The sequence below is a fragment of the Pseudomonas hormoni genome, assembly GCF_018502625.1.
Taxonomy (GTDB): Bacteria; Pseudomonadota; Gammaproteobacteria; order Pseudomonadales; family Pseudomonadaceae; genus Aquipseudomonas; species Aquipseudomonas hormoni.
The window spans coordinates 3857225-4311729 of record NZ_CP075566.1 but is presented as its reverse complement, the minus strand read 5'-3'; the positions used below and the strand labels follow the sequence as shown (position 1 = coordinate 4311729).

The window sequence follows — 454505 nt, the reverse complement described above, 5'->3', positions numbered from 1 at the left end:
ACAGGATTTCGGCTGAACACAAAAACTGTGGGAGCCAGCCTGCTGGCGATGAGGCTATGTCAGTCGACCTCTTTTTTGCCTGCCACACCGCAATCGACAGCAGGCTGGCTCCCACAGGGGGGCTACGGCTTGTTTGGAATCCCGTACTTGCGCAACCGATGAGCAATCGCGGTGTGGGAGGTTTGCAGGCGGCTGGCCAGTTGCCGGGTCGAGGGGTAGCTGACGTAGAGTTTTTCCAGCAGGGTCTTCTCGAACTCTTCCATCGCCTGCTCCAGGCTGTCGACTTCGTTGTCGCTCTGGCGGGCCACGGAGGTGCCGGCAATGTCGAGGTCGCCGATGTCCACCAGGCTGCTTTCACAAATCGCGGCAGCGCGGAAGATCACGTTCTGCAATTGCCGCACGTTGCCTGGCCAACGGTTGCCCAACAGCGCCGGGTAGGTCCCGGGCGCCAGGCGACACACCGGTCGCTGAATCTGCGCACAGGCCTGCTGCATGAAATAACGGGCCAGCAGCAAAATGTCCTGGCCACGTTCGCGCAGCGGCGGGACTTCGACATTCAGGACGTTGAGGCGATAGAACAGGTCTTCACGGAACGTGCCTTCGCTGACCATTTTTTCCAGGTCGCGGTGCGTGGCGCTAAGGATCCGCACGTTGACCTTTACCTCACGATCACCGCCCACGCGGCGGAAGCTGCCATCGTTCAAAAACCGCAGCAGTTTCGCCTGCAAGTACGGTGACATTTCGCCGATTTCATCGAGAAATACCGTGCCCTGGTTCGCCAGTTCCATCAGCCCCGGTTTACCGCCCCGTTGCGCACCGGTGAAAGCGCCGGGGGCGTAGCCGAACAGTTCACTTTCGGCGAGGTTCTCCGGCAATGCTGCGCAGTTCAGCGCCAGAAACGGTGAATTGTGCCGAGCGCTGATGGCGTGACAGGCGCGGGCGACGAGCTCTTTGCCGGTGCCGGTTTCGCCCTGGATCAATAGCGGCGCATCAAGGGCCGCCACGCGTTGAGCACGGGTCTTGAGCGTGCGAATCGCCGGGGATTCGCCGAGCAACGCATCGAACCCTTCGGCATGGTCGTGGTGCAGCGCCGAGAGGCGTTCGCCGATGCGGTTCGGTTGATACAGCGTCAGCAACGCGCCGGCATCGGTGATCGGCGTGGCGTCCAGCAGCAAGGTCTGGCCGTTGACGGTGATCTCGCGCAGCGGCAAGCGAAAGCCTTGTTCCAGCAGGGTGTCGAGCAGGGCGGGATCGGCAAACAGATCCGCCACACTTTCACCGGCCGGTTCGCGTCCGTACAAGGCAATCAGTGCCGGGTTGGCCAACAGCACGTTGCCGCTGCTGTCCAGGGCCAGTACCGGATCGGTCATGGCGGCGAGCAAGGCATCGAGCTGCAAGTGCCGACGTTGGCCGGGAAGGATGTCGACCACCGTCATCGCTTGCACACCGCGCACGCTGAGCAACGCATCGTGCAGCTCTTCGAGCACTTGCGGGCTGAGGGTCGGGGCGTCGATGTAGACGTTGGGCGGGACCATTTCCACCGCATCCAGATTGAGATTGCGCCCACCGAGCAGGGCCAGGACTTCCTGGGTGATGCCGACGCGGTCGATGAAGCTGACGTGGATACGCATGGGGCGGTTTTTGGTTCTGGAGTGCGGAGGGTGGCAAGTATGCCTTGGGGCGGGCCAATGGTGAAATCCTGCGCGGGATTTCAAGGTATTGGTGATCCCTGTGGGAGCGAGCCTGCTCGCGATAGCGGTGTGTCAGTTGACGTTAATGTTCACTGTCACACTGCTATCGCGAGCAGGCTCGCTCCCACAAGGGGGCGTAGGTTATTCGAAGTTCTCGAGGTTTACCGGGTCGCCGGATTTCATATCCAACTGCTTCCGGATGTCTTCAAACATTAAATCGTAATGCTTGTGAATCGAGCCGATCTGGCTGTGTGTCTTCGGGATTCCATACTTCTCGGCGATTTTCGTCACGTTGTTGGCGAAGTTGTAAGCCTCCTCCTTGGCCAGAAAGAAGGTCTCCGTCATGTCCTTTCCCTGCATGCTGCCGTGCAGGGTGAACAGCATCCCTTTGCCTTTCTTGGGATCCTGCGTGACCTCATAGTCGAGGTGCACGTTGTAGTTGACATCATCCGGGGTCAGCGCGTGGCGCTCGATGTGCAGATGACCGGGCTCGAACGTTGCCATTGGCGTTTCTCCTTATAAATAAGTTATGCCAGGTTTCGCCGTGCTGATGCGCGTGCCGGCCTTGCCCTGGACGATCGCTTCGATGTCCGAGAGTGAACCGATCACCGCGACTTTTCCAGTATGGCGGGCAAACTCGCAAGCGGCCTGGACTTTGGGTCCTATGGAGCCGGCAGCGAAACCGAGTTTTTCCATTTCGTCCGGGTGCGCCTGGGCAATGGCTTTCTGGGTCGTTTTGCCGAAATCGATGAAGGCGGCGTTGACGTCGGTGGCGATTACCAGCAAATCACTGTCGAGCTGTTCGGCCAGCAGCGCCGAGCACAGGTCCTTGTCGATCACCGCTTCCACGCCTTGCAGTTTGCCGTGGGCGCCGTACATCGTCGGGATTCCGCCACCGCCGGCGCAGATCACGATGCTGCCTTTTTCCAGCAGCCACTTGATCGGGCGAATTTCGAAGATGCGTTTCGGTCTCGGGCTGGCCACCACGCGACGGAATTTGTCGCCGTCCGGGGCAATCGCCCAGCCTTTCTCGGCGGCGAGTTTTTCCGCTTCGGCCTTGGCGTACACCGGGCCGATGGGTTTGGTCGGGTTCTGGAACGCGGGGTCGTTGGCGTCGACTTCGACCTGGGTCAGGAGCGTGGCGAAGGGCACTTCGAAGTCCAGCAGGTTGCCCAGTTCCTGTTCGATGATGTAGCCGATCATGCCTTCGGTTTCGGCGCCGAGCACGTCCAGCGGGTACGGCGACACCGAAGTGTAGGCCGCCGCTTGCAGCGACAGCAGGCCAACCTGCGGACCATTGCCGTGGGCGATGACCAGTTCATTGCCGGCGTAAATCTTGGCGATTTGCTCGGTGGCAATCCGGATGTTGGCGCGTTGATTGTCCGCGGTCATGGGTTCACCACGGCGGAGCAGGGCGTTACCGCCCAGAGCAACGACGATACGCATAATGCAGTCCTTCTAAAGCAGAGAAGTTGCGAGCGGCTCGGTCTCCCGGTAGGACTCGGTCAATGTGGGAGCTGGCTTGCCAGCGATGGCGTCGCCTCGGTCTGTCAGATACACCGAGGTGATGCCATCGCTGGCGAGCCAGCTCCCACAGGTTCCGTGTTCCTGCAGGAGCGGCCAGGTCAGCCGTTAGATATCCGCCAACGCCGCGACCAGGATCGCCTTGATGGTGTGCATGCGGTTTTCCGCTTGCTCGAAGGCGATGTTGGCCGGGGATTCGAAGACTTCTTCAGTCACCTCGACACCATTGGCCAGGTGCGGATACCGCGCGGCGATGTCCTTGCCGACCTTGGTTTCGCTGTTATGGAACGCAGGCAAACAGTGCATGAACTTCACGCGCGGGTTGCCCGAAGCCTTCATCATTTTCGCGTTGACCTGGTACGGCAGCAGTTGCTCGATGCGTTCGTCCCACGCTTCCACCGGCTCACCCATCGACACCCAGATGTCGGTGTGGATGAAGTCCACACCCTTGACCGCTTCTTTCGGGTCTTCGGTGATGGTGATGCGTGCGCCGCTTTCCTCGGCGAAGGCTTTGCACTGGGCGATGAAATCAGCGTGGGGCCACAGCGCTTTCGGCGCGGCGATGCGCACGTCCATGCCCAGTTTGGCGCCGATCATCAACAGCGAGTTGCCCATGTTGTAGCGGGCGTCGCCGAGGTAGGCATAGCTGATGTCATGCAGCGGTTTGTCGCTGTGTTCGCGCATGGTCAGGGTGTCGGCGATCATCTGTGTCGGGTGGAATTCAGCGGTCAGACCGTTGAACACCGGCACGCCGGCGAACTTGGCCAGCTCTTCGACGATGTCCTGTTCGAAGCCACGGTACTCGATGGCATCGAACATCCGCCCGAGCACGCGGGCGGTGTCTTTCATGCTTTCCTTATGACCGATCTGCGACGACACCGGGTCGATGTAGGTGACGTGGGCGCCTTGGTCATGGGCCGCCACTTCGAAGGCGCAACGGGTGCGGGTCGAGGTTTTTTCGAAGATCAGCGCGATGTTCCTGCCTTTGAGGTGCTGTTGCTCGGTGCCGGTGTACTTGGCGCGCTTGAGGTCGCGGGACAGGTCCAGCAGGTAATGCAGCTCGCGAGTCGTATGGTGCATCAGCGAGAGCAGGCTGCGGTTGCGCATGTTGAAAGCCATGATTGGATCTCCTTGGGTTTCGGTTATCCGCCTGCTTCACGCGTTATAAGCGCGAAGCAGGGCACAAGAATTAATAGTCGATAGGGTCGCGAATGATCGGGCAGGTCATGCAGTGGCCGCCGCCACGGCCGCGTCCCAGTTCGCCGGCGCTGATGGTGATGACTTCCACACCGGCCTTGCGCAGCAGAGTGTTGGTGTAGGTGTTGCGGTCATAGCCGATCACCACGCCAGGCTCCACCGCCACCACGTTGTTGCCGTCGTCCCACTGTTCGCGTTCGGCGGCGAAGCTGTTGCCGCCGGTTTCCACCACGCGCAACGCTTTGAGGTTGAGGGCCTTGGCCACGGTGTCGAGGAAACTGGTTTCTTCGCGGCGGATGTCGACGCCGCCCGGTTTGCTTTCGTCGGGGCGCAGCGTGAAGGCGACGATCTGGTTCACCACCTCCGGGAAGATCGTGACGAGGTCGCGGTCGCAGAAGCTGAACACGGTGTCCAGGTGCATCGCGGCACGGGACTTCGGCAGGCCCGCGACGATGACTTTCTCGACGGCTTTGTTCTTGAACAGGTTCACCGCCAGTTGGCCGATGGCCTGACGGGACGAGCGTTCGCCCATGCCGATCAACACCACACCGTTACCGATCGGCATCACGTCGCCGCCCTCGAGGGTGGAGCTGCCGTGTTCCTTGTCCGGGTCGCCGTACCAGATTTCGAAATCGGCGTTGGTGAACTGTGGGTGGAATTTGTAGATGGCGGTGGCCAGCAAGGTTTCCTGACGGCGCGCCGGCCAGTACATCGGGTTCAGCGTTACGCCACCGTAGATCCAGCAAGTGGTGTCGCGGGTGAACTGGGTGTTGGGCAGCGGCGGCAGAATGAAGCTGGAGTGGCCGAGGAAGTCGCGGAACATTTGAATGGTCTTGCCGCCGAAGCTGTCCGGCAGGTCATCGGCGGACACGCCGCCAATCAGGAACTCGGCGATCTTGCGCGGCTCCAGGCTGCGCAACCACGAACCGACTTCATTGATCAGACCGAGGCCGACCGAATTGGCGGTGACCTTGCGTTCCAGAATCCAGTCCAGTGCTTCGGGGATCGCGACGATGTCGGTCAGCAGGTTGTGCATTTCCAGCACGTCGATGTTGCGTTCGCGCATTTTGGTGACGAAGTCGAAATGGTCACGCTTGGCCTGGGCCACCCACAGCACGTCATCGAAAAGCAGTTCGTCGCAGTTGTTCGGGGTCAGCCGCTGGTGGGCCAGGCCGGGGGAGCAAACCATGACTTTGCGCAGTTTGCCGGCTTCGGAATGTACGCCGTACTTAACTTTTTCCGTGGTCATTACAGTGATCCTCCAGATGACAAATCAATCAGGTGTTACAGGGTCAGGAAGCCGTCATACAGCCCGTAGGCCGCCACCAGGGCGCCCACGACGACCGCGGCGAAAATCAGCTTCTCGACGTTGGTGAAAACCGGTTTGTTGAGTTCAAGCTTGGCCTTGGCGAACAGGATCGCGCCGGGCGCATAGAGCAGGGCGGAGAGCAGCAGGTATTTGACGCCGCCGGCATAGATCAGCCAGATCGCGTAGATCAACGCGACGGCGCCGATGAACAAGTCTTTCCTGCGCTCGGCCAAAGCGTTTTCATAACTCTCGCCGCGTACCGCCAGCAGCAGCGCGTAAGCCGCCGACCACAGGTACGGCACCAGGATCATCGAGGTGGCGAGGTAGATCAGCGACAGGTAAGTGCTGGCCGAAAAGAGCGTGATGATCAGGAACAGCTGCACCATCGCGTTGGTCAGCCACAGGGCATTGACCGGCACATGGTTGGCGTTTTCCTTGCGCAGGAACGCCGGCATGGTGTGGTCCTTGGCGGCGGCGAACATGATCTCCGCACACAGCAACACCCACGACAGCAACGCACCGAGCAGGGAAATGATCAGGCCGACGCTGATCAACGCCGCGCCCCATGGACCGACGACGTGTTCCAGTACCGCGGCCATCGACGGGTTCTGCAGTTTGGCCAGTTCCGGTTGGGTCATGATGCCCAGCGACAGCACGTTCACCAGCACCAGAAACAGCAGCACGGTGATGAAACCGATCACGGTGGCTTTACCCACGTCGCTGCGTTTTTCCGCGCGGGCCGAGAAGATGCTCGCGCCTTCAATGCCGATGAACACCCACACGGTGACCAGCATCATGTTGCGCACCTGGTTCATCACGCTGCCCAGATCCGGGTTTTTCACACCCCAGATATCGGCCGTAAAGATGTCCAGTTTGAACGCGAAAACAGCGATCAACACAAACAGCAGCAGCGGCACGACCTTGGCGACAGTGGTCACCAGGTTGATGAACGCCGCTTCCTTGATCCCCCGCAGCACGAGGAAGTGCACAGCCCACAAAAGCACCGACGCGCCTATCACGGCAGCCACTGTGTTGCCTTCGCCGAAGATCGGAAAGAAATAGCCGAGGGTGCTGAACAGCAAAACGAAGTAACCGACGTTGCCCAGCCAGGCACTGATCCAGTACCCCCAGGCGGATGAGAAACCCATGTAGTCGCCGAAACCGGCCTTGGCGTAGGCGTAGACACCGCCGTCCAGATCAGGCTTTCGATTGGCAAGGGTTTGAAAGACGAAGGCCAGCGTCAACATGCCGACGGCGGTGATAGCCCAACCGATCAACACGGCGCCGACGTCGGCACTGGCGGCCATGTTCTGGGGCAAAGAGAAGATCCCGCCACCAATCATTGAGCCGACAACCAACGCAACAAGAGCACCGAGTTTCAATTTTCCGGGGGATTCAGACATTGCATGACTCCAATGCAGGAGAAGAGAGACAACAGATTAATTCTGTTAGCCATTCAATCAGCTGACTTAGATCAGTGCATGGGCACATTCCATTGTTGATGAAAGACTTATGAATCTTTCCCGGGCATAACGGTATCGCCGGAAAAGCCCTGTCCAGAGGCCTTCGACCAGATCAAGCGGAAATAACTCGTATCGCTTGGAGTTTTTAAGCTAGTTCGTTTTGCCGTTTCCGCAAATTTTTTGACGGCTGTTTCAGTATCGAATTGATTTATTAGGATCCACAGACAAGACTGCTATTGCCGGCTGTGGCTATAGAAGTATCGGCTATAAATAAAAGACGTGAATTGCCATGAATGAATTAACGTTATTACCGTTTACCTATTTATTTAAATTATCCATTTGTGGCAAAGGGAGCTTGCTCCCGCTGGGTTGCGAAGCGACCTCAAAAAAAGGGACTGCTGCGCAGTCCAGCGGGAGCAAGCTCCCTCGCCACAGGTTCAGTGCAAGGAAAAAAGGAGACGCTGGGATGTCGCAACCGACGCAAAAACTTCGACTCAGTGCACTGATCGCGCTGGTGGTGGGATCGATGATTGGCGGCGGGATTTTTTCCTTGCCGCAGAACATGGCCGCCCGAGCCGATGCTGGCGCGATATTGATCGGTTGGGCGATCACTGCCGTGGGCATGCTGACGCTGGCCTTTGTGTTCCAGACGCTGGCCAACCGCAAACCCGAGCTGGACTCCGGGGTGTATGCCTACGCCAAGGCGGGGTTCGGCGACTACATGGGTTTTTCGTCCGCCTGGGGTTACTGGATCAGCGCCTGGCTGGGCAACGTCGGCTACTTCGTTTTGCTGTTCAGCACCCTCGGTTATTTTTTTCCGGTGTTTGGCCAAGGCAACACGCCCATCGCCATTGGCTGCGCGTCGGTGTTGCTGTGGGCCGTACACTTTCTGGTGATGCGCGGGATCAAGGAAGCGACGTTCATCAATCAGCTGACCACCGTGGCCAAGATCGTGCCGCTGATCATGTTCATCGTGATCGCCGCCGTGGCGTTCAAGGCTGACATCTTCACCCGTGACATCTGGGGCCGCAGCAACCCGAATTTCGGCGGCGTCATGGATCAGGTGCGCAACATGATGCTGGTCACCGTATTCGTGTTCATCGGCATCGAAGGCGCCAGCGTCTATTCGGCGCGGGCGGAGAAACGTTCGGATGTCGGGCGCGCGACGGTCATCGGTTTTGTCGGCGTGCTGGCGCTGTTGGTGCTGGTGAATGTGTTGTCGCTGGGGATCATGAGTCAGCCGGAATTGGCCAATCTGCAGAACCCGTCACTGGCGGCGGTGCTGGAGCATATCGTCGGGCCCTGGGGTGCTTTGTTGATCAGCATTGGCCTGGCGATTTCGCTGCTCGGTGCGCTGTTGTCCTGGGCGCTGCTCTGCGCCGAGATCCTGTTCGCCACGGCCAAAGACAAAACCATGCCGGCCTTCCTGAAAAAGGAAAACGCCAACCATGTGCCGGTCAATGCGCTGTGGCTGACCAACGTGATGATCCAGATTTTCCTGTTGATCACGCTGTTTTCAGAGGGCACTTACACCAGCCTGATCTACCTCGCGTCGTCGATGATTCTGGTGCCGTATCTGTGGTCGGCGGCCTATGCGGTGCTGTTGAGCGGGCGGGGTGAAACCTACGAGCATGCGTCGGCGGAGCGCACCAAAGACTTGCTGATTGGCGGCATCGCGCTGAGTTATGCGGTGTGGCTGTTGTATGCCGGCGGGGTCAAATATTTGCTGCTCTCGGCGCTGCTGTATGCGCCGGGGGTGATTCTGTTCGCCAAGGCCAAACATGAGCAGGGCGAACCGTTGTTCACCCATGTCGAGAAAGGGATTTTTACCTGCGTGATCGCTGGTGCGGGGCTGGCGGCCTACGGTTTGTACAGCGGCTTGCTGTCGCTGTGAGGTTGTTGCTGGAGTACCAGCCGCCCTATGACTGGCCGGCGATGCTGGGTTTTTTGTCGGCGCGGGCCGTGGTCGGGATGGAGACGGTGCTCGATGGCGTGTATTCGCGCAGCATCGGCTTGAACGGTGTTCACGGTACGTTTTCGATCAAGCCAGTGGTGGGCGATGCGTTGCAAGTGGTGCTGGATTTTCCCGATCCTTCGGCGGTGCCGGAGATCGTTGTGCGGCTGCGGCGGATGTTTGATCTGGATGCGCACCTGCCGACGATCCATCGGCAGTTGAAGACTGATCCGTTGATGGCGCGGTTGATTGCCGAGCGGCCGGGGTTGCGGGTTCCGGGGGCGTGGGACGGTCTGGAACTGGCGATCCGTGCGGTGTTGGGTCAGCAGATTACGGTGAGCGCGGCGATCCGGTTGGCGGGGAAACTGGTGGCGCAGTATGGGCAGCCTTTGGCGTCTGTTTTGCCCGGTGTCACGTCTGTGTTTCCTGAAGCGTCCGTTTTGGCGGAGGCGGATCTGGCGACGCTGGGCATGCCGAAAAGTCGTGGCCGGACGTTGTCGGGTGTGGCTCAGGCGTTGCTTGACGATCCGTTACTGTTTGAACCGGGGCGTGAGGGCGGTGTGGCGCGGTTGCTGGCGTTGCACGGGATTGGCGACTGGACGGCGCAGTACATTGCGTTGCGGCAGTTGCGGGAGATGGATGCGTTTCCATCGGGGGATGTGGGGCTTATCAATGCGCTGGCGGCGCTTGAAGGTGGACCGCTGACGGCTCGGGATTTGTTGCGGCGGGCAGAGGCTTGGCGGCCTTTTCGAGGGTATGCGGCGCAGTTGCTATGGACATCGCTGAGCCGGATGGATTGAGTTGTTTGTTCCGGCCTCATCGCCAGCAGGCTGGCTCCCACAGGTTTTGTGATCGACATAAATCAACTGTCTTGATTTTGATGATTTGGTTTGGCTGGCTTCCACAGGTTTTGTGATCGATACAGATTCACTGTGGGAGCCAGCCTGCTGGCGATGGGGCCAGAACGGTCACCACCACTGCGCGCGATGAGAACCCAATTCAGCTGCCGGCAGTGCCCACTGCAATGGCGTTCCGGTGATTTTCAGCGGCACTTGCAACCGATGCGCCGGACCCCATGGCGTCTGCTCAACCAACAGGCCCTGATCGCTGGCGTCTTCAGCCCGCAGCGCTTCATCCGTTCCAGCACCGTTTTCAATTAACAACTTCGCCGTCCGCGCCAACGACAATCTGGCTGACCCACCACGTCCCAATAAGGTAATCGCCGCAGCCGCCATCAAATACCCCGTCGCATGATCCAGCGCCTGCACCGGCAAGGGCGTCGGCTTGTCCGCTTTCTTCCACTGCATCCCCGCCTCGGCAATCCCGCTGCTCATCTGCACCAGGCTGTCGAAGCCGCGACGGTTCTGCCATGGACCACTCCAGCCATAGGCGTTGAGGCACACATCAATCAGGCCGGGCGCCAGTATTTGGCGCTCGGCGACACCGTAACCCAACCTGTCCAATGCGTCGGCGCGGTAGCCGTGGAGCAAAATGTCGGCGTCCTTGAGCAGGCTGTCGAACACGGCTCGATCGTCCTGGTTGTGCAGGTCCAGCCTTGCGCAACGTTTGCCCAACGTGACTTCCGGCACAACGCCGGGTTCGTTCCAGGTCGGTGGGTCGATACGCAAGACATCGGCGCCGAGGCCCGCGAGAAAACGACTGGCGATGGGCCCCGCGAGCACGCGTGTGAGGTCCAGCACCTTGATCCCGGCCAGCGGTTGCGCCACCGAACCTTTCCACAGTTTCGGCTGTTGCGGGTTACCGGCGCTGAACTGAATCAACGGCTCGGCGTTCACGGCCAAACCTTGTGGGTGCGCTTGCCATTGCGCCCAGGTACGCATTTCGGCGGCGCAGCCACCGGCGTCGATCACGGCCTGTTCCAGATCGGTTTTCGCCCATTGCGCAACCTTGCTCGCCACGTCTGCGCGGTCGGCACACGCGCCGAGCACGCTTTCAGCGGCCGCGCGGTGATGAGGCGCGTTGGTGTGCAGGCGGATCCAGCCATCGTTGGTCGCGTAGTCGCCGGCAACCGGGTCCCACAGCGGTGGAACGCTCCAACCGACGGGGCGGATCGAGGTCGCGAACCAGAAAGATGCGAGGCGCCGGTCGACTTCAAGGTTGGGCAAGCGCCCGGTCTGCTGCTGCAGCCATTCGCTGGCAGCCTGGCCGGCGGCGGCGATGCTGGCGCAGGCCAGGTCGGTGACGGCAAACGCCGAGGGCAGGGCGCCACTCGAGGTGAACGGAATCGGGGTGCGGGACAAGCCGAGTGCGGCTTGAATGGACGTGAGTAAATCAGTCATCGAAGGCCCTCCGGAGCGAGAGCTCGATCATAGATCAAAACACGGGCTGCCCGGATGAAATCACCCCCTGTAGGAGCGAGGCTTGCCCGCGAAGAACGATAACGCGGTCTGTCTGAAAGACCGCGGCGTATTCTTCGCGGGCAAGCCTCGCTCCTACAAAAGCGAAGAGCTACACCCGGAACTGATCCATCAATTTCATCTGGTGGTTGGTCAAGGCGTTGAGCTGGCTGCTGATTTGCGCCGATTCGGTGGCCTGGCCAGTCAGGGTTTCGGTGACGGTGCGGATCGCCGAGACGTTGCGGTTGACCTCTTCGGCCACGGCGCTTTGCTGTTCGGCGGCGCTGGCGATTTGCAGGTTCATGTCGCTGATCACGGTGACTGCGTCGCTGATTTTGCTCAAGGCTTGCACGGCTTGCTGGATCTGCCCGGCGTTGCTGTGGGCCTGGGTCTGGCTCGAATGCATGGTGGCGACTACGCCGCGGGTGCCCGACTGGATGCGTTCGATGACGAGGCGGATTTCTTCCACCGAGTCCTGGGTGCGTTTGGCGAGGTTGCGCACTTCGTCGGCCACCACCGCAAAGCCACGACCGCTTTCCCCGGCACGGGCCGCTTCGATGGCGGCGTTGAGCGCCAGCAAGTTGGTCTGTTCGGCGATGCTGCGGATGACTTCCAGCACCGATCCGATCTGCTCGCTGTTCACCGCCAATGCTTCGACTTCGGTGACAGCCTTGCTGACTTCGTCGGCCAGTTGATTGATGTCGCGAGTGCTGCGTTCGATGATCGACATGCCATCGCGGGCCGATTGATCCGCACCTTTGGCCGCGTTGGCCGCGCTCGAGGCGCTGTTGGCGACGTCATGAGCGGTGGCGCTCATTTCGTTGGACGCGGTGGCCACCTGGTCGATTTCGCGGAACTGCACCTGCATGCCTTCGCTGGTCTGGCGGGCGATTTCAGAAGACTGGTCGGCGGTGCCACGGGCGTCGGTGATGCTCTGTTTGATCTGGGCGATGGTCGGTTGCAGCTTGTCGAGGAAGCGGTTGAACCAGCTGACCAGTTCCCCCAGTTCATCTTTCTTGCTGTAGTGCAGACGCTGCGTCAGGTCGCCGTCGCCACTGGCAATCGCCTTGAGCATCTCGGCCACGCTGTTGATCGGCCGGGTCACGCCCGATGCCGTCAGCCAGATCAACAACAGACCGACAAGGCCGGCAGCGACCGCCACCAGCACTGCTTTGATCGTGCCGCTTTGCTGGGCGTCATCGAGGACCGCTTGCAGCTTCACCGAATCGGCCAGCAGCACTTGTTTCGGCAGGTCGATCACCACGCCCCAGGCTTTGGAATCACTGATTGGGCTGACCGGGTACACCGCACGGATCAAGTCGCCTTGTTCGAGAATTTTCGGTACGCCACCGCTGAGCAACTGCAGGACATCCTTGCCCTCGGCGCCCAAGGTGTCGCCGATACTTTTGCCGACCTTGCTCGCGTCGACGCTGTACCCGGCGAGCACGCCGCTGCCCGAGACAATCAGCATGTGCCCGGCGCCGTTGAACAGATCACGCTGGGAATCGACAGCCGCTGCCTGCAGGGCATCGAGGGCGATGTCCACACCGACCACGCCGATGGATTTGCCGTCCACCAACAGGGGTACGGAAATGGTGGTCATCAGCATTTCCTTGCCGCCGACGGTGTCGGCATACGGGTCCAGCAGGCAGGTGCGCTTGCTGTCGCGAGGGCAGGTGTACCAGCTGTTGTAAGGGGTACCGCTGAGGCTCAAGGTGGTTTTGGTCATGTCGTCTTCGACCATGATCGTGTTGAGCGCGGCACCGCCGGCACGGCTCCAGTAACTGGCGAAACGACCGGCTTCGTTGGACTGGCGAGCGGCGTCATTGGCGAACTCGCTGTCCTTGCCGTCCAGGCCGTTGGGCTCGAACGCCAGCCAGATCCCCAGCACCTTGCTGTTGCGCTCGAACGCGGTTTTCAGGCTCTGGTTCAACTCTTCCCGCAGGGCACCGGCCTCAAGCGAACGCTTGGCCGCCATGTTGCGCATGTCCTTGATCTGGTCCGCCAGGGCGGTCACCACCAGCTGGCTTTCGCCGAACGTCTTCTGCACCCGCACCGCCTGCTCGGCGGCCTTGGCCTCAAGCAGGTCCTGCACACTGTCGGTGAGCATTTTGCGGCTGGAGGCGCTGACCAGTTCATCGTTCTGATTGGTCTGGTAGAAGTTCATGCTGACGATCAGGACAACCACGCCCAGCAGGCAGAGACCGGAGAGCAGAACGATTTTCAGGCGGATGGACAGAGAGTCGAACATAGGACGAACTCGCGAATGAATGAGGTGTTGGCTGTGAGTCGAGGTCGACCCGGTTCGCCAAGTCCATTCAGCGCCATTCACTGCAATCGGCGAGGGGCGAAGTTGCATGATGGTGGCTCCGACGAACGGTCATGGTTGAACGTTTGCGCGGAAAAATGTGCCGAAAAGCGGCGTAAAACGGGAAAAATCGCGGTGTGCTTCAGAAGGGTTGCGGTGCTGATTCCGGTCGCGACCAGATCCAAAGATTGCCCAGGCTCATGCCGGCGATGGCGAGGTAAACCGGCCAGCCATGATCGAGCATGACCCACATCAGTCCGGCGCACAGCAGCATGCTGACGGTGGCGCTGACCTTGGCGCGACGCGCGACGATCTTGCCGTTGCGCCAGTTGCTGAGGATCGGACCGAACAAGCGGTGGTTTTCCAGCCAGGCGCTCAGGCGCGGCGAGCTCTTGGTCGCGGCCCAGGCGGCCAGCAGGATGAATTCGGTGGTGGGCAGGCCTGGGACGACAATGGCGATCAGGCCGATGGCCAGGCTGATGTAGGCCAGTGCGCCGAACAGGATGCGGGTCAGTTTGGAGGCGGAGCTAGTCATAAGGTCGACGCTTACCCTGTAGGAGCAAGGCTTGCCCGCGAAGAACGATAACGCGGTCTGTCTGAAAAACCGCAGCGCATTCTTCGCGGGCAAGCCTTGCTCCTACAGGTATGTGTTTTCAGGCGAGTTCGGCGGTGGTGGCGTAAGCCTGTTCAAGCAACACGGTGAAGCGGTTGAACGCAGCAATTGCACCTTTATCCATTTCCGCTTCTTCCTGGGCAGTGAGCTCCAGACCATCCAGGGTCTTGACGAAGCTTTTCCAGCCTTCAGCGCGGCCACCGGCCGGTTCGCCGAGGTGACGGGCGCCGAAGGTTTCGCTCAGGCCCAGACCGATTGCACGCTTGATCAGGAACGCCGCACCGAGCTTCGAGCCTTCGGAAACAAACAACCAACCCAGCGCTTCGGCCTTGCTCGGGTTCTTCACTGCACCCGCGACGGGCGCCGGCACTTCGGTTTCCAGATCGGCCAGGTCAGCCTTGGCCGCTTCGGCACGGCAGCGTGCCGCCAGATCAGGAACGATGGCGATCAGTTCTGCATCGTTGTACAGCCCCACCAGTTCCGACTGGAACAAATACTGTGCAACCACGAAACGGGCGAAGTTGGCCTGGGTTTCGAACGGCGCGTGGGTTTTGACCAAGGCGTCGAGTTTGGTGTGTGGCTCGTTCGTGATCTGGTTCAAACGTTGCGAACGCAAAGCCGGGCGTTGAGCAGTGTCCTGGGTAGTCATGAGAAATCCTTTAAGAAAAGAGGCGCTTGGTAACGAGACGAACAAGAAGACGCCTGAGCGTAAAAAAACCTCACTGTGCGGTTCTATAAAAACCGCGCAGCGAAGTGGGCAGGATCAGATGTCCCAGACCAGATTGACCGCAAAGTTGCGGCCCGGCTGAGTCAGGCGATCCAGGTTGGCCGGGCTGATGACCGAAGCCTCGCCGACGCCGTCGTAACCGCGCACGTCATCCCACAGCCAGTACTTCTTGTCGGTCAGGTTGTAGACCCCGGCGCTGACAGTCACGTCGTCGGTCACTTTGTAGAAACCGGTCAGGTCCAGCACGCCGAAGCCCGGCGTCTTGAACTGGCTGCTGACGCCGTCCGGCGACTTGAAGTTGCTGTCGTCGACGCGATTTTTCTTCTTCACCAGCGTCCAGCTGAGCAAGCCACCGTAGCTGTCCTGGTCGTATCCGAGGCCTAGCACGCCGGTCAGCGGATTGACGCTGTTGATCGGTTCGCCGTTGTCGTTGTTGCGACCGTAGAGGTAGCTCAGCGAGCCTTGGGTATACAGACCTTGCGGCGCGCCGAACACGTCGAGGTTCAGACGACCCTTGACCTCTGCGCCCTTGATGGTGGCGTGCTTGATGTTGGCACTCTGGAAGGTCAGCTCGTCGTAACCGGGGCTGACCGCGTCTTCGTTAATGAAGTCGCGGTACTTGTTGTAGAACACCGCCACATCGAAGTACCCGGATTCGAAATTGCCGCGCAACCCGGTTTCAAAGCCTTTGCTGGTTTCCGGTTCGAGGTTCGGATTCGGCTCCACGTGATAACCGGTGGTGGTGTTCTCGAAGCGCCCGTACAACGCCTTGGCGGTCGGTGTGCGGAAACCTTCGGCGTACTGGCCGTACCAGGTGTAGTGGTCGGTCAGGGCGTAGGTCAGGCCGAATTTCGGCGACACGCGGTGCCAGGTCTTGGTGTCGTTGCTGACAGTGCCGCGGCCATCGGCCGCCACGGTGTTCATGAATTCCTGGGTGATGTGCGGCTTGAGCTCGGTGTAGTCGTAGCGCAGGCCTGGCAGGAAGGTCCATTTGTCCCAGCTGATCTGATCCTGGGCAAACAGGCTATAGGTGTTGACGGTCGGGTCCGGGAAGTCGCTGGATTTTTTCAGGACATCCAGTGGGCTGACGGCACCGACGACGCGGCAGGTACCAAAAGACTGGTAGCAGGTGCCGTTGCCGCTGCGCGAGCCGGTGACTTTCTGCTGCTTGATCGTGGTGCCATAGGTCAGCAGGTGCTCGGTGTCGGCAATGTTGAAAGCCTTGTCCAGTTGTGCGTCGAATACCCACTGCTTTTCTTCGTAGAGGGTTTCCCGGGTGCGCAACACTTTGCGCGAGATCGGGTAGTAAAACTCTTCGGTGCTTTGGTCGGTCTTGGCCACCTGATGGTTCAGGCTCCACTTGACGTTGTCGACCAGCAGGCTATCGAGGGTAAAGCTGTGTTCCAGGCCGAAACGCTCGCGGGTGACGGTGTCGTTACCCGTGCGCCACTGGTACATGCCGCCGGGCAGGATGCTGGTCGGAATGGCCGGCTTGCCCTTGTCGAACGGACCGCCGTAGGCACTTTTCTGATCGGTGTCGCGGTCGTCCTTGTACTTTTCATACGTCAGGCCCAAACGCGAGTCGTCGTTGTAGTTCCAGCCGATCTTGGCCAGCACGTTGTAGGTGCGCACGTCCTCCGGGTTGGCCGCGGTGCGCGCCAGGCCGGTGCCGTTGTTGCTGCCATAGGATTCGGTTTCATGTCCGTCGCGCTGGCTGTAATGCAGCAAGCCATCGAACTGATCGGCGCGGCCGGCCACGGTGGCGGACTTCAGCCAGCTGTCGTCGGCGGAGCTGTAGCCGGTTTTCAGGCGAGCGCCGACGTCTTTGCCGGGCTTGATGATGTCGTCCGGGTCGAGGGTGAAATAGCTGACCGCGCCGCCGATGGCGTTGCTGCCGTAGAGCACCGAGGCCGGGCCGCGCAGGATTTCGACGCGTTTGATGATTTCCGGGTCGACGTAGTTGCGCTGGGTCTTGGCGTAGGGGCCGTTGAAGAAATCGTTCGGCACTTCGACGCCGTCGACCTGGGTCAGAATCCGGTCACCGTCGATGCCACGAATGTTGTAGCCGCTGATCCCGCCGCGCTGACCGGCGCCGCCCACCGAAACACCGGGTTCGTAACGCACCAGATTCTTGATGGTGTTGATGTTGTTGCGGTCCAGCTCTTCGCGGGTATGAACAGTGACGGTGCCCGGTACGCTTTCCACGCTTTGTTCCTGGCGGGTGGCGCTGATGGTCACCTGTTGCAGGTTGAGGGCGCCGCTGCTCAGGCGCTTCTCAAGGACGATGTTGTTGTTGTTGTTGTTGTTGTTGTTGTTGTTGTTGCCCAGTTTGCGATAGCTCAGGTTGGTCCCCACCAACAGGCGATCCAGGGCTTTCTCCGGCGACAGGGACCCGCGCACACCCGGCGAGGCCACGCCTTGCCCCAGTTCGGCCGGCAAACCGACCTGCCAGCCCGTCACGGCGGTAAAGGCATTGAGTGCCGAGACCAGCGACTGTTGCGGGATGGCGAATGCGTAATCGCCCATGTTGCGCGCCGGTTGCTCGGCGGCGGTGGCGGCCATGAGCGGCGCGCTGCCGGCCATGAGGATGGCGGCGGTCAGCAGCGAGAGCACGCGGGACGGTGAAGAGGAGTGGCGGGTAAGGCGAGAGGACATCGATAGCGCTCCGTGTCGCACGAATCTTTATAGGTGCTGATTGGCATCTGAAGATGCGAATCAATTGCATTGGCTATAACGAGACGTACGAGCTTCAGCTATCGAGTAAAAATAATTCTCATTTAGTTCAGGATGACCAGCGCGGGGAATTCCTGGAGCCGCGCCGAGGTGATGTGCGCCAGCGAACGGACCACGTCCAGCGGCTGGTCGAGACGGTAATTGCCGGTCACAGCGACGTCCGCCAACTGTTCGTTGGTGTTGATGATCCAGCCCGGGTAGTAGCGCCGCAGCTCGGCCAGCACCTGGCTCAGCGGGCAGTTCTCGAACACCAGTCGGCCCTGGACCCAGGCCAGGTCGGTCGCGGCGTCGAGCTTGGCGGGCCGGTCGAAACCGTTAGGGCCGATGCGGATGCTCTCGCCAGCGGACAAGCGGATTCGCGCGTCGTCGCGAGTAGCGCGCAAATCGACATCGCCGCGCTGCACGCGAACCTGGGTCACGCCATCGAGGTAACGCACGGCGAACGCCGTGTCGTGCACGCTGGCCTGCACCGGGCCGGCATCGATTTCCAATGGCTGGCCGAGATGGGCTGGCACTTCGAAAAACGCTTCGCCCTGATACAAGCGGGCGACACGCCGTTGATCATTGATGGTGCTGGAGAACGCCGAATTGGTATTGAGCAGGACCTTCGAGCCATCTTCCAGTTGCAGGCGCTGGCGTTCACCGACCACGGTCAAGTGATCGGCCTGAAGGCGCATCGGCACATTGCTGAAGCTGAACAAACCGAGGATCAGCACGGCAGCGGTGGCCAGCGGTTTCCAGTGTGGGCGCAGGCGCGACAGCACAGTCACTTTGGGCGGCAGGGCGGCCAGGTTTTGCGCGCATTGAACGACTTGCGGGCCATCCCAGATTGCCTGGGCCTTGGCAAATGCCTCGGCATGCAGGAGATCGGCGTCCAGCCATTGGTGGAACTGTCGAGTCTGTTCCTCGCTCGGACTGCCCATGACGATCAACCAGTCCAAAGCCTGGTCCATCGCGCTTGCGGCGTCCCGCGCCGGGGAGGGCGGAGGGGAGCGGTGGGTGTCCGTCACGGTGTTTCCTCGGCAGTGTCTTTGCACGGCTGTTTTATTAGTGAAGCCTGAAAGTGGGCAAGGGTAGCAAAGCCTGGCGTGCTCAGTCGCCGTTTAACCGCTCGGCGACACCGATGCAGATGGCCATGATCAGCTTCAACTCCTTTTGCACGGTGCTCAACGACACACCGAGCTTCTCGGAGATCTCCAGATAACTGTGCCCGTGCAGGCGACTGAGGATGAAGATCTGTTGCTGGCGGGCACTGAGTTCACCGAGGCTCACGTTCAAACGCTCCAGCAATTGTTCGGCATGGGCGCCGTCCTCGGCACTGCTGGCGGGGGCGGCGATGCTTTCCACCACGTCCGGCGGGACGTCTTCGAGCATCGTGCGGGACTGAATGCGCCGTGCACGCAAATGGTCCAGCGCCAGGTTGCGAGCGGTCTGGAAAACGAAGGGTTCAAGGTGATCGATGGCCCGCTCGCTGAGCGCTCGGGTCACGCGCAGGTAGGTTTCCTGCAGGAGGTCTTCGGCGGTGCTGTGATTGTTGACCATCCGCTCCAACGTGCGCAGCAGCGAAACCCGCTGGGCGATGAAGACATGATTGAAGCGCGATTGACTCACGGGAAGACCTGATCCATTTCGAGCGAATGATAATGCTTATCATCCGCTCGAGTGGTCAAGTATTGATTTGTGAAGGTTTATGCCCGGCCCAGCAGATACGCCGCGTAATCGGGGATGCGATGTAAGTGCGCCTGATCCATCAGCGGGCTGCTGAGCAGGTAGTCGGCGCTGCATTCGTTGCAGGCCACCGGAATGTTCCAGACCGCCGCGACCCGCAGCAACGCCTTGATGTCCGGGTCGTGGGGCTGCGGTTCGAACGGGTCCCAGAAGAACACCAGCATGTCGACCCGCTGCTCGGCGATTCGCGCGCCGAGTTGCTGGTCGCCGCCCAATGGGCCACTGATCATGCTCTCCACCGGCAGGTCGAGGCGTTGTTGCAACAACAACCCTGTGGTGCCGGTGGCGACCAGTTCATGTTGCGCGAGCTTGTCTTTATGCCGCGCGGCCCAGTCCAGCAAAAACACCTTGCAGTGGTCATGGGCGACCAGGGCGATACGCTTGCGCGCCGCCACGGTCTTTTGCGTGAAGCTGATTCCGATCATGGGTAGCGGCCCCACCTTATTCTGCGTTGCACAGCGCCAGGCAGTTATCGAGCATGCGGTTGGAGAAGCCCCATTCGTTGTCGTACCAGGCCAGTACCTTGAGCAGCTTGCCGCTGGACTTGGTGTGGTTGGCGTCGAAGATCGACGACAGCGGGTTGTGGTTGAAGTCGCTGGAGACCAGCGGCAGGGTGTTGTAGCCCAGAATCTTCGAGTGCTGGGCGGCTTCTTTGAGCAGCGCATTCACTTCATCGGCCGACGCTTCGCGCTTGAGTTGCACGGTCAGGTCTACCAGCGAGACGTTGATCACCGGCACACGCACCGCCATGCCAGTCAGCTTGCCCGCCAGTTCCGGCAGCACCAGGCCGACCGCTTCAGCGGCGCCGGTCTTGCTCGGGATCATGTTCTGAGTGGCGGAGCGGGCGCGGTAAGGATCGACGTGGTAGACGTCAGTCAGGTGCTGATCGTTGGTGTAGGCGTGAATCGTGGTCATCAGACCGCTTTCGATGCCCAACTCGCGGTGCAGCACCTGAGCCACCGGTGCCAGGCAGTTGGTGGTGCACGACGCGTTGGAAATAATCTGATGGGATTGGCGCAGAATGTCGTGGTTAACCCCATAAACCACGGTGGCGTCGGCGCCTTTGGCCGGGGCCGAGATGATCACTTTGCGTGCGCCGGCCGTAATATGCGCGGCGGCTTTGGCCCGGTCGGTGAACAAACCGGTGCATTCGAACACGACATCGATCTTTTCCGCGGCCCACGGCAGGTCGGCCGGGTTACGAATGGCGCTGACGGAAATACGGTCGCCGTTGACGGTCAGGCTTTCCTGATCGTGCTGGACATCGGCATCGAACGTGCCGTGAACGGTATCGTACTTGAGCAGATGAGCGTTCATCGCGCTGTCGCCCAGATCGTTGATGGCAACGATCTGCAGATCCTGACGATAACCTTGGGTATACAGTGCGCGCAGGACGTTGCGGCCAATTCGGCCAAAACCATTGATTGCGATTCGAAGAGTCATTTAACAGGGCCGCCGTCGTTTTGTTGTTGGAATTACAAGATTATTCGCATAAAAATAGAAAACAAGCCTTTTTAATGGCAATATTTTGTTCAATCTACAACGAGTGACCTGAATCAACTGGTCCGACCGATCAAGAAAACCGTCTGTCATCCCAACAACAACGGCTCTTGTTCAGCATAGACAATCAGGTCGCCACATCCGTTAGCCTGGAGTTCTACACATGCATCCCCGCATCCTTGAGGTCACCGAACGGCTTATCGCCCGCAGCCGCGCAACCCGCGAGGCTTACCTTGCGCTCATTCGCGGTGCGGCCAGCGACGGTCCGATGCGCGGCAAGCTGCAATGCGCCAACTTCGCCCACGGCGTGGCCGGTTGCGGCACCGAAGACAAGAACAGCCTGCGGATGATGAACTCCGCCAACATCGCGATTGTTTCGTCATATAACGACATGCTCTCGGCGCACCAGCCGTACGAAGTCTTCCCTGAACAGATCAAAAAAGCCTTGCGCGAGATTGGCTCCGTCGGCCAGTTCGCCGGTGGCACCCCGGCCATGTGCGATGGCGTGACCCAGGGCGAACCGGGCATGGAGCTGAGCCTGCCGAGCCGCGAAGTGATCGCGCTGTCCACCGCTGTTGCCCTTTCCCACAACATGTTCGACGGCGCGCTGATGCTTGGCATCTGCGACAAGATCGTGCCGGGCCTGATGATGGGCGCGCTGCGGTTCGGTCATCTGCCGACGATCTTCGTGCCGGGCGGGCCGATGGTCTCGGGCATTTCCAACAAGCAGAAAGCCGATGTGCGCCAGCGATACGCCGAAGGCAAGGCCACGCGCGAAGAGCTGCTGGAATCGGAAATGAAGTCCTACCACAGCCCTGGCACCTGCACCTTTTACGGCACCGCCAACACCAACCAGTTGCTGATGGAAGTCATGGGCCTGCACCTGCCGGGTGCGTCTTTCGTCAACCCGAACACCCCGTTGCGCGAAGCCCTGACTCGCGAAGCGGCGCACCAGGTCACGCGCCTGACCAAGCAAAACGGCGACTTCATGCCGATCGGCGAAATCGTCGACGAGCGCTCGCTGGTCAACTCCATCGTGGCGCTGCATGCCACCGGCGGCTCGACCAACCACACGCTGCACATGCCGGCCATTGCCATGGCCGCGGGCATTCAACTGACCTGGCAGGACATGGCCGACCTCTCCGAAGTCGTGCCGACCCTGAGCCACGTCTACCCGAACGGCAAAGCCGACATCAACCACTTCCAGGCCGCGGGCGGCATGTCGTTCCTGATCCGCGAACTGCTGGAAGCCGGGCTGCTCCACGAAAACGTCAACACGGTTCTGGGCCATGGCCTGAGCCGCTACACCAAGGAACCTTTCCTCGATAACGGTGAGCTGGTCTGGCGCGAAGGCCCGATCGAAAGCCTCGACGAAAACATCCTGCGTCCGGTTGCTCGTGCGTTTTCTCCAGAGGGCGGTTTGCGCGTGATGGAAGGCAACCTCGGTCGCGGTGTCATGAAAGTTTCCGCCGTCGCGCTGGAAAACCAGATCGTCGAAGCACCGGCGATGGTGTTCCAGGATCAGCAGGATCTGGCCGATGCGTTCAAGGCCGGTTTGCTGGAGAAGGATTTCGTCGCGGTGATGCGCTTCCAGGGCCCGCGCTCCAACGGCATGCCGGAACTGCACAAGATGACACCGTTCCTTGGCGTGCTGCAGGATCGCGGCTTCAAAGTCGCGCTGGTCACCGACGGGCGCATGTCCGGTGCGTCGGGGAAAATCCCGGCGGCGATTCACGTCAGTCCCGAAGCGTACGTGGGCGGCGCTTTGGCGCGAGTCCAAGAGGGCGATATCATCCGCGTCGATGGCGTCAAAGGCACTCTGGAGCTTAAGGTGGACGCCGACGAATTCGCCGCGCGCGAACCTGCCAAGGGCCTGTTGGCCAACAACATTGGCAGCGGTCGCGAGCTGTTTGGTTTCATGCGCATGGCCTTCAGCTCCGCAGAGCAGGGCGCCAGCGCCTTTACTTCTGCCCTGGAGACGCTTAATTGAAACTGGCTTTGGTCGGTGACATCGGTGGGACCAACGCACGTTTCGCGTTGTGGAAAAACCAGCAGCTGGAATCGGTCCAGGTGCTGGCGACGGCGGATCATGCCAGCCCGGAAGAAGCCATCGGCGTCTACCTGAGCGGGCTCGGTCTGGCGTTGGGTTCGATCGGTGCGGTGTGCCTGTCGGTGGCCGGCCCGGTGAGCGGCGACGAATTCAAGTTCACCAACAATCACTGGCGCCTCAGCCGCAAGGCGTTCTGCCAGACCTTGCAGGTCGATCAACTGCTGCTGGTCAACGACTTTTCGGCGATGGCGCTGGGCATGACCCGTTTGCAGCCGGGTGAATTCCGCGTGGTTTGCGAAGGCACACCGGAACCGTTGCGGCCGGCGGTGGTGATTGGTCCGGGCACGGGCCTGGGCGTCGGCACCTTGCTCGACCTGGGCGAGGGCCGTTTTGCTGCGTTACCGGGCGAGGGTGGTCACGTCGATTTGCCGTTGAGCAGCCCGCGTGAAACTCAGCTGTGGCAGCACATCTTCAATGAAATCGGGCATGTCAGCGCTGAAACAGCGTTGAGTGGCAGCGGCTTGCCACGTGTCTATCGGGCGATTTGTGCGGTGGATGGGTATGAGCCGGTACTCGAAACGCCGGAAGCGATTACCGCGGCCGGTTTGGCGGGCGATCCGATTGCGCTGGAAGTGCTGGAGCAGTTCTGCTGCTGGCTGGGTCGCGTGGCGGGCAACAACGTGCTCACCACGGGCGCGCGCGGTGGCGTTTTTATCGTCGGTGGCGTGATTCCGCGGTTTGCCGACTTCTTCCTTGAAAGCGGTTTCGCCCGGTGTTTTGCCGACAAGGGCTGCATGAGCGATTACTTCAAGGGGATTCCGGTGTGGCTGGTGACGGCGCCGTATTCCGGGCTTGTTGGCGCGGGTGTGGCGCTGGACCAGGCTTGAGACCGCGTGGCCTTCATCGCGAGCAAGCTTTGCTCCTACAGGTTTTCGGTGTTCATGTGACCGCTGCCATCCTGTAGGAGCCGAGCTTGCTCGCGATGGGGCCCTCACAGACACATAGATTTATGATCGATCAGGCATAATCCGCCCAATTCAAACAACAAGGACGCCGCCCCGTGAGCTCAGTCAACAAGTCGATTTTGTTGGTCGATGACGATCAAGAGATACGCGAGTTGCTGGACACCTACCTGACCCGCGCGGGTTTTCAGGTGCGTACCACGCCCGACGGCGCCGGTTTCCGCCAGGCCATGAACGACGCGCCGAGCGATCTGGTGATCCTCGACGTGATGCTGCCCGACGAAGACGGCTTCAGCCTCTGCCGCTGGATTCGCCAGCACCCACGTCAGGCGCAGGTGCCGATCATCATGCTCACCGCCAGCTCCGACGAAGCCGACCGGGTCATCGGTCTGGAGCTGGGCGCCGACGACTACCTCGGCAAACCCTTCAGTCCCCGTGAATTGCAGGCGCGGATCAAAGCCTTGTTGCGCCGCGCGCAGTTCGGTCAGGAACGTTCCGGCAGTGAAGTACTGGCCTTCGATGACTGGCGGCTGGACATGGTCAGCCATAGGCTGTTCCACATCGACGGCGAAGAAGTGCTTCTCTCCGGCGCCGATTTTGCCCTGCTGAAACTGTTCCTCGATCACCCGCAGGAAATCCTCGACCGTGACACCATCGGCAACGCCACCCGTGGCCGCGATCTGATGCCGCTGGATCGCATCGTCGACATGGCGGTCAGCCGTTTGCGCCAACGTCTGCGCGATACCGAAAAACCGCCACGGCTGATCCGCACCGTGCGCGGCAGTGGCTACCAACTGGCAGCCAATGTGGTTGCCAGCAATGGTCACTGAGTTTTTCCGCAAGCTCGCGGCAAAGGTGCCCGTGCCACGTTCGTTGCTCGGGCGGATGTTGTTGCTGACCCTGCTGGCGGTGCTGTTCGCCCAGGCGCTGTCGAGCGTGATCTGGGTCTCGCAACTGCGCGCCACACAGCTTGAAGGCCTGGTCACCAGCGCCCGCAGCCTCGCGCATTCGATGACCGCCAGTGTCAGTTACTTTCGCTCGTTACCGGTCGCGTTCAGGCCGCTGGTGCTCGACCAGTTGCGCAGCATGGGCGGCACCCGTTTTGTCGTGACCCTCAACGACAAACCCCTGGGCATGGAAGTGCTGCCGATCACCCCTCGCAAGGAAGCGGTGCTCAAAGCGGTGGACGAAGTGCTGCGCCAGTCGCTGGGGCAGGACACGGATATTTCGGTGACGTTCGTGAGTCCCGAAGACCTGCGGATTTTCAACGGTGGCCTGAAACTCGATGAGCTGCCGCGCTCCTGGGCGCATTACGCGTTGACCCTGGAACCGGTGAATCCGCCGGTGCTGGTCACGCAAATCCAGATGGCGCCGGGCGAGTGGTTGTACATCGCCTCGCTGTTGCCCGAGCCCTATACCAGCCTTGAAGAGCAAGGCCTGCCGGCGCAGCAAGTCTGGTTCATCGTCCTCACCAGCGGCTTTTTGTTGTTGTTCATCGGCCTGCTGGTGCACTGGCAGAGCCGGCCGCTCAAGCGCCTGGCGCGGGCGGCGCGGGACATGTCCCTCGGTGCCGAAGTGGAGCCGGTGGCGGAGGGCGGTGGCAGTGAAGTGGTTGAAGTGGGCCGCGCCTTCAATGCCATGCGCGAACGCATCAGCCGATATCTGACCGAGCGGAGTCAGTTGTTCAGCGCGATTTCCCACGATTTACGCACACCGATTACCCGCTTGCGACTACGGGTCGAATTGCTCGAAGACGAAAAACTGCAAGCCAAGTTCGGCCGCGATCTGGATGAGTTGGAGCTGCTGGTCAAAGGTGCGTTGCAATGCGTGAAAGACACCGACATCCACGAAAATATCGAGCCGGTGGATCTTAACCATGTGCTCGATTGCCTGGTGGAGCCGTATCTGGCGCCCAACGGCAATGGTCGCGTGACCCAGCAGGGTCGGGCGCTGGCGGCGTATCCCGGCAAACCGCTGGCGCTCAAGCGCTGTATCGGCAACCTGATCGACAATGCCCTGAAGTACGGGCAGAACGCGCACCTGCATATCGATGATGACGAGAACGCGTTTGTCCTGCATGTCGATGATGAAGGGCCGGGTGTGCCGGAGCAGCGGCTGGAGCAGGTGTTCGAGCCGCACTTTCGCCTGGCCGGGCAGCAGCAGGGTTATGGGTTGGGGTTGGGCATTGCCCGCAACATTGCCCATAGCCATGGCGGGGAAGTCAGCCTGCAGAATTTGCGTGAAGGTGGGTTACGGGTGACCTTGCAGTTGCCTCGTTCGGCTGATTGACACCGACCTTGTGGCGAGGGAGCTTGCTCCCGCTGGACTGCGCAGCAGTCCCTCTGGGGGGGCGCTTCGCACCCCAGCGGGAGCAAGCTCCCTCGCCACAAATAATCACTCAGCACAAAATCTGTGAATGTCACAACTCGGTGACATAACTCGCCCCCTTCGTTACAAGCCCGCCCGCGCCCGTTGTTTAGACTGCCTGCAGTCATAACAACAAAAAAGGCACCCCATGGACACCTTCCAACCCGCCTTCAGCAGTTGGCTGAACGCACCTGCCCATCAGCAATGGCTCGCCGCCGAAGGCCTGCGTCTGCTGGCGTTTGCCAAGGCTTCGAAGCTCCCCGAAGGCTTCGGCAATCTTGATGAAAAGGGCCGGCTCCCGGCCAACGCCCACGCCGAAACCATGAACACCGCACGCATGACCCACAGCTTCGCCATGGCGCACATCCAGGGCCTGCCAGGTTTCGCCGAGTTGGTGGATCACGGCGTCCAGGCCCTCAGCGGCCCATTGAAGGATGCCGAACACGGCGGCTGGTTCGCCGCCCCCGAACACCGCGACGGCAACACCGGCAAAGCGGCCTACCTGCACGCGTTCGTCGCCCTCGCCGCCAGCTCTGCGGTGGTCGCGCAACGTCCCGGCGCGCAAGCCTTGCTCGATGACGCGATCAACATCATCGACACGCATTTCTGGAGCGAGGAGGAGGGCGCGATGCGCGAATCCTTCAACCGCGACTGGAGTGAAGAAGAAGGCTATCGCGGCGCCAACAGCAACATGCACGCCACCGAAGCCTTCCTCGCGCTGGCCGATGTCACTGAAGACAACCGCTGGTTGTGCCGCGCGCAACGGATCGTCGAGCGCGTGATCCACGGTCACGCCGCTGCCAACGAGTACCTGGTGGTCGAGCATTTCGACCGCGACTGGCAGCCGCTGCGCGAGTACAACCACGACAACCCGGCCGACGGTTTTCGGCCTTACGGCACCACGCCGGGCCACGGTTTCGAGTGGGCGCGGCTATTGCTGCACCTCGAAGCGGCGCGGGTGCAGGCCGGAATGCTGACGCCGGGCTGGCTTGCCACCGACGCGCAAAAACTCTTCGAGCACAACTGCCGCCACGGTTGGGATGTCGACGGGCTGCCCGGGATTGTCTACACCCTCGACTGGGACAACCGCGCAGTGGTTCGCCATCGCCTGCACTGGACCCATTGCGAAGCCAGCGCCGCCGCCAGCGCGTTGCTCAAACGCACGGGCGAGGCGCACTACGAAACCTGGTACCGACGGTTCTGGGAGTTTTGTGACAGTCATTTCATCGACCGCTGCGATGGCGGTTGGTATCACGAGCTCGATCCGCTGAACCGCCCGAGTGCCGATATCTGGGCCGGCAAACCCGATCTTTACCACGCCTGGCAAGCCGTACTGATTCCGCGCCTGCCGCTGGCGCCGAGCATGGCCAGTGCCTTGGCAAGGTTGTCCCAGAGCGGTTCTATGTAACCATGCGGTGACATTCACGCGTCCCTTCGTTACCTGCGAGGGGATGACTCCTGTTTAAAATCCTATGCAGCGCAAGCACCAGACTTGCATGCATAACAACAAGAAAGGTACTTCTAGATGAACGCGATTTCTCGCCTCGCTACTGTCATTTCTCTCGCGTCGCTGCTTCCCCTCAGTGCATTCCCCCTCAGTACCCTTGCCGCCGATTCCAAAGGTTCAGTGGAAGTCGTTCACTGGTGGACGTCGGGTGGTGAAAAAGCAGCGGTCGATGTCCTCAAGGCCCAAGTCGAAAAAGACGGCTTCACCTGGAAGGACGGCGCAGTCGCCGGGGGTGGCGGTTCCACGGCCATGACCGTACTGAAAAGCCGCGCAGTCGCCGGTAACCCGCCGGGCGTTGCCCAGATCAAGGGGCCGGACATCCAGGAGTGGGGCAGCACTGGCCTGCTCAGCACCGACACCCTGAAAGACGTCGCCAAGTCGGAAAAGTGGGATGACCTGCTGTCGAAGAAAGTCTCCGACACCGTCAAATACGAAGGTGACTACGTTGCTGTTCCGGTGAACATTCACCGCGTGAACTGGCTGTGGATCAACCCGGAAGTGTTCAAGAAAGCGGGCATCGACAAAGCCCCGACCACCCTCGAAGAATTCTACGCCGCCGGCGACAAGCTCAAGGCCGCCGGCTTCATCGCGCTCGCCCACGGTGGTCAGCCTTGGCAGGACAGCACCGTGTTTGAAGACGTGGTGCTCTCGGTCATGGGGGCCGACGGTTACAAGAAAGCACTGGTAGACCTGGATCAGAAAACCCTCTCCGGGCCTGAGATGACCAAGTCGTTCACCGAGCTGAAAAAACTCACCGGCTACATGGACCCGAACCGCGCCGGTCGTGACTGGAACATCGCTGCCGCCGACGTCATCAACGGCAAGGCCGGCATGCAGATGATGGGTGACTGGGCGAAGAGCGAATGGACCGCGGCCAAGAAAGTCGCCGGCAAGGATTACCAGTGCGTGCCGTTCCCAGGCACCGAAAAAGCCTTCACCTACAACATCGACTCGATGGCCGTGTTCAAGTTGAAAGCTGATCGCAAGGGCGACATCGCCGCTCAGCAGGACCTGGCCAAGGTCGCTCTGGGTAAAGACTTCCAGAAGGTCTTCAGCATAAACAAAGGCTCGATCCCGGTGCGCACCGACATGCTCAACGACATGAGCGCTTTGGGCTTCGACTCCTGCGCTCAAGCAGCGGCCAAGGACTTCCTGGCGGACGAGAAGACCGGCGGCCTGCAACCGAGCATGGCGCACAACATGGCCACTTCCCTGGCCGTGCAGGGCGCGATCTTCGACGTGGTCACCAACTTCATGAACGACAAGGACGCTGACCCGGCCAAGGCCAGCGCCCAACTGGCATCGGCTGTGAAAGCTGCCCAGTAATCCCAGGCGCCGCGGGCTCGCCTGCGGCAATTTTCTGGGACTGTTCCCCTTGTAGGAGCGAGGCTTGCCCGCGAAAGCAGTCTGACATTCAACATATTTGTCGACAGTTACGCCGCCTTCGCGGGCAAGCCTCGCTCCTACAGATACTCACTTCTCCAATGGATTATCCCGATGAGCTCTGTGGCGGTTTTCAGCAAAGCCTCACCGTTCGATGCGCTGCAACGCTGGTTACCCAAGTTGGTACTCGCGCCAAGCATGCTCATCGTGTTGGTTGGTTTCTACGGTTACATCATCTGGACATTCGTACTGTCCTTTACCAATTCCAGCTTCATGCCGAGCTACAAATGGGTCGGCCTGCAGCAATACATCCGCCTGATGGACAACGATCGTTGGTGGGTCGCGAGCAAGAACCTCGCGGTGTTCGGCGGTATGTTCATCGGCATCAGCCTTGTCCTGGGCGTGTTCCTCGCGGTGCTGCTGGACCAGCGCATTCGCAAGGAAGGTTTTATCCGCACCGTTTACCTGTACCCGATGGCGCTCTCGATGATCGTCACCGGTACCGCATGGAAATGGCTGCTCAACCCAGGCCTGGGCCTGGACAAAATGCTGCGTGACTGGGGCTGGGAAGGCTTCCGTCTCGACTGGCTGGTGGATCAGGATCGCGTGGTTTACTGCCTGGTGATCGCCGCCGTGTGGCAGGCCTCAGGGTTTGTGATGGCGATGTTCCTGGCCGGCCTGCGCGGTGTCGATCAATCGATCATCCGTGCGGCGCAAGTCGACGGTGCAAGCCTGCCGACCATCTACCTGAAGATCGTTCTGCCGAGCCTGCGCCCGGTGTTTTTCAGCGCCTTCATGATCCTCGCGCACATTGCGATCAAGAGTTTCGACCTGGTGGCGGCGATGACGGCTGGCGGTCCCGGCTACTCGTCCGACCTGCCGGCGATGTTCATGTATTCCTTCACCTTCAGCCGTGGCCAGATGGGCATTGGTTCGGCCAGCGCCATGATGATGCTCGGCGCGATCCTGGCGATTCTGGTGCCGTACCTGTACTCCGAATTGCGAGGCAAGCGCCATGAGTAATCAACTTGGCAAACCGGGCATCAGCTTCAGCCGCATCGCGATTTACGCAACGCTGTTGCTGGCCGCCGCGATCTACCTGATCCCGTTGGTGGTGATGCTGCTGACCAGTTTCAAATCCCCGGAAGACATCCGCACCGGCAACCTGCTGAGCTGGCCGCAAGTGATTGACGGCATCGGCTGGATCAAAGCCTGGGACGTCGTTGGCGGCTACTTCTGGAACTCGGTGAAAATCACTGTGCCGGCGGTTTTGATCTCGACCTTCATCGGTGCCATGAACGGCTACGTGCTGTCGATGTGGCGCTTCCGCGGTTCGCAACTGTTCTTCGGCCTGCTGCTGTTCGGCTGCTTCCTGCCGTTCCAGACCGTGCTGCTGCCGGCCTCGTTCACCCTCGGCAAGTTCGGCCTGGCCAACACCACCACCGGTCTGGTGCTGGTGCACGTGGTCTACGGCCTGGCCTTCACCACGCTGTTCTTCCGCAACTACTACGTGAGCATTCCAGATGCGCTGGTCAAGGCTGCACGCCTGGATGGTGCGGGCTTCTTCACGATTTTCTGGAAGATCCTGCTGCCGATGTCGATCCCGATCGTGATGGTCTGCCTGATCTGGCAGTTCACCCAGATCTGGAATGACTTCCTGTTCGGCGTGGTCTTCGCCAGTGGCGATGCCCAGCCAATTACCGTGGCCCTGAACAACCTGGTCAACACCAGCACCGGGGCCAAGGAATACAACGTTGATATGGCCGCCGCGATGATCGCCGGGCTGCCGACACTGCTGGTCTACATATTCGCTGGCAAGTATTTCCTGCGTGGGCTGACGTCCGGCGCGGTCAAGGGGTAGAAACATGGCAACTCTCGAATTACGCAATGTCAACAAGACCTACGGCGCCGGTTTGCCGGACACCCTGAAAAACATCGAACTGAAGATCGATGACGGTGAGTTCCTGATCCTGGTCGGTCCGTCGGGCTGCGGTAAATCCACGCTGATGAACTGCATCGCGGGTCTGGAAAACATCAGCGGCGGCGCGATCCTGGTGGATGACGCCGACATCAGCGGCATGAGCCCGAAAGATCGCGACATCGCCATGGTGTTCCAGTCCTACGCGCTGTACCCGACCATGAGCGTGCGCGACAACATCGCGTTCGGCCTGAAGATTCGCAAAATGCCGGCCGCCGAAATCGACGAAGAAGTCGCCCGCGTCGCCAAGCTGTTGCAGATCGAACACTTGCTCAGCCGCAAACCCGGTCAGCTCTCCGGTGGTCAGCAACAGCGTGTGGCGATGGGCCGCGCCCTGGCGCGGCGGCCGAAGATTTATCTGTTCGACGAACCGCTGTCCAACCTCGACGCCAAGCTGCGCGTCGAGATGCGTACCGAAATGAAGCTGATGCACCAGCGCCTGAAAACCACCACGGTCTACGTGACCCACGACCAGATCGAAGCGATGACGCTGGGCGACAAGGTGGCGGTGATGAAGGACGGAATCATTCAGCAGTTCGGCACGCCGAAAGACATCTACAACAATCCGGCCAACCTGTTCGTGGCGAGCTTCATCGGTTCGCCGCCGATGAACTTCATTCCCCTGCGTTTGCAGCGTAAGGACGGTCGTCTGGTGGCGCTGCTCGACAGCGGTCAGGCGCGCTGCGAATTGCCGTTGGGCATGCAGGATGCGGGTTTGGAAGACCGCGAAGTGATCCTGGGCATGCGGCCGGAACAGATCGTGCTGGCGGGCAGCGAGCCGAACGGTTTGCCGACCATTCGCGCCGAAGTCCAGGTCACCGAGCCGACCGGTCCCGACACGCTGGTATTCGTCAATCTCAATGACACCAAAGTCTGCTGCCGCCTGGCGCCGGACGTTGCGCCGGCCGTGGGCGAGACCCTGACGCTGCAATTCGATCCATCGAAAGTGTTGTTGTTCGATGCCAAGACCGGGGAGCGCCTGGGGGTGGCCGGTCTGCCAAAAACCGAAGTGCACAGCGCCAACGTGACCCAATTCAAAGGCCGCTGAAGATTAAATGTGGGAATGGGGTTGTGTGGGAGCTGGCCTGCCAGCGAAAGCATCAAATCGGTTCGACGTTAAACCGAGTCGTTTGCATCGCCGGCAGGCCAGCTCCCACAAAAGCCCGCTCCCACAGGGGGATATGCGGTGAGCGGCCTGTCGCTCTTCGCAACTGATGTAACCGCGTTAAATAAAAACAGTTAATAACAATAAAACGAGGATGTAGGGATGAAGAAGAACAACAGCGCTCAGCTTATCTGCCAGTTGTCGGCGATTGCGGCAATGATGCTGGCCGGCAGTGTGCACGCGGCTGACGCGTTCAGCGCCGACTCCGAATGGATGACCGGTGATTGGGGTGGCGAGCGGACCCGGCTGATCGAGCAGGGTATTGACATCAAGATGGACTACGTCGGTGAAGTGGGCGGCAACCTCCACGGCGGCTTCAACAACGACAAGACAGCGCGTTACTCCGACCAGTTTGGCCTGGGTGTGGCGCTGGACCTGCAAAAGCTGTGGGGCTGGGATAACACCCAGGCGAAGATCCAGCTGACCAACCGTAACGGTGAGAACATCTCCAATGACCGTGTTGGCGACCCGCGTGCCGGTACCTTGAGTTCTTCCCAGGAAGTCTACGGCCGTGGCCACATGGTCCGTTTGACCCAATTGTGGATCAAGCACCAGTTCCTCGACGGCAAACTGGACGTCAAGGCCGGTTACTTCGGCGAAGGCGAAGATTTCAACACCTTCCCTTGCGAGTTCCAGAACCTGGCGTTCTGCGGTTCCCAGGTGGGTAACTGGGCGACCAATATCTGGTACAACTGGCCGGTCAGTCAGGCCGCGATCCGCGTGAAGTACAACATCTCGCCTGAGTTCTACGCGCAGATCGGTGCCTACAACCAGAACCCGTCGCAACTGGAGCACGGCAACGGCTTCAAGCTCAGCGGCAGTGGTACCAAGGGCACCGTGTTGCCGGTCGAACTGGTCTGGTTGCCGAACCCTAACAACCTGCCGGGCGAATACCGTGTTGGTTACTACAAAAGTACGGCCAGCGCCGATGACGTTCGTGAAGACGACAACGGCAATGATGCGGCAACCAGCGGCAACGCTTACCGCAGTCACAGCAGCAAGTCCGGCTACTGGTTCGTGGCGCAGCAACAACTGACCGACCACAACGGTGACAAGAGCCGCGGTCTGACCGTTTCGGCCAACGCCACGTTCCACGACAAGGACACCAACATCGTCGACAACTATCAGTCGCTGATGTTTGTGTACAAGGGCCCGTTCGATGCGCGTCCGAAAGATGACGTCGGTATCGGTTTCGCCCGTATCCATGTCAACGATGACGTGAAGAAAAACGCCGAGCTGGTCAACGCCGACAATGGTGTCACCCAGTACGAAGATCCGCGGTTTGCGCCACTGCGTGACACTGAATACAACTACGAGATCAACTACGGCTTCCACGTTACCAACTGGCTGACCGTGCGTCCCAACCTGCAATACATCACTCACCCGGGCGGTGTGGATGAAGTCGACAACGCACTGGTCGCCGGCCTGAAAATTCAGTCGGTGTTCTAACGCTGTTGCGATAAGCTCCTCTCTATGTGCGCATTTTTGCGGACAGCCCAGGCTGTCCGCTTTTTTTTGGGGGGCTTACAAGGAATGTCATGTCTGGCGCAATTGTGGCGAGGGAGCTTGCTCCCGCTGGGCTGCGTAGCGGCCCCAAACCCAACCACTACAGTATTTCAGGTAAACCGCGTTCACCGGGTTTACGACTGCTTCGCAGTCGAGCGGGAGCAAGCTCCCTCGCCACAGTAAGTTTGCTAGTAAGGCGTATGAGTACACCCATGATTTTCAGGACCGTGGCACATGCATGAGCATCCGCTACAACGCTTCTTCAAATCCTTGCGCGAACGTCCAGTGTTCGCGTGGGAGCGCTATCAGATGCGCGACGTGCTGGTGATCGATCATCCTCTGTGTCAGGCGGTGTTCAGTCGGCAGGGCGCGCAATTGCTGCACTTCCAGCCCAAAGGGCAGAAACCCTGGCTTTGGTGCGCGGCGAAGTGGCCGCATGTTGGCGCGATTCGCGGCGGCGTGCCGGTGTGTTGGCCGTGGTATGGCCGGCATCCGAGCGAAAACGCGTGGCCATCCCATGGCTGGGCGCGGTTGCTGGACTGGAAACTGCTCGACAGCAGCCATGACGAAGAGGGCGTGCACCTGCACTGGCAACTGCAGTTGTGTGACTGGCAAGTGGACCTGCATGCCCACCTTGGCGAACGCATGGAATTGCGCTTGAGCACCGAGCATCAAGACAGCCTGCCGTGCCAATTGAGTCAGGCCTTGCATGCCTATTGGCGTATCGGTGACGTCGGCGAGGTAGCGCTGTCTGGGCTCGACGGTGCGCAAGGTTATGACCAGTTGAACCGCCAGGCTTGCCAGCAGCAAGGCGAGTTGCGTGTCGAGGGTGGCTGTCAGCGGGTGTTCCAGCATGACGGCGAATTGCAGCTCAAGGATCACGCCTGGCAGCGGGAATTGTGTATCGATACCGGGGATGATGCGGACACGGTGGTCTGGCATCCGGGGACGCGGCCGCTATTGGGCGTCAGTTGGAACGAGATATCCGAATTTGTCTGTGTGGAAGCGGCGAGCGGCGGGACCGATAGCCTGAGCCTGGCGCCGGGGCAGAAGGCGCATTTGAGTTTGCAGGCGCGGGTGGGGGTTTAGGCCAAGATCTTCAGTGTTGCGCCCGACCTCATCGCGAGCAGGCTCGCTCCCACATTTGGAATGCATTCTCCTGTGGGAGCGAGCCTGCTCGCGATGAGGTCATGACAGTCGATGGAGGTACTGGCCTCAGTTGAACTCATCCCCAACCGGATACCGGCTCGCATTCAGACTCTCTTTGATCTTGCGCAAATGCGGCTGGAAATCCACACCACGACGCAACGTCATGCCAGTCGCCAGCACATCCAGCACGGTCAACTGAATGATCCGCGAAGTCATCGGCATGTAGATGTCGGTGTCTTCCGGCAGCGGAATGTTCAGGCTCAAGGTACTGGCCTTGGCCAGCGGCGAGCCTTCGGCTGTCAGCCCAAGCACCGACGCACCGTTTTCCCGGGCGATACGCGCCACTTCCACCAGCTCGCGGGTGCGGCCGGTGTAGGAAATGATCACGAACAACTCGCCGGTGTGGGCCACCGAAGCAATCATCCGTTGCATCAGCACATCGGCATGGGCGGTGACGGCGAGGTTGAAGCGGAAGAATTTGTGCTGCGCATCCAGTGCCACCGGGGCTGATGCGCCGAGGCCGAAGAAGTGGATCTGCCGGGCCTGAATCAACAGGTCGACAGCGCGGCTGATCAGGCTCGGGTCCAGGGCCTGCAAGGCACTGTCCAATGACGCGATGGCGCTGCCGAAAATCTTCTTGGTATAGGCTTCCGGATTGTCGTCAGCCTCGACCGCACGGCTGACATACGCCGCGCCACTGGCCAGGCTCTGGGCCAGCTGAAGTTTGAGTTCCGGGTAGCCGCTGACGCCGAACGAACGGCAGAAACGGTTCACTGTCGGTTCGCTGACCTTGGAGGCCTGGGCGAGGGCGGCGATGCTGAACCGGGTGGCCTGCTGTGGGTTGAGCAGGATCACTTCGGCGACTTTGCGTTCCGCCTTGTTCAGGTCTTCAAGGCGATTCTGGATCTGTTCCAGTAAATTTCGCACGCGGTCCATATGGTTTCCTAGGTTCGCCTACAAGAGTGCTCTGCAATGCAAATAAGGGTGTTGCTATGCAAATTGGGCCTTTGATGCGGCCCCAAGCGGTGGCCTATCCTACTGATGGCTCCGACCGACCACCACTCGGAATCTGTATTTTGCGAAAATGTTGTGGTTATTACTACATTTTCTCTTGAGCGATGCCTTGAAAAAAGGTATTTGTAGCTTAACTTGATAAAAGAACAAACATCATGCCTTCGATTACGGTTGAACCGTGCACCTTTGCCTTGTTCGGCGCCCTGGGCGATCTGGCCCTGCGCAAGCTGTTTCCTGCCCTCTATCAACTCGATGGCGCAGGCCTGCTGCACGAGGAGACGCGCATCATCGCGCTGGCCCGTGAGCCCGGCAACGAGCAGGAGCACCTGGCGTTCATCGCTTCCGAGCTGCGCCGCTACGTCGGCGCCAAAGAGCTGGACGAAGCGGTGGTCGAACGCTTTCTGGCCCGACTGAGCTATCTGCACGTCGATTTCCTCAAATCCGAGGACTATGTGGCCCTGGCCGAATTGGCCGGCAGCGCCCAGCGAGTGATCGCCTACTTCGCCACGCCAGCCGCCGTTTATGGTGCGATCTGCGAGAACCTGGCGAAAGTCGGCCTGGCTGAAAACACCCGCGTGGTACTGGAAAAGCCGATCGGTTCGGACCTCGAATCCTCGCGCAAGGTCAACGACGCCGTGGCGCAGTTCTTCCCGGAGAACCGCACCTACCGCATCGACCACTACCTGGGCAAAGAGACCGTTCAAAACCTCATCGCCCTGCGTTTTGCCAACAGCCTGTTCGAAACCCAGTGGAACCAGAATTACATTTCCCACGTGGAAATCACCGTGGCCGAGAAGGTCGGGATCGAAGGTCGCTGGGGCTACTTCGACAAGGCCGGTCAGCTGCGGGACATGATCCAGAATCACCTGCTGCAGCTGCTCTGCCTGATCGCCATGGACCCGCCGGCCGACCTGTCCGCCGACAGCATTCGCGACGAGAAAGTCAAAGTGCTCAAGGCGCTGGCGCCAATCAGTCCGGAAGGCCTGACCACCCAAGTGGTGCGCGGCCAATACATCGCCGGTTACAGCGAAGGCAAACCGGTGCCGGGCTACCTGGAAGAACCGAATTCCAACACCCAGAGCGACACCGAAACCTTCGTCGCCCTGCGTGCCGACATCCGCAACTGGCGTTGGGCCGGCGTGCCGTTTTACCTGCGCACCGGCAAGCGCATGCCGCAGAAACTGTCGCAGATCGTCATCCACTTCAAGGAACCGTCGCACTACATCTTCGCCCCCGAGCAGCGCCTGCAAATCAGCAACAAGCTGATTATCCGCCTGCAACCGGACGAAGGCATTTCCTTGCGTGTGATGACCAAAGAACAAGGCCTGGACAAGGGCATGCAGCTGCGCAGCGGTCCGTTGCAGCTGAATTTTTCCGACACCTGGCGCAGCGCTCGGATTCCCGATGCCTACGAGCGGTTGTTGCTGGAAGTGATGCGCGGCAATCAGAACCTGTTTGTCCGTAAAGATGAAATCGAAGCCGCGTGGAAGTGGTGTGACCAGTTGATCGCCGGGTGGAAAAAATCCGGCGATGCGCCCAAGCCGTACGCGGCCGGGTCCTGGGGACCGATGAGCTCCATTGCTCTGATCACGCGGGACGGGAGGTCGTGGTATGGCGATATCTAATTTGAAACTGCCTCAGGGCGTCAGCGCCCATGAGTTCAAGAGCCCGGTGTTGCTGGCCGATGGTCTGGCGCTGCAAGTCGCCAAGCAACTGAGTGACGCCATCGACGCTCGCGGGACCGCGACGCTGGTGGTGTCAGGCGGGCGCAGCCCGGTGGTGTTTTTTCAGAACCTGGCCAAGCAGAAACTCGACTGGTCCAAGGTCGTCGTGACCCTGGCTGATGAGCGTTGGGTGCCGGTGGAACACGCCGACAGCAACGCCGGTCTGCTCAAGCGTTACCTGTTGCAAGGTCTGGCGGCCAAGGCTCAATTTCTGAGCCTCTATAGCGCCAGCGCCAACCTTGAACAAGCGGCCGAGCAAGCCGACCGTTTGCTCGCCGAATTGCCGGCTATCGACGTGCTGGTACTGGGCATGGGCGACGACGGCCACACCGCGTCGTTGTTCCCGAACAGCCCGAACCTGGCCGACGCCTTGAAATCCGACGGCAAACGTCGTTGCTACCCAATGTTGGCGCCGACCGTGCCGCATCAGCGCCTGACCATGAGTCGCGCGCTGCTGGCCTCGGCCAAACACACCGTTCTATCGATTTCCGGTCAGTCCAAGCTGACCACCCTGAGTGCCGCATTGGCCGGTGACGATGTCGCCGCCATGCCGATTCGCGCGTTTCTGCAACCTACGTTAGAGATTTACTGGTGCCCATGAGCCAAGGAACAGCCGCTATGACAACCCCATCCCCGATCGTTTCCATGGCGGACAAAGTTGCCCTGATCGATAGCCTCTGCGCCAAGGCGCGGATTCTGCCGGTGATCACCATCGCTCGCGAACAGGACGTGCTGCCGCTGGCCGACGCCCTCGCGGCCGGTGGCCTGACAGCCCTGGAAGTGACCCTGCGTTCACAGTTCGGCCTCAAGGCCATCCAGATCCTGCGCGAGCAGCGTCCGGAGCTTGTGACCGGTGCCGGCACCGTGCTCGATCGCCACATGCTGGCCGCTGCTGAGGCGGCGGGTTCGCAGTTCATTGTCACGCCGGGCATTACCCGTGATCTGCTCGAAGCCAGCGTCGACAGTCCGATTCCGCTGTTGCCGGGCATCAGCAACGCCTCGGGCATCATGGAAGGCTACGGTCTGGGCTATCGCCGCTTCAAGCTGTTCCCGGCGGAAGTCAGTGGCGGCGTCGCGGCAATCAAAGCCTTGGGCGGTCCGTTCGGCGAAGTGAAATTCTGCCCGACCGGCGGCGTCAGCCCGGCCAACATCAAAAGCTACATGGCGTTGAAAAACGTGATGTGCGTGGGCGGTAGCTGGATGCTTGATCCGGAGTGGATCAAGAACGGCGACTGGGCCCGCATTCAGGAATGCACTGCCGAGGCCTTGGCGCTGCTGGACTGATCTGCTTTTACCTGACACTTCGTTGTGTGTTCTACGGCTTTAACGGTGCGCTTGGTCGGTGCACCGTTTTTTTTTGCCTGCAAAAAACTGTAACAGTCAGTCAAGACTGACACTGAACCTGTGGCGAGGGAGCTTGCTCCCGCTGGACTGCGCAGCAGTCCCATTTTTTAGGGCCACTTCGTGGCCCAGCGGGAGCAAGCTCCCTTGCCACAGATCACCCATCGATTGCTGCGTCTCTGGCCGTCATTAGAGACAGGACATCGCGCGATACATAGTTACCGCATCTCGCCGCTCGTCCGGCGTTAACCTGCGTTCATCTTATGGAAGAGAGAACGTCATGGACGACAACACCTCGGTTACATCTGCACAACCGGCTTGCCTGCTGTCACCCGAACAGATCGCCGGCCCGTATTTTCGAAACCCGAAACTGATCAGACGAAACATCAGCGAAGGCCTCGACGGTATTCCCCTGGTGCTGAAACTGACGATCGTCGATGCGATGACCGGTCAGCCGGTCACCGGCGCCATCGTCGATATCTGGCATTGCAATGCGCGCGGTTCGTATTCGGGCTGGAGCAGGATCGACCCGGACAAGGAAGTTGACGACGGCGATATCGGCGCGATCCCGCGTACCGACGACGATACCTACCTGCGCGGCGGGCAGTTCGCGGATCAGAAAGGCATCGTGCGCTTTACCACGATCTATCCGGGTTTCTATGCAGGACGCGCGCTGCACATCCACGTCGCAGTCCGAGTCACCGCTGGCAACAACTATCTCGAAGAGCGGCATGTCGCCTGGGTTGGCCAGCTGTACTTCCCCGAAGTGGCCTCGCGCTCGGTGCTCAACACCCGGCAATACGGCGGCCGAACGGTCGCGCCACTGACCAACGATCAGGACGTTCTCTATGAAACCATGGGCGGCGAAGCCTCGACCCTGACCGTTCACACCCTCAGTCGAGACTCGAAAGAAGACGGATTTTTCGGTCAAATGACCATCGGCATCGACACGTTCGCGGCGTCATCGCAGATCAAACCGGAGGACTTCGACAAGTACACCGTGTGACGTCAGCGCAACTCGTTCAATGCGTTGCTCAGCCTATCCATCTGCGCCGCAGTGCTGGTCAGCCCCGGTGTGATGCGGATGCACGGGCCAGACGCTGCACCGCTGCGCGTCACGGTAAACAGGTTGTAGTCCTTGAGCAGCCGTTCGGCCATTGCCTGTTGATCGGCGTGCCGGGTAAAGCGCATCGCCGTGATGCCGCAATACAGTCGAGGGTCGTCCGGGGTCATGACTTCGATGCCCGGCAAATCACGCACTGCGCTGACCCAACGGTTACGCAGGTAATTGAGCCGTGCACCCTTGGCGGCCGAACCGCCCATGGCCCGATATTCCTCGAACACCAGCGGCAGGGTCAGCAACGCCGGGATGTTAGGCGTGCTGTACGGCGTGCGTGCGCGAATGTCGGTGATCGGGAAATGCATCTCGCCCATGTCCGGGTCGATGTCGGCCAGGCGGTCCGGAGCGATATACAGGAAGCCCAGGGTCAGCGGCGCACCGATCCACTTGTGCAGGTTGTAACCGGCAAACGCGACGCCGAGGTCATCGAGGTTGAATTCGATCTGGCCCAGTGCATGAGCGCCATCGAGGATCACGTCGATACCGTGTTCTTTGGCGGCAGCGACAATGGCCTTCACCGGCATCACCAGCCCGGTGCGGTGAGTGACGTGGGTCAGCGCCATCAGCTTGAGCTTTGGATAGCGCGCGAAGGTATCGCGATAAGTGGCCAGCAAACTGTCGAAACTGGCGGGGTACGCGTGATCGATCTCGATGACTTCAGCACCGCGATGACGCGCGAGCCAGCGCATGGCGCCTTTGACCGTGTCGTACTCCAGATCGCAGATCAGCACCTGATCGCCCGGTTGCAGGCGATTGTAATTGCGGATCAGCGATTGCAGAGCGTCCGACGCGTTGCGTGTGAAGGCAACGGAATCGGCCGTCACGCCTATCAGTTCCGCGAGCTGTGCAGCGATCGCAAGGCTTTCGCCCTGTTCGAAGCGCTGGCGCACATGCACCGAGTTGCTGCGGTTGATGAGTTCGATGTTGCGTTGGTATTCCTCGACCACTGTGCGCGACATGCGTCCGAAGTAACCGTTCTCGAGGTTGATCGGGCCGGGTTCGACGGCATAGCGGTCGGCAAAGGTCTGCCAAAACATTTCATCACGGGCGCGGCGGATGTTATCGGGCATGGGGACTGCTCAGTGGCGAGGGGCGGGTTTGCCATGTTTGGCGCGCAGCGGCTCAAGCAACTCCGACAGGCCGTTGTGATCGATCTCCTGCATCAGGGCCAGCAAGCCGCCCAGTTCGCCATGGGGAAAACCTTCTCGGGCGAACCAGTTCAGGTATTGGCCGGGCAGGTCGGCAATGATGCGGCCTTTGTATTTGCCGAAGGGCATTTCACGGGTAATCAGCAGTTCGAGCTTTTCAGGGTTCATCAATCAGTCGTCTTGATTCAGTCAGTCTGGAAAATACAGGCATTCTGCATGCAGGCCAATTGACAGATCATGCAAATAACGCGGATACAGATTTTCTAGATAAAACCAAGTCATTGAAATATAACAAATAAGTTATCAATTCAAAGCTGGCATGCGGGGTGCAACAGCTATTGCATCTTTCATCAACCCGTGAGGAATTGAAAATGACCGACATGAATAAAGAAGCGATCTCTGTACTCAACGACCTGATTGAAACCAGCAAAGACGGTCAGGAAGGGTTCAAGACTTGCGCTGAAGACATCAAGCATCCAGAACTGAAAACGCTGTTCATCGCCCGTTCCGCCGACTGCGCTACTGCGGCCTCGGAACTGCAAACGGCGGTGCGCTCGATGGGTGGCGATCCGGAAACTTCCACCAGCGTCAGCGGTGATCTGCACCGTCGCTGGGTCGACGTGAAAGCCATGTTCACCGGCAAGGATGAAGAAGCCGTGCTGAATGAAGCCGAACGCGGTGAAGACCATGCGTTGAAGGCTTACAAAGAAGCCATGGAAAAAATCAACAAGCACAACCTGGTGGGCATTCGTGACCTGGTTGAGCGTCAGTACCACGGCGTGCAACGCAATCACGATCAGGTAAAAGCCCTGCGTAACCAAGCTCGCGCACGCTCGTAAGCGCGCAAAGCCTGTCAAAAACGCCAGCCAGTCTGGCGTTTTTTTGTGCCCGGGTTTTAGCGCTGGACGGGGGATAGATAGCCAGCTAATAATTTGATTTCAATTCACTTCGACGAACCCGGCTATCGTTAAATCGTCCTTTGAAGAGAGCTTTACGTGCCTATCACTTTGCAGGCTTTGTTTGCGCCCGACCGCCGTGCCCTGCAGTTCGCGATCAAGACCCTGCTCGGCGGCGGCCTCGCGCTGTGGTTGGCATTGCGCTGGGGACTGGAGCAGCCGGCCTGGGCGTTGATGACGGCGTTCATCGTCGCTCAGCCGTTGTCCGGGATGGTGGTGCAAAAGGGTTTGGCGCGGCTGTTGGGGACGCTGATCGGAACGATCATGTCGGTGGTGTTCATGAGTCTGTTCGCACAGACGCCGTGGTTGTTTCTTCTGGCATTGGCGCTGTGGCTCGGGCTGTGCACGGCGAGTTCGACCTTGCTGCGCAGTGCCTGGTCCTATTCGTTTGTGCTGGCCGGTTACACGGTCGCAATCATCGCGTTGCCGGCCATTTCCCACCCGCTGACGGTGTTCGATCAAGCCGTGGCGCGCTGCACGGAAATCTGTCTGGGCATTCTCTGCGCCACCGCCGCCAGTGCGTTGCTGTGGCCAATGCGGGTTGAACGGCAACTGGCGGATCAGGCGCGAGCCGCGTGGCAGAGCGGTATGAATGCCGCACGCGCAACATTGTCCGGCGACAGTCAGGCGCGCAAGGGCCTGCTGGAAATCCTCGGCCGAATCGTCGCGGTGGATGCCCAGCGCGAGCACGCCTGGTTCGAAGGCGGACTCGGCCGGCAACGTGCGCGGGCCATCAGCGGACTGAGCCAGAAACTGTTGATGCTGCTGCGCATCGCCCGTTCGGTGCGCCGTCAATGGAAGCAGTTGGAACCGCAGGAAGCCGAACGGTTGAGGCCGTGGATGACCGAGGTTCAGGAAGCGCTCGCCAGCCCGGATACCGCGACGCTGCAAGCCTTGCGACCGCGCTTGCTCGACGCGTCCCATGATCCACAGATCAGTTCCGCGCAGAGTTACTGCCTGGTCCGTTTCACGTTGCTGATGGATACCGCGATGGCGGCGAACGCGGCATTGAATGCGGTGGAGGAGGGCAAGGAAACGGTTGATCCTCCGCGCACCCTGACGCCGCACCGCGACCTCTCATTGGCGCTGGTGTTCGGGGCGCGCAGTGCCCTGGCGTTTCTGGTGGTGTCGTGTTTCTGGCTGGCAACGGCCTGGCCCGCCGCCTCAGGCGCATTGGTGCTGACCTGCGTGGTGTGCAGCCTGTTCGCCAGTCGTGAGAATGGCGCTCAGATCGGCATGAGTTTCATGCGCGGGATTTTTCTGGCGATCCCGGCGGCGTTTATCGTCGGGCAGATTCTGCTGCCGCAATGGAGCGGTTTCGAGTTGCTCTGCATGGGCATGGGCGTGCCGCTGTTTCTGGGCGCGCTGGGCATGGCCAAGCCGCAGATCGGCGCCACGGCCACTTCGTTCTGCCTGCACTTCATTGTGCTGGTCTCGCCGCTCAATGCGATGAAGTTCGACGTCGCGACGTTCTTCAACAGCGCTCAGGCCATGGTGGTCGGCGTCGGTGCTGCGGTGTTGGCGTTTCACTTGCTAATCCTGCGCAACCCGGCCTGGCACGGGCGACGTCTGCTGGCAGCGACCCTCGACGATCTCGTGCGTTTGACCCGGCGCAATTTACCTGGCGCTGAAAGCTGGTTCGGCGGGCGCATGGCCGACCGTTTGTTGCAACTGGCGCGGTACTATCCGGAGCTGCCGGAGCCGGCGCGCAGTCGCTGGGATGACGGTTTGCTCGGTCTGGACATCGGCGATGAACTGCTGCATTTGCGCTTGAGCCTGGCGGTGGCGCAGGTGCTGGTCAGTGCGCCGCAGCGTCGCTATCTTGAGGCGCTGGAAAAAGTCCTCGAACAAGGCCCGAGCGGTGGTTGTGCCGACGCCCTGGAACAGCCCAGCGAAGAATTCTTGAACACCTTGTACGCGTTGCCGCCCAGCGATGCCGTGAAACTGGCCCAGGGCGCCGTGCTGCAATTGCAGAACAGCTGGCGCGCGTGGTGCCGTCAACAGGAGCAAAGCCATGGGCTTGCGTGAATGGTCGGTGGGCGGCGTGCTGCTCAGTCCGTTTCTGATTTATGTGCTGTTGGCGCTGCTCGTCACCGGGGCCTTGCGCCTGCTGTTGCGCCTGACCCCGGCCGGTCGCTGGATCTGGCACGAAGCGTTATTCGATTGCGCCTTGTACGTCTGTGTATTGACCCTGATCACCGTCGTCCTCGGACCTTTATAAGGAGTTGAACATGCGTACATCCGTACGTGTCGCGGTCACCCTGTGCCTGGTGGCGATGGCGATTTTTGCCGGTTTCCATTTGTGGCAGTACTACATGCTCACGCCGTGGACGCGGGATGCGCGGATTCGCGCCGATGTGGTGGTGATCGCCCCGGATGTGTCGGGCTGGGTGCGTGAACTCAAGGCGTTCGATAACCAGCCGGTGAAGGCCGGCGACCTGTTGCTGAGCATTGACCGCGACCGGTTCGAAGCCGCGCTGGAGAAGGCGCAAGCGGTGGTGCAAACCCGTCAGCAGCAACTCAATCTGCGTGAGCGCGAAGCCAGTCGCCGCGCGGCCCTCGGCCCGCAGGCGATCAGTGCCGAGCTGCGTGAGAACGCGCAAATCAACGCCGGCATCGCCCGTGGTGAACTGCGCGAAGCCCAGGCCGAAGCCAAGGTAGCTGAACTCAACCTCGCCCGAAGCCAGGTTCATGCGCCACGCAGCGGCCACATCACTAACTTGCGTCTGGCCCAAGGCAATTACGTGAATGCCGGGCAAGCGGTGATGGCGCTGATCGATGATTCGACGTTTTATGTGCAGGCGTATTTCGAAGAAACCAAACTGCCGCGGATTCGCGTCGGCGATCCGGTGAAGGTTTGGTTGATGAGTGCGGGCGAGGCGCTGCAAGGGCATGTGGAAAGTGTCAGCCGCGGGATTACCGATCGCAACACCACGCCGGATGGGCAGTTGCTGGCGGAGGTGGAGCCGACATTCAACTGGGTGAGACTGGCGCAGCGGATTCCGGTGCGGATCAAACTGGACGAGGTGCCCGAGGGGATCAATTTGAGTTCGGGGATGACGGCGAGTGTGCAGGTGCAGGAGCGGTAGAAGTCCCTGTGGCGAGGGGGCTTGCTCCCGCTCGGCTGCGAAGCAGTCGTAAACCCTGCCACCGCGGTTATTCAGATTAACCGCGGTGTCGGATTTTGGGGGCTCTGCGCACCCCAGCGGGAGCAAGCTCCCTCGCCACAGGGGAGCGGCGCTTCAGCCGATACTGATCGCCGGCAGCTTAGGCAACGTCACGGTCTGCTGCTTGCGCGGCGCCAGAATCTCCGCCTCGCCATCCACCACCAACTCATCACGCTGGTTGAACACGCGCGTGGCGATGCGCACACGAAACTTCGGCAGCTTCTCCAGTATCTCCAGACGCACGGTCAGCGTGTCGCCAATTTTCACCGGCTTTTGAAAGCTCATCTGCTGACCGATATAAATGGTGCCCGGCCCAGGCAACTCGCAGGCAACGGCTGCGCTGATCAGTGCACCGCTGAACATGCCGTGAGCGATACGTTCCTTGAACATGGTGCCAGCGGCGAATTCAGCGTCCAGGTGCACCGGGTTGTGGTCACCGGACATCGCGGCGAACAGTTGAATGTCGCGCTCTTCGACCGTCTTGCTGTAGCTGGCGGTCTGCCCGACTTCAAGGGCTTCGTAAGGGGTGTTGGTAACCTGGGTCATCGGTTTCAATTCCTGTGACAAATAAAAAAACCACAAAAAACTATTCGGATCGGGGTGGGCGGCGGTGGCTCAGGGCTTGCGCGATCCAGCTCAGCACATCGGCCGTCACTTCATCGCGATTGCTCTCGTTGAACAGTTCGTGCCGCGCCTGCGGGTAAATCGTCAGTTGCAGGCTCTGGCTGCCAGCGGCACGTAGTGCATCGGCCAGATCTTTCAGACGCTTGCCTTCACTCACCGGATCACATTCGCCGCCAATCACCAGCAGCGGCAGGCCCGGATCGATCTGGGCGAGATTGGACGCTTTGCTGATTTGCTGCAAGCCGCCAAGCAAATCGATCCAGAACTGATTGGTGCAGCGAAAGCCGCAGAGCGGGTCGTTGGCGTACTTGTCGACTTCGGCCGGGTCGCGGCTGAGCCAGTCGAACGAGGTGCGCACCGGTTTGAACTTCTTGTTGAACGAGCCGAACGACAGCCATTCGATCAGCGCGCTGCGCCCCTTCGGCCCCTGGCGCAAGCGTTCGAGCCGGGCGATTTGCCGGGCTGCGCGATAAAGCGCCACGGGTTGAAAATTCGAACCACTGAGCACTGCGCCATACAGGCTGGCGCTGTGATGCAGCAGATAGGCCTGAGCGATGTAACTGCCCATGCTGTGGCCGAGCAGCACGATCGGCACGCCGGGATGTTGCTGACCGATGTGCTGATTGAGGCTGGCCAGATCACCAACCACCTTGCACCAGCCATCGTCATCGGCGAAATGACCGAGTGTCCCGTTTTCGGCAGTTTTGCCATGTCCACGCAAGTCAGGTGCGTAGACGCCGTAGCCCTGTTCACAGCATTTTTCGGCCAGACGGGCATAGCGATCACTGTGCTCGGCCATGCCGTGGGCCACCAGAATCACCGCTTTCAACGGCGCGGCGGGCAGCCACTGGTTGACGAAGAGGCGGCTGCGGTCACTCGCGGTCAGCCAGAAGGTGTCGTGGATCATGGCGATTCCTTTGCATGGGCTCGGTGCATTGTATAGCGCATCCATCGCCGGGCGTCTGATCAGGCCACGCCACGGCACCAAGATTCACACGATCAATGACGGACGTTGGCATATTTGCCTGTTTCGTCATAGCTGCTAGTGTCCGTGAAGCTCCGCTTTTTGCTTTCTGTTTTTCAGACAGCGCAGAGAGTGGCCCCGGATAGGTTCAGGTAAAGAGGACAAGAACAATGCAACCTGATTTCTGGAATGACAAACGCCCGGCCGGCGTACCCCTGGACATCGATCGAGGGGCTTACAAGTCGGTGATCGAGGTGTTCGAGCGCTCCTGCAAAAAATTTGCGGACCGCCCGGCCTTCAGCAACATGGGCGTGACCCTGACCTACGCCGAACTGGAACGCTACAGCGCCGCGTTCGCCGGTTACCTGCAAGCCCACACCGACCTGGTGCCGGGGGATCGCATCGCGGTGCAGATGCCCAACGTCCTGCAATACCCGATTGCCGTGTTTGGTGCGTTGCGCGCCGGGCTGATCGTGGTCAACACCAACCCGCTGTACACCGCGCGGGAGATGCGTCATCAGTTCAAGGATTCTGGTGCCCGGGCGCTGGTCTACCTGAACATGTTCGGGCAGAAGGTCCAGGAAGTGCTGCCCGACACCGACCTGCAGTACTTGATCGAAGCAAAGATGGGCGACATGATGCCCACCGCCAAGGGCTGGCTGGTCAACACCCTGGTGCGCAAGGTCAAGAAAATGGTCCCGGACTATTCCTTGCCGCAAGCCGTTTCCTTCAAGAGCGCGTTGCGCCTGGGCCGGGGTCTGGGCATCAAGCCGCTGAACGCCGGTCTCAACGATATCGCCGTGCTGCAATACACCGGCGGCACCACCGGCCTGGCCAAGGGCGCGATGCTGACCCACGGCAACCTGGTGGCGAACATGCAGCAGGCGCGAGCGTGCCTGGGGCAGTTCGGCAACGATGGCCAGCCCCTGCTGCGCGAAGGCCAGGAGGTGATGATCGCGCCGCTGCCGCTGTATCACATCTATGCCTTCACCGCGAATTGCATGTGCATGATGGTGACCGGCAATCACAACGTGCTGATCACCAATCCACGGGACATTGGCGGTTTCATCAAGGAACTGAAGAACTGGCGGTTCTCGGCACTGCTCGGGCTTAACACGCTGTTCGTTGCGTTGATGGACCATCCGGATTTCAAGACCCTGGATTTCTCCAGCCTCAAACTGACCAACTCCGGCGGCACTGCGCTGGTCAAGGCCACCGCCGAGCGCTGGGAGCAACTGACCGGTTGCCGCATCACCGAAGGCTACGGCCTGACCGAAACCTCGCCGGTGGCGTGCACCAACCCCTACGGCAACAAATCGCGAATCGGCACGGTCGGCCTGCCGGTGCCGGGCACCGCGCTGAAAGTCATCAACGATGAAGGCATCGAGCAGCCGATGGGCGAGCGCGGCGAGTTGTGCATCAAGGGCCCGCAGATCATGAAGGGCTATTGGCAGAAACCCGAAGCCACCGCCGAAGTGCTGGATGCCGAAGGCTGGTTCAAGTCCGGCGACATCGCGGTGATCGACCCGGACGGTTTTGTGCGCATCGTCGATCGCAAGAAAGACATGATCATCGTCTCGGGTTTCAACGTGTACCCGAACGAGATCGAAGACGTGGTGATGGCTCACCCGAAAGTCGCCAACTGCGCAGTCATCGGCGTGCCGGACGAACGTTCGGGCGAGGCGGTGAAGCTGTTTGTTGTGGCGCGTGAGTCGGGGGTCAGCCTTGAAGAGCTGAAGGCCTACTGCAAGGAAAACTTCACGGCGTACAAAGTGCCCAAGCACATTGTGCTGCGTGAGTCGTTGCCGATGACGCCGGTGGGCAAGATTCTGCGGCGGGAGTTGCGGGACATTGCCTGATCGGTGAATGGCCGCACTTTGCGCGGTTCGCGGGCAAGCCTCGCTCCTACAGGTTTTAGGTGCTCACACATGTGTGATCGACACTAACCTTGTAGGAGCGAGGCTTGCCCGCGAAGCTTTTAAGGGCCAGAAGGCCCGATTTTAGAGGCCTGCAGGACCTGTATAGAATCTTTGCTCTAAAATGACTGCTTGTAATTCTTGAGTCATAAATGTGACTTTGTAGGACACTTTTGGCTCTAGTAGGCCCTTTGCAAAGCTGCTACTCTCGGCGCGTTTTGTGACATCTAGGCCTTCTGTAAAGCCAGACTCACCAACAATCAAACACCAATAATAATCGCATCAAATGCGATATTTGAATTCGCGTTGCTGAGGAGTGGGCTTCCATGATCGAAGACTTCTGGAAGGATAAGTACCCTGCCGGGATTGCTGCCGACATCAATCCGGACGAGTATCCGAATATTCAGGCAGTGCTGAAACAGTCCTGCCAACGCTTCGCCGACAAACCGGCATTCAGCAACCTGGGCAAGACAATTACCTACGGTGAACTGTACGAATTGTCCGGTGCCTTTGCCGCTTACCTGCAACAGCATACCGACTTGCAGCCGGGCGATCGAATCGCCGTGCAGCTGCCCAACGTCTTGCAGTACCCGGTCGCTGTGTTCGGCGCCATTCGCGCCGGGCTGATCGTGGTCAATACCAACCCGCTGTACACCGCGCGGGAAATGGAACATCAGTTCAACGATTCCGGTGCCAAAGCCCTGGTGTGCCTCGCCAACATGGCGCACCTGGCCGAGACCGTCGTGCCGAAAACCGGCGTCAAGCATGTCATCGTCACCGAAGTGGCTGACCTGTTGCCGCCGCTCAAGCGCCTGCTGATCAACAGCGTCATCAAGTACGTGAAGAAGATGGTCCCGGCGTATCACTTGCCCAAGTCCATCAAGTTCAACGACGTGTTGAGCAAGGGCCATGGCCAGCCAGTAGCTGAAGCCAACCCGGCCAGCAGCGACGTGGCTGTCCTGCAATACACCGGCGGCACCACCGGCGTGGCGAAGGGCGCAATGCTGACCCATCGCAACCTCGTCGCCAACATGCTGCAGTGCAAGGCGCTGATGGGTTCCAACCTCAACGAAGGCTGCGAGATCCTGATCACGCCGCTGCCGCTGTACCACATCTATGCGTTCACCTTTCATTGCATGGCGATGATGCTGATCGGCAACCACAACATCCTGATCAGCAACCCGCGCGACCTGCCGGCGATGGTCAAGGAACTGTCGAAGTGGAAGTTCAGCGGCTTCGTCGGCCTGAACACGCTGTTCGTTGCCCTGTGCAACAACGAAGGTTTCCGCAAGCTGGATTTCTCGGCGCTGAAAGTCACCCTGTCCGGCGGCATGGCCCTGCAACTGGCCGCGGCCGAGCGCTGGAAAGCGGTCACCGGTTGCGCCATCTGCGAAGGTTATGGCATGACCGAAACCAGCCCGGTGGCGACGGTGAATCCGATCCAGCACATCCAGATCGGCACCATCGGCATTCCGGTGCCTTCGACCCTGTGCAAAGTCATCGACGATGCCGGCGTGGAACAGCCGTTGGGCGAAATCGGCGAACTGTGCGTGAAAGGTCCGCAGGTGATGAAGGGCTACTGGCAACGTCAGGAAGCCACCGATGAAATCCTCGACAGCGAAGGCTGGTTGAAGACCGGTGACATCGCGTTGATCCAGCCGGACGGCTACATGCGCATTGTCGATCGCAAGAAAGACATGATCCTGGTCTCCGGTTTCAACGTGTACCCGAACGAGCTGGAAGACGTATTGGCGACCCTGCCGGGCGTGCTGCAATGCGCGGCCATCGGCGTGCCGGACGAGAAGTCGGGCGAGGCGATCAAGATTTTCATCGTCGCCAAACCGGGCGTGACCCTGACCAAGGAACAGGTGATGGAGCACATGCGCGCCAACGTCACCGGCTACAAGGTGCCGCGCTCGGTGGAGTTCCGTGATGCACTGCCGACCACCAACGTCGGCAAGATCCTGCGTCGGGAATTGCGTGATGAAGAGCTGAAGAAGATCAAGGCGAAGAACGCCGCATAAACAAAAAGCCCCGCAGATGCGGGGCTTTTTGTTTATAGCGATAGGGTCGGGCTTCTGTGGCGAGGGGATTTATCCCCGTTCGGCTGCGCAGCAGTCGTAAAACCGGCGAGCGCGGTGTTCCTGCTGAAATGCGGTTGCAGGTTATTGGGGCCGCTTCGCAGCCCAACGGGGATAAATCCCCTCGCCACAGATCTCTCGCCACAGATAAATCCCTTCACTACAGCCTCATCACAGTGATTCGGTGTTACTGGCGGAACGGCGCGAAATTGACGTTGGTCCCCGCCGGGCGCATGTCCTGCAAGTACGAATCCTTGTCCGCACTCAGTTCCAGGCTCAATGCAGCCTTGCGCTTGCCCTGGTTACGCACCACCAGCCCTTCAAGCTTCTCGCGCAGGAACACCGTCGGCACCTTCAGGTGCAGCAGTTCATCGGTGTCCGGCGTGTGCATCAGCAGGTGAATCCATTCGTACTGACCAACGGCCAGACGTGCCACCGGGATATCGAACCACCAGATGTTGCGGTTGCGGTTCAATTCAGTGAAGTGGCAGTTGTTGACGCCAAGCACAGCACCGCCGAGTTCCTGGTTTCTGCGGGCAATGGCCTGCTTTTTATCGAGTTTCATAACATTCCTACGGGATTGGATCTTCAGCGCCACGGCCTGAATACGTTGCGCATTCTCGGGGGTTGCTCCGCAAACATAAAGCCCAACCTGCACGGAACGATGAAATGTCGCGGTGAAAATAAATGAAACTCCGTGCAAACGCCTCCGGTCAATCCTTGTGTAACAACTTTTCTCATTGATTTGTTCACAGGAGAAACACCATGAGCAGCACTGGCGATAAAGTAAAAGGCATGGCCAACGAAGCAGTCGGTAACGTCAAGCAAGGCGTCGGCAAGGCCACCGGCAACGATAAAGTGCGCGCCGAAGGCGTGGTGCAGGAAAGGAAAGGCGAAGCTCAGCAAGCAGTGGGTAAAGCCAAGGACGCGATCAAAAAAGGTGTCGACAAGGCTTGATTCGGCCTTGGAGGAATATCAGAAGCGGCCATCCACGGATGGCCGTTTTTGTGTCAGCCTGAACTTGCACACTGAAATTGTTTCAAAGTCGCCAAGTAGGCTACTTTGATGTAGAAAACGGCCCCTGAGTCGCCACGACCTCAACCCAATTTGCGGCGAAAGGAGACGCTAATGTTTTTCCCTCACATGAAAGGCCTGCGCCTGCACCGTGTCATGGTGCGCACGGTCACCGAGTTCGTCGACGACGAGATGTCGACCTATGCCTCGGCGCTGGCCTACCAAATGCTGTTTTCGCTGTTTCCCTTCATCCTGTTCCTGATCGCCCTGATCGGTTTCCTGCACTTGCCGGACTTCTTTTCCTGGCTGCGCCTGCAATCGGAACTGGTCCTGCCGCCCCAGGCGCTGGAGCAGGTGAACCCGGTGATTGACCAGCTCCAGCAATCCAAGGGTGGCCTGCTTTCGGTCGGTATCGTCATCGCGCTGTATACGGCTTCGGCCGGCGTGCGCCTGATGATGAGCGCGATGAACGCCGCTTACGATGTGGTGGAGGGCCGTCCTGCGTGGAAACGTTTTCCGCTGTCGATTATCTACACCATCGGCATTGCCGGCATGTTGCTGGTCGCCGCCGCGTTGATGGTGCTCGGGCCGCAGGTGATGGGCTGGATTGCTGCGCAGGTCGGGCTGGAAGACTTCATTGTCACGGTCTGGACGATCGCCCGCTGGCCGGTCATCGTTGTCCTGATGATGATTGCGGTGGCGTTGATCTATTACGTCATGCCTGACGTCAAGCAAGAGTTTCGTTTCATCACCCCCGGCTCGGTGCTGGCGGTGGCGGTGTGGATCGTCGCTTCCCTGGGGTTCGCGTTCTACGTCAAGACTTTCGCCGACTACAACGCCATGTATGGCAGTATCGGCGCGATCATCGTGCTGTTGCTGTACTTCTATATTTCCGCGGCGGTGCTGTTGCTCGGTGCGGAGATGAATGCGGTGATCGAACACATGTCGAGCGAAGGCAAGGACCCTGGCGAAAAGGTCCCCGGCGAGCTCGACCATGCACACAAACACCACGTTTCGGGACTGGGTCGGGATCACTCGATCAAGCCGAACACTGACGAAGTCATCAAATGATCCGTGAAATCCTGAAAATGGGCGACGAGCGCCTGCTGCGTGTCGCTCCGCCAGTCCCGGCCGAAATGTTCGACAGCCCGGAGTTGTGGCAACTGATCGACGACATGTTCCAGACCATGGAAAGCGTCGGTGGCGTTGGCCTGGCGGCGCCGCAGATCGGGGTCGACCTGCAACTGGTGATCTTCGGTTTCGAGCACAGCGAGCGCTACCCGGATGCCGAAGCGGTGCCGCAGACGATTCTGATCAATCCGCTGATCACGCCGTTGAGCCCGGTGATGGAAGAGGGCTTCGAAGGTTGCCTGTCGGTGCCCGGCCTGCGTGGCGCAGTGGACCGTTACCAGCAGATTCGTTACGAAGGTTTCGACCCGAAGGGCGAGCCGGTCGTGCGCATTGCCGAGGGCTTTCATGCCCGTGTGGTGCAGCACGAATGCGATCACCTGATCGGCCGGTTATATCCTTCGCGGATTACCGACTTCAGCAAGTTCGGGTTCACCGAAGTCATGTTTCCGGACCTCGATCCCAACGCTGACGATTAACCCGAATTCACCACAAAACAAATGTGGGAGCGAGCCTGCTCGCGATAGCGGTTTTACATTCAACACATCGGTTGACTGACTCACCGCTATCGCCGGCAAGCCGGTCTCGCTCCCACAGTTGATCTTCATGTCTACCCGACCAGTTCCAACCCCATCGCAATCATCGGCTTGCTGCGCGCATAGCGACTCAAACGTTCGACCATGGCGTAAGGCATGGCCGGATCGAAGGTAAAACCGCGTCGTTCATAAAATCCGCGCAAATCCGGATGGCAGAACAGCCACACCGGTTGTTCGAGACCTTTCACCGCTTCGGCGATCAACGCCGCCGCAATCCCTTGTTCGCGGCACGCCGGATCGACGAACAAACCGGTCAGCCAATGCCCGCCCGAGACCGGGCGCAAACACAGGGCGCCAATGATCTCGTCGCGCCTGGCGACCCACAATTGAGCGTCACGCACCGCTTTCATCGACGATTGATGGGCACGATAAAACTTGTTCATCAAGGGCCATAACGGCTCGGCGAGCAAGGTGTACTGGGTGTCGGGCATGGATGCGATCTGTCGCTGAGCAAAGCGGGCGATTATAAAAGAACGCGCGCCCGGCGATAGGTGTATACCTGATCTCACATCCCGTATGAGTGGAGTACGTATCATGGCCAAAGGCATGGATTCAAAAAAAGCGGCAAAGAAGAAACCGGCGAAAACCGCCGATGAAAAACGCGCGGACAAGAAGGCCAAGAAGGTGGATGTGTTCGGCCATTGATCCCCGCGAGCCTGACAGTGAACCTGTGGCGAGGGAGCTTGCTCCCGCTGGACTGCGCAGCAGTCCCTTTTTGGGGCCACTTCGTGGCCCAGCGGGAGCAAGCTCCCTCGCCACACGCGTTTAGAAGAAATAACCAAATAATCTGCAAGATTTCCCTGCGCCATTGCACAGAAGGGGACTGGTCCCCGATCTGAGCAACGCCATGCCCCATTACTTCGATAGCGCCCACCGAGCAGAAATCGAAACCCTGCGCCAACGCCTGACCGCTCGCACCGAGTGGCCGACCTGGTTACTGCTGATCGGCGTGTACACCGGTTGGTTCAGCATCGTGCTGGGCAGTGCGCAGTTGGGGGTGTGGTGGAGCACGCTGTTGCTGATTCCATTGGTGGTGCTCTGGTTGTCGGTGCAGCACGAATTGCTGCACGGTCATCCCACGCGCTGGACCACGCTGAACAAAATCCTCGGCTACGCACCGTTCGCCGTCTGGTATCCCTACACCTTGTATCGCGACAGCCACTTGCTGCATCACCGCGACGAAGACCTGACCCTGCCGGGTCTCGATCCGGAAAGCCGCTACCTGAGCGCCGAGCGGTGGCAAGGAAGCTCAGTGTTCGAAAAGAGCCTGCACTGGCTGAACAAAACCGTGCTCGGTCGCTTCATCCTCGGTGCTCCGCTGGCCTTGCTGGCGCTGGCGCGGGAAGAACTGCAACGTTTGAAAACGGGTGAGCGGCAGGCCTGGTTGATGTGGCTGACCCACGGCACACTGACCCTGTTGATGTTGCTGTTCATCGCCCGCTACAGCGTGCTGCCGGTGTGGCATTACCTGTTGCTGATCAGTGTGCCGGCGCTGTCGATTGCGATGATCCGCTCTTATTACGAACACCGACCCCATGCGCAACCCGAGCAACGCACTGTGCTCAACGAAGCCGGCTGGCCATGGCGCTGGCTGTTCCTGAACCTGAATTTTCATCTGGTGCATCACGACCTGCCAGGCCTGTCCTGGTACGACTTGCCCCGCGCCTATCACGCGCGCCGCGAGCAATGGGTGGCGCGCAGCGGCGGGTTTCTGGTGCAGGGTTATGGCCAGTTGTGGCGTGAGAATGGGATAAAGGCGATCGACAGCCCGAAACACCCCTTCCACTGATTGCGAATGCATTCCCCTGTGGGAGCGAGCCTGCTCGCGATGGCGGTGTGTCAGATGCATTGATGTCCACTGATGCGCCGCCATCGCAGGCAAGCCGGTCTCGCTCCCACAGTGGAATTTTGTTGTATGGGAAGAATTTGATGACTCAAGACATCGCCGAATTACTGATGTACGTCGCCCCCGAGCCGATCCGCCAGGCCAACGAGCGCTGGCTGACGCGAATCCTCGAACGTCTGGGCACCACGCGCCGCAACGCCGAAGCGCTGTCGCTGATGGAGCTGTGGTTGTCCCCGCACTTGCTGCTGACCCAAACCTGCGGCTATCCGCTGATGACCGCATTGCGTGGCCAGGTCCGGGTGGTCGGTCGGCCTCGCTACGAACTACCGGACAGCACCGGCGGCAACCATTGCAGCCTGCTGCTGAGTCGCGCCGATGATTCACGCCGAACCTTGCCCGCGTTTTTTGGCAGCCGTGGCGTGATCAACGGCGAAGACTCCAACAGTGGCATGAACCTGCTGCGTCAACGACTGGCACCGCTGCATCAAGATGGACAGTTCTTCACCCGTGTCGGTATCAGCGGCAGCCATCGCGAGAGCCTGCGCTGGTTGCGCGAAAACAAAGCTGATCTGGCGGCCATCGACAGCGTGACCTTTGCCTATCTCGCACGCCACGCCCAAGAGGAAGTGGCGGGGTTGCGAGTGGTGGTGCGTAGCGCGTTCAGCCCGACCTTGCCGTATATCACGGCGGCGACGGTTAGTGATGAACAGGTTGAGGCGTTGCGGCAGGTGATGAACGAGACGTTGCGGGAGTTGCCTGAAGTGGCTGAAGTACTTGGTTTGCAGGAAGTGTTGCCGGCACGCGAGAGCGACTATCAAATCATTCTCGACTATCAACAAGAAGCCGAGGCGTTGGGGTTCGGGCGCCTGCGTTGACTGAAGATTTTTCGCGGGCAAGCCACGCTCCTACAGGTTCTTTCCAGAGATCGACACTGAACCTGTAGGAGCGAGGCTTGCCCGCGAAGGCGATTGTATGATCACCTTCAATCTTAAATTCCAAAAATGCATATAAAAATGCTTTTTAAATATTATTAATGAATAAGGCTCCTTGCTAGGATTCGCGTCACCGGACCACCGGACATTCAGCGACCCCTAGCCTTTGGAGCCTCTATGTCCGGCACCGACTTATCCCATCGCACCGACGTGGGCGGATTGTTCCGCGCCCATTACCCCTGGCTGTGCGCTCGGTTGCGACGGCATCTGGGGGCCAGTTCCAGCGTCGAAGACATCGCCGCCGAAACCTTCGCGCAACTGCTCGAATCCCCGGGGCTGACCCCGATTCGCGAGCCGCGCGCGCTGCTCACCACCATCGCCCACCGGCTGATTTACCAGCTCTGGCGTCGCCGTGATCTGGAACGTCAGCACCTCGATCAACTACAACACCTCGATCAGCCGCAGGCGAGTTCGCCCGAGGAGCTGCTGCAACTGACCCAGGCGTTGCATGGCCTCGACCGAACGCTTCAGCGCTTGCCGGGCAAGGTCCGGGCGACGTTCCTGTTGTCGCGAATCGATGGCCTGACCTACCCGCAAATTGCTGCCGAGCTGGGCATATCCCAGCGCTCGGTCAGTGTCTACATGACCCGCTCCCAAGCGTTGTGCGCCCAGCACAGCGCCAATGAACCCTTGCACCAGAGGTCCGCATGAAATCGATCAAAACCCTGCTCGGCAGTTCGCTGCTGGCCCTGAGCCTTGTGGCCAGCCACGTTCCCGCCGCAGAAAAAACCGCGCCGATTCACTTCGGCGACATCACCTGGGAAAGCGGCAGCCTGATCACCGAGATCCTGCGGTTGATCGTCGAAAAAGGTTACGGCTACCCGACCGATACGTTGCCCGGCAGCACCGTCAGCCTCGAAGCGGCATTGGCCAAGAACGACATCCAGGTGATTGGCGAAGAGTGGGCGGGGCGCAGTCCGGCGTGGGTCAAGGCTGCATCGGAAGGCAAAGTGTTTGGTCTGGGCGATACCGTCAAAGGCGCCACCGAAGGCTGGTGGGTGCCGGAGTACGTGATCAAGGGCGACCCGGAGCGCGGGATCAAACCGCTGGCGCCGGAGCTGAAATCCGTCGCCGACCTGGCGCGCTACAAGGACGTGTTCCGCGACCCCGAGGACCCGAGCCGCGGACGCTTCCTCAACAGCCCGACCGGCTGGACCTCGGAAATCGTCAACAGTCAGAAACTCAAGGCCTATGACCTGACTACCAGCTTCGTGAACTTCCGTACCGGCTCCGGCGCGGCGCTGGATGCCGAGGTCGCATCGTCGATCCGTCGCGGCAAACCGGTGTTGTTCTACTACTGGTCGCCAACGCCGCTGTTGGGCCGCTTCAAACTGGTGAAACTCGAAGAACCGCCGTTCGACGCCGAAGCCTGGAAGACCCTGGCCGATGCCAACAACCCGAACCCCAAAGGCACGCGCTCGATGCCGGCGAGCCTGGCCATTGGCGTGTCCGCACCGTTCAAGACGCAGTATCCGGATTTGGTGGCGTTCTTCGAGAAAGTCGATTTCCCGATCGATCTGCTGAACCAGACGCTGGCGCAGATGAGCGAAAAGCGCCAGCAACCGCGTCAGGTCGCGGAAGCGTTTTTGCGCGATCAGCCGCAGATCTGGAAGGGGTGGGTGCCGGGGGAGGTCGCTACAAAAGTGAGTGCGAGTTTGTAATTTCTTCAGCGCCCGTTCCACCGCTTTCGCGGGCAAGCCTCGCTCCTACAGGTCTAGCGCTGTACCTGTAGGAGCGAGGCTTGCCCGCGAAGCGAACTAAACCCTTACAAAGATTCAGCGGCCAACGCCGCTTTCACCGCCGGGCGCTCATCAAGCCTGGCCTGAAACCGCACCAATGCCGGCCACTCATCCAAATCAATCGCAAACAACGGCGCCCACCGCAACACCGTAAACAAGTACGCATCGGCAATGCTGAACCCACCCGCCAGCAAATAATCCTGCCGCTCCAGCGTCTGGCACACCACCGCAAACCGCTTGTACAACTTCTCCTTGATCAGCACCTTCACCTCCTCCGGGAACTGCGCGTTGAACAACCAACCCAGCCCGCCGTGAATCTCCGTCGAAACAAAATTCAGCCACTCCTGCAACCGCACGCGCTCGAACGTCCCATGGGCTGGCGCCAGGTTCGCCTCGGGTCGCAGGCCCGCCAGGTACTGCAGGATTGCCGGGCCTTCGGTCAGCACTTCACCGTTATCCACTTGCAGCGCCGCGACGTAACCCTTCGGATTGATGGCAAGGAAATCGGCACCGCTCGCGGTCTGTTTGGTGCGGTTGTCCACGCGGATCAACGCGAAGGGCAGGTCCAACTCGCGCAGCACAATGTGCGGTGCGAGTGAGCAAGCGTGGGGGGCGTAATACAACTTCATCGGCAGGCCTCTGGTTCGGGGTTTTCGCCAGTGTCATAGTGTGCGGCGCCCTCGGTAAAATTAATCTTTCAGAAAACTGCCATAAGGAAAGCTACTGCCATGATGAATCTGATGCACTGGCGAATGGTGGTGGCGGTGGCGGACACAGGCAACATCACCCGCGCGGCCGAGCGGGTCGGCATGACCCAGTCCGGCGCCAGCCAGGCGCTGGCGTTGATCGAAGAAACCCTCGGCGTTCAACTGTTCAGCCGGGAAAACCGCCAGACCTTGCCGACCGCCATTGGTCTGCCGGTTATCGAGCAGGCGCGCACCATGCTCGGCGCCCTGGAAAACATCCGCAGTACCGTCGATGCCGCCAAAGGCATCCAGCGCGGGACGATTCGCCTGGCGAGTTTCCCGATGGTACTGGCGACGTTTCTGCCGCCGCTGCTGCGCCAGTTCAATCGGCTTTATCCCGGCATTCAGGTGGTCGCCCTGGAAGTCAGCGACGATGAAGTGGAAACGCTGCTTGGGGCCGGTCTGGTGGATGTCGGTGTGGTGTTGAACCCGGCGCCGGAGCGCAATGCCGGCCGTTTGGGGCACGATGCCTGGGTGGCGGTTCTGCCGGGCGGCCATCCTTTGGCGCGGCGCTCGGTTGAAGAGGGCGTCACCCTCGCCGAGCTGGCGGAGCAACCTTTTGTGCTGGCCACGGGCGGCTGTTCGACCAATGCCCGCAGCCTGGCCATCGATGCCGGTTTGCAGTTGCAGGACGTCCGTGTCGAGGTCCGTGAATGGAGCAGTGCGTTCACCCTGGTGCGGGAAAACATCGGTGTGACCCTGGTGCCGGAAATGACCCTGCCGAGCCAGCTCCAGGGCCTGCGTGTGGTGCCGCTGAAACCGCGAATCGATCGCGAGTTCGCCTTGGTGGTCGCGGCGAACAAGCCACCCTCGGCGGCGGTGCAGGCGCTGTTGAGCATGCTGGCTGAAAACTGAACCGGTTTTCAGCTGAACCGATTTTGTCCTCGATGATGGCCGACTAGTGGCCTTGCAAGCGGATTGCGGCTGGCTATGCTCACTCCTGACTAACCATGTCGGTCGCAATATGAAGGCCGTCATGCACGCTTCAAGAGTGCGCAACCCAAGGCACCGACGCGAGCAACAGGGAGCTGTTAAGTAAAGGGAGTTACTTATGAAAACATCAGGGCTGGCCCGGTCCCGGGCTATCAAGAGACGGATGTCTTGATAAGAGCGTTGCCACATGGACTCTCCGATTCAACATCATTGATCACCTGACCATTCCTCCCTTGGAGGAATGCGTGTGCCTGTTCCATGGAACGTTGTGGTGGATACGTTGAAAGACCGAAAAACTTTCATCAATCAAACGACCGCACTTAGGGTGATACGACCATGTTTAACCTACATCACAAGGCTGACCTGCTGGAAATCGAGCGCTACAGCTGTGCGCTGGCCGAGGCCAATGCCAGGTTGGCCGCCGTCAGCCGTTCGATGGCGATGATTGAGTTCACCCCTGAAGGCATTGTTCTTGATGCCAACGAAAACTTTTGCGCCGCCATGGGTTACAGCGTCGAGGAAGTGCGGGGCAAACATCACCGGATCTTTTGCGAGGAAGCGTTTTACCGAAGCGAAGACTACGCCAGATTGTGGCGTGACCTGGCCCGTGGCGAACCGGTCAGCGGCACTTTCCTGCGCTTGAACAAGAGGAGCAAGGAGATCTGGCTCGAAGCCAGCTACATGCCGGTTTTCGGCCCCGACCGCCAGGTAAAAAGTGTGATCAAAGTGGCCACGGACATTTCTGCCAGGGTTTACGAAGAGCACGAAAACAAAAGCATGCTCGCGGCCATCGGTCGCTCCATGGCGGTGATCGAATTTACCCCCGAAGGTCATGTGATCACGGCCAATGAAAACTTCCTGAAGACTACCCATTACTCGCTGAACGAAGTTGTCGGTCAGCACCACAGTCTGTTTTGCCATCGCGCCGAAGCCGAATCCCAGGTCTATAAAGCGTTCTGGGGTTCACTGAATCGCGGCGAGTATCACTCGCACCGTTTTGAACGAAAGGATAAACACGGCCATACGATTTTCCTTGAAGCGTCCTACAACCCGTTGTTCGACACCAAGGGCCGGCTGTACAAAGTGGTCAAGTTCGCCAGCGACATCACGAATCAGGTGACCACCCTGCAAACCGCTGCCGAATCGGCCCACAGCACCTCGGTCCAGAACGACGCCTGCGCGCAGAAGGGGTCGCAGGTGGTGCAGCAAACGGTGCAGATCATCCAGGACATTTCCAAAGACTTGAACGAGGCGGCGTTGAGCATCGATGCGGTCAGCAAGCAGTCCGAGATCATCGGCACCATCGTCCAGACCATTCGCGGCATTGCCGATCAGACCAACCTGCTGGCGCTTAACGCGGCGATCGAAGCGGCCCGGGCCGGGGAGCACGGGCGTGGATTCGCAGTCGTCGCCGATGAGGTTCGCAGCCTCGCCGCACGCACCAGCCAGGCGACGCTGGAGATCGTCGACGTGGTGCGCAGGAACCATGATTTGTCATTGAGCGCGGTGTCGAGCATGCAGTCGAGTTTGAGCCGGACCGGTCTTGGAGTGGAGTTGGCGAACGAGGCGGGAGAGGTGATTCTGGAGATTCAGCAGGGGTCGCGGCATGTCGTGGATGCGCTCAGCCAGTTCAACTCGACCTTGCAGATAAGTTGATGAATACCTGTGGCGAGGGAGCTTGCTCCCGCTGGGCTGCGTAGCGGCCCCAAAAATCTGACAGCCATTGCCGATTTTGTGAGCGCTACGCGCTCAAGCGGGAGCAAGCTCCCTCGCCACAAATGTGCGTGCCCGCGCTCAAATGAACAGCATTACCCGGTGGTGTTAAAGCGACGCGAGGAACTTGTCGACCACTTGAGGGCTGCCTTTCTCGCTACCACCGTTTTCTTTCTCGGCCTGCGCCAGTTTTATCTTGTCCTGCATGCGTTCGGCCATTTCTTTAGCGACCGCCTGTTGTTGTTCCGGCGGCATTTGTTCCACTTCTTCTTTCGTCAGGCCCATCTCTTCCAGAATGGCTTCTTGCATGCGCTCTTCCGGGGTTTTGCTCATGTATTCCTTGAAGGCGTCTGTAGCCGAGCCAGTGGACTTGCCTTTAGCATCGGTTGGAAGCGGGGCGTTAGTGAATTGCAGTCCCACGCGTGTTTTGGCGAACGCTTCATCAACGTTGTCGCTGATTTTGGTCGCCTCACTGACTTGCTGCGTGGCGTTTTGGGTGGCGGACTTCTGCACCTGCGCGGATAGCGGCTGAACGTTGTTTTGCAACGTTTGCAGCATTCCACTCTGAAGTCCGGCAGCGGCGTCGACGGTCGGATCTTCGCCGGGCTTCTTGGTGATGGGTGTCATTAACGATTGTTTATTAGCACTGACCAACATGATGAGTAAACCTTGTAGGTGTTTGTGGTGCAGTGCCTTCAGCAAGTACTGTGCCTTTTTAAAAAATACCAAATATATCAATTAGTTAGGTTTGATTTGGTAGGCGGGTATCGCCGGTCTTGCGGTCAACCTTTGCCGTCGGACGGCAGCCGTCGACCGCCACGAAGCTGGCATGGCTTCAAGGCAGTCCGTTGCAGCCATGCTTCAGGAATCCCGGGCGTTGGGCCAACCTTTGGAAATACTCATCGATGGCAGGGAAGTCGGGACGGTCCATCGGGGTCATCAGCCAGCGGTTGATCGACAGCCCGATGACAATGTCGGCCAGGGTGAACCGTGGTCCGGCGACATAGGCTTTGGTGGTCGCGAGTTGATGCTCGAGAATGCTCATCTTCTGATTCCAGTCGCGCAGGCCGTTGGCAATTCGATGCGCGTCCTGGAACTCTGGATCCTTGCGCACCAGCGCGGTAAACGCGTAGCTCCAGGAGGCGTTGAGGTCGGTGGCTTGCCAATCCATCCATTGCTCAACCCGCGCTCGCGCCGCCGGTTCGTGTGGCAGCAGATCGTGATGCGGGTGTTTGCCGGCCAGATAGCGGCAGATGGTGTTGGATTCCCACAGCACGCCGGCCTCATCGATGATCACCGGCACCTGCGCGTTGGGGTTGAGCCGGGTAAATTCCGGGCTGTGGGTCGATGCGAACCCGCTGCCCCAGTCCTCGCGTTCGTAAGGAATGTTCAGCTCTTCGCAAGTCCACAGGACTTTTCTGACGTTGATGGACGACGCTTTACCCAGGATTTTCAGTGTGTGTTCCATTGAGCTACGCCTTTAGCGATTCGACGCTTCAGGAATCTAACAGCGTCTCGGCCACTGTGCGACTCAAGCGGGGTCGGGTAGTGCCGAGGTGGGTAAACAAAATGTACGGTCCGGCAGCAAGGCTTGCACCCGACTGATGTTCATCCGCCAGGCGATCAACCGGATGAACGCCACAATCAAGGTTAGTAGAAAACCCGGACCTAATCGAGCGGTACCAGATCGGTCCAGACTGGAGTCGAGCATGCACTGGGAATGTGCTGGTTGAGGATGGGTTGCCTGAGGATCCAGCCTTGAAGCTGTTGATCGATGAATACCGGGGTGGGCTCGATGCACTCACCCCTGGGGGCGACCTTGACTTGATCCACTGAAACAAACAGCGGACCTGGCGGGTCGAAAACGGTCTGGGATCGCACTTCCAGGCCCGTATCCTTACTGGAAAAACAGACATTTCTGCGCCCAGTGAGGTCGGTGGTCATGACGTAGGCCTCTTCAAGGCTGGCATGCCCAACGCTCATTACGACGGCAGGCCCCTGACCTTTCGGGTGGGCGGCGAGACAGCTTTTGATCGCCGGCATGAAGCGAGGGTCGTTCAGGAAATGAGTCCAATCGTCTGGCTCGGAGGCCTGCACCTGAGGCGTCTGTCCAAGCGAGACGGCTAGCAGGAAGGCCATGATGATTGTCTTGCGCATGTACGATTCCGCCGGGAATGGAGAGGGCGGATTTTGCACGCGGCGCGCATGGGGGGAGGATAAAAGGTGTAACTGATCGTTCCCGTTCAGTCCTCCGAGCGTGGCAACGATCAGTCCTGAACTACGTACTCTCGCGCACCTTCAACTCAAACCCCATGTCCTGCACCGGTTTCGCCACCGTGTTGCCCGCCATCAAGGTCAGCATCTGCTCTGCGGCACGTCGGCCGATGGCCTCGCGTGGGGTGCTGATGCTGCTCAGGCGCGGGACCATGTGGGCCGAGGCGGGCAGGTCGTTGAAGCCGAGGATCGCCACTTGTTCGGGGATTTTGACCCCGCAGCGCATCGCCTCCAGCAAAGCGCCCTGCGCCAGGTCGTCGTTGCCGAAGAAGATCGCATCGACATCGGGGTGACTGGCAATCAGTTGCAGGAACAGCTCGCCACCCAGACCGACGGAGGAGGCGCGCGGGGTCAGCACTTCCAGGTCCGGGTCATACCGACCGGCCTTTTGCAGGGCTTTGCGGAACCCTTCGCCGCGCAGCAACGTGCGCTGATCCAGTTGCGCGCCGATGTAGGCCAGGCGTTGGCGACCGCGTGACAGCAAATGCTCCGCCGCCGTTTCGCCGGCGGCGAGCTGCGAGAAACCTACGCAATTGAGGCCCGCCGCACTGTCCAGTTCCATCATGTACACGCAGGGAATGTTGCTCGCCTCGATCATCCGCCGCGAGCTTTCGGTGCGATCGAACCCGGTCAACAGCAGGCCGCGGGGTTGGTAGGCCATGTAATTACGCAGCAGGTTTTCTTCTTCATCACGCGAATAATGGAAGTTGCCGATCAGCACTTCGAAGCCCTTGGGACGCAAAACCTGATGAATGGCTTCCAGCGTGTCGATGAACAGTAAGTTGGACAGCGACGGCACCAAAACAACGACGGAATGGCTCTGGGCCGAGGCTAACGCGCGGGCGGCGGGGTTGACCACGTAGTTGAGCTCAAGCGCCGCTTTCTGGACTTTTTCCACCAGTTCGGTGGCCACCGTGCTCACGCCACGCAAGGCGCGGGAGGCGGTAATCGGGCTGACGCCGGCCAGTCGGGCGACTTCATTCAGAGTTGGACGGCCAGTGGTTCGAGTATTTTTATCGTTTTTAGGGGAGGTCATCGGGCGGCTTGCCAAACAAAATTCAAGGCACTAAGGTAGCGCTGTCCCGAAGCAGCTGCAAATGCGTAAGCGAGTTTTGCCTGAACCTCGCTTTTCGGCGTTGGGAACGAACACGCTGCAACCCACAAAAATGACAAGAAGGCGTCGGCAACTTCTGCTTTTGAACGAGTGTCATAGCTTTCAAAGGTAGCGCTGTCTGCGCGCTGAGGTGTTACATGAATCATCCCATCACCGCCCTGGTCATCATGGGCGTTGCCGGTTGCGGCAAGACGTGCGTCAGTGAAGCCCTGTGCGAGCTCAGCGGCGCGACTGCCATTGAAGGCGATACTTTTCACCCTGCCGCCAATATCGAAAAGATGAGCGCAGGCATTCCCCTGAACGACGACGACCGTGCCGGCTGGCTCGACAGCCTGTGCGATGAACTGCGCCGCGTCGACGCCACGGGCGAACGCCCGGTGCTGACCTGCTCGGCCCTCAAACATATTTACCGCGAACGTCTGCGCAGCGCCTTGCCGGGCCTGGGCTTCGTGTTCCTTGAACTCACGCCTGAAGTGGCTGCCGATCGTGTCTCCCATCGGCCGGGCCACTTCATGCCGTCGACGTTGATCGACAGCCAGTTCGCCACCCTTGAATCCCCCGTTGGCGAACCGCTGACGCTGGCCCTCGACGCGTCGAATCACAGCGTCGACCAATTGGCGAAACAGGCGCATGCCTGGTGGCTGGAACACGGCTTGAAACGCGCCGGTTAATTTTGCTCGAAGAGATAGCGCTGTCCTTATGGCTTTCGAATTACCCGCTTTAATAACAACAACAACCAGGAGACACCCCTAATGTTTGGCATGTCCCACGAGACGTTCCTGCTGCTCGATGCAGTGGTCACGGTGATCGGGCTTATCGTCCTGATCACCAAGTTCAAGTTCCACCCGTTCATTGCCCTGATCATCGCCGCAGCCTTTCTCGGGCTGACCTCCGGCATGCCGATCGGCACCATTATCAAGGCGTTCCAGGACGGCTTCGGTGGGGTGCTCGGTTTCGTCGGGATCATCCTCGCGCTGGGCACGATGCTCGGCAAAATGATGGCCGAGTCGGGCGGGGCGGATCAGATTGCCCAGACCCTGATTCGCGCGTTCGGCAAGGACAAGGTGCAGTGGGCGATGATGTTCGCCGCGTTCCTGGTCGGCATTCCGCTGTTCTTCGAAATCGGCTTCGTGCTGCTGATCCCGCTGGTGTTCATCGTCGCCCGGCGTACCGGCGTGTCGATCATCAAGATCGGTATCCCGCTGCTGGCCGGCCTGTCCGCCGTGCACGGGCTCGTTCCGCCGCACCCGGGTCCGTTGCTGGCCATCGGCGTGTTCGGTGCCGACATCGGTAAAACCATTCTCTACGGCCTGATCGTTGCGCTGCCGACGGCCATCATCGCCGGCCCGATCTACGGCACCTTCATTGCCAAGTACATTCCCGGCCATCCTAACCAGGAACTGGTGGATCAACTGGCGCGCGAGAACGATTCTGCCGATCTCCCGAGCTTCGCCATCACCCTGATCACCGTGCTGTCGCCGGTGTTCCTGATGTTGCTCAAGACCTTCGCCGATGTGGTGCTGCCGGACGGTAATTTCTTCCGTACCTTCATGGACCTGATCGGTCACCCGATCTCGGCACTGCTGCTGGCGTTGTTGCTGTCGCTGTATACCTTCGGCTACAAGCAAGGCATTGGCTCCAACCAGATGCTCAAATGGCTGGACGCGAGCCTCGCGCCGACCGCCGCGATCATCCTGATCATTGGCGCCGGCGGTGGCTTCAAGCAAATGCTGGTAACCAGCGGCGTTGGTAATGTCATCGGCAACATGGCGGTGGCCGCGCAGATCTCGCCAATCCTTCTGGCGTGGCTGGTGGCGGCAGTGATCCGTATCGCGACCGGTTCGGCGACCGTGGCGACCATTACCGGCGCAGGCATTGTGGTGCCGGTGGTGGGGATGATGCCGGGTGTGAACCGTGAGCTGCTGGTGCTGGCCACCGGTGCCGGTTCGTTGATTCTGTCTCACGTCAACGACGCCGGTTTCTGGCTGGTGAAGCAGTACTTCAACATGACTGTGGCGGAAACCTTCAAGACCTGGACGGCGATGGAAACCATCCTGTCCGTGGTGGGCCTGGGCTTTATCCTGCTGCTGTCGTTGTTCGTTTAAGCCGATTGGCAGATACAAAAAAACCGCAGCGATGCGGTTTTTTTGTGGATGAATCCTGACTCAAACCTGAGCGGGCTCTATGTGGCGAGGGAGCTTGCTCCCGCTCGGCTGCGAATTAGTCGTAAACCAGCCAACCGTAATCTATCTGGAGCAATGCGGTGAATGCTTTTGGGGCCGCTTCGCGACCCAGCGGGAGCAAGCTCCCTCGCCACCGTAATGTTGTTTCCACAAAATGTGGTCAGGCGTTGGTTTTTGCGACCAGCCCATCCGCCCTGAACATCCCGCGAATCCCGCGCACGGCCTGACGAATCCGGTCCTGGTTTTCGATCAGCGCGAAGCGCACATGATCATCCCCATATTCACCAAACCCCACGCCCGGTGACACGCACACCTTGGCTTCGGCCAGCAGTTTCTTGGCGAACTCCAGCGAACCCAGGTGCGCATAGGCCTCGGGAATCTTCGCCCAGACGTACATCGACGCTTTCGGGTTTTCCACCATCCAGCCCAGTTCATGCAGGCCTTTGACCAGCACATTGCGTCGCTGCCGGTACTGCTCGGCGATGTCCTTGACGCACTGCTGATCGCCTTCCAGCGCCGCAATCGCCGCCACCTGCAGCGGGGTAAAAGTGCCGTAGTCGTGATAACTCTTGATCCGCGCCAGGGCGTTGACCAGTTCCGGGTTGCCGACCATGAAGCCAATGCGCCAACCCGCCATGTTGTAGCTTTTGGACAGGGTGAAAAACTCCACCGCGATGTCCTTGGCGCCCGGCACTTGCATGATCGACGGAGCTTTCCAGCCGTCGTAGACGATGTCGGCGTAGGCCAGGTCGTGCACCACCAGCACGTCGTACTGTTTGGCGAGGGCGATCACCCGCTCAAAGAAATCCAGTTCTACGCACTGCGCGGTCGGGTTGGACGGGAAGCCGAGGATCATCATTTTCGGTTTCGGGATGGAACCGCGAATCGCCCGTTCCAGCTCGGCGAAGAAGTCCACACCCGGAATCAGCGGCACCGAACGCACCTGGGCGCCGGCAATCACGGCACCGTAAATGTGAATCGGGTAGCTCGGGTTCGGCACCAGCACAGTGTCGCCCTGGTCCAGGGTGGCCAGCATCAAATGCGCCAGGCCTTCCTTGGAACCGATGGTCACGATGGCTTCGCTTTCCGGGTCGATATCGACCTCGTAGCGTTCCTTGTACCAGTTCGAAATCGCCCGGCGCAGGCGTGGAATACCCTTGGACGTGGAGTAACCGTGGGTGTCTTCGCGCTGGGCGACAGTAACGAGTTTTTCGACAATGTGCGGCGGCGTCGGGCCGTCGGGGTTGCCCATGCTGAAGTCGATGATGTCTTCGCCACGACGACGGGCGGCCATCTTCAGCTCGGCAGTGATGTTGAAAACGTAAGGGGGGAGTCGATCTATGCGCGCAAAGCGGCGCGGCGAACCTGGGTTAGCCATTGTTGCCTCGGATAACGTGAGCGCCCGGAACCGTCCGAGCGACGCTGGTCACTGCGGTGACCTGTTGCGGAAGATAAGGGGCGGCATGGCAAACTGTCCAGCGAGTGTGTAAACAAATTTTTCCGAAGGAAAACGGTTGATGGAATTTAGCAGCGGCTTCTTGCTGAGCCTTTCTCTGTGCCTGGACATCGGCGTGGCCAATATCGCGATGATCACCCTGGCCATGCAGCGCGGCTATTTTCAAGGCTTTGCGCTGGGGTTGGGGACCTGCGTCGGCGACCTGATTTACGCGGTGCTGGCGCTGGCCGGCATGACCGTTTTGCTGCAATACGAAACCGTGCGCTGGGTGCTGTGGATCGGCGGTTCGGCGTTGCTGGTGTACTTCGCGGCGAAGATGATCTATTCGGCGATTCACCATGAGGCGCTGCTGGCTGAGACCGCTGAGGTCGGGCACAACTCGCACCGCAAAGAATTTTTCCGCGGTATTTTCCTCGCGATGTCGTCTCCCAGCGCCATTCTCTGGTTTGCCGCGGTGGGCGGCACATTGATCGCGCGTTCCGGTGGCGGTGGTGCCCTCAGTTCGGCGCTGTTTCTTGGCGGTTTTCTCTGCGCCGGTGTGCTCTGGTGCGTAGGTCTGTGCTTCGCGGCGAGCCATGGCGGCAAGTTGCTCGGCGACAAACTGCTGCGTTACTCCTACATGGCATCGGCGGCGATCTTCTGCTATTTCGCGGTCTACGTGATCCTATCGGGCTATAATGAGTTTGTAGGCGCGGGCGCCGTCGAGGCGTTGCATGCACTGTAATTGGGTGAATCGGGTTTGGCTTCTATACTCCCAGCCGAACCCACTTTTTTGATCCAGGAGTCGAGTCATGGATGAGCAATCAGGCGTAAAACCGGCCGAGCCACGTTTTGAACACGGGCACTTTCTGCTCATTGCGGGGCTTGGTGGTCGATTTACCGCAGACACAACCCAGTTGATTCCCGACCTTTGGGAGAAATTCATTCCCGAGATTGGCAATATTCCCGGTCAAAAAAGCGAAGTGACCTACGGTATCTGCTGCAATCCGGATGGCAAGGGCGGCTTCGAATACATCGCTGGCGTCGAGATCGACAAACTCGATGACCTGCCCGAGAAGTACCGCTGGATCGAGGTTCAACCCCAACATTACGCGGTGTTCGAGCACAAAGGCACTCTGGAACAGTTGCCCGCGACCTTCCAGTACATCTGGAAAACCTGGTTGCCACAGTCCGGTAAAGAGGCGGCGGACGCCCCGGAATTCGAACGCTACAGCGAAGACTTCAACCCGAAGCTCAACACCGGCGTGCTGGAGATCTGGCTGCCGCTCAAACCGGATTGACCCAAGCTCCGGACGGGCACTTCACCGTGCCCGTTCGTGACTGTCGTTGACTCCTCGCATCACCCCCCGCACACCGTCCGTTTCGCTCGATCTATATGCCGTCTTAATACCGCTGCCCCCAATCAGTGTCTGTCCTTGATACCCCCTCACTTAACCTGCACAGCGCAGATCAGAGCGCGAGTTCAGTGCGTTTTTTGCGCTGACGCGCTCTGCCGGGACCCGATTGCGGGTGCCCTTTCGTTTGGTCAGGGGGAGCAGTCTTGTTAACACTCGAGTTCATTTACATCGCCAGCGGCCTGTGCGCCGCCCTGTTGTTTGCCTACCTGGGTTACGCCCTTATCCGTGCAGAGAAGTTCTGATGGCCGCAGTCATTGCGGCACAGGCGTTTTTATTCGTCCGCCACGGCGGTCTTGAGAAAGGAAACCGGCAATGTACGACCTGATTTTCATGGGGGTTAGCGTGGTGTTTTTTGCTGCGACAGCCATGGTCATCGTCGCCATGGGCAAGATTTGAACGGAGCATCGACATGTTGAGCACTATGCTGGAATTTGCGGTGATTCTCGGCTTGATGACCGGACTTGCCGTTCTGATGGGGAAGTGGCTGACGCTGGTATTTACAGGGCGAAACCATGCCTTGGCGGAGCGTGCCACATATCGTTTGCTGGGGATCGATTCGACCGAAACCATGGGCTGGGCGCGCTACGGCTCGGCCCTGTTGCTGTCGAACGCGGCAATGATGTTGCTGGGCTACATCGTGTTGCGCCTGCAAGGTTTCATGCCGCTCAACCCCTTGGGGCTGAGCGCGCAAACACCGGATCTGGCGTTCAATACCGCTGCGTCTTTTATCACCAACACCAACTGGCAGGCTTATTCAGGTGAAACCAGCCTGTCCAATTTCAGCCAGATGGCGGTCATCACCTTCCTGATGTTCGTCGGCGCAACAGCGGGCGTTGTGGCCGCCGCGGGATTCATTCGCGGTCTCAGTCGGTCGAACTCCGCTGACATCGGAAACTACTGGGTGGACTTCACTCGCACCCTGTACCGAGTGATGCTGCCACTGTGTTTTGGCATGGCGCTGGTTTATGTCTGGCAAGGCATGCCACAAACCCTCAACTCCCAGGCCCTTGCCTCCACGCTGGAAGGCGCGCAGCAGCAATTGATCGTCGGCGCGGTGGCGAGTTTCGAGTCAATCAAGCACATCGGCACCAACGGCGGCGGTTTCTTCAGCATGAACGCCGCGCACCCGTTCGAGAACCCGACCCCGCTGACGAACATGCTGCATATCCTCAGCATGCTGCTGATCCCGTCGGCGCTGACGTACACCTTCGGCAGCATGCTGATGCGCCGGCGTCAGGGCTGGGTGTTCTTTGGTACGTTCCTGGTGATGTTCGTCGGCTTTCTGAGCATCGTTTACACCGCCGAACAAAGTGGCAACCCGCTGTTGACCCGAGTGGGCGCGGATCAGGTGCTGTCGGCCACCCAGAGTGGCGGCAACATGGAAGGCAAGGAGTTGCGCTTCGGGATTGCCGACACCAGCCTGTTCGTGACCACCACCACCGGCGCAACCACCGGCTCGGTGAACGCCATGCATGACTCGCTGACGCCCATGGGCGGCTTCGTACCGCTGGCGCAGATGATGCTCAATTGCGTGTTCGGTGGCGACGGCGTGGGCTTTATCAACCTGATCCAGTACGCGCTGCTGACGGTGTTTCTGGTGGGCATGATGATCGGTCGCAGTCCGGAATTCCTCGGCAAGAAGATCGAGGCACGGGAGATCAAGCTGGTCATGCTCTCGGTGCTGGCGCACCCCATCTGCATTCTTGGCTTCACCGCCCTGGCGGCACTCTGGCCCGACACCCTCAATAGCCTTAACAACCAGGGGCCTCATGGCTTCAGCGAGGTGCTGTATGCCTACACCTCGGGCACTGCCAACAACGGTTCGGCGTTCGCCGGATTGAACGCCAATACGCCGTTCTTCAACACCACCATCGGTCTTGCCATGTTGCTCGGACGCTTCTTCACCATGCTGCCGATGCTCGCGGTCGCGGGTTCCCTGGCGATGAAAAAGAACATCCCGGCCGGTGCCGGCACCATCCCGACCGCCACGCCGCTGTTCATGTTTCTGGTGGTGTTCGTGGTGTTGGTGGTGGGCGGCCTGACTTTCCTGCCGGCGCTCGCGCTCGGCCCACTGGTCGAGCAACTGCAGTTGCTGGCCGGCCAGACGTACAAGTGAGGGGGCTGTGATGACTCAAGTACACACTCAAACCAAGGTGCAATTTCTGTTTGTCGGCCTGTTGCGCCCGGTGCTGATTTCGGCGGCGTTCTTCATGTTGCTGACCGGGCTGGCGTATCCGTTGTTCACCACGCTGGTGGCTAACGTGCTGTTCCCGTTTCAGGCCCGGGGCAGTCTGGTTGAACGGGACGGGTTGGTGATCGGTTCGGCGGTCATCGGCCAGCATTTCACTCGCCCCGAGTATTTTCAGGGGCGTCCGAGCATGACCCTCGGCGCCGACCCACTGGACCCAAGCAAGAGCGTGGCACAACCGTACAACGCAGGTTCCAGTGGCGCCAGCAACCTTGGCCCAACCAGCCAGAAGTTGATCGACGCCGTAGCCCTGCGCGTCGAAAGCTACCGCCAGCAGAACGGCCTGGCCGCCGATGCGCAGGTGCCGGTGGATGCGGTCACCTCGTCGGCGTCCGGCCTGGACCCGCACATCTCGGTGGCCAACGCACAGATTCAGGCGTCGCGCGTCGCACGCCTGCGTCACCTGCCGGAAGTCGATCTGTTGAAACTGGTGAACGCCCACACGGAGCAACGCACCTTTGGCTTGCTCGGCGAGCCGCGGGTCAATGTGCTGCAACTCAACCTCGCGCTGGATGCTTTGACACCTGCGCATCAGCCATCCCTTGCGGCCAGTGAACAAGAGAAACAACCATGAGTAAGCAAGCTCGTTTGCCTTTGTTCGACCGTGGGTTGTTGCTCACGGCGTGCCTGGATGCTTTCAAGAAACTGCTACCCCAGGCGCAGTGGAAGAACCCGGTCATGTTTGTGGTGTACCTGGGCAGTATTCTCACCACACTGTTGTGGTTTCAATCACTGGGGGGCGAGGGCGAAGCTCCCAGTGGTTTCATTCTCAGTATCACGTTGTGGCTGTGGTTCACCGTGCTGTTTGCCAACTTCGCCGAAGCCCTGGCAGAGGGGCGTAGTCGGGCTCAGGCGGCCAGCCTGCGCGGGATGAAGCGCCAGACCCTGGCCAAGCTGTTGCAGCAACCCCGGCACGGTTCCGCCTGGCGGCCAGTGCCTTCCAGCGAACTGCTCAAGGACGCTGTGGTGTTGATCGAGGCGGGCGATCTGGTGCCCCTCGATGGTGTGGTGATCGAAGGTGTGGCGTCAGTGGATGAAAGCGCGATTACCGGGGAGTCGGCACCGGTGATTCGCGAGGCGGGCGGCGACTTTTCATCGGTCACCGGGGGCACAAAAGTGCTGTCGGACTGGCTGGTGGTGCGCATCAGCGTCAATCCCGGCGAGTCGTTTCTGGATCGCATGATTTCCATGGTCGAATCCGCGAAGCGCCAGAAGACGCCCAACGAAGTGGCGCTGACCATTCTGCTGGTGGGCCTGACGTTTCTGTTTCTGCTGGTGATCGTGACGCTGGGCCCGTACTCGATGTTGGCGGTGACCATGAGCGGCGGCGATGTGGTCAGCGCAACGGTGCTGGTAGCGCTGCTGGTCTGTCTGATCCCTACGACCATTGGTGGTCTGCTGTCGGCGATTGGTGTAGCGGGCATGAGCCGGATGATGTCGGCCAACGTCATTGCCACCTCCGGGCGAGCCGTGGAAGCGGCGGGTGACGTTGATGTCCTGCTGCTGGACAAAACCGGCACCATTACCTTGGGCAATCGCCAGGCCAGCGCTTTTCTGCCTGCGCCCGGCGTCAAGGAGTCGGAACTGGCGGACGCCGCGCAGTTGGCCTCGCTGGCCGACGAAACGCCGGAAGGCCGCAGTATCGTGGTGCTCGCCAAGCAGAAGTTCGACCTGCGGGCGCGGGACCTCAATGCCCTGGAGGCGAGCTTCGTGCATTTCACCGCGCAAACCCGCATGAGCGGCGTCGATCTGGCCGGTGGCCGGCGCATCCGCAAGGGCGCGGCAGATGCCATTCGCCAGCACATCGAGGCGCTGGGCGGCAGCTTTCCGCCGGGATTGCAGATTAAGGTCGATGAAGTCTCGCGCCGGGGCAGTACGCCGCTGGTCGTGTGCGATGGTGAAAGGGCATTGGGCGTGGTCGAGCTCAAGGACATAGTCAAGGGTGGCATCAAGGAGCGTTTTGCCGAGCTGCGGCGCATGGGCATCAAGACGGTCATGATCACCGGCGACAACCGCCTTACGGCGGCGGCGATTGCCGTCGAGGCCGGGGTTGACGACTTTCTTGCCGAGGCCCGGCCGGAAGACAAGCTGCAACTGATCCGCGACTACCAGGCGCAAGGCAAGCTGGTGGCGATGACCGGCGACGGCACCAACGATGCGCCAGCACTGGCCCAGGCGGACGTGGCAGTGGCCATGAACAGTGGCACTCAGGCCGCCAAGGAAGCGGGCAACATGGTCGATCTGGACAGCAACCCGACCAAGCTGATCGAGGTAGTTGAAGTCGGCAAACAGATGCTCATGACGCGCGGTGCGTTAACCACTTTCAGCGTGGCCAACGATGTGGCCAAGTATTTTGCTATCGTACCGGCCGCATTCGTCGCGACCTATCCGCAACTGGGCGCCCTGAACGTGATGCACCTGAGCAGCCCGAACTCGGCGATTCTCAGCGCGGTGATCTTCAATGCCCTGATCATCGTGTTTCTGATCCCGCTGGCGCTGAAGGGTGTGACCTACCGAGCCATTGGCGCAGCGGCATTGCTCAATCGCAACCTGCTGATCTATGGGCTGGGTGGCGTGCTGGTGCCGTTCGCGGGCATCAAGGTGATCGACATGCTGTTGGCCGGGCTTGGCCTGGTTTGAAAGGACTGACTGCGCGGCGCCCTCTGTGGCGCCGTGCCGTTCAAAAGGATTGCCATGCTCGTAACTGATACGTTCACCGCTTCACGCGACGGCCGCCCTGATCCCGACGCGCTGCTGGAGAAGCTGCAACAAGACGAACAGGCCGCGTTGCGCGGCAAATTGCGCATCTATTTCGGCTCCAATGCCGGGGTGGGGAAAACCTGTGCCATGCTCACCGCGGCCCAACGCGAAGTGACCCAGGGCCGTGACCTGGTGGCGGGCGTGGTCGAAACCCATGGCCGACGGGAAACCGCTGAACTGCTCACCGGTCTGGAACTGCTGCCGCGCTACAACGTGATGCATCGCGAGTGTGCCCTCAGCGAGTTCGATCTGGATGCCGCGCTGGCGCGACGTCCGGCGGTGCTGCTGGTGGATGAACTGGCTCACAGCAACGTTCCCGGTTCGCGTCACCCCAAACGCTGGCAGGATGTCGAAGAACTGCTGCGCGCCGGCATCGACGTCTGGACCACCCTCAATGTCCAGCACCTGGAAAGTCTCAACGATATCGTCAGCGGGATCATCGGCATCCGGGTGCGCGAGACCGTTCCCGATCATCTGTTCGACGATGCCCATGAAGTGGTGGTGATCGACCTGCCCCCCGATGACTTGCTACGCCGTCTCAAGGAAGGCAAGGTCTACCTGCCGCCTCAGGCCGAGCGCGCGTCCCGGCATTTCTTTCGCAAAGGCAACTTGCTGGCCTTGCGCGAACTGGCGCTGCGGCGCACGGCCGATCGCGTCGATGCACAGATGCGCGACTATCGCCGCGAGCGCTCCATCAACACGGTTTGGCCCGCGCGCGAGCGTTTACTGGTGGGCGTAGCGGGATACCCTTCGGATGAACGTCTGGTGCGGGAGGCGGCGCGTCTGGCGCAAAAGCTTGAGGCGGACTGGATTGTCGTCCATGTGCCTTCGGTTCAGCGCCGTGAAGCCGGGGCGAACCGTTACGCCGCCGCGATGAAAACCCTCGCGCTGGCCGCTGAGTTCGGTGCCGACACGGCCACGCCGTCCGGCATGGACGTGGCCGAGACCCTGGTGGCGTTTGCCCGTGAACATAACGCCAACCGCCTGGTGCTCGGGCATTACCCGCGCAAGGTTTGGCAATTCTGGCATCAGTCGATCAGTGATCGTATCAGCCGTCGTCACCCCGAGATCGATCAGATTGTCATCGCTCATGGCCCGTTGCCCGTCGTGGTAGCGGTTGCGGTGAACACGGATGCAGCGTTGCCGCCGAGCAGGGTTCCAGCGTACCTGTGGGCCAGCCTTGCCTGTTTTGCCGCCACGGCGGTGGCCGCCTTGTTGTTGCAGGTCTTTGATCTGGCCAACGTGGTCATGCTGTTTCTGCTCACGGTGGTGTTGGTCGCCCTGCGTTACGGGCGCGGCCCGGGTGTCTGGGCGGCGATGCTGGCGGTGCTGTGTTTTGATTTTTTCTTCGTCCAGCCACGCTGGTCGTTCACGGTCAATGACACCCAATATTTCTTTACCTTCGCCCTGATGCTGGGTATTGCCCTGATCACCGGTCAACTGACGGCCCGCTTGCGGCATGAGGCTCGCACCGCTGCCGGCCGTGAGCGGCGCGCGACGTCATTGGCGAGGCTGGCTCGCGACCTGTCGGCGGCGCTGACGGTGGAGCAGATCACCGAGGTTGCGCTGCGCACCTTCAGTGGCGTGTTTGAAGCGCGGGGCGGGCTGGCACTTCCGGATGCGATAGACAGTGTCCACGCCAGTGGCGCCGGTGCATTCCCGATCGATGAAAGCATTGCCCAATGGGTTTACGACCACGGCCAACCCGCAGGTCAGGGCACCGATACGCTGGCGGCTGCTCAAGGCCGCTATTTGCCGTTGAAAGCGCCTATGCGCGTACGCGGCGTGTTGGTGCTCGAACTGGCTGAACCCGAGCGATTGAACGAGCCTGAAGAACAACGTTTGCTCGAAGCGTGCATGAGCCAACTGGCGATCGCACTGGAGCGGGTGCATTTTGTCGAAGTGGCGCAGAGCACCCTGGTGCAGATGGAGGGCGAGCGCATGCGCAATACGCTGCTGGCCGCGATCTCTCATGACCTGCGCACACCACTGACCACCATTATCGGCGCGGCAGATGCGGCGGCCCCCATGCGCCGCCCGGACCGCTGACGCCGTTGCTGAGCGGTATCCGCGATCAGGCCAGCTCCATGCAGCGGTTGATCGAAAACCTGTTGGACATGGCCCGGATGCAGGAACGCGGTGTGCGCCTGAACCGGCAATGGCACTCGCTGGAGGAAATCGTCGGCAGCGCGTTGCGGCAACTGCGCGAGCCGTTGGCACGGCATGTCGTGCGCACCGCACTGTCGCCGCAGTTGCCGTTGGTGGAAGTCGATGCGCTGTTGATCGAACGCGTGCTGGTCAACCTGCTGGACAACGCCGCCAAGTACACCCCGGCCGGAACGCTGGTGCAGGTGGCGGCCCGGCAAGAGGAGCAGAGCATTGTGCTGGAGGTGATTGACGCCGGTCCCGGTTGCCCTCAGGGCAGCACGCCGCAGAGTTTGTTCGAACCGTTCACTCGCGGTCAGCAGGAATCGGCCGTGGCCGGCATCGGCCTTGGGCTGGCGTTGGCAAAACGCATTGTCCAGGCCCATGGCGCAACGATCGAGGCCCAACCCCAGGCCACCTCGGGTATTCGTTTTGTCATCACTCTACCGGCGGGGCACCCGCCTTCCATGGAATCGCTATGACCAGTGCACGCATCCTCATTGTCGAGGACGAGGCCAACATCCGCCGTTTCATCGGTATCGCGCTGCAGGATGAAGGTTTTCAGGTGTTCGAAGCCGACAACGTCAAACGCGCCCTGATCCACGCCGCCAGCCGTCAACCGGATCTGGTGATTGTCGATCTGGGCTTGCCCGACGGTGACGGAAAACAATTGATCAGTGAGCTTCGGGGCTGGATGACGGTGCCGATTCTGGTGCTGTCGGCGCGTGATCGTGAAGAGGAAAAAGTGGCGGCACTGGATACGGGCGCCGACGATTACCTGGTCAAACCCTTCGGCGTGCCCGAGTTGCTGGCGCGAATCCGCGCCCAGTTGCGTCGACACGTGCAGAACGGCACCGCCGCCGTCACCAGCAAGGTAACCTTCGGCATGATCGAAGTGGACCTGGCCACGCACGAGGTCCGGCGCGAGGACCAATCGGTCCATCTGACGCCCATCGAGTATCGCCTGCTTTGCGCGCTGATTCGCGGACAAGGCCGGGTCATGACCCATCGCCAGTTACTGCTGGAAGTGTGGGGGCTGGATTACGTCGATCGTGCTCACTACCTGCGGGTGCACATGGCGCACCTGCGGCAAAAACTGGAGGCCGATGCAGCCCAGCCACAGCATTTCATCACGGAATTACAGGTGGGTTATCGCTTGGTGGGGCTGTAGAGAAGGGCGGGGGCTGGTTGCAGCGCCAGGCCTTGTCATACGAGTGCCGGGTATCGGGCGTTCGAGGGCCGGCAAGTGTTGTTAGAATCGGCGGGCGGTACTCTGTCATCTCACTTGCCCCAAGGTTGCTGTTCTGCCATGAACTCGTCGAACCCTGTCATCCGAAACGTCCTGCCTGCCGATCTGGACCGCTGCTTCGCCATCGAAACCGTTGCCTACGAAGGCGACGAAGCCGCCACCCGGGAAAAAATCGCCACCCGTATTGCCACCTGGCCTGAAGGTTTTATCGTCGCCGAAGTGGACGGTGTGGTAGCCGGTTTCATCAACTCCGGGGCGGCGTTTCAGGTCGAGATGTCGGACGAAGCGTTCAAGGAACTGATCGGCCACGACCCGGCCGGCCCGCATGTGGTGATCATGTCGGTGGTGGTGCATCCGGATTATCAGGGGCAGGGCCTGGCGAAACGTTTGATGGGCGAGTTCATCGAGCGGATGCGTGCGTTGGGCAAGACCAGCATCAACCTGATGTGCAAGGAGCGGCATATTCCGCTGTATGCCTGGTTTGGGTTTGTCTACGTCAAGCCTTCCGCGTCGGATCATGGCGGGATGGCCTGGCATGAGATGGTGTTAGATCTGTGACACGGGCAAATGAGTACTTGAGATAAGTTTTTTTTATGACCTAAATTCAGACCTTGTTGCCTTGGTCATCCTGTTCGGGTGGCGAGCAGAGGAATGAATGATGCGAGTTGAAACTATCAGTTTTGTTAAAAAGAATGCGGCGGGGCTGGACCTTTCCGAGCCGATGCTCGTCACTCAAAATGGCGTCCCGGCCTACGTGATCGAGTCCTGCGAGGAGCGCAAGCGGCGAGATGAAGCGATTGCGCTGATCAAGCTTCTTTCGTTCTCCTCCCGCGACAAGGAGCAGGGAAAGCTGATTTCTGGCGACACTTTGCTGACCAGGCTGGCGCAACGGCGCCAATCGCAGCAAGACGATAACGATGCCTGAGGTCTTCAGGGTAGAGTTTGCGACCGCTGCGGAGCATGGGGTTTTTTCACTGGAGCACTATCTGACGCAGCAATGCGGTCGCAAAAAAGCGGCAGAGATAGTTGATCAACTGGCGATGCAGATTGTTACGGCACTGAGCAATCAGGCCCTTGTATACGGTGTTTGTCAGGAAGCGGCGTCCCTTGGCGTCACTCATTTTCGTGAGCACCTGCCCATGGGGCAGCGAGTTTTCTATGAAGTGTTCCCGAGCGAGAACCTTGTGGTGGTCGCTTTGGTTATCGGCCAGCGACAAAGTATCGAGAAGCAATTGCTCGACTACTGCCTACTCCTCTGACAGTTATCCAAATCCCAAAAGGGTTGCCCCACGGCAACCCTTTTCAGTGTTTGATCAGTAGAGACTGTCCCGCACCCGGGCCGGTGCTTCCCGGTCATACGTCTGCGCATCAAAATCCCCGTCATTCAAGCGCTTGTGAAACGCCCCCGCGGTCGGCAGCGCCGAGCGATCCAGGTGCTTCTCGGGGTTCCACAAATCCGAACGCACAATCGCTTTCGAGCAGTGAAAGAACGCCGCCTCCACCGTCACCAGCATCACCGTGCGCGCCGGTTTGCCGTTGACCGCGAAACTTTCCAGCAACCCCGATTCATTGCTGATCTGCGCCGTGCCGTTGACCCGCAACGTCTCGCCGATCCCCGGGATGATGAACAGCAGCGACACCCGCGGATCGAGCACCACATTGCGCAGTGTGTCGATGCGGTTGTTGCCCGGGCGGTCCGGTATCGCCAGGGTGCGCTCATCGATGATCCGCACGAAACCCGGCGTGTCACCGCGCGGCGAGCCGTCCAGGCCGTCGGGGCCGACCGAGCTGATGATCACCAGCGGCGAGGCGCGGACCATCGCTTGATAGTCCTCGTTCAGAAAGGGGATTTGTTTGCGCACGGCGCGGTCGTGGGGCTGGCCGTAGATCGCTTCCAGTGCTTCGATACTGTTGAGCATAACCACCTCAGAAAATCAGTCCCATGCGCCGTTCGTAACCGATCCGGCCCTTGTAGGCTTCGCCGCTGTCGACCCAGCCAAATTTGGCATACAGCGCGATGGCGGCCTCGTTGTCCGCATCCACCGACAACTCCAGCGCCCTGATTTCGGGAAAAGCCTGACGCGCTACGTCGGGCAGGGCTTGCAGGCAGGCCTTGCCATACCCTTTGCCTTGATGACGCTGGTCGACTTGCAGCGCGTGCAACGTGGCGCTGTGTTCATCGGCCCAGGCAGGCAGCACCGGAGGGCGTTTGAGCAGCAAGAAGGCAACGGGGATGTCATCGGCCAACAGGGCAAATCCTTTGACGCCGGGGCCGGGTTTGGACAACAAGGTGTGCAACGCACCGTGGATGTCGCCGGAGAATTTTATTTGTTCATGGTGAACTTCGATGGCTTCGACCTGCTGGCGCTGGCACGCGTCCAGGGTTTCGTAAGGCACGAGTCGGATTGTCACTGGAGTGTCCTTTTTCCATCAGAAATGAGCCTCGGATTCTAGCGAGTTTGCGTCCATGGATTATTTTTATTTCGACTGTCGATTCGGCATTTCGCCGAACGACTAAGGGTGTCTTCAGAACAAAAAACACGGAGAACCTCCATGAACGCTACTCACGAAATCGAGGCCCTGATCGACACCTATCGCCAGGCGGTCATCGCCAAGGATGTCGAAAAAATCATGGCCCTGTATGGCGATGACATCGTCTCCTACGACGCGGTCAAGGCCCTGCAATTCCGCGGAAAGGCCGCCTACCGTGCGCATTGGCTGGAATGCATGGAAATGTGCCAGGGCGCGCATAAGTTCGACTTCGACCACATGAACGTCGTGGCGGACGAGCACATCGCCTTCGCCCACTGGCTGGCCCACTGCGGCGGCACCAACGACAAGGGCGAAACCCAGGCCTGCTGGATGCGTGTGACCGCCTGCTATCGGCGCGAGGCCGGGCAATGGCGCATCGTCCACGAACACTGGTCGGCCCCGTTCGACATGACGAGCGGCACCGCGCTGTTCAACCTGGAGCCCTGATCGTCGGGAAGCAGCGCCAAAACGCCAAACTGCAGCCATAGTTGATCAGTTCGATCGGAGAGCCCCCATGAAGTACTTATGCCTGGTCTACAGCAACGAACAGGAGTTGCACTCACTGCCCGAAAGCCCCAACGACGCCGAGTGCATGGCCTACGCCGAATCGATCCAGGGCAGCGGCCGCATGATCGCCGCCGAGGCGCTGGAGTCGGTGCAGACCGCCACCACCGTGCGCATGCGCAACGGCAAAATGTCGATCACCGACGGCCCGTTCGCCGAAACCAAGGAGCAGTTGGCCGGCTTCTACCTGATCGACGCCAAAGACCTCAATGAAGCCCTCCAGGTCGCCGGCAACATTCCGGCGGCCAGGGTGGGCTGTGTCGAGGTGCGACCTGTTCGAGAGTTGAATCCCTGACGATCACAGGCAAGGAGAATCCATGGTAACGCTGGTGACGCAAGGCATGCAGGACTGATGCCCGGGGTGTCGGTCAAGGCTCGGGTCGAGCAGGTTTACCGCGAAGAGTCGCGGCGGATCCTGGCGACCCTGATCCGTTTGCTCGGCGATTTCGACCTCGCCGAAGAGGCCTTGCACGAGGCGTTCTTTATCGCGGTCGAGCGCTGGCAGCGTGACGGTGTGCCGGACAACCCGCGGGCGTGGCTGGTCTCCACCGGGCGTTTCAAGGCCATCGATGTGTTGCGTCGCCGTGCGCGGTTTGCCGCGTCCCGGCCGATGCTGATCGCTCAACTGGAGGCGCTGGAGCAGGCCGACTGGAGTGACGAAGACGTGGAAGACGATCGCTTGCGCCTGATCTTCACCTGCTGTCACCCGGCATTGGCGGCGGATGCTCAAGTGCCGCTGACATTGCGCGAAGTCTGCGACCTGACCACCGAAGAAATCGCCCGGGCGTTTCTCTGCGCACCGGCCACCATTGCCCAGCGCATCGTGCGGGCCAAAGCGAAAATCCGCGACGCGAAAATTCCCTATCAAGTACCAACCCTGGCGGAATTGCCCGAGCGACTCGACAGCGTGCTGCGGGTGATTTACCTGGTGTTCAACGAAGGTTACTCGGCGTCCGTCGGCACGGAGTTGACCCGGGAAGACCTGACCCGCGAGGCGATCCGCCTCGGGCGTTTGCTGATGGAATTACTGCCAGAGCCCGAGGTGATGGGCCTGCTGGCGCTGATGCTGTTGCATGAGTCACGGCGCCCGGCGCGGACATCGTCGAGTGGTGAGCTGATCCTGCTGGATGAGCAGGACCGGTCGCTGTGGGACGCCGGGTTGATTGCCGAAGGTTGCGCACTGATCGAGCGGGCGCTGAGTACGCGGCGATTCGGTCCTTACTGTTTGCAGGCGGCCATCGCAGCGGTGCATGCCGAAGCGCCGACGGCGGGGGAGACCGACTGGCTGCAGATTGTGGGGCTGTATGACGTGCTGTTGGCGGCCGTGCCTTCACCGGTGATCGAGTTGAACCGTGCGGCGGCGATCTCCAAACGGGATGGGCCATTGGCGGGGTTGACGCTGGTTGAGGGAATTCTGGATCGCGGGGATTTGCTGGATTACCACCTGGCGCATTCGGCGCGGGCGGAGTTTTGTCGGAAGTTGGGGCGGGTGGACGAAGCGCGGGCGGCGTATGAGCGGGCGCTGGAATTAACGCAGCAGGTGCCGGAGCGGCGGTTTATCGAGGCTCGGATCAAGGCTTTAAAATAAGGTGAATTTGCCGGCCCCATCGCGGGCAAGCCCGCTCCCACAGGGTTTGGTGGCGTCCACAAATTTTGTGACTGACACGATCCACTGTGGGAGCGGGCTTGCTCGCGATAAGGTCGCAGGACCTTCATTCCAGCATCTTGCCCAACAACCAACTCCCCGCCGGCCCCGGCGGATGCAGCCGCGACCACAGTGCATCGACGAACAGCGGTTTCGGCCAGCCGCGCACGTTCAATTCCTGCAACGTTCCAGCGCCAAACCGCCCCACCAGCCACCGCGGCAACGGCGCCCAACCGAATCCGCCCTGAGCCATTTCCAGCAGCATCAAATAACTCGGTGCCGACCAGACGCGTCCCTTGGCGCGGCTTTCATACGGATTGACGATCGTCGCCAGACGCAACTCCCGGTGCTGTTGCAAGATGTCCTGATCGATGCGCGCCAGTGCCGCCAACGGATGCTCGCGGGACACGAACAAGGCAATTTCGGTACGCTCCTGCACCGTCGAGCTGACCAGATCCGGCGGGTAACTTTCCTGTTGCTCGGCGAACGCCACATGCGCCCGACCGCTTTGCACCAGCGCCACCAGGTCATCGCATTCGGCAATCAGGCATTCGAGTTCCAGGTCCGGGTATCGCTGCTCGAACGCACTGAGCGTCGCTTCGAAACGGTCGGATTGATAGGTGTCGGAAATCGCCACGGTCAGCTTCGGTTCAACCCCTTGAGCCAACTGGCTGGCGGTCATTTCCAGACGGCTGGTCGCCGCCAGAATCTCCTCGGCCCGTTGCAACATCACGTGCCCGGCTGGAGTCAGGGTCGGCTTGCGGCTACTGCGGTCGAACAGGATCAGATCCAGATCAATCTCCAGGCTGGCCACCGCAGCGCTGATGGTCGACTGACTGCGCCCGAGTTTGCGCGCCGCGGCGGAAAACGAGCCTTGGGTCGCCGCTTGCACAAACGCCTGCAACACTTCCTGGGACGCCATGAACTATCGCCTTGATCGATGGTTATTGGTTATGAAGTATCGGTGTGAGAGCGGATCATGGCAACCACAGTCACTCAGGAGCTCTGCTCATGAACATGCAAAAATCCATCACCGAACGTATTTTCCAGGCCATCGGCTTTGAGCTGCTGGCCATCGTGATCTGCACCCCGTTGCTGGCTTGGATCATGGACAAACCGATGCTCGACATGGGCGTCGTCACCGTCGTGATCGCGGCACTGGCACTGGCGTGGAACGTGGTGTTCAACGGCATTTTTGATCGTGTGCTGCAGCGTTTCGAAATTGCGCACAACGCTTGGACGCGCGTTGTCCATGCGCTGCTGTTTGAAGGCGGTCTGGTCGCGGTCGGCGTACCGCTGATTGCCTGGTGGCTTAATGTCAGCCTGTGGCAGGCGTTCCTGCTGGATATCGGTGTGTTGCTGTTTTTCCTGCCGTACACCTACGTTTACCACTGGGCGTATGACGTGGTGCGCGCGCGCATGTTACTGGTTAATAGCGCTCGCTGATCGAAAGTGCACGGGCTTTTGTGGCGAGGGAGCTTGCTCCCGCTGGGTTGCGAAGCGACCCCAAAAAGAGCGTCTGCTTCGCCCGAGCGCGGACCGGCCGGCGGGAGCAAGCTCCCTCGCCACAGGTTCAGGTTTACAAAAACATCCCGCCCGACGCCTCGACGCGCTGCCCATTGATCCACTGGCTGCCCGGTGCCAGCAGCAGCGCAATCGCGGCGCCGATATCGTCCGGCAGACCGACGCGACCCAGGGCGGTATTGTCGGCGACCATTTGGTTCACCTGCGCATTGTCGCGCACGGTCCCGCCGCCGAAATCGGTTTCGATCGCGCCGGGCGCCAACGTATTCACCGAAATACCCCGCGCACCGAGTTCCTTGGCTTGATAACGCGTCAGTACTTCCATCGCGCCTTTCATCGCCGCGTAAGTGCCGTAACCCGGCAGGCTGAAGCGGGTCAGACCGCTGGACACGTTGAGAATCCGGCCGCCATCAGCCATCAACGGCAGCAGGTTCTGGGTCAGGAAAAACGGCCCTTTCAGATGAATATTCATCAGCAGATCGAACTGCTCGACGGTGGTATCGACAAAGTTCGCATACACACCAATGCCGGCGTTGTTCAGCAAAAAATCGAAGTGCTGGCGATCAAAACGGCTGCGCAATACCTCGGTGACCTGCGTGGTGAAATCTGCGAAGCGCTCGCTCTGGCCCACGTCCAGTTGCAGCATGACGGCACGACCGCCGAGGCTTTCGATTTCCGCGACCAGTGCCTGCGCCTCATCGGCTTTGCTGTTGTAGGTGCCGATGATGTCGACGCCCTGGGCGGCCAGATGCAGCGCTGCGTTTTTGCCGAGGCCGCGGCTGGCGCCGGTGATCAGTGCGATTTTGCGATTCATGGGGCTTCCTCAAGGGGGGTGAGTGACGGTGTGGAGGAAGTTTATTTATCCGGCCTATGGTGATAAACAGACTGAAACTGGAATCACTGATCGGATAATCCGGACAATCGAAGGTCGGCCCATGAACAAACTGGAACTGCTGCGCACCTTCGTCCGCGTCAGCGAGATGTCGAGTTTTACCCTTGCCGGCGAAAGCCTGGGCTTGCCCCGGTCCACCGTGTCGGAACACGTTCAGGCGCTGGAAGCGCTGCTGGGTACGCGTCTGCTGCAACGCACCACGCGCAGGGTTCAGGCGACTCAGGACGGCCTGGTGTTGTACGAACGCAGCAAGGACTTGCTGTCGCACATGGACGAAATCGAAGGGCTGTTTCGCCAGGATGCGGCGTCGCTCACCGGGCGGATTCGCTTCGACATGCCGAACTTTCTGGCGCGCCAGGTGGTGTTGCCGCGGTTACCGGAATTCATCGCGCTGCACCCCAATCTGGAACTGGAAATCAGCACCACCGATCGCCGGGTTGATTTGCAAAGGGAGGGGTTTGATTGCGTTGTGCGGGTCGGCGCACAGCCGGATCAATCGGTGGTCGCGCGCCACGTGTGCGATTTTGCGATGGTCAATTGCGCCAGTCCCGCTTACTTGCAGCGCTATGGCATTCCCGAAAAACTCGACGATCTGGCGCAGCATCGGCTGGTCCATTACGTCGGCGTGCTGGGTTCGCGGTCGGAAGGTTTTTTGTATGAGGTCGATGGCAAGCTGCATCGATTGCCGATGGCGGGTAGCGTCACGGTGAACAGCACCGACGCTTATGAAGCGGCGTGCCTGGGGGGATTCGGCTTGATTCAGGCGCCGCTCAAAGGCATGCAGTCGCACTTGCTCAGCGGTGAACTGGTGGCGGTGTTGCCGCAGTTCAATGCACCGTCGATGGACGTGGCGCTGCTCTATGCCCGGCAACGGCATTTGCCGTTGCGGGTCAGAGCGTTTATGGATTGGCTGGCGCAAATCATCCAGTCCACGATCTAAACAACACCGCAAAACCTGTAGGAGCGAGGCTTGCCCGCGAAGGCGGTCTCAGGATTTGCATCGACCTTGAGACCGCCTTCGCGGGCAAGCCTCGCTCCTACAGGGTTCTGTGGTGGTCAGAAGATTTGGGTGAACAGCCAGTACAAACTCCCCGACAACAGAATCGCCGCCGGCAAGGTCAGCACCCAGGCCATCAGCAGATTGCGGATGGTCTTCATTTGCAAGCCACCGCCGTTGGCGACCATGGTCCCGGCTACCCCCGAAGACAACACGTGGGTAGTCGAGACCGGCAGCCCGAACATGTCCGCCGCGCCGATGGTCAGCATGGCCACGGTTTCAGCCGAGGCCCCTTGTGCGTAAGTCAGGTGGGTCTTGCCGATCTTCTCGCCGACGGTCACCACGATGCGCTTCCAGCCGACCATGGTGCCCAGGCCCAGCGCAATCGCCACCGCGATCTTCACCCACAGCGGAATGAACCGCGTGGCGTTGTCGATCTGTTGCTTGAACAGTTGCAGCTTGCCGGTGGTGTCGGCGTCAAAGTTGCCGACTTTGTTCTTGTCTATCAAGCGAATGGTTTCGCTGGTCAGGTACATGTCGTTGCGCACGTTGCCCATGGCCTCGGCCGGGACTTTCGACAGCGAACCGTAACCCTTCACTTCGTTGCCGATGTTGCCGGCCAGCGTCGCGAGGGCGGGGATCAGTTGCGGCGTGGCTTCCTTGGTGCGCACGTAATCGGACAGCACCGGACGCGGATCGGTGGGCGCCGGCAGCGAGGTGGTTTTCATCAGCGCTTGCTGGGTGACTTCGGCCACGGCGGCGAATTGCAACGACTGATCCGCCGGCATGGTGCGGTTCAACGCGTACGCCATCGGCAGGGTGCCCACCAGGATCAGCATGATCAGGCCCATGCCTTTCTGGCCGTCGTTGGAGCCGTGGGCGAAGGACACACCGGTGCAGGTCAGGATCAACATGCCGCGAATCCACCACGGTGGCGGGGTGTTGCCTTGGGGTTCCTTGTACAGCGCGCGATTCTTGACGAAGGCGCGCAGGGCCAGCAGCAACAACGCGGCGCAGCCGAAGCCAACCAGTGGAGAAAGAAGGAGCGCGTAACCGACCTTGGTTGCTTGCGCCCAGTCCACGCCGCTGGTGCCGTCGCGCCCGTGCATCAAGGCGTTGGCGACGCCGACACCGATGATCGAACCGATCAGGGTGTGCGACGAAGACGCCGGCAGACCCAGCCACCAGGTGCCGAGGTTCCACAGAATCGCCGCGATCAGCAGGGCGAAAATCATCGCGAAACCGGCGGACGACCCGACCTGCAGAATCAGCTCCACCGGCAGCAGCGCGATGATGCCGAACGCCACCGCGCCGCTCGACAGCAGCACGCCAAGGAAGTTGAAGAACCCGGACCAGACCACCGCAAAGTTCGGCGGCAAGGAGTTGGTGTAAATCACCGTGGCCACTGCGTTGGCGGTGTCGTGGAAACCGTTGACGAACTCAAAGCCCAACGCGATCAGCAGCGCCACGCCCAGCAGCAGAAACGGCGTCCAGGTGGTGACCACCGTGCCGAGTTCGTTCATGTCGTGCATCAGGCTGTACGCGGTGAACAACAGGCCGATGGCCAGCACCGCGAAGAAAATCACAATGGTCAGCAGGCCGGGTTTTTTATCGAACTGCGGCTTCGCGCTGCTGGCAGACGCCTGGGCGGCGGTGTAGGAAGGAGTAGCCATAACGGACAATCCTGAGGAGGGATGGAGTGTCAGTCATGATCGTTGCCAAATGTTACAGAGAGGCTGCGTTGGGTCAGTGTTTGGGGTTTTTGCTTATTCCGTTGATCTGTTCCTGGGGCGCGCAATACCTTGTGGCGAGGGAGCTTGCTCCCGCTCGGCTGCGAAGCAGCCGCAAAACCTGTTGGCATGGTTTGGTTGGAGGAATGCCGGGGGCCGCTTCGCGACCCAGCGGGAGCAAGCTCCCTCGCCACAGTGACGGGGGGGCTTGAAGATTGTGCTCAATAATCCTGGCGCTTACGAAACGCCCACCGCCCCGCAATCACGGTAAACGTCGCCACCAATGCCACCAGAATCCAGAATCCTTCCGGATCCTGGGATAGCGGCACGCCACCCACGTTCATGCCAAAGAAACCGGCAATGATGTTGATCGGCAACGCCAGCACCGTCACCACCGTCAGGGTAAACAGCGTGCGGTTGCTTTGTTCATTCAGGTTGGCGGCAATCTCTTCCTGCAACAGTTTGATCCGCTCACCCAGCGCCGTGAGGTCGTTGATGATCAGCGCAAACTCCTCGGTGGATTTGCGCAGCTCCTTCACGTCTTCCTTCTGCAACCATTGCGGCGGACGATTGAGCAGGCGCAGCAACGAGCCCGGCTCCAGCGCCAGCAGCCGTTGCAGACGCACCAGCACCCGGCGATTGGCGCCCAGTTCCGCGCGGTTGGTCGACAGCCGCGAGGACAGCAACTCATCCTCGATCTGATCGACACTGAGGCTGGTCTTGCGCACGATCTGCGTCAGCACCTCGCCTTGGTCGCGCAGCAAATGCACCAGCAACTCCAGCGGCGAGCGAAAGCATTCACCGGCCTTCACCGACGAACGTAACTTGTCCACCGAGTGCAGCGGTTGCAGGCGCGCGCTGATGATCAGCCGGCTGCGGGCGCATACCCACAGCGTCGACACATCCGAGGAGACCATGCTGCTGAGGTTGAACACCACGTCGTTGACCACCGCCAGCAAGGCTGAATCGACATGCTCGATGCGCGTCGAACGCGAACCTTCATGCAACGCTTCGAAAAACTCGTCGGGTAATTCCAGGTGACTTTTCATCCAGCGCTCGCACGCGGCGTGAGCGAGGTTCAGGTGCAGCCAGAGAAATTCGTCGCTGTCGCCCGGTTGTTGCAGACACCGCAACGCCATGGCCGAATCGATCTCCCGGCCGCGTTCGCCGGGACGAAAACTGAAACCGTACAGCAGACCGAACAGGTCCGGGTCGCGATGGCTTTGGTCGATGCTGTGGTTCATGAGGTCTCGCTGTGAGGAGGCGCCTGTCGCGGGTTTCACAGGTTCACTTGAGCCGCATCATCGCAAGGTGCGATGACATTTTTGTGACGGTTAAATAACGCAAACGATTGCGTTACCGATGGTCGGATTCTCTTCAAGAAGCGCTCTGGCACGCCGATCACGCTTAGGTTAAGTTGCGCGCCTTCGGCCACCGGCCAACGCCGCAGACAGGGATGTTCGGACTAATTTCACGCCTCACCCAGGGCGTGCCTCATTCCTGTCACGAGTACCTTCCGATGTTTTTGCAAAAGTCCTTGAGAGCGCAAATTCTCGCCCTGCTGAGCGGCAGCCTGTTTGCGATGCTGTTGATCGCTTTGGCTTGCTTTCACTTTCTGTCCAGCGGCGTTCAGAGCTACGCGAATCTGATCGACGGCCCGCTGCACACCTCGCAATTGATCGATGAAGCCAACCTGCAATTCAAGGTGCAGGTCCAGGAATGGAAAAACGTCCTGCTGCGCGGCAAGCAACCGGCGGACCTGGACAAATACTGGAAGCAATTCGAAGACCGCCAGCGCGACGTGCAGGGCATTCTCGGCGAACTGGCCGGGCAAAAGGGCATCGAGCCGCAACTCAAGACCCGCATCGAACGCCTGCGTGACGAACACCGCGTGTTAGGCGCGGCGTATCAGAAGGGCCGCGATGCCTACGTGGCGGCCGGTGCCGATCCAACGGTGGGTGACACCGCGGTGAAGGGCGTGGACCGGGCGACCAGCGATCAGATGAGCGAACTGGTCAGCGAATTGCGCAAGCAGGGCACCGAGCAGTCCAGGCTGATCAGCGCCAGCGCCGATCGCACCGTGTTGCTGGGCATCATCGTGATGCTCGCTTCGGGTCTGTTGATCGGTCTGTTGAGCCTGTGGCTGGTCAACCGCAACCTGGTCGAACCGATTCGCAAGCTGATCGACTACGTGGCGCAACTCAGTCAGGGCAAAATTGCCGAACGCGTGGCCAGCACCCGTCAGGATGAGCTGGGCAAATTGGCGATCGCGGCCAACACGCTGCGCGATTTCCTCGCCGACACCTTCAGCCGCTTGCAGGTCAGTGCCAAGGATCTGGACGGCGCCAGCGGTGAGCTGAAAGCGATCGCCGGTCTCATGGCCAGCGGCACCAACGAGCAGTTCAACCGCACCGATCAGGTCGCCACGGCGATGAACGAAATGTCCGCCACCGCGCAGGAAGTCGCGCGCCACGCCGCCGATGCGGCGCGTGCGGCGGATGACGCCGACCAGTCCGCCCAGCAAGGCGAAAAAGTCATGCAGGGCACCATCCACACCATCACCCGCATGCGCGGTGAAATTGCCAACACCGCGACGGTCATTCGACAGCTGGAAACCGACAGCGGCCGCATCGGCAAGGTGCTGGAAGTGATTCGCGGCATCGCCGAACAGACCAACTTGCTGGCGCTCAACGCGGCCATCGAAGCCGCCCGTGCCGGTGAAGCCGGGCGCGGTTTCGCGGTGGTGGCCGATGAAGTGCGCAGCCTGGCCCAGCGCACGGCGGCGTCGATCATCGAGATCAACCAGATCATCCAGACTGTGCAAACCGGTGCGGTGGACGCGGCTCAGGCGATAGAGAGCGGTCAGTCGCGCAGTGAGGAAAGTGTCGAGCAAGTGACGCAGGCCGGTGCGATGCTGGAGCGCATTACCCACGCCGTGGAAGCCATTCGCGACATGAACCGCCAGATCGCTACCGCTGCCGAAGAGCAGACCTCGGTCGCCGAAGACATCTCGCGCAACCTCACCGAGATCACCAGCATCGCCAGCACCAACCTGGACAACGTGCAACGCACCGAAGCGGCCAGCCACAACCTGCACGGGTTGTCAGGACAACTGAATGAAGTGACGGCGCGTTTGAGCGCGTAAGGTTTCACGGGAACACGGGAACGCAAAAAAGCCGCACGATCCGAAAATCGTGCGGCTTTTTTTGTGTGAGTATCAGTCGTCTTGTTTGTTCTTCAGGACTTCGCCGGTGGCGGCGTTCAAGTCCACGTCCCATTCAATGCCTTTGGCATCTTTCAGTTCGACTTCGTACTCGTAGCCGTTGAAGTGGTTATCCAGGTCGCTGTCGGTGATCGTGGCACCCGGGTGCAACTTCAGAACGATCTGGTTCAGCTCTTCCAGCGGCTTGATCTTTTTATCCTTGACCAACTGCGGGATCTGATCGACGGGAACATCATCCGCCTGGGCCAGGCCAGCGGTGAGGGTCAGGGCGGCAGCGGTGAACAGGGCAGTCAAAGTCTTCATGAGGTTCTTTCCTTGGGTGTGCTGATTAAGTGAGTCCAGATTAACTGTGGCAACTTAATTCAGGCTTAATTCCCATTAACGCGTCGTTTGTAAAAGCTTCGCGGTCCTCGATCAATACCCATTGTTCGTCAGCAACTGCGCAACCGTACCCGCCGCCGGGCGTTTATAGAACTTCAACAGTTCGCTGGCACGGTTGGTGAAAATACCATCGACCCCGGCGTCCATAACCTTCTGGTAATCCACCGCATCATCGACGGTGTAGACGTGCACCAACAAACCCTGATCGTGGGTGTACTGGTTCATCCACGGCTTCACCAGGTCCGAATAGCTCTGATCGCCGCCCTTGGTCAGCGCGGCGGAAGGACCGGTGCCGATCGCGCCCTGGGCCTTGGCGTACTCGACCCATTGCTGGAACTCGGCTTTGTCCTTCGGCTCCTGCTTGGCGTAGTACGTGGCTTTGTCCTTGTCGCCAGACTCGGCGAACGTCACCTTGGACTTGGGCTCGATGCTGCCTTCGCCGACCCACAGCAACAAAATCTTCGGCACCTGCGGCATTTCTTTTTCCAGCAGTTCGAGGCTGCTCTTCTCGAACGTTTGCAACACCACTTTGCCTTTGCCCTGGCCGACCGCCAGATTGCTTTTCGCCAGTTTGGAACCCGCCGGGCTCAGCCAGCCGCGATCCTGCAATTTATCCTTGAGGTCGCTTTCGATGCCGGGGAATTGCTTGGGTTCTTTGGTTTCGATGTACAAGCCGGGCTTGTGCAGCGGATTGCCTTGGGCAATGTCGATGATCTCGTCGAGGGTCAGGATTTTCAGACCCGCATAGGAGGGACGTGCGCGATCCGGGTAAGCGCTGTTGAACCAGCTGCCGGCATCGAGGGTTTTCAGTTCGGCGATCGTGAACGCGTTGGCCGGGCTGTCCTTGCGCTCAGGGAATTTGCTGGCGACGTCGGTGGTGCGTTGCAGGTTGTTGTCGTGCAGGGCAAACAGCACGCCGTCCTTGCTGCGTTGCAGGTCCAGTTCGAGGTAGTCGGCGCCCAGATCGCGCGCCAGTTTGTAAGCGGCGGCGGTGGATTCCGGTGCATCGAAAGACGCACCGCGGTGAGCGATCACCGCCGGATGCGGGATGCCCGAACGGCTCGCCAGTGAGGTTGGGCCTGGCTCGCTGGCGGCCTGCGCCTGACCGAGGCCGAGCAGCACGCTCAGCAGCAGAGCGCTCTTGGTGAAAGTAACAGGCATGGTCGAGATCCTTTCGCAGAGTGTTTTCAAAGACGTCCCTTTTAACAACTGAGCGCCGCTTGCGCTATCGCGAGACCGACATAAACGTGTTTAAAGCAGATTTTTCAGCGCTTTTGTGCAGTTCTTTGCAGTACTCTTGGCCCCGGCAGTTTCCCCGGCAGAGGGAGCGCCCTTCATTTTGCCCGGCGTGTAAACCATCGATCACTTGTGTGAGGTTTATCATGCGCATCACTTCCCAGCTCATCTGCCAGGCCGCCGAACAGCTCAAAGGCTTCGTCGGCCTCAATCGCAAGACCGGTCAGTACATCGTGCGTTTCAGCGAAGATTCCTTCGGCATGGACGTGGCGGATGACGGCATTATTCCTGCCAGTGAATTCGTCTGGGCGCCGGGGCCGGAGCAGGCCATGACGCTTAAGCGCGAGCTAATTCAGTTGTTGCTGGATCAGAACATTGATGACCGGATCAACATTACCGAGCCGTTGCGGGTGTATATGAATCGGCGGGAAGTGCCGGAGATTTCGGCGGTGCGCAGTCTTGTTCAGAGCTGAATTTTGCAGTGTTTGTGCTGGCCTCATCGCGGGCAAGTCGAATCGTCGCACCGCCGCTCCCACAGGTTTTGTGTACAACGCAGAACCTTGTGGGAGCGGGCTTGCCCGCGATGACGGCCTAAAGAACACCGCATCCTTTACTGTTTAAACTCATAAGCCCGCTCAACCCTGCACACCCGCGTATGACACGCCGAGTACCAGGTCGAGCGCCCACGCTCACGAATCGCGCTGTGCTCGGGATGATGTTTCCACGCCAGAATCGCCGCCTCACTGGCCCAATAGGACACCGTAATCCCAAGCCCATCTTCGCCCCGCGCCGATTCCACGCCCAGAAAACCCGGCTGCTCGCGCGCCAGTTCAACCATGCGCTCGGCGGCTTCGGCGTAACCCTGATCCCCCTCGGTGCGCAGCGAAGTAAAAATCACCGCGTAGTAAGGCGGTTCCGGCGTCTGGGCCATCATGATTTCTTCCTCACACACGCTTCGATCAACGCACTCACCAGCGGCGGCAACACACCTTTGAGCGCGGCACGTTCAGGTTGAAACAACGTGGCAACGAAGAACGGATGCCCACGCAACTCCACTGCCCGCAACTCCCCCGTCGAATCGTGCCCGACAGCGGATAATTCCTGGCTCAGCAAATCCCGTTCAAAGTCGGGATTCACACCGAAACGGCAGCGATAGCCTTCGCGAATCTCGGCGCTTTCGTACGCCTTGGCGATCAACGAACCTTCAACCAGATGAATGCTGTCGACGGCTTCCACCAACGAACAGGTCAGTGGCGTGAGCAGCGCTCGCGTTGCATCGGGTGAGGTCTCGCCGTGAACGGCATCTCCCCAGCCGAGCACGTTACGAGCGTATTCGAGTACGGCGTGCTGAAAACCGCCACACGTGCCGAGGAAAGGTCGCTGTTGTTCGCGGGCAAAGTGGATCGCTCGCAACGCACCGCCCTCATCGCGGTAGGGACTGGCTGGTACACACCAGAAGCCGTCGAAGTCTTCCAGCGGTGTGTCGTTGTCGATGCAATCGGTGGCCAACCACTGGAACTGAATGTTCAAGCCTGAGTGTTCGGCCACCATTCTGAGGGCGATGGGAATCGCCTGGTGGGCGGTGACTTGCGGGTCGTAGTCGCCGATCAGGGCGATGCGGATGGCGGTGTTTTCCATGAGTGCTCTCGACGCTTGTTGATTCCTGGAGCCCACTATAGAGGCGCATCCTCCACGGAAAAAGCCTTCAGTGTCGAGCGCTTTTAGCCTAGGGCAGGTGTCGACTTTTCTGATTGTTAATATCCCCGCCGACCTCTAGTTTGACTTCAGTCATTCGACTGAATCTTTAAGCGATGGAGAGGGATAACCATGAAGAAAACAGCAGGAAAGCTACTGGTGTTGTGCTTTTGCGCAGGGGCTTGGCCGGTACTGGCGCAGCCTTTCACCTGTGGAGAGAAATTTCTGGGCAGCGATACGCAAGCGGAACTGGCGCAGGCCATCATCGAGGACGGTGGAAGGGCGGTCGGCGTTCAACGGGTGTTCACGATTTGCCAAAAGGGTGTCATCCATATCGTGCTCGACGGCAATAACGAGACGTCGACTCCCAGCTATAAAAAACGCTGGCAGCAGCGTGCGGTGGCACTGCTTCAGGTCTCCGCCGATAAATTAATGGTCCGTTGATCAGTGGTTCGATGGGTCTTTGCGCACGAAATGCTGGTGCATTTCCGACGTCAGGCTTTCGATGCGTTCAGTGAGGGCTTTGGTCATCTCGGTCAGGCGGGTGTTTTGCTCGAGCAATTCGAGCAATTGCGCGGAGTTCTGTGCCGCTTGGGCCTGACGTTCACTGTTGGCCACGGCCAGCGCTTCGCGGTGCTGCGCGTCGGCGTCGGATTGAGCTTTGTCCCGCGCCGCCTGCCGGGTCTGGGCCAGCAAAATCAGCGGCGCGGCGTAGGCCGATTGCAGGCTGAACGCCAGGTTAAGGAGGATGAACGGGTACAGGTCAAAGTGCGCCACACCGAACACGTTGAGACACACCCACAGCACCACGATCAGCGTCTGCGCACCGAGAAAGGTCGGCGTGCCGAAGAACCGCGCAAAGGCCTCGGCACGCAGGGCAAACTTGTCAGTGCCGAAGGTCGGCGCCAGGTGAGCGTGAGGACGGTGGAAACGCAAGTGATCGACGGGCGCGGTGGTTTTGGTTTCGGTGGTCATGATGCTCTCTGCAGGGCGCGGGGACTGAGCCCCACTATAGCGCCACCACTTGGCAAGCCGCGCAGCTTTGGCTAAATCGCCAGCGTGACAGCCGTGTTGCGCTCGGTATCGCGGGTGGCGACACAGATTTTGTTGCGGCCGGTGTTTTTGGCGGTGTAGAGGGCTTTGTCCGCGTCATCGAGCCAGGCGATGGCATCGGTGAAGGACGGGTGATAAGCGGCCAGGCCGATGCTCAGGCTGACCCGCAGTTCGGGAATTTCCTGATGCCGGTAGTCATGCAGCACTTCACGTATGCGTTCCATGACATCCCGCGCCTGATGCAACGGCATGTCGGGCAGGATCACGCAGAATTCATCACCGCCATAGCGCCCGGCCAGATCGCATTCGCGCAGGTTGCGCTTGAGCTCGGCGCTCAACTGGCGCAGCACCGAGTCACCGACGATGTGCCCGTAAGTGTCGTTGATGGGTTTGAAATGATCGATGTCGATCAAGGCAATCGCGGCGGGTAGTTGGTGTTCGCGACAGTGGTGGAATTGCAGTTGCAGCAGGTCTTTCCAGGCGCCGTGGTTGAGCAGGCCGGTAAGACTGTCAGTGCGGCTCAGGGCACTCAAGGCGCGTTTGTGTTCGGACAGTTTGATCGCCAGCCGATAACAGACCATGCCCACCGCCCAGGGGTAGAGTGTGAGGATCGGCAGGCACGCCCAAATTTGTATTGGGGTGGTCGTTGGGTTGAACGTTGCGCCGAACAACAGCCAGGCAATCATCACACCCGCCGCTTGGGCCAGAGTGCCCAACATGAACAGCCGCAGACCGCCCGTGGCGACATTGTTCATCGCCATCATCGCCAGGATGGTCACTGCAGTGAGCGGGTTGAACTGAACCGTCGCCGCCCAGAAACCGCCACACAGCGAATCGCAAAGCAGGTTTCGGCGTTCGGTCTTGTAGGGAAAGTTCGCGCGGGTCGACAGTTGATAGGCAATGTGGGGCCAGACAAAGGCGTTGACCAGCATCAACGCCCAAACCCAAAACGGCATGTGCAATGGAGACAGCGCAGCGGCCACGCTGATGCAACCGACGCCAAGGCCAATTGTTCTGGGCAAGTAAATGCGTCTGGCAAATGACAAGCCTTTGCCGCGTTGGTTTTCCATAATGTCCTGCGCCAGATTCATTCTGAAACACATTGCCGTGTTTTATTCAGAGCTACCGTTCATCGGTCAAACGGCGGACATTGTCATTTATTCCAGCAGGAATAATCAGTGTCCTTCGAAGCCATTTAACGGTTGCAGGGCGCAGCGAAAGCTTGATTTAGAGCTGATAGCAGGCCAGGAACATGTCCAGTGCCGACTCCACGACGGTGGTCTGCATCTCGGGCGAAAGGCCGGGCATCCCCATGGAAATCTGCGGCCAGAAGGCAAAGGATTTGAGCATTCCCTGAATCTGCTGAGCGGCAAACTCCGGGTCAACCGGCTTCAATCGTCCATCGGCCTGAGCGGCGCGAATCCACACGGTCAGGCCTTCTTCGCGCTCGCCCATTCGCGCGACCATGTTCTGAGCACGCTCCGGGGAATGGATGGTGGCGGCAATCGCAACACGTGCCAGGTCGAGAAAATTGTCGTCGGCCAGCATCTGCAATTTCGCCATCAACATCAGGCGCATCTGGTCGCGCAGCGGCAGGTCAGGGCGGTAGGCCGTTTCCTGTTCTGCCGTGACCCGCGCCCATAACTGATTGAGGATTTCGGCGAACAACTCTTCCTTGCTGGGGAAGTGGTTGTACACCGTGCGCTTCGACACGCCAGCGGTGGCGGCAATCTTGTCCATGCTGGTGATGTCGAAACCGTTGGCACGGAATTCGGCAATCGCCGCTTGAATGATCGCTTCGCGTTTTCGGTCGGTCAGGCGCTGTGGAGCTGTCATAAGTACGCTTCGGCAGAAGAAATTAAGAATTACACTCAGCAGTTTACTTGTGATCAGCTTTGATGCAACCTAGAAACTACACTGTGCAGTGTAATGTTTTGTTAATCCTGCACAGCCAAAAATAGAGTGTTCGGCTGATGCGTGCGTCCCTTGGCCATTTATCGTCCCACCGCTGAAACCGCGAACCGTGCGGTTTCCTGGAGTCATTCAGTCATGGCCAATTCCACCAACGCCTCAGCGCCTGAAGCTTCCCGTCAGGCAGAAGGGCACTTCCAAAACCATGCGCCCGTGCAACGCGAAGGGTTTCGAAAAATGGTGCGCATCATGTGGAACATGATCTTCCACAAACCGCGCAACACCCGACCGACTACGGCCGTTCCGGTGCAACGCCTGACTCACGACGCTCTGATCGCCGCACCCAACCACAGCGTCTATCGCCTCGGCCATTCCACGGTACTGCTGAAACTGCGGGACAAATTCTGGATCACCGATCCGGTGTTCGCTGAACGCGCTTCGCCCGTGCAATGGGCCGGCCCGAAGCGCTTCCACCAGCCGCCGATCAGCCTCGAAGAATTGCCACCGATCGAAGCGGTGATCCTGTCCCACGATCACTACGACCACCTCGATTATCAGGCCGTGCTCAAACTGGCGGACAAGGCCAAATACTTCCTCACCCCGCTGGGCGTCGGCGACACCCTGATCAAGTGGGGCATCGACGCCAGCAAAGTGCGCCAGCTCGACTGGTGGCAAGACACCGAAGTCGACGGCATCCAATTCATCGCCACCCCGTCGCAACACTTTTCCGGCCGAGGCCTGTTCGATGGCAACAGCACCCTGTGGGCCTCATGGGTGATGATCGACGCCGACACCCGGATCTTCTTCAGCGGCGACAGCGGCTACTTCGACGGCTTCAAACGCATCGGCGAACAGTACGGCCCGTTCGACCTGACCCTGATGGAAACCGGCGCCTACAACGTCGAGTGGCCACATGTGCACATGCAGCCCGAGCAAACCCTGCAAGCGCACATCGACCTGAAAGGCCGCTGGCTACTGCCGATTCACAACGGCACCTTCGATCTGTCGATGCACGCCTGGTTCGAGCCGTTTGACCGGATTCTGGCATTGGCTTGGGAGCGCAGTGTTTCGATTACCACGCCGCAGATGGGTGAGGCGTTTAACGTGATGTATCCGCAGCGGGGGAGTGCGTGGTGGTTGGAGGTCGAGCAGCAGGTGTATGAACAGAGTGTCGGCTGAACTACGGAAGTAGGCGAATATTCATACGTGATCTAGAGACAAGTGATGACGGAAATTTCCAGCAGCGTCTGTAGGCTGGAAAGCGAGTGGACTTTTTTCACTCGCTATCATTCATCACAAGGATCTCTATCACATGGATGCGCAAACTCAGGCCCGCGACTCGAGGTTGGAATATTTAACTGCTGATGAAATCAGCCAACGGATGGAATGCGATCAACTGAGTGCCGTAGCGCTGGTGCAGCACCTGCTGCACCGGATCGAGGCGCTGGATAAGCAGGGGCCGGCGATCAACGCGATTATCGAACTCAACCCTGACGCCTTGGCCATCGCCGAGATGCTCGATCAGGAGCGACAACGAGGTCATGTTCGGGGACCGCTGCACGGCATTCCCGTGTTGCTCAAAGACAATATCGATACGTCCGATCAGATGCAGACCAGCGCGGGGTCGCTGGCCATGGTCGGGCAACCGGCCGCTCAAGATGCGTTCATCGTGCAACGGCTCAGAGCGGCAGGGGTGGTGATTCTTGGAAAAACCAACCTCAGTGAATGGGCGAATTTTCGCGACCCTGAGATTCCAGACGGTTGGAGCAGTCGAGGCGGGCAAACCAAAAACCCGCACGTGTTGAGTGAATCGCCATACGGCTCAAGCTCAGGCTCCGGCGCGGCGGTTGCCGCAGGTTTTGCGCCGCTGGCAGTCGGAACGGAAACCGTCGGCTCGATTATCGCCCCCGCGTCCGTCAACGGCGTGGTCGGCCTCAAGCCTACCGTGGGCTTGCTCAGTCGTAGCGGCATCGTCCCGGTGAGTCAAAAAGTCGATACTCCCGGGCCCATGACGCGCACCGTTCGTGAGGCGGCACTGCTCTTGAATGCCATGACCGGTAGCGACGACGCCGAACCGGTCAAAAAGCCTCACGCCATCAGCGGCGTGGACTATACGGCTATGCTGATCCCGAATTCACTGGTCGGACGGCGCATCGGTTATCCCGTCAAGTTCGATACAAGCGCCGAAGCCGCACAGAGCGACCCTCAGTTTTCCCGTGCGCTGGAGGTCATGCAGGTAGCCGGGGCGACTGTGATTCCGGTGGATTTCGATGATCCTCAATCCTTAACGCCGGAAGAGGTGGAAAACGGATTCGGGATGGGCATCAAGCGTGATCTTCCCCGATACCTGGCTACACGAACCGGTCTTGCAATCCATAGCCTGGAGGATCTCCTGCAATACAACGAGCACTCCACCAGCGCCGAGGGTTATGGGCAAGCCACGTTGAGCGCGGCCAACAATGTTGATTTTGACGAGCAAACGTACAACGAGTTGTGGCAAAAAATTCAAAGCGAAAATGCGGCTGCCATCGATAACGTAATGCTTGAGCATCAGCTGGATGCCGTTGTGTGGGACGTGGGTTCCCCCGGGTTGAACGTCACTGCATTGGCAGGTTATCCCGGCATCATGATGCCTTCCGGGGCGGACGATAACGGAGTGCCTACCTCGGTGTTTTTCTTTGGGACTCGCTGGAGCGAGGCCCATCTGCTGGCTATTGCTTATGGTTATGAACAAGCCTCCAACGCAAGGCCGACCCCTGCGTTCAAGCCATAGTCACTAACCCATGCAAACCAGGTCGCAGCTCCATCGCTGACCCGCGTTGAGCTGCGGTCTGTTATGTCACTCAACCATCGCAAAATTTGCCCGCCCGACCGGATCCGATACAGACCCTTTCACACTCATCCCCCGTCCCGGCGCAAACCCCGGGAAGAACACCAACCCCTCCGACTCAAACCGATAAGCCAACGCCAGTCGATCAGCATCTGCCACATCGCGCCTAGCCTCGAATCGCTCAATCGTGTCGACCGAAACGCCAGACTCCCGCGACAACTCATCAACACTCCAACCCAGCATCGCCCTAGCCTGGGCGCAATGTGCAGGGGTGAATTGGAAGAGGGCGATACGTTCCAGGGTGATTTTCATCGCATAAGAGGCCATGGTGTTCTCCGGGCTCAAGAGTGCTTATTCAAAAACTACTGTGATTTTGTACAGTTGTTTTGCCTCCGGATCAAACTCATTTTTATTTCGCCCCTTCCAACCAGACGGACGGCGCCTGACCCAGCACACGGCGAAACATCGTCGAAAACGCCGCCGGACTGTCGTAGCCGAAATCCAAAGCAATCCGCGTCACCGGCTCACCCACCGCCAATCGCGCCAACGCCAGCACCACGCAGGCGCGCTGCCGCCACTGGCTGAAACTCAGGTCGGTCTGCTGGCGAAACAGCCGGTTGAACGTGCGCAAACTGATGTGCAACTGACCCGCCCATTGCTGCGGCGACTGATGAGCATCGGGGCGCTGCAAAAAGCCCTGGCACAACGCGAGCAACCGCGCATCGACAGGCAGCGGAATGTGCAACGGCAAGTGAGCACTGCGCGCCAGTTCATGCAGCAGCAAATCAATCAACACCCCGTCGCGCCCGGCCTCGTCATACGCCAGCGGAACCTCCACCGCCTCCATCAGCAAATGCCGCATCAACGGCGAAACGCTGATCACCTGACACTGACTCCCCAGATCCACCGCCAGTGGTTCGATGTACAAACTCCGCGTGCTCACCCCCAGCATCAACACCTCATGCGCCACCCCCGCCGGAATCCACACCGCCCGTTGCGGCGGCACCACCCAATTGCCGTCATGCGTGCTGACCTGCATCACCCCGGTCGCGCCGTACAACAATTGCGCCCGTCGGTGCGTATGACGGGGCAACACATGACCGTAGGAATAATCCGTACCGATCGCCACCACTGGCCGTGGCGTGTCATCCAACAAATTAATCGAAACATTGCGCATCAAGCGGCTTCCAGCAGTTGGCGTAAACGCAAACATTATTGGCTGACTTGCTGAAGCAGGCCAAGCTACATCGCTCTATCGTCGACCACTCTCAACCAACGGACGACGCGCAATGTTCTACCTCCTGCTGACACTTTTCGGCTGCATGACCGGCGTCACCGCCGTGCTGTTCGGCTTCGGCGGCGGCTTCGTCGTCGTGCCATTGCTGTACCGCATGCTCATGGCCAGCCACGGTGCTGACGACCCGATTGGCCAATCGGCGATGCACATTGCCGTCGCCACTTCGACCTGCGTGATGATCGTCAACGCACTGGTCGCCAGCGGAAAACATCACCGCGCGGGTAATCTGATTCGCCATTACCTGTGGCCGTTGGGTGGGTTTATTGGATTAGGCGCGGTGGTCGGCGCAGTGGCGGCGATGTGGGTGAGTGGCGAGGTGATTCGGTATGCCTTCATTGCGTATCTGGGCGTGACCATTGTGGACTGCCTGTTCAGACGCGGATTTCTTACTCACGCTGATAACGGAATCCCACGGCGATTGGGGAGGGCTGAAGTGTCCGGTGGCGGCGTAGGAATCGGCGCCATTGCGACGTTTCTCGGCGTAGGCGGCAGCGTGATGACCGTTCCGTTGTTGCGTCGATGCGGGTTGAGCATGAGTCAGGCAACGTCCATGGCTAATCCGCTGAGCTTGCCCGTGGCGTTGGCCGGGACGCTGACTTACATGGCGATGGCGGGGTTCACCGAGTTTGATCTGGGCTCGTGGTTTGTGGGTTATGTGGACGTGCTGGCATTTGCCGTCCTGACGATGGGATCGTTGGTGGGGATTCGATTGGCCACGCCGTGGATCGGGCGGATTCCGGATCGAATCCATGCGCGGGTTTACATCGGTTTGCTGGTAGTGGTGATGATCAGCATGTGCCTGAGTTGAACGCTATCAAGTCAGCTTTTTATCGATTCTAGAAAGCGGGTTCGCCATAATCCGCCCACTTCTTGCGAGCCGACGCTCGCCGTATTCAAGGATGATTTTATGTTCAAAGGATTGTTTCGTCTCACTGGCATTGTCGTGTTGGTGTGCTCAACGTTTCCTACAGTGTTGTGGGCCGACAGCGGCAAGCAGACCTACACCGGAATGCTGGGCAAAATGCCGATTGTGCTGGAGGTGAGCGCCGACGGCAGTGAGGGTCGTTACTTTTATCAAAAGTACCGCAAGGACTTAGTGCTCAGTGGCACCAAGGAAGGGGAAACGCTGGTGCTCGAAGAGGGTGACCATCGTTATGGAGAGTACAAACCTCTTCCGACAATTCGTTTACAACCCGAATCCAACGGTTGGTCAGGTGAATGGGTCAGCCCTAAAGGGAAGGTCTTGAAGGTCCAGTTGCAGCCAGCAAACCTTCCTCCGGTTCCCGCCGATACCTTGCCCTATCTCGTCAGACTTCACGACAAGGCGCCTTACGAATACCTGCGCTTACAAGGTATGAAACTCATCCAAGGCAAGACCGAAACCTTCATGGGATACACGCTGCAATGGTGGAGCGAGCCACAATCAAACGCCGAGCTGTTTGAAGTGATTTCGGGTTACAGCGCCGAAGAGCGTCAGCGAATCAACCAGCAATTGATGGGCCGTTTGTGGCGAGAAGTCGTGGGGTATTACGGATGTTTCGCCAATTACGCTGACGCCTATTACTCACAGATCAGTCAGCCTCTGTGGATGACGCCGTCCGTGATGAGCGTTCGTGTGTCTACCGAGTACTTCTGTGGCGGTGCTTATCCGGATCAGGTCAATGACTCAATCAACTTCGATACCAAAACGGGCAAATCCCTGACGCTTGAAGATGTGCTGTGGGTGGGGCAGGGCAAACCACTGCATTACGAGGAAAACTACGACGTCTATAACTCTTCGTCCGAGTCATCCACTGCTTATTCTGATTACCGCAATAAAGAGCTGGCGCCGTGGCTGGTGGCACAACTGCTTAAGCTCTATCCCACTGAAATGACGACAACGCCAGAGGGGGAGAACGATTGCGGCTACAACGATGATTACCCTTGGCACTATCCGGGCTGGTACTTCACCGAAAAAGGCATCAAGTTAGAGCCATCCTTCCCTCACGTGGCTGCCGTGTGTCAAAACATTGGTTGGGGCGTCCTGCCTTACAACCTCGTCAAACAACACCCCGGCGGCGTCGCGCTGCAACTGCCCTGAGACGAATTTACTTATCAGCCAACCCCGGCGCTTCCCGAATAATAAAGTGATCCAGGTTCTCGATATTCGCACTGAACACCCCGAACGTCTGCTCGGGGTTTTTCGTGCTCGGCACCTGCTTCAACTCCGGCGTCACGCCATAAAAGAAACAATACAACTGCGCTTCACTGTCGATGGCGTGCTTGATCTCTTCCAGAAACGCTTTGCGCTTGCGGTAGTTCTCGATCAACTTCTTGCTCAGGTAAACGTTGACCGAATACGGCTTCTTCTTCGCCTCATCCGCTTGCTTGAACCAGACCTTCTGCTCGAAATCGATGCGAAAGCTCTGGGTGTAATCCTTGATCTCCTTGATCTTGCCCCAGTAAATCAGCCCCTTGTTGTCCGTCAGGTATTCGATCTTCTTGAAGAAGGACCCATAAGGCGCCGTGTGCTCGCCGATTTTCAGCGGCATGCGCTTGAGCAGGTCCTTGTCCTCGAAGTTCGAGACAAAACACTCCACCGGGTGGGCGAAGATGCTGGTCTTGTCTGGCGCCGATTCACGGCTCGGGTGCTCAACATCACTGGCGGCTGAAAAGGGTTTCGGATCGTCCCGCACCACATCCGCCACCACCGCTGGGTTCGACTGCTTACGCACATACTCACGCCGAGTCAGCAACAACTCCGACGGAAAATGCTCCTCGCGACTGTCATCCGTTTCCGCACCGTCCACGTCCAAACCTGACGCCGGCGCCTTGAGGCTGACATAAGGACAATCCGCCACATGCCGGGTGCTGGGCGTGTTCTTGAAGTGCGGGGTGCGAACGTAATTCACGTTCTTGGCGTTGAACGTCGTCAGCACATTCAACCCATCGAACGCCAAGCGACAGGCATCGTTGGGGCACTGGAAGTGTTCCTTGGCGGAATCGAACTCCATGGACTCGTCGAAATTCAAATCGCGCACGTCATAGATCGACAGCTTGTCGTCGAGGCTGAGGCAGTAGGCGAGGTCGAATTTCATGGAGGATTCAGTTATCGGGGAAGTAGCGAGTATTAATAGCGGGAGGTGGTGAGGAATGCACTCAATGCTTTCATCCGTTGCGCCAAACCTGCGGGAGCACGCCAACTCGTGAGTCTCAACTCCATCATCGCAAGCAACACTTCAAAGTGCGTCTTCGCCCGCCATCTCTACACGATTTCTGCCTGAGCGCTTTGCCTGGTACAAGGCTGTATCCGCCAAGCTGTAGGCGGTATCGAAACTTGTTCCCACTGAATTGGCGCTAACGCCAAAACTCGCCGTGATCTGTCGGTTCACGGGACTGCCAAACACGTGAGATGCAATCGCCTCCCGCATGGCTTCCGCAAGGCTCAAGCCTTCCGCGATTTCGCCGGCGGGGATCAGTACCGTAAATTCTTCACCGCCCACTCGCCCGATTATTCCGCTGTCACCGACGATCCTGCGCAGGCAGCCGACTATTCCCTGAATGACCGCATCCCCGGCAGGGTGACCGAACTCGTCATTCACCAGTTTGAAGTGATCTATGTCCAGGACGATCATCACAGCACCGACTTTTTGCAGGGTCTGTACGGATAGATCAATCACGGCGCTACGATTGAGCACTCCCGTCAGGCCATCGTGAGTCGCGCGATATTCGAGCTGGCGGGCCAGTATCTGTAGTTGTGCATTAAGGGTATTCATTTCACGCTCGGCCCGGTCGCTTCGACCAATCAACCGGCGAGTTTCGCGCATCAAACGCTCAAAGTGCGAAGTCATATCGGCAAGCGAGCGCTGGTACGTTTCGGCATCCGCCCCGCTCAGCGCCAACGTCGAGCGAGCGCGCTCAAGCGCATCATTTTCGCTTTTGAACAGATCGGGAGCCGAGTCACCAGAATCCCCAACGGTAGTGACTGGAGCGGTCATTTTTGTCATTACCTCAGGTGGTGATCGAGTGATCATTGAAAATAATGGATTCGAAGTCAGCCTTCAGCTCCTCACCAAATTCAAAAATCGTTTCGTCTTCCTCGTCGTGGTACCAGTTAACTTCAATCCGGTTGCCAGCTTGAGCCGAACGATCAAGCGCATCGAAAATGCTGAACAGCATTTTTGTACTGGAGCTATTGAAATACGCCAACGCGATATTGGTCGTGATCGTCGCGTCTGTACGCCCCTCCAGAAAACTGCGTAGCTGCTGGATGATTGGGGCATAAAAAGCAGCCGCGTTTTCGGGGTAAGACTCGCCTTTTATGGACAGCAGGTTTTGATCGAAACGAAAGTCCACTTCCGGCGATGTTGCGGTTGCGTCAATGTAGAAATTATCCATAACTCTCTCGACTCAAATGATGGCTTTAAGACAAAACAGGGTAGTGTCCGGGTCATCCGCTCTTGGATGAAAGTCAAACTCCAAGGGCGCGCAAGCGTCGCGCGCCATCGTCAAAAAGCCCAGGCCGGCCCCCTTGCTTTCCACTGGAGTTTCCGCCCGTAACGTCACCTTGTAGGCGTGCTTGATCTCTTCAAGTGACATGTTGCGCAAGGGTTCGAGCTTTTCTCGGAGGCGATCAACGTCCGTGGATGCAATGGGATTGGCGCAGAGCATCAGGTGGTGTTCACCTTCTTTGCTTATGCACACCGCGCCCTGACGCAGTACCGATTCATCGGCAACCGTGGTTTGCAGCAAATCCGAGGAGTAATGCAGGATGTTCTGCGAGAGCTCAACAAACGATGAGAACAACTTACGCCGTGTCGGACCACTCACCCCAGAGATTTCAAGTTGCAGTTTCACAACTTCCGCCATCGCTGAAATGATGTGATGCGAGAAATAACCCATGTGGTAAAAAATGACATTCCGTTGCTGGGCCAAATCGAAAAACGTGCAGTCGTGATGCACAGACGCAGGATTAAGCATCATCAGTTCCTAATGCGGGCACAAAAAAGGGTCAAGTCGTCACGACGGGTTTGTTCTCCCTGCCAGGCTGCAAACGTGCGTTGCAACTCTTCGCAGATGAGCGTTGACGATTTATCACGGTGTTCCAGTATGGTTTTGAACGCCTTGCGCTTACCGAAGGCGATTTTTTTCGGGCCACCGATTTGGTCCGTGAGGCCATCAGTGGCAATGAAAATCAGGCTGCCGGGTGGCATGTGAACAGTGCTCACCGTCCACGAGTAGTCCAAACCGCTATCCACATAACCGACGCCGATGCGCTGACCGGCAATGGTTTCAAGTTCGTCGGCATCAGGCTTCAACACATTCAGCGACATCCTGGCCCCGGCAAAACTCAATACGTGAGTAGCCGAATCGAACCAAAAGAAAGCAGCGTCCAGGCCGTCATCCGACTCCGGGGTACCATCCAGTCCATTGACTTGCCCCAGTAGACCTTTGACACCTCGGTTAACGGCAGACAGGAGATGCCCAGGATCGCTCGGGCCTATCTGGGTCAGCGCCTGGGTTAATGAAGAGGAGGCGATCAACGTCATGAAGGCGCCTGGCACGCCGTGACCGGTGCAGTCTGCAATCGCCCCAAACCATCCGGTCGGGTAGGCACAGAAATGATAAAAGTCGCCGCCGACAACATCGCGTGGCTCCCACAGCAATGTCGCGTCATCCAGCGTCAACGCCAAGGCATCACGAGAAGCCCGAAGCATCGCGCGTTGAATGACACTCGCGTATTCAATGCTCTGCATCATCTGGCGGTTCTTTTCAGCTTGCATGGCCGCCACCACCGCCATCAGCTGCAAGCCATTTCCCAAACCGGCGAAGCTGCCGTTTCTCGTCACAATGAAGCCGTCGGCGAGGGCCTTCTCACCATACTCCACCGTCTTGAACGTCAATTCTTCGATGCTCATCTCGGCATCGACGATCAACGGTTCCTTATCCATAAAAGCGATGCAGCTTTTCTTGTCATACAGCTCACGGTGAAACGGTTTGCTCATTTGCGACAAGAAAATGTTGCGGTTTATCAAGCCTACCGGGCGCGAGTCCTCCACCACCGCCAGGCACACGACATCGCGCTGCGCAGTGAAAATTTCCATCACCAGGGTGTTGGTGCTATCCAGGCTGATCGCAGGCGCTTCATTGCATAAATCACCGGCGCACTTGTGGTCTTTTGGCAGCTTGGGATGCATGAAAGTGAAGTGTTCTGCGTTCATAACTGAATCATCGCACCGGGTAAATGCGGGATGATGTCAGGGTGATGTTAAGGTGATATGACAGCGAGGGAGTTGTAGTTCCTCGTTAACAAATGAGAATCCAGAGCTTTTTCCGCTGATTCTGTAGGAGGTTTCTCTTTCTTTGGTAGGATTCATCCTCTTCCAAGAGGATGAATGGATGCCAGCTGTCATTGTCGAAAATGATGAATCTAAGTGGGCGGATCAGACAGGAGAGCATTACCACTTTCCCAAGCAGTACAGAGCGATTCTTACCGAAGGAACCGAGGTGCTGTACTACAAAGGAAAAATGACAAACAAGATTTTTTCGGATCAGCGGCTGAGCACTAAACCTCATTATTTTGGTGTTGCCCGAATTGGGAAAGTCGAAGCAGATAGAAACAGCACAAAAGGTGATTTGTTTGCTGTCATTGAAGGCTTTAGGCCCTTTGAGTCTGCCGTTCCGAACAAGCTTGATGGGGAGTACCTTGAGTCGATTCCTCCAAGACTTAAGGATAATTACTGGCGCAATGGTGTCCGGGCAATTGATCAAGCGGTGTTTGATAGGATCTACGCCTATGCAGTGCTGGAGCCGAACGAGGCCGACGATTTTCGCCTAACCGACGTTGTGCAGGACTTTGAGACTAGAACCACCGGTACCGAGGGGAAACATATCTCATATTTCGGTGTGCGGTATGAGCGCAGTCCAAAGCTTCGGCGTCAGGCAATAGCTATTCATGGGATCAAATGCAAAGCCTGTGATTTTGATTTCGAGAAGGCGTATGGCAAACATGCAAAAGGCTTTATTCATGTACACCACGTGAAGCCCATCTCGGAATACGAGGAAGATCAGGTAGTCGATCCAGCGACCGACCTAATTACGCTATGCGCAAATTGCCACGCGGTTGTTCATAAAAAGCCCGGCGAACTGCTGAGCGTTGAGCAGCTGAAAAGCATCCTCCATGGTCGGTGGGTTTTCGACGACATGGCTTAAGGTAATTCGGTGATGTTAAGCCTATCTTGAAGGTATCTAGAAAATCAGTGGCGATTCGCTAAAGAAAATGGGGAGTAGATCAATCGCTCTATCTCTAAACAAAAGCCCGTCATTCCAGGCTATGTATAAACGAACCGAGGATGGTTCTAAGCAAACGCCCGGACTTGTGCGGGGCATTTTTTCATACGACCGACAAAAAAAATCCTACAGACAACAGCGGCTCTTCTTTTGGTCGATCCTACGAAAGCTAATTCACCGAATGCCTCGAAGACTGAACTGACTCCCAAACCTTCCGCCACCAAGGCTTAACCACGGGTACCCGCCGCCGCGTGCGATTGAGCAACAGATAAGGCATATCCCGCAGCCGAATCCAGCCTTCATCCTGCCAATGCAACAGGCTCAGCGACATCTCCGGCCAATCCAACAAGCTCAACATCGGTCGATCTGGATTCTTTGATCGTCCCGCATCGCGCAACGCAGGGACCACTTGATGAGTCAGCCACTCGCGCAGCAACCGATTGCCCGGCGCGTAGTGATAGACCAGCAACGCATACACGCCTGATTCACTGAGCAGCAGTCGCTTTTCCGGTTGGCCGTGGTAGTCGATCAGTAATGTGTGCCGCTGATCTTCATCCAGTTTACTAACTACGCGATCACTCAGATGGAATCCCATTAATCGGCCCAAGTCGCGGGCGCAGAACCATGGCTGATTTTCTAGGAGGAGGGCGTGAAGAGTAAGGTTTTGGCGGACAAAGACTGTGGTGGCGAACGGATCAGGCATGACCGATCTCCGTAGGCGCTGGAAAGCAGGGTGCTTTTTGAGTGGGCATATCATTTCCTCTACGAATGAAGTGGGCAGAGCCAAGCCCGACGTAGAGGAGGTAAGAAATCCCAACAGCAGACTTTTTCATGCAAGGTCGCGCATTTGTCTCTGGGACAACACGCGGTTTGTGTGAATAAGTCAGCTTCTACGTTGGGCGTTTCTTAGGCACCTGCGATGGAGCTTAGAGGCGCTTTGATTGGGCCGCAACGCGGAAGCAGCTGTAAGTGTTGTAGGAGTTTTAGCGTCGTGGCGTAGGGATGAATAAAGGTTTTTTCACGGAGCCCCGGGAACCACAGCGAACACCGTATCTGTAGGAACCGGCTTGCTGGCGATAGCGGTGTGTCAGTCAACAAAAACGTCGAATGACGCACCGCTATCGCCAGCAAGCCGGTTCCTACAAAGGGTTGTGTCTACGCTGAAAATGGAGCAGTAAAAGCCGTGCAATAAAAAGCCCCGATTAGATCGGGGCTTGCTGGTTTTCGTTTAGCCTCAGGAGTTAATCCCAGCTAAGCGCACCACCGGTTTGGTATTCAATAACGCGCGTCTCAAAGAAATTCTTCTCTTTCTTCAAGTCCATAATCTCGCTCATCCAAGGGAACGGGTTAGTCGTCCCTGGATACTCTTCCTTCAACCCAATCTGCGACAAACGACGGTTAGCGATGAACTTCAGGTAGTCCTCCATCATCGCCGCGTTCATGCCCAACACGCCGCGAGGCATGGTGTCACGCGCATATTCGATCTCCAGCTGAGTCCCCTGCAGAATCATCTGCGAAGCCTCTTCCTTCATCTCGGCATCCCACAAGTGCGGGTTTTCGATTTTGATCTGGTTGATCACGTCGATGCCGAAGTTCAGGTGCATGGATTCGTCGCGCAGGATGTATTGGAACTGCTCGGCGACGCCGGTCATTTTGTTGCGGCGGCCCATGGAGAGGATCTGGGTGAAGCCGCAGTAGAAGAAGATGCCTTCCAGAACGCAGTAGTAGGCGATCAGGTTGCGCAGCAACTCTTTGTCGGTTTCGACGGTGCCGGTTTCGAACTTTGGATCGGAGATCGAGCGGGTGTATTTGAGGCCCCAGGTGGCTTTTTTCGCGACCGATGGGATCTCGTGGTACATGTTGAAGATCTCGCCTTCATCCATGGCCAACGATTCGATGCAGTACTGGTAGGCGTGGGTGTGGATCGCCTCTTCGAAGGCCTGGCGCAGGATGTACTGGCGGCATTCCGGGTTGGTGATCAGGCGGTACACGGCCAGGACCAGGTTGTTGGCAACCAGGGAGTCGGCGGTGGAGAAGAAGCCGAGGTTGCGCATGACGATGCGGCGCTCGTCGTCGGTCAGGCCTTCCGGGTCTTTCCAGAGGGCGATGTCGGCGGTCATGTTGACTTCTTGCGGCATCCAGTGGTTTGCGCAGCCGTCCAGGTATTTCTGCCAGGCCCAGTCGTACTTGAAAGGTACGAGTTGGTTGAGGTCGGCGCGGCAGTTGATCATGCGCTTTTCGTCGACGGCGACACGGGCGGAGGCGCCTTCGAGTTCGGCGAGGCCTTCGGCGATGTCGAGGTTGTCCAGGGCAGCCTTGGCGCGAGCGATGGCGGCGGAGTCGGACGCGGTCACAGCGCGAGCTTCTTGAGCGGCAACACCACCAGCGGTGTCGAGGCGGTCCATGTTGGCTTCAGTCGCGTGGCCGGCGTTGGCGCCTTTTACCACGGTCTCGCCGCTGTCTTCTTTGTCGAATTCGTCCCAGCTCAGCATGACGTGTCGTCTCCTGCGTGAGGGCCAGATGCCCGTGTGATGGTTTTTCACACGGTCGGTCTGACCGCGTTGGATCTATAGAAATATCGTTTTTTGCAACAGCTATACGCAGGCATCAAACAGAATTTTGTACGGGTATTCCGAAGCCGCTGATGGGCGCAGATAGCGTGAACAGTTCTGCGTGGGCTTCAGACTGGCTTTTGACCCCTGTAAGGGAATATTGCAGGCCCGTTTAAGCCGGCATTATAGGGAAATTTTTGCGGCCGTGGTGGGGCGAATCCGCGCATGGAACGGTCGAGAAGGAGGGTTTTTCGGTCGGAGCGAGGGTTTACAGGGCTTTGGCTGGATATCGCGGGTGAAGATTTTTTTTCTTAAATTTTGACGTGCTACTTATTTGTTCAAAAAATAGCCAGAAAATCGGCTTTTTCACTACATCTTGTGTTTTGAGTCGGTTTTCGACGCTGCCAGACACAACTAAGCCCGACCGAAGCCGGGCTGTCAGTCACGCTCGATGATCAGCTCAGGCGAGCTGCACCCACGTGGTCTGCACCATCGGCAGCAACTTTGGCTGCACCGGTGTGATCGCTACCGTCAGCGGCGACTTTGGCGGCGCCAGTGTGATCAAAACCATCGGAAGCGAGTTTGGCTGCACCGACGTGATCGGCACCATCGGCGGCGACTTTGGCCGAGCCGGTGTGGTCGTAACCGTCAGAAGCGACAGCCGCTTCGGTGGTGAAAGCTGCCGAACCCGTTTGGTCGTAACCGTCGGCGGCGAAGGTGTTGGCGGCCAGGACAGACAAGGTCAGGGCGAGGATCAGTTTGGTTTTCATGGTAGTGGCTCCAGTTTCGTTGGCGTTGTGTGCCTTGGTATGGAATTCATACTACGCCTACTAATTTGATAAAAAAGCGCAAATAAACGCTTAAATCTATCTTATAAATCGATCTATACGGTTCGGCGCTTCATCTGCCTTGAACAGCGGGGCGGGTGGGTCGAACCGTTAAGAGGGAGTGCGGGTGATTAGCCGTTAGAGCAGCCGTTACCCATGATGCTGTAGCGCAGAATGTGGCGTTGGCCTTTGGAGTCGTCGTATTCCATTTTCACGGGGACCACTTCGCACACATTGGGGACTTCGCTCATGGAGATAACTTTGGCGATGTCCAGGTGAGTGGAGTACGTGTATTCCTCGATGGCCGGTTGTTGCTGTGCGACATCAGTCGGGACCTCGTCGGCCATGGCGGTTGCGCACAGGCTGGAGAGGGCCAGAACTAATAAAGCTTTCATTTCGGTTTTACCTTTTAGAGGTCGAGTGGGGTCACGCAACCTTTTTGGGGTTGCGTGTGGAACTTGATTACCGGTGTTTTTTGATTAACTGCCTTCGTGGGGGCTGCAACTTGGTTAATCAGGGTTTGCCTTGTTGGCGAGGCTGATTTTAGGCGTGGGGGTTGCGTTCATATAGGTGGGGTTTTGATAAACACCTTTGACAGATTTCGTAACAATCGCGGAATAGCATTCGTAATGGCCGGCTCGCCGGCGATCGTTCGTCGTGGTTTTTCAGGTAGACCGCGTTATCGTTCTTCGCGGGCAAGCCATGCTCCTACAGGGTTTTGCGCATGTTCCGGCGGCGCATTCCGGGCTTATCAGGATAATTAGTAGGGGCTTGTTACTACCATCGTCGAATGGTTCTATAGCCCCGGCCCGGCTACAACTGGGGTCATACAAAAACAACTATTCCACCGAGGTAAGAAAGATGAGTGCGGCTTCTCTGTATCCCGTTCGTCCCGAGGTAGCGGCCAACACGCTCACTGACGAGGCAACCTACAAAGCCATGTACCAGCAGTCCGTCGTCAACCCGGACGGATTCTGGCGCGAGCAAGCCAAGCGCCTCGACTGGATCAAGCCTTTCACCACGGTGAAGCAGACGTCCTTCGACGATCACCATGTCGACATCAAATGGTTCGCCGACGGCACCCTGAACGTTTCCTACAACTGCCTCGACCGTCATCTGGCCGAGCGCGGCGATCAAGTCGCGATCATTTGGGAAGGGGATGACCCTGCCGAAAGCCGCAACATCACCTACCGCGAGCTGCACGAACAAGTCTGCAAGTTCGCCAACGCCTTGCGCGGCCAGGATGTGCACCGCGGCGACGTGGTGACTATCTATATGCCGATGATCCCCGAAGCTGTGGTCGCCATGCTGGCCTGCACCCGGATCGGCGCGATTCACTCGGTGGTGTTCGGTGGTTTCTCGCCGGAAGCCCTGGCCGGTCGCATCATCGACTGCAAATCCAAAGTGGTGATCACCGCTGACGAAGGCGTTCGTGCCGGCAAGAAGATTCCGCTCAAGACCAACGTCGACGACGCGCTGACCAACCCGGAAACCAGCAGCATCCAGAAAGTCATCGTGTGCAAGCGCACCGGTGGCGACATCAAGTGGAACCAGCATCGCGACATCTGGTACGAAGACCTGATGAAAGTGGCGGGCAGTGTCTGCGCGCCGAAAGAGATGGGCGCCGAAGAAGCGCTGTTCATCCTTTACACCTCGGGTTCCACCGGCAAGCCTAAAGGCGTGCAGCACACCACCGGCGGTTACCTGCTTTACGCGGCCATGACCCATGAGCGCGTGTTCGACTACCGTCCGGGCGAAATCTATTGGTGCACCGCCGACGTCGGCTGGGTCACTGGCCACACTTATATTGTCTACGGCCCGCTGGCGAACGGCGCGACCACCGTGCTGTTCGAAGGCGTGCCGAACTATCCGGACATCACCCGGGTGGCGAAGATCGTCGACAAGCACAAGGTCAATATCCTCTACACCGCGCCGACCGCGATCCGCGCGATGATGGCGTCGGGCAAGGCCGCTGTTGAAGGCGCTGATGGCAGCAGCTTGCGTCTGCTGGGTTCGGTCGGTGAGCCGATTAACCCGGAAGCGTGGGATTGGTACTACAAGAACGTCGGTCAGTCCCGTTGCCCGATCGTCGACACCTGGTGGCAGACCGAAACCGGCGGCAACATGATGAGCCCTTTGCCGGGCGCTCACGGCCTCAAGCCGGGTTCGGCGGCACGTCCGTTCTTCGGCGTGGTGCCGGCGCTGGTGGACAACCTGGGCAACATCCTCGAAGGCGTTGCCGAGGGCAACCTGGTGATCCTCGATTCGTGGCCAGGCCAGGCGCGCACGCTGTATGGCGACCATGACCGCTTCGTCGACACCTACTTCAAGACCTTCCGCGGCATGTACTTCACCGGTGACGGTGCGCGTCGTGACGAGGACGGTTACTACTGGATTACCGGTCGCGTGGATGACGTGCTCAACGTGTCCGGCCACCGTATGGGTACCGCTGAGATCGAAAGTGCGATGGTTGCACACCCGAAAGTCGCCGAGGCTGCCGTCGTCGGTGTGCCGCACGACATCAAGGGGCAGGGCATTTATGTCTATGTCACGTTGATTGCTGGCGAAGAGACAAGCGAGCAATTGCGTCTGGAGCTGAAGAACTGGGTGCGCAAAGAAATCGGCCCGATTGCTTCGCCGGATGTGATTCAGTGGGCGCCGGGGCTGCCGAAAACGCGGTCGGGCAAGATCATGCGCCGGATTCTGCGCAAGATTGCGACCGCTGAGTACGATGGGTTGGGGGATATTTCGACTCTGGCGGATCCGGGTGTGGTGCAGCATTTGATTGATACGCATAAGACGATGAATGTTGCGTAAGTAGCGTTCCGAGTCATCGAAGCCCTGCCAGATGTTGAGTCTGGTGGGGCTTTTTTTGTCTGCGAGTTTTGTGTTGGCTGACCGGGACCCATCGCGGGCAAGCCCGCTCCCACAGGGATTTGTGGTGTGCATGCGATCTGAACCCGTCCCCGAAACCTGTGGGAGCAACTGTCTTCACCCTGCCATTCGTCATCGCCATTCGGTGCCGTCTCTCAGCATGGCATTCAGTCTGATCAGTAATATTCGCATGCAGGCGATGAGCGCGACTTTCGCGCTCTTGCCTCGCGCCCGAAGAGCGTCATAGCGTGCTTTAAAGTCAGCTTGATAGCGGATCACCACCCAGCAGGACATGTAAAGCGCACGCCTCACACGGGCTCTTCCTCCATAGATTTGGCGTTTCCCGCTGTGATTGCCGCTGTCATCGTTGCAGGGTGCAATTCCTGCCAGTGCGGCGATCTCACGACGGTCAAGCTTGCCCAATTCGGGCAGGTAAACCAGCAAACTGGCAGTGGCGACCGTGCCGATACCTTTAACAGAGATGAGCCGCTCGGTTTTTTCTGCGTCCAGGTCGTGCATGCTCTGGTGGATGGTTTTATCGAGCTGCTTGATCTGAACTTGCAGATAATGAATATGGCCTTTGATTGCCGCCACAACAGCGGGTAGCTGAGCCTGCTGAAGCCGGCGCTTATTGTCGTCCCGTTGCTGTACGAAGTGCTCGCGTTGCTGAACCAGCTCGCGCAACGCTTCACGCTCAGGCGAAATGACCTTGTCGCCGTCCATCTTCAAGACCTCGGCGAAATCGGCCAACACAGCTGCATCGATCAGATCGGTCTTGGCATTTTTGCCCATCGCCACGGCGAAAGCCCTGGCCCGGCGAGGATTGATCCTGAGGACATTGAAGTTGGCACCTAGCAATGCGGCCATGACCTTGCGTTCGTAGCCTCCCGTGGCCTCCAGCAGAACTCGGCCAACCTCGTACTGGCTCAAGCGCTGAAGAAGCTCAACACAGCCTTCTGAGGTGTTTGAAAGCTCAAAACCTTCACCGTCTGGTTGAACCCAAACAACGAGGTTTGATTTGGAGATATCGATGCCGACCCAGGAAATCATGGCAAAACCCTCTTACACTCAGGAGTGAGAGTGCTCTGGCTTTGCCCACGCTTGTGATTTCGAGTGGCTGCTCGTCCAACTGTTCGGGCTTATGGGCCAGAGTGGAAAGGTGAATGGCAGCTTGGCTCCCACACGTGCTTTAAGCACCGCGGACTCACAGCTTGCCATTCACCCCTCTCACCCCAGAGCTTATTCCTAGATCTAGACACAAGCGGGCTTGCCCGCGATGGCGATCTGTCAGGCGCTAAATAAACAACGCCCAATAATTATCGGCTTCATCTGTAGTCCATTTCCCACTGTTACCCGCCACCCTTCAAGTAACTGAATGTGTAACCGCTAGCGCCGATACGGGGTATTGAGAAACGCCATAAGCCCGCAACGGTGCATTTCAGCTCGGCAAAAAAATAAGAACCCACGCTACGCTTGCCGGATTAGAAGGCTTTGCCAATAATAGGCCCGCAACTTGCAATAAAGATCGGTTCACTGTCTTTTGCTCTTGCATGAAATTGCAAGGCTGTCAACGTGCCCAATCGGCTTTCTCGGTGCTTCTGTAATTTGTTGTCGCATTGAAGAAATATCGGCTTCGGGCCTGTCGTTAGAATGCCGATCACTCGCTCGTCGTTGCTCGCGTTGAAAACAACGCCGGTTTCCCAGGACGCAGCAACCGCTTTCCGGTTTTATTCATTCGCATATTGGGCTGTTGCTCACTCTGCCGTTTTAGCCCTTTACCGATGGAGTCCCGACATGAAGAAACTCGTGCTGCTTGGCGCCCTGGCACTGTCCGTGCTGTCCCTGCCAACCTTCGCCGATGAAAAGCCTCTGAAAATTGGTATCGAAGCGGCATACCCTCCGTTCGCTTCCAAAGCACCGGACGGCAGCATCGTTGGTTTCGACTACGACATCGGCAACGCCCTGTGCGAAGAGATGAAGGTCAAGTGCACCTGGGTCGAGCAAGAGTTCGACGGTCTGATCCCAGCACTGAAAGTGCGCAAGATCGACGCGATCCTGTCGTCCATGTCGATCACTGAAGACCGCAAGAAGTCCGTGGACTTCACCAACAAGTACTACAACACCCCGGCCCGCCTGGTCATGAAGGCCGGCACTCAAGTCAGCGAAGGCCTGACCGAGCTGAAGGGCAAGAACATCGGCGTGCAACGTGGTTCGATCCATGAGCGTTTCGCCCGCGAAGTCCTGGCCCCGCTGGGTGCCGAGATCAAGCCTTACGGTTCGCAGAACGAAATCTACCTCGACGTGGCTGCCGGTCGCCTCGACGGCACCGTGGCAGACGCTACGCTGCTGGATGACGGTTTCCTGAAAACCGACGCCGGCAAAGGTTTTGCCTTCGTTGGCCCGGCCTTCACCGACGTCAAATACTTCGGCGACGGCGTAGGTATCGCGGTTCGCAAGGGTGACGCGCTGAAAGACAAGATCAACACCGCGATCACCGCCATTCGCGAGAACGGCAAATACAAACAAATCCAGGACAAGTACTTCGCCTTCGATATCTACGGCAAGTAACACGTCCAGGCGACAAGTCCGAAATGGCGCAAGCAACAGGATCACTGAGGTTTGCGCCATTTTTTCATCCCAACTTTCGAGGACCTGAATCATGTTGAAAGGCTACGGGGCTGTCATCCTCGATGGCGCATGGCTCACGCTTCAGCTCGCCTTGTCGTCCATGGCCCTGGCCATCCTTCTGGGTCTGATCGGCGTTGCGCTGCGTCTTTCCCCGGTGCGCTGGCTGGCCTGGCTGGGCGATCTGTATTCCACGGTCATCCGCGGGATTCCCGACCTGGTGCTGATCCTGCTGATTTTCTACGGTGGTCAGGACCTGCTAAACCGCGTGGCTCCGATGCTGGGCTATGACGATTACATCGACCTGAACCCGTTGGCCGCCGGTATCGGCACCCTGGGTTTCATCTTCGGTGCGTACCTGTCGGAAACCTTCCGTGGCGCGTTCATGGCGATCCCGAAGGGGCAGGCAGAAGCCGGCATGGCGTACGGCATGAGCAGTTTTCAGGTGTTCTTCCGGGTGTTGGTGCCGCAGATGATTCGCCTGGCGATTCCGGGCTTCACCAACAACTGGCTGGTATTGACCAAGGCGACCGCGCTGATTTCGGTGGTGGGTCTGCAAGACATGATGTTCAAGGCCAAGCAGGCGGCAGACGCTACCCGCGAGCCTTTCACCTTCTTCCTCGCAGTGGCGGCGATGTACCTGGTGATCACCAGTGTCTCGTTGCTGGCATTGCGTCACCTTGAGAAGCGCTACTCGGTAGGCGTAAGGGCGGCTGATCTATGATCTTCGACTACAACGTCATTTGGGAGGCCTTGCCGCTGTACTTCGGCGGCCTGGTGACCACCCTCAAATTGCTCGCGCTGTCGCTGTTTTTCGGTCTGCTGGCGGCCTTGCCGCTGGGGCTGATGCGCGTCTCGAAGAACGCAGCCGTCAACATGACTGCCTGGCTCTTCACCTACGTGATCCGCGGCACGCCGATGCTGGTGCAGCTGTTTTTGATCTACTACGGGCTGGCGCAATTCGAAGCGGTACGTGAAAGCTTCTTGTGGCCGTGGCTGTCCAGCGCAACATTCTGTGCGTGCCTGGCCTTCGCGATCAACACCAGCGCCTACACCGCTGAAATCATCGCCGGCAGCCTGCGCGCTACGCCGAACGGTGAGATCGAAGCGGCCAAGGCCATGGGCATGTCGCGCTTCAAGATGTACAAACGCATCCTGCTGCCGTCGGCCCTGCGCCGGGCGCTGCCGCAGTACAGCAACGAAGTGATCATGATGCTGCAGACCACCAGTCTGGCGTCCATCGTGACTCTGATCGACATCACCGGTGCCGCGCGCACGGTCAACGCTCAGTTTTACTTGCCTTTCGAAGCGTACATCACGGCGGGTGTGTTCTATCTCTGCCTGACCTTCATTCTGGTGAAGCTGTTCAAACTGGCCGAGCGCCGCTGGCTGGGCTACCTGGCCCCGCGGAAGCACTGATATGGAACGCATCGATCACGCATTGCCGTGGAGCCACCTGGGCAGTGAACGCCAGATTTCGGTGTTCCGCTTCGGCAGCGGTGAACGCAAGGCCTACATCCAGGCCAGCCTGCACGCCGATGAGTTGCCGGGCATGCGCACGGCCTGGGAGCTGAAAAAGCGCCTGGCCGAACTCGAAGCCCAAGGCTTGCTCAACGGTGTGATCGAGCTGGTGCCGGTGGCCAATCCACTGGGCCTCGGTCAATTGCTGCAAGGCAATCATCAAGGGCGTTTTGAAGCGGGCAGCGGCAAGAACTTCAACCGGGACTTCGTCGAGCTGAGCGCGCCAGTGGCCGCGGAGCTGGAAGGGCACCTGGGTGATGATCCGCACGCCAATATCCGCTTGATCCGTCAGGCCATGAGCGATCACCTGGCGGCATTGCCAGAGGCAAGCAGCCAGCTGCAAGGCATGCAGCGCGTTTTGCTCAGCCATGCCTGCACTGCCGATGTCGTGCTGGATCTGCATTGCGACGCCGAAGCAGCGCTGCACATGTACGCTTTGCCGCAACACTGGCCGCAATGGCGTTCGCTCGCCGCTCACCTGAATGTGAAAGTGGGGCTGCTGGCGGAAGATTCCGGCGGCAGCTCCTTTGACGAAGCCTGTTCGCTGCCGTGGCTGCGTCTGTCGCGTCAGTTCCCGGACGCGCAGATTCCACTGGCCTGCCTGGCGACTACCATTGAATTAGGTGGTCAGGCCGATACCGGTCGCGCTGAAGCCTGCGCTTACGCTGAAGGCATTCTCGCTTTCCTCGCCGAGCAAGGCTTGATCAGCGGCGAATGGCCGAAACCTGCGCAGGACGCGTGCGAAGGCATGCCGTTCGAAGGCACCGAATTGCTGTTCGCGCCGCATCCGGGCGTGATCAGTTTCTTGCGTAAACCCGGTGAGTGGATCGAAGCCGGCGACGAGATTTTCGAAGTGATCGATCCGTTATCGGATCGGGTCAGCACGGTGTGTGCTGGTACGTCCGGGGTGCTGTTTGCCATTGAACGGCTGCGTTATGCCCAACCCGGTTTCTGGCTGGCCAAGGTGGCGGGGCGCGAAGCGCTGCGTCACGGGCGCTTGCTCAACGACTGACTGACTGTTTTTGTGAGAACCGACCGCATGTACAAACTTGAAGTCCAAGACCTGCATAAACGCTATGGCAGTCACGAAGTGCTCAAGGGCGTGTCCCTGAAAGCGGCGGCTGGCGATGTGATCAGCATCATCGGCTCCAGTGGCTCCGGCAAAAGTACCTTCCTGCGCTGCATCAACCTGCTGGAGCAGCCGCACGCGGGCAGGATTCTGCTCAACAACGAAGAGCTGAAACTGGTGGCGAACAAGGACGGCGCGATGAAAGCGGCCGATCCGAAACAGCTGCAACGCATGCGTTCGCGCCTGTCGATGGTGTTCCAGCATTTCAACCTGTGGTCGCACATGACCGCGTTGGAAAACATCATGGAAGCGCCGGTCCACGTGCTCGGCATGTCCAAGGCTGAAGCTCGCGAAAAAGCCGAGCACTACCTGAACAAGGTCGGCGTGGCGCATCGCAAAGATGCTTACCCAGGCCATATGTCCGGCGGCGAGCAGCAGCGCGTGGCGATTGCCCGTGCACTGGCGATGGAACCTGAGGTGATGCTGTTTGACGAACCGACTTCGGCGCTCGACCCGGAACTGGTCGGCGACGTGCTGAAAGTCATGCAGGCCCTGGCCCTCGAAGGCCGGACCATGGTGGTGGTCACGCACGAAATGGGCTTTGCCCGTGAAGTGTCGAACCAGCTGGTGTTCCTGCACAAAGGTGTCGTTGAAGAAAGTGGGAACCCGCGTGAGGTGCTGGTCAATCCACAGTCCGAGCGTCTGCAACAATTCCTCTCGGGCAGCCTGAAGTAAACCGAACTCCCGTTGCGCACCGGGATAGTGCATGCTTCGCAACCTGAAGGCCGGCTCCGATCCCTGTGGGAGCTGGCTTGCCAGCGATAGCGGTATGTCTGCACCAGAGATGTTATCTGACCCACCGCTATCGCTGGCAAGCCAGCTCCCACATTTAGATCTCTGTTGGTTTTGAGATTTGCGTTCATTTACGGGCTAGCATTGGCCCATGCCTTCATCACTGTTTTCGTTTCGGATTGCCCGCCATGACTGCCCATCGAATTGGTTTCCTGATTTGGCCCAGCACTAAAGCACTGACGCTTGCGCTGGCTGAGGAGGCCTTGCGTGTTGCCCAGCGTGTGCATCCGGACGTTGTCTACGAACTGTCGTTTTTGCAGGCCGAACCGCCGACTGAAGGCGCCTGGCAATTGCCGGGTGAACCGTGGGCCGGCAAGCTCGAAAACTTCCAGAAACTGTTCCTGCTCGCCGATGAGCCGCCGACCACACTCGCGCCGGCGCTCAGCAGTTCGCTGAAACAACTGGTACGCGCCGGTTGCGTGATCGGTGGTCTGTCGGCCGGTGTCTACCCGTTGGCGCAACTCGGTTTGCTCGATGGTTATCGCGCTGCCGTGCACTGGCGCTGGCAGGACGATTTCGCCGAGCGTTTCCCGAAAGTCATCGCCACCAGTCATCTGTTCGACTGGGATCGCGATCGCCTGACCGCGTGCGGCGGCCTGTCGGTGCTCGATCTGTTGTTGGCAGTGCTGGCCCGTGATCACGGTGCCGAACTGGCCGGTGCCGTGTCCGAAGAGCTGGTGGTCGAGCGCATCCGCGAAGGCGGCGAGCGCCAACGCATTCCGCTGCAGAATCGCCTCGGTTCCAGCCATCCGAAGCTCACCCAGGCGGTGTTGCTGATGGAAGCCAATATCGAAGAACCGCTGACCACCGACGAAATCGCCCAGCATGTGTGCGTGTCCCGTCGGCAGTTGGAGCGCATCTTCAAGCAATACCTCAACCGCGTGCCGAGCCAGTACTACCTGGAACTGCGGCTGAACAAGGCCCGGCAAATGCTGATGCAAACCAGCAAGTCGATCATCCAGATCGGCCTGTCGTGTGGCTTCTCCTCGGGGCCGCATTTCTCCAGCGCCTACCGCAACTTCTTCGGCGCCACGCCGCGGGAAGATCGCAACCAGCGGCGCAGCAGCAGTCCGTTCGAGTTGTCGTCGGTGCCTTCCGAGCGCGGTTGAGCTACTCGTCGATCTCGGAACCTTCAGAGGTGGACACCTGCATTTCACCTCGATCGATTACTTCTTCGACACCAAAATCCACGCCGGTTTGTTCGAAGTAACTGATCAGGCGTGACAGGCTCTCTTCCGAAAACGGATTGCCTCTGAGCGTGATGTTTTCTGCAATTTCTACCGGCAGTTCCATCAGGTCGCTGGAAAGCTCCGTGATTGCGTTGTTGCTCAAGTCTGACCAATCCAGTTCGGACAGATGAAACAGGCCCTTGGGTATTTCCGTGATGCCTGTTTCGTGGAGCAGGATGGTTGAGAGCCCCGGCATCTGACTCAGATCAGGTGTTTGCCCCAACGGGTTGAAGCCCAGATCCAGATAGTCGAGCTGTTCCATTCCTGCCAGCGCTTTTACCGACTCCGCAGACAAACCGATGCGGCAACTGTTAAACGATAGCGACCGCAGTTGACCCATCTTGAACACTGCATCGGGAATATTGCCCAGGTCGCAATCACGCAGCCGAAGGCGTTTCAGTTTGGGGAAGGACTCCAGGAAACGCCCGATGCGCGTCACACCATCGGCGCTCTCTAGTACGAGTGACGAGACATGACTGAAGTCGGCGCTCAGGGTGGGCAGCTCCCCGTTTACAACGGGGCGTATGTTGAGTTCAAAGGTGGGTTCAAGCACTTCATTGAAGTCGTCCATATCGCTGTCGTGCCGCCAGCATCGCTCCAGCACTTGCATGATTTCGTCGCGGTTGGCGTGCTCGGTAAATAGCTGGTAGGCATTGAACGGTTCGCCCGTCAGCGGGTGCAGAGGTGGCACGTCGGCTGTCCAGGCCGCCAGATCGTTGCTCAGTTGAGTGAGTTCCGCTTCCAGATTTGTCAGCTCGATGCGGCCATCTTCCAGTGTGCCGGGCAATTCGTAGACGAAATCGCTGGCCTGCTCGACTTCCAGATTCGGGTAGAGCGCCCTGACTCTCTCTATATCCGTGTCGGGGGCATGCACGCCCAAATCGTAAGAGGTTTCGAAGTATTGTTGCTTGATGAGTTCGCGTGTCTGGAGGGTGAGCGGATTGTTTGAAAGATGCACCCCGCGCTTGTCGTAGAGCACGCTGGTGAACAACCCGTCAGGTAACTCGGTGATCCGGTTGTTCATCAGTAAGAGGGTGTTGAGCCGGGGGTGTTTCAGGGCGCCGGCGGGCATTTCAGTCAGGCCTGTTTCACTCAGGTCCAGATGCATCAGTTCAGGCATGGCTTCGATGTCGGGTAGCGCATCAAACGGATTGCGGAACAGGTCCAGCATCGCCAGTTTTTTCAAGGAGGACAGTTTTGACCAGGCCATGGCGTCAAACCTGATACCGCAATCGCTGAGCAACAGCGTATCGAGGTTTGCCATTTGGGGGATGGCGTCGGGCAGGGTGGTCAGGGAGATGCGGCGCAAATCGAGACGACGAAGGTTTTTGAAGTGTTGCAGGAAACCGTGAAGTCCGTGCTCTGCCTGCCTACCTTCAAGGGCAAGTAACGACACGTGACTGAAGTCGGCCGTCAGTGCCGGCAGGTCGCCCAGTATCGGCTCCTCGAAGCGCAGCACATACCGGACACTGTTTTCCGGCGCATCCAGGTCTCGGTCTGATTGCCGGCGCCAGCTGCGCTGGATTTCCTGAGCCAGTAGCCGGCGATTGTGCTGTTCGGCCTGGCGCCCCAGATCGCTGAGTGCCAGACCGGTTTCTGGATGAACGACAGGTGCATCGTTGATCCAGGTGTTCAGCTCTTGATGCAGTCGACCCAGTTCGTTATGCAAGCGAGCAAGCTCAATGCGAGCGCCATCGGGGTGACGCTGTAAATCGGCGACCACGGTCCGCAGTTCCTCTTGGGTCAGGCCGGGATAAACCTCGCGAACCCGTTCATCGAGCGTAGGTGAATTGGGGTGATTGCGGCTGTAACCCTCTGATCCTCCAGGCAGGCGCATGGTGGTGGGATCGTAGAAGGGCTTTCGGTGAGGATATTTTGCAAACAGCTTGCGTAATTGCGGTTGGTTCAGGGCATGTTCCGCGATGCGCCGTTTGAGGCGTTGGCCATCGTCAATGGAGAGGCCCAACCGGTCACGTTCTGTTTTCGGTAATGCTTGCAGTATGGCGGTGTAAAAGTCGCCGGGCAGGTCGCTATCCTCATAAGCCCGGTAGGTGCCGTCGTCACCGCGCACCAACGTTTTGACGAGGGGCGCATTGGCTTGGCCAATGCTGTCGTGCAGCACTCCGTCATGGGAATAATCCCTCACTTCGATGCGCAGGGTATCGGGCCAATGGGGCAGCGATTCCAGGCTGTGCAGCGCCAGACGATAGGTGTCTGCGGTTTCCAGCGAATCAGAATAAAGTCCCTCGTGGGCACGGCTCGCCCGTACAGCTTCCATGGCTTTGTGCGCGACATCCTTGAGGCGCTGGGGCACACGACCGTTGTGCAGTTGCAGCAGTTCTGAGCCAGTTGCATTGCTCACCAGTTCTTGCGCGATGTCTGTAGGTAGCCCCGACACCTCGCCGAGCAGTAGCTGGGTCTGGCGATCATGGGTTCTTTCAAGTTCTCCATAGCGAGATTCGAACAGCGATAGGCGATGGGTCAGGGCCTCATAGTGATCGGGGTCCGGGCTGCCGATCTGCTCGCTAAGCGTCTGGATATCCCGATCGATTTTGAAGCGCTTGATCACGTCGGTCAGCAGTGACGGCGGTGGCAGGTTGTCGACATGCATCTCGCGCAACATGTTCTCGTGATAACCGCTGATACGCAGGATCTGCTCGCGCTCTTCGCTGGAGAGCGATTCGACGCTATGGCCGATTCGGCGCATGACGGTTTCCCGGTCCCAGCTCAGCGGTTGTTCGAGTCGGGTCTGCCATGCACCGTGGCCGTTGTGCCGCAGAAGCGGTTGATAAGCCTCGGCGCGCTGCGGGTGCTGAATCTGAAATTGACCGGTCTCGCCGTTGCGTTTTACCGCATAGAGCTTGTCTTCAATGGGGAGGAGGGTTTTGCCTTCATGCCGGTAGAGGCCGAGGTGGTCGGGTTTGGCTGTTGTCGGCAGGTTGGTGGAGTGCTCGTAGGGCGACAAGTCCGGCTTCCAGTAGCGGGTTTTTCCATCGGTGCTCATGACCGGTGCGAGCTTGTCAAAAAACCTCAGCGTTTCCCGGGACAGCAGCGGTTTGACTTCCCCCATGACGATGGCACCGCCCACGGCGAATGTCCCCAATTGAACGGCCGACTCGAGGACCCCCATCAGGTGTCCGAACGCTTCCTTTTTCAACCCTTCGGCCCAATCCACGATGCCCTCGAAGGTTTCGTCGAGCGCCTGGTAGGCCATATAGGCCAGCGTTAGTTCACCGAGGAACGGTACAAAGGGCAGGGCAACGAAGGCGGCTACTTCAAGAATCGTCGAGGCGATTTTGCTGAAGGCGTCCCACTGTGCCCATCGCGCGTTCCTGTCTGCGTTGGCGGTGGAGATGGCGATAGTGCGCGCATCATTGAGGATTTTGTCCAGTTGCCGTTGATAGAGGGACCACAGACCGATTTTGAGGGTGCCCACCGAAAACTGCAGGTTGGGTTTGTCGATGGGCGTATCCCGCCAACTGGGCGTTGGGTCACCGTGTTGGCGCTGATGCCAGGTCACGGTGCTGAGGCGGTGGTTGAGGTCGGCGAAAAAATGGCCTCGTTCCTGGTGATCGACGAAACGACTGAAAAACTGTTGATAGGCAGGCGAACGCAACTTGTGGGTCAGTTCTTTCATGAACGCCAGCGTATCGGGGTACTGCTTGACGGGATGCTCGGGGTCATCCGGGATGTAGACCACGATCGGCGATACCTCGCGCGTGCGCTCAAGGTCGGGAGCAAAAATGACAATGCCGGTCAGCGCCGAAGACATCATCGTCAAGTCATGACAATGCAGTCGCTCCCCGTTCAGCGTCATGCTCGGGCGTCCTTCCAGCAGATCAAGAATCCGCTCGCAGGCATCCTGATCCAGGTCTTGCCGGAGCTGCCCAAGATGCAGTGCTGATTTGAGCGCGGCCTGGTGTGCGTTTCTGACGTTTGACTTTAAAACAGTGTCGATCAGCGGATTGGTGACCCCCAGATTGTCGTCGAGGTAAGCGCTGTACTGGCCGCCGATGTCCAGCTCCCGACACAGCCGGGTGAATCCGGCGATGGTGATTTTCTGCCTGATCGTCGGCAGGGTGTCGAACTGTCCCGTGGGTGAGGGCTCGGTGATAAAGGTGGACGCGGCGTCGTAGGCATCTGCTTGTGTCTCCGATTCTTCGAAGTTGTGCAGTGCAGCGTCGAGCAATGACACCGTCCAGGTGCGGGCGGCTCCGGTTTTGACCGAAAACCACGGAATGGTCTGAGGAATGTACAGGCGCAGGAAGGTTGTCTTGACGTCCAGTTCCAGGCCGAAGCGGGTTGTCAGGGCCTGAGTCAGAAGCGGTTCGGCAAAGTCCCGGGCGTTTTTCAGTTTGCCGAGCAGTTGCTCCAGCCGGTTTCGATGCTCCCAGTGTTCGATGCTGAGTGCTTTGATTGTTTTGAGTGCTTTGAGTGCCTGCTCATGCAGGTCGTTTGCCTGGCCGTCCCGGAAGGAAGCGTCGGGCGTGACATTCTTCAGTGCGCGGCGCGTGTCGGGCGACGTTTGTAGTAACCAGGTCGGAAGGATTTTGGACAGTGTGTCCGGATGAGCGGTAAGCCCGTGTTCGTGTTGATTCATGGCGCCAGTCCTTTAGCGTTTGGAGTGGACGCAAGCAAAACAGAGGGTGACGCGCCGGGTGCGGTACATATTTACCGCACCACGCTACATGCCTGCCTATAACGTGTGCCGGCAGTTTAAACTGCGCCTTTGCGACCCTATATGTCGCATTGCCGTAAACCCGGGAAAAACCGGGGTTTGCGCTATAAGAAGTTGTCGCTTGGCGGCAAGGCCGGGCTGAAAACTGTCCTTACAATCCCCCCATCGCTCGCCAGTTTCAGGCGGGTGTTCCTCTTCAGGAGACTCCGATGTCCGTTGAGCACGCTGCGGTAGAACGCGCCGATTTCGATCAGGTAATGGTTCCCAACTATTCGCCTGCCGCCTTCATTCCTGTGCGTGGCGCCGGCTCCCGCGTTTGGGATCAGTCTGGCCGCGAGCTGATCGACTTCGCCGGCGGGATTGCCGTCAACGTATTGGGCCATGCGCACCCGGCGCTGGTCGGTGCCTTGACCGAACAGGCGAACAAGCTGTGGCACGTGTCCAACGTGTTCACCAATGAGCCGGCCCTGCGCCTGGCGCATAAGCTGATCAACGCGACCTTTGCCGAGCGTGCGTTCTTCTGCAACTCCGGCGCCGAAGCCAACGAGGCCGCGTTCAAGCTGGCCCGTCGCGTCGGTTTCGACCGGTTCGGCAGCGAGAAGTACGAAATCATCGCCGCGCTCAACAGCTTCCACGGCCGCACCCTGTTCACCGTGAACGTCGGTGGTCAGTCGAAGTATTCCGATGGGTTCGGTCCGAAGATCACTGGCATCACTCACGTGCCGTACAACGATCTGGCCGCGCTCAAAGCCGCCATTTCCGACAAGACCTGCGCTGTGGTGCTGGAGCCAATCCAGGGCGAAAGCGGTGTCATCCCGGCCGAACTCGAATACCTGCAAGGCGCCCGTGACCTCTGCACCGCGCACAACGCGCTGCTGATCTTCGACGAAGTGCAAACCGGCATGGGCCGTACCGGCAAGCTGTTCGCCTACCAGCAATACGGCGTGATCCCGGACATCCTGACCAGCGCCAAGAGCCTGGGCGGCGGTTTCCCGATCGCGGCGATGCTGACCACCGAAGACCTGGCCAAACACTTGGTCGTCGGCACCCACGGCACCACGTACGGCGGCAACCCGTTGGCGTGTGCAGTGGCCGAAGCGGTGATTGACGTGATCAACACCCCTGAAGTGCTGGCTGGCGTCAACGCCAAGCACGACAAGTTCAAGGCTCGCCTGGAACAGATCGGCGAGAAATACGGCCTGTTCACCCAGGTTCGTGGCATGGGCCTGTTGATTGGTTGCGTGCTGAGCGATGCCTGGAAAGGCAAGGCCAAGGACATCTTCAACGCCGCCGAGCGTGAAGGCCTGATGGTGTTGCAAGCCGGCCCGGACGTGGTGCGTTTTGCCCCGAGTCTGGTGGTTGAAGATGCGGATATCGACGAAGGTCTGAACCGCTTCGAACGCGCTGCGGCGAAACTGACGCAAGCCTGATAGACCCTCGACGCCTGACATTTTCAGGTGTCGATCCAAATTTTTGTTTCGGGCTGGATCAAAAGTGTGGGAGCTAGCCTGCTAGCGATGAGGGCCTGATAGCCAACATCATTGTTGCCTGACAGGACGATATCGCTAGCAGGCTAGCTCCCACAGTTGACTCTGAGTTGTATCAGGGATGGCCCGGGATTTTTTCTTCTGTAAGTTCTGAGATTAAGGAGTGACACCATGCTGGTGATGCGCCCCGCGCAAATGGCTGATCTGGGCGAGGTACAGCGTCTGGCTGCGGACAGCCCGATTGGTGTCACTTCCTTGCCGGATGACGTTGAACGCCTGAGCGACAAGATCGCCGCGAGCGAAGCTTCGTTCTCCGCCGAAGTCAGCTTCAATGGTGAAGAGAGCTATTTCTTCGTCCTCGAAGACACCGCCACCGGCAAACTGGTGGGCTGTTCTGCCATCGTGGCGTCAGCCGGTTATTCGGAGCCGTTCTACAGCTTCCGCAATGAAACCTTCGTGCACGCTTCCCGCGAGTTGAAGATTCATAACAAGATTCACGTGCTCTCCCAGTGCCACGACCTGACCGGCAACAGTTTGCTGACCAGTTTCTACGTACAGCGCGAGTTGGTGGGGTCGCCTTGGGCCGAGCTCAACTCCCGTGGTCGCTTGCTGTTCGTGGCCAGCCATCCGGAGCGCTTTGCCGATTCCGTGGTGACCGAGATCGTCGGTTACAGCGACGAAAACGGCGACTCGCCGTTCTGGGACGCCATCGGTCGCAACTTCTTCGACCTTAATTACGCCGAGGCCGAGCGCCTGTGCGGTCTGAAGAGCCGAACCTTCCTCGCCGAATTGATGCCGCATTACCCGATCTACGTGCCGCTGCTGCCGGACTCCGCGCAAGAAGCGATGGGCCAGGTGCACCCACGGGCGCAGATCACCTTCGACATCCTGATGCGCGAAGGCTTCGAGACCGATCACTACATCGACATTTTCGACGGCGGCCCGACCCTGCATGCGCGTGTTTCGGGGATCCGTTCGATCGCCCAGAGCCGTGTGGTTCCGGTGAAAATCGGCGAGCCGGTCAAAGGCGCCGGTCGTCAATACCTAGTGTCCAACGCCCAGTTGCAGGATTACCGCGCCGTGTTGCTCGAGCTCGATTACGCGCCGGGCAAACCCGTGACCCTGGACCTGGAAGCAGCCGAGGCCCTGGGCGTCGGTGAAGGTGCGAGCGTGCGCCTGGTGGCGGTTTAACGACTGCTTTTAATGCCTGAAAAGCAGAGAGTTTCGCGGGTGGCGCAAGCGGCCCGTTTGAGGAGATAGCATGATCGTTCGTCCCGTACGCAGCAGCGATTTACCCGCTCTGATCGACCTGGCCCGCAGCACCGGCACCGGCCTGACCACCTTGCCGGCCAACGAAGAGCGTCTGGCCCATCGGGTCGGCTGGGCCGAGAAGACCTTTCGCGGCGAAGCCGGGCGGGGCGACGCGGACTACCTGTTCGTGCTCGAAGACGACGATGGTCGAGTGGTGGGTATTTCCGCCATTGCCGGCGCCGTCGGTCTGCGTGAACCCTGGTACAACTTCCGGGTTGGCCTGACGGTCAGCGCCTCGCAAGAGCTGAACATCTACCGCGAAATCCCGACGCTGTTCCTGGCCAACGACCTGACCGGCAACTCCGAACTGTGCTCGCTGTTCCTGCACGCCGATTACCGCACGGGCCTCAACGGTCGCATGCTGGCCAAGGCGCGGATGCTGTTCATCGCGGAGTTCCCGCAGCTGTTCGGCAACAAGATCATCGCCGAGATGCGCGGTGTGTCTGACGAAGCCGGGCGTTCGCCGTTCTGGGAAAGCCTGGGTCGGCACTTCTTCAAGATGGAATTCAGCCAGGCCGATTACCTGACTGGCGTGGGCAACAAGGCGTTCATCGCCGAGCTGATGCCGAAATTCCCGCTGTACACCTGCTTCCTGTCGCCGGATGCGCGCAACGTGATCGGTCAGGTTCACCCCGACACCGAGCCGGCGCTGTCGATGCTCAAGAGCGAAGGTTTCAGCTACCAAGGCTACGTCGACATCTTCGACGCCGGCCCGGCGGTCGAGTGCGAAACCGGCAAGATCCGCGCGGTGCGCGACAGCCAGGCGCTGGTGTTGGCCATTGGCACGCCGGGTGACGATGCCACGCCTTTCCTGATTCACAACCGCAAGCGCGAAGACTGCCGGATCACTGCCGCACCAGCACGCTTCGCCGCCGGCACGTTGGTCGTCGATCCACAGACCGCCAAACGTCTTCAACTCAACGCCGGCGATCAGGTTCGCGCCGTTCCGTTGTCTGCTGCTCGGGAGTCGAAATAATGAATTCGCTATACATCGCAGGTGAATGGCTTGCCGGTCAGGGCGAAGCCTTCCAGTCGCTGAACCCGGTGACCCAGCAAGTGCTGTGGGCCGGCGAGGGCGCTACCGCCGCTCAGGTTGAATCGGCCGTGCAAGCGGCGCGTCAGGCGTTTCCGGGCTGGGCCCGTCGTACCCTGGATGAACGCATCACCGTGCTGGAGGCTTTTGCCGCAGCGCTGAAAAACAACGCTGACGAGCTGGCGCGTTGCATCGGTGAAGAAACCGGTAAACCGCTGTGGGAGTCGGCGACTGAAGTGACCAGCATGGTCAACAAGATTGCGATCTCGGTGCAGAGCTATCGTGAACGCACCGGCGAGAAGAGCGGCCCGCTGGGCGACGCCACCGCCGTGTTGCGCCACAAGCCGCATGGCGTGGTCGCAGTGTTCGGTCCTTACAATTTCCCCGGTCACTTGCCCAACGGTCACATCGTGCCGGCGCTGCTGGCCGGTAACAGCGTGCTGTTCAAGCCGAGCGAGCTGACCCCGAAAGTTGCCGAATTGACGGTCAAGTGCTGGATCGAAGCCGGTCTGCCGGCAGGCGTGTTGAACCTGCTGCAAGGCGCTCGTGAAACCGGTATCGCCCTGGCGGCGAACCCAGGCATCGACGGTCTGTTCTTCACGGGTTCGAGCCGCACCGGCAATCACTTGCACCAGCAGTTTGCTGGTCGACCGGACAAGATCCTGGCGCTGGAGATGGGCGGTAACAACCCGCTGGTGGTCGATGAAGTGGCCGATCTTGATGCCGCGGTTTACACCATCATTCAGTCGGCGTTCATTTCCGCCGGTCAGCGTTGCACCTGTGCTCGCCGCTTGCTGGTGCCGCAGGGCGCCTGGGGCGACACGCTGTTGGCGCGTCTGGTGGCGGTCAGCTCGACGATTGAAGTCGGTGCCTTCGATCAGCAACCGGCGCCGTTCATGGGCTCGGTGATTTCCCTCGGCGCTGCGAAAGCCTTGATGGACGCGCAGGAACATCTGCTGGCCAATGGCGCCGTGGCGCTGCTGGAAATGACTCAGCCTCAGGCGCAAGCCGCGCTGCTGACGCCGGGCATTCTGGATGTAACGGCAGTGGCCGATCGTCCTGACGAAGAGCTGTTCGGCCCGCTGCTGCAAGTGATCCGCTACGCTGATTTTGAAGCGGCGATCGCTGAAGCCAACGACACCGACTATGGCCTGGCGGCCGGTCTGCTGTCGGATTCCGAAGCGCGTTATCAGCAGTTCTGGCTGGAAAGCCGTGCCGGTATCGTCAACTGGAACAAGCAGCTGACCGGTGCTGCGAGCAGCGCACCTTTCGGCGGTGTCGGTGCCTCGGGCAACCATCGCGCGAGCGCCTACTACGCGGCAGATTACTGCGCGTACCCGGTGGCCTCGCTGGAAACGCCGAGCCTGGTGTTGCCTGCGGCCCTTACGCCAGGCGTGAAGATGGCGTGATGCCCTTTCGCGGGCAAGCCTCGCTCCTACAGGTTTTGTGTCGTTCGCATGATCGGCGCACACCACAAACCTGTAGGAGCGAGGCTTGCCCGCGAAGGCCGCGCCTCGGTCTGACTGAATGTTTACCAGATGCCTATAACAACAGATTCTCGTGGAGCCTCGCTGATGAAATCCTATGAAGTCAATTTTGACGGTCTAGTGGGGCCGACCCATAACTACGGCGGCCTGTCCTACGGCAACGTCGCGTCCCAGAGCAACAGCCAGCAGTCTTCGAACCCGAAGGAAGCCGCGCTGCAAGGCCTGGCGAAAATGAAAGCGCTGATGGAAATGGGCTTTCAACAAGGCGTGCTGGCGCCACAAGAGCGCCCTGACGTGGCGGCTTTGCGCCGACTGGGCTTCAGCGGCACCGACGCGCAAGTGATCGAGCAAGCCGCCAAAGACGCAATGCCGTTGCTGGTCGCCAGCTGCTCGGCGTCGAGCATGTGGGTGGCCAACGCCGCCACGGTCAGCCCGAGTGCCGACACCGCCGACGGTCGCGTGCATTTCACTGCCGCCAACCTCAACTGCAAATACCACCGCAGCATCGAACACCCGACCACCAGCCGCGTGCTGGGCGCGATGTTCGCTGACCAGAAGCACTTCGCTCACCACGCCGCGTTGCCGGCGGTGGCGCAGTTCGGCGACGAAGGCGCGGCCAACCACACCCGTTTCTGCCGTGAATACGGTGAAGCCGGCGTCGAGTTCTTCGTGTTCGGTCGCAGCGCATTTGACACCCGCTACCCGGCGCCGCAGAAGTACCCGGCGCGCCAGACTCTCGAAGCGTCGCAAGCGGTTGCCCGTCTGCACGGCTTGAGCGATGACGGCGTCGTTTACGCGCAGCAGAACCCTTCGGTGATCGATCAGGGCGTGTTCCACAACGACGTGATCGCGGTGGGTAACGGCGAAGTGCTGTTCTATCACGAGGACGCGTTCCTCGACACCGACCAGATGCTGGCCGAGCTGCAAGGCAAACTCGCCAAGGTCGGCGGGAAATTCCAGTCGATCTGCGTTCCGCGTTCTGCGGTCACCGTGGAAGACGCGGTACGTTCCTACCTGTTCAACAGCCAACTGCTGTCGCGTCCTGATGGCTCGATGCTGTTGATCGTGCCGGAAGAATGCCGTGGCAACGAGCGCGTCTGGCAGTACCTGCAAAGCCTGACCAGCTCTGGCGGCCTGATCCGCGAAGTCAAAGTTTTTGATTTGAAGCAAAGCATGCAGAACGGCGGTGGCCCGGCGTGCCTGCGTTTGCGCGTCGCACTGAACGAAACCGAACTGGCAGCCGTCAACCCAGGGGTTATCATGACGGCACCGTTGTACGGCACGCTGACCGAATGGGTCGACAAGCACTACCGCGACCGCATGACCGAAAACGATCTCGCGGACCCGCAATTGCTGCTTGAGTGCCGGACGGCACTGGATGAACTGACGCAAATCCTTAAACTGGGCGCGGTTTATCCATTCCAGATCAATTGAACGTCGAGAGCGTAAAACACATGAGCGATACCCTGCAGCTGATCCTTGAAGACACCGACGGCACGCAACTGGAAACGTCCTGCACCCGCGTCGCGGTCCTGTGGCAAGGCAAAGAGCTGTGGATTCAGCACGACGGCCGTGGCCAACTGCTGATCGGCGTGGACGTCGAAGAAGGTGACGCTGAATACGCAAACCTGCTGCTGCGCCCATTGGCGACTAATCTGGTAAGTCTGCAACTGGAAATGGAACCGGCTGAAGTCGGTGACGAAGACCACGTGCACGGCCCGGATTGCGCACACGACCACTAAGGAAACCGCTCTATGCTCGCCCTCGGCAAACTGCTTGAACTGACCCTCGCCGGCCGCGAACCGGCGGAGAAGACTCAACTGACTGTCGAAGGCGTGCGGATGCGCTGGTTGAGCGAAGGTGCGCTGGAAGTCCGGCCACCTGAAGCTCGGGACAACGGCCTGGACCTGCTGCTGTCAGCCGGGATCCATGGCAACGAAACAGCGCCGATCGAGTTGCTTGATCGCCTGTTGCATGACATCGCCCGCGGCGACTTGAAGCCGCGCGCACGCATTCTGTTCCTGTTCGGCAACCCGGAAGCGATTCGCAAGGGCGAGCGTTTCATCGAGCAGGACGTCAATCGGCTGTTCAACGGCCGCCACGAACAAACCAGCGGTTCCGAAGCCCTGCGCGCCTGTGAACTGGAGCGACTGGCGGCCAGTTTCTTCAGCCTGCCGGATCGTGAGCGTCTGCACTACGACCTGCACACGGCGATTCGTGGCTCGAAAATCGAGCAGTTCGCTTTGTATCCGTGGAAAGAAGGTCACCAGCATTCCCGTCAGGAACTGGCTCGCTTGCGTGCCGCCGGTATGGAAGCGGTGCTGCTGCAAAACAAACCGTCCATCGTTTTCAGCTCCTACACCTACGACAAGCTCGGCGCCGAGTCTTTCACCCTGGAGCTGGGCAAGGCGCGGCCGTTCGGGCAGAACGATGGCGTCAACGTCTCCCTGCTGGAAACCCGCCTCAAACAGATCATCGAAGGCACCGAGCCGGAGCTGACCGAAGCGGCGCTGGATGGGTTGCAGTTGTTCAGCGTGGCGCGGGAAATCATCAAGCACAGCGACAGCTTCCGCTTGAACCTGCCAGCGGACATCGAGAACTTCTCGGAGTTGGAAGTGGGTTATCTGCTGGCCGAAGACATCGCCCAGACACGGTGGATCATCGAGGAAGAGGGTGCCCGGATCATCTTCCCGAACCCTAAGGTCAAGAATGGCCTGCGCGCCGGCATCCTGATCGTGCCGACCACCGACGACAACCTCGCCTGAGCACAACACAAACCAATGTGGGAGCTAGCCTGCTAGCGATTGCAATGTGTCAGTCACCCTGGATGTCGACTGATACTCCGCTATCGCCAGCAGACTAGCTCCCACAGTTATGTCCGGTGTTTAGACGGCTACGGCAAGCGGCTCGGTGCGGCGCAGTGCACGAACCTTCTGCAGGGTGTCGGCGCAAGTCTTCGCCGCTTCCTGACCCTTGTGCACAAAGTGATCGAAGAAGAACTTCTGATGCTCTTCGCCAGCGTGGAAGTGGTGCGGGGTCAGGGAAACCGAGAACACCGGCACTTCGGTTTCCAGTTGAACCTGCATCAGGCCGCTGACGACTGACTGGGCCACAAACTCATGACGGTAGATCCCGCCATCCACCACCAGGGCGGCCGCGACGATACCGGCATAACGTCCGGTCTTGGCCAGCAACTTGGCGTGCAGGGGCATTTCAAAGGCGCCGCCGACTTCGAAGAAATCGATCTCCGACTCCTGATAACCCTGGGCAATCATTTCAGCGACGAAGCCCTTACGGCTCTGGTCGACGATTTCCTTGTGCCAGCAGGCCTGAATGAACGCAACGCGCTCGCCCTGATGGTTTTTGCTTTTGCTGTCGATTGCGGTGGGTTGCATGTTCTGACTCCTGTTTATGTAAAAAACAGGGCATATGAATCGAATGGGATTTAAGGGTACGCACGCTCGCACGAATGCCCGCGGACGGCCCTTTGGCGCCAATCCCGTTCTCTCTTCATCCGGACTATGACCGTCGGCCCCGGGATCACACCGGGTCTGCTGACCTTGTCGCCAGTCACCGCCGAAGCCGTGCTGTCGCCAAGCGCTCGCGGGCTATGCGCATTGCGCGCAATTACCGCCGGTGGGGAGTTGCACCCCGCCCTGAGAACGTTTTGCCGCCAGATTGTCTGGCGGCGCAGCGTTTTTAACACATATTTCGCCCCTGTGCATTGCGGCTATCTGATGATTGCTATCGACTTTTTCGTCGGATCAAGCAGCCTTTTCCTGACCAAGGGTTGATTATTCGTCGGCATGACCGCAGTAATTCCTTCCTGAAAGGGATTTTCCCCCTGCTTACCGAGGCCAGATTCATGAGTGTTATCGATCTTCGCAGCGACACCGTCACCCAACCGACCTCAGGGATGCTCCACGCGATGGCCAACGCGGCTACCGGTGACGACGTCTACGGCGAAGATCCGACCGTCAATCGACTGGAAGCCGAGCTTGCCAATCGGTTGGGTTTTGCCGCGGCGCTGTTCGTGCCGACGGGCACCATGAGCAACCTGCTGGGCCTGATGGCCCACTGCGAACGCGGTGACGAGTACATCGTCGGCCAGCAGGCCCACACCTATAAGTATGAAGGTGGCGGTGCGGCGGTGCTCGGATCGATCCAGCCACAGCCGCTGGAAGTGCAGGCCGATGGCTCGCTGGACCTTTCGCAGGTCGCCGCAGCGATCAAGCCGGACGACTTCCATTTCGCTCGTACCCGCTTGCTGGCGCTGGAAAACACCATGCAGGGCAAGGTTCTGCCACTGGAATACCTGGCCCGGGCCCGCAGCTTCACCCGTGAACACGGTCTGGCCCTGCACCTGGACGGCGCTCGCCTGTATAACGCCGCCGTCAAACTGGGTGTCGATGCCCGTGAAATCACGCAGTATTTCGATTCGGTCTCGGTCTGCCTGTCCAAAGGCCTGGGCGCGCCGATCGGTTCGGTGCTGTGCGGCTCGGTGGAGTTGATCGGTAAGGCGCGACGCCTGCGCAAGATGGTCGGCGGCGGCATGCGTCAGGCCGGTATTCTGGCGGCGGCAGGTTTGTATGCCCTGGATAAAAACGTTCACCGCCTGGCCGACGACCACGCCAATGCACAGTTTTTGGCCGACGGGCTACGTAAGGCCGGTTACAGCGTCGAGCCGGTGCAGACCAACATGGTTTACGTGCAAATGGGCGATCAGGCCGAGGCGATCAAAGCCTTTGCCGCCGAGCGCGGGATCAAGTTGAGCGCTGCCAGTCGCCTTAGGATGGTCACGCACATGGACGTCAGCCGAACTCAAATCGAGCAAGTCGTCGCGACATTCGTCGAGTTTTCGCGCAACTGACAGCGTTAGCCGTCCAATTGACCGTTTCTATCGTATAAACACGCTGTACCCCGCGCGCAGGGCCGATATAATGCGGCCCTTTGCCGTCGCTTCGTCTGTTGACGTTTCGCACAGGCCTTTGGCCGCAGCCTCCGTGGAAGAACCTAATGAAAAGCGCAGAAATCCGTGAAGCCTTCCTTCGCTTCTTCGAAGAGCAAGGCCACACCCGTGTAGCCTCCAGCTCTTTGATTCCGGGCAACGACCCAACCCTGCTGTTCACTAACGCGGGGATGAACCAGTTCAAGGACTGCTTCCTGGGCCAGGAAAAGCGCGCGTACACCCGCGCCGTTTCCAGCCAGAAATGCGTGCGCGCCGGCGGCAAGCACAACGACCTGGAAAACGTCGGTTATACCGCCCGTCACCACACCTTCTTCGAAATGCTGGGTAACTTCAGCTTCGGTGATTACTTCAAGCGCGATGCGATCACCTACGCCTGGAACTTCCTGACCTCCGACAAGTGGCTGAACCTGCCGAAAGAAAAGCTCTGGGTCACCGTCTACGCCAGCGATGACGAGGCCTACGACATCTGGACCAAGGAAATCGGCGTTCCAGCCGAGCGCATGGTTCGCATCGGCGACAACAAAGGCGCGCCGTACGCGTCCGACAACTTCTGGACCATGGGCGATACCGGCCCGTGCGGCCCTTGCACCGAGATTTTCTACGATCACGGCGCCGACATCTGGGGCGGCCCACCGGGCTCGCCGGAAGAAGACGGCGACCGTTACATCGAAATCTGGAACAACGTGTTCATGCAGTTCAACCGCACCGCCGATGGCGTGTTGCACCCGCTGCCAGCACCGTCGGTCGACACCGGCATGGGCCTGGAGCGGATCAGTGCCGTGCTGCAGCATGTTCACTCGAACTATGAAATCGACCTGTTCCAGAGCCTGCTGAGTGCATCGGCCAAGGCCATCGGCTGCACCAACGACGCACAGGCTTCCCTGAAAGTCGTGGCCGACCACATTCGTTCCTGCGGTTTCCTGATTGCCGACGGCGTGCTGCCGTCCAACGAAGGCCGCGGCTACGTGCTGCGCCGGATCATCCGTCGCGCCTGCCGTCACGGCAACAAACTGGGGGCCAAGGGCAGCTTCTTCTACCAGATCGTTGCGGCCCTGGTCGCCGAAATGGGCGAAGCGTTCCCTGAGCTGAAATCCCAGCAGGCGCACATCGAACGCGTGCTGAAAGCCGAAGAAGAGCAGTTCTCCAAGACCCTGGAGCACGGCCTGAAGATCCTCGAGCAGGATCTGGCCGAACTCAAGGGCGACGTGGTGCCGGGCGACGTGGTGTTCAAACTCTACGACACCTACGGTTTCCCGATGGACCTGACCGGCGACATCGCTCGCGAGCGCAGCCTGACCATCGACGAAGAAGGCTTCGAACGCGAAATGGAAGCCCAGCGCGTCCGTGCCCGTTCCGCCAGTTCCTTCGGCCTGGACTACAACAGCCTGGTCAAGGTTGACGTGGCCACCGAGTTCACCGGTTACAAAGCCACCAGCGGTTCGGCGAAAGTCGTTGCTCTCTATAAAGACGGGCAGTCGGTCGACGTTCTGAGTGAGGGCGAAGAGGGCGTGGTCGTTCTCGATCAGACCCCGTTCTACGCTGAATCCGGTGGTCAGATCGGCGATTGCGGTTATCTGCGATCGAGCAGCGGCCGTTTCGACGTGCGTGACACCACCAAAACCGGCGGCGCGTTCCTGCACCACGGCGTACTGGCTTCGGGCAGCCTGTTGATCGGCGCTCCGGTTGAAACCCATGTTGAAGCCGACGTACGTCACGCCACTTCGTTGAACCACTCGGCCACTCACTTGCTGCACGCCGCGCTGCGTAAAGTGCTGGGCGACCACGTTCAGCAGAAAGGCTCGTTGGTCGACAGCCAGCGCCTGCGCTTTGACTTCAGCCACTTCGAAGCCATCAAGCCTGAGCAGTTGAAGGCGCTGGAAGACATCGTCAACGCCGAGATTCGCAAGAACTCCGCCGTTGAAACCGAAGAAACCGACATCGAAACCGCCAAGAAGAAAGGCGCGATGGCGCTGTTTGGCGAGAAGTACGGCGACAACGTGCGCGTGCTGAGCATGGGCGGCGATTTCTCCGTCGAACTGTGCGGCGGTATCCACGCCAACCGTACCGGCGACATCGGCCTGCTGAAAATCATCAGCGAAGGCGGTGTGGCTTCGGGCGTGCGTCGTATCGAAGCGGTCACCGGCGCCGCAGCGCTGGCATACTTGAACGCAGCGGAAGAACAACTCAAGGAAGCGGCCAACCTGGTCAAGGGCAGCCGCGACAACCTGATCGACAAGCTGTCGGCTGTGCTGGAGCGCAACCGTCTGCTGGAGAAGCAACTCGAGCAGTTGCAAGCCAAGGCTGCCAGCGCGGCGGGCGACGATCTGTCGGCCTCTGCCCTGGACGTCAAGGGTGTGAAAGTGCTGGCCGTGCGTCTGGACGGTCAGGACGGCAAGGCGCTGCTGGCGCTGGTCGATCAACTGAAAAACAAACTCGGCCGCGCAGTGATCCTGCTCGGCAGTGTCCATGAGGAAAAGGTCGTTCTGGTTGCAGGCGTAACCAAAGACCTGACTGGCCAACTCAAAGCCGGTGATTTGATGAAGCAAGCCGCTGCAGCAGTGGGCGGGAAGGGCGGTGGTCGTCCGGACATGGCGCAGGGCGGTGGTACTGACGCTGGCGCACTGGATGCCGCATTGGCCCTGACCGTTCCATTTGTAGAGCAGGGTTTATAAGGCAGTGTGTCCGGCCCGCGGTCTAGTGGCGGGCCGGAACGCTGTTTGAGTGATTATTTGGGCGCCCTTCATGGGCAGAGGCGGCTTTGAAATGGCTTTGATCGTACAGAAATTTGGAGGCACCTCGGTCGGCACTGTCGAGAGAATCGAGCAGGTCGCCGACAAGGTTAAGAAATTCCGCGATGCCGGCGATGACCTGGTGGTTGTGCTGTCTGCAATGAGCGGCGAAACCAACCGTCTGATCGATCTGGCCAAGCAAATCAGTGGCGACGGCCAACCGGTTCCGCGTGAGCTGGACGTGATCGTCTCCACCGGTGAGCAGGTGACGATTGCCCTGCTGGCCATGGCGCTGATCAAGCGCGGTGTGCCAGCGGTGTCCTACACCGGCAACCAGGTGCGGATTCTGACGGACAGCGCGCACAATAAAGCGCGTATCTTGCAGATTGATGACCAGAAGATTCGCGGTGATCTGAAAGCAGGTCGCGTGGTGGTTGTCGCCGGTTTCCAGGGCGTCGACGAGCACGGCAACATCACCACCCTCGGTCGTGGCGGTTCCGACACCACCGGCGTAGCGCTGGCGGCAGCCTTGAAGGCTGACGAATGCCAGATCTACACCGATGTCGACGGCGTCTACACCACCGACCCGCGTGTGGTGTCCGTGGCCCAGCGCCTGGACAAGATTACCTTCGAAGAGATGCTGGAAATGGCCAGCCTCGGTTCCAAGGTGTTGCAGATCCGTGCGGTCGAGTTCGCCGGCAAGTACAACGTTCCGCTGCGCGTACTGCACAGCTTCAAGGAGGGTCCGGGCACCCTCATTACTATTGATGAAGAGGAAACCATGGAACAGCCGATCATTTCCGGCATCGCTTTCAATCGCGATGAAGCCAAGCTGACCATCCGTGGCGTGCCAGACACCCCGGGCGTTGCATTCAAGATTCTCGGCCCGATCAGCGCCGCGAACATCGAAGTCGATATGATCGTGCAGAACGTTGCGCACGATAACACCACCGACTTCACCTTCACCGTGCACCGCAATGACTTCCAGGCCGCGCAAACCGTGCTGGAAAACACCGCTCGCGAGATCGGTGCCCGCGAAGTCGTTGGCGACATCAAGATCGCGAAGGTCTCGATCGTCGGCGTCGGCATGCGCTCCCACGCAGGCGTGGCCAGCCGCATGTTCGAATCCCTGGCGAAAGAAAGCATCAACATCCAGATGATCTCGACCTCGGAAATCAAAGTCTCCGTGGTGATCGAAGAGAAGTACCTGGAACTGGCTGTGCGCGCTCTGCACACGGCTTTCGAACTGGACGCACCGGCCCGACAGGGCGAGTGATGCGTTTGCCGAAGGGCGCGGTCTGACCGCGCCCTTTTGTTTTTTGAATGGCACGGCCCGAAGCTGTTCTTTTGTCCGCGCTAGTCAATACTCAGGCATGTAGGGCTGCGATCGTTCAGGTTGTAGGTCGAGTGCCTTTTTTTTGCAGACTGTTGTCCCTGAAATGAAATGCGTGAGGAGAAAGGTATGCTGATTCTGACTCGTCGGTGCGCAGAAAGCCTGATTATTGGTGATGGCGAAATCACCGTGACCGTGCTCGGCGTTAAAGGAAATCAAGTGCGTATCGGTGTCAACGCCCCGAAAGAGGTTGCGGTCCACCGTGAGGAAATTTACCTGCGTATAAAGAAAGAGAAGGACGAAGAACCAAGCCATTAATTTTTATCGTTTTTTATGTTTGCAAACGGGGAAGAAGCTGGTTAATATACGCCCCGTGTTGCGGAGAGCTGGCCGAGTGGCCGAAGGCGCTCCCCTGCTAAGGGAGTACACCTCAAAAGGGTGTCGGGGGTTCGAATCCCCCGTTCTCCGCCATTATTTGCGTAGTACGTTGTAATCTGGCTTTTTCGGTAAGTTGTTGAAATTACTAGAAAAAAGCGCTTTACATAGAGATTAAACGGCCTATAATGCGCGGCAACAAATGCACTCGTAGCTCAGCTGGATAGAGTACTCGGCTACGAACCGAGCGGTCACAGGTTCGAATCCTGTCGAGTGCACCATTTAAGAGTTGTTTGCAGCAATGTGAATAGCTTGGCTTCAACCAGTTGTGATCTGGTATAAAACCACAAATGCACTCGTAGCTCAGCTGGATAGAGTACTCGGCTACGAACCGAGCGGTCACAGGTTCGAATCCTGTCGAGTGCACCAAACACCAAAAAGCCCGCGTTTAACGCGGGCTTTTTGCCGTCTGGGTTTTGGCTTTTCCCTTGGTACATCCTTTCTCATCGAACTCGACGTGAGCACTGCGACCCAGCCTGGTGTCGTAACGGTAGCTCGTGGCCGAATTGCGCACCGTGATCTTGTCGGGCTTGCCTAGCGCGCTTTCGACATCCTGCTGACTCATGCCGGCAACCACCCGTTGATTGATGATTGCTTCCCGTCGCTCCCGCGCATTAATCACGTTCCCGCATTTGTCCTCGGTCTGGCCGACGACTGTCGGCTCCCGCCTCTTGTTTTTCATACCTGATGTTTCACGCGTGTCCGCTTCCGGCATAAGGGCCATCGTGCTGCCGGGAGTAAAGGTGCGCACCTCCTGGAGCGAAAAGCTGTCGCCGGTCCCACAACTCAATGTGGTGAATGTGATGCGGCCGTTGGCTGCTTCGCATCGGTGAACGGTTGCAGCAAATGTCTCGAGCGGCAGGCAGAACAGGGCGATCAGCAAAAAATACTGTGCATTCAATAGCATCAAACGTCCTCCATGACGGTCTGACTCAAGGGTAGTCGTTACATTTTTCAGCGGTGGTGTGTTTTCTTTTCAGAATGAGTCGTCGCATTTTCATGGATCAGGATGACGCTCAGGTTTGTCTCGCAAGCGCTTGTTTCAGCCAAGATTTTTTAACGTTTAAAACCGTCGGGCGGTGTATCATTGCGCCCGTCAGCCCCGCCGGGGCTTGTGGAATACCTCCATGGACTTACCCAGTAGTAACTCAGTAAACCGTTTTTCCAATCATGAATTGACTGATTGATCCTTCCGGCGAGCCCCGCTGCTGGGAGTGGAGTTCGCCTATGTCCGAAGTTGAAGTAAAGAAAACGCAAGAGAGCCTGCAGGACCGCCTCGCTCAAGTCGTTGAGCTGTTGCAGCGTCAGCGGGTGGTCGAAGATTTGACTCACCGCCAGGAAGGCCCGCATCACGACCGGGTCGAGAATCTGGTTCACCGGCAAAACCTCGTCGAGCTGCAACGCAAGCTCGATGACCTGCACTCCGCCGACGTCGCCTACATCCTTGAAGCCCTGCCGCTGGACGACCGTCTGACGCTCTGGCAATTGGTCAAGGCTGATCGCGACGGCGACATCCTGCTTGAAGTCTCCGACTCGGTGCGTGAAACCCTGATCGCCGACATGGACGATCACGAGCTCCTGGCCGCGGCCAAGGACATGGATGCCGACGAGCTGGCTGACCTGGCCTCCGAGCTGCCGCGAGACGTCGTCCACGAGCTGATGGAAACCCTCGACGGTCAACAGCGTGAGCGCGTTCGCTCCGCGTTGTCCTATGACGAGGAGCAGGTCGGTGCGCTGATGGACTTCGAGATGGTGACGATCCGTGAGGACGTCAGTCTCGAAGTGGTTTTGCGTTACCTGCGCCGGCTCAAGGAGCTGCCAGGTCACACTGACAAACTGTTTGTGGTCGATTACGACGGCGTGCTCAAGGGCGTGTTGCCAATCAAGCGTCTGTTGGTCAACGACCCGGAAAAGCAAGTTTCGGAAGTCATGGCCAGCGATCCGGTGAGTTTTCACCCGGACGAAGATGCCTACGATGCCGCACAAGCGTTCGAACGTTATGACTTGATCTCGGCGCCTGTGGTCGACAAGAACGGCAAGCTGATCGGCCGTCTGACCATCGATGAAATGGTCGACCTGATTCGTGAAGAGAGCGAAAACGAAGTTCTCAACATGGCGGGTCTACGGGAAGAAGAAGATATTTTCGCGTCGGTCTGGAAATCCCTGCGTAACCGCTGGGCCTGGCTGGCGGTCAACCTGATCACCGCGTTCATTGCCTCCCGCGTGATCGGTTTGTTCGAAGGCTCGATTGAGAAACTGGTGGCGCTGGCGGCATTGATGCCGATCGTAGCGGGTATCGGCGGCAACTCGGGTAACCAGACCATCACCATGATCGTTCGCGCCATGGCGCTGGACCAGGTGAGTACCGGCAACACGTCACGCCTGATGCGCAAGGAGTTGGCCGTAGGCCTGATCAATGGCCTGGTGTGGGGCGGCGTGATCGGTGTTGTCGCCTACATGCTGTACGGCAGTTGGTCGCTTGGCGTGGTGATGACCGCCGCCATGACGCTTAACCTGTTGCTGGCGGCGTTGATGGGGGTGTTGATCCCCATGACCCTGGCGAAGATGGGGCGCGATCCGGCGATGGGCGCCAGCGTGATGATCACGGCTATGACAGACAGTGGTGGCTTCTTTATCTTCCTTGGGCTGGCGACCATCTTCCTGCTCTGATTTCCAGATATGAAAAACCCGCCTATCGGCGGGTTTTTTTGTGCCCGAATTTCAGGCAAAAAAAAGCCAGCAATTATGCTGGCTCGAGCTTTCGGATGAATCAGGATGCGTCTGCGGCCATTTCGGCGTCATGGGCAATCAGCGAAACAAGTGCGTTTTGCTGGCGATGAGAAAGTTGGCGGAAGCGTTGCAGCAGTTCGCGTTCGTGCAGTGACAGCTCCGGGCTGTCCAGGCGCATGCTCAACTCTTCACCCAATGCGCCTTCCTGAATAAGACTCTGCTCAAGGCGCGCAATGATTTCGGAGTTCATGCTGCGATGATGATTGCGAGCCACCTCGGCAATGCGTTCACGCATTCCGTCTGGCAGACGTACGACGAACTTGTCAGCCGTACGGCTGGAATAAATTGCCTGTTTCAATGGGCGCATATATTTAACCGGTTAGTTCAGGGGAGCGGTTCTCGGGATTGGCCGCACGATGTCTGATAGGACAAGGACTCTGGCCAAATGTTCAACCTGAATTGATAGAGGCTCGCATCATGCCTCAAAGTAGCCAGTTCATTGGCGTCAATTCTGTGACAAATATTGAACTGGATGCCGGCGTTATGCCAGCACCAATTATCAGAAATGCAGACTGGTTTTGAAATGTTTGCCCAGTCTGTATCTCTGGCGGCGTCCTGTTGCCCGTGATGTCCGAAGACACCTGAAGCACATGCCATGCGGAGTCGATCACGATTCCTTACCTTGTACAGGATAGTGGCAAATGGCCGATTTACTAGTGGCAACCACGTCATGGAGGCTAATTCAGGATGGATGGCAGACTGATTTACTTGAAGAGTCCTCCGGGTTTTGCAGGACAGTCTCTTTGAGGTAGCTCGAAAGCGTCTGCAGGCCAAATGCTGCGAAGAGGTGCGAAGAGGTGCGGAGGATAATTACGAGGGCGGCTTCGCGCTGGACTGCCCATCTGTTGAATCTGCTGCGAGTCAGCGCAAGACCGGGTCGAACTTGATCTTGCGGCCAGCGATCAGCGCCAGAACGAACAGTGCGCTGAAAACGCCGCAGGCAATGAGGGGCAGGGTGACAACCGAGTCCTGGACCAGTGACAAATGAAGAATGCCGCTCAGTAGGGCAAGGATGAAAAATCCTGCGGCTGATTTGGACATGCTGTGCTCCTGAGGGGGTTGTTCAAAATACCAGGCGTTCTGAAGACGGCGCCGGCAGCAGGATATTTTCCTGGCTCACTTCCTGACTGACAAAGCCGTGCTGATCGCTCAGCACCGCCAATTGCGGCGCCCTCTGTACTTGAAGGTAATGGGGCATGCGTTGGGCGACCGGCTCGGCGCCGCTCTCGGGGGCAAAGTGAAAGCCCAGCAAGACCGCCAGAGCGATTGCGTTCGAGAGTAAAAGGGCGCTGTTCATGAGGCTGGCCTCCGTTGTTCTTGAGAACAGCTAAAGCAGCCGACGTGCCAAGAGTCTAACGCCTATTAAATCCTTTAAAAACAATAAATTAGGAAGTTCACGAGAAGAGCCTGCATTGCAATTTGCAATGATGGCTTTTTGCGGTGATGCAATTTGCACGGTAAACAAATCCCTCGCTGTCGAGGGGCGCCTGCCTACACTTAAAAAGCGCTAAGGACGACATGACAAACGCAGACCCGCCCGTTAACATGCACGCCGTCCATCGCGCCGCGTTTTCTCGCGGGCGACTTGTGTCTCAGTAGCTCAATTGGATAGAGCATCCCCCTCCTAAGGGGAAGGTTGGCAGTTCGAACCTGCCCTGGGACACCATCAAATTCCAGCCCTTCGGCTGTCAAGAAAGCCCCGCCAGGATCCAGCATCCGGCGGGGCTTTTTCGTGCGCGCTCACCCGCCGATGTGCCGATGCCTCACCACCAGGAAATTCAGGGTGCTGGGGCGCATCAAACTCGGGCCCAATTGCGCGATCGCACTCCCATTTCTTCAAGTGAATGGCCCTGCTGGCCGATAACCCGGACAGTCATGATCTTCTTCTTAAAATTGCCTGGAAATCTTCGATGCTGTCGTATCACCAAAAGCGTTTTCTGATCGTCGATGATTTCTCCGATTTCCGCAGTTCGGTCCGTTCCATGCTGCGTGAGCTGGGCGTCAAGGACGTGGACACCGCCGACACTGGCGAGCAGGCGCTGCGCATGTGTTCACAGAAGTCCTACGATTTCATCCTGCAGGATTTCCACCTCGGTGACGGCAAGAAGAATGGTCAGCAGGTGCTCGAAGACCTGATGGTCGAGAAGCTGATCAGCCATGAAGCCGTGTTTGTCATGGTCACCGCCGAGACTAGCCAGGCGATGGTGCTCAGTGCGCTGGAGCACGAGCCCGATGCGTACCTGACCAAACCGTTCAACCGCTCGGGCCTGGCCCAGCGTCTGGAGCGTCTGGAGCAGCGCAAGACCTTGCTCAAGCCGATCCTGCAGGCCCTCGATCGCGGCAAACCGGTCGAAGTGCTCAATGCCTGCATCGCGCTGTGCAAACAGGACATCCGCTACTCGCCGCTGTGCCTGCGCTACCGCGCCGATGCCCTGCGTGACTTGAATCAGAATGAGGCGCTGGAGCGACTCTACGACGGCATCATTGCCGATCGGCCTTTGCCGTGGGCGTTCGCCGGGTTGGGCCAGTTGCTGTTCAAGCGCGGTCAGGTCAGTCAGGCCAAAGGCGTCTACGAAAAAGCCCTGAAAGTGTTCCCGATGATGCCGGCGCTGTACGACGGCATGGCGGATGTGCTGGTCGCCGAAGGCGATACCAAGGCCGCGCAGCAAGTGCTGGAGGAGGCGATTCGCTTGTCGCCGCTGGCCGTGCGCCGACAAGCGTTGCTGGGCAAGTTGGCGATGGCCAACGAAGATTTCGACACGGCGTCCAAGGCTTATCGACAGGCGGTCAACCAAGGCGCCCAGTCACGCTTCAAGGACGCGGAAAGCAACCTCGGTCTGGCCCATGCGTTGATCAGCAAGGGCAGCGAAAAAGGCCTGGATACCCGCACGCGGCTGGAGATCAACACCACGCTGAGTGCCGTGGCCAAGGAAAACCCGTCCGACCCGGGCCTGCAGATTCGTGCGCGGCTGATGAAAGCCACCAGCCTGTTGCTCAATGACGCCGAAACCGCGGAAAAGCTCACCGAGCAAGCCATGTTGCGCCTCGATGGCATGGAGCAGTTCATGAGTGCCGAAGCGGCACTGTTGGTGGCCAAGCAGTTGCAAATGCTCGGTCAGGCCGATGCCGGCGCCTCGATGCTGAAAAACTGCGTGGAAATCTATGGCGACGATCCGACCGTGATGAAAAGCATCGCCAAACTGACCGACGACCCGACCATCCTCAACTCCGGCAATGATGCGGCGGAGCTCAACCGTCAAGGCGTGCGGGTGTACAAGACCGGCAACCTGGTAGAGGCGCGGGCGGCATTCCGCAAAGCTCTGGCGATGCAACCGAAGAACATCAGTATCGCGCTGAACATGGCGCAGTCACTGCTGCACGGCACCGACACCAGCGTGCCGTCGGCGGAGCTTGAAGAATGTCGGGCCTGCCTGAAAACGGTCGGCCTGATGCCCGACACCGACGCGCGGTATGCGCGTTATCAGAAACTGAAAATCAAGGCGTTCAGCGGATGAACCAAGACAACCCGGCACTGGATTTCTCCACGGTGATCGCTTCCACCGTGCACGACATGAAGAACTCGCTGGCGATGTTGATGCAGGCCCACAGCCAATGGCTGGCGCGCTTGCCCGACCCGGCGCGACACACCCCGGAGCAGGGCTTGATCGATTTCGAGTTTGCCCACCTCAACGGCATGCTCGTGCAGTTGCTGGGGCTGTACAAACTCGGCGTCAATCAGATGCCGTTGCAACCGGCCTACCACGAACTGGATGACTTCATCGAAGCGCAGCTGGCTTGTCACCAGGACGTGTTCGCCAGCCGCGGCATCATGGCGACGTACGAAGTGGACCCGCTGAGCCCGCTTGGATTCTTCGACCGGGAACTGATTGCGTCGGTGCTGGGCAATTGCATTAACAACGCCATCCGGTATGCCCGTCATTCGGTGTTGATCAGCGTCAGCGATGAGGCCGGGCAACTGGTGCTGACGATCAACGACGATGGAGAAGGCTATCCGACGGAAATGATCGAGCGTCAGGCCGATTACGTGCAGGGCATCAACCACAGCAGCGGCAGTACCGGCCTGGGTCTGTATTTCGCCGGGCGGATTGCCGCGTTGCATCAGCGCAACGGCATCGGCGGACGCACCGAAATCAGCAATGGCGGCCCGTTGGGCGGCGGCGTGTTCAGCCTTTATCTGCCGTAACGTTCTTTTTGTTTGCAGTGCTTGATATTCCGAACAGGCGGAGCCTATTTTGTACGGTCGCCGTTCGCGGCTTGCACAACAACAAAGGATTGCGTCATGACAACCGATGGCCAGCGTTCACTCGCACAGCGACTGACGGGCATTGATGAGATTGAATGTGTTACGCCTGACCTGAACGGCGTGCCCCGTGGCAAGGTCATGACAGCCGAGGGGTTTCTCGAAGGACGGCGGTTGCAGATGGCGCGGGGTGTGCTGCTGCAATGCATCATGGGCGGATATCCGCCAGCGCGTTTTTACGGCAGCGATGACGGCGACCTGGCACTGGTGCCCGATCCGGCACACATCCACCGCTTGCCCTGGAGCAAGCAGCCACGAGCCTTCGCCATTTGCGATGCCGACGAGCTGACCGGCGAGAGCTCGAGCCTGTCGACCCGCGGCCAACTCAAGGCCATCATCGCGCGTTACGCGGCACTTGGCCTGGCGCCGGTGGTTGCGACCGAACTGGAATTCTTTGTCTTCGCGCCCAATACCGACCCGACGCAACCCTTCCAGCCGCCGCTGGGCCTGGATGGTCGGCGCGAGGACGGTTGTTCGGCGTTCAGTGTCAGTTCCAACAACGGCTTGCGTCCGTTCTTCAGTGAAGTCTACGAATGCATGGCGGCACTCGGTTTACCGCGCGATACGTTCATGCACGAGATGGGCGTCAGCCAGTTCGAGATCAATCTGTTGCACGGCGATCCGCTGCTGCTGGCCGACCAGACGTTTCTGTTCAAGCATCTGCTCAAGGAAGTTGCGCTCAAGCACGGCCTGACCGTGGTCTGCATGGCCAAGCCGCTGGCGCATACGCCGGGCAGTTCGATGCACATTCACCAGAGCATCGTCGAGATCGGCAGCGGGCGTAACGTGTTCAGCGACAAGGCCGGTGAACCGACCGCGACCTTCCGTCACTTCATCGGTGGCCAGCAGGCGGGCATGGCGGATTTCACCGCGTTGTTTGCGCCGAACGTCAACTCCTATCAGCGCTTGTGCCATCCGTTCGCATCACCGAACAATGCCTGCTGGTCCCACGACAATCGCGCGGCCGGCTTGCGTATTCCGGCCAGTTCGCCGGCCGCTCGTCGGGTCGAGAACCGCTTGCCAGGGGCGGATGCCAATCCGTATCTGGCGATCGCCGCGAGCCTGGCGGCGGGGCTGTACGGTATTGAAAACGAACTGGAGCCGAGCGCAGCGATCCAGGGTGAGTTCGAGGTGCCGGATAATCTTTCGTTACCGTGTACCCTGCATGCCGCTCTCGAACGTCTGAAACGTAGCCAATTGGCGAAGGAACTGTTTGGCAAGGAGTTCATCGAAGGCTACGTCGCTTCGAAGACCCTGGAGTTGACCAGCTTCTTTGATGAAATTACACCCTGGGAGCGCCGTGTCCTGGCCGCCCAGGCCTGACGAACCTTCGTCTTCGGGCTATCTTTTCGGATAGCCCGTTTCTCACTGCAAGGAGCCGCTCGGAACGCCGATGCGCCAAATCTGGAAACCCTTTCGAGCGCTGTATTTTGCCTCGCTGATGATGTTGATCGGCTCGGGCCTGCTGAGTACTTACCTGGGCTTGCGCCTGGCGGCCGACCATGTCGACAGCCTGTGGGTCGGTGCGTTGATGGCGGCCAACTATTTTGGTCTGGTGCTGGGGGGCAAGATCGGTCACCGGCTGATTGCCCGGGTAGGGCATATCCGCGCCTATTCGGCCTGCGCCGGGATTGTCGGGGCGGCGGTGCTGGGCCATGGCCTGGTGGACTGGCTGCCTGCCTGGATCTTTTTGCGGGTCATCGTCGGCCTCGGCATGATGTGCCAGTACATGGTCATCGAAAGCTGGCTCAATGAGCAGGCCGAAGCTTCGCAACGCGGGACGGTGTTCAGCGGTTACATGATCGCGTCCTATCTGGGCCTGGTGCTGGGGCAACTGATTCTGGTCATGCACCCGGCGCTCGGTCTGGAGCTGTTGATGCTGGTCGCCCTGTGCTTTGCCCTGTGCCTGGTGCCGGTGGCCCTGACCCGGCGGATTCACCCGGCGCCTCTGCACCCGGCGCCGATGGAGCCGCGCTTCTTCATCAAGCGCGTGCCACAGTCGTTGAGTACGGTGCTGGGGGCGGGACTGATCATCGGTTCGTTCTACGGTCTGGCGCCGCTGTATGCGTCGCAGCAAGGGTTGTCCACGGAGCAGGTCGGTCTGTTCATGGGTAGCTGCATTTTTGCCGGCCTGCTGGTGCAGTGGCCGTTGGGCTGGTTGTCTGACCGTTATGACCGGGCGCTGTTGATCCGCTGTTTTGCGCTGTTCCTGGCCGTTGCCGCCTTGCCGCTGGCGATCATGAAGCAGGTGCCGCTGGAGGTGCTGTTTATCGCCGGCTTCCTCTGTGCATTGGTGAAGTTTTGCCTGTATCCATTGGCGGTGGCGTTCTCCAATGACCACGTCGAGGGCGATCGCCGGGTGTCGCTGACGGCGATGTTGCTGGTGACCTACGGTGTCGGCGCCAGTATCGGGCCGCTGGTCGCCGGGGTGCTGATGAAGATGTTCGGCAGTCAGATGCTCTACGCCTTCTTCAGTTTCTTCGCGTTGGTGCTGGTGTGGCGGATCCGCCCGAAAGCGGTGACCAACCTGCATCAGGTGGACGATGCGCCGCTGCATCACGTCGCCATGCCGGACAGCATGTCGAGTTCGCCGCTGGTGGCTTGTCTTGACCCGCGTGTCGATGAACAAGTGGTGCAGGACCAGATGCACAGCCCGGTCAATCCTGAGCCGAGCCCTGAACCGGAGGCGGAGACAGAAACCACTCCACCCCCGGAGGACCCTGACACAGGTCGCGAGCAAAGCTTCACCGAGGCCAGGCCTTAAAACCCGGGCATAAAAAAACGGGCAGTCACCGCAAGGGACTGCCCGTTTTTTATTGAAGCGCTATTACAGGTCGTCTTTGTCGAAGCGTCGCGCTTCGCGCTGAAGCTGATAGACGAAGCGCTCGACCTGACGCTGCACCAAGCCGCTCATGTTGTGAAAGCGGATGCCGGCGAAGGTGGTGGAGATTTTTTCTTCGAAGTGCAGGTAGCGCAGTTCGACCGGTGCCGTCATTTTGCCGAAGGGCAGGGCGGCGGCGAAACGGTCGTAGACCTGGCCCAGTTGCAGGCTGCCGGTAATGTCGCCTTCGAAGCGCAACTTGCAGCCGGTGGCGGAAATGTCCAGCAGCTTGCCGTTGATCGGCGCCTTGAGCTTTTCACCGTCCAGCTCGACGTTGACCAATTGCGCCAATTTCAATGCGGCGCGAAAGGCATTGCGGCGCTGGTGATACACCACTTCATCCGGCAGCGGGCCGCGATAGCAGCGACTGTCACCGGATTCGTCGATGGTCAGTTGACCGTTGCTTTCCCAGGCGATGCGCACGCCTTCGTGAAAGCCTTCGACCTTGAACGGTTCGCCGGCCAGCAGGAAGCGTTCGCCGTCACGCGGGATCATTTCGTCGAGCGCGATGGTGCGGCCTTCGCGGTCCACGTCCACCAGATAGCTCTGGAAGCGCTGAGTGCGCTCATGGAACGTGATGATCAGCGGATCATGGCTTTCTTGCAGTTGGCGCAGGTTGCCGGAGATTTCCAAAGGCGTGGTAAGCACCTTGGGTGGCTGCGGGGCATCTTCCGCGGTTAAGGCATTGGACACGGTTCATCAATCTCCAGACAAATATGACTACGGCTGGCTAGCATATTGCCAGCATGTTGCGAGTCTTGATAGGGCGTGGTCATTTGAAGGCTCAAGCCTGACTGAGCGGGCGTGGCTTCGCAAGCTTGGCGGTTGATCCGCGGGCATCATAAAGGGCAGGCGGTTCGCCGCCGGTAAGGATTTTCAGCTGGTTGGCCGTGGCGGCCTGCTGGACCAGGATCGACTGGCCATTATTGACGTTCGCCGCCTGGCATTGAGCCAGAAGGTCGGTCAGCACATCGCTCTGCGCCAGCAACTCTTCGCCGATGCTCGAATGGCTGGCCAGTTGCTCCAGACCGTTGCGATTGACCGGCAGATTGAGGCTGGCGAGGATTTCACTGCGCTTGCGGCCATGCTGTTCGAGCAGAATGATCAATGCCTGTTTCTGCGCCAGAATATCTTCGAGCAGTGGCATGTCACGACCGTGCAAGGCGATAGACTCGGTTTGCAGTAACTCCAGCAAGTGTTGCGCTGGAGCAAAGTCGTCGGTGATCAGTTGCAGTAAGTTAGTGTCGTGCATGGCTGGCCTTGGGTTTTAAGCGTCCAAAAGCCTGGCGCGGGCCGTGGCCTAGCGCTGGGCTTCGAAGTTGAGCAGTTTGCTGGCTACACGGTTGCTGTCGACTTTGTAGCTGCCATCGGCAATCGCTGCTTTCAACTCGGCCACGCGGGCTTTGTCGACGGCAGGCTGATCGCGCAGCTTGTCAGTGACCTGTTGCAACTGTTGAGCCTCATTGCTGAGGTGTACCGATTCCCCGCTTTTGACGGTACTGGCCTGTTCGGCCGGGGTATTCAGCGGCGCGGATTTGCCGGCTTCGGCAGTTTCCTTGGCAACGCTGGTACGTGTACTGCCCGTAAGTGACGAGGAGCTGTTCAAACGGCTGAAATCGATGACCATGGTAAAAAACCTCTGAGTATTTGGACGCTTGCCATGTTTTCGGCTCTCCCTGTGAAAACTTTAGACCCATTTATCAATGAGCCTGCATGCGCCAGCACTTCTTCTGCATGCGGCACAGTTTAGGGAACAGCCTCGGGCAACGCCACTTCTTCAGGAAAGGGTGCCTACATAGACACTTCCACCTGGCCCGGCGCAGTGACTTGCGCCTTGATGACCCGCTTGGAGTTGAGGTTTTTCACGCGAATCTGCTCGCTCATACCGCCGTTGGACAGCGCTTCGCCGGGCATTCGCACGCTGAGCGTACCACTGTGGGCGGTAATGACCACCTGATCACCCTTGCGAATGACTTCCGCCTGTTCGAGGTGAACGAGGGTAATCACCTGATCGGCGACCATTGGTCGGGTAAGTCGCTGGCCGATCGCCTGTTCGAGGGTCGTCAGGTAACCCTGGTTGATCAGGCTGATATCACGTTCGCGCAGGAGCACGTCAGCGGGCTCGACAATGTCGGCGCGGCGCAGGGGGCGGGTGGTGGTCACGACGTCGCGAAACAGGCGGACTTGAGCGGGTACGAACACCGTCCAGGGGGAGGTTCCCTCGCAGCGAACCTTGACCGTGACCCGGCCCAATGGCTTGGCCGGGCTCTCGAGGCTGGCTGTCAATTCCTTGTCGCACATGGGCATGCGCAGTCGCGGATCGAGCTGGTTGACCTGGATTTCGTAGCGACCTTCCGTTTGACTGGTCGCCAGATAGTCTTCTACGGTGAATTCAAGAAAGCCCTGGGTGACGCCGATAAGCATGTCAGGCAAGGTAACCGCGTCAGCAAGGGCAGGGCTGCCAGCGTTGAACAGGCAAACGGCCGACATCGCCCAGAGCAGTCTGCGGAAGGGTGATGTCAGGCGTCGGAAAAATGTCGGTTCTGTGTTCATAAGAGTTAAAAAGCAAGCGCCGTGCCGTTTAGTGATGAATGTGCGTCGCAACACACTTAGCGTTGGTGTAGGAGTCTGGGCATGGCTGGTGTAATGGATTCGGTAAACCAGCGCACGCAACTGGTAGGGCAGAATCGCCTGGAGCTGTTGTTGTTCCGTCTCGACGGCCAGCAGCTGTACGGGATCAACGTGTTCAAGGTTCGCGAGGTGCTGCAATGCCCCAAGCTGACCTTGATGCCCAAGTCCAGTCCTGTCGTGTGCGGTGTGGCAAATATCCGGGGGGCGACCATTCCGATCCTTGATCTGGCAATGGCGACCGGTTCCGGGGCGCTGAAAGATCAAAGCAATCCCTTCGTGATCATCACGGAATACAACACCAAGACCCAGGGTTTCCTGGTGCGCTCGGTGGAACGCATCGTCAACATGAACTGGGAGGAGATTCATCCGCCTCCCAAGGGCACCGGACGCGATCATTACCTGACGGCTGTGACTCGGGTCGACAATCAGTTAGTCGAAATCATCGACGTCGAGAAGGTCCTGGCAGAAGTGGCGCCGACACCGGAAGCGATTTCCGTCGGTGTGGTCGATGTCGAGACCCAGCACAAGGCGCTGTCGCTGCGGGTGCTGACGGTCGATGACTCGTCGGTGGCGCGCAAGCAGGTCACGCGTTGCCTGCAGACGGTCGGTGTCGAAGTGGTGGCGTTGAACGACGGACGGCAAGCGCTGGATTACCTGCGCAAGCTGGTCGACGAGGGCAAGAAGCCGGAAGAAGAGTTCCTGATGATGATTTCCGACATCGAGATGCCGGAGATGGACGGGTACACCCTGACGGCCGAGATCCGCAACGACCCTCGCATGCAAAAGCTTCATATCATCCTGCATACTTCGTTGTCGGGTGTGTTCAATCAGGCGATGGTCAAGAAAGTCGGTGCCGATGACTTCCTGGCCAAGTTCCGTCCTGATGACCTGGCATCCCGGGTAGTTGACCGGATCAAAGCAGCAGACATCAGCTAGGGGCCTTCTGCCCTTGGTGGTTAATACGATTTAAGAGGCGGCATCTTTGTCTACGGGTAATTTGGATTTCGAACAGTTCCGGGTCTTCCTGGAAAAAGCCTGTGGCATTTTGCTCGGTGAAAACAAGCAGTACCTGGTCTCGAGCCGTCTCAACAAACTGATGGAACAGCAAGGCATCAAGTCCCTGGGTGAGCTGGTCCAGCGCATTCAGACCCAGCCTCGCAGCGGTTTGCGCGAGATGGTGGTCGATGCCATGACGACCAACGAAACCCTGTGGTTTCGTGACACCTATCCGTTTGAAGTCTTGAAGAACAAGGTACTGCCCGAAGCAATCAAGGCAGCTCCCGGCCAGCGTCTGCGGATCTGGTCGGCGGCGTGCTCGTCGGGGCAGGAACCGTATTCGCTGTCGATGTCCATCGACGAGTTCGAGCGGGTCAACATGGGCCAGTTGAAGATGGGCGTGCAGATCGTCGCCACTGATTTGTCCGGCACCATGCTGACCAACTGCAAGACCGGCGAGTACGACAGCCTGGCCATCGGTCGCGGTCTGTCGCCCGAGCGCCTGCAGCGTTACTTCGACCCGAAAGGGCCGGGACGCTGGGCGATCAAGGCGCCGATCAAGAGCCGGGTGGAGTTTCGCTCGTTCAACCTGCTGGACAGCTACGCGAGTCTCGGCAAGTTCGACATCGTGTTCTGCCGCAACGTACTGATCTACTTCTCCGCCGAGGTGAAGAAGGACATTCTGTTGCGCATCCACAGCACGCTGAAGCCGGGCGGTTATCTGTTCCTCGGCGCGTCCGAAGCGCTGAACGGTTTGCCGGACCATTACCAGATGGTCCAGTGCAGCCCGGGGATTATTTACCAGGCGAAGTGATTGATCGGCGGCATCAGAAAACGGGAGTCCTCAGAGGCTCCCGTTTTTTTATGCTTGATGATTTCCCACGAGCGCCGCAACTCCTGTAGGAGCGAGGCTTGCCCGCGAAGGCGGTGGGTCAGGCAATGATGATGCCGTCAGACACACCGCCTTCGCGGGCAAGCCTCGCTCCTACAGTTGATCGGTGTTGCCCGTGAGAAAGCGGCAGAAAAGCGGCAGACGGCGGAAACCCGTTGCCGCTTTTCTGGCATTGCCGCCTTGCCCCTGCCCGCAAAGCCCCGGTTTATGGGGTTTTTTGAATTGGCACGCCGCTTGCTATGTTCATCGTACGAAAAATCAGGTCACCCGAAGGTTTCCCGACATGAGCATCAGCTTCGATAAAGCGCTCGGTATCCACGAACAAGCCCTGGGCTTCCGCGCTCAGCGTGCCGAAGTCCTGGCCAACAACATCGCCAACGCCGACACCCCGAACTACAAGGCTCGGGATCTGGACTTCTCGAAAGTGCTCGCCGAGCAGAGCGAGAAAACCAAGAACGGCACCTTTGCCTTGAACATGACCAACAACCGTCATATCGAAGCCGAAGGCCTGGGCAATGGCGACGAGTCGCTGCTGTATCGCACGCCGATGCAACCGTCGATCGACCAGAACACCGTGGACGCTCAGCTGGAACAGTCGAACTACGCGGAAAACGCGGTCAACTTCCAGGCCAGCTTCACCCTGCTCAACAGCAAATTCAAAGGGTTGATTTCAGCCCTGCGTGGAGAGTAAGTCATGTCTCTAGCCAGTGTTTTCAACATTGCCGGTAGCGGCATGAGTGCGCAAACCACGCGCTTGAACACCGTTGCCTCGAACATCGCCAACGCCGAAACCGTCTCGTCGAGCATCGACCAGACCTACCGCGCCCGTCACCCGGTGTTCGCCACCATGTTCCAGGGTGGCCAGAGCGGCGGCAGCGATTCGCTGTTCCAGAACCAGGACGCTGCAGGCCAGGGCGTGCAAGTGCTGGGCGTTGTGGAAGACCAGAGCAATCTGGAAGCCCGCTACGAACCGAACCATCCGGCGGCCGATGCCAAGGGCTACGTCTACTACCCGAACGTCAACGTGGTGGAAGAAATGGCCGACATGATTTCCGCGAGTCGTTCGTTCCAGACCAACGCCGAAATGATGAACACCGCCAAAACCATGATGCAGAAGGTCCTGACCCTCGGTCAGTGATAAGGGGCGACTCAGATGAGTGTTACCGATACCACCAGCGGCCTTAGCCTCAAAGACATCCTGGCCAACTCTTCGATCAAGACCAGCACCAGTGCCGATGGCCTGGCGTCCGCGACGAACAGCGCCACCGGCAAAAAGGCCCTGGGCAAAGACGCGTTCATGCAACTGCTGGTGACACAGCTGAAGAACCAGAACCCGCTGGAGCCACAGGACAACGGCGAGTTCGTTGCCCAGTTGGCGCAGTTCAGCAGCCTGGAAGGCATCACCACGCTCAACACCACCGTGAGTGGCCTGGCCAGCAACTACAACTCGTCCCAGGCCTTGCAGGCTTCGTCGCTGGTCGGGCGTTCGGTCATTGCCCCGGGCGACAAGGCCGTGGTCGATACCTCCAAGAGTTTCAACGGCACCATTGCCGTACCGGCGTCGGTGGACCCGGTCAAGGTCAAGATCACTGATGCCGATGGCAAGGTTGTCCGCACCATCGACCTGGGCAGCCAGAAAGCCGGTACTTCCAGTTTCATCTGGGATGGCAAGAACGATGCAGGCGAGGTGGCCAAGGCGGGTACCTATACCTTTGGTGCTACTGCGACCTACGACGGCAAGGCGACCTCGCTGGTGACGTACCTGCCGGCAACCGTCAACAGCGTGACCATCAGCCAGACCGGCGGTGAGTTGATGCTCAACCTCGCCGGGCTGGGCAGCATTGCCCTGTCCAAAGTACAAACCATTGGTATGTAGAGCCGACTAACACGGCACAAAGGAGTGGAATATGTCTTTCAATATCGGCCTTAGCGGTCTCTATGCAGCCAACAAACAACTGGACGTGACCGGCAACAACATCGCCAACGTCGCGACCACCGGTTTCAAATCGTCCCGTGCGGAATTCGAAGACGTTTACTCGGCCACCAAGCTGGGTTCCGGCAGCAAAGTCGTCGGTAACGGCGTGCGCCTGGCCAACGTTTCCCAGCAGTTCACCCAGGGTGACGTCAACAACACCGGCAACGTGCTGGACATGGGCATCAACGGATCCGGCTTCTTCGTGCTGAACGACAATGGCTCGCTGTCCTACACCCGTGCCGGTACCTTCAAGGTCGACAAGGACGGTTACGTCACCAATAGCGATGGCTCTGCGCGTCTGCAGGGTTATGGCGTGGATGCCAATGGCAAGATCCTCAATGGCGTTTTGACTGACCTGCGCATTGACACGTCGAACCTGGCGCCGAAAACCACCACCACGGTTTCGTCGACGATCAACCTGAAATCCACGGAATTGGATATCAACCAGGTTGCCAACCCGTTCGACCCGAGCAAGCAAGGGTCCTTCACCAAGCAGTTCAGCACCCCGATTTACGATACTCAGGGTAACCAGCACATCATGGATCAATTCATGGTCAAGACTGGTGCGAACACCTGGAAAACCTACACCCTGATCGATGGTCGCAACCCGAATGGCACCGACCCTAGTCCTACCGCGATTCCGGCGAACCCGCCGGTCGCCTCGACGATGGTGTTCGACACCTCGGGCAATCTGGTTTCGGTGACCACTCCGGCCGTTCCATTGCCTATCGTCAGCCCTGACCTGAAGGTCACTGGCTGGATTCCCGGCACCGTGACCAACGGTGTGTGGGCAGCCAACGGCGCCGCCGCCGACCCGGGCGGTGTGACCATCTCCATGGCCAAAACCACACAGTACAACGCCGACACCGCGCGTTCGATTCCTGCGCAGAACGGTTACGCCACGGGCCAGATCACCAACCTGACCATCGACACCAGCGGTATCATGCTGGCCAACTTCAGCAACAGCCAGACCAAGGCCATCGGCCAGATTTCGCTCGCCAGCTTCACTAACGAGCAAGGTCTGCAGCCTGTAGGCGGCACCAGCTGGAAAGAAACCTACGCGTCGGGTATCCCGGGCTACGATGCGCCGAACACCGGTACCTTGGGCGAGATCCACTCCAACTCTCTGGAAGAGTCCAACGTCAACCTGACCAGCGAACTGGTCGACCTGATCAAGGCGCAGAGCAACTACCAGGCGAACGCCAAGACCATCTCGACTCAAAGCACCATCATGCAGACCATCATTCAGATGACCTGATGTTGGTTGGCTGATTGCTGCACAAAGAACCCCTCGCAAGAGGGGTTTTTTTATGGTCGGGATTTTTCTCTGGGGCTTGGGTTGTTTGTGCCGGCCCTTTCGCGGGCAAGCCTCGCTCCTACAGGATATGCGTCGTCCAGATGATCAGCGCAATCCTGTAGGAGCGAGGCTTGCCCGCGAAGGCGTCAGACCAGTCACCACATTCCTCGAGGCAAAAGAAAACCCCCGACCAATCCAGAGGACCGATCGGGGGTTGTCGAGTAAGCGCCTCGCGGCGCTTACCGGCTCAGCTTATTGGCAAGCTTCGCAATCCGGCTCGTCGATGGCGCAAGCCTTCGGCACTGGAGCAGGGCCGGCAGGAGCAGCCAGGACCGAATCTTCACCGTGGTTGCCGCCGCTGGAAACAGCGTTCAGCTTGCCGGTGTTGATGGTCGACTTCTCGGTGCTGGTCGCGGCCAGGGCACGGAGGTAGTAAGTGGTTTTCAGGCCACGGTACCAGGCCATGCGGTAGGTCACGTCCAGCTTCTTGCCCGAAGCGCCAGCGATGTACAGGTTCAGCGACTGAGCCTGGTCGATCCACTTCTGACGACGGCTGGCCGCGTCGACGATCCACTTGGTGTCCACTTCGAACGCAGTCGCGTAGAGCTCTTTGAGTTCTTGCGGGATACGCTCGATCTGCTGCACCGAACCGTCGTAGTACTTCAGGTCGTTGATCATGACCGCGTCCCACAGACCGCGAGCCTTCAGGTCGCGAACCAGGTACGGGTTGATCACGGTGAATTCGCCCGACAGGTTCGATTTCACGTAGAGGTTCTGGTAGGTCGGTTCGATCGACTGCGATACGCCAGTGATGTTGGCGATGGTCGCGGTCGGTGCGATGGCCATGATGTTGGAGTTACGAATGCCTTTCTGTACACGGGCGCGAACCGGTGCCCAGTCCAGGGATTCGTTCAGGTCAACGTCGATGTACTTCTGGCCACGCTGCTCGATCAGGATCTGTTGCGAATCCAGCGGCAGGATGCCTTTGGACCACAGCGAACCCTGGAACGTCTCGTAGGCGCCGCGCTCGTCGGCCAGGTCGCAGGAGGCCTGGATCGCGTAGTAGCTGACCGCTTCCATCGACTTGTCGGCGAACTCGACGGCAGCGTCGGAACCGTAAGGAATGTGCTGCAGGTACAAAGCGTCCTGGAAGCCCATGATGCCCAGGCCGACCGGACGGTGCTTGAAGTTGGAGTTCTTCGCTTGTGGCACCGAGTAGTAGTTGATGTCGATCACGTTATCGAGCATGCGAACAGCGGTGTTCACGGTGCGTTCCAGCTTGGCGGTGTCCAGCTTGCCGTTGACGATGTGGTTCGGCAGGTTGATCGAGCCCAGGTTGCAAACGGCGATCTCGTCCTTGTTGGTGTTCAAGGTGATCTCGGTGCACAGGTTCGAGCTGTGGACCACGCCGACGTGCTGCTGCGGGCTCCGCAGGTTGCACGGGTCTTTGAAGGTCAGCCATGGGTGGCCGGTTTCAAACAGCATGGACAGCATTTTGCGCCACAGGTCTTTGGCCTGGATGGTCTTGAACAGCTTGACCTTGCCCGGGTACTCGGTCAGGGCTTCGTAGTACTCGTAGCGCTCTTCGAAGGCCTTGCCGGTCAGGTCGTGCAGGTCCGGTACTTCGGACGGCGAGAACAGGGTCCACTTGCCGTCATCGAAGACGCGCTTCATGAACAGGTCAGGGATCCAGTTGGCGGTGTTCATGTCGTGGGTACGACGACGATCATCACCGGTGTTCTTGCGCAGCTCGATGAACTCTTCGATGTCCATGTGCCAGGTTTCCAGGTAGGCACAGACAGCGCCTTTGCGCTTGCCACCCTGGTTGACGGCGACGGCGGTGTCGTTCACCACTTTCAGGAACGGCACGACGCCCTGGGATTTGCCGTTGGTGCCCTTGATGTACGAACCCAGCGCACGAACCGGCGTCCAGTCGTTGCCCAGGCCACCGGCGAATTTCGACAACATGGCGTTGTCGTGGATCGCGTGGTAAATGCCCGACAGGTCATCCGGCACGGTGGTCAGGTAGCAGCTCGACAGCTGTGGACGCAGGGTGCCGGCGTTAAACAGGGTCGGGGTCGAGGACATGTAGTCGAAGGACGACAACAGGTTGTAGAACTCGATCGCACGGTCTTCTTTCTGCTTCTCTTCGATCGCCAGGCCCATGGCCACGCGCATGAAGAAGATTTGCGGCAGTTCGAAGCGGATACCGTCCTTGTGGATGAAGTAACGGTCGTACAGGGTTTGCAGACCGAGGTAGGTGAACTGCTGATCGCGCTCGTGGTTGATCGCCTTGCCGAGTTTTTCCAGGTCAAAGGTGGCCAGGACCGGGTTCAGCAATTCGAATTCGATACCCTTGGCGATGTACGCAGGCAGCGCCTTGGCGTACAGGTCGACCATTTCGTGGTGGGTCGCGCTGTCGGCGACGCCAAGGAAGCCCAGGCCTTCGGCGCGCAGGGTGTCCATCAGCAGGCGGGCGGTCACGAACGAGTAGTTCGGCTCACGTTCAACCAGTGTACGGGCGGTCATCACCAATGCGGTGTTGACGTCGGTCAGGGCCACGCCGTCGTACAGGTTTTTCAGGGTTTCGCGCTGGATCAGGTCGCCGTCGACTTCTTCCAGGCCTTCGCACGCTTCAGTGACGATGGTGTTCAGGCGACCCATGTCCAGAGGCGCAAAGGTGCCATCGGCGCGGGTGATGCGGATCGACGGGTGAGCGTTGACCGCTTCTTCTGCCGGGGCGTGGGCGGCGCGTTGTTTCGAACGACCGTCACGGTAGATCACGTAGTCGCGAGCCACTTTCTGCTCGCCGGCACGCATCAGGGCCAGTTCGACCTGGTCCTGGATTTCTTCGATGTGGATGGTGCCGCCCGACGGCATGCGACGCTTGAAGGTCGCGGTGACCTGTTCGGTCAGACGGGCAACGGTGTCATGGATTCGCGACGAAGCGGCAGCGGTGCCGCCCTCAACTGCGAGAAACGCTTTGGTGATCGCGACGGTGATTTTGTCATCGGTGTAAGGAACGACAGTGCCGTTACGCTTGATCACGCGCAGCTGGCCAGGCGCGGTGGCGGACAGATCCGAATTCGAATCAGCGGCCTGCGGCAAGGTGCCCTGCGGGTTCTCGCGAGTTGTGTCGGTTTGCATGGGGGGTTGTCTCCACATTCTCTATGTTTGTTTGGGCACCATCATGGTGCCCACCGTTCTGTCCTGAAGCACTACAACCGGCGGGGCCGGGCATACCAACTTCGGGACAGATCAGGAAGGGGGCTATTGGGGCGCCGCTTCCATGCCGAAGTCTTTGGTCCCAGGCCTTGAGCCTGACACCGGAATCCTTTTTGGGTGACAGTAATTGACTGCAACACCCGTACCGTTAACGCCGTTCCCGGCTCAAAAACAGTAGCCATCCGCACGCGCGGTTTGGTCTTTCGAAAATACGTTTGGTTCAACCGGACAGAGGCAATAAAAGCGCTTGAAATCGGTGACCGATTTGTGTTTGGTTTTTGGCGTAAAACCCTACATGTAGGGTTTTTTTGGCGCCGGGGTACAAGATAATGCGTTTTGGAGGGTGTTGCAACGTACTGCCTGTGGATAAACCTGTGCGTAAATTGTGTGTGAAAGATGGAACCGGCGTGTAGGCCGCGACCTAGCTGGAGCGGACCGTTTTTCACTGATTTTCAGCGACTGAAAACAGTCATCCGGATTTTTAAGGGCGCGAACCCTATCACAAAAAACCGGCGTGTCCGAACGCATTTGCCGGCTTGTGTTCTGGACGAGTGGCGTTTATACAATCGGCCGGTGCATACACATTTCTTATCCTCCCCAATCATTACAAAAAGACGGGCGGATCCTTCCTTAATAAGTGTTGTTGGCAAGCAGAGGTCACCGTGGAGCAAGAAGCCTGGCAGGTATTGATTGTGGAAGACGACCAGCGTCTGGCCGAACTGACCCGCGATTACCTGGAAGCCAACGGCCTGCGCGTGTCGATCGAGGGCAATGGCGCCTTGGCCGCAGCCCGCATCATCAAGGAGAAACCGGACCTGGTGATTCTCGACCTGATGCTGCCGGGCGAAGATGGCCTGAGCATTTGCCGCAAGGTCCGCGACAAGTTCGACGGCCCGATCCTGATGCTCACCGCCCGCACCGACGACACCGATCAGATTCTCGGTCTCGACCTGGGCGCCGACGACTACGTGTGCAAGCCGCTGCGCCCGCGCTTGCTGCTGGCGCGCATTCAGGCGCTGTTGCGACGCAGTGAAACACCTGAGCCGGTCCCGGAAAAACAACGGCGTCTGCAATTCGGCCCGCTGGTGGTCGACAACGCGCTGCGTGAAGCCTGGCTGCATGACAACGGCATCGAATTGACCAGCGCCGAGTTTGATCTGCTGTGGCTGCTGGTGGCCAACGCCGGGCGCATTTTGTCTCGCGAAGAGATCTTCACCGCGTTGCGCGGCATTGGCTATGACGGCCAGGACCGTTCCATCGACGTGCGCATTTCGCGCATCCGGCCGAAGATCGGCGACGACCCGGACCATCCGCGTCTGATCAAGACCATTCGCAGCAAAGGTTATCTGTTCGTGCCTGAAGCCTGCGTAGATCCCTCACTGTGAATTCGATTTTCCTACGCATCTATGGCGGCATGTGCGCGGCGTTGATTCTGGTGGCGGTGCTCGGCGTGCTGGCCTTGCACATGCTTAACCAGGTGCGCAGCGAGCAGTACCGCGAGCGCCTGGCCCACGGCACGTTCTCGCTGATGGCCGACAACCTGCAACCGATGAACGAAACCCAGCGTCACCGCGCTTTGCTGGTGTGGGAACGTTTGCTCGGGATTCCGCTGGCGCTGAAAACTTTCGCCCAGACCGACCTCGACCTGACCCAGCGCACCCGTGTGCTGCGCGGCCAGGCACTGGTGGAGCAAACCGGTCCGCATGCGGCGAAGGTGTATCGACTGGTCAGCGACAAGGAACAGTTGGTGCTCACCGGCGAGGTGCAGCAGATCAGCGAGCAACTGGCCCGGGCGACCATTTACTTGCTCGCCGATGAACTGGTGCGCGTGCCAGTGGCCGACCAGCCCAAGCGCCTGGCGCAGATAAAGGAAGAGAAGGGCTTCGGTTTCGATCTGCGGCTGGTCACGGTCGATGAGGCTGACATGGATGAAGACCAGAGCCGCCGCGTGGCCGAAGGCGATACGGTAATGGCGCTGGGCAAGGAGGGCGACTCGATCCGGGTATTTGCCGGCATGGTCGGTACGCCGTGGGTGCTGGAAATCGGTCCGCTGTACCAGATGAATCCTTACCCGCCGGAATGGCTGGTGCTGATCGCGGCCCTCGGTTTGAGCCTGATCGGTTTGATCGTCTATTTACTGGTGCGGCAACTGGAGCGCCGTTTGCGTGGCCTCGAAGCGGCCGCCACGCGCATCGCCAAAGGCAGCCTGGAAACCCGCGTGCCGGCACGCGGCGCGGATTCGGTCGGGCGCCTGGCGGCGGCGTTCAACGGCATGGCCGAGCACCTGCAACAGTTGCTGGCGATCCAGCGTGAACTGGTGCGCGCCGTGTCTCACGAATTGCGTACGCCGGTAGCGCGCCTGCGTTTTGGCCTGGAGATGATCGGCTCGGCCACTACGCCCCAGGCCTTGGAGAAATATTGCGAAGGCATGGACCACGACATCGAGGATCTCGACCGGCTGGTGGACGAGATGCTCACCTACGCGAGGCTGGAGCAGGGTTCGCCGGCGCTGAATTTCCAGCGCATCGATCTGGATGCGCTGGTCAATCAGGTGATCGAAGAGTTGGCGCCACTGCGCGCCGACGTCACGGTGCAGCGCGGTTTGTGCCTGTCGGCGGCCGATTGCGATGACGCCTGGGTCGAAGCCGAGCCTCGCTATTTACACCGGGCGATTCAGAACCTGGTGAGCAACGCCATGCGCCATGCTCAATCGCGGGTGACCGTGAGTTATCAGGTGGGGCAGCAGCGGTGTCGGGTCGATATAGAAGACGACGGGCCAGGCGTTCCCGAATCGGCGTGGGAGAAAATCTTTACGCCGTTCCTGCGACTGGATGACAGCAGAACCCGCGCGTCGGGCGGGCATGGGTTGGGCTTGTCGATCGTGCGGCGGATTATCCATTGGCATGACGGGCGGGCGTTGATCAGCAAGAGCAAGAGTTTGGGCGGGGCGTGCTTTAGCCTGAGTTGGCCGAGGAATCAGGAGAAGCGCTGAGATCTTTGTTGTCTGTTCTGGCCTCATCGCGAGCAGGCTCGCTCCCAATGGATCTATGTAGCACCACAAATCCCTGTGGGGGCGAGCCTGCTCGCGATGAGGCCCTCCAGAACACTGCAAATCTTCAGGCCTTGATACTGACCAGACTCAACAACTGCCCATCCTTCATCCCAAACTGCGCATCCAGCTCCGTGCCATTTCGCCACTCACTGGACAGGTCGGTGAGCAACCGCAACCGCACCTCACCGCCCTCGCTCCACTCCAGCACTTCGGCATGTTCAAAATAAAACCGCTGCTGAACGATCGGGTAGAGCGCCTTGAACAAACTCTCTTTCACCGAAAACGTCAGCGTCACCAGCATCGCCAGTTGATCGCGAGGTCCGGCGGCCATGCGCTGCAATTCCGCCGGCGTAAGAATTTCCCCGGCCAGGCGTTCCGCCCGTTCAGGGTTGAGCAGGTTTTCCAGGTCCATGCCCAAGCCGCGCCAGTGGGTTTTCTGCGCGACAATCGCTGCCGCCCGGCCGGTGGTGTGGGTGATCGAGCCGCTGATGTGCGCAGGCCAGACCGGCGCCCGGTCGTCGCCAATGGCCGGGACGACATTCAGCCCTTGCAGCTGTTGCAGTGCGGCCCGCGCGCAAATCCGCCCGGCGAGGAATTCCGTCTGACGCTTGGCGACTGAGCGCTGGATGGTCGCGGGTGGTTCGATGGCACTGCGCTGGAAATCATCGATGGCCAGTTGCGAGGTGTCGAATTGCGTGCTTAGCAGCACCGTATCGGGCAGCACAAACGGCAGCGGCCAATGTGCATCGAGCGGGGTGCAGCAAGCGGGCAGGGCGGGGAGGGCATTCATGTCGGGCATTTTGCCGGGTTGCCTTCGGGCTGGGTAGTAGCAACAGTTTTTGTGGCGAGGGAGCTTGCTCCCGCTGGGCTGCGCAGCAGCCCCAAAACCTGCAATCGCATAACGTCAGACACACCGCGTATGCCGGGTTTACGACTGCTTCGCAGCCGAGCGGGAGCAAGCTCCCTCGCCACAGAGGTCACTGCTCAGCCAAATATTTTCTTGAAGAAGGCCTGCATGTCCGCCCACGACTTTTCATCCGCCGCCTTGTTGTAACCAATATCCGGACCGCCATGATCGCCATGGCCCAGGCGATCCGCATCCGGGTTACTGAACCCGTGCTTGGCACCCTCAAGGCTGACGAACTGATAATCGGCCCCGGCCTTGTCCATCTCGGCCTTGAACGCCGACACGTTTTCCGCCGTGACCATGCTGTCCAGCGCACCGTGCTCGACCAGGATTTTCGCCTTCACGCTGCCCGGCGTCGCAGGCGCTTTCGTCGCCAGCGCCCCGTGGAAACTCACGACGCCCGCCAGCGGCAAGCCCTGGCGTGCCGCATTCAGTACCACCGCGCCGCCAAAGCAATAACCGATGGCAGCCACTTTGTTTGGGTCGGTTTGCGCCTGTTTCTTCAACAGATCGAGCCCGGCCTGGAAGCGGGCGCTGGACGCAGCGCTGTCTTTCAACGCGGCCTGCATGAAGGCCATGGCGTCCTTGGGATGCTCGGTGTTCTTGCCGTCGCCATACATATCGATGGCCAGCGCGCTGTAACCCAGGCCGGCCAGGTCACGGGCGCGACGCTTGGTGTAATCGTTGAGCCCCCACCACTCGTGCACCACCACCACGCCCGGGCGTGGGCCTTTGATCGCGTCGTCGTAGGCGTAGTAACCGATCAGCTTCGTGCCGTCGGCGCTCTGATAAGGGATTTCCTGAGTTTTGATGGCGGCCTGACTAAGTCCGCTCAAGGCCAGCAAAAGCAAAGCGAGGAATACGCGCATGGTCGGATCTCCTGCAAAAAGTCGTTAAAACAGCCGGTGCGATTCGGTTCAGCTCAGGTTCAGAGTGCGTTCAGGGGGAGTTCAGGGCCAGGTGAGTAACCTTGCGCCATACCCGAAAAGCACATGGCACATGAGGAAACTCCCCAATGACTACCTTCAAGAAACTGCTTCTGGCTTTCACCGTCATGGGTGCAAGCGTAGCCGCCCACGCGGCTGACGATAACTTTGCCAGCCTTACTTTTGGACAGACCAGCGACAAGGTCAAAAAGTCCAACGCCCTGAACGCCAACCTCAACAACCCGAACGCCGACGGCGTGATCGGCAAGGACAACACCTGGGGTGTGCGCCTGGGCCAGCAAAACAGCCAGGGCCGCTACTACGCCACTTACGACAACGTGTCGGGCTCGCACAATGGCATTAAACTGCGTCAGGAAAACCTGCTGGGCAGCTACGATCTGTTCTACCCGGTGGGCGGCAGCACCAAACTGTTTGGCGGCGCCACGGCCGGTCTGACCAAACTGACCCAGGATTCCCCAGGCTTCAGCCGCGACAGCGACATCGGTTACGCCGTGGGCGGCCAGCTGGGTGTGTTGCAGCAGGTTTCGCAAAACACCTCGGTTGAACTGGGTTACCGTTACCTGCGCAGCAATGCCAGCACCGAGATGAGCGAGCGCGGTGGCAGCAAACAGGGTTCGCTGGACCTGACCAGCAGCGCCCAGACGTACCTGTCCGCCAACTACGCTTTCTAGAAAGCGTTGCGCGAAAGGCCGGCACCGGATCAACCCCAGCGGTTGATCCGGCGTCGCCATGTTAGCCATCGAGGTGCGCTTGCACGTTGTACCTCTGGATATGTTGATTTGCCCTGGAGAGCGTCATGAAACTGCTGGTCGTCGAAGATGAAGCGCTGTTGCGCCATCACCTGCAAACCCGCCTGACGGACAGCGGCCACGTGGTCGAGTCCGTGGCCAACGCCGAAGAGGCGCTGTACCAGACCGAGCAGTTCAACCATGACCTGGCGGTGATCGACCTCGGGTTGCCGGGCATGGGCGGGCTCGACCTGATCCGCCAGTTGCGCTCCCGGGGCAAGACCTTCCCGATCCTGATCCTCACCGCACGCGGCAACTGGCAGGACAAGGTCGAAGGCCTCGCCGCCGGTGCCGACGATTACGTGGTCAAGCCGTTCCAGTTCGAAGAGCTGGACGCGCGCCTGAACGCCTTGCTGCGCCGCTCCAGCGGTTTCACCCAGTCGACCATCGTCGCCGGGCCGTTGCTGCTCGACCTCAATCGCAAACAGGCGACCCTCGACGAACAGCCGCTGGCGCTGACCGCGTATGAGTATCGGATTCTCGAGTACCTGATGCGCCATCACCAGCAAGTGGTGGCCAAGGACCGCTTGATGGAACAGCTCTACCCGGATGACGACGAGCGCGATCCGAACGTGATCGAAGTGCTGGTCGGCCGTTTGCGCCGCAAACTCGAAGGGCCTGCCGGGTTCAAGCCGATCGACACCGTGCGTGGCCTCGGCTATCTGTTCAATGAGCGCTGCACTTGATTCGTTCTCTTCGTGTCCGATTGATGCTCGCCGCCACCCTGTTGGCGGTGTTGTTCATGCTGGCGTTGTTGCCGGCGATGCAGGGCGCGTTCAGCCTCGCGTTGCAGGATTCCATCGAGCAACGCCTGGCGTCGGACGTCACCACGCTGATTTCCGCCGCCCGGGTCGAGGGCAACCACCTGCAGATGCCGGCGCAGTTGCCCGATGAGCGCTTCAACCTCACCGACAGCCGTTTGCTCGGCTACATCTATGACCGCGAAGGCCATCTGGTGTGGCGCTCGAAAGGCACCCGCGAAGAGAACATCAATTACAAACCGCGTTACGACGGGCGCGGTAATGAGTTCGCGAGGATCAGCGAAGCCAACGGCCAGGAATTCTTCGTCTACGACGTTGAAGTCAAACTGCTCGGCGGTAAAAGCGCAGCGTTCAGCATTGTCGCACTGCAACCGGTGCGCGAATACGAAGTGACCCTCGAAGGTCTGCGGGAAAACCTTTACCTCGGCTTCGGCGCCGCGCTGCTGGTGCTGCTCGCTTTGCTGTGGATCGGCCTGACCTGGGGTTTGCAGGCGTTGCGTCGGCTCAGTCAGGAACTCGACGAAATCGAAAGCGGCACCCGCGAAAGCCTCAGCGAACAGCACCCGCGCGAACTGCTGCGCCTGACCGGCTCCCTCAACCGCTTGCTGCACAGCGAGCGCGAACAACGCAGTCGCTATCGCGATTCCCTCGATGACCTGGCCCACAGCCTGAAAACCCCGTTGACCGTGTTGCAAGGGGTCAGCGAGGACATGGCGCAGCGCCCGGAGGATCGTGATCAGGCCTGGGTGCTGCAAACCCAGATCGAGCGCATGAGCCAGCAGATCAGTTATCAGTTGCAGCGCGCCAGCCTGCGAAAAAGCGGTCTGGTGCGTCATCAGGTGCGGCTGCGGCCGGTGCTGCAAAGCCTCTGCGATACCCTGGACAAGGTCTACCGCGACAAGCGCGTGCGGGTGGCTTTCGATCTGCCGGAACACTGTTATGTGCCGATCGAGCAGGGCGCCTTGCTGGAAATGCTGGGCAACTTGCTGGAAAACGCCTACCGACTGTGCCTCGGCGAAGTGCGCATCAGCGTGCGCGAAACCTTGAGCGGGATCGAGTTGTGCGTCGAGGACGACGGACCGGGTGTGCCGCCGGATCAGCGTGCGCGGATTCTGCAGCGTGGCGAACGGCTGGACCGTCAGCATCCGGGGCAGGGGATCGGGTTGGCGGTGGTCAAGGACATCATCGAGAGCTACAACGCCAAGTTGACCCTGGGGGATTCACCCATGGGCGGCGCGGCGTTCCGGATTCATTTCCCGGTGGTTTGACCTTGGGTTTATAGCGTTCTTTCCGGCCTCTTCGCGGGCAAGCCTCGCTCCTAAAGGGTTTGTGTCGTGCCGCTATTTTGTGATCGGCACAAACCCTGTAGGAGCGAGGCTTGCCCGCGAAGAGGCCAGTGAATCCACCAAAAAGCCTGCTTGAAACTCAATTCTCTTGGGCGCGATAGGCCCCAGGCGTCAACCCGGTCCACTTCTTGAACGCCCGATGAAACGCCGAAGGCTCGGAAAACCCCAGTTGCTCGGCAATCTGTTGCAACGACAGGTCCGCACGCCCCAAGTGATAAATCGCGATGTCCCGGCGCAACTGATCCTTCAACTCCTGAAAACTGGAACCCTCTTCACGCAAATGCCGACGCAGCGTCTGTGGGCTGATGTGCAGGTGCGCGGCCACCGTTTCCAGGTCCGGCCAGCGAGCGCTGTCGCGGCTGAGCAAGCGGCGCAACTGACTGCTCAGGCTGTCGCCGTCGTCCGGGCGCGACAACAGGTCGGCGGGTGAGCGTTCGAGGAAATGCTTGAGGGTGCGTTCGTCCTGCAACAACGGCATGTTCAGGTAGCGACTGTGAAACAGCAGGCTGCTCTGCGCCGCCGAAAACTCCATCGGGCAGGGGAACAGCAAGTCGTATTCGGCGCCGTGCGCGGGCCGTGGATAACTGAACGTCGCCTGCTCCAGCCGGATGCGCTGGCCGATCAGCCAACTGCCGAGTCGGTGCCAGACCATCAGCTGGCTCTCTGTGAGGAAATGGTCCGGGTCGCGGAACTGCGAATCATCGAGGCTCAGGCGGATCATTTCGTCTTCGCGGGTCAGGGTCAGCCGCGGACCCTCGGGGAATAGGCTATAAAACAATAAGCCGCGATGCAGCGCCTTATCGAGATTGCGACAGTGAATCACGGCGTGGCACATCATCGCGAAGCTGCCGGTTTTGCTCGGGACCGGCCCGAAGCCGAGGTACTCGTCGTCGAGTGCCAGCCACAAGCCCTGGATCAATCGGGTGAACTGTTCAGGTGCGATTCGCGCACGCGGCTCATCCAGCAGCTCAGGGCTGATGCCGAGTTGTTGCAACAGCTTTGAACAGTCATGACCGAGGCGGCGCGCGCCACCAAGGGCGGCACGGGCGAAATGACTGGCAATGGTGCGTTCGCGCATAGAAGGCAGATCCGTCATTGAACGACGGATGGTAGTCATGCTGCCTGAGGATGAACAAGGCGGATATCCGCCAAATTGCAGGACGAGGTTTGGTGGATGGGCGGAAAACCGCCACTGTTATATAACGCATCAGTGGCACGTTGAACCTGTAATCCTTGATGTCAAAAGGCTTGCAGGTTTTTTGGCAAAGGTGGCACGCCACTTGCGATACAACGAGCAGATGCCTGCCGTCGCGCAGCTCGAAAAAACAAATCCCTCCAGTGCAGGAGGGTTCGCAATTCAGGTGTCGTGGACAACAGGTGGATGTTGTCACCGCGCACTCTTGAGGAACTTTGCAATGACGACTCGTCAGCCACTGTACAAATCCCTGTATTTCCAGGTGATCGTCGCCATCATCATTGGCGTTCTGATCGGTCACTTCTACCCGCAGACCGGTGTGGCCCTCAAGCCGCTGGGTGACGGGTTCATCAAACTGATTAAAATGATTATCGCGCCCATCATTTTCTGCACCGTCGTCAGCGGTATTGCGGGCATGCAGAACATGAAGTCGGTCGGCAAGACCGGCGGTTACGCGCTGCTCTACTTCGAAATCGTTTCGACCATCGCCTTGCTGGTCGGCCTGTTGGTGGTCAACATCGTCCAGCCGGGCAACGGCATGCACATCGACGTGACCACGCTGGATGCCTCCAAAGTGGCTCAGTACGTAGCGGCCGGTGCTGATCAAAGCGTCGTTGGCTTCCTGCTGAACGTGATCCCGAACACCATCTTCGGTGCGTTCGCCACCGGCGATATCCTGCAAGTGCTGATGTTCTCGGTGATCTTCGGTTTCGCCCTGCATCGCCTGGGTGCCTACGGCCGGCCGATCCTGGACTTCATCGATCGCTTCGCCCACGTGATGTTCAACATCATCAACATGATCATGAAGCTCGCGCCAATCGGTGCCTTCGGCGCCATGGCGTTCACCATCGGTGCCTACGGTGTCGGTTCGCTGGTGCAACTGGGTCAGTTGATGGCGTGCTTCTACATCACTTGCCTGCTGTTCATCCTGATCGTGCTGGGCGGTATCGCTCGCGCTCACGGCTTCAGCGTGCTGAAAGTGATTCGCTACATTCGTGAAGAGCTGCTGATCGTGCTGGGTACTTCTTCTTCGGAATCGGTACTGCCACGCATGCTGATCAAAATGGAGCGTCTGGGCGCGAAGAAATCCGTGGTGGGTCTGGTGATCCCGACCGGTTATTCGTTCAACCTCGACGGCACCGCAATCTACCTGACCATGGCGGCCGTGTTCATCGCTCAAGCGACTGACACCCACATGGACATCACTCACCAGATCACCCTGCTGGTGGTGTTGCTGCTGTCCTCCAAAGGCGCCGCAGGTGTGACGGGTTCGGGCTTCATCGTACTGGCCGCCACTCTGTCCGCTGTGGGCCACCTGCCGGTTGCCGGCCTGGCGCTGATCCTCGGTATCGACCGCTTCATGTCCGAAGCCCGTGCACTGACCAACCTGATCGGCAACGCCGTTGCTACCATCGTTGTGGCCAAGTGGGTCAAGGAGCTGGACACCGACGTACTGCAATCAGAGCTGGCTTCCGGCGGTCGCGGTATCTCCGACGAACGTGTTGAAGACGACCTGGGCGTGGCCGAAGGCCCAACCCCGAACAGCGTCAAGTAACACGCGCAGCAAAAGGAAAAACCCGCTTCGGCGGGTTTTTTCATTCCCGCGATTTGAGCGTAACGGTCACAGTTGCTGACACATCAGGTGATTGCTGCAATCGCGTTGCCTGCCTAGGCTGGAAGCATCGTTTATGGAGATTGCTCATGCTCGGCCCATTGGCATCACTCAAGGTTCTGGATTTCTCGACACTGCTGCCGGGGCCGTTCGCCTCGCTGTTACTGGCCGACATGGGCGCCGAGGTGTTGCGCATCGAGTCGCCGACCCGCATGGACCTGTTGCGCGTGCTACCGCCCCATGACCAGGGTGTGTCGGCCAGCCACGCCTACCTCAATCGCAACAAACGCAGCCTCGCGCTGGACCTCAAGCAGCCCGAGGCGCTGGAAGTCATCAAGCAGTTGCTGCAGGACTACGACATTGTCCTTGAACAGTTCCGCCCCGGTGTAATGGAACGCCTTGGCCTGGGGTATGAAGCGTTGAAGGCGATCAACCCGAAGCTGATCTATGTGTCGATCACCGGTTACGGCCAGACCGGCCCCTACAAGGACCGCGCCGGCCACGACATCAATTACCTGGCGTTGGCGGGACTGGCGAGCTACACCGGCCGCGCCGAGAGTGGGCCGTTGCCCTTGGGCATGCAAGTGGCGGATGTCGCCGGTGGCTCGTTGCACGGAGTGATAGGGCTGCTGGCAGCGGTGATCGCCCGGCAGCAAACCGGGTTGGGGCAGCATCTGGATGTGAGCATGACCGACTGCGCGTTCAGCCTGAACGCCATGGCCGGTGCGGGTTATCTGGCCTGCGGCGAGGAACCGGGCAGGGAAGACCAGATGCTCAATGGCGGCAGCTTTTACGATTATTATCGTTCGCGGGATGGCCGCTGGTTATCGGTGGGCAGTCTGGAGCCGGCCTTCATGAAGCAACTGTGCACGGCGCTGGGGCTGGAGGAGCTGGCGGCGCTGGGCTTGTCGCCTCAACCTGCCCAGCAAAAGAAGCTCAAGGACGCGCTGAAGACCGAATTCGAGAAGCATGACTTTGCCGAGTTGTGTGCGCTGTTTGCCGAATTGGATGCGTGTGTTGAGCCGGTGTTGAGTTTGGGGGAGGCGATTCGGCATCCGCAGTTGAAGGCTCGGGAAGTGGTGACCGATGTGCCGCGGGGGGACGGGACGAGTCAGGCACAGATGGCGTGTCCGTTGAAGTTTTCGGACGGGTTGCCCGAGCCTCGGCATATTGGTGCGGAGCTGGGGCAGCATACGGATCAAGTGTTGAGGGAGTTGGGGTTTGATGCTGAGCGGATTGCCGGGTTGCGGCGTGCCAAGGTGATTCTCTAGCGCCTGTCAGGCCGCCATCGCCAGCAGGCTGGCTCCCACAATGGATCTATGGCGTATCGATGATCCCCTGTGGGAGCCAGCCTGCTGGCGAAGAGGTCGACCCAGACACCACAAATCTCACTATTCGACCCGCATCTCCCCACTGAACACCAACGTGCTCCGGCATCTGCGACACAAATACCGCCGCCCCTGCCGCACCAGGCTGTGTCGCTGCGCCGAAAACGGGAAATCGCTGCCGGCGCACGGGCACCTGTAGATATAGCGGGTCACGCTGCGACGCTTGACGTCATAGGTATGGCAACGATTGGGCGGCAATTCATACACGCCGCGCATGATCAATTGCCACTCTTCACCGTGGGGCTGAATACGATCGCCAAACAGCTGATGAGCAATCAGGTGCGCCACTTCATGGGCCACGGTCTGTTTGAGGAAGTCTTCGGTGTTTTCCCGGTACAACTGCGGATTGAAGCGCAACAGGTTCTCGTGAAGATGCGCGACACCGGCTTTTTGCCCGCGCAGCTTGAGGCTCACCACGGGGCGTTTGAAGGTTCGTTTGAAAAAGGATTCGGCTTGTTGGTAACAGTCTTCGACGCGGGTATTGAGTTGCTCGGGCATGCTTGATGGATCTCCAGAGACGTCGAGTATGCCGCAACCTTCGTGGCTTGCGAATCGCTCAGGTGCCGAGTGGTCGTTACCCCCTACATTAGAAGGCCGCCTTGCGGCGGCCTGTGTTGGCAGATCTTGTTTTTGGGTGGTGTGTTGCTAGTTCGTATAGACCGGCCCCACGCCGAGTCCCCAGACAATAACCGTGAACGCCATAATGGCCACCAGCACTACCAGCCCTACGGCGAGCACCGAACTTGAAAACAGAAATCCCTCGTCTGATGGAATGTTCATGAAAGTGGGTAACCCCACATACAGTAGATACACCGTGTAGCAGATGGCCGCCGTCCCGACGATCATCCCCAGCCACATGTGTGGGTACAGCGCCGCGAGGCCGCCAATGAACAGCGGGGTCGCGGTATAGGTCGCAAACGCAACGCAACGGGCCAGGCTCGGATTGGCGTCATAGGTGCGAGCCATCCAGTGGATGAACGCGCCCATCACTGCAACGCCGCCGAGCATCGCCAGGTACGACATGATCGTCATCCATAGCGCACTCTCTGTCGTCAACATCACCGGCGCTCGATTGCCGATGACCCAGCCGACCTGTGTGGTGCCGATAAACGCCGACACGGCGGGGATCGCCGCCAGAATCAACGTGTGGGTCAGGTACATGTGGCTGATGCTTTCCTCTTGGTCGCCACGGATTTCTTTCCATTCCTGGTCGGGGTGGGTGAAGAGCCCCACTACGTGATGGATCATGCCAGTCACTCCTCTTGTTTTTACCGTCGCCCCCCAGTGGAGCGCCTACAGGCCAAAGTGGCCAAGTAAGTAAAGGTCTGGATATGTGTGCGACCTTATGTCGCAGTATAGAAAGGTCTTACCGGCGCAGGTTGCAGGGCGTTAGAGCAAATCGCGCTGTAAACCCATCTGTTAATCGCCTCTGAGTCTTGGCAAACCCCTGTGGCGAGGGAGCTTGCTCCCGCTGGGTCGCGCAGCGGCCCCAAAACCATCCACCCCGTTTTGTCAGGCAAATTGAGTCGGCAGGTTTTGCGACTGCTGCGCAGCCGAGCGGGAGCAAGCTCCCTCGCCACAGAGGGGTATGCTTGGCTCAGGCTATTCGCCGAAAGCGGGTTTTTGCGTAAAATGCCGGCCTTTCGTCACACCTCACGGATTTCGCGTCATGGGCACTCTCACGGTCAACCAGAACAAACTGCAAAAGCGCCTTCGCCGTCAGGCCGGTGAGGCGGTTGCCGATTTCAACATGATTGAAGACGGCGACAAGGTCATGGTCTGCCTGTCCGGTGGCAAGGACAGCTACACCCTGCTCGATGTGCTGATGCATTTGCAGAAGGTCGCGCCGATCAGGTTCGAGATCGTCGCTGTGAACATGGACCAGAAGCAGCCGGGTTTCCCCGAAGAGGTACTGCCGGCTTACCTCAAGACCCTGGGTATCGAATACCACATCGTCGAGAAAGACACTTACTCGGTGGTCAAGGAGCTGATCCCGGAAGGCAAGACCACCTGCTCGCTGTGCTCGCGCCTGCGTCGTGGCACGCTCTACACTTTCGCTGATGAAATCGGCGCGACCAAAATGGCTCTCGGTCATCACCGCGACGACATCGTCGAGACGTTCTTCCTCAATATGTTCTTCAACGGCTCGCTCAAGGCCATGCCGCCGAAGCTGCGTGCCGACGACGGTCGCAACGTGGTAATCCGCCCGCTGGCCTACTGCAACGAAAAAGACATTCAGGCCTACTCGGACTTCAAGCAGTTCCCGATCATCCCGTGCAACCTCTGCGGTTCTCAGGAAAACCTGCAGCGTCAGGTGGTCAAGGAGATGCTTCAGGACTGGGAGCGCAAGACGCCGGGCCGTACCGAAAGCATTTTCCGCAGCTTGCAGAACGTGATCCCGTCGCAACTGGCGGACCGCAACCTGTTCGACTTCACCAGTTTGAAGATCGACGAAACCGCAGCTTCGCGCTTCGTCAACGTTGTAAACCTCTAAACACAATCACTGTGGGAGCCCGCCTGCTGGCGATAGCGGTGGGTCAGACACTTCATTGTTGACTGACCCGCCGCCATCGCCAGCAGGCTGGCTCCCACATTGGTCTATTCACTTACTCCTCAGGAGAGGGCATGCGCGATTACAAGTGGCTGCACGAATACTGTCTGAACCGCTTCGGTTCAGCAGCTGAACTGGAAGCCCATCTGCCCGTTCCCAAGACCGCGGCGCAATTGCGCAAGATCAGCGACGACCGCTACCTCTCGACCATGGCGCTGCGCGTGTTCCGTGCCGGGCTCAAGCACAGCCTGGTGGACGCCAAGTGGCCCGCCTTCGAAGAAGTGTTCTTCAAGTTCGACCCGGAAAAAGTCGTGCTGATGAGCGCCGAACACCTTGAACGCCTGATGCAGGACGCGCGGATCATCCGCCACCTGGGCAAGCTCAAGAGCGTGCCACGCAATGCGCAGTTCGTGCTGGACGTGGCCCATGAAAAGGGCAGCTTTGGCGCGTTGATCGCCGATTGGCCGGTGACCGATATCGTTGGGTTGTGGACGTACCTGAAAAAGCGCGGGCATCAACTGGGCGGGTTGTCGGCGCCGCGGTTTTTGCGGATGGTCGGCAAGGACACGTTTGTGCCGAGCTACGACGTGGTGGCGGCGTTGAACGCGCAGAAGATCGTCGACAAGGTGCCGACCAGTTTGCGGGACCTGGCATTGGTGCAGGATGTGTTCAATCAGTGGCATGAGCAGAGCGGTGGGCGGGCGATGAGCCAGCTTTCGATGATGCTGGCGTACACCGCCAATCATTGACACCGAGTTGCGCCCATCGCCAGCAGGCTGGCTCCCACATTGGATCTGTGGCGTACACAAGTCCCCTGTGGGAGCTAGCCTGCTAGCGATTGCAATCTGTCAGGCGACGGAGATCTCGCCTTCACCCGCCAGTTTGCGATTCAACTGAAACCGCCACCGCACATACAGCAGCGCCGAGCAGAACACTGCCAGGCTCGCGCCCATCTCCAGTAAACCAAACAGCTGCCGGTTCGGGTCATACGCCGCCAGTGCGCCCTTGATGAAATACAGGTTCACCACAAAGCACATCCACGAATGCCCGCGCGCGCTGCCGATGATCATCCCCGGCGCCAGCAACAGCAGCGGCACCAGCTCGATCAGCAAAATCACCCACGGCCGCGCACCATGCAGGTCAGCGACCACCAGGTAATAGACGCAGAGCAATCCCACCAGACTGAAGTAGCACAGCAGACTGATGACGCGCATCGCTCGAACCCGCGGTTCGAGCCATTCAATGGAAGGCAGCACCTTCGGCTTTTTGGCCATGTCAGCTCACCAACTTTTGCGCAGTCTTCGCCAGCCGCAGACCCAAGGCCCGGCACAGCGCCACTTCATGTTCATTCAAACCGCTTTTGCCATCGGCGCCGGCGTGATGACTGGCGCCGTACGGCGTACCGCCACCACGGGTTTCCAGCAGCGCGGATTCGCTGTACGGCAGGCCGGTGATCAGCATGCCGTGGTGCAGCAACGGCAGCATCATCGACAACAGCGTGGTTTCCTGGCCACCATGCAGGCTTGCGGTGGAAGTGAACACGCCGGCCGGTTTGCCTACCAGAGCGCCGGTCAGCCACAGGTTGCTGGTGCCGTCGAGGAAATACTTGAGCGGCGCTGCCATGTTGCCGAAGCGCGTCGGGCTGCCGAGGGCCAGGCCCGCGCAGTTCTTCAGGTCGTCGAGGCTGGCGTACAGCGCGCCTTCGTCCGGAATGTCCGGCGACACCGCTTCACACTCGGTGGAGATCGCCGGCACGGTGCGCAGGCGCGCTTCCATCCCGGACTGCTCGACACCACGGGCAATCTGCCGGGCCATTTCATTGGTCGAGCCGCTGCGGCTGTAATACAGAACCAGAATGTACGGCGCGCTCACGGCAGCAACTCCAGCACGTTCTCCGGCGGACGGCCGATGATGGCTTTGTCGCCGACTTCGAGAATCGGCCGCTCCATGAGTTTCGGGTGCGCGGCGATGGCGGCGATCAATTGCGCCTCGCTCAGGCTGGCATCGGCGAGGTTGAGAGTTTTGTACTCGTCCTCACCGGTGCGCAGCAGTTGCCGGGCGCTGAGGCCGAGCTTTTTCAGCAGGCCCTGCAGTTGCGCGGCGTCCAGCGGGGTCTCGAGGTAGCGGACCACGGTCGGGGTCAGGCCACGGGCTTCGAGCAGTTCGAGCGCACCGCGGGATTTCGAGCAGCGCGGGTTGTGATAAAGCGTCAGATCGGTCATGTGCGGGTCGCATCTTGCGTAAGGTGACGGCTATTCTAACTGTGCAGCGCGTAATCCAGAACCTTGGGAGGCGATGGGTCGCAGGCGCATTTAATTTTGAACAAGGATCACGACATGACAAGGCGACTGGCAGCGGCACTGGCGATCTTCGGGACGCTGATGCTGGGGGGCTGCGGCAACGACTATGGCATCGATCAGAACGGCCATAAAGTCGCCGCCGAACGACTGGACAAACAATGGCTGGTGCTCAATTACTGGGCCGAATGGTGTGGCCCGTGCCGGACCGAAATCCCGGAATTGAACGGGCTGGCCGATCAGTTGAAGGACAGGAAGATTGGTGTGTTCGGGGTCAACTTCGACAATGTGCAGGGTGAAGAGCTGAAAAATGCCAGTGAGAAACTGGGGATCAGGTTCACCGTATTGGCGTCGGATCCGGCGGAGCTGTTTGAATTGCCGCGCAGCGAGGCGTTGCCGGTGACGTACATCATCGATAACAAGGGCAAGGTGCGCGAACAGCTGATGGGCGAACAGACGGCGGCGGGGGTGATGGCGAAGCTTGAGGCGTTGCAGGCGACTAACTGATTACGCAGAGGTCTTTTGTGGTGAGGTGCTTTTGTGGCGAGGGAGCTTGCTCCCGCTGGGCTGCGAAGCAGCCCTAATCCCGGTCGCCGCGTTTCGTCAGGTCCAACGCGCGTTCCGGTTTTGCGGCTGCTGCGCAGCCGAGCGGGAGCAAGCTCCCTCGCCACAGTTATCCACTCGACCACTCTTGAGGGGGATTTATCCCTCTTCAAGCCACCAACGCAGCGGCTTGCCTTCCGCCGGCCAGAAGCGCATCTGGTCGATCGGCGAAACATCCCAGCGCTGCACGTTTTCCAGGGCCTGGAGGAAGCGCTTTTCCTGTTCCATGAGCGCCGGCGCGCACAGCTTGCGCGTGCTGCCGACCTTGCCGAAGCTCAGCTTGTCGCCGTCGAGCGTGTACGGCGCGAACCAGTGGTTGCAGCCGCCATTACCATAGGCGCGACCGTCTTCACCGAGGGTGACGGTCAGGTGGCTGTAATCCATCAGCGGGCGTTCGCCGATCCATTCCAGAATGTAGCTGCGGTTCTGTTGCAATTGCACCGGCTCGGCGGCGCAGCCCAGCAGGCTGGCGCCGACCATCGCGGTCAGAGCAAGGCGTTTCATCACGCAGGCTCCTGGCATTTCGGGCACAGGTGTTTCTCGCCGACGGACTTCCAGCCCAACTCGGCAATCCGCGCAGTAGCGGCAGGCTTTTCGGCCTTGTTGCCCAACTTGGCATCGACCGCGAACTCGAAGCTGAGCTCTTTGGCGCAGCTGTCGCAATTGACTTGCCAGGTGTGGATCGCCAGTTCGCCGAACACCGGGCCGCTGGCCACCGCGACCCATTGGCCGGGCGGGTTGATCAGGTGGCGAACCGTTTCGACGGTCAGGCGCATGGACAAGTCCTTGGCACCTTTGAGGGTCACGACCAGCACGTCATTGTTACGAATCGAGCCGCCATTGCCGGTGACTTGATAACGCCCCGGCACCAGGGCGCGGCATTCGGTGAGGGTGTGTTGCGGGTTCATCAGGCTATAGCGGAAATCGTGTTCGACCATGGGTCCTCCAAATATGCGCGGCATGCTAGCACGGACATCGACGCCGCACCGCGCAGGGAAGTGACCTTCGATCCGGTTCAGCCGGCATCGACCTGATTTTGCAGATTACCCGCCGCCCAGGCTGCAATGTTCTGCAACGTTGTCGCGGCAATGGCGCCCAGGGCTTCATGGGTCAGGAAGGCCTGGTGCGCGGTGACGATCACGTTCGGGAAGGTCAGCAGGCGTGCCAGCACATCGTCCTGCAGCGGCAGATCGGACCGGTCCTCGAAGAACAGCTGCGCTTCCTCCTCATACACGTCCAGCCCCAGATAACCCAGTTGGCCATCCTTCAATGCGTCGATCAGTGCTGGCGTGTCCACCAGCCCGCCACGCCCGGTGTTGATCAACATGGCGCCGGGTTGCATATGCGCCAGTGACTCGCGGTTGATCAGGTGTTTGCTCTGTTCGTTGAGCGGGCAATGCAGGCTGATGATCTGCGATTCGGCCAGAAGCTGCGGCAAACTCAAATAACGCGCGCTGAGGGCTTCGACCTGCGGATTGGGGTAAGGGTCGTAAGCCAGTAGCTGACAGCCGAAACCGTTCATGATTTTCGCGAAGGTCGCGCCGATCTGCCCGGTGCCGACTACGCCGACCGTCTTGCCCACCAGGTCAAACCCGGTCAGCCCATGCAGGCTGAAATCCCCTTCGCGGGTGCGGTTGTAGGCGCGATGCAGGCGCCGGTTGAGCGCCAGGATCAACGCCACCGCATGCTCGGCCACGGCATGGGGCGAGTAGGCCGGAACCCGCACCACCGACAACCCCAGACGCTTCGCCACCGCGAGATCGACATGGTTGTAACCGGCCGATCGCAGGGCGATCAGGCGTGTGCCCCCGGCGGCCAGGCGTTCGAGCACCGGGGCGCTAAGGTCATCATTGATGAAGGCGCAGACGACTTCGTGATGTTCCGCCAGCGCCGCCGTGTCCAGGCTCAGTCGCGCCGATTGAAAGTGCAGCTCGATGCCGGCGGGGAGGTCGGCGCCGAGAAAACTGTCGCGGTCGTAGGTCTGGCTGCTGAAAAGAATCGTGCGCATGGCGTCCTCCTGGATAAATTCACGCTGTGTGCCTGTTGCCGAAAACTCAGGCCCGCCCGGATCTCTGTAGGAGTCTGGCTTGCCAGCGAAGGCGTCCTTGAGAACGACGCAAAGTTTGAGGGCCCCTTCGCTGGCAAGCCAGGCTCCTACAAGGGGTTGCAGTGAGCCTAGCGCTGAAGGTGATCAACGCCATTGCGCTGTATCAAGCATTTATACGGGCATGAGCCGCCAGGCGATTGATGGCGCGGTCGAGGTCTTCCAGTGCGCCGGGCGCTTTCGGGTCTTGTTGCTTGAGCAGGGTTTCGCTGCGCTGGCAGGCCGCGCGCAGTTGCGGCACGCCGCAATATCGGGTCGCGCCATGCAGGCGATGCACCCGTTCGATCAAGGCATTGTGGTCGTTGGTCTCCCGGGCCACGCGGATGGCTTCGCGGTCGGCTTCCAGGGATGCCAGCAACATCGCCAGCATGTCCGCTGCCAGATCCGCCTTGCCGGCAGCCAGGCGCAACCCTTCCTCGTGATCCAGCACCTGCAACTCGTGGCTGCCGCCATGGCTGTCACTGGAACGCTCCGGCCCCTGATTGCGCAGCGCCAGGCCGGTCCACTTCAATACCACCTGCGCCAGTTGCCGTTCGCTGATCGGCTTGGTCAGGTAATCGTCCATGCCGCTTTGCAGCAGCGCGCGCTTTTCGTTGGCCATGGCATGGGCGGTGAGGGCCACGATCGGCAATGGCGTGCAATGCCGTTCGCTTTCCCACTGGCGAATGGTTTCGGTGCTCTGGCGACCGTCCATGCCAGGCATCTGCACGTCCATCAACACCAGGTCGAAAGTCTCGGTTTGTACCGCCTTGACCGCAGCGTAACCGCTTTCCACCGCGAGCACCTTGGCGCCCAGGTCTTCAAGCAGGGTTTGCACCAGCAGCAGATTGGCCGGGTTGTCGTCGACACACAGCACCTTCGGCGCACGGCTGGACACCGGTTCGCCGGGGTCGCTGCGTTGCTGGCGCGGATTGACCAGATCAGACAAGGCCCGGCGCAGCTTGCGGGTGCAGGCCGGTTTGGCTTGAAGCTGACTGTGCGGGTTGGGCACCGAGAGGTGGAACAGCGTCTGCTCGGTGGTCGGGCACAGCACCAGCACTTTGCAGCCGAGGTGTTCGAGGTCCCAGATGTGCTGGTTCAGGCGCTCCGGCGGCATGTCATTGCTGGTGATGCCGAGCACTGCGAGGTCGATCGCCTGATCGGTCTGGTGCGCGCCGGTCACGCCGTTGGTCAGGCTTTCCAGGGTATTGAACGGTGTCACTTCCAGGCCACAGTCTTCCAGTTGATGCTGCAACGCCTGCCGGGCCAGTTCGTGGTTTTCCAGCACGGCGACGCGACGCCCGAGCAGCGGCGGACCGGGCAGGTCTTCGGCGTCGTCGCGGGTTTTGGGCAGGCTCAGGCTGACCCAGAATTCCGAGCCTTCGCCCGGCGTGCTGTCGACGCCGATCTCGCCGCCCATCTGTTCGATCAAACGCTTGGAAATCACCAATCCCAAACCGGTGCCGCCGGGTTGCCGGGACAACGAGTTGTCGGCCTGGCTGAAGGCCTGGAACAGCGCCCGCACGTCCTCGTTCGACAGGCCGATGCCGGTGTCCTGAATGCTGATGCGCAGCTGTACGCTGTCTTCGTGTTCTTCTTCGAGCATGGCGCGGGCGACGATCGTGCCTTCGCGGGTGAACTTGATCGCGTTGCTCACCAGGTTGGTAAGGATCTGCTTGAGTCGCAGCGGATCGCCGACCAGCGACAGCGGCGTGTCGCGATACACCAGGCTCACCAGTTCCAGCTGTTTGGCATGGGCGGCCGGGGCGAGGATGGTCAGAGTGTCCTGGAGCAAATCGCGCAGGTTGAACGGAATATGGTCGAGTACCAGCTTGCCGGCCTCGATTTTCGAGAAGTCGAGAATCTCGTTGATGATCCCCAGCAGGCTGTCGGCGGATTTCTCGATGGTGCCCAGGTAATCGAGCTGGCGCGGGGTCAGCTCGCTTTTTTGCAGCAGGTGGGTGAAACCGAGAATGCCGTTGAGCGGCGTGCGGATTTCATGGCTCATGTTGGCCAGGAACTCGGATTTGATCCGGCTCGCTTCCAGGGCTTCCTTGCGCGCCAGGTCCAGCTCGATGTTCTGGATTTCGATGGTTTCCAGGTTCTGGCGCACGTCTTCGGTGGCCTGGTCGATGCTGTGCTGCAATTCTTCCTGGGCATTTTGCAGGGTGCCGGCCATGCGATTGATGCCGGACGCCAGCTCATCCAGCTCCTGACTGCCGAGGGGCGGCAGGCGGGTTTCCAGATGGCCGTCCTTGAGTTGCGCCACCGCTTGCTTGATCTGGCTCAGCGGCCGGTTGATGGTCCGGCCCATGCGCAACGCCAGCAGTGCTGCACCGGCGAGGCCCGCGCCGATCAACAAAAGGCTGGCGAACAGGCTGCGATAACCGCGCAGCAACATGCCGTTGTGGGACAGTTCGAGTTCGACCCAGCCCAGCAGGCGGTCGGCTTCATCGGGAATCAGGTCGCCGGCCAGATTGCGGTGTTTGCCGAACACCGGCAGCAGGTAACGCGTCGCATCGTTGCCACTGCGGCGCAGCATCTGCGAGCCATTGCCCAATGGCGCCTGATTGAGCATGGTCGGGCCGGCGTGGGCGAGCAGCGTGCGGTCCGGGGCGAGGAGCGTCACTGCGCGCACGTCGGCGGTTTCCAGGGACTGGGTGGCGATGCGTTCCAGCAGTTCGATGTCCTTGTGACCCATGGCCGGGGCCACGAGGGGCGCGAGCTGTTCGGCGATCATTTCACCGCGCTGCATGAGTTGGGTCTGCAGGTCGGATTGCTGCATCCAGGTAAAATAGCCGCCCAGCACCAGAGCCATCAGGCTGGTCGGAAGCAAGGTCAGCAACAGCACGCGGCCTTTAATTCCCAGTTTCTTGAGCACGCCTCTCTCCTGCATCCAGCCATTTAGGAACCTGCGCGTACATCCGGCACGCGCCACTTGCGCAGTGTAGCGATTTGCTTGCGGGCAATCTTCGTAAAATTGATGTCGTCATTCGTCGGGTCATTGAAGGCTTTCGGGTCGTGGACACACCCTTGGGTTGCCCCCGGCGAGGCAATCTTGAATAATCGGCAACTGAGAATTATTTGCAGATACTCATGACTCCCATCTCTGTCAGCCATCCCCGCATTCTTTCCATCGAAGACGACCTCGTGCTCGGTGCCTATGTTCACGAGCAACTGGGCCGCAGCGGTTTCCAGGTGACCTGGTGCCAGAACGGTCAGGAAGGCCTGGCAATGGCCCGCGAACAAGCCTTCGATGTCGTGCTGATGGACATTCTGCTCCCGGGCATGAACGGTCTGAACGTGCTGACCCAATTGCGCCAGAGCCATTCCACCCCGGTGGTGCTGATGTCGGCGCTGGGGGCCGAGGCAGATCGCATCAGCGGTTTCCGCCTCGGCGCCGATGACTATTTGCCCAAGCCCTTCAGCATGGCCGAACTGCGCGTGCGCATCGAAGCGATCCTGCGGCGCGTTGCGCTGGATCGTCGGCCCGCCGTCGAACCCGTTGCCCTGGCGGTGGACAGTCTGCATTTCGACGATGAACGTTTCGAGGTGTTCTTTGGCGAGCACGCCGCCGGCCTGACCCGCAGCGAGTACCGCTTGCTGGACACGCTCAACCGCAATGGCGATGAAGTATTGAGCAAGGCCTTCCTTTATCAACACGTATTGCAACGGGGTTACGCGGCCCACGACCGCAGCCTCGACATGCACATCAGCCAGATCCGCCGAAAGCTCAAGGCCATCGGCTACACCGAGCGGGAAGTGCGCACAGTCTGGGGCAAGGGCTATGTCTTGAGTGCTGCCGATGAAATGGTCTGACCTGCCGGGCCGGCATTCGCTGTTCTGGAAACTCGCCTGTCTGCTGGTGGCGTTCTGTCTGCTGATGATCTGGCTGAGCTGGTCCTGGGGCCGCTACATGGAAGAGCGCAACCAGTTTCTGTCGGATGAGGCCCGTGGCACTCTGGCAGGTTACGCCGCCGAAGCCGAGCAGGCGTGGCAGCAGGGGCAGAGTGCCGGTGTCGATGCCTGGCTACAGGAAATGCGCGAGCGTGAAGCGGGTTGGACGGGCGTCATCGGTGGTGATTTACAGTCATTGAGCAGCCAGCCGCTGACGGAGCCGGAAATCCAGCACCTGACATTCCTGCGCGGCCTCGATTGGCCCATTCACAAAAAACGTTTGCCATGGTTGCGCGTACCGTTTCCCGGCGACTCGTCTGTCGGCAGTCTGGTGATCGAACTGCCCCAGCGTTTCATGCCCGGGCGTTACCGAGTGTTCTGGCGCGTGATCACCAACGGTGTGATTCCAGGGCTGTTCACGTTGCTGCTGTGCGTCGGGTTGTATCGACTGCTGGTGGTTCCTCTCAATCAACTGCGCGAGCAGGCCAATGCCTGGCGTGCCGATCAGTTGGGCGTACGGCTGTCACATCGCACCACCAATCGTTCAGATGAACTGGGTGAGCTGGGCCGTGCGTTCGACCACATGTCCGAACGCCTGCAAAGCACGGTGGCCCTGCAACAACAGTTGCTGCGTGACCTGTCCCATGAGTTGCGCACGCCGTTGAGCCGTTTGCGAGTGGCCAGCGAGGGCGAGCAAAGCCTGACGCAACTGCGCGAACGCATTGGCCGCGAAGTCGATGGCATGCAGCGCCTGGTCGAGGACACGCTGCAACTGGCCTGGCTCGACACCGAGCGCTCACCCTTGCCCGACGAAGCGATCCAGATTCAGGCGCTGTGGGAAATGCTCACTGAGAACGCCTGCTATGAAAGCTGCTGCCCGGTGGGCCAGTTGCAGTGTGCGGTGGATTCATCCTGCTGGGTGCGCGGCAATCTCAATACCCTGGCGCAGGCCCTGGAAAACATTCTGCGCAATGCCATTCGTCATTCGCCGAAGGGCGGCGTTGTGCGCCTGGATGGGCGACGCGATGGTGATTACTGGCACTTGTGGCTCGAGGACGAGGGTGGCGGGGTGGCTGAAGAAGATCTGGAGCGGATCTTCTCGCCCTTTACTCGACTTGATGGTTCGCGGCCCGGAAATGGTGGGTTCGGGTTGGGGTTGAGCATTGCGAGGAATGCGGTGCAGCGGCAGGGCGGACGGCTTTGGGCTGAGAACAGCGGGGCAGGCTTGCGGCTGAATATGCGGTTGGTGGCGGATGATGGTGTCGCCAGTGATGACGCCATCGCGAGCAGGCTCGCTCCCACAGTGGATGTGTGTCGGCCACAAATTGTTTGAACAATCCCAGCACCCTGTGGGAGCGGTCTTGCCCGCGATGAGGTCGTGACAAAACACCAAAATCCACCCTTATTCCCATAAGCCATAAGCACCGCACTTTGCGTGATATGGCCTGCGAACGTTTGCCGGTATGATAGGCGCCCCCGCAGTCTGGATTGCGAATTACGCCATGACCTTGCAGTACCCAACCATCGCCGATTGCGTCGGCAACACTCCGCTGGTCCGTTTGCAGCGCCTGCCCGGCGCCACCAGCAATACCCTTTTGCTCAAGCTCGAAGGGAATAACCCGGCGGGTTCGGTCAAGGACCGCCCGGCGCTGTCGATGATTACCCGCGCTGAATTGCGCGGGCAGATCCACGCCGGCGATACGCTGATCGAAGCGACCTCGGGCAACACCGGGATCGCTCTGGCCATGGCTGCCGCGATCAAGGGTTACAAGATGATCCTGATCATGCCGGACAACTCCAGCGCCGAGCGCAAGGCCGCGATGACGGCCTATGGCGCCGAGCTGATTCTGGTGACCCAGGAAGAAGGCATGGAAGGCGCCCGCGACCTCGCCCAACGAATGGAAGCCGAAGGCCGTGGCAAGGTGCTGGACCAGTTCGCCAACGGTGACAACCCGGAAGCGCACTACACCACCACCGGCCCGGAAATCTGGCGCCAGACCGAGGGCACCATCACTCATTTCGTCAGTTCGATGGGTACCACCGGCACCATCATGGGCGTGTCGCGCTACTTGAAAGAGCAGAGCGAGAACGTGCAGATCATCGGCCTGCAACCGATGGAAGGCTCGGCGATTCCGGGCATCCGTCGCTGGCCGCAGGAATACCTGCCGAAGATTTACCAGGCCGATCGCGTGGACCGCATCGTCGACATGGCGCAAAGCGAAGCCGAGGACGTGACCCGTCGTCTGGCCCGCGAAGAAGGCATCTTCTGCGGCGTGTCCTCGGGCGGTGCCGTGGCAGCGATGCTGCGTTTGTCCAAAGAAGTTGAAAACGCGGTGATCGTCGCGATCATCTGCGACCGTGGCGACCGTTACTTGTCGACCGGCATTTTCGACGCGCCCAACTGATGGCCAAGCACGAGAGAGGCCTGCGCTTCCAGCCCACCGGCGGCAGCAAGGCCCCGCAAATTCCGACCGGCAAAAAACAGCGCCTGACCATCGAGCGCCTGGCCAATGACGGTCGCGGCATCGCGTTTTTCGAAGGTCGCACCTGGTTCGTCCTCGGCGCATTGGCCGGTGAAGAAGTCGAGGCGCGCGTGCTCGGTGCCCACGGCAAAATCGTCGAGGCACGCACCGAGCGCGTTTTCCTGGCCAGCGAATTGCGTCGCCCGGCGCCGTGTCCGCATGCCGGTCGCTGTGGTGGCTGCAGTGTTCAGCACCTGCCTCATTCCGAACAACTCGCCCTGAAACAGCGCATGCTCGCCGAGCAATTGTCCAAGGTCGCCGGTGTCGAACCCGAAGAGTGGGCAGCGCCGTTGAGCGGTCCGGAGTTCGCTTACCGCCGTCGCGCCCGTGTAGCGGTGCGCTGGGACATGAAAGCTAAAAAGCTCGAAGTCGGTTTCCGCGCGGCGGGCAGTCAGGACATCGTTGCAATCAACGAATGCCCGGTGCTGGTACAGCCCTTGCAACCGATCATGACCCGCTTGCCGGAGATGTTGCGGCGCTTGAGCAAACCTCAGGCGCTGGGGCATGTGGAGTTGTTCAGTGGTTCGTCGTTGGCGGTGTTGCTGCGCCACATGGCGCCGTTGTCCGATGCCGATATGACGATCCTCAAGGATTTTTGCGCGTTCCATGAAGCTCAATTGTGGCTGCATGGCGAGGGCGAACCGCAACCGGTCGAAGCTGATCAGTCGTTGGGCTATCGCCTTGAACAGTGGGATTTGAACCTGGCATACCGGCCGGGAGATTTCATTCAGGTCAACGCGGCGGTCAACGAAGCGATGGTCGCCCAGGCGCTGGACTGGCTGAAACCGACAGCGGATGAACGCGTTCTCGATCTATTCTGTGGTTTGGGTAACTTTGCCTTGCCGCTGGCCAAAGCCGTTCGCGAAGTGGTGGCGGTCGAAGGTGTGCAGGCGATGGTCGAGCGGGCAGCCGCGAACGCCGCTAGCAACAATCTGAATAATGCGACGTTTTTTCAGGCCGATTTGTCCCAGCCTTTGACCGATGCCGAATGGGCGCGCGAAGGCTTTTGTGCGGTACTCTTGGACCCACCGCGTGACGGTGCTTTCGAGGTGGTGCGCAAGCTCAAGGCTCTGGGCGCCGAACGGTTGGTGTATGTGTCGTGCAACCCTGCAACTCTGGCGCGCGACACGGTCGAATTGATCAAGCAAGGCTACCGGTTAAAACGTGCCGGGATTCTCGATATGTTTCCTCAGACGGCACATGTCGAGGCCATGGCGTTATTTGAAGCGAGCTAGGAAGGCTCGTCTGGTCCGACTGACCCGCCCGTGCAGCACTCGTCCTGGCCCCGCGAGTGCATCCCCGGCAACGAAGGTCAGCGATTGGACGCATTGAATCTGCGTCGTAGGGAAGGTAAAGCAAGATGGTACAGGTGAGAGCACACCAGCCGATCAACACGGACGGCAGCATCAACCTCGAGGCTTGGCTCGATCATGCGGTCAGTGTCGATCTGGCACTGGATCGCGAAGCCTTGAAGGACGCGTGCGAGTTCGCTCGCACCTCCGAACAACAGGCCAATGCGGCGAAGAATCTATGGTCCGAAGGGACCTCGAGTTTCCGCACGGGCCTTGAGATCGCCGAGATTCTCGCCGACCTCAAACTCGATCAGGATTCGTTGGTCGCCGCGGTCTTGTACCGTGGCGTGCGCGAAGGCCAGATTGAACTGCCGGCGGTCAGCCAGCGTTTCGGTCCGGTGGTCGCCAAACTCATCGACGGCGTATTGCGCATGGCGGCGATCAGCGCCAGCCTGAGCCCCCGTCAATCCCTGGTGCTGGGCACCCAGGGCCAGGTCGAAAACCTGCGCAAAATGCTCGTGGCCATGGTCGACGACGTGCGCGTCGCGCTGATCAAACTGGCCGAGCGCACCTGCGCGATCCGTGCGGTCAAAACGGCAGACGACGAGAAGCGCAACCGCGTCGCGCGTGAAGTCTTCGACATCTACGCGCCGCTCGCCCACCGTCTCGGCATCGGTCACATCAAGTGGGAACTGGAGGACTTGTCCTTCCGCTACCTCGAGCCCGATCAGTACAAACAGATCGCCAAGTTGCTGCACGAGCGGCGCCTTGATCGCGAACGCTTCATCGCCGATGTGATGAACCAGCTGAAAGTCGAATTGCAGGCCACCGGTGTCGAGGCCGACATCAGCGGCCGGGCCAAACACATCTATTCGATCTGGCGCAAAATGCAGCGCAAGGGTCTGGAGTTCAGCCAGATCTACGACGTGCGCGCCGTGCGCGTGCTGGTGCCGGAAATGCGCGACTGCTACACCGCGCTCGGCATCGTCCACACCTTGTGGCGACACATCCCGAAAGAATTCGACGACTACATCGCCAACCCGAAAGAGAACGGCTACCGCTCGCTGCACACCGCAGTGATCGGGCCTGAGGGCAAGGTGCTGGAAGTGCAGATCCGCACCCACGCCATGCACGAAGAAGCCGAACTGGGCGTTTGCGCGCACTGGAAGTACAAGGGCACCGACGTCAAATCCGGTTCCAACCACTACGAAGAGAAAATCTCCTGGCTGCGTCAGGTGCTCGAGTGGCACGAAGAGCTGGGCGACATTGGTGGCCTGGCGGAACAGCTGCGGGTCGATATCGAACCGGACCGGGTCTACATCTTCACGCCGGACGGCCACGCCATCGACTTGCCGAAGGGCGCGACCCCGCTGGACTTCGCCTACCGCGTGCACACCGAAATCGGTCACAACTGCCGTGGCGCGAAGATCAACGGGCGCATCGTACCGCTCAACTACAGCCTGCAAACCGGTGAACAGGTCGAGATCATCACCAGCAAGCACGGCACCCCGAGCCGCGACTGGCTGAACCCGAACCTGGGTTACATCACCACGTCCCGGGCGCGGGCGAAGATCGTTCACTGGTTCAAATTGCAGGCCCGCGACCAGAACGTCGCGGCCGGCAAGACCTTGCTCGAACGCGAACTCAGTCGCCTTGGCTTGCCCGCGGTGGATTTCGACAAGTTGGCCGACAAGGCCAACATGAAAACCGCCGAGGACATGTACGCCGCGTTGGGCGCAGGCGATTTGCGCCTGGCGCAACTGGTGAACCTGGCGCAGCAACTGGTCGAGCCGGAGCGCGGCAACGAGCAGCTGGAACTGATTCCACGCAAGGCCACCGGCTACAAACCGGGCAAGCGCGGCGATATTCAGATCCAGGGTGTCGGCAACCTCATGACCCAGATGGCCGGCTGCTGCCAGCCGTTGCCGGGCGACGCGATCGTCGGTTACATCACCCAGGGCCGTGGCGTGAGCATTCACCGTCAGGACTGCGCCTCGGTGCTGCAACTGGCCGGGCGCGAGCCGGAGCGGATCATCCAGGTCAGCTGGGGCCCGGTGCCGGTGCTCACCTACCCGGTGGACATCATCATTCGCGCCTACGACCGGTCCGGTTTGTTGCGTGACGTCTCGCAGGTGCTGCTCAACGAACGGATCAACGTGCTGGCGGTCAACACCCGCTCGAACAAGGAGGACAACACCGCGTTGATGTCCCTGACCATCGAGATTCCGGGGCTGGATGCGCTTGGGCGGTTGCTGGGGCGGATATCCCAGTTGCCGAACATCATCGAAACGCGCCGTAACCGTACGCCGTGATGCCGATGGAACCGATACCTGTAGGAGCCGAGCTTGCTCGCGATGGCGATTTACCTGACACACCGCTATCGCGAGCAAGCTCGGCTCCTACAGGTTTGCGGTTTGCCCGAGCTATCGAGTTGCCGATGCAGAGAGTGATTGATGTACAGCCTTGAAGACTTGCTACACCTGATGAGCCGTCTGCGCGACCCGCAGTTCGGTTGCCCATGGGACATCAAGCAAACCTACGCCACCATCGTCCCGCATACCCTCGAGGAAGCCTACGAAGTCGCTGACGCCATCGAGCGTGGTGACTTCGATCACTTGCAGGGTGAACTGGGCGATTTGCTGTTCCAGGTGGTTTATTACAGCCAACTGGCCCGGGAAGAAGGGCGGTTCGAATTCGCCGGCGTTATCGATGGCATCACCCGCAAGCTGATCCGTCGTCATCCGCACGTGTTCCCCACCGGCGATCTGTACGCGCCGCTGGATGTTCCGCGTCTGAGTGAAGAGCAGGTCAAGCAACGTTGGGAAGAGATCAAGGCTGAAGAACGCGCCGAGAAGTCTGCGGCGCCGGAACAACTGTCCTTGCTTGATGATGTGCCCGCTGCGCTGCCGGCGTTATCCCGTTCAGCCAAGTTGCAGAAGCGCGCAGGGCAGGTCGGCTTCGACTGGCCGGACGCCTTGCCGGTGCTGGACAAGGTCCGCGAAGAACTCGATGAAGTGCTCGAAGCCATGGCCGACAATGACTCGGTAGCGATTGCCGATGAGGTCGGCGACTTGCTGTTTTCCGTGGTCAACCTGGCGCGTCATCTCAAGGTCGATCCGGAAACCGCCTTGCGCGGCGCCAACAGCAAATTCGAAAGACGCTTCCGTTTTATCGAACAGGCATTGCGCGACACCCACCGTCCCATAGAAGATTGCACCCTCGAAGAGTTGGACGCCTTGTGGGGCGAAGCCAAACGTCAGGAAAAGAATTTGCCCAGCTGCGGTTGAGCAGTGGCCTAAGTGAGAAATAAGCACCATGAGCATTTCCCTTCGCGACCAGTTGCTAAAGGCAGGGCTGGTCAACCAAAAGCAGGCCAAACAGGTCGGCAAAGAGAAGCAGAAACAGCAGCGCCTGGCCCATAAAGGCCAGATCGAACTCGATGATTCCCAGCAGCGTGCGGCCCAGGAAGCCATGGCCGAAAAGGTCAAGCGCGACCAGGAGCTGAACCGCCAGCAGCAGGAGAAGGCCGAGGCCAAGGCCCGCGCCGCGCAGGTCAAGCAATTGATCGAAGTCTCGCGGCTGCCGAAGCTGACCACCGAGGACTACTACAACTTCGTCGACGACAAGAAGGTCAAGCGCCTTTCCGTCAACACGTTGATGCGCAACAAGCTCAGTAACGGTTCGCTGGCGATCGTGCACCATGCCGGTGGTTACGAAGTGATCCCCCGTGAAGCGGCCCTGAAGATCCAGGAGCGCGATCCACAGCGCATCGTGCAGCTGAACGTGCAGACTGAAGAAGCGGCGGCCGAGGATGATCCGTACGCGGCCTATCAGATCCCTGATGATCTGATGTGGTAAGTCTTTGTGGCGAGCGAGCTTGCTCGCGCTGGGCTGCGTAGCGGCCCTGAAAATCTGGCAGCAATTGCCGATTTTTTTGAGTGCTACGCACGACAAACCCCGCTCATGGCGGGGTTTGTCGTTTTCAATGCTGTCATTGCTTATGCGGATTGCAGCGCTCGTTGCTGCTCCAGTTTTTCCAGTTCGGCCTTGTAGCTGTGGGCGTCGGTTTCGGAGTGGAACATCCCCACCAGCATGTCTTGTTGGTGCACGTCCCAGATCCGGATACCGGCGGCTACGCCTTCGTGGGACTTATGTGAATCGTCGCGTTCAGTTACTTTTACAGTCATCTGCTAGCTCCAATCTCTGTGATATCTGCAGCAAGGCGTGTGCAGGACTCTGTTATATATTTTGTTAGCTTGCTAAGTAAACGACAGAGTTTGGTAACGGTTTTTTGCAAAAATGGAGAAAGTCCTGCAGCCCGCGAAATACGCGGCATTCGGTCGCAGGGCGCTGAGTTTCATGACAAAAGCTTCATGTTCGCCGTGAATATTTCGCTGGTAGAACACGGCACCTGTAGGCGCACGGCTTGCCGGCGAAGGCGTCCTTGAGTACGCCTTCGCCGGCAAGCCTGGCTCCTACAAAAAGCATTGCAGTGCACATTTTCCAGGCACAAAAAAAAACGCCCCGAACCAGTCGGGGCGTTTTTATGTGCTGCGTAGGCGGGGTGTTACTTACCCTGCCAGCGCTGCAGTACCAAGGTCGCGTTGGTGCCACCGAAACCGAAGCTGTTGCTCATCACGGTGTTGAAAGCGACGTCTTCACGAGTCTTGGTCAGGATCGGCATGTCTGCCACTTCCGGGTCCAGTTCGTCGATGTTGGCGGAACCCGCCATGAAGTTGCCTTCCATCATCAGCATGCAGTAGATCGCTTCGTGAACGCCGGCGGCGCCCAGGGAGTGACCGGACAGGCTCTTGGTGGAGCTGATGGCCGGGGCCTTGTCGCCGAACACTTCACGCACACCTTTCATTTCCGCGACGTCGCCGACCGGAGTCGAAGTGCCGTGGGTGTTCAGGTAGTCGATCGGTGCGTCAACGGTGGACATGGCCATCTGCATGCAGCGGATGGCGCCTTCGCCGCTTGGAGCGACCATGTCGTAGCCGTCGGAGGTCGCGCCGTAGCCAACGATTTCCGCGTAGATCTTCGCGCCGCGGGCCAGAGCGTGTTCCAGCTCTTCGACCACGACCATGCCGCCACCGCCGGCGATGACGAAACCGTCACGCTTGGCGTCGTAGGCACGGGAAGCTTTTTCCGGGGTTTCGTTGTACTGGCTGGACAGTGCGCCCATGGCGTCGAACAGGAACGACTGGCTCCAATGCTCTTCTTCACCGCCGCCGGCGAACACGATGTCCTGCTTGCCCATCTGGATCTGTTCCATGGCCGTACCGATGCAGTGAGCACTGGTGGCGCAGGCAGAAGCGATGGAGTAGTTCAGACCCTTGATCTTGAACGGGGTGGCCAGGCAAGCGGAAACGGTGCTGCTCATGGTCCGCGTGACGTAGTACGGCAGAACCTTCTTGATGCCTTTTTCGCGCAGGGTGTCCAGCGCTTCCATCTGGTTCAGCGTGGAAGCGCCGCCGGAACCGGCGATCAGGCCAGTACGCGGGTTGGATACCTGCTCTTCGGTCAGGCCCGAGTCTTCGATGGCGTTTTTCATCGCTACATAAGCGTAAGCCGCTGCGTCACCGACGAAGCGAAAGGTCTTGCGATCAATCAGCTCTTTAAGCGGAAGGTCAATGGAGCCGGAAACCTGGCTACGCAGACCCATTTCGGCATATTCCGGGTTGAACCGGATGCCAGGGCGGCTTGCACGCAGGTTAGCGGAGACGGTCTCTTTGTCATTGCCCAGGCACGAAACGATGCCCAGACCAGTGATAACGACGCGGCGCATGCGGATAACCCTTAGAAGTTGTCAGTGGAGGTGAAAACGCCGACCCGAAGGCCTTCGGCGGTGTAGATTTCGCGACCGTCGACAGTCACCGAACCATCGGCGATGGCCAGGTTCAGCTTGCCTTTGAGGACGCGCTTGATATGAATGTTATAGGTCACTTTCTTCGCGGTCGGCAGAACCTGACCAAAGAACTTCACTTCGCCCGAACCCAAGGCGCGGCCGCGGCCCGGCAGGCCTTGCCAGCCGAGGAAGAAACCGACCAGTTGCCACATGGCATCGAGGCCCAGGCAGCCTGGCATCACCGGGTCACCTTCGAAGTGACAGGCGAAAAACCACAGATCCGGAGTGATATCCAGCTCGGCGACCAATTCACCCTTGCCGTACTTGCCGCCTTCTTCGCTGATCAGGGTGATGCGGTCCACCATCAGCATGTTCGGGGCGGGCAGTTGCGCGTTACCTGGACCGAACAGCTCACCGCGACTGCAGCGCAGCAGGTCTTCCCGAGTAAAGGCGTTTTGTTTGGTCATGCGAGCTCCTCAATAGTCCCATGCGGCAGGTGGGGCAAATCTTCCCGGCCGATCGAAGCGTTCATGCCTCGAGTCAGCAGCCTACTCATAGACTATTGCGTTGTGGTGAAAGTCACAGCACCAAGGACATGAATGTACACTTGTGCACTGAAATTTTTATTCAAGCCCCTTTTCGGGCCTGTTCGGGTGCCTAAGACTGCCGCACTTTCGGCTTTCACGCCAGTCGCAGATGGTCGAAAGGCCTGCACTACTGCACCCATCGCTGCAGAATTTGCTGCAAATCAGTGCGTTTGAACGGCTTGGCCAGGTAATCGTTCATTCCCGCCGATAAACAGGCTTCACGGTCGCCCTGCAAGGCGTTGGCGGTCAGCGCAATGATCGGCAGGTCGGTGCAACCGGGCAGTTGGCGAATCTGTCGGGTGGCCTCATAGCCATCGATGATCGGCAGTCGGCAGTCCATCAGAATGGCTTCGAAGATCAGACTTTCGGCACTGCGTACCGCCTGAGCGCCGTCGGTGGCGACGCTGACAGTAAAGCCCAGGCTGCGCAACATGGCTTCGACGACGGTCTGGTTGACCGGGTTGTCCTCGACCAGCAGCACATTGCGGCCTTCGCCATCACCACTGCCGGTCTGCGCGCGTGGCGTGCGCACCGGCAGCGTCTGTTTATAGAGCGCCAGCGGGATTTCCAGGGTGAACACCGAGCCGCGACCTTCCTCACTCTGGGCGCGCAAGGTGCCGCCCATGCGTTCCGCCAGGGTGCGGGCAATCGGCAGTCCCAGCCCGGTGCCGCCGTAACGCCTTGAAATTGAACTGTCGGCCTGCTGGAACGCATTGAACATTAACTCCAGGCTTTCGGCCGGGATACCAATCCCGCTGTCGCGCACGGTGCAGGTGAACCACAACAATTCGTGATCCAGCGACTGCCATTGCGGTTCGATGGTGACGCGGCCCTGCTCGGTGAACTTCAGCGCATTGCCCACCAGGTTCACCAGGATCTGCCGGATCCGTGTCGGGTCGCCCTGAACCTGCAACGCACGCATGTCTTCGGGGATCAGCAGCGCCAGATCGAGCCCGCGTTGCAAAGCGCTGTGCTGGAACGACTGGGCGCAACTGCTGATCAGGTCCGCCAGATTGAACGGAATGTGTTCCAGTTCCAGTTCCGAACGCTCGATGCGCGAGAAGTCGAGAATGTCGTTGATGACTTTGAGCAGGTGTTCGGTGGACTCCGAGGCCAGCGCCGCGTACTCGACCTGCTCCTCGGTCATCTCGGTGGTTTCCAGCAGTTGCAACATGCCGAGCACGCCATTCATCGGTGTGCGCAGTTCGTGGCTCATCATCGCTAGGAAATCGGATTTGGCGTTGTTGGCCTTTTCCGCTTCTTCGCGGGTCTGGATCAACTGCGCCATGGCCTGATGCTGTTCACGGCTGGCCTGTTCGAGACCGCTGGCGAGGTTATTGATGTGCTGCGACAGCGCGCCGAGTTCGGTGTCGTCGACAATCGGCAGCGGCGTCTTGTAGTCGCCGCTCTGGATCGCCTTGACCGCGTTGCCGATGTCGCGGATCGGCTGCGACAGGCTGCCGGCCAGGCGCCGGGCGATCAGGAAGGTAAATAACAGGGCGAACAGCGCGAGGACACCGGCCTTGAACAGGATTTCCTGTTGCCGCTTGCTGAAGGCGTCATTCGACAGACCGACGATCACACGCCCCAGATAATCCTCGGCGGGGGCGGTGGTGGCGGCGTTGGCGCCCTGGAAGAAATCATTGTGCAGCGCGATCCGTTGCAAGCGCACCGGCGCCTGGAACACTTCGACCTGTTGCGAGCGGGTGTGGGTTTCCGACGGGTGCTCGACGTACACCAGAATCCGGTTGGCGCTGTCCTGCACTTCCAGAAAGCGCACATTGGGCGTGGCCAGGGTGGCCTTGAGCAGACTTTCGAGCACTTCGTTGTTGCCCGAAATCACCCCGTATTCGGCGGCCGGCGCCAGTTGGTTCGCAATCAGTTGACCGGTGTGATTGAGCTCCTGACGCAGGTCCTGGATCCGCACGAAGGTGAAGAAGCTGATCAGCAGCAAGGTCAGCAGCAGAGCAGGGCCGAGGCTGATGATCTGGGTGCGGGTATTGATGTCCCAACGACGACGGAAAGTCATGGGCGGCTTTCTCCTTCGGCCAACTGTGTTGCAACCAAAGCTTCATTGATCTGTTCAATGCCTAATGAACGAGCCACTTGTGGGTTACTCAAGACTTTGAAGCGATTGGCGTAATGCGTGCGTGGCCAGGTGGCCGGTGGCTGGTCGAGCAGTTCGTCGAGAATCGCCAGCCAGTCGCTCTGGTCGCTGTAGCTGCTGGTCAGGCTTCCGGCCTTGACGAAGCCGGCGTTCGGGCCGATCAGCGCGGTTTGTCGTGCGTAGCTGCTGAGCAGCAGGTTTTTTGCGGTTTTGGGGTTATACAGGTCGGGATCATCGAGGCCCAGCAGCACGTCGCTGTTTTTCAGCAGGGTTTGCAAGGGGCGGCTGTCATTGGTGTTGTCCCAGCGTTCGGTGACGATTTCGAGGCCCAACGGCCGGGCGGCCTGACGCAGTTCATTCAAGAGGAATTCGCTATGGTTGTCGTACAGCACGCCGATCCGTTTGGCCTGGGGCAGCAGGATTTGGGCCAGGCGCAATTGCCGATCGGGCGGCGGATCACTCCAGAGCAGGCTCAAATGGGCGGGTAGGGCGGTGCCCAGGCGTTGACGGGCTTGCAGGCGACTGATGCGCAGTACCAGCGTCGCCGGGCCCTGGGTTTCTTGCAGGCGCCAATCGAGGCTGGGCAGGTCCAGCAGGATCAAACGAATGCCGGTCGGCAATTTGCTCGGTGCCGGTAGACGGGTCAATGGCTGGAAACGCACCGTGTCGCCAGGGCGCAATTCGCCAAGGGCCGTCGCGAAAGCCTGCATGCCGGGGCTGTCGTCGGCACCGGTCAGCAGAATGTCCTCGGCGCTGACCGACAGGCTCACCAGCCAAACGGCAAACACCAGGCACAACCCGGCCAGCAGGCGGCCAGGGATTGGCGTCTTGCGCGACGGACACCGCAGCATCTAGAACGCCAGCTCCGCGCTGAAGTACATCACGCGTCGCTCGTCGTAATTGTTATCAACGAATGTGGTGGGTTGATTATCGAGACGTTGCTGGAGCACGCCGGCCAGCTCCAGGCTGGCCTTGCCCAGGCTGATGCGTTTGGCGATGCGTGTGTCGACCCGTTCGAAGCGATAGCCGTTGAGCGCGTCGTCACCATAATAGAAGAGTGCGCTGTTCCAGCCTTGGCCCCAGTTGCGCAGCCAGCCGGCGGAGCCACTGTTGCGTGCAGTCTGTTGCGCATCCAGCGGATTGCTCGCCTGGGCATCGACGTAGGCGTAGGTCAGGCGCAGCCGGTCGGCACTGCCGAGGTGCCAGTCGAGCTGGGTTTCCGCTCCGGTGAAGCGCGAGCTGTTGGCGTTACTGGCGATGTACTGATTGTTGCGCAACGGCTCGCTGATCATGCCAGTGATCTCGTCGTGGAACACCTTCACGTCCACCGCCAGCCCCCACTCGGCGAAGAAGCCGTTGTAGCCCAGTTCTCTCGAGCGCATGTGTTCCTGCTCAAGGTTACCGGGACCGCGGGTCTTGACGAAGTAACGGGCGCTACTCTGGCCATAGGCAGTGGGTTGCAGGTTGGTCACCCGGTAACTCCAGTTGACGTTGTTCTCGAACATGTCCGGCGAACGGATGGCTTCCGAATAGACTGCGCGCAAACCGTGGCGCGGAGTGATCAGATAGTTGACTGCCACCCGCGGGGTCAGCGAACTGCCGGTCAATTGCGTGTCTTCGAACATCGCACCGCCCTGTAACAACCAGTGTTCGGTCGCTCGCCACTCGAGTTGGCCGAATGCGCGCCACGTCGTGTCATCGAGCGTGCCGTTGAAATAGGTCTCGGAATCGGCCCGGTCGTAACGATAGTTCAAGCCGCTGACCAGTCGCAGGCTGTCGGACAGGCTAAGGGTGTCCTGCAATTCGAGGTCGTAGCGCGATTCCCGGGTGCTCTGGTCAATGTCACCGCACAGGGTTCGCCGGGCGCCGTTTCGCCACTGGTCCAGCACTTGATTGGCCAGGGCTTGCTCCGCCGCCGTACCGGCCGGCGCGCCGGGACCGAGGTAGCGCTCGATGTTGCGCGCCAGGCGTTCGGTGTAATTCGGGTTGAGCTGCCAGAGCTGGGTCAGTTCGGGGCTGAACGAGACTTCGGCGTCGCAGGCGCGCCAGGTTTGCTGCCGATCCCAGTGCTGGGCCGAGCCTTGGATATAAAGGCTGTGATCGGGATTGAGGTCGAGGTTCCAGCGCAAGGAACCGGCGTAGTCTTTGGCGACGACGTCAGAATTGTTCCCGGCGGCAGTAATTCCCGAGAACACTGGGCGGTAGGTGTAAGGCCGCTGATTGCTCCCGTCCTTGGCATTTAACTGCCAATCGATGCTTTGTTGTTCGTTTAGCGTCTGGCTGACGGCGAGGTTGAGGCGGTTCAGGCGGCGGCTGTCGCGATAGTCGGCGCCCTTGCGGTCCGAGTCGAAGCCGTCGTCCTGCTGACCGGACAGCGACAGGCGCAAGTCGCCACCGTCCCAGCCCACGCCCTGACTGGCGTAGAAATCGTCGATGCCGCGCTGGCCGCGAGTGACCTTCATTCGCGTGCCGTGGCTGTCGGCCGTATTGCGGGTGATGATGTTGACCACCGCCATCAGCGCATTGGCGCCATAGCTGACCGTGTTCGGGCCGCGGAAGACTTCGATGCGCTCGATGTCTTCCATGGCCACCGGAATGTCACTCCAGTCCACGGTGGCCAGGCCGGCGCGATACACCGAACGGCCGTCGATCAGCACCTGCATGCGCCGCGCTTCGCTGGCGTTGGTGCCGTGGTAATTCACGGCGGCCTGATTGCCGGTGATGTTGCCGACCATCATTCCCGGCACCAGGCGCAGCAACTCGCTGATGTCCCGGGCACCGCTGGCGTTGATCAGTTCGCTGTCGATCACCGTCATGCTCCCCGGCACCGCGGCCGGCGACTGTTTCAGGCGCGTAGCCGTCAGTACGTGCGGCAGTGGCTCACTGTCGAGAAACAGGTCGTCGGCCAGCAACGGCGGGCTGAAGATCAGCGCCAGAACCAGCGGCGAGTGGGGTGAAGCAGAGCCAAACGACACAACACATCCTTGATAGCGATTTTACTGGCGCGCATGTTAACCGAGCCGGTCGACTTTTCCAGTCACGATGACGGCATTTTCCTCGGATTTATTGGTCTTCTTCAGACAAGTGCCGGTAATTCACGCGGGGGCTGGCCGCCACTGGGCCGCTCCGTATAATGCCGGCATCGCCACTGGTATGGATTAACGGATTGCATATGACTGAACAGCGCCCGATTGCGGTCCTGGGAGGCGGAAGTTTTGGTACCGCCGTGGCTAACCTGCTGGCCGAGAACGGGCTTCAGGTCCGGCAGTGGATGCGTGACCCTGAACAGGCAGAAGCCATTCGGGTCAATCGCGAGAACCCGCGTTACCTCAAAGGCATCAAGATTCTCCCGGGCGTGGAAGCGGTCACTGACCTGCAAGCCACACTGGAGGCTTGCGACCTGTGCTTCGTTGCGCTGCCGTCCAGCGCACTGCGCTCGGTGCTGGTCCCGCACGCCGAACGATTGAGCGGCAAACTGCTGGTCAGCCTGACCAAAGGCATCGAAGCCCACACCTTTAAACTGATGAGCGAGATCCTCGAAGAGATCGCCCCGCAAGCGCGCATTGGCGTGCTGTCCGGGCCGAACCTGGCCCGTGAAATCGCCGAACACGCATTGACCGCCACCGTGGTCGCCAGCGAAGACGAAGAGCTCTGCCAACGGGTTCAGGAAGCGCTGCACGGCCGCACCTTTCGCGTGTACGCCAGCGCTGACCGCTTCGGCGTGGAGTTGGGCGGGGCGCTGAAAAACGTCTACGCGATCATCGCCGGCATGGCGGTGGCGCTGGGCATGGGCGAAAACACCAAGAGCATGTTGATCACCCGGGCGCTGGCGGAGATGACCCGCTTTGCGGTGAATCAGGGCGCCAACCCGATGACGTTCCTGGGGCTCGCGGGCGTAGGTGATTTGATCGTGACCTGTTCGTCGCCGAAAAGCCGCAATTATCAGGTCGGCTTCGCCCTCGGCCAAGGCTTGAGCCTGGAAGACGCAGTGACACGGCTGGGCGAAGTCGCGGAAGGCGTGAATACCCTGAAAGTGCTCAAGGCCAAGGCCCAGGAAGTGGGCGTGTACATGCCGCTGGTCGCCGGGCTGCACGCGATTCTGTTCGAAGGGCGCACGCTGAATCAGGTGATTGAATTGTTGATGCGCGGCGAACCGAAAACCGACGTCGACTTTATTTCCACCAGTGGTTTCAACTGATCACGCTTTTAAAACAGGCAGGGAATTGCATATGAACGATCCGAAAGTAGAAGCCAGGTACGAATCCATCCTGCTTCGGGTGTTGTGGATGATCGTCTTCCTGCTGGTCTGGCAGGTGGCGCAATTCATCCTCGGCGCCGTGGTGCTGGTGCAACTGGTCTATCGTTTGATCTATGGCGCCCCGAGCGCCAGCCTGATGAATTTCGGCGACAGCCTGAGCCAGTTCCTGGCGCAAATCGGGCGTTTCGGCACGTTCCACAGCGACCAGAAACCCTGGCCGTTCGCCGACTGGCCGACGCCGCGTACGCCGGAAGGTGAAGCGCCACACGTCGTGGCGCCTGCGCCGCATCCGGCCCGAGATGAGGAACCCAAGCTATGAAACTCTGGGTATTGCGACATGGTGAAGCCGAGCCACACGGCAAACGTCCTGATTCCGAGCGGGCATTGACGGCACACGGTCGTGAGGAGGTGTTGCGCACCGCTGCCAAGTTGATCGGCATACCGATTACAGCCATTTATGCCAGTCCTTACCTGCGAGCGCAGGAGACGGCAGAAATTGTGCGTACGGCGCTGAATTTCGCGCCGGAGATTCGCACTGTCGAATGGCTGACCCCCGACAACCGCCCGCAAGCAGTGGCTGAACAGTTGGTATCTGTGGATCACGCTCTGCTGATCAGTCACAACCCGCTGGTGGGAAACCTGCTCGGTTACCTTCAGCACGGTCATGTGCAGGAACCGGAAGCGGTGCAAACCGCGGGCCTGGCGGAACTGGAGGGTGATTTGCCGCTGGCGGGCGCAATGAAGCTCAAAGGCATCAAGCACCCGTAACTGCTTTTGCTGTTTTTGCTTCGCTTTGGATTTGGATTTGGATTTTGTAGGAGCGAGGCTTGCCCGCGAAGCTTTGCCGGGTTTAAGGGCCCCTTCGCGGGCAAGCCTCGCTCCTACGGGTTCGGTGTCGCTCATGATTTTTGTAATGAAATAGTCAACCAAGCAACCGCTTGGTTGACTACGCTTGCTCCAGACCAAAAACAAAGGAGCGAGTCGCATGTCTGCTGCTTTTCGTTTGCCGCTGGACGTCTTTTACGAGCGTGAGGCCCGTCATCCCCGTCAGCGCTTCCTGGTTCAACCGGTGGGCGGCGGTCAGGTCGAAACCCTGACCTGGGAAGACGTCGGTCATCAGGCCCGTTGCGCCGCGCACTGGTTGCGGGCGCGGGAATTGCCGCAAGGCAGCCACATCGCCCTGATCTCGAAAAACTGTGCGCACTGGATCATCGCCGACCTGGCAATCTGGATGGCCGGGCACGTTTCGGTGCCGTTGTACCCGAACCTCACCGCCGAATCCGTCGCGCAAGTCCTCGAACACTCCGAAGCGGCGCTGGCGTTCATCGGCAAGCTCGATGACTGGCCCGGCATGTCCCGCGGGGTCCGCCCCGACCTGCCAACCATCAGCCTGCCACTGCACCCGCCGGGCAGCTTCGATTTCAGCTGGGCCGACCTGCAAGCGTGTTCACCGATCCAGGACGATCCCAAACCTGCCGCCGACCAACTGGCGACTATCATTTACACTTCCGGCACCACCGGCATGCCCAAAGGCGTGATGCACAGCTTCGGCACTCTGGGCTTCGCCACCACCCACGGCACGCAATTGTTCGGCCTCAATGAGTCGGATCGGCTGCTGTCCTATCTGCCGCTGTGCCATGTCGCCGAACGAATGTTCGTTGAACTGGCGTCGATCTACACCGGGCAAACCGTGTTCTTTGCCGAGAGCCTCGATACTTTTCTGACCGACTTGCAGCGTGCGCGACCGACCGCGCTGTTCGGCGTGCCACGCATCTGGACCAAGTTCCAGATGGGCGTGTACAGCAAGATCCCGGCGAAACGCCTCGACTTCCTGCTGGGGTTGCCCTTCATTGGCAAGCGGGTAGGGCACAAAGTGCTCGCCGGGCTTGGGCTGGACGCCTTGCGCGTCGCGCTTTCCGGCGCGGCACCGGTGCCGCAGACTTTGTTGCTGTGGTATCAAAAGCTCGGGCTGGACGTGCTGGAGGTGTACGGCATGACCGAAAGCTGCGGTTATTCCCACATCGGTCGGCCCGGCGAGAACACGCCCGGCTGGATCGGCAAGCCTTGCCCTGAGGTTGAAGTGCGGATAGCCGAATCGGGCGAGGTCATGGTGCGCAGCGGCGCGACCATGCTGGGGTATTTCAAGGAACCGGAAAAAACTGCCGACACGATGACCGAGGACGGCTTCCTGCGCACCGGTGACAAGGGTGAGCAAGACGCCGAAGGCAACCTGCGGCTGACCGGACGGCTGAAGGAAATCTTCAAGACCAGCAAAGGCAAATACGTGGCCCCGGCACCGATTGAAAATCGTCTGGCAGTCCATTCGCGAATCGAACAGGTGTGCGTGGTCGGCGACGGTTTGAGCGCGCCGCTGGGGCTGTGCGTGCTTTCGGCGGTCGGGCAGCAGGACGCGGGCGGAACCGCGCGCGCCGGTCTGCATTCAAGCCTGGAAAAACTGCTGGAGGAGGTCAACGACGCCCTCGACAAGCATGAGCGCCTGCGCCGGCTCGTGGTAGTCAAAGACAGCTGGGCGGTTGAAAACGGTTTTCTGACACCGACCCTGAAGATCAAGCGCAACGTGATCGAAGCGGCTTACGGTGCCCGGTTCGAAGAATGGAGCGAGCGCAGCGAAGCAGTGCTGTGGCAGGATTGAGTCACGAACAAAACCAACAAAGGATGTCTGCAATGAGTTTGTGGCGCACCATTCCCAACATCGAGCAGTTGAACGCAATTCAGAAAAACACCATTGGTGAAGTGCTGGATATCCGCTTCGAGGCCTTTGACGAAGACTCGCTGACTGCGAGCATGGTTATCGACCACCGTACGCACCAGCCTTATGGTCTGCTGCATGGCGGCGCGTCCGTGGTGCTGGCGGAAAGCGTCGGCTCCATGGCCAGCTATTTGTGCATCGATGCCAGCAAGTTCTACTGCGTGGGCCTGGAAATCAACGCCAACCATTTGCGTGGACTGCGTAGCGGTCGCGTGACAGCCGTGGCCAAGCCGATTCACATCGGGCGTACGACCCATGTCTGGGATATACGGCTGACCAGCGATGAGGGCAAGGCCAGTTGTGTGTCGCGGTTGACCATGGCGGTGGTGCCGTTGGGAGAAAATCCACCGACGCGTTAATCGTCGAATGACCGACATTTTTTGGGCCAATGATTTCCTGTGGCGAGGGAGCTTGCTCGCGTTGGGTTGCGAAGCAGCCCCCTGCCGGACACCCCGTTCTCCCGTTACACGGCGTTCACCGGTTTTGCGGTTGCTGCGCCGCCGAGCGCGAGCAAGCTCGTTCGCCACAAGGTTCCGATTTCTGAATGGCCCATGCCCCTGACCGGACTGTCATCCTCCCTGGCAGTTACGGTCATTGCGGATTGCGGTGGGCTTGCGGACAATCGGGTTCTGTTTTTGGTTGATGGAACGACTGGTATGTCGCAGCAGATATTTTTCGCCCACGCCAACGGTTTTCCTTCGGGGACCTACGGCAAGCTGTTCGCGGCGCTGGCGCCCGAGTATCAGGTGACGCATCTGGAGCAGCACGCCCACGACCCGCGTTTCCCGGCGGACGACAACTGGCACAACCTGGTGGACGAGCTGATTCATCACCTCGAACAGCAGGCGGAGCCGGTGTGGGGTGTCGGCCATTCCTTCGGCGGCGTGCTGCACCTGCACGCCGCGTTGCGCTGCCCCGAGCTGTACCGCGGCGTGGTGATGCTCGATTCGCCGGTGCTGACCCGCGCCGATCAATGGGTGATCCGTGCCGCCAAACGCTTCGGTTTTATCGACCGCCTGACTCCGGCCGGTCGTACGCTGGGGCGTCGGGAAGAGTTCGCCGACCTCGAAAGTGCCCGCCGCTATTTCGCCGGCAAAACCCTGTTTCGCAGCTTTGATCCGGAATGTTTCGACGCCTACCTGCAACACGGTTTGTACAAGGTCGGCGACAAACTGCGCCTGCGTTTCGACCCGGCCACGGAAATCAGCATCTACCGTGGCGTGCCCCACACCAGCCCCGGCCGCGCTCGGCAGTTGAAGGTGCCGCTGGCAGTGGTGCGCGGGCACAAGAGCCGCGTGGTGATGCGTCATCACGCCAGTTCTGTCGGTCGCATGGCGTTGGGCGAATCCCTGACCATGCCGGGCGGGCACATGTTTCCCCTCGAACGTCCCCAGGACACGGCCTTGCTGCTGAAAAACCTGTTCAGCCGCTGGGACGGTCGCCATCAGCAGGATTGTGCATGAGCCATGTCGTCGAAGAAGTCCGCCTGAGCCTGCCGCACATTGAGCTGGCAGCGCACCTGTTCGGTCCCGAAGACGGTTTGCCGGTGATCGCCTTGCACGGCTGGCTGGACAACGCCAACAGCTTTGCCCGGTTGGCGCCGAAACTCAAAGGGCTGCGCATCATTGCGCTGGACATGGCCGGTCACGGTCATTCCGGGCATCGTCCTGCGGGTGCCGGTTACGCGATGTGGGACTACGCCCATGACGTGCTGCAAGTCGCCGAACAGCTTGGCTTGAAGCGTTTTGCGCTGATGGGGCACTCCATGGGTGCGATCGCTTCGTTGATCATTGCCGGTTCGCTGCCGGAGCGTGTCACCCATCTGGCCTTGATCGACGGCATCATTCCTCCTACAGACAAAGGCGAAAATGCCGCCGAGCGCATGGGCATGGCCCTGCAAGCGCAGCTGGATCTGCGGGAGAAAAGCAAACCGGTCTACAACACCCTCGACCGCGCCATCGAAGCGCGCATGAAAGGTCTGGTGGCCGTCAGCCGCGAAGCCGCCGAACTGCTGGCCCAGCGTGGCTTGATGCCGGTGCCGGGCGGCTACACCTGGCGTACCGACAACCGCCTGACGCTGCCGTCGCCGCTGCGTCTGACCACCGAACAGGCCATGGCCTTCGTCCAGCGGGTCAGCTGTCCTGCGCTGCTGGTCGTCGCGGCCGACGGCATGCTCGCCAAACATCCCGAGTTGCTGGAGCGTCTACCCTTTAGCCGTGAACAGCTGCCTGGCGGTCATCATTTGCACCTGAATGACGAATCCGGTGCCGACCTTGTCGCAGACTGTTTCAATCGGTTCTTCGCCGTTCCTTGACTTGCGCCGGGCAACTGTCGAGGCTGGGCGGGTTGAAATGGGAGACAACCATGATAGATCTCTACACCGCTGCGACCCCGAATGGCCACAAGGTCTCTATCGTGCTCGAGGAACTCGGCCTGCCCTACACGGTGCACGCCTTGAGTTTCGACAAGAAGGAACAGAAGTCCGCGGACTTCCTCAAGATCAACCCCAATGGCCGGATCCCGGCGATTGTTGACCGCGCCAACGGCGATTTTGCTGTGTTTGAATCCGGCGCCATCCTGATTTACCTCGCTGAAATGACCGGCAAACTGCTGCCTCAGGACCCCAAGGGGCGTTCGGTGGTGTTGCAGTGGCTGATGTTCCAGATGGGTGGAATCGGCCCGATGCAGGGCCAGGCCAACGTGTTTTTCCGTTACTTTCCGGAGAAACTCCAGGGCGCCATCGATCGCTATCAGCATGAAACCCGTCGCCTGTATGAAGTGCTCGACACGCGTCTGCAAGACGTGGAATTTCTGGCCGGCGATTACAGCATTGCCGATATCGCCACTTTTCCGTGGGTGCGTGGGCACGAGTGGTCAGGTGTCGACGTGGACGGCTTGACGGCCTTGCAACGCTGGATGGCGAGTATGGAAGCGCGTCCGGCGGTGCAGCGTGGTTTGCTCGTTCCCGAACGCATCGACGACGCCAACGTCATCAAGGGTGCCCAGGCCATGCTGATCCGATGAGCTCATCCATGCGTTCAATCAGTCTGCTGGCGCTGTGTTGTTTCAGTCCTCTGGGGTTTGCCGCCGATGTGCCGGGCAGTCAGGACCTGCCGATCGTGCCCCGCGTGGCCGATTCGCAGATCGTTGACTATCGCCCGGCGGTTGAACTGGAGCGGATCTACCCGCTGGGTTCAATACGCAAGATCAGCGGCCAGTTGCGTTTCGACGGTCAGGTCAGCGCCCGTGGGCAAACCACTTCGGTGACCTACGAGCTGCCACCGGAGCATTCGTCTACCGAAGCGTTTACCGTCGCTCGCGAAGCCTTGCAGAAGCAGGACGCCGAATTGCTGTTCTGGTGCCAGGCCCGTGATTGCGGTGAAAGCAGCCTGTGGGCCAATGAAGTCTTCGGCAATGCCAAGCTCTATGGCGCTGACGATCAGCAGGCCTATCTGCTGTTGCGGTTGGCTGCGCCAAAGGACAACACGCTGGTGGCGCTATACAGCATCACTCGCGGCAATCGCAAAGCCTATTTGCACGTTGAACAGTTCGATTCTGCCGCACCGCTGGGTGATCTGCTGCCAACATCCGCAACCTTGTTGCGAGAGCTCAAAAGTACCGGTGAGCTCGACTTCCCCAAACTGACCAGTGCGCCCGACGAGACCTGGCTGCGCTTGCTCTCGCGCGGCCTGAACCTGGACACGACCCTGCGGGTGAGCGTTTCCGGGCCGAACGCCGAAGCCTGGCGTCAGGCATTGATGAGCCAGGGCGTGCGGTCGGCGCGGATGGAGACGGGCAGCGTCGAAGGCTCTGGCCTGCACATCGAACTGTTGCGATAAGCTGAATCAGGCGGACGCGCTGGCCGCGTTCGCCTACTCTTTTGCGAACTGACTTTTTTCGAGATTCGGATGATCAATAACGATCGGCTGTTGGTGCAAATCCTGCTCCTGGTGCTGTTTGGCGCGAGCTTCTGGGTGATGGCGCCGTTCTGGTCCGCGTTGTTCTGGGGCGCGGTGCTGGCGTTTGCCAGTTGGCCCCTGATGCGTTTGTTGACCCGTTGGCTCAACGGTCGCGAATCCCTGGCGGCTGCATTGCTGACCCTGGGCTGGATGTTGCTGGTGGCGTTGCCGCTGGTGTGGCTGGGTTTCAACCTGGCGGACCATGTGCGCGACGCCACGGCGTTCATCAAGGATGTGCAGATGGATGGCTTGCCCGAGGCACCGACCTGGCTGGGCAGTATTCCTCTTGTGGGCGAACGGCTGGTGGTGATCTGGAACAGCATCGATCAGCAAGGCGCGGCAATGATGGTGTCGCTCAAACCTTATCTGGGGCAGGTCGGTAACTGGTTGCTGGCGCGCAGTGCACAGATTGGCGGCGGCATTCTCGAGCTGACGCTGAGCATCGTGTTCGTGTTCTTTTTCTACCGGGACGGGCCGCGCCTGGCGGCGTTTGTCCACGGCCTGCTGCAACGGTTGATCGGGGATCGCGCCGGTTACTACATCGAATTGGTGGCGGGTACGGTTCAACGGGTGGTGAACGGCGTGATCGGGACGGCGGCAGCCCAGGCGGTGCTGGCGTTGATCGGGTTCCTGATTGCCGGAGTGCCTGGAGCGTTGGTGCTTGGCATCGTCACCTTCCTGCTCAGCCTGATTCCCATGGGGCCGCCGCTGGTGTGGATACCGGCGACCGCGTGGCTGGCCTGGAAGGGCGAGTACGGGATGGCAGTGTTTCTCGGGATCTGGGGCACGTTCATCATCAGCGGGGTCGACAACGTGCTCAAGCCTTACCTGATCAGTCGCGGTGGGAATTTGCCGTTGGTGATCGTGTTGTTGGGGGTGTTTGGCGGGTTGATTGCGTTCGGCTTCATCGGCCTTTTTATCGGGCCGACGTTGTTGGCTGTCGCGTACAGTCTTTTGACTGACTGGAGCAAGAGTCAGGCGCGGGTGGAAGATCGCCGGCCGTGAGGTTTGTGTTGAGGCGAATGGCCCCTTCGCGGGCAAGTCGGACCGCCGTACCGCTCGCTCCTACAGGTCAAGTGTCGAACCCATAATTGGGGCAAAACGCATGACCTGTAGGAGCGAGCGGTGCGGCGGTCCGACTTGCCCGCGAAGCTTTTGACTTAAGTCGCTACGTTAAGGTATTTACCCACCGTCGCCACCTTGTCGAGCGAGTATTGCTTGCTCAGGATGGCGATCATTTTGTCCAGCGCTTCTGCCACGTTCGCCTGATCGGTGGAACTGTCGCTGTTTTTCTCGCGACCGGCCTGCAGCGCGGCTTTCAATTCGTCGCTGCTGACTCCGCCACTGCTGTCGCTATCCAATACCTTTAGCAGCGCGGCACTGGTGTCGGTGCCGGTCGATGAGGTGCTGTCGCTCGCCTGCAACGCGCTGCTCAGTTCGGTGGCACTGACACTGCCATCGCTGTCCGCATCGAGCTGGCTGAACAGCTCTTCGCTGGACACCTGTTGAGGTGGCGGCGGTGGCGGGGCGAGACTGGCGGCGAGTTCGTCCTTGCTGACGACGCCATCTTCGTTCTTGTCCAGGGCCGAGAAGATTTCCGTGCTGTCAGCGCTGCTGCCGGCGCTGGTCAGACCGTTACTCAGTTCGTCGCCGCTGATGGCACCGTCGCCATCGGCGTCCAGAGCGCTGATCAGCGCGTCGGCCAGTTTGGTGTCCGATGCCTGATCACGCGGAGGTGGAGGAGGCGTCATCGCTGCCATTTCTTCGCTGCTCAGGCTGCCGCTGTCGTCACTGTCCAGGTCGGCGAAATCTTTGCTCAGACTGACCAGCAAACCGTCATCGGATTTCTGCGACAGGGCGCTTTTGAGCTCGTCCTGATCCACCGAACCATCGCTGTTGGTGTCGAGTCTGGAGAGCAGTTCTTTCTGGAATTGCTGGCTACGGGCATTGCTGGTGGTGGTGCTGGCGGTGCTGTTATAGCTCGTGTAGTTGCTGACGCTACCGATCATTGGGCTCACTCCCTGGAATGGAAAGCCGGCGGGTGCACCGGCTTATGCAGCCTCAAGGAGCAAGTTGTCGTGGGTATGTGGGGTTTGTACCGAGTGGTACACATGCCGCTAATGTAGGAGCGGGCGGCGCGCCGGTCCGACTTGCCCGCGAAGAGGTCGTCACATTCAATATCAACTCTGGCTGACTTACCGCTTTCGCGAGCAAGCTTTGCTCCTACAGGGGACTTGTGTGGGGCTCAGGTGCGGGGCAACCAGATGACGGCGGTCAAACCACCACCGGGCGTCTCTTCCAGATTCAATTGTCCCCCCAACCGTTCAGCCGCTTCACGGGCAATGGTCATACCCAACCCGACACCGCCGGAGTTGCGATTGCGCGAACCTTCCAGACGAAAGAAAGGTTCAAACACGACTTCGCGTTTATCCGCCGCAATCCCCGGTCCGTGGTCGATCACCCGAATCACCAGGTGTTCGCGATTGTCTTCAAGCGCGATCTGCGCCTGTCCGGCATAGCGCAGGGCGTTATCCAGCAAGTTGTTGATGCATGAACGCAGCGCCATCGGCTGAACCTGCAACGGTGCGCAGTGGCCGGTGGCCTGGACATCAGAACCCTGGTCCTGGGCATTTTCACTCAAGGATTCGACCAGCGCTTGCACGTCCATCCATTGCGGGGCCTCGCTGGTGCGCTGCTCGTGCAGGTAGGTGAGGGTGGCGTCGAGCATGCTGATCATGTCGTCCAGATCCTGGCGCATCTGACCTTGCAGCTTGTTGTCGTCGATCTGCTCCAGCCGCAGCTTGAGCCGGGACAACGGCGTGCGCAGGTCGTGGGAGACCGCGCCGAGCATCCGCGAACGCTGCTGCATTTGTTCGATGATGCGCTTTTGCATCAAGTTGAAGGTGTAGGCCGCTTGCCGGGCTTCCCGTGGGCCGGACTCGTCCAGCGGTGGGCTGTCGAGGTTTTCGCTCAGGCGCTCGGCGGCGTCACTCAAGCGCTGGATCGGCCGGCTCAGCAGTTTTGCGCCGTACCAGGCTGCGATGATCAGTGAGATCAACTGGAACGTCAGCGGCACCAACGGCCCACCGAACCAGGGCCGTGGTGGCCGGTTTTCGAACCGCGGGTCCATCGGCGGACGTTGCCCTTCCAGACCCTGGAAGAACTCGGGCGGCGGAGGCGGGGGAGGTGGACCGTAATGATGAAACCAGGCAAACGCGAGCAGATGCGCCAGGATGATCGCCACCAGCAGCACGCCAAACAGGCGGCCGAACAGCGTATCGAAGCGCGCACGCATCAGCCGATGTCTCGGGCGTCGAACAGGTAACCCTCACCGCGAACCGTCTTGATCAACTGCGGGGCTTTCGGGTCGTCACCGAGTTTCTGGCGCAGACGCGAGACCAGCAAATCGATGCTGCGATCAAAGGCTTCGATCGAGCGACCGCGCGCCGCATCCAGCAATTGTTCGCGGCTGAGCACTCGGCGCGGACGTTCGATGAACACCCACAGCAAGCGGAATTCGGCGTTGGACAGCGGAACCACCAAGCCATCTGACGCGATCAATTGGCGCAGCACGCTGTTCAGACGCCAGCTGTCGAAGCGAATGTTCGCACGCTGTTCGGTGCGGTCGTCGCGCACCCGCCGCAGAATGGTCTGAATCCGCGCGACCAGTTCTCGCGGTTCGAACGGCTTGGCCATGTAGTCGTCGGCGCCCAGTTCCAGGCCGATGATCCGGTCGGTGGGTTCGCAGCGCGCGGTGAGCATCAGGATCGGAATGTCCGATTCGGCGCGCAGCCAGCGGCATAGCGACAGACCGTCTTCACCGGGTAGCATCAGGTCAAGCACCACCACGTCGAAATGCTCGGCTTGCAGCGCCAGACGCATGGCGGCGCCATCGGTGACGCCGCTGGCGTGGATGTTGAACCGGGCCAGGTAATCGATCATCAGCTCGCGGATCGGGACATCATCGTCGACGATGAGCGCGCGAATGCTCCAGCGCTTGTCGTCGCCGGGCACTTTTTGATCGTCGTTCAAGGGGGCTTGGGTGCTGTGCATGCGTGCGTTCATCTGCCAGGTAGGCTGCCAACCACAAAGATAGGCTGCGAGGTTGTGGCTTCAGCATAGGCGTCCGGCCCGGAGGCGGGAAGTGCTGTAAGGACGTGTTGCGGCTGCCGAGAGTAGCGGGCAAGGGTGTTGCAGGCGTGTCGTGTGTGTATCGGTCTCGACACAATCGGCGAAAGGGCTAGTCTTGGCTGAGCGCCGACGACGAATTACCGATCATCGGGTCCCGCAGCCGCGCAGGTTCCGCTACAATGCGCGCCGATTTCGTCCTGCCTGAGAGCCCGCACATGTCCGTCTGCCAGACTCCTATCATCGTCGCCCTGGATTTCCCCACCCGTGACGCCGCACTGAAGCTGGCCGACCAGTTGGACCCGAAACTGTGCCGGGTCAAAGTCGGCAAGGAACTGTTCACCAGCTGCGCCGCGGAAATCGTCGGCACCTTGCGCGACAAGGGTTTCGAAGTGTTCCTGGACCTCAAGTTCCACGACATCCCGAACACCACCGCCATGGCGGTAAAGGCTGCAGCGGAAATGGGCGTGTGGATGGTTAACGTGCACTGCTCCGGCGGTCTGCGCATGATGGCGGCTTGCCGTGAAGTGCTCGACCAGCGCACCGGCCCGAAACCGCTGCTGATCGGCGTGACCGTGCTGACCAGCATGGAGCGTGAAGACCTGGCCGGCATCGGTCTGGACATCGAACCGCAGGAGCAGGTGCTGCGCCTGGCGGCACTCGCGGAAAAAGCCGGGATGGACGGTCTGGTGTGCTCGGCACTGGAAGCCCAGGCCTTGAAATCGGCTCACCCGTCGCTGCAACTGGTGACCCCGGGGATTCGCCCGGCGGGCAGCGCCCAGGACGATCAGCGTCGCATCCTGACCCCGCGTCAGGCGCTGGATGCCGGTTCCGATTATCTGGTGATTGGCCGTCCGATCAGCCAGGCGGCGGATCCGGCCAAGGCGTTGGCTTCGGTAGTGGCTGAGCTGGCCTGATCACACACCGAAGAACCCATTGTGGGAGCGAGCCTGCTCGCGATGAGGGAATGTCAGGCGGCAACTACGTCGCCTGATATACCGCAATCGCGAGCAGGCTCGCTCCCACATTGGTTTTTGTGGGCATTTCAAATAGTGCGTTAAACCTTCAGAACCAACTTCCCGAAATTCTCCCCGCTGAACAACTTCATCAGCGTCTCCGGGAATGTCTCCAGTCCTTCAACAATGTCTTCCTTGCTCTTGAGCTGCCCCTTGGCCATCCAGCCGGCCATTTCCTGCCCGGCAGCGGCGAACTGCGCGGCGTAGTCCATCACCACGAAGCCTTCCATCCGCGCGCGGTTCACCAACAGCGACAGGTAGTTGGCTGGCCCTTTGACCGCTTCCTTGTTGTTGTACTGGCTGATGGCGCCGCAAATCACCACCCGTGCCTTCATGTTCAGGCGGCTCAGCACCGCATCGAGGATGTCGCCGCCGACGTTATCGAAGTAAACGTCGACGCCTTTCGGGCATTCACGCTTGAGGCCGGCGACGACATCTTCGCTCTTGTAATCGATGGCGCCGTCAAAACCCAGTTCGTCGATCAGGAACTTGCACTTGTCCGCGCCGCCCGCGATGCCGACCACACGGCAGCCTTTGATCCTGGCAATCTGCCCGGCAATGCTGCCCACCGCCCCGGCCGCACCGGACAGCACCACAGTGTCACCTTCTTTCGGTGCACCGACATCGAGCAGGGCGAAGTAGGCGGTCATCCCGGTCATGCCCAGCGCGGACAGATAACGTGGCAACGGAGCCAGTTTCGGATCGACCTTGTAGAAACCGCGCGGCTCGCCAAGGAAGTAATCCTGCACGCCCAAGGCGCCGTTGACGTAGTCACCGACCACAAAGCCTGGATTGTTCGACGCCACGACTTTGCCTACGCCCAATGCGCGCATCACCTCGCCGATACCAACGGGCGGGATGTAGGACTTGCCTTCGTTCATCCAGCCACGCATGGCCGGGTCGAGGGACAAATATTCGTTTTTGACCAGGATCTGACCCGCGGCCGGTTCCCCGACCGGTACTTCCTGATAGGTGAACGTCTCGCGGGTAGCCGCGCCCACCGGACGTTTGGCGAGCAGGAACTGGCGATTGGTCTGGGTAGTCATGACAGGCACTCAAGATGAATGAAGCCTTGTTGATAGACCTTCATTGGCGCCGCCGCAAGTTTGGCTGATGCGGCGAATGCAGCCTGATCCAGTGCAGTGATAGTCGGCCCGGCCGTTCTATCACCGCAACTCATGGGCGCTCAACCGGGCTTTTGATAGTGCTGCCGTGGCGGTAGCGCCTGTGGCTAGACTGGGCGCAAGCGAACCCCCGCATTCTTCTCTTCGAGGACAAAACAATGAGCATGACGTTTTCCGGCCAGGTCGCCGTCGTAACGGGCGCCGCCAACGGTATCGGTCGCGCGACCGCCCAGGCGTTCGCCGCCGAAGGGTTGAAAGTGGTGGTGGCCGACATGGATACGGCTGGTGGCGAGGGCACCGTGGCGCTGATTCGCACGGCAGGCGGCGAAGCGACCTTCGTGCGCTGCAACGTCACCGTGGAAAGCGATGTAAAAAATCTGATGGACGAGGTGGTGAAGTCCTACGGCCGTCTTGATTACGCCTTCAACAACGCGGGCATCGAGATTGAAAAAGGCAAACTGGCCGAGGGCACGGTCGACGAGTTCGACGCGATCATGGGCGTTAACGTCAAAGGCGTGTGGCTGTGCATGAAGTACCAGCTGCCGCTGTTGCTGGCCCAGGGCGGTGGCGCGATCGTCAACACCGCTTCGGTCGCCGGCCTCGGTGCTGCGCCGAAGATGAGCATTTATGCGGCGTCGAAACACGCGGTGATCGGCCTGACAAAATCGGCGGCGATCGAATACGCCAAGAAAAAAATCCGCGTGAATGCGGTGTGCCCGGCTGTCATCGACACCGACATGTTCCGACGCGCCTATGAAGCGGACCCGAAGAAGGGCGAGTTCGCCAACGCCATGCACCCGGTGGGTCGTATCGGCAAGGTTGAAGAAATTGCCAGTGCCGTTTTGTATCTGTGCAGCGATGGTGCTGCGTTTACTACGGGTCATTCGCTGGCGGTGGATGGGGGGGTTACGGCGTTTTGATTCGCCGCAGTTGTTTGTGTGCATATCCGTTGCTGCGGTAACGGCTGCTGACGGTTTCGCTTTTACAGCGAGTCACTTTCGAAAATCCGGAATGCCGGCCCAGACCAAAGTAACCAAAGCGCTTTTGCCCCTTTCGTTCGGTGGCTCGCCTAGGCTCGCCATGCCCTCGCTCCGGTCCTGCTCCGTGGGCCCGCCGCCATCGGCCATCCATGGCCGGGGGCGGCTACCGCGGCATCCTTGCCGCGGTGCCCACTGCGCAGAACCGGAACTAAGCCTCTCGATATAGGTTGTCCGTTCCTTTCCTCTTCCATCCTTCGGTGCCCGGACGTCCATCGCTAGCAGGCTAGCTCCCACAGGGGATTTTTGGCGGGCATGACATGGGTGTTCAACACCGATGGCCTTGGCGGACAACAGGTCGGCTCTCGGGCCGCCTCGCTTTGGCTGTTGATCTTGATCTGCCCCGTCGGAAGGCCGAGCGCAGGTTCTGCGCAGTGGGCAACCCGGCAAGGATGCCGGGTTAGCCGCCCCCGGCCATGGATGGCCGATGGCGGCGGGCCCACGGAGCAGGACCGGAGCGAGGGAATGCCGAGCCATAGCGAGGCACCGTACGTCAGGGGCGCAGGCGCTTGGTTACTTGGCGCTCTTCCAAGTAACCCGCCGTAAGGGCGGAACCATTAGCGGCCGTTACCGCAGCAACGGATATGTACCCCCAGCCCCAATCGCCGTTACCGCAGAACCGAGTCTGAAAAGCTACGGTCGACCCCCAGGCCGCCAGGTTTTTTTGCTTCGTGAAGACTCAGCAATGTGTTTCAAATGGTTAGAACCGCAAGTTTTGGCGGCGTTGTCGCACAGCCCATCGAGCGCGCCTGTGATTAACTGATTCCGTCAAACGAACAGGAGTTTGCTTGCTCATGGAATTGAGAATCGATCGACAGGCCTTGGTGCCGGTCGTACAGCAAGTCGTCGACGCGCTAGCGAGCTGGCTGCATCAGAGCGACATAGTACCGGGGACGCGTTTGCCTTCTGCACGGCAAATCGCGCGGACCAATTTACTCAGCCAGTCCAGCGTCGTTGAAGCCTGCGATCGGCTGGTAGCGCAAGGGGTGCTGGCGTCGCGTCACGGCGCCGGATTCATAGTCGCAGCCCCAACGTTGACCGCTGCGGATTCACCTTGGTTCGAGGGCGCGGAGTTACGGCCAGTCAACGCCGCGGGCGAGCTGAAACTGGGGTGTGGCGGGCTCCCCGAAAGCTGGCGCGAGACGGATGACCTGACTTACGCGATCCGGGAGGTCAGCCGTACCGACATGGCTGGCCTGTTCAACTACAGCACGCCGCTGGGTCTGCTTGCGTTGCGTCAACACATCATCAAGCGCTTGAGCCTGCTTGATATCGATGCAGAAGAAAACCGGATCATGACGACAGCAGGGGCCAGTCAGGGGCTCGACCTGATCGTGCGTACCTTGCTCAAACCGGGTGATTGCGTGGTGGTCGAAAGCCCCGGTTATTCCTTGCTGTTCGAGCTGCTCAGGCTGCACGGTGTTTCGATGATTGAAGTGCCGCGCACCCCGCGCGGGCCCGACATCGAGGTGCTCGAGGCACTGCTGCTTGAGAAAAAGCCCCGAGCGCTGTTCATCAACAGCTTCTATCACAACCCGACGGGCAGCAACCTGACGCCGGTGGTGGCGCAGCGGATTCTGCATCTGGCCAAAAACCATGGCGTGCTGGTGATTGAGGATGACGTCTACGCGGATTTTCACAGTGGTCCCGGTACGCGCCTCGCCGCGCTGGATGCCGATGACAACGTCATCTACGTCGGCAGCTTCTCCAAAACCCTCAGCAGTTCATTGCGGGTCGGCTTTGTAGTGGCCGGTGCCGACGTTATTTCGCGACTGGCCGAGGTCAAACGGATCAGCAGTTTGAGCGCTTCAGGGTTTTGCGAGTCGGTGCTGGCCTGCCTGCTGGCCAGCGGCGCTTATCGCAAGTTGGTGCTGCGGCTGCGCCAGCGTCTGAGACATGACCGAGAGGCCGCACTGCAGGTACTGGAAGATGCCGAGTGGGAGGTGTTCGGTAAACCCGTCGGCGGTTTGTTCATCTGGGCGCGATCGCGCAAGTCCGACTACGCTCACGTGCGGACTCAGGCACGGCGCTTTGGCGTCTTGCTGTCTTCCGCGACGGCTTTCAGTCCCGCCGGTGAGGCCAGTGACTGGCAGCGTATCAATGTGGCCTGCGCCTGTGATCCGCGAGCCCGGGCGTTTTTTCAGGCCACCGCTCCGGATCGACCTCAAGCGTTCTGAAAACGACGTTGGCGTAGCTTTTTGCCATTATTCCGACGCCAGAGACTTGTGTTGACACAGGCCCGTTGCGAATCTGCGTCAACAGACTATGTCAGGGGACTAAGTGCAATGATTTCGGCCGTGCAAGGACGTTTTGCCAACCTCGGTATGGCAAAAAAACTGGGTGTCGGGTTTGTGCTGGTGCTGTTGTTGACAGCCCTGGTGGCGGCCATCGGCGTGTGGTCCCTGCAAACCATCAGCCATCGCTTCGACGGGCTCAAACAGATGTCGTCGCTCAACAGTGGCTTGCTCAAGGTGCGCCTGCTCGAGCAGGAGTACGCCTTGCACGGCAACCCGAAAATTGTCACGGCCTTGCACGAGGGGGTCGATGGCCTGGTCGTCCTGGCGAATCAACTGAAGGCGCAATCGCCGGCCAACGTTCCCGTGATGAGCGACGTCGAACAGTCGTTGGGGGCTTACCGCAAAGCGTTTGACGAATTCGTCTCGCTGAGTCAGGCCAAGGATCTGGCGCTGGAAATGGCCAGTTGGTCGGTCTCCAGCGTGGCCAATAATCTCGACGTGCTGCAGGCCGGGCTCGCCGATGATGGCGCCTATACCTTGAAGGAATCCGAAGGCAAGGACGGTTCCCAGTTCATCGAACAGGCCAATCAGGTCAGCCAGGTATCGCGGCTGATGCTGCAAGCCATGAACGAAGCACGTGTGCGCCTCGACCAGAGTCGCAAGGGGGATGACAGCGCCGGGCAAGGCAAGATCGAGCAGGCAGACCAGGCGCTGACTCAGGCCGAGCAACTGAAAACCACGGTGAAGGATGAGGGCTACCTGACTGTCCTCAATGAAGTGGTCGGGCATATCGGCGGTTTCAGCGAGAAACTGACGGAATACACTGGCCTGCTGGCTCAGGAAAAAACCGTCTACGAGCAGTTGCATCAGCGCGCCGCGCAGGTGGTGGAGCGGGTGGACCAGGCCTACGTCGCCGAAGACCAGTCGATGCAGACCGAGCTGAAAAAGAACTCGTTGCTGATTATCGGTTCGTCGGCCCTGGCCTTGCTGGTCGGGCTGATCGCCGCGTGGGTGATTACCCGATTGATCGTCGGACCGCTGCGCAGTGTGATTCGCGTTGCCCAGCAGATTGCCGCGGGCGATTTGAGTGCGAAGGTTGAAGTGACCCGTCGTGATGAGATCGGCCAATTGATGCAGGCCATGCAGCAGATGGGCGCGGGGCTCAGCAGTATTGTCAGCGGTTTGCAGGCGGGCATCGAACAGTTGGCCAGTTCGGCTCAGTCGCTGTCGGCAGTGACTGAGCAGACCAACCTTGAAGTCAGCAGTCAGAAGGAAGAAACCGAGCAGGTCGCTACGGCCATGAATCAGATGACCGCTACTGTGCACGACGTTGCGCGTAACGCGGAAGAGGCTGCCCAAGCCGCACAGACGGCGGACGGCAAGGTCGAAAGCGGCCAGGCGGTGGTGCGCCAGAGCATGGCGCGGATCGAGCAACTGGCGGACTCGGCGTCATCGGCCAGTTCGAGCATCGAAAGTCTGAGTGCGGAAATCCAGAATATCGGCACGGTGCTCAGCGTCATCAAGAGCGTGGCCGAACAGACCAATCTGTTGGCGCTGAACGCGGCTATCGAGGCGGCGCGCGCTGGCGAGCAGGGCAGGGGGTTTGCGGTGGTTGCCGATGAAGTGCGGGCCCTGGCGAAACGGACACAGCAATCGACCGAGGAAATCGAACGACTGGTCAGTGCCTTGCGTTCGGCAGCGCAGGCGTCGGTGCATCAGATTCAGAGCAGTGGTGAGTTGGTGAAGTTGGCGGTCAGTGATGCGCTACAGACCGAGAGTGCCTTGGGCAGTATTGCGGCGGCGGTGTCGTTGATTCAGCAGATGAACCAGCAGATCGCGGCGGCTGCGGAGGAGCAAAGTTCGGTGGCTGAGGAGATCAACCGCAGTGTGACGAGTATTCGGGCCAGTGCGGATCAGTCTTCGTTGGCGATGCAGGGGAATGCGGCTTCGAGTATTGAGCTGGCGCAGTTGGGGGTTGAGTTGAAGGGGATGGTCGGGCATTTCAGGCTCTGACGTTTGAGAACTTGGCGGCCTGGTAGCCGACCAGGTTCTTGTTGTCGGTGTATATATCCATTTCTGCGGTAACGGCTGCTGGCGGTTTCGCCCTTACGGCGACTCACTTTTCCAAACGCCGAAAAGTAAGCAAAAGGCTTCGCCCCAGCGTCCGGCTCCTCGCCTGGGCTCGGAGTTCCCTCGCTCCGGTCCTGCTCCGTGGGCCCGCCGCCATCGGCCATCCATGGCCGGGGGCGGCTAACCCGGCATCCATGCCGGGTTGCCCACTGCGCAGAACCTCCACTCAGCCTCCCGAAGGGGCGGGCAGACCAAAATCAAAAGCGCAAGGCGAGCTAACGCTCGGCCTCGTGGTTTGGTTGGTGTACGCCGATCTGCTTTTGTAGGAGCCGAGCTTGCTCGCGAAGGCGGCCTGACAGCCGACCTGTTCTCGTGGATGTACCGAAATCCCTGTGGGAGCTGGCCTGCCAGCGATGGCGGCCCAACAGCCGACCCGTTCTTTTGGATGTACCCGGAACCCCTGTGGGAGCTGGCCTGCCAGCGATGGCGGCCCGACAGCCGACCTGTTCTTTTGGATGTACCCGGAATCCCTGTGGGAGCTGGCCTGCCAGCGATGGCGGCCCGACAGCCGACCTGTTCTTTTGGATGTCCCCGGAACCCCTGTGGGAGCTGGCTTGCCAGCGATGGCGGCCCGACAGCCGACCTGTTCTTTAGGATGTCCCCGGAACCCCTGTGGGAGCTGGCCTGCCAGCGATGGCGGCCCGACAGCCGACCTGTTCTTTTGGATGTACCCGGAATCCCTGTGGGAGCTGGCCTGCCAGCGATGGCGGCCCAACAGCCGACCCGTTCTTTTGGATGTACCCGGAACCCCTGTGGGAGCTGGCCTGCCAGCGATGGCGGCCTGACAGCCGACCTGTTCTCGTGGATGTATCCGGAACCCCTGTGGGAGCTGGCCTGCCAGCGATGGCGGCCCGACAGCCGACCTGTTCTTTTGGATGTACCCGGAACCCCTGTGGGAGCTGGCTTGCCTGCGATGACGACCTGGCAGCAGACCAATCTTCCCAGGATGTACTAGCAGATAAATCTCAGCGCAAAAAAAAACCACCTCTTCAGGTGGTTTCTTCTCAACGGTGCTGATCAGTCGTAAATCACTTTCTTCTTCCAGTCCGCATCCGCCTCGACGTCTTTGAGGCCTTCGGTCAACTGGTTCACTTCGCCTTCAACCGGCGCAATGTTGTCCATGACTTGTGCGTTGGCACGGGCCAGGAGTTTTTCCAGGTATTCGAGCTGTTCGGCGTAGACCTGAGGTTCCTGCTGTTTACGCAGGTATTGCACGCCGCGTTCGAATGCCAGGCGAGCCTGGCCAGGCTGGTTCTGTTGCAGGGAGTGCTGGCCGAGGTTGTTGAAGAACTCGATGTGCAGCAGGACCAGAATGTGGCGAACTTCGCGGATCCAGCGTTTGGCTTCGTTGGTCGGCAGGAAGCCATCCTGTGCGGCGCGGGTGATCTGGCCGTGCAGGGCTTCGAGCAGGAAGCGTACGTCCTTGGCTTTGGCTTCGGTCTGGATCGGTGCTGGCGGGTTGTTGATCGGGATCGACTCGCCCTGGGCAACCAGGGTGTTCAGTTCACTGATTCGCACCTTGAGGTTGGCACTGGACTTTTCGAGGTTCAACAGGCGCTGGCAGACGTTCAGTTCCAGGCGGGTCAGCAACAGCTTGAGAGCCGGTGTCATCAGCTGGCCGGGAAAGGTCTCGGTGATTTCGCCGCAGCGGCGCAGGCGGTCGTTGAGTTCAACCTTGGTGCGGGCCCTTTCCAGTTTATTGTTTTCCACCACATGGTTCATGTACCCAATGGCGATCAATAGTGCGATCCCGGCTACGACTAGCAGGGTGATCATGAGTGGTGTCACCGGTAAGACCTCTTTATGGGATTCGCGTGCGAGTGTAGTGGCTTGGCATGGGAGCGCATAGGGCCGCTCGACGGGTTGGATCGAACATCCTTCAGTCTGTATCGACCGCAACGCTGCTTATATAAGTAATAGCGTGTGAGGTGCACATTGCCATCATCTGCTGCGTGGGGTGGACTATAACGTCTTGGCGGGTGTCAGAATATAGGCGTCAAACCCCGGACGACCAAAAAGCCGTATTCACCGCCCAAAGCAGGGCGAAGTCATTGATTTAAATAAATTTATATCTGGGGGTTGACGACCCCTCAATCCATCCATAGAATGCGCGCCACTTACAGCGTAAAGCACACAGCGAAACGCGGTAGGGAGTGAATGTTGTACGTGTGTCCCCTTCGTCTAGTGGCCTAGGACACCGCCCTTTCACGGCGGTAACAGGGGTTCGAGTCCCCTAGGGGACGCCAATATGCGGGAATAGCTCAGTTGGTAGAGCACGACCTTGCCAAGGTCGGGGTCGCGAGTTCGAGTCTCGTTTCCCGCTCCAATTTTAAACAGCGTTGCTTTCGGGCAGGGCTGAGTGAAACCAGAACCAAGTCTTCGGATGCGGCTCTGGGCACCGAAACACACACCATGTGTTCCGGGCAGCGTGTCCCCTTCGTCTAGTGGCCTAGGACACCGCCCTTTCACGGCGGTAACAGGGGTTCGAGTCCCCTAGGGGACGCCATTTGCGGGAATAGCTCAGTTGGTAGAGCACGACCTTGCCAAGGTCGGGGTCGCGAGTTCGAGTCTCGTTTCCCGCTCCAAATTCACAAAAACGCCGCTCATTGAGCGGCGTTTTTGTTTGCGCGAGATTTGTATCCGAGCCAGCAAAAAAAGGCCCGCCAGGACTGAGCAGGCCTTTTTTTGCGTTTTGTTAATGCCTCGTTACGACGTCCTGCGGTGAGGCTTACCCAAACCAGGTCCGCTCGTTATCAAGTTCGTACTTAGGCAGTGTGCGGGAAAGTTCAGAAACAGAAATTTGATGAATGTACTTGATGATCTTCAATCAATATTTGATCGAAAACCCAAAATCCGAAATGGAATTTGATGCGGAAAATTTCCGACATTTAAGGAATTGTTTGCATCCTGTAGTTGGCTTGACATGATTTTGTTGTCGCTGTTAAACATAGCTGAAATTAACTGCTACACAAGAGATGAGAGTGATGGGTGTTTCGATTGGGTTGTTAAGCACGGCCGCTGCCGCAAAGTCGATTACTACAGAATCTGGGCCAGAGAACGGCTTGCCAAGCAGGGTTGCGTGTGTAATGAACAGGAGTAATAGCTTTCACGCTCTTAGGCAAATACCAGTTACTTCGGATCCAAGGAAGCTAGAGCCGCTCACTGATGCAGAAAATAAAAATTTATTGGTTTCGGTAATAAAGGAGCTTGCAGGGAATGCAAAACCTCAGCAAGAACCGGTGGTACATATAATTACAGGTCAAATGGGGGCGGGAAAATCAACGGTAACGAACAATATTTCGGCCAAGCTCGACGGCGACTGTCTGGTTATTGACTATGATGAACTCAAACAATTTATCCCGGGATACACTGAAGAGGCTTCCAAAGGCTACCCGGGAACCGTCCCTGGATGTAAGGAAACAGCGCGTTATCTGGTCGATGGGCTAAGAAATCATGGGTTTGAAAATCGACTGAATATGGTAATACAGGAGTCTATAAATGGCAGGGATGAGGAAATGTATAAATTGGCCGAAGCTTGTAAAGAAAATAATTTCCGTGTTTCTCTGACAGTTCTCGCTGTTGATAAGGCTACCAGTACGCTGGGTATACTCTCAAGATACGAGTCCGCATTGAAAAGTATTAATGTTGGAGCGGAAACTCTAGGTGGGGCAAGAAGAACCCCCGCCGCCTATCATGACGATGCATATAAGAGTTTGGTCGATGCGAGGAAGTTTGAAAGGCTGATGCCTAATTTAGATGAGATTATCGTTAGCGGAAGAAATGGTGAGGCGTTTTATCAGTCTTCTACCGATTTTTCACCTGAGGAAATAGTCGGAGCTATTGAGCTAGGGAGAAATAACACCCAGAGCAATCGTGCTGAGCTGTTTGATCGCCTGCAACGGGATGTTGAGTTTAATGCGAGTTACAAAAACCCAGAACTGAAGTAGCAGAGACTCTACAGCACGTCATCAGTTTTACGCCATTAAAAGGTCCGCAATTAAACAGCGCGGACCTTTTTTGCATTTAAGGCGAATTCACATCGACAGAATTAACCTGCCCGCGAACAGAATTAAAATCACCCCCATGGTGCGTTCAAACCAGTGCCCCATGCGCATGAACAGCACGCGCACACGACTGCTGGAGAAGAACAGCGCGACGATCACAAACCACAACGCGTTCACGAAACACATCCAGACGCCATAGAGCGCCTGAATGTTGAGCGGTGTCGTAGCGCTGATGAGGGTGGTGAAGATCGCCAGGAAAAACAGCGTGGCCTTGGGATTGGTAGCATTCGTCAGGAACCCGGTGGTGAACGCCTTCAGCAGCGTTTGCTCGACCATCGGTTCGTCTGCGTCCTTTTCGCCCTCCAGCACCGATTTGGGTTGGCTGCGCAACAGGCTGACGCCGAGGTACAGGATGTAGGCGCCGCCCACGACCTTGGCCACCGTCAACAGCCAGGGCGTGGTGTGCATCAATGCGCCAACGCCGAGCAAGGTGTAAAGCACATGCACGGAAATGCCCGCGCCGATGCCGAGCGCCGTACAGATCCCCACCCCTCGACCGAAACGCACGCTCTGGCGGATGGTGACTGCGAAGTCCGGCCCCGGTGCGACCACGGCCAGAAAGTGAATCGTCGCCAGCGCCAGGAACTCGCCCAGGTAATTCGAATACTGCATCTCAACTCCAGAACGTAAGGGGTGAAGCATTGCCGCGATAGCCGACAAAGAATGAAAGGCTCAAGCGCGGATCGGCCACACCCGGTGTCACCGAGTGCATGCAGCGCGAATTGAACATGATGAAATCACCCGGCTCGGGACAGACCTCCAGGGACGGGGTACCGAGCAGCGCTGGATCGATGCCGTAACTGTCGCCGCGCATTTCGTCGAACTGGTCCGGGGAAATGTCGTGGTCCCACATCTGCAGTGCGCCGCCCTCGGTGGGCATGTTCAGGTAAACATTGCAGGCGAACTGCGCGTCGAGGCTTTTGGCCTGAAAACTGTCCGGGGCGTCCTTGGCGAAAATGTCGTGGTGGGCCAGAAAACACACGCCCGGTTTCACCACACGGGACAGTCCGACATACATCTTGCGACCGTAGAGGTTTTCCAGATGGGCACCCGCGGGCCAGGACTCATCGAGCATGCAACGCAAGGTGTCGACCGGGGACGAATAGGGCGCGCAACGATTGCGTAATTCCGCGATGTTGCGCGTGGCGCGCTCGAAATAATCCTCGATCAGCAGTGGCTGGTTTTCCGCTTCATAAAATGCCATGCCGATTCGACCGATGCTCGGCGCGTTGATATAGCCTTCAAAGCCGGGCGCGAGAATTTTGTCGCCGATCTGAATCGCCAGCGGCGGGGGCAGGAAGCCTTTGACCCGGATGGCGAGGACTTCTTCGTTGGCCAGTTTTTTTATGCACGTCTCATCGAGACGCTCGACGTCAAGCATCATGGTTCAGGTCCATCTATCGGATAGTCAACGGAACCCGCGAATGCAGGTTCCCCGGCGCCAGGCGAGGCCGGAATCGGCATCGCCCACTTGCTCAATCCACGCTGTAGTGGACTGACAGCGTTCCTTTCTTCTGCGAAACAGAAGCGATCGTGACCGTACCCAAATCCTTCAGGCTACGTACATGGGTGCCGCCACAGCCGTAGGCGGGCAGTTCACCGAAACCGATTTCCCGGGCGCCTTCGCGCAGCGAGGTCAGACGCGGCAGGTCATGGGCGATCCATTGTTCAATGCCGAACTCGACGGTCCGGGCATCAACTTCCTGTGCTGAATCCGTCGGTTTGAACTGCACACGTCCTTCGCCCGGCCAGTGATGAGCCTTGATCGGCATCCAGCCCATGGCCTGTACGAAATGGCCGATCAAATGGCCGGCGGAATGCATCCGTGTATTGAACTGACGACGTGGTTCATCGACGCGAATCTGGGTCATGCCGGGGTTTACCGGGCGGTCGACGAAATGGATGATCCGGTCCGGATCCTGGACCACGCGCAAGACCTCGCTTTCGCCTATCCAGCCGGTGTCAAACGGCTGTCCACCGCCCTGAGGGTGAAACAGTGTTGCGCGCAACTCCACGGCGAACTCGTTCTCGTGAGGCGTGCATTCCAGTACTTCCACGTTGGCCTTGAGGTCATCACTATGGAAAAAGAGGCGTAGCGTCATATTCCATGCCCTCATTAAAGTTTCTGTTTTTTATTATATGAAGCGTGGAATTGCGTGATAATCCGTTCAAACATCAAAGGACTGTTGCACCGTGAGCACAAATCTTCCACTGCCGTTGCTGGGTGAAATGGCGATTTTCGTCAAGGTTGTCGAGACCGGAAGCTTCTCCGAAGCGGCGCGTCAGTTGGGCTCTTCACCGTCGGCGATCAGTCGCAGCATTTCGCGTCTGGAGAAGGCGCTCGCCACGCGCCTGCTGCAACGCACAACGCGCAAGCTGCGGCTGAGCGACGGTGGCGAGGAAGTATTCAAGCGCTGCCAGGAGATGGTGAGCGCGGCCAAATCAGTGATGGAAATCAGTGGCCAGTTCACCCATGAAGCGGAAGGGCTGGTGCGAGTCAGTGTGCCCAAAGCCGTAGGGCGATTCGTGATTCATCCGCATATGCCGGAATTTCTGCGGCGCTATCCCAAAGTGGATGTGGAACTGTTGCTCGAAGACCGCCAGGTGGATTTGATCGATGACAACGTTGATCTGGCGATTCGTATTACCGACCGTCCACCGGCTGGGCTGGTGGGACGGCAATTGCTGACCATCGACCATTTGCTCTGCGCAACACCGCAGTACCTGGCCGAGCACGGCACACCGACTCATCCCCACGACTTGCTCAACCACAGCTGCATTTACCTGGGTGAAACGCCGAGTGATGCGCGATGGAAATTCAAGAAAGGCACCAAGGCTGTCACCGTCGGAGTGCGCGGGCGTTATGCCGCCAATCACACCGGCGTGCGATTGGGCGCGGTGTTGCAGCACATCGGGATTGGCAGTTTGCCGTACTTCACGGCGCGTTATGCGCTGGAGCAGGGTTTGATTGTGCAGGTGCTGCCGGACTGGACGTTTCTGGCGTCGTACCACGGCGGTGCGTGGCTGCTGCACTCGCCGACCCGTTACATGCCGCCGAAGCTGCGGGTGTTGATCGATTATCTGGTGGAGTGTCTGGAGAAGGAGCCGACGTTGAGCAAACCGGGCAAGCCTGGTGCGTTGGGTAAGGTTGCGGCGGAGTATGAGCTACCTGAAAGTGATGGGTTGCTCTGACGGACGCCTTCGCGGGCAAGCCTCGCTCTTACACTTGTAGGAGCGAGGCTTGCCCGCGATGGCGCCTGACCAGACACCACATCACTTGGCAATGCCATAAAAAAGGCCCGCATGAATAACCATGCGGGCCTTTTTGCATTTCTGATCAGCTATCAGTGCTTGCTGTCATCGTTCGACATCGCCAGCAGCTGTTTTTCCTGATTCCAGTCGAACGGCTCATCGTTCTGTTCCGCTTCGAAACGACGTTCTTCCAGCGCCTGGTACAAGTCGATTTCATCATCGGGCATGTAATGCAGGCAATCACCGGCGAAGTACCACAGCAGGTCGCGCGGGACCAGGTGGGCGATTTGCGGGTAACGGGTGATCACCTGGCACAGAATGTCCTGGCCCAGGTATTGGCTTTCGATCGGGTCGACCGGCAGCAAAGCACGCAGCTCATCGAAGCGCTCCAGGAACAAGGCATGGCTTTCTTCGGGAACCTGTTCGGCCTCACCCACGGCGACCAGGATGCTGCGCAAGTGGTCAAGCAAGACGAGATGATCGGCAACGACGTTGGACACGAGATAAGTCCTCAAGAGCAAAACGGGCGCGGGAGTATAAAGCTCCCGCGCTCCTTTTTACATGACTGGCTGGATCAGCGGACTTTTCCTGCCGCCAGCGTCAGCTCCTCTTTGTCGAAATCATCGACATCGATCACCTTGCGCCGCGCCACTTCCGCCTCCCGCAGTTTTTGCGCTTCTACCGGCTGCAATACGCCAGCCTCCAGCGCGGCATCGATGGCATTTTCCCCGGCAACCGGTTTGACCTGACCGCTTTTGAGCGCCACATGCAGTTTTTTCTGCACGGCCTGTGCCGCGTCCAGCAAGTCGCAGGCGTGTTGCAGGGCACCGACGGCGTCATCCGCCGATTGCGGACGGAAGCACCCACCGAGCAATTCCTCGAGGGTCGGATCGCCTTTGGCCCGGCCAATCACTGCGGCCACTTCGGCACCGAGCTTGTCCGATGGCCCTTTGTGCCGACGACCGAACGGGAACACGATCACCCGCAGCAGGCAACCCAGCACCTTGTTCGGGAAGTTGGTCAGCAACTCATCCAGCGCACGTTCCGACTGACCCAGGCTTTCTTCCATGGCCCAGGTAAACAGCGGCGCCATGTGCCCGGGTGAATCAAGGTCGTGGTAACGCTTGAGCGCGGCGGAAGCGAGGTACAAGTTGCTGAGCACATCCCCCAGACGCGCCGACAGGCGTTCGCGACGTTTGAGCTCACCGCCGAGCAGCATCATGCTCAAGTCAGCGAGCATGGCGAACGCAGCAGCCTGCCGGTTGAGCGCACGGAAGTAGCCTTGGCTGAGCTTGTCTCCCGGAGCATGTTCGAAGTGACCGAAACCAAGGTTCAGCACCAACGTGCTGGCAGCATTGCCCACGGCAAAACCGATGTGTTTGAGCAGCAGGCCATCGAACTCGGTGAGGGCCTGATCCTTGTCTTCACGACCGGCGAGGGCCATTTCCTTCAGGACGAAGGGATGGCAGCGAATCGCGCCCTGGCCGAAGATCATCAGGTTGCGCGAGAGGATGTTCGCACCTTCCACGGTGATGAAGATCGGCGCGCCATTCCAGCTGCGACCGAGGTAATTGTTCGGCCCCATGATGATTGCCTTGCCGCCATGAACATCCATGGCGTGGCTGATGCACTCGCGGCCGCGCTCGGTGAGGTGATACTTGAGAATCGCCGACAGCACCGACGGTTTCTCGCCAAGGTCCACCGCGTTGGCGGTGAGCATCCGCGCCGCGTCCATCATCCAGGCGTTGCCGCCGATGCGCGCCATGGCTTCCTGAATACCTTCAAACGCCGACAGCCGCACGTTGAACTGCTCACGAATCTGCGCGTACTGACCGGTCACCAGGCTGGTGAACTTGGCCGCGCCGGTACCGACCGCAGGCAATGAAATCGAGCGCCCGACCGACAGGCAGTTCATCAGCATCATCCAGCCTTTGCCGAGCATGTCCTGGCCGCCGATGAGGAAGTCCAGTGGAATGAACACGTCCTTGCCGGAGTTCGGGCCGTTCATGAAGGCAGCGCCCAATGGCAGGTGACGACGGCCGATTTCAACACCGGCGGTGTCGGTCGGGATCAGCGCCAGGCTGATGCCCAGGTCTTCTTCATCGCCCAACAGGTGATCCGGGTCATACGCCTTGAACGCCAGGCCGAGGAGGGTGGCCACCGGCCCGAGCGTGATGTAACGCTTTTCCCAGTTCAGGCGCAGACCGAGGGTTTCCTTGCCTTCCCATTCGCCTTTGCAGATCACCCCGGTGTCGGGCATCGAACCGGCATCGGAGCCGGCCAGTGGCCCGGTCAATGCGAAGCACGGAATGTCATCGCCGCGTGCCAGACGTGGCAGGTAATGGTTGCGTTGTTCGTCGGTGCCGTAATGCAGCAACAGCTCGGCCGGGCCGAGGGAGTTGGGGACCATCACGGTGGACGCGAGGTCACCGCTGCGGGTCGCCAGTTTCATGGCCACTTGGGAGTGGGCGTAGGCAGAAAAACCCTTGCCGCCATATTCCTTGGGAATGATCAGGGCAAAGAAGCCGTTTTCCTTGATGTGGGCCCAGGCTTCGGCAGGCAGGTCCATGTCTTGCCCGATCTGCCAGTCAGTGACCATCGCGCACAGCTCATCGGTCGGGCCATCAATGAAGGCCTGTTCCTCTTCGGTCAATTGAGCTTTTGGGTAGGACAGCAGTTTGTCCCAGTCCGGCCGGCCGCTGAACAGTTCACCGTCCCACCACACCGTGCCGGCGTCGATGGCATCGCGCTCGGTTTCCGACATCGGCGGCAGGGTTTTCTGGAACCAGTTGAACAGCGGCGCGCTGAAGTATTTACGGCGCAGGTCGGGCAGCAACAAAGGCGCCGCAACCGCCGCGATCAACACCCACAGCACCAGCAGCAACCAGCCTGGCGCGCGGCTGAAGGCGCCCATTGCCACCACGTAAACGGCAACGATGCACAGGGCGGGCAGCGGGGCGATACGGCGGTGGGCTAAATACGCAATCCCGACAACCAGAACCAGTATCCACAACAGCAGCATATTTAATCCTCCGTGAAACAAGGGCAAAAACAACCTTCAGAGCTTAGACGGCATCCGCAAAACAGGGTGGTCAGAGCGATGTGATTGAAATCGTGGGAAACTTCGATGAGCTTTGCAGGACCGGTTGGTACCGGGCCAGATCGTTCGTTGGGCGGGCGGCTAAGCGTCCATGTTTGGCCGAAACGTCGTTATCTCTGTGCTGAACCTGTCGTTAGACTCGTGGCTTCCTCAGGAGATTGTTCTCATGCACGAGTATCTGCGTCCCGGCCGCTTCATCGATAGTGACCACCCGTCGGTGGTGGAGTTCGCCGAAAAACATCGTGGCAGCCGTCGCGACCCGCTCGAGCAGGCCATCAATCTCTATTACGCGGTGCGCGAGGCCGTGCGTTACAACCCTTATACGTTCAGCCGCGATCCAGACACCTTGCGTGGCAGTTATGCGCTGGCGGCCGGAGAAAGTTATTGCGTGCCCAAAGCCACGCTGCTGGCCGGCGCGGCCCGGCATTGCGGGATTCCCGCGCGGATCGGTCTGGCGGATGTACGCAATCATTTGTCGACCCCGCGTCTGCTGGAATTGCTCAAGAGTGACGTGTTCGCCATGCATGGTTATACAGAGCTGTACCTGAACGATCGCTGGGTCAAAGCCACGCCAGCGTTCAACCAGAAACTCTGCGAACTGTTCAACGTTGCGCCGCTGGAGTTCGACGGGATCAACGACAGTGTTTTCCATCCGTTCAATCGCGACGGCGAGCAATTGATGGAATACCTGATCGATCATGGCCAGTTCACCGACGTGCCGGAAACGTTCTTTTTCGAGCACCTGGAAAAGTGCTACCCGCATCTGTTCAGCGAACAGCTGCCGCCGCTGCTGGGTGACATGCAGAGCGATTTGAGTCGCGCCTGATCCGGCGTATGCTGCCTGCGCATTCATCCATAAAGAGGCGGTCATGCTGAAGATCTGGGGTCGGAAAAATTCGTCGAATGTCAGAAAACCTTTGTGGGCCGCCGAGGAACTGGGCCTGGCCTATGAAGCCATCGATGCGGGCGGCGCCTTTGGTGTCGTCGACACGCCGGAGTACCGCGCGATGAACCCCAACGGCCGCGTACCGGTCATTGAAGACGACGGCTTCGTGCTGTGGGAATCCAACGCCATCGTGCGTTACCTGATGGCCCTTCACGCCAGCGATACCCATTGGTATTCGGCGGATCTGAAGTTGCGCGCCGCTGCTGACAAATGGATGGACTGGACGACTTCAAGTTTTGCCGGCCCATTCCGCACTGTGTTCTGGGGTGTCTTGCGCACACCGGAAGACAAGCAGGACTGGCCGGCCATTCACGCCGCGATCAAGGAATGCAACGATCTGCTGTCGATGGCCGATCAGGCACTGGCGGCCAAACAGTACCTGTCCGGCGATGAAATCGGCATGGGCGACATTCCCCTCGGCAGTTTCATTTATGCCTGGTTCGAGATGCCGATCGAGCGTGCGCCGCAGCCTCATCTGGAAGCCTGGTATGCGCGACTGAAGCAGCGTCCGGCGTATAAAAAAGCCGTCATGACTGCGTTGACTTAATACTCACTATCGACACACTTGACTGTACTTGTGTGGCGGCGACAAGCACCATTGCGCTCATGCGCCGCGGTTGCAGTGTTCGCCGCCCGCCCTTATTGATCCCTTTCTTCCCTTCTTGGTGCATAAATCCGATATGAGTTCCGCTCTGTCCATCCGGCAGCTAACCAAAACCTACGGCAACGGTTTCCAGGCCCTGAGTGGTATCGATCTGGACGTCGCCGAAGGTGACTTTTTCGCTTTGCTCGGCCCGAACGGTGCCGGCAAATCAACGACCATCGGCATTCTCTCGACCCTGGTGAACAAGACCAGTGGCACGGTGAACATCTTCGGCAACGACCTGGACAAGAATCCTGCGCAGCTCAAGCGCTCCATCGGCGTGGTGCCCCAGGAATTCAACTTCAACCAGTTCGAAAAAACCTTCGACATCGTCGTGACCCAGGCGGGTTACTACGGCATCCCGCCGAAAATCGCCAAGGAACGCGCCGAGCAGTACCTGACCCAGCTCGGTCTGTGGGACAAGCGCGATGTGCCTTCGCGTTCGTTGTCCGGCGGCATGAAGCGTCGACTGATGATCGCCCGCGCGCTGGTTCACGAACCGCGCCTGCTGATCCTCGACGAACCGACGGCGGGGGTGGATATCGAACTGCGTCGTTCGATGTGGACGTTCCTGACAGAGCTGAACCAGAAAGGCATCACCATCATCCTCACCACGCACTATCTGGAAGAGGCCGAGCAGTTGTGCCGCAATATCGGCATCATCGATCACGGCACCATCGTCGAGAACACCAGCATGAAACAGCTGCTCGGCCAGCTGCATGTGGAAACCTTCCTGCTCGACACGAAAAACACGCTGAGCGTTGCGCCGCAGTTGCTGGGTTACCCGACCCGGTTGCTCGACGGTCATACCCTGGAGGTCCAGGTCGACAAGTCCATGGGCATCACCGCGCTGTTCACTCAACTGGCGCAGCAGAACATCGAAGTGCTGAGCCTGCGTAACAAAACCAATCGCCTTGAGGAGTTGTTCGTGTCCCTGGTGGAGAAAAATCTGTCAAAGGTGGCGGTATGAGTTCGGAGCTGCAACCCAACCTCGTCGCCCTCAATACCATCGTTTACCGTGAGGTCAAACGCTTCACCCGGATCTGGCCGCAGACGCTGCTGCCGCCGGCGATCACGATGGTTCTGTACTTTGTGATTTTCGGTAATCTGATCGGCCGGCAAATCGGTGACATGGGTGGTTTCACCTACATGGAATACATCGTGCCGGGGCTGATCATGATGTCGGTGATCACCAACTCTTATGGCAACGTGGTGTCGAGTTTCTTCGGCAGCAAGTTCCAGCGTTCCATCGAAGAGTTGATGGTGTCGCCGGTGTCACCGCACACGATTCTGATCGGCTACACCCTGGGCGGCGTGCTGCGCGGGTTGATGGTCGGGCTCATCGTGACGCTGTTGTCGCTGTTCTTCACTCAGTTGCAGGTGCATCACCTGGGCGTGACCATTCTCGTGGTGGTGCTGACGGCGACGATCTTCTCGCTGCTGGGCTTCATCAATGCGGTGTTTGCGCGCAACTTTGATGACATCTCGATCATTCCGACGTTTGTGCTGACGCCGCTGACTTACCTGGGCGGGGTGTTTTACTCGATCTCGTTGTTGCCGCCGTTTTGGCAGACTGTGTCGTTGGCGAACCCGGTGTTGCATATGGTCAATGCGTTCCGGTACGGGATTCTTGGGGTTTCGGATATCCGGATAAGTGTGGCGATTACGTTCATGCTGGTGGCGACGGTTGTGTTGTATGTCGGGTGTGCGCGGTTGTTGGTGAGTGGGCGGGGGATGCGTACTTAAGCCTTTGTGCGGTTTTGGATTTGTGTACATATCCGTTGCTGCGGTAACGACGGCTTATGGTTCCGCTCTTACAGCGGGTCACTTGGAGAAGCGCCAAGTAACCAAGCGCTTTTGCCCCTTTCGTTCGGTGCCTCGCTAAGGCTCGGCATGCCCTCCTTCCGGTCCTGCTCCGTGGGCCCGCCGCCATCGGCCATCCATGGCCGGGGGCGGCTACCGCGGCATCCTTGCCGCGGTGCCCACTGCGCAGAACCGGAACGAAGCCTCTCGATATAGGTTGTCCGTTCCTTTCCTCTTCCATCCTTCGGTGTCTGGAAGTCAGTTTTAATCAAGGAAGGAACATGCACCTGTGGGCTACGAATATGCCTCTCAAGCACGCGATGATTACCTCCTCACCTTCGAGCCCACAGGTGTGCTTGCGCCCTCTAACGAATCCTCAGGGAAAGCCCGACACGGCTCTCTATATCGCTTTCGCTGGACGTAAGCATGCATGTCCCTGCATGTACTTTAGCGCCTGTGGAGGTTGTTGATGGAAACGCTCCTGTCTCAGAAATTTACTGCTTATATCGGAATAGATTGGGCAGATACCAAGCACGACGTGTGTTTGCAGGTCGGTGGGGAAACCCAGCGGCACTTCTCTGTCATCGATCACACGCCCCAATCGATTGATCGTTGGGCAAAATCGATGTTTGAGCGCTACGGCGCTCCGATTGCGATTGCTCTTGAACTCAACAAGGGTCCGTTGGTGGCAGCCCTGCAAAAATACGAGTTCTTCTGCCTGTTTCCGATTAATCCGAGCACCTTGGCCAGACACCGTAAAACCTTTGTCGGCAGCGGTGCCAAGGATGATCCGAGCGATGCTCAATGGGCGCTTGAGCTGTTGCTCACTCATCCCCTACGATTTCCCCAGTTGATGCCGCAAAGTCCAGCCATGCGTATTTTGGCCAGCCTGACAGAACATCGACGTGCACTGGTTGATGAGCGAGTGAAGGTCAGCAACCGCTTGATCTGCACGCTCAAACAGTATTATCCATTGGCCCTGGAGCTGTTTGGCAATCATGACACCGTGGTGTTCTGTGACTTTCTAATGCGCTGGCCCACGCTTGAGCACATCAAGCGTTCTCGCCAGAGTACTTTTCTCAAGTTCTTTAATGAGCACAACGCTCGTCATGCTCAACTCAATCAAACGCGCTGGGAAATCATCACCAAAGCGATGCCTTTGACGCAGGATCCGGGGTGATACGTCCTTCGCAGCTGTACGCGACAGCCTTGGCGTCGCAACTCAAAGGGCTCATTTCCACCATCAAGGATTTTGATCGCGAGATCGAAGAAACGGCCAACACCTTGGCCGATTACCCGATCTTTAAGGCGCTCCCTGGCGCCGGCCAGCATCTTGCGCCGCGCCTGATGGTGGCTTTTGGTGAACAACGTGATCGATTTAGCGACGCCAATGCGATGCAGCGATATGCCGGGATCGCACCGGTTACACAGCGCAGTGGGAAGAAAAAAGTGGTGCATTGGCGCTACCAATGCTCAACGTTCTTGCGCCAGACTTTTGTCGAATGGGCCGCTCACAGCATCACTCAATCAACGTGGGCCGAGGCTTACTATCGGCAGCAGCGGGCAAAAGGATGCTCATACCAAGCGGCGCTGAGAGCACTTGCTTTTAAGTGGATCAGAATCGTCTATCAGTGCTGGAAAACCAGCACTGTCTATGACGAGATGGCTTACTTGCAGGCTTTAACGCGGCGCAGATCAACGTTGGTAGAGGCGCCGATGGAGGTAGTCACAGGTTGACGGACAGGCTCAGGGCGTGAGGGGGCGACTACCGCCACAGCACCGCGAGGCGGCCTTCGGGCCGGTCTGTCGTTTGAAGCGTTTCGCATTCCCCTGTGGGAGCTGGCTTGCCAGCGATGGTCGTTAACGATGACGCGTGCTGCCTGAATGAACGCGGTGCCTGGATGTCCATCGCTGGCAAGCCAGCTCCCACAGGGGATTTTGGGGGGCATTACATTGGTGTTTACCGCCGATGATCCTGACGAACTTCAGGTCGGCTATCAGGCCGCCTCGCTTTGGCTTTGGCTGTTGATCTGGCTTTTGATCTTGATCTGCCCCGTCGGAAGGCCGAGCGCAGGTTCTGCGCAGTGGGCAACCCGGCATGGATGCCGGGTTAGCCGCCCCCGGCCATGGATGGCCGATGGCGGCGGGCCCACGGAGCAGGACCGGAGCGAGGGAATGGCGAGCCATAGCGAGGCACCGTACGTCAGGGGCGCTGGCGCTTGGTTACTTGGCGCTTTTCCAAGTAACCCGCCGTAAGGGTGGAACCAATAGCCGCCGTTACCGAAGAAACGGATATGTCCCCCAATCCAATCCAGTCCACCAAAAAAAAGGCCTCCCAACGCGGAGGCCTTTTAACATTCACAACATCCGCTTTTTCTTCCGCCGAGCCCACTGCCGACTCACCCACCACCGCCAATACATCATCACCAAACAATAGGCGAGGGCGCCCAACACCAGCCCCACCACAACCGAACCCAGCAAAAACGGCTGCCACAGCGTAGAGAGCTCGCCGCTGATCCACTCCCAGGTCAGCTCATCCGGCAGATGACGAGCCGGCACATCCATCAGCCACGCCCCAGTCTGATAGGTACAAAAAAACACCGCAGGCATGGTAATCGGGTTGGTCAGCCACACCAGACTGACAGCAATCGGCATGTTGCCGCGAACGACGATGGCGAGGATAGCCGCCACCAGCATCTGCAACGGAATCGGCAGGAACGCCGCAAACAAACCAACAGCCATGGCCCGCGCAACCGAGTGACGGTTGAGGTGCCAGAGGTTCGGGTCATGCAGCAGAGTGCCGAGAAAGCGTAAGGATTTGTGTTCCCTGATGCTGGTCGGGTCTGGCATGTAACGTTTGAATAAGCGCCGGGGCATAGGGCTTCTCGGTCGGTTAAGGCGGCAAGTATGTCTGGATTCTATGAGCTGCCCATTCAGACTTTGTGACAATTAATAACGATGCACGTGCCGTGAGCCGGCTATGCCTAGGAGGGGACTCTCAAGGACGGGCGTATGCGCACAGGGATGATGGCGCTGGCGTTGGGCCTGCTGGCCCTGCGTTTTTTGCCGGTATTACCGCCGGTCTGGTTATGGCTGGTGTTGCCCGTAATGGGATTGATGGCACTGCCGTTCCGCACGTATCCATTGGCGTTCTTTCTGTTCGGCTTCAGTTGGGCGGGCGCGAATGCACAGTGGGCGCTGGACGATCGTTTGTCGGCGAATCTCGATGGTGAAACGCGCTGGGTCGAAGGCCGGGTGACGGGATTGCCGCAGAATAATGACGGGGTTGTGCGTTTCGAACTGACGGACGCCCGGTCGCGACAGGCAAAGGTGCCGTCACTGATGCGTCTGGCCTGGTATGACGGACCACCGGTCAACAGTGGCGAACGCTGGCGGCTGGCAGTGAAACTGAAGCGTCCTGCCGGGCTGCTCAATCCCCATGCCTTCGATTACGACGCCTGGCTGCTGGCGCAACGCATCGGTGCAACCGGAACCGTCAAGGATGGCCAGCGTCTTGCTGAAGCCCGGTGGGCCTGGCGCGACGGCATCCGGCAACGCTTGCAAGCCGTGGACGCTCAGGGGCGAACCGGTGCACTGACGGCGCTGGTGCTGGGGGATGGCGCCGGACTCAGTCGCGAGGACTGGCAGGTGTTGCAAGACACCGGCACCGTGCACCTGTTGGTGATTTCCGGGCAGCACGTCGGTCTGCTGGCAGGCGTGGTGTATCTGCTGATCGCCGGGCTGGCGCGCTACGGTATGTGGCCGAATCGCTTGCCCTGGCTGCCATGGGCGTGCGGATTGGCATTCGCCGCAGCCCTTGGTTACGGACTGCTGGCAGGATTCGAAGTGCCGGTGCGGCGAGCCTGCGTGATGATCGGGCTGGTGCTGTTGTGGCGCCTGCGATTTCGCCACCTCGGTGCCTGGTGGCCGTTGTTGCTGGCGCTCAACGCGGTGCTGTTGCTGGATCCGCTGGCGAGTCTGCAACCGGGTTTCTGGTTGTCCTTCGCGGCGGTGGCGGTGTTGATCTTCACCTTCGGCGGGCGCCTCGGCCCTTGGCGATGGTGGCAAACCTGGACCCGCGCTCAATGGCTGATAGCAATCGGCCTGGGCCCGTTGCTGCTGGTGCTCGGATTGCCGATCAGTCTCAGCGGGCCGGTCGCCAATCTGCTGGCGGTGCCCTGGATCAGTTTGCTGGTATTGCCGCCGGCCTTGCTGGGAACCCTGTTGTTGCCGCTGCCATATGTGGGCGAGGGGTTGCTTTGGTTGGCGGGTGGGCTGATCGACTGGCTGTTCAAGGGCCTTGGGTTAATGGCCGGTCAATTGCCCGCGTGGGTGCCTGTGGCGATTCCATTGTGTACATGGGCGCTGGGCACCCTCGGCGCGTTTCTGCTGTTGATGCCGCGCGGCGTACCGCTGCGCCCATTGGGTTGGCCGCTGTTGCTGTTGCTGGTTTTTCCTCCTCGGCCACTGTTGCCAGAGGGGATCGCCGAAGTCTGGCAACTGGATGTTGGCCAGGGGTTGGCGATCCTGGTGCGAACCCGCCATCACACGCTGTTGTATGACGCCGGCCCGCGCTTCGGCGACTTCGACCTCGGCGAACGAGTGGTGCTGCCCACCTTGCGCAAACTGGGCGTGGGCGGACTCGACCTGATGTTGCTCAGCCACGCCGACGCCGATCACGCCGGCGGTGCGCGAGCGGTTGCCCATGGTTTGCCGGTGACGCGAGTGCTCAGCGGCGATCCCGAGGCGCTACCCGTCGAACTGCACGCCGAGGCCTGCGAGAGTGGCCGGCAATGGACTTGGGACGATGTGAGGTTTCAGCTCTGGCAATGGCCTTCCGCCTCGGACAGCAATCAAAAATCCTGCGTCCTGCAGATCGAAGCCAATGGCGAGCGCTTGCTGCTGACGGGTGATATTGACAGCGCTGCCGAACGAGCCCTGCTCGACAGTCCGCTGGCCGTGCCCACTGACTGGTTGCAGGCGCCGCACCACGGCAGCCGCAGTTCGTCGTCAATGGCGCTGCTCGCCGCGTTGCAGCCCAAAGCGGTGCTGATCTCGCGCGGCAACGGCAATTCCTTCGGCCACCCGCATCCCACCGTCATGGCTCGCTATATAAAGCGCGGCATGGCGATCCATGACAGCGTCGAGCAGGGCGCCATTCGTCTGCAGCTCGGACGCTTCAAGCCAGCGTCGACGATGCGTCAGGAACGGCGTTTCTGGCGTTCCATGCCATAACCGAGCGTTATTAAAGCCCGACCGGATGCGACATCACGGTCTTCGGTGCGCCGACCCCCTATGTTAGAGTGGCGCACTTTTTCGAGGGGACTGTCACTGTGTGGGAATTGGTCAAATCCGGCGGCTGGATGATGCTGCCGATCATTCTGAGTTCCATCGCGGCCATGGCGATCACCGCCGAGCGTCTCTGGACCCTGCGTGCCAGCCGTGTGACCCCGGAGCATCTGCTCGGGCAGGTCTGGGTGTGGATCAAGGACAAGCAACTCAATAAAGACAAACTCAAGGAACTGCGCGCCAACTCGCCGTTGGGCGAGATCCTGGCGGCGGGCCTGGCCAACTCCAGGCATGGTCGCGAGATCATGAAGGAGTGCATCGAAGAGGCCGCTGCGCGAGTGATTCACGAGCTCGAACGCTACATCAACGCCCTCGGCACCATCGCCGCGATGGCGCCGTTGCTGGGGCTGTTGGGCACGGTGTTGGGCATGATCGATATTTTCAGCGCGTTCATGGGCTCGGGCATGACCACCAACGCCGCGGTGCTGGCCGGTGGTATTTCCAAGGCGCTGATTACCACGGCTGCGGGCCTGATGGTCGGTATCCCGTCAGTGTTCTTCCACCGTTTCCTGCAACGCCGGATCGATGAGCTGGTGGTGGGCATGGAGCAGGAAGCGATCAAACTGGTCGAGGTGGTGCAGGGTGACCGTGACGTGGACCTGTCCGAGGGCAAAAGAGCGTGAAATTTCGCCGCAAGCAACGGGAGAATGTGGACATCAACCTCGCGTCGCTGATCGACGTGGTGTTTATCCTGCTGCTGTTTTTCGTCGTGACCACCACCTTCACCCGTGAAACCCAGTTACGCGTCGATCTGCCGGAAGCGGTCAGTGGTTCGCCTGCCGAAGACCAGCAGGTCAAACATCTGGATGTCGCCATCAGTGCCGAAGGCGTGTTCTCGGTGAACAATCAGGTCTTGCAGAAGAACGACCTGACCACGCTCATGGAAGCGTTGCAGAAAGAGTCCAGCGGCGACACCAATCTACCGTTGTCCATCAGTGCGGACGGCAAGACTCAACATCAGTCGGTCATCACCGCGATGGATGCCGCCGGCAAACTCGGTTTCAGTCACTTGCGCATGACCACAGTCGAGGCGGCGCCGCCCGCGCCCTGATGGCCATGTCCGATCGCTTGCTCGCCGCGTGGTACGACGGTCATCCGGCCCTGAAGTTATTGCAGCCACTGGAGTGGCTGTATCGGCGCGTGGTCATGAACAAGCGCAAACGCTTTCTGGCGGGTGAGGGCGAGATTTATCAGTCGCCGGTGCCGTTGATCGTCGTCGGCAACATCACCGTGGGCGGTACGGGCAAGACACCGCTGATTCTGTGGATGATCCAGCATTGCCAGCGCAGCGGTTTGCGGGTCGGCGTGGTCAGCCGCGGCTATGGCGCCAAACCGCCGCAACTGCCATGGCGCGTCGAGGCCGAGCAAAGCGCCGATGTGGCGGGCGATGAACCGCTGTTGATCGTCCAGCGCACCGGCGTGCCGTTGATGATCGACCCGGACCGCAGCAGCGCCGTCAAAGCGCTGTTGGCGAGCGAACCACTGGACCTGATCCTGTCCGATGACGGCATGCAGCATTACCGGTTGGCGCGGGACCTTGAATTGGTGTTGATCGACGCCGCCCGTGGCCTGGGCAACAAACGTTGCCTGCCTGCCGGGCCGTTGCGCGAGCCGGCAGAACGCCTGCAAAGCGTTGACGCGGTGCTGTACAACGGCGCCACCAATGATCGCGACAACGGTTTTGCCTTTCAACTGCAACCCACCGAACTGGTCAATCTGCACAGCGGTGAACGCCGTCCCCTCGATCACTTCCCCGCAGGCCAGGCGCTGCACGCCGTGGCCGGTATCGGCAATCCGCAGCGTTTCTTCACGACCCTCGAAACGCTACACTGGCAGCCAGTCCCGCATGCGTTTGCCGACCACGCCGAATACAGCGTGCAGGCCTTGAATTTCACACCGTCATTGCCGTTGGTGATGACCGAAAAGGACGCGGTGAAGTGCCGTGCCTTCGCCGCCGCCGATTGGTGGTACCTGGCGGTCGATGCTGCGCCATCGCCGGCCTTCGTGGCCTGGTTCGATACGCAGCTGATGCGCCTGTTGCCGGCTCGTCTTTTGCCTTAAACCGTTTTATCCAGGGAATGCTCATGGACACCAAATTGCTCGACATCCTCGCTTGCCCGGTCTGCAAAGGCCCGCTCAAGCTCAGCGCCGACAAAACCGAGCTGATCAGCAAGGGCGCCGGCCTGGCGTACCCGATTCGCGACGGCATCCCGGTGATGCTCGAAACCGAAGCCCGCACCCTGACCACTGACGAGCGTCTGGATAAATGACCACAGCCTTTACCGTTGTCATACCATCGCGTTACGCCTCCACCCGCCTGCCGGGTAAACCGCTGCTGCTGATCGCCGGCAAGCCGATGATCCAGCACGTCTGGGAACAGGCGAGCAAAAGCAGCGCCGAGCGCGTGGTGGTTGCCACCGACGATGCGCGCATTGTCGAGGCGTGCAACGCGTTTGGCGCTGAAGTGGTGATGACCCGCGAAGATCACAACTCCGGAACGGACCGCCTGGCCGAAGTCGCCGCAAAACTCGGTTTGGCGCCTGACGCCATCGTGGTCAACGTTCAGGGTGACGAACCGCTGATCCCGCCGAGCGTGATCGATCAGGTTGCTGCCAACCTGGCCGCCCACACCGAAGCGCGCATGGCCACATTGGCCGAGCCGATCGAAGACGTTGAAACCCTGTTCAATCCCAACGTGGTCAAGGTCGTCAGCGACCTCAACGGCCTGGCGCTGACGTTCAGTCGCGCGACGTTGCCGTGGGCCCGGGATGCGTTCGCGAAAAATCGCGAAGTGCTGCCGCAAGGCGTGCCGTATCGCCGCCATATCGGCATTTATGCCTACCGCGCCGGTTTCCTGCATGACTTCGTCAGTTGGGGCCCATGCTGGCTGGAAAACACCGAATCCCTGGAGCAACTGCGTGCGCTGTGGCACGGCGTGCGAATTCACGTCGCCGACGCATTGATCGCGCCGCCCACTGGCGTCGACACGGTCGAAGACCTCGAGCGCGTTCGTCGCCTGCTGGAGGTCTGATGCGGGTTCTGTTCGTCTGTCTGGGCAACATCTGCCGTTCACCGACGGCCGAAGGCGTGCTGCGGCATAAACTGCGGGAAGCGGGGCTGGCCGATCAGGTCGAAGTGGCCTCCGCCGGCACCGGTGACTGGCACGTCGGCAGGGCGCCGGACAAACGCAGCCAGGCCGCGGCCAGGCTGCGCGGTTACGACCTGTCCGCCCAGCGCGCCCAGCAAGTGACCCGCGCCGATTTCGCCACCTACGACCTGATCCTGGCGATGGACCACAGCAACCTGCGCAACCTCGAGGCCCTGCAACCCGCCAGGGGCAAGGCGGAGCTGGACCTGTTCCTGCGTCGCTACCAGTCAGACGTCGATGAAGTGCCGGACCCGTACCACGATGGTGACCAAGGCTTCGAGCACGTGCTGGATCTGATCGAGCGCGCGACCGACCTGCTGGTGATCGAATTGAAGGGCCGGGTATGAGTTTGCAGGTTCAACCCCGGGTTTCGCTCAAACCGTTCAATACCTTTGGCGTGGACGTTCAGGCGCGTTTGTTTGCCGAAGCCCGCAGCGATGCCGACGTGCGTGAGGCGCTGGCCTATGCGGCGGAGCATGACGTGCCGCTGCTGGTGATTGGCGGTGGCAGCAATCTGCTGCTGACCGCCGATATCCAGTCGCTGGTGCTGCGCATGGCGACACGCGGAATTCGTATTCTGAGCGACGACGGCAGCAAGGTCGTGATCGAAGCCGAGGCCGGCGAGCCTTGGCATCCGTTCGTGCAACACACGCTGGCGCAGGGTTTGTCGGGGCTGGAAAACCTCAGCCTGATCCCCGGCACCGTTGGCGCGGCACCGATGCAGAACATCGGTGCCTACGGTGTGGAGATCAAGGACGTGTTCGCCGGCCTGACCGCTCTGGATCGCCAGACCGGCGAGTTGCGGGACTTCACGCTGGCCGAGTGCAACTTCGCTTATCGCGACAGCTTGTTCAAACAGGAGCCGGGACGCTGGTTGATTCTTCGCGTTCGTTTCGCCCTGGACCGCGCCGCGCACCTGCATCTGGAATACGGCCCGGTGCGCCAGCGCCTGACCGAGCAGGGTATCGATCACCCGACCGCCACCGACGTCAGCCAGGCGATTTGCAGCATCCGCAATGAAAAGCTCCCGGATCCGGCAGTGCTCGGTAATGCCGGCAGTTTCTTCAAGAATCCCTTGGTCTCGGCTGCGCTGGTCGCTCAGCTCAAAGGCGAGTACCCGGAACTGGTGGCTTACGCGCAACCCGATGGGCAGATGAAACTGGCTGCGGGCTGGCTGATAGAGCGGGCAGGTTGGAAAGGTTTCCGCGAGGCCGACGCAGGCGTGCATAAATTGCAGGCGCTGGTGCTGGTCAACTACGGGGCCGCGACTGGCCTGCAGTTGTTGAACCTGGCGCAGCGCATTCAAAAAGACATTTCCGAACGTTTCCATGTCGACCTGGAAATGGAGCCCAATCGGTATTGAAGCAACGCTTTCAAGACTGATCTCAAAGCCCTGCACATCTTCGATTGTGCAGGGCTTTGTTGTTAATGCTGGATTACTTAGCCACCGCTGATCTGCGACCCACGTACCGAATTCGTTCACGGCTGGGAAGAACGGCATGGTCGCTTTGTCCCTGGCATGCCGGACGAAGCGGTGCAGAACATTCAAACCGACGAACGCACGGCCATCGTCGCGCTGACCCACGATCCGCGCCTGGATGACATGGCGTTGCTCACGGCCCTCGACTCCTGGGCCTTTTATGTCGGCGCGCTGGGCTCGCGGGTCAACGAAGCGCCGGGATAACCTGGCTCAGCTAGGCTTGTCACAAGAGGCCATCGAGCGCTTGCACGGGCCGATCGGTCTGCACATCGGCAGCCATTCCCCGGCGGAAATCGCCTTATCGCTGCTGGCCGAAATCGTGGCGATCAAGAACGGCGTCGAGCTGAAACAGAAGAAGCCGTTGCGGGAGGAGGTATGAGTGAGCCAATCGGCGCCATCGTGTTGGCGGCAGGGCAGGGCAACCGGTTTCGGCAGGTGGCGGGGACCGATAAGGATAAGTTGTTGGCGGACTGTACGGGACGCGATGGCGCTGTTCGTTCGGTGATCGAGCAGGTGCTGGTGAGTTTGCCGCCCACACTGGCGAAACGTGTGCTGGTGACGACCGAAGATCGCCCGCAAGTGGCTCGTATGGCTCAGGCGTATGGTTTCGAGATTGTGCTGATCGACTCGACCGGCATGGGCGACAGCATTGCGGCTGGGGTGGCGGCGTGTCCGCAGCTCGGTGGGTGGTTGATTGTGTTGGGTGATATGCCGTTTATTTTGCCGTCGAGTATTGATCGGGTGGTGGCGGGGATTGCTGATGATGGGATCAGTGTTCCGGTGGTCAATGGCGAGTATGGACATCCGGTGGGTTTCGGACGTTCGTTCGGACCGGGATTGATGGCGTTGTCCGGAGATCGTGGGGCCAAGCCGTTGTTTGCGCAGGGACGAGTATTGGAAGTGACAGTGAATGATCCCGGTGTGTTGTGGGACGTGGACGTGCCTGAGGCGTTGGTCTTCGCCTGATAGATCGCCATCGCGGGCAAGCCACGCTCCCACAGGTTTTGTGTCGATCATGATTTCTGTGAGCGACACAAAACCTGTGGGAGCGTGGCTTGCCCGCGAAGAACGATAACGCGGTCTACCTGTTTAAATACCGACATAAAAAAAGCCCCGCCTGGATCACCAGGCGGGGCTTTCTAGTGGCCGATGGAATCAGGCGAGGGGTTTAGGCTCGTGCTCTTTTTCCAGGGCTTGCTCGTGTTGCTCTACCGCTTCCTGAACGGAGCGCGGTGCTTCGTCGATCACGGACTCAACCGGCTCGGCAGTGACTTCAGCAGCCGGGGCAGGAGCAGCCTCGACGACTTCAGCCACAACCGGTGCCACTTCGACAGCGACCGGAGCAGCAGCGGCAGCCAGTTCGGCTTCCTTCTGCAGGCGCTCTTCTTCACGCTTGCGACGACGCACTTCACGCGGGTCGTTCGGCGCGCGGCCACTTGGCGTCAGGGCGCTGACAGGAGCGGCTTCAACGGCGGGTGCAGCCACTTCAGCGACAACCGGCGCTTCAACCACTGGAGCGGGTTCGGCAGCAGCCACAACTGGCTCGGAAACCATGGCTTCAGTCGTCTCGCTCTCAGCGACTGGCGCTGGAGCTGGCGTTTCGGCAACAGCTGGCTCGGCAACCCAGTTGAACGCGGTTTGCTCTTCGCGAACTTCACGAACCGTTTCGGTCACGGTTTCAGCAACCGGTTCTGCAACCACGGCAGGCGCTTCAGCAACGAAGGTCGGTTCAGCGGCAGCTTCGACTTCAGGCTGTGCTTCACGAACCGGAGCCACTTCGATTTCCGGAGCGGCAGTGACTTCTACAGGCGTGGTCGCTTCAACGACTGGCGCTTCTACTGGAGCGGTTTCCAGTGTGGCAGCAGTGGCGCGTTCGGCTTGCTCGTTGGCTTGTGCTTCAGCCGGAGCGCTGATCACGCTGCTGGCAACGGCTGCGGTTACAGCCAGGCCGGCGGCCAGATCGGCAGCGCTTGGCGCTTCGCGGCTTTCGCCAGCTTCGCTACCTTCGGCAGATTCCGATTCTTCCGAACCTTCGATCACGTTGCCGTTGGCATCGCGTTGACGCTCGCGACGGTTGCTGCGACGACGCTGGCCACGGGAGCGGCGGCGTGGACGATCGCCTTCGGCGCCTTCCTGACCGTCTTCCTGCAGTTGCTCTTCGTTGCCGGTCAGCTCTTCTTCGGCAACAGCGGCAGCGGCTTGCTCTGCACGTGGTTGACGCTCTTCACGCGGTGGACGTGGAGCACGCTCTTCGCGTGGTTGACGAGCTGGACGCTCTTCAGCGGTAGCTGCAGCGGCCGGAGCGGTGGCATCCAGAGGTTCACGCAGTTCACGAACGCGTTCTTCACGCTCGCCACGTGGCTTGCGATCTTCGCGAGGCGCGCGCGGTGCACGTTCTTCACCGCGCGGAGCACGTTCTTCACGAGGGGCACGTGGAGCGCGTTCTTCGCGAGCGACTGCCGGGGTTTCTTCGCGGGCTTCGCGTGGTGCGCGTTCTTCACGCGGTGCGCGTTCTTCACGCGGTGCACGTTCCTCGCGAGGCTTGCGTTCTTCATCGCGGCGACCGTTACGGTTGCGGCTCTGCTGACGACCGTTGCGACGCTCTTCGTTACGCGCCGGACGCTCGGTGGTCGCCGGTTTTTCAACCACAACCGGAGCGGCAGGCTCTTCTTTGGTAGCGAACAGGCTGACCAGCGACTTCACCAGGCCTTTGAACAGGCTTGGCTCTGGCGCGACGGCCGGTGCGGCAACAGGTGCGGCAGCGACGACTTCGGTCGGAACCGGAGCGTTGGCGCGGGCCGGAGCGGTCTTGACTGCGGCTTCCTGGCGAACCAGGGTGCGGGTCGCAGCGGCTGGCTGGACTTCTTCGACTTCGGCAGCGGCCGCAGCGATTTCGTAGCTGGACTGGTTGATGCTGGCTTCCGGGCTGTCATCACGCAGACGCTGAACTTCGAAGTGCGGCGTTTCGAGGTGATCGTTCGGCAGAATGACGATGCGGGCACGGGTGCGCAGTTCGATCTTGGTGATCGAGTTGCGTTTTTCGTTGAGCAGGAAGGCTGCAACCGGAATCGGCACTTGTGCGCGAACTTCGGCGGTGCGGTCTTTCAGGGCTTCTTCTTCGATCAGGCGCAGGATCGCCAGCGACAGCGATTCAACGTCACGGATGATGCCGGTGCCGTTGCAACGCGGGCAAACGATGCCGCTGCTTTCGCCGAGCGATGGACGCAGGCGCTGACGGGACATTTCCAGCAGGCCGAAGCGCGAGATGCGACCGACTTGCACGCGAGCGCGGTCGGCTTCCAGGCATTCGCGGACTTTCTCTTCCACGGCGCGCTGGTTCTTGGCAGGGGTCATGTCGATGAAGTCGATGACGATCAGGCCGCCGATGTCGCGCAAGCGCAACTGACGGGCGATTTCTTCGGCGGCTTCAAGGTTGGTCTGCAGGGCGGTTTCTTCGATGTCGCTGCCTTTGGTGGCGCGCGCCGAGTTGATGTCGATGGACACCAGGGCTTCGGTCGGATCGATGACGATGGAGCCGCCGGAAGGCAGTTCAACGACGCGCTGGAAAGCGGTCTCGATCTGGCTTTCGATCTGGAAACGGTTGAACAGCGGAACGCTGTCTTCATACAGCTTGATCTTGCTGGCGTACTGCGGCATCACCTGGCGAATGAAGGTCAGGGCTTCGTCCTGGGCTTCAACGCTGTCGATCAGCACTTCGCCGATGTCCTGGCGCAGGTAATCGCGGATGGCGCGGATGATCACGTTGCTTTCCTGGTAGATCAGGAATGGCGCGGAGCGATCCAGCGAGGCTTCTTTGATGGCGGTCCAGAGTTGCAGCAGGTAATCGAGGTCCCACTGCATTTCTTCGCTGCTGCGGCCAAGGCCGGCAGTGCGAACGATCAGACCCATGTCGGCCGGGGCAACCAGACCGTTCAGGGCTTCACGCAGTTCGTTGCGCTCTTCACCTTCGATGCGACGGGAGATACCGCCGGCACGCGGGTTGTTCGGCATCAGTACCAGATAACGACCGGCCAGGCTGATGAAGGTGGTCAGGGCGGCGCCCTTGTTGCCACGTTCTTCTTTTTCGACCTGAACGATGACTTCCTGGCCTTCGCTCAGGACGTCCTTGATGTTGACGCGGCCTTCAGGGGCTTTCTTGAAGTATTCGCGGGAGATTTCTTTGAGGGGCAGGAAGCCGTGGCGCTCGGAGCCGAAATCGACAAAGGCAGCCTCAAGGCTTGGTTCGATGCGAGTAATCCGGCCTTTATAGATGTTGGCCTTCTTCTGCTCGCGTGCACCGGATTCGATGTCCAGGTCGTAGAGGCGTTGGCCATCTACCAGTGCAACACGCAACTCTTCGGGTTGAGTTGCGTTAATCAGCATTCTTTTCATGTAGTACCGTCGGTTTCCGGGCTGCCGGAAACGGCGTTCGGCACACACGACTTCTCACGGTCGGTGTCAGGTGCGTCGGGAGTGGTTGGCCATTCCCGTGTCCAGCGAAGTCCGGCCAATGTGGGCCTTCGTCGCGACGTACGCGTCCTGCTTGCTGTGGCTACTTAAGCACTCAGTCAGGAGGAGGAATCAACCGGCGGCTGTGGACGAGATGAAGCGTCTTGATAAAGCCTATTGCTACACAGTCCAGCGGTTGTGCATCTCCACCCTACACGTATCCCTGATAATTCGGGTGCTGCCGCGCGCAGAATCCGCAGCGGGTTGGCATTTACCGTGAGCTCCGAAAGGGGAGGTCACGCATCATGGCTAATTTAGGCGGTGTTTCCGAAGCGTTCGCTCGGGGTCATTCGCAGCTGACTGCACTTTGTGAACTGGCCGTGAATATTGGCTCGCGAAGCGAGTGAAAACTCTGCTTTGCGGCGTGATTCAGGCCTTATGTCACCTGCGCTCGTTACACCTGCAAACTCCACCGTTACGTAGCGAAAGCCCCGTAGGACGGCCTCGCGTCCTGGTGAATTGCATTGGTCAGGGCCGGTTTTTGACCGTTTGTCCGCTGTCCAGGCCGCTTTTGGCGGCGTTCGCGACTATAGCAGTAATGATTAAGTGCTTCAATTCCATAAAAAATTGATATCATCCGCGCCATGACGACTACTGCCCCCTCGACCCCAGCCGTACAACTGCTTGAGGTCTCGCCGGAATATGCCGGCCAACGTATTGATAACTTCCTTCTCGCTCGGCTCAAAGGCGTGCCCAAGACCTTGATTTACCGCATTTTGCGCAAGGGCGAAGTGCGGGTGAACAAAGGTCGGATCAAGCCCGAATACAAGCTGCAGGCGGGCGATATCGTGCGCGTGCCGCCGGTTCGCGTGCCGGAGCGCGACGAGCCGGTGCCGCTGGCCCAGGGTCTGCTGCAACGCCTTGAAGCCTCGATTGTCTTTGAAGACAAGGCGCTGATCGTGATCAACAAGCCTTGCGGCATTGCGGTTCACGGAGGCAGCGGCCTGACTTACGGAGTGATCGAAGCCTTTCGTCAGTTGCGTCCGGATTGCAAGGAGCTCGAGCTGGTTCACCGTCTCGACCGTGACACCTCCGGCCTGCTGATGATCGCCAAGAAGCGCAGCATGCTGCGTCACTTGCACACGGCATTGCGCGGAGATGGCGTCGATAAGCGCTATATGGCGCTGGTCCGCGGTAACTGGGCGGCCTCGATCAAGCAAGTTCGTGCGTCGCTCGGCAAGAGCAATCTGCGCTCCGGCGAGCGCATGGTCGAGGTCGATGAGGAGGAGGGCAAGGAGTCTGTGACCGTGTTCAAGGTCCTGCGTCGATTCGGCGACTTTGCCACCCTGATCGAAGCCAAGCCGATCACTGGCCGCACTCACCAGATCCGCGTTCACACCCTGCACGCCGGGCACTGCATTGCTGGCGACACCAAGTACGGCGACGACGATTTCAGCAAGGAAATCCGCGATCTGGGCGGCAAGCGCCTGTTTCTGCACGCCTACATGCTGACCGTGCCGTTGCCCGATGGCAGCGAGCTCAAGTTACAGGCGCCTGTCGACGAGATGTGGGCCAAAACCGTGGAGCGCCTGAGTGCACCCCTCTGATTACAAGCTGCTGATTTTCGATTGGGACGGCACTCTCGCCGACTCCATTGGTCGGATTGTCGAGGCGATGCACGTCGCGTCCGAACGCTCCGGCTTCCAGTTGCGCGATGATTTTGCCGTCAAAGGCATCATCGGGCTGGGTCTTCCGGAGGCCATTCGTACGTTGTATCCGGAAATCGGCGACAACGAGCTGATAGCTTTCCGTCAGCACTATGCCGATCACTACATCGCCTCGGAAGCCGTACCTTCTCCGTTGTTTGAAGGGGTAGTCGAGTCGATGGAGGCGTTTCGCGCCGAGGGTTATCACTTGGCGGTAGCGACCGGCAAGGCGCGTCGCGGGCTGGATCGCGTGCTGAAGGCGCACGGTTGGGACGATTATTTCGACATCACCCGCGCGGCCGACGAAACAGCCAGCAAGCCCCATCCGCTGATGCTTGAGCAGATCCTCGCTCATTGCGAAGTTCGCCCGGAGCAAGCGTTGATGGTCGGTGATTCGTCCTTCGACCTGCAGATGGCGCGCAATGCCGGCATGGGTTCGGTGGCGGTCAGCTACGGCGCGCAATCGATCGAGGCGCTGAAGCTGTTCGAACCGGCGCTGGCCATCGATCGTTTTTCAGAATTGCATGCCTGGCTGAATCAGCGGGCCTAATAGATTTTTGCTGGGGTAGATGTCATGACCGACGAATGGAAGGCGCCCGCCAAGGCGAGTGCGGAGAGCGGTGACGAGAAGAGCTGGAAGCTGTTGGAGAAGACCCTGCTGGCCAGTGTCCAGGAGCAACGCCGGTCGCGGCGTTGGGGGATTTTCTTCAAGCTGCTGACCTTTGTGTATCTGTTTGGCGCGCTGATTCTGTTCACGCCGCTGATGGATATGGAAAAGGCCGCGACCCGCAGCGCCAATTACACCGCGCTGATCGACGTGACGGGCATGATCGCCGACAAGGAGCCCGCCAGCGCTGACAATATCGTCGGCAGCCTGCGTGCGGCCTTCGAGGATGAAAAGGTCAAGGGCGTCATTCTGCGCATCAACAGTCCGGGCGGCAGTCCGGTGCAGTCGGGTTACGTTTATGACGAGATCCGCCGGTTGCGTGGCTTGCACCCGGATACCAAGGTTTACGCGGTGATCTCCGACCTGGGTGCTTCCGGCGCTTATTACATCGCCAGTGCGGCGGATCAGATCTACGCCGACAAGGCGAGTCTGGTGGGCTCCATTGGTGTGACGGCGGCGGGTTACGGGTTTGTCGGTACCATGGAGAAGCTGGGTGTCGAGCGTCGGACCTACACGTCTGGCGAGCACAAGTCGTTCCTTGATCCGTTCCAGCCGCAAAAGCCTGAGGAGACTCAGTTCTGGCAGGGCGTCCTCGATACGACGCACCAGCAGTTCATCAGCAGCGTCAAGAAGGGTCGTGGCGATCGCCTCAAGGACAAGGAGCATCCGGAGCTGTTCTCCGGGTTGGTCTGGTCCGGTGAGCAGGCGCTGCCTCTGGGGCTGATCGATGGTCTGGGTAATGCCAGTTCGGTGGCGCGTGATGTGATCGGTGAAAAAGAGCTGGTGGACTTCACCGTTCAGGAGTCGCCGTTCGATCGCTTCTCGAAGAAACTTGGCGCCAGTGTGGCTGAGCAGTTGGCGATGTGGATGGGTTTTCACGGTCCGTCACTGCGCTGATCTTCTGCCTGCATAAAAAACCGGCCCTCGTGGCCGGTTTTTTGTGTTCAGGGGATTTGCACGCCTTCATTCAGTAGCATGTCGATCAGGCGAATCAGCGGCAGGCCGATCAGGCTGGTAGCGTCAGGGCCTTCCGTGCTTTGAAACAAGCTCACCCCCAAACCTTCGGCCTTGAAGCTGCCAGCGCAATCGTAGGGTTGTTCGGCGCGCAGGTAGCGTTCGATGCGTGCGGTGTCGAGTACGCGCATGTGTACGGTGAATGGCACGCAGTCGACCTGGCAGTGTCCGGTCTGGCTATTGAGCAGGGCGAGGCCGGTCAGGAAGGTCACGCTGGCGCCGCTGGAAGCCTGTAGCTGTTCGCGGGCCTTTTCGAAGGTGTGGGGCTTGCCGATTATCCTGTCGCCGAGTACTGCGACCTGGTCGGAGCCGATGATCAGATGAACGGGGTGGCTGCCGGCAAGGGCTTGGGCCTTTTCCTTCGCGAGGCGCTTTACCAGCTCGATGGCGGGTTCTCCTGGTCGATGACTTTCATCGATATCAGGCGAGCTGCAGGTGAATGGCAGCTGCAAGCGGGCCAGCAATTCCCGGCGATATACCGAGCTTGAAGCGAGTAATAAAGGCAGCATGCGCATCTCCAGAAGACAGGCGCGAATTCTAGCGAGGCTTCCAGGTGACGGACAGGGCTGAATTTCCTTTGACATGGCCGGGTGCATCCCTATAATGCTGCGCCTATGTTGAATGACCCGATTCCACCTCACGTTGACCCGCGCAAATTGGCTGACCGTGGCACCACCCTTCAAGGTGAACTGCTGCTGGCCGATTTGGAGAGACTCTGCGACCCGCTTTCCGACACTGTCGGTACGGTGCAGGCTAAATTCGTTTTTGAACGAGATGAACGTAAGTCTGTGGTAATCCACAGTTTTATCGACACCGAAGTCAAAATGGTTTGCCAGCGTTGTCTTGAGCTGGTCACCCTGCCGATCCACAGCGAATGCAGTTATGCTGTGGTGAAGGAGGGTGCGAATACCCAGTCGTTGCCGAAAGGTTATGACGTGCTGGAACTGGGCGAAGATCCATTGGATCTGCAGTCACTGATCGAGGAGGAGCTTCTGCTCGCCTTGCCCATTGTGCCTGCTCATCATCCGGAAGAATGCCAGCAGCCGGGGGGTCTCGAAGAGGCCGAACCGAGCGAGGACGAGGTAACGCGGTCCAACCCGTTCAGTGTATTGGCGCAGTTAAAGCGTGACCCAAACGTTTAGGAGTTAATCAATTATGGCTGTTCAGCAGAACAAAAAATCCCGCTCTGCCCGTGACATGCGTCGTTCGCACGACGCTCTCGAGGCTAGCACCCTGTCTGTAGAAAAAACCACTGGTGAAGTTCACCTGCGTCACCACGTATCGCCAGAAGGCGTATACCGTGGCCGTAAAGTGATCGACAAGGGCGCTGACGAGTAATCACTTGTCCGCTCAAGTCATCGCGATTGACGCAATGGGCGGGGACTTCGGTCCCCGCAGCATTGTTCAGGCCAGCCTTGCTTGTCTGAATGCTACGCCCTCGCTGCACCTGACCCTTGTCGGTCAACCCTCCCTTCTTGAAGAATTGATCGCTGGCCAATCGGCTGTGGATCGCTCGCGCCTGTCGATTGCACCGGCATCCGAAGTCATCACAATGGACGAAAAGCCTGCCCAGGCGTTGCGCGGCAAGCCCGATTCGTCAATGCGTGTGGCGCTCGAGTTGCTGCGTGACGGCAAGGTTCAGGCCTGCGTCAGCGCCGGCAATACCGGCGCGCTGATGGCTTTGTCGCGGTTTGTGCTCAAGACTTTGCCGGGCATTGATCGGCCGGCCATGGTCGCGGCGATTCCGACGCAGAAGGGCTATTGCCAGTTGCTCGATCTGGGCGCCAACGTCGATTGCAGTGCCGAGCATCTGCTGCAGTTTGCGGTGATGGGGTCGGTGGCGGCAGAAACCCTCGGTATCGTTCGCCCGCGTGTTGCGTTGCTGAACATTGGCACCGAAGACATCAAGGGCAATCAGCAGGTCAAGCTGGCGGCGACTTTGTTGCAAAGTGCTCGCGGCATCAATTACATCGGTTTTGTCGAAGGTGACGGCTTGTACCGGGGCGAGGCGGATGTGGTGGTGTGCGACGGCTTTGTCGGCAATATCCTGCTCAAGTCCAGCGAAGGGTTGGCGACCATGATCTCCGGTCGCATCGAAGCCCTGTTCAAAAAAAACGTTGCATCAAAAATAATTGGCGCAATGGCGTTGCCACTGATGAAACGCCTGCAAGCGGACCTGGCGCCCGCGCGGCATAACGGTGCAAGCTTCCTGGGTTTGCAGGGCATTGTGGTGAAAAGTCACGGTTCTGCAGGGGTTCAGGGTTTTCAGAGTGCCATCTCGCGAGCCTTGATCGAGATTCAGGAAAACCTGCCGGAACGGATTCACGGTCGTCTGGAGGATTTGTTGCTTTAGGCATTTTCGTCGGACAATGCTTAAATGTGACCGCTCAGTTCAATTGGCCATCCAAACTGTCAGTTTCTTGCGTCCCCCAAGCGGGACGTCAATTCTCCGACGACAAGATCATTAGGGGCTTGTTACATGTCTGCTTCCCTCGCATTCGTCTTTCCAGGACAGGGTTCGCAGTCCCTCGGCATGCTGGCCGAGTTGGGCGCGCAACATCCTGTAGTCCTTGAAACATTCAAAGAAGCATCCGACGCTCTCGGTTACGATCTGTGGGCACTGACCCAACAGGGGCCGGAAGAGCAACTCAATCAAACCGATAAAACCCAGCCGGCCATTCTGACCGCCTCGATCGCCTTGTGGCGTCTGTGGCTGGCGGAAGGTGGTGCGCGTCCGGCTTATGTTGCCGGTCATAGCCTGGGCGAATACAGCGCGCTGGTGGCTGCGGGCAGCCTGAGTCTGGGCGACGCCGTCAAACTGGTTGAGCGTCGTGGTCAGCTGATGCAGGAAGCCGTTCCGGCCGGGCAGGGCGGCATGGCTGCCATTCTCGGTCTGGACGATGCCGACGTACTGGCAGCCTGTGCCGAAGCGGCGCAGGGCGAAGTGGTCAGCGCGGTGAATTTCAACTCGCCAGGCCAGGTGGTAATCGCCGGTGCCAAGGCTGCGGTCGAGCGTGCCATCGAAGGCTGCAAGGCGCGTGGTGCCAAGCGCGCCATGCCGTTGCCGGTCAGCGTGCCGTCCCACTGCGAGCTGATGCGTCCAGCGGCCGAACGTTTTGCCGAGTCGATCGCTGCGATCAACTGGCAGGAACCACAGATCCCTGTGGTACAAAACGTCAGCGCGAACGTGCCGGCCGATCTCGAAACCCTCAAGCGCGATCTGCTTGAACAGCTCTACAAGCCTGTGCGCTGGGTCGAATCGGTCCAGGCACTGGCTGCCAAGGGCGCGACCCAACTGGTCGAATGCGGTCCTGGCAAAGTGCTGGCCGGCTTGAACAAGCGCTGCGCCGAAGGCGTGTCGACATCCAACCTCAATACCCCAGACGCCTTTGCTGCCGCCCGCGCAGCGCTGGCCTGAATCAGGAGAAGCTTGCATGAGTCTGCAAGGTAAAGTTGCACTGGTCACCGGTGCGAGCCGCGGTATCGGCCAGGCCATCGCCCTGGAACTGGGTCGTCAGGGTGCCATCGTTGTGGGCACCGCGACATCCGCTTCGGGTGCCGAACGCATAGCCGCTACCCTGAAGGAAAACGGTATTCAAGGCACTGGCCTTGAACTCGATGTCACCAGCGACGAATCCGTTGCGGCGGTGCTGGCGAGCATCCAGGAGCAGTTCGGTGCGCCGGCGATCCTGGTCAACAATGCCGGTATCACCCGCGATAACCTGATGATGCGCATGAAAGATGACGAATGGCATGACGTCGTCGATACCAACCTGAACAGTCTGTTCCGGCTGTCCAAGGGCGTTTTACGCGGCATGACCAAAGCCCGTTGGGGACGAATTATCAGTATTGGCTCGGTAGTGGGTGCCATGGGCAACGCAGGCCAAGTAAACTACGCTGCCGCCAAGGCAGGCCTGGAAGGTTTCAGTCGTGCCCTGGCGCGTGAAGTCGGTTCGCGTTCGATTACGGTAAACTCGGTGGCCCCTGGGTTCATCGACACCGATATGACCCGCGAACTGCCCGAGGCACAGCGTGAAGCCTTGCAGACGCAAATTCCGCTGGGCCGTCTGGGGCAAGCTCAAGAGATCGCGTCTGTGGTCGCTTTTCTTGCGTCCGACGGTGCGGCTTACGTTACTGGGGCTACAATCCCGGTGAACGGCGGGATGTACATGAGTTAAATGTGACGGATTGCTTCAAAAAAATGTCATACGAGCTGTCTAAAATCCGTTATAAAGCTGCAATCTATTTATAGGCAGAGGGCTACAGGGTTTGAGGAGTGAAGCTTTCAGTTGAAAAACTGAAAAGTCTTTCTATACACTTACCCACTGGCCAGCTGCCTGAATTTGTCCATTAGGAGTGAAAACAAGGTATGAGCACCATCGAAGAGCGCGTCAAGAAAATCGTTGCCGAGCAACTGGGCGTTAAAGAAGAAGAAGTGGTCAACACTGCTTCCTTCGTTGAAGACCTGGGTGCCGACTCCCTTGACACCGTTGAGCTGGTGATGGCTCTGGAAGAGGAATTCGAGACCGAAATCCCTGACGAAGAAGCTGAGAAGATCACTACTGTACAAGCTGCAATCGACTACGTTACTAGCCACCAGGCGTAATAGTTTGTAATCGTTGCTTGCTGTCATGGAAAAACCGCACTGCCATCATGGCGTGCGGTTTTTTCTTTAGGCCTGATGCAAAGTCGTCATTTGAAAAAAGGAGAGTGCTGTGTCGCGTAGACGCGTCGTAGTCACCGGTATGGGTATGTTGTCGCCACTGGGCACGGATGTGCCAAGCAGTTGGCAGGGCATTCTGGCTGGCCGCAGTGGCATTGGTCTGATCGAACACACCGACCTTTCTGCCTATTCCACCCGTTTTGGCGGCTCGGTAAAGGGCTTCAATGTCGAGGAATACCTGTCGGTCAAGGAAGCTCGCAAGCTCGACCTGTTCATTCAGTACGGTCTGGCCGCCGGTTTCCAGGCTGTGCGTAACGCAGGTCTTGAAGTCACCGACGCCAACCGTGAACGCATCGGCGTGGCCATGGGTTCGGGTATTGGCGGTCTGACCAATATCGAAGAAACCAGCCGCACGCTGCATGATTCCGGCCCACGACGGATCTCTCCGTTTTTCGTGCCTGGCTCGATCATCAATATGATTTCCGGTTTCCTGTCGATCCATTTGGGTGCACAGGGACCTAACTACGCCATCGCCACCGCGTGTACCACCGGTACGCACTGCATTGGCATGGCGGCACGCAACATCATGTACGACGAAGCCGACGTGATGATTGCCGGCGGCGCCGAGATGGCCGCTTGCGGTCTGGGCATGGGTGGCTTCGGAGCCTCTCGCGCACTGTCGACCCGCAACGACGAGCCGACCCGCGCCAGCCGTCCGTGGGACAAGGGTCGTGACGGCTTCGTCCTGTCCGACGGTGCCGGTGCGCTGGTTCTGGAAGAGCTGGAACACGCCAAGGCTCGCGGCGCGACCATCTATGCCGAGCTGATCGGCTTCGGTACCAGCGGCGACGCGTACCACATGACTTCGCCGCCGGCGGACGGTGCCGGTGCTGCACGTTGCATTACCAACGCCCTGCGCGACGCAAAGATCAATAGCGATCAAGTCCAGTACATCAACGCCCACGGCACCTCGACTTCGGCCGGCGACCTCGCCGAAGCCTGTGCGATCAAGTCGGTGTTCGGCGATCACGCCTACAAACTGGCGGTCAGTTCGACCAAGTCCATGACTGGTCACCTGTTGGGTGCGGCAGGTGCGGTCGAAGCGATCTTCAGTGTGCTGGCGATCAACAGCCAGGTGGCACCGCCGACCATCAACCTCGATGAGCCGGACGAAGGCTGTGATCTCGATTTCGTGCCGCACACCGCGCGCAACATGGATATCGATGTGGTGCTGTCCAACTCCTTCGGTTTTGGCGGTACCAACGGCTCGCTGGTGTTCCGCCGGTTCGCTGACTGATGGACAGCTGGGTCGACGGTCAGCCGGCTGACGCGTTGTCGCTGAAGGATCGCGGCCTGGCCTACGGCGATGGTCTGTTCGAGACCATCGCCGTGCGCGGCGGCCAGCCGCTGTTGCTGGACCGGCATTTGTCGCGTCTGGCGGATGGCTGTTCGCGCCTGGCGATCACGGCAGTTCACGCGCTGATCCGCAGCGAGCTGCAGGCCTACGCCGCAGCTCTGGGTGAAGGTGTGCTTAAACTCATCCTCACTCGCGGCGACAGCTTGCGCGGTTATGCCCCCGATCCTTCGGCTCAGGCCCGACGTATTCTGCAAGGCAATCCTCCTGCTGCTTATCCTGCGGTTCATGGAGAGCAGGGCGTTCGCCTCTTTCCCTGCACCACACGATTGGCCAGACAACCCTTGCTCGCCGGGCTCAAACACCTGAACCGTCTTGAGCAAGTCATTGCACGTTCCGAATGGCAAGACACCGAGCATGCCGAAGGCTTGATGCTCGATCAGGCCGGGCGCGTGATCGAAGGCGTGTTCAGTAATCTGTTCCTGGTCCGCGATGGCGTGTTGATCACCGCCGATCTCAAACGCTGCGGCGTTGCCGGCGTGATGCGTGCTGAATTATTGTTTCAAGCCGAGTCGCTGGGGATCCCCACGCAAATCACCGACATCACCCTCGAGCAGCTGCAATGGGCTGACGAAGTCTTTGTCTGCAATAGCGTGTATGGCGTTTGGCCGGTGCGCGCCTATGCAGCACTGAGCTGGTCGGTTGGGCCGCTCACCCGTAAACTCCAAACCATTGCCCGCGCGCTACTGGATGCTTGATACGTGAGACGTAAATTCTTGCTGTTGCTGGAAACCGGCCTGGTTCTGGCAGGGCTATGTCTGGGCGCTTCGGCCTGGAAAATCCATTCGGCGCTGGAACAGCCGCTGAACATTACCCAGGAAGAACTGCTGGACGTGCCCAAAGGCACGACACCCACCCGCACTTTCTATCGACTCGAAGCCGATGGCGTCATCAAGGACGCTTTCTGGTTGCGTGTGTATTGGCGCTTCAATCTGGCCGGGCAACCGCTGCACAAAGGTGAGTACCGCATGCAGCCCGGCATGACCGTTGAAAGCCTGATCGACCTGTGGAAGCGCGGGGAAATGGTTCAGTACAGCCTGACGCTGGTCGAAGGCTGGAATTTTCATCAGGTCCGTTTGGCCCTGGCCAAGGATGAAAAGCTCGAGCAGACGTTGAACGGCTTGAGCGATAGCGAAGTGATGGACAGGCTCGGTCACCCCGGGATCTTTCCGGAAGGGCGATTCTTCCCGGACACCTACCGGTTTGTGCGGGGCATGACGGACGCCGAGCTGCTGAAAAAAGCTTACGATCGCCTGGATGAAGTCCTCGCCAAGGAGTGGGGGCAGCGCGCGGCGGACGTGCCGTATACCGAACCTTATCAAGCGCTGATCATGGCTTCGCTGGTGGAAAAGGAAACCGGCGTACCGCAGGAGCGTGGGCAGATCGCTGGGGTGTTCGTGCGGCGCATGGAAATGGGCATGCTGTTGCAGACTGATCCGACCGTGATCTACGGCCTGGGTGATCGTTACAACGGCAAGTTGACCCGCGCGCATCTCAAGGAACCGACCCCTTACAATACCTACGTGATCGCCGGCCTGCCGCCGACGCCGATTGCGATGGTCGGCCGCGAAGCGATCCACGCAGCGTTGAATCCGGTGGCTGGCAACAGCCTGTATTTTGTCGCACGCGGCGATGGCAGCCATGTGTTCTCCGATGATCTGGACGCTCATAACAACGCAGTGCGCGAATTCCAGCTCAAACGCCGCGCCGATTATCGCTCCAGTCCGGCACCGGTCACCGCGCCAGAGGCGACGAATGAGCCGGCGCCGGTCCCGGCGGCTTCGCCCGACACAGCCCCCGAGGCTTTGCCACCAGTGACGCCGCAAGAGCCGGTTCAACCACCGGCTCAAGAGCCGACGCAGGAGCCAACCCAAGAACCGGCTGAAGAACCTGCCAAAGAGCCCGCTGCTGCGCCTGCGCCCGAACCAGACGCAACCGCGCCGCAAAGCCCGCAATGATTCTGACTAAGGACTGCCTGTGACTGGCTTGTTTATTACCCTGGAAGGCCCTGAAGGCGCCGGCAAGAGCACCAATCGTGAATACCTGGCCGAGCGCCTGCGCGCCGCCGGTATCGAGGTGGTGCTGACCCGCGAGCCGGGCGGCACGCCTTTGGCCGAGAAGATTCGCGAAGTGTTGTTGGCGCCGGTCGATGAAACCATGGACCCGGACACCGAGTTGTTGCTGGTGTTTGCCGCGCGTGCCCAGCATCTGGCCGGCGTGATCCGCCCGGCGCTGGCCCGTGGCGCGGTGGTGTTGTGTGATCGCTTTACCTGCGACTTACCCCTTAAGATCTATATATGTAACACTATAGATCTCTATAGGAAAAACTTGATTTTAGACCAGAAAAACCAGTATTTACAAGAATTTATCGCTGCCTGAACATAAGTGCTTTCCTTCAAAAATCCTCGAAAACCAAAAAAATGTAACGCTCCCGCATTTATCCCCTCGATTCACCCCAAATGTAACGCTTTCTTCGTTTTGCCTCCAAAAATCGGTTCACGGGTTTTCAGAGAAATGTAACGTTAGTCCCTTCCATTCCACGACCCCATCAAGCCACCTCACATGCGCTACAGCGTGTTCACTGCCAAAACACGATACATGATGCTGGTTAAGTCTTCAGCGTCTCCTGTGGCCTCAGAGAGCCTCAGTCGCCACCTTGACCTATCAAGCCAAGGCGATTTTTATTCTCTGCGGTGTGATTGGGTGCGGTAGGTGGTTCGATTGCCAGGCGATGTTTCGAGCGACACAACTCGATAGGCGTTCAGAATGGCTGATTGATCAGAGATTCACGAATGAGCCGATGGATCGGAAGCTTGGGGCTACGGTTTGCATCTGTTGAGAAAAGGATCTGAGTGGGGCCTGTGTCCGTTCCAGGTTAAATAAGTCAAAGTGATAGGTGAGCTAGTTTGGGCTCACCTCCAAAGCAGCTGCCAATTGGAAATTACGATGCGGTGGACAGTCCCACTGGTGTTGGCAGTTCTGACTCTCGGATGCAGTTAAGCCTGCCCAGCGATGGGCAAACCTAATTCCCGTAGGTCAACTCGAAAACCCGCCCCCCCAATGACACTGGTCTACGCTCTAGGCGCTGCCGGTGGTAGAGCGACTACCCCTTAGCACTGAATTATGACGGGGGGATCTATGCGTTGGATGGTTGGGCCTAATGCCATGTTTTATGAGCCGGCGGAGTTGCTTATCGACATGGGTGGCGATGATCGACCTGCGATGCTGGTCGCACTGCTGGCGCTGGCTTATGGCCTGCCGTTGAAGACGATCTTGGCGGCGCGCCGGAGTGAATTTGACCTGGCTGCCGAAGTGTGGCGGCTGCTTGGCGGTGGACTGCTGCCACTGTCGCCACCGATCATGCGTTTGATGCGCCTTCACCTGCTGCGCCAGCACCTGTTTACCAGTAGGAGACAGCCCGACTCGCTACTGTTCACTAGCCAAGATGGGGGGCCGTTGAGCGAGGACGAAATCGAACGGCGGGTGCGGCGGCTGACGCGAGGCAGGTTCGCAATGAGCGACCTTCGAACCCGAGTACTGAGTAAGTACCCATGGTTTGAGAATGCCCCTGAACGGATTGAAGCGAAGGTGATTGAATTGACGCCCAGGCGTGAAAGGCCCGAACGTATCGCCTCCTTTCGGCATAACACTTCGACACACCTTCGACGGCGACTGAATGAATGGCACAAAGCAATTCGCCTAAGTGAGCTACTGGGTATTCACGACGGGGCCAAACGATAGATTGCAGGTCGATAAGTGTTCACTCGCGCGACGTTGTATTAGTCCAGTATCAACGTACGCTGGACCTTAGCTTTTCCGCAGGCTTTCGGACCCTCGCATGAGAATTTACATTTCGCCGAATGGAATCGGCTGAGCTAAAGATTGGGGGAGTCGGCTGATGGATGATTTAATACAGCTCGCGCACAATTTTCGAGCGTCGCTTGAATTACAGAGAAATTTGGGATTACTGCCAAGGCACATGGCGGATTTTCCCCGTGGCTGTTGCGGCGTCACTTCGGAACTCTTAGGCGACTACCTGAATAGTTATCCGAGCGGACCAGAAGCTGAGTCCGTGAGTGCCTATCGAGACGGCAAGTCTCACATCTGGTTGTTAATTTCTTCGCTGGTTGTTGATCTTACTGGAGACCAGTTTCCAGACCGGCCGGCTGTTTATGTGGGGCCTGTGGATAACTGGTACCAAAGTTGGGAGGTCGATCTGCGTGGGAAAGCCCAGCATTGTCATACCCCAACCTCCCATGAAGAGCACGCTGTTCTCGCTAGATTTCTCGATGAGTTTGGGCTTCCGTCTTTCGACTAGACTCCGTTTGAGTGGCTGGAGCCATGGTGCGGAATTTTGTAGATACTTAGTTCATTTGGCCACTACTGGACTTACTGTGGTGTGAGGAAAAGCCCTATACACTTATTTTCATCAATCATTAGCATATCTCTTAGGTACTGGAGCATCGTCATCCTCCACGGGCTGATATAGCTTTTTACCAATTCTGACCACATACCCTTTTTGTTTGAAAGTGGCAAAGGCGCTCGCAACAATTGAACGCCACTCTGCTGGAGAAATCTGCTCTAATACCCTATACCGATAGTAAATTTCATCGGCAAGCACATCTACCGACATTGTTGTATTAGTCTCGCAGACTGCAATTCTGGATTGTGCAAATACGAACGCGGTTGTATACAGGTTTCGTCCTGACGGCAGTTGGACCAAGAGGACATTATTTCGAACTTTATTTTTGTTAGCGCGCATCAAAGCTGCTACTGCTGCCACCTCTAAAGGCAGATGGGGTCGTAATTGTAGAGCCTTATCTGCCGGCAGCTGCGAGGTGATAACTGCATCATACAAAGATATTTGGTCGATGAGGTCCTCGTCGGGAGGCAACAGCCTGCTCTCCAAAGTATAGCAAAGTGCGCACTTTATGTTTGCAGTGTCAGTATGCGGAGTAAGTGAGCCGCATGCCTTGCAATCTTCCATCGTCAGAGAGTAGTGACCACACGATTCAATTTCACCATTCAACTCGGGAGCTACCATGTAAAATTTCGTGAGAGTGGTTCCGTACCAAATGAAAATAGGGTGAGAGATGGTTCGAGATAGGTAATTAATCCATAGAGTGAGTTGAGTTTCATGCGCTTTGAACTCAACCAACATTGCGCCCCAATCCTCAGCCCACATTACATCTAAGCTCTTCATGCCTAACGATCTAATAGAAGTGCAACGCGCCACGATATTTCTAATGCGAAGAGGTACTTGAGCTGTTTTCAGGATTTCTGCACTTTCGGGTTTTCCCTGCAACCGCGATTGAAAGTCTAGGCGGCCTCTCCATTGACGATTATGAGCGTTGTAAATAGCTACAAATTTCGTAGTTGCGCGGGAATACGCGCTAAATAGCTCGGCTGTATCTAATGCTTCTGCCCCCAAAACAATAACAACAGGAGCTTCTAAACCACGAAATTTTGCGATATTTTCGGTGGCTAGTTTCTGCGTCTTCAAAAAATCAGAATATTGTCTATCAATTATCGGTCCTGTCAGAACGACGATGTCCTCGGAACCGACGCCAGCCGCGACCAACTCAGACTTAATTCGTAAAAGTTCATCGCACGGGTTTAATGTGATTATTTCAAGCGCGGTTTCCGGTTCAGCTACTCGTGGCGAGGACAGCTGTATTTTGGGAGGAACCACCTCTGAAAGAATTTCAGTAACTGCTTTCGGCATACGTAAGATAATCGTTAGCGGAAAAGCGTCAACTCCTAAAATAGCACTCAAACCATTTAAGGTAACGCCATTGCGCTCGAATTTAAATACTTGAGTTTCGTCGCAGAAGAACGCTTTTGGTTTCCCAGTAAACCAGCTTACAAGCGTCTTGCACCAAGATTCTGCTAGCGCCTGCGATTCGTCTACAACCAGGGCGTCATACTCTCCTAGCAATCCTTTCTGAATTGCAATATCGAGATCTTCTAAGCATTTAACCTTGTACCATTCCTCTCCTACCGACAGATGGTTCAGCGCATTCGCTGCTTGACGGCAGAGCCCGTGCCAAGTCATCACTTTGCAGGCTCGATACCCTTCAAGCTGCACCCGAATATGCTCCGTGAGCCTCGCGTTGAATGAGAGGACCAATACCTGCTTGCCTCCCTCGGAGAGTTTCCTAGCAGCGTCGATAGCTATCAAGGTTTTCCCAGTACCTGGCCAGCCTGTGATTAAAGAGTCTTTGTTCCTTAGTACTGATCGGACGACCAAACTTTGCTCGCTCGTCAGCTGAAGCCATACTTTATTGTCATAACGAATTCGACTCGCCCACTGAGGCTGACCATCTATTTTTGGCGCAAGGTAGTCAATTAGTTTTTTTGTTTTGGTAGGACCTAAATCAGTATTTAAAAGTGCCTTCTTCCAATACTTCATGAGTTCTATGATTTTCTGAGCGACGTCAGGATACGCTTCAAAATCTATGTAGAGGGACTGAGAGGGGGTGGATCGCGTATCATACATCCCTGGGATGTTAGACCGATTAAAATCCGAATCAGGAAAAATAAACCCGTATCCGATTCTCAGGCATAGTGCCGGGTCAGCACCAAGCCACGTTGCAAATCCATGGATATTTTTTTTGGTCTGAGTGAGCGGATCTATCTTGTAGCCATCGCGGACATGTACAAAGAAAGAATTCTCGATTCGATAAACACCACTCTTAACCTCAAGGGCAAGGACTCCATCTTCTGGATGTACTATTAGAAAATCGATCTCTCCTGTCGGCCTTGCTCGGTTGTCAAGCTTGCTCATTGCGGAGCATAACCATGGCAGGCTGTGGATTACGGTGTAATCGTCAGGAAGCTGGGATTTGAGTGCTGAGTACAGATGACGCTCACCGTAGCTTTCAGTGTGGTGTGGTCCATGCTCCGGAATCATCCTTGCCATATACAACGCTCGCTTTTTCCTGATTTATGACACTTGGCCACGGCGATGATAGCACTTTGATACTTGAACATGCGCCAGTAGCGCAGCCACTGGAATCGACCACGTTGCCCAAGTACCGACTGCCCTTCGCTGAGACGGCCAATCCGAACTGCTCTGCTGCGGACGTGGTCCCAAGGGGCTCCGTTATATGACGCTGGACCTGCGCCCCTTATGCAGATACGCCACCCGACGACCAATCCAGAACAATCAATCGCCCCTTCGCGACTGGATACATATTTCGGATCACATCTATTGACTGAGCATTCAGCTTCTTAGCCAGATCGTTTCCTCTCTGAAGCATTCAGGCAAGGCAATCGTGATGAACGCAAAATGCTAACGCTAACTAGACCAGTCATTTGTACTGAGTCTGACCATCACGAGACGGGGGCTGGGCGGAAAAAATGGCCGAACGCGGTTTGAAATAACGGATTTTTTTGGACCAAAAGCAATCGGTCATAAATCGATTCCGATAATCGTTGGCCAATCGCGCTCATCACTCCACACATGCCTTGGTGGAATAGCCCGGTATTCGATTGTGCTTTGGCGCAGCAGATTACTCGCCTAGCGTTTCCATCATTACTACGCTTTCCCCTCCATTGCTTCTGGCATTTCACGTCTCTGCCCTAGGCGAACACCCCCATGTATGAAAATTTGGCCATTCGCTCGAATTGACCGCGGCGGATGGGGAATGAAGGCAAGAAGCTCAATCGGGAGGCGTCTCCGCTCCTGGGCATTAAATTGTTGAAGGATGTGCAGGCTTTAGGTTTGGCAGACTGCCATTATTAGTGGCAATCTGTACCGTGTTGCCGGTAGCCACCACCAAGGCGACCGTGCCTAAAGGAGTTAGGTATGCCAGATTTGTCACAACAAAAAATTGATGAATTACAGGTCACGCTTAAGCGGTACCTTTCAAGAGACGACCGAAGATGGGAGGTTGATTTTCTCGCCGCCGGTGGATCCGCGGCAGTATTTCGTGGAATCAATGGTAAGGAAAAGCGAGCTTTCAAAGTTTTCGATCCACGATTCATTAGCGATGAAGAGGGTTCGAAAGAGCAAGAACGACTAGGGCTCCAACGCAGGCTCATAAGTCACGACTGCGACTATCTCGTTCAAACTTTTTCAATAGAAAACTTCAGTGATACCGCCATCATTGAAATGGAGTATGTTGAATGGCCGAGGTTAAAAGAGGTATTGAAAGATGTACCTGATGCCTCTGTCGAAGCACTTATACGCCAACTGGTCAGTGCCGTTCTGTATTTAGAAGGACACGGCATAGTGCACCGAGATATTAAGCCGGAAAATATCCACGTATCAGAGTGTTGGGGAAAGCTAAAACTTTTAGATTTGGGCGTGGTTCGTGAATTTGATCCAGGCCCCGGGGCGGCTGATACTGATCAAGGTGCTCAAAGGCCATTTCTAGCTACTGCACAATATAGTTCACCTGAATATCTATTTCGTTTGGACGAGCCTTCGCGTGAGTTATGGCAGGGGCTTAATATTTATCAAGTAGGTGCAGTTTTGCATGACTTGATAATGAAGGAGTCATTGTTTAGGGCTGAAATAGAAGCAGGTAATCGCTGGCTCGTCGCAAAAGCAGTTCTTCTAAACTCACCAAATTTTAAAGATGGAAATCCCAGTCGCTTGGCTTATTTGAAGTCTCTGGCGGCAAAGTGCTTAAATAAGGACCTGCAAGCTAGGCTGGCACTTGTAGACTGGTTAGATTTCGAGGTGCAGGAGCATAATGTAGGTCTTAATAAACTTCGAGCGCGATTGAAATCCAGGCCAAATAAGCAGGCTGATTCCGAGAGAACTTTGAGTTTTGATCGTGATCGGTTTCAAGAGGCATTGACGGACAAGGTTAAATTGTTGTTGATTTCCGTCTGTGGAACAGATTTGCCCTTATCCTTCTCCAAATTAAAAGTTAGTAACAAAGAGGTTGTGAGCTTTCAGTTTGCTCATAGCGAACTTATTGCTGTGGTGACTCAAATGAGTTTTGACTGGAAGATTGGTCTTTATGCCAGATCCGTCAATATTTTCGTATCAGGCTTTATATGTCAACCAGAATCAGATCTGGCAGTTAATCTAGAGTCACTTAATCTCATAGGTACCGCCTCAATGGATGATGCCATAGACGATGCCGGCAGTTTCATTGCTGAATCAATAGCAGATATTGTAGGGACTGCTATCAGTGAAGTTGAATCCCACAACTCAGCAGTTGACTCCATTGAATCAATTTATGGAAAGCAGATTGAATTTAAAAGGGTGAGCAATGAACAGTAATTGGTGGCGAAGCAAGAAGGAAATGGATCAAGCGCAAAAAGACTTCATAGGCTTGCCAATGGAGGGGCGCTATCTCTTATCTGGGCCGCCGGGATCTGGAAAGACCAATTTGCTCCTTTTGCGTGCTGAGGTCATGGTAGGAAGTGGTGAAAAAGATATTCTATTCATAACCTATACTCGTTCACTTGCTGACTTCATTCGGAGCGGAGCTGTTGCAAAGGGCTTTGTAAGAGCCAGTCAAATTAAAACGTTTCATTCTTGGCTTGCTGAATATGTAAACCTTAATCTCGGAAGTAAAGTTAAGTGGGGTGAGGGGGACTTCGATGACGATGCTCGGACTGAAGCGTTGCAGAAATTGATAGCGGCGAACGAAGTTAGACCGTCAGATAAAATGTACAGTGCTATCTTTGTTGATGAAGCTCAAGACCTTTCCGTTGGTGAGCTGGCCGCTTTGTTGGAACTTTCAGACAAAGTATGTATATGTGGCGATGATCGGCAAGGCATTTATAATCAGGACGGCATGATTACCGCTGATTCACTCGGACTGGAAACACATCGTTTAACACGTCACTTTCGAATTGGACAAGAAATTGCTAAGGTGGCGGATAAATTAATGCCTCCAGTAAAGGGAGGTACAACGCTGGAGTCTACTTGTAACTATGATCCGGCAATTCAGGGGACGTCTTCAGCGATCCTGCACCCGTCTCAGTCTCGGACTGAACAACTGGATAAAATTCTTGAGTTAATCGAGGTTCAGTTGGATGCGTTTCCTGATGAGGCCGTTGGTATATTCTGCCCTCGTCAAGAAGACCGACTTGAAGTAAAGAATTACCTTGAGTCTACTCATTTAAAAGACCGAATTTGCACCCACGGAGTAGATTCTAATGCGACCTTTTCGAGTCAAGCGCTGATTCATATTATGACGCTGCATGCTTCAAAAGGAACTGAGTTTAGGTGTGTACATATATTTGGTGCTGAGGGGCTAACGAGGTTTCCGTTGAAACGGACGAAACTTATCTATACAGGTGTCACGCGAGCTAAGACAGCGCTGAACGTATATAGGTGCGGGGATACTACAGTTAAAGTAGAGGCCGCGTTTGCCAAGCCTGTTTTATTTGGTCTTGATAATCTTTTCCCGGATGATTAACTATGACAGATTTAAAGTTCGCATTTTCTTCGCGGGATGATTTGCCGGATGCATTGTTTTCAATGCTAAATAGCCCACACATCACTACGAATTCTATTGAAGCGGTGGAGTCTGTCGGGCTGGGAGCGATTCTTGGTTATCCTACGCAGAGTTCTCAGCACGGTTACTCATCCCCCTATCTGATTGTGTTGCCGTCAGTAAAGCCTTTTGAATTATTTGCGTGGCTTAAAACATATGCTCCCGAAACTTTTCCGTTAAGCCAATTTTGTCGAGTGATAAGTAGAGCTGATTTTGACTCTGTAAAAAAGTCCGCGGGCCAAGGTAACGTTTTTTGGCAACGCCCTGACCGATGGCCATCCGTGATACTTGGAGAGATGCTAGCGCAAAGTGATGGGGATAGTTCGGTTCCGTCGATTCCACTATCGCGTGCTACTGCTACATATAGCTTTTCGGTGGCAAGAGCGTCGATTTCTCATAGAGACGATAATGTAACGCAGGAGTGCATTAACCGCTTGGAGTCGTTGTCATCAGATCGTAAGTTTGTTGAGCGGCTAATCCATATTAAATCTCTACAACCGATTTGGGGCAGAGTAGGTATCGCTTGGAACGATGACGCTGGAGCCGAACAGCTGCTTAAAACATCTCATTCGGGAAATAAAGATTTATTTGGCAATGAACCTTCGATTACGGACTATATGGAGTTGTTAAGTGACTCCGCCGAACATCGTGTTGTTGCTTTTAGAAATTTCGCGAAAAATTGGCATTCTCGGTTGGCAGGGCCACGAGACCTCGATGATCAAGCGGAGTTGGAAATTGCTTTAGCTGCTTTCTTGGTGGGCCGGGGAACTTCTCATGCATTCTTATTGAAAGATATTGTAAGAAGTAGCCCTTCAATTTATGTTTGGTTCGGACTAATTGCGGCCTTATGTGGACCGACTTGTTGGGACCCTGCTTGGGCCCGGGCAGTCAAAAGCATTGAAAAATCACTAAAAAGTAATTTTTCTTGGGAGGAAATTTCTCCTTGCGACATATCATGGGCTGAATATCGATGGCTTGATTCGTTAGATTATGAGAAGGCCTTCCAAGAGTTGCCAAAACTGCTTCCCAAGGTTTTGTCGATGGAAGTCGTTCCAGGAGTGGTTTGTCAGTTCAGGCTCAAGTCGGCAGGATTTATACGGGACGCGGAGCATAGTGGTGTCGTCGCAGAGGCACCAGTTAGCAGTGTCGAAACCGACATGCTTTATAAATTTGTTAGTGAATTTATGAAGGTTGCTGATAAAAACAAACTCAACTTCATCGACGCTGTTCCCGCATCTTCGGGCGACACTACCCCTAAGACGAGGCGCACTAATTCAAAAGGCGGGCGGAAATAATCTTGGGTATCAAATAACGACCGTCGAGATAATTTTTTCGATGGAGTTCTATTATCTCATAATGGGTGGTCGCGAATGTCCGCTTCTGGCCGGGAGCGGTCCCTCGTGGCTGACCGCGATCGGTCAAGAGCGGTCAGCCCTTCGCCATAAGGCCTCTGAAGAACTGTCCTAACTCAAGTGAAACCAAGGGATGTGGGGATTATCCGCAAATCATTTAATGGTGGTCTATTGCGGTCGTCACTTATCTCCCCAGTTTTCTAGCTTACATGGGAGTATCTGCTGTCGCGGTAAGCCAGTCCACATATAGGTTTGGTAATGGCTAAAAGTTAAGGCTCATTTCGGCGACTTCATTAACTGAGAAATAATTTCAAGAAATCCAAAAGGCACTGCATCAAATTTCCGAAATATACGAGTGACAGAAGTATGGAAAAAAAGTCGTAGTAATTAGTTATTAGATCTAAGAATTATGCGAAGTATGCCACTCAATCTAGCGTGTTTCAACGGTGATTGGGATGTAGGAGTTGACATGAATTTATGGAAATCAGGAGTGCAATTGGTGATAAAAGATTTATTGGATGCCTTAGGTAAGATTAAATCTCGCCATCTCTTGATAGTTTTTGCCGCGTTGTCAATTTCGACATTTGCGCCAGGGGGAGGCCCAATCGCGAACCCGTTTTCCGCTATCAGCTTTATGCTGCCTTTCCTCGTGATAGCTGCCTATGTGATAGTCATCTCTTGGGTACTCTTCGTTCATCAACTCAACAGCGGGCTCGCTGACCACGATTTGGCAAGTTGGGGACCTGTAATTGGAGGCACGTTATTGGCTTTTTGCCTGAGCGTGACTTTCTGGTACGTTTCGAATGTCCCCGATCCTATCAACGTTAAGCTTCTTGGCACCTCAGGGTTTACTCGTATGTTCGCTCTATACCTGTTTGCAATAGAAACAATAAATATTAATCGTTAAAGCCTCAGGAATTAGATTATTCGATACAAATTCCTCCGCTGTAAAGAATGTGTGGTTTTTTGGCTGATTTCTATCTGTTGGGAAGTGCGGCTTTTGTCCGATAAAAGCCATTCACATGCATAAGTTATCTGCTAAAAGTTGCCGTCGCACTTTGAAGGTCTACGCAAGCCTAGAGGCAGGTCTTTGACAGAAAGTGGCTGGGATTGAGTCGATGTACGCTAATACTTCGGTTGAGTAGTGAAGCTTTCAAGTTCGCTATTCCTATCTGACCTATTCAAGTCTGATCTTGGGTGAAAGGCTGCTGGGCCTGGCTCAATGACATCAATTGCTTAGGCAAGAGGTAGCGATCGTTCCGATTCCGTTGCAAGTTAACGAGAACGCAGGTGGGCACCCTGCCTCGGCCCAAATATGCGACTTTTGGCAGGGTGAACTACAAGTATGCAACTAGCTTTGATTGAGCGGGGCGGAGCACAAGCCGGGGCAGGGTGCTAGAAAACCGGTAGGCGGCTTGTCCCATCCGATCAATGCGCCGCCGCGCGAAGTCCCGGGTGCATGTTCGCAGGTCGTCAGAACGTCGCCGCCGGCTGTGGGGAAGCCCGGGGTCACAAGATTCCAATAGTTGTGATCCCAGTCTGCGCTGTTGTGCAGCGTTACACCTTGGGATGTAGGGTGCTGTACGGTTCCATGTTTGTTCCCTGGACCGAACGAGTACGCTAACCGCTTATACGTCACTCCTCCCGGTGGTGTAGGGACAGGGCTTTTGCTGTCCAGATTGGCACCGTGATGGGGTGCGACAAGGCCCACTGGTGGCAGCGGCTTTAGTTCTTTCACGAAGTGAAGATAGTCGCAATCGCCGGTAAGTAGCCAGCTCCTTGCGGGAACATTGTCAGGTTCCTCAACCGCTAGGACGATCCCGGTCCCATTGCGATCTCTGCCGTTGCCGAGCATGAATCTGATACGCCTATATGGCGATAATGTCGCATTACCGATCTCACCTGGATGTGGGGTGTAAATGAGGAATTCCCCACCATTGCTGATGACGTCAATAGCGAAAGCTATATGCAGGGGACCAACCGCCTGAAGGGGGGCTATCCACTTGCACCGGAGCGCAGGATAAGCGTTGTTTACGGTCACAGCGTAGGCGCCTGCCCAGTGATCGGCATCCCAGTGGGAAAGTATGATCGACGGCTTTTTGGTGAAGCAGAACGCCAGCGGGTGAGGTGTTGTGTGCTTATTTCTGTAAACGCCGGCACCCAAATCGTAATAGTGAGTCGGTACTCCAGGTTCTCGGTATCTTTTAGTCGACAAAAGCGCATTGGCATTGCCTTGACCCACGTCATACACCGCCAACAGATCGGCCGATGCTTTGGAAAGCTCATCTTCCAATTTCGTCGTGGAGATGGTCGGCAGATGTGTTAGAGAAAAGATGGCGGACAACCCTTTATTCTTTCGCGACGACGGCATTTTTCCCTTCACGAATGCGGGCCTTGGGCTAGCGAACAGTCCGGGATAGAGCTGTGCCAACATGAATCCGGGTCCGCGTTGATTGTTAATCTCTAGCTCAAACCACATTTGTTCAAGGTCCGCAGCTGCATTACTCAGGGCGCGGGAGTCGTTTGCGGAGGGAAGGGGCGGTAGGCCGAATAGGCTGTGTCCGTGGTGGAGTTCGAACTCCAAGCGGTATATCGGCATCGCTTCAAATGGATTACGAGCGCCGTACGGTGCAAGTCGTTTCCATTCACTCCAAGCCTTTGCAGCGGCGTCGGGCCGTTCCGCATCCAACAGCGGCTCTTGTTGCCCCTCCAAGTCGAGCCATTGTGCGTCGACTAGGTCGAACGCCAACAAAATGGATCCGGCGCGCGCGTCGACTTCTAGATGATCGAAGCGGGCGTATGCGCGAGTAGGCATATGCGTAACTGGTCGCTCTTCGTTGGGATGAGCATTTCTGTGAAAATGAGTGTTCATTGTTATGAGCCTTAGCTGATTTACAACCCAATGCATGGAGGCCTGCTGCGCAGCATTCCGATTGAAGATTACTCCGCGAATAGCTAAGCACGGTATCAGTTGAGTGCTTTTGCATAGAGCGGTGACTAATCCAGTGTCACATTGACCAAATCTGTAGCATTTCTTCGTTTCAGATAGCTTTCGAACTTACCACTAGTAAGAGGGTGTATTGCATTTTCGTTGAAAATATAGCTCGCGTCGGTAATTGTCTTACTGTCGCCAGTCACTGTGATGCTTTTGTCCTCAATTACCAAGATTCCTGAAAGATGCCGAGAGACTTCGGCGAGGCTAATTGGAGATTTAATAAGTTTGTTTATCTGTCGGGCTTCAATATTTGAGGTTGTTGATACGTCGAAGAAAATTGAGCCAAAATTATGAATGAATTGCTTGGCAATATTAGCCTCGCTGAAGAGCATTATTCTTTCGCTAGCCCACGGAAATACAACGAAAATGATAATGGTCGGCTCAACCCTTGAGAATTTTTTTGCGTGGGCGACAAGCAGACGTTGATGGTTTAAGGCATGCGTTCTTGAGTCGTATTCGCTTACCGATGTAATTACCCCAGCCTCCCAAGCGAATTGATATGAAAGCCCCTCTATGATCTTGCTGCGAAATATAGGTGGTCTTGCTGCCGTGTCAATTTCTTTAATTAACTCATCTAAAAGAACCCTGCGATGCTCTTGAAAAGCATTGTAGTCTTGGTTCTCTGAATATTCAGCCTGGATTGTGAGATGGCTTATTCCCTTTGCGTTACGAAAATCATTAAAGATGCCTTCTAAAATTCCACCACTTTTGTTAGATAAAATTTTAACATCAGTAACAATTCGTAAAGATGGTATGCAAATATCATAATCTATGTTACACATGCCAAGCTCAGAAGCGAGAGTAGTAGATGCAGGGACTATGACTTCAGTCTCAATATCATTAGGCTTAGTCTCTTCGTCACTTAAAAAGTAATCAAGAGCTACCAGTTCAGCGTAATAACCCTCCCAGCCGTTAAGCTTTGCAAGGTTATTAACTGCTTTGATGATAGGGCTTTTAAGATTTTGGTTAACAATGAGTGCGGAATTCAATCTGCGAAGACGTGACTCAAAATTGTTTGCGAATACCCCATAGTTTTCTGTATTTGCAATTGCTCCCACGACACTATTGGATGTCGATGGGTCAGTCTTGAAATTCGCCGTTCCCGGGCCAAAAATGTTGTCAATCAGCTCGGCGTATGTCTTTAATTTTGTCATGTAGGCACCTTCAGTATTCGAGCCAATTTGCCGTGGGTTAGGGGCATGCAAATCGTCATTATGATATGAGCATTCATCGCGCAATAGGTTATGTGCGCTCAGCTGAAAGCTTCCAGCTGAGCGACAAGGATTGATGTGTTACTTTGTTACTTTTTCTGGCTCTAAAGAAACAAATTTTTCCTTTAAAGCCCACCAGTTGTCGTTTACCCATTTGGTGATTGTGCCACGGCCAGGAGCAGTGGATTTAAAATGCTTTTTCAACATCCACTCTACATACAAACGAGTATCCTTTTGTATATCTTCACCTTTGCCATAGACGATATCTTTGCCTTCATTAAATTTCCCCAGATTATTTAGATAATCCAGCATTTCGTAGCCTTCGTTCCGGCTGAGGTGATCGCCGTCTGCCTCAATTAGTTTGGGATCATCACCAGCAGTTACCTTCCAGCTATAATCATAACGAAGGTCAGCTTTCTTAAGCAAAGGCATAGTAGAGTCTTCTTTTGTCACCCACGATTTGGGTGGTGTCAATATGACATCACTTTATTGAAATTCAACCTATTACTTAACTTTATTTCTGAAGATTTGAGCGTTCCGTTATAGCGGAAAAATAGAGTCTGAGATGCAGTTGTTCTGTGGGAAGTAGAAGCGTCAATTAGCGAACTCAGGCCAAAGCTGTCCTCTGTGAGACTCCAAATACTGTAATAGACTTCGCTCTCTTCGCGACAGCCAGTGATTTACCACCATTCGCGTATTCACTGTGAATACGCGAAGGTTCCGGCGGGTTAAAATTTTTTGCGATGACTATATAGTGACTGATGCAATGATAGCACTATAGTATGACTACGGCGCAGATCGCTGCGCTCATAATGGACTATAGGAGTGGTACGCATGATTTGGGTCATCTTGGTTGTCGTAATTGCTGGTGTCCTCCTTTGGGCATGGGCTGTCGGACAAAACAAAAAAGAAGCTCTACAGGCGTATCTCAACTCCCTGGCCAATCTTAAATCGGACCCTCGAAACCCGGATCTGCGTCAACATACGCTAGCGTTGGGCCGTATCTATTCGAACCTCATGCGCGACAATAAAGGCCAGACGGTTTTTGACGAAGTGGCGCTCATGAATGACATCAATGCAGCTTGCGCCGGTGCTTTAGAATTTCAGTCTGAAAAGCCAGCCATCAGCGCTCCGAACGATATCGAAGCGCGCCTAGAGAAACTCGTCTCCCTCAAAGACCGCAACCTCATCGACCAGAACGAATACGCCGCGCGCCGCAGAGAAATTCTTGAGTCTATTTGAGATCGAAAACCGCGGCACCGTATAATTAGCCTGAGTAGTCTCTCTCGGGGCCGGACATGAATTCCCTAAAGGGGGTTCATGAGGTCGAGATTGCGGGGTCACCATGTAGGTGATCTTGCCAAAGTACCTAGGCTGGTGTTAGTGCCGATTGAAATTCAACACCTGGCTAGTATTAACGATTTCGACCGGGGCTAACCCTACTTGTTTTGGAACTTGCAGATGAAAATATTAAGTCACCATTCAATCTGGCTTAAAAGCTTTTGTATTTTTTCTAGAGTTCAGGGTGTTAAGCTCTACCGCGTTTATATCAATCCATCCATCGCCGTGAATACATGACGTATCACTGACAGCTAGCCAATCGTAAATAACTTCCTGTTTCGCATTTTTTCCCATTATTTCACATCTTTTCGTACTGTTTCCGATGCAGACGTAGGTATTGAGTTTGTGAAAAGCTCCTGGCACGTATTGAGTAAGGTACGAACAACCATTGGCTTCGTCGTTGCTTTTAAAATTTTCATTTGCGCTGTTTTCACTGTGTCGGTCGTTTTGTGCCAATACATTATTTATGGAGGATTTGGAAGGTTCTTGAGCACTCTTTTGTTTACTATTTGGTTGGTTAGTTTTGGCGGTTGGCGTGCGAGCGGCTTTTTGGCTTTGAGACTGCGGATTGGCACATGCGGTCAATGTATCCACTACTTTGGCTAAGGCCTCTCTTGAAGCTTTGCAAGCTTCATTTTTGGCAGTCGTGTCACAATTCTGATTGCTGCTGGTTTCTAGTTGTTTACGCGCCGTTGCCAACGACTGGTCACCATGAAGAATGATGAAGGTCCGGAGACTGAATGAGCCTTGGGAAGTAGAGATATCGTCTGGGCAGCCATCAGCGTAGGCGAACTGCCAGCTGAGCGCTGTCACGATGATCATTAAAACTGACCGCATAAACACCTCCTACTGCCTTAGTACTTTCATTTACTCCCTCTGAAGTTAACTCCATGCACCTATGTCTAACGAGCCAAGCCGTTTGCATAACCTGATTTAATTTGAGCGTAGTCGATGCACGAAACGCCATAAAGTTTATTTGGGAGCTATGAGGTGGTTGCGAAATACCCCAAGTATGTTGTTCAAATGTGGAAAGAATGAGAGTCATTATTGTAATTTTTGATGCTGAGTGGAAGCAGCGGTACATTACCAAATAAATCGAACGAACCATTTAATGGAGCAATTAATTCGAATGCGAGTTTCGCTATAGTCATTTAGAACGGTGGTTGCCACCATTGAGAATGCTTCAATCAGGGGGGGCTAAGCATTCCTGGTTTTACTACAAGGTAAGCAGATTTGTGAGGGCTTTGACGCTAGTCAAATCCCTCCATTTTGAGCATGAGACCTTGCGGCGCGGGCGACAGGAAATTGCACCCGTGCGGCTCGGCTAGGGCTGAGCCGGATCTGCCTGACGCCAGATTAGCTTGCTCGTGTCATAGCCCTGCTGCTTGGCAACCTCTAGCAGCTGTTCGCGCCTGGCACCGTTGATTCGAGGCGCGCGTGAAAGCACCCAGAGATATTCTCGGTTCGGATGGCCGACCAGTGCGAACTGGTAGTCTGGGTCGTGGTACAGAACCCAATACTGACCTTTGGTTACCCCTGGTGCGATGTGACTAAACCAGTTATCGAACTGCACCCAGAGCTTGTCTGTTTTGCCGGGCTGCTGCGCCTCTGCAATGCCACGTGCCTCGTTCCACTCGCCATCCTTTTCTCTACAACGATTGGTGACGTCGATGCGACCGTCGTCACGCAGGCCGTAGTGCGCTTCTGACTGCTCGCAATTGCGCTGGAAGAACATAGGTAGCCGGGCTTGCTCGTACCATGTGCCTTGGTATTTTTGCAGGTCGACATGCATTGTGGCAGGAGGATGCTCTTCGCTTGAACCAGCGCATCCAGCGAGTGCCAAAGTAAGGCAGGAAAGCAGAGCTATTGTGCGCATCGACATTGTGACCTCCAGGTTGTCGGGAGAAACAAACCACATGTCATTGGAGGCAGGCGGGAGTGAAAAGTTGTAATCGATTTTCTACGTCACGGCCTTGCGCCAGTTCATGCGTTCCTTGACAGTTGCCTTCCGCAAAAATCATTCGAGTCACCCAATGTTAATGCGACTGCTGACCAGCATCCTGTCCGATCTCACGCCTAAGAAAACCAAGATTCACCTCGCACAGCACAACAAGTACGAACACCCTATGGACGTGTACCTAGCAGGTGAGTTTGATGAATGGCAGTCCTCGCAAACGCGCGACAATTTCACCAAGGAATTTCTCATTGGTTTTGTAGAAATCCCTGGAAGCCCCAGATGGCTTATGACCGGCGTCTACAATGAGTTGAAGATCATTGAAACCAAGTTGGATGAGGAGGGTAAGCAAAATCACATTTACAGCTACCGAAAGCGCAGTGAGTTCGCTGAGCTGGAGGGTCGCTTGGTCATGGAATACTCCAAGCCACGGGCGAACTATCTCCTGCTCGAAAATTGCTACCAGGACCTTAAGCTATCGGCAATTCTCGAATCGAAAATGACGGTCGGTCGGTTCCCTGGTTTCAAGGAAGTGGACATTAGCCACAAAGAGCTAAAAATCATCGTGAAGCAGGGGCTGGAATCTTGGCAAACGGCGCTGTCCAGCGTTGCAGGCGTTTATTTGATCTCAGATCGTACGAAGGATGAAGAACTGCTTTACGTGGGGTCTGCGACGGGTACAGAAGGCTTGTGGGATCGATGGTGCAACTATGCCAATAATGGACATGGTGATAACACGCGAATCAGGGATTTGCATGCCAAGCGGGGTAAAGATTTCGCGGAAAATTTCAGGTTCAGCATCCTTGAAATCGCGGATAAGCACACTGGTAAAGAGGAAATGAGGCTGAAGGAAAATCATTGGAAGCGCCGCCTCTTGACGCGCGACAGCGGCTTGAACGGAAACTAAGTACCACCCCAAGGAGATGCTGGCCCGCTTCCGCGAAGCGGCTCGGTGCCATTCCCATTCAGGACGCTGGCAGAGGCCTTTCCGGTCAATTCAAAGGCGCTGTCTTCTCGAAATTGCGTCACATACGGAAAAGTGACGGGCAGAGGATGTACCTGGGTTATGTGAAGGTAAGCATTCAATCTACCCCTACGGGAACGCTACCAGGCGAAGCTTTTCTTGGGCTGGCTGCCAATTATGCTGAACGCCGGGTCGGGGTCTTTACTCAACTAGGCTCAAAAGTTCCTCCAAGCCCATGGTCTTCATTTCACTTCGTAGTGAATATGCATCTTTGAACGTGCCACCCATGCTTGTGATCAGGTGCTCGAACAAATTGTTGAAGTGCCATTCTTGATCGTCATTTTGCCATTTTTCAAAGGCATGACGTGATCTCGGATTCCTGCTTGAAATAGTCTGAGGAATGAAAAATGGGCAGAAAATCTTGCTCCTCAGATCCAGCCCTTCATGTTCGACTCTGGTCGCGGTATCAGTCTTCATGAAACGAGGACGATGCAGCAGTTGAATTTGGCTTTGCATCACACCGGATTGAACAAAGCGGGCGCTCGCCGCGATCTCCTGGGGACTGTCGAAGTCAGCTGGTACAACATACATATCGGGCTGGAATTGACTCAGGAATGGCTCAGATTTCGACGTGGTATCTGTGCGCTGGGATGACAGGCTCGTACATACGTCGACAATCACAACTTCGCCAGGTTCTGGCCGGTAAACCAATACCTCATCAGGCGTCAGGTCTGGACAGTTGATGCGCAAATCCTGCATTTCTCGAAGCTCGCCGGCGACGACTTCCTTATTCTCCGGGGTAGTAGCCTGAATCAGTGTTGTTTTCATGTTCATTGAAAACTTGGAAATGACCGCGAGATTTTTGGCAACCGCAGTTTTGCCTACTCCACCCTTCGGGTTTGCGACGGCAATCACCAGGCCTTCATTTGTAGGCAGGCGGATCAAACGCTGCTTTTGGCTGCGCATTTTGTTGCGGACTAATTCTGTCACCCAGAGCATGAGTGAAGGTTCAATAGGGTTGACCCCACTGAGCCATCGACTGACCGTTTCAGGAGCTGTGCGCTTGCCGTCTTCACGGGATTCACTTAGCTGATTAGCTAAGGCCACACCACTCAGTTCAAGAAATTTCAGTGATCGCTTCAGTAGAAGTGAGTTTGTCATTAATTGATCCTGCGTCATTTTTTTTGTGTTTCATTTTGAATTCAGTGACGTTAGGCCAATTTTGCTGGTAAGCAAGTTTGAAGATTCGATTTGTTCCCTGCCAACGCGAATCAGTATCAAGTCGTAGAGTGAGTTCATTAAAGAAGGAGGCGAAATCTAGATGTCGTCTTTACAGGTGCGGCGAGCCATCATTAGGCCATCCCTGTGTAGAATGTCCTGATACAGCCTTTGTGCATGTCGTTGATGTGCTCGGAGCCAAGAACCTTCCATGATGGAATGCGAGATGCAGCAAGCGAATTTTAAGGTTGACTCCCGACTGGCAACGTTGCTCAGCCAAGATTACTCAACGACAGAAAAAGCTCTCAAAGAGCTTGTGGATAACGCATGGGATGCTGATGCAGAAGAGGTGGTTATAGAACTACCTGAGCCATTGACCGATGCCCCTATTGTTGTACGTGACGATGGTAACGGCATGACTCGGCAGGAGCTGGAGTCCCACTATCTGAAAATTGCGTCCGATCGACGGATGCGGACTGATGGGCGTACTTCAAAAAAGCGGCGCCCAATAAAAGGTAAGAAGGGGATCGGAAAATTTGCTGGGCTGATGTCCGCATCGGTGATGAGTCTCACCACAATGGCTCGTGGGCAAAAAATTTCATTTGTGTTGGGTATTGAGGATCTTGAGTCTGCATCTGATATTGAGCATCTGACGCTTCCGCTGGAGGTTAGCGAATGCAGCTCAGAAGAGCATGGAACATGCGTGACTCTGACCCACCTTAGACAAGGACTTCGTTACCCAAGCGCTGATCGGCTCCGCCAAGAACTTATCATGGAGTACGGTCGACAGAAGGACTTCAAAATCATCATCAACGGCAAGCCGCTAGGCATTGATGATCTCGAAGGCGAATTCACCGAGGTGCGGGGTACTTTTCCTTTTGTGGGGGAGGCAATTCTCCGTTTTGCGATAAGCAAAAAGAAAAGTGGCTTAAGGCGCCCAGGCATTACCCTTATGGTGGAAGGAAAAGCTGTCGGCAAGCCTGGTTTTTTTGGGCTGGAGAACAGCGATGAGATACCTGCTCGTCTACTGAGAAAACTGTATGGCGAAGTCGAGGCTGATGGGCTGATGGACTACGTGACAGCCGGTTGGGACTCGGTAATTGAAAACAGCGAGGCCTACTTACAGATCCTCTCTTTCGTGCAGGGAAATTTGGTTGAGGCTTTCCGTGCTACTCACGGTATGGAAATGCGGATGGCGCATGCTCGCTTGAAAAAGGCGGTCGCCGGTCGATTGGAAAAACTGCCTCAGCACAAACGCGAGTTCGCAGACCGAGCAATCAAAAAGGTTTTGAAAAAGTACTATGACGAACCTGCTCACAAAGTAGAGGCTCTCGCATATGTAGTACTTGAGGCTGTTGAGCGTACCGAATACCGCTCTATCATCGAGCATTTGGCTGAGGCAAATCGCGGCGATGTCGTTAACCTTGCTGACGCGCTGGAGAGCTTTGGCCTCGCCGATATGGCCGTTTTGGTCGATCAAGCAAGAGCCAGATTGCAGTTCTTGGACGATCTAGAGCGCTTGGTTCGAAATGAAAGCTGCCTCGAATCAACGGTACACAAGGCAATAGAAGTGAATCTTTGGATTCTGGGTGCCGCATTCACCGTATTCAGCTCCAACATCACTTTGAAACGGCAGATTGAGGAGCTGCTGAAACAGAAATACTCAGGCGCGCAAGGCACGACCCGTCCAGACCTACTGTTGAATGAAAGCTTGGTGGGAGAGTTCCTGCTGATCGAGTTCAAGCGTCCCTCGCATCCTTTGAGCTATTTGGATTATCAGCAAGCAACTAGGTATCGGAACGAGCTTGTTGGGTACAGTGCTAAGCCAATAAAAATCCTAGTAATAGGAGGGCGGGTTGACAGCTTCCCGACACGAGATATGGAGCCAGGAGTCAGCTGCCTGTTGTTTACAGATATTATTTCCACAGCACGCCGACAAATCGAATGGCAGCTTCAACGTGCACCTGCTCTGCCGGGCGCGTTGATGGTGTAGACCGTCTCAGTGGCTTAGGAGCCGAACTCTGGCTCTAGCCTTCGGATTCAGCAGCCCTAGTACTGGTTGCCATTATTGCTAATGGCAGCTAAAGCAAAGCCTATCAGACTCGCACACGGAAACAGGCCTTGGACATTTTTCATCGTTGAGGGCCTGCATTTTCACGGTACTGATTCAAGTGGTCCTGACACGCCTGCCGCTTTTCGCTTTGCAACTCAACGCTGCGGGAGCACATACCACAGAGGACGTGGCTAGCTTGTGCGTAATGACGGATGCGCTTTTGTTCCCAAGCTGCTGCTCCAGAAGACTCCGCACGGATTCGATCGTCAATATGCGTGACGACTCGACCGCGGAGGCTGTGGATTGGCCGGCAGCTGTCAATATTAGAACGGTGTCCAAATCGGTGTTCACTGACGCAGCCGCGATGTCACCAACGCCATCTTTGATCATGATGATAGCCTCGATTGTGGAGTCTCCTGCAACGACGCAGGCAAAACCTACCTTTTAGCCTAGTGCCGATTCCGGTGAGGTGATGCTATGAGTGATGGGCGGCAGCGTTCATAAATTTACTATTAGCCGTGGTGAGACGACGCCGCAATGGGCATCGCCTACACCCTTTCGCGGGTACGTTCGATGACCGCGATACAAGAGGGGGACTTTTACTCGAAGTTATGGGCAGGCTAAGCCCTTTTATTATTTTGCACGTAGTGAGCGGTCATTGTTATTCCTGTCAGTAGACAAAATCTGGTGACGGCGATATGAAGATTCATGCGTTATAGCCGACGAGTTCTACAAAATATGGATCCATTTGCGCTCTAGTCAAACCGGATAGGCTGCGGATGACTTTCGAAGAACACGTCGCTTGGCACTGTTTTTCATAAGGAGCATATCTTGACGGAGTCGAGTGAAGGCTTCCTTCGTTCATCCTGCTTGTGGGCTCAAATTGAGGATCCGTCATGCCGATCTTTTTAGCTCACAAAATCCGCATTAGCTTCTCAATTCTTACCCTGATAGCGGCGTCCCCAGCTATTGCTCATGAGGCTACTGAGCATGCTGATCCGTCCAACCACTCCAGCTTAGAAACGCCCTTCCTTAGTGAAAACAGCATCGCCATGGAAAAGATGATGAATGGAGTGGAGGTCGAGCCTACTGGGGACGTCGATCATGACTTCGTCATCATGATGAGTGCACACCATCAAGGCGCAATCGACATGGCGGTGGCCCTGCTCAAATATGGGAATAACGAACAACTGAAACGGCTTGCCCAAGAAATCATCGTCGAGCAGCAACAGGAAATCGCAGCAATGCAATTGGCCATAGGTGCTCCGCTACCAGCGTCAGTCGCTTCTCCTAATCAGATTCCCGCAGTGACTCAACCCTGAGCCGCAAAACCCAGCCCATCAAAAGTAGGAGAGGTACTCATGAAGCTCCCGGCGGTCCTGATAGCTTTGATCACTCCGGTTTTGCTGTCCGGTTCTGTAGTCAGTTTCGCGTGGCAAATACCTGGGAAGGCATCTGCGCAGGATATCCCCATCACCCATCAAGACCGAATGTATGCAGCAGAGCAGTTCTCGAACTCCGTCTCTGTAACCGATCCAGTCGATAACAAAGTGCTCGGTGTGATTTTCTTAGGCGATCCCCAACCGACAAACCTCAGCCCGCTCTATCGTGGAGAAATGCTAACGCACGGCTTGGGGTTCTCACCTGATCACAAGACCTTGGTGGTGGTGTCAGTCGGCACCAACTCGGTAACGTTTATCGATACGGAGACCAACTCCGTCAAGCACAAGACCTATGTCGGCCGGGCGCCTCACGAAGCGTTTTTTACGCCTGATGGCAAGGAAGTCTGGGTGACGGTACGCGGCGAGGATTACGTGTCGGTGATCGATGTGAAAACCTACCAAGAAAAAATGAGGATCAAGACGCCAGTAGGTCCCGGCATGCAGATCTTTTCCCCAGACGGCAAGTACGGTTACGTATGTTCTTCGTTCACTCCAGAGACAGTAGTGGTTTCCGTGGCTGACCACACAATTGTTGGTCATGTGCCACAGGTAAGCCCGTTCTGCCCAAACATCGCCGCATCTGCTGATGGCAAGCAGGTTTGGTTCACCTTGAAGGACACGGGAAAAGTTCAGGTGTTTGAAGCTACTCCACCTTTCAAGCCACTCAAGACCCTGGATATCGGTCCCATCGCCAACCATGTCAATCTGGTCAACAACGCCAACGGTTCATTTGCCTATATCACTGTTGGTGGGTTGAATCAGGTGCAGGTTTATCGCACGGACAATTTTGAGAAGGTAGCAACTATTCCCGTCGGCAATCTTCCTCACGGAGTGTGGCCATCCGGCGATGGAACCCGTATCTACGTAGAGCTGGAAAATGCCGATGCGTATGCGGTGATCGATACACTGAGCAACAAGGTAGTAGCCAATATTCCTATAGGCCAAGCACCACAGGCTATTGCCTATGTGCCCAACGCAGTCACGACTGGGACGGGTATCGACAACCTCAAGCCTTTGGGTGTGGCAGGGCAGGCAGCGCACCTTACCCTACAGGTCATGGGTAAAACTGCTGATCAGCCACCAACCAGCGTCGCGCTATTCGATCAAGGACTGATTCAGGTACTACAAGCTGCTGTGACGGGGCTCGAACCTAAGCAGCCTTACATTTTGGCGCTGTCTGACAAGTCCGACGGTAGCGGTACCCTTCAACCGTTATCTGCGTTCATGACCAACCCGGCAGGTTCGGCAGTCGTCAATGCAGTTGGTCCTATCCGGCAGATCGTGCAGAACGATGTGCCTGAGCAGAATCGCTATTTGGTGATCCTGGCCGGCAAGCCTGATCAGCTAGGGGCAGTTGTTCAGGTTCAGTCCAAGTAAAAGAACTCGGTTGCATGTCGACGCGGCCTTATTTGTGGCTATGGACTCCGACCAAGAATTTTCATGGAAAACTCCTACTTGAATCCATCCCCATCTGGTGCAGATCCGACGCTGGCTAACTGTTTATTGCAGACGTAGGGATCATATAAATCACAGGTCACTAAATGCCTTGGCTACGCGCCACCTCAAACGCCTCCCGAGCCAAGCAAATAGACGATCATTTCCGCACATCTTTAAGCGGCGCAATTGCCCCTAATGCACATCACCATGCGCTAGCGTAAGCCTTAGGTGAAACGCTCGTGCGCTCGCTGCCACAGATCGTGCGCATCGTCGATGAGGCTGACTGCTATCGACTCCCTCATATTAGGGTCTCGCAGCAGCGCCAAATCCTCATTTGAGGGGGCATTTAGATTCACGTTGAATTTAGAAAATCTCCAGAACAGGTTGCTTGATTTGCGACTGGTGAGTGTGAATTCTCGCCCTAGCATCAATAGGCGTTCCCGGTCTTCCGGAAACTGAACGCCGTCGCAGTAGTAGCCAACGTACAGACGGTGATTGAGTTCGATATACACCCCCCCTTTCATAAATGTGAAGGGGAAAGTGAGGCCGATGAATTTGCTGTTTTTCGCCTTTTTGTAATAGGCGGAAACCGCCTCCTTCGTGGCTGAAATTTCGGGCTTACCGAGCTGCGCATACTGAGTGGTTTGGTAAGCTACCATGCGCTCCCAAATATCGAGTTGTAGATCGGCCAGTATGGATTTGAACGCATGGTTGATATCTGCAATTACGAAGAGATTTTCGCCGAGCAGAATCTGTTCTTTTAGCTTGCTCATGTAGATCTCGCCTTGGTCGCTGGATGTCAGCTTTTGAAGGAGTTCGATGTACTGGAAAACGCTTTCTCGCACCCCGGGCTCACGGGCAATCAGCGGGACACAGTCCTTCAGCCAGGCAATAATCTCAGCTTCGTAGCTTATGAGTTTTACCGACAGAGATTTGCGACTCTCTTTACTGGGCTCGGAACCATCCAGAGTTAAGTACGTGGTCCAAATCTTGTCATAGCCTTCCGCTTGTATTCGCTGGTGGTAGGTCCACAGCTGCTCGTCCTGGTCGCGGGCGTAGATCTTGTTTTCGATGATCACTGCCTGCTTAGACTGGTTGCGGACCAGAATGTCGATATTCCGATACTCGACTTCGACGATCGAATTCTCTAGATAAAAGTTTTGGATGCCCAAGCGCTTCAACAGGAGATTCAGCAGAGCTGTCCCCTGATTGTGAGTAGCCTTTGGATCAAGCAGGAACGCAAGGAAGCGGGAGTGAAGTCGAACCTCGTCACTTGAGCTGCGGAGCACGGAGAAAAGGTTGAAGCCTGCCGGGCGCTGATACCTTGCTCGCAGAAGAGCTACTGTTTGTAAAAAGTCGTCCATGAGAGCTGGTCCCTGATTAAGGCCGAATTACGGCGCGCAGTATCAGGCAAATCAATCTGCGATGTAATGGCAATTTGGCTCTGCCGATCTCGTAAATCTCGTTCAGAGACGTAGTTGATTCAGGATTTAATCGGGCCTACTAACCATGGGGAATGCCCAAGGAGAATCATGTTGGTTTACCACCGGCCATGGTTACGGCCCGACCCATTGATTCGATTCTGATCCAGCGGGGCGGTTGCCATTAGCATCCGCGCTCAATGAAAAAATGCTTGCCGCGAAAGCTCGAAGGACTGCTGACAAAAGCCAAAAACCTGCATCGACGGATCGATCATTTACCAGCAATTTGCAAGCGGCGAACCAGGATGAGCTACCTGCTCGGCCTAGAAAAAAGCATTAGGCTACTACGGCGAATTTGTCGTCTATGCTCGGCACTGCACTCACAGTTTTTGGTAATTTCGATCACCGCACATGCTATCGCGCGCGCCCCAAATTATGGATCGGCGTACTCATTGGTTAGGCACAGAAATCGGGTAGGAAAAGAGTGAGGCGTCATCGCCGTCGGCGGAGGACGAATGTTTTAAAAGCAACCTAGGTGCAGGAGATTCATCGTGGAGCAAAAATGGATGTTGATCGCACTACCTCTAGCCACTTTAGTTGTCGCATGGGCGCTTGCCAGCTGGCGAGCACAGCGCAACCAGCAACAGTTGCGTACGGATCTTGAAGTCACCCGTTCCAGTTTAGAGCAGGCGAAAGCTGAACTAGCTCTCCAGGAGACGAAGCTCCTTCAACTGAGCGAGCAAAAGGCAGCTTTGGATATCGCTTGCGGACGCCTGGAGACAGATCGGGACAATAACAAGGACCAAATAGCCAAGCTGGATGCAGAAATCACTGACCATAAAGCCGAGCTAAAACGCGCCCAACAATCAGAACAGGTAGCCCGTGAAAGCAACTCCAAGGCTCAGGAAACCGCTTCCAAGCTGCAAGAGCAAATTACCAGCAGCGCTGTCACTTTCACTGAGCGATTGACTGAGCGCGATCAACAGCGAGGGAAATTAGAAACTCAACTGTCGACGGTCGAAACCCAGCATAAACAGACCGTATCCCAGTTGGGAGAGGCGCGAGAACTCCTCGCGCAGGTTCAGGCCCAGTTGCAGGAAAAACTTAATGAGCTGGATAGCTATAAAAGCTGGTGGGAAACCACTCGTGCCGATCTCAAAGCGGCGAATGAAAAATACGCGGTCTTGGAAAACGATCACGTCAAACTCACTACCTCGTTGCAGGAAAAGCAGCAAAGTTTCGACGCGCAATTCAAGCAGCTGAATGAAAACAGGGAGAGCCTCACCAAGGAATTCGAGCGCCTGGCCAACGAAGTATTGGAGCGCAAGGGGAAGGCCTTCAAAGAGCTGAACCAAGAAAGCATCAACAATTTGATTGCCCCATTACAAACTGAGATGAAGGGCTTCCGCTCGCGCATTGAAGACATCCACACCAAGGATGCCGAGCAACGGGTTGAACTGCGTACCGAGCTGAAGAACCTCCAAGTCCTGAACAAAGACATCACTGATCAAGCGGAAAAGCTGACCACTGCTTTGCGCGGCCAGAAGAAGGTCCAGGGCAACTGGGGCGAGCTGATGCTGGAAAATGTTTTGGACAACTCAGGCCTTCGACTTGGAATTGACTATCAGCGCGAGGTGAGCTTCAACACTGAAGAAGGCCGTCAGCGTCCGGACGCCATCGTCTATCTACCGCAGAACAAGCACATGATCATCGATGCCAAGACATCGCTAGTCGCTTACACCGACTACATCAATGCCGAGGATGATCTTGTGCGGGCACAGGCATTGGCCGCCCACACTGCTGCCGTCAGTGATCGGATTAATGAGCTGGCTGACCGCGACTACCATCGCCTTGCCGGTTTGAATTCGCCGGAAGTCGTGATCATGTTTATTCCTATCGAGTCTGCCTACGTTGAAGCGCTGCGCCACGATGAATCGCTATTCCAGCGCGCGATAGAACGCAACATCCTGGTGGCCACGCCGACGACTTTGTTGACCAGCCTGAAGATCGTCAAGCAGCTGTGGAGCTTCGAAGATCGAAACAAGCACACCGCGGAGCTGGCAAACCGAGCCCAGCGTTTCTACGAGAAGCTCAACGGCTTCCTGACCAGTATGCAGGCGGTGGGCACCCAGCTGGATAAGGCCAAAGACACTTACTCAAAGGCTTTGGGCCAGCTCTATAACGGTAAAGGTAACCTCATCAAACAAGCGTCGGAATTCAGGGAGCTGGGGGTCTCAGTGCAGAAGGAATTACCGGCAGAACTGCTGGAGCGGGCAAAGCTGGAACTTGAAGGTGACATTGCGCTAGCAGTTGGAGAGGAAGCGGCCACGCCGTTAATTGCGGTGTCTTAAAGAGTCTTAGATGAGCCGCGTTTCCGCCAGAAGCGCGGCCAGTTTGTAGTTATCACTCCAAGATTACTTGCCTTTAGCAGGAGCGTTCCCTCGACCACCGCCTGAGGGTTTACCAGTGGTGCTTGGCAGATTTGCTACTGGCGGTGCCTTTGAACCACCTGCTTTGCTGGTCGGTGCGGACCCACCTTTCCCTCCGCTTGATTTCGTCATGTCCATCTCCTTGGTTAGTTTGAGTGAAGGTAGCCATGTCAACGATAGTAGCTTTTGGGTAGAGGCGAATTTCGTTCGGCAGAACTCCAGAAGCACTAAGATAGCGGGCGCCAGTTTCTTGTCCTGGCGCCTCAATGGCCTCTTTCAGCTTTTACCCAAGCCGCGCAATCGCATCTCTCACTCCTGCACCGTAAGCTGGGTCAGCTTTGGTGCAGTTTGATATGTGGCGTTCGACCACCATTTCCGACGCACCGTTGATAGCGCGTGCGGTGTTTTCGAACAACAGCCATTGCTTCTCTGGAGTCATGAGACGGAAGAGATCACCAGGCTGCGAGTAGTAATCATCGTCTACCCGATGGTTCCAGTGGTCGGCAGCACCTTCGATGCTCAGCGGCGGCTCCGCGAACTCCGGCTGCTCTATCCATTCTCCATAGCTGTTCGGGTCGTAGGAAATCGTGCCGCCCATGTTGCCATCTACGCGCATTGGGCCGTCACGGTGGTAGCTGTGGACCGGACACCTCGGGCTGTTGACTGGGATCTGCGAGTGGTTGACGCCTAGACGGTAGCGTTGCGCGTCACCGTAGGAGAACAACCGACCTTGCAGCATCTTGTCCGGTGAAAAACTGATGCCAGGGACGACGTTGCCAGGGTTGAATGCTGCCTGCTCGACTTCTGCGAAAAAGTTTTCCGGGTTGCGATTTAATTCCATCACGCCAACTTCGATCAGTGGATAGTCCTTATGCGGCCAAACCTTGGTCAGATCGAACGGGTTCAAGTGATAGCTACCAGCTTCATTTTCTGGCATGACCTGGATGAACAGCGTCCAGTGCGGGAAGTCACCCCGCTCAACGCTTTCGTACAGATCGCGTTGATGGGTCTCACGGTCTCCGGCAATGAGTTGTCCCGCTTCGGCATCCGATAGGTTCTTGATCCCTTGCTGGGTCTTGAGTGTGAACTTGACCCAGAAGCGTTCATTTGCGGCGTTAAGGAAGCTGAACGTGTGACTACCGAAACCGTGCATGTGGCGAAAGCTGGAGGGTATGCCGCGATCGCTCATGACGATCGTGACCTGATGCAGCGCCTCCGGCAACGAGGTCCAATAATCCCAGTTGTTATTCGCGTTGCGCAGCCCGGTGCGTGGGTCGCGTTTGATGGCGTGGTTCAGGTCAGGAAATTTCAGTGGATCCCGAATGAAGAAAACGGGAGTGTTGTTGCCCACCAAATCCCAGTTGCCTTCTTCGGTGTAGAACTTCATCGAGAAACCACGGATGTCACGTTCTGCATCGGCCGCGCCGCGCTCGCCGGCGACGGTGGAGAAGCGCGTGAACATCTGTGTTTCTTTACCAACCTGCGAGAACAGTTTTGCCCTGGTGTAGCGCGTGATGTCGTGAGTCACAGTGAAAGTGCCGTAGGCTCCTGCCCCTTTGGCGTGCATACGACGTTCAGGGATCACTTCGCGGTCAAAGTGAGCAAGTTTTTCCAGGAACCATACATCTTGAAGGAGAGCAGGGCCGCGGGCGCCTGCTGTTTGAGTATTGTTGTTGTCGACAACAGGAGCGCCAAATGCCGTTGTGAGCTTTTTCATGCGTCCACCTTTAGAAAATCAGTGTGTGTGCGGTGGCCGCCAGCAATCGGCAAACTGGTGAACTTCCCTTCTCAACGGCTATAGACCACCCCAATCGAGACAAACAGCAGTTCAATCCTGATAAACACGAAGGTCCAAGAAAAATGTCGGAGAGCAGCATTGGTACGTTGCTGCGGAGGCATTTTTGGAGAGCTTCTATGACAACGAGGTGTGGATCAGGCGAGAGGAAAGTATGGGCCAGGATTTTGTATTTGCGTCACCTATCAGTGAGGGTTTAACAATATTTTAATCGGCAGTGCATACATCGAAAGAATACTGAATATTGTTTTTATACACGGAAATGTTAGAGCGAATTATTACACCTGATGCTAATTTTTACCTCAGTCGTGCTTTTGCTTCTCAGAACAACGACCGGGAGGAGGGCAGGCTATACATACCCTGCATTCGCCACCAACCCAAGCACGGTATGAATACCGTGCCTAGGTCCCAATAGGTTTCTCCAAGATAAGTCCATGTTGAAATAAATTACTTTAATAGCTTTGGAGGTGTTCCTTCCGCATTTGATACCACTACATCAATCTGAACCAAGGCATTGTGAGGTAGTTCCGTTACACCTACTACTGTACGAGCTGGGACGCCGCCTGGGAAAAATGTCGAGTACACCTCATTGAGAGCTTCGATATCGTCGAAGTTTTTGAGGTGGATGTTGATCTTCACTACGTCGCCCATCACGTGGTTAAAGCTCTCTACGATTGCCTTAATATTATTCAGACATTGCTTCGCCTGTTCCCTTACATTGCCACCGACCAAGTCCCCAGTTTTTGGGTCCAAAGGTAATTGTGCTGATAGATGATTGTAGTGAGAGAAGGCAACGGATTGCGAAGATAAGAAGTGGGTCGGTGCCTCTGCCCCGTTGTTCACTTTTATCACTATGCCATGCCTATCTTCAACACGCTGCGGCGGCGTACCATTCCCATGTGATACGACAGCTTCAATCTGTACCAATGCACCCATGGGCAATGCCAAGGCTGAAACAACTGCTCTCGCGGGGTAATAGGCCAAAGACCTAGCGATCGCCGAGTGAGGAAAAAATGCCTTATAAGCTGTATCGACCTCATCGATATCTGCTAGGGATGTAAGATATATATTTATTTTTACAATGTCGTCTAACGGTACATCCAGGTTCTTTAAAATATTTTGAATGTTTTTTAGGCACTGCGTGGTTTGTTCTTTTACTCCTCCCGTCACCAATTTTCGCGTTGCTGAGTCTATGGGAAGTTGAGCGCAGATATTGTTATAGTGCGAGAAGGCTACAGATTGAGAAAATAAAAGGCACGATGGTGCGCTGTCCGTATTCCTAGATGTCTTTATTAAATTTCCTGCTTGAGGCGCCCCTGGAATTGTACCTTCACCGTTAGACACAAGTGCTTCAATTTGAATTGATGCGTCCATAGGCAGATCTTTAACTGCGATCGTTGTGAGAACAGGGACGTAGTTGGGGAAAAATGTGGCATATACTTCGTGCACAGAGTTGATGTCGGTAATGTCTTTTAAATAGATAGTTATTTTAATGATGTCGTCCATGTAATGCCCGATGCTTTCCAAAATCGATTTTATGTTTTGGAAGCATTGCTTGGCTTGATCAATCACATTTTCAGATACCAGCCTCCCCGATGCTGGATCAAGCGGTAATTGAGCTGAGATGTAATTATAATGGGAGAATGCAACGGTCTGAGAGTACGGTCCAATGCTTTTCGCTGCATCATTTGTGTTTCTTGCCAGCACCACGTTAAGGCCACTCATATCAACTCTCCACTTTGGTTTAGGGGATTGCCTTGCATAACGGTCTCTAATGGAAGCGATTACCATCGAAGTTATGGTCATAAAAAACAACTCTACGAACCACCATAGAATTGCGCCATCAAAGTTCTCGGTCTGTAGGTTGCATTCGCTCCCAATCAAGGTCGACGCAGTTCTCTGGTGTTTCTGCTAGCAATATGATCAAATCAAGCTCTGCTCCAAGCGAGGATCTAAAAGACTTCCATAGATCTAAGTATTTAAATTCATTCAGTTTGGTTGTTTTTCTAATTCCTGTAATTTTCTTTTGGATGCGCGACATGGCTGACCTCCGCATATTCATCAAAAGTCTAGCTTGGGGGCAAATGGAGTGGTGCCGAAATGTGCGGAAATATGACCGTCGGTACTGCGCTGTACCACTAGTTGAATAATACAAGTCGACTGTTTCGCAAGGAGGAATAACCTGCGAGTTAAATTCCATGTTATATCGAATTATTTTCCATAGTCGCACAGCGCCAAAGGCCTACGAAGCGGAAATTGAAGAGTCTGGCAAAGTCTTCGGCATCTACACGCGAGTGCGCGAAGGCGGTTCATCCAATTTGAAAACTAAGGTTGCGCGATTGGAAAAATTTCCCTTGGTCGAAAGCGGGGGAAAGCAAAGCTGAATTACTACGTGTAGTGATCCATGCTGGCTTAATTGCAGTAGGCGTCAATCGGCTCGTAAGTGTTGGCAGAGTGACTCTTGAAAATGTTCCAACAGGAAGTCGACAAACACTCTTGTTTTGGCAGGCAAAGATTTTTTAGAAGAGTAGTAAATCGAGACCACGCCTAGATCCACATACCAATCAGGCAATAATCGAATCAGCTCACCGCGCTGCAACCAAGGCCACGCGCGATCCAAAGGAAGGAGTGCGACACCTAACCCCATCACAGCACATCTGCACAACCCTTCCGGGTCGTTCATGATCGCCACCGGTTTTAGATTGATGTCGACCCGTCCTTCGGTTGAATCACGAAGCGTCCAGTTGAGCAAACGTCCCGAGCTAGTCGAGCGCATTACGATGCCATCAACTCCCTGCAATTCGCTGGGCTTAATGGGTAGCGGCTTACCTTCCAGCCATGACGGAGCAGCGACAACCACGAGATGAAGTTTGGCCAGTTCTCGTGCCACAACGCCAGGTGACAATTCCATGCCGCCACCAATAGCGACATCAAAACCTTCACCTATCAAATCCACGCGACGCATTTCTAGCTGCCAATCCGGCACTACGGCGGGGTAGCGCTCCATAAAGGTCTTGAGCAATGGCAATGCATAATCGTAAGCGAAAGACGGTGACAAACTGACTCGCAATCGCCCTGCGGGGACTTTTCGTGCTTCTCCAAGCTGGTTTACGGCCCCCTGGATGGTTTCTAGGCCTTCCGCGACTTGTTGATAAAACAACTCTCCCGCCTCGGTGAGGGTGAGGCTTCGCGTGCTGCGGTGGAACAAACGCGTACCAAGATTGGCTTCAAGTCGCGCCACATTTTTACTGACCGCGGCTGAGGAAATCCCTAAGCGCCGCGCTGCTTCGGAAAAGCTGCTGGCTTCTGCGGCACGGACGAAGGATTCGAGATTACCCAGTGTTTCCATGATTACCTCAAGCTTTTGGTTGAAGCTGATTCTACCGATTGAGGACTAAAGTAATCCTTAATGCTTTGGTCATGATGGGTTTCCTCCTGAATACCAAGATTGGAAAGCAAGATATCATGGCAAAAATTCTCATCATTGGCGCGACAGGCAGATTGGGTAATGCTGTCATGCGTACACTAGTACAAAATCCCAGCATCAGATCTTGTGGCAAGTCGGCCTCACGATTCGTGACTGCCCGTCACCGCTGCGTGCCTGTGTCCGAGGGCGTGATCGAACATAGGCATCTGGGACCACCCTTGACCACTTAGCTATAGTCGCTCCCGATCTCGATAGCGGCTGTGCTTTCGTCACCAACTCGCTCGGCGTGGAACTTCAACCGGGCGGCATGCATCCTCGCATGGGCACCCACAATCGGCTGCTACGTCTGGGGCCGGAAACTTATCTGGAAGTGATTGCCGTGGACCCGTCTGCCAATCTTCCGGGCCGGCCTCGTTGGTTTGGTATGGATCAATTGGCCGTTAATACGCCAGCACGTCTGGCGACCTGGGTTGCCCGCACTGACGACATCCATGCGATGAGCGAAGCCTGTCGCGCAATTGTCGGAGAACCCGAACCCATGACCCGAGGTACGTTGTCCTGGCGGACCACCATTCCATCCGATGGCCACCTACCGCTAGATGGATCAGCCCCGACATTGATTCAATGGGAGCAAGCGCCACATCCCGCTAGTGCGATGCAGGATAAGGGGTGTTCGCTAGTGGCGCTGGATGTGTTTGATCCAGATCCTGATACCGTCCAGGCGTTACTCGATGCAATCAACTTTTCCGGGCCGGTTCATATCCATGGTTTAGGAGGTAATTCGAAGCCCTATTTGGTGGCGCACATTCAGACACCCACTGGTTTGAAAACCTTGCCGATTGAAAATCGGTTTTCTCCAGAAGTAACTGCACGGCTCCCAGCGCAGAATCGAATCACTCCCTGCAACAGCACCGCTCGGCGGACCAGCATGACTCTAATGCGGCTCACTAGAGAAGCCAGGGTTGCTAGGGGTGGGAATGTTAAGCGCGTGACATCGGCTCAGCGAAATTCACGGCCAAATGGCTGCATAGTTTCCCAATCAAAGTCGATACTGTGCTCGGGCGTATCGGCTAGGAGTGTCTCAAGGTCGAGCTTCATCTTGGATGAGTGGTGCCGGGAATTTTTAGGCTCAGGGATCTCAGGGATCTCAGGGTTTGTAGAGATCAAATTGACCCTGGTGCGGAGCTTTTTTCGGTGCGCCATTGCAGATCTCCAATATCCACAAGCAGTTTAGCCCTTGGATTATTTGTGTGTTGCCGGCGTTGCCGAATGGTGACCAGCGAGGTGCATGCCCTTCAAATGAAGCCGCAACTGCCAACGAGCGGTATTTTTCATGGGGCGCTCGGGCGACGTGGGGATTGATATGCGCGATGTGGGCGGAAGGGGGAAAGGTCCTAGGTAAAACACAAGTCGCTTTCGCGCGACGTGGGCCCTACGACTGATGCGCGTGAATGCAGGGAGATTGTGATTTCAAAATGTGTCGAAGCAATTGATGAGGTTACCGTGGTCGGCGCAATAAAAAACGCAGTTTTCTGCGAAGATCGAATAACCCGCTAAGCTGAGGTTTGCTTCAGATCGGCTGTACTGTGAAATGCTCTGCGTTTTGTGAACTCCTCTTTTCATCCCCTTTTTGCCCGCGCGTTTCTCGCGGGTTTTTTCTTTGTTTCTCCTCGCTTTTTCATCTTATCTAACGTGTTTTTTACCGACTACCCAAGCGTTCAATCATTCATCAAATCCGCAATCCCGCGAGTGATATGCGCCAGGTTCAAGTCCAGCGTCGCCAAGGCACCGCGCACGTTGTCGGCAACAGTGGCATGCCCGAGTTTATCTACGCACAAGGCAAGCTCTTCGACAGCCGCGGCGATCGCGATTTGGTTTTCGTTTAGACGATAAAGCAGGGAAGGGATCAGGTCGTTGGTTGGCATGAGCTTGCTCCTTCATAGAAGGAGAAAAGACTAGCACTGACTGAAGCAGTCCTCCGCTTATCGAAAAGTCCTTCATGAAAAATTGACGACAAACACGCTTCGACGTTTACTGTATGTAAATACAGTATTTGTAGAAGGCGTCGCCATGAGCTTCACCATCCTGGGTCCAATCATCGAAGGCGGCATCAAGCTCCCTCGGTGTTCGTTTCGCGTGCCGGCAGGCTTTCCTTCGCCGGCTGCTGACCACATTGAACAGCATATTTCCCTGGACGAGATTTTGAATATCCGTGCGCCGCATGTGTATCTGGTCTCCATTGCTGGAGACAGCATGCAGGGGGCCGGAATTTTTGACGGCGATCTAGCGATCGTGGATCGCGCGCTGGAAGCGGGCCATAACGACATCGTTGTCGCCTTGCTCAACAATGAGCCCATCTGCAAGCGGCTGTGCATACGCGGCACTCAAATGATCCTTCACTCAGAGAATTCTAAGTATCCATCCCGGTACGTTCTTGAGGGAGATGAGTTGTCCATCTGGGGCGTGATCACAAGCAGTGTGCGCAGCCATGTCTAAGCAGGTACCGGTGTTTGCGCTGATTGATTGCAACAGCTTTTACGCAAGTTGCGAACGGGTGTTTCGTCCTGATTTGGCTCGTGTGCCTATCGTTGTCTTGAGCAATAACGATGGGTGCGTCATCGCTCGAAGCTACGACGCCAAACCCTTCGTGAAAATGGGGGAGCCGTACTTCCAGATAAAGCACAAGCTTAAGCAGCACGGCATCGTTCCCTTCTCCTCGAACTACGCGCTGTATGGCGACATGAGCGAGCGAGTGATGTCGCTGATCGAAACCATGGTGCCGGCGGTGGAGGTCTATAGCATCGATGAGGCCTTCGCTGATCTTACGGGTATATCGAATCTAGATGCGTTAGGACGCCAGATACGAAGCGGAGTTCTGCGGGGTACAGGTATCCCAGTAGGTGTGGGGATCGCCCGGACGAAGACATTGGCCAAGCTGGCTAATCACACTGCGAAGCGGCTTCAGTCGGAGACGGGTGGGGTCGTGGATATCTGCGATCCATTCAAGCGTGATTGGGTACTGCGTAATACCGATGTGTCCCAGGTATGGGGAATAGGTCGGCGCATGGAAATGCATTTGGATGCACTGGGCATCAAAACGGCGATGGACTTGGCTAAGGCTGATCAGTGGATGCTTCGCAGTAAATTCAGTGTGGTGATTGAAAAGACAGCTAGGGAGTTGGCCGGTACGCCTTGCCTTGAACTGGATGAACCTGATCCTCCGAAGCAGGAGATTTGTTGCAGTCGAATGTTTGGGAAACGCCTCACGGAATTGCAGCCGATTAAAGAAGCGGTGGCGACGTACATGATGCGCGCCTCGGAAAAGCTCCGTGCTCAGGGATCAGTCTGCAAGAAGATTCGGGTCAGCATCCGCACCGGCATGTTCAATCCAGAGGAAGCAAAGTTCGCCAATGGCCTGGTGGTGGATTTACCGTATCCCACTGACGATGTGAGGCTGCTGACCAAGGCCGCAGTAGACGCGGTGGAGCGTGTGTATCGCCCTGGATTCAAGTTCAGCAAGGCGGAAGTCATGCTGCTCAATCTTTGCCAGCCAGGCGAATACACGGACGACTTGTTCGCTGTCTCACAGCCCGCCGAAGCTACAAGAATAATGGCGGTACTGGACCAAATAAATGGGCGGTGGGGCAGGGGAACGCTGCGTACCGCCAGCGTGCCGAGCAATCCAGACTGGGGGATGCGGCGGGAGATGATGAGCCAGAGTTTCACGACAAGATTGGATCAGTTATGGACGGTCCATTGTAAGTAGAAAAATTGGCGGGAAGCATCCGATACGGTGCGTTCATCCTCTGTAGGTGTTTTGCGCATTCGATGTTTCTGTTTATAGATTTCAACGCTCCGCGATCTCTGTGGCAAGTCTGAAATCCCTGCTCTCCTGCTTGCCATCTAAGCTTGGTGAATCCTGCGAAGGGTGATCGAGGTGAAATTTTTTTGAGCGACCGCTTTCGCGAATGACGCCAGGGGGCGCGGGTTGGGTGGGTAGGCCCGGCACTGGTTGGCGGTATCCAGGCGCGTCAATACTTGGAACTACTGTATTGCCGGCCCTCTCTCACGATTGACTGCTTGAGAATTTACACAAGGGGATGCGCTTGGCGAGTACAAAAAACCGAGATTTTTCACCGTGAAAATTGCTGAAACCTGCCTAAGCCATTTGCAAAAATGCTGTACTCAATAATTGGAGAAAAACGTGGATAACTATCACATTGTTTTAACTGGCAAAGGCTGGCAACTGACAAAGGAGGGGGATGCTAAGGTACTCAAAGCGGCTGAAACCAAGGCTGAGCTTATTGAGGTTGCCGCAGTATTTCTGAAGGACAAAACGGCGTCGCTTAAAATTCATACGTCTGATGGAAAAATACAGGAGGAGCGAACCTACCCAAGATGCGCGGATCCGGCGGCATCAAAAGGTTAAAAACGGCATTGATTGATTTCCAGGTACGGGATCCTTCCCTCCATAGAGTCTGACTCGCAATCGGACTCGCGTTCATCATGAAACCCCTGTCCACTCTAAAGCAGCAGTTTCGCGCCATCTCACCTCTGTAATTCCATACTTTTCAGCTTGCGGTTTGGAAATGACTTTCAGTGGTGGTTTGCCTGGTTTAGGTATGGGGGCAATTCCTGCATCACAGGCCGCCCAATGCCACGCATCACCATTGCTCATCTTTTGCGCGCGGATGATAAAAGACCTCGATTTCTCATGAAGCTTGTACTCGATGATAAAAATATCTGTTCGAGCCATAGGTCCTCCTTACGTTCATAACGTACGGAGTTGTGGCTGACGCAAAAATTCAACAATTTTACGATTTGCGCGTTTCACCACCTAAGTAGATCTGATCCAGGACTAACCGAGAATTTCCAAGCTACCTGAATCGAAGATATTGGCCTCGGCATAAGGGGATTGTCTTGGTGTCTTTGTTTATTCGGGTTTTTAGAAATGATGTTAGTTACCGTATCGTCAGCGAGCTGTGGGGCGGTGACGTAGGCTTCTGGCAGTTAAAGCCAGAAGCCTCACCCGCTTAGAGGAGGCGTTACGTGGACGACACGTCAACATGGCACTTCCGTCGAGCGGAACATGGGATTTTGCAGACGATGTCGTCTAGCGCGCGAGACGACCACTGGATCATTTCCGTGGAGCGGGTCACCTTTTGGCATTGGCCTCCCGTTCTAATTTTGCGTAGGACATTTAGTGCTAAAGAAACGAATAGCTGTAGTTGAAGATCAGGCGTGTCTGATCTGTGTCAGGTAATGCGGAGCCATCACTGCGATAGGTGCCGTGGCGCAACGTTGTCCCGAATCCCTTCAGCAGCCCTGATGGAATGATGTAATCGATCCGTATGTCTCGCTCCCATTCCTTGTGATCACTGCCACCTGCGACATCCTTAATATCGTCACCCCTGAGGTACGAGATAGAGGTTTTTAAGCCTGGTATCCCCAGCTTCGTAAAGTCATAGGAGTACTGGCCGAAGTTCGTTTGCTCACCTGCCCGAGAAAAGTTGCCTACGATGGCGTCGGTAAACAGATAGAACGCGGTGCCTCCGTTGCCCTCGGGACGATTCCGGCCGTCTACAACGTTGCCTTGGTTGAGCCACACAAAACCGCCATCGTCGCTCACGCTTTCATGACCGAGCAGGATTGCATGGCCCCCAAAGCTGTAAGTGAACATCGCACTCCAGGTTTTGTTGTCGACTTCTCCGGGCGTTTTGGCGAAGCCTCCGTTGTTGTTGAAACGGTACCCGACGTCGCCGTTTTTTCCGTCGGAAGAGCTATCGAAATAGCGCAGGTCAGTTTTGAAGGACTGCTCATCTCCTAGCGGCAGGACGTGTACCAGGCCGAGGTAATTTTGTTTGTAGTAGTTTTCGAGTCTGGCGAAGTAGTACTGAAACGTCAGATCCTTCGTTGCCTTCCAGTCTGCACCGGCAAAGCGAAAATCGTTCGAGTCTTTGGTACCGCCTGCTATAGCTAGACCAGTGGAGTTGCTGGTGGCTCGACCTGAAGATTGATCAATTTTGCCGGCGGTTAACGTCAGCCCATCAATCTCCTTGGAGGTGAGGATGCCGCCGCCAAAATTTTGATAGACGAGCCGCGAGTCAGTAGCGACGAGGATGGGCAGATTGGGCGTGAAGATGTTGCCGACACCTAACTCTGTTTTTGAGAGGCGTGCCTTCAGAGTACCGCCCACTCTGCTCCATGAATGGGCTGCGGAGCCGTCACTGTCGCTGGGGAAGAAAGTATTCGCGTCGGGGTGATGACCTTTGCCCCCATCCAGGTGGACAGCCACCAGCGATGCCACGTCCACACCAAAACCTACCGTGCCTTGAGTGAAGCCCGATGTGAACGCGAACTTAAGCGCCGTTGCTGTTTCGCGCTGGTCGAGCCCACCGTCTCGGTTGTCGTTCGAGTAGTAGTACGTGCGATTGCTGACAGTGGCCTGACTGTCTTCTATGAATCCATGCGGCTTGGCATCTTCGGCATTTACCCCGATTGAGAGGCCAGCGAGAATGATCGCTGCTGGCAAGGTCGTTCTTTCCATAAAAGCTCCTGACACTTCGGCGCTGATTGAAAAATGACCCACCCAGCCGTTTTAAAACTGAGCCAGTGCAAATTGGAATTTTTGTAGTAACCAATAGCGTAGCAGTCGAGACACGTCACGAGAGGTGCGGCGTCATATCGATTTTCGGAATGCTGCATGACAATTTCGGCAAGAGTAATGCCTGCTCGTTGGTGAGCTGATAGGTGGCTTAAAAGAAGGCGTAGCTGTAGTTGAAAATCAAGCGGGTCTGGTCAGTGTTGGGTATGCCAGTGTTGTCACTGCGATAGGTGCCATGGCGCAGCGTTGTACTAAATCCCTTTAGCGGCCCGTTTAAAATGCTGTAGTCGATCCTCAGGTCACGCTCCCATTCGGACAGATCGCTGCCACCTCTAGGATTTTTGATGTCTTCGCCTCTCAAGTACGCAACCGAAGCCTTCAACCCAGGTACTCCCACCTTTGCAAAGTCATAGGAATACTGACCAAAGCTCGTTTGTTCGCCAGCGCGGGAGAAGGTGCCAACCATAGCTTTGGTGAATAGGTAAAAGGTGGACCCTCCATTACCCTCAGGCCGATTTCGACCGTCTGTAACAGTGCCTTGGTCTAACCACACGAATCCCCCGTCGTCGCTCACGCTTACGTGCCCAAGCATCAGCGCGTGACCTGCGAGGGTGTAGGTGAACATGGCACTCCAGGTTTTGTTATCTACCTCGCCGGGGTGTCTTGCATAACCGTTGTTGTTATTGAAACGGTACCCGGGCTCACCGTTTTTTCCGTCAGAGCTACTGTCAAAATAGCGAAGGTCAGTCTTGAACGACTGATCAGCCCCAAGCGGCAACACGTGGACCAAGCCCAAGTAATTTTGTTTGTAATAGTTTTCGAGCCTTGCGAAATAGTATTGGAACATCAGGTCCTTTGTTGCCTTCCAATCACCACCGGCGAAACGAAAATCGTTGGAGTCCTTGGTGCCGCCCGCAACCGCCAGCCCCGTTGGGTTACTGGTTGCCCGGCCAGCAGACTGGTCAAATTTACCGGCAGTGAGCGTCAGCCCATCGAACTCTTTGGACGTGATCACGCCGCCTCCAAAGTTCTGAGACACGAGCCGTGCATCTGTATTAGTCAGTATGGGTAGGTTTGGCGTGAAGATATTACCCACCGCTAGTTCTGTTTTTGACCATCGCGCTTTTATGTTCGCGCCTGCTCTGTCCCATGAATGAGCGGAAGAGCCGTCAGAGTCGCTTGGGAAGAAGGTGTTGGCATTGTCAGGGTGATGGCCCCTACCTCCATCCAGGTGAACGGCAACGGACGACTCCAGATCTAGCCCAAAACCAACCGTGCCTTGAGTAAAGCCCGATACGAAATTTAAATTAAGTGCCGTACCGGCTTCGCGCTGGTCGAATCCGCCATCGTGATTGTCGTTTGAGTAGTACATCGTGCGAGAGCTGACAGTCGCTCGACTGTCCTCTATGAACCCATGCGCTGTTGGGTCAGCTGCATCGGCACCAATCGAGAAACACGTGAAAATTATGGCGGCTGGTAGGTTTTTGCTTTTCATAAAAGCTCCAGGGGAGTCGGCGCTGATTGAAAAAAATGGCCTCCTAGCCGCTTGAAGAATGACCTTATGCGGGTTACTGGTTTTTTGGGGAGCTATCTAATAAAGGGTAGCAGCAGAGCACTACCAGAATTAGCGACACGTCATACCGATTGCTGGAATACCGATTGATATTTTCGGCAAGAATGGACCTCAATGGCATTTGTGATCGGGCGATCACACGCCCACGGACTGAGGTTTCATGAATCGCTGGGATAGGAAGGGGGATCAGTAGGCAGGGTAGGGCGTTTAAAGCCTAGGTCGGACTTTCCCAGAGCCAAGATGGATAGGATAGCTTCTTTACGAGGAACTCAGCTAGCACGTCGACTTTTGCCGGACGCGAGTGCCCCGAAGGGGTGACAAAGTAAAGCCCGCCCTCCTGAAAATGCCATTCAGGCAGAATCACCTGAAGCCGTCCATCGCGCAGATATTCACTTGCGACGAATTCTGGCAGCTCGGCAATCGCGAGCCCGGCCAGTACTGCGGGTAGCAAAGCTTCGATATTGGTAACGCGCAACGAGCCCGAAGGTGCAACGCTGGTTTCGTCCCCAGCTGCATTGCTAAGGCGCCATACGTCACTTTGTGCGCGGTATGCGTAGCCCAGGCAATTTCTTCCCATCAAGTCATGCGGGTGATCCGGAAGGCCATACTGCTCAAGGTAGGCGGGGGAAGCGACCAGATATCGTGAAACTGGACAGAGCCTTCGAGCGACCAGAGATGAGTCAGGTAACACCGCGATTCGAATTGCAGCATCAAAGCCTTCGCCGATCAGATCAACTGCACCATCGAATAGATGAAGGTCAATCGAGATATCGGGGTAATTGAGGAGAAACTCCGGAATGATTGGGGCTACCCAACGTACGCCAAACGTCATTGGAATCGCGAGCCGCACAAGTCCTCGCGGGCGCGATGAAAGCTCCCTCGCGAAGCCTTCAGTTAGCTCTGCATCTCGATAAAGCCGACTGGCGTTTTCGGCAATGCTACGACCGAACTCTGTAAGGGCGAGCTGTCGAGAGGTTCGATTCAATAGACGGGCACCAAGCCTGTCTTCAAGGCGGCTAACACCTCGGGAAACGGTGGCGACTGAGACACCCAATACTCTGGCCGCGGCGGCAAAGGAACGCTCCTCTGCGACCTTCGCGAACATTGCCAATCCTTCGAAATCCGGCATCTTGGACATCAACATTTCTGCAACGATGGTTTGCAATCAATTCTATTTGGAAAGGTAGGGTTCGTCGATATTCTTTGGGCATGCGCTTTTTTGCGCTTTTCTGAGGAACATCGAATGTCACGCAAGCTCGAAGGCAAAGTTGCCATTGTCACTGGTGGGTCCACTGGTATCGGTTTGGCCACTGCCATCCGCTTCGCTAAGGAAGGCGCTCACGTATACATCACGGGTCGGCGTCAAGCTGAGCTAGACGCTGCTGCGCTGGCCATCGGTAATAACGCGACCGCTGTACGCGTTGATTCCACGAAGCTAGAAGAATTGGACGAACTGTTCAATGAAGTGAAAGCTCAGCATGGTCGGGTCGACGTGCTGTTCGTAAACGCCGGCGGCGGTGAGCTGCGCAATTTGAAAGACATCACCGAAGATCATTTCGATGATACGTTCGACCGAAACGTGAAAGGAGTGCTCTTCACAGTACAAAAATCGCTGCCACTTTTGTCAAAGGGCGCTTCGGTGATTCTGACCGGATCGACCGCGGCTAGCGGCGGCACTCCAGATTTCAGTGTCTATGCAGCTTCGAAGGCTGCTGTTCGATCGTTCGCACGCAATTGGATTCTTGACTTGAAAGGCCAAGACATTCGCGTGAATTGCCTTACCCCTGGCCCGATCAAGACCCCAGGTCTCGTTGGTCTCGCTGGTCCGGATGAAGCGCATCAACAAGGCATGCTGGACCACTTCGCTTCGTTGATTCCAATGGGCCGTGTTGGCGATCCTGATGAGATTGCCAAAGCGGCTGTATTCCTGGCATCCGATGATTCAAGCTTCGTGAACGGCAGTGAATTGTTCGTAGATGGCGGTATTGCACAGATCTGATTGTGTGAAGACTGGGAAAACGCAAGTTTTCCCAGTATTTATGTAATTTAGATCGACAGGGTTATGGTGGAAGATTTGATTATCTAGGAAGTCTGTCTACGATGATCTTATGCTGCAAATAACCTATTCGGGTGCTGAGATGACAAATGTAAATGATAGTAAAGAGCTGATTGATATTACCAAGCTCTACTTTGGTAAGGCTGATGCTGGTGATCCATCTATCCTAGATCTATTCAGTGACGATGTTCAGCTGTTTTTTCCAAAATTTGGTACTCGCACAGGAAAGGAACAAGTCGTCGCGTTTGTTCAAGGGCTGATGAGCAAGCTTAATAGCCTGAAACACGATATTGATACCTATAACTACATTGCAAGTGGGCGAATAGTAGTTGTAGAGGGCACCGAGAGTGGTGTGGCGAAGAATGGAGAAAACTGGCCGGTTGATGGGCGGTCCGAAGGAAGGTTTTGTAATGTTTTCGAATTCACAGGGACTTTAATTTCACGTCTGCATATTTACGTCGATCCTGATTTTTTAGGTGAAGATGATGATAGGTTTTACTGGGGATGAGCGCCACTGTGTACGCAACTAGTGATGTGAGTATTGCTACAGAGCTAAGTGGTTGTTCGAGAAGAAAGTAGAGTAGTCAATTAGGGTCTAAAGACGATGAACGGGCAAACCAACTTAGAATTCGCTCATTTTTTTTTGCAGAAGCTGGCCAGCGGCGACGCTCAAGCGCTTGCGCTCCAATTCGCTGAGAATGCGGAGTGGGAGGTTGCGGGTGACGTAGGGGCATTACCTTGGCTGGGTAAGCACCAAGGCAAAGAGGCAATAGTAAATTTCGTGAGAGACACTGCGGCTCTGCTTACAAGCGAGAGTCTGGTTATCCAGGATATTTTGGCGAATGATCATCGTGCAATGATCCTAGGTACGCTCGCATCGCGGGTCAATGCCACTGGAAAACTCATTGAAACGTCGTTCGTCCTTGTGCTGGAGATCAGCGATAGGTTGATCACTAGCTTTCGAATGCTAGAGGATACTTTTGCTGTATCGCAGGCAGCACGTATCCATTAGGACCAACGCAAGACTTTGGCCCGACTGGTTGAGATATGGGGAAGCTAAATTTCGCGCCGCACCTTTGCAGGTGCCTCCCCATAAAACTCCTTGAATTTTTTGCTGAACGCCGATTGCGATTGATACCCAACGCTTACTGCAATGTCACTCAATCCTAGGTGAGAGAGACGCAGTAAATTGATCGCTAACTCCATTCTTACTTGGGTCAACAGAGCCCATGGCGCCGCGCCGGCGATCCGCACAAACGTGCGAACAAAAGTCGCTCGTGACATGCTCGCTAATTCGGCAAGACACTCAATTGTCCACTCGAACGGTGGGTCGGCTAGCATCGCTTGCCATGCGCGGCAGAGCCGTTTGTCATTAAGCAAAGCCAATGAACCGGTGGTATGACCATCACTTGTGAGATGTGCTCTCAGGACAAGGGTGAACAACGCTTGAGACAGTGCATCGAGCATGAAACTGGAGCAGATTTCCTGGCCTTCAGCTTCACTGCGCAGCATCTCAACCAATGCTGATAGCGGCCCACAAGCAGTGGGTATCACCAAATAACTAGGCAGCGCTGCGAAAAGCAGAGAAGTACGGTTGAAGTGGAAGCTGCCGCAGAGCATATCGAAGTCGCTACTAGGTCCACCAATGCGATAGGTGGGGACGGCACCTCCATTAGTGATTCTCGGCGATGTCGGCGCCGCGGTGTTGCCCAAGCTGAGCATCACATGGGGAGCCCTGTTGGTAGGAGCAAAATGTTGCCCGCGCGCATTGGCACACTTTTGCCGTTGGGGAAATCGACGCGACATTCTCCGACTAAAACGATGTGATAAGGCGCTTTTCCCAGTGGTTCCTGTTCATGCTCGCGGGCCCAATCGCCCTCAAATTGACAGCGCAAATTGAGACTTCCACGTACGTTGGCCAAACTGATGAGCTTTTCTATCGAATTCATTTTGAGTTGCTCGCGACAAAAAGTGAGCCGATCGAACAAACGTGAACCTCGTCCTTGTAGAAAACTGAGCGTGTCGAAACAGTACAACCCAACCCCGCTCAGGAGCTTAATCAATGTTCGTAAACTGGTCTGAAATGCTGCCTACCATCCAAAAAGCCTTTGGATCGCTGGGCAAAAGTAATCCAAAGATGGTCAAGGCCTATATGGCCCTCGCCGAGGCCTCCTCTGAACACAACGTTCTGGATGCCAAGACGCGCGAACTGATTTCGATTGCCGTCGCTGTCACTACGCGTTGCGATGGCTGTATTGGTGCTCACACCGATGAGGCAATTAAGGCTGGCGCGACTCGTGAAGAAATTGCCGCGACCTTGGCTACCGCGGTCCAGATGAACGCCGGTGCTGCGTATATCTACTCACTGCGCACCCTTGAAGCGTATGACACATTGAAAAAATAGCATGCTAAATCGTAAATCGCCCCGAATACTTTAGTGTGTCGGGGTTTTTTATTCTAAATCAATAAATTAAGGCTGAAGTTTTTAATGAATATTGTTTTCATGCCTTGATGAATCTGCTCACTAATCTGTAGTGCTAATTTTTTCAAAATAATTGGTGTCAGTTATTTCGCTTGCTGTACTGTAATGTGCATGTCTCGCTCGTAGCACCAACTAGTGATATGAACCTCGGCAATTATTTCGCGGTATGGAGTAATCACGTTAGTAACGCCGCAGAGGATCGGAAAACTATACCTTTTGTCGCGAATTGTACGTCCAGGTTGTACATTCCTGATCGTTCACAAAATACAAAGCTAATCTGATATGTGAAGGTGAATTGAGAGTGATAAGTGAGCTTAGCAGACTTTCATATCACCTATGGCTACTTCCCGCGTAGGGATTAATCGAATCTTGATTTCGGGATGTCTGTGATTTGCAAGCCGACTTCGATGTGCCGACTGGCTCGGTGGTGCAGTAGCCTTTGATATGTCTCTCGTAACTTTGAGCGTAATGATCACCACGCCTAGGGTCTTTGTTCTCATTGATGCCGATTCAGGTTTGGCCTTCTTGCCTTGTGGCGGCCACTTAATGCTCGAAGAGGTACGTGTGGAGCTTTCTCTGATTGATGGAGCAGCAGACGCACCAATGCCTTCGCGAGCGACTGGCTAGAACCGCCCAACCTTACGAGAGGAAATGCCATGAAATTTATGATTACTCTATTCTTGACCATTGCTGCCAGTAGCGCGTTTGCCGCCAATGATGTGCAGACAGCCCGCACTGGTGTACCTACGGATGTGGCAAAAATAATCAGCGTTACAGACATTAGGTTCGCATGTGGGGTCGTGCCTGTTGAAATGGTTTATCAAGACTCCCTGGGGGCGCGGCGTGTTGCAACGTACATGGAGGAAGGGGGGGGGTGCCAGACCAATTGAAGGAGCAGAAAAAGCGCATCTGTACCCTGCGATTGGGGCTGGCGGTAACAGCTCAGCCCCGATCGTCCGAGAATGTGAGTCAACCGCCGCTCGAATGCTGTGCCATGCCTACACTGCACCGTGGGAAGTTTGCATCGATGGACCTAAAAAAGGCGCGCTTAGAACTGGAGTCACGGAAGCTACAGAATGAGTTGCCCATGTTCGTTCATTCGTCGCCAGTGACCATCATGACCAAAGCCTCAGGTGTTATCGCAATCGTTCCGTCGTTAGATTTCGGCTTTTCGTGCCTCTGCGCGTGGGGCTGCGAATCATGATCAATCCCATGAAAAACTCTACAGAAATGCAGAATTCTTGCGCCATCAGGTTCGGTCAATTCCAACTGTTTCCGTCAAAGAGACGGCTGCTTAGGAACGGACAGCAAGTCGAGTTGGGTAGCCGAGCTTTAGACGTGCTCATCGCTCTCGTCGCCCACGCTGGTGACGTGATCACCACCCGCGACCTCGTTCAGATGGTGTGGAAGGGCGTAGTAGTGGATGACAGCTGCATACGTGTACATGTTTATGCATTACGCAAAGCTTTGGCGTGCCCAGAAACAAGTACGAGCTATGTCGTTAATATTCCGGGCCACGGTTATAGCTTTGTGGCCCCCGTTACACTTGCTCCCCTCGATGTTGAAAATGCAGCCACGACTCAGTCGATTCCGGCTGGCGAGTTACCTCCACGCCTGGTGCGAATGGTAGGTCGTGACGACACCGTGAAGGAGATCTCGGACCTAATAAAGCAACACCGTTTCGTCACTATTAGCGGTCTCGGAGGGATGGGTAAAACAACCGTAGCAATAGCGGTTGCTCACCATTTCAGATCGCAATTTGAAGGCATGGTTATCTTCCTGGATCTGAGCGCAATTACTGATTCCAGTATGCTGCCTGGAACTCTCGCGGCGGCGGTAGGTGTGCAGTACCAAGAAGCCGAGCCACTGCAAACGTTAGTGGGCCTCATACGAGACATGCGTCTGTTGGTCGTGTTTGATAGCTGTGACCATGTAATCGATGCAGTCACTTGCTTGGCAGAAACGCTCTTTGGGCAGGCAGAACACACTCACATTTTGGTTACCAGCCGAGAACCATTACGAGCGGAGGGCGAACATATTTACCGCTTGGGCTCTCTGGCCTGTCCGCCCGAGCAAGCTGATCTGACAGCCGTCGATGCCATGACATTCTCGGCCGTGCAATTGTTCGTTGAACGTGTTGCTCATAATCAAAGTGCGTTTGCCCTCAGCGATAACGATGCTCGAGTGGTGGCTCACATCTGTCGAAAACTCGACGGCATAGCGCTAGCAATTGAACTGGGCGCCGGTCAGGTTCCAGCCTACGGAATTCAGGGCATCGCTGAACTGCTCAAAAATCGATTTAGCCTATTTTGGGAAGGGCGTCGCAATGCAATGTCTCGGCACCAAACGTTAAACGCAATGATCGATTGGAGCTTCGATCTCTTATCCGCTAACGAAGCTATGGTGCTACGCCGGTTATCCGTCTTGACTGGCAAATTCTCCCTAGAGGTTGCGACTCAAGTGGTAGCTCCTCAAGGCCATGAGATGATGGTTATCGATGCAATAGGACGATTGGTGACAAAGTCGTTGGTCTTGGCCGAAAGCAATAATTGCTTGATGTGCTACAGGCTGCCCTACACGACCCGGGCTTACGCGCTTGAGAAATTACACGGCGCTGGTGAGTTTGACTCGACAACTGAACGCCATGCTATCTACCTCGTTTCACTGCTTGAGCGTCTCAATGTGCAGGGAGAAGCGCTTCCAGATTACGAGCGCATTCAACGTTACATAGAGTATCTAGGAAACATCTGTTCGACGCTCGATTGGACTTTTTCGGAGTCAGGGAATCTTTCCCTTGGCATTCGTCTTGCAGCCTCTTCAGCGCCTTTATTCTTAGGGTTGTCCATGCTAGATGAGTGTCGTCGCTGGAGTGGGCGAGCCCTCGCCGCCGGGGTTTGCCAGCCCAATGGTCTCCCTCAGGAAACTGTTTGGCAGGAAGCGGTAGCAATCGCCAGTATGTTCGCTTTAGGAAAGCCCCATTCTGGGAATGCGGCCAGCGGTATGAGTAAAGTATTTGATGAGCACCTGGGCGACACCCTTCGTCAGCTCAGATTGTTGGGTGGTTCAAGCAGTACTCTCACGTGGAGTGCGGAGCAACAAGAGTTCCAACTCTCGACTCTTCAGGCAATGACGCTGAGTGATCAAATTACAGATCCTAAAGGCATCGCCATGATGCAGTGGATGCTGGGAGATGCTGATCAATATGCCATTCAACATCAGTCGTCTGCGCAGGATTCTCGTGCCGGTTGGAATCTGTATTTTTCGCAATCAGTAGGGGACGACTTCTCGTTTAGCTATGACTATCGTGTTCGAGCGTTGTCATCTCTGGCTAGGATTTCTTGGTTGCGCGGATACCCGGATCAAGCAGTTCAGCTCGGTCGACAAGCTCTCCATCGTGCAAATCATCTGCGCCATCCTGCAACCATTTGCCTGGCACTTATCTACGTGTCCACGGTGTTTCTCTGGACAGGCGATTGGAGTGCCGCCCGGCAGACAATTGATCAGCTTAATTCGACTGCTAAGCTCAATTCCTTCGAGCCAGAGCTGGCAGTAGGGCTGGGCCTAGAAGGCATTCTTTTGTATTCCCAAGGCAACGTTGAAGCTGGTGTTCAACGGTTGAATGGTTGCCTGAGCTTGTTAAGCGTAGAGAATCATCAAGTCCTGGCCACCATGTTTATCAGATGCCTCGCGGAGGGTTTCGCCGCTACAGGTAGATTTGATAATGCGTTGGAAATCGTTTGCGGGGCAATGGAGATGATTGAAAACATCGGAGAGACCTTCGATACCCCGGAAGTCTTGCGAATCGCCGCGGACCTCTATGCAGCTCGACCGGACCCAGACTTTGAGCTAGCCGAGCAATATCTGAACCGCTCTCTGGCATGCGCCGAGCGGCAATCTGCGTTGGCTTGGGAATTACGGACGGCCATTTCGTTAACCAGACTGCATCTGAAGCAAGGCCGCATTAATGAGGCTGGAAAATTGCTTCATACGGTTTTTGGAAGGTTTACTGAGGGGTATGACACCCAAGATATGCGTGAAGCCAGACTGTTATTGGAATCGTTGAGTCTACGGAGTGCTACGTGCCATTTAGGAGATGCTGCCACAGGGCTCAACATAACCCTGTGGCAGGATTGATACCTAAGACTTGCCTTCCATCATTGCGACCACTTCATCGGTAGTCCACACGGCATTTGCCATAAAGCGGTAGTTGATGATCGCTGCCAGGTACCCGTCACCCTCAGGAAGCTTAGGGCCCGCTACGGCATCTCGTACCACTGCGACCTCGAACCCCTGTTCAAGCAGCTCACGCATGTGAGATTCCACGCAAAGGTTCGCCAGCATGCCGGTCAGGATGACTTGATCGACGAGTTGTTTACGCAGCTGTAGGTTTAGGTCGTTAACCTGTGGGCCGTATAGTTTGTGGGGCGAACAGAGAAACGTCTTGCCGTCCATGATGTAAGGTTTGAACTCCGGCATGAAATCGCTTCCTGAATTCTCAAAACCTGCCACGTCTAACTCGTTTTTGCGATCATCAAAGAGCTTCATATCGTGTTGCATGGCTTCGACTGGGGCCTGAATTTTCCAGTGATGGTCCGTTCCCCAGTACCAATGCGGCGAGATAGCGACCGTCATATTGGCTGCTTTGGCCGCTTTAAATAGGCGCAGGAGATTGGGGACTAGATTCTGCTCCGTCACGCTTTCGCCCGTCATCGGCCAGGCTTTACCTTTCGGACTCATGAAGTCGATTTGCGGGTCGATGACCACCAAAGCGGTACGCGAAAGGTCGAGCTTCATCGTCGACTTCGGAAGTGCGGGGTTCTTTGGGGCAGCATATTTTTCTAGATTCGATTGTGCGGGTTTGTCCGCAGCCATTGCGGACGGAATAGCACTTGCTGCCACTGCCGCTGCTGCACCCATGACAAATGAGCGTCTGCCGATTGGTAGGAATTTCTCAGACATGATGTCTCTCCACATAGTTTACGACGTTCAGCTATGAAGGAATGCCAGTAAATCCTTGTTGAGTTGTTCCCTGTGGGTCTCAGTCAGACCATGGGGCGCGCCCGCATATACCTTGAGAGTTGCGCTAGGGACCAGCTTTTTGGAGGCTCTGCCAGCGGCATCGATAGGCACAATCTGATCGTCGTCACCATGGACGATGAGCGTCGGTTTATCGAATTTTTTGAGGTCTTCGGTAAAGTCTGTTTCCGAAAACGCTTTGATTGAATCGAATGTGTTTTTGAAACCACCGACCATTCCCTGTCTCCACCAGGAATCAATCATGCCTTGTGAGGTTTTTGCCCCGGGCCGGTTGAATCCATAAAATGGTCCCGCAGGGATATCTTTGAACAGTTGCGAGCGGTCCGCGATCATCCCGGCGCGAATCCCATCGAATACATCGATTGGCAATCCACCCGGATTCGCAGGAGTTTTCAGCATGAGTGGAGGTACTGACGAAATCAGACAGATCTTTGCAACGCGGGAGGTGCCATGCCGGCCTACATATCGCGCTACTTCACCACCACCGGTGGAAAAACCCATGATCGTGACGTTTTTCAGATTCAGCGTATTGATCACAGTCGCAAGGTCATCCGCGTAGTGATCCATGTCGTTACCGTCCCAAGGTTGGCTTGAACGGCCATGCCCGCGGCGATCGTGCGCGACGACTCGGAAGCCCTGGGATGCGAGAAAGAAAGCTTGCCCATCCCAGCTGTCAGAATCGAGAGGCCAGCCATGGCTGAGCGTCACGACTGGACCGTTTTTTGGTCCCCAATCTTTGTAATAAAGCACCACACCTTCAGTGGTAGTAATGGTATTGGATGTCATGGTATGAGATCCCGATTCAGATTTTGATGGCGAGGCAGTTTGTGCCTGTGCCGCTTTGGGTAACATTGACACAAGGGCCACGCCTATTCCTGTCATTACAAGGCCGCGGCGTATTGCTGCATCTTGAGAAAGCACGGATTTGTCTGTCATTTTCTGCTCCGAGAGCCTGGTTATGCGATCAGATGTTCTAGATCTGAATAATGAGCGGCGGTCGGATAGGACTATGGGCGCGAGGTTCTCGCGAAACGAGTTAAAAGATGTGAAACGGCGTTATGAAGTGCTAATCGCAAAGATAATTATATTTGCAAAAATAGTGCTGGCTAGTTTGTCTTCATTTATTTTAGATGTTGAGGGGATGTGCTGCGGGTCGCTATTGCAGGTAGCATTATCTTAATATTAAAAAGCAAACGAATTCAGATCAGATATGCGTAATGGAGCAAAGATAATGATGCTTTGGTGATTTGAAGGGGAGAAGTGTAGTAGGGAGTAGGTGCCTAAATAAAATTACTCATAGGCACCTACTATCAATCATAAAACTGCAACGTGAGTAGCGCGTTGGCGCAATTCTCGTATTCCTTGCCCAAGTTTGCGGCGTAGTAAAGTTCGCAGAGTTGTACCGTCAGCGTAACCAACGCGGCTAGCAATTTGTTCGACGCTGGAGTCTGTCGTTTGCAGCAGATGAACTGCGTAATCAACGCGTAGATCCTGAAACCACGCTAGTGGTGACTTGCCTAGAACTTGTTGAATACGCCGAACGAGAGTTCGCTCACTCACGCCGATTGTGGCGGCCGCCGCGGCTGCTGAAAAGCCAGACTCAAGATGATCGCGTGCCCATTGCTCGAAGCGCTGGACTATCGGGTCAGTGTGAGCAATGTGATCGGGAATGATGAATGCAGCTTGTGATGGTCTCGTCTCGATAAGTAGGTAGCGAGCACATAGCGCAGCAAGTGTAGGACTTTGACGGCTGACTACGTGCAGACCAAGATCGAAATGGGCCATTGCAGCTCCCGCAGTAACAAAAGGATCTGAGCAGACGAGCATCCGCTCTTCATCCAGAATCACTAGAGGATAACGGTGACGGAAGAATGCTGACAGCCACCAGGACGTAGTAGCGCTATGACCGTTTAGCAGTCCGGCTTCTGCTACCACGAATGTGCCTGTGCAAGCGGCAGCTATTGTTGCTCCGGCCTGTGACCAGCATCTCAACCACTGGCCTGCTTCCCCGACGTCGGGTTGTTCGAGGGCTCGCGTAAGTCCTTCCGGCATCTTCGAAGACAGCGCGGGCACCAACACGAGATCTGGTTGAGGTAATTCTGCCGCAAGGTGCACCGGCACGCTAAGACGTTGGCCTGTGTGTACCTCGGGTCTCACCCCCACGATGGTTACATCCAACATTCGCTTTGTCGGATCTTCTCCGGCTAATTCGCTGGCAGTTCCGAGCACGTCCATAAAGGCGGCTAGGCCGAGATCAAAAACACCTTCTAGAGCAAGGATATAAATTCTCATGGCGGAAACGATACCTTTGTTGTCGGCCCCGCCACTATACGACGATTTCAAGTGTTCCTACACTGGAATCACAACCACCCGCATAGGAATTTGAGATGGTCAGCGTAGCCCTGTTTGTAGAAATGAAAGCTAAGCCAGGCAAGGAAGCGGAGGTTGACGACTTTCTGAGAAGTGCTTTGCCATTGGCAAACGCGGAGACAGGTACCACCTCTTGGTTTGCTCTGAAAATGAGCACATCGGTTTTCGGTATTTTTGATGCCTTTGCCAACAATGAGGACCGGGATGCTCATCTGAACGGCCCCATTGCCCAAGCGTTGATGTCGAAGGCCGGTTATTTGCTGTCGGAGCCACCATCGATCCAGAAGGTAGATGTGTTGGCCGCCAAAGGTTAATCCTTGGCGCTAGACGAGTTTTGAATTACCTACACCAGGAGGGGGAAGTCCCATTCCCCTTCCTCAATAGCTGATACGCCATGGCGTCGGCGTGAAGACGCTTAATCAGGGACGTAATTACAAAAGATTCTTAGGAAATTATCGATAATTTCGTCAGATGAAATACTGGATTGTCATTATTGGTGATTCCGATGTTTTTGAGAAGCGAGGACGATTGAGCGAGAGCTTAAGCGCGGAGTCGCACTCAGATAATTTTTGGAGTACGTGATGTCCCAGAAAGCGATCAAACTCTACCGCCATCCAAAATCCGATCAGTACCACTGCGTCGAATTAATGCTGTCTCTATTAGGTTTACATACCGAGGTGGTATCAGTCGACTTGATGGGGGACGGGCACCAGCTCCCTGAGTTTCTAGCCGGTAACAGCTTTGGCCAAGTACCTTTTATCGATGATGACGGCACCGTTGTGGCTGATTGCAACGCTATCTTGGTATATCTGGCCGCAACGTACGGCGACGGTCAATGGTTGCCAAGGGACCATCTAGTTCTGGCCAGAGTGCTTTGTTGGTTATCTATGACCGATGAAGATGTTGACTCCAAAGCAGGTTCTGAACGATGGATTACTAACTCTGATGCTAACTGTGAAGTTGACGAGCCTTTAATTAGGATCTTGGCACTGCTCAAAGAAATTAACCTAGCATTGACAGTAAATAAGTTTTTAGTGAGTGGTAAACCCACGATAGCGGACGTATCAGCTTATTCCTATTTATCCCATGCGCCGCATGGGTACATCTCCCTTTTTGATTACCCACTCGTCCGCGAATGGTTAACCACTGTTTCGTCGTTGCCGCGGTTTGTGAATGTGCAGCGACAGGAAAGAGTATATGAAAAGCACGATTGGAATATTAGAAGCTAGCGGTACGCAAATCATATTGCCAAATTTAATTTAACTACAGACGCTCCAAAGATCATCAATTTTTTCATTTACTCGCACATTTTAAAATGCGTTAGGGGTGGCTGATGACTTTGAGAAGTGATGTTTATCACTACGGATAGTTGCTGTCCTTTACCAGGTCGGGGCACGTATGGATCGTTTTCAAGAAATGCAAGTATTCACAGCGGTTGCAGAAGAAGAAGGGTTTGCTGCCGCAGCCCGACGTCTCAATATTTCTCCACCCAGCGTGACGCGAGTGATCGCGGCAATGGAGGAGCGGATCGGCACCCAGTTGTTGTCAAGAACTACCCGTAGCTTGCACCTGACCGAGGCAGGGCAGCGCTACCTAGAGGATTGTCGCAGAATTTTAGGTGAGGTGGGCGAGGCTGAAGAGGCTGCCGCTGGCAGCTACTCATTGCCTTGTGGCCATTTGACCGTAACGGCTTCGGTATTATTTGGAGAACTGTATATCGCTCCACTATTAGCCGAATATCTCGATCGATATCCCTCGGTTCATCTCAGTGCATTGCTCGTCGACCGAGTGACCAGCATTGCTGATGAGGGCATCGACGTCGCGATTCGAATTGGGCACGTGCAAGAGGCAACGCTGCACGCCATCAAGGTGGGTGAGGTGCGCCAAGTAATATGCGGTGCACCTAACTATTTTGATCGTTACGGAAGACCTGGTCATCCAGGCGAGCTTAGTACAGCCAATATAGTAATGTCGTCTGCGAGCCATCTTCTTAGCGATTGGCAATTTGTAAACGAGGGCAACAATTTAAGCTTTCGGTTTGACCCACGGTTAGTGGTAACGGCTAATCAGGCTGCCATCAATATCGCGTCGCAGGGCTGGGGTGTCACTCGGGTGCTGTCCTACCAGGTGGCAAGCCAAGTCGCTGCTGGCGCATTGGAGATCGTGCTTCAAGACTACGAACCTCCAGCACTGCCCATACAAGTCGTCTACCAGAAGAGCAATCGGGTGCCTGCGAAAATTAGAACTTTCGTGGAATTTCTCACTGAGCGATTGGGCGGTGATATTGCGCTTCAGTCCGGCATTGAAGGTGAGATGTGATGGACCGCTACCATGAGATGGTCATGTTCGAGGCGCTTTCCGATAGACCTAGTCTCGCGGCGGCGGCCCGCCGTCTCAAAGTTTCTGGCCCTACTGTTGTTCGCGCGGTAGCGCGGCTGGAGGCACGTCTAGGCGTGTCATTGTTGCAGCGAAGTACGCAGGGGGTTGTGTTGACCAGAGCAGGGGAAGCGTTTATGGCTGACTGCTCCCACATCCTACAAGAGATCGAGATAGCAGAGGCGTCGGCAAAGGGACTGCATATTGAAGCCCAGGGCAACCTGACGGTTTTGCTCCCGCTGTTGTTTAGCCGCTATGTCATGACACCACTTCTAACGGACTACATGGATATGTATCCGGACATCAAGTTATTCACTCACTACCATGATCGCTTCCCGAACATGAATGAAGAGGCGTTGGACGTCGCGGTGCTGATTGGGAATTTACCTAACTCATCATGGATCGCTCGTCCGGTGGGGTACGTGCGTTCGATCGTCTGTGGCAGTCCTGATTACCTTGAAGCTCACGGTGAGCCGTGTAGTCCAGACGACCTTAAACAACACAAGTTGATTGGCACACAGGCCTTTCGGAATAGCATCCAGTGGGACTTTCAAAATCAGGGCTTGCAGAACAGCATTAGAGCACGCACCCGACTCAGCTGCGCTACGGTGCAGGCGGCGATTAGTGCGACAGCTCATGGAGCGGGTATCACTCGTTGTCTGAGTTACCCGTTGTACGATTACCTCAATAGCGGACGTTTGCAGCGAATCCTGCAACCCTTTGAGCTTCCTTCCTTGCCTGTCCACGTTGTTTACAGAGAGAGACGCAAAGCTTCAATGCGGTTGCGCAGCTTTGTCGACCACGTGGTAGATGGCCTGCGCAAGCATCCAGCTATGCAACCAGACGTGCTTTGAAAGCCAGATAGCGCATGCACGTATGTAGGTTCTCCGGTTTTATTCGAACAGTCAGTACAGCAGTGGAAGTCAGTACCTCTGCCTTGGCAATGAACATTCTTTTAACTATTCATTGATTTTCCTCCGGCTGGGGAGGGGGGGCAAGCGGTTAATTGGGGCGCCTTGCCTTGAGTATGCGTACAGCCGAGGGCGCAGATGCAAGCCAGAATTGGAATTTTCCTGCATTACTAATGGATCCAAAAATTCATTCCGCCATTTCGAGGGGTGGAATATTGGATTCCATTTTTTGGTCGTTCGCTCCGCTGTTTTTAAAGCGGAATATGGTTTCTAGCGCCCATAGACACTCACGCGAAGCCGCGGAGGCTCACCCGGATGAAAAGCGTACTAATGTTGCTTGCTAATGGAGTTGAGCCTTTGGAAATGGCGGCGTTCACCGACGTGCTCGGTTGGGCCGATTTGCTTGGTGATGATTCTCTTGAATTGGTAAATGCCGGGCTTCGGAAGAGGATCGTCACAACCTTCGGTATCACAATCTGCCCGAGCTTTTTACTGAGCGATTTAGATACAAGCGCGTTTGATGCCTTAGCGTTGCCGGGTGGTTTCGAACCCGCGGGTTTTTATGAGGAAGCTCTGAGTGAACCGTTCCTTGCGACCATTCGAGATTTCGTTGATGCCGGCAAAATTGTCGCCAGTGTATGCGTGGCGTCTGTTTGTCTGGGGGCAGCTGGTGTGTTGAGAGGCAAAACGCGACGACGTACCACCAAGAGGGTGGGAAGCGGAAAAATCAATTGCTCGAAACTGGCGCTCATTTTGTCGATCGGCCCGTTGTGGTTGACGGTCGAATCATTACATCAAGTGGACCTGGGACAGCTACCGAGGTCGCATTTCAATTATTAGAGCAATTAACGAGTGTAGAGAACGCCACATATATCCGGCAGAAAAAGCGCTGCGCTTCGCCTGGGCCTGAGTGGTACGACACTCCACAAGTGCCTTGAAGGCATTGCCGAAATTTCTCGGCTATCCCATCCAGTTTTGCGTCATTTCATCCAGAGGCTAAGGCAATGACTAATGATCCCAGTGCCGTGGAATATTATTACTGGCCGACTGCGAATGGTCAGAAGGTTGCTATTTTTTTAGAAGAATCGGGTCGTCCCTATACCATCCATCCCGTCAATATTACCAAGGGAGAGCAATTTACAACTGAGTACACGCGCATTTCGCCCGACCAGCGCATACCCGCATTAGTAGACAGCGAAGCAGGTGTATCGGTCTTTGAGTCGGGTGCAATTTTGCTGTACCTGGCTCAGCGCAGGCGCCAATTTCTCCCACAAGACGTTAAAGGCGCTGCTGAAGTCCTTCAGTGGTTATTTTGGCAGGCCGCAAGCCTTGGCCCGATATTGGGCCAGACGGTTTTTTTCCTACACTATGCTTCAGAGAGTTCACCGCTTGCGGAAGCCCGTTTCAGCAAGGAAACCGAGCGCTTATACAGGGTGCTTGAGAAGCAGTTATCCGAGCGACCGTACGTTGCAGGTGAGTACTCGATCGCCGATATGGCAATTTATCCTTGGGTCGTTATCCACGGTAAACAGGGAATAACCCTATCGGATTACCCTCACATTGTGGCCTGGATGAAGAAAGTAGGGAAGCGACCTGCGGTTATTCGGGCTTACGAAAAGGGGGAAGATATTCGCCCATCGTCCCATGCTGAAGAGGAGAGGAGAAAGCTCAATGGCCTTCCTCCGCTGTGAGGCCTGCATTCAATAATTTAATCGCCTTGAAATAAATATCGGCGCTATTTGTTCCAAGAAGAAACTCGTGTAGCGCCCTACTCGGAGCGTGTGTGATGACTTGGAAAATTGTCGTTTTACCTGCGACCGCCGGCATCATCGGTGTGCTATTGGGCCTATCGATTGTTGCTCACGCAGATTCAACTCCTGGTGCAGACGCGGAAGGATCGCCTGTGTTCGGAGTCAAACTTCCTGAAGGCTATCGTAATTGGCAGTTTGTCAGCATTGCTCATGAAGAAGGTGAGAAGCCCGACATCCGCGTGATCTTGGGAAATGACATAGCTATGAAGGCTTACAGGGAAGGGACTCTGCCATTTCCGGATGGCACGATCATCGCGAGATTGGCCTACAAATACGAATCCTCTCCACAAAATAATGCCGTGTTTGGTAGAGATCAGTCATTCGTCGCTGGAGAGCCAACGAACGTTCAGATCGAGGTTAAAGACTCTAAGCGTTACGCAAGTACAGGTGGGTGGGGGTACGGGCAGTTTGAAAATGGAAAGCCCAACCCAAGTGAAAAAATCGTGAATAGCTGCTTCGCCTGCCACACGAAATTGCCTACTGCGACGGATTTGATCTTCACTAAATATTCTCAGTGATGAGCGGTTTTTTTTAGGATGCCCCATGTGGGTTATTTGAGCCGTTTTAGGGCTAGAAAGCTTCTATCTTTGTAGGCGTCAATCACCATAGGAGGCCATCGCTTAGAGGGGATGACGTGGGTTGCAACGAGATAGATCCAACGTACAAAGCAGAAGCGGCTTTCTTCGGCATTGGCTAGACAGTGAGCCTTGGTTGCAATACCCGGCATTGCCGGAAAATTCCAGTGCTGGGTTGCCGCTGGGTCCCCTCATGAATCCGTCGGGGCCATATGTAAGATGCTGATTTTCTCTGGCCTCTGATGCGGACCATCAGACCCCCTTTTGACCTTATTTACCTATGGTCCCCTGCACTAATTCCACGAAAGCCACCGACGCCGCATTGTGATAATTATTTTTGCGTCTTAGCAACGATGCTCCACGTTGAGGCGCCTTGTCTTTCATCTCTAGCTTGTACAGTGCCCGATCTTGCGTGGCGATGGGCTCTGGAAGGATAGTGGCAACGCCAGTGTGACGAATGACCTCCAGTAGTGTGTTTACTGAGTTCACCTCAATCACCACTTTGGGGGTGATCTTCGCTTTAGTGAAATACTCATCAATACATACCCGGGTAGCGAAATCTGGAGTCAATAATGCAAAATCCAATTCGGCAACCTGTTCAGTCGTTAATGCTTTCCGGCAGTCGTACAACGGGTGCTCACGCCCGACCATCAGCGCCAACGTTTCGACAAATGCTGGAATTGATTCCAGGTCAGGATTTCTAAAATGATCAAAAGCGATGGCGATATCCAGTGAGTCATCAGCAAGCCCCATTTCAATGTCGTCCATAGACAGCTCGAAAATTTCTAGATGGATATTGGGAAACCTAGCTGTGTAATCACGGACAATTGGCCCCACTAGATACGCCATGAAAGTCGGGGTCATGGCCAGTCTTAGAGTACCGCGCGACAGGTCCTTAACATCGTGAAGCGCCCGCTTGCCTGCTGCTAATTCTACGAGCACGCGGCGGGCACATTCGATATACGCCTGGCCAGCATCTGTGGGCGTAACTGTTCGCGAGGTACGATCAAATAGCACAACGCCGAGCGTTTCTTCTAACTGGCGGATCTGTTGCGAAAGGGTAGGTTGAGAAACGTGGAGAACCTCGGCCGCCCGCGTGAAGCCGCCGTTATCAGCGACCGCTAACAGATAGCGTAAATGTCTTAGCAGCATCGCATGAACCGCTCGTAGGTGAGGTAGATAGCCAGCAGTGTAATCGACTAGGGCGCTGTGAGGTCGTTATGGCCGAGCGCATCAATTTGGGATCCTGCGAACCTTTAGAGATGCGCTCCGAGCTAATCAGCCGTCCCACGGCATCGTGATTAGAAGACCTAAAGGTGGGCATCCAAACCTGACTCTTAAGAAGCCATGACCGGTGTACGTAACGTGACGAACTCCTCAGCTGAGGTCGGGTGAACGCCTATGGTTTCATCGAACAGGCGCTTGGTAGCACCCGCTTTGAGAGCGATCGCCAAGCCTTGGATGATTTCACCAGCGTCAGGGCCAACCATGTGTACGCCTAAAACTTTATCGGTACGGGCGTCGACTACCAGTTTCATAAGCGTTTTTTCAGCAGAGTCAGTCAAGGTCAACTTCATTGGACGGAAGCGACTTTCGTAAATAGTTACATTGAAGCCTTCAGCTGTCGCCTGCTCTTGAGTCAGACCTACAGTACCAATGCTCGGCTGGCTGAAAACCGCGGTCGGGATGTGCCGGTAGTCGACGGGACGATACTGCTCAGGCTTAAACAAGCGACGAGCGATCGCTGAACCCTCCGCCGTTGCAACCGGCGTCAACTGCACGCCACCAATTACATCGCCGAGGGCCAAGATAGAAGGTTCGCGTGTTTCGAAGTTTTCGTTGACTGAGATATAGCCTGCATCGTTAAGCTCTACAAAGGTGTTTTCCAGCCCCAAATTGTCGAGCATTGGCCGTCGACCTGTGGCGTAAAAAATACTGTCTGTTTCCAACTGACGACCGTCTTCAAGCGTCGCGAGGAGGCTTCCGTCTGGCTGTTTGTCGATCTGGACGATATTCGTTTTGAAATCCAGCTGCACACCGTTTTTGGTCAGTTCTTCAGCCAAATGAGTTCGGACCGCTTGATCGAACCCTCGTAAGAACAGGTCACCGCGGTACAGCAGTCGTGTATCGGAGCCCAGGCCATTGAAAATGCCAGCGAATTCAACGGCGATGTAACCTCCACCTACAACCAGTACCCGCTTAGGCAGCCGTTTCAGAAAGAATGCCTCATTGGACGTGATCGCATGCTCACGCCCAGGGATATCGGGTATCTGCGGCCAACCACCAGTTGCAATCAAAATTTGCTTGGCGCTATAGCGCTTACCGTTGACTTCCACATGATGGGCATCAGTGAGCCGCGCGTGACCTTCGAATAGAGTGACACCGCTGTTACTCAGCAGCTTGCGATATATGCCGTTGAGTCTTTCTATCTCACGATTCTTGTTAGCAATAAGAGTTTCCCAGTCGAACTGCGCTTCTCCGGTACTCCAACCAAAGCCTTTAGCCTGTTCAAAATCGTCTGAAAAGTGGGCACCGTACACGAGCAGCTTTTTCGGTACGCACCCCACGTTTACGCAAGTGCCACCTAGGTACCGGCTTTCAGCAACCGCCACTTTGGCGCCAAAGTCCGCGGAAAACCGAGCCGCCCGTACGCCGCCCGAGCCAGCACCAATAACAAACAGATCGAAGTCGTAAGTCATCTTAGTTCCCTGATGGGGTTATACATCGCTAGATTATGAAAAGTGTTAAGGGGCAATACGGCGCTTCAGTACGTGCATAAGCCGATTGAAAAAGTGCGAGGGCTCGGCGTTATGCATGACCTGATAGCAGTTCGTTTTTTGCCACGAAACTCCAGACGGCATGGCTTGGATCATCATCATTTGCGGTAGCAAAAAACTACTTTCGTGCTCGCGCATAGGAAGGCCGGATTTATCGGCATCCAAATCTGTGCAGTTACGGAACGTGTTGTCGAACATTTCGGAACTCCTAGAACGGAGAACTCTGAGGGAAGTCTCGAATGAGAACATCCCTTCAGTTTCCCCTTCTAATTGGTTTATGAGAAGGAGCAAAAATCTGATGACTCCATTCAGTTGAATGAAATAATCCCGCAAGGGCCGGAACTTGCGGCCCCACCGATTTGCAAAACAGGCACGATAGGTCGTCTATCGACCAACGGCGTGCCTGGGGCTGGCCAGAGCACCTAGTTATGGCAAGCCTATCCATTGTTGCGTTGGCTCTTTTGTCGCAGGGCATCTGCTGATCTGGGTAGTTGGTTGCAAGAGTTTGCGTGCCGAGTCCGCGATCATTACTACCGCTCCTGCAAGCATCAATACATCTTTGAGCACCAGCCTCCCTCCACCGGACAGGTAAGGAAAACCATATTGAGCATCACCAATATTCGACACCCAAGCCTCGGGAGTTGTGATCAAAAACGACAGCGTTACTAAAGGTGTTAGGAAAGCGAGTATTGCACCCACCATGCCCAACCGGCGTGAGAAGGCGTAGGTGAGGACCATTAGGCCGATGAGAATTTCAACGGTACCAAGGCCGTCTGAAAACGCGTAGGTGTGGTTCTGCGTCTGCCATGCGCGTTTCGCAGGGTCGAGTTGACCTTCGTGAGTAAGGTGTTCTTTGTATTCGGTCGGATGTTCATAGAAGAACGACATAACCGGGCTGTTAGCCACAAATGGTGTAATGCTATCCGCTTCGTACGGGGCAAATTTCAACGCCCCAATCCAAATGAATATGATGGCAACAGCGATCCGAATCAGGTGAACGCCCAAGCTATCAAGCTTGCTGGCTTTCTGAAGCGCTGATTGTAGTGAGGACTGGTAACTCATGGCTAAAATCCTTTGGTGGAATGTAGGTTTAGATGGAGTTCAAACGATTGGTTACTGAGGTGTCTCAGCACGCAACGCGCGAGTTGAGCGCCTCATTCAGTCCGCTTTCCTCCTCTAGTTGAGCCAGATCGTCATATCCCCCGACGTGCCAGTTACCAAAGAAAATCTGCGGTACCGTCCGGCGTCCGCTGCGGTTGATCATCTCGACTCGTTTTTCGACCGACGTCACTTCAATCTCATTGAACTGGATTCCTTTTTTGGCAAGCAAGCGTCTTGCTGCTTGGCAATAGGGGCAGGTGGCGGTAGCGTACATGGTGACAGTAAGCATATTTTTAACTCCAATAGTGTGTGAATTGAACTGCGGTTAAATAGAGTCGGCATTCATGGCACATGGCGGACAATAAGGCCTGGTAGTGATACTCGGTTCTTAGTTGGAGCAGCCGGTACCCATTACGCTGTATCCAAGAATATAAATTTTGCCCTCAGAGTCTTTGTAGGTTATTTCTGCCAAGGTAGGGCCGCAAACATCCGCTATCGGGGAAATGTTCACCACCTTAGAGATGTCTAGGTACATTCCATAACTGTAAGGAACAACAGTAGGTGATGCAGTGGCTTGTTGTGCGTAAGCCGACAGTGAAGCGGTAAAAATCATGGCGAGAAACAGAATTTTTTTCATGAGAATAATCTCCAATTATATGGGCGTACTGTTAATAACTTTTTCGAAGATCTAAGGTAGTCCTGGAGATACACAGGGTGGAAACGCATAAACAATTACAGTCTAAGAAATTCAGTTTTTAGATTGAGGCTTACAGTCAAATGTATTCAAGCTTCACCGACTGCCTTATACATGCATCGTATTAACTTTAAAGTTTGTCGCTTTAATCAGGCCGCCACATGTTCGTCAGCGAGAGCTTTAAGCGTGCAGCAGCAAATCTGGATCGTCTCGTCGAGGCGGTTGATGTGTGGCTCACGGGGAACGCCAATAAGGCGTCCGCTTAGAGGAATGACTTGCAGGAGAGCAACCATTTCTGTATCCAGCTCTAATTTTTCGCCAATCAACTTGGCCGACTTTTCGGGCAGTGGTTGCTGACCTAGCAATGCCGCTGTCACATAAGCCAAGCCCAGTCCAGTGCCATCCGCTAAATCTTGCCAAGACAGCCTTTTGCTGGCTTTGGCGTGGAGGATTTCGGTGATTAGAGCGATGCTAACTTCGTTGTAAACGCTAGATTGTTTCATTACGTTAACTCCAATAAAGTCTTTTGATCAGTATCGTTAAAAAGCATCGCTCAGGTGTTTGCCAATAATCATCCAGTGTGTCAATAACGTCCAAGATCGATATGCAATCCGTAGTATTGGTCCTGCCTATGGGCGTGCTTCAGGTAAATATTACTAATGGAAATGTATGTGCGTAGTTCGTTATGAGATGCTTAATTATTTACGAGTCATTATGCAGCTGCTTTTCGAAGGCTTATTTCGCTGACCGAGCCACTTCTATCAGAGAGGTGATGGCAGACTCGGGAACGAAGCCAGCGCTCTCCCGGGTCGTTGTCCAGGGTTCCACTCCAGGCCAGCGACAGCTCAAGGGCAGGAATACTCATTGGAACCGGATCCATCCGTAACCCGCCCTGTTTTGTCATGGCTGATGCAACGTACTCCGGTACGACTGCAATCATGTCCGTATCTTCAAGGAGTGTTTTGAGAGCACTGTATTGGGGAACAGCCAACACTACTTGGCGCTGCCGTCCCATAGTGTTTAACGTCCGGTCTATGGTGTCGGTCAATTCGCCATTGAGAGAGACAGAAACGTGTGGGCGATTGCAGTACTCGTCTAAGCCGAAGGCACCAGAGATCGAATGGGAACTCAGTACAGTCGGATAGATGCTACGAAGAAATTTTCGTTTTGCGTTGGCCGGAAGTTCGCGGCTGTGACATACACCAAGCGATACTTCTCCAGTGGAAAGCTGATCGGACATCATCGAGTGATCGGTACGGCGCACCACAAAGCTCACTCCTGGAGCCTCCATGCGCAGTTGACGCAGCATCCCTGGCAGCAACGAATATTCAACATCATCCGAAAGGCCAATCCGGAACACAGCATTGCTAGTCAGAGGATCAAACTCGCTGACGTTGCCGAGTGCGGCGACCATGTTGTCCAAGGCGGGAGTAAGGCTTTGAAAAATCTCAAAGGCTCGGCTCGTCGGCTCCATCGACCTACCCATGCGGATAAAGAGCGGGTCATTAAAGTATTGACGAAGTCGATTCAAAGAAGCACTGATGGAAGGCTGCCCGAGAAACAGTTTTTCACCGGCGCGGGTAAGGTTGCGTTCGTGCATCAAAGTTTCGAATACGATCAGAAGACTGAAGTCGATTTTGCGAAGATCATTCCTGTTCATCATCATCACCGTTTGGGCTATGAGCCTCAACATGCGAAAAATTAATGCAAGCAGAGCCTTTGAAATACTGACAACTGGCGCTCGATGCTTTTGAGTCATTTTGCAGTAAGTAAGCCCCAACTAAAACTGAAGTTTCTGAATTTCTAGTTTTAATCTGAAGCGCTTTGTTCGATGGCTTGTATGTAGAATAGGACTTTCGGTGTTTATGAACACTTCTACATAAGATCGAAATTTTTAGCGCCTGAGTGGTAGTGGCTAATACAGAAGTATGTGTATGAAGGTGAAAATGTCATGAGGTTGGAGATGGTTCTACGTTAGGTATTGCGGGTGAAGAGGGGGAGGAGGGAGCTGAAGGGAATAGCGTCAACAGGGGGATAGGGTGAGGACGGGCGCAATATCAGGCCGATTCAGCCTCTGGTGAAAATCTGCTCGATGCAGTCGATGATTACTTGACCATCGAATGGCTTGCTAAGAAAAGAGACCGCTCCAGCCGCGGTTGCACGATTGCGCACGGACTCTTCGGGGTAAGCAGTGATGAAGATGATTGGAATATTCTGTCCGTCGCTGGCCAGCTTGCCCTGGAGATCCAGACCGGTCATTCCAGGCATTTGGAAATCAGTGATCAGGCAGTCAGTCTCGCGGCGCTCCGCGGAGGCAAGAAAATCTTCGGCACATGAGAAAAGACAGGACTCATAGCCCATCGAGCGCACAAGGCTGCTCAACGCTATGCGACCAGATTTGTCGTCGTCGACAATGGAAATCATGGGGGTTTTATTCACTGGGTATCACCCTAAATCCGGCCGGTAGCAAAATTGAGTACGAACTGCACTCGTCGTCTGCTACCACTTTAGGGACGTATTCCATTTAAGGAAATAACACACAGGTATTACTAAGCTCAGCGTTTCACGCCGATTCCTAGTGCTTCCGCCATCCGAACCAGGTCTGCAAATGATTTCGCCTGCATCTTTTTCATCGCGTGACCACGATGAATTTTCACGGTCACTTCACTCAAACAAATCTCGCTCGCAATTTGCTTGTTCATTAACCCCTTAACCGCGTAGGCCATTACCTCTCGCTCACGAGGGGTCAAAGACCTGTAGCACGCATTCATCTCGGAATCCTGTTTGTCGATTTCTCTACGTTTCGCATCGGTTCTGAGGGCCGCTGACACGGCATCCAGAAGATCCTGATCGCGGAAGGGTTTGACAAGAAAATCCACCGCGCCGGCCTTCATTGCTTTGACGGTCATGGCGATGTCGCCATGTCCTGTGATGAAGATGATGGGCACGTTATTGTTCGCATCAAGCAATTGCCGTTGGAAATCCAAGCCACTGGATCCCTGAAGGCGTACATCAAGCACCAGGCAACATGGAGCTTGCGGATCTGGTCGCAGCAGGAACTCTGCCGCGGTGGCGAAGGTTTCCACTCGAACGTCCGTTGAGCGAAAAAGGCTGCTCAGTGCGACGCGTACAGCCTCTTCGTCATCAACCACGAAAACGATGGGCCCATTGTCAGTTGGCGTTTCGGACGCAGTATCTTGGCTCACACGTGCTCCTTCTGGGTAACTGGTAGGGACAAATAGAACGTCGCGCCTTCTCCGTGATCAGACGTGGCCCATATGCGCCCACCGTGGGCTTCGATAATTGATTTGCAAATCGAGAGTCCCATTCCCATACCTTCGGCCTTGGTGGTGTAGAAGGCTTCAAACAATTTCGACATCTGATCCGACGTAATTCCCGGGCCATTGTCCTTAATCTCAACGAGCACCTCGCCCATTGCTGAGTTTTTTAGGCTCAACCGTAAGGTTCGATTTTTTGTTTTGGCGTTGATCATTGCCTGCATGCCATTCATCAGTAAATTGATGATGACCTGCTGTAACTGTACTCGGTCGCCGTCGACTTCGGCAGCCTCGTTGAGATAGCTAAGGTCTAGCACAATTTTGTTCCGTTTGAGTTCTCTCTCGACCAGGGCTACGGACTCATCAATGATTTCAATAAAATTGAGCGTAACGTTTTGTGGCTGTGCTTTCCGGGACATTGCACGGATACGGCGTATGACTTCGCTTGCCCTATTAGTTTCACTCACCATGCGTTCAATCGCGCCGCGCACCTCGCCTATGTCAGGCACGTCTCGATTCAACCACCGCAACCCGGCGGTACCATTGGTCGTGACGGCGGCCAATGGCTGATTGACCTCATGGGCGATGGATGCAGCAAGCTCTCCGAGGGTGGCAACCCGAGTGACGTGAGCCAATTCGGCTTGTGATCGATGCAGTGCTTCCTCTGAAGTTTTGGCGTCAGTGACGTCCATCAGCGCACCGATATATTCGAAATTGTCGCGTCCATCTTCCATTAACTGCGCTAGCATTTGCAGATGCTTGACGCGTCCGTCGGCCATCAAAAGTCGGTACTCTGCGTTTATCCGAGATTCTTTCTGGTATGCATGCTTGATCGCGTCTTTAACCAGATGGAGGTCATCTGGATGGGTTCGATTCAAGACGCTGGTCAGCATTGGTTGCTCGTCGATATCGAATTCAAATATGCGCCGCGCTTCATCCGACCAGTACATTTCACCGCTTGGGATTTTGAGGCCAATGCTTCCTGTTCGACTGAGCCACTGTGCTCCTGCAAGGAACGCTTCGCTGCGTTTCAGGGCGTCTATTGCCTGCTTTCGCGCGGATATATCGTTATGGGTCGCAAGAATTGCTATGGGCTCGTTATTCTCCCCGCGTGATAACGAACATCGGCTTACAACCGTCACGCATGCCCCATCTCGACAGTGCTCGATTACCTCTCCTTCCCAGTGACCCGTTTCTAGTAACGAGGTCATCATCTCGTCCCAGGATGTCGTTATCTGGGGTGCCAAGAGGGCGCGGAAATCTTGACCTATGGCTTGCTCTCTAGACCAGCCGTATAGAGCTTCGGCGCCGGCACTCCACGTAGAGATGATGTGATTCATGTCGCGTACGATGATCGCGTCATGCGTTTGCGCAAGCAATCGCACCTGTTCCTGCAATTCATCACTGAAGGCTTTGTTTTTGAGAGCTAGAAGAGTCGTGATGCCAATCGCTGAAAGGCTGACCAAAAGTCGCGCAAAACTATCGTCATAAAAATCCAGACCGTGTTGTGAGACAAATGCAATCAGCGTCAACCCGATGCAAAACAGAGAAACGAGGATAACGCCCTTTTTGGGGAATATATTGACGGAAATCAGAATCACCGCCACGTAGAGCACCGCTATGGCGACACGGATTGAGCTGGCAAGGTCGACGACGAATATGGTGCTTGAAAGCGCTATTGCGCCTAAGCGTTGAAGCTGCAAAGAAGAAAGAAGGGTGCGTGAGGACGTTTCAGTAATTACCTTCGGTTCCGTTATGATTTTCATAAATCAATTGGCCTGCTAGGTCTGCAATTCGACACCGACAATAAACTCAATTTTAGTCGGTAGAACTGCGGCAGGCAAAACCGTTCGCCGGCGTAAAAGCGCGCCAGTTCGCAATAAAATAGCCGTTTTGATCGTCATAATTCAGTGGGTCGAAAGAGTCCTCGTTTTGGAGTGGAATTCAATTCTTACGCTATGCGATCAGACAAGGTTCCTGAGCGTAAACCTGACCTATCAGCCGAAAAGGGAAATGGAGGAACTCAGCGACTTGAGCGCTATGGCTGGTACCCGTAATACACCAGTTGCAGAAGTGCTCACAATTGTTGGAGAAGATTTTATACTGCGACTCGCCAATCCTGGAGCGTGCACGCACGACGATTTCATCGTTTGTGAAAGCCGTTTGTTCCTGATAGACCCAAGCGGACCTACCATTGGCAAATCGTTCCAGGTCGGTGACTTCAATAGGACCCGCTCTCAGTGATCCGCTCAGTCCTGAATAGTGTGCGACCTTGCCGTTTCCAAGATAAATTCCATGATGCACATAGAATTTACGTGGACTGACAAGGTGCGATCCTGCTGGCAACCAGTCGATGTCTTGGCCGATCAATCTAACGCTCGCATCAACGCTTCCGTTGTTTTGTGAGGCACCGTTATCGGAAATGCTGATATGCAATTCTATTCCGAGGGATTCGCTATTCAGGCAAGACACAAGGCTCACGTCAATCAGAGCAGATCTGAAGAACGTGAGAGACCTCAGCGATGACAGTCTTTTGGCGATGTTCGTAATCAGCATGTTCATGACGAAATCCTCCGAAACCTTAGGAAAAAGAATATCTTCCAGGGGCCGGAAATACATTCGTGCATAGGGCTTATCTTGGTAGTCAGAAAATATACGGACCTAATACTTCGGTATGGCATGAGTGAGATTTTGGTGTGGATCGGCAGCGGTGTCTGACTTATCAAGGTTGAGGAAGCACCCAAGCTTGCACCCGGCATATCAGCACATCCGTTGCTGATTTATCAGAATACGCGACGATCGAGGAACAACTCACCTTCGCTATCGTTGCAGCTGAGCGCGAAGCTGGACCAGCGTCGGAGTAACAACTGGTATGAACGCCGATTCACGCCAACGTCGGGCGAATCCGATCCCATGTTCATCCAGATATGCTTTGCCACCGCTCGCTTGCAGTTCCAATTGCACAGCGTTAGCAGCTGCCTCAGCAAAGGATATCCGTAAGCAAAATAAAGCTGCGGGCTGTTCCCGAAAACGCCCGTTCAGTAACCCACGTTTAAGTTCGCTAACCATCCCTTCCAATTGCCAGCGTTGGTTCAGCAAGGTTTCTAGTAGAATCGAGCGGTCGTGCTGCAAATGTTCCTCCACTTCCTGCAATGATCGTCTGGCTAGTCCAATGGACATGCCACACTGCAAACCGAGAAATGCTGGTCGCGCTGATTGCAGAAAAGCGTGCGCATCTTCATGCAGCAGCCAGTCGCTCCCTACCTCGGCCTGTACAACATCTAGGGCAGCTGTGTTGCTGGATTGCAATCCCATCAACTGCAAATCTTCTGAACGCTGAAGGCCCGTAGTTGAGCCCGGAATAGCTAAAATGAAGGGCGTACCACCTTGCGTATTCTCTACAGCCGCAGCAACAACGAATCCACTTCTGCGCAAATTTGTTACCCAGTGAAGTCCTCCATTCAAGGCCCAACCCGCTTCGGTTGCGCTTCCTTGCACTTGCAGAGCTTCAATCCCCGACAGATATTTGATGGCATTGGAAAGGCCAGTTGCACCTGCCAGTTTTCCATCGAGCAGGAACGGTAATAACCTTTCGCGCAATGCAAAATTTGAGCTTTGCAGAACATATTCGATGAATGTGCGCTGACCCCAAAGGACAAAAGCTGCCGTCAGTGAATGGCTGGCAACAGCGGCTAAAATTTCCACCGCGTCGGCCAAGTTTTTACCGCTACCGCCTAAAAAAGGACTGATTCCAACACGTAAAACGTTGGCTCTCGCCAGTTGTGACAAAACTTCTTGTGGATCACTGGATCCCGAGTCAAGTCCCTCCGCGTGCGTGTCCAGCCATTGGCTTAATGCCAGGTCGAGCATTTGTATTCTCCGAGAACACACACTGCGTTCCACTTATGAGGCGTAAAATAATTGCCCCCGTCAGACCTATCCATGGGACTCATCGTGCGACGACAGCGCTCGTTGATCAAGTTCGTACAGCGACCACCCGCCCGAAACTTGCGACACTTGCGGCTCCCGCAAATGCAGCAGCAGCCCACAGTGCGAATATTGCTCCATGCTCGCTCGACAACATGAAGCAGTAGGCAACCAAAGCCGCCCCGGTGGATTGTCCGATGAGCCGAGAAGTAGCAACCATCCCACTAGCGCTACCAGCACGTTGAGGTGGAGCGCTACCCATAAAACCTTTGAGGTTAGGCGCTTGGAAAAACCCAAATCCAACCCCGCACATAGCCATGCGCCAACTGATATTGATCGTGGACGGGGCATCAGGCATCAGCACCAAGGCGAGTAATCCAGCTGCCAATATCGCAAGGCCGATTCCTCCTAAAGCACCAGGTGAATAGTGATCGCTCAATCTGCCAGCAATAGGGGCCATGATTGCGACCATCACTGCCCAAGGAGTCATCAGAAATCCTGTTTCAACGGGTGATCGACCAAGTGTGGAAAAGAAGTAAAAAGGCAGGGCAACAAATGCGAGCCCCTGAGCCGCGAAGGTGCAGACAGACGTTACGACTGATAGCGCGAACATGGGGCGGCGTAGCAAGTCGATTGGCAGCATTGGCGCTTTATGGTCTGCCTGCCGATGCAGTAACAACGCGAAAAACAATGCTGCGCCAACCAACTCCAACAGCAGCGTTGTAACGTTGGCTTGATGGGCCGCGTCTCCGAAAAGCAATATCAACAGACTGAATGCCACTACGTTGTAAAGGGCGGTTAATCCATCGAATTTGTGCGTTGCACGGTGAGTGGCAGGCAGTACTTTACGACCGAGGAAAAATGCAACCAGGCCAAGCGGGACGTTAATTGCGAAGAGCCATGGCCAACTGGCGACTGACAAAATAAGGGATGACATGGTCGGCCCTATCGCAAAAGCGACGGCGACCACGAGAGCGTTGGTCCCGTAGCCTCGCCCCAACATTTTTGTTGGATAGATGGCTTTCAGCATGGCGGTATTCACGCCCATAACGGCACTAGCTCCGACCCCTTGGAGAAGACGAGCGGTGACCAGTGATGGCAATGACCAGGCAAGTGCGCAGCCTAAGGAAGCAATCGTGAATAAAAGAAGTCCAAAAAGAAGAACTCTGCGATAGCAGATGATTTCACCAAGGGCAGCGAACGGTAATAGCGTCGCTACCATCGCCAGTTGGTAGACGTTGATGATCCAAACTGATGACGCGGGTGTTGTGTTTAATTGCTCAGCAATTGCTGGCAAAGCTACGTTGGCTATCGCCGTGTCAAGGGATGCCATGGCAACACCTATGGCGAGGGAAAATACGGCAAGACGGCGAGCGTTTTCAGGCAACCCATCGGCGGTAGGGAGGACACTTTCCGCACCCGTTGTTGTTTCTCTGGACATGCTGGCTCCTATATCTAAGTTTGGTGCCTGGGTGTGCCTCAAATTTGAGAGTAGTTCATGCCGCGGCTTGAGCGCGCGCATGCACAGCACAGGTAGTAGGGTGCTTTACCAAAGATTTGAAGCTGCGGTTGTCGGAATCCAGAGCGTCTATCGAGCCGGTTTCGATGTCGTACACCCAGCCATGCAAATTCAGTAGGCCCTTTTCGTTAGCCAAACGTACGCTTGGGTGGGTCTGGATGTTGGCCAGTTGGGCAATGACGTTCTCACGAACCATCGAACTGACCTTGGCTGCTTCACTGGCGTGAGGCCGAGATTCGTTGATGACTTTCGCCGACTCGGCATGTTGCAACCAGCCAGCGACGGCAGGCAGATGGTCCATGCATTTGCACTTGGCAACGGCTGTCATGGCGCCGCAATCCGAGTGTCCGCAGATCACGATGTCGGTCACACCCAACACAGCAACGGCGTATTCGATCGTTGCGGATACCCCACCAGATTGCGGGCTGTAGGACGGCACGATGTTGCCAGCATTGCGAATGACGAAAAGCTCACCTGGCTCTTGCTGCATCAACAGCTCGGGTACGACACGACTGTCAGAGCAGCTGATAAACAAAGTGCCAGGATGTTGTGTGGTGGCCAGATGCTTGAACAAATCAGTCCTTTGTGGAAACACTTCCTTTTGAAATTTCAAAAGACCATCAATAAGAGCTTTCATGATTTTATCCTGTAAAAAGTGGAGGAGTGAATGATTACTCGGCTCATGACGAATCCTCCAATTAGAAATGGTGATATTTAAGATTGATTAATTAGTTTTTAAAACAGGCCCGCATAGGATACGGGCCGAATGCCAGGGGAGAGTTGCGCTCTTAGAAAGGGCGCAGTGGCAGGAACTTACCGTCCAGGGTGATCACGGCACGATGACCGCCTTCTGGGTCTTCAATTTTCTTCATATCAAGTTTGAAGTTAATCGCGCTAATAATGCCGTCCCCGAATTGTTCGTGAACTAGGGCTTTAAGGGTCGTGCCGTAGATCTGGATCATTTCGTAGAAGCGATAGATCGTCGGATCCGTAGGTACGCCATTCAGGCTGCCGCGCAGCGGGATGATTTGCAGGGCGGCTACCGCATCGGCATCCAGGTCTAGCTTTTCACCGACAACTTTAGCGGCGCTTTCGGGCAGAGGATGTTGGCCAAGCAGGGCGGCCGTGACATATGCCAAGCCGAGGCCAGTGCCGTCGGCCATATCCTGCCATGACAAGTTTTTACGTGCCTTGGCATCGAGAATTTCAGTAGTCAGGGCAAGGCTGGAATCTTTGTAAGCGTGGGACTGGACCATGGTATTTCTCCGATCAATTTCGTATGGTTAATAGTGACGAGTTGGTGTCGCTTTGCTGTGAAACAATCATCGTCTGAACCGCAGATAGCGTCCAAGACCCATTTACAATCCATTGGATAAGTCCTCCCTATAGATAAGCGTTGTCAGAAATGGAACAATTATTCAGGTTCTAAAACCTGTTAAAATTCAAAAGCCTAAAGCGGAAAGACTTGGGTGGTCGTCTGGCCGCCTACCTAATGGCCATCGAAAATTTCGCTCAGACTCTTTGATTGGCATGTCATTTACGCAGGCAAAACGATGAGCCATAAGTCCATCGTCTGCGAACTCCCAGTTTTCATTTCCATATGAGCGGTACCAATTTCCTGAATCGTCGTGCCATTCATAGGCGTACCGCACCGCGATGCGGTTATCAGTAAAAGCCCATAACTCTTTGATGAGCCGATACTCCAGCTCCTTGTTCCATTTTCGAGTCAGGAATGCAGCTGCTTCCGCCCGGTTTGCTGCAAAGTCCACTCTATTACGCCATTTCGTGCTTGGGGTGTATGCCAGCGACACTTTCTCCGCGTTACGGCTATTCCAGCCATCCTCTGCAAGACGAACTTTAAGGGTTGCAGACTCACGATCAAACGGCGGCAGCGGTGGGCGGGTTTCCGATTCAGACATAATAATTACTCCAAATCTTAACGGTGCCAGATAAATTGTATGGATTCAGTAAGTGGGGTTGTTAGCTTTTAATATAGTTGGTCACTTATTAAAAAACTATTATCACTCAACTTGTCATTAGGCTTTGGTTTCTGGGAAGTCCACTAGTGACACAAATTTATTGGTTGTGCCATCAAGTGCCTCGATTGATCCAGATTCGATGTCGTAAACCCAGCCATGCAGATTTAGCTTTTTTTGCTCCAAGGCAAGTCTTACACTGGGGTGTGTTCGTAAGTTGGAGAGTTGAGCGATGACATTTTCGCGGACCATTGAACAAATGCGATCTTTGTCGGATGTAAATGTACGAGTGGAATTGATCACTTTTGCGGATTCTGCATAGCTCATCCAAGCAGCAACAGCTGGTAAATGGTTGAGGGGTTTTCCACTCGAAACCGCGGTCATTGCCCCGCAGTCTGAATGCCCACAAATAACGATGTCGGACACTCCGAGCACCGCAACGGCATATTCGACGGTGGCTGTCACACCACCTGGCTGCGGCCCGTAGGAGGGAACAATATTTCCCGCATTGCGTATTACGAACAGCTCACCTGGTTCCTGCTGCGTGAGCATTTCTGGGATAACTCGGCTATCAGAACACGTAATGAATAACGTTTCAGGGGTTTGCGTGGTAGCGAGATATTTAAAAAGATCCGTTCTTTGTGGAAATACTTCTTTCTGGAATTTGATGAAACCTTCGATGAGCGCTTTCATTGTCTGTTACCCCTCTGGTGGTGTGCTGAACCGTATTTTTACTAAAGGCTAGTGTGAGTGTAGGATGTCGTCCAATATTAAGAGGGCGTAATGGCCTCGCTGTTATATGAAATGAATATACTGTTCGTATTTGTTTGTGCTACTGAATGGATTAAGTTTTAATTAATGTCGTGTGGTGGAATAGTTGCGGTACCGCATCGCACATTGTTCATGGTTTCACACAGCGTTTTTGCTTTTTTAAGTGCTTCATTGAGTTGTGGGGTAATGGCGGCTCTCCGTTAACGTGTGAATCTGAATTACGTAAGCTTGTAACGGTTGCAGACCAAACTTGGTTTGGTCCGTTGGTCAGTTAATTCCCAACGCGCTCAGCTTTAGAAACTCTGTAATGCGCTGCATTCCTGGCGCTGTCGTGATCGACATTGCAGTCTACGAAATGTGAAGGTATTGAAAATAAAAACGGAGACACGGAAACCCATGATTACATTCGGGTGTACTTATTCTTTCTAAATAGCCGGTTAATCCACTGGCGTAGAGTCGGAAGTGGGTTTGTGATTACGGAAGAGTTAGTGCGCGAAATTAAATGCTTGGCTTGCTATGTTGAGGGTATGGAGACATAAGAGTCTTATTAACCAATAAGTAGCTTCAAATTACCTTTCAAAATGTTCGCGATGGTCTTTACAAACATTGCGAGCAGAAGCAATGTCACGCCTACCAACAATACAATTGCCACCGAATGTGTAAAGAGATTGGGGGAGTATTCTGCGTAGCGCAGTGTGCACACTGAAGCGGAGGCGAGAGGAAAACTCACGGACCACCAAGACAGGCGAAAAGGGCAGATGATCGCCAAATAACGTAGGCGACCAATCATCACAGATAGTAAAAAAATAGTCAGCATATAAAGGGCAGTAGCAAACCGATCTATTTCTCCAACAACATTTACGTAAGCTGAAAAACCAACGGCGAAAGGTGCAATTAAAATCATCAGGGAAGGCTGAAGCGAAGGGATTAGAGGCTTTTCAAATATCAATCTCGACATGATCAAAGTGAACAATGGCATAGCGAAGAAGAACCCAATGGCAAGCGAGAACATCAATAATTCGTTCTGACCGTGTATCTCTAAGGTGGGTACTGCTATGGGTATGTTTATCAACCCGACCATGGGAATGATCCAGGCTGGAGTAGCGTGCTCTGTCTGCTGTTGCTCTCCGAGCCAGCGAGAAATGATCACCCAGGCAAAAAGGATCATGCCCAGCGTTCCGATTGCCCATATCCACCGCGCTACGGATAAGCTGTAAACGGAGACCGGGTTCGGAATCAGGATGAGACTGATGAATAATGTTCCAAACAGGTTGCCAGCGATGGGATGTTGGAATTCGGCCTTGACAGCTTTCAACCCCGTAGCTGCCTTGATCGAATATCCTATTCCCACAAGGATGAAAGCCAGGATCGCCAAACCTCCGAAAAAACTAGCTATCCAGGATGGCAAGCCATAGAGGCTGTCTGCGAATTTCCAAGCTGACGATAAACCGGTCAGCCCCATTACCGCGCCGAACATCGCCACTGGCAAATAACTCAGCGTACCCTCCCGAGTTGCTGTCGTAGGTGTGCCGTAAGCCTGAATAGTTTCGGCTGGCGAAATTGGGATGCGGATTTCACTACTCAAAGTACGCCCCCCAGTTCTGCTGACAGCAGTGAATCGGATTGCCCTGGTCTGTCGGCTATCCACTAAACCCAAGTCGGTGACTGATGGCATTGGAAAAGCTGCAAACTGAGCAGCTTTGATCTCAAGCGAGTGTCAGTCAGTTGAGATTATGAGCAGCCCACGGTTTCGTAACGAGTTAAGAGCTGTGAAACGGTGTGATGAGATGCTAACTGCTGGTCGGATGAACATCTCAACACTTTCCGGATCACGCCACTGCTAGAGCGCGCGCATGCACAGCACAGGTAGATGGATGATTTACCAAGGAATTGAAGGTGCGGTTGTCTGCATCCAGAGCGTCTATAGAGCCGGTTTCGATGTCGTACACCCAGCCATGCAAATTGAGCAGGCCTTTTTCCTGCGCTAGACGCACACTTGGATGGGTCTGGATGTTGGCCAGTTGGGCAATGACGTTCTCACGCACCATCGAGCTGACTTTAGCCGCATCATCGGCGTGAGACCGCGACTCATTGATGACTTTCGCCGATTCCGAATGCTGCAACCAGCCTGCGACCGCAGGCAGGTGATCCATGCATTTACACTTGGCAACGGCGGTCATGGCGCCGCAGTCCGAATGGCCGCAGATCACGATATCGGTCACGCCCAGCACGGCGACGGCGTATTCTACCGTGGCCGACACGCCGCCGGGATGGGGGCTGTAGGAAGGCACGATGTTCCCCGCGTTTCGGATCACGAACAGTTCACCGGGTTCTTGTTGGGTTAGCAGCTCCGGCACCACGCGGCTGTCGGAGCAAGTGATAAACAGCGTTCCGGGGTGTTGCGTGGTTGCTAAGTGTTTGAACAGGTCAGTCCGTTCTGGAAACACTTCATTTTGAAATTTCAAAAAGCCTTCAATTAGTGCCTTCATGATTTGATCCTGCCAAAGTCGGAGAGTTAAAAGTTATGATTAATTGGTGCAGCCGCCACCTATGATGCTGTATTCCAACGTATGCGTTTGCCCTTGAGAGTCTTGGTACGTCATTTGTACTGGTGTCGGGGCGCATATAGGTGCCGCTTCGGTAATGTGGATTACTTTGGCAATATCCAAATGCATACCATATTTATAATGTACGACGTCTGTCGTGGTGGCTACATCTTGTGCAAATGCCGAAAAAGAGGCTGTCAGCGATAATGCGAGAAGCAGAATATTTTTCATGGTGAATCCTCCAGTTTTTGGTGATGAGTAGAACCCGAATAAGAAGTTTGAAGCAGGCCCGCAAGGCTGCGGGCCGAATTACAGTTTCATTTGTATCCTTAGAAAGGACGCAGTGGCAGGAACTTACCGTCGAGCGTGATTACTGCACGATGACCACCTTCTGGATCTTCAACTTTCTTCATATTCAGCTTGAAGTTGATCGCGCTGATGATGCCGTCGCCGAATTGTTCGTGAACCAGGGCTTTAAGGGTCGTGCCATAGATCTGGATCATTTCGTAGAAGCGATAAACTGTTGGGTCCGTCGGAACGCCATTGAGACTGCCGCGCAGTGGGATGATTTGCAGGCGAGCTACCGCGTCGGCATCCAGGTCGAGTTTTTCGCCGATCACTTTGGCTGCGGCTTCAGGAAGCGCGTGTTGACCGAGCAGAGCTGCGGTGACGTATGCCAGGCCGAGGCCAGTGCCTTCTGCCATATCTTCAAAAGACAGCTTTTTGCGAGCTTTAGCGTCCAGGATTTTGGCGGTCAGTTCGAGGCTGGTGTCTTTGTAAGCGTGGGACTGTGTCATTGTGTTTCTCCTATCGGATTACGAGGTTTGAGTTGCTAGTTGGTGTTGCGTTTGTGTGTGGCAATCTTCTGCCGTTTGCTTGATAGCGTCCAAGACCGATATGCAATGCTCTGCATAAGCCCTTCCTATAGATGTATTTGAAGGGTTCAAAACCTTGTGTTTAAAGTGTCGTCCGCCAAGGTGCTCTTATTTCACATAAATGATGAGTGACTTGAGTTGAAGGCAGCGTTAGCCAAGTCACCTGAATAGCCAGTTTTAAAAACAGGTGAACTGGTCTCTGGGTCAAAGTCGCTGGCGTTGCGCAATACTGCCGCCATGGTGTCTATAACCGGCGTCAGGTTTTGCAGTATTTCTGTTGCTCTGATTGTAGGCTCCAACGTTTTACCCAATCGAACAAAGAGTGGATCATCGAAAAGTTCACGCAATCGGCTAATGGCAACATTTATCGATGATTGACACATAGACAGTTTCTCACCAGCGCGAGTGAGCTGTGCTCTTGCATCAAAGTTTCGAAAATGATTAAAAGACTAAAGTCGACTTTGCGAAGTTCGTATCTGGTCATTCTTATCACCGTGGGCCGATAAATTGTTGTTAGGTAGTCAATGCAATTTTAACCTTACGTTTATAGCCGTCCTGCTCGTTAACTGTCTCTGCGTAAGGGGCGCATACGGGAGTAGCTCTTGCTAGTTATGTCTGTGATCCCTACTCAGTAACTTCATTGCTGCCTTGGATCTAGAGTGCAATGTTTGGCATAAATCTGCACTTCTACGTAAGTCCGCATTTTTTAGTGCGTCAGTGCTGTCGACTAATACTGAGGTATGTCATTCGTCATGAGGGAGTATCAGAAAATGCTTCGGATTGTTCCCAACCCTCTGCAATTTGTAGAAATAGCGCCGAGGAAGGGGAGGAGGGAGTCGAACAACAGTGGATAAGATCCATCAAGAGCTTCAGGAATGTGTGTGTGCGGGGTGTTAAGGGGCGGAAGCTTGCCCGCAAAAAGGTTCGCTTAAAGGGAAATACAGAAGACTGGCTTGCGCCATAGGGGACCAGTTAGGTGCTGGAGGGAGGGGGTGAAGATCACGTGTTCAATTCGCTGGTAGCGCTGAATTGATCACTGATTTTTCCTTGGAAATGCTCTACGAGAAAATCTATGAATACTCGGGTTTTGGCAGGTAGTGCTTTTCTTGCAGGGTAGTACACGGAGATCGATCCTAAATCCACGTACCAATCCGGTAGCAGTCGAATTAGCTCGCCTCGCTGCAACCAGGGCCAAGCGCGTTCGAGAGGCACCAAGGCGACACCTAAGCCCATCCGAGCGCAACTGCACAGCGCCTCTGGATCATTCATGATCACGGTAGCTTTGAGGTCTAAGTCAAAGGTCTCTTTCGCAGCATTACGTAGCGTCCACGAGCGTAGCCGACCTGTATCCGTAGAGCGGGCGACGATACCTTCCTGCCCCTGCAAATCTTCTGGCATGACGGGCGAAACCTTTCCTTCCAGCCATTCTGGAGATGCGACGGCGACTAAATGAAGCTTGGCCAGTTCCCTAGCTACAACCTCAGGCGACAGTTCAATACCGCCACCTATAGCTACATCGAAACCATCACGAATCAAATCAACGCGTCTTATCTCCAGGTGCCAATCGGGCACAACGTTGGGGTAACGCTGTTTGAAAGTTTTCAGGAGGGGCAGGATGTAATCGTATGCGAAAGACGGGGCCAAATTGACGCGCAATCGACCAGCAGGTAGTTCCCGTGACTCACCGAGTTCTGATATGGCTGACTGAATGGTATCGAGGCTTCCAGCGACCTTTTGGAAAAACGCTTCACCTGCTTCTGTAAGGGTCAGACTTCGGGTGCTGCGCTGGAATAACCGTGTGCCCAGCTTCGTTTCCAGACGAGCGATATTTTTACTGACTGCCGCGGAAGAGATGCCCATACGCCTAGCGGCTTCGGAGAAGCTGGCGGCTTCAGCGACGCGTATAAACAGTTCAATATTGCTAAGCATATCTGAAGTCATCTCTAACTTTTGGTTGAAGCTGATTCTACCTTTTGGGGGCTAATTCTGTGTGGCCTTTGTAATCATAGTGATGGCTCTTCGGGTCACTAAAGTTCAAAGGTAAATTGCATGGGGAAAATTCTGGTCACGGGCTCGACAGGAAGGCTCGGCAGTGCGGTATTGCGATCGTTGGCGCAAAAGGTTCCAGCTTCAAGTCTCGTGGCATTGGCCAGGAATGCTCGCAGGACACGATCTCTGACCTCGATGGGGATTGAGGTTCGTTACGGCGACTACGCTGACTACAAATCTCTTGTGGCTGCTTTTACTGGTGTGGATAAGATTTATCTGGTCTCCGCAGATGTGTTCAGCGACCGTTTAAGCCTCCATAAAAACGTAATTGATGCCGCGCGTAGAGCCGGAGTCCGTCATGTGATCTATACGAGTATCCAGCGTTTAGACCAGGACCAATCACCAATCCAAGGCCTTACCGATAGCGACATCGCGACGGAGGCTCTTTTGAAGCTTTCGGGTCTGGACTACACAATCGTCTGGCATCCGCTTTATGCAGATGAGCTGCCGACTTTCATTGGCGATGATGCAACCAATAAAGATTTCAGTGCGCCCGCCGGGCAGGGGCGCATTGCACTGACAAGCAGTGATGAGCTAGCTGAAGCAGGGGCTGTCTTGCTCAGCCAAGAGGGTCATGAAAATCGTGCTTATTTATTGAACAGCGGGCAGGCTTGGTCCTTCCAAGAAATCGCTCAAACCTTGTCGCATCTAACGGGAAAGGCTATTTCTTATCATTTAATCTCTGCCGAAACGTTCATTGCTGCTAGAGAAGCAGAAGGTTGGCCACCTATAATTTCAGACTTCGTCGCCGGGTGGTTTTCTGCCATTGAGAAGGGCGCTTTTAACGAAACAAGCAGCACGCTTGAAGAGCTTTTAGGGCGGAAACCAAAAGGCTTGGAGGCCATCCTCAAAGGCGCGTTCGATCTCTAGGAGACTCGATATACGTGACAAGTGATGCCGTCACGAATGGGTAAGCTGGTTCGATAATCGACTGGAATTCTGAAGGGCAAGAGCCCTTCGGAGGAATTTTGAAAGAGTGCGGATATCATGGGTAAAGCATTAATCGTGCCAACAATATAGAATTCGCTTGACAGCATTTTTATTCCATTAATATAATGGTTTACGGTTGACTCGCTACCCCTTGATACCAACCAAGGTGTGCATCGCAACTCCCCTGGTTCCTTCCCGACAGCGAAGCGTCGGGTAAGCTTTGGTGGTTTTTTTGAAAACAAATAAGCCAGCAAGGGCTATTTTTTAAAGTCACGATTGCTCGGATGCGATTGTCAATTTTCCTGTCGTATCTGAATATAGATTTAAGTTCTGTACGCTAATCCGCCTATCCATTTGCTTTTTTCAGCCCTTTCAAGCGCACATTCGCCCTTTGCACAGCGGCCATTTTTTCAGGCCGCTTCATGCGTTTCCATTTCTTGATGTCTTCCTTGCTGCGTCCGCAGCTCACGCACAGGTCACCGCTCAACTGGCAGACCGCATTGCATGGGTTCTCGATTTCCTTTGCCATCCTCAACAACCCTTCGCCACAAGTGATTGCACAATGCGCTTTTGCCAATCGCCGCCGTGGCTCCTTTGACATTCTTCCTCGGAGTCGAAGCGAATCGTTCGATCAGAGGCCTTAACGTCGAGCTTTGCTTCGTGCAGGGCGATGGTGGTCAGCTCGAACACCCGTGCTTTGGAATTAGCCTGGGCGAGTTTTTTGTCGGCCAAGGTTTCGAACACCCAGGTCACCGTCAGCGTTTCTGCGAAGGCGTTCGAGTCAGCGGTGTGGGTCAGCCAGGTAAAGCCCTGGATTTCAAATTTGGCGGTCTCGCACGCATCAGTCAGCGTGCTGACCACGCGACGTTCGATGCGCCCGAGTTCGCGTTTGCCTATAGGCATGGGGTTTCCTTTGGGCATCAGACGGGGCGAAATTCGACCGTCAGGTGGCTAACTTCGTGAACAGACTTGAGGCGTTCACGAATGCTTTCGGCATTGGTCGAGGACTGGCCCATGACACTGACGATCGCCGCATGGGCCTCGGGTCCCACCCTCCAAACATGTAGGTCGGTGATGGTTGCGTCGCCAGGCTTTTCAACTAGCTCCCGTATTTCCTCGGCGACGTGCTCATCGGTTTGATCCAGCAGCACTGCCGAAGTAGCACCCATCAGGAGCCATGCCCAGCGCGCGATGACTATAGCGCCGACAATGCCAATGACCGGATCCAGCCATACCCATCCTAGATACCGGCCAGCGAGTAAGGCCACGATGGCTAGAACGGAGGTCAGGGCATCCGCGATGACATGCACGTAAGCGGATTTTAGGTTGTTGTCATTGCCGTGGTGATCATGCGCGTGGTCATGATTGTGACCGTGGCCAAGCAGCAGGGCGCTGACAACGTTGACGATCAAACCGACAATCGCGATGAGCGTTGCAGTGCCGAATTGCACCTCAGTTGGCTGCAACAGGCGCATTACGGACTCTACGCCGATGCCCAGGGACACCATGCCCAAAATGAGCGCCGATGCGAACCCACCAAGGTCGCCCACTTTGCCCGTGCCAAAGCTATAGCGCTGACTGGTGGCATGGCGCTTTGCGTATCCGTAAGCCGCAGCAGCTATACCCAAGGCGCCGGCATGGGTAGCCATGTGAAAGCCATCGGCAAGTAACGCCATGGAGCCGGTTATGTAGCCGGCGGTGATTTCGCCAACCATCATCACCACTGTCAGGGCTACCACCCAAAGGGTGCGCTTGGCGTTTTCTTCGTGGGCAGACCCAAGGAAGACGTGTTGGTGTATGTGACTGACACTGGAACTGCTCATGACCCGATACCTATCGACTTCATTTGGAGTAGCGGCGAATAGCTTCGAGAAGCTCCTCGACACCTTTGTTGCGCTCTTCTTCACTGAGGGCAGGGTTTGCTACATGCTCCCGGGCGTGGTCCTCGATGATCTCTTCCATCAAACCATTGATAGCTCCACGTGTGGCTGCTACCAAATGCAAGGTTTTAGCGCAGTCAAGATCAGACTCCAGCGCACGCTCAACGGCTTGGATCTGTCCAGCGATCCGCTTAACTCGTTTGAGAAGATCGTTTTTGTTGGAAGCTATATGACCCATGGGATACCCCTTACGTTTATAGCGTCATCATAGGTATACCCCCTATACCTATGCAAGCGCCGTTCGGCAGAACCACCTGATCGACCCTGACGCCTCACCGGAAACGGCTAATCGACTTAAGGTGAGTGCTTACATTTCGGAATGAGGGTCTGCTAGCTCAAGGCCAATTTCATGGTCACCTTCTGCGCAGCTGGATTCATCCTTTGCTCCAATAGAGAACTAGTTGGCTTATGAATTAAATTTTTCGTCATGTGTGAATTTTTCTCAGAGCAATGTTGAATTGATTGCGAGGACTATTGTTCAGACTAATAGTTGTAAAATTATCTATTATTTTGCTTGGCGGAATTATTCATAAAAATGAACTGGGTAGGGCCCAAAAAGCGTTAGGTTTGGGGCTAGAATCGCAGCTCGGGAATAGATAGTATTTAAATGCATTTCCGGATTAAATCTTCGTTACACCTATCATAAGGTCGACAGTGCCTCTTATTTTTTGGAATAGGCGAGTGACATGAATGTCTATTCGATATTGAAAACCTCCAGCGGTTGGGGGCTTTACAGAAGCGGGTCACAACGAGCGAAGCTTGAGGCACAGGCTAAAGAAGATATTGTGAGGATGTCGGCGGAAATTTTGATTAAAGAAACAGCGTCGGTCCGAATCTTTTCGGCTGACGGCAGCTTCCAGGAATTAAGGTTTAAGGAAGGTAAGCTCTGCTCCTGAATGACCTTGGATTGGGCACTCACCTTGAGGGCGGTTCATATATGCTGATGGATTCCGAGCGCCTGAAACCGTATGTTGACGCAGTTAAGCGCGCTCGATTGGCGCGGCAGATGATAGCTATCAGGGTTTCAAAAAACCAAGCGCTACAGGATGAATTGGATCGCGCCGATGCAGCCTATGTGCAAGCGTACACAGAACTTGCTGAGTTCACAGACTCCTGCACAGAAATCTAAAGATCTTTAGATATCCATTCCTGACTCACCATAGCGCCTTGATTTAGAGCTATGGGATGGCAATGCCCAATGCGTTTAGCGTCGGTGTATCCATCTTGCCACTGCTTACAATCGCCGAATCTGTTTGGAAAGCCATGAGTGATCCACGGACACTGTTATTGAGCACCCCATCGATCGGCCCCGCGTAATATTTTTTGATCATCAAAGCCAATTGAACACGTCGAACAAGCATCGACAGATCCGCTGCTGTGGGCTTGGCAGGTGTGGCTGAGTAGACATTCGATCGCGTTGCCGTACTGGTAGAAGGCTTGGAAGATGTCGTGCTCGGTGTGCTGACGGTGGAGTGAGTCGTAGTGCTGGGTGTTGAAGGCGACGAAAGAAAATTGCTGGTTGGCGCAGTGTAGGCGCTTGGAGCGCTGTAACCACCCGAACTGCTGTAGTGAGAACTATGCGAGCTATGTGAACTGTGCGAGCTGTGTGAGCTATGTCCTGCGTAGACGTTGATCGCGTCTTTCGCATTCAGGGTGTTGTTGAATGCAGGCGGAGCACTGTGGGGATTCGGCAACCAGTCAGCCGATGCCAATTGAGTCGTGCTGGCATCTGCCATAGGGCTACCGATAACGGGGATCAAGGCCATAGATTGGCCGATCAGAAGCTTCCAACGATCAAGCAGTTTCATACTGTGCTCCCTGCATATTTTGAAGATCTTCGATGGTTAGCGGATGGATGCTCCGGCTTTGCCAGCGAGATGAATGTGATTTGAAGAAGCCCGCACATGCGTGAGTAGCCGAGCACGTTTGGCAGGCATCGATAAACAGGTTTTTCCAGTCTGAAATACTCTGCCGGTAGAAGCGCTCTAGCATCGGATCGAGTACGCATAGAGGCAGGTTGTAAATCGAAACAGCGATGCCGCGGATGTCGAGGAAAAAAGCTGCCCGGCTGAGCTTTTCCTGGTAGTCCGCCGGGTCTATCCAGAGCTGATCGTAATTTTTCTTAGCGAGCCCCGTGTTCTCAATACCCATGAGCGCAACGTGGTGCACGAAAGGCAAATTACGAAAAACGAAATGCGCCCACTCGGGAAGCCGAGGCGTCGTCAGCCTGCTCAGTACCATGCGGATTTCTATCTTTTGCCCCGCGCGTTGGAGGTTGTAGAGGCCGACTATTGTTTCGCTGAATGCGCCTGGGGCTTGGACGACGTTGTCGTGGTCCTCTGCATTGTCGGCGTACAGAGGAACGCCCCAACTGAGACTTGGGTGACTTACTTGTCGAAGGTCATCGATCCACGTGGGATCACTCAGCAACCGACCGTTGCTTAAAATGTGCAAGGATTTTTCAGGCAGTACCCGTTTGGCGTGCTCAATGATGGCGAGCAAGCCCGACCGGTACAGCGTGGGCTCTCCGCCACTTATACCCAGTTGTTCGGCCCCCGGGTCGACCAAGTCAATTAGCTTCAGGTTCTCCTCGATGTGCCACCTGTCATCGATGTCCTTTGGGGGCTGAGAGCACATCAGACATAGGCTGTTGCATCGATCAGTCATGAACAACAGATTGCTATTGGCACCCCTGCGATAGAGAACACGTACGACGCTCGTTCCAGGTCTAACCGCGATGACATCTCCAGGCTGCACGACCAATGGATCTTTGGGATTGGTCAACAAAGCTGCGCTTATGGGACCTACTGGATGCGGGTGGCCTGATACCAAAAAACCACCAACAGGAACTGAGAGCCATTGGTACAGATTGGCGGTGGAGGATTGGTCGAGCCATAGCATTAAGTCATCAAAAGAAGCTTCACCTGCGCACACGGCCACACCTTGGGAAATGAATTCTTCTGGAGTGATGACTTTGAATAGCTTGGGTGCCGTGAGATTGAGAATCTCAAATTGCGTGTCGAGTCGTAGCATCTTTAGCCCCTATAACCAGGTGAGGGAAGGGCGCTCAAAGATCTACGCGTTAGCCAGGACAAAAGGGTTTTTTGAGTCTCGCTGTCCCCATCACGCAGCAAGCGAAAAAGGTGCGTGAGCAATGCAGTGTTTTTCTGACAGAAGCTGCTGAATGCGCGGTGTCCGATCGGATCCGCTTGGCGGGCAAAATGCTCAATGGGGTCTGCTCCGCAATAGGGGACTAGCGCACAGTCAGAACATCCTGGTAACGCTTCTGCCACACCTGCGGACAGCAACATATCAATCACTGGCGATTGGAGCAGCTCCTTCAGAGGTTGGTGCACCCTGCCGAGCTTCAATCCGTCCTCACCCATTTCGAGAAGCATGCGGGATTCATCTGAGGGGTAGACATCGCCGTCGTAGTTGTAAACGAGAGTTCCCAGTCCTGCGCCCAGGGGGGAGCGCAGATCTACATAGCCGGATGCAAACGGAGTCAAAATGTTCGTCAGCAGGAGTGATGCGTAACCTTCTGAGATGAACGTCCCTTGAGCATTCAGATTCATCAGATACGACAAAGCCTCCAAGTAAAAACCGATGAACTCATCCATCGAATAGTCCAGACGCTTCGCGGATTTCTTCGCGAATCCATACGGGCTCAAGGGGCGCAGAGAGATGTTGGTGAATCCTTGGGCCACGTACTCGTCAATTATCGCGTGAGGGTGCTCCAAGCTCTTGGAGGTGATGGTTGTCAGTGCCGAAACTGCATCGTGACCCAGCCATGCCCTTACTTGTTCGATGCCTTCAATCGTTCGCTTGTAGGCATCTCTGGTCGGTGTTGGCCGGTTGGCGTTGTGCAGAAACTCTGGACCGTCCAGTGAAGTGGAAAATTGAATGTTGTGTTGCTTGGCGAAATCCAGGATCTCGACATTCAGGTGATGGAGAGTCGTCGTGATGACGTACTGGATGCTGCGTTGCTCCACTGCGTTACGGGCTTCGACCAACCCAACAATTTGTCGGATGCGGTCAAACGCTAACAGAGGTTCGCCACCTTGAAACTCGACGGTGAGTACGGGGGAGGGAGCCTCAAACATTCGATCCACTGCCAGCTCAGCATGCTCGGCTGACATGTCATGACCCGAACCACTGAGTGGCGCCCGGGAGACTTGGCAGTAAGCGCAGGTGTGATTGCAGCGTAGAGTGACAACGAAAATGTGTAGCGCAGGTCCTTTGAGGACAAAGCTTTTACGACTACTAAATTGCGCCGCCATTTCTGGAAATGGGTCGTGCACATTCGGCTCAAAGACAAAGTGGCGGGCAAGTAGGTCTTTGTAGTGAGCAGAGCTTGTATCCACGGCCTTGTAGGCGAGATCCTTCAACTGTTTTTCAGAAACGAAAAGATACTCGCCTGTGTCAGCTGTTAGCAAAATACTCTCGCTATGGTGCTCATCGATCCGCAAAAATCGGAACGGGAGCAGTCGATAGCTGGCCTCTTTGGCTATGAGCATATCGTTCACACGCCAGCTCCACGTAGGGCGGCATTTGCAAGTATTTCCCTCAGCCCAGAGGTTTCAATCTGAATGCGCTCGCGCAACGCGAAATCGTTCAGATTGCGGAGAATTAGCTCGCGCCCTTCTTGCTTGGATATGACTGCACCAGCTCCGCCGATGAGCATCGTGGGAACGGCATCGAGATGAATCTGATTGTCTGTCTGCCGAACCTGAATCGTTAAGGTAGGTGCGACAGCATAGGAAACGCGCTGAACAACGCTCAGTGGATAAATCGCGCTGTCCACGGAAACCGTAACTTCCCAGTTCATTTTTTCGAATCCATTCTTTTTATGTGCGCGGATGATCGCTTGATAACGGGCAAAGCGCCACTATTTGTAACCAAATATTTAGTAAAGCGCTTTCTTGGCCCATAGAGTGAGGAGATGCCCTCAATGTGCCTTGGACCATCCACCAATTTTTTGGTCGACGGGTACCTTGGGACAGGTAACGAGAGCCACCTATCTATCACGCAGACAAAGAAAAGCCCGCGTCTAAGCGCGGGCAAAAAAATCAGAATTAGAAAGGAGCGAAGTCAACGTAGGTTAGATAATGTGAAAAACTTGTGAAGCTGGGCTGATCGAAACTGAGACTCCGTTTCCTGCTCATCACAAAACGATGTGAGTTCTCCGCGGAGTCCCTGTAGCTTGCACCACTCAGCATTCTGATTACGAAGTGAATCAAACCCTTGGTCAGAGAGTTGCTGGGGTGTGCTTTCAGCAAATGAACGTTTAGTGGATCGGTCAGTTACCAATCGAATTAGCCTCTTGGCAACTGCCCGAAATTTCATTTTGCTGCTTTTTCAATCAAGTTGGCGACGATTTTCGGATTGGAAATCATCACGACGTGCGAACCACCTTTGACCTTCACAACTTCTTTGGCGTGTGCACGTTCAGCCATGAACACCTGGGCTTGAGCCGGGATGTTTTTGTCCAGGTCGCCATAAACGAAATAGGACGGAACGGTTTTCCAGGCTGGCTCAGTCGACTTCTCGTGGAGTGCTTCTGCGGTCACAGGGCGCTGAGTCGCGGCCATCAGCTTAGCTTCGGCAGCTGGAACATCTGCGGCGAACTGAGCATGGAACTTGTCCTGCTGGATATAGAGATCTTTATTACCGTCAGCCAACTCAACAGGTGGCGCAAGGGTTGGGCCTAAGGTTCCACCGGGAAATTTACCGGACAGATCCGCCGTTGATTCGCCCGCTTCAGGTGCCACACCTGCTACGTAAACCAACGATTTGACGTTGGATTGGCCGTAAGCGGCTTCGGAGATGACGGGGCCGCCGTAGGAGTGGCCGACCAAAACAACAGGGGTTTTGATGGATGCCAGCAATTCCGCAACGGATTGAGCGTCACCTTTGAGGCTGCGCAATGGGTTGGAGGCTGCGATGACTGGGTAGCCATCCTTTTCCAGAATCTTGATAACGCCATTCCAGCTGCTTGAATCAGCGAAAGCACCGTGAACCAGTACTATGGTTGGCTTTGCGTCAGCTGCGTGGGCAATACCGCCTGCGAGGAGTGCGGTGGCGAGTGCTAAACCAGAGAAAATCTTTTTCATGCGGATGTCTACCTGTCGGGAAAAACTGTTGGTTTGAAAATACTTTGTGTGCGATTGAATCGCCTTGGTAGCAATCGTGCGGCAGGAAAAATTCTTTGTCAATTGCTTGCGATTGAATCGTGCACGTAATAACGTGGTATCTCAGACTAAAGGAGGGACTCAGGTGTCAGAAGAAGGCAAAAGCGACTTCGCGCCGCTGAATGATTTTTTATGCTTCTCGATTTATTCGGCTGGTCATGCACTCACGCAGTACTACCGTCCGATGCTGGAGTCGCTCGGCCTGACGTACCCGCAATATCTGTTGATGGTGACGCTTTGGGCCGAGGATGATCAGATCATCAAGGATCTAGGGAACAAGCTGTTTCTGGAATCAAGTACGCTCACTCCATTGGTAAAGCGCCTCGAAAGCGCGGGTTTGATTACTCGCAATCGAGACCCGCAGGATGAGCGTCAGGTGCGCGTAAAGCTGACGGAGGCGGGATGGGCACTCAAGGCAGAGGCCCTTAAAGTACCGAACTGCATTCAGGATGCCGTTGGATTGAGCACTGAGAAGATCATGGAGATCCAAGCTGCTGTAGCTGGCATCCGTGACCGGCTGATCGAAAAGAAATAACTGCTCAATTTCTTGAGGGGGCTGTTGTCTCATTAGATTGGCAGCGGGAAATCCCTGTTTCTTTTCAAGCTGTCCATAGTGGACTGATTAACTGGGAATAGGCCCTCAGTGATTTGTTACCTAGCCCTGAATGGTAGGGCTGGTGGTAATTCCCTACCCAGGCTTGGATGCCAAATTTTTGAAAATCTGGTCAACCAACGTAAGTGCAACGAGGCACCTCAATGAAAGAAAATCTTACCGAGGCAGAAATGCGCCAAGCGCTTTTTGGCTTGGGCAACAATGAGTCAAGTCCAGAAGTTCAGGACTCACGCATCACAGCGGACTCGCAACACGTATCAAAGGCTCGGAAGGTTGCCACCTCTAGGTCGCCAAAGCTGAGGGTGACTTTGCGCGTTACGACGGAGTTCGAAGGTAAAGCAGACACGTTCGTTTACGATGCGAGCACTCTGAGTAGTCTCATCGCCGAACAGGAAGCAAAGACAGAAGCGAAGAAGAAAAAATTTAAGTATTTTGAGCTGGTTTCGATCGAATCAATCTAGTAATTCCCTTGTGCGCAATCCCATCCACGTCTAAATTTTGCCTTATCGAATGCATCTCATTGAGGCTTGGCAGGATCCCTTGTGCGGTTAGTCGATTCGTACAGGTGCCATAGTTTCAGATGCGGAGTCTTTGCAGTTCAAAAATCGGAACAATGATAGGTGCTCGCTTTCTATTATTTTTGCATCTGGATTTGTAACAGTTGAGCAAAGAATCCCGGCTTATTTTCCTTTGGTTGGCTATGGGGCGGGGCATGAACGACTTAAAGCTTCAGGAGTTTTACGAAGCCTCAGACGAGACCGTCATAGTTTTGATAGTCGATGACCAACCGATGATTGTAGAGGCTGTACGGCGCCAACTGGCCAGTGAAATTGATCTTAAATTTCACTACTGCACGGATTCGACCCAGGCTGTAATTGAGGCTGTGAGGGTGAAGCCCACTGTGATTCTCCAAGATATGGTCATGCCAGGATTGGATGGGCTTTCGCTTATCCAGGAGTATCGAAAAAACGTCCCTACCCGAGGGATACCGATAATCGCGCTGTCAGTTAAGGAAGATCCGAGCGTGAAAAGTCGGGCCTTTGAAGCGGGTGCTGATGACTATTTGGTTAAACTGCCCGATCCCATCGAGTTAATAGCTCGGATTCGCTACCACTCACGCTCCTTCGTTACTGCCAGACGCTTGGATCACACATATCGCGCTTTGAGAACGAGCCAGCAGCAGCTGCTCGATACCAATCTGACGTTGCAGCGAGCAATGGGCGAATTGAAGCGCCTCGTCAATTCTGATGGGCTGACTGAAATAGCAAACCGAAGACATTTCGATGAGTTTTTACAAGCTGAATGGCAAACCGCTAGCAGAGCAGGCTTAGAGATCTCGTTGCTGATGGTCGATGTAGATTTCTTCAAGCGCTTCAACGATAGCTTTGGGCATTTAGCGGGCGACGACACCTTAAAAAAAGTTGCTGGTGCAATGCGCGATGCGGTGGAAGGAGAATCCTTTTTGCCGGCGCGATATGGCGGAGAGGAATTCGCAGTGATCTTGCCTGCTACGTCATCAGTCGATGCCATGACGATTGCGGAAAATCTTCGAAAAAAAGTAGAGGCATTGAAAATCCCGCACAATTCGCCTGAGCCGACATCTGTAATAACAGTGAGTATCGGGATTGCGACCATGTCACCCGAGCGGACCGAGGATTGCAAAATGCTGATCGACTTGGCAGACAAAGGACTGTATCTGGCGAAGAGAGGCGGACGAAATCGAGTTGGAGTTTGTCCGGCAGACGGTGAATAGCTTTCGATTTTTTACCGGTGCCTGAAGTATTTTTGTAACGCTAATCCCAGGCAGTACTTCACGCTCCGCAGTGCTCTTCGGCATCGCTACTCACAGTGCAGTGTACGTAAAAGCAGATGTTCGCAGGCTATTTGTTATAGTTTTCCAGTATGTAAGACCATTAAGATCTGCTAAATTCTATTTGATGCGAAATATGTGATTGGAGCAGACTCTTTCATTTTACAATTGGTTCTGGTTGCCAATTCCCTCTCAACCTTAGGAGCGATCGATGTCTAAACTTGCCGAATTTCGTCAGCTGGAAAAACATTTAGCAGAGCAGTTGCAGGCGCTTGAAGCCCTGAAAGGCGATGCAGGCCTGAAAAAAGAAATCGAGTTTGAAACCAAGCTCAGAGCGTTGCTCGCAGATTACAGCTACAGCCTAAGAGACGTGGTCAACCTCCTGGATCCTAAGCGTGGCCGTACCGGGGTAGCTACTGAATCTAAGAGTGTTTCCCGTAGAGCACGTCAAGTGAAGGTTTACACCAACCCTCACAACGGCGAGACCGTGGAAACGAAGGGCGGTAACCATAAGGTCTTGAAAGAGTGGAAGGCAAAGCACGGCGCTGCGACCGTTGAGTCTTGGCTCAAGTAATAATTTTTTTGCAATGATGGATACCCATGCTGTGAGCTGCTCGCTTGGGTTTTCAGATGGTGGAGCGCATAGCGTTAATAGGTGGCGTGCGCTTCATCGCTTCGAGTAACTAACGTGCGGAAGGATCGTCCTATAGCCATAGCACCAGGCAGAACATGGATCTGTCCCACTCCCCCCTAGAACCTCCCCGTTTGGCCGTGGCTTTTTAAAGGGCGCCACTACCCGCGTACCAAGCTCAGCAATTAGGTTCGCCTTACATCACATACTCAAGTTCAAAAGTCCCGAAGGCCGTCGCTGAAAACCCCGTGGATTCCGACATGGTCGGTGTAGGCATTCATCGCCTGGCGATTCTCTTCCTGCCATTGTTTCCGCCGATTTTGCCCAAAAATTTCAATCAAGGTCTGCTCCAAAGTCTCGGAGAGATTGATATCCAACGCCCTGGCCTTGTCGAGTAAGTCGCCATTTATGTTTACGACCACAGATCGTCTGAGGGCGTCGAGTTTGGAGCCAGTGATCATGGGCCTTCTCCTTTGTACGTATGATCTTTCTACTTCAGAGTTAACGTTCAAGACCGCAATGAACTCAAGTAAGGGGCGAAAAATTCGGTGTATCTACAGATGCGATCACCTCCGCAGTGAACACGGCTGGCGATTCGTTGACGGACGTCGGACGCGTCCGGTTCGTGCAACGCTCATGACTACAGGTGCCTGGCTATCCTTAGGCAGTTTGATCCAGCACCGCGTTACAGCACGCCTCAAACTTTGCACGAATAAGCCTTGAAACCCTGATAAAGTGGCTAGTCGCGGCTGTCGTTTGGATCGTGGGCGTCGGCGGGTGTCGAGTTTTCCGATAACGATTGGTCGCCCTCATATCTGAATGGCCGGCTCCTCCCAAATTGCGCTGCAATTTTCAGAGCTGCTTCTCGAAATTTCTCATCGACGAGAATCTTTTCCTCTGGGCTCAACGCTTCATACGCAGCTTGCGATCCCTCTCTCTGCAACGCCAGGCGCTCATTCCTCAAAGCCTTGATTTTCATCAATCGTTCAAACCCGTATTGATCTTCCTCTGGCGTATCGGAATTGTTCGTGATGTCTTTCATCGCGGCACCGCCCGTATCGTCGAGGATCGCACTGGCCCATCCTATCACCCACCACGCAGCCCTGGATGCTTTCGCGTAAGCGGTCATGTCCCTTCTATCGAAGGAAGGCAACCTAGGGGAGGGAAGTCATTCAGTCAGTAGCGCTCACAATCCACAAATAAGCCGACGTCTTCCAAAACGTCATTCAGCGCGCCGATGATTCTGGGCTCTGCGTACAACTCTAATCGCGTGTAGGAAAGCGCGACGGCGAGCCTCGTCTGGTGCTCGTCGAGAGCGCAGGGATCGAATGCCCAAACTTGGACATTGATGACGCTGGTGTCGTTGTGAGAATAGGCGTCCACCAGATCAAGTTGCGGCTTCATCACCTCCCAATCACCCAAAAAGATGCCATAGGTTTTTTGGGGGGAGTCAGCGAACATTGTTCGCTTATCTAAAAACGTGTCGCCAACAGCAGCAAACTTTTCAGCTGGAAAATTTCGTACGCTGAAATCCATCAGGCGAGGGGACGAAACGTAGCTACGAGCGCCTTCGATGTCGATAAGCTTTTGGTCGGTTGCTAGATGATCACGCAATGCGTCAAGCAATCCAGGTTGATTCGCCATGGAAAATTTCATGGTCAGGACTCGTAATGCAAATCGCAGCGCGGGTGGTGATAGTGCATACGCCTATTGCCAACCCGTGAGCCACAGATAGCGCAAATGTTCACCGACATCACCTCCGCCAAATTGAAGACGCCGCACACGTAGTCGTCGCCACCACGGTAGTAAATTCTCAAGCCACCGAATTTTTCCTTCACCTCCAAGACCGTGACCGGCTCGCAATCTGGGGCAATCTCGCACCGAGCAGAAACCAACGAAAGAGCGTTGTTCAGAAGGTCATACCAACCATCCAGGCATTCGAACCCCCAGAAATATCTCCCGTCCACGATTGTCGCGTTCGGAAAAAGGTTGAGATTTGGTTTGCAAAGCATCTCTTCGCGTTCTGGACTCACGGGGAATACCTCATGCATGAATAGGGACGATCACTGCGTTCTTCCCTTGTCCGTGGGGGATTTCATTTCAACGTTGGAGCCGTCATTGATCGCCAACGCCCGGTATCCCAATCAACGCAATCGGTGTCCCTGGACGCGCTTGCTCCTGATTAAGAATCAACCCTGGTGACATTTGCTCGAAAGCTCTCTGCGGATACCGTTCTGACAATCTGATCGCAGCGACATAGCCGCGATAGTTATTGCTTTAATATCTGTGGAAATTTTATCCAGACCCTACAATTGTAGGGCGCTAAAAAGCTGACTTTATGGCTTTATCATTCCCTTTGCAAGAGGTGATGAATGGAGCTGAATGATGCTTTCGCGGCCGCATTAAAGGGGATGCGAATGCTCCGCCATATGCCCCAGCAAAGGTTCTTCGGCAGCACTAGCCGTGCGTACATGACACACCTGGAGCAAGGGCGTAGATGTCCGGGACTGGCGAAGATCGAAGATTTAGCAGCTGTTATGGATGTGCATCCTGCGAGCATCGTCATTGAGTGCTATCTGCGTAAAAGTCCAGAAATGGACCTCGACAGCCTCCTCGAAAAAATCAGGCAGGACCTGACATACGAGTATACCGAGCTGGCCCCAGTACCGGCCGTGATTACCGAGCAAGCTCCTGAATGAGCTGCTCTTTAGCCCAGTGCGCTGCCTGGCGGTGGTGGACTGCTGCCCGAGGTGAGGGCGAAATGAATCATGCGGGCGTGGGTTGGTAACGGGATTGAAGCCGTTGCGAACCCTTTTTCTGATCGATCACAACTGGAGCATTGAGTGACTGTATTTTCTTGCAGGGCGGAATGTCAGGACGATGTCGACGCTTTTATCGAGGCCGCAAAAGATGCCGATGTCGAAATTCTGGTCCGAGCATTTGCCGACAAAGTTTTCCCTGACGTTGAAGTCGAGATTACTTCGCAGGCATCGAAGGACGTTTTGATGGCTCTCATGCGAAATTCTGAAGACGCACACATGATGCGCCAAACACTGCGAGCTGTTCCCTTATCGCAGAACTCCATGGAACCTGATGATCGAGTGAAGTGAGAGCTGATGCGGCATTAGCCTGGCGAGCGCAAACACGCACGCCACTTTAACCACCCGTTTGCATTAACCTAAGCAGTCAATTGCATTTGTAGTGGACAACTATTGCATCAGCTTGTCCCGCAAGCTTCGTTCCAATGAGCGTCACCGGGCAAGACTTAACGTCCGGTCGACAGGCAGAAGTCGACCCAAGGCAACTCGTTGAGGCAAGCGGAAATGGGCAATTGAAGCATACATCATCTTTGCTCACTACTATCAAGGAGTGGCGCTCTTATACAGCCCATTCGTTGGACCTCAGCTACTAATCTCTAAATACCTGTTCAATAACAACAAGAATAGGTATATCAAGAAAAGCTCTCTCTACTTATCACCTAAAACGTTTCTTTGAAAAGAGACATGTCTGGCATAGCTCGGCATAGACAGTGATGATGCTGAGATGATTTAAGGTGCTTCTAAATCGTTGTCTCAAAATTATTACTGTTCCTTCGATTTGTTGTAAGGTGAATGTTACAACACTGTGGGGGTAGGGGTATTTATAAAATCATAATGAAAAAATAATATCGCAAATTAATCTTAAAAATACACGTTAAATTTCGCGTGATAAAAATTCTTGGCTAGAATAAAGTTAGTTTTTCATCCTGTAGTGGTGATATGTAAAATGGACAAGCCAAGGTTCAGATCGGCAATTGTCGCAGTTGTTAGCGCGCTCTATGCCTATAGTTATCCAGTAGCGGCATCTGATTGTTCAGATGTATATGCCAGCGCAACAAGAAATATAAAAACTAACGAGCGCCAAGCATCGGAGCTTTTATATTTTTTCAATAAGCACTGTGAAAGTAACGGTGAGGTTTCAAGCTCGTCCACTGGAATAAATTTGGAAGCCGTTGTGAAGGCAATTCCGATGAAGTTCGGGGCCGAGAATTCAAATGCACAACAAAAACTATCTGAGTTTTGTAAAATCGGCACATCCCTGAGCACGCAGTGGGAGAATGAATCATCTTACTCATCAACCGTAACAGTACCCTCTTTGGTAAATTTCAATGAGTGCATCGCCCTACAAAACAAGGGCGTTAGAATTACTCATGCTACTCAAGAACCTACGTCGGTTATGATCACCGGTGATAGGACTGATGCGAATTTAATATACATAGATGCAGCAACATTCAATAATATGACGTGCACTAGTGCAAGTTTTTCCAGTAGTGGTAATAAAGAAGATTTTGATGGCAGCAAAAGACTGAGGGTGCCGGACACAGGGTTTAATATTTCATGTCAGCGGAAAGAGATGATAGAAGCTGGAAAAAAAGTTTACCCATTAGCAAGTGTTGCAATTGGTACTAGCGAAGGTTCGTATACAGTCGTTATGCCCGATGAAGAGCTTTATGGTTACGATGTCGCCAGTGCCAATCGCGCAAAATTTACCGCTTTGATGACTGAAAAAAATCAGCTGTCTGCTGAACTTGGCGATAAAATCAGAAATCTTCAAACTAGGTTGGATAATGTGAGCGTTAGACCCTTTGCATTTCATGTTGCGGATGGGCCGACCTTTAGTAATGTTCCATTTGCTGGCGACGTCAATGCCGTAACGCCCTATGCTGCTTCGATCTGTAATCAGGATGGTTCAGTTCCAGTGCTACAGGTAATGACGAGCCTTTCTGGCGGTGGACATGGGATCACGACTTATGCAGGCGCGTGCCTAAAAAAATAACATCTTAAAAGAAAAGTTTCTTTGCGCAATCCCTGCCATGGGCATCCACATTGGACTCGATGATGCTCCGGACGGTCCGCAGCTTTATTCTGCTTCGCGCAAGAACTGGTCCTGGTAACAAATGGTTCCTTAATAAGTCCAGGGTGGCGCAAGACACCAAATGTGTTTTAGATGTCGACTACGATGTGACTAGCGTGCCGCCTTTAAGCAATAGAGCTTCCTGCATGCCAGCTCAATAGACACTATTTATAAAAATAGAGGGAGAGTTTTCCATGGATAAAGAAACAAAAAATAAGGGAGAAAATATAGTTGACCCATCGCAAAATATTACCTATGAGTCTGCTAAGCTACTTGTCAAAAGTGGAGAGTGGGTTTTTCAAACTAGGCTATTCGAAGACATTCGTGAACTCGTAAAAAAACGCGTTGAAATTAATTATGGGACTATTCCTGACCTCAAACGGGTTGATTATGCATCAAGAATGCTTGTCTCTGTAATTGAAAAAATCGCGGAAGACGAGAAGATATATGACATGCCAAATGTCCACAACCCACTCGATCCCAAGCTTACAATGCGGGTTGGGTTTGGGCGGATTCTGAAAATAACTCCGACCCTTAAAGATATTAATTGTCAGATTCTTGGTTTGGTTGGCACAGTACTCGCGGTTTCCGATTGGAATAAAATGGCTGTGATAGCCACAGCCTTTTCCGTAACTCCTCCCTTGGTTAGTGCAGTAAAGACGCTTTTATCGGCATGGGAACATCTAGAGGATAATAAAGAAATTGTCGTTTTCGAAACTGTGGCTTTGCTGCAAAATTCTTTTATTGTTGGAGATTTCGATGCCTTCGAGAAAGGAGATATAGAAAATGCCATTGAGGACTTGACGCCAACTTTGGATGAGGTAGCAGACTTTATTAGGTACAAATACCCTGAGCGTAAGTTAATCCCAAAAGCCTGGATGTTAAAAAATAATGTGGAGTCTAAGGCGCAGATACTTGGGGTTCTTAAGAGTCTGACAGATAGAGAGATATTGCGTGAGCGCAATGACCAATGGAGTATCGTTTTTTAGTGGCATGCCGTCCAGCAAGCCTTTGTTATTGATGCCAAGATTTTTGTCTTTTAAGGCTCCTTAGAACGGTTCTGAATCCTGTTGGGAATAGTTAAAGTTGTTCTGAAATTAGTAATTAGTAGGCATGGCTGCTTTTGATAATTTCTGCCGAGATTTGGCAAAAGAGGTTGGTGTCAAAAGCTCAAGTATCCATTAATTACTTTCCTACGAAAGGTGACCTGGGGGCTGCCCTGGCCCATGAATGCACTTATTAATTTCTTGAGTATCTCAAACAGGTTCTAAGTGCTTCCAAGAACAGAAGATCTTGCATCAAAAGCTACGTAGAGGTTTTTCGCGCGACTTTAGTGCGCGAGAACCGCATGTGTATGGGTGGGATCATGGCGGCCGAATACGCAGATCTTGCTCCAGAGGTCCGAGTGGAAGTGTTTCGGTTTACTAACAAGCTGGTCGATTGGATCACCACTGTCCTTGCACTAGATCCTCAAAATCTTGACGCAGAGGCATTACGCAAGTGGGTACTTGCAATATTTGCAGCAGTTGAAGGCACCCAACTGGTAGCCCGCGGCTGTGAGGACGTACAAGTCTACGACGATATCCTCGATGCATGCTGGATCAGTGGCCCATTCCCGTAACGCCGGTCCCATGAGCTAAACCTAAGTCTGCGTTCTGTATTTTTGACGTTCCCTCAATACAGCACGTCAGCCTTGTCGATATATTGGCACAAACGACTAGAGAGGAAAATCAACTCGCGATTTAAGGTCTGCTTTTGGCTGAGGCCTGCCCTTGAGCAGACGCAGACTAGTAATGTGCAGTCACTGACCGAACGGAGTAGACCGATTGCCGAGATCTGCACCTCTTGATTTCAGTTGCTTTTGCAGTTTGAGTTTCCAAGCATTAAGGCAACCATGCTGCCGTGGCGCATTATGGAGGTAAAAGCTTTAGGAAAAATTGCAGTTGCCGCTCGCTTGTTGCATAGACGTCCATGTCTGAGCTTTCGACTTGAAGTCTATTCAATGAGAGGACCTTTTGTTTACCTAGAGTACCGAATTCGATTTTTTTGCCGCCGCCAGATGATTTGTACAAACGCATGTTTATTTTTGGGGTTAGAGGTATCTGCCCCATGAAGGACGTTATGTCGTCACGATGCGCTCGTGGTTCAACACGTCCTAATGTCGGTGAACTGCTGGTGACTAGGTCTATATTGCTGACGTTGTAATCGAGTGAAATCTTGAAGTTTGATCGGGACAGGTTTTTGGCAAACCTGACAGACTCCACATAGAGGTGGATTTTCGTCACTGTATCGACTTGCTGACGTGAGAGCTTATGCTTTTCATCGGGGCCTCGCTGAAGGTACATTTCCTTTGTTATGTCATTTATTCTTTGCCTTGCCCGTTGGGTCCTGAAGTGTTGGGTTGCAAAAAAAAGCATAAGGCTGTCGTAGTGTTTTTCTCTATCTTCTTCGAAAACCCGCGAGAACTCGCAACCAGCAGCTGAAATTTTCTTTATGGTGTGGACGAACCAACCTTCAAGGTCTGCATAGCGGTCTTCTAGGAAGTTTGTTTCTATTACGACCAGCTTCTCGTAGTTATCCAGTTTGTTTTCTCGGTAACGGTTAACCAATAGTAGTGGGTTGAGCGCGCGCATAGTCTGCGCTACGAAAGGCTCGTGCAATAGCGGTTTTAGCAAATATTTCAGCATGTCCCAAACGATGTCATCAATGATGACCTTATAAAATCGGTTTTTCTGAGCAATATTCGAAAGGTTGGTTGTTTTAAAGGTTTTTCCCGTAGTTTTATTTAGTGACCATAGGGATGTGGTCTCAGGGGCTATCCAGCTGTTGAGGTACAGTCGACTCACATAATGTTGCCTGACTTTTTCTTCTAGATGCATCAATGGGATATCCGGGGCCAGTGCCAAGTAATGGCATGGTGGCATTATTTTCAAACTCACACTAGATTCTGTATGAAATCTTGGAATCATCGCAGGGCCACGGGAGGTCTGATTTTCCGTAGAATTCTGGCCTTTAGCTCAGCATGTCCAGCTCGTATATACCTTGTCGTCTCTCCACTGTTGGCTGATAGCAGGCTTTCGTGAATAATTGCTTTGGGTGGGGCGTGTTCGCAGATCCTGCTGGTCAAATCTAATGCACATGACCAATCAGGTAAAATGCAATGGATGAGTCAGTTCGAGCAATTACTCAGCAAATCGGAGAGTGAGGCGTTTGACCCTTATGAGTGCACGCCGTTCTCAATTTTCCATATCAGTGACTCGATGGTGCTCATCCCTACAAATGTAGAGAGCAGCCTCGCCGGCGTTTCTCTGCCCAACGCAATGTTCGGCTGAGTCAGCCAATTCACCGTTGCTACGCTACTGCCCTCGAACAGTCCCAGAGCGTCTTGTAAGACCAAGGCTTGGCGAAAAGCGTAATCGCTTTCGTTGACGGTCAGCTTCTGCGCCTTTTTCCATCGGCGCTGAGCCGAGAGAGAAACGCCGAGTAAGGAGAATAGCTTTGTTGTGGATATGCCCAAGAACAGCGCCAGGTCATCATAGAAGTCCACGCCAATCCGGTTACGTACAAGATCTGCGCAAGCACGTCGATCCTGCCGTAACGCGAGGGCGTGGAAAAAACGTTCGGAGGGACATGGGGCAGGGCGATCGATTTCAGTAACTTTGCTCATGGTTTGTTACCCGTCCTAATACCTGCGTGAAGTCCGCAAGTGCCGCCGTTTCACCATGACACGGCCCTAAGCGAAAGGCTGAAAAGCTAGTGAGCCAGCATATAGCGGACGAACAGCAGGTAGGAACCAGGTTTCCAGAAATAGCCGAGCATCATGAGTCGCTGTGATTCATATAGTCAGGGCTAGGGTCAGGCAAACGCTTTGGCAAAAAGCACGGAGCTGGATCCCGCCCGGGGCCGCTTGGCTCGATTTCGCGGACCGTAGGGATGTGAGGCCAGCAGGGGCAATTAGATAGCGAAAATCTACGGGGGAGCGGGATGCTAATGAACACCGCAAGGTCCCTGAATTCTCACTACCGACTCATCGATCGGACCCTCAAGATGTGAGCTTTCATCGGAGCAGTATTTGGGTAGACATATGCATCTGATTGCTACGCGACACGGTCTAGCTTGGTTGCGCTTTATGAGGCCGCGAATGAGATCACTGGCCTAGCGTATAGGGGGGGGCTTGGTCAGAAGCGTATGCTTCAACGCCAAAAAAGCCCGAGAACGGTATCGATTTTTCGATCCCGCACGGAGGCTGTACGTTTTGACTAGATTTTATGCTGCGGATCCAAATGCATCCCACAAAGAAAGGTTTTAGCCACATCAATATTGCTACCCCTGCGCCAATACTAACGCTGGCACAGATGCTCATATGGTGTGAGCGGTGCAGCAAAATCGTTATCGTCCTGTCGAAGATGGGCATAGACAAAGGATCACCGTAGAGAATTTGGCGGTAGCCCTCGCAAGGTTCACCGCCACTCTCCGTACCTCGTCGAACCTACCTGATCTCAGGATAACAGCGACATCAACCCGCCTTTACGATCTAGCTTGGCCAGGTCGTCGAAGCCGCCGATGTAAATGTCCTCAATAAAGATCTGAGGCACCGTGCGGCGTCCACTACGGCTGACCATTTCATCCCGCTTACCCTCTTGGGTGTGGATGTTGATCTCTTTCATCCTAACCCCCCGACTGGCCAGCAAGGATTTCGCATTGCGGCAGTACGGGCAGGTTTCCGTGGTGTACAGAGTCACAGTTTTCATGATTGGTTCTCTGTTTTAGGCGCCTGCTTAGCTGATCGCCGGGAAGTCGATATCGGTCAACGCGACGTTGTTCAGATAGTTGGTCAGCGTCTGCGAAGACACATGTGCAATCACCTCGATGATCTTGGCATCGTTGATGCCGGCCGCGCGTGCTTCGGCGATCTGCTCGTTGGTCAGATGACCACGGCTTTCAGTGATTTGCTTTGCGAGCCGTGCGAAGGCGTCGAGTTTCCCTTCACGAGCGCTAAGAATTTCATTTTGTTTGTAACCGGCTTTACCTGCGAACAAAGTGTGGGCAGCGAGGCAGTAGTCACAACCGTTAGCTTGGGAAGTAGCGAGGAAAATTGATTCCTTTTCCAGATCGCTGAGCGACGTTTTGCTCAGGGCAACGGAGCTTTGCATGTAGGAGGCAAGGACAGAAGGAGCATGGGCTAGTACGCGGAATACGTTAGGCAGGAAGCCGATTTTCTTCTGGATGCCTTCCAGCATTGGACGGGTAGCTTCGGTGGCTTGTTCGAGGTTAACTGGGACGATGCGAGACATGGTGATACTCCGATGATTAAGCGCGTTGTGCGCTGGGTACGGAGTCGATGTTAGAGGTTTATTTGGTTTATTGGCTGCTAAAAATCTACGATATACGACTAATCGTCCAGAATCGTTGACGGAGATCGACCATGGATCGTTTATCTACACTGCTTACACATTTCGGTGTAAACGCTGGCACCTTTCACAGCGGTGCGTTTTGCGGGATTACGGCATTCGATGGCAGCCAAACACATGGGCACATGCATCTGCTGCAAGCCGGTGAGGTTCACCTCAAGCTGGCCGATGAGACAGAGCTGCACATTACCGAACCAACTCTTATCTTTTTCCCCCGTCCTTACCGACATCGGATGACTGCCAAAGAAGGATCCGGCGCGCAGTTAGTCTGTGCATCGGTAGAGTTCAATGGGGGCGCGGGTGGTGCACTCGCTACGGCATTGCCGGATTTCCTCGTCTTGAAGCTGGATGAAATACCGACCCTGGCGAGCACATTGCAATGGTTGTTCGACGAGGCCTTCGAGGGTACCTGCGGTCGTGAAGCAATAATGGATCGTCTGTTCGAGCTATTGGTGATTCTGCTGCTTCGCCACATTCTGGCCAGTCGTAATCAGCAGCCTGGAATGATGGCCGGGCTGGCCGATACGCGTCTGTCACGCCCTCTCAACCTTATGCACGCTGCGCCGGCTAATGCTTGGAGTTTGGCCGAGCTTTCGGCAGCGGCCAATATGTCACGGGCCAGCTTTGCCGATCACTTCAAGCGAATTGTTGGGCAGTCGCCGGGCGATTATTTGGTGAGTTGGCGGATCAGTTTGGCGCAGAAACTTCTACGTGAGGGCAAGCCCATAGCGCTAATTGCCGAAGAAGTGGGTTACGAAAGCCCTTCAGCATTGGCTCGGGCGTTTCGTCGTAAAACAGGTGTCAGCCCACGAGAGTGGAGGGATGAAAGCTAGTGATTTCACCTCAGACTGCTCTGCAATGGAGCAGTTTGGAACGATTTTGATATCGCTGAGGACCGAGCGTGTCAGTCCTTACTCCATACCCAGAAGGAACTTCATCAGTCGCGCCTTCCCAGCATCGCTCAACCTGAAATACCGCTCCAGCAGCTCTGCTTCATCGTTCGTGTACGCATAGAAATAAGCCGCGGGTAAATCAAGCTCTGCGGCGACACGTTCAATCAGTTCCGGGGCAGGAATACGCTTCCCCAGCTCGTATCGATTCATGCGGGTGCTGGCAGACGCCGGCTCAAGACCTATTCGGATCCCCAGCTCTTCCTGAGATAGCTCAGCAGCTAATCGTGCTTGCCGGCGGCATTGTCGTGCACAACACCTGCGGATTCGCTGCTTTGGCTTCGGTGCTGTTCGTGGGTGCTAGGAAAAAAACCGGAGACAGACCGCACAACGTGCCATTGATCGCCCTTGGTACTGGACTACTTTGGTTCGGCTGGTACGGTTTTAACGCTGGATCGGAGCTGCGGGTGGATATGATCACCGCTGCATCTTTTCTGGCCACGGATCTCTCTGCTTCTTTCGCCGCTATCACTTGGCTCATCGTTGAGCGACTTCACTCCAATCGTACGAGCTTCATCGGCCTTCTGACTGGGGCGGTGGCGGGCCTGGCAACGATCACACCTGCTGCCGGATACGTGTCGCTGACAACGGCATGTTTTATTGGGATCATTGCCGGCTTGGTCTGCTATGGGACCGTATTGTTGGTGCACAACTGAAATTAGACGACGCCTTGGACGTGTTCGGGGTTCACGGGATGGGAGGGCTGATGGGCTCGCTCTTGCTCGGTATATTCGGTTCGTTGGCCTGGAATCCACATGGTGCCAACGGCTTGATCTACGGCGGGACTGAGTTCTTCTTCAAGCAGGTCGTGGTGGTTGTGTGCTCCAGCATTTGGGCGTTTGTTTTCACCTACCTCATGCTCTGGGTCATCAGCCGGTTCATCACCGTTCGAGTGACCGAAGCCTCCGAACTCTCTGGTTTGGATGCCGATCAGTTGGGCGAAAACGCTTATGAATAGTGCCCACGCTGTAATCACTTCAACATAGCGACTGCGTCAGAGCCAATCCCGCCAATCTTATATTTGGCTTGATTGAACTCAACCTGATCGGTCCTGTGTTCGGCACCGCTTATAGCTGACGCGCCGACGTTCATAGGGTCGGCGTCGTCCGATCTCACTTGATCAGTAGCATGCTCATCGCCACTGCTTGCCAGCGGGCTGGCATCTACATGGGCAGTGGCGTCGAACGTCACTTGGACAGTCCCATGCTCCGCACCGCTTCGAGCCAATACCCTAGCCCTGTTATTGCCCTCCCTAATCGAACCGAATGGCAAGGCACTCACTCGGTCATAAAGAGGTTTCGGCGTCTCTACAGGTAGGTCCGTGCGGGTATGCATCACGTAGATGGCAAGTACGAACAACGCTAGCCCGGAAAAGATCTTGCGGTGCATATCTTCCTACCTCAGTGGGTGAAAAATGTCCCGGTTCGGTAGCTCTCCATCACCTACTACTGATCGCTTCCTCAACAGCTGATACTCAGTTGGTGTCGGTCTTTTCATTTTTCCGCACCCCGACGCTAACCGCCAATTGCCTGGGGACATGCCCATGTGCTTTTTGAACAGCTGAGTGAAATGACAGAGATCTGGAATGCCGCAGCGTTGGGCAACTTCGGCGATCGTCATCCGGGGGTAATCACGCAAAAGGTCACAGGAGAAGTAAATGCGCCTTTGAGTCAGCCAGCGATAGGGAGGAGTACCGACTGTGGCAGCAAAGGCTTTTTAAAAATTGCTGACGGACATGTTGCATGCCTCTGCGACCGACTCCAGTCTCACCTCGCCCGTGAGGTTCGCACTCAACAGTTCCTTCGCACGTCGCACTTGCCATCGAGCCATTCCACCAGGCACCACAATGTTTCCCGGTGAGAACTCATATCGCTCGATGACGTGAGCGTGCAGAACGCCGGCTAAATAGGTCGAGAAGATCGGGCTGAGCTTTTCTGGTTTTTCCAGTGCGAGAAGAGCTAGCTGAATGAGCCCTTCGATTACCGGGTCAATCTCACACTGGAAGGAAACCAATTCGCGGGACGAGATGTGACTGTCTGAAGTGGACCCCTTGTCGGTGTACGAGACTACTCCGCTTTCAGCAAAGCTAGCGAGGCAAGCGCATCGCTCGCCATTCACGTCAGAGAAAAAAATGTCACCGCCAAAAGTGGCGTCACTTGGCAGCGGACTTGTGTTTATCCATAGCTGATGCGAGGCGGACTCTTTCAGCTCCACTGTAAAAAGCATGGTCTTTATTTTGCGCGGTGATGCTAATCCGAAATCGATACGGCGATGCGAATCGAGTGATTTTTGATGGGCCTCCCTGGCTACTCCGCGGTTGTTGATGTCACTGAGCGGAGCGGGGAGTTCATCAGTCATGATAACCACCACGCATTGAGAATTGACGCGTTAGAAGCTGTGGTTACGGTAAAAAATCACTGTTGCTGCTGAGGTGAGATCACCGCAAATAGATAAAGCTTCATCTAAGTATTAGCCCAATTCAACCCCGTTCCATGCACGCTTAACAGCCTCTCGTCAGTTAATTTTGGCTCGCATTACACCTTGAGCAATGTCCATTAAACTATCGGATAGAGCATGCAGAACCGTGGAAGAATGAACGGAAAATGCCAATTCTTATTCGATGTCAGGATGCCAAGAATTCTCCAGTTGCGCATCGCTCTAGTGGATTTTTTAATTAGCGAACCTTCCATCCATCGCCACCGAACCCCACAGCCTCGAACGCCCAAGGCCCACCACCCTTTGGTCAACTGCGCGACTCACGTCGCGGTACAAACCCTCATCACCAAACACGGCCACTCATGCTGATCAGGGTATCAACCCCATCAGAGGCAAGGCGCAGGCCCGTCAGAGACGTCATCCATACTCGGCAATCTGAGCGTGAATGTTGAAATCCTCGGTAATAATGTCATTCACGCGCCCGTCCTTCGCCATGATGAGCACGCGCGCCAGGTCCAAGTAATGCTTGTAGGTTGTGGTAATGCTTGAATGGCCGAGCTGGTTCGTGAGGACCTGCGCAAATGCCGCATCAAGAACATCTGCTGCGGGCGATAGCAGCAGGGCCCCCCGGTGCTGGATCATCATCATCGTCGGCCACCAGTGACGAGACTGATAGAAATTGTTGTTGATTCGGAATTCTGGGTCTTTTTTATGGGCCAACTTGCAGGCATATCCGCAAGCGTTTGAAATCATTTTTTCCGTTACCGGCTCGCCTTCCGAGTTTAAAAATAAAATCGAAGGAGGGCTGGGCTTTCCATATCTATCTTTGTATTTCTTTTTTCGAGCAGGGTATTCGGTCTTTATGTAGTTATCTTCGAGATCCTTCAGTGCGTACGCAGGGATCACGATATCGCGGTACTTGTTGCCTTTTCCGAACACGTTATAGGTGAACTTCGTCGGACCCTGTGGCATTGAGGAGTAGTTGAGAATGTGCTTGTTCTTTCCTACGCCGTACAGTGGGAATTTGCATAGCTCCATCGGACGCATAGCCGTCGCCAGCGCGAAGAGAAAAATCACGGAGTAAACCTTGTCTGGAAAAACGCTGAGAAGGGTCTTTATCTCCTGATTGAAGATCAACTCGTGAGGCCTTTTCTGGCTCGCTTCCCGGTCTAATACCAAAATAGGGTCAGAGCTGACTCTTGTTCCAGCCGCTTTTTTGACATAATTGAGCATCGTGTTGCTTTTGAAATTGGCTACCCAGTCCTCTAAATCAATCCTGACGTTAGTGGTGAACCCGGATTTTGAAAGCCACGCGAAGAACATTTGTAGAATTTTGGCATCACGGAAAATCGTTTCCGACGTAGGGCTGAACGAATTAGCTTTTACCCTGGCCACCTGTCGTGAGACCTGCCATCTCCGAATGTCTTGGTTCGTTACAACCGCGTGATAATCGCCTGGATCGACATCTTTATATTTTTTTTGAGTTTCAATGTAACGGTAGAACATCGAAATGATTGTCGCGTACCTTCTAGACGTTTGCAGCGACGAGCGAGTCCGCTCGTAGAGATAAAGGTTGGGTACCGAAAGCAACACATACTTCTGTTTGTAGTTAGCAATGAGCGAATAGTGTTCTACTTTCACCTCTAGTGCAGTTGATACGTAGGAGATGCTTTTGAGTTCAATTTTAAGCATGATTACTCCTACCTGGTCCCGAATAGTCTGATTTCATCGAATCCCCAAGTTATTTGTGGGATTTTGGCCTTTGCGGCGTCAATGAACTCTTCCTCGGGAACGTCTCTGAAGAGAAATTTTTTGTTAGCCGCAACGATTGCGCCTGAAGCATTGAACGGAATATGAATTGCTACCTTGCTGATGAGTTTCAGTTGAGAGAGTAACTGCCCCAGCTCTTCCTGTGAAAATACGGGCAGCTGGATCGCTATGACAACCTTGCCCGGCTTGGCGGGCAGTTCCTCAACGAAATCATCAAAAGTGGAAATATAGCGGTCTTGAAACAGGTGGACTTCGATGTTTGATGGGTCAGGAAATTTCTTTACATTTTCTACTATCGATTGGATCGCTAGATCCTTAGCATCTTCGTATTTGTCGAAATTCTGCTCTTTCTTGTAGGCCTGATTTGCTTGCGTCAGGTCCAGCGCAAAGGCTAAGAAATTTTTTGCGTTCTTGATGGCGTGCGCGTCGCCGTTTTCAGTCGATAGATCGGCAGCTGCCGATGCCATCTGCGAACGTGTTTGTTTCAGCTCCATCTCCGTGAGCTTGCGTTTGAGCATCTCATTATTCTGACTCTGGTTGATCAATAATGAGTTCACCTCGTTCGCTTCGAACGCAAGAATGTCGCTGTTCATCAGCGAGGTGACGCGATTGGTGATCGCCTGCTCCAGCTCCTTCTTGTGCTTCTTCTTGAGTGCCTCAATCTCGCTTTGCAGGGCTGCGACTTCTACCTCTCGTTTAGCCAGGAAATCCCGAGTCGACTCGGCATCGTCGCCGAGCAGACTCGTGATGGACTGCCCGAGGCAGTAAGGCTTCAGGTCTGCGTAGGAGCGGAAAAAAGTCTGGCGAGAGATTCCCGCCATCTCCGAGATTTTGCCAATCGCAAGCTTGGTGAGCCCGTGTTCGAGTTGATGCTCCTTGATCAACTCGATTAGGCGGTCGCGTGTTTCTTGCTTCGTCATGCCGTGACCTGCTTGACTGGGATTCGTTGGTCAATGTTTTCGAGCTTGTTGGTCTCAAGGTTGTTCAGGTGCTCGTTGTTGCTGGCGATCTTCTTGAGGATCATCCTCTTCGCCCGTTCGCTCAGGGTGTCCCCAGCCTTTTCCAGCATGTTGCTGTAGAACTTCACGTTGTCCTGGATCGCATGCTTCGCCTTCTCGACCACAACGGCATGCTTGCAACTGATGTCGCAGCGCGTCGGATTAGGCAGCATATTGGTGACGGTGCCAGTCATGTGCTCCAGGCACGGTGGGAGGTCAGGCGACGAGTAGGTTTCAGTGCTGAGGCAGTAGCTGCCCATCGCAGTGCGGTGGATGAAGAGAGGCTCGCCAGAGGACAGCAGGTGGGAGATGTAAACGAAGATTGTCACCTTCAGCTGTTTGCCGCTAAACGCGTCCGGACGAGCTTTGATGCGGTCCAGCAACCTGATAGCGTTAGGGCCTGATGAGGCACCGTTCTTAACAGCACTGACCAGCTCCGTGAATTCAGCTGTGTAATTTTGCTCGATGGCCTGAGCCACGCTGCGCACGAGGTGAGGGTTGCGACCGATGTACTTGAGCGTCATCGCGAAGCTCTTGTGGCCGAACAAATGCCTGATGAGATCAATGTTCCGTTCGTTGCGGTTGATCAGGATCTCCGCGATCGTTTTACGGAACCGGTGTGTATGGATCCTATCAACGTTCGTGGCCTCACCAAGCTCGCGACAGATAAACTGGACGATGTTATGAGTGGGCTTGTTCATTTCCTTACGACTCTTGGTCGATTGGAAAATGTAGCCCTGCGCTGCGAGGGTGTATATCGAGCGGAGCTGCTTCAATTCCTCGATCTTGTCACCGATAAAGCGCGGCAATGGCAGGAAGTCGACTTCGCCGTTAACGTTAGGATCGTCAGCTGTTTTATAGCGGGTAACACGGATGGTGTAGTCGCCGTTTCCCTCCTTGATGATGTCGTCGAATTTCAGGGAACTCAGCTCCCCTGCGCGTAAGCCTGTGATGAGCGCTAGGAGGACGAAAATGCCGTTCCGTACGTTATCAACACTGACACAGTAAGAGCGCAGCCAGCTATATACGTGCTGTTCATGGGTGGTGTACTCGTAGTCGTAGCTCTTCCTTGATGCTTCAACTAGAGTCTTACCCTCAAGCTTGACGTTAAGTTTTTCTTCAAGCTCGGTATCAACGCGATACCTAACCACAGTACATTTCGCCGTCTGATCTAGCTTTTTCTCTCTGACATACTCAACGACGTCCAAGAGACGGGGTGCTGCTTTCTCCGTCCAAAAAAGGGCGTACTCAACCAATTCGCTCAGGTCGTCTTCAGAGTAAGGCTGCCAGGTGCTCATGCTGCCGGCGAAATGCTGCATCACGTCCCTACGCCGTTCGATACTATCGACTTTGCGCATATCGATATCCAGCGCGAGCCCCAATGGCATCAGGCCCTGTGTGCTCAAAGAACTCCACAGGCGAATCATGTAGAAGAGTGCGTGGTAGTGACGGGCGGCAGTGCCTTCTGCCTTGGCAAGGTCCAACGCTTTGTTGATCATTCGGTGATTGATCAGCGCAATCGAATCTGGTGTGCCATCCAAGAAATTCGGCCCGAACAGATAGCGTTCAAGCAAAACAAACTGGCTCGCCTGAAAATAGCTGGTCACATAGCTTCGAATGGTTCCAAAGGGAGCGAAATCAGGTAGGACATAATACGACATGCCCTTTTTCAGCTCTTTCATTGGCTGTGTCATGCCTACAAAATTTATCCGCCTTGGTGAACCAAACCGGTTCTTAAACAGCGTCCAGATATCCTCTGCATACAGTGAGTACTGCGAGATCGGGAATGCTCCACCTGGATACATTTCGAGCTTTGTCGCAAGGTTGCCAACGCGCTGCTTAACATGTCCGCCTGTTTCTTCCAGCAACGCCGCTAACTCGGCTTCAGCGGCCTCTTCGACATCGTTCTGAAATTCAGAATCCAGCTGTTCGTCTGAATCGTCGCCATCATCATCGTCGGCGTCGAAGCCATCCTCCCTCCCACCCTGGTCATCTTCGCGATCAGCGGCGTGCACGCCGTCAATAAAATCGAGTTCTGTTTGGTCGTCGTCGTTGGATGCTTTTCGAGGCTTCTTATTCGTGCTCATTTCATGTCCTCTTCTTCTAAAATTATTTGCAGAAAATCCAGGTCGTGCGGGAGCAACGAGTCGTTACGGCGCTGATAGCGAACCGCTTCCTTCAGAGCATCAGGGTCCTCCCAGTTATCCAAAATGGAGTCCAGGATGGTGAGTTCCGACTCAAGCGAGCTGCTGTAATCCGACTCGTTGTCAGGCTGCTCTTCGACCAGTTCAACCACGTGAATCCGGCGCTGGATGAGATAGGGCAGTGAGTCCTCGTACAAATTGCACTGCTCGCAGAAGAGGCAGTTTTTGATCGAGTAGCAGCGCTCGCCCTGTTTGACGTAGGTCCGAGCACCGTACCAAGTTGGTTTTAGCTGGTTTGAGCAGCCCCACAAAGGCTTTTCCATCCCCGGAATGTGAAAGATCTTGAGGGGAAGCTCGACCTGGCGCTCCTCGCGTTTGCCGAGAAGGCCCTTGTATTCACGCCGGCGCAGAAGATCCATGATCGCCTCAAGCTCGGAGCGCAGGCGGTTATAACGATCTTGGACTGCTGCTCCCGAGCTGTCGTAGTGCACATCCGTGACAATGCTACCGACGTGGCTCATCAGCATTGAAAGCAGACCCAGGCCTGAACCATGTTTGTTGCGCTGAATGAGCATCCAGGTAGGGCGCAGACGTTTAGTGATCTGCTTGGCTGAGACGAGGCGGTTGCCATTTTCGTAGACCGGATAAGCCCTAAGAAAGTCTTTCACACCTCTCGCGAATGCCCCTATGTTCGTGGCCGAAGTGTGGCGGCCGCCTCTGGTTGCCCAAGTCCCGTAGTACCTAAGGCACAGAAACAACGGGTTGTAGGTGAGGTTTTCTTGGCCATAAGGGATCACATCGAATGCGTATCCCTTGAGTGGCTCGGCAAGCTTGTCGGCGAGCTGGATGAGGTTGTAGCTTGAATAACGATCCGCCTTGCTGCTGACTGCGACGATCGCTTTTGGCGCGTAGTAGGGCTTGCCAGCGCCCTGCGATCGATTCTTTTCCGATTGAATGATCACCTGGGATTCGGATATCGCCCCGGTCAGCGGGTGCTCGAAGTTGTTCTCGTCAACGGTGAGGACGGTTTCTTTGTTCCAGTTGGTCTGGAGCATGATGAACGTAATGATGCACGACATATCCACCATGGTCGGGAAGTAAAGACCCAAAAAATCATCCCACGGCTTCACCGGGAATTTGATTAGCTTCTTGTCGCCCAGCCGATTCCACCGAAAAAGCATGAGCTGAACGATGGTTTTGCAGTCTTTCTTCGAGATCAAAGGCTGGGAGGAGTTCGTCGTCCCCAAAGTTTCGAAAGGAACATCCATCGGATAGCCGTTAACAAGCAACGTCTTAATCGCACGGGCTTCATCGGGGTCCCAGTACCATAAGCTAAGCAGGAATGGATCCTTAGGGTTTTCAAAGCGATAGCATTCCGGCCTTGCGTTATAAATCTGGTTGAATCGTTCTAGATAGTTAGGGAAGTCCAGCAATGCTTGCAGTTCGTCATCCAATGCATGCTTAAGCTTGTACTGGAGATTGAGCGAGGTAACTTTTTGTTTGTGGTCTCGTCGGTGTTGAGCCCACTCAAAAATATTAGATCGAGTGTACTCCGCTGCATATTTCTCCAGCACCTCTTTCAAAGTGTAGGGCTCAGCCTCCATTACTTTCTTTCTGAATTCAAGTTTCTCATACATTGCATCGACATGAGCAGTGAAAGCACCAACAAGATTTTCGAATGCTTGGCCGATAATCGGTTCGGTCTTTTTCTGTACAGGCGCCGCGATTGCAGGAAGAGAGATGCTTGGGATCGTGTCAGTCTGTTTGGAAATTAGAGTAATAGCGCTTTTTAGTTTGGCAGCGTTTTCGTTCCTCTCGCTTTTGTTTAAAAGCCAAGTCTGAAAGTTATTGAAAGTCTCAGCGGTAATGTCCGTCAGCTTATGAAGCTGCAACTGTTCAGGATTGCGGGCGTTGTGTTCGACTGCGAAATCAAAGAAGAGTTTGATAGCCTGCCTCAGGGCATACCCTGAGATCCGACGGTGAGTTGCCGCATACTTTACGAATATAACATGGAGAGACAGACATAGGTGCGACTCCCTGTTCCAGAAGTCGTGCCCCTGGTAGTCGCAAGGCACTGGCTGCGAGTCTGTAGTGCTGGCGAGTTCGTATGGACTCTCGATAGCTGTCACGAACGAAGTCAAAGTCGTCTTCCTGTGGTTGTGGTTATAGGTGTAGATGTGTAGCTTTAGTATTTTCTTAATATTTGACTTTGCTGACTTTGAACGTGTCTTGACTTAACGCATTAGCTGTCGTGAGGTTAAATATTTTTTATTGTGTTGCCAGATTTTCTTTCAAATTTGAAAATGCATGGTGTATAGCGTTTTTATATTCCTCTAGCGTACCATTGTTTTCGATAAGAATATCACCGGTATGAAATTTAATTCCGGCTTCAGAAGAATGTTTTTTAACTTTTTCGGGGTTGTTTCGAATGATGTGCCAGATGTCGCCGCCTAAGTTTCTTATATACTCGGCTTCATTCTCAAAGCGGATGTCTTTGATAATGGTGATGTCTTTATTCTCAAGATTGATTTTTGGCTTTATATACTGACTGCTTGGTGCAGTTTCGGTGTTTTGAAGGTGGGCTTCACGTTGATTTTGAAAGTCCAGAAAGTCTCGCATGGTCATGCATTTGACCAACTGGACCATCGAGTTCGGAGACAGGTTCCAGAATTCATCGTCCCGATCTCGACCTTCGGCGGTCCAGATTTGGTCGTCGGTCAGGCCAAAAAAAGATTGGGCGGCTAGAGCAAAAGGCGTTTCTGGGTCCGCAGCTTCTTGGAAAGTCAGCTGGCGAGGGGAGGGTAGTGGGCTGTTGATTTCACGATCAGCTCGCTTTAACCAATGCAAAGGATCGTAGTCGCGGAACCACTCCGTTCCGACGTGCTGGAAGAATTCGCGAGGCGACATTCCCCATGCATCCAGCTTCTTCTCTTTCGCGGTATCATCCCACGCTTGAGAATCGGTGAGGCCGAAGAGAGCCTTGCAACCAGCTTTCAAAGGATCGGCCAAAGCGAACGCGGCAACCTCGGGATGAGCCAATAAAATGGCTGCTGCTGTGTCCTTCCCGGATCGGGCCTTAGCAGCTAGGCCAATTATTTTTTTCATCAAGCGGCGCTCGTTCATTGATTTTTAAGGTTTTATTATGATTTTTCATGCGTTACATTTCTACGTCTTAAGTAGTATACCATGAGCGTAACATTTTCAAGTCTTCAGCAACAAGATTCGACCTACGCCTATCAGGGTGGTGGTCGCGGCTTGTCGCTGGAGCGCATCGCGACACTGGAAACGTTCGTCCAGGGCGGTCTGCGCCCGGACCTGACGCTGATTTTCGATCTTCCGGTGGAAGTAGGTCTGGCGCGTGCCAGTGCTCGTGGTCGGCTGGATCGCTTCGAGCTGGAAGGCCGGACGTTTTTCGATGCGGTGCGCAGTGCGTTCCTCAAGCGTGCTGAAGCCGATCCGGCGCGTTATGTGTTGGTCGATGCCGCCCAGCCGTTGGCGCAGGTTCAGCAGTCGCTGGACGCCTTGCTCCCACGTTTGCTGGAGTTGACCCGTGGCTGAGGCTTATCCGTGGCAGGACAGCCTCTGGCAGCAGCTCGCGGGTCGCAAGCAACATGCTCACGCCTATCTGCTGCATGGTCCGGCCGGGATCGGCAAACGCGCGTTGGCCGAACGGTTGATGGCCAGTTTGCTGTGCCAGCGCCCGACAGCCCAGGACGCCTGCGGTGAATGCAAATCCTGCCTGTTGCTGAAGGCCGGCAGCCATCCCGACAACTACATCCTGGAACCGGAAGAAGCCGACAAGGCAATCAAGGTCGATCAGGTGCGTGATCTGGTCAGCTTCGTGGTGCAGACCTCGCAGATGGGCGGCCGCAAAGTGGTGCTGATCGAGCCGGTCGAGTCGATGAATATCAACGCGGCCAACGCTCTGCTCAAAAGCCTTGAAGAGCCGTCCGGCGATACGGTTTTGTTGCTGGTCAGCCATCAGACCAGCCGTTTGTTGCCGACCATCAAGAGTCGTTGCGTGCAGCAAGCCTGCCCGCTGCCGAGCGAGGCCATGAGTCTGGCGTGGCTGGCGAAGGCGCTGCCGGACTGTTCCGAAGAAGAGCGCATCGAGTTGTTGACCCTCGCCGCCGGTTCGCCGCTGGCCGCTGTCAACTTGCAGGCCCAGGGTGTGCGCGAGCAGCGAGCGCTGGTGGTCGACGGTGTGAAGAAGTTGCTCAAGCAACAGCAATCGCCGACGCAACTGGCCGAAGGCTGGAACGCGATCCCGCTGTTGTTGCTGTTTGACTGGTTCTGCGATTGGTCGAGCCTGATCCTTCGTTATCAGCTGACGCAGGACGAAGAAGGGCTCGGACTGGCCGATATGCGCAAGGTGATTCAATACCTGGCGCAGAAATCCGCTCAGGACAAAGTGCTGAACATTCAGGACTGGATCCTCGCCCAACGCCAGAAAGTCATGAGCAAGGCCAACCTCAATCGGGTGCTGTTGCTGGAAGCGTTGCTGGTGCAATGGGCGTCATTGCCTACCCAGAAGTGACCGACTGGGCCTATCCTCTGAACATCAGCAGTGGAGGTCAGCATGAATGAAGCCGTCAATCCTGGGCCGCGCAACGGTATTTTGTCCCTGACCATCAAGGACAAGTCCGTGCTATACGCAGCCTATATGCCATTCATCAAGAACGGTGGCCTGTTTATCCCGACCAACAAAAGCTACAAGTTGGGCGATGAGGTATTCATGCTGCTGAACCTGATGGACGAGCCGGAGAAGATTCCGGTGGCCGGCAAGGTCGCCTGGATCACGCCCAAAGGCGCTCAAGGCAACCGCGCCGCTGGCGTCGGCGTGCAGTTCAATGACGGCGACGATACCGCCCGCAGTCGAATCGAAACCCATCTGGCCGGAGCCCTGAAGTCCGACCGTCCCACCCATACGATGTAAGTTGCAGCCCTTTTATGCTCGTAGATTCCCATTGTCACCTTGATCGCCTCGACCTCGCCGCCCACGCCGGCTCTCTGGATGCCGCACTCGATGCGGCCCGGCAGCGCGGGGTAGGGCACTTTCTGTGTATCGGCGTCAGCGTCGACAACGCCGCCGACGTCAAAGCCCTGGCCGAGCGTTACGACGATGTCGACTGTTCCGTCGGCGTGCATCCGCTGGACGTTCAGCCGGGCGCTGCCCCAGCGCTGGACTGGCTGTTGCAGGAGCTCAACCATCCGCGTGTGGTTGCGATCGGTGAAACCGGCCTGGATTATCACTACGAACCTGAAGCGGCTGAGCTGCAGCAGGAATCGTTTCGCCTGCACCTGCAAGCCGCGCAGCAAACCGGCAAGCCAGTGATCATTCACACCCGTGGCGCCCGGGCCGACACCTTGAACCTGTTGCGTGAAGCCGCGCTGCCCCAGGCTGGCGTCCTGCACTGCTTCACTGAAGATTGGGACATGGCCAAAGCGGCACTGGACATGGGTTATTACATCTCCTTGTCCGGCATCGTCACTTTCCGCAATGCCGATGCGCTGCGTGACGTGGCCAGCAGGGTGCCCGCTGATCGCTTGCTGGTGGAAACCGACTCGCCGTACCTGGCGCCGATCCCCTATCGCGGCAAGCCGAACCTGCCGCAGTATGTGCGGGAAGTGGCAGAGTTTCTGGCGATGTTGCGCGGTGAGTCCTACGAGCGATTTGCCGGGCAGACGACGGAAAACTTCAAGCGGCTGTTCCCGCTGGCGCATGTGAAAGGCTAAATCGCAGGCAAAAAAAACCCGGGTTCTGGGGGGTGAATCCGGGTTAAGACCATTAGGAGTAAAACAATGGTACGCGGTCCGTTGGTACCAATATCGACGCGGCACTTGGGGGAGATGCCCCGCCGACAGTTGAAGTATTGATCAGTATTGCGCCGAGTCCAGTTTACCGGTCGAGGTTTTTAAACAATTTTGGAATACGTGCGCTTCGGAAGCGTTCTCATTAAATGGCGGCGCTGCCAGAATTCATCAAGAAACACAGATATGGATGGATGATCCGTGCATTTTGCCGCAAGTTAGGCATAATACGCGGCTTCGAATTTTGACCCCGACAGACCTTTTCTTATGCATAAAGAACCTCGTAAGGTCCGTGAATTTCGTCGCCGTGAGCAAGAAATTCTCGATACCGCGCTCAAGCTGTTCCTCGACCAAGGTGAAGACAGTGTCACCGTCGAGATGATTGCTGATGCCGTCGGTATCGGCAAAGGCACGATTTACAAGCACTTCAAATCGAAAGCGGAGATCTATCTGCGCCTGATGCTCGATTACGAGCGCGATTTGAACGAGCTGTTGCATTCGGCAGACGTCGACAAGGACAAGGAAGCCCTGTCCCGGGCCTACTTCGAATTCCGCATGCGCGATCCGCAACGCTACCGCTTGTTCGATCGCCTCGAAGAAAAGGTGGTCAAGGGCAACCAGGTGCCGGAGATGATCGAGGAGCTGCACAAGATCCGCGCCTCGAACTTTGAACGCCTGACCCTGCTCATCAAGGGTCGCATCAGCGAAGGCAAGCTCGAAGACGTGCCCCCTTACTTCCATTACTGCGCGTCCTGGGCGCTGGTGCACGGGGCCGTGGCGCTGTATCACTCGCCGTTCTGGAGCAATGTGCTGGAAGATCAGGAAGGCTTCTTCCAGTTCCTGATGGACATCGGCGTACGCATGGGCAACAAGCGCAAGCGCGATACCGACACCCCGAGCAGCTGAGCCATTCAGTAGCCTTATTGCGCCATTATTTCGCTACATGGCGCAGTATCTCAGGAATATACTCAGGCATGGGACTTGCTAAAACTTGATTTGTAAGTCAAGTTTTACGCCGTCCGATTTCCTTGTGCCGGAGTGACCATGATCGTTGACCGTCAAGGCAGGCGTTTCCGCAATCTGCGAATCAGCCTGACCTCAGCCTGCAATTATGCGTGTACCTACTGCGTGCCCAACGGCAAGCGGTTGGTCGCTGCGCAGGATGAATTGTCGGCCGAAGCCATGGCACGCGGCGTTGCCTACCTGATCGAAGCGGCGGGGATCGAGCGACTGCGCATCACCGGCGGTGAGCCGCTGGTCAGCCCCAAACTCGAAGCCTTCATGACCGCCATCGGGCAGATGGGCCTGCAAGACATCAGCCTGACCACCAATGGTCAACTGCTGGCAAAAAAACTGCCCCTGCTGGTCGACGCCGGCATCCGGCGCATCAACGTTTCCCTCGATACCCTGGACGCCGGTGCATTCCGCAGCATTGCCCGTGGCGGTGATCTGGCGACGGTACTCGACGGCATGGACCAGGCCAGCGCCGCCGGTATGAAGATCAAGGTCAACATGGTGCCGTTGCGCGGGCAGAACCTCGATCAGGTGATGCCGCTGCTCGATTACTGCCTGGAGCGTGGCTATGAACTGCGCTTCATCGAGCTGATGCGCATGGGGCACCTGGCCAGTGACAACAACGCTTTTCTGCAACAGTTCGTCAGCCTTCAGCAGTTGCTGAGCCTGATCGGCGATCGCTATGAATATCTCCAGGCCGATGCTCCCGTCGACGCGACCGCGGTTCGCTATGAGATTCCGGGTCAGGGCTACTTCGGTGTGATCGCTAACGAAAGCGTTCCGTTCTGCCGCACCTGCTCGCGACTGCGCTTGTCGTCGACGGGCTGGCTGCATGGCTGTCTGTCGTCGAGCAACCGGCACTATGTCGGTGACTTGCTGGACAAGCCGCGCCATCAGGCGTTGCCGGCCTTGCAGAGACTGTTGGTGAAGGCCTTGGGTGACAAGCAGGAAGTGGCGTTTTCCGGTGGTGCGACTGTCATGAAGATTATCGGCGGCTGATAAACCCCTGTGGCGAGGGAGCTTGCTCCCGCTGGGTCGCGAAGCGGCCCCAAAACTATCAAAAACAACGCGCTCGTCCGGGTTCACGACGGCTGCGCCGCCGAGCGGGAGCAAGCTCCCTCGCCACAAATCAGTATTATCAACCTCGAAGTATTCATCACCCCAAGGACTGGCGCGGAAGCTGCATCCCATGGCCATTCGCCGGTTTTCCGTCACCGGCCTCTGGAGGGTAGGATGCGTAGCCTGGTTTTGCTGCTGGCCGTTTTGGCGCTTGGTGGCTGCATGAATGTCAGCGATCTGGCTGAAGGGACTCGCTACCACATGAGCGACGCGGGTCTGCTCGACCACAGCGATAGCCGCCGGGTGAACAATCTGCGCATTCAACCGGATTCGTTCGTCTATATCGCCCAGGGCGCCTTTGCACCGCCGGGCAGCGCGGTTTATCCGCGACCTAACGTGATCGCCGAAGTCGCGTTCGACGGCTTTATCGAATACTTCCCGATGGTCCGCCGTGCGCGTGCGCCGGAAGGCCTCGACCAGGCCATGGGCGAAGCCCGTGCGGCCGGTGCGCATTACCTGCTCTATACCCGTTTCGCCAAGTCTGACGACCGCATCGGCAACTCGGACGAATGGCTCGACCAGGAAGCCGTGGATCGCCTCGGTATCGACACCGGCGTGATTCAGATCATGTTGATCGAGACCAGCACCCAGTATTTGATCGATACTGCACGTATCAAGAGTCGTGGCGGTTTACTGACGTTCCACGACAAAAAGCCAGAAGACCTGATGGGCCCGCCGCTGGAGCAATACGCGCGTAGCCTGCTGGGGCTCAGCGACCAGTAATCCCAAGGAGAACGCCATGAGTGGCCCGCAAAAAGCCAACGACCTGTTGGGGCAGATCCCCAAGACCAAAGGCTTGCCACCGGTCCATTTGTGGAACCCCGACTTCTGCGGCGACATCGACATGCGTATCGCACGCGACGGCACCTGGTATTACCTGGGCACGCCGATCGGGCGCAAGCCGATGGTCAAATTGTTCTCCACCATCATTCGCCGCGACGGCGATGATTATTTCCTCATCACACCTGTCGAGAAAGTCGGCATCAAGGTCGATGATGCGCCGTTCGTGGCGATTGCCGTCGAGGTGGAAGGCGAGGGTGACGCCCAGGTCTTGCGCTTCACCACCAACGTCGATGAAACCGCCGAGGCGGGTGCCGAACATGCGATCCGCGTGGTGATTGATCCGGTGACACAAGAGCCTGCGCCTTACGTGCATGTGCGCACCAATCTCGAAGCGTTGATTCACCGCAATGTGTTTTACCAATTGGTGGAGCTGGCGGTCACCCGCGAGATCGATGGGCAGCGCTGGCTTGGCGTGTGGAGCGGCGGCAAGTTCTTCCCCATCGGTCTCGAGCCATAACACATAACCCTGTGGGAGCGGGCTTGCCCGCGATGGCGGCGTAACAGGCAGCATTGATGTTGAATGTTACGGCCCTATCGCGGGCAAGCCCGCTCCCACAAGGTTTCTGTTCTGATCCTGAAAATCAAATTGACACCCAATCATATGATGATTAGCGTGGGCAACCATCGCGAACGGCTTTGTGCCGTCCCTGTCTCGAGGTGCCCATGTCCAGCAGTTTTCACGCATCGACGGTCGATTGGCTGGGTTGCTGGATTGCCGCGGGCCAGGTGAAACCGGGGGAAACCCTCAAGGTTGAAGCCGATCTGGGCGAGCAACTCGGCGTCAGTCGCACGGTCATCCGCGAAGCCATCAAAACCCTGGTCGCCAAAGGCATGCTCGAAGTCGGGCCCAAGGTTGGCACGCGGGTGTTGCCGGTGCGGCGCTGGAACCTCTTCGATCCGCAAGTCGTCGGCTGGCTTTCACGCAGTGGCTTGCCGGAAAATTTCGTCGACGACCTGCTCGACCTGCGTCGCACCATCGAACCGATGGCCGTGCGCTGGGCCTGCGAGCGAGCGACCGTCGAACAGGTGCAAGCAGTGCTTCAGGCTTACAACGCACTGGAGCGAGCGGTAGACAGCGGCGTCGATTACAACCGCGCCGACCAGTTCTTTCACGAGTGCATTCTGGCGGCCAGCCACAATCAATTCATCGAACAAATGGTCCCGGCCCTTGGCGCGTTGCTGGCGGTGTCTTTCGAAGTCTCCGCTGCCGACCCTGACGAGCTGCGCCGCACATTACCGATTCACAAAGACATGGCTGAGGCCATCGCCGCTCGCGATGCCGCGCGCGGTGTATGGGCCTGCATGACCCTGATCGACAACGCGGACCTGGCCATCAAACGCTTCTACCCAAAAGTCATGGCCGACAAAAAAGCCGGCTAAACAAAAAGAACCCTTGTGGGAGCGAGCCTGCTCGCGATGGCTGAGTTGCATCCAAATAGATGTCGCCGGACCCACCGCTATCGCGAGCAGGCTCGCTCCCACATAAAGCAAAAAAGCAGGAGGTTTCATGGAGTGGACCGCAGTTACCCAGCACCGTGCACACCTCGGCGAAGGCCCGTTCTGGGATGCGCCGACCCAGGCGCTGTACTGGGTGGATATCGCCGGCAAACAGGCACTGCGCCTGATCGGCGCCAACGTGCAGATCTGGCAGATGCCCGAGCACGTGTCTGCCTTCATTCCCTGCGAAAGCGGCGATGCGCTGGTGACATTGAGCAGCGGCGTGTACCGGCTCGATCTCGATTCACCGGGCCTTGAGCCGCGACTGACGTTGCTCTGCGTCGCCGACCCGCAACCCGGCAATCGCGCCAACGAAGCCCGTTGCGATGTGCAGGGCCGGCTCTGGCTCGGCACCATGCAGAACAACATCGGTGAAAACGGCGAAGACCTGCCCATCGTGCGGCGTTCCGGCGGCTTGTTTCGTATCGACCGTGATGCCCGGGTCACGCCGCTGCTTCGCGGATTGGGCATTCCCAACACGTTGCTGTGGAGTGACGACGCCACCACGCTTTATTTCGCCGACAGCCTGGATGGCACGCTCTACCAGCATTTCATCCGCACCGACGGCGGCCTCGATCCCGCGCTAGTCTGGTTCGGCCCCCATGAACGTGGCGGCCCTGATGGCTCAGCAATGGATGCCGAGGGGTATTTCTGGAACGCACGCTGGGACGGTAGTTGCCTGCTCAGGTTGACGCCGGACGGTCATTTCGATCGCGTGATCGAACTGCCGGTCAGCCGTCCCACCAGTTGCGTGTTCGGCGGCGCAGACCTGAAAACCCTCTACATCACCAGCGCCGCGAGCCCGCTCAACCATCCGCTGGACGGGGCGGTGTTGTCCCTTCGGGTCGATGTGCCCGGAAAACCCTGTACGAGGTTTGCCGGATAAATCCCAAAATATGGGATGTAAAATTATATATTGAGATTATTTGGCGGTCGGGTTTATAGTCGGCCCCATCAGTTACACGCACTCACACTTAAAAAAACAAAACAGGTGAAGTGATGCAGCGATTTTCCAAAAAGCTTTTTGGCCGGACATCGACAGATGCCCGGTTTTTGTCGTGCCCGCGAAAGGGAGTTTTGAGTCATGGGTGAGCCTCTTTCCCTGCCACCGGTGCCCGAGCCACCGAAGGGTGAACGCCTTAAAAACAAGGTCGTGTTGCTGACCGGCGCCGCTCAGGGCATCGGCGAGGCGATTGTTGCGACCTTCGCCTCCCAGCAGGCCAGGCTGATCATCAGCGATATCCAGGGCGAGAAAGTCGAAAAAGTCGCGGCGCATTGGCGAGACAAGGGTTTTGATGTTCAGGCGATAAAGGCTGACGTGTCCAGCCAGCAAGACCTGCACGCCATGGCCAGACTGGCAGTCGAGTTGCACGGCCGCATCGACGTGCTGGTCAACTGCGCCGGGGTCAATGTATTCCGCGATCCGCTGGAAATGACCGAAGAAGACTGGCGTCGCTGCTTCGCCATTGACCTCGACGGCGCCTGGTTCGGCTGTAAAGCGGTGCTGCCGCAAATGATCGAGCAGGGCGTCGGCAGCATCATCAACATCGCCTCGACCCATTCCACTCACATCATTCCGGGCTGCTTCCCGTACCCGGTGGCCAAGCACGGTCTGCTGGGCCTGACCCGCGCGCTGGGCATCGAATATGCGCCGAAGGGCATTCGCGTCAACGCCATCGCACCGGGCTACATCGAAACCCAACTGAACGTCGATTACTGGAACGGTTTTGCCGACCCGCACGCTGAACGCCAGCGGGCTTTCGATCTGCATCCACCGCGGCGCATCGGCCAGCCGATTGAAGTGGCGATGACCGCCGTTTTCCTCGCCAGCGACGAAGCGCCATTCATCAACGCATCGTGCATCACCATCGATGGTGGTCGCTCGGTGATGTATCACGACTGAATAACCGGCTTTCAGGCGCGGAACTCCGTCTGAAATCCAATCATCATACGATATGACTATTTGCTGCACCGGCTTTCAAAATAACGCTCAAAAAAAATAACAAGGAGTCAGCTTATGAATCGTCGTCGTGGGATCCGTTCCCTGTGCTGTGCCGCTTTGGCGGTCACCGCGGTCAGCCTGAGCAGTACGCTGCTGGCGGCCGAGGAAGTGAAGATCGGTTTTCTGGTCAAGCAGGCGGAAGAGCCCTGGTTCCAGACAGAATGGGCCTTCGCCGAAAAGGCCGGCAAAGAGAAAGGTTTCAAAGTCATCAAGATCGCCGTACCGGACGGCGAGAAGACCCTTTCCGCCATCGACAGCCTGGCCGCCAACGGCGCCAAGGGCTTCGTGATCTGCCCGCCGGACGTGTCCCTCGGCCCGGCGATCATGGCCAAAGCCAAGCTCAACGGTTTGAAAGTGATTGCCGTGGATGACCGCTTTGTCGATGCCGGCGGCAAGTTCATGGAAGACGTTCCGTACCTGGGCATGGCTGCGTTTGAAGTCGGCCAGAAGCAGGGCGCGGCGATGGCCACGGAAGCGAAAAAACGCGGCTGGGAGTGGAAAGACACCTACGCGGTCATCAACACCTACAACGAACTCGACACCGGCAAGAAGCGCACCGACGGTTCGGTCAAAGCGCTGGAAGACGCCGGCATGCCGAAAGACCACATCCTGTTCTCGGCGCTGAAAACCCTCGACGTGCCGGGCAGCATGGACGCCACCAACTCGGCGCTGGTGAAACTGCCGAGCGCGGCGAAAAACCTGATCATCGGCGGCATGAACGACAACACCGTGCTGGGCGGCGTTCGCGCCACCGAGAGCGCCGGTTTTGCCGCGACCAACGTGATCGGCATCGGCATCAACGGCACCGATGCCATTGGCGAACTGAAGAAACCCAACAGCGGCTTCTTCGGTTCGATGCTGCCGAGCCCGCACATCGAGGGCTACAACACCGCCAGCATGATGTACGAGTGGGTCACCACCGGCAAAGAACCGGCGAAATACACCGCTATGGACGACGTGACCCTGATCACGCGCGACAACTTCAAGCAGGAACTGGAAAAGATCGGCCTCTGGAACTGAGGCGCGGTTGATTTCATCGGCGGCCCTGGCGACGGGGCCGCCTGATCTGTTGATGAGGTGGCTTATGCACGCGCAAGTACAGACACAATACGACAGCGCCGGCGGCAGCCTGCGCTTCAACGGGATCGGCAAGACCTTTCCCGGGGTGAAGGCGCTGGACGGCATCAGCTTCGTCGCCCATCCGGGCCAGGTGCACGCCTTGATGGGCGAGAACGGGGCCGGCAAATCGACGCTGCTGAAAATCCTCGGTGGCGCTTACACACCGAGCAGTGGCGACCTGCAGATCGGCGAGCGAACGATGGTCTTCAAATCCACCGCCGACAGCATCGGCAACAAGGTGGCGGTGATCCATCAGGAGCTGCACCTGATCCCGGAAATGACCGTGGCGGAAAACCTGTTCCTCGGTCATCTGCCCGCCAGTTTCGGCCTGATCAATCGCGGCGCACTGCGTCAGCAAGCGTTGGCCTGCCTCAAAGGCCTGGCCGATGAAATCGATCCGCAGGAGAAAGTCGGGCGCCTGTCCCTGGGGCAACGGCAACTGGTGGAAATCGCCAAGGCGTTGTCCCGTGGCGCGCATGTGATCGCCTTCGACGAACCGACCAGCAGCCTCTCGGCGCGGGAGATCGATCGCTTGATGACGATCATCGGACGCCTGCGCGACGAGGGCAAAGTGGTGCTCTACGTCTCCCATCGCATGGAAGAAGTGTTCCGCATCTGCAACGCGGTGACGGTGTTCAAGGACGGCCGTTTCGTGCGCACCTTCGAGGACATGAGCGAGCTGACCCACGATCAGTTGGTCACGTGCATGGTCGGGCGCGACATTCAGGATATTTACGATTACCGTCCGCGCAAGCGTGGCGCGGTAGCATTGAGGGTCGACGGTCTGCTCGGGCCGGGCTTGCGTGAGCCGGTGAGCTTCGATGCGCACAAAGGCGAGATTCTGGGGTTGTTCGGCTTGGTCGGTGCCGGTCGTACCGAGTTGTTCCGCATGCTCAGCGGCCTTGAGCGCAACACCGCCGGGCGCCTGGAATTGCGCGGGCATGAACTGAAACTGCGCTCCCCCCGGGATGCGATTGCGGCGGGGATTCTGCTGTGCCCCGAAGACCGCAAGAAGGAGGGCATCATGCCGCTCTCCAGCGTCGCCGAGAACATCAACATCAGCGCACGCGGCGCCCATTCCACCTTCGGTTGCCTGTTGCGTGGCCTGTGGGAGAAGGGCAACGCCGACAAGCAGATCAAGGCACTGAAAGTGAAGACGCCCAACGCGGCGCAGAAAATCATGTACCTGTCCGGCGGCAATCAGCAGAAGGCCATTCTTGGTCGCTGGCTGTCGATGCCGATGAAAGTCCTGCTGCTCGACGAACCGACTCGCGGCATCGACATCGGTGCGAAAGCCGAGATCTACCAGATCATCCATAACCTCGCTGAAAGCGGTATCGCGGTGATCGTGGTGTCCAGCGACCTGATGGAAGTCATGGGTATTTCCGACCGCATCCTGGTGCTCTGCGAAGGGGCGATGCGCGGCGAACTGTCCCGTGACGAGGCCAACGAATCCAACCTGCTGCAACTGGCTTTGCCGCGCCAACGCGCTGACGGCGTGGCGAACTGAGAGGTGACAATGATGACAACCCAAAACAACGCTCTGCCCACCCAGCGCAAACCGCTCGACCTGCGGCGCTTTCTCGATGACTGGGTGATGCTGCTGGCCGCCGTCGGGATCTTCGTGCTCTGCACCTTGCTGATCGACAACTTCCTTTCGCCGCTGAACATGCGCGGCCTGGGCCTGGCTATTTCGACCACCGGGATAGCGGCGTGCACCATGTTGTATTGCCTGGCGTCGGGGCATTTCGACTTGTCGGTGGGCTCGGTGATTGCCTGCGCCGGCGTGGTCGCGGCGGTGGTGATGCGCGACACCGACAGTGTGTTCCTGGGTGTCGCTGCGGCGCTGTTCATGGGGCTGATCGTCGGGCTGATCAACGGGATCGTGATTGCCAAGCTGCGGGTCAATGCGTTGATCACCACGCTGGCGACCATGCAGATCGTTCGCGGTCTGGCTTACATCTTTGCCAATGGCAAAGCGGTGGGCGTGTCGCAGGAGTCGTTCTTCGTCTTCGGTAACGGCCAGTTGTTTGGTGTGCCGGTGCCGATTCTGATCACCATCGTCTGCTTCCTGTTTTTCGGCTGGCTGCTGAATTACACCACCTACGGGCGCAACACCATGGCCATCGGTGGCAACCAGGAAGCGGCGCTGCTGGCCGGGGTCAACGTTGACCGGACCAAGATCATCATCTTCGCCGTGCACGGTGTGATCGGGGCGTTGGCCGGGGTGATCCTGGCTTCGCGGATGACCTCGGGGCAGCCGATGATCGGCCAGGGTTTTGAACTGACGGTGATCTCGGCTTGCGTGCTCGGCGGGGTGTCGCTGAGTGGCGGGATCGGCATGATCCGGCATGTGATTGCCGGGGTGTTGATTCTGGCGATCATCGAGAATGCGATGAACCTGAAGAACATCGATACGTTTTATCAGTATGTGATTCGCGGTTCGATCCTGTTGCTGGCAGTGGTCATCGACCGCCTCAAACAGCGCTGACCGCGTTTTTGTGGCGAGGGAGCTTGCTCCCGCTCGAGTGCGCAGCACTCGCAAAATTCTTGATCGAAACAGAAATTTTGGGGCCGCTACGCAGCCCGGCGGGAGCAAGCTCCCTCGCCACAGTTATGCAATCCTTTCGTCACTTCCACTAAATATTTCTTGCCTGTTACAACCCGTTTCGGTTATCACTTTGTACATGATTAGACAGGTACGATTTGACAAGAAACAACGGGTGGTCGACGAACTCATCCGGCGCATCGAAAGCGGACTCATGGAGGACGGCTTTCTGCTGCCGGGCGAGCATCAGTTGGCTCAAGAATTCAAAGTCAGCCGCGGTACGCTGCGTGAAGCCCTGGCCGAATTGAAACGGCGCAACTACATCGCCACGCAGAGCGGTGTCGGTTCCATCGTCACGTTCGACGGTGTGGTGCTCGATCAGCGCAGCGGCTGGGCGCAGGCCCTGGCCGACAGTGGGGCGCTGATCAATACCGAAGTGCTGCGGCTGGAGGCGGTGACCCGTCCTGACCTGCTGTCGCGTTTCGGCACCGACCAGTTCATCACCCTCGACCGGCGTCGCCGTTCCACTGACGGCAAGCTGGTTTCCCTCGAACGCTCATTGATGCCCGCCACCGGAGGCCTGGAAAGCCTGCCGCGCGTGGGCCTGATCGATAATTCCCTGACCATTACCCTGGCCGCCTACGGCTACATCGGCGAGCGTGGCGATCAATGGATCGGCGCCGAACCCTTGAGCGCCAAAGACGCCGAGCTGCTCGGCCGTCCGGTAGGCACGGTGTTCCTCAAAGCCTTGCGCACCACTTACGACCGGCAAAACCGCTTCATGGAGCAAGTCGAAAGCCTGCTCGATCCCGTGCACTTTCGCCTGCACCTGCAATTTGGAAACCCGCAATGACCGCGCTCAATCGTGCACTGGGCGCATTTTACGGACTGGCCCTGGGCGATGCGCTGGGCATGCCGACCCAATCCCTGAGCCGCGCTGAAATCAAGGCGCGTTTCGGTGAAATCATCGACCTGCAAGACGCTGGCCCGGATCAACCTATCGCGGCCAACATGCCCAAAGGCTCGATCACCGACGACACCGAACAGGCGATTCTGGTCGGTCAGTTGTTGATCGACGGCGAAGGCAAGATCGAACCTTCGGTACTGGCCCAGCGACTGATCGAATGGGAAGCCGCAATGCAGGCCAAGGACTCGCAGGATTTGCTCGGCCCGTCGACCAAACGTGCGATCGAGATGATTCTCGCCGGCCAGTCGCCGGAAGAAGCGGGGCGTTATGGCACCACCAACGGCGCGGCGATGCGTATCACGCCGGTCGGGATTTCGGCGGATGTCAGCGATCCCGAGCGTTTCATCGACGCCGTGGTCCAGGCCTGCCAGGTCACTCACAACACCACGCTGGGCATTTCCAGCGCCGCGGCGGTGGCGGCGGTAGTGTCGGCCGGCATCAACGGCATGGACCTGGGCGAAGCGTTGAACCTTGGCCAGCAGATCGCTCTGCAAGCGGAAAGCCACGGCCACTGGGTCGCGGGCGGACGCATTGCCTCGCGCATCAGTTGGGCGCGGACGATCAGCGTCGACAGTGACAAGGCGTTGCTGGCGGACTTGATGTACGACGTGATCGGCACTTCGGTGGCGTCACAGGAGTCGGTGGTGGTTTCGTTTGCCCTGGCGCAACAGGTGGCCATCGGTGAAATGAATGCCTTCGAAGCGGTTTGCATGGCCGCAGGTTTAGGCGGTGACACTGACACCATCGCGGCGATTCTGGGGGCCATGCTTGGGGCCTGTCTGGGGCTTGAGAGTTGGCCTGTTGCGATGATCGAGCAGGTCAAAGCCGTTAACTCGTTGGAGCTGGAGCCTTTGGTAAAAGGGCTTTTAGCTTTGCGTTGAATGGGCTGACGCCATCGCGGGCAAGTCGGATCGCCGCACCGCCGCTCCCACAGGTTTTGTGAACGCCTCAGATCACTGTGGGAGCGGCGGTGCGGCGATCCGACTTGCCCGCGATAGGCGCACCACTTATTTGAATTTTTCACCCGCAATGGATCGCACTGACTTGGCCAGGACAGCCGGGCTGTTGTTTTCGTCTTCCGTCATTGCCCATAACCACAACAAAGGCAACAGGAGCATTTCACATGAGTTCATCGAACGCCGGGCAAAGCGCCGGGCAATTGGAAACCCGTGGCATCGAGCCGGTGCCGGAAGCGGAGTGCAACGGTCATCCGCTGCAACTGTTCTGGGTCTGGTTCGCCGCCAACATTTCCATCCTCGGCCTGCCGCTGGGCGCCACGCTGGTGGCGTTTCGCGGCTTGGCGATCTGGCAGGCGATCATTGTCGCGATCCTCGGCGCTGCCGGTTCCTTCGCGGTGGTCGGGATCATTTCCATCGCCGGTCGCCGTGGTCGCGCACCGAGCCTGACGCTGTCGCGGGCGATCTTCGGGGTGCGCGGCAATATCGGCCCGACACTGGTCTCGCTGATGTCGCGCCTGGGTTGGGAAACCGTCAACACCACCACAGCCGCTTTCGTGTTGTTGTCACTGTGCTCGATCCTGTTCGGCTCACCGGTGGAAGCCAAAAGTGCGCCCGTATTGACCCTGATCTTCATCGCGATTTTCGTGCTGCTGACCTTGTCGGTGTCCGGTCTCGGTCATGCGACGTTGCTGGTGATTCAGAAGTGGGCGACCTACGTGTTCGGTGCGCTGAACATTCTGGTCGGCGGTTTCCTCTGCGCCACCATCGACTGGAGCGCCGTGTTCAACGCCGCGCCTGCACCGCTTAGCGCAATGATCATCGGCGTCGGCACCATGGCCGCCGGCACCGGGATCGGTTGGGCGAATGCCGGTGCCGACATGTCGCGTTATCAGCATCGCAGCGTCAAGGCTGTGCGTCTGGTGGCCTCGGCCGCATTCGGCGCGGGTATTCCGCTGGTGTTGCTGATCACCCTCGGCGGCCTGCTGTCGGTGGGCAACAACGACCTGGCCTCGGCCACCGACCCGATCATCGCGATCCGCGACATGCTGCCGACCTGGATGGCCGTGCCATACCTGATCACCGCATTCGGCGGCTTGCTGCTGTCGAACAACCTGTCGGTGTACTCCGCCGGTTTGACCACATTGACCCTGGGCCTCAAGGTCAAGCGCGTCTACGCCGTGGTGGTCGACATCGTGGCGATCTTCGCCGGTTCGATTTACTTCATGCTGATCGCCGACAGTTTCTACGGCCCGTTCATTACCTTCATTTCCTTGCTGGCAGTGCCAATCACGGCGTGGGTCGGGATCTTTGTCGTTGATCTGATTCACCGTCATTACTACAGCCCCAAAGACCTGTTGGACGTCAGTCCGAGCAGCGCCTACTGGTATCGCGGCGGCGTCGAGTGGCGCGCCTTCGGTGCGTGGGCAGTGGCGATCGTGCTGGGTTTCAGCTTCACCACCATCGGCACCACCGAACAAACCGTCTGGTTCCGCGGATTCCTCTCGGATTCGTGGCTGGGTCACAACGGCCTCGGCTGGATCGTGACGTTCCTGGTCGCTGGCGGGATTTACTTCGTACTCGGTGGCGCCAAGGATCGCCGCGCCGCGTCGCTCGAGAATGCTCATGCCTAAGTTGCTGCACACCGGCCAAGTCATCATCGACCTGGTCATGGCCGTGGATAAACTGCCGCAGGCGGGCGGTGACGTGCTGGCGCAGTCCGCCAGTTTCGAAGCCGGCGGCGGCTTCAATGTGATGGCCGCGGCCCAGCGTAACGGCTTGCCGGTGGTTTACCTCGGCCGTCATGGCACGGGCCGTTTCGGTGATCTGGCGCGTGAGGCGATGAAGGCTGAAGGCATTCGCATCGGCATTGCTTACAGCGCCGAACGCGATACCGGATTGTGCGTGGCGATCACGGACGCTTCGGCTGAACGTAGTTTCGTTTCCTACATTGGTGCCGAAGGCGAAGTGACTGCCGAGGACTTGGCGAGCGTGCCGGCCGAGACGGGCGATTATGTCTACGTCAGCGGCTACAGCCTGCTGCATGTCGGCAAGGCTCAAGCGTTGGTGGATTGGGTGTTGGCGTTGCCGAGTACGGTCAACGTGGTGTTCGACCCGGGCCCGCTGGTGGAATCACCCGATGCGCCGTTGATGCAGGCGTTGTTGCCACGCATTGACCTGTGGACCAGCAACAGCGAAGAAGCGCTGCGGTTTACCGGGGCGTCGGACATTGCCGAGGCGCTGGATCGATTGGCCGCGCATCTGCCGTCGAAGGTGTTGATGGTGGTTCGCGATGGGCCGCAAGGGTGCTGGATTCATCAGCGAGGCGAGCGTCAGCATGTGCCGGGCTTCGAGGTTGAGGCAGTGGACAGCAATGGCGCGGGGGATGCGCACGCCGGGGTGTTTGTGGCCGGGTTGGCGCAAGGGTTGTCGGCGGGTGAGGCGGCGCGGCGGGCGAATGCGGCGGCGGCACTCGCAGTGACTCGGTGGGGGCCGGCAACTTCGCCTGGGACTGCCGAGGTTGATGCTTTAATCAGTGAGACATTCGGCGGCTGATCTGGCCCTATCGCTGGCAGGCCAGCTCCCACAGTGATCAAGGTGTTCGCAGTTATTGTGTACACCCCGAATCCTGTGGGAGCTGGCCTGCCAGCGATAGGGCCCGCAAATTCAACACATTTTTTGGCCCTTACCCAGCCTTGCGCAACGCCTCGATCAACTCCCGCTTGCGCATACTGGACCGCCCGGGAATCTTCTTCGCCGTGGCTTCCTTTCTCAAACTGTCCACGGTCTGGATATCCCGCGACGGTCGCAGCCGCGCACGACTGCGACCTGATTCGTTTTGCTTAAACCTCCAGCTTGCGCGCGGCCTCAACCCCGGCCGCGCTGAGCTTGATCGGCAAATTCAACGAGTGCTCACCGGCCTCGTTGCAGGTCACATGCCCATGCTGAATCAACCCGCGATCCTGCAACGTGGCGAGGGCGCTGGCCACGACTTTCTCCCCCCGGTAGTTGTCCAGGACCTCCTTGCCCAGCCCACTCGGGTGGGCGTGCAGCAGACGGGTCAGGACTTCTTTCTCAAGGTTTTTATCGACGTTCATGGTTACCTCTTCATGGATGTGGACAGGTACAGCTCGCGTGGGCGATTTATTGGCTGGCGCCGCCTTCGGAGCCCGAGCCACCGGTGGTGGTTTTCGAGCCGATGCCGGGGCCGGCGTTATCGGGTGTCTGGGTGTCGGGCATGTTCATGCCGCCTTGACGGCCCGCGTCGTTTCCCTGGATCCGCGGGTCGGTGCCCGTGGACGGAGGCAGGCTGCTGTCGACGCCGGTGCCATTGGTGTTGATACCGGGTGCGCTTTGGATCGCGGGGGATTTGGGTTTTTCGACCGGGTCGGTCGGGCCGGTACCGGAGGCGGTGTTCGCGGCGAAGGCAGCAGAGGACAGCAGGGTAGCGAGAACGAGGGCGGTCAGTCGGGACATGATCATGGTGTCGTCTCCATTTAATGAGAGTCCTTACCTGATGTTGGTCCGCCCCCGATTTGGTTTGGTGCCTGATGAACGACGAACGGTTCAGGCCTGTTGTAACGATTTATGGCTGACCACTCGGCGCCAGATCAGGCGACCCACGGTGATCAACCAGTTCAACAGCGCTACGGCGAGCACGGTGAGCAACAGTGTCGCCATCCCGTGTTCAACGATGATCTTCCCGGCCAGCAACGGAAAACCGAACACGCCGATGAAGTACGACAGGCTGAACAACAGCAACGATTGCGCGGTGGTGCCGCTCGGCGCTTCGTTCGCCGCCAGGCCGTTGATCACCGAATACGTCAGCCCGTAACCGACGCCCAGCATCATCGCGGCCAGCACGTAGCTGAAGCCGCTATCGACCACGAAACCGAACATCACGATCGAGCCCATCATCAGCCCCGACAACAGACAGGATGCGCGGAACGGATCGCGTTTGACCACGAACCCGGCAATCAACATCCGGCTGCTGATCGCCGCGCCCATGAAGCCGAAAAAGAACAGCGAGTAATCCAGCGAGCGAGAGGCTGCGTAGCTGGTTTGAAAGCTCGACAGACCACCGAACACGCAGCCGCCGAGGCCGACCATGATGATCGGAAACAGCGCTCTGGACGACAACACCTGAGCCGTTGTGCGCCAGGAAATGCTTGCGACGGTGGCGGTGGGCGAGGGCGCCTTTTTCAGCTGCGCATCCAGCCGCCAGAACAGCACAACGCCGATCAGGCTGGCGAGCGCCGCGAGGTAAAACGCCGCCGTCACCGGATAGCCGAGCGCACTGGCCGCGCGGCCCAGCAACGGGCCGCTGCCGATCCCGGTCATCATGCTGCCCGACAGCAGCGCAAAGTATTTGGCGCGCTGAGCGGGCGTCACCAGGCTCGCGACGATGATCGGCCCTAGGGTGTAGAAAACGCCCCAGCCCAACCCCAGTAGCAGGCCGAAAAACAGCAGCAGATTGCCGAACCCCGGCGTCAGTGCGAAGCCCAGGCTGGCGGCCACCAGCAGCACGCCGAACAGCGCAATCGAACGCGCCGTTCCCAGTAGATCAGACAAATGCCCGGAGACAATCACCGCTGCAAACGTGCTGAGCATCGCCGCCGATATCACGTTGCCGGCATCGTGTTCGTTGCCGCCACGGGAACCGATCAACAACGACAGCAAAAACGTCGAGCCGTAGGACAGCGACAGCAAATAGCTGGCAAGACAAAACAGGCCGAACAGCTTGCTGGAGACTTGAGGCGGTGCGATGGACATGACGCGGTTCCTTGACCCGATAAATGAGCTGTTCATCTATCTATCATGCAAGGCGCCCATGTTAGGTCCGAGGTTCTCGATTCCAGGGTTAGTGGTGGGCGGAGTAATGCTTGTTCTTGATTGCCCTGTAGCTTTAGTGGCGAGGGAGCTTGCTCCCGCTGGACTGCGAAGCAGTCCCTGTCACAGATCGACTCTGTCAGCCTGAAAGACCGCATCGCTTGTTTTGGGGTTGCTTCGCAACCCAGCGGGAGCAAGCTCCCTCGCTACAGACTGCGAGTCGACTTAGTATGGCGTTTTCCACTTTTGACGAAGGCACGTCCATGACGATCGAAATCCGCCCGGCGACCCCCAGCGATGCACCGCAAATCCTCGGGTTCATCACTGAACTGGCCGATTACGAACGTGCCCGCCACGAAGTCATCGCCAGCGTTGCCGACATCGAGCGCAGCCTGTTCAGCGAAGGCGCCACCGCCCACGGCCTGATCTGCCTGCGGGACGGCTTGCCGATCGGCTTTGCGGTGTTTTTCTTCAGTTATTCCACCTGGCTCGGCAGCAATTGCCTTTACCTCGAAGACCTCTACATCACCCCCGAACAGCGCGGCGGTGGCGCCGGTAAAACACTGCTGCGCCACCTGGCGAAAATCGCCTGCGCCAACGATTGCGGGCGCTTCGAGTGGAGCGTGCTGGACTGGAACAAGCCGGCCATCGAGTTTTACAAATCGTTGGGTGCGCAGCCGCAGGAAGAGTGGGTGCGGTATCGGATGGATGGAGCAATATTGCGGGAGTTTGCCGAGGGCAAATGATCGACGCTGGCGTCGTTTAAAGATCGCAGTCTTCCGCAGCCCTTGGGCGCTGCTGAAGCCTGCGATCTTTTTTTGTCTTTATCCCAATATATGGGAATGATATTTATATATTGAGATTTATCTGCATCCGGGTTTATAGTCCAGCTCACTCACTGCCAATAAACAAAACAGGTGAAGCGATGCTGGCGCAATTGATCGCGCTCGATTGGGGGACAACCTCATTACGTGCTTACAAACTCGCCGCGGATGGCCAGGTGCTTGAACAGCGTTCGCTGTCATCGGGAATCATGCAGCTGCCCCGGACACCGCGAATCATCAAAGGCCAGGCGTGCACCGATGGTTTTGAACTGGCCTTCGATGACGCCTGCGGCGACTGGCTCGACGCGCAACCCGACTTGCCAGTGATTGCCTGTGGCATGGTCGGCAGCGCTCAAGGTTGGCGCGAAGCGGCCTACCGCGACACGCCGGCGAACGTCGCCAATCTCGGAACTTCCCTACAAACCATTCGCAGTCTTCGCGGCGTCGATGTGCACATCGTGCCGGGCGTCATTCAGCGTTCGCAGCTGCCGAACGTGATGCGCGGCGAAGAAACCCAGGTCCTCGGCGTGCTGCAAAATCTGCCGGCCGGGGCGGACGGTGATCTGTTGATCGGCCTGCCGGGCAGTCATTCGAAATGGGTGGAAGTGGCCGACGGTTGCATCGTGCATTTCGATACCTTCATGACCGGCGAAGTCTTCGCCGTGCTCAGCGAACACAGCATTCTGGGGCGCACTCAGCAACGCGGCGCATCCTTTGATGGCGACGCGTTTGACCGTGGTGTGCAAGTGGCCCTGTCGGCGGAGGGCGAGATCGGTCCGTTGTCGACATTGTTCAGCGCCCGCAGCCTCGGGCTGACCGGCGAGCTGAGCGCCAGCGCGCAACCGGACTATTTGTCGGGCCTGTTGATCGGTCATGAGTTGTCGGCGCTGGCCACTGATCAGCGGCGTCGGCGCAACAGCGTTCATCTGCCGTCGATCATCCTCATCGGTAACTCACAACTGTGTGCCCGCTACAGCCGGGCCCTCGACGCCTGCGGTTTTGCTCGCGTGACGCTGGCCGAACACGCCACCGAACGCGGGTTGTGGCAGTTGGCGCTCGCTGCCGGACTCGTCACCCCACATCCATCCCGTTAAACCTGACTGGAGGTCTGACATGCTCAAGCAAGCCCTGGCGCAAAACGGCCTGATCGCGATCCTGCGTGGCCTGCGCCCGCAGGAAGCGGCGGCTATCGGAGAAGTCCTTTACGCAGCCGGATTTCGCGTCATCGAAGTGCCGCTCAATTCCCCCGAGCCGTACGAAAGCATCCGCATCCTGCGCAGTACCTTGCCCGCTGATTGCCTGATCGGCGCCGGCACTGTGTTGACGCCGGAACAGGTCGAACAAGTGAAAGCCGCCGGCGGGCAGGTGATCGTCATGCCCCACAGCGATCCCAAAGTGCTGCGCGCAGCGAAGGCGGCGGGGCTGTTCCTGTCGCCGGGTGTTGCGACACCGACCGAAGCCTTCGCCGCATTGGCCGAAGGTGCGGACGTGCTGAAGATGTTCCCGGCCGAGCAAATGGGCCCGGCAGTCGTCAAGGCCTGGCTCGCGGTGTTGCCGGCCGGAACCATTCTTGCGCCCGTGGGCGGAATAACACCGGACAACATGCAGGTGTTTATCGACGCTGGCGTCAAAGGCTTCGGCCTCGGGTCCGGGTTGTTCAAACCGGGCATGACGCCTGAGGACGTAGCGTTGAACGCCAAGGCCTACGTGGCTGCATGGAACGCTCTGCGTTAAGACTTTTTTGGCGCCGAGCGCGCTGCATCTAACAAGAGAGAGAAGAGATGAAAATCACCAAACTGACCACCTTCATCGTTCCGCCGCGCTGGTGCTTCCTCAAGGTTGAAACCGACGAGGGCGTGACCGGTTGGGGCGAGCCCGTGGTCGAAGGCCGCGCCCACACGGTGGCCGCCGCCGTTGAAGAATTGTCCGACTACCTGATCGGCAAAGACCCACGCAACATCGAAGACATCTGGACCGTGCTGTACCGCGGTGGCTTCTACCGGGGCGGCGCGATCCACATGAGTGCGCTGGCCGGTATCGACCAGGCGCTGTGGGACATCAAGGGCAAGGCCTTGGGGGTGTCGGTCAGCGATCTGCTGGGTGGTCAGGTGCGGGACAAGATCCGCGTGTATTCGTGGATCGGCGGCGACCGGCCGGCGGACACCGCGCGGGCGGCGAAAGAAGCGGTCAGCCGTGGTTTCACTGCGGTGAAAATGAACGGCACCGAAGAGCTGCAATTCCTCGACTCCTTCGAAAAAGTCGACCTGGCCCTGGCCAACGTCGCGGCCGTGCGTGACGCGGTCGGGCCGAACGTCGGCATCGGCGTGGATTTCCATGGCCGGGTGCACAAGCCCATGGCCAAGGTGCTGATGAAGGAACTCGATCCGTACAAACTGATGTTCATCGAAGAGCCGGTACTCAGCGAAAACTACGAAGCGCTGAAGGAACTGGCACCGCTAACCAGCACGCCGATTGCCCTTGGCGAGCGGTTGTTCTCGCGCTGGGATTTCAAGCGCGTGCTCAGCGAAGGTTACGTCGACATCATCCAGCCCGATGCTTCTCACGCTGGCGGCATCACCGAAACCCGCAAAATCGCCAACATGGCCGAAGCCTACGACGTGGCGTTGGCGCTGCATTGCCCGCTGGGTCCGATTGCACTCGCGGCGTGCCTGCAACTGGACGCGGTTTGCTACAACGCGTTCATCCAGGAGCAGAGCCTGGGCATTCACTACAACGAGAGCAACGACCTGCTGGATTACGTCAAGGATCCGCGGGTGTTCGATTACGACAAAGGCTTCGTGAAGATTCCGAATGGCCCGGGCCTGGGCATCGAGATCAACGAGGAGTATGTGATCGAACGCGCGGCGGTCGGGCATCGCTGGCGCAACCCGATCTGGCGCCATGCCGATGGCAGTTTTGCCGAGTGGTGAGTTCTCCCTGACCCACCGCACATCCCTGTGGGAGCCAGCCTGCTGGCGATTTGGTCGGCACATCCAGCATGCATGGTGACTGACCCACCGCGATCGCCAGCAGGCTGGCTCCCACAGTTTGATCTCCATGGACAGGGAGATTTGCGGCAACCCCCGATTTCACATCGACCTCAATAAACATAAGAAGAGGCAATCCCCATGCAACCGCAAACCCTCACCGAGTGGTGAGTTCTCCCTGACCCACCGCACATCCCTGTGGGAGCCAGCCTGCTGGCGATTTGGTCGGCACATCCAGCACTCATTGTGACTGACACACCGCGATCGCCAGCAGGCTGGCTCCCACAGGTTGATCTCCATGGACAGGGAGATTTGCGGCAACCCCCGATTTCACATCGACCTCAATAAACATAAGAAGAGGCAATCCTCATGCAACCGCAAACCCTTACCGGGCAGGCGTCGTTGGTGACGCCCAGTCGCAAGCGTTTTTTCATCATGGTGCTGCTGTTCATCACCGTAGTGATCAACTATCTGGACCGCAGCAACCTGTCCATCGCCGCCCCGGCGCTGACCAGCGAACTGGGCATCGACCCGATCCACGTCGGGCTGATTTTCTCGGCCTTCGGCTGGACCTACGCCGCCATGCAAATCCCCGGCGGCTGGCTGGTGGATCGCGTCCCGCCGCGCATTCTCTACAGCGTCGCCTTGTTGCTGTGGTCAATCGCGACGGTGATGCTCGGCTTCGCCGCCAGTTTCATCGCGCTGTTCGTCTTGCGCATGGCGGTCGGTGCCCTGGAAGCCCCGGCGTATCCAATCAACAGCCGTGTAGTGACCACTTGGTTTCCGGAGCGCGAACGCGCCACGGCCATCGGTTTCTACACCTCCGGCCAGTTCGTTGGCCTGGCGTTCCTGACGCCGGTACTTGCCTGGTTGCAGCATGAATTTGGCTGGCACATGGTGTTTGTCAGCACCGGTGCGGTGGGCATTCTCTGGGCGGTGATCTGGTACGCGGTGTATCGCGAACCGCGGGATTTCAAGGGCGCCAATGACGCCGAAATCGACCTGATCCGTGAGGGCGGCGGGTTGGTAGATATCCAGGCAGAGACAGCCAAGGCCAAGGCGAAATTCAGCTGGACCGACCTTGGCATCGTCCTGACCAAACGCAAGTTGTGGGGCATCTACCTCGGTCAGTTCTGCCTCAACTCGACGCTGTGGTTTTTCCTGACGTGGTTCCCGACCTACCTGGTGAAATACCGCGGCATGGACTTCATCAAGTCCGGCCTGCTGGCATCGCTGCCGTTTCTCGCCGCCTTCGTCGGTGTGCTGTGTTCCGGTTTCTTCTCGGACTTTTTGATCCGCCGCGGCTACACGGTAGGGTTCGCCCGCAAATTGCCGATCATTGGCGGCCTGCTGATTTCCACGTCTATCATCGGCGCCAACTTCGTCGAGTCGACGCCGCTGGTGATTGCCTTCCTCGCGTTGGCCTTCTTTGGTAACGGACTGGCTTCGATCACCTGGTCGCTGGTTTCAACGCTGGCACCGGCACGGTTGTTGGGGCTGACCGGCGGGGTATTCAATTTCATCGGCAACCTGTCGGCGATTACCACGCCGATCGTGATCGGCTTCCTCGCCAGCGGTGATTCGTTTGCCCCGGCGATTACCTACATCTCGGTTCTTGCGTTGATTGGTGCGCTTTCCTACATTCTGCTGGTCGGCAAGGTCGAGCGTATCAAGTTGTAGTCGCAGCCGTCGGGCGACCATAATGCCGCCCGTTCCCTCGCTCAACGGTAAAGGCTGGATATGCAGGAAGACGCCCCAAAAATCGCCAAGGACGCTGCGCCGACCGGCACCCAGACACTGCTTCGCGGTCTGGGTGTGGTTCAGGCCGTGGCCAGTGGCGCCCGCGATCTCAAGGAAATCGCCCGGCTGATCGGCACGACGCGCAGCACCACCCATCGTCTGGCCAGTTGCCTGGTGGACGAGCGTTATCTGCGCGTGGTGCCGCAAGTCGGGTATCTGTTGGGGCCGAAGCTGATCGAGTTGGGCTTTCAGGCGCGTGAAGAATTGCCGCTGGTGACCCTGGCCGGGCCGTATCTGGATGAGTTGTCGGCGTTGACCGGCGACACCATTCACTTGGCGATTCGCGAGGGCGACGAGGTGCTGTACCTGCACAAGAATCCAGGACGCAATGGTCCGGAAATGCGCTCGCGGGTCGGCCATCGCATGCCGTTGGCGCGCACCGGGATCGGCAAGGCGCTGATGCTGGATGACACGCAGGAAGAATGGCAACGACTGTACGAAGTCAGCTTGCCGGCGGGTGGGAAAAATCAGTTCTGGCCGCAGCACCCGGAGCAATCCTGGGAGCAGTTTCAACAGCGCATGGTCGAGTACGTGGCGGGCGGTTACGCCTTCGATCTGGAAGACAACGAACCGTCGATCCGCTGCGTGGCGGCACCGATTCGTGATGCCAGCAAGCGCATCGTTGCTGGCATCAGCATCGCCAGCACCGTGCCGTACATGCCGCTGGAAAAAATGGCCGAGCTGATTCCCCTGATCAAAGGGGTCACGGCCCGGCTCTCGGCGGAGCTTGGCGCTAAGGTCTGATCAGACTTTCAGCGTCGCCATGTCGATGACGAAACGGTATTTCACGTCACCGGCGATCATGCGGGCGTAAGCCTCGTTGATCTGACGGATGTCGAGCATTTCGATGTCGCAGGTGATGTTGTGCTCGGCGCAGAAATCCAGCACTTCCTGGGTTTCGGCGATGCCGCCGATCAGCGAGCCGGCCAGTACGCGACGGCCCAACACCAGTTTGGCCGCGTGGACCGGTGGATCAATCGGTTCAATCAAACCCACGAGAATGTGCACGCCGTCGAAACGTAGGGTATCAAGGTAGGGATTGAGGTCGTGCTGTACCGGAATGGTGTCCAGCAGGAAGTCGAAATGGCCTGCTGCTGCCTTCATCTGCTCGGCGTCGGTGGACACGATCACGTGGTCCGCGCCCTGACGACGTCCTTCTTCAGCCTTGCTCGCCGAGCGAGTGAACAGAGTGACTTCCGCGCCCATCGCCTTGGCGAACTTGATGCCCATGTGGCCGAGGCCACCCATGCCGAGAATCCCGACCTTGTCGCCCGCCTTCACGCCGTAGTGCTTGAGCGGCGAGTAGGTGGTGATGCCGGCGCAGAGGATCGGCGCGGCGCTGGCGAGGTCGAGTTTTGCCGGGATGCGCACGACGAAGTGTTCACTGACGACGATGCTGTCGGAGTAACCGCCCATGGTGTTGCTGCCATCCACGCGGTCCGGTGTGGCATAAGTCATGGTCGGACCTTCGAGACAATATTGCTCGAGGTTGGCCTGGCAGGCTTCGCAGCTGCGGCAGGAATCGACCATGCAGCCGACGCCGACCAGATCGCCGACTTTATACTGGGTGACATTCGCACCGACGGCGGTCACTTTGCCTACGATCTCGTGGCCGGGCATCAACGGATAAACGGCAATGCCCCACTCGTTGCGGGCCTGGTGGATGTCGGAATGGCAGACGCCGCAGTAGAGAATATCGATCGCCACGTCGTCGGCCCGAGGGCTGCGGCGTTCGAATTTCATGGGGGCGAGGGGAGTGGTGGCCGACTGGGCGGCGTATCCGATGGCGGTGTACATGGTGAACCTCGCAAAAGCAGTGACAGGTGAGGTGGCGCATTCTGGGCGCCGCGCCGGTCACCGGCCATGGCGATTCCTCCGGGTGTCATGCCTATTCCTCCGGCATCAGCGTTCGTTTGGTCAAATGGACGATCAGACCTGCGATGATGCTTTCATCCCTTTTTCCGCGACTTTTTTGTGAAGAGCTCCCATGTTGTTGACCCGTCATCTCGATGCCAATGCCGCGCTGGTTTCGCTGATTCAGCCTTTGACTAATCGCGATGGTTTCGCTCCCACGGCGTTGCCGGGTGTGCAGGTTTTGCGGGCCAGTTGTGATGTGGCTCGCGGCCCGCAGATTTACGAGCCGAGTCTTGTCATCATCGCCCAGGGAAGCAAACTGGCGTATCTGGGGCCGCGTACGCTGGAGTACGGCGCCGGGCATTATTTGATTCAGGCATTGCCAGTGCCCTTCGAATGCGAGACGTTTTCAGCGCCCGATGGCCCGATGCTGGGCGTTTCCATCGCCATTGACCGTGTGTTGCTCGGTGAGTTGGTCTTGGCCATGGGGCTGGCGCCGGGGCGTAGTATTGCGGCGCAAACGCCAGAGTCCATGACCTCGGCGGTGCTTGACGATGCGATGCGTGGTTGTGTTGAACGGCTGCTGCGTTGCCTGCACGATCCGCTGGAATGCCAGGTTATGGGGCAGGCGCGATTGCGCGAGTTGTTGTTCGTCGCCTTGCGCGGGCCGCAAGCAGATGTGCTGCGGGCGCTGGTCGAGCAACAGGGGCAGTTCGCCCGGATCGCGGCGTCGCTCAGCCATCTGCATGCGCATTACACCGAACCCTTGAACGTCGAGACCTTGGCCAGTTGCGCGAACATGAGTGCGTCGACCTTTCATGAGCATTTCAAACGCAGCACCTTATTGTCGCCGGTGCAGTACTTGAAGCGTTTGCGTTTGCTCAGGGCCCAGCAGTTATTGCTGGGCGAGGGATTGGGCGTGGCGCAGGTGGCGCATCGGGTCGGGTATCAGAGCACGTCGCAGTTCAGTCGGGAGTACAAGCGGTACTTTGAGCGCAATCCGGGCGATGAACGCGCAGCCTGATACACCGCGAATCCCTTGTAGGAGCCGAGCTTGCTCGCGAAAGCGGTGTGTCAGGCGAGATCAATGCTGGATGACACACCGCTTTCGCGAGCAAGCTCGGCTCCTACAGGTGGGGGCGGTGTTGTTGTATAAATTGCGGGCAACAAAAAGGCCCCCATTTCGGGAGCCTTTGTGATCAGCGATTCAACTTACATGTTCGGGTAAGTCGGCCCGCCGGCACCTTCAGGCGCCACCCAGGTAATGTTCTGTGCAGGGTCCTTGATGTCGCAGGTCTTGCAGTGAACGCAGTTCTGGGCGTTGATCTGGAAGCGCTTCTCGCCGTCTTCCTTGGTCACCACTTCGTACACGCCGGCCGGGCAGTAGCGCTGGGCAGGTTCATCGTACATCGGCAGGTTCTTGGCGATCGGGATGCTCGGGTCGGTCAGCTTCAGGTGGCAAGGCTGCTCTTCTTCATGGTTGGTACCGGAGATGAACACCGAGCTGAGCTTGTCGAAACTGATCTTGCCGTCTGGTTTCGGGTAGTCGATCTTCTTGCAGTCGGCCGCCAGCTTCAGGCACGCGTAGTCCGGCTTGGTGTCGTGCAGGGTGAACGGCAGTTTGCCGCCGAAGATGTTCTGGTCCAGCCAGTTGAAACCGCCGCCGACGATCGCGCCGAACTTGTGGATCGCCGGGCCGAAGTTGCGGCTGGCGAACAGCTCGTCGTAGAGCCAGCTCTTCTTGAACGCGTCGACGTAAGTGGTCAGCTCTTCGGTGCCGTCCTTCTCGGCGAACAGCGCCTCGGCCACGGATTCAGCGGCGAGCATGCCGGACTTCATTGCGGTGTGGCTGCCTTTGATCTTGGCGAAGTTCAGGGTGCCGAGGTCGCAACCGATCAGCGCGCCGCCCTTGAAGACCATTTTCGGCAGCGAATTCAGGCCGCCTTTGCAGATGGCGCGGGCGCCGTAGCTGATGCGCTTGCCGCCTTCCAGGTACTGCTTGAGCACCGGGTGATGCTTGAGGCGCTGAAACTCGTCGAACGGCGACAGGTAGGTGTTGCTGTAGGAAAGGTCGACGATCAGACCAACCACCACCTGGTTGTTTTCCAGGTGATAGAGGAAGGAGCCGCCGGTGTTCTCGGTGCCCATGATGTCCAGCGGCCAGCCGGCGGTGTGGACCACCAGGCCTGGCTGATGCTTGGCCGGGTCGATTTCCCAGATTTCTTTCAGGCCGATGCCGTAGTGCTGGGCGTCGGCTTCGCTGTCGAGGTTGAAGCGCTTGATCAACTGCTTGCCGATGTGGCCACGGCAGCCTTCAGCGAACAGCGTGTATTTGCCACGCAGTTCCATGCCAGGGGTGTACAGGCCTTCTTTCGGATGGCCTTCGCGGTCAACGCCGAGGTCGCCGGTGATGATCCCGCGAACCACGCCGTTCTCGTCGAACAGTGCTTCCTGGGCGGCGAAGCCAGGGTAGATTTCCACGCCCAGGTTTTCGGCCTGCTGAGCCAGCCAGCGGCACAGGTTGCCCAGGGAGATGATGTAGTTGCCTTCGTTGTGCATGGTCTTGGGCACAAAGAGGTCAGGGATTTTCTGCGCGCTGTCGGCGTTCTTGAGAACGAAGATGTCGTCACGCGTCACCGGCGTGTTCAGCGGGGCGCCGAGTTCTTTCCAGTCCGGGAACAATTCGTTCAGGGCGCGTGGTTCGAACACGGCACCAGACAGGATGTGAGCACCGACTTCGGAGCCTTTTTCGACCACGCAGACGCTGATTTCCTTACCGGCTTCAGCAGCCTTCTGCTTCAAGCGGCAGGCGGCGGAAAGACCAGCGGGGCCGGCACCGACGATGACCACGTCGAATTCCATGTATTCGCGTTCCACAGGTTATCTCCTACTCAAGGCTCAACAGTTTTTTTTCTAATTGGAGGTTTGGTGTCGCATCCATGAATCCCTGCGCAAGCGGGGAAGAGGACAATCGATGAACCACCTTTCTCTCTGGGTGGCGCATTATATCTACACCACTCCTAGCGTCCAATACAAACGTTTGTTTGAATTGGCTCAAAGCCAGAGAAATCAAAGTCACGCGGCTTATGAACGGCTATTTTGCCGTATTGACCGGAATAGGCGTTCCGGTCAAGATACGGTCGGTTTTGCGCTCGCCGTAGGCTGACTGTTGGTTTCAAGAGCACCTCTAAAGACAGGGCGATGGCAGTACAAGGTGATGCGCGGCGCAGTGTTGGCGCGCAGTTTACACGCCGCGATATTGAATGACTTGTTGGTCACCACTGACGAACGGTCATCAATCTCATGAGCGATGGTCACTTGATACGTATGCCGGCGTTTTTAGAGGTGCCCTTGCGCCCGATGAGCATCAACCGCCAGGTTCGCCTAGGCGACTTTCTTTTCACCGGAGAGTAACGAGGAATCCATGAAGGTTCTTGTAGCTGTCAAACGCGTTGTGGATTACAACGTCAAGGTTCGCGTCAAGGCGGACAATTCCGGCGTCGACCTCGCTAACGTGAAGATGTCGATGAACCCATTCTGCGAAATCGCCGTGGAAGAAGCCGTACGCCTGAAAGAGAAAGGCGTTGCGACTGAAATCGTCGTCGTTTCCGTCGGCCCGTCCGCCGCTCAAGAGCAACTGCGCACCGCGCTGGCTCTGGGTGCCGACCGCGCCATCCTCGTCGAATCCGCTGAAGATCTGACTTCCCTGGCCGTTGCCAAACTGTTGAAAGCTGTTGTCGACAAGGAACAGCCTCAGCTAGTGATCCTTGGCAAACAAGCCATCGACAGCGACAACAACCAGACTGGCCAGATGCTCGCTGCACTGAGCGGTTACGGTCAGGGCACCTTTGCTTCGAAAGTTGAAGTGTCCGGCGACAGCGTTGCCGTGACCCGCGAAATCGACGGCGGCGCGCAGACGGTTTCCCTGAAACTGCCAGCCATTGTCACCACCGATCTGCGTTTGAACGAGCCGCGTTATGCGTCCCTGCCAAACATCATGAAAGCCAAGAAGAAGCCTCTCGAAGTGCTGACTCCGGACGCTTTGGGCGTTTCCACCGCCTCCACCAACAAGACCGTGAAAGTCGAAGCGCCGGCTGCACGCAGCGCGGGTATCAAGGTCAAGTCGGTGGCTGAACTGGTCGAGAAACTGAAAAACGAAGCGAAGGTAATCTAATCATGACTATCTTGGTAATCGCTGAACACGACAACAAAGTGCTGGCCCCGGCCACGCTGAACACCGTGGCCGCTGCTGCCAAAATCGGCGGCGACATCCACGTGCTGGTTGCAGGTCAGGGCGCTGGCGCCGTGGCTGAAGCCGCTGCGAAAATCGCTGGCGTGGCTAAAGTGCTGGTGGCCGACAACGCCTCCTACGCTCACCAGTTGCCGGAAAACGTAGCGCCGCTGGTGGCCGAGCTGGGCGCTGGCTACAGCCACATCCTGGCTGCCGCGACCTCCAACGGCAAAAACATCCTGCCGCGCGTTGCCGCTCAGCTGGACGTTGACCAGATCTCCGAGATCATCTCGGTTGAAAGCGCTGATACCTTCAAGCGCCCTATCTACGCCGGCAACGCCATCGCTACCGTTCAGTCGAACGCTGCGGTCAAAGTGATCACCGTACGTGCCACCGGTTTCGACCCGGTGGCTGCTGAAGGTGGTTCGGCTGCTGTTGAAGCGGTCGCTGCTGCGCACAACGCTGGCACGTCGAGCTTCGTTGGTGAAGAACTGGCCAAGTCCGATCGTCCGGAACTGACCGCTGCCAAAATCGTCGTTTCCGGCGGTCGCGGCATGCAGAACGGCGACAACTTCAAACATCTGTACGCCCTGGCCGACAAGCTGGGCGCTGCCGTCGGTGCTTCCCGCGCCGCGGTCGACGCAGGTTTCGTACCCAACGACATGCAGGTCGGTCAGACCGGCAAGATCGTTGCTCCACAGCTGTACATCGCGGTCGGTATCTCCGGCGCGATCCAGCACCTGGCCGGCATGAAAGACTCCAAAGTGATCGTTGCGATCAACAAGGACGAAGAAGCGCCGATCTTCCAGGTGGCCGATTACGGCCTGGTGGCAGACCTGTTCGAAGCCATCCCTGAGTTCGAGAAGCTGGTCTAATCCAGCGGCTTGACCTATAAAGAGCCCGACCTTTTGGTCGGGCTTTTTTTTGTTCCGGATTTGAGTGGGAGAGTGTTGCCATGGATTTGCGCCGAGTGTTCGGTTGGTCATTGCTGCTGGGCCTGACGGTATTGCCGACACTGTCTGTTGCCGCGGGCAAGTGCGAACGCCTGGTGGTCACCGGCAGCCCGGACGCGCCGCCGTACCTGTGGCAAGATCCGCAAAACCCCAAGCACCTGATCGGCGCCAGTGCCGATTTGTTGCAGCAAGTGGCGGGGGAGTTGGGGATCAAAGTCGACATTCTTTACGCCGGCAAACGCTCCCAGGCCCTCGATGAAGTGCGCAGCGGGCGCATGGACATGCTGGCGGATGCGCCGTTGACGGTCAGCGAGCTGGAAACTCTGGATTACATCCATCCGCCGTTGCTGGAAAACGATTACCTGGTCTGGACCCGAAAAGACTCGTCTCTGGTCTACAACGAAGCACAAGACCTCCACGGTCACCCCGGCGCGTTGTCGGAAAAGTCTCGAATAACCCAGGCATTTGGTACGTTCGCCGAGCAGCAATTGACCCTCGTACGTACACCAAACCTGACCCAGGCCTTTCAGAAATTGCTCTTGGGCGAAGTGGAATTTGTCCTCGCGGGACGCTACTCCGGCATGGCAGCGGCACAAACACTGAGCATGGCCAACGATCTGGTGGCGCGCCCACAACCGGTCGATAAACCCGGCCTGTTCCTCGCGGTTTCCCATAACTCCGCCTGCAACGATCCGTGGTTGCGCGGACAGCTGGCCAAAAAGATGACAGAATTGCCCGCGTCCGGACTGACGGAAGCCGTGCTGCAACGCAACATCGAGCGTTGGAAAGCGCAGCAACAGCAACAAGCCGCCAGTACCCCAAAACAGTAGGGATTTTTAGTGAGTATTCGACCTCTTTTCGCTGCCCTGGCCGTTCTGGCTCTGGCGGGTTGTGCAGCCGATCCGGCGCCGAATGAACAAATACGCCTGACCGATCAGGCACTGATACAAGCCAAAGCCGTGGGCGCCACCGCCGACGAGGTGCCGGAGCTGAAACTGGCCGAAGACAAGTTCAGCCGTGCCCAGGGCGACATGGCGGATCAGTCCTACAAGCATGCGCGGATGCGGGCCGAACAGGCCGAGCTGGATGCGCGCCTGGCCGAAGCGAAGGTCCTGACCCTTAAGAGCGAGGAGCAGTTGAACGTGCTCAATACCCGCATCACCCGTCTGCGCAAGCAAGTGGGAGATGCCCAATGAGCCTCATGTCCAGCACCATCGGCGGATTGATCCTCGCAGGTTGCGTCAGCCTGTCTGGCTGCGCCGGTCAGCACAGCGAAACCGCATTGCAAGACGCCAGTGCCGACTTCCAGAAGGTCAAGGAAGATTCCAACGTGCTGCGTATCGCGCCGAAAGACGTGATTCGCGCTGGTGAGTCCCTGGCCCGCGCCGATCGCCTGTCCAGTTACTGGGGCAGCGGTTCGGATGTGGTCCATTACGCCTACCTGAGCCAGCGCTACAGCGAAATCGCCCGGGAGCACACCAATCAGGTGCTCAACGAAGAGCGCGCGGCGAAGCTCGAACTGGAGCGTCAGCGCCTGCAACTGGCCTTGCGCGAGTCCAAGTTGCTCAGTGTGCAGCAGCAGGGCAAGTGGCTCGAAGAACAGATTGTCGCGCTCGCAACCACCCAGACCGACCGTGGCCTGGTGATGACCTTGGGCGACGTGCTGTTCGATACCGGCGAAGCGGAGTTGAAAAACTCGGCGAACCGCGTGGTGTTGAAGATCGTGCAGTTCCTGCAGCTCAACCCCAAGCGCGTCGTACGCATCGAAGGCTACGCCGACAGCACCGGCGGCAAGCAGGAAAACCTCAAGTTGTCCCGTGACCGTGCGCAATCGGTGGCGGATGTGCTGATGGACCTGGGCATCGACGATAAACGCATCCAGGTCGAAGGGTATGGCGACGAATACCCGGTGGACGCGAACGCCTCCGAACGGGGCCGTGCGCAGAACCGGCGGGTGGAAATTGTGTTCTCCGACGAAAAAGGCCAGCTCGGCGCCGCCCGCTAAAGGCTGCGTCACTGGAAAACCCGGCCTGCTTGTCAGCGCCGGGTTTTTTTACGCCTGCTAATCGACACACGTTCTTCATAAAAAGCAGTACAGATTTTGCTGACACTGCACTGTACCGTCGACTATTGTGGCAACTGTCCCCGTACACTTCTAAACTGTTCCGGTATTGTTTCACACAAGAATAAAATGCCCGTGAAATCGAGTGCTGCGTCATGACCAATCTCTTGCTCTACCAACGTATTGCTCAGCAACTGGCCGAAGACATCCGCCGTGGTGTCTATCAACCGGGGGAGCGCGTGCCTTCGGTGCGCAAGATGAGCTCGCAGCTCAACGTCAGTCATGCCACGGTGTTGCAGGCTTATGCCAATCTCGAAGATCAGGGGCTGATCCGAGCCCGGCCGCAGTCGGGTTATTACGTGCACCAGACGCCGGCCCTGACGGCGCCGACCCCAGACATCGCCCGGGTCGAACGTCCCGGCCTGGTTACCCGCAGCAGCATCATTCAACAAGTGTTGGTCGAATCCCGTCGCGAGGGCGTGTTCCCCTTGGGCGCGGCGGTGCCGAGCGTCGATTACCTGCCGGTGCGGGCGCTGCATCAGCAATTGGCCAAGGTCACCCGTTTCCATAGTCCGCGCGCCTTCAGCTACATGTTCAGCCCCGGTTTCGAGCCGCTGCGCCGCCAGGTGGCCATTCGCATGCGCGACGCCGGTGTGGTGGTCGATCCGTCGGAAGTGGTGATCACCCACGGCTGCGTCGATGCCTTGCAGATGTCCCTGCGCGTGCTGACCCGGCCGGGCGATTTGATCGCCGCCGAGTCGCCGACCTATTACGGTTTGTTGCAATTGGCCGACCTGCTGGGCCTCAAAGTCATCGAGATTCCCAGCGATCCGGCCACTGGCATGAGCCTTGAAGCCCTGCAACTGGCGGCCAATCAATGGTCGATCAAGGCGCTGGTGCTGACCACGCGCCTGAGCAATCCGCTGGGTGGCACCATGCCCGAAGAGCGGCAGAAACAACTGCTGCGCCTCGCCTCGGATTTCGATATCCAGGTGGTCGAGGACGATATCTACGGCGAACTGATGTTCGAACAGGGCCGGACCAAGGCGCTCAAGGCCTACGACCGGCTGGACCGGGTGATCTATTGCTCAAGCTTCTCCAAGACCCTGTCGCCGGGCGTGCGGATCGGCTGGATGATCGCCGGCAAGTACCAGCAGGAAATCCAGCGCTTGCAGACCTTCAGCACGCATTCCGCTTGCAGTGTCACGCAGATGGGCATTGCGGCTTATCTGGAAAATGGCGGTTACGACCGGCATCTGCGCTACATCCGTCAGGAATATCGCAAGAACCTAAGCGCTTTCCAGCTCGCGGTGCAGCAGTATTTCCCGGAAGGCACGCAGATGACCCGTCCGACCGGCGGTTTCATTCTGTGGGTGAGCCTGCCAGGGCGGGTCAACACGCAAGAGTTGCACGTGCGTGCGTTGCAACAAGGCATCAGCATTGCGCCGGGGCTGATTTTCAGTAACACCGAGCAGTTCAATCACTGCATCCGGCTTAACTGCGGAACGCCCTGGAACCGTGAAGCCGAGCGTGCCTTGATGACCCTGGGCATGCTCGCCACGCAACTTTGCCAAGAGATGGCTGGCGGCATTTGAAAGGGCGGGCGGGTAATTCCCGCCCGAGCTTGTCATGTCGCGTCCAACAAGCGAGCATATGGCCCTCTGCCGATAGTTTCGTTAGCTGCGTTGGGTCCATGAAACCGATTTTTTCCGCCGTCTGGCTGTCGATCTGCCTGTTGATGACCTTCCAGGCGGAAAGCATCATGGCGGCTTCCGTTCAGGAAAAACCCGCTGCTGGAACGGCCTCGAAAAAAACAGCACCGGTCAAGAAAGCCGCACCGGCCAAAAAGAATGTGGCCAAGGCGAAAAAACGTCCGCCCATTGCCTCCAAATCCAAACCCGCTAGCGAGGTCGTGAAAACCCAACTGCCTTCGGTTGACCTGGATTTGAGTCTGCCCGAGGAGATGGCCGAAGAGTTAAAGCCGATCGGTACAGTCCCGTTGCCCCGGCACGACGCCGTGTTGCCGCAAATGTTCGGTGACAAGGCCGGCAGCTCTCCCTTTCAGCTCAACGGGCGACTGATCAGCAACGAAATGAAGTTGCAACTGCGTAACGAAGAGCGCCGTGACGTTGAAGGCGCCGCGCTGGAATTCGAGTTCAAACGATAATTTCTTCCCCTCCGTGACCCGTTCGCCAGACGCTTTGTCGGAGACTGGTCAGTCACGTCCGTTTGAGCGTAAAAACCCGGCCTCCGGTAATTTAAAACAACTGTTTTAGCGGTTACTCTGTGCCCCGTCCTTTAACACATCGCCCTTCGCGAGGAGCTCGTCGTCATGAAATGCCGTGAAGGCTGTGGCGCCTGTTGCATTGCCCCTTCCATCAGTTCGCCGATTCCCGGCATGCCCAATGGCAAAGCCGCCGGAGAACGTTGCGTACAACTCTCTGTCGAAAACCTGTGCAGTATTTTCGGCCAACCGGAACGTCCTGCTGTGTGTTCGGCGTTCGAAGCCGACGCCGAAGTCTGCGGAAGCAGCAGTGACGAAGCGATCAGATTGCTGGGCTGGTGGGAGCAGATGACGGCCGCGTGATGTGTTCTACGAACGGAACTTCAACAACAAGGAATAAGACTATGGGTTCGCTGCATCGTTTGGCTGTGCTGTGTGGTTTGACGGTTGTGTTGGCGACTTCCGCCGCACAGGCTGAAGACTGGAAGGTGGCGAAGAATGAAGACGGCATCAAGGTGTCCTTGAGCGAAGTGGCCGGTTCTGACTACAAGGCTTATCAGGGCGTTACCCTGATGAAAACCACCATGGCCAAACTGCGCGCACTCCAGGAAGACGTGGCGGGCGCCTGCACCTGGATTCACGAGTGCAAAATGCAGAAGCTGCTCAAGCACGAAGGCGACCAGAGCTGGACCTACACTCAGTTCAATACGCCATGGCCGGTAACTCCGCGTGATTCGGTGCTGCATATCACGACCACCGAAGGCGCCGATGGCAGCCTGACGCGCAAACTTGAAGGTGTGCCGAAGTACATTCCCGAAGAGAAAGGTTTCGTGCGGGTTACCAAGGTTGAGGGGTTCTGGAAATTGGTGCCCAAGGGTGATCAGGTTGAAGTGACTTATCAGGTTCACACTGAGCCGGGTGGGAGCATTCCGTCGATGGTGGCCAACAAGTTTGTGGTTGATGCGCCGTTTAATACTTTGAAGGCGCTGAAGGAGCGGGCTGAGAAGTAATTGCTTCGTGACGGGCGTGCATATCCGTTGCTGCGGTAACGGCAGCTATGGTTCCGCCCTTACGGCGGGTTACTTGGAAAAACGGAACGCCGCCCGGCGCAAAGTAACCAAGCGCCTGCGCCCCTGACGTACGGTGGCTCGCTTAGGCTCGCCATACCCTCGCTCCGGTCCTGCTCCGTGGGCCCGCCGCCATAGGCCATCCATGGCCGGGGGCGGCTAACCCGGCATCCCTGCCGGGTTGCCCACTGCGCAGAACCTGCGCTCGGCCTTCCGACGGGGCAGATCAAGATCAAAAGCCAGATCAAAAGCCAAAGCGAGGCGGCCTGATAGCCGACCTGATTCCGTCAGGTCATCGGTGGTGAACACCCATGTCATGCCCGCCAACAATCCCTGTGGGAGCTGGCTTGCCAGCGATGGACGCCCAAACACCGCGTTCATTCAGACAGCACGCATCATCGTTAACGACCATCGCTGGCAAGCCAGCTCCCACAGGGGAATGCGTATTTCCGAAGAGCCAGGTCGGCCCGAAGGCCGCCTCGCGGTGCTGTGGCGGTAGCCGCCCCCTCACGCCCTGAGCCTGTCCGTCAACCTGTGACTACCTCCATCGGCGCTCTTCCAAGTGACCCGCCGTAAGGGCGGAACCAATATCAGCCATCACCAAAAAAATGGATATGCCCCCAGTCAAAAGCGCCACCAGCCAGCTAATCACTGATCTTTTTTATGTTTCCGAATATACGTTGCACGAAATTTTCACAAAGTCTCCAAGACAATTCGCCCGCGCCAGCCATGCAGGTCAGTAATCAATGGCAATGCCGCGATTGATCGTGCAACATTTGCGCACCGCGCAAACCCCGGGGCCGAGAACTGGCCGAAAGAGGGCAGGGCGCAGCTGTATTTTTGAAACTTCAACTTCCAATGGGTCCTAAAACGACATGGCAATCCCGGACGCCCTGAGTCAGCAGCGATCTTCCAGTCGCCTGCTGCAACCGACCGTCAAATCGCATCTGGCCTACACGCTGCTGTGTGCCTTGGTCATGATGGTCATGTTCAGCCTGCTGCGCGTGGCGCTGCTGGTCTACAACCGCGAGATGATCCTCGACACCCCGGCCTCGACCTTTTTCGAAGCGTTCGCCAACGGCTTGCGTTTCGACCTGCGCCTGGTGGTCTACCTCAGCATTCCGCTGTTGCTGGCCCTGTTCAGCGCCCGCGCCATGGCCGCCCGCGGGTTCTTCCGCTTCTGGTTGACCATCGCTTCGAGCATCGCGTTGTTCCTCGGCCTGATGGAGATGGACTTCTACCGTGAATTCCACCAGCGCCTCAACGGCCTGGTCTTCCAGTATGTGAAGGAAGACCCGAAAACCGTGATGAGCATGCTCTGGTACGGTTTCCCGGTGGTTCGCTACCTGCTGGCCTGGGCCGTGGGCACCTTGATCCTGACCCTGGCGTTCAAGGGCGCCGACCGTGCAACCCGTCCTCGCGGTCCGTTCAGCGGCGGCAGCATCGGCACTCGCCAGATCGCCCCGTGGTACTCGCGCATCGCAGTGTTTGTGGTGTGTTTGCTGGTCTGCGTCGTCGCGGCTCGCGGCACCCTGCGCCAAGGTCCGCCACTGCGCTGGGGTGACGTCTACACCACCGACTCGAACTTCGCCAACCAGTTGGGCCTCAACGGTACTCTGTCGCTGATCGCGGCAGCCAAGAGCCGGATGTCCGAAGAACGCGACAACATCTGGAAAGCCACACTGGAGCAGCCGCTGGCGCAGCAGACCGTACGTGACATGTTGCTGACGCCCAGCGACAAACTGGTCGATCCGGAAACGGCCGCTGTTCGCCGCAACTACACCCCAAATGCCGACAAAACCCTACCGGTCAAGAACGTCGTCGTGATCCTGATGGAAAGCTTCGCCGGTCACTCGGTGGGCGCGTTGGGGCGTCCGGGCAACGTCACGCCATACTTCGACAAACTGTCGAAAGAAGGCTTGTTGTTCGACCGTTTCTTCTCCAACGGCACGCACACCCACCAGGGTATGTTCGCCACCATGGCCTGCTTCCCGAACCTGCCGGGTTTCGAATACCTGATGCAAACGCCGGAAGGCAGCCACAAGCTGTCTGGCCTGCCGCAATTGCTCAGCGCCCGTGACTACGACGATGTGTATGTCTACAACGGCGACTTCGCCTGGGACAACCAGTCGGGCTTCTTCAGCAACCAGGGCATGACCAACTTCATCGGGCGTAACGACTTCGTTAACCCGGTGTTCTCCGACCCGACCTGGGGCGTGTCCGACCAGGACATGTTCAACCGTGGCCTGGAAGAGTTGAAAGCCCGCGACGGCAAGGACAAAAAACCGTTCTATGCCTTGCTGCAAACCTTGTCCAACCACACGCCATACGCTATGCCGACACCGTTGCCGGTCGAGCGCGTGACCGACCGTGGCAGCCTCAACGAACATTTGACCGCCATGCGTTACTCCGACTGGGCGCTGGGTCAGTTCTTCGAGAAGGCGCGCAAGGAGCCTTACTTCAAGGAAACCCTGTTCGTGATCGTCGGCGACCACGGTTTCGGCAATGAACAGCAGATCACGGAAATGGATCTGGGCCGATTCAACGTACCGATGTTGTTGATCGGGCCGGGCGTCCAGGACAAGTTCGGCCAGGTCGACCACACCGTGGGCACCCAGATTGACATCGTGCCGACCATCATGGGCCGTATCGGTGGCGACGTGATTCACCAGTGCTGGGGCCGTGACTTGCTGAACCTGCCGGAAGGCGACAAGGGTTTCGGCGTGATCAAACCGTCGGGTAGCGATCAGACCGTAGCGTTGCTGACCGCAGACCGCGTGTTGGTACTGCCCAAAGAGATGCCGCCGAAGCTGTATCAATACGAACTGGGCGCCAATCCGAAAGGTGAAGTGATCCCGGAGTCGGCTGACGAAGCGGCCCTCAAGCAGAAGCTCGAGTCGTTCATCCAGACGGCGACCAAAAGCCTGATCGACAACACCGCCGGTGTGGTTGACGGCAAGCCGGACTAAGTTTTCGGCGCAATAAAAAAGAGGCCCTTGAAGGGCCTCTTTTTTTTTGCCTGTTAACTTTTTATATCTTGCCGAGTAACAGCAGGATCAACAGCACCACCAACACCACGCCGATGATACCCGACGGGCCATAACCCCAACTTCTGGAGTGTGGGAAGACCGGCAGGCCGCCTACGAGCAGGAGGATCAGAATAATGATTAAAATTGTGCCCATGTCGATTTCCTTGTTGGAAGTGTTCTGGAATTACTTGGCGTTTAACGTTCAGCTGGACTGCAAAAAACCAAGCTGCTTACAAAGTCCGACTGTCGTGATCGAAAGAAAATTCCAAGTTTTTTTAATGTTTTTCGAAGACAGGCTTATTTCGTTTTAGGGGGATTAAGTTGATCCGCCCGCTTGCGCGGTTTGCTCAGGCCATTCAGCAATCTGATGGAGCGTGGGTTGGGCGATGTCCTTCGCTACACTCGACGCAACTTCCCCGGAACAACAAGGCTGTTTGCTATGCAAAATCGCATGATGATCACTGGCGCGGGCTCGGGCCTGGGTCGCGAAATCGCGCTGCGCTGGGCGCGTGAAGGCTGGCAACTGGCCTTGTCGGATGTCAGCGAGCCCGGTCTGCAGGAAACCCTGAAGCTGGTTCGCGAAGCTGGCGGCGACGGTTTTATCCAGCGTTGCGATGTGCGTGATTACAGTCAGCTCACCGCTTTCGCCCAGGCCTGTGAAGTGAAACTCGGCGGCATCGATGTCATCGTCAACAACGCCGGCGTCGCCTCGGGCGGGTTCTTCAGCGAGCTGTCCCTTGAGGACTGGGATTGGCAGATCGCGATCAACCTGATGGGCGTGGTCAAAGGCTGCAAGGCATTCCTGCCGCTACTGGAAAAAAGCAAAGGCAAGATCATCAACATCGCGTCGATGGCCGCGTTGATGCAAGGCCCGGCCATGAGCAACTACAACGTGGCCAAGGCCGGCGTGGTGGCGTTGTCCGAAAGCCTGCTGATCGAACTGGCGCAGCAGGAAATCGGCGTGCACGTGGTGTGCCCTTCGTTCTTCCAGACCAACCTGCTGGATTCTTTCCGCGGCCCGACGCCGGCCATGAAAGCCCAGGTCGGCAAATTGCTGGAAAGCTCGCCGATCACCGCGACAGACATTGCCGACTACATCTATCAGCACGTGGCCGCCGGCGAATTCATGATCCTGCCCCACGAACAGGGCCGCATGGCGTGGGCGCTCAAGCAGAAGAATCCGCAACTGCTCTACGATGAGATGACCGTCATGGCCGATAAAATGCGCGCCAAGGCCAAACAGACTGCAGGCTGAACTTGCCCGTCGGCAACGTCGTCGTTAGGGTGGCCGCCATCGGTCATCCTCGCGAGACGTTTTGCATGCTCAATTACCTGTGGTTTTTTCTCGCCGCCCTGTTTGAAATCGCCGGCTGCTTTGCCTTCTGGATGTGGTTGCGCGAAGGTAAAAGCGTCTGGTGGGTCGTGCCGGCGTTGCTCAGCCTGACCTTGTTCGCGCTGCTGCTGACCCGTGTCGAGGCGACCTACGCCGGGCGCGCCTATGCCGCCTACGGTGGCATCTACATCATTGCGTCGATTGGCTGGCTGGCGGTGGTCGAACGGATTCGTCCGCTGGGTTCGGACTGGATTGGCGTGGCGCTGTGTGTGATTGGTGCGAGCGTCATCCTGTTCGGCCCGCGTTTTTCCGCTTCCTGACGCTTCGCTTCCAGGGTTTGTCGGACGTTTCCTAAGGAGGCGTTCGGTTGGAACTGTAGGGCGGGACTGATTTGCTCCCGCTGCATTGAAGGCCCGCCTCGCACCGGGCATCTTCAGGGTTCGATAACCCTGAAGGACGAATGCCATGCTTGTACTCAGCCGCGTTGTGGGTGAAATGATCTCCATCGGTGACACCATTTCCGTGCGCATTCTGGCCGTCAATGGAAACAGCGTGCGCTTCGGCGTCGAGGCGCCGCAGAACGTCAACGTGCACCGGGCCGAAGTCTACGAGCGCATCCAGGTCAAGCTGGCGAAAACCAAGGCACGTTGAAGGCGTCAGTCAAACAGGTGCTTGGGCACGTCGTGTTTGAGCATCAACTGGCACTGCTCGCTTTCCGGATCGAAGACAATCAGCGCCTGACCCTTGGTCAACGCCTGGCGAACCCGCAATACGCGGGTTTCCAGCGGCGTGTCATCGCCGTTGTCGGTGCCGTCACGGGTTACGAAATCTTCGATCAGGCGGGTCAGGGTGTCGACTTCAAGTTGGTCGTGGGGAATCAGCATAGGCACCTCGGCTAAACAATGGGCGCGATGCTACGGCGAATGGGCGGTTGCGGCTAGCCTGTGGTTAATGCGTTGCCTGGACTGACGCTTTCGCGGGCAAGCCTTGCTCCTACAAGTTTCGCGTCGATCACAATATCCTGGACCGACACAAAACCCGTAGGAGCAAGGCTTGCCCGCGAAGGCGTCAGACCAGACGATGAAAACCCCGGATCAGCTCTCGGACCGCTGCCCCACCAGACTATCCACCGACGGCACCCGCGTATCGCTCTCCATCTGCGTGTCATGTTCGATCTGATGACTGAACCGGTCCAGCGACCCCTTGGCCGGCTGTGCATCGCTGGCGAACACCGGTGGGCTGAGAATGTAGGCGCCGAGCAGACGGCTTAGGGCCGCGAGGCTGTCGATGTGCGTGCGTTCGTAGCCGTGAGTGGCGTCGCAGCCAAAGGCGAGCAGGGCGGTGCGGATGTCATGGCCGGCGGTGACCGCCGAATGCGCGTCGCTGAAGTAATAGCGGAACAGGTCGCGGCGCACCGGCAATTCGTTATCGCTGGCCAACCGCAGCAAGTGCCGGGACAGGTGATAGTCATAAGGCCCGCCGGAATCCTGCATCGCCACGCTGACCGCGTGTTCGCTGGAATGCTGGCCGGGGGCAACCGGCGCGATGTCGATGCCGACAAATTCGCTGACGTCCCAAGGTAACGCCGCCGCCGCGCCGCTGCCGGTTTCTTCAGTGATGGTGAACAGCGGATGGCAGTCGATCATCAGTTCTTCGCCGCTGTCGACGATGGCTTTCAACGCCGCCAGCAATGCGGCAACGCCGGCCTTGTCGTCGAGGTGACGGGCGCTGATGTGGCCGCTTTCGGTGAATTCCGGCAAGGGATCGAAAGCCACGAAATCGCCGACGCTGATCCCCAGGGAATCGCAATCGGCGCGGGTGGCGCAATAGGCGTCCAGGCGCAGTTCGACGTGATCCCAACTGATCGGCATTTCATCCACCGCGGTGTTGAACGCATGCCCGGAGGCCATCAGCGGCAACACACTGCCCCGGATGACGCCGTTGTCGGTAAACAGGCTGACGCGGCTGCCTTCGGCGAAACGGCTGGACCAGCAGCCGACCGGCGCCAGCGTCAGGCGGCCGTTGTCTTTGACGGCGCGAACGGCGGCGCCAATGGTGTCGAGGTGAGCGGAAACGGCGCGGTCCGGGCTGTTTTTCTTGCCCTTGAGCGTGGCGCGGATCGTGCCGCGGCGGGTCATCTCGAAGGGAATGCCCAATTCTTCAAGGCGCTCGGCGACATAGCGCACGATGGTGTCGGTGAACCCGGTGGGGCTGGGAATGGCGAGCATTTCCAGCAGGACTTTTTGCAGGTAGTTCAGGTCTGGTTCGGGGATTTTGCTGGTCATGGAAACTCCTGATGAGTTAAGCGCATCGATGGTTTCGATGAGGAAGAATTTTTTGGCGCCTGTGAGGCCGTCTTCGCGGGCAAGCCTTGCTCCTACAGGGATTAGCGTCGTGCGCGATATTCCTGGCGACGCAAAACCTGTAGGAGCAAGGCTTGCCCGCGAAAGCGTCAGCCCAGACACCACATGATTAGGAAATGGCCGGCTGACTATGCGCAAACAACAAATCCACAAACCGCTCGGCCGTCGGTTGCGGCTCATGGTTGGCCAACCCGGCGCGCTCATTGGCTTCGATAAACACGTACTCCGGTTGATCCGCCGCCGGCACCATCAGGTCCAGCCCGACCATCGGAATATCCAGCGCCCGCGCCGCGCGCACGGCTGCATCCACCAGGGTCGGATGCAGGATCGCCGTGACATCCTCAAGCACACCGCCGGTATGAAGATTCGCCGTACGCCGTACGAACAGGCGTTCACCCGCCGGTAAAACGCTGCTGTAGTCGTACCCCGCCGCCTTCAACGTTCGCTGGGTTTCAGCGTCCAGCGGGATTTTGCTTTCGCCACTGGTGGCCGCCTGCCGTCGCCGACTCTGGGCTTCGATCAGCGCGCCGATGGAATGCTGCCCATCACCCACCACTTCCGCCGGCCGGCGAATCGCAGCGGCGACCACTTCAAAGCCGATGACCAGAATTCGCAGGTCGAGGCCTTCGTGGAAGCTTTCCAGCAGCACGCGACTGTCGAAGCGGCGGGCGGATTCGATGGCTTGCTGCACCTCTTCAATCGTCCGCAAATCCACCGCCACCCCTTGGCCCTGTTCGCCATCCAGCGGTTTGACCACCACCCGTTCGTGCTCGTCCAGGAACGCCAGATTGTCATCGGCGTTGCCCGCAAGCTGTTGCGCCGGCAGGTTCAGGCCGGCATTTTTCAGGACCTTGTGGGTCAGGCTCTTGTCCTGGCACAACGTCATGCTGATGGCACTGGTCAGGTCGCTCAGTGACTCACGGCAACGGACCCGCCGACTGCCATGGATCAAGGTGAACAGGCCCGCTTCGGCATCATCGACCTGCACTTCAATGCCACGCCGATGGGCTTCATCAACGATGATCCGCGCATACGGATTGAACTCGGCTTCCGGACCAGGGCCCAGAAACAACGGCTGATTGATCCCGTTCTTGCGCTTGATCGCAAAGGTCGACAGGTTGCGAAAGCCGAGTTTGGCGTAAAGACTTTTCGCCTGGCGGTTGTCATGCAGCACTGACAGATCGAGGTAACTCAGCCCACGGCTCATGAAGTGCTCGATCAAATGTCGCACCAGCACTTCGCCGACGCCGGGGCGCGAACAATGCGGGTCGACGGCCAGGCACCAGAGGCTGCTGCCGTTTTCCGGATCGTTGAACGCTTTGTGGTGATTGAGGCCCATGACGCTGCCGATGATCGCGCCGCTGTCCTCGTCTTCGGCCAGCCAATACACCGGGCCGCCCAGATGACGCGGAGTCAGCAGATTCGCGTCGATCGGCAACATGCCACGCGCCTGATACAGCTGATTGATCGCCTGCCAGTCCGCATCGCTTTGCGCGCGTCGAATGCGAAAACCGCGGAACACGCGGGTCGCCTGTCGGTAATCGCTGAACCACAGGCGCAACGTGTCAGACGGGTCGAGAAACAGCTGCGCGGGCTCCAGCCCCAACACTTGCTGGGGCGCGGCGACGTACAGGGCAATGTCACGCTCACCCGGCTGCTCGTTGAGCAACTCCTGGGCGAGGCTCGCCGGATCGGGGAACGTGTGGCCGATCAGCAGCCGGCCCCAACCGCAATGCACGGCAATCGGCGCGGCGCCCAATTCGCTGCCGTCTTCGGCCAGGCGCGCCTGCAAGCGTTCGTAAGAGGGCGCCTGACCGCGCAACAGGCGTTGGCTATACGCCGTGGCGTGAGGTTTCATCGATCAGATTCCTTGTTCGCTGAGCCACAGGTTCAGCGCCGCCAATTGCCACAGCTTGGAGCCGCGCAACGGGGTCAACTGGCCTTGTGGATCGGTCAGCAGACGGTCGAGCATCGCCGGGTTGAACAGGCCGCGATCCTGACTCGGATCCAGCAGCAGTTCGCGTACCCAGTTCAGCGTATCGCCTTGCAAATGCTTGAGACCCGGCACCGGGAAGTAACCCTTCTTGCGGTCAATGACTTCGCTCGGAATCACCAGCCGCGCCGCCTCTTTCAGCACTTGTTTGCCGCCGTCCGGCAGTTTGAATTTACCCGGCACCCGGGCCGACAACTCCACCAGGCGATAGTCGAGAAACGGTGTGCGCGCTTCCAGACCCCAGGCCATGGTCATGTTGTCGACGCGTTTTACCGGGTCGTCCACCAGCATCACGGTGCTGTCCAGACGCAAGGCTTTGTCCACCGCCGCATCGGCTCCGGGCTGTGCGAAATGTTCCTTCACGAAGTCGCCGGCGGCGTCATTCGCGGTCAGCCATTTCGGCTGCACGGTGGCGGCGTAGTCCTCGTAGCTGCGGTCGAAGAATGCATCGCGATAAGCCGCGTAGGGATCGGCAGCGCCATCGACCTGGGGATACCAGTGATACCCGGCGAACAACTCGTCCGCACCCTGGCCGCTCTGCACCACTTTGCAATGTTTGGCCACTTCGCGGGACAGCAGATAGAACGCAATGCAGTCGTGGCTGACCATCGGCTCGCTCATGGCGCGGAACGCCGCCGGCAGTTGCTCGATGATCTCTTTTTCATCGATACGCAGTTGGTGGTGCTGGGTGCCGTAATGCTTGGCAATCAGGTCCGAATACTGGAACTCGTCGCCACGCTCGCCGCCGGCATCCTGGAAACCGATGGAGAACGTCGACAGGTTTTCCACACCGACTTCACGCAGCAGACCGACCAGCATGCTCGAGTCGACGCCGCCCGAAAGCAGCACGCCGACATCCACTGCCGCGCGTTGACGGATCGCCACGGCATCACGGGTGCTGTCGAGCACACGGTCGCGCCAGTCTTCCAGTGTCAGATTCATCTCGTCGGCGCGTGGGCCGTAGGGCAGGGTCCACCAGGTTTTCTGCTCAGTGCTGCCGTCAGCTTCGATACGCATCCAGGTCGCGGGCGGCAGCTTTTCGATGCCGGCCAGCAAGGTGCGCGGCGCAGGAACCACGGCGTGGAAGTTCAAATAGTGATTGAGCGCCACTGGATCGAGGATCGGGTTGATATCGCCACCCTTGAGCAACGCCGGCAGAGCGGAAGCAAAGCGCAGGCGCTGGCCGGTGCGCGACAGGTACAGTGGCTTTACGCCGAGACGGTCGCGGGCGATGAACAGGCGCTTGGCGTCACGTTCCCAAATGGCAAAGGCAAACATGCCGTTGAGTTTTGGCAACAGCGCCTCGCCCCAGGCGTGATAACCCTTGAGCAGCACTTCGGTGTCGCCGCCGGAATAGAAGGCGTAACCGAGGCTTTCCAGTTCGGCGCGCAGTTCCGGAAAGTTGTAGATCGCGCCATTGAACGCCAGGGACAGGCCCAATTGATTGTCGACCATCGGCTGCGCCGAGCCGTCCGACAGGTCCATGATTTTCAGGCGACGGTGGCCAAGGGCGATCGGCCCCTGGCTGAAAAAGCCCCACGCGTCAGGTCCGCGAGGTGCCAGGTGATGGGTGATTCGTTCAACGGCTGCAAGGTCCGCAGGTTGATGATCAAAGCGTAACTCGCCAGCTAATCCGCACATAAAGTCCTTACCGGTTTTTCCGTTGGGGAGGGTCAATCGATACCCGGCCAAAACGGCGGGTACTCAGAAACTGACCCCCTCGGATTTCAGGAGTTTTATATCGATCGGTTATAAGCGAGGGACACGGACGAATGGCTGGTACAGCAAAAAAGCCCATCGGCCGGCTGATAAGTGGTGCTACGCCACATTAGCGTGTTGCTTGAACGCCGCGGATTCACCCCTCGAAATCGCCGGGCATAGCGCAATGCTGTTCACTTAAAAGAGTCTTGAATCCGAGAAACCTGTGGCGAGGGAGCTTGCTCCCGCTTGAGTGCGTAGCACTCACATAAATCGGCAATGGTTGTCAGATTTTTGGGGCCGCTACGCAGCCCAGCGCGAGCAAGCTCGCTCGCCACAAAGAGGTATGCACGAGGTAAGCGTCGTGAGCACTTCTGCGATGTCCATTGAGCCAATCAGGGCTTGCCCCGAATCAGTCGACGCAAGGCAAAGCGGTTCGGATGACACGCTTCGGCCACGGCTCTGGGCAATGGCAGCGGTTCGTTATCCAGCCACGCAGCGAGCAATTCGCCTGACAATGGCGCGGTGATCAGGCCGCGCGAGCCGTGGCCACTGTTGACATACAAGCCATCCAGCCAGGGGCAAGGGATGTCCGGAGTTTGCCGGGCATCCTTGCTCAGGGCACTGTAGGCATCGGCGAATGCCTGACTGTCGGCCAAGGGCCCGACAATCGGCAGGTAGTCCGGGCTGGTGCAGCGAAACGCTGCGCGACCCTCGAGAGCTTCGGGCTGCAATTTGTCCGCGCCGAGCCGGGTGAGCAGGTCTGCGGAGATTTCTTCGAGCATCTGCAGATTACCGGCATGCTCGGCAGCGGTCGGTGTCAGGTCGTCGTTGTTGAAATCGAAACTGGCGCCCAGCGTATGTTCACCCAATCGTGCCGGGGCGACATAACCTTCGGCGCAGACCATGGTGCTCAGGCTTTGGCTCTCACGTGTCTGGGGCAGGCGAGTGATCTGTCCGCGAATGCGTTTGAGCGGCAACTCGCTGCTGTAAGGGAAACGCTTGATTTCGGCAGCGCCGGCCAAGACCACCACCGGTGCATCGGACAGCAACGTGTCGCCATCCCAGGCTTGCCAGTGGCCATCCACACGGCGCAGTTCCAGCACATCGTGATGGGTCAGAATCCGGATGTCGGGGTGTTTCGCTTGTCTTTGGCACAAGGCCGGCGGATGCACCCATCCGCCTTCGGGGTAATACAACCCGCCCCATTGCAGGCCGATACCCGCACGCGCCTCGGCCTGTTCTCTATCGAGTGTGTGCAGCAAGTCTTCGGGAAACGCCTGCACCAGCTGCGCCTGACGCTCGGCTTCCTTGGCGTTGAAGGCCAGTTGCAGCACGCCGCATCCGTCCCAGTCGACACCCCGCTGCAACTGTTCCAGCACGCGTCGGGTGTAACCGAATCCACTGACGATCAATTGCGACAACGCCGTGCCATGGGCCGAAAGCTTGAGGTAAAGCACGCCCTGAGGATTGCCCGAGGCTTCCTGCGCCAGCTCGTCGTGACGCTCCAGCAGACTGACCTGCCAACCCCGTGCCGCGAGGCTGGCGGCCGTCGCGCAACCGGCCAGGCCGGCACCGATCACCAGTGCCCGACGTTCGTCGGTCAGCGGCGTCGGGCGCGCAAACCATGGTTTGGCCGCGGCGGGCGCCGGGACTTCTTCAGGCCAGCCAAGGAACGTGCCCCGCAGGATTTCCCATTTGTGGCCGATGCCGGGCGTGCGCTTCATCTTGAAGCCCGCTGCATTCAGCAGACGACGTACCCAACCGGTGCTGGTGAAGGTGCTGATGGTTGAACCGGGTGCCGCGAGACGGGCGAGTTCGGCAAACAGTTCGGCCGTCCACATATCGGGGTTTTTCGCCGGGGCGAAACCGTCGAGAAACCAGGCGTCGATCTGTGCGTCCAGTTGTGGCAACTGCTCGAGTGCATCGCCGATCAACAGGGTCAACGTCACGCGACCGTTATCCAGTACCAGCCGCTGGAAGCCTTGATGGATCGCCACGTACTGCGCGAGCAACTGATCGGCAAACAGCTTGAGCTCTGGCCATAACGCCAGCGCCCGTTGCAGATCAGGCGCACTTAGCGGGTACTTTTCGACACTGACAAAATGCAGCCGCGCACCGGCCACTGCGTGTTGTTCGAACAACTGCCAGGCGCACAGGAAATTCAGCCCGGTGCCGAACCCGGTCTCGCCAATCACCAGCCTCCCGCCCACCGGCAATGCGGTAAAGCGTTCACGCAAGGCGTTCTGTTCGAGGAAAACGTAACGGGTTTCATCCAGCCCGGACAGGTCGGAAAAATACACATCATCGAACACCCGCGAACGCGGGAGCCCTTGGTCGTCCCAGTCGAGCTGGGCGTGGGGCGATACAGGTTTCATGGCAGGCTCGGCAACGGCAAGGCGGCCATTCTAGCCGATCGCCGATAATCGGGCGGTGATGATGGTGCGGACTCGAACCGCTTTTCGTAGGAGCATGGCTTGCCAGCGAAGGCGTCCTCAAGTACGCCTTCGCTGGCAAGCCATGCTCCTACAAAGAGCGGTGCAACATCACGAGGAATTTCCCCGTCGTCCAGCTGCCCAATCCGCTAGTCTTGCCACAATCTGGAAAGGGAGCCCTTCATGTTCGAATCTGCTGAAATCGGTCACGTCATCGACAAAGAAACCTATGAAGCCGAAGTCCCGGCGTTGCGTGAAGCGCTGCTCGAGGCGCAGTTCGAACTTCAGCAGCAAAAGCGTTTTCCGGTGATCATTTTGATCAACGGCATCGAAGGTGCCGGCAAGGGCGAAACGGTGAAACTGCTCAATGAGTGGATGGACCCGCGCCTGATCGAGGTCCGCACCTTCGATCACCAGACCGACGAAGAACTGGCGCGGCCACCGGCCTGGCGTTACTGGCGGATGCTCCCGGCCAAGGGCCGCATGGGGATTTTTTTCGGTAACTGGTACAGCCAGATGTTGCAGGCCCGGGTGCATGGTGTGTTCAAGGACCCGCGACTCGATCAAGGCATCAATGCGGCCGAACGCCTGGAGAAGATGTTGTGCGATGAAGGCGCGTTGATTTTCAAGTTCTGGTTTCACCTGTCCAAGAAACAAATGAAGGCGCGCCTCAAGGCCCTGGCCGACGACCCGCTGCACAGCTGGCGCATCAGCCCGCTGGACTGGCAGCAATCGCAGACCTACGACAAGTTCGTGAAATACGGCGAACGCATTTTGCGCCGCACCAGCCGCGACTACGCACCCTGGCATGTGATCGCCGGAATGGACCCGCGCTATCGGAGCCTGGCGGTCGGCAAGATTTTGCTCGAAGGCCTGCAAGGCGCGCTGAAAAGACCGAAGATTCACCCGGATAAAGTCAGCGCCGCGCCCTTGGGCAGCAGCGTCGATCAGGTCAACCTGCTCGACAGCCTTGACCTGACTCTGCAGCTGGACAAGGACGATTACGAAGAGCAGCTGATCACCGAACAGGCGCGGTTCTCGGGGTTGATGCGCGACAAACGCATGCGCCGCCACGCCTTGATCGCGGTGTTCGAAGGCAACGACGCGGCAGGCAAGGGCGGGGCGATCCGGCGGGTTGCTGCAGCGCTTGACCCGCGCCAGTACAGCATCGTGCCGATTGCGGCACCCACCGAGGAGGAGCGGGCACACCCGTACCTGTGGCGGTTCTGGCGACATATTCCGGCGCGGGCAAAATTCACGGTGTTTGACCGCTCTTGGTATGGCCGGGTGCTGGTGGAGCGCATTGAAGGCTTTTGCAGCCCCGCGGACTGGCTGCGTGCCTACAGTGAGATCAACGACTTCGAAGAGCAGATCGCTGATGCCGGGGTGATCGTGGTCAAGTTCTGGCTGGCCATCGATAAAGAAACACAAATGGAGCGCTTCGAAGAGCGCGAGCAGATCCCCTTCAAGCGCTTCAAGATCACCGAAGATGACTGGCGCAATCGCGAAAAGTGGGATGCCTACCGGGCCGCGGTCGGCGACATGGTCGACCGCACCAGTACCGAAATTTCGCCCTGGACCCTGGTAGAAGCCAACGACAAGCGCTGGGCGCGGGTCAAGGTCTTGCGCACGCTCAACCAGGCGCTGGAAGAGGCGTTCGAAAAGTCCGACAAGCACGAGAAGAAGCTGAAAAAACTCAAGGTGTGAGCCGATGGCTACGCATACGCGGGGTGAATGATTGTCGCGACCGGTAACAGGTGGACTTATGCTCGATCCACTCTCAACCCATAACAACAATGAGGTATGCCATGCGTGAAGTGGTGATCGTCGACAGCGTGCGGACCGGCCTGGCCAAGTCCTTTCGCGGCAAGTTCAACCAGACCCGTCCGGACGACATGGCGGCTCACTGCGTCAATGCACTGCTGACACGCTCGGGCATCGACCCGGCCAGTGTCGAGGATTGCATCGTCGGTGCCGGCTCCAACGAAGGCGCCCAAGGCTACAACATCGGTCGCAACGTCGCGGTGCTGTCGCGCCTGGGCACCGGCACCGCCGGCATGACCCTCAACCGGTTCTGCTCGTCGGGCTTACAGGCGATTGCCATCGCCGCCAACCAGATCGCTTCGGGTTGCAGCGACATCATCGTCGCCGGTGGCGTCGAGTCCATCAGCCTGACGATGAAAAGCGTCAACACCGACAACCTGATCAACCCGCTGCTGAAAGAGCAGGTGCCGGGCATCTACTTCCCCATGGGCCAGACCGCCGAAATCGTCGCCCGTCGTTACAACGTCAGCCGCGAAGAACAGGACCTGTACGCCCTGCAAAGTCAGCAACGTACCGCACAGGCACAGGCCGCCGGTTTGTTCGACGATGAAATCGTGCCGATGGCCGTCAAGTATCGCGTTGAAGACAAGGCCACCGGGCAGGTGCAGATCCTCGACGGCATCGTCGATCGCGACGACTGCAATCGCCCGGATACTACGCTGGAGAGTCTGTCGGGGTTGAAGCCGGTGTTTGCCGAAGACGGTTCGGTCACGGCGGGCAACTCGTCGCAGTTGTCTGATGGTGCTTCGATGACGCTGGTGATGAGTCTGGAAAAAGCGCTGGAACTGGGGTTGAAACCGAAAGCGTTCTTCCGCGGTTTCACGGTGGCAGGTTGCGAGCCGGATGAAATGGGCATCGGTCCGGTGTTCTCAGTGCCGAAGTTGCTCAAGGCCAAGGGTTTGCAGGTGGCCGACATTGACCTGTGGGAGCTCAACGAAGCGTTCGCTTCGCAATGCCTGTACAGCCGCAACCGGCTGGGGATCGATAACGAGAAGTACAACGTCAATGGCGGCTCGATTTCCATCGGTCACCCGTTCGGCATGACCGGGTCGCGTCAGGTCGGGCATCTTGTGCGGGAATTGCAGCGGCGGAATTTGCGTTACGGCGTTGTGACCATGTGCGTGGGTGGCGGGATGGGCGCTACGGGGTTATTTGAAGCGGTGCGTTAAGCCTTAAGCGTTTGTGGTGATTGTTACATCGCCATCGCCGGCAAGCCGGTCTCGCTCCCACATGGGATCTATGTCACATAGCTGACCCTGTGGGAGCGAGACCGGCTTGCCGGCGATGGCAGCGCCGCGGTCTATCGACCAGCGCCTAGAAGCTGCATCCGCGCGACATAAGCCTCAATCTCCCGCGCAGCCGCCTCCGGGTTTTCAAACGGCCCCTCCAGCGTGTTTTCCCGGGTACTGAAATACAACTCCCCGTTTACCCGACACATCCGGTCACTGCGAAAGTGCGTGGCGGGGGCGTTGTCCTGGGCGCGCATGCCATACATGGCGATCTCCTGAAGGTGGGTAGATCCAATGAGCTTATGCATGAACCGCTTAAAGCGCCTGACCAACCGATCGACGGCATCGCGCCAATTTATTGCTGCGACCCGCACAGTTTCATTTGCGTCCGCTTGCCAACTGTCCCTGTGTGCCAGGCGCCGCTGCGCCTAGAATGACGATTCTTGCCATCTGGCCTTGGGGTACGCATGCACATTTCATCCGGTCGCTGGGTTTACGGCCTGTTCCTGGCCTTGTTGACCGCGTTGTTGTGGGGAATCCTGCCGATCAAACTCAAGCAAGTGCTGCTGGTGATGGACCCGGTCACGGTGACCTGGTTTCGGCTGATGGTGTCCGGCGGCTGCCTGTTCATTTACCTGGCAGCCACCAAGCGCCTGCCGAGCCGCAAGGTGCTCGGTCCGCGCGGTGGCTGGCTGGTGCTGATGGCGGTGCTCGGCCTGGTAGGCAATTACGTGCTTTATTTGATGGGCCTGAACCTGCTCAGCCCGGGCACCGCGCAACTGGTGGTGCAGATGGGGCCGATCATGTTGCTGATCGCCAGCCTGTTTGTGTTCAAGGAACGCTTCAGCGTGGGGCAGGGGATTGGCCTGCTGGTGTTGCTGATTGGTTTCGGGCTGTTTTTCAATCAGCGCCTGGCCGAGTTGCTTACCTCGCTCACTGACTACACGGCGGGTGTGCTGCTGGTGTTGTTGGCGTCCACGGTCTGGACGTTCTATGCCCTTGGGCAGAAGCAATTGCTGACGGTGTGGAATTCGTTGCAGGTGATGATGGTGATCTATCTGTTCTGCGGGCTGTTGCTGACGCCGTGGGTGCATCCGCTGGAAGCACTGCAACTGACTCCACTGCAGGGCTGGCTGTTGCTGGCGTGCTGCATGAATACGCTGATTGCGTATGGCGCGTTTGCCGAAGCGCTGGCGCACTGGGAGGCCTCGCGGGTGAGTGCGACGCTGGCGATCACGCCGTTGGTGACGTTTGCGGCCGTTGCCATGGCCGCCTGGTTGTGGCCGGAATATGTGCATGCCGAGACGATCAATGGTCTGGGGTATGGCGGGGCGGTGCTGGTAGTGCTGGGGTCGGCGCTGGTGGCGTTGGGGCCGTCGTTGATCGCGGGGCTCAAGGCCCGGAAGATCAGAGTGGCGACCAGTTAGACCGCGTTATCGTTCTTCGCGGGCAAGCCTCGCTCCTACAGATTTTGTGTCGATCACAATATTCAGGACCGACACATGACCTGTAGGAGCAAGGCTTGCCCGCGAAGACTGACTAACAGGCGACCAAAATCTCAGCCCTTGGCCCCGGCCTCCAGCATATTCTCCGGCCTTACCCAGGCATCAAACTGTTCATCCGTCAGATACCCCAACTGCAACGCCGCCTCCCGCAAGGTCAGCCCTTCGGCGTAGGCCTTCTTGGCAATCTCCGCCGACTTGTCATACCCGATATGCGGGTTCAGCGCCGTCACCAGCATCAAGCCACGCTCCAGATGTTCAGCCATTTTCTCGGCATCCGGCTCCAGGCCGGCGATGCAGTGCTGCTGGAAGTTGCTGCAGCCATCGCCCAGCAGACGGATCGATTGCAGCAGGTTGTGGATGATCACCGGTTTGAACACGTTCAGTTGCAAGTGCCCCTGACTGGCGGCGAAACCGATGGCAACGTCGTTGCCCAGCACCTGACACGCCAACATAGACAGCGCTTCGCACTGGGTCGGGTTGACCTTGCCGGGCATGATCGAGCTGCCAGGTTCGTTGGCCGGCAACTTCACTTCGGCAAAACCGGCACGTGGTCCGGAACCCAGCAGGCGCAAGTCGTTGGCGATTTTCATCAGGGTCACGGCCAGGGTTTTCAGCGCGCCGGACAACGTGGTCAACGGCTCATGGCCCGCCAGTGCAGCGAATTTGTTGGGTGCGGTAACAAACGGCAGACCGGAGAGCGCGGCCAGCTCGGAGGCAATCGCTTCGCCAAAACCGTGCGGTGAGTTCAGCCCGGTGCCGACCGCAGTGCCACCCTGGGCCAGTTCACACACGGCGGGCAGGGCGCTGCGGATCGCCCGTTCGGCGTAGTCCAGTTGTGCGATGAACGCCGAGAGTTCCTGGCCGAACGTAATCGGCGTGGCATCCATCATGTGGGTGCGACCGGTCTTGACCAGCTTCATGTGCCGCGCGGCCAACTCCGCCAACCCACCGGACAGCTCGCCGATCGCCGGCAGCAAATGTTGCTGCACGGCCTGGGCGGCGGCGATGTGCATCGCGGTGGGGAAGCAGTCGTTGGAGCTTTGCGAGCGGTTGACGTGATCGTTGGGGTGCACCGGCAACTTGCCGCCGCGCGGGTTGCCGGCCAGTTCGTTGGCACGCCCGGCGATCACTTCGTTGACGTTCATGTTGCTCTGGGTGCCGCTGCCGGTCTGCCAGACCACCAGCGGGAACTGGTCGTCATGGTTGCCGTCGAGCACTTCGTCGGCGGCCTGTTCGATCAGCCGGGCGATGTCGGCGGGCAGGTCGCCATTGCGATCATTGACCCGCGCCGCGGCCTTCTTGATCAACGCCAGCCCATGCAGCACTGCCAGCGGCATACGCTCGTTGCCAATGGCGAAGTTAATCAGCGAGCGTTGCGTCTGAGCGCCCCAGTAGGCCTCATCCGGCACTTCCACCTCGCCAAGGCTGTCGGTCTCGATACGGCTCATCATGCACACTCCTGTCAGTCTGATAGCGCAGTTTAGGCCGTGATCACCGGCCGTGGTTCCATCAGTCTGGAATTTGACCGTTCAACCCCTCTAATTCAAGCCCGACAAGGCTTGGGGTTGAGTGACACAGTTTTTTAGGCGCAGAATGGACGCCCTTGGGGTTTTACCTCGCCTGCTAGAAAAGGAAACTCGATGACTCGTCTTCGTGCCATCTGTACCGCGGTTGCACTGGTTTGCGCCAGCGGCCCTGTTTTTGCCGATACCGCCAGCCACAACGCCAGTGCCGAAGCTTTCCTGACCCTGGCGCACGCTGACAAATTGGGCACTCCGGTGTACATGCAAGTGCAGCAAATGTTCGCTCAGCGCTTTGAACAGACCAAAGCCCCTGAATCGAAAAAAGCCTTGCTGGAAACCTACCAGGCCAAGGCAAACGCCGCTCTGGACGCAGCCATTGGCTGGAACAAGCTGAAGCCGGACATGGTCAAGCTGTACACCACCAACTTCAGCGAGTCCGAGCTCAAGGACCTGGTCGCGTTCTACCAGTCGCCACTGGGCAAGAAAGTCCTGGAAAAGATGCCGCAGCTGACCCAGCAATCGGCCCAGATGACGCAAGCCAAGCTGGAAAGCGCGGTGCCTGTGGTCAACAAACTGTTGGCTGACATGACCAACGAGCTGGATCCTAAAGCCGGCGCCGCTGCTCCTGCTGCCAAGAAAAAGCCTTAAGCGGAGCCGGGTATGACCATGCAACAACGCATCGAATCGACGCTGGGCCTGTTACAGCCCGAGCACCTGCAAGTGCTGGATGAAAGCCATATGCACAGTCGTGGGTTGCAAACCCATTACAAGGCCGTGGTGGTCAGCCAGCAGTTCGAGGGGCTCAATCGCGTCAAGCGTCACCAGAAAGTCTACGGCACGCTCGGCGAGCTGATGGGCGAGTTCCATGCGTTGGCGCTGCATACCTACACGCCTGAAGAATGGGCACAGATCGACGCGGCCCCGGCCTCGCCAACCTGCGCTGGCGGCAGCAAGCATTAATGTGATGGATGAGGGCTGTTGTGGCGAGGGAGCTTGCTCCCGCTGGACTGCGAAGCAGTCCCAAAACCTGCAACAGTGTTCTGTCTGAAAGAGTGCAGTCGGAGTTGCGACTGCTGCGCCCGGGCGCGGATCGGTCGGCGGGAGCAAGCTCCCTCGCCACAGAGATTGATGACAGTCCTAAAACCACACCGTTTTTGCTAGAATCCGCAACGCGCCGCTCACCCGGCGCGTTTTTTTTCGCATCCGGTTCACCCCTTACGAGGGTAGCCACCTGGAGAATCACCCATGACACAACAGATTGTCGTGGCGGCACTGTATAAGTTCGTCACCCTGGAAAACTACGTCGACCTGCGCGAGCCCCTGCTGCAGGCGATGGTCGACAACGGCATCAAAGGCACGCTGCTGATCGCCGAAGAAGGCATCAACGGCACCGTCTCCGGCAGCCGCGAAGGCATCGACGGGCTGATGGCCTGGCTCAAGAACGACCCGCGCATGGACGACATCGACCACAAAGAGTCGTACTGCGACGAGCAGCCGTTCTACCGCACCAAAGTCAAACTCAAGAAAGAAATCGTCACCCTCGGCGTCGAAGGCGTGGACCCGAACAAAAAGGTCGGCACCTACGTTGATCCAGAGAACTGGAACGCGCTGATCAGCGATCCGGAAGTGCTGTTGATCGACACGCGCAACGACTACGAGGTTTCGATTGGCACCTTTGAAGGCGCCATCGACCCGAAGACCACCAGTTTTCGTGAATTCCCCGATTACATCAAAGCCCATTTCGACCCGGCCGTGCACAAGAAGGTCGCGATGTTCTGCACCGGCGGCATTCGTTGCGAAAAGGCCTCGAGCTACATGCTCAGCCAGGGTTTCGACGAGGTCTATCACCTCAAGGGTGGCATTCTGAAGTACCTCGAAGAGGTGCCGCAGGAAGAAACCAAGTGGCAGGGCGACTGCTTCGTCTTCGATAACCGCGTGACCGTGCGCCATGACCTCAGCGAAGGCGACTACGATCAATGCCACGCCTGTCGTACGCCGGTGAGCGTCGAAGACCGCGCGTCCGAGCACTATGTGGCCGGCATCAGCTGCCCGCATTGCTGGGATAAGCTGAGCGAGAAAACCCGTCGCAGCGCCATCGATCGGCAAAAGCAGATCGAACTGGCCAAGGCTCGCAACATGCCTCACCCGATCGGCTACAACTACAAGCAAACCCCTTCCGAGGCTTGAACCATGTCTGCTCGCCGCCTGCTCTATGTGATGGACCCGATGTGTTCCTGGTGCTGGGGCTTTGCGCCGGTGGCCAACGCGCTGGTCGAACAGGCGCAGGCGGCGGGTGTGGACGTGCATCTTGTGGTGGGCGGCTTGCGCACAGGCAGTGGTTCGGCGCTGGAGCCGACCACCCGGCGCTACATTCTTGAACATTGGCAAGCGGTCACCGAGGCCACGGGCCAGCCGTTCAAGACCGAAGGCGCGTTGCCCGAAGGCTTTGTGTACGACACCGAACCCGCCTGTCGGGCATTGGTGACGGCGCGCAGCCTGGCGCCGGATTGCGCGTGGAAGTTGCTTGGTCTGATCCAGCATGCGTTTTACGCAGAAGGCCGCGATGTCACCCACGCCAGTGTGCTGGTGGAACTGGCGGAGCAGGCCGGGCTGCCGCGCATCGAGTTCGCGGCTGCGTTCGACCGCGCCGATCAACATGCCGCGACAGCGGCCGATTTCACCTGGGTGCAGGACCTCGGAATCGCCGGTTTCCCCACCTTGCTGGCTGAGCGTGATGGTCAATTGGCGTTGTTGACCAATGGCTATCAGCCTCTGAGCGTCCTGTCACCGCTGCTCGGCCGCTGGCTGGAGCGCGCTGCCTGTGCATGACCAGCCTGACGACACCGCAACCGCTACACGTGTCGATCGCCTGAGCTGGGCGGAAATCCGCCGGCTGGCCTTGCATCACAAGAAAGCCCTGTGGATCGCCAACGGCGTGGCCGTGCTGGCAACGTTGTGCAGCGTGCCGATTCCCTTGCTCTTGCCGTTGCTGGTGGACGAAGTGCTGCTGGGCCATGGCGACGCCGCGCTGAAGATCATGAACCACGCGCTGCCCGAAGGTTGGCAGAAAGCGGCGGGCTACATCGGCCTGATGCTGCTGGTGACCTTGTTGCTTCGCTGTGGCGCCTTGCTGTTCAACGTGGTGCAGGCAAAGTTGTTTGCGGCACTGGCCAAAGACATCGTCTACCGCATTCGCATACGGCTGATCGAACGGCTCAAGCGCATCTCGCTGGGCGAATACGAAAGCCTGGGCAGCGGCACGGTGACCACGCATCTGGTGACTGACCTCGATACGCTGGACAAATTCGTCGGCGAAACCCTCAGCCGTTTCCTCGTGGCCATGCTGACGCTGGTCGGTACGGCGAGCATTCTGATCTGGATGCACTGGAAACTCGCGCTGCTGATCATGCTGTTCAACCCGTTGGTGATCTACGCCACGGTGCTGCTGGGCAAGCGGGTCAAACACCTGAAGAAACTCGAGAACGACAGCACCTCGCGATTTACCCAGGCGTTAACCGAAACCCTCGATTCCATCCAGGAAGTGCGCGCCGGCAACCGACAGGGCTTTTTCCTCGGGCGCCTCGGCCAGCGGGCGCGGGAAGTACGCGATTACGCGGTGACTTCGCAGTGGAAAACCGATGCCTCGAACCGTGCCAGCGGTTTGCTGTTCCAGTTCGGCATCGATATTTTCCGCGCCGCCGCCATGCTCACGGTGTTGTTCTCCGACCTGTCCATCGGCCAGATGCTCGCGGTGTTCAGCTACCTGTGGTTCATGATCGGTCCGGTGGAACAACTGCTTAACCTGCAATACGCCTACTACGCCGCGGGCGGTGCGCTATCACGGATCAACGAGCTGCTGGCAAGGGCTGATGAGCCGGAATATCCGGGCGGCGTCGACCCGTTCAACGGTCGTGAAACCGTGGGCATCGAAGTCCAGGGATTGAGTTTCGGTTACGGCGACGAGTTGGTACTGAACCAGATGAACCTGTCCATCGCTCCCGGTGAAAAAGTCGCGATTGTCGGCGCCAGCGGCGGTGGCAAAAGTACCCTGGTGCAGTTGCTGCTGGGCCTGTACACGCCACTCGCCGGGACGATCCGCTTCGGCGGTTCCACCCAGCAGGAGATCGGTCTGGAAACGGTTCGCGAAAATGTCGCCGTGGTTCTGCAACACCCGGCGCTGTTCAATGACACCATCCGTGCCAACTTGACCATGGGCCGCGAACGCAGCGACGAAGCCTGCTGGCAAGCGCTGGAAATTGCCCAGCTGCACCAGACCGTTCGGGAGCTGCCCAACGGCCTGGACAGTATCGTCGGGCGCTCCGGCGTGCGGCTATCCGGCGGCCAGCGCCAACGCCTGGCGATTGCACGGATGGTGCTGGCCGAACCGAAAGTGGTGATCCTCGACGAGGCTACTTCAGCACTGGATGCCGCCACCGAATACAACCTGCACCAAGCGTTGGCGCGGTTTCTGAGCCACCGCACCACGCTAATCATTGCGCATCGGTTGTCCGCGGTGAAGCAGGCGGACCGGGTGCTGGTATTCGACGGCGGGCAGATTGCCGAGGATGGCGACCATCAGCAACTGATTGCTGATGGTGGGTTGTACGCCAAGCTGTATGGGCATTTGCAGCAGCATTGATTTGCCGTTACTTCCAGATGACGTTCAGCATCCCGGGGCCGCCCTCATAACCAAATTGCTTCATGACGACCGCGCATGAGTCGCAAGGCGCCATGGTGGTGGCGATCGTGATGGAATCCAGTTCCTTGGCATCCGGGTATTTACTGCGAATGGCGCGGATGAGCTTGCTTTCTGTGTCCAGCGAGGTGGGGCGAGAGGTGAGGGCAGGTTTGTAAGACTCTATATTGTCGATGGTGTGGGGGATCGCCCGTAACTTGCCGGAGTCGGAGACACTCAGTGATGTCGTCGAATAGGGAGCGCTGAGTAACGTTCGTGAAGAGGGTGCGCCGTGGTCGATGTTGAAGTAAGCCGTGTCGCCCAACATCACGGGGTTTCTATTCTTGTTTTGGCCAAACAACGGCAGGAACCCGGTGTCACCCTGTCGTCCCGAAACGCTGACATACACCTCTGCTTTCCCGGTATTTGTCCTGATTTCAGCGAACGCGATGTTTCTGACATCGTGCACGGGGTCCCCGGTTTTGGTGCTGATAATATCTTGTAGTTTTTGCATCAGGTCATCGGTTTTCAATGCCTTGGCCTCAACGCTGACGAGCGTTTCCTGAAACAGCGTGTTGAAGACCCTTTCAGTTGTCTGGCGAACACTGTCCGGCGCCCTCCAGGACGGTGACCAGGTTTTTGCGCCATCCCCGGAGTGCCTGACAATCATCCTTGTGGATTTGTCGAAAAGCACTGCTTCCCCTGGGCTGGTATCAACCTTGATCAGTTTGAGCGTATCGGGCGGATTGGCATGACCGCCAATCGGGATGGCGATCTCATCCATGGCTTTCATCGCGCGCTCGACCGCTACAGGGCCGTAAATCCTCGCCGTGTTATTGGCATTGAGCGAACCGGTGTATACCGTCAACAATTCGTCCTTGAGGTCTTTTGGCAGGGTTGACGCTTGTTTGAAATCCAACGCCTTCAGATTTTGACTTTCTGTGAGTTTGGCAACGTAAAAGTCACCCGCATTCAGGCGTGTGAAAACATACTGAGTCGATCCGTCTACTGCATCGCAAATGATCGCGCCATCTTGAAACGTATGGTTAAGGTCGTCTTTGGTCACGTTGACTTTGACTCGTCCATAGATGCCCTTGCGAAACTCCATGCTGCCGGACAGTTTTGGATAATCCATCAAGGCCCTCACTTCCATCGGTAGCCGTCCACGGGGAGCGATGTAAATGGAGTCCCCGAACCAGGGCGCCCAGCCTTTGCTTTCGTCAAACGTACCGGCGTCAGGCGTGGGGGCGGGGTCTCTTTTGACCAGTCGTGTTTCGCATAAAACATTATTAGGGGCGCGGCGGACTCGGCAGGGAATCGCTTTCCAGATGTCGTCCTCGATCAGTTCGGCGCGCCGCAGGTAGTCGCCATCGAGCCGGTACGGCACGTCGTCGAGAAACAACGTGGTACGCCCATCAACTTCAAGCACCTCGCGAACGTGAGTTTTTTTAGAGAGTTCGACAATGACGTGATCGCTGGTCTTTTCCAGTGTGTTGTAACGGGATCGCCCCAGCGAAAGATCGCTCGAGCGGGTGGAGAGTGAGGGGCCATAGGGTCTGGACGACAATGGATCGACCAAGCGGTAGTCAGCCTTGCCGGTTGAAGCCACGTTGCGTACCGGCACGTCTTCAATCCCTTTGATGGCTGCTAACCGGTCGCCGCTGGCCAAGGGCTTCCAACTGCCCGCGTCGCTGACCTGCGGCAGGCTGCGTGCGAAATCGTAATGGCCGGTTCTGATCAGCCCCTTGAGTCGGGCCATTCCGGACAGGCCGAATTTCAGCGCTTTTGTTCCCAGTATCTTGACCAGCGACGCAATGCCGTCAACCGGGTTGAGTGTTTGCAAGGTCAAAATCAGCAGCTCCTTGGTCAGATGCCGGAATGCTGGAAGTCTGGCGCGTAAGGTCAGTCGGGCTGCATTGCTGACCAGTTTTGCCGAGCCAGAGGCAAATTTGCCGATCGGTTGTGCAAATGAAAGCAGGTCGGCAAACAGGCCAAACGCTCCATGAATAAGGCGTGTTTTGTCGTCTGATGCCAAGTCTTCGATACTTTTCCAGAAGGGTATGAAGGCCTTGAAGATTTCGATGGCTTTATCTTTCCTGGCTTCTTCGCGATCGAACTGTGTCTGACCGTAGGCGGCATCGCGAAGTTTTAGCGGGTCCGTATACAGCAACCGGGTAGCAATGAAATTACTGATTGCCACGCCGCGGTTTGAAGTTAGCGTCATCGGGACACTGTCCTGGTTTGGCATCGCGCTGGAGTCTGCGGTGAAGACGTCGCCCAACTGTTCGATGATGGCCTGGCACGTCGCACCTGTTTTCGGTGCGCTCCCGGTTGAATGAGCGTCCCAGTCAAACGGTAACGTCTTATGGCGCAATACGCTGACGATGATGGGTCTACTGACTTGCCACTCCTCCGTCTTTTTGGCACCGCCGAATTGTTCCGGCGCGAGATTTTTGATGCGGCGTACTACGCCTGCTCGGGGCAGCAGTTCGTAAGTCCTTGTCTCATTGGCGTAGGTCGTCTGCAAAATCAGGCCATTACGGGCTCGCAGCGGCAGAATGATTTCTGGCGTTTCGTTCTGGGCTTCTACACCCGTGGTTGCCTTTCTCAGGCTGTAGATTTTGAGGTTGCCCCATTCAATGGCTTGGCGGTCACTGAGTGCAAGTGAGGCTAAAAGGCTGCTGATCAAGGTTTTATAGGCGGTTGTCTGTAGCGCCAGGTAGCGAGTGAAGCGTTGATCGAACATCGTTTTGATATTGGGCAAGGTGCCATTCACTATCGGTGATCCCGACGTGTCGTCGAAGCGGAAAGTTGACGTTATGGTCCGGTCACTGTCTATGGTGATGAAGAACTGACTGCGGGAGCCGTCCGCTAGCGTGTAATACCATCGTGCCTGATCATCGAGCGCGTTTGCGGCCAGCACATCGACGACCGAGAAGTAGTCGTAATCCTTACCGGGGAGCGGCGGCACACTGTTCCACCGGATTCGTTCGGTTAGTTTCCTCGCCAGTTTTCGGCCTTGCGCGATATAGGGTTTTCCAAAGAATTTTTCCGCAACCGTTTTCGCAATCGACAGGCGTTCGGGCGGCTTTTCGTCAAGTTGGGTAATGGCGTCGTTGAGAGTGGTCGTCTGTGTATCCAGTTCCGATAGCGCCAGTTCAATTTCGGGCTGTGTGTAATCCTCATGACGTTTGTGCGGGATGATCCCCTGGGTTACTGCCCAGTCCATTGTCGGAAGCAATCTTGCCAGGCTGATTTCATTCAGTTGCTCGGTTGTTGCCCCCTCGGCCCGATCGAGGGGCAGGTTAACTAGCTGCTGGAAGGTCATTCTTTCGAACACCCCGGGATCGGCAGTGTCGAGCAGGTTCACGCCATTCAGGAAATTCACCCAGACGATGGAGCTTCTGTAAGGGAGATCGGTCGGGATATTGCTGACACGGAACTCGGTTGGAAACTGGCACAGAAACAATCGTGCAATAACAATCGCCTCTTTTTCCGAAGCTGCCCGTTTTGACGCAAGCAGATGGGTTTCGAATTCGCTCCAGATCGCTTGATAGCTTTTTCCCCAATTGGATTGGGTCTGAACAGGGTAACCGGCGATCCCGTCCGGGTGTTCCGTGGTCGGCGATTGGAGCCAGATCTGTAATGCGCTGGCTATCACTTTGATGCGCCAATGAGGTGAAGTCTCTTCACCGGTAGTTCCTCCGTACCAATCCAGGGTCGATAGTAAGGTTGTTGTCAGCTTTTCGGCTTCAGGACTTTGCAGGATTTTTTGAAGGTAAACGGTTGGCGTTGCGCGAACTTGTTCAGTGGTGGCCGACGAAAGAATGTCATTGGCGAGATGGGTGAAGGGGGAAGTACTTTTTTCAGGCAGGAACTTTCTTACCGCTGCGATTATTTCCGCGCGAATGATTTGCGAGTGCAGTTCCTGCGTATTGTTGGGGAACACTGCCTGGGCAGTTAGAAATACTCGTCGATCTTTTTCCGTGGGCGGCCGCTTCAAATCGAGAATGTTAACGTCGTCCTCCAGTCTCAAGCGATAGCTGGCGATCTTTTCTTCAAGGGCATTGATGGCCGAATGTTGTTGGTTCGTATCTGTCGGATCCCAAGGGGCAAAACCGTAGAACGTGGCCATTCTGGGGAGGCTGACAAGACGGTCATAACGTATTTGTCCTCCCAGTAAACTCGCCGCCTTTTCAATTCGGATTTTAAGTGCTTGCCATTTTTCGGGGCCGGTCAATTCCAAGGCTGTTTTGTCTTGTTGATCGCGATTCGACGTCTCGTAGACCCAGGCTCCGTCTCTCGCGGTGACAATCAGATAATGAGGGGAGACGTTGTTCTTTCTGCACAGCATCTGGTAATCGCTGTCCTTCATCAACTCTTGCAATGCAAGTTGACCGACTTCGTTTTGTTTATCGAGGGGAGAAAATGTTCGGGGTTTGAGCAGTGTTTGTGCGAAATGAGTGAGGGAGCCGACTTCGGTACGCAAGAAAGACAGCAATAGTTCATAGTCTCCCAGTTGGCTTTGATAAACCTGCGCAGCAGATGGAAATGAATTTGCCGTGTCACTCGATCCGGTATTTGAATGTGTTGTTTGCATGATGGAGCTTCTCTTTTTCGTTGTTCCAGATGGCGTTGGAGTTTCGCCACCGATTACAACGGTCCAAGGGAGAAGCCGTGCGGTATATAGATAGTGCCGTGGTCGCGAGGAGGACGATTGTGTTTCGGGAAGTCTGCGGTCGGAATGGGCCACGGGGTTGGCGTCACTGAAAGTAAGGCGGCTTGCGAATGACGGCAGTTCTTGCTTGCCGGGATCACGAACGCACCCTAGTCTAGCTGTAGCGATCACGTTGGATGATGATCTGGCAGTGCTAAAACAAGGGACCTCATGAATCAAGCGCGGACTCTCGGAACGCCACGGTTATTGGGCATCGTCTGGCCATTTATCGCTGTCGTGCTGTTTCAGGCGATGCTGGGTGGCGTCAGCCTGTACGTGCTGTCGGCGGTTCGTGGCTACGTTGCTGGTGAAAGCCTCTGGTCCAAAGGCCAGAAAGACGCCATCTATTACCTCAATCTCTACGCCGACAGTCACGACGAGACGATATTCAACAAATACCAGAACGCGATCGCGGTGCCTCAGGGTGGCCACGAATTGCGTGTGGCGCTGGATCATCAGCCGCCGAATATCGAAGCCGCGCGCGTGGCGATCCTCAAGGGCGGCAACCACCCCGATGACGTCAATAGTGTGATCTGGCTGTACCTGAATTTCCGGCACTTCAGTTACCACGAGAAAGCCATCGACCTCTGGACGGTGGGCGATGCGTATCTGGTGCAACTCGATGCCATTGCGCGGGAGATGCATCAGCGCATCACCACCCGTCAGGCCACCGATGCCGATATCAAGCGCTGGAAGGATCAGATATTCGTCATCAACGAAAGTGTGACACCGGCGGCGAAGGCCTTCAGCGATGCCTTGGGCGAAGGCTCGCGGATGATCCTGCGGCTGTTGCTGGTGACCAACCTCGCCACGGCTCTGGGTTTGATCGTCCTGGCCTTGATGCGCACGCACAAACTGCTCAAGCAGCGCCATGCCTTCGCTGACGCTCTGCAGTTGGAAAAAGACCGGGCACAGATCACTTTGCAATCGATCGGCGATGGCGTGATCACCACGAATGTCGAGGGTGCGATCGCCTACATGAACCCCGCCGCCGAGGCGTTGACGCACTGGAAAGCCGAACAGGCGACGGGTTTGCCACTGGCGGCCCTGTTCAATCTGCTGGACGAGAACGCTCAGGCTGACGGATTTACGCTGATCGAGCACATTTTGAGCGGCCAGCTCAGCGGTGGCAGCGAACATTCCAAACTGATTCAACGCCTGGATGGCAGCACGGTGTCAGTTACCCTGGTGGGTGCGCCGATCAGCAACGCCGGCAAGGTCAGCGGCACCGTGCTGGTCCTGCACGACATGACGCAGGAGCGGCAATACATTGCCAATCTGTCCTGGCAGGCGACCCATGATGCCTTGACCGGTCTCGCCAACCGCCGTGAGTTCGAGTATCGCCTCGAGCAGGCGCTACACAACCTGACGCGGCAGCCGGGGCGCCATGCGTTGATGTTCCTCGATCTGGATCAATTCAAACTGGTCAACGATACCTGCGGCCACGCGGCGGGTGACGAGTTGTTGCGGCATATCTGTGCGTTGTTGCAATCGGGTTTGCGCGAAGGCGATACGCTGGCGCGGCTGGGCGGCGATGAATTTGGCATCCTGCTGGAGAACTGTGCCCCGGAAGCTGCGGAGAAAATAGCAGAGGGGTTGCGCCAGACCGTGCAGAACCTGCATTTCGTCTGGAAGGGCCGGCCGTTCGTGACCACCGTGAGCATCGGGCTGGTGCACCTCACTCAGCACCCGACCACGCTCGAAACATCACTGCGCGCCGCCGACATGGCGTGTTACATGGCCAAGGAAAAGGGCCGCAACCGGGTTCAGGTCTATCACGCCGATGATTCGGAACTGTCCCTGCGTTTCGGCGAGATGGCCTGGGTACAGCGTTTGCACATGGCGCTGGAAGAAGACCGCTTCTGTCTGTACGCCCAGGAAATCGCGGCCCTGGGTCATGTCGAGCAGGGTGGTGGACATATCGAAATTCTATTGCGCCTGCATGACGAAGCCGGGCGGATGATATTGCCCGACAGTTTTATTCCGGCCGCTGAACGTTATGGCCTGATGACTTCTCTCGATCGCTGGGTTGTAGAGAATGTGTTTAAAGTTATTGCCCAGTGCATGGCCGAACAGCGCAAAGGGCCCTTGGCGATGTGTGCGATTAATCTGTCAGGCACAACTATCGGAGATGAGGCGTTTCTGGACTTTCTACGTGAACAGTTCGTTACATACTCCATACCTCCTGAAATGATTTGTTTTGAAATCACTGAAACCAGTGCAATTTCCAATCTTGGAAGTGCAATTCGATTTATTAATGAACTCAAAGGCTTAGGCTGCCATTTTTCGCTCGACGACTTTTGCGCCGGAATGTCCTCATTCGCTTACTTGAAACATTTGCCTGTAGACTTCCTGAAGATCGACGGGAGTTTCGTAAAGGATATGCTGGACGACCCGATTAACCGCGCCATGGTCGAAGTGATCAATCACATCGGTCATGTCATGGGTAAACGCACGATTGCCGAGTTTGTCGAGTCACCCCAGATCGAGCAGGCATTGCTGGAGATCGGGGTGGATTACGCTCAAGGGTATGTGATTGAACGCCCGCATCTGTTTACCTGCGATAGTTTGCAAAGTCGTCCTGCCAGGCCTCAGCCCTTGTTGTTCAAGGCACCTGGCACGTTCCGTTGAAATCTCCTGCTGATCCTTACAATCACAATCAAAAGGAACCCGACAGTGATCGAGACATTCAACCGAACCGGCCCCCTCATGGAAGCTGCAAGTTATCCCGCCTGGGCTCAGCAACTGATCCAGGATTGCAGCGAGAGTAAACGCCGGGTTGTCGAACACGAACTGTACAGGCGCATGCGAGATAACAAACTCAGCGCAAAGACCATGCGCAACTACCTCATTGGTGGTTGGCCCGTGGTTGAACAATTCGCGTTATATATGGCACAGAACCTCACCAAGACCCGTTTTGCCCGTCATCCCGGCGAGGACATGGCGCGCCGCTGGTTGATGCGCAACATCCGGGTGGAATTGAACCACGCCGATTACTGGGTGCACTGGAGTCGCGCTCACGGTGTCAGCCTGGAAGATCTGCAGGCGCAAAAGGTGACACCTGAACTTCACGCTCTGAGCCATTGGTGCTGGCACACCAGTTCGGCGGATTCGCTGATCGTTGCCATTGCCGCCACCAACTACGCCATTGAAGGCGCGACAGGTGAGTGGTCGGCGCTGGTCTGTTCCAGTGGTGTCTACGCGGCAGCGTTCCCCGAGGAAGATCGCAAGCGGGCCATGAAGTGGCTGAAGATGCATGCCCAGTACGACGACGCCCATCCGTGGGAAGCGCTGGAAATCATCTGCACGCTGGCAGGAATGAACCCGAGCAAGTCCTTGCAGGCCGAACTGCGTCAGGCGGTGTGCAAAAGCTACGACTACATGTTCCTGTTCCTGGAACGCTGCATGCAGCTTGAGCATGCGGAGAAGGCTCCGGTCGCGGTGCGTGAGCGCATGGCGCTTGCTGAAAGCTGATCCGTTTTTCATGCCCATGAAAAAGCCCGCTCCCCCAGTATCGCCAGGGGAGCGGGCTTTTTTGTATGGATCGGCAATGACTAGGTGCTGACTTTCAGTCCAATCAACCCGGCAATGATCAATGCCACACTGGCGAGCCTGAACAGCGCCATGGATTCACCAAACAGAATGATCCCGGCGATGACCGTGCCGACCGCGCCCACGCCTGTCCAGATTGCATAGGCGGTGCCCAGCGGCAGTTCCTTCATGGCAAGGCCAAGCAGACCAAGGCTGATGGCCATGGCGGCGACGGTCAGTGCGGTGGGAAGAGGGCGGCTGAAACCATCGGTGTATTTCAGGCCGACAGCCCAGCCTACTTCGAACAGGCCGGCGAAAAACAGAATGACCCAGGACATGAGAGACCTCCATCGATTGATGGGGTCGTCCCCAGATTAATGACTCGATCGAGCCGCGAGGTCGTCCTCGCGTTGCGCAGTATAGTGCCCATCATTAAAACGGGGATCAAGTTTGCCGCTTACTCAGTCGCTTGCCGAGCCGCTGTTTCCCGATCTTCTTTCTCGCTCATCCGGCGGAAGTACGTCGAAAGCAGTGCCCCGGAAATATTGTGCCATACACTGAACAACGCGCTCGGCACCGCTGCCAGCGGTGAGAAGTGCGCGCTGGCCAGCGCGGCGCCCAAACCCGAGTTCTGCATGCCGACTTCCAGTGCCAGGGATTTTCGTTGGGCCAATGGCAGCTTGAACAGACGCCCGGTGAAGTACCCGAGCAGATAACCGAAGCTGTTGTGCAGCATCACCACGGCCATGATCAGCAGGCCGGACTCGGCGATTTTCGCCTGGCTGGCAGCGACGACAGCGGTGACGATGATCACGATGCTGACCACGGAAACCAGCGGCAACACGTCCACCGCGTGGCGAACCCGAGCACCGAGCAGGCGCTGAGCGACCACGCCGAGCACGATGGGCAGCAGCACCACTTGCAGGATCGACCAGAACAACTCCATGAACGATACCGGCAACCAGGCCGAAGCCAGCAGCCAGATCAACGCCGGGGTCAGCAGCGGAGCGAGGAGGGTTGTGACGGCGGCGATGGCCACCGACAGCGCCAGATCTCCGCGGGCGAGCCAGGTCATCACGTTCGACGAGGTGCCGCTCGGGCAGCAGCCGACGAGAATGACGCCGACGGCAATTTCCGGCGGCAAGTGGAAAACCTGGCAGAGTAACCACGCCACACCGGGCATGATCACGAAATGCGCAACGACGCCCAGCGCCACACGCCACGGATGGCGAGCGACTTCGGCGAAGTCTTCGAGTTTGAGGGTCAGGCCCATGCCGAACATCACCAGCCCCAGCAACGGGACGATGGCGCCTTTCAGACCGATGAACCACGCCGGTTGCAGGAAAGCCACGACGGCGAAAATCAGAACCCAGTAAGCGAAGGTGTTGCCGACAAAACGACTCAATGCAGCCAGTGCACGCATGGCCTGATCCTTATTATTAAGTAGCCCACAAAACCAATGTGGGAGCGAGACCGGCTTGCCGGCGATAGCGGAGTTTCAGTCAACATCAATGTTGAATGTCAGTCCCTCATCGCGAGCAGGCTTGCTCCCACAGTAGGCATCACACGTCTTTAAATACCTTGCGGGGTCTCTTCACCACCCAACGCTTCAACCAGCGCCGGCAGGAAGTCACCGAAGGTCAGCATCATCAGGGTGAAACTGGCATCCAGCTGGCCCAGGGCCTCTTCGCCACCGTCCTGTTCCGCCTGATCCTGCAGCAGATCCTCGAACTTCAGGCGCTTGACCACCATCTTGTCGTCGAGGACGAAAGACAGTTTGTCCTGCCACGCGAGCGACAGCTGAGTGACCACTTTGCCAGTGCTCAGGTGCAGCTGGATTTCTTCGCTGGTCAGGTCCTGACGCTTGCAGCGCACGATGCCGCCGTCTTCATGGGTGTCGCGCAGTTCGCACTCGTCCAGCACGAAAAAATCGTCCGCGGCTTTCTGGGTCGTGACCCATTCAGTCATGGTGGCGGTGGGCGACATCTTGACGGTCAGCGGACGTACCGGCAGCGTGCCGATCACTTCACGCAGAGTAGAGAGCAGGTCTTCGGCGCGTTTCGGGCTGGCCGAGTTGACCAGGATCAGGCCTTGTTTCGGCGCGATCGCTGCGAAGGTCGACGAGCGACGGATAAAGGCGCGAGGCAGGAAGGCCTGGATGATTTCATCCTTGATCTGGTCGCGTTCCTTTTTGTAGACCTTGCGCATTTGTTCGGCTTCGATCTCTTCGACCTTTTCCTTCACGGCGTCGCGCACGACGCTGCCCGGCAGGATGCGTTCCTCTTTACGCGCGGAGATCAGCAGGAAGTCGCCGCTGACGTGTACCAGAGGTGCATCTTCGCCCTTGCCGAAGGGCGCGACGAAACCGTAGGTGGTCAACTCCTGGCTTGCACAGGGACGCGCCAGTTTGGTGGCCAGTGCAGTTTCCAACGCCTCGGCATCAAAAGGCAGATCTTGGGTCAGGCGATAGATAAGCAGGTTTTTGAACCACATGGGGCGAGTCTCTCCTTTATACAAAGTGGGGCATTATTCTCTTCGTGGCGCCATAGGCCAACCCTTCTCTAAGCCTTTGGAAGGCCTGAAAAAATTATTTAAAAAAGTGCTTGCCAGAGGTGAGGTCGCTCCGTAGAATGCGCGCCACACCGAAAGTGAAGGGTGATTAGCTCAGCTGGGAGAGCGTCTGCCTTACAAGCAGAATGTCGGCGGTTCGATCCCGTCATCACCCACCATTCGCTTCAAGTGTTACGCGCAGCGGTAGTTCAGTCGGTTAGAATACCGGCCTGTCACGCCGGGGGTCGCGGGTTCGAGTCCCGTCCGCTGCGCCATATTCGGTAACCTGGAACGCTGAACGCCAGGTCACCACGGAAAAGCCCGCTAACGCGGGTTTTTTTCTGCCTGAAGTTCCTGCTGGATGCATCGTTTCACCGGTTTTCAGATTTATTTGAATTATTTATCAATTAAATCAACACGTTATGAAAATCTGTGGCACAATGCGCCCCGCAACGAAGGTAAAGGGTGATTAGCTCAGCTGGGAGAGCGTCTGCCTTACAAGCAGAATGTCGGCGGTTCGATCCCGTCATCACCCACCACTTACTTTCAACGCTACGCGCAGCGGTAGTTCAGTCGGTTAGAATACCGGCCTGTCACGCCGGGGGTCGCGGGTTCGAGTCCCGTCCGCTGCGCCATATTCGGTAACCTGGAACGCTGAACGCCAGGTCACCACGGAAAAGCCCGCTAACGCGGGTTTTTTTCTGTCTGGAATTTGGCTTAGGCTGGCTTCCATTGAAAAAGCGACCCTCGGGTCGCTTTTTTCGTTTCTGCTTACTGCTCAGCGTTTCGACTGTGCCGGTAGTCGCTTACCGCTTCGTACACGGCTTTGCGCAGCCGATTGATACCGCCAATGGGCCGATGAGCCTCCAGACCGAACCACGGGTTGAACGACAGGTTGTCGCATTGCAGATTCTGCGCCGGGGTGTCGAAGTCCTGAGGGGGCAGGGTGATCCGGGCTACGGTTTCGAAAGGCGCATCCTGCTCGCGCCACTCGATGCTGGTGTCTTCGATCGGCATGAACCTGTTCGCATCCTGGCGCTGGATCTGCAATACAAAACACACCGGCACCCGATCCGTGGACAACTGTTGAGTCAAGGCGTTACGCAGGAAGTTCGGCAGATCCTGGTTCTGCTTGGGCAAGGTGTAGGCCGGGCAGCTGTCCGAATCCGGCATCACCCGGAACTTGGCATTGGCCTCGCCGAATTTATACGGCGATACCGAAAAATAGGTGGTGCGTGTCGGGCTTTCCGGCGGCGGGGACAGTGTCGCCAGGGCGATGAACAAATGACGGACCTGCCAGGTGCGCGGATCCCAGCCAGGAAAAAACGCCATGACCTTTTTTCCGTCAGCCTGAGCCGCGACATTCTGACGGTACTCGGCGACATCACTGACAAAGAAGTTCGGATGGCTGAACATCACAAAGTCCTGCTCGTGTTGCCCTTGCCGGTCGCCGAGTAGCGGCTTGCCCGGCACATCCAACAGTTTGATCGCCATGCCCCGGGCATCCCGAATGTTGTCGAACTGCGGATAAGCGTTGCCGTTGGACAGGCGCATGGTCGCCTGCCAGCGCTTGCCCGGTTCGCTGAAGACCCCGCGGCGCAGGTCCTGCGCCAGTTCCGGCAACACCTGCACCTCGGCCTTCACGCAGCCATGGGCCTTGGCATGGGCGTCGCGCAGATAGCGGGTACTTTCACGGTGTTGATCGACAATGCGCACGGCGGTCTGAATCACATCCCGGGTCATGGCGGCTTCGCCGTCCGGAATCTGCTCCAGTGCCGAGACCGGGCCGCGGTGCTGCCAGGCATACCAGGCAGTGACCAGTGCCCAGCCGAGCAGGCCGATGCACAGCAGAATCAGCAGGGTTTTGCCGAGCAGGCGACCCAGCCATAACCAGAACCGGGCGAGCATCGGTAAATCCTTTTTGAAGGTGGTCATGATCATGGCAGTTGCGCCTCCATAGGGCCGCCCAGCACTTTCAGGTACTCCAGCAGCGCCCAGCGCTCCTCGGGTTGCAACAACCGGCCGATCACCCCGTTGCCGCGCTCACCGGCGCGGAATTCATGGCCGCTGTTGTGGTTGCCGGTCATGCGCGTGTCGAACAGGAATGCGTTGGTGAAGGCTTCGGTGCGATAGCCCAGGTGTCGCGGGTCGTAGTCGAACGTGCCTTTGTAGAAGGTGGTCGCGCGTTCATCCTGGGGCGAGAGCAATTGATAAATGCTCGGTACCGAACCGTTATGCAGAAACGGCGCCGTCGCCCACACGCCCGCCAGTGGCCGAGCCTTGTAGGCCACTTTTTCACGAACGCCGATCGGCAGGCCGAAGCCGTCGAGTTGTGGCTTCTCCGCCGCTGTGACCTTGGCCTCGCGGTAAGCGCGGTTCTCGACGAATGCAGTGACGTAAGCCAGGCCCTTGGCTACCGACAGTTGGCTCAAGTCCAGCGGTTCCTCTGGTTCGGGGTGCAATTTCACGTCCATCTGCGCGAGCTCCGCCGGGTCCCATTGCAGAGCGGTCAGATCGAAACGGTGGCTGGCGATGTTGTTCGCCGCCGTCGGATCGGTGCCGATGACATCGACGGGCAGCATGTGCAAATGCTGTACCCAGCGTTCGCCTTCCTGAGTCACCCGCGGAACGTGGCAAGCGGCGCAGTTTTCCGCAAACAGCGCACGCCCCTTGGCCGCCAGTGGTTTGTCGATGGCACCCAGCAGATCTTCCGGCCAGGCCGGCGGTTTGAGTCGCTGCAGGGTTTCCTCGATCTGGTGTAAATCGCGCACCCGGACGCTGGACGGATAGCGACTGTCGCCCTTGAGTGGCTGCCCGTTGCTGTCGAAGAAGTTCAGCGTGGCGCCCACCCCCAGGGCCTCACCGATATTGCGAGCCATCGGCTGCTGTGCCGAACCGTTCCACTGCACCCAATCGAAGGTCCACATGTCCCACAGTTGCGGGTAGTCGACCGGAGCGTTGGCTACTCGGTAGTTGGCCGGGGAAATCGCGTCACCGAAACTGGCGTTGGCAATGCGCCCGAACGCGTCGGTGCGGCCGGGACCTTCTTCGGTCGGGTAGAGCCCGCGATGAGTGTCGTTCCAGGCCACTTTCAGAAAGGTATCGAGAGAGGTCTTGAAGTCTTTACGCAGTTGTTGATGCCGGGTGTCGTAGTCCTGACCCAGCACGTTGCGGGCGAAACGTTCGAATTTCCACGGGTTGTAGTAAGTCGAGGTCAGACTGGCTACCAATGCTTGTCCGAAGCTGCCACCGCGGAGTGTAGGAACGCTGGAGGGCAGAACGTGTTGCGCCGAACCTCCGTCAATGCGTATGGCCTGGCCGTTGAAGCGCAACTCGCCGGTGTGGCAGGCGGCGCAGGTGATGTCCAGAAACTGATCCGGGCTGCCAGGGTTTTGATGACGGGCGAAGCCCACGGGCAGGTTACCGGGGTTGTTGGACGTGGCTTTCTGCCCGGGATCGACCAGAAAACCGAAGCGTGCGAGGTACTCCGGAGCGGCAAATCGCTGTTGCGAAAAAGGCAGTTCGAGCGCGTTGAACCAGTCGTAGCGCAAGCCTTTGACTTGAGTGCCTTGGGGCGTGAAGTAGTAGGTCTGGCGGTCAGTCGCGCTCCACTGCTCCAGGTAATGCACCTGCTGCGCAGGCGTCCAGGTCGGCAGTTTCGGGTTGGCGACGTAATACAAAATCACGGCCAGGCACACGCCCAGCAACATAACGATCAGAACCAGCAAGCGATAAAAGAGGCGCAAGATAAACATCCTTGTCGATTTGTCGCTCTCTTATGCCTCAGCCGCAGACGTGCGGCAAGTGGCCATTACGCCAAGTAATGTGGGACAGGTCAGTTGTGTCTGTAAGGCGAAGATGACAGAAGCTTCATCATCCGATTCCGGAAATGCGTTAAAACACCTGAACTTATCAGAAGTTTCCTGCTCTCATGCCGGTAGCCATTGGTCGTGGCCGCCTGATAAGCTCGCGGCTTTACTCGATTGCCCTTTAGGCGCATGAACAAGGAAATAGCATGAAACAGCATCGGTTGGCGGCGGCGGTGGCCCTGGTTAGCCTGGTACTTGCGGGTTGTGATTCGCAGACCAGCGTAGAGCTGAAAACCCCGGCGCAAAAAGCTTCCTACGGGATTGGCCTGAACATGGGCAAGAGCCTGGCTCAGGAAGGCATGGATGATCTCGACTCCAAAGCCGTAGCCCAAGGCATCGAAGATGCCGTCGGCAAGAAAGAACAGAAGCTGAAGGATGAAGAACTGGTCGAAGCTTTCGCCGCACTGCAAAAGCGCGCTGAAGAACGCATGGCCAAAATGAGCGAAGAGTCGGCAGCTGCCGGCAAGAAATTCCTCGAAGACAACGCCAAGAAAGCCGGTGTCACCACCACTGCTTCGGGCCTGCAATACGAAGTGGTCAAAAAAGCTGATGGCGCACAGCCTAAGCCGACCGACGTAGTGACTGTCCACTACACTGGCACCCTGACCAACGGCACCGTCTTCGACAGCTCCGTCGAGCGCGGTAGCCCGATCGATCTGCCAGTCAGCGGTGTGATCCCGGGTTGGGTCGAAGGCCTGCAACTGATGCACGTTGGCGAGAAGTACAAACTGTACATCCCTAGCGAACTGGCTTACGGCGCCCAAAGCCCAAGCCCGGCGATTCCAGCCAACTCGGTGCTGGTATTCGACCTGGAACTGCTGGCGATCAAGGATCCAGCCAAGCAAGACGACGCCGCGAAGTAATCAGCGTCTGCTCTGACAACAACGCCTCGCTTATGCGGGGCGTTGTTGCATCTGGCGGTTGGTGAGGGTAAACAAAGCGAACGGACGCGGTACGCTGGAGTCATAGCCATTGAGGACGCCGCGCTAACCGCGCCAGAGCGCCAAGTCAATGAAATCTTGGGTTTTTTTATGTGAGTAAAAAACGCCCGATCTGAGCAAAGCCCTTATGAAACGGGGCTTTCAGCCGTGAAATGCAGGTCTGTTCACAAGGTTATCCACAATTTGTGTGGATAACATTTCAGCGGGAGGAATGATGAAAGCACCTTGGAATTTCGCTCGTTTCCTGCCACTGGCCGGGCGCCTGCTCGCCCGTGGACGATTGCCGACGCTGTTGTTCGCGGTGGCTAGCAAAGGCGCCAGCCAAGGCAACCGATTGGGCAAGCTCAAAGAGGACCTGCGCCTGTTGCAGGCTTTGTGCCTGGCGTACTGGCGCGGCGAATACCGGGCCATCAGCCCGAAAGCGCTGATCTCGGTGGTGGCAGGCCTGATGTACTTCCTGAGCCCGGTGGATGCGATTCCGGATTTCATCCCGGTGTTCGGCATGCTTGATGACATCGCCGTGCTCGCCTGGCTGATGAAAGTCCTCGATGACGAACTCAACGCTTTCCGCGCCTGGCGCAACCGCCAGTTGCCGGAGAAACTCGCGGTGGTCGAGCGACTGCCCGATACCCCTGAGCAACTTCAGCTTCAGGGCCCCAAAAAAAACTGAGCCGATTCAGGATCATCCCTATATTCATACCCCTGCGACCTTGGCCGCTGTTAGGATTACACTTCTAGGGAAAAGCGCCGACTCGCTAAGTGTCGTTGTCCTACGGGGAAGTCATGGATATTCAGATAATCACACGCGAAGGCGAGCCCGAATATGCGGTTCTGCCGTGGGCTCAGTATCAGGCTCTACTGAAAGCAGCAGGCATCAATGAGCGACCGGCACCCGACGCGCCAGTGCGTCACGCCGCAGCACCAGACCAGATACTTCCAGGTCTGGATCAACTACGCAGTTTGCGCGAAGGGAAGGGCATCGCCATCGAGGCGCTCGCCCGCACGGTAGGCATCAGCCCGTCTTATCTGGCCTTGATCGAAAGTGGCGAGCGTCAACCCGACGCTGCGATTCGCCGCAGCCTGGCCTGGGAATTGACGGTGCCAGGGTGGAGGGATGAATCGTGAGCGTACGCATCAGTCGTCAACATTGGGACGGGTTGCTGGGCGAGCTGGATCAGGCGCGCCGCCAGCGACATCTGCTGACTTATCGCGCGTTGCTGGAGCGTTTGCAGCTCCCGACACCGGCCATGCAAACCTTGACCGCGGCCCTTGAACATCTGGCCGCGCTTGATGCCAGAGCCGAGCAGCCCTTGCGCAGTTCACTGGTGATCAGCCAGGGCGCCAGCCGCCTGCCG

419 protein-coding genes, 12 tRNA genes, 15 pseudogenes and 1 riboswitch (1 of these 447 cut by a window edge) are annotated in these 454505 nt (G+C 57.1%); of the genes and pseudogenes, 259 read left to right on the top strand and 187 right to left on the bottom strand.

Annotated features, from left to right (window positions below; all coding sequences use genetic code 11):
- Positions 1-122: 122 nt before the first annotated feature.
- The 6 genes from KJF94_RS20090 to arcD (KJF94_RS20065) all read right to left on the bottom strand — a co-directional run bounded on the left by KJF94_RS20090 (position 123) and on the right by arcD (KJF94_RS20065) (position 7124).
- Positions 123-1631, bottom strand: a complete 1509-nt coding sequence (locus KJF94_RS20090) for a sigma-54-dependent transcriptional regulator (protein ID WP_214378194.1) — start codon at positions 1629-1631, stop codon at positions 123-125.
- A gap of 201 nt (positions 1632-1832) precedes the next feature.
- The gene (locus KJF94_RS20085; RefSeq protein ID WP_214378192.1) at positions 1833-2195 is read right to left on the bottom strand and encodes a DUF5064 family protein; all 363 of its coding nucleotides are present in this window, start codon (positions 2193-2195) and stop codon (positions 1833-1835) included.
- A gap of 12 nt (positions 2196-2207) precedes the next feature.
- The gene (arcC, locus tag KJF94_RS20080) at positions 2208-3137 is read right to left on the bottom strand and encodes a carbamate kinase (protein WP_214378190.1); all 930 of its coding nucleotides are present in this window, start codon (positions 3135-3137) and stop codon (positions 2208-2210) included.
- A 186-nt stretch (positions 3138-3323) separates the two neighbouring features.
- Complete coding sequence (locus tag KJF94_RS20075; protein WP_214378188.1) at positions 3324-4334, bottom strand: ornithine carbamoyltransferase; 1011 nt, start codon at positions 4332-4334, stop codon at positions 3324-3326.
- A gap of 70 nt (positions 4335-4404) precedes the next feature.
- Complete coding sequence (gene arcA / locus KJF94_RS20070; protein ID WP_214378186.1) at positions 4405-5661, bottom strand: arginine deiminase; 1257 nt, start codon at positions 5659-5661, stop codon at positions 4405-4407.
- Between the two features lie 35 nt (positions 5662-5696).
- Positions 5697-7124, bottom strand: a complete 1428-nt coding sequence (gene arcD, locus KJF94_RS20065; protein WP_214378184.1) for an arginine-ornithine antiporter — start codon at positions 7122-7124, stop codon at positions 5697-5699.
- 526 nt (positions 7125-7650) lie between these two features.
- Between arcD (KJF94_RS20065) and arcD (KJF94_RS20060) the strand changes: the two genes are divergently transcribed.
- Both arcD (KJF94_RS20060) and KJF94_RS20055 read left to right on the top strand, forming a co-directional pair.
- Complete coding sequence (gene arcD, locus KJF94_RS20060) at positions 7651-9078, top strand: arginine-ornithine antiporter (protein WP_214378182.1); 1428 nt, start codon at positions 7651-7653, stop codon at positions 9076-9078.
- A complete protein-coding gene (locus KJF94_RS20055) occupies positions 9075-9938 on the top strand; it encodes a DNA-3-methyladenine glycosylase family protein (protein ID WP_214378180.1) in 864 nt (287 codons plus the stop codon). The genes arcD (KJF94_RS20060) and KJF94_RS20055 overlap by 4 nt, the downstream gene beginning before the upstream one ends.
- A gap of 168 nt (positions 9939-10106) precedes the next feature.
- Here KJF94_RS20055 and KJF94_RS20050 read toward each other — a convergent pair whose 3' ends face one another.
- The 10 genes and pseudogenes from KJF94_RS20050 to gap all read right to left on the bottom strand — a co-directional run bounded on the left by KJF94_RS20050 (position 10107) and on the right by gap (position 21047).
- Positions 10107-11438 (bottom strand): CoA transferase, encoded by a 1332-nt coding sequence (locus tag KJF94_RS20050; protein ID WP_214378178.1) that lies wholly within the window; start codon positions 11436-11438, stop codon positions 10107-10109.
- 169 nt (positions 11439-11607) lie between these two features.
- Entirely contained in the window at positions 11608-12363 is a 756-nt protein-coding gene (locus tag KJF94_RS30650) for a methyl-accepting chemotaxis protein (RefSeq protein WP_375379892.1), read from the bottom strand.
- Between the two features lie 102 nt (positions 12364-12465).
- Positions 12466-13473 (bottom strand): annotated as a pseudogene (locus tag KJF94_RS30645) (methyl-accepting chemotaxis protein); the annotation flags it as partial.
- A gap of 472 nt (positions 13474-13945) precedes the next feature.
- Complete coding sequence (locus tag KJF94_RS20040; protein ID WP_214378173.1) at positions 13946-14338, bottom strand: YbaN family protein; 393 nt, start codon at positions 14336-14338, stop codon at positions 13946-13948.
- A gap of 118 nt (positions 14339-14456) precedes the next feature.
- On the bottom strand, positions 14457-15065 hold the full coding sequence (locus KJF94_RS20035; protein WP_214378171.1) for a biliverdin-producing heme oxygenase: 609 nt from the start codon (positions 15063-15065) through the stop codon (positions 14457-14459).
- Positions 15066-15179: 114 nt separating this feature from the next.
- Positions 15180-17798 carry a TonB-dependent receptor gene (locus KJF94_RS20030; protein WP_214378169.1) on the bottom strand — a complete coding sequence of 873 codons (2619 nt, stop codon included), beginning with the start codon at positions 17796-17798 and terminating at the stop codon, positions 15180-15182.
- A gap of 122 nt (positions 17799-17920) precedes the next feature.
- Entirely contained in the window at positions 17921-18886 is a 966-nt protein-coding gene (locus KJF94_RS20025; RefSeq protein ID WP_214378166.1) for a FecR family protein, read from the bottom strand.
- Positions 18887-18968: 82 nt separating this feature from the next.
- Positions 18969-19487, bottom strand: coding sequence for an RNA polymerase sigma factor (locus KJF94_RS20020; protein ID WP_214378164.1), 519 nt, complete (start codon positions 19485-19487; stop codon positions 18969-18971).
- 77 nt (positions 19488-19564) lie between these two features.
- A complete protein-coding gene (locus KJF94_RS20015) occupies positions 19565-20029 on the bottom strand; it encodes a methylglyoxal synthase (protein WP_214378162.1) in 465 nt (154 codons plus the stop codon).
- Positions 20030-20045: 16 nt separating this feature from the next.
- Complete coding sequence (gene gap / locus KJF94_RS20010) at positions 20046-21047, bottom strand: type I glyceraldehyde-3-phosphate dehydrogenase (RefSeq protein ID WP_214378160.1); 1002 nt, start codon at positions 21045-21047, stop codon at positions 20046-20048.
- 220 nt (positions 21048-21267) lie between these two features.
- Here gap and edd point away from each other — a divergent pair, with 220 nt between their 5' ends.
- From edd to KJF94_RS19955, 11 genes are all read left to right on the top strand, one after another.
- On the top strand, positions 21268-23094 hold the full coding sequence (gene edd / locus KJF94_RS20005; RefSeq protein ID WP_214378158.1) for a phosphogluconate dehydratase: 1827 nt from the start codon (positions 21268-21270) through the stop codon (positions 23092-23094).
- Positions 23091-24041 carry a glucokinase gene (locus KJF94_RS20000; RefSeq protein ID WP_214378157.1) on the top strand — a complete coding sequence of 317 codons (951 nt, stop codon included), beginning with the start codon at positions 23091-23093 and terminating at the stop codon, positions 24039-24041. The genes edd and KJF94_RS20000 overlap by 4 nt, the downstream gene beginning before the upstream one ends.
- Before the next feature lie 173 nt (positions 24042-24214).
- A complete protein-coding gene (locus KJF94_RS19995) occupies positions 24215-24946 on the top strand; it encodes a response regulator (protein WP_214378155.1) in 732 nt (243 codons plus the stop codon).
- A complete protein-coding gene (locus KJF94_RS19990; protein ID WP_214378153.1) occupies positions 24936-26405 on the top strand; it encodes an ATP-binding protein in 1470 nt (489 codons plus the stop codon). The genes KJF94_RS19995 and KJF94_RS19990 overlap by 11 nt, the downstream gene beginning before the upstream one ends.
- A 226-nt stretch (positions 26406-26631) precedes the next feature.
- Positions 26632-27891, top strand: a complete 1260-nt coding sequence (locus KJF94_RS19985) for a D-mannose isomerase (protein WP_214378151.1) — start codon at positions 26632-26634, stop codon at positions 27889-27891.
- 117 nt (positions 27892-28008) lie between these two features.
- Complete coding sequence (locus tag KJF94_RS19980) at positions 28009-29316, top strand: ABC transporter substrate-binding protein (RefSeq protein WP_214378149.1); 1308 nt, start codon at positions 28009-28011, stop codon at positions 29314-29316.
- A 171-nt stretch (positions 29317-29487) separates the two neighbouring features.
- A complete protein-coding gene (locus tag KJF94_RS19975; protein WP_007902369.1) occupies positions 29488-30396 on the top strand; it encodes a carbohydrate ABC transporter permease in 909 nt (302 codons plus the stop codon).
- Positions 30389-31234 carry a carbohydrate ABC transporter permease gene (locus KJF94_RS19970; protein WP_214378147.1) on the top strand — a complete coding sequence of 282 codons (846 nt, stop codon included), beginning with the start codon at positions 30389-30391 and terminating at the stop codon, positions 31232-31234. Before KJF94_RS19975 ends, KJF94_RS19970 begins: the two co-directional genes overlap by 8 nt.
- Positions 31235-31238: 4 nt before the next feature.
- Complete coding sequence (locus tag KJF94_RS19965; protein ID WP_214378145.1) at positions 31239-32399, top strand: ABC transporter ATP-binding protein; 1161 nt, start codon at positions 31239-31241, stop codon at positions 32397-32399.
- A 219-nt stretch (positions 32400-32618) separates the two neighbouring features.
- Positions 32619-33965 carry a carbohydrate porin gene (locus tag KJF94_RS19960; RefSeq protein ID WP_214378143.1) on the top strand — a complete coding sequence of 449 codons (1347 nt, stop codon included), beginning with the start codon at positions 32619-32621 and terminating at the stop codon, positions 33963-33965.
- Positions 33966-34256: 291 nt separating this feature from the next.
- A complete protein-coding gene (locus tag KJF94_RS19955) occupies positions 34257-35111 on the top strand; it encodes a D-hexose-6-phosphate mutarotase (protein WP_214378141.1) in 855 nt (284 codons plus the stop codon).
- Positions 35112-35237: 126 nt separating this feature from the next.
- Here the strand turns inward: KJF94_RS19955 and KJF94_RS19950 are convergent, their stop codons facing one another.
- Positions 35238-36098 carry a MurR/RpiR family transcriptional regulator gene (locus KJF94_RS19950; RefSeq protein ID WP_214384917.1) on the bottom strand — a complete coding sequence of 287 codons (861 nt, stop codon included), beginning with the start codon at positions 36096-36098 and terminating at the stop codon, positions 35238-35240.
- Positions 36099-36340: 242 nt separating this feature from the next.
- Here KJF94_RS19950 and zwf point away from each other — a divergent pair, with 242 nt between their 5' ends.
- The 4 genes from zwf to KJF94_RS19930 all read left to right on the top strand — a co-directional run bounded on the left by zwf (position 36341) and on the right by KJF94_RS19930 (position 40256).
- The gene (zwf, locus tag KJF94_RS19945; RefSeq protein ID WP_214378139.1) at positions 36341-37810 is read left to right on the top strand and encodes a glucose-6-phosphate dehydrogenase; all 1470 of its coding nucleotides are present in this window, start codon (positions 36341-36343) and stop codon (positions 37808-37810) included.
- The gene (gene pgl, locus KJF94_RS19940) at positions 37797-38510 is read left to right on the top strand and encodes a 6-phosphogluconolactonase (RefSeq protein WP_214378137.1); all 714 of its coding nucleotides are present in this window, start codon (positions 37797-37799) and stop codon (positions 38508-38510) included. The genes zwf and pgl overlap by 14 nt, the downstream gene beginning before the upstream one ends.
- Positions 38511-38527: 17 nt before the next feature.
- Positions 38528-39193: a bifunctional 4-hydroxy-2-oxoglutarate aldolase/2-dehydro-3-deoxy-phosphogluconate aldolase gene (locus KJF94_RS19935; RefSeq protein WP_214378135.1), complete on the top strand. Its 666-nt coding sequence runs from the start codon at positions 38528-38530 to the stop codon at positions 39191-39193.
- Positions 39194-39530: 337 nt separating this feature from the next.
- Positions 39531-40256: an intradiol ring-cleavage dioxygenase gene (locus KJF94_RS19930; protein ID WP_214378133.1), complete on the top strand. Its 726-nt coding sequence runs from the start codon at positions 39531-39533 to the stop codon at positions 40254-40256.
- A 2-nt stretch (positions 40257-40258) separates the two neighbouring features.
- On the opposite strand, the gene KJF94_RS19925 is transcribed toward KJF94_RS19930, so the two are convergent.
- Together KJF94_RS19925 and KJF94_RS19920 are read right to left on the bottom strand one after the other, a co-directional pair.
- Positions 40259-41440 (bottom strand): aminotransferase class V-fold PLP-dependent enzyme, encoded by a 1182-nt coding sequence (locus tag KJF94_RS19925; protein ID WP_214378131.1) that lies wholly within the window; start codon positions 41438-41440, stop codon positions 40259-40261.
- 9 nt (positions 41441-41449) lie between these two features.
- Positions 41450-41686 (bottom strand): DUF3820 family protein, encoded by a 237-nt coding sequence (locus KJF94_RS19920; RefSeq protein WP_007949456.1) that lies wholly within the window; start codon positions 41684-41686, stop codon positions 41450-41452.
- A gap of 203 nt (positions 41687-41889) precedes the next feature.
- Here KJF94_RS19920 and KJF94_RS19915 point away from each other — a divergent pair, with 203 nt between their 5' ends.
- From KJF94_RS19915 to KJF94_RS19900, 4 genes are all read left to right on the top strand, one after another.
- The gene (locus KJF94_RS19915; protein ID WP_214378129.1) at positions 41890-42357 is read left to right on the top strand and encodes a ferritin-like domain-containing protein; all 468 of its coding nucleotides are present in this window, start codon (positions 41890-41892) and stop codon (positions 42355-42357) included.
- Positions 42358-42513: 156 nt separating this feature from the next.
- The gene (locus tag KJF94_RS19910) at positions 42514-44502 is read left to right on the top strand and encodes an FUSC family protein (protein ID WP_214378127.1); all 1989 of its coding nucleotides are present in this window, start codon (positions 42514-42516) and stop codon (positions 44500-44502) included.
- Entirely contained in the window at positions 44489-44695 is a 207-nt protein-coding gene (locus KJF94_RS19905) for a DUF1656 domain-containing protein (protein WP_017340419.1), read from the top strand. The genes KJF94_RS19910 and KJF94_RS19905 overlap by 14 nt, the downstream gene beginning before the upstream one ends.
- 10 nt (positions 44696-44705) lie before the next feature.
- Positions 44706-45563, top strand: coding sequence for an efflux RND transporter periplasmic adaptor subunit (locus KJF94_RS19900; RefSeq protein WP_214378125.1), 858 nt, complete (start codon positions 44706-44708; stop codon positions 45561-45563).
- Positions 45564-45716: 153 nt separating this feature from the next.
- Here the strand turns inward: KJF94_RS19900 and KJF94_RS19895 are convergent, their stop codons facing one another.
- Together KJF94_RS19895 and KJF94_RS19890 are read right to left on the bottom strand one after the other, a co-directional pair.
- Positions 45717-46187 (bottom strand): MaoC family dehydratase, encoded by a 471-nt coding sequence (locus KJF94_RS19895; RefSeq protein ID WP_046049496.1) that lies wholly within the window; start codon positions 46185-46187, stop codon positions 45717-45719.
- A 40-nt stretch (positions 46188-46227) separates the two neighbouring features.
- Positions 46228-47172 carry an alpha/beta hydrolase gene (locus tag KJF94_RS19890; RefSeq protein WP_214378123.1) on the bottom strand — a complete coding sequence of 315 codons (945 nt, stop codon included), beginning with the start codon at positions 47170-47172 and terminating at the stop codon, positions 46228-46230.
- 227 nt (positions 47173-47399) lie between these two features.
- On the opposite strand from KJF94_RS19890, the gene fadD2 reads away from it, so the two are divergent.
- Together fadD2 and fadD1 are read left to right on the top strand one after the other, a co-directional pair.
- Complete coding sequence (gene fadD2, locus KJF94_RS19885) at positions 47400-49088, top strand: long-chain-fatty-acid--CoA ligase FadD2 (RefSeq protein WP_214378121.1); 1689 nt, start codon at positions 47400-47402, stop codon at positions 49086-49088.
- Positions 49089-49471: 383 nt separating this feature from the next.
- A complete protein-coding gene (gene fadD1, locus KJF94_RS19880) occupies positions 49472-51169 on the top strand; it encodes a long-chain-fatty-acid--CoA ligase FadD1 (protein WP_214378119.1) in 1698 nt (565 codons plus the stop codon).
- Positions 51170-51413: 244 nt separating this feature from the next.
- Here the strand turns inward: fadD1 and KJF94_RS19875 are convergent, their stop codons facing one another.
- Positions 51414-51791 (bottom strand): hypothetical protein, encoded by a 378-nt coding sequence (locus KJF94_RS19875; protein WP_007990351.1) that lies wholly within the window; start codon positions 51789-51791, stop codon positions 51414-51416.
- Positions 51792-51991: 200 nt separating this feature from the next.
- On the opposite strand from KJF94_RS19875, the gene KJF94_RS19870 reads away from it, so the two are divergent.
- From KJF94_RS19870 to def, 3 genes are all read left to right on the top strand, one after another.
- Positions 51992-52183 carry a CsbD family protein gene (locus KJF94_RS19870; protein WP_214378117.1) on the top strand — a complete coding sequence of 64 codons (192 nt, stop codon included), beginning with the start codon at positions 51992-51994 and terminating at the stop codon, positions 52181-52183.
- A 171-nt stretch (positions 52184-52354) separates the two neighbouring features.
- Positions 52355-53311 carry a YihY/virulence factor BrkB family protein gene (locus KJF94_RS19865; RefSeq protein WP_214378115.1) on the top strand — a complete coding sequence of 319 codons (957 nt, stop codon included), beginning with the start codon at positions 52355-52357 and terminating at the stop codon, positions 53309-53311.
- Positions 53308-53847, top strand: coding sequence for a peptide deformylase (gene def, locus KJF94_RS19860; protein WP_214378113.1), 540 nt, complete (start codon positions 53308-53310; stop codon positions 53845-53847). The genes KJF94_RS19865 and def overlap by 4 nt, the downstream gene beginning before the upstream one ends.
- Positions 53848-53978: 131 nt before the next feature.
- Here def and KJF94_RS19855 read toward each other — a convergent pair whose 3' ends face one another.
- Positions 53979-54395 carry a GNAT family N-acetyltransferase gene (locus KJF94_RS19855; RefSeq protein ID WP_214378111.1) on the bottom strand — a complete coding sequence of 139 codons (417 nt, stop codon included), beginning with the start codon at positions 54393-54395 and terminating at the stop codon, positions 53979-53981.
- 416 nt (positions 54396-54811) lie between these two features.
- Between KJF94_RS19855 and KJF94_RS19850 the strand changes: the two genes are divergently transcribed.
- The 4 genes from KJF94_RS19850 to KJF94_RS19835 all read left to right on the top strand — a co-directional run bounded on the left by KJF94_RS19850 (position 54812) and on the right by KJF94_RS19835 (position 58463).
- Positions 54812-55753: a fatty acid desaturase gene (locus tag KJF94_RS19850; protein WP_214378109.1), complete on the top strand. Its 942-nt coding sequence runs from the start codon at positions 54812-54814 to the stop codon at positions 55751-55753.
- Between the two features lie 140 nt (positions 55754-55893).
- Positions 55894-56685, top strand: coding sequence for a phosphate/phosphite/phosphonate ABC transporter substrate-binding protein (locus KJF94_RS19845; protein ID WP_214378107.1), 792 nt, complete (start codon positions 55894-55896; stop codon positions 56683-56685).
- 234 nt (positions 56686-56919) lie between these two features.
- Positions 56920-57453, top strand: coding sequence for a sigma-70 family RNA polymerase sigma factor (locus tag KJF94_RS19840; RefSeq protein ID WP_214378105.1), 534 nt, complete (start codon positions 56920-56922; stop codon positions 57451-57453).
- Positions 57450-58463 carry an ABC transporter substrate-binding protein gene (locus KJF94_RS19835; protein WP_214378103.1) on the top strand — a complete coding sequence of 338 codons (1014 nt, stop codon included), beginning with the start codon at positions 57450-57452 and terminating at the stop codon, positions 58461-58463. The genes KJF94_RS19840 and KJF94_RS19835 overlap by 4 nt, the downstream gene beginning before the upstream one ends.
- A 104-nt stretch (positions 58464-58567) precedes the next feature.
- Here the strand turns inward: KJF94_RS19835 and gstA are convergent, their stop codons facing one another.
- Positions 58568-59170: a glutathione transferase GstA gene (gene gstA / locus KJF94_RS19830; RefSeq protein WP_214378101.1), complete on the bottom strand. Its 603-nt coding sequence runs from the start codon at positions 59168-59170 to the stop codon at positions 58568-58570.
- Between the two features lie 99 nt (positions 59171-59269).
- Between gstA and KJF94_RS19825 the strand changes: the two genes are divergently transcribed.
- From KJF94_RS19825 to KJF94_RS30635, 3 genes and pseudogenes are all read left to right on the top strand, one after another.
- Positions 59270-60142, top strand: coding sequence for a LysR family transcriptional regulator (locus KJF94_RS19825; RefSeq protein WP_214378099.1), 873 nt, complete (start codon positions 59270-59272; stop codon positions 60140-60142).
- Between the two features lie 414 nt (positions 60143-60556).
- Positions 60557-61333 (top strand): annotated as a pseudogene (locus KJF94_RS30640) (PAS domain-containing protein); the annotation flags it as partial.
- 3 nt (positions 61334-61336) lie between these two features.
- Positions 61337-61876, top strand: a complete 540-nt coding sequence (locus KJF94_RS30635) for a methyl-accepting chemotaxis protein (RefSeq protein WP_431768162.1) — start codon at positions 61337-61339, stop codon at positions 61874-61876.
- Positions 61877-62041: 165 nt separating this feature from the next.
- On the opposite strand, the gene KJF94_RS19815 is transcribed toward KJF94_RS30635, so the two are convergent.
- The 4 genes from KJF94_RS19815 to gntR all read right to left on the bottom strand — a co-directional run bounded on the left by KJF94_RS19815 (position 62042) and on the right by gntR (position 65243).
- Positions 62042-62590, bottom strand: a complete 549-nt coding sequence (locus tag KJF94_RS19815) for a hypothetical protein (protein WP_214384916.1) — start codon at positions 62588-62590, stop codon at positions 62042-62044.
- Between the two features lie 178 nt (positions 62591-62768).
- Entirely contained in the window at positions 62769-63401 is a 633-nt protein-coding gene (locus tag KJF94_RS19810; protein WP_214378095.1) for a glutathione S-transferase family protein, read from the bottom strand.
- Between the two features lie 200 nt (positions 63402-63601).
- Positions 63602-64090: a hypothetical protein gene (locus KJF94_RS19805; protein WP_214378093.1), complete on the bottom strand. Its 489-nt coding sequence runs from the start codon at positions 64088-64090 to the stop codon at positions 63602-63604.
- A gap of 121 nt (positions 64091-64211) precedes the next feature.
- The gene (gene gntR / locus KJF94_RS19800; protein ID WP_214378091.1) at positions 64212-65243 is read right to left on the bottom strand and encodes an HTH-type transcriptional regulator GntR; all 1032 of its coding nucleotides are present in this window, start codon (positions 65241-65243) and stop codon (positions 64212-64214) included.
- A gap of 215 nt (positions 65244-65458) precedes the next feature.
- Between gntR and KJF94_RS19795 the strand changes: the two genes are divergently transcribed.
- Together KJF94_RS19795 and KJF94_RS19790 are read left to right on the top strand one after the other, a co-directional pair.
- Positions 65459-65992, top strand: coding sequence for a gluconokinase (locus tag KJF94_RS19795; protein WP_214378089.1), 534 nt, complete (start codon positions 65459-65461; stop codon positions 65990-65992).
- An 81-nt stretch (positions 65993-66073) separates the two neighbouring features.
- A complete protein-coding gene (locus tag KJF94_RS19790; RefSeq protein ID WP_214378087.1) occupies positions 66074-67426 on the top strand; it encodes a GntP family permease in 1353 nt (450 codons plus the stop codon).
- Between the two features lie 238 nt (positions 67427-67664).
- Here the strand turns inward: KJF94_RS19790 and alaC are convergent, their stop codons facing one another.
- Positions 67665-68882: an alanine transaminase gene (gene alaC, locus KJF94_RS19785; RefSeq protein WP_214378085.1), complete on the bottom strand. Its 1218-nt coding sequence runs from the start codon at positions 68880-68882 to the stop codon at positions 67665-67667.
- Between the two features lie 139 nt (positions 68883-69021).
- Here alaC and KJF94_RS19780 point away from each other — a divergent pair, with 139 nt between their 5' ends.
- The 11 genes and pseudogenes from KJF94_RS19780 (at position 69022) to KJF94_RS19730 (ending at position 80018) form a co-directional block, all read left to right on the top strand.
- A complete protein-coding gene (locus KJF94_RS19780; RefSeq protein ID WP_214378083.1) occupies positions 69022-69684 on the top strand; it encodes a LysE family translocator in 663 nt (220 codons plus the stop codon).
- Positions 69685-69751: 67 nt separating this feature from the next.
- On the top strand, positions 69752-70240 hold the full coding sequence (locus KJF94_RS19775; protein ID WP_214378081.1) for a GyrI-like domain-containing protein: 489 nt from the start codon (positions 69752-69754) through the stop codon (positions 70238-70240).
- Between the two features lie 260 nt (positions 70241-70500).
- Positions 70501-70599, top strand: coding sequence for a K(+)-transporting ATPase subunit F (gene kdpF / locus KJF94_RS19770; protein ID WP_095130908.1), 99 nt, complete (start codon positions 70501-70503; stop codon positions 70597-70599).
- A 167-nt stretch (positions 70600-70766) separates the two neighbouring features.
- Positions 70767-72473: a potassium-transporting ATPase subunit KdpA gene (kdpA, locus tag KJF94_RS19765; protein WP_214378079.1), complete on the top strand. Its 1707-nt coding sequence runs from the start codon at positions 70767-70769 to the stop codon at positions 72471-72473.
- 10 nt (positions 72474-72483) lie between these two features.
- Positions 72484-73179 (top strand): K(+)-transporting ATPase subunit C, encoded by a 696-nt coding sequence (kdpC, locus tag KJF94_RS19760; protein WP_214378077.1) that lies wholly within the window; start codon positions 72484-72486, stop codon positions 73177-73179.
- Positions 73176-75245, top strand: a complete 2070-nt coding sequence (gene kdpB / locus KJF94_RS19755) for a potassium-transporting ATPase subunit KdpB (RefSeq protein ID WP_214378075.1) — start codon at positions 73176-73178, stop codon at positions 75243-75245. Before kdpC ends, kdpB begins: the two co-directional genes overlap by 4 nt.
- Positions 75246-75299: 54 nt before the next feature.
- Positions 75300-77992: pseudogene (locus KJF94_RS19750) on the top strand (DUF4118 domain-containing protein).
- On the top strand, positions 77989-78681 hold the full coding sequence (locus tag KJF94_RS19745) for a response regulator (RefSeq protein ID WP_214378073.1): 693 nt from the start codon (positions 77989-77991) through the stop codon (positions 78679-78681). Before KJF94_RS19750 ends, KJF94_RS19745 begins: the two are co-directional and overlap by 4 nt.
- A 138-nt stretch (positions 78682-78819) precedes the next feature.
- Positions 78820-79317: a GNAT family N-acetyltransferase gene (locus tag KJF94_RS19740; RefSeq protein WP_214378072.1), complete on the top strand. Its 498-nt coding sequence runs from the start codon at positions 78820-78822 to the stop codon at positions 79315-79317.
- Positions 79318-79417: 100 nt separating this feature from the next.
- On the top strand, positions 79418-79684 hold the full coding sequence (locus KJF94_RS19735) for a type II toxin-antitoxin system Phd/YefM family antitoxin (RefSeq protein WP_214384915.1): 267 nt from the start codon (positions 79418-79420) through the stop codon (positions 79682-79684).
- A complete protein-coding gene (locus KJF94_RS19730) occupies positions 79677-80018 on the top strand; it encodes a type II toxin-antitoxin system RelE/ParE family toxin (protein WP_214378070.1) in 342 nt (113 codons plus the stop codon). Before KJF94_RS19735 ends, KJF94_RS19730 begins: the two co-directional genes overlap by 8 nt.
- A 54-nt stretch (positions 80019-80072) precedes the next feature.
- Here the strand turns inward: KJF94_RS19730 and KJF94_RS19725 are convergent, their stop codons facing one another.
- Entirely contained in the window at positions 80073-80678 is a 606-nt protein-coding gene (locus KJF94_RS19725) for a pyridoxamine 5'-phosphate oxidase family protein (protein WP_214378069.1), read from the bottom strand.
- A 7-nt stretch (positions 80679-80685) separates the two neighbouring features.
- Positions 80686-81171: a GNAT family N-acetyltransferase gene (locus KJF94_RS19720; protein ID WP_214378068.1), complete on the bottom strand. Its 486-nt coding sequence runs from the start codon at positions 81169-81171 to the stop codon at positions 80686-80688.
- Between the two features lie 141 nt (positions 81172-81312).
- Between KJF94_RS19720 and KJF94_RS19715 the strand changes: the two genes are divergently transcribed.
- The 3 genes from KJF94_RS19715 (at position 81313) to KJF94_RS19705 (ending at position 83443) form a co-directional block, all read left to right on the top strand.
- On the top strand, positions 81313-81738 hold the full coding sequence (locus KJF94_RS19715) for a YybH family protein (protein ID WP_214378067.1): 426 nt from the start codon (positions 81313-81315) through the stop codon (positions 81736-81738).
- 67 nt (positions 81739-81805) lie between these two features.
- Positions 81806-82150 (top strand): YciI family protein, encoded by a 345-nt coding sequence (locus KJF94_RS19710; protein WP_214378066.1) that lies wholly within the window; start codon positions 81806-81808, stop codon positions 82148-82150.
- 57 nt (positions 82151-82207) lie between these two features.
- Positions 82208-83443: an RNA polymerase sigma factor gene (locus KJF94_RS19705; RefSeq protein ID WP_214378064.1), complete on the top strand. Its 1236-nt coding sequence runs from the start codon at positions 82208-82210 to the stop codon at positions 83441-83443.
- 124 nt (positions 83444-83567) lie between these two features.
- Here KJF94_RS19705 and KJF94_RS19700 read toward each other — a convergent pair whose 3' ends face one another.
- Entirely contained in the window at positions 83568-84422 is an 855-nt protein-coding gene (locus KJF94_RS19700) for a LysR family transcriptional regulator (protein WP_214378062.1), read from the bottom strand.
- Positions 84423-84511: 89 nt separating this feature from the next.
- On the opposite strand from KJF94_RS19700, the gene KJF94_RS19695 reads away from it, so the two are divergent.
- Entirely contained in the window at positions 84512-84946 is a 435-nt protein-coding gene (locus KJF94_RS19695) for a multidrug/biocide efflux PACE transporter (RefSeq protein ID WP_214378060.1), read from the top strand.
- Between the two features lie 133 nt (positions 84947-85079).
- Here the strand turns inward: KJF94_RS19695 and KJF94_RS19690 are convergent, their stop codons facing one another.
- Positions 85080-85838, bottom strand: a complete 759-nt coding sequence (locus KJF94_RS19690) for an SDR family NAD(P)-dependent oxidoreductase (RefSeq protein WP_214378057.1) — start codon at positions 85836-85838, stop codon at positions 85080-85082.
- Between the two features lie 121 nt (positions 85839-85959).
- Between KJF94_RS19690 and KJF94_RS19685 the strand changes: the two genes are divergently transcribed.
- On the top strand, positions 85960-86856 hold the full coding sequence (locus KJF94_RS19685; RefSeq protein WP_214378055.1) for a LysR family transcriptional regulator: 897 nt from the start codon (positions 85960-85962) through the stop codon (positions 86854-86856).
- A 116-nt stretch (positions 86857-86972) separates the two neighbouring features.
- Here KJF94_RS19685 and KJF94_RS19680 read toward each other — a convergent pair whose 3' ends face one another.
- Positions 86973-88586, bottom strand: a complete 1614-nt coding sequence (locus tag KJF94_RS19680) for an inorganic phosphate transporter (RefSeq protein ID WP_214378053.1) — start codon at positions 88584-88586, stop codon at positions 86973-86975.
- Positions 88587-88864: 278 nt separating this feature from the next.
- Complete coding sequence (locus tag KJF94_RS19675; RefSeq protein ID WP_017340385.1) at positions 88865-89887, bottom strand: transporter; 1023 nt, start codon at positions 89885-89887, stop codon at positions 88865-88867.
- A gap of 275 nt (positions 89888-90162) precedes the next feature.
- On the opposite strand from KJF94_RS19675, the gene KJF94_RS19670 reads away from it, so the two are divergent.
- Complete coding sequence (locus tag KJF94_RS19670) at positions 90163-91788, top strand: methyl-accepting chemotaxis protein (RefSeq protein ID WP_214378051.1); 1626 nt, start codon at positions 90163-90165, stop codon at positions 91786-91788.
- A 72-nt stretch (positions 91789-91860) separates the two neighbouring features.
- On the opposite strand, the gene KJF94_RS19665 is transcribed toward KJF94_RS19670, so the two are convergent.
- Positions 91861-92169, bottom strand: coding sequence for a PepSY domain-containing protein (locus KJF94_RS19665; RefSeq protein WP_214378049.1), 309 nt, complete (start codon positions 92167-92169; stop codon positions 91861-91863).
- Between the two features lie 111 nt (positions 92170-92280).
- Positions 92281-93408, bottom strand: coding sequence for a glycerophosphodiester phosphodiesterase (locus tag KJF94_RS19660; protein ID WP_214378047.1), 1128 nt, complete (start codon positions 93406-93408; stop codon positions 92281-92283).
- A 221-nt stretch (positions 93409-93629) separates the two neighbouring features.
- Here KJF94_RS19660 and KJF94_RS19655 point away from each other — a divergent pair, with 221 nt between their 5' ends.
- Complete coding sequence (locus KJF94_RS19655; protein WP_150633922.1) at positions 93630-93956, top strand: DUF2025 family protein; 327 nt, start codon at positions 93630-93632, stop codon at positions 93954-93956.
- Between the two features lie 137 nt (positions 93957-94093).
- Here KJF94_RS19655 and KJF94_RS19650 read toward each other — a convergent pair whose 3' ends face one another.
- Entirely contained in the window at positions 94094-94417 is a 324-nt protein-coding gene (locus KJF94_RS19650) for an antibiotic biosynthesis monooxygenase family protein (RefSeq protein WP_214378045.1), read from the bottom strand.
- Complete coding sequence (locus KJF94_RS19645; RefSeq protein WP_214378043.1) at positions 94414-95121, bottom strand: CTP synthase C-terminal region-related (seleno)protein; 708 nt, start codon at positions 95119-95121, stop codon at positions 94414-94416. Before KJF94_RS19645 ends, KJF94_RS19650 begins: the two co-directional genes overlap by 4 nt.
- Positions 95122-95310: 189 nt before the next feature.
- Between KJF94_RS19645 and KJF94_RS19640 the strand changes: the two genes are divergently transcribed.
- On the top strand, positions 95311-95622 hold the full coding sequence (locus KJF94_RS19640; RefSeq protein ID WP_214378041.1) for a hypothetical protein: 312 nt from the start codon (positions 95311-95313) through the stop codon (positions 95620-95622).
- On the opposite strand, the gene KJF94_RS19635 is transcribed toward KJF94_RS19640, so the two are convergent.
- The 3 genes from KJF94_RS19635 to KJF94_RS19625 form a co-directional block, all read right to left on the bottom strand.
- A complete protein-coding gene (locus KJF94_RS19635; protein WP_214378039.1) occupies positions 95623-96153 on the bottom strand; it encodes a DUF1003 domain-containing protein in 531 nt (176 codons plus the stop codon).
- A gap of 71 nt (positions 96154-96224) precedes the next feature.
- The gene (locus tag KJF94_RS19630) at positions 96225-97301 is read right to left on the bottom strand and encodes a diguanylate cyclase (RefSeq protein ID WP_214384914.1); all 1077 of its coding nucleotides are present in this window, start codon (positions 97299-97301) and stop codon (positions 96225-96227) included.
- A 157-nt stretch (positions 97302-97458) separates the two neighbouring features.
- Positions 97459-98067, bottom strand: a complete 609-nt coding sequence (locus KJF94_RS19625) for a TetR/AcrR family transcriptional regulator (RefSeq protein ID WP_214378037.1) — start codon at positions 98065-98067, stop codon at positions 97459-97461.
- Between the two features lie 213 nt (positions 98068-98280).
- Here KJF94_RS19625 and KJF94_RS19620 point away from each other — a divergent pair, with 213 nt between their 5' ends.
- Together KJF94_RS19620 and KJF94_RS19615 are read left to right on the top strand one after the other, a co-directional pair.
- Positions 98281-99321 (top strand): MBL fold metallo-hydrolase, encoded by a 1041-nt coding sequence (locus KJF94_RS19620; RefSeq protein ID WP_214378035.1) that lies wholly within the window; start codon positions 98281-98283, stop codon positions 99319-99321.
- 133 nt (positions 99322-99454) lie between these two features.
- Positions 99455-100915, top strand: a complete 1461-nt coding sequence (locus KJF94_RS19615) for an amidase family protein (protein ID WP_250548181.1) — start codon at positions 99455-99457, stop codon at positions 100913-100915.
- 66 nt (positions 100916-100981) lie between these two features.
- Here KJF94_RS19615 and KJF94_RS19610 read toward each other — a convergent pair whose 3' ends face one another.
- Both KJF94_RS19610 and KJF94_RS19605 read right to left on the bottom strand, forming a co-directional pair.
- Positions 100982-101299 carry a helix-turn-helix domain-containing protein gene (locus tag KJF94_RS19610; RefSeq protein WP_214378034.1) on the bottom strand — a complete coding sequence of 106 codons (318 nt, stop codon included), beginning with the start codon at positions 101297-101299 and terminating at the stop codon, positions 100982-100984.
- Between the two features lie 82 nt (positions 101300-101381).
- The gene (locus KJF94_RS19605; RefSeq protein ID WP_214378032.1) at positions 101382-102149 is read right to left on the bottom strand and encodes an AraC family transcriptional regulator; all 768 of its coding nucleotides are present in this window, start codon (positions 102147-102149) and stop codon (positions 101382-101384) included.
- A gap of 112 nt (positions 102150-102261) precedes the next feature.
- Between KJF94_RS19605 and KJF94_RS19600 the strand changes: the two genes are divergently transcribed.
- On the top strand, positions 102262-103077 hold the full coding sequence (locus KJF94_RS19600) for a sulfite exporter TauE/SafE family protein (RefSeq protein WP_214378030.1): 816 nt from the start codon (positions 102262-102264) through the stop codon (positions 103075-103077).
- Between the two features lie 99 nt (positions 103078-103176).
- A complete protein-coding gene (locus KJF94_RS19595) occupies positions 103177-104349 on the top strand; it encodes a hypothetical protein (protein ID WP_214378028.1) in 1173 nt (390 codons plus the stop codon).
- A 7-nt stretch (positions 104350-104356) separates the two neighbouring features.
- On the opposite strand, the gene KJF94_RS19590 is transcribed toward KJF94_RS19595, so the two are convergent.
- The 5 genes from KJF94_RS19590 to KJF94_RS19570 all read right to left on the bottom strand — a co-directional run bounded on the left by KJF94_RS19590 (position 104357) and on the right by KJF94_RS19570 (position 108445).
- Positions 104357-105346, bottom strand: a complete 990-nt coding sequence (locus KJF94_RS19590) for a hypothetical protein (protein WP_214378026.1) — start codon at positions 105344-105346, stop codon at positions 104357-104359.
- Between the two features lie 141 nt (positions 105347-105487).
- Positions 105488-106246 (bottom strand): GGDEF domain-containing protein, encoded by a 759-nt coding sequence (locus KJF94_RS19585; RefSeq protein ID WP_214378024.1) that lies wholly within the window; start codon positions 106244-106246, stop codon positions 105488-105490.
- A 13-nt stretch (positions 106247-106259) separates the two neighbouring features.
- Positions 106260-106646, bottom strand: coding sequence for a DUF1987 domain-containing protein (locus KJF94_RS19580; RefSeq protein ID WP_214378022.1), 387 nt, complete (start codon positions 106644-106646; stop codon positions 106260-106262).
- 12 nt (positions 106647-106658) lie between these two features.
- Positions 106659-107228, bottom strand: coding sequence for a SiaB family protein kinase (locus KJF94_RS19575; protein WP_214384912.1), 570 nt, complete (start codon positions 107226-107228; stop codon positions 106659-106661).
- A gap of 2 nt (positions 107229-107230) precedes the next feature.
- Entirely contained in the window at positions 107231-108445 is a 1215-nt protein-coding gene (locus KJF94_RS19570) for a SpoIIE family protein phosphatase (RefSeq protein WP_250548319.1), read from the bottom strand.
- A 202-nt stretch (positions 108446-108647) separates the two neighbouring features.
- Here KJF94_RS19570 and KJF94_RS19565 point away from each other — a divergent pair, with 202 nt between their 5' ends.
- Positions 108648-109460: an HNH endonuclease gene (locus tag KJF94_RS19565; RefSeq protein ID WP_214378018.1), complete on the top strand. Its 813-nt coding sequence runs from the start codon at positions 108648-108650 to the stop codon at positions 109458-109460.
- Positions 109461-109707: 247 nt separating this feature from the next.
- On the opposite strand, the gene KJF94_RS19560 is transcribed toward KJF94_RS19565, so the two are convergent.
- From KJF94_RS19560 to KJF94_RS19545, 4 genes are all read right to left on the bottom strand, one after another.
- Positions 109708-110241: a BRO-N domain-containing protein gene (locus KJF94_RS19560; protein WP_214378016.1), complete on the bottom strand. Its 534-nt coding sequence runs from the start codon at positions 110239-110241 to the stop codon at positions 109708-109710.
- Positions 110242-110779: 538 nt separating this feature from the next.
- Positions 110780-112030, bottom strand: a complete 1251-nt coding sequence (locus KJF94_RS19555; RefSeq protein ID WP_008034875.1) for a ribonucleotide-diphosphate reductase subunit beta — start codon at positions 112028-112030, stop codon at positions 110780-110782.
- A 515-nt stretch (positions 112031-112545) separates the two neighbouring features.
- Positions 112546-112860 carry a hypothetical protein gene (locus tag KJF94_RS19550; RefSeq protein ID WP_214378014.1) on the bottom strand — a complete coding sequence of 105 codons (315 nt, stop codon included), beginning with the start codon at positions 112858-112860 and terminating at the stop codon, positions 112546-112548.
- 188 nt (positions 112861-113048) lie between these two features.
- The gene (locus KJF94_RS19545; protein ID WP_214378012.1) at positions 113049-113312 is read right to left on the bottom strand and encodes a DUF2790 domain-containing protein; all 264 of its coding nucleotides are present in this window, start codon (positions 113310-113312) and stop codon (positions 113049-113051) included.
- A 466-nt stretch (positions 113313-113778) separates the two neighbouring features.
- Here KJF94_RS19545 and acs point away from each other — a divergent pair, with 466 nt between their 5' ends.
- Entirely contained in the window at positions 113779-115734 is a 1956-nt protein-coding gene (gene acs / locus KJF94_RS19540; RefSeq protein ID WP_214378010.1) for an acetate--CoA ligase, read from the top strand.
- A gap of 189 nt (positions 115735-115923) precedes the next feature.
- On the opposite strand, the gene KJF94_RS19535 is transcribed toward acs, so the two are convergent.
- Positions 115924-116841, bottom strand: coding sequence for an IS110 family transposase (locus KJF94_RS19535; protein WP_214378008.1), 918 nt, complete (start codon positions 116839-116841; stop codon positions 115924-115926).
- 744 nt (positions 116842-117585) lie between these two features.
- Here KJF94_RS19535 and KJF94_RS19530 point away from each other — a divergent pair.
- The 6 genes from KJF94_RS19530 to KJF94_RS19505 all read left to right on the top strand — a co-directional run bounded on the left by KJF94_RS19530 (position 117586) and on the right by KJF94_RS19505 (position 122967).
- Positions 117586-118359 (top strand): ABC transporter substrate-binding protein, encoded by a 774-nt coding sequence (locus KJF94_RS19530; protein ID WP_150633306.1) that lies wholly within the window; start codon positions 117586-117588, stop codon positions 118357-118359.
- Between the two features lie 91 nt (positions 118360-118450).
- A complete protein-coding gene (locus tag KJF94_RS19525) occupies positions 118451-119140 on the top strand; it encodes an ABC transporter permease (protein ID WP_017340229.1) in 690 nt (229 codons plus the stop codon).
- Complete coding sequence (locus KJF94_RS19520; protein ID WP_017340228.1) at positions 119137-119835, top strand: ABC transporter permease; 699 nt, start codon at positions 119137-119139, stop codon at positions 119833-119835. Before KJF94_RS19525 ends, KJF94_RS19520 begins: the two co-directional genes overlap by 4 nt.
- A 1-nt stretch (position 119836) precedes the next feature.
- On the top strand, positions 119837-120949 hold the full coding sequence (locus tag KJF94_RS19515; protein WP_214378006.1) for a M14 family metallopeptidase: 1113 nt from the start codon (positions 119837-119839) through the stop codon (positions 120947-120949).
- A 27-nt stretch (positions 120950-120976) separates the two neighbouring features.
- Positions 120977-121741, top strand: a complete 765-nt coding sequence (locus KJF94_RS19510) for an ABC transporter ATP-binding protein (protein WP_109634103.1) — start codon at positions 120977-120979, stop codon at positions 121739-121741.
- 245 nt (positions 121742-121986) lie between these two features.
- Positions 121987-122967, top strand: a complete 981-nt coding sequence (locus tag KJF94_RS19505; protein WP_010457247.1) for a GlxA family transcriptional regulator — start codon at positions 121987-121989, stop codon at positions 122965-122967.
- 1 nt (position 122968) lies between these two features.
- Here the strand turns inward: KJF94_RS19505 and KJF94_RS19500 are convergent, their stop codons facing one another.
- Positions 122969-127687, bottom strand: a complete 4719-nt coding sequence (locus tag KJF94_RS19500; RefSeq protein ID WP_214378004.1) for a dermonecrotic toxin domain-containing protein — start codon at positions 127685-127687, stop codon at positions 122969-122971.
- Between the two features lie 287 nt (positions 127688-127974).
- On the opposite strand from KJF94_RS19500, the gene KJF94_RS19495 reads away from it, so the two are divergent.
- The 7 genes from KJF94_RS19495 to astE all read left to right on the top strand — a co-directional run bounded on the left by KJF94_RS19495 (position 127975) and on the right by astE (position 135848).
- Complete coding sequence (locus KJF94_RS19495) at positions 127975-129195, top strand: aspartate aminotransferase family protein (protein ID WP_214378002.1); 1221 nt, start codon at positions 127975-127977, stop codon at positions 129193-129195.
- Between the two features lie 228 nt (positions 129196-129423).
- Positions 129424-130443 carry an arginine/ornithine succinyltransferase subunit alpha gene (aruF, locus tag KJF94_RS19490; RefSeq protein ID WP_214378000.1) on the top strand — a complete coding sequence of 340 codons (1020 nt, stop codon included), beginning with the start codon at positions 129424-129426 and terminating at the stop codon, positions 130441-130443.
- Positions 130444-130513: 70 nt separating this feature from the next.
- Entirely contained in the window at positions 130514-131539 is a 1026-nt protein-coding gene (gene astA, locus KJF94_RS19485; protein ID WP_214377998.1) for an arginine N-succinyltransferase, read from the top strand.
- On the top strand, positions 131536-133005 hold the full coding sequence (astD, locus tag KJF94_RS19480) for a succinylglutamate-semialdehyde dehydrogenase (RefSeq protein ID WP_214384911.1): 1470 nt from the start codon (positions 131536-131538) through the stop codon (positions 133003-133005). The genes astA and astD overlap by 4 nt, the downstream gene beginning before the upstream one ends.
- 165 nt (positions 133006-133170) lie before the next feature.
- A complete protein-coding gene (gene astB, locus KJF94_RS19475) occupies positions 133171-134517 on the top strand; it encodes an N-succinylarginine dihydrolase (RefSeq protein WP_214377996.1) in 1347 nt (448 codons plus the stop codon).
- 20 nt (positions 134518-134537) lie between these two features.
- On the top strand, positions 134538-134825 hold the full coding sequence (locus tag KJF94_RS19470; protein ID WP_027923932.1) for a hypothetical protein: 288 nt from the start codon (positions 134538-134540) through the stop codon (positions 134823-134825).
- Between the two features lie 12 nt (positions 134826-134837).
- Positions 134838-135848 carry a succinylglutamate desuccinylase gene (gene astE, locus KJF94_RS19465; protein ID WP_214377994.1) on the top strand — a complete coding sequence of 337 codons (1011 nt, stop codon included), beginning with the start codon at positions 134838-134840 and terminating at the stop codon, positions 135846-135848.
- A gap of 120 nt (positions 135849-135968) precedes the next feature.
- Here astE and KJF94_RS19460 read toward each other — a convergent pair whose 3' ends face one another.
- Entirely contained in the window at positions 135969-136478 is a 510-nt protein-coding gene (locus tag KJF94_RS19460) for a 6,7-dimethyl-8-ribityllumazine synthase (protein WP_214377992.1), read from the bottom strand.
- A 102-nt stretch (positions 136479-136580) separates the two neighbouring features.
- A riboswitch (FMN riboswitch) is annotated at positions 136581-136751 on the bottom strand.
- Between the two features lie 197 nt (positions 136752-136948).
- Here KJF94_RS19460 and ltaE point away from each other — a divergent pair.
- The 7 genes from ltaE (at position 136949) to KJF94_RS19425 (ending at position 142918) form a co-directional block, all read left to right on the top strand.
- On the top strand, positions 136949-137953 hold the full coding sequence (gene ltaE, locus KJF94_RS19455) for a low-specificity L-threonine aldolase (RefSeq protein ID WP_214377990.1): 1005 nt from the start codon (positions 136949-136951) through the stop codon (positions 137951-137953).
- Positions 137954-138099: 146 nt separating this feature from the next.
- Entirely contained in the window at positions 138100-140724 is a 2625-nt protein-coding gene (alaS, locus tag KJF94_RS19450; protein WP_214377988.1) for an alanine--tRNA ligase, read from the top strand.
- Positions 140725-140815: 91 nt separating this feature from the next.
- A complete protein-coding gene (locus KJF94_RS19445; RefSeq protein WP_031319071.1) occupies positions 140816-142057 on the top strand; it encodes an aspartate kinase in 1242 nt (413 codons plus the stop codon).
- Between the two features lie 186 nt (positions 142058-142243).
- Positions 142244-142432: a carbon storage regulator CsrA gene (csrA, locus tag KJF94_RS19440; RefSeq protein WP_002554426.1), complete on the top strand. Its 189-nt coding sequence runs from the start codon at positions 142244-142246 to the stop codon at positions 142430-142432.
- A gap of 62 nt (positions 142433-142494) precedes the next feature.
- Positions 142495-142585: transfer RNA gene (locus KJF94_RS19435), tRNA-Ser, on the top strand.
- Positions 142586-142693: 108 nt separating this feature from the next.
- A tRNA-Arg gene (locus KJF94_RS19430) sits at positions 142694-142770 on the top strand.
- Positions 142771-142841: 71 nt separating this feature from the next.
- A tRNA-Arg gene (locus KJF94_RS19425) sits at positions 142842-142918 on the top strand.
- Between the two features lie 19 nt (positions 142919-142937).
- Here KJF94_RS19425 and KJF94_RS19420 read toward each other — a convergent pair.
- Entirely contained in the window at positions 142938-143456 is a 519-nt protein-coding gene (locus tag KJF94_RS19420; RefSeq protein ID WP_214377986.1) for a cell envelope protein SmpA, read from the bottom strand.
- A 320-nt stretch (positions 143457-143776) separates the two neighbouring features.
- On the opposite strand from KJF94_RS19420, the gene mgtE reads away from it, so the two are divergent.
- A complete protein-coding gene (mgtE, locus tag KJF94_RS19415) occupies positions 143777-145219 on the top strand; it encodes a magnesium transporter (RefSeq protein ID WP_214377984.1) in 1443 nt (480 codons plus the stop codon).
- 100 nt (positions 145220-145319) lie between these two features.
- Here mgtE and KJF94_RS19410 read toward each other — a convergent pair whose 3' ends face one another.
- The 3 genes from KJF94_RS19410 to KJF94_RS19400 all read right to left on the bottom strand — a co-directional run bounded on the left by KJF94_RS19410 (position 145320) and on the right by KJF94_RS19400 (position 146636).
- A complete protein-coding gene (locus KJF94_RS19410; RefSeq protein ID WP_003178899.1) occupies positions 145320-145646 on the bottom strand; it encodes an Arc family DNA-binding protein in 327 nt (108 codons plus the stop codon).
- 554 nt (positions 145647-146200) lie between these two features.
- Positions 146201-146380 (bottom strand): PA3371 family protein, encoded by a 180-nt coding sequence (locus tag KJF94_RS19405; protein WP_214377983.1) that lies wholly within the window; start codon positions 146378-146380, stop codon positions 146201-146203.
- A 22-nt stretch (positions 146381-146402) separates the two neighbouring features.
- The gene (locus tag KJF94_RS19400; RefSeq protein WP_214377981.1) at positions 146403-146636 is read right to left on the bottom strand and encodes a hypothetical protein; all 234 of its coding nucleotides are present in this window, start codon (positions 146634-146636) and stop codon (positions 146403-146405) included.
- Positions 146637-146928: 292 nt separating this feature from the next.
- Between KJF94_RS19400 and KJF94_RS19395 the strand changes: the two genes are divergently transcribed.
- The 5 genes from KJF94_RS19395 to KJF94_RS19375 all read left to right on the top strand — a co-directional run bounded on the left by KJF94_RS19395 (position 146929) and on the right by KJF94_RS19375 (position 152424).
- A tRNA-Arg gene (locus KJF94_RS19395) sits at positions 146929-147005 on the top strand.
- A gap of 244 nt (positions 147006-147249) precedes the next feature.
- Positions 147250-148854 carry a tetratricopeptide repeat-containing response regulator gene (locus tag KJF94_RS19390; protein ID WP_214377979.1) on the top strand — a complete coding sequence of 535 codons (1605 nt, stop codon included), beginning with the start codon at positions 147250-147252 and terminating at the stop codon, positions 148852-148854.
- A complete protein-coding gene (locus tag KJF94_RS19385; protein WP_214377977.1) occupies positions 148851-149543 on the top strand; it encodes a sensor histidine kinase in 693 nt (230 codons plus the stop codon). Before KJF94_RS19390 ends, KJF94_RS19385 begins: the two co-directional genes overlap by 4 nt.
- 198 nt (positions 149544-149741) lie before the next feature.
- Positions 149742-150983: a glutamine synthetase family protein gene (locus tag KJF94_RS19380; RefSeq protein WP_214384910.1), complete on the top strand. Its 1242-nt coding sequence runs from the start codon at positions 149742-149744 to the stop codon at positions 150981-150983.
- Positions 150984-151053: 70 nt separating this feature from the next.
- Positions 151054-152424, top strand: coding sequence for an MFS transporter (locus KJF94_RS19375; protein ID WP_214377975.1), 1371 nt, complete (start codon positions 151054-151056; stop codon positions 152422-152424).
- Between the two features lie 63 nt (positions 152425-152487).
- On the opposite strand, the gene KJF94_RS19370 is transcribed toward KJF94_RS19375, so the two are convergent.
- From KJF94_RS19370 to flgA, 4 genes are all read right to left on the bottom strand, one after another.
- Positions 152488-153234, bottom strand: coding sequence for a flagellar brake protein (locus KJF94_RS19370; protein ID WP_214377973.1), 747 nt, complete (start codon positions 153232-153234; stop codon positions 152488-152490).
- Between the two features lie 91 nt (positions 153235-153325).
- Entirely contained in the window at positions 153326-153793 is a 468-nt protein-coding gene (locus KJF94_RS19365; RefSeq protein WP_214377971.1) for a flagella synthesis protein FlgN, read from the bottom strand.
- A gap of 48 nt (positions 153794-153841) precedes the next feature.
- The gene (flgM, locus tag KJF94_RS19360; RefSeq protein WP_017340202.1) at positions 153842-154168 is read right to left on the bottom strand and encodes a flagellar biosynthesis anti-sigma factor FlgM; all 327 of its coding nucleotides are present in this window, start codon (positions 154166-154168) and stop codon (positions 153842-153844) included.
- Positions 154169-154332: 164 nt separating this feature from the next.
- Positions 154333-155094 carry a flagellar basal body P-ring formation chaperone FlgA gene (gene flgA, locus KJF94_RS19355; protein ID WP_214377969.1) on the bottom strand — a complete coding sequence of 254 codons (762 nt, stop codon included), beginning with the start codon at positions 155092-155094 and terminating at the stop codon, positions 154333-154335.
- A gap of 81 nt (positions 155095-155175) precedes the next feature.
- Here flgA and KJF94_RS19350 point away from each other — a divergent pair, with 81 nt between their 5' ends.
- From KJF94_RS19350 to flgE, 6 genes are all read left to right on the top strand, one after another.
- The gene (locus KJF94_RS19350) at positions 155176-156108 is read left to right on the top strand and encodes a chemotaxis protein CheV (protein WP_010457160.1); all 933 of its coding nucleotides are present in this window, start codon (positions 155176-155178) and stop codon (positions 156106-156108) included.
- A 46-nt stretch (positions 156109-156154) separates the two neighbouring features.
- A complete protein-coding gene (cheR, locus tag KJF94_RS19345) occupies positions 156155-156982 on the top strand; it encodes a protein-glutamate O-methyltransferase CheR (protein ID WP_150633335.1) in 828 nt (275 codons plus the stop codon).
- Positions 156983-157343: 361 nt separating this feature from the next.
- Complete coding sequence (gene flgB, locus KJF94_RS19340) at positions 157344-157751, top strand: flagellar basal body rod protein FlgB (RefSeq protein ID WP_017340199.1); 408 nt, start codon at positions 157344-157346, stop codon at positions 157749-157751.
- 3 nt (positions 157752-157754) lie between these two features.
- Complete coding sequence (flgC, locus tag KJF94_RS19335) at positions 157755-158198, top strand: flagellar basal body rod protein FlgC (RefSeq protein ID WP_046046514.1); 444 nt, start codon at positions 157755-157757, stop codon at positions 158196-158198.
- Positions 158199-158213: 15 nt separating this feature from the next.
- A complete protein-coding gene (gene flgD, locus KJF94_RS19330) occupies positions 158214-158936 on the top strand; it encodes a flagellar hook assembly protein FlgD (protein ID WP_214377967.1) in 723 nt (240 codons plus the stop codon).
- Between the two features lie 31 nt (positions 158937-158967).
- Positions 158968-160293, top strand: coding sequence for a flagellar hook protein FlgE (gene flgE / locus KJF94_RS19325; RefSeq protein WP_214377965.1), 1326 nt, complete (start codon positions 158968-158970; stop codon positions 160291-160293).
- A gap of 291 nt (positions 160294-160584) precedes the next feature.
- Here the strand turns inward: flgE and KJF94_RS19320 are convergent, their stop codons facing one another.
- The gene (locus KJF94_RS19320; protein ID WP_214377963.1) at positions 160585-163479 is read right to left on the bottom strand and encodes a ribonucleoside-diphosphate reductase subunit alpha; all 2895 of its coding nucleotides are present in this window, start codon (positions 163477-163479) and stop codon (positions 160585-160587) included.
- Positions 163480-164219: 740 nt separating this feature from the next.
- On the opposite strand from KJF94_RS19320, the gene KJF94_RS19315 reads away from it, so the two are divergent.
- Positions 164220-164942 (top strand): response regulator, encoded by a 723-nt coding sequence (locus tag KJF94_RS19315; protein ID WP_214377961.1) that lies wholly within the window; start codon positions 164220-164222, stop codon positions 164940-164942.
- Positions 164939-166549 carry an ATP-binding protein gene (locus tag KJF94_RS19310; RefSeq protein ID WP_214377960.1) on the top strand — a complete coding sequence of 537 codons (1611 nt, stop codon included), beginning with the start codon at positions 164939-164941 and terminating at the stop codon, positions 166547-166549. Before KJF94_RS19315 ends, KJF94_RS19310 begins: the two co-directional genes overlap by 4 nt.
- A 124-nt stretch (positions 166550-166673) precedes the next feature.
- Here KJF94_RS19310 and KJF94_RS19305 read toward each other — a convergent pair whose 3' ends face one another.
- Both KJF94_RS19305 and KJF94_RS19300 read right to left on the bottom strand, forming a co-directional pair.
- On the bottom strand, positions 166674-167399 hold the full coding sequence (locus KJF94_RS19305; RefSeq protein ID WP_214377959.1) for a 4'-phosphopantetheinyl transferase family protein: 726 nt from the start codon (positions 167397-167399) through the stop codon (positions 166674-166676).
- A 194-nt stretch (positions 167400-167593) separates the two neighbouring features.
- A complete protein-coding gene (locus KJF94_RS19300; protein ID WP_214377957.1) occupies positions 167594-168385 on the bottom strand; it encodes a dienelactone hydrolase family protein in 792 nt (263 codons plus the stop codon).
- Between the two features lie 146 nt (positions 168386-168531).
- Between KJF94_RS19300 and KJF94_RS19295 the strand changes: the two genes are divergently transcribed.
- The 3 genes from KJF94_RS19295 to KJF94_RS19285 all read left to right on the top strand — a co-directional run bounded on the left by KJF94_RS19295 (position 168532) and on the right by KJF94_RS19285 (position 171280).
- A complete protein-coding gene (locus KJF94_RS19295; RefSeq protein WP_214377955.1) occupies positions 168532-169134 on the top strand; it encodes a porin family protein in 603 nt (200 codons plus the stop codon).
- 125 nt (positions 169135-169259) lie between these two features.
- Positions 169260-169937, top strand: a complete 678-nt coding sequence (locus KJF94_RS19290; RefSeq protein WP_034146140.1) for a response regulator — start codon at positions 169260-169262, stop codon at positions 169935-169937.
- A complete protein-coding gene (locus tag KJF94_RS19285) occupies positions 169934-171280 on the top strand; it encodes an ATP-binding protein (RefSeq protein ID WP_214377953.1) in 1347 nt (448 codons plus the stop codon). Before KJF94_RS19290 ends, KJF94_RS19285 begins: the two co-directional genes overlap by 4 nt.
- 157 nt (positions 171281-171437) lie before the next feature.
- Here the strand turns inward: KJF94_RS19285 and KJF94_RS19280 are convergent, their stop codons facing one another.
- Positions 171438-172436 (bottom strand): AraC family transcriptional regulator, encoded by a 999-nt coding sequence (locus tag KJF94_RS19280; RefSeq protein WP_214377951.1) that lies wholly within the window; start codon positions 172434-172436, stop codon positions 171438-171440.
- Positions 172437-172773: 337 nt separating this feature from the next.
- Between KJF94_RS19280 and KJF94_RS19275 the strand changes: the two genes are divergently transcribed.
- Both KJF94_RS19275 and KJF94_RS19270 read left to right on the top strand, forming a co-directional pair.
- Positions 172774-174108 carry a dicarboxylate/amino acid:cation symporter gene (locus KJF94_RS19275; protein ID WP_214377949.1) on the top strand — a complete coding sequence of 445 codons (1335 nt, stop codon included), beginning with the start codon at positions 172774-172776 and terminating at the stop codon, positions 174106-174108.
- Between the two features lie 146 nt (positions 174109-174254).
- Positions 174255-175436, top strand: coding sequence for a CaiB/BaiF CoA transferase family protein (locus KJF94_RS19270; protein WP_214377947.1), 1182 nt, complete (start codon positions 174255-174257; stop codon positions 175434-175436).
- A 120-nt stretch (positions 175437-175556) separates the two neighbouring features.
- Here KJF94_RS19270 and KJF94_RS19265 read toward each other — a convergent pair whose 3' ends face one another.
- Together KJF94_RS19265 and KJF94_RS19260 are read right to left on the bottom strand one after the other, a co-directional pair.
- Positions 175557-176051: a SprT family zinc-dependent metalloprotease gene (locus tag KJF94_RS19265; RefSeq protein WP_214377945.1), complete on the bottom strand. Its 495-nt coding sequence runs from the start codon at positions 176049-176051 to the stop codon at positions 175557-175559.
- 147 nt (positions 176052-176198) lie between these two features.
- Positions 176199-176801, bottom strand: a complete 603-nt coding sequence (locus tag KJF94_RS19260) for a Yip1 family protein (protein ID WP_017340184.1) — start codon at positions 176799-176801, stop codon at positions 176199-176201.
- A 421-nt stretch (positions 176802-177222) separates the two neighbouring features.
- Between KJF94_RS19260 and ttcA the strand changes: the two genes are divergently transcribed.
- Both ttcA and KJF94_RS19250 read left to right on the top strand, forming a co-directional pair.
- Complete coding sequence (gene ttcA / locus KJF94_RS19255; RefSeq protein WP_214377943.1) at positions 177223-178047, top strand: tRNA 2-thiocytidine(32) synthetase TtcA; 825 nt, start codon at positions 177223-177225, stop codon at positions 178045-178047.
- A 131-nt stretch (positions 178048-178178) separates the two neighbouring features.
- Positions 178179-178853 (top strand): DNA-3-methyladenine glycosylase I, encoded by a 675-nt coding sequence (locus KJF94_RS19250; protein WP_214377941.1) that lies wholly within the window; start codon positions 178179-178181, stop codon positions 178851-178853.
- A 99-nt stretch (positions 178854-178952) separates the two neighbouring features.
- Here the strand turns inward: KJF94_RS19250 and KJF94_RS19245 are convergent, their stop codons facing one another.
- Genes KJF94_RS19245 through arsC form a run of 3 tightly spaced genes read right to left on the bottom strand, consistent with a single transcriptional unit; the run spans position 178953 to position 180326 of the window.
- Positions 178953-179378 (bottom strand): DUF2069 domain-containing protein, encoded by a 426-nt coding sequence (locus KJF94_RS19245; RefSeq protein WP_214377939.1) that lies wholly within the window; start codon positions 179376-179378, stop codon positions 178953-178955.
- Between the two features lies 1 nt (position 179379).
- On the bottom strand, positions 179380-179976 hold the full coding sequence (gene wrbA / locus KJF94_RS19240; RefSeq protein WP_008011647.1) for an NAD(P)H:quinone oxidoreductase: 597 nt from the start codon (positions 179974-179976) through the stop codon (positions 179380-179382).
- The gene (gene arsC, locus KJF94_RS19235; RefSeq protein ID WP_084321982.1) at positions 179973-180326 is read right to left on the bottom strand and encodes an arsenate reductase (glutaredoxin); all 354 of its coding nucleotides are present in this window, start codon (positions 180324-180326) and stop codon (positions 179973-179975) included. Before arsC ends, wrbA begins: the two co-directional genes overlap by 4 nt.
- A gap of 114 nt (positions 180327-180440) precedes the next feature.
- Here arsC and KJF94_RS19230 point away from each other — a divergent pair, with 114 nt between their 5' ends.
- Positions 180441-180908 (top strand): TlpA disulfide reductase family protein, encoded by a 468-nt coding sequence (locus KJF94_RS19230; protein ID WP_214377937.1) that lies wholly within the window; start codon positions 180441-180443, stop codon positions 180906-180908.
- 195 nt (positions 180909-181103) lie between these two features.
- Here KJF94_RS19230 and KJF94_RS19225 read toward each other — a convergent pair whose 3' ends face one another.
- The 4 genes from KJF94_RS19225 to KJF94_RS19210 form a co-directional block, all read right to left on the bottom strand.
- Positions 181104-181508, bottom strand: coding sequence for an META domain-containing protein (locus tag KJF94_RS19225; protein WP_017340177.1), 405 nt, complete (start codon positions 181506-181508; stop codon positions 181104-181106).
- Positions 181508-181942 (bottom strand): hypothetical protein, encoded by a 435-nt coding sequence (locus KJF94_RS19220; RefSeq protein WP_084321985.1) that lies wholly within the window; start codon positions 181940-181942, stop codon positions 181508-181510. The genes KJF94_RS19225 and KJF94_RS19220 overlap by 1 nt, the downstream gene beginning before the upstream one ends.
- A gap of 77 nt (positions 181943-182019) precedes the next feature.
- Positions 182020-183012 (bottom strand): 2-hydroxyacid dehydrogenase, encoded by a 993-nt coding sequence (locus KJF94_RS19215; protein ID WP_214377936.1) that lies wholly within the window; start codon positions 183010-183012, stop codon positions 182020-182022.
- Between the two features lie 202 nt (positions 183013-183214).
- The gene (locus KJF94_RS19210) at positions 183215-185968 is read right to left on the bottom strand and encodes a response regulator (protein WP_214377935.1); all 2754 of its coding nucleotides are present in this window, start codon (positions 185966-185968) and stop codon (positions 183215-183217) included.
- 215 nt (positions 185969-186183) lie between these two features.
- Between KJF94_RS19210 and KJF94_RS19205 the strand changes: the two genes are divergently transcribed.
- From KJF94_RS19205 to KJF94_RS19175, 7 genes are all read left to right on the top strand, one after another.
- On the top strand, positions 186184-186906 hold the full coding sequence (locus KJF94_RS19205; protein ID WP_214377934.1) for a response regulator transcription factor: 723 nt from the start codon (positions 186184-186186) through the stop codon (positions 186904-186906).
- Complete coding sequence (locus KJF94_RS19200) at positions 186893-188317, top strand: sensor histidine kinase (RefSeq protein WP_214377933.1); 1425 nt, start codon at positions 186893-186895, stop codon at positions 188315-188317. The genes KJF94_RS19205 and KJF94_RS19200 overlap by 14 nt, the downstream gene beginning before the upstream one ends.
- Before the next feature lie 169 nt (positions 188318-188486).
- Positions 188487-189389: a cysteine synthase CysM gene (gene cysM / locus KJF94_RS19195; RefSeq protein ID WP_214384909.1), complete on the top strand. Its 903-nt coding sequence runs from the start codon at positions 188487-188489 to the stop codon at positions 189387-189389.
- Entirely contained in the window at positions 189389-190741 is a 1353-nt protein-coding gene (gene rlmD / locus KJF94_RS19190) for a 23S rRNA (uracil(1939)-C(5))-methyltransferase RlmD (protein ID WP_214377931.1), read from the top strand. The genes cysM and rlmD overlap by 1 nt, the downstream gene beginning before the upstream one ends.
- A gap of 125 nt (positions 190742-190866) precedes the next feature.
- Positions 190867-193110: a GTP diphosphokinase gene (gene relA / locus KJF94_RS19185; RefSeq protein WP_214377929.1), complete on the top strand. Its 2244-nt coding sequence runs from the start codon at positions 190867-190869 to the stop codon at positions 193108-193110.
- A 141-nt stretch (positions 193111-193251) separates the two neighbouring features.
- On the top strand, positions 193252-194085 hold the full coding sequence (gene mazG / locus KJF94_RS19180; protein ID WP_214377927.1) for a nucleoside triphosphate pyrophosphohydrolase: 834 nt from the start codon (positions 193252-193254) through the stop codon (positions 194083-194085).
- Between the two features lie 28 nt (positions 194086-194113).
- Positions 194114-194656, top strand: a complete 543-nt coding sequence (locus KJF94_RS19175) for a DUF2058 domain-containing protein (RefSeq protein WP_084321993.1) — start codon at positions 194114-194116, stop codon at positions 194654-194656.
- Positions 194657-194796: 140 nt separating this feature from the next.
- On the opposite strand, the gene KJF94_RS19170 is transcribed toward KJF94_RS19175, so the two are convergent.
- From KJF94_RS19170 to KJF94_RS19145, 6 genes are all read right to left on the bottom strand, one after another.
- On the bottom strand, positions 194797-194985 hold the full coding sequence (locus KJF94_RS19170; protein WP_008148017.1) for a hypothetical protein: 189 nt from the start codon (positions 194983-194985) through the stop codon (positions 194797-194799).
- A gap of 380 nt (positions 194986-195365) precedes the next feature.
- Positions 195366-196586, bottom strand: coding sequence for a beta-ketoacyl-ACP synthase I (gene fabB, locus KJF94_RS19165; protein WP_214377925.1), 1221 nt, complete (start codon positions 196584-196586; stop codon positions 195366-195368).
- A gap of 11 nt (positions 196587-196597) precedes the next feature.
- Positions 196598-197113, bottom strand: coding sequence for a 3-hydroxyacyl-[acyl-carrier-protein] dehydratase FabA (fabA, locus tag KJF94_RS19160; RefSeq protein ID WP_003179264.1), 516 nt, complete (start codon positions 197111-197113; stop codon positions 196598-196600).
- Positions 197114-197360: 247 nt separating this feature from the next.
- Positions 197361-199262, bottom strand: a complete 1902-nt coding sequence (locus tag KJF94_RS19155) for an ATP-binding protein (protein ID WP_214377923.1) — start codon at positions 199260-199262, stop codon at positions 197361-197363.
- Positions 199259-200191: an ABC transporter substrate-binding protein gene (locus KJF94_RS19150; RefSeq protein ID WP_214377921.1), complete on the bottom strand. Its 933-nt coding sequence runs from the start codon at positions 200189-200191 to the stop codon at positions 199259-199261. Before KJF94_RS19150 ends, KJF94_RS19155 begins: the two co-directional genes overlap by 4 nt.
- Complete coding sequence (locus KJF94_RS19145) at positions 200192-202315, bottom strand: TonB-dependent receptor plug domain-containing protein (RefSeq protein WP_214377919.1); 2124 nt, start codon at positions 202313-202315, stop codon at positions 200192-200194.
- Positions 202316-202512: 197 nt separating this feature from the next.
- Here KJF94_RS19145 and KJF94_RS19140 point away from each other — a divergent pair, with 197 nt between their 5' ends.
- The 10 genes from KJF94_RS19140 to KJF94_RS19095 all read left to right on the top strand — a co-directional run bounded on the left by KJF94_RS19140 (position 202513) and on the right by KJF94_RS19095 (position 211332).
- Entirely contained in the window at positions 202513-203538 is a 1026-nt protein-coding gene (locus tag KJF94_RS19140) for an NAD(P)H-dependent glycerol-3-phosphate dehydrogenase (protein ID WP_214377917.1), read from the top strand.
- Positions 203539-203569: 31 nt separating this feature from the next.
- On the top strand, positions 203570-203917 hold the full coding sequence (locus KJF94_RS19135) for a DUF4389 domain-containing protein (protein ID WP_214377915.1): 348 nt from the start codon (positions 203570-203572) through the stop codon (positions 203915-203917).
- Positions 203914-204366 (top strand): phosphohistidine phosphatase SixA, encoded by a 453-nt coding sequence (gene sixA, locus KJF94_RS19130; RefSeq protein WP_214377913.1) that lies wholly within the window; start codon positions 203914-203916, stop codon positions 204364-204366. The genes KJF94_RS19135 and sixA overlap by 4 nt, the downstream gene beginning before the upstream one ends.
- A 217-nt stretch (positions 204367-204583) precedes the next feature.
- Positions 204584-206251, top strand: a complete 1668-nt coding sequence (locus KJF94_RS19125) for an AMP-binding protein (protein WP_214377911.1) — start codon at positions 204584-204586, stop codon at positions 206249-206251.
- Positions 206252-206283: 32 nt separating this feature from the next.
- Entirely contained in the window at positions 206284-206727 is a 444-nt protein-coding gene (locus tag KJF94_RS19120; protein WP_214377909.1) for a hotdog fold thioesterase, read from the top strand.
- A gap of 297 nt (positions 206728-207024) precedes the next feature.
- Positions 207025-207831 carry an alpha/beta fold hydrolase gene (locus KJF94_RS19115; RefSeq protein ID WP_214377907.1) on the top strand — a complete coding sequence of 269 codons (807 nt, stop codon included), beginning with the start codon at positions 207025-207027 and terminating at the stop codon, positions 207829-207831.
- Positions 207828-208682 (top strand): alpha/beta hydrolase, encoded by an 855-nt coding sequence (locus tag KJF94_RS19110; protein ID WP_214377905.1) that lies wholly within the window; start codon positions 207828-207830, stop codon positions 208680-208682. The genes KJF94_RS19115 and KJF94_RS19110 overlap by 4 nt, the downstream gene beginning before the upstream one ends.
- A 50-nt stretch (positions 208683-208732) precedes the next feature.
- On the top strand, positions 208733-209392 hold the full coding sequence (locus KJF94_RS19105; protein ID WP_214377903.1) for a glutathione S-transferase family protein: 660 nt from the start codon (positions 208733-208735) through the stop codon (positions 209390-209392).
- 8 nt (positions 209393-209400) lie between these two features.
- On the top strand, positions 209401-210207 hold the full coding sequence (locus KJF94_RS19100; RefSeq protein WP_214377901.1) for a DUF4892 domain-containing protein: 807 nt from the start codon (positions 209401-209403) through the stop codon (positions 210205-210207).
- A 69-nt stretch (positions 210208-210276) separates the two neighbouring features.
- The gene (locus KJF94_RS19095) at positions 210277-211332 is read left to right on the top strand and encodes an AI-2E family transporter (RefSeq protein WP_214377899.1); all 1056 of its coding nucleotides are present in this window, start codon (positions 210277-210279) and stop codon (positions 211330-211332) included.
- A gap of 155 nt (positions 211333-211487) precedes the next feature.
- Here the strand turns inward: KJF94_RS19095 and xopAW are convergent, their stop codons facing one another.
- From xopAW to KJF94_RS19080, 3 genes are all read right to left on the bottom strand, one after another.
- Positions 211488-212336 (bottom strand): XopAW family type III secretion system calcium-binding effector, encoded by an 849-nt coding sequence (gene xopAW / locus KJF94_RS19090; RefSeq protein ID WP_214377897.1) that lies wholly within the window; start codon positions 212334-212336, stop codon positions 211488-211490.
- A gap of 236 nt (positions 212337-212572) precedes the next feature.
- Complete coding sequence (locus tag KJF94_RS19085; protein ID WP_214377895.1) at positions 212573-213622, bottom strand: sensor histidine kinase; 1050 nt, start codon at positions 213620-213622, stop codon at positions 212573-212575.
- The gene (locus tag KJF94_RS19080; RefSeq protein WP_214377893.1) at positions 213622-214380 is read right to left on the bottom strand and encodes a response regulator; all 759 of its coding nucleotides are present in this window, start codon (positions 214378-214380) and stop codon (positions 213622-213624) included. Before KJF94_RS19080 ends, KJF94_RS19085 begins: the two co-directional genes overlap by 1 nt.
- A gap of 293 nt (positions 214381-214673) precedes the next feature.
- On the opposite strand from KJF94_RS19080, the gene pyrF reads away from it, so the two are divergent.
- Entirely contained in the window at positions 214674-215372 is a 699-nt protein-coding gene (gene pyrF / locus KJF94_RS19075; RefSeq protein WP_214384908.1) for an orotidine-5'-phosphate decarboxylase, read from the top strand.
- Positions 215373-215512: 140 nt separating this feature from the next.
- Here the strand turns inward: pyrF and KJF94_RS19070 are convergent, their stop codons facing one another.
- A complete protein-coding gene (locus KJF94_RS19070) occupies positions 215513-216517 on the bottom strand; it encodes an NADP-dependent oxidoreductase (RefSeq protein WP_214377891.1) in 1005 nt (334 codons plus the stop codon).
- A 236-nt stretch (positions 216518-216753) separates the two neighbouring features.
- Between KJF94_RS19070 and KJF94_RS19065 the strand changes: the two genes are divergently transcribed.
- The 4 genes and pseudogenes from KJF94_RS19065 to KJF94_RS30625 all read left to right on the top strand — a co-directional run bounded on the left by KJF94_RS19065 (position 216754) and on the right by KJF94_RS30625 (position 221882).
- Positions 216754-217515, top strand: coding sequence for an SDR family oxidoreductase (locus KJF94_RS19065; protein WP_214377889.1), 762 nt, complete (start codon positions 216754-216756; stop codon positions 217513-217515).
- Positions 217516-218426: 911 nt separating this feature from the next.
- The gene (locus KJF94_RS19060; RefSeq protein ID WP_214377887.1) at positions 218427-219809 is read left to right on the top strand and encodes an aminotransferase-like domain-containing protein; all 1383 of its coding nucleotides are present in this window, start codon (positions 218427-218429) and stop codon (positions 219807-219809) included.
- A gap of 108 nt (positions 219810-219917) precedes the next feature.
- A pseudogene (locus KJF94_RS30630) lies at positions 219918-220973 on the top strand (methyl-accepting chemotaxis protein); the annotation flags it as partial.
- 27 nt (positions 220974-221000) lie between these two features.
- Positions 221001-221882, top strand: coding sequence for a methyl-accepting chemotaxis protein (locus KJF94_RS30625; RefSeq protein WP_431768161.1), 882 nt, complete (start codon positions 221001-221003; stop codon positions 221880-221882).
- A gap of 1134 nt (positions 221883-223016) precedes the next feature.
- On the opposite strand, the gene KJF94_RS19050 is transcribed toward KJF94_RS30625, so the two are convergent.
- Positions 223017-223775: a hypothetical protein gene (locus tag KJF94_RS19050; RefSeq protein WP_214377883.1), complete on the bottom strand. Its 759-nt coding sequence runs from the start codon at positions 223773-223775 to the stop codon at positions 223017-223019.
- A 394-nt stretch (positions 223776-224169) separates the two neighbouring features.
- On the opposite strand from KJF94_RS19050, the gene KJF94_RS19045 reads away from it, so the two are divergent.
- From KJF94_RS19045 to KJF94_RS19025, 5 genes are all read left to right on the top strand, one after another.
- Positions 224170-224245, top strand: a tRNA-Glu gene (locus KJF94_RS19045).
- Between the two features lie 4 nt (positions 224246-224249).
- Positions 224250-224325, top strand: a tRNA-Gly gene (locus KJF94_RS19040).
- Positions 224326-224429: 104 nt separating this feature from the next.
- Positions 224430-224505: transfer RNA gene (locus tag KJF94_RS19035), tRNA-Glu, on the top strand.
- A gap of 3 nt (positions 224506-224508) precedes the next feature.
- Positions 224509-224584 (top strand) — tRNA-Gly (locus KJF94_RS19030).
- Between the two features lie 399 nt (positions 224585-224983).
- Positions 224984-225946 carry a zeta toxin family protein gene (locus KJF94_RS19025; protein WP_214377881.1) on the top strand — a complete coding sequence of 321 codons (963 nt, stop codon included), beginning with the start codon at positions 224984-224986 and terminating at the stop codon, positions 225944-225946.
- Positions 225947-226033: 87 nt separating this feature from the next.
- Here KJF94_RS19025 and KJF94_RS19020 read toward each other — a convergent pair whose 3' ends face one another.
- From KJF94_RS19020 to KJF94_RS19010, 3 genes are all read right to left on the bottom strand, one after another.
- Entirely contained in the window at positions 226034-226675 is a 642-nt protein-coding gene (locus tag KJF94_RS19020) for a LysE family translocator (protein ID WP_214377879.1), read from the bottom strand.
- 1 nt (position 226676) lies between these two features.
- Complete coding sequence (locus KJF94_RS19015; RefSeq protein WP_214377877.1) at positions 226677-227447, bottom strand: 2OG-Fe(II) oxygenase; 771 nt, start codon at positions 227445-227447, stop codon at positions 226677-226679.
- A gap of 91 nt (positions 227448-227538) precedes the next feature.
- A complete protein-coding gene (locus KJF94_RS19010; protein WP_214377875.1) occupies positions 227539-228165 on the bottom strand; it encodes an alanyl-tRNA editing protein in 627 nt (208 codons plus the stop codon).
- Between the two features lie 91 nt (positions 228166-228256).
- On the opposite strand from KJF94_RS19010, the gene KJF94_RS19005 reads away from it, so the two are divergent.
- Positions 228257-229255: a LysR family transcriptional regulator gene (locus KJF94_RS19005; protein ID WP_214377873.1), complete on the top strand. Its 999-nt coding sequence runs from the start codon at positions 228257-228259 to the stop codon at positions 229253-229255.
- 152 nt (positions 229256-229407) lie between these two features.
- Here the strand turns inward: KJF94_RS19005 and KJF94_RS19000 are convergent, their stop codons facing one another.
- Positions 229408-229815: a PA2817 family protein gene (locus tag KJF94_RS19000; RefSeq protein WP_027924016.1), complete on the bottom strand. Its 408-nt coding sequence runs from the start codon at positions 229813-229815 to the stop codon at positions 229408-229410.
- Between the two features lie 74 nt (positions 229816-229889).
- On the bottom strand, positions 229890-232337 hold the full coding sequence (locus KJF94_RS18995) for an acyl-CoA dehydrogenase (RefSeq protein ID WP_214377871.1): 2448 nt from the start codon (positions 232335-232337) through the stop codon (positions 229890-229892).
- Between the two features lie 244 nt (positions 232338-232581).
- On the opposite strand from KJF94_RS18995, the gene KJF94_RS18990 reads away from it, so the two are divergent.
- The 5 genes and pseudogenes from KJF94_RS18990 (at position 232582) to KJF94_RS18970 (ending at position 237544) form a co-directional block, all read left to right on the top strand.
- Complete coding sequence (locus KJF94_RS18990; RefSeq protein ID WP_214377869.1) at positions 232582-233241, top strand: transglutaminase-like domain-containing protein; 660 nt, start codon at positions 232582-232584, stop codon at positions 233239-233241.
- A gap of 43 nt (positions 233242-233284) precedes the next feature.
- Positions 233285-233908, top strand: a complete 624-nt coding sequence (locus KJF94_RS18985) for a glutathione S-transferase family protein (RefSeq protein WP_214377867.1) — start codon at positions 233285-233287, stop codon at positions 233906-233908.
- Positions 233909-234041: 133 nt separating this feature from the next.
- Complete coding sequence (locus tag KJF94_RS18980) at positions 234042-234974, top strand: ABC transporter ATP-binding protein (protein WP_214377866.1); 933 nt, start codon at positions 234042-234044, stop codon at positions 234972-234974.
- Entirely contained in the window at positions 234971-235750 is a 780-nt protein-coding gene (locus KJF94_RS18975) for an ABC transporter permease (protein ID WP_214377864.1), read from the top strand. The genes KJF94_RS18980 and KJF94_RS18975 overlap by 4 nt, the downstream gene beginning before the upstream one ends.
- Before the next feature lie 526 nt (positions 235751-236276).
- A pseudogene (locus KJF94_RS18970) lies at positions 236277-237544 on the top strand (IS110 family RNA-guided transposase).
- A 621-nt stretch (positions 237545-238165) separates the two neighbouring features.
- Here KJF94_RS18970 and KJF94_RS18965 read toward each other — a convergent pair.
- On the bottom strand, positions 238166-238684 hold the full coding sequence (locus tag KJF94_RS18965; protein WP_214377862.1) for a DUF2062 domain-containing protein: 519 nt from the start codon (positions 238682-238684) through the stop codon (positions 238166-238168).
- 135 nt (positions 238685-238819) lie between these two features.
- On the opposite strand from KJF94_RS18965, the gene KJF94_RS18960 reads away from it, so the two are divergent.
- The 10 genes and pseudogenes from KJF94_RS18960 (at position 238820) to KJF94_RS18915 (ending at position 246750) form a co-directional block, all read left to right on the top strand.
- A complete protein-coding gene (locus tag KJF94_RS18960) occupies positions 238820-241042 on the top strand; it encodes a DNA internalization-related competence protein ComEC/Rec2 (protein WP_214377860.1) in 2223 nt (740 codons plus the stop codon).
- Between the two features lie 98 nt (positions 241043-241140).
- Positions 241141-241779, top strand: a complete 639-nt coding sequence (locus KJF94_RS18955) for a MotA/TolQ/ExbB proton channel family protein (protein WP_214377858.1) — start codon at positions 241141-241143, stop codon at positions 241777-241779.
- Complete coding sequence (locus tag KJF94_RS18950) at positions 241776-242207, top strand: ExbD/TolR family protein (protein ID WP_214377856.1); 432 nt, start codon at positions 241776-241778, stop codon at positions 242205-242207. The genes KJF94_RS18955 and KJF94_RS18950 overlap by 4 nt, the downstream gene beginning before the upstream one ends.
- Positions 242207-243217 (top strand): tetraacyldisaccharide 4'-kinase, encoded by a 1011-nt coding sequence (lpxK, locus tag KJF94_RS18945; protein WP_214377855.1) that lies wholly within the window; start codon positions 242207-242209, stop codon positions 243215-243217. The genes KJF94_RS18950 and lpxK overlap by 1 nt, the downstream gene beginning before the upstream one ends.
- 23 nt (positions 243218-243240) lie before the next feature.
- Positions 243241-243426: a Trm112 family protein gene (locus tag KJF94_RS18940; RefSeq protein WP_007945752.1), complete on the top strand. Its 186-nt coding sequence runs from the start codon at positions 243241-243243 to the stop codon at positions 243424-243426.
- Positions 243423-244187, top strand: coding sequence for a 3-deoxy-manno-octulosonate cytidylyltransferase (gene kdsB / locus KJF94_RS18935; RefSeq protein ID WP_214377853.1), 765 nt, complete (start codon positions 243423-243425; stop codon positions 244185-244187). Before KJF94_RS18940 ends, kdsB begins: the two co-directional genes overlap by 4 nt.
- Positions 244187-244651: a low molecular weight protein-tyrosine-phosphatase gene (locus tag KJF94_RS18930; RefSeq protein WP_214377851.1), complete on the top strand. Its 465-nt coding sequence runs from the start codon at positions 244187-244189 to the stop codon at positions 244649-244651. The genes kdsB and KJF94_RS18930 overlap by 1 nt, the downstream gene beginning before the upstream one ends.
- Positions 244648-245667 carry a UDP-N-acetylmuramate dehydrogenase gene (gene murB, locus KJF94_RS18925; RefSeq protein WP_214377849.1) on the top strand — a complete coding sequence of 340 codons (1020 nt, stop codon included), beginning with the start codon at positions 244648-244650 and terminating at the stop codon, positions 245665-245667. The genes KJF94_RS18930 and murB overlap by 4 nt, the downstream gene beginning before the upstream one ends.
- Before the next feature lie 87 nt (positions 245668-245754).
- Positions 245755-246163: pseudogene (locus KJF94_RS18920) on the top strand (XdhC family protein); the annotation flags it as partial.
- A complete protein-coding gene (locus KJF94_RS18915) occupies positions 246160-246750 on the top strand; it encodes a nucleotidyltransferase family protein (RefSeq protein WP_214377847.1) in 591 nt (196 codons plus the stop codon). The pseudogene KJF94_RS18920 and the gene KJF94_RS18915, both read left to right, overlap by 4 nt.
- Before the next feature lie 189 nt (positions 246751-246939).
- Here the strand turns inward: KJF94_RS18915 and rne are convergent, their stop codons facing one another.
- Positions 246940-250176, bottom strand: coding sequence for a ribonuclease E (gene rne, locus KJF94_RS18910; RefSeq protein ID WP_214377845.1), 3237 nt, complete (start codon positions 250174-250176; stop codon positions 246940-246942).
- Positions 250177-250877: 701 nt separating this feature from the next.
- Here rne and rluC point away from each other — a divergent pair.
- From rluC to sppA, 3 genes are read left to right on the top strand one after another with little or no spacing between them, the layout of a single operon-like run.
- A complete protein-coding gene (gene rluC, locus KJF94_RS18905) occupies positions 250878-251840 on the top strand; it encodes a 23S rRNA pseudouridine(955/2504/2580) synthase RluC (RefSeq protein ID WP_214377843.1) in 963 nt (320 codons plus the stop codon).
- Complete coding sequence (locus KJF94_RS18900) at positions 251827-252489, top strand: HAD-IA family hydrolase (RefSeq protein ID WP_214377841.1); 663 nt, start codon at positions 251827-251829, stop codon at positions 252487-252489. Before rluC ends, KJF94_RS18900 begins: the two co-directional genes overlap by 14 nt.
- A 24-nt stretch (positions 252490-252513) precedes the next feature.
- Positions 252514-253503 carry a signal peptide peptidase SppA gene (sppA, locus tag KJF94_RS18895; protein ID WP_150631735.1) on the top strand — a complete coding sequence of 330 codons (990 nt, stop codon included), beginning with the start codon at positions 252514-252516 and terminating at the stop codon, positions 253501-253503.
- 47 nt (positions 253504-253550) lie between these two features.
- Here the strand turns inward: sppA and KJF94_RS18890 are convergent, their stop codons facing one another.
- Complete coding sequence (locus tag KJF94_RS18890; protein WP_214377839.1) at positions 253551-254129, bottom strand: Maf family protein; 579 nt, start codon at positions 254127-254129, stop codon at positions 253551-253553.
- Between the two features lie 105 nt (positions 254130-254234).
- Here KJF94_RS18890 and KJF94_RS18885 point away from each other — a divergent pair, with 105 nt between their 5' ends.
- The 12 genes and pseudogenes from KJF94_RS18885 (at position 254235) to KJF94_RS18830 (ending at position 264015) form a co-directional block, all read left to right on the top strand.
- Positions 254235-254762 carry a YceD family protein gene (locus KJF94_RS18885; RefSeq protein ID WP_017340114.1) on the top strand — a complete coding sequence of 176 codons (528 nt, stop codon included), beginning with the start codon at positions 254235-254237 and terminating at the stop codon, positions 254760-254762.
- A 13-nt stretch (positions 254763-254775) separates the two neighbouring features.
- A complete protein-coding gene (gene rpmF / locus KJF94_RS18880; RefSeq protein ID WP_003179396.1) occupies positions 254776-254958 on the top strand; it encodes a 50S ribosomal protein L32 in 183 nt (60 codons plus the stop codon).
- 4 nt (positions 254959-254962) lie between these two features.
- Complete coding sequence (gene plsX / locus KJF94_RS18875) at positions 254963-255973, top strand: phosphate acyltransferase PlsX (protein ID WP_214377837.1); 1011 nt, start codon at positions 254963-254965, stop codon at positions 255971-255973.
- 126 nt (positions 255974-256099) lie between these two features.
- Entirely contained in the window at positions 256100-257038 is a 939-nt protein-coding gene (gene fabD / locus KJF94_RS18870; protein ID WP_214377835.1) for an ACP S-malonyltransferase, read from the top strand.
- A 16-nt stretch (positions 257039-257054) separates the two neighbouring features.
- Positions 257055-257798, top strand: coding sequence for a 3-oxoacyl-ACP reductase FabG (gene fabG / locus KJF94_RS18865; protein ID WP_214377833.1), 744 nt, complete (start codon positions 257055-257057; stop codon positions 257796-257798).
- Between the two features lie 191 nt (positions 257799-257989).
- A complete protein-coding gene (gene acpP, locus KJF94_RS18860) occupies positions 257990-258226 on the top strand; it encodes an acyl carrier protein (protein ID WP_003175607.1) in 237 nt (78 codons plus the stop codon).
- A gap of 109 nt (positions 258227-258335) precedes the next feature.
- Complete coding sequence (gene fabF / locus KJF94_RS18855) at positions 258336-259580, top strand: beta-ketoacyl-ACP synthase II (protein WP_084322981.1); 1245 nt, start codon at positions 258336-258338, stop codon at positions 259578-259580.
- Entirely contained in the window at positions 259580-260395 is an 816-nt protein-coding gene (pabC, locus tag KJF94_RS18850; protein ID WP_214377831.1) for an aminodeoxychorismate lyase, read from the top strand. Before fabF ends, pabC begins: the two co-directional genes overlap by 1 nt.
- A gap of 3 nt (positions 260396-260398) precedes the next feature.
- Positions 260399-261655, top strand: coding sequence for an endolytic transglycosylase MltG (gene mltG / locus KJF94_RS18845; RefSeq protein ID WP_214377829.1), 1257 nt, complete (start codon positions 260399-260401; stop codon positions 261653-261655).
- A 19-nt stretch (positions 261656-261674) separates the two neighbouring features.
- Positions 261675-261968, top strand: a pseudogene (gene tmk, locus KJF94_RS18840) (dTMP kinase); the annotation flags it as partial.
- An 867-nt stretch (positions 261969-262835) separates the two neighbouring features.
- On the top strand, positions 262836-263438 hold the full coding sequence (locus tag KJF94_RS18835; RefSeq protein ID WP_214377827.1) for a hypothetical protein: 603 nt from the start codon (positions 262836-262838) through the stop codon (positions 263436-263438).
- Positions 263439-263595: 157 nt separating this feature from the next.
- Positions 263596-264015 carry a hypothetical protein gene (locus KJF94_RS18830; protein ID WP_250548180.1) on the top strand — a complete coding sequence of 140 codons (420 nt, stop codon included), beginning with the start codon at positions 263596-263598 and terminating at the stop codon, positions 264013-264015.
- Between the two features lie 111 nt (positions 264016-264126).
- Here KJF94_RS18830 and KJF94_RS18825 read toward each other — a convergent pair whose 3' ends face one another.
- Positions 264127-266619 carry a nuclease-related domain-containing DEAD/DEAH box helicase gene (locus KJF94_RS18825; RefSeq protein WP_214377825.1) on the bottom strand — a complete coding sequence of 831 codons (2493 nt, stop codon included), beginning with the start codon at positions 266617-266619 and terminating at the stop codon, positions 264127-264129.
- Positions 266620-267507: 888 nt separating this feature from the next.
- Between KJF94_RS18825 and KJF94_RS18820 the strand changes: the two genes are divergently transcribed.
- The 4 genes from KJF94_RS18820 (at position 267508) to KJF94_RS18805 (ending at position 272422) form a co-directional block, all read left to right on the top strand.
- Positions 267508-268938, top strand: coding sequence for a protein kinase domain-containing protein (locus tag KJF94_RS18820; RefSeq protein ID WP_214377823.1), 1431 nt, complete (start codon positions 267508-267510; stop codon positions 268936-268938).
- Positions 268928-270085 (top strand): ATP-binding domain-containing protein, encoded by a 1158-nt coding sequence (locus KJF94_RS18815; protein WP_214377821.1) that lies wholly within the window; start codon positions 268928-268930, stop codon positions 270083-270085. The genes KJF94_RS18820 and KJF94_RS18815 overlap by 11 nt, the downstream gene beginning before the upstream one ends.
- A 2-nt stretch (positions 270086-270087) precedes the next feature.
- Positions 270088-271458 (top strand): hypothetical protein, encoded by a 1371-nt coding sequence (locus tag KJF94_RS18810; RefSeq protein ID WP_214377820.1) that lies wholly within the window; start codon positions 270088-270090, stop codon positions 271456-271458.
- A 526-nt stretch (positions 271459-271984) separates the two neighbouring features.
- Positions 271985-272422: a hypothetical protein gene (locus KJF94_RS18805; RefSeq protein WP_214377818.1), complete on the top strand. Its 438-nt coding sequence runs from the start codon at positions 271985-271987 to the stop codon at positions 272420-272422.
- 444 nt (positions 272423-272866) lie between these two features.
- Here KJF94_RS18805 and KJF94_RS18800 read toward each other — a convergent pair whose 3' ends face one another.
- The 3 genes from KJF94_RS18800 to KJF94_RS18790 form a co-directional block, all read right to left on the bottom strand.
- The gene (locus KJF94_RS18800; protein WP_214377816.1) at positions 272867-274387 is read right to left on the bottom strand and encodes a ComEC/Rec2 family competence protein; all 1521 of its coding nucleotides are present in this window, start codon (positions 274385-274387) and stop codon (positions 272867-272869) included.
- A 125-nt stretch (positions 274388-274512) separates the two neighbouring features.
- Positions 274513-275664: a hypothetical protein gene (locus KJF94_RS18795; protein ID WP_214377814.1), complete on the bottom strand. Its 1152-nt coding sequence runs from the start codon at positions 275662-275664 to the stop codon at positions 274513-274515.
- Positions 275665-275802: 138 nt separating this feature from the next.
- The gene (locus tag KJF94_RS18790; protein WP_214377812.1) at positions 275803-276153 is read right to left on the bottom strand and encodes a hypothetical protein; all 351 of its coding nucleotides are present in this window, start codon (positions 276151-276153) and stop codon (positions 275803-275805) included.
- 402 nt (positions 276154-276555) lie between these two features.
- Here KJF94_RS18790 and KJF94_RS18785 point away from each other — a divergent pair, with 402 nt between their 5' ends.
- Positions 276556-276963: an SHOCT domain-containing protein gene (locus KJF94_RS18785; RefSeq protein WP_214377810.1), complete on the top strand. Its 408-nt coding sequence runs from the start codon at positions 276556-276558 to the stop codon at positions 276961-276963.
- Between the two features lie 240 nt (positions 276964-277203).
- Here the strand turns inward: KJF94_RS18785 and KJF94_RS18780 are convergent, their stop codons facing one another.
- Both KJF94_RS18780 and KJF94_RS18775 read right to left on the bottom strand, forming a co-directional pair.
- Complete coding sequence (locus tag KJF94_RS18780) at positions 277204-277899, bottom strand: hypothetical protein (RefSeq protein WP_214377808.1); 696 nt, start codon at positions 277897-277899, stop codon at positions 277204-277206.
- A 487-nt stretch (positions 277900-278386) separates the two neighbouring features.
- Positions 278387-278944: a lipocalin family protein gene (locus KJF94_RS18775; protein ID WP_214377806.1), complete on the bottom strand. Its 558-nt coding sequence runs from the start codon at positions 278942-278944 to the stop codon at positions 278387-278389.
- A gap of 103 nt (positions 278945-279047) precedes the next feature.
- On the opposite strand from KJF94_RS18775, the gene KJF94_RS18770 reads away from it, so the two are divergent.
- Positions 279048-279923, top strand: a complete 876-nt coding sequence (locus KJF94_RS18770; RefSeq protein ID WP_250548179.1) for a GIY-YIG nuclease family protein — start codon at positions 279048-279050, stop codon at positions 279921-279923.
- A gap of 258 nt (positions 279924-280181) precedes the next feature.
- Here KJF94_RS18770 and KJF94_RS18765 read toward each other — a convergent pair whose 3' ends face one another.
- Entirely contained in the window at positions 280182-281141 is a 960-nt protein-coding gene (locus tag KJF94_RS18765; RefSeq protein WP_214377804.1) for a ParA family protein, read from the bottom strand.
- 283 nt (positions 281142-281424) lie between these two features.
- Between KJF94_RS18765 and KJF94_RS18760 the strand changes: the two genes are divergently transcribed.
- The 3 genes from KJF94_RS18760 (at position 281425) to KJF94_RS18750 (ending at position 286070) form a co-directional block, all read left to right on the top strand.
- A complete protein-coding gene (locus KJF94_RS18760) occupies positions 281425-283191 on the top strand; it encodes an ATP-binding protein (protein WP_214377802.1) in 1767 nt (588 codons plus the stop codon).
- Between the two features lie 956 nt (positions 283192-284147).
- Positions 284148-284573, top strand: coding sequence for a DUF305 domain-containing protein (locus KJF94_RS18755; protein WP_214377800.1), 426 nt, complete (start codon positions 284148-284150; stop codon positions 284571-284573).
- Between the two features lie 39 nt (positions 284574-284612).
- Positions 284613-286070 (top strand): YncE family protein, encoded by a 1458-nt coding sequence (locus KJF94_RS18750; protein WP_214377798.1) that lies wholly within the window; start codon positions 284613-284615, stop codon positions 286068-286070.
- Positions 286071-286354: 284 nt separating this feature from the next.
- Here KJF94_RS18750 and KJF94_RS18745 read toward each other — a convergent pair whose 3' ends face one another.
- Positions 286355-287494 (bottom strand): PDDEXK-like family protein, encoded by a 1140-nt coding sequence (locus KJF94_RS18745; protein WP_214377796.1) that lies wholly within the window; start codon positions 287492-287494, stop codon positions 286355-286357.
- Positions 287495-288102: 608 nt separating this feature from the next.
- On the opposite strand from KJF94_RS18745, the gene KJF94_RS18740 reads away from it, so the two are divergent.
- Positions 288103-289902: a DNA recombination protein RmuC gene (locus KJF94_RS18740; RefSeq protein ID WP_214377794.1), complete on the top strand. Its 1800-nt coding sequence runs from the start codon at positions 288103-288105 to the stop codon at positions 289900-289902.
- 361 nt (positions 289903-290263) lie between these two features.
- On the opposite strand, the gene KJF94_RS18735 is transcribed toward KJF94_RS18740, so the two are convergent.
- From KJF94_RS18735 to KJF94_RS18720, 4 genes are all read right to left on the bottom strand, one after another.
- Entirely contained in the window at positions 290264-291697 is a 1434-nt protein-coding gene (locus KJF94_RS18735; protein ID WP_214377792.1) for a catalase, read from the bottom strand.
- A 525-nt stretch (positions 291698-292222) separates the two neighbouring features.
- A complete protein-coding gene (locus tag KJF94_RS18730; RefSeq protein WP_214377789.1) occupies positions 292223-293500 on the bottom strand; it encodes a RidA family protein in 1278 nt (425 codons plus the stop codon).
- Between the two features lie 118 nt (positions 293501-293618).
- Positions 293619-293816 carry a hypothetical protein gene (locus KJF94_RS18725; protein ID WP_214377787.1) on the bottom strand — a complete coding sequence of 66 codons (198 nt, stop codon included), beginning with the start codon at positions 293814-293816 and terminating at the stop codon, positions 293619-293621.
- 387 nt (positions 293817-294203) lie between these two features.
- Positions 294204-295124: a LysR family transcriptional regulator gene (locus tag KJF94_RS18720; RefSeq protein WP_214377786.1), complete on the bottom strand. Its 921-nt coding sequence runs from the start codon at positions 295122-295124 to the stop codon at positions 294204-294206.
- Between the two features lie 307 nt (positions 295125-295431).
- Between KJF94_RS18720 and KJF94_RS18715 the strand changes: the two are divergent.
- Positions 295432-296436: pseudogene (locus KJF94_RS18715) on the top strand (VOC family protein); the annotation flags it as partial.
- Positions 296437-296920: 484 nt separating this feature from the next.
- Here the strand turns inward: KJF94_RS18715 and KJF94_RS18710 are convergent.
- Positions 296921-297127 carry a hypothetical protein gene (locus KJF94_RS18710; protein WP_214377784.1) on the bottom strand — a complete coding sequence of 69 codons (207 nt, stop codon included), beginning with the start codon at positions 297125-297127 and terminating at the stop codon, positions 296921-296923.
- Positions 297128-297272: 145 nt separating this feature from the next.
- Between KJF94_RS18710 and KJF94_RS18705 the strand changes: the two genes are divergently transcribed.
- From KJF94_RS18705 to KJF94_RS18695, 3 genes are all read left to right on the top strand, one after another.
- A complete protein-coding gene (locus KJF94_RS18705; RefSeq protein ID WP_214377782.1) occupies positions 297273-297698 on the top strand; it encodes a LexA family protein in 426 nt (141 codons plus the stop codon).
- Positions 297691-298968, top strand: a complete 1278-nt coding sequence (gene umuC, locus KJF94_RS18700; protein WP_214377780.1) for a translesion error-prone DNA polymerase V subunit UmuC — start codon at positions 297691-297693, stop codon at positions 298966-298968. Before KJF94_RS18705 ends, umuC begins: the two co-directional genes overlap by 8 nt.
- Before the next feature lie 438 nt (positions 298969-299406).
- Entirely contained in the window at positions 299407-299631 is a 225-nt protein-coding gene (locus tag KJF94_RS18695; RefSeq protein ID WP_214377778.1) for a DUF2188 domain-containing protein, read from the top strand.
- A gap of 75 nt (positions 299632-299706) precedes the next feature.
- Here KJF94_RS18695 and KJF94_RS18690 read toward each other — a convergent pair whose 3' ends face one another.
- The 4 genes from KJF94_RS18690 to KJF94_RS18675 all read right to left on the bottom strand — a co-directional run bounded on the left by KJF94_RS18690 (position 299707) and on the right by KJF94_RS18675 (position 304517).
- Positions 299707-299958, bottom strand: coding sequence for a DUF6555 family protein (locus KJF94_RS18690; RefSeq protein ID WP_214377776.1), 252 nt, complete (start codon positions 299956-299958; stop codon positions 299707-299709).
- Positions 299959-300408: 450 nt separating this feature from the next.
- A complete protein-coding gene (locus tag KJF94_RS18685) occupies positions 300409-301749 on the bottom strand; it encodes an OprD family outer membrane porin (protein WP_214377774.1) in 1341 nt (446 codons plus the stop codon).
- Between the two features lie 208 nt (positions 301750-301957).
- Positions 301958-303301 (bottom strand): OprD family outer membrane porin, encoded by a 1344-nt coding sequence (locus KJF94_RS18680; RefSeq protein WP_214377772.1) that lies wholly within the window; start codon positions 303299-303301, stop codon positions 301958-301960.
- Between the two features lie 292 nt (positions 303302-303593).
- On the bottom strand, positions 303594-304517 hold the full coding sequence (locus KJF94_RS18675; RefSeq protein ID WP_214377770.1) for a LysR family transcriptional regulator: 924 nt from the start codon (positions 304515-304517) through the stop codon (positions 303594-303596).
- A 105-nt stretch (positions 304518-304622) separates the two neighbouring features.
- Between KJF94_RS18675 and KJF94_RS18670 the strand changes: the two genes are divergently transcribed.
- The 3 genes from KJF94_RS18670 (at position 304623) to KJF94_RS18660 (ending at position 306447) form a co-directional block, all read left to right on the top strand.
- On the top strand, positions 304623-305378 hold the full coding sequence (locus KJF94_RS18670) for an SDR family oxidoreductase (protein ID WP_214377768.1): 756 nt from the start codon (positions 304623-304625) through the stop codon (positions 305376-305378).
- Positions 305379-305487: 109 nt separating this feature from the next.
- The gene (locus KJF94_RS18665; protein ID WP_214377766.1) at positions 305488-305943 is read left to right on the top strand and encodes a nuclear transport factor 2 family protein; all 456 of its coding nucleotides are present in this window, start codon (positions 305488-305490) and stop codon (positions 305941-305943) included.
- Between the two features lie 96 nt (positions 305944-306039).
- Positions 306040-306447 (top strand): nuclear transport factor 2 family protein, encoded by a 408-nt coding sequence (locus tag KJF94_RS18660; RefSeq protein ID WP_214377764.1) that lies wholly within the window; start codon positions 306040-306042, stop codon positions 306445-306447.
- Between the two features lie 44 nt (positions 306448-306491).
- On the opposite strand, the pseudogene KJF94_RS18655 reads toward KJF94_RS18660, so the two are convergent.
- Positions 306492-307384: pseudogene (locus tag KJF94_RS18655) on the bottom strand (AraC family transcriptional regulator).
- Positions 307385-307497: 113 nt separating this feature from the next.
- Between KJF94_RS18655 and KJF94_RS18650 the strand changes: the two are divergent.
- The 4 genes and pseudogenes from KJF94_RS18650 to KJF94_RS18635 all read left to right on the top strand — a co-directional run bounded on the left by KJF94_RS18650 (position 307498) and on the right by KJF94_RS18635 (position 312051).
- Complete coding sequence (locus KJF94_RS18650; protein ID WP_214377762.1) at positions 307498-307839, top strand: carboxymuconolactone decarboxylase family protein; 342 nt, start codon at positions 307498-307500, stop codon at positions 307837-307839.
- Positions 307840-308337: 498 nt separating this feature from the next.
- Positions 308338-308544 (top strand): annotated as a pseudogene (locus tag KJF94_RS30620) (hypothetical protein); the annotation flags it as partial.
- Positions 308545-308573: 29 nt separating this feature from the next.
- Entirely contained in the window at positions 308574-308807 is a 234-nt protein-coding gene (locus KJF94_RS18640; RefSeq protein WP_214377758.1) for a DUF2790 domain-containing protein, read from the top strand.
- Positions 308808-309117: 310 nt separating this feature from the next.
- Positions 309118-312051: an ATP-binding protein gene (locus tag KJF94_RS18635; RefSeq protein WP_214377756.1), complete on the top strand. Its 2934-nt coding sequence runs from the start codon at positions 309118-309120 to the stop codon at positions 312049-312051.
- A 3-nt stretch (positions 312052-312054) separates the two neighbouring features.
- On the opposite strand, the gene KJF94_RS18630 is transcribed toward KJF94_RS18635, so the two are convergent.
- From KJF94_RS18630 to KJF94_RS18620, 3 genes are all read right to left on the bottom strand, one after another.
- Positions 312055-312789 carry a cysteine hydrolase family protein gene (locus tag KJF94_RS18630; protein ID WP_250548318.1) on the bottom strand — a complete coding sequence of 245 codons (735 nt, stop codon included), beginning with the start codon at positions 312787-312789 and terminating at the stop codon, positions 312055-312057.
- 114 nt (positions 312790-312903) lie between these two features.
- Positions 312904-313836 (bottom strand): alpha/beta fold hydrolase, encoded by a 933-nt coding sequence (locus KJF94_RS18625; protein WP_375379895.1) that lies wholly within the window; start codon positions 313834-313836, stop codon positions 312904-312906.
- Between the two features lie 432 nt (positions 313837-314268).
- Complete coding sequence (locus KJF94_RS18620) at positions 314269-315246, bottom strand: GlxA family transcriptional regulator (RefSeq protein ID WP_214377752.1); 978 nt, start codon at positions 315244-315246, stop codon at positions 314269-314271.
- A 95-nt stretch (positions 315247-315341) separates the two neighbouring features.
- Here KJF94_RS18620 and KJF94_RS18615 point away from each other — a divergent pair, with 95 nt between their 5' ends.
- The 7 genes and pseudogenes from KJF94_RS18615 (at position 315342) to KJF94_RS18585 (ending at position 320940) form a co-directional block, all read left to right on the top strand.
- Positions 315342-315638, top strand: a complete 297-nt coding sequence (locus KJF94_RS18615) for a putative quinol monooxygenase (protein WP_214377750.1) — start codon at positions 315342-315344, stop codon at positions 315636-315638.
- A 267-nt stretch (positions 315639-315905) separates the two neighbouring features.
- Complete coding sequence (locus KJF94_RS18610; protein WP_214377748.1) at positions 315906-316553, top strand: glutathione S-transferase family protein; 648 nt, start codon at positions 315906-315908, stop codon at positions 316551-316553.
- A 169-nt stretch (positions 316554-316722) separates the two neighbouring features.
- Positions 316723-317643 (top strand): LysR family transcriptional regulator, encoded by a 921-nt coding sequence (locus tag KJF94_RS18605; RefSeq protein ID WP_214377746.1) that lies wholly within the window; start codon positions 316723-316725, stop codon positions 317641-317643.
- Entirely contained in the window at positions 317643-318554 is a 912-nt protein-coding gene (locus KJF94_RS18600) for a LysR family transcriptional regulator (RefSeq protein ID WP_214377744.1), read from the top strand. The genes KJF94_RS18605 and KJF94_RS18600 overlap by 1 nt, the downstream gene beginning before the upstream one ends.
- Before the next feature lie 372 nt (positions 318555-318926).
- Positions 318927-319549, top strand: a pseudogene (locus KJF94_RS30435) (DJ-1/PfpI family protein).
- Positions 319550-319615: 66 nt separating this feature from the next.
- Complete coding sequence (locus tag KJF94_RS18590) at positions 319616-320302, top strand: glutathione S-transferase family protein (RefSeq protein WP_214377742.1); 687 nt, start codon at positions 319616-319618, stop codon at positions 320300-320302.
- 95 nt (positions 320303-320397) lie between these two features.
- Positions 320398-320940: a cytochrome P460 family protein gene (locus KJF94_RS18585; RefSeq protein ID WP_214377740.1), complete on the top strand. Its 543-nt coding sequence runs from the start codon at positions 320398-320400 to the stop codon at positions 320938-320940.
- Between the two features lie 327 nt (positions 320941-321267).
- Here the strand turns inward: KJF94_RS18585 and cynR are convergent, their stop codons facing one another.
- The 24 genes and pseudogenes from cynR to KJF94_RS18465 all read right to left on the bottom strand — a co-directional run bounded on the left by cynR (position 321268) and on the right by KJF94_RS18465 (position 342402).
- The gene (gene cynR, locus KJF94_RS18580) at positions 321268-322149 is read right to left on the bottom strand and encodes a transcriptional regulator CynR (protein WP_214377738.1); all 882 of its coding nucleotides are present in this window, start codon (positions 322147-322149) and stop codon (positions 321268-321270) included.
- A gap of 185 nt (positions 322150-322334) precedes the next feature.
- Positions 322335-323696, bottom strand: coding sequence for a glutathione-disulfide reductase (gorA, locus tag KJF94_RS18575; protein ID WP_214377736.1), 1362 nt, complete (start codon positions 323694-323696; stop codon positions 322335-322337).
- Between the two features lie 45 nt (positions 323697-323741).
- The gene (locus KJF94_RS18570) at positions 323742-323972 is read right to left on the bottom strand and encodes a hypothetical protein (RefSeq protein ID WP_214377734.1); all 231 of its coding nucleotides are present in this window, start codon (positions 323970-323972) and stop codon (positions 323742-323744) included.
- Positions 323973-324200: 228 nt separating this feature from the next.
- Positions 324201-324836, bottom strand: coding sequence for a reactive chlorine resistance membrane protein RclC (gene rclC / locus KJF94_RS18565; RefSeq protein ID WP_214377732.1), 636 nt, complete (start codon positions 324834-324836; stop codon positions 324201-324203).
- 64 nt (positions 324837-324900) lie between these two features.
- Positions 324901-325164, bottom strand: coding sequence for a glutaredoxin 3 (gene grxC, locus KJF94_RS18560; RefSeq protein WP_214377730.1), 264 nt, complete (start codon positions 325162-325164; stop codon positions 324901-324903).
- Between the two features lie 99 nt (positions 325165-325263).
- Complete coding sequence (locus tag KJF94_RS18555; RefSeq protein ID WP_214377728.1) at positions 325264-325512, bottom strand: DUF2790 domain-containing protein; 249 nt, start codon at positions 325510-325512, stop codon at positions 325264-325266.
- A 168-nt stretch (positions 325513-325680) separates the two neighbouring features.
- Positions 325681-326072: pseudogene (locus KJF94_RS18550) on the bottom strand (cyanase); the annotation flags it as partial.
- Positions 326073-326281: 209 nt separating this feature from the next.
- On the bottom strand, positions 326282-327229 hold the full coding sequence (locus KJF94_RS18545) for a LysR family transcriptional regulator (protein WP_214384903.1): 948 nt from the start codon (positions 327227-327229) through the stop codon (positions 326282-326284).
- Positions 327230-327636: 407 nt separating this feature from the next.
- Positions 327637-328008 carry a response regulator transcription factor gene (locus tag KJF94_RS18540; protein WP_214377724.1) on the bottom strand — a complete coding sequence of 124 codons (372 nt, stop codon included), beginning with the start codon at positions 328006-328008 and terminating at the stop codon, positions 327637-327639.
- 116 nt (positions 328009-328124) lie between these two features.
- Positions 328125-328775: a response regulator transcription factor gene (locus KJF94_RS18535; protein WP_214377722.1), complete on the bottom strand. Its 651-nt coding sequence runs from the start codon at positions 328773-328775 to the stop codon at positions 328125-328127.
- Positions 328772-330613: a PAS domain-containing sensor histidine kinase gene (locus KJF94_RS18530; protein WP_250548177.1), complete on the bottom strand. Its 1842-nt coding sequence runs from the start codon at positions 330611-330613 to the stop codon at positions 328772-328774. Before KJF94_RS18530 ends, KJF94_RS18535 begins: the two co-directional genes overlap by 4 nt.
- Positions 330614-330803: 190 nt before the next feature.
- Positions 330804-331409 carry a lecithin retinol acyltransferase family protein gene (locus KJF94_RS18525; RefSeq protein WP_250548176.1) on the bottom strand — a complete coding sequence of 202 codons (606 nt, stop codon included), beginning with the start codon at positions 331407-331409 and terminating at the stop codon, positions 330804-330806.
- Positions 331410-331667: 258 nt separating this feature from the next.
- Positions 331668-332717 (bottom strand): acyl-CoA dehydrogenase family protein, encoded by a 1050-nt coding sequence (locus tag KJF94_RS18520; protein ID WP_214377720.1) that lies wholly within the window; start codon positions 332715-332717, stop codon positions 331668-331670.
- Positions 332718-332823: 106 nt separating this feature from the next.
- On the bottom strand, positions 332824-334215 hold the full coding sequence (locus KJF94_RS18515) for an MFS transporter (RefSeq protein WP_214377718.1): 1392 nt from the start codon (positions 334213-334215) through the stop codon (positions 332824-332826).
- Between the two features lie 55 nt (positions 334216-334270).
- Entirely contained in the window at positions 334271-334930 is a 660-nt protein-coding gene (locus KJF94_RS18510) for a carbonic anhydrase (RefSeq protein WP_214377716.1), read from the bottom strand.
- Between the two features lie 151 nt (positions 334931-335081).
- On the bottom strand, positions 335082-335549 hold the full coding sequence (gene cynS, locus KJF94_RS18505; RefSeq protein ID WP_214377714.1) for a cyanase: 468 nt from the start codon (positions 335547-335549) through the stop codon (positions 335082-335084).
- A 186-nt stretch (positions 335550-335735) separates the two neighbouring features.
- Positions 335736-336212, bottom strand: coding sequence for a nuclear transport factor 2 family protein (locus KJF94_RS18500; protein WP_214377712.1), 477 nt, complete (start codon positions 336210-336212; stop codon positions 335736-335738).
- A gap of 117 nt (positions 336213-336329) precedes the next feature.
- Positions 336330-336962 (bottom strand): carbonic anhydrase, encoded by a 633-nt coding sequence (locus KJF94_RS18495; protein WP_214377710.1) that lies wholly within the window; start codon positions 336960-336962, stop codon positions 336330-336332.
- A 625-nt stretch (positions 336963-337587) separates the two neighbouring features.
- A complete protein-coding gene (locus KJF94_RS18490) occupies positions 337588-338625 on the bottom strand; it encodes an SLAC1 anion channel family protein (RefSeq protein ID WP_214377708.1) in 1038 nt (345 codons plus the stop codon).
- Positions 338626-338869: 244 nt separating this feature from the next.
- Complete coding sequence (locus tag KJF94_RS18485) at positions 338870-339529, bottom strand: carbonic anhydrase (RefSeq protein ID WP_214377706.1); 660 nt, start codon at positions 339527-339529, stop codon at positions 338870-338872.
- A 39-nt stretch (positions 339530-339568) separates the two neighbouring features.
- Positions 339569-339817, bottom strand: coding sequence for a DUF2790 domain-containing protein (locus KJF94_RS18480; RefSeq protein WP_214377704.1), 249 nt, complete (start codon positions 339815-339817; stop codon positions 339569-339571).
- Positions 339818-339915: 98 nt separating this feature from the next.
- Positions 339916-340383, bottom strand: coding sequence for a cyanase (gene cynS / locus KJF94_RS18475; protein ID WP_214377702.1), 468 nt, complete (start codon positions 340381-340383; stop codon positions 339916-339918).
- Between the two features lie 191 nt (positions 340384-340574).
- Positions 340575-340844: a hypothetical protein gene (locus tag KJF94_RS18470; protein WP_214377700.1), complete on the bottom strand. Its 270-nt coding sequence runs from the start codon at positions 340842-340844 to the stop codon at positions 340575-340577.
- A 616-nt stretch (positions 340845-341460) separates the two neighbouring features.
- A complete protein-coding gene (locus tag KJF94_RS18465) occupies positions 341461-342402 on the bottom strand; it encodes a LysR family transcriptional regulator (protein ID WP_214377698.1) in 942 nt (313 codons plus the stop codon).
- Between the two features lie 108 nt (positions 342403-342510).
- Here KJF94_RS18465 and KJF94_RS18460 point away from each other — a divergent pair, with 108 nt between their 5' ends.
- Entirely contained in the window at positions 342511-343380 is an 870-nt protein-coding gene (locus KJF94_RS18460) for an SDR family oxidoreductase (RefSeq protein WP_214377696.1), read from the top strand.
- Positions 343381-343786: 406 nt separating this feature from the next.
- On the opposite strand, the gene KJF94_RS18455 is transcribed toward KJF94_RS18460, so the two are convergent.
- Genes KJF94_RS18455 through KJF94_RS18440 form a run of 4 tightly spaced genes read right to left on the bottom strand, consistent with a single transcriptional unit; the run spans position 343787 to position 345558 of the window.
- Positions 343787-343969, bottom strand: coding sequence for a DUF1289 domain-containing protein (locus KJF94_RS18455; protein ID WP_214377694.1), 183 nt, complete (start codon positions 343967-343969; stop codon positions 343787-343789).
- A 2-nt stretch (positions 343970-343971) separates the two neighbouring features.
- Entirely contained in the window at positions 343972-344343 is a 372-nt protein-coding gene (locus tag KJF94_RS18450) for a hypothetical protein (RefSeq protein ID WP_214377692.1), read from the bottom strand.
- Positions 344344-344360: 17 nt separating this feature from the next.
- Complete coding sequence (gene dmeF, locus KJF94_RS18445) at positions 344361-345263, bottom strand: CDF family Co(II)/Ni(II) efflux transporter DmeF (RefSeq protein ID WP_214377690.1); 903 nt, start codon at positions 345261-345263, stop codon at positions 344361-344363.
- Positions 345264-345282: 19 nt separating this feature from the next.
- Positions 345283-345558 carry a metal/formaldehyde-sensitive transcriptional repressor gene (locus KJF94_RS18440; protein ID WP_214377688.1) on the bottom strand — a complete coding sequence of 92 codons (276 nt, stop codon included), beginning with the start codon at positions 345556-345558 and terminating at the stop codon, positions 345283-345285.
- Between the two features lie 508 nt (positions 345559-346066).
- On the opposite strand from KJF94_RS18440, the gene KJF94_RS18435 reads away from it, so the two are divergent.
- Both KJF94_RS18435 and KJF94_RS18430 read left to right on the top strand, forming a co-directional pair.
- The gene (locus KJF94_RS18435) at positions 346067-346276 is read left to right on the top strand and encodes a DUF2188 domain-containing protein (RefSeq protein WP_214377686.1); all 210 of its coding nucleotides are present in this window, start codon (positions 346067-346069) and stop codon (positions 346274-346276) included.
- Between the two features lie 41 nt (positions 346277-346317).
- Positions 346318-346509, top strand: a complete 192-nt coding sequence (locus tag KJF94_RS18430) for a hypothetical protein (protein ID WP_214377684.1) — start codon at positions 346318-346320, stop codon at positions 346507-346509.
- A gap of 49 nt (positions 346510-346558) precedes the next feature.
- On the opposite strand, the gene hxsA is transcribed toward KJF94_RS18430, so the two are convergent.
- From hxsA to KJF94_RS18405, 5 genes are all read right to left on the bottom strand, one after another.
- Positions 346559-347188: a His-Xaa-Ser repeat protein HxsA gene (gene hxsA / locus KJF94_RS18425; protein ID WP_214377682.1), complete on the bottom strand. Its 630-nt coding sequence runs from the start codon at positions 347186-347188 to the stop codon at positions 346559-346561.
- Entirely contained in the window at positions 347175-348413 is a 1239-nt protein-coding gene (gene hxsC, locus KJF94_RS18420; RefSeq protein ID WP_214377680.1) for a His-Xaa-Ser system radical SAM maturase HxsC, read from the bottom strand. The genes hxsA and hxsC overlap by 14 nt, the downstream gene beginning before the upstream one ends.
- Before the next feature lie 2 nt (positions 348414-348415).
- Positions 348416-349897: a His-Xaa-Ser system radical SAM maturase HxsB gene (hxsB, locus tag KJF94_RS18415; protein WP_214384900.1), complete on the bottom strand. Its 1482-nt coding sequence runs from the start codon at positions 349895-349897 to the stop codon at positions 348416-348418.
- A 5-nt stretch (positions 349898-349902) separates the two neighbouring features.
- A complete protein-coding gene (gene hxsD / locus KJF94_RS18410) occupies positions 349903-350208 on the bottom strand; it encodes a His-Xaa-Ser system protein HxsD (RefSeq protein ID WP_214377678.1) in 306 nt (101 codons plus the stop codon).
- Positions 350209-350722: 514 nt separating this feature from the next.
- On the bottom strand, positions 350723-351493 hold the full coding sequence (locus tag KJF94_RS18405; RefSeq protein ID WP_214377677.1) for an alpha/beta fold hydrolase: 771 nt from the start codon (positions 351491-351493) through the stop codon (positions 350723-350725).
- Between the two features lie 163 nt (positions 351494-351656).
- On the opposite strand from KJF94_RS18405, the gene KJF94_RS18400 reads away from it, so the two are divergent.
- The 4 genes from KJF94_RS18400 (at position 351657) to KJF94_RS18385 (ending at position 354568) form a co-directional block, all read left to right on the top strand.
- Complete coding sequence (locus KJF94_RS18400; protein ID WP_250548175.1) at positions 351657-352106, top strand: MarR family winged helix-turn-helix transcriptional regulator; 450 nt, start codon at positions 351657-351659, stop codon at positions 352104-352106.
- 221 nt (positions 352107-352327) lie between these two features.
- On the top strand, positions 352328-352645 hold the full coding sequence (locus tag KJF94_RS18395) for a hypothetical protein (protein WP_214377675.1): 318 nt from the start codon (positions 352328-352330) through the stop codon (positions 352643-352645).
- A 251-nt stretch (positions 352646-352896) separates the two neighbouring features.
- Positions 352897-353937 carry a diguanylate cyclase gene (locus KJF94_RS18390; protein WP_214377673.1) on the top strand — a complete coding sequence of 347 codons (1041 nt, stop codon included), beginning with the start codon at positions 352897-352899 and terminating at the stop codon, positions 353935-353937.
- Between the two features lie 268 nt (positions 353938-354205).
- Positions 354206-354568 (top strand): histone-like nucleoid-structuring protein, MvaT/MvaU family, encoded by a 363-nt coding sequence (locus KJF94_RS18385; RefSeq protein WP_214377671.1) that lies wholly within the window; start codon positions 354206-354208, stop codon positions 354566-354568.
- Between the two features lie 272 nt (positions 354569-354840).
- Here KJF94_RS18385 and KJF94_RS18380 read toward each other — a convergent pair whose 3' ends face one another.
- The 4 genes from KJF94_RS18380 to KJF94_RS18365 all read right to left on the bottom strand — a co-directional run bounded on the left by KJF94_RS18380 (position 354841) and on the right by KJF94_RS18365 (position 356658).
- Positions 354841-355086 carry a type II toxin-antitoxin system CcdA family antitoxin gene (locus KJF94_RS18380; protein ID WP_214377669.1) on the bottom strand — a complete coding sequence of 82 codons (246 nt, stop codon included), beginning with the start codon at positions 355084-355086 and terminating at the stop codon, positions 354841-354843.
- 278 nt (positions 355087-355364) lie between these two features.
- The gene (locus KJF94_RS18375; RefSeq protein WP_214377667.1) at positions 355365-355754 is read right to left on the bottom strand and encodes a hypothetical protein; all 390 of its coding nucleotides are present in this window, start codon (positions 355752-355754) and stop codon (positions 355365-355367) included.
- 47 nt (positions 355755-355801) lie between these two features.
- Positions 355802-356281 carry a hypothetical protein gene (locus KJF94_RS18370; RefSeq protein WP_214377665.1) on the bottom strand — a complete coding sequence of 160 codons (480 nt, stop codon included), beginning with the start codon at positions 356279-356281 and terminating at the stop codon, positions 355802-355804.
- Positions 356282-356283: 2 nt separating this feature from the next.
- Positions 356284-356658 (bottom strand): hypothetical protein, encoded by a 375-nt coding sequence (locus KJF94_RS18365; protein WP_214377664.1) that lies wholly within the window; start codon positions 356656-356658, stop codon positions 356284-356286.
- A gap of 339 nt (positions 356659-356997) precedes the next feature.
- Here KJF94_RS18365 and KJF94_RS18360 point away from each other — a divergent pair, with 339 nt between their 5' ends.
- The 5 genes from KJF94_RS18360 (at position 356998) to KJF94_RS18340 (ending at position 361139) form a co-directional block, all read left to right on the top strand.
- A complete protein-coding gene (locus tag KJF94_RS18360; protein WP_214377663.1) occupies positions 356998-357324 on the top strand; it encodes a helix-turn-helix domain-containing protein in 327 nt (108 codons plus the stop codon).
- A 144-nt stretch (positions 357325-357468) separates the two neighbouring features.
- Entirely contained in the window at positions 357469-357735 is a 267-nt protein-coding gene (locus tag KJF94_RS18355) for a hypothetical protein (protein WP_214377662.1), read from the top strand.
- Between the two features lie 655 nt (positions 357736-358390).
- Positions 358391-359440 (top strand): hypothetical protein, encoded by a 1050-nt coding sequence (locus KJF94_RS18350; protein ID WP_214377661.1) that lies wholly within the window; start codon positions 358391-358393, stop codon positions 359438-359440.
- Positions 359441-359712: 272 nt separating this feature from the next.
- Complete coding sequence (locus tag KJF94_RS18345; RefSeq protein WP_214377660.1) at positions 359713-360507, top strand: hypothetical protein; 795 nt, start codon at positions 359713-359715, stop codon at positions 360505-360507.
- Between the two features lie 377 nt (positions 360508-360884).
- The gene (locus KJF94_RS18340; RefSeq protein WP_214377659.1) at positions 360885-361139 is read left to right on the top strand and encodes a hypothetical protein; all 255 of its coding nucleotides are present in this window, start codon (positions 360885-360887) and stop codon (positions 361137-361139) included.
- A 289-nt stretch (positions 361140-361428) separates the two neighbouring features.
- Here the strand turns inward: KJF94_RS18340 and KJF94_RS18335 are convergent, their stop codons facing one another.
- The 4 genes from KJF94_RS18335 to KJF94_RS18320 all read right to left on the bottom strand — a co-directional run bounded on the left by KJF94_RS18335 (position 361429) and on the right by KJF94_RS18320 (position 364812).
- On the bottom strand, positions 361429-362397 hold the full coding sequence (locus tag KJF94_RS18335; RefSeq protein ID WP_214377658.1) for a DUF4238 domain-containing protein: 969 nt from the start codon (positions 362395-362397) through the stop codon (positions 361429-361431).
- Between the two features lie 338 nt (positions 362398-362735).
- Entirely contained in the window at positions 362736-363185 is a 450-nt protein-coding gene (locus KJF94_RS18330; protein WP_214377657.1) for an antitoxin Xre/MbcA/ParS toxin-binding domain-containing protein, read from the bottom strand.
- An 832-nt stretch (positions 363186-364017) separates the two neighbouring features.
- Positions 364018-364269 carry a glutaredoxin 3 gene (grxC, locus tag KJF94_RS18325; protein ID WP_214377656.1) on the bottom strand — a complete coding sequence of 84 codons (252 nt, stop codon included), beginning with the start codon at positions 364267-364269 and terminating at the stop codon, positions 364018-364020.
- A 27-nt stretch (positions 364270-364296) separates the two neighbouring features.
- Positions 364297-364812: a carboxymuconolactone decarboxylase family protein gene (locus KJF94_RS18320; protein ID WP_214377655.1), complete on the bottom strand. Its 516-nt coding sequence runs from the start codon at positions 364810-364812 to the stop codon at positions 364297-364299.
- Between the two features lie 131 nt (positions 364813-364943).
- Here KJF94_RS18320 and KJF94_RS18315 point away from each other — a divergent pair, with 131 nt between their 5' ends.
- A complete protein-coding gene (locus KJF94_RS18315) occupies positions 364944-365762 on the top strand; it encodes an AraC family transcriptional regulator (protein WP_214377654.1) in 819 nt (272 codons plus the stop codon).
- Between the two features lie 78 nt (positions 365763-365840).
- Here the strand turns inward: KJF94_RS18315 and KJF94_RS18310 are convergent, their stop codons facing one another.
- Positions 365841-366032 (bottom strand): hypothetical protein, encoded by a 192-nt coding sequence (locus tag KJF94_RS18310; RefSeq protein WP_214377653.1) that lies wholly within the window; start codon positions 366030-366032, stop codon positions 365841-365843.
- Positions 366033-366106: 74 nt separating this feature from the next.
- Between KJF94_RS18310 and KJF94_RS18305 the strand changes: the two genes are divergently transcribed.
- Both KJF94_RS18305 and KJF94_RS18300 read left to right on the top strand, forming a co-directional pair.
- Positions 366107-366535 carry a hypothetical protein gene (locus KJF94_RS18305; RefSeq protein ID WP_214377652.1) on the top strand — a complete coding sequence of 143 codons (429 nt, stop codon included), beginning with the start codon at positions 366107-366109 and terminating at the stop codon, positions 366533-366535.
- 50 nt (positions 366536-366585) lie between these two features.
- Positions 366586-366837 carry a hypothetical protein gene (locus KJF94_RS18300; RefSeq protein ID WP_250548174.1) on the top strand — a complete coding sequence of 84 codons (252 nt, stop codon included), beginning with the start codon at positions 366586-366588 and terminating at the stop codon, positions 366835-366837.
- A gap of 14 nt (positions 366838-366851) precedes the next feature.
- Here KJF94_RS18300 and KJF94_RS18295 read toward each other — a convergent pair whose 3' ends face one another.
- From KJF94_RS18295 to KJF94_RS18260, 8 genes and pseudogenes are all read right to left on the bottom strand, one after another.
- Entirely contained in the window at positions 366852-367268 is a 417-nt protein-coding gene (locus KJF94_RS18295) for a hypothetical protein (protein WP_214377650.1), read from the bottom strand.
- A gap of 6 nt (positions 367269-367274) precedes the next feature.
- A pseudogene (locus tag KJF94_RS30615) lies at positions 367275-367580 on the bottom strand (helix-turn-helix domain-containing protein); the annotation flags it as partial.
- Between the two features lie 15 nt (positions 367581-367595).
- Positions 367596-368237, bottom strand: a complete 642-nt coding sequence (locus KJF94_RS18285; protein WP_214377649.1) for an exonuclease/endonuclease/phosphatase family protein — start codon at positions 368235-368237, stop codon at positions 367596-367598.
- 495 nt (positions 368238-368732) lie between these two features.
- Positions 368733-370007: a site-specific integrase gene (locus tag KJF94_RS18280; protein WP_214377648.1), complete on the bottom strand. Its 1275-nt coding sequence runs from the start codon at positions 370005-370007 to the stop codon at positions 368733-368735.
- An 8-nt stretch (positions 370008-370015) separates the two neighbouring features.
- Positions 370016-371005: a hypothetical protein gene (locus KJF94_RS18275; protein WP_214377647.1), complete on the bottom strand. Its 990-nt coding sequence runs from the start codon at positions 371003-371005 to the stop codon at positions 370016-370018.
- The gene (locus tag KJF94_RS18270) at positions 371002-373170 is read right to left on the bottom strand and encodes a site-specific integrase (protein WP_214377646.1); all 2169 of its coding nucleotides are present in this window, start codon (positions 373168-373170) and stop codon (positions 371002-371004) included. The genes KJF94_RS18275 and KJF94_RS18270 overlap by 4 nt, the downstream gene beginning before the upstream one ends.
- Entirely contained in the window at positions 373167-375368 is a 2202-nt protein-coding gene (locus tag KJF94_RS18265) for a hypothetical protein (protein ID WP_214377645.1), read from the bottom strand. Before KJF94_RS18265 ends, KJF94_RS18270 begins: the two co-directional genes overlap by 4 nt.
- A gap of 127 nt (positions 375369-375495) precedes the next feature.
- Positions 375496-376332: a deoxynucleotide monophosphate kinase family protein gene (locus tag KJF94_RS18260; protein ID WP_214377644.1), complete on the bottom strand. Its 837-nt coding sequence runs from the start codon at positions 376330-376332 to the stop codon at positions 375496-375498.
- A 114-nt stretch (positions 376333-376446) separates the two neighbouring features.
- Between KJF94_RS18260 and KJF94_RS18255 the strand changes: the two are divergent.
- The 18 genes and pseudogenes from KJF94_RS18255 to KJF94_RS18170 all read left to right on the top strand — a co-directional run.
- Positions 376447-376785, top strand: a pseudogene (locus KJF94_RS18255) (dTMP kinase); the annotation flags it as partial.
- Positions 376778-377764, top strand: coding sequence for a DNA polymerase III subunit delta' (locus tag KJF94_RS18250; protein WP_214377643.1), 987 nt, complete (start codon positions 376778-376780; stop codon positions 377762-377764). The pseudogene KJF94_RS18255 and the gene KJF94_RS18250, both read left to right, overlap by 8 nt.
- A gap of 42 nt (positions 377765-377806) precedes the next feature.
- Positions 377807-378163, top strand: coding sequence for a PilZ domain-containing protein (locus KJF94_RS18245; RefSeq protein ID WP_084322986.1), 357 nt, complete (start codon positions 377807-377809; stop codon positions 378161-378163).
- 14 nt (positions 378164-378177) lie between these two features.
- Positions 378178-378963 carry a TatD family hydrolase gene (locus KJF94_RS18240; protein WP_214377642.1) on the top strand — a complete coding sequence of 262 codons (786 nt, stop codon included), beginning with the start codon at positions 378178-378180 and terminating at the stop codon, positions 378961-378963.
- Between the two features lie 342 nt (positions 378964-379305).
- Positions 379306-379944, top strand: a complete 639-nt coding sequence (locus tag KJF94_RS18235; RefSeq protein ID WP_008031613.1) for a TetR/AcrR family transcriptional regulator — start codon at positions 379306-379308, stop codon at positions 379942-379944.
- 138 nt (positions 379945-380082) lie between these two features.
- Positions 380083-381051 (top strand): GTP 3',8-cyclase MoaA, encoded by a 969-nt coding sequence (locus KJF94_RS18230; protein ID WP_214377641.1) that lies wholly within the window; start codon positions 380083-380085, stop codon positions 381049-381051.
- 234 nt (positions 381052-381285) lie between these two features.
- Positions 381286-381894, top strand: a complete 609-nt coding sequence (locus KJF94_RS18225; protein ID WP_214377640.1) for a DUF4823 domain-containing protein — start codon at positions 381286-381288, stop codon at positions 381892-381894.
- Positions 381895-381910: 16 nt separating this feature from the next.
- Positions 381911-382471 (top strand): DUF1285 domain-containing protein, encoded by a 561-nt coding sequence (locus KJF94_RS18220; protein ID WP_214377639.1) that lies wholly within the window; start codon positions 381911-381913, stop codon positions 382469-382471.
- 206 nt (positions 382472-382677) lie between these two features.
- Positions 382678-383394, top strand: a complete 717-nt coding sequence (locus KJF94_RS18215) for a FadR/GntR family transcriptional regulator (protein WP_214377638.1) — start codon at positions 382678-382680, stop codon at positions 383392-383394.
- A 127-nt stretch (positions 383395-383521) separates the two neighbouring features.
- The gene (locus KJF94_RS18210; protein ID WP_214377637.1) at positions 383522-384397 is read left to right on the top strand and encodes an SMP-30/gluconolactonase/LRE family protein; all 876 of its coding nucleotides are present in this window, start codon (positions 383522-383524) and stop codon (positions 384395-384397) included.
- A 198-nt stretch (positions 384398-384595) separates the two neighbouring features.
- A complete protein-coding gene (locus KJF94_RS18205) occupies positions 384596-385414 on the top strand; it encodes an SDR family oxidoreductase (protein ID WP_214377636.1) in 819 nt (272 codons plus the stop codon).
- Positions 385415-385528: 114 nt separating this feature from the next.
- Complete coding sequence (locus tag KJF94_RS18200; RefSeq protein ID WP_214377635.1) at positions 385529-386533, top strand: substrate-binding domain-containing protein; 1005 nt, start codon at positions 385529-385531, stop codon at positions 386531-386533.
- A gap of 64 nt (positions 386534-386597) precedes the next feature.
- On the top strand, positions 386598-388142 hold the full coding sequence (gene araG, locus KJF94_RS18195; protein WP_214377634.1) for an L-arabinose ABC transporter ATP-binding protein AraG: 1545 nt from the start codon (positions 386598-386600) through the stop codon (positions 388140-388142).
- 12 nt (positions 388143-388154) lie between these two features.
- Positions 388155-389123, top strand: a complete 969-nt coding sequence (gene araH / locus KJF94_RS18190; protein ID WP_150636025.1) for an L-arabinose ABC transporter permease AraH — start codon at positions 388155-388157, stop codon at positions 389121-389123.
- A gap of 196 nt (positions 389124-389319) precedes the next feature.
- Entirely contained in the window at positions 389320-390033 is a 714-nt protein-coding gene (locus KJF94_RS18185; protein ID WP_214377633.1) for a GntR family transcriptional regulator, read from the top strand.
- Positions 390030-391028, top strand: a complete 999-nt coding sequence (locus KJF94_RS18180) for an ADP-ribosylglycohydrolase family protein (protein ID WP_214377632.1) — start codon at positions 390030-390032, stop codon at positions 391026-391028. The genes KJF94_RS18185 and KJF94_RS18180 overlap by 4 nt, the downstream gene beginning before the upstream one ends.
- A gap of 242 nt (positions 391029-391270) precedes the next feature.
- Entirely contained in the window at positions 391271-392737 is a 1467-nt protein-coding gene (locus tag KJF94_RS18175) for a purine-cytosine permease family protein (protein WP_214377631.1), read from the top strand.
- Positions 392730-393659 carry a PfkB family carbohydrate kinase gene (locus KJF94_RS18170; protein ID WP_214377630.1) on the top strand — a complete coding sequence of 310 codons (930 nt, stop codon included), beginning with the start codon at positions 392730-392732 and terminating at the stop codon, positions 393657-393659. Before KJF94_RS18175 ends, KJF94_RS18170 begins: the two co-directional genes overlap by 8 nt.
- 130 nt (positions 393660-393789) lie before the next feature.
- Here KJF94_RS18170 and KJF94_RS18165 read toward each other — a convergent pair.
- From KJF94_RS18165 to KJF94_RS18150, 4 genes and pseudogenes are all read right to left on the bottom strand, one after another.
- Positions 393790-393909, bottom strand: a pseudogene (locus tag KJF94_RS18165) (Rho termination factor N-terminal domain-containing protein); the annotation flags it as partial.
- 37 nt (positions 393910-393946) lie between these two features.
- Positions 393947-394201, bottom strand: coding sequence for a hypothetical protein (locus KJF94_RS18160; RefSeq protein ID WP_214377629.1), 255 nt, complete (start codon positions 394199-394201; stop codon positions 393947-393949).
- A 46-nt stretch (positions 394202-394247) separates the two neighbouring features.
- Positions 394248-394586, bottom strand: coding sequence for a hypothetical protein (locus tag KJF94_RS18155; protein ID WP_214377628.1), 339 nt, complete (start codon positions 394584-394586; stop codon positions 394248-394250).
- Between the two features lie 84 nt (positions 394587-394670).
- Positions 394671-395876 (bottom strand): MFS transporter, encoded by a 1206-nt coding sequence (locus KJF94_RS18150; RefSeq protein WP_214377627.1) that lies wholly within the window; start codon positions 395874-395876, stop codon positions 394671-394673.
- 320 nt (positions 395877-396196) lie between these two features.
- On the opposite strand from KJF94_RS18150, the gene KJF94_RS18145 reads away from it, so the two are divergent.
- From KJF94_RS18145 to KJF94_RS18120, 6 genes are all read left to right on the top strand, one after another.
- On the top strand, positions 396197-396679 hold the full coding sequence (locus tag KJF94_RS18145; protein ID WP_214377626.1) for a GNAT family N-acetyltransferase: 483 nt from the start codon (positions 396197-396199) through the stop codon (positions 396677-396679).
- A 179-nt stretch (positions 396680-396858) separates the two neighbouring features.
- Positions 396859-397851: a 2-dehydro-3-deoxygalactonokinase gene (locus KJF94_RS18140; RefSeq protein WP_214377625.1), complete on the top strand. Its 993-nt coding sequence runs from the start codon at positions 396859-396861 to the stop codon at positions 397849-397851.
- Between the two features lie 19 nt (positions 397852-397870).
- The gene (locus tag KJF94_RS18135; protein WP_214377624.1) at positions 397871-398491 is read left to right on the top strand and encodes a 2-dehydro-3-deoxy-6-phosphogalactonate aldolase; all 621 of its coding nucleotides are present in this window, start codon (positions 397871-397873) and stop codon (positions 398489-398491) included.
- 47 nt (positions 398492-398538) lie between these two features.
- Entirely contained in the window at positions 398539-399687 is a 1149-nt protein-coding gene (dgoD, locus tag KJF94_RS18130) for a galactonate dehydratase (RefSeq protein ID WP_007903915.1), read from the top strand.
- A gap of 426 nt (positions 399688-400113) precedes the next feature.
- The gene (locus KJF94_RS18125; RefSeq protein WP_214377623.1) at positions 400114-401424 is read left to right on the top strand and encodes an MFS transporter; all 1311 of its coding nucleotides are present in this window, start codon (positions 400114-400116) and stop codon (positions 401422-401424) included.
- Between the two features lie 60 nt (positions 401425-401484).
- On the top strand, positions 401485-402288 hold the full coding sequence (locus tag KJF94_RS18120) for an IclR family transcriptional regulator (RefSeq protein WP_008152270.1): 804 nt from the start codon (positions 401485-401487) through the stop codon (positions 402286-402288).
- Here KJF94_RS18120 and KJF94_RS18115 read toward each other — a convergent pair whose 3' ends face one another.
- Positions 402289-403341 carry an NAD(P)-dependent alcohol dehydrogenase gene (locus tag KJF94_RS18115; protein WP_214377622.1) on the bottom strand — a complete coding sequence of 351 codons (1053 nt, stop codon included), beginning with the start codon at positions 403339-403341 and terminating at the stop codon, positions 402289-402291. It lies immediately after the preceding gene.
- 190 nt (positions 403342-403531) lie between these two features.
- Between KJF94_RS18115 and KJF94_RS18110 the strand changes: the two genes are divergently transcribed.
- Positions 403532-404422 (top strand): AraC family transcriptional regulator, encoded by an 891-nt coding sequence (locus tag KJF94_RS18110; protein WP_214377621.1) that lies wholly within the window; start codon positions 403532-403534, stop codon positions 404420-404422.
- Between the two features lie 188 nt (positions 404423-404610).
- Here the strand turns inward: KJF94_RS18110 and KJF94_RS18105 are convergent, their stop codons facing one another.
- Entirely contained in the window at positions 404611-406275 is a 1665-nt protein-coding gene (locus KJF94_RS18105; protein WP_084323004.1) for an electron transfer flavoprotein-ubiquinone oxidoreductase, read from the bottom strand.
- Between the two features lie 547 nt (positions 406276-406822).
- On the opposite strand from KJF94_RS18105, the gene KJF94_RS18100 reads away from it, so the two are divergent.
- From KJF94_RS18100 to KJF94_RS18055, 10 genes are all read left to right on the top strand, one after another.
- On the top strand, positions 406823-407572 hold the full coding sequence (locus tag KJF94_RS18100) for an electron transfer flavoprotein subunit beta/FixA family protein (RefSeq protein WP_214377620.1): 750 nt from the start codon (positions 406823-406825) through the stop codon (positions 407570-407572).
- A 2-nt stretch (positions 407573-407574) separates the two neighbouring features.
- On the top strand, positions 407575-408504 hold the full coding sequence (locus tag KJF94_RS18095) for an electron transfer flavoprotein subunit alpha/FixB family protein (RefSeq protein ID WP_214377619.1): 930 nt from the start codon (positions 407575-407577) through the stop codon (positions 408502-408504).
- Positions 408505-408584: 80 nt separating this feature from the next.
- A complete protein-coding gene (locus KJF94_RS18090) occupies positions 408585-409412 on the top strand; it encodes a substrate-binding periplasmic protein (RefSeq protein WP_214377618.1) in 828 nt (275 codons plus the stop codon).
- A 9-nt stretch (positions 409413-409421) separates the two neighbouring features.
- Positions 409422-409778: a DUF4398 domain-containing protein gene (locus KJF94_RS18085; protein ID WP_084323007.1), complete on the top strand. Its 357-nt coding sequence runs from the start codon at positions 409422-409424 to the stop codon at positions 409776-409778.
- Entirely contained in the window at positions 409775-410587 is an 813-nt protein-coding gene (locus tag KJF94_RS18080) for an OmpA family protein (RefSeq protein ID WP_214377617.1), read from the top strand. Before KJF94_RS18085 ends, KJF94_RS18080 begins: the two co-directional genes overlap by 4 nt.
- Positions 410588-410799: 212 nt before the next feature.
- Entirely contained in the window at positions 410800-412239 is a 1440-nt protein-coding gene (locus KJF94_RS18075) for an aminotransferase-like domain-containing protein (RefSeq protein WP_214377616.1), read from the top strand.
- Between the two features lie 98 nt (positions 412240-412337).
- Positions 412338-412811 (top strand): translation initiation factor 2, encoded by a 474-nt coding sequence (locus KJF94_RS18070; RefSeq protein WP_214377615.1) that lies wholly within the window; start codon positions 412338-412340, stop codon positions 412809-412811.
- A 165-nt stretch (positions 412812-412976) separates the two neighbouring features.
- Complete coding sequence (locus KJF94_RS18065) at positions 412977-413231, top strand: YkgJ family cysteine cluster protein (RefSeq protein WP_214377614.1); 255 nt, start codon at positions 412977-412979, stop codon at positions 413229-413231.
- 41 nt (positions 413232-413272) lie between these two features.
- Positions 413273-413878, top strand: coding sequence for an START domain-containing protein (locus KJF94_RS18060; protein WP_214377613.1), 606 nt, complete (start codon positions 413273-413275; stop codon positions 413876-413878).
- 932 nt (positions 413879-414810) lie between these two features.
- Complete coding sequence (locus KJF94_RS18055) at positions 414811-416904, top strand: LTA synthase family protein (protein ID WP_214377612.1); 2094 nt, start codon at positions 414811-414813, stop codon at positions 416902-416904.
- A gap of 61 nt (positions 416905-416965) precedes the next feature.
- On the opposite strand, the gene KJF94_RS18050 is transcribed toward KJF94_RS18055, so the two are convergent.
- Positions 416966-417124 (bottom strand): DUF3309 family protein, encoded by a 159-nt coding sequence (locus KJF94_RS18050; protein ID WP_174602692.1) that lies wholly within the window; start codon positions 417122-417124, stop codon positions 416966-416968.
- A gap of 279 nt (positions 417125-417403) precedes the next feature.
- Here KJF94_RS18050 and KJF94_RS18045 point away from each other — a divergent pair, with 279 nt between their 5' ends.
- From KJF94_RS18045 to csrA (KJF94_RS18035), 3 genes are all read left to right on the top strand, one after another.
- Positions 417404-418219: an SDR family oxidoreductase gene (locus KJF94_RS18045; protein ID WP_214377611.1), complete on the top strand. Its 816-nt coding sequence runs from the start codon at positions 417404-417406 to the stop codon at positions 418217-418219.
- 65 nt (positions 418220-418284) lie between these two features.
- Positions 418285-418617: a YnfA family protein gene (locus KJF94_RS18040; protein ID WP_214377610.1), complete on the top strand. Its 333-nt coding sequence runs from the start codon at positions 418285-418287 to the stop codon at positions 418615-418617.
- A 145-nt stretch (positions 418618-418762) separates the two neighbouring features.
- The gene (gene csrA / locus KJF94_RS18035) at positions 418763-418948 is read left to right on the top strand and encodes a carbon storage regulator CsrA (protein ID WP_214377609.1); all 186 of its coding nucleotides are present in this window, start codon (positions 418763-418765) and stop codon (positions 418946-418948) included.
- Positions 418949-418953: 5 nt separating this feature from the next.
- Here the strand turns inward: csrA (KJF94_RS18035) and KJF94_RS18030 are convergent, their stop codons facing one another.
- The 5 genes from KJF94_RS18030 to mnmC form a co-directional block, all read right to left on the bottom strand.
- Positions 418954-419181, bottom strand: a complete 228-nt coding sequence (locus KJF94_RS18030) for a YheU family protein (RefSeq protein ID WP_003199186.1) — start codon at positions 419179-419181, stop codon at positions 418954-418956.
- Between the two features lie 210 nt (positions 419182-419391).
- Entirely contained in the window at positions 419392-420582 is a 1191-nt protein-coding gene (locus tag KJF94_RS18025) for an osmoprotectant NAGGN system M42 family peptidase (protein WP_214377608.1), read from the bottom strand.
- Between the two features lie 187 nt (positions 420583-420769).
- Positions 420770-422518 carry an N-acetylglutaminylglutamine synthetase gene (gene ngg, locus KJF94_RS18020; protein WP_214377607.1) on the bottom strand — a complete coding sequence of 583 codons (1749 nt, stop codon included), beginning with the start codon at positions 422516-422518 and terminating at the stop codon, positions 420770-420772.
- A gap of 3 nt (positions 422519-422521) precedes the next feature.
- Positions 422522-424294 (bottom strand): N-acetylglutaminylglutamine amidotransferase, encoded by a 1773-nt coding sequence (locus KJF94_RS18015; protein WP_214377606.1) that lies wholly within the window; start codon positions 424292-424294, stop codon positions 422522-422524.
- Positions 424295-424746: 452 nt separating this feature from the next.
- On the bottom strand, positions 424747-426729 hold the full coding sequence (mnmC, locus tag KJF94_RS18010; RefSeq protein ID WP_214377605.1) for a bifunctional tRNA (5-methylaminomethyl-2-thiouridine)(34)-methyltransferase MnmC2/FAD-dependent 5-carboxymethylaminomethyl-2-thiouridine(34) oxidoreductase MnmC1: 1983 nt from the start codon (positions 426727-426729) through the stop codon (positions 424747-424749).
- Between the two features lie 240 nt (positions 426730-426969).
- On the opposite strand from mnmC, the gene pap reads away from it, so the two are divergent.
- Together pap and KJF94_RS18000 are read left to right on the top strand one after the other, a co-directional pair.
- Positions 426970-428493 (top strand): polyphosphate:AMP phosphotransferase, encoded by a 1524-nt coding sequence (gene pap / locus KJF94_RS18005; RefSeq protein ID WP_214377604.1) that lies wholly within the window; start codon positions 426970-426972, stop codon positions 428491-428493.
- A gap of 101 nt (positions 428494-428594) precedes the next feature.
- Positions 428595-429779 carry a thiolase family protein gene (locus KJF94_RS18000; protein ID WP_214377603.1) on the top strand — a complete coding sequence of 395 codons (1185 nt, stop codon included), beginning with the start codon at positions 428595-428597 and terminating at the stop codon, positions 429777-429779.
- A 131-nt stretch (positions 429780-429910) separates the two neighbouring features.
- On the opposite strand, the gene KJF94_RS17995 is transcribed toward KJF94_RS18000, so the two are convergent.
- Positions 429911-430105, bottom strand: coding sequence for a DUF6316 family protein (locus KJF94_RS17995; protein ID WP_214377602.1), 195 nt, complete (start codon positions 430103-430105; stop codon positions 429911-429913).
- A 201-nt stretch (positions 430106-430306) separates the two neighbouring features.
- Here KJF94_RS17995 and KJF94_RS17990 point away from each other — a divergent pair, with 201 nt between their 5' ends.
- Positions 430307-431266, top strand: a complete 960-nt coding sequence (locus tag KJF94_RS17990; RefSeq protein ID WP_214377601.1) for a DMT family transporter — start codon at positions 430307-430309, stop codon at positions 431264-431266.
- Between the two features lie 131 nt (positions 431267-431397).
- Here KJF94_RS17990 and KJF94_RS17985 read toward each other — a convergent pair whose 3' ends face one another.
- Complete coding sequence (locus tag KJF94_RS17985) at positions 431398-432792, bottom strand: class II fumarate hydratase (protein WP_214384897.1); 1395 nt, start codon at positions 432790-432792, stop codon at positions 431398-431400.
- Between the two features lie 192 nt (positions 432793-432984).
- Between KJF94_RS17985 and KJF94_RS17980 the strand changes: the two genes are divergently transcribed.
- From KJF94_RS17980 to KJF94_RS17960, 5 genes are all read left to right on the top strand, one after another.
- Positions 432985-433515: a DUF2059 domain-containing protein gene (locus tag KJF94_RS17980; protein WP_214377600.1), complete on the top strand. Its 531-nt coding sequence runs from the start codon at positions 432985-432987 to the stop codon at positions 433513-433515.
- A 12-nt stretch (positions 433516-433527) separates the two neighbouring features.
- Positions 433528-433827: a BolA family protein gene (locus KJF94_RS17975; RefSeq protein ID WP_017340055.1), complete on the top strand. Its 300-nt coding sequence runs from the start codon at positions 433528-433530 to the stop codon at positions 433825-433827.
- 285 nt (positions 433828-434112) lie between these two features.
- Positions 434113-435054 (top strand): oxygen-dependent tRNA uridine(34) hydroxylase TrhO, encoded by a 942-nt coding sequence (gene trhO / locus KJF94_RS17970; RefSeq protein WP_214377599.1) that lies wholly within the window; start codon positions 434113-434115, stop codon positions 435052-435054.
- 3 nt (positions 435055-435057) lie between these two features.
- A complete protein-coding gene (locus tag KJF94_RS17965) occupies positions 435058-435696 on the top strand; it encodes a DsbA family protein (protein ID WP_214377598.1) in 639 nt (212 codons plus the stop codon).
- Positions 435689-437506 carry an ABC transporter ATP-binding protein gene (locus KJF94_RS17960; protein WP_214377597.1) on the top strand — a complete coding sequence of 606 codons (1818 nt, stop codon included), beginning with the start codon at positions 435689-435691 and terminating at the stop codon, positions 437504-437506. The genes KJF94_RS17965 and KJF94_RS17960 overlap by 8 nt, the downstream gene beginning before the upstream one ends.
- Positions 437507-437513: 7 nt before the next feature.
- Here the strand turns inward: KJF94_RS17960 and KJF94_RS17955 are convergent, their stop codons facing one another.
- Positions 437514-442142, bottom strand: a complete 4629-nt coding sequence (locus tag KJF94_RS17955) for a hypothetical protein (protein ID WP_214377596.1) — start codon at positions 442140-442142, stop codon at positions 437514-437516.
- 288 nt (positions 442143-442430) lie between these two features.
- On the opposite strand from KJF94_RS17955, the gene KJF94_RS17950 reads away from it, so the two are divergent.
- On the top strand, positions 442431-444890 hold the full coding sequence (locus tag KJF94_RS17950; RefSeq protein WP_214377595.1) for an EAL domain-containing protein: 2460 nt from the start codon (positions 442431-442433) through the stop codon (positions 444888-444890).
- A gap of 45 nt (positions 444891-444935) precedes the next feature.
- Positions 444936-445733: an iron-containing redox enzyme family protein gene (locus tag KJF94_RS17945; protein WP_214377594.1), complete on the top strand. Its 798-nt coding sequence runs from the start codon at positions 444936-444938 to the stop codon at positions 445731-445733.
- Between the two features lie 80 nt (positions 445734-445813).
- On the opposite strand, the gene sugE is transcribed toward KJF94_RS17945, so the two are convergent.
- The 3 genes from sugE to rdgC form a co-directional block, all read right to left on the bottom strand.
- Complete coding sequence (gene sugE / locus KJF94_RS17940) at positions 445814-446128, bottom strand: quaternary ammonium compound efflux SMR transporter SugE (RefSeq protein WP_017340048.1); 315 nt, start codon at positions 446126-446128, stop codon at positions 445814-445816.
- A gap of 119 nt (positions 446129-446247) precedes the next feature.
- Positions 446248-447213: a bile acid:sodium symporter family protein gene (locus KJF94_RS17935; RefSeq protein ID WP_214377593.1), complete on the bottom strand. Its 966-nt coding sequence runs from the start codon at positions 447211-447213 to the stop codon at positions 446248-446250.
- Between the two features lie 149 nt (positions 447214-447362).
- The gene (rdgC, locus tag KJF94_RS17930; protein WP_017340046.1) at positions 447363-448283 is read right to left on the bottom strand and encodes a recombination-associated protein RdgC; all 921 of its coding nucleotides are present in this window, start codon (positions 448281-448283) and stop codon (positions 447363-447365) included.
- 160 nt (positions 448284-448443) lie between these two features.
- Between rdgC and KJF94_RS17925 the strand changes: the two genes are divergently transcribed.
- The 4 genes from KJF94_RS17925 to KJF94_RS17910 all read left to right on the top strand — a co-directional run bounded on the left by KJF94_RS17925 (position 448444) and on the right by KJF94_RS17910 (position 448975).
- Positions 448444-448519 (top strand) — tRNA-Val (locus tag KJF94_RS17925).
- A 19-nt stretch (positions 448520-448538) separates the two neighbouring features.
- Positions 448539-448615 (top strand) — tRNA-Asp (locus KJF94_RS17920).
- A gap of 188 nt (positions 448616-448803) precedes the next feature.
- Positions 448804-448879 (top strand) — tRNA-Val (locus KJF94_RS17915).
- Positions 448880-448898: 19 nt separating this feature from the next.
- A tRNA-Asp gene (locus tag KJF94_RS17910) sits at positions 448899-448975 on the top strand.
- 136 nt (positions 448976-449111) lie between these two features.
- Here KJF94_RS17910 and KJF94_RS17905 read toward each other — a convergent pair.
- Together KJF94_RS17905 and KJF94_RS17900 are read right to left on the bottom strand one after the other, a co-directional pair.
- Positions 449112-450248: a catalase family protein gene (locus tag KJF94_RS17905; RefSeq protein ID WP_214384896.1), complete on the bottom strand. Its 1137-nt coding sequence runs from the start codon at positions 450246-450248 to the stop codon at positions 449112-449114.
- Between the two features lie 29 nt (positions 450249-450277).
- Positions 450278-452086: a di-heme-cytochrome C peroxidase gene (locus tag KJF94_RS17900; protein WP_214377592.1), complete on the bottom strand. Its 1809-nt coding sequence runs from the start codon at positions 452084-452086 to the stop codon at positions 450278-450280.
- A gap of 269 nt (positions 452087-452355) precedes the next feature.
- On the opposite strand from KJF94_RS17900, the gene bamJ reads away from it, so the two are divergent.
- The 4 genes from bamJ to KJF94_RS17880 form a co-directional block, all read left to right on the top strand.
- Positions 452356-453072 carry a BamJ family beta-barrel-assembly machinery protein gene (bamJ, locus tag KJF94_RS17895; protein WP_214377591.1) on the top strand — a complete coding sequence of 239 codons (717 nt, stop codon included), beginning with the start codon at positions 452356-452358 and terminating at the stop codon, positions 453070-453072.
- Between the two features lie 292 nt (positions 453073-453364).
- On the top strand, positions 453365-453820 hold the full coding sequence (locus KJF94_RS17890) for a YkvA family protein (protein ID WP_214384895.1): 456 nt from the start codon (positions 453365-453367) through the stop codon (positions 453818-453820).
- A gap of 113 nt (positions 453821-453933) precedes the next feature.
- The gene (locus tag KJF94_RS17885) at positions 453934-454275 is read left to right on the top strand and encodes a helix-turn-helix domain-containing protein (protein WP_214377590.1); all 342 of its coding nucleotides are present in this window, start codon (positions 453934-453936) and stop codon (positions 454273-454275) included.
- Positions 454272-454505, top strand: the 5' portion of a protein-coding gene (locus tag KJF94_RS17880) for a hypothetical protein (protein WP_007898892.1). It continues 138 nt past the right edge of the window; only the first 234 of its 372 coding nucleotides appear in the window; it begins with the start codon at positions 454272-454274; the stop codon falls past the right edge of the window. The genes KJF94_RS17885 and KJF94_RS17880 overlap by 4 nt, the downstream gene beginning before the upstream one ends.

Bases quoted from the DNA above. Each gene is read 5' to 3' on its own strand.
- KJF94_RS19260 (WP_017340184.1), bottom strand. From the start codon at position 176,801: ATGATCCATCACGTAGTGGGGCTCTTCACCCACCCCGACCAGGAATGG.
- KJF94_RS17975 (WP_017340055.1), top strand. From the start codon at position 433,528: ATGACCATGCAACAACGCATCGAATCGACGCTGGGCCTGTTACAGCCC.
- KJF94_RS18455 (WP_214377694.1), bottom strand. From the start codon at position 343,969: ATGGCAAAGGAAATCGAGAACCCATGCAATGCGGTCTGCCAGTTGAGC.
- araG (WP_214377634.1), top strand. From the start codon at position 386,598: ATGCACGCGCAAGTACAGACACAATACGACAGCGCCGGCGGCAGCCTG.
- KJF94_RS18315 (WP_214377654.1), top strand. From the start codon at position 364,944: ATGGATCGTTTATCTACACTGCTTACACATTTCGGTGTAAACGCTGGC.
- KJF94_RS18570 (WP_214377734.1), bottom strand. From the start codon at position 323,972: ATGTTCGACAACACGTTCCGTAACTGCACAGATTTGGATGCCGATAAA.
- KJF94_RS18000 (WP_214377603.1), top strand. From the start codon at position 428,595: ATGCGTGAAGTGGTGATCGTCGACAGCGTGCGGACCGGCCTGGCCAAG.
- rpmF (WP_003179396.1), top strand. From the start codon at position 254,776: ATGGCTGTTCAGCAGAACAAAAAATCCCGCTCTGCCCGTGACATGCGT.
- KJF94_RS20040 (WP_214378173.1), bottom strand. From the start codon at position 14,338: ATGACTAGCTCCGCCTCCAAACTGACCCGCATCCTGTTCGGCGCACTG.
- KJF94_RS18385 (WP_214377671.1), top strand. From the start codon at position 354,206: ATGTCTAAACTTGCCGAATTTCGTCAGCTGGAAAAACATTTAGCAGAG.
- KJF94_RS19870 (WP_214378117.1), top strand. From the start codon at position 51,992: ATGAGCAGCACTGGCGATAAAGTAAAAGGCATGGCCAACGAAGCAGTC.
- KJF94_RS19810 (WP_214378095.1), bottom strand. From the start codon at position 63,401: ATGGAACACACACTGAAAATCCTGGGTAAAGCGTCGTCCATCAACGTC.
- KJF94_RS18805 (WP_214377818.1), top strand. From the start codon at position 271,985: ATGAATTTATGGAAATCAGGAGTGCAATTGGTGATAAAAGATTTATTG.
- hxsD (WP_214377678.1), bottom strand. From the start codon at position 350,208: ATGAACTGGGAAGTTACGGTTTCCGTGGACAGCGCGATTTATCCACTG.
- trhO (WP_214377599.1), top strand. From the start codon at position 434,113: ATGACACAACAGATTGTCGTGGCGGCACTGTATAAGTTCGTCACCCTG.
- rdgC (WP_017340046.1), bottom strand. From the start codon at position 448,283: ATGTGGTTCAAAAACCTGCTTATCTATCGCCTGACCCAAGATCTGCCT.
- KJF94_RS18215 (WP_214377638.1), top strand. From the start codon at position 382,678: ATGTCCAGCAGTTTTCACGCATCGACGGTCGATTGGCTGGGTTGCTGG.
- flgD (WP_214377967.1), top strand. From the start codon at position 158,214: ATGAGTGTTACCGATACCACCAGCGGCCTTAGCCTCAAAGACATCCTG.
- KJF94_RS18225 (WP_214377640.1), top strand. From the start codon at position 381,286: ATGCGTAGCCTGGTTTTGCTGCTGGCCGTTTTGGCGCTTGGTGGCTGC.
- KJF94_RS19650 (WP_214378045.1), bottom strand. From the start codon at position 94,417: ATGATGGCCCAGACGCCGGAACCGCCTTACTACGCGGTGATTTTTACT.
- KJF94_RS19620 (WP_214378035.1), top strand. From the start codon at position 98,281: ATGGCCAATTCCACCAACGCCTCAGCGCCTGAAGCTTCCCGTCAGGCA.
- KJF94_RS18525 (WP_250548176.1), bottom strand. From the start codon at position 331,409: ATGAACATGCTGATTACGAACATCGCCAAAAGACTGTCATCGCTGAGG.
- KJF94_RS19730 (WP_214378070.1), top strand. From the start codon at position 79,677: ATGCCTGAGGTCTTCAGGGTAGAGTTTGCGACCGCTGCGGAGCATGGG.
- KJF94_RS18350 (WP_214377661.1), top strand. From the start codon at position 358,391: ATGGACAAGCCAAGGTTCAGATCGGCAATTGTCGCAGTTGTTAGCGCG.
- KJF94_RS19275 (WP_214377949.1), top strand. From the start codon at position 172,774: ATGACGACTCGTCAGCCACTGTACAAATCCCTGTATTTCCAGGTGATC.
- KJF94_RS19590 (WP_214378026.1), bottom strand. From the start codon at position 105,346: ATGAAATTCGACCTCGCCTACTGCCTCAGCCTCGACGACAAGCTGTCG.
- KJF94_RS19790 (WP_214378087.1), top strand. From the start codon at position 66,074: ATGTTTGGCATGTCCCACGAGACGTTCCTGCTGCTCGATGCAGTGGTC.
- KJF94_RS18670 (WP_214377768.1), top strand. From the start codon at position 304,623: ATGTCACGCAAGCTCGAAGGCAAAGTTGCCATTGTCACTGGTGGGTCC.
- KJF94_RS19835 (WP_214378103.1), top strand. From the start codon at position 57,450: ATGAAATCGATCAAAACCCTGCTCGGCAGTTCGCTGCTGGCCCTGAGC.
- KJF94_RS19060 (WP_214377887.1), top strand. From the start codon at position 218,427: ATGGAATTGAGAATCGATCGACAGGCCTTGGTGCCGGTCGTACAGCAA.
- KJF94_RS18635 (WP_214377756.1), top strand. From the start codon at position 309,118: ATGATCAATCCCATGAAAAACTCTACAGAAATGCAGAATTCTTGCGCC.
- KJF94_RS30625 (WP_431768161.1), top strand. From the start codon at position 221,001: ATGCAGGCCATGCAGCAGATGGGCGCGGGGCTCAGCAGTATTGTCAGC.
- KJF94_RS20085 (WP_214378192.1), bottom strand. From the start codon at position 2,195: ATGGCAACGTTCGAGCCCGGTCATCTGCACATCGAGCGCCACGCGCTG.
- flgC (WP_046046514.1), top strand. From the start codon at position 157,755: ATGTCTCTAGCCAGTGTTTTCAACATTGCCGGTAGCGGCATGAGTGCG.
- KJF94_RS18615 (WP_214377750.1), top strand. From the start codon at position 315,342: ATGGTCAGCGTAGCCCTGTTTGTAGAAATGAAAGCTAAGCCAGGCAAG.
- KJF94_RS18340 (WP_214377659.1), top strand. From the start codon at position 360,885: ATGGCGGCCGAATACGCAGATCTTGCTCCAGAGGTCCGAGTGGAAGTG.
- KJF94_RS18375 (WP_214377667.1), bottom strand. From the start codon at position 355,754: ATGACCGCTTACGCGAAAGCATCCAGGGCTGCGTGGTGGGTGATAGGA.
- KJF94_RS18890 (WP_214377839.1), bottom strand. From the start codon at position 254,129: ATGCTGCCTTTATTACTCGCTTCAAGCTCGGTATATCGCCGGGAATTG.
- KJF94_RS19635 (WP_214378039.1), bottom strand. From the start codon at position 96,153: ATGACCACCGAAACCAAAACCACCGCGCCCGTCGATCACTTGCGTTTC.
- KJF94_RS19890 (WP_214378123.1), bottom strand. From the start codon at position 47,172: ATGATCCACGACACCTTCTGGCTGACCGCGAGTGACCGCAGCCGCCTC.
- KJF94_RS19625 (WP_214378037.1), bottom strand. From the start codon at position 98,067: ATGACAGCTCCACAGCGCCTGACCGACCGAAAACGCGAAGCGATCATT.
- alaC (WP_214378085.1), bottom strand. From the start codon at position 68,882: ATGGCTAACCCAGGTTCGCCGCGCCGCTTTGCGCGCATAGATCGACTC.
- KJF94_RS18360 (WP_214377663.1), top strand. From the start codon at position 356,998: ATGGAGCTGAATGATGCTTTCGCGGCCGCATTAAAGGGGATGCGAATG.
- KJF94_RS18825 (WP_214377825.1), bottom strand. From the start codon at position 266,619: ATGGCAAGGATGATTCCGGAGCATGGACCACACCACACTGAAAGCTAC.
- KJF94_RS18915 (WP_214377847.1), top strand. From the start codon at position 246,160: ATGAGTGAGCCAATCGGCGCCATCGTGTTGGCGGCAGGGCAGGGCAAC.
- KJF94_RS18245 (WP_084322986.1), top strand. From the start codon at position 377,807: ATGAATGAAGCCGTCAATCCTGGGCCGCGCAACGGTATTTTGTCCCTG.
- arcA (WP_214378186.1), bottom strand. From the start codon at position 5,661: ATGACCACGGAAAAAGTTAAGTACGGCGTACATTCCGAAGCCGGCAAA.
- KJF94_RS19595 (WP_214378028.1), top strand. From the start codon at position 103,177: ATGTTCAAAGGATTGTTTCGTCTCACTGGCATTGTCGTGTTGGTGTGC.
- KJF94_RS18625 (WP_375379895.1), bottom strand. From the start codon at position 313,836: ATGACAGGAATAGGCGTGGCCCTTGTGTCAATGTTACCCAAAGCGGCA.
- KJF94_RS19135 (WP_214377915.1), top strand. From the start codon at position 203,570: ATGAACGATCCGAAAGTAGAAGCCAGGTACGAATCCATCCTGCTTCGG.
- gorA (WP_214377736.1), bottom strand. From the start codon at position 323,696: ATGACTTACGACTTCGATCTGTTTGTTATTGGTGCTGGCTCGGGCGGC.
- KJF94_RS17995 (WP_214377602.1), bottom strand. From the start codon at position 430,105: ATGTATGGCATGCGCGCCCAGGACAACGCCCCCGCCACGCACTTTCGC.
- ngg (WP_214377607.1), bottom strand. From the start codon at position 422,518: ATGAAACCTCACGCCACGGCGTATAGCCAACGCCTGTTGCGCGGTCAG.
- KJF94_RS19020 (WP_214377879.1), bottom strand. From the start codon at position 226,675: ATGCAGTATTCGAATTACCTGGGCGAGTTCCTGGCGCTGGCGACGATT.
- KJF94_RS19710 (WP_214378066.1), top strand. From the start codon at position 81,806: ATGAAGTACTTATGCCTGGTCTACAGCAACGAACAGGAGTTGCACTCA.
- KJF94_RS19305 (WP_214377959.1), bottom strand. From the start codon at position 167,399: ATGAATGCCCTCCCCGCCCTGCCCGCTTGCTGCACCCCGCTCGATGCA.
- pgl (WP_214378137.1), top strand. From the start codon at position 37,797: ATGGCGATATCTAATTTGAAACTGCCTCAGGGCGTCAGCGCCCATGAG.
- KJF94_RS19400 (WP_214377981.1), bottom strand. From the start codon at position 146,636: ATGAACAGCGCCCTTTTACTCTCGAACGCAATCGCTCTGGCGGTCTTG.
- KJF94_RS19825 (WP_214378099.1), top strand. From the start codon at position 59,270: ATGATGAATCTGATGCACTGGCGAATGGTGGTGGCGGTGGCGGACACA.
- KJF94_RS18660 (WP_214377764.1), top strand. From the start codon at position 306,040: ATGAACGGGCAAACCAACTTAGAATTCGCTCATTTTTTTTTGCAGAAG.
- KJF94_RS19990 (WP_214378153.1), top strand. From the start codon at position 24,936: ATGGTCACTGAGTTTTTCCGCAAGCTCGCGGCAAAGGTGCCCGTGCCA.
- KJF94_RS18310 (WP_214377653.1), bottom strand. From the start codon at position 366,032: ATGAATCGATACGAGCTGGGGAAGCGTATTCCTGCCCCGGAACTGATT.
- KJF94_RS18285 (WP_214377649.1), bottom strand. From the start codon at position 368,237: ATGACTGATGAACTCCCCGCTCCGCTCAGTGACATCAACAACCGCGGA.
- KJF94_RS18170 (WP_214377630.1), top strand. From the start codon at position 392,730: ATGCCTAAGTTGCTGCACACCGGCCAAGTCATCATCGACCTGGTCATG.
- KJF94_RS18665 (WP_214377766.1), top strand. From the start codon at position 305,488: ATGCTGCAAATAACCTATTCGGGTGCTGAGATGACAAATGTAAATGAT.
- KJF94_RS19525 (WP_017340229.1), top strand. From the start codon at position 118,451: ATGTTGAAAGGCTACGGGGCTGTCATCCTCGATGGCGCATGGCTCACG.
- csrA (WP_002554426.1), top strand. From the start codon at position 142,244: ATGCTGATTCTGACTCGTCGGTGCGCAGAAAGCCTGATTATTGGTGAT.
- KJF94_RS18500 (WP_214377712.1), bottom strand. From the start codon at position 336,212: ATGTCTGAATCGGAAACCCGCCCACCGCTGCCGCCGTTTGATCGTGAG.
- KJF94_RS18345 (WP_214377660.1), top strand. From the start codon at position 359,713: ATGGATAAAGAAACAAAAAATAAGGGAGAAAATATAGTTGACCCATCG.
- gntR (WP_214378091.1), bottom strand. From the start codon at position 65,243: ATGACCTCCCCTAAAAACGATAAAAATACTCGAACCACTGGCCGTCCA.
- KJF94_RS19955 (WP_214378141.1), top strand. From the start codon at position 34,257: ATGCATGAGCATCCGCTACAACGCTTCTTCAAATCCTTGCGCGAACGT.
- KJF94_RS19640 (WP_214378041.1), top strand. From the start codon at position 95,311: ATGAAGAAAACAGCAGGAAAGCTACTGGTGTTGTGCTTTTGCGCAGGG.
- KJF94_RS19655 (WP_150633922.1), top strand. From the start codon at position 93,630: ATGCGCATCACTTCCCAGCTCATCTGCCAGGCCGCCGAACAGCTCAAA.
- KJF94_RS18685 (WP_214377774.1), bottom strand. From the start codon at position 301,749: ATGGAAAGAACGACCTTGCCAGCAGCGATCATTCTCGCTGGCCTCTCA.
- kdpC (WP_214378077.1), top strand. From the start codon at position 72,484: ATGACTCAAGTACACACTCAAACCAAGGTGCAATTTCTGTTTGTCGGC.
- KJF94_RS18485 (WP_214377706.1), bottom strand. From the start codon at position 339,529: ATGAAGGCACTAATTGAAGGCTTTTTGAAATTTCAAAATGAAGTGTTT.
- KJF94_RS18940 (WP_007945752.1), top strand. From the start codon at position 243,241: ATGGACACCAAATTGCTCGACATCCTCGCTTGCCCGGTCTGCAAAGGC.
- KJF94_RS19120 (WP_214377909.1), top strand. From the start codon at position 206,284: ATGAGTTTGTGGCGCACCATTCCCAACATCGAGCAGTTGAACGCAATT.
- KJF94_RS18295 (WP_214377650.1), bottom strand. From the start codon at position 367,268: ATGCACCGCAAGATCTTTTCCGGGCTAGCGTTGTTCGTACTTGCCATC.
- KJF94_RS19855 (WP_214378111.1), bottom strand. From the start codon at position 54,395: ATGCCCGACACCCAGTACACCTTGCTCGCCGAGCCGTTATGGCCCTTG.
- KJF94_RS19250 (WP_214377941.1), top strand. From the start codon at position 178,179: ATGCGCGATTACAAGTGGCTGCACGAATACTGTCTGAACCGCTTCGGT.
- KJF94_RS18585 (WP_214377740.1), top strand. From the start codon at position 320,398: ATGACTTGGAAAATTGTCGTTTTACCTGCGACCGCCGGCATCATCGGT.
- KJF94_RS19745 (WP_214378073.1), top strand. From the start codon at position 77,989: ATGACCAGTGCACGCATCCTCATTGTCGAGGACGAGGCCAACATCCGC.
- KJF94_RS19100 (WP_214377901.1), top strand. From the start codon at position 209,401: ATGCGTTCAATCAGTCTGCTGGCGCTGTGTTGTTTCAGTCCTCTGGGG.
- KJF94_RS18110 (WP_214377621.1), top strand. From the start codon at position 403,532: ATGTTGTTGACCCGTCATCTCGATGCCAATGCCGCGCTGGTTTCGCTG.
- KJF94_RS19140 (WP_214377917.1), top strand. From the start codon at position 202,513: ATGACTGAACAGCGCCCGATTGCGGTCCTGGGAGGCGGAAGTTTTGGT.
- KJF94_RS18755 (WP_214377800.1), top strand. From the start codon at position 284,148: ATGCCGATCTTTTTAGCTCACAAAATCCGCATTAGCTTCTCAATTCTT.
- KJF94_RS18055 (WP_214377612.1), top strand. From the start codon at position 414,811: ATGGCAATCCCGGACGCCCTGAGTCAGCAGCGATCTTCCAGTCGCCTG.
- KJF94_RS17980 (WP_214377600.1), top strand. From the start codon at position 432,985: ATGACTCGTCTTCGTGCCATCTGTACCGCGGTTGCACTGGTTTGCGCC.
- def (WP_214378113.1), top strand. From the start codon at position 53,308: ATGATCCGTGAAATCCTGAAAATGGGCGACGAGCGCCTGCTGCGTGTC.
- KJF94_RS18090 (WP_214377618.1), top strand. From the start codon at position 408,585: ATGGATTTGCGCCGAGTGTTCGGTTGGTCATTGCTGCTGGGCCTGACG.
- pyrF (WP_214384908.1), top strand. From the start codon at position 214,674: ATGTCCGTCTGCCAGACTCCTATCATCGTCGCCCTGGATTTCCCCACC.
- KJF94_RS18795 (WP_214377814.1), bottom strand. From the start codon at position 275,664: ATGACAAAATTAAAGACATACGCCGAGCTGATTGACAACATTTTTGGC.
- sixA (WP_214377913.1), top strand. From the start codon at position 203,914: ATGAAACTCTGGGTATTGCGACATGGTGAAGCCGAGCCACACGGCAAA.
- arcD (WP_214378182.1), top strand. From the start codon at position 7,651: ATGTCGCAACCGACGCAAAAACTTCGACTCAGTGCACTGATCGCGCTG.
- KJF94_RS18015 (WP_214377606.1), bottom strand. From the start codon at position 424,294: ATGTGCGGATTAGCTGGCGAGTTACGCTTTGATCATCAACCTGCGGAC.
- KJF94_RS18750 (WP_214377798.1), top strand. From the start codon at position 284,613: ATGAAGCTCCCGGCGGTCCTGATAGCTTTGATCACTCCGGTTTTGCTG.
- KJF94_RS18330 (WP_214377657.1), bottom strand. From the start codon at position 363,185: ATGAGCAAAGTTACTGAAATCGATCGCCCTGCCCCATGTCCCTCCGAA.
- edd (WP_214378158.1), top strand. From the start codon at position 21,268: ATGCATCCCCGCATCCTTGAGGTCACCGAACGGCTTATCGCCCGCAGC.
- acpP (WP_003175607.1), top strand. From the start codon at position 257,990: ATGAGCACCATCGAAGAGCGCGTCAAGAAAATCGTTGCCGAGCAACTG.
- KJF94_RS18495 (WP_214377710.1), bottom strand. From the start codon at position 336,962: ATGAAAGCGCTCATCGAAGGTTTCATCAAATTCCAGAAAGAAGTATTT.
- KJF94_RS18980 (WP_214377866.1), top strand. From the start codon at position 234,042: ATGAGTTCCGCTCTGTCCATCCGGCAGCTAACCAAAACCTACGGCAAC.
- KJF94_RS18440 (WP_214377688.1), bottom strand. From the start codon at position 345,558: ATGGGTCATATAGCTTCCAACAAAAACGATCTTCTCAAACGAGTTAAG.
- KJF94_RS18765 (WP_214377804.1), bottom strand. From the start codon at position 281,141: ATGACAAACTCACTTCTACTGAAGCGATCACTGAAATTTCTTGAACTG.
- fabD (WP_214377835.1), top strand. From the start codon at position 256,100: ATGTCTGCTTCCCTCGCATTCGTCTTTCCAGGACAGGGTTCGCAGTCC.
- KJF94_RS18610 (WP_214377748.1), top strand. From the start codon at position 315,906: ATGTCCCAGAAAGCGATCAAACTCTACCGCCATCCAAAATCCGATCAG.
- KJF94_RS18080 (WP_214377617.1), top strand. From the start codon at position 409,775: ATGAGCCTCATGTCCAGCACCATCGGCGGATTGATCCTCGCAGGTTGC.
- KJF94_RS19125 (WP_214377911.1), top strand. From the start codon at position 204,584: ATGTCTGCTGCTTTTCGTTTGCCGCTGGACGTCTTTTACGAGCGTGAG.
- KJF94_RS18175 (WP_214377631.1), top strand. From the start codon at position 391,271: ATGAGTTCATCGAACGCCGGGCAAAGCGCCGGGCAATTGGAAACCCGT.
- KJF94_RS18705 (WP_214377782.1), top strand. From the start codon at position 297,273: ATGAGCTTCACCATCCTGGGTCCAATCATCGAAGGCGGCATCAAGCTC.
- KJF94_RS18960 (WP_214377860.1), top strand. From the start codon at position 238,820: ATGCGCACAGGGATGATGGCGCTGGCGTTGGGCCTGCTGGCCCTGCGT.
- KJF94_RS19680 (WP_214378053.1), bottom strand. From the start codon at position 88,586: ATGGCTACTCCTTCCTACACCGCCGCCCAGGCGTCTGCCAGCAGCGCG.
- KJF94_RS19405 (WP_214377983.1), bottom strand. From the start codon at position 146,380: ATGTCCAAATCAGCCGCAGGATTTTTCATCCTTGCCCTACTGAGCGGC.
- kdsB (WP_214377853.1), top strand. From the start codon at position 243,423: ATGACCACAGCCTTTACCGTTGTCATACCATCGCGTTACGCCTCCACC.
- KJF94_RS19105 (WP_214377903.1), top strand. From the start codon at position 208,733: ATGATAGATCTCTACACCGCTGCGACCCCGAATGGCCACAAGGTCTCT.
- fabB (WP_214377925.1), bottom strand. From the start codon at position 196,586: ATGCGCCGCGTCGTTATCACTGGTCTGGGCATCGTTTCGTGCCTGGGC.
- KJF94_RS19665 (WP_214378049.1), bottom strand. From the start codon at position 92,169: ATGAAGACTTTGACTGCCCTGTTCACCGCTGCCGCCCTGACCCTCACC.
- KJF94_RS19970 (WP_214378147.1), top strand. From the start codon at position 30,389: ATGAGTAATCAACTTGGCAAACCGGGCATCAGCTTCAGCCGCATCGCG.
- KJF94_RS19200 (WP_214377933.1), top strand. From the start codon at position 186,893: ATGAAATGGTCTGACCTGCCGGGCCGGCATTCGCTGTTCTGGAAACTC.
- KJF94_RS19585 (WP_214378024.1), bottom strand. From the start codon at position 106,246: ATGACCGCTCCAGTCACTACCGTTGGGGATTCTGGTGACTCGGCTCCC.
- KJF94_RS18220 (WP_214377639.1), top strand. From the start codon at position 381,911: ATGAGTGGCCCGCAAAAAGCCAACGACCTGTTGGGGCAGATCCCCAAG.
- KJF94_RS19565 (WP_214378018.1), top strand. From the start codon at position 108,648: ATGCCAGCTGTCATTGTCGAAAATGATGAATCTAAGTGGGCGGATCAG.
- rlmD (WP_214377931.1), top strand. From the start codon at position 189,389: ATGGCCAAGCACGAGAGAGGCCTGCGCTTCCAGCCCACCGGCGGCAGC.
- KJF94_RS18800 (WP_214377816.1), bottom strand. From the start codon at position 274,387: ATGAACACTCATTTTCACAGAAATGCTCATCCCAACGAAGAGCGACCA.
- umuC (WP_214377780.1), top strand. From the start codon at position 297,691: ATGTCTAAGCAGGTACCGGTGTTTGCGCTGATTGATTGCAACAGCTTT.
- KJF94_RS18555 (WP_214377728.1), bottom strand. From the start codon at position 325,512: ATGAAAAAAATTCTGTTTCTCGCCATGATTTTTACCGCTTCACTGTCG.
- rclC (WP_214377732.1), bottom strand. From the start codon at position 324,836: ATGAGTTACCAGTCCTCACTACAATCAGCGCTTCAGAAAGCCAGCAAG.
- KJF94_RS19915 (WP_214378129.1), top strand. From the start codon at position 41,890: ATGACCGACATGAATAAAGAAGCGATCTCTGTACTCAACGACCTGATT.
- KJF94_RS18735 (WP_214377792.1), bottom strand. From the start codon at position 291,697: ATGAAAAAGCTCACAACGGCATTTGGCGCTCCTGTTGTCGACAACAAC.
- KJF94_RS19660 (WP_214378047.1), bottom strand. From the start codon at position 93,408: ATGCCTGTTACTTTCACCAAGAGCGCTCTGCTGCTGAGCGTGCTGCTC.
- KJF94_RS17935 (WP_214377593.1), bottom strand. From the start codon at position 447,213: ATGCGTGCACTGGCTGCATTGAGTCGTTTTGTCGGCAACACCTTCGCT.
- KJF94_RS17965 (WP_214377598.1), top strand. From the start codon at position 435,058: ATGTCTGCTCGCCGCCTGCTCTATGTGATGGACCCGATGTGTTCCTGG.
- kdpA (WP_214378079.1), top strand. From the start codon at position 70,767: ATGTTGAGCACTATGCTGGAATTTGCGGTGATTCTCGGCTTGATGACC.
- KJF94_RS19690 (WP_214378057.1), bottom strand. From the start codon at position 85,838: ATGAATCGCAAAATCGCACTGATCACCGGCGCCAGCCGCGGCCTCGGC.
- KJF94_RS18780 (WP_214377808.1), bottom strand. From the start codon at position 277,899: ATGCGGTCAGTTTTAATGATCATCGTGACAGCGCTCAGCTGGCAGTTC.
- murB (WP_214377849.1), top strand. From the start codon at position 244,648: ATGAGTTTGCAGGTTCAACCCCGGGTTTCGCTCAAACCGTTCAATACC.
- KJF94_RS18030 (WP_003199186.1), bottom strand. From the start codon at position 419,181: ATGCTGATTCCCCACGACCAACTTGAAGTCGACACCCTGACCCGCCTG.
- relA (WP_214377929.1), top strand. From the start codon at position 190,867: ATGGTACAGGTGAGAGCACACCAGCCGATCAACACGGACGGCAGCATC.
- fabG (WP_214377833.1), top strand. From the start codon at position 257,055: ATGAGTCTGCAAGGTAAAGTTGCACTGGTCACCGGTGCGAGCCGCGGT.
- xopAW (WP_214377897.1), bottom strand. From the start codon at position 212,336: ATGATCGGTAGCGTCAGCAACTACACGAGCTATAACAGCACCGCCAGC.
- KJF94_RS17890 (WP_214384895.1), top strand. From the start codon at position 453,365: ATGAAAGCACCTTGGAATTTCGCTCGTTTCCTGCCACTGGCCGGGCGC.
- KJF94_RS19905 (WP_017340419.1), top strand. From the start codon at position 44,489: ATGGGCTTGCGTGAATGGTCGGTGGGCGGCGTGCTGCTCAGTCCGTTT.
- kdpB (WP_214378075.1), top strand. From the start codon at position 73,176: ATGAGTAAGCAAGCTCGTTTGCCTTTGTTCGACCGTGGGTTGTTGCTC.
- KJF94_RS18180 (WP_214377632.1), top strand. From the start codon at position 390,030: ATGACCGCGCTCAATCGTGCACTGGGCGCATTTTACGGACTGGCCCTG.
- KJF94_RS19375 (WP_214377975.1), top strand. From the start codon at position 151,054: ATGCGCCAAATCTGGAAACCCTTTCGAGCGCTGTATTTTGCCTCGCTG.
- KJF94_RS18185 (WP_214377633.1), top strand. From the start codon at position 389,320: ATGATTAGACAGGTACGATTTGACAAGAAACAACGGGTGGTCGACGAA.
- flgA (WP_214377969.1), bottom strand. From the start codon at position 155,094: ATGAACACAGAACCGACATTTTTCCGACGCCTGACATCACCCTTCCGC.
- KJF94_RS30650 (WP_375379892.1), bottom strand. From the start codon at position 12,363: ATGCAGGTGCAGTTCCGCGAAATCGACCAGGTGGCCACCGCGTCCAAC.
- KJF94_RS19270 (WP_214377947.1), top strand. From the start codon at position 174,255: ATGCTCGGCCCATTGGCATCACTCAAGGTTCTGGATTTCTCGACACTG.
- KJF94_RS18830 (WP_250548180.1), top strand. From the start codon at position 263,596: ATGGATGATTTAATACAGCTCGCGCACAATTTTCGAGCGTCGCTTGAA.
- KJF94_RS19560 (WP_214378016.1), bottom strand. From the start codon at position 110,241: ATGCCTGATCCGTTCGCCACCACAGTCTTTGTCCGCCAAAACCTTACT.
- KJF94_RS18710 (WP_214377784.1), bottom strand. From the start codon at position 297,127: ATGCCAACCAACGACCTGATCCCTTCCCTGCTTTATCGTCTAAACGAA.
- KJF94_RS19570 (WP_250548319.1), bottom strand. From the start codon at position 108,445: ATGCATCCCAAGCTGCCAAAAGACCACAAGTGCGCCGGTGATTTATGC.
- KJF94_RS18510 (WP_214377716.1), bottom strand. From the start codon at position 334,930: ATGAAAGCTCTTATTGATGGTCTTTTGAAATTTCAAAAGGAAGTGTTT.
- KJF94_RS19965 (WP_214378145.1), top strand. From the start codon at position 31,239: ATGGCAACTCTCGAATTACGCAATGTCAACAAGACCTACGGCGCCGGT.
- KJF94_RS19065 (WP_214377889.1), top strand. From the start codon at position 216,754: ATGAGCATGACGTTTTCCGGCCAGGTCGCCGTCGTAACGGGCGCCGCC.
- dmeF (WP_214377690.1), bottom strand. From the start codon at position 345,263: ATGAGCAGTTCCAGTGTCAGTCACATACACCAACACGTCTTCCTTGGG.
- KJF94_RS19550 (WP_214378014.1), bottom strand. From the start codon at position 112,860: ATGAAAACCAAACTGATCCTCGCCCTGACCTTGTCTGTCCTGGCCGCC.
- KJF94_RS18040 (WP_214377610.1), top strand. From the start codon at position 418,285: ATGCTCAATTACCTGTGGTTTTTTCTCGCCGCCCTGTTTGAAATCGCC.
- KJF94_RS19935 (WP_214378135.1), top strand. From the start codon at position 38,528: ATGACAACCCCATCCCCGATCGTTTCCATGGCGGACAAAGTTGCCCTG.
- KJF94_RS19895 (WP_046049496.1), bottom strand. From the start codon at position 46,187: ATGACCCAGGTTACCAACACCCCTTACGAAGCCCTTGAAGTCGGGCAG.
- KJF94_RS18300 (WP_250548174.1), top strand. From the start codon at position 366,586: ATGGGCTCGCTCTTGCTCGGTATATTCGGTTCGTTGGCCTGGAATCCA.
- KJF94_RS19920 (WP_007949456.1), bottom strand. From the start codon at position 41,686: ATGAACCCTGAAAAGCTCGAACTGCTGATTACCCGTGAAATGCCCTTC.
- KJF94_RS18125 (WP_214377623.1), top strand. From the start codon at position 400,114: ATGCAACCGCAAACCCTTACCGGGCAGGCGTCGTTGGTGACGCCCAGT.
- KJF94_RS19380 (WP_214384910.1), top strand. From the start codon at position 149,742: ATGACAGCCGAGGGGTTTCTCGAAGGACGGCGGTTGCAGATGGCGCGG.
- KJF94_RS19930 (WP_214378133.1), top strand. From the start codon at position 39,531: ATGGACGACAACACCTCGGTTACATCTGCACAACCGGCTTGCCTGCTG.
- KJF94_RS18790 (WP_214377812.1), bottom strand. From the start codon at position 276,153: ATGCCTTTGCTTAAGAAAGCTGACCTTCGTTATGATTATAGCTGGAAG.
- KJF94_RS18520 (WP_214377720.1), bottom strand. From the start codon at position 332,717: ATGCTCGACCTGGCATTAAGCCAATGGCTGGACACGCACGCGGAGGGA.
- KJF94_RS18720 (WP_214377786.1), bottom strand. From the start codon at position 295,124: ATGGAAACACTGGGTAATCTCGAATCCTTCGTCCGTGCCGCAGAAGCC.
- KJF94_RS19865 (WP_214378115.1), top strand. From the start codon at position 52,355: ATGTTTTTCCCTCACATGAAAGGCCTGCGCCTGCACCGTGTCATGGTG.
- KJF94_RS18600 (WP_214377744.1), top strand. From the start codon at position 317,643: ATGGACCGCTACCATGAGATGGTCATGTTCGAGGCGCTTTCCGATAGA.
- KJF94_RS18785 (WP_214377810.1), top strand. From the start codon at position 276,556: ATGATTTGGGTCATCTTGGTTGTCGTAATTGCTGGTGTCCTCCTTTGG.
- hxsB (WP_214384900.1), bottom strand. From the start codon at position 349,897: ATGCTCATAGCCAAAGAGGCCAGCTATCGACTGCTCCCGTTCCGATTT.
- KJF94_RS18045 (WP_214377611.1), top strand. From the start codon at position 417,404: ATGCAAAATCGCATGATGATCACTGGCGCGGGCTCGGGCCTGGGTCGC.
- KJF94_RS19845 (WP_214378107.1), top strand. From the start codon at position 55,894: ATGACTCAAGACATCGCCGAATTACTGATGTACGTCGCCCCCGAGCCG.
- KJF94_RS18965 (WP_214377862.1), bottom strand. From the start codon at position 238,684: ATGCCCCGGCGCTTATTCAAACGTTACATGCCAGACCCGACCAGCATC.
- KJF94_RS19230 (WP_214377937.1), top strand. From the start codon at position 180,441: ATGACAAGGCGACTGGCAGCGGCACTGGCGATCTTCGGGACGCTGATG.
- KJF94_RS19600 (WP_214378030.1), top strand. From the start codon at position 102,262: ATGTTCTACCTCCTGCTGACACTTTTCGGCTGCATGACCGGCGTCACC.
- KJF94_RS19840 (WP_214378105.1), top strand. From the start codon at position 56,920: ATGTCCGGCACCGACTTATCCCATCGCACCGACGTGGGCGGATTGTTC.
- KJF94_RS18140 (WP_214377625.1), top strand. From the start codon at position 396,859: ATGCTGGCGCAATTGATCGCGCTCGATTGGGGGACAACCTCATTACGT.
- KJF94_RS19350 (WP_010457160.1), top strand. From the start codon at position 155,176: ATGGCTGGTGTAATGGATTCGGTAAACCAGCGCACGCAACTGGTAGGG.
- hxsA (WP_214377682.1), bottom strand. From the start codon at position 347,188: ATGAAACTGCTTGATCGTTGGAAGCTTCTGATCGGCCAATCTATGGCC.
- arcD (WP_214378184.1), bottom strand. From the start codon at position 7,124: ATGTCTGAATCCCCCGGAAAATTGAAACTCGGTGCTCTTGTTGCGTTG.
- KJF94_RS19795 (WP_214378089.1), top strand. From the start codon at position 65,459: ATGAATCATCCCATCACCGCCCTGGTCATCATGGGCGTTGCCGGTTGC.
- mgtE (WP_214377984.1), top strand. From the start codon at position 143,777: ATGTCCGAAGTTGAAGTAAAGAAAACGCAAGAGAGCCTGCAGGACCGC.
- KJF94_RS19555 (WP_008034875.1), bottom strand. From the start codon at position 112,030: ATGCTGAGCTGGGACGAATTCGACAAAGAAGACAGCGGCGAGACCGTG.
- KJF94_RS19110 (WP_214377905.1), top strand. From the start codon at position 207,828: ATGAGCCATGTCGTCGAAGAAGTCCGCCTGAGCCTGCCGCACATTGAG.
- KJF94_RS19410 (WP_003178899.1), bottom strand. From the start codon at position 145,646: ATGCGCCCATTGAAACAGGCAATTTATTCCAGCCGTACGGCTGACAAG.
- KJF94_RS19495 (WP_214378002.1), top strand. From the start codon at position 127,975: ATGTCCGTTGAGCACGCTGCGGTAGAACGCGCCGATTTCGATCAGGTA.
- KJF94_RS17990 (WP_214377601.1), top strand. From the start codon at position 430,307: ATGCACATTTCATCCGGTCGCTGGGTTTACGGCCTGTTCCTGGCCTTG.
- KJF94_RS18070 (WP_214377615.1), top strand. From the start codon at position 412,338: ATGAAACCGATTTTTTCCGCCGTCTGGCTGTCGATCTGCCTGTTGATG.
- KJF94_RS18275 (WP_214377647.1), bottom strand. From the start codon at position 371,005: ATGACGAAGCAAGAAACACGCGACCGCCTAATCGAGTTGATCAAGGAG.
- KJF94_RS19150 (WP_214377921.1), bottom strand. From the start codon at position 200,191: ATGCTGCGGTGTCCGTCGCGCAAGACGCCAATCCCTGGCCGCCTGCTG.
- KJF94_RS18650 (WP_214377762.1), top strand. From the start codon at position 307,498: ATGTTCGTAAACTGGTCTGAAATGCTGCCTACCATCCAAAAAGCCTTT.
- KJF94_RS18460 (WP_214377696.1), top strand. From the start codon at position 342,511: ATGGGGAAAATTCTGGTCACGGGCTCGACAGGAAGGCTCGGCAGTGCG.
- KJF94_RS19225 (WP_017340177.1), bottom strand. From the start codon at position 181,508: ATGAAACGCCTTGCTCTGACCGCGATGGTCGGCGCCAGCCTGCTGGGC.
- KJF94_RS19715 (WP_214378067.1), top strand. From the start codon at position 81,313: ATGAACGCTACTCACGAAATCGAGGCCCTGATCGACACCTATCGCCAG.
- mazG (WP_214377927.1), top strand. From the start codon at position 193,252: ATGTACAGCCTTGAAGACTTGCTACACCTGATGAGCCGTCTGCGCGAC.
- bamJ (WP_214377591.1), top strand. From the start codon at position 452,356: ATGAAACAGCATCGGTTGGCGGCGGCGGTGGCCCTGGTTAGCCTGGTA.
- KJF94_RS17955 (WP_214377596.1), bottom strand. From the start codon at position 442,142: ATGCAAACAACACATTCAAATACCGGATCGAGTGACACGGCAAATTCA.
- KJF94_RS19070 (WP_214377891.1), bottom strand. From the start codon at position 216,517: ATGACTACCCAGACCAATCGCCAGTTCCTGCTCGCCAAACGTCCGGTG.
- KJF94_RS19775 (WP_214378081.1), top strand. From the start codon at position 69,752: ATGGATGAGCAATCAGGCGTAAAACCGGCCGAGCCACGTTTTGAACAC.
- KJF94_RS19815 (WP_214384916.1), bottom strand. From the start codon at position 62,590: ATGTTGGTCAGTGCTAATAAACAATCGTTAATGACACCCATCACCAAG.
- KJF94_RS18335 (WP_214377658.1), bottom strand. From the start codon at position 362,397: ATGCATCTAGAAGAAAAAGTCAGGCAACATTATGTGAGTCGACTGTAC.
- KJF94_RS18530 (WP_250548177.1), bottom strand. From the start codon at position 330,613: ATGAAAATCATAACGGAACCGAAGGTAATTACTGAAACGTCCTCACGC.
- pabC (WP_214377831.1), top strand. From the start codon at position 259,580: ATGGACAGCTGGGTCGACGGTCAGCCGGCTGACGCGTTGTCGCTGAAG.
- KJF94_RS18100 (WP_214377620.1), top strand. From the start codon at position 406,823: ATGAAGGTTCTTGTAGCTGTCAAACGCGTTGTGGATTACAACGTCAAG.
- KJF94_RS19420 (WP_214377986.1), bottom strand. From the start codon at position 143,456: ATGCTATTGAATGCACAGTATTTTTTGCTGATCGCCCTGTTCTGCCTG.
- arsC (WP_084321982.1), bottom strand. From the start codon at position 180,326: ATGACCGATCTGACGCTTTATCACAACCCGCGCTGCTCGAAATCCCGC.
- cysM (WP_214384909.1), top strand. From the start codon at position 188,487: ATGACCTTGCAGTACCCAACCATCGCCGATTGCGTCGGCAACACTCCG.
- KJF94_RS18990 (WP_214377869.1), top strand. From the start codon at position 232,582: ATGCACGAGTATCTGCGTCCCGGCCGCTTCATCGATAGTGACCACCCG.
- KJF94_RS19900 (WP_214378125.1), top strand. From the start codon at position 44,706: ATGCGTACATCCGTACGTGTCGCGGTCACCCTGTGCCTGGTGGCGATG.
- gap (WP_214378160.1), bottom strand. From the start codon at position 21,047: ATGACTCTTCGAATCGCAATCAATGGTTTTGGCCGAATTGGCCGCAAC.
- KJF94_RS18205 (WP_214377636.1), top strand. From the start codon at position 384,596: ATGGGTGAGCCTCTTTCCCTGCCACCGGTGCCCGAGCCACCGAAGGGT.
- KJF94_RS19095 (WP_214377899.1), top strand. From the start codon at position 210,277: ATGATCAATAACGATCGGCTGTTGGTGCAAATCCTGCTCCTGGTGCTG.
- mnmC (WP_214377605.1), bottom strand. From the start codon at position 426,729: ATGAAACCTGTATCGCCCCACGCCCAGCTCGACTGGGACGACCAAGGG.
- KJF94_RS18430 (WP_214377684.1), top strand. From the start codon at position 346,318: ATGCTGATGGATTCCGAGCGCCTGAAACCGTATGTTGACGCAGTTAAG.
- KJF94_RS19510 (WP_109634103.1), top strand. From the start codon at position 120,977: ATGTACAAACTTGAAGTCCAAGACCTGCATAAACGCTATGGCAGTCAC.
- pap (WP_214377604.1), top strand. From the start codon at position 426,970: ATGTTCGAATCTGCTGAAATCGGTCACGTCATCGACAAAGAAACCTAT.
- KJF94_RS18120 (WP_008152270.1), top strand. From the start codon at position 401,485: ATGCAGGAAGACGCCCCAAAAATCGCCAAGGACGCTGCGCCGACCGGC.
- KJF94_RS19575 (WP_214384912.1), bottom strand. From the start codon at position 107,228: ATGCTTAATCCTGCGTCTGTGCATCACGACTGCACGTTTTTCGATTTG.
- KJF94_RS17885 (WP_214377590.1), top strand. From the start codon at position 453,934: ATGGATATTCAGATAATCACACGCGAAGGCGAGCCCGAATATGCGGTT.
- KJF94_RS18515 (WP_214377718.1), bottom strand. From the start codon at position 334,215: ATGTCCAGAGAAACAACAACGGGTGCGGAAAGTGTCCTCCCTACCGCC.
- KJF94_RS19300 (WP_214377957.1), bottom strand. From the start codon at position 168,385: ATGCGCGTATTCCTCGCTTTGCTTTTGCTGGCCTTGAGCGGACTTAGT.
- KJF94_RS18065 (WP_214377614.1), top strand. From the start codon at position 412,977: ATGAAATGCCGTGAAGGCTGTGGCGCCTGTTGCATTGCCCCTTCCATC.
- KJF94_RS19280 (WP_214377951.1), bottom strand. From the start codon at position 172,436: ATGCGCGAACGCACCATTGCCAGTCATTTCGCCCGTGCCGCCCTTGGT.
- KJF94_RS19025 (WP_214377881.1), top strand. From the start codon at position 224,984: ATGGGTGTTTCGATTGGGTTGTTAAGCACGGCCGCTGCCGCAAAGTCG.
- KJF94_RS20015 (WP_214378162.1), bottom strand. From the start codon at position 20,029: ATGATCGGAATCAGCTTCACGCAAAAGACCGTGGCGGCGCGCAAGCGT.
- KJF94_RS20030 (WP_214378169.1), bottom strand. From the start codon at position 17,798: ATGTCCTCTCGCCTTACCCGCCACTCCTCTTCACCGTCCCGCGTGCTC.
- KJF94_RS19605 (WP_214378032.1), bottom strand. From the start codon at position 102,149: ATGCGCAATGTTTCGATTAATTTGTTGGATGACACGCCACGGCCAGTG.
- KJF94_RS18075 (WP_214377616.1), top strand. From the start codon at position 410,800: ATGACCAATCTCTTGCTCTACCAACGTATTGCTCAGCAACTGGCCGAA.
- KJF94_RS19580 (WP_214378022.1), bottom strand. From the start codon at position 106,646: ATGGATAATTTCTACATTGACGCAACCGCAACATCGCCGGAAGTGGAC.
- dgoD (WP_007903915.1), top strand. From the start codon at position 398,539: ATGAAAATCACCAAACTGACCACCTTCATCGTTCCGCCGCGCTGGTGC.
- KJF94_RS18545 (WP_214384903.1), bottom strand. From the start codon at position 327,229: ATGAACAGGAATGATCTTCGCAAAATCGACTTCAGTCTTCTGATCGTA.
- KJF94_RS18230 (WP_214377641.1), top strand. From the start codon at position 380,083: ATGATCGTTGACCGTCAAGGCAGGCGTTTCCGCAATCTGCGAATCAGC.
- KJF94_RS18690 (WP_214377776.1), bottom strand. From the start codon at position 299,958: ATGGCTCGAACAGATATTTTTATCATCGAGTACAAGCTTCATGAGAAA.
- KJF94_RS19735 (WP_214384915.1), top strand. From the start codon at position 79,418: ATGCGAGTTGAAACTATCAGTTTTGTTAAAAAGAATGCGGCGGGGCTG.
- KJF94_RS18280 (WP_214377648.1), bottom strand. From the start codon at position 370,007: ATGCTTAAAATTGAACTCAAAAGCATCTCCTACGTATCAACTGCACTA.
- KJF94_RS19975 (WP_007902369.1), top strand. From the start codon at position 29,488: ATGAGCTCTGTGGCGGTTTTCAGCAAAGCCTCACCGTTCGATGCGCTG.
- KJF94_RS19805 (WP_214378093.1), bottom strand. From the start codon at position 64,090: ATGCGCAAGACAATCATCATGGCCTTCCTGCTAGCCGTCTCGCTTGGA.
- KJF94_RS19220 (WP_084321985.1), bottom strand. From the start codon at position 181,942: ATGGTCGAACACGATTTCCGCTATAGCCTGATGAACCCGCAACACACC.
- KJF94_RS18985 (WP_214377867.1), top strand. From the start codon at position 233,285: ATGCTGAAGATCTGGGGTCGGAAAAATTCGTCGAATGTCAGAAAACCT.
- acs (WP_214378010.1), top strand. From the start codon at position 113,779: ATGAGTGCGGCTTCTCTGTATCCCGTTCGTCCCGAGGTAGCGGCCAAC.
- KJF94_RS18745 (WP_214377796.1), bottom strand. From the start codon at position 287,494: ATGGACGACTTTTTACAAACAGTAGCTCTTCTGCGAGCAAGGTATCAG.
- KJF94_RS19115 (WP_214377907.1), top strand. From the start codon at position 207,025: ATGTCGCAGCAGATATTTTTCGCCCACGCCAACGGTTTTCCTTCGGGG.
- KJF94_RS18150 (WP_214377627.1), bottom strand. From the start codon at position 395,876: ATGTCCATCGCACCGCCTCAAGTCTCCAGCAAGCTGTTCGGCCTGTTT.
- KJF94_RS18235 (WP_008031613.1), top strand. From the start codon at position 379,306: ATGCATAAAGAACCTCGTAAGGTCCGTGAATTTCGTCGCCGTGAGCAA.
- grxC (WP_214377730.1), bottom strand. From the start codon at position 325,164: ATGCTTACTGTCACCATGTACGCTACCGCCACCTGCCCCTATTGCCAA.
- KJF94_RS18060 (WP_214377613.1), top strand. From the start codon at position 413,273: ATGGGTTCGCTGCATCGTTTGGCTGTGCTGTGTGGTTTGACGGTTGTG.
- KJF94_RS18145 (WP_214377626.1), top strand. From the start codon at position 396,197: ATGACGATCGAAATCCGCCCGGCGACCCCCAGCGATGCACCGCAAATC.
- KJF94_RS18775 (WP_214377806.1), bottom strand. From the start codon at position 278,944: ATGTCGATGCGCACAATAGCTCTGCTTTCCTGCCTTACTTTGGCACTC.
- astB (WP_214377996.1), top strand. From the start codon at position 133,171: ATGAAATCCTATGAAGTCAATTTTGACGGTCTAGTGGGGCCGACCCAT.
- KJF94_RS19695 (WP_214378060.1), top strand. From the start codon at position 84,512: ATGAACATGCAAAAATCCATCACCGAACGTATTTTCCAGGCCATCGGC.
- KJF94_RS18210 (WP_214377637.1), top strand. From the start codon at position 383,522: ATGGAGTGGACCGCAGTTACCCAGCACCGTGCACACCTCGGCGAAGGC.
- KJF94_RS18975 (WP_214377864.1), top strand. From the start codon at position 234,971: ATGAGTTCGGAGCTGCAACCCAACCTCGTCGCCCTCAATACCATCGTT.
- KJF94_RS19470 (WP_027923932.1), top strand. From the start codon at position 134,538: ATGAGCGATACCCTGCAGCTGATCCTTGAAGACACCGACGGCACGCAA.
- alaS (WP_214377988.1), top strand. From the start codon at position 138,100: ATGAAAAGCGCAGAAATCCGTGAAGCCTTCCTTCGCTTCTTCGAAGAG.
- KJF94_RS19980 (WP_214378149.1), top strand. From the start codon at position 28,009: ATGAACGCGATTTCTCGCCTCGCTACTGTCATTTCTCTCGCGTCGCTG.
- KJF94_RS18770 (WP_250548179.1), top strand. From the start codon at position 279,048: ATGCGTTCCTTGACAGTTGCCTTCCGCAAAAATCATTCGAGTCACCCA.
- KJF94_RS19700 (WP_214378062.1), bottom strand. From the start codon at position 84,422: ATGGCGTCCCAGGAAGTGTTGCAGGCGTTTGTGCAAGCGGCGACCCAA.
- KJF94_RS19390 (WP_214377979.1), top strand. From the start codon at position 147,250: ATGCTGTCGTATCACCAAAAGCGTTTTCTGATCGTCGATGATTTCTCC.
- cynS (WP_214377702.1), bottom strand. From the start codon at position 340,383: ATGACACAGTCCCACGCTTACAAAGACACCAGCCTCGAACTGACCGCC.
- KJF94_RS19010 (WP_214377875.1), bottom strand. From the start codon at position 228,165: ATGACGCTACGCCTCTTTTTCCATAGTGATGACCTCAAGGCCAACGTG.
- sugE (WP_017340048.1), bottom strand. From the start codon at position 446,128: ATGTCCTGGGTCATTCTGTTTTTCGCCGGCCTGTTCGAAGTAGGCTGG.
- KJF94_RS18095 (WP_214377619.1), top strand. From the start codon at position 407,575: ATGACTATCTTGGTAATCGCTGAACACGACAACAAAGTGCTGGCCCCG.
- hxsC (WP_214377680.1), bottom strand. From the start codon at position 348,413: ATGCTACGACTCGACACGCAATTTGAGATTCTCAATCTCACGGCACCC.
- KJF94_RS19630 (WP_214384914.1), bottom strand. From the start codon at position 97,301: ATGGAAAACCAACGCGGCAAAGGCTTGTCATTTGCCAGACGCATTTAC.
- KJF94_RS18390 (WP_214377673.1), top strand. From the start codon at position 352,897: ATGAACGACTTAAAGCTTCAGGAGTTTTACGAAGCCTCAGACGAGACC.
- KJF94_RS18260 (WP_214377644.1), bottom strand. From the start codon at position 376,332: ATGAAAAAAATAATTGGCCTAGCTGCTAAGGCCCGATCCGGGAAGGAC.
- KJF94_RS19705 (WP_214378064.1), top strand. From the start codon at position 82,208: ATGCCCGGGGTGTCGGTCAAGGCTCGGGTCGAGCAGGTTTACCGCGAA.
- KJF94_RS18725 (WP_214377787.1), bottom strand. From the start codon at position 293,816: ATGTCGCGCATCCAAAAGAAAATTACAGGAATTAGAAAAACAACCAAA.
- KJF94_RS19645 (WP_214378043.1), bottom strand. From the start codon at position 95,121: ATGGAAAACACCGCCATCCGCATCGCCCTGATCGGCGACTACGACCCG.
- fadD1 (WP_214378119.1), top strand. From the start codon at position 49,472: ATGATCGAAGACTTCTGGAAGGATAAGTACCCTGCCGGGATTGCTGCC.
- cynR (WP_214377738.1), bottom strand. From the start codon at position 322,149: ATGCTGCTAAGACATTTACGCTATCTGTTAGCGGTCGCTGATAACGGC.
- KJF94_RS19535 (WP_214378008.1), bottom strand. From the start codon at position 116,841: ATGATTTCCTGGGTCGGCATCGATATCTCCAAATCAAACCTCGTTGTT.
- zwf (WP_214378139.1), top strand. From the start codon at position 36,341: ATGCCTTCGATTACGGTTGAACCGTGCACCTTTGCCTTGTTCGGCGCC.
- KJF94_RS18605 (WP_214377746.1), top strand. From the start codon at position 316,723: ATGGATCGTTTTCAAGAAATGCAAGTATTCACAGCGGTTGCAGAAGAA.
- KJF94_RS20090 (WP_214378194.1), bottom strand. From the start codon at position 1,631: ATGCGTATCCACGTCAGCTTCATCGACCGCGTCGGCATCACCCAGGAA.
- KJF94_RS18480 (WP_214377704.1), bottom strand. From the start codon at position 339,817: ATGAAAAATATTCTGCTTCTCGCATTATCGCTGACAGCCTCTTTTTCG.
- KJF94_RS20050 (WP_214378178.1), bottom strand. From the start codon at position 11,438: ATGACTGATTTACTCACGTCCATTCAAGCCGCACTCGGCTTGTCCCGC.
- KJF94_RS19875 (WP_007990351.1), bottom strand. From the start codon at position 51,791: ATGAAACTCGATAAAAAGCAGGCCATTGCCCGCAGAAACCAGGAACTC.
- KJF94_RS18835 (WP_214377827.1), top strand. From the start codon at position 262,836: ATGCGTTGGATGGTTGGGCCTAATGCCATGTTTTATGAGCCGGCGGAG.
- KJF94_RS19085 (WP_214377895.1), bottom strand. From the start codon at position 213,622: ATGCGTGCGCGCTTCGATACGCTGTTCGGCCGCCTGTTTGGCGTGCTG.
- KJF94_RS18135 (WP_214377624.1), top strand. From the start codon at position 397,871: ATGCTCAAGCAAGCCCTGGCGCAAAACGGCCTGATCGCGATCCTGCGT.
- KJF94_RS19670 (WP_214378051.1), top strand. From the start codon at position 90,163: ATGTTTTTGCAAAAGTCCTTGAGAGCGCAAATTCTCGCCCTGCTGAGC.
- KJF94_RS19385 (WP_214377977.1), top strand. From the start codon at position 148,851: ATGAACCAAGACAACCCGGCACTGGATTTCTCCACGGTGATCGCTTCC.
- KJF94_RS18025 (WP_214377608.1), bottom strand. From the start codon at position 420,582: ATGACCAGCAAAATCCCCGAACCAGACCTGAACTACCTGCAAAAAGTC.
- KJF94_RS19155 (WP_214377923.1), bottom strand. From the start codon at position 199,262: ATGACTTTCCGTCGTCGTTGGGACATCAATACCCGCACCCAGATCATC.
- KJF94_RS19925 (WP_214378131.1), bottom strand. From the start codon at position 41,440: ATGCCCGATAACATCCGCCGCGCCCGTGATGAAATGTTTTGGCAGACC.
- arcC (WP_214378190.1), bottom strand. From the start codon at position 3,137: ATGCGTATCGTCGTTGCTCTGGGCGGTAACGCCCTGCTCCGCCGTGGT.
- KJF94_RS17905 (WP_214384896.1), bottom strand. From the start codon at position 450,248: ATGCTCGCCCGGTTCTGGTTATGGCTGGGTCGCCTGCTCGGCAAAACC.
- KJF94_RS19520 (WP_017340228.1), top strand. From the start codon at position 119,137: ATGATCTTCGACTACAACGTCATTTGGGAGGCCTTGCCGCTGTACTTC.
- rluC (WP_214377843.1), top strand. From the start codon at position 250,878: ATGACGACTACTGCCCCCTCGACCCCAGCCGTACAACTGCTTGAGGTC.
- astA (WP_214377998.1), top strand. From the start codon at position 130,514: ATGATCGTTCGTCCCGTACGCAGCAGCGATTTACCCGCTCTGATCGAC.
- KJF94_RS18730 (WP_214377789.1), bottom strand. From the start codon at position 293,500: ATGAGTGGCCTTAACGTGGTGCTGGCAAGAAACACAAATGATGCAGCG.
- KJF94_RS18320 (WP_214377655.1), bottom strand. From the start codon at position 364,812: ATGTCTCGCATCGTCCCAGTTAACCTCGAACAAGCCACCGAAGCTACC.
- KJF94_RS18200 (WP_214377635.1), top strand. From the start codon at position 385,529: ATGAATCGTCGTCGTGGGATCCGTTCCCTGTGCTGTGCCGCTTTGGCG.
- araH (WP_150636025.1), top strand. From the start codon at position 388,155: ATGACAACCCAAAACAACGCTCTGCCCACCCAGCGCAAACCGCTCGAC.
- KJF94_RS19530 (WP_150633306.1), top strand. From the start codon at position 117,586: ATGAAGAAACTCGTGCTGCTTGGCGCCCTGGCACTGTCCGTGCTGTCC.
- KJF94_RS19445 (WP_031319071.1), top strand. From the start codon at position 140,816: ATGGCTTTGATCGTACAGAAATTTGGAGGCACCTCGGTCGGCACTGTC.
- KJF94_RS19545 (WP_214378012.1), bottom strand. From the start codon at position 113,312: ATGAAAGCTTTATTAGTTCTGGCCCTCTCCAGCCTGTGCGCAACCGCC.
- KJF94_RS17985 (WP_214384897.1), bottom strand. From the start codon at position 432,792: ATGAGCCGTATCGAGACCGACAGCCTTGGCGAGGTGGAAGTGCCGGAT.
- KJF94_RS19725 (WP_214378069.1), bottom strand. From the start codon at position 80,678: ATGCTCAACAGTATCGAAGCACTGGAAGCGATCTACGGCCAGCCCCAC.
- flgB (WP_017340199.1), top strand. From the start codon at position 157,344: ATGAGCATCAGCTTCGATAAAGCGCTCGGTATCCACGAACAAGCCCTG.
- KJF94_RS19175 (WP_084321993.1), top strand. From the start codon at position 194,114: ATGAGCATTTCCCTTCGCGACCAGTTGCTAAAGGCAGGGCTGGTCAAC.
- KJF94_RS19290 (WP_034146140.1), top strand. From the start codon at position 169,260: ATGAAACTGCTGGTCGTCGAAGATGAAGCGCTGTTGCGCCATCACCTG.
- KJF94_RS18995 (WP_214377871.1), bottom strand. From the start codon at position 232,337: ATGCTGCTGTTGTGGATACTGGTTCTGGTTGTCGGGATTGCGTATTTA.
- KJF94_RS19215 (WP_214377936.1), bottom strand. From the start codon at position 183,012: ATGCGCACGATTCTTTTCAGCAGCCAGACCTACGACCGCGACAGTTTT.
- fabA (WP_003179264.1), bottom strand. From the start codon at position 197,113: ATGACCAAACAAAACGCCTTTACTCGGGAAGACCTGCTGCGCTGCAGT.
- fadD2 (WP_214378121.1), top strand. From the start codon at position 47,400: ATGCAACCTGATTTCTGGAATGACAAACGCCCGGCCGGCGTACCCCTG.
- KJF94_RS18380 (WP_214377669.1), bottom strand. From the start codon at position 355,086: ATGATCACTGGCTCCAAACTCGACGCCCTCAGACGATCTGTGGTCGTA.
- KJF94_RS19850 (WP_214378109.1), top strand. From the start codon at position 54,812: ATGCCCCATTACTTCGATAGCGCCCACCGAGCAGAAATCGAAACCCTG.
- cynS (WP_214377714.1), bottom strand. From the start codon at position 335,549: ATGGTCCAGTCCCACGCTTACAAAGATTCCAGCCTTGCCCTGACTACT.
- KJF94_RS18630 (WP_250548318.1), bottom strand. From the start codon at position 312,789: ATGGCTGCGGACAAACCCGCACAATCGAATCTAGAAAAATATGCTGCC.
- KJF94_RS19780 (WP_214378083.1), top strand. From the start codon at position 69,022: ATGGAATTTAGCAGCGGCTTCTTGCTGAGCCTTTCTCTGTGCCTGGAC.
- KJF94_RS18620 (WP_214377752.1), bottom strand. From the start codon at position 315,246: ATGAGAATTTATATCCTTGCTCTAGAAGGTGTTTTTGATCTCGGCCTA.
- KJF94_RS19500 (WP_214378004.1), bottom strand. From the start codon at position 127,687: ATGAATCAACACGAACACGGGCTTACCGCTCATCCGGACACACTGTCC.
- flgE (WP_214377965.1), top strand. From the start codon at position 158,968: ATGTCTTTCAATATCGGCCTTAGCGGTCTCTATGCAGCCAACAAACAA.
- KJF94_RS19265 (WP_214377945.1), bottom strand. From the start codon at position 176,051: ATGCCCGAGCAACTCAATACCCGCGTCGAAGACTGTTACCAACAAGCC.
- KJF94_RS19365 (WP_214377971.1), bottom strand. From the start codon at position 153,793: ATGCACGACACTAACTTACTGCAACTGATCACCGACGACTTTGCTCCA.
- KJF94_RS19205 (WP_214377934.1), top strand. From the start codon at position 186,184: ATGACTCCCATCTCTGTCAGCCATCCCCGCATTCTTTCCATCGAAGAC.
- ttcA (WP_214377943.1), top strand. From the start codon at position 177,223: ATGGGCACTCTCACGGTCAACCAGAACAAACTGCAAAAGCGCCTTCGC.
- KJF94_RS18370 (WP_214377665.1), bottom strand. From the start codon at position 356,281: ATGAAATTTTCCATGGCGAATCAACCTGGATTGCTTGACGCATTGCGT.
- KJF94_RS18395 (WP_214377675.1), top strand. From the start codon at position 352,328: ATGAAAGAAAATCTTACCGAGGCAGAAATGCGCCAAGCGCTTTTTGGC.
- KJF94_RS18680 (WP_214377772.1), bottom strand. From the start codon at position 303,301: ATGAAAAGCAAAAACCTACCAGCCGCCATAATTTTCACGTGTTTCTCG.
- KJF94_RS19320 (WP_214377963.1), bottom strand. From the start codon at position 163,479: ATGCAAACCGACACAACTCGCGAGAACCCGCAGGGCACCTTGCCGCAG.
- KJF94_RS18115 (WP_214377622.1), bottom strand. From the start codon at position 403,341: ATGTACACCGCCATCGGATACGCCGCCCAGTCGGCCACCACTCCCCTC.
- KJF94_RS18590 (WP_214377742.1), top strand. From the start codon at position 319,616: ATGACTAATGATCCCAGTGCCGTGGAATATTATTACTGGCCGACTGCG.
- gstA (WP_214378101.1), bottom strand. From the start codon at position 59,170: ATGAAGTTGTATTACGCCCCCCACGCTTGCTCACTCGCACCGCACATT.
- flgM (WP_017340202.1), bottom strand. From the start codon at position 154,168: ATGGTCATCGATTTCAGCCGTTTGAACAGCTCCTCGTCACTTACGGGC.
- KJF94_RS18885 (WP_017340114.1), top strand. From the start codon at position 254,235: ATGTTGAATGACCCGATTCCACCTCACGTTGACCCGCGCAAATTGGCT.
- KJF94_RS19515 (WP_214378006.1), top strand. From the start codon at position 119,837: ATGGAACGCATCGATCACGCATTGCCGTGGAGCCACCTGGGCAGTGAA.
- KJF94_RS18155 (WP_214377628.1), bottom strand. From the start codon at position 394,586: ATGATCATGTCCCGACTGACCGCCCTCGTTCTCGCTACCCTGCTGTCC.
- aruF (WP_214378000.1), top strand. From the start codon at position 129,424: ATGCTGGTGATGCGCCCCGCGCAAATGGCTGATCTGGGCGAGGTACAG.
- KJF94_RS18810 (WP_214377820.1), top strand. From the start codon at position 270,088: ATGACAGATTTAAAGTTCGCATTTTCTTCGCGGGATGATTTGCCGGAT.
- KJF94_RS19295 (WP_214377955.1), top strand. From the start codon at position 168,532: ATGACTACCTTCAAGAAACTGCTTCTGGCTTTCACCGTCATGGGTGCA.
- KJF94_RS17950 (WP_214377595.1), top strand. From the start codon at position 442,431: ATGAATCAAGCGCGGACTCTCGGAACGCCACGGTTATTGGGCATCGTC.
- sppA (WP_150631735.1), top strand. From the start codon at position 252,514: ATGACCGACGAATGGAAGGCGCCCGCCAAGGCGAGTGCGGAGAGCGGT.
- KJF94_RS20075 (WP_214378188.1), bottom strand. From the start codon at position 4,334: ATGGCTTTCAACATGCGCAACCGCAGCCTGCTCTCGCTGATGCACCAT.
- lpxK (WP_214377855.1), top strand. From the start codon at position 242,207: ATGGCCATGTCCGATCGCTTGCTCGCCGCGTGGTACGACGGTCATCCG.
- KJF94_RS18240 (WP_214377642.1), top strand. From the start codon at position 378,178: ATGCTCGTAGATTCCCATTGTCACCTTGATCGCCTCGACCTCGCCGCC.
- KJF94_RS18435 (WP_214377686.1), top strand. From the start codon at position 346,067: ATGAATGTCTATTCGATATTGAAAACCTCCAGCGGTTGGGGGCTTTAC.
- KJF94_RS18760 (WP_214377802.1), top strand. From the start codon at position 281,425: ATGCAGCAAGCGAATTTTAAGGTTGACTCCCGACTGGCAACGTTGCTC.
- KJF94_RS18470 (WP_214377700.1), bottom strand. From the start codon at position 340,844: ATGTGTCAATCATCGATAAATGTTGCCATTAGCCGATTGCGTGAACTT.
- KJF94_RS18450 (WP_214377692.1), bottom strand. From the start codon at position 344,343: ATGCCTATAGGCAAACGCGAACTCGGGCGCATCGAACGTCGCGTGGTC.
- KJF94_RS18160 (WP_214377629.1), bottom strand. From the start codon at position 394,201: ATGAACGTCGATAAAAACCTTGAGAAAGAAGTCCTGACCCGTCTGCTG.
- KJF94_RS19685 (WP_214378055.1), top strand. From the start codon at position 85,960: ATGAACAAACTGGAACTGCTGCGCACCTTCGTCCGCGTCAGCGAGATG.
- KJF94_RS19015 (WP_214377877.1), bottom strand. From the start codon at position 227,447: ATGATGCTTGACGTCGAGCGTCTCGATGAGACGTGCATAAAAAAACTG.
- KJF94_RS19080 (WP_214377893.1), bottom strand. From the start codon at position 214,380: ATGCACAGCACCCAAGCCCCCTTGAACGACGATCAAAAAGTGCCCGGC.
- KJF94_RS18270 (WP_214377646.1), bottom strand. From the start codon at position 373,170: ATGAGCACGAATAAGAAGCCTCGAAAAGCATCCAACGACGACGACCAA.
- KJF94_RS18815 (WP_214377821.1), top strand. From the start codon at position 268,928: ATGAACAGTAATTGGTGGCGAAGCAAGAAGGAAATGGATCAAGCGCAA.
- csrA (WP_214377609.1), top strand. From the start codon at position 418,763: ATGCTTGTACTCAGCCGCGTTGTGGGTGAAATGATCTCCATCGGTGAC.
- KJF94_RS19245 (WP_214377939.1), bottom strand. From the start codon at position 179,378: ATGGCCAAAAAGCCGAAGGTGCTGCCTTCCATTGAATGGCTCGAACCG.
- KJF94_RS18465 (WP_214377698.1), bottom strand. From the start codon at position 342,402: ATGACTTCAGATATGCTTAGCAATATTGAACTGTTTATACGCGTCGCT.
- KJF94_RS19985 (WP_214378151.1), top strand. From the start codon at position 26,632: ATGGACACCTTCCAACCCGCCTTCAGCAGTTGGCTGAACGCACCTGCC.
- KJF94_RS18930 (WP_214377851.1), top strand. From the start codon at position 244,187: ATGCGGGTTCTGTTCGTCTGTCTGGGCAACATCTGCCGTTCACCGACG.
- KJF94_RS19460 (WP_214377992.1), bottom strand. From the start codon at position 136,478: ATGCAACCCACCGCAATCGACAGCAAAAGCAAAAACCATCAGGGCGAG.
- astE (WP_214377994.1), top strand. From the start codon at position 134,838: ATGCTCGCCCTCGGCAAACTGCTTGAACTGACCCTCGCCGGCCGCGAA.
- KJF94_RS18405 (WP_214377677.1), bottom strand. From the start codon at position 351,493: ATGAAAAAGATTTTCTCTGGTTTAGCACTCGCCACCGCACTCCTCGCA.
- KJF94_RS19505 (WP_010457247.1), top strand. From the start codon at position 121,987: ATGACTGCCCATCGAATTGGTTTCCTGATTTGGCCCAGCACTAAAGCA.
- KJF94_RS18820 (WP_214377823.1), top strand. From the start codon at position 267,508: ATGCCAGATTTGTCACAACAAAAAATTGATGAATTACAGGTCACGCTT.
- KJF94_RS19170 (WP_008148017.1), bottom strand. From the start codon at position 194,985: ATGACTGTAAAAGTAACTGAACGCGACGATTCACATAAGTCCCACGAA.
- KJF94_RS20035 (WP_214378171.1), bottom strand. From the start codon at position 15,065: ATGACTACCCAGGACACTGCTCAACGCCCGGCTTTGCGTTCGCAACGT.
- rne (WP_214377845.1), bottom strand. From the start codon at position 250,176: ATGAAAAGAATGCTGATTAACGCAACTCAACCCGAAGAGTTGCGTGTT.
- ltaE (WP_214377990.1), top strand. From the start codon at position 136,949: ATGAGTGTTATCGATCTTCGCAGCGACACCGTCACCCAACCGACCTCA.
- KJF94_RS19960 (WP_214378143.1), top strand. From the start codon at position 32,619: ATGAAGAAGAACAACAGCGCTCAGCTTATCTGCCAGTTGTCGGCGATT.
- KJF94_RS19675 (WP_017340385.1), bottom strand. From the start codon at position 89,887: ATGAACCACAGCATCGACCAAAGCCATCGCGACCCGGACCTGTTCGGT.
- KJF94_RS19740 (WP_214378072.1), top strand. From the start codon at position 78,820: ATGAACTCGTCGAACCCTGTCATCCGAAACGTCCTGCCTGCCGATCTG.
- KJF94_RS18675 (WP_214377770.1), bottom strand. From the start codon at position 304,517: ATGTCCAAGATGCCGGATTTCGAAGGATTGGCAATGTTCGCGAAGGTC.
- KJF94_RS19615 (WP_250548181.1), top strand. From the start codon at position 99,455: ATGGATGCGCAAACTCAGGCCCGCGACTCGAGGTTGGAATATTTAACT.
- grxC (WP_214377656.1), bottom strand. From the start codon at position 364,269: ATGAAAACTGTGACTCTGTACACCACGGAAACCTGCCCGTACTGCCGC.
- KJF94_RS18640 (WP_214377758.1), top strand. From the start codon at position 308,574: ATGAAATTTATGATTACTCTATTCTTGACCATTGCTGCCAGTAGCGCG.
- KJF94_RS19610 (WP_214378034.1), bottom strand. From the start codon at position 101,299: ATGGCCTCTTATGCGATGAAAATCACCCTGGAACGTATCGCCCTCTTC.
- KJF94_RS19050 (WP_214377883.1), bottom strand. From the start codon at position 223,775: ATGATCACCCTGCTAGTCGTAGCCGGGATCGCACTATTGATCGCCATT.